Genomic DNA, 415,911 nt, shown 5'->3' with positions numbered 1-415,911 from the left:
TCAACCGGCTCAAACGTCATCGTGGTGTGGCCACCCGCTACGACAAACTCGCCGTGCGCTACCTGGCCACACTCCACGTCGTCGCCATCAACGAGTGGCTCCGGCCCGGCCTATGAAACACGGCCTAGGGTCGGCGCATGACGTGCTATCCCCGGGTGATCGCCGACCACTTCGACGCGACGGTGCGTTTCTACGCGGACCTGTTCGGCGCGTCCCCGGAGCGCCTCGTCCCCGAGTTCCCGTACGCGAGTTTCGACCTGGGCACCGGCACCGTACTGGCGATTCTCGGCCGTGCCTCGGCCGACGTGGTCGTACCGACCGGGAGTGGGCACGGCGGGGTCATGCTCGTCCTGCCGGTGTTCGATGTGGACGAAGTGGTCGCCGGCATGCCGGCCGACGTGGTCGTGGCGCCTCCGGCGGACCGCCCCGGCTGGGGCGTGCGGTCGGCGTACCTGCGCGACCCGGAGGGCAACCTGGTCGAGGTGCAGACCTACTGACGGTCGGCTGACTGGATGTGCCACCGGTGCGGGACGGCATCGGCCGCCGCGCCGCCGTGTGGTTGCCGGTCGGAAGCGGTCAGTCGTCGGCCTCGATGCCGGCCGCGCGCAGGATCTGCCGGACCCGCTCGCGGCTCATGCCGGTTACCCGGATGATGTCCACCTGACGCAGGCCGTCACGATATGCCTCGGCGATGGCCTCGGCCAGTTCGTTACGCCGCTCGACCACGCGCGCCCAGGCGGCGGGTACTTCCGCCTTCGCGTCCTCGTGAGCCTTCTGCGCGGCCCGATAGTTGTCGATTGCCTTCACCAGATCGGCCACCATCGCAGGTTGCCATGTCCATGATCTTGGCCTAGGTCCCATCCTACTATGGGCTCATAGTGCTGTATCCATAGGCCCAATGCCAATAAGCTATGGGCGTCACCGTGTAGCCACCATGAGGCGGCCCCTGGTAGGCGGTCGCGACGCCGGCCAGGGGCCTTGATCGGGAAGGAGTCCCGACCCGTGCCCAATATGAAGGCGCGCCACTACGCGCCCGTAACCTCGCTCGAGACCGAACCCGTCGGCCCGTATACCGACCCGGAGCAGCGCGAGGAGGCGCTCCGGGATGCTCTGCGGGGCGTGGACCTGGGCAGGCCCGGCTGCCTCGGCGGTCCGGTCGGTGACCGCGCATCAGCCGGTCCGACCGAGCTGGGTGTGCGTGGGGTGCGGGTACTCGTGGCCGTGTCCGAGTCGCCGGCGTCAGCTGCTCGGCGAGTACGTCGGTACCCCGGTCTCGCTGTCCCTGGTCTTGAGTGCCGCGCTCGTGGAGGCCACGGCGGACCTGCGGGCCGTCCCGGCCGGCGACCTGCACGACCGTTTTGTGGGGTGGTTGCCGATTTCCGGGTGACGGCCGACCCGTGAGTCGGGGTCCACGTCTCCAATCTTGGAAAGTTGGGCACCAATATTGGCGCCCAACTTTCCAAGATCTGCAGGGAGCCCGGTCCACGGCACGACCTCGGCTGGCCTGTGACCAGGCACACCATCGATACCGGGATGTCCCCTTGCCGGCTTTCCACCCGAACCCGACAAGGCGACGTCGGGTTGCAATTCGGATGCCATCCTGGTTGCTGTCGGATGCGAACGAGCTCCGATGAGCGAGCTGAGATCCGTCAGGCGTACTGGTCGCCCGAGGCCTGGCGGGGAGCGAGAGGCGAAACCCGCGCTCTGGAATCCGAGCCCCGTCCCGGGGCCGCGGAGCGCGGTCAGGCGCTCAGGTCTGTTGCGGACCGCTGCCACGACCACCACGTCTCCATGGCCCGGGTCGGGCTCGGCGATGACCGAATTGCCGGTGTCTCGACACCACGACAGGCCGATCGGAGAGCCCTGCTTCATGTTCACCTCAGCGGTATACGACCAGATTCCGGTGGTTCGGGCCACGGGCACGGGCGGCACCACGCTGTCCGCCTTCCACGAGGCACTCGTGGCCGTCGACCTGGGGCACTACAACCTGGTCCGGCTGTCCAGCGTCATCCCGCCGCGTACCGGCGTCGACGCGAGCGGGCAGGCGCGGGTACCGGTGGGGCAGTGGGGCGACCGGCTGTACTGCGTGTACGCCGAGCAGCGGGCCAGCACGCCGGGTGAGCAGGCGTGGGCCGGGATCGGTTGGGTCCAGCGCCACGACGGCGGCGGCGGGCTGTTCGTCGAGCACGAGGGCACCAGCGAGGAGCTCGTGACCAACGCGATCCGGACCAGCCTGCGCGACCTCGTCGCCGGCCGGGAGCACGAGTTCGCCGCGCCGCAGTGGGTGCTCAACGGCGCGATCTGCGTCGACAAGCCGGTGTGCTCGCTGGTGATCGCGGCGTACGAGACCGTGCCGTGGGCGGGTGCCCGATGAGGCTGAGCATCGAGCGCGTCATCGACGCGGACACCGTCGCCACGTTCTACCCGCTGTACGTTGCGGCCTTCGAGCCGATCCGTACCCGGGCCGCCGCGCGCCACCTGCTGTCCGCCGAGGAGTTCGCGGCGGAGATGACCGACCACCTCATCGACAAGTACGTGGTGTGGGACGACGACGGCGAACCGATCGCGTTGACCACGCTCACCACGGACCTGTCGGCGGTGCCCTGGATCAGCCCGGAGTACTTCGCCGCCCGCTATCCGGAGCAGTTCGCCCGGGGCGCGATCTACTACCTCGGGTACACGCTGGTCCACCCCGGCTTCGCCGAGCGGGGCGTGTTCCAGCTCATGAGCGACGCGGTCGAGCGGCGCTGCGCCGACGTCGAGGCGGTGCTGGCGTTCGACGTGTGCGCTTACAACGACGCCCGCGCGGTCGGCCGCCGGGTCGGCCGGCTGGGCGATTCCGAGGGCGTGACCCTGAGCGCCGTCGACGTGCAGACGTACTACGCGGCCACCTTCGACCGGGCACCGGCCACCTTCGACCGGGCACCGGTGTCCGAAACCCCCGCCCGGCCGGTACCCACCGGAGCCGCGGTATGAGCGCCCGCATCGTCGCCCTCGCCGACCGGCCGGAGCTGGCCGCGTCCATCCCGGGCGTGCTCGGCACGCGCTGGCCGGTGTTCATGCTCGCCGGCCGCCCGGGCCACGACGCCGATCTGACCGACCTGGTGACCCGCAACCCCGCCCACCAGCTGCTGCTGGTCGACGACGCCGGCGAGACGCTCGGCGCTGCCCTGTCGGTGCCGCTGTCCTGGGACGGTACCCCGGCCGGGCTGCCGTCCGGATGGGACGGTGCGGTCACCGCGGGTGCGGACCTGCTCGCCCGGGGCGGTGCCCCGACGGCGGCGTGCGCCCTGTCGATCACGCTGACCCCCGAGGCCGCCGGGCTGGGGTACGCGGCGGAGATGATCGGCGGGCTGAAGCGGGCCGCTGAGGCGGCGGGGGCGGCGGCACTGATCGCGCCGGTCCGACCGGTGTGCAAGAGCCGCTACCCGTTGACGCCGATGGAGCGCTACGTCACCTGGCGTACCGGGGAGGGGCGGGTCTTCGACCCCTGGCTGCGCCTGCACCTGGAGCTGGGCGGGGAGCTGATGGGCATCGCCGACGACTCGATGACGATCACCGGTACCGTCGCGCAGTGGCAGGAATGGATCGACCTGCCCCTGCCCGACAGCGGTGGGTACGTGATACCGGGCGGCCTCGCCCCGCTGGTCGTCGACCGGGATGCCGACACCGGGGTGTACCGGGAGCCCAACGTCTGGGTCGCGCACCGCATCCGGAGCTGATCGCCGTTTTCGGTTCATTACGGGTCGGAGCTGCCGATCGGGGTGGTACGGCACGACCCGTATGAACCAAGGGAAGGCGGCATGCTTCGGCCACCCAGGACACCTCGCCCCGCAATGCGGCCAGGGTCTCGACCCGCCGCGCCCGCGTGGGCGTTCCTGGCCTGCGGTGGGTTCGCGGTCGGGCTGTACGCGTACGGTCCGACCGCGCTGCGCCCGCTGCTGTACCTTGCCGTGGCGGTGGCGACGATCGCCGCCACGGCCGTCGGTGCCCGCCGGCACGGGTCCGTGGCCGCGCGGCGGCCGTGGTGGGCGATGGCCGCCGCGGAGACGGCTTTTCTCGGCGGCGCGATCCTGCGGCTGACCGTTCCGGGCGCGGACGCGACCCCGCCCGGCCCCGCGGCGCTCGTACCCGACCTGCTGGTCGTCCCGGGCTACCTGTGCTTCGCGTACGGCGTGGTCGAGATGCTCCGGCAGCGGCGGCGCGCGGCCGACGACGACCCGGCCCGGGCCGACGCGCTGCTCATCGGCCTCGGCGCGGCGCTGGCCGCCTGGGCGTACATCATCGCGCCGCGCATCGGGTCGGCCACGGTGCCTACCGTGCCGCAGGTCATGGCGGCGTTCTTCCCCGTGGTGGACGTGCTGCTGCTGGTCGTCGTGGCGCGGCTGCTGTTCGCCGACGGGGCCCGCAAGCCGTCGCTGTGGCTGATCGGTTCCTGCGCCGGAGCGATGTTCGCCGGGGACCTGATGTACGCGCTCCGCGAGGACGGGGCCGGTCCGTCGCTCCTGCTGTTCGACGTGCTGATCCTCACCGCGTACCTCACGATGGGCGCGGCCGCGTTGCACCCGACGAGCCGGACGCTGACCGAGCCGCAACAGAGCACCCGGCGTCGCCTGGGCGTCGTCCGGGTCGGTGGGATCGCCGCCGTCCTGATCGCGCCGGCCGCCCTGGCGATCCTGTCGCCGCCGCCGACGGTCTGGAACGGGCTGGTCCGGCTGGCGCTGTCGGTCCTGCTGACCGTGACGATCGTGCTCCGCCTCGTGCGGGCCAACAACTTCCGGGCCGGCGCCCAGCGGGCCGCCCACCACCGGGCGACCCACGACGCCCTCACCGACCTGCCCAACCGGGAGCTGCTCACCGAGACGATCCGCCGCTGGTGCGACCGCGCGGTCGCCGGCGGGCAGGAGATCAGCCTGCTCTTCATCGACCTTGACCGGTTCAAAATGGTCAACGACAGCTGGGGCCACAAGGTGGGTGACGAACTGCTGTGTGCGGTCGCCGCCCGGCTGAGCGCCGCGGTCCGTGACGGGGACCTGGTCTGCCGGACCGGCGGCGACGAGTTCGTCATCCTGCTCGCCCCACCGCCGGTCACGGACGTGTTGCCGGCCGAGACCACGCCGGTGGGGCCGGGACCGTCACCCGCTCCGGCCGAGGTGGCATCGCTGGCTGGGCCGGCCGGGGCGGCATCGCTGGCTGGGCCGGCCGGGGCGGCATCGCTGGCTGGGCCGGCCGGGGCGGCTCCGCCGTCGGCACGCGCCGAGGCCCTGGCCCGGCGCCTGCTCCGCGACTTCGCCGAGCCGTTCGCGCTCTCCATCGGCCCGGTCGCCATCACCGCGTCCATCGGGGTCGCCCACTCCGACGGGGCCGCCGGCGCGCTGGAGCTGATCCGGGACGCCGACACCGCGATGTACAAGGCGAAGAGTTCCGGCCGCAACGCGTACGCGCTGTTCGACCGGACCCTGTACGAGCGGGTGCGTACCCGGGTGGAGCTGGAACAGGCGCTGCGGGGAGCGCTGGACCGGGGCGAGTTGTCGGTGCACTACCAGCCGATCGTCGACCCGGCCACCGACGAGCTGTCCGGGTTCGAGGCGCTGATGCGCTGGCGCCACCCGATACTCGGCACGGTGTCTCCGCTGGCGTTCATCCCGATCGCGGAGGACACCGGGCTCATCGTGGACAGCGGAGCCTGGCTGCTGGAGGAGGCGGTGGAGCAGCTGGTCCGGTGGCGCGCCGCGCGGCCGGGCGACCTGTGCCCGCTGCACGTGTCCGTGAACGTCTCGGTCCGTCAGCTGCGGGACGCCACCCTCGTCGACACCGTACGGCGGGTGCTGGAGCGGACCGGGTTGCCGGCCTCGGCGCTGTGGCTGGAGATCACGGAGTCCCGGGTGATGGAGGACCCCGAGCGCGCGATGGCCACCTTGTACGCGCTGCGGGAGCTCGGTGTGACGCTGTGCATCGACGACTTCGGTACCGGGTACTCGTCGTTGACCTATCTGCGGCGCCTGCCTGCCCGGATCGTGAAGATCGACCGGTCCTTCCTGGCCGGGGTCGGTGAGGACGGCGACAACGAGGCGATCGTCCGCGCCGTCATCGCCCTGGCCCACGCGCTGGGCCGGCAGGTGGTGGCCGAGGGCGTAGAGACGGTCCGGCAGCGTGACCGGTTGCGGGCGCTCGGCTGCGACCTGGTGCAGGGGTGGCTGTACGGCGCGCCGCGGCCCGCGGAGGCGCAGCTGGCCTGGATGGACCGGGAGGTCGCCGAGGTACCCGTCGGCGACGGTGTGATCGCACCCTGACACACGCCCACCGTCGCCGGAGACGAACCGTCCTCAGCGGCCGACGGTGAACCCGTTCAGGCTCATGACGGTCGGTCGGCTGGCCACCGGTGCACGTGAGGTACCCGGTGGGCACGCCGGTCACGACGGCGATGGTGGCCGGTACGGTGCCGAGGTCGACCGGTCGTCGCGCAGACAGTCCCCGGTCGGCGAGGTACTCGGACGTTGCTGCCGCAGCCGCGCTGCCGTGCCCGTCAGTCGCGGGGACGACGATGCCAGGCTCGTCAGTAGGGGGAACGACGGCGCCGGGTCGGTCAGCAGCGGAACGACGATGCCAGGCCGGTCAGGTTGGCCGACATCGCGGCGAGCCGGGTTGCCGCCTCGCGGGTCTGCGCGGTCGCCTCACTGGCCCGGGTGGCCGCTTCGCGCACGCCCGTGATGGCCGTGGCGACCGCCGTGGAGCTGCGCGATGCGTGGTCGGTGCCGTCGGCCATCGCGTGGGTGGCGGCGGTCTGCTGCTCCACTGCGGAGGCGATGGTCTGCTGGTAGGCGGCGATCGACGCGATCACGGAGGCGATGCTGGCGACCGCCTCGACGGCGCGCGCGGTCTCGGCCTGGATCCCGTTGATCTTCGCCGTGATCTCCTCGGTGGCCGAGGTGGTCGCGGTGGCCAGCTCCTTCACCTCACCGGCGACGATGGCGAAGCCGCGCCCCGCCTCACCGGCACGCGCCGCCTCGATGGTGGCGTTGAGGGCGAGCAGGTTGGTCTGCGCGGCGATCCCGGTGATCGTGCCGACCATGTCGCTGATCTGCTGGCTGGACTCGCGCAGCCGCTCGACGTTGACGGCCGCCTGCTCGGCGGTGTCGACGGCGCCGGCCGCCGCGGTGGACACCGCGGACGTGTTGGTGCTGATCTCGGCGATCGCGCGCCGCATCTCGTCGGTACTCGTCGTGATCCCGGCCAGGTCGTCGGTCGAGCGCCGGGCCGAGTTGTGCACGGTCTCCAGTTGGCCGGCGGTCTCGTGTACCGACCCCTGCATGCTGGCGCTGGCCTCTTCCAGGCCCTGCGCGGCGGCCGCGAGCGCGTCGGCGGTCTCCCGCATGCCCCGGATGGTGGCGCCCACCTGTGTGGTCATGGTGTTGAACGAACTGGCCAGCAGCGCCAGTTCGTCCTTGCCCATGACCTCCATCCGGCGGGTCAGGTCGCCGTCGGCCGCGGCCATCGCGACCTGCGCCGCGTGCCGCAGCCCTCTGACCACGGTGAGCTGCACCGACAGTTGGATGAACACGAGGACGGGCAGCAGTGCGGGCAGCCAGACCGCGAGCGAGGTCAGGGTGTGCAGGCTGGCACGCGCCGGCGAGTCGGCCGGGAGGTCGGCCAGCGCCGTGGTGGCGGCGCGGTGCCCGACCACACTCAGCGTGATGACCGCCGCCAGGTAGCCGAGCAGCGACCCTACGTTTCGGATCTTTGCGGGAATCCATTGCACGAGTCTGTACATGATGCGCTCCCAACCTTTGGCGGCCGAATCGGCCCGCGCCCGGCCATCCTGAGACTTTCCCGGTCGGCCTTCCGGCGCTGGCCGGGGCGCCGCCCGGTGGCGGCGCCGCCTGGTGGTGGCGCCGCCCGGCCGGGGGCGCCCCGGTCGTGGCGTCCCGGCCGATCGTGTGCCCGGCCTCGGTCGTGGTGTCCCGGGGCCGCCGTACCCCTGAGTTCGCCCGTCCTCTGTCCCCCTCAACCTGAGGAATTCGTCCAGTGTGGTCGGAGACCGGGCGGTGCGGTCTCCGGACTGCGGGTGGGCGACGTCGGTGGCACGATGGGCGCATCTGCTGAGCCGGACCGCGCAACGAGGCTCCGGCTGGCCGCGTTCCGGCTGGCCGAGTTCCGACCGGCCGTGTTCCGATCGGCCGTCACCCCACTGGGCGTCGGCGAACCGACCCGGCGCATCGTCGGCTTGACGAAGATCCACTGTGGGTGTCTGATGCCAGGGCTGGCTGAGCCCGCTGGGAAGGGAGCCCCCGATCCGCATGTCCGCGCCCACACTGACGCCGCGCCTGGTCGCCGCCCTCGCGGACGAGACCTCCGGGGCGACCGGGGTTGTCCGACAGGTCATCGACGGTCTGCGGGAACTGGCCGACGACCGGGACCGACTGCGGGCCACCGCCGATCTCGCCGCCGCCCGGCTGCCCTGGTGTGCTCCGATGTGGCACGTCGTACGCGCGGCGTACGCCCCCGATCCCCGGTCGGCGCTGTGGTCGCTGCGGGAGCGGCTGGACTTCGACGTCGACCGGAGCGTCGCGACGGCGGTGAAACTGTTGACCGAACGCGGCTGCGCCGTGCGGACCGCACCGGGCAGCGCCCTCGTCTCGGCGGTACTCGACTCGCTCGCGCCGCCCGGCCCGGGGACCGGAGTGGTCGGGCTGGCCGGTGCGGACGCGGTGGGGCCCGGCGCGGTCCTCAACATAGCCGGAACCCGCGAGCTTGCCGTCGCGGTACCGACCATCGTCGTGGCGACCTCGGTCAAGCTGGTGCCGGAGGACGCGTTCGGCCGGCTGGGTGCGCCCGGCTTCGAGGCGGTCCCGCTGGGGCTGTTCGAGGCGGTGGTCCTGGACGGCGAGTTCCTGACTCCGCAGCAGGCCGGTCAGCGCGCGGCGGCTCTGGACTGACCCGGCCGCCCACCGGTGGCACCGGCCTCCGCCGAGAACGCCGCCGCCGTCGTGCCTGCCACGGGTCGCCTACGCCGGTAGGTGGATCTCCCCTACGCCTTCTCGGGGTCGGCTCAGGGTTCGATCAAGACTTAATACTGATGCGCCATATCTACATCCCGCCATAACGTCATGATCGTGGACGACTGGTTAGGCCAGCTGCAGGGGTTGCCGACGGGGCTGCTCGACGTGGCGCTCGGTGTGGTGATGGTGCTGGACGCGATTCCGTTGGTGGGGGTCGCGGTGCCGGGTGACGTTGCGGTGTTGACCGTGGTGGGGTTGGGTTCCCCGCTGGCCGGGGTGTTCGGTCTGGTGTGGGTGGTCGCCGGTTGCCTGGTGGGGTGGTCGTTGACGTACGTGGCCGGCCGGTTGTTCGCTGATCGGATCCGGCGGGGGCGGTTGGGTGCGTGGATCGGTGAGGCGCGCTGGGTGGCCGCGGAGCGGGCGTTGGACGGTGGTGGCCGGGTGTTGGTGGTGGCGCCGTTCCTGCCGGTGTTGAACACGTTGGTGCCGTTGGCGGCGGGTGGGCTGCGGATGCCGTATGGGCGGTTTCTGCGGTACTCGGCGGTGGGTTCGGCGCTGTGGGCGGGCCTGTATGTGCTGTTGGGTCTGGTGTCGCGGCAGCTCGGGGGGTTGTTGCACGGGTCGTCGATGATGTTGGCGGCGAGTGTGGTGGTCGGGTTGACGGTCGGCTGGGTCACCATGCTCACCGTGCGTCGCCGGTTCGCGGTACCCGATCCCCTCGTTGCCGCGCCGCCGGCGGCGCTGGCCTCACCGCCGGCGCGGCTTCCGGCACGACCGGTGCGACCCGCGTCACCACCGGGGCGTGGTCGCGAACCGCTGTCGGTGGTGCCGGCCACCCTTGGGTGCGAACGTGTGGCTGCCCGGCGCTGAGCCCGCCGCCGACGCACCTCGCTGTCCGGTACGTTCGCCGGGTTGCGGTCGCCACCCGGCGAACGGCCCGCGTAGCCGTGTGGAAGGGACCCGCATGCGCCTGCTCGCCGATGCCCCGGCACGTCGTACCCTCCGATCGTCGGGGCCCGAGCCGGTGCCGGAGCGCGATCGGGCGGACCGGCCGTCGGCCGCGGACGTCCGGCCCCACCCGGTACGGGAACTGGTCCTCGTGGCGACCCTGTTCACCGCGTACAAGCTGGGCCGGGCGGCGGTCGACGACCGGGTCGCGACGGCGTTCCACAACGCGCGCGCGGCGTGGGGCCTGGAACGCTGGCTGCACCTGCCGAGCGAACGGTCGGTCCAGGCGCTCCTGCTGGACAGTGACGTGCTGGTGCACGGGGCCAACATCTTCTACGCCTACGTCCACTTCCCGGCGACCGCGGCGTTCCTGCTCTGGATGTACCTGCGCCGCCCGGCGCACTACCGGTGGGCCCGCCGGTCGCTCGCCGTCCTGACCGCCGCCGCCTTCGTCATCCACGTCCTGGTGCCGCTGGCACCGCCGCGCATGCTGGCCGGCATCTCGATGATCGATACCGGCGCGGTCTACGGGCCGGCCGTCTACGGCCCGCCGCAGACCGACGAGCTGGCCAACCAGTACGCGGCCCTGCCGTCGCTGCACGTCGGATGGGCGTTGATGGTCGCCATCGGGATCATCGTCACCACCCGGCACCGGTGGCGGTGGTGCTGGTTGGCGCACCCGGCCGTCACGCTGGTCGTGGTGGTGGGCACGGCGAACCACTACTGGGTGGATGCCATCGTCGCCACCGCGCTGCTCGCCGTGACCCTGAGCCTGCCGCACCGCCTCCTCAGTGCCCCGCGCGCCGCTGACGATGGACCGCATCGAGGGCGGGTCGCGGTCGGGGCGGTCGAGGTCGAACCGGTGGCGGTACCCGACGTCGTCGCCCGGTGACCCGGGGGCCCGTGCCGGCCGCCTGGTGACCCGGGGGCCCGTGCCGGCCGCCTGGTGACCCGGGGGCCCGTGCCGGCCGCCCGGTGACCCGGGGCCCGTGCCGGCCGCCTGGTGACCCGGGGGCCCGTGCCGGCCGCCCGGTGATCCGGCTGGCCGGTGTGCTGTGCCCACCGCCGGCTCGTACCGGTGACGTCGGCCCCCCCGCCAATGCCTCAGGTCTGCGTCGCATCACCCGATCGGAACACCGATAGTGACCGGAAGTTACTCCGGGAGTCGGGGCAGTTCTCGCGGGTGAGCGGGTACGTCATCCGGGGGAGCGAGAGGTGAGCGACGTGGTCGAGAGCGCCCTGCTGGTCGTCGGGCAGATCACGATGGCCGCCGCGCTGGGCGCCGTGGTCGGGCTGGAGCGGGAGTTCGGGTCGCAGCCGGCGGGACTGCGTACCCACATGCTGGTCGCGCTCGGCGCCACCCTGTTCACGCTCGCCGGAGCGGGGCTGGTCAACACCGACCCGACCCGGGTGGCGGCCCAGGTGGTCACCGGCATCGGGTTCCTCGGCGGCGGCGCGATCTTCAAGGAGGGGGTCAACGTCCGGGGCCTGACCACGGCCGCCTCGCTGTGGGTGACCGCCGCGATCGGACTGGCCGTCGGCTTACATGCCTGGTGCGCCGCGGTGGTCACCACCGCCCTCACGGTCAGCGTGCTGTGGCTGGTCAAGCAGGCCGAACACCACTACCTTCCGCTGCGCCGCAACCTGCTGGTGAGCGTCACGTTGGAGCACGGAAGCCGGCTCGACGAGGTGGAGCAGCGGGTACTGGCGGCGCTGCCGCGGGCCATCGTGCTGCGGATCGCGTACGCCGAACACGAGCAGCTCATCGAACTGTCCGCGCAGCCCTCCGCGGCCGCCTCGCTGCCCCAGATCGCCGAGTCGCTGCGACGGCTGCCCGGTGTGGAGGGCGTCACCCTGTCGCGATGACCGGCTGACCCGCTGACCAGGCCGACCCGCTATCCGGCTGGCCCGGCTGGCCTGCTGCGGCCGGTGACCGGGTCCGGTCGGCCGGTGGGCGCGCCGGTGACGGTCAACCCGCCGGCAGGACCTGCCGGGTGACGGGCACCAGCCACTGGCACCGGTCCGGTACCGGCGCGGGGACCCGGCGTACCTCCTCGGCGTAGCCGGCGTCGTAGTGGCCACTGCCGTCACTGTCGAAGTAGGCGTGCGATTCGTACGCCACCCGGTGCAGCGGGTCGTCGATCCAGGCGCGCGGATGCATCTGGCCCCAGGCTCCCGGCCCCATCGGTAGATACCCGCTGACGGTCACGGCGGCGTCGCTCCCGGTGTCGCGGATCGCGTCCACTGCCTGCTGGGCGGCCCGCTCCCAGATCAGCGCACCCGCCCGCCCGTCGGCGGCCAGGTGGGTCGGCTCGTTCAGGAGGCCGTAGGCGACGACGGCCGGCGCGTCGGCGGTCGCCCGTGACATCCGGGTCCAGAAGTCGGCCAGCGCGGTGGTGGGTAGCTGGCGGGAGCCGAGCAGGAGGTGGTGGACCGGGCCGCGGGTGCCACCGCCCACGGCGAACTCCCCGTACCCGTGCAGGTCGACGACGACTGTGAGATGTGCCCGGTGGGCATGGTCGAGGGCCGTGCGTACCCGGGCCAGCTCGGCGCGCGACAGCGGCCCGAACGGAACCGGCTGGAGTCGTTCCCAGGTTACCGCGAGCCGCACCAGGTGTACGCCGTGGTCGGCCAGATCGGCGTAGGTCGACCGGCTCTCGTACTCGTAGTCGGTGCCGTACCGGCCCGGGTTTCCCCCTCCGTAGGCGGTGTTCACGTCGGCCGCCGCGAACGAGCCGGCCGCCAGCGTCACGCCCCGCGGGTAGCGGTCGGTGCTGGGGTGACGCTCCACGACGGCCGCCTGCGGGCCGGGTACGTCGGCCCGCGACGACAAGCCGTCCGACCCGTCGGACGACCAGCTGTCCGACCGGTAGATCGCCATCGGGTAGTCGGCCGGCCACGACCCGGCCGCCCAGGCCGTCACCGGAAGGCCGATCCGGTCGGCGGCGGTGTACCACGTGTCGGCCAGCGCGTTCCACCGGTCGCTGTCCCGGTTGGACGGCCAGCCCACCTCGCCGATGAAGCCGGTGGCCCCGTTGCGCCGCAGCCAACCGGCGAAGTTGGCCAGGCCGGCCACCGCCTTGGCCTGCAACGCGTCCGCCGTACACACCTGTTGCGGGGCCGACAGGTCGGCGCCCGGCATCACGACCAGGACAGCCAGCAATCCAAGGGCGATCGCCGCGCGTACGGCCCGCAGCCCGGGCCACCGTTCGCGCTGGTCCGGCACGTCCGGCCGGTACCCGCCGCCCCGAGGGCCAAACGGGTGCGCGCCGTCCAGATAGTGGGGCAGGATCCTAGGATGCTTCAGGGGCGGTGAACGGTGACACGCTCACCGCCCGGCACCTGCGCACCTACGTTGACGGCGGCCGAGGGTAAAACCCGGGGCCGGGACCGCTCCGGGTCGCCGGAGGAGCGTGTTTGGCGTGGGGGTGGTTCGGGTAACCGGGGTTGGCCGCCAGGACGGCACAGATTGAGGAGGCGGCCGTGAGTGGTCTGGTGAAAACGCATCGGTTGATTGACGGCACGATGATGGTCGACGTGCGCGGCGAGCTGGACTCGGCCTCGACGGAGACCTTGTGTCACGGGCTGGCCGGGGACGTCGTCGCGGCCAAACCGTCGCGCGTGGTGGTCGACCTCGCCTCGGTGACGGCCATGGACGACGCCGCGTTGGTGGCGTTGCTGGGTGTGCAGCGCGACGCGAACCGGGTTGGCGCTTCGCTGCGGGTCGCCAATCCGAATCCGACCGTGGCGCGGCTGATGGCTACCGCCGGCGTCGCCGAGACGCTGGGGTGCCGTCCCGGCGACGCCTGATACGTGACGGGCAGCGGGTCCGGCGACCGTCGCCGGGCCCGCTGCCTGATCATGCCGGCCGGCGGTACCCCGCGACGGGCATCTTGTCGATCCTTGCCATGCGTACGACGTCGCCGGTCTGCGGTGCGTGGACCATCCACCCGTCGCCGACGTAGAGACCCACGTGATGCAGGTCGCGGAAGAAGAACACCAGGTCTCCAGGGCGCAGGTCGGCGCGGCTGACCGGTCTGGTCTGCTGCCACTGCCAGCTGGTGTAGTGGCGTAACGACGCGCCGGCGGCGGACCAGGCGGTGAGCGTCAGTCCGGAGCAGTCGTAGCCGTTGGGGCCGGTGGCGGCCCAGATGTACGGCTTGCCGATGAGGCCGCAGGCCGCCTTGGCAGCGGCGCCGCCCGGCCCGCCGGAGTACTCCACCGGGCACGCCACCGGCTTGGTGGCGCTGGGGTGGGGGGCGGTGGTGGTCACCTGCTGGCGCAGTTGCTGCAGGTCGGCCAGGTGCTGCTCGATCTGGGCCTTCCGGGCGGCCAGTTCCGCGTCCTGGCGGCGTTGCTGGGCGACCAGGTCGTCGACGGACTTCTTCTCGGCGGTGTACCGGTCGCGGGCGGCCAGCACGCCGTTGATCTGGGTCCGCTTGTCGTGGGCCATGGCGTCGAGCAGCGACAGTTGGTCGGCGAACGCGGCGGGTGACCCGGTGGTGAGCAGCGCGTTGAGCGTCGACGTGGGCCCGCCCTTGTACGCCTGGACGGCGAGGTTGCTGACCTTCGCCATCGCCGCGTCGACCTCGAGCTGGAGCGGTACCAGTTCCCGCTGGAGGGCGGCCGCCCGGTCCTGGTTGGCCTGGAGTTCGGCGTGGACCTTGTTGTACTGCTCGACGAGCGGCTCGAGGTCGTTCCAGGCCTTGTCGATCTGCGCCTCGACCGTCGACTGGTCGGGTTCCGCGTAGGCGTGCGTCGTCGGTACTACCGCGACCGCCAGGGCGGCGAGGGCGGCCACCAACGATCGTAGCGTCCGGCGGGGCCGGTCACGATGCGTCTGCGGTGCCACGGACGGCAGCTCCTTAGGTGCCCTTGCGCCGCCTACCGGTCCGGTCGGCAGGTTCGGGCGACGTGGCGCCCGGCCCGCGCACGGCGGCGACCGGCCGCGGTCGCGGAGGCGACCTGACAACGGCGGTCGATCAGAACGTAATGAGGAACGGCGCCCATTTTGCGGAGCAACATCCAAAGTTCACCGATACAGGGGAATTGCTAATTCTGCCGTTAATAAACCAAGTCTGGAAGGCTGTCCCGGAGGGTCCACCAGGGCGGGCGGTACCGTCCGACCGGCTGACCTGTCGGCCCGAAGCCCGGACGGGTGGCGACGGCGACCCGAGACGCCGAGTCAAGATCCGCGCAATGCCGCAAACATTGCGGCATCCCCGCTCCGGGAAGCAGCAATGTCGGCGACATTGCGTGGATCTTCCCGCCGGCTGCCACCCCGGATGCGCGGACCGGTCCGTCAGTGGGCCTCGACTCCGTCAGTGGGCCTCGACTCCGTCAGTGGGCCTCGACTCCGTCAGTGGGCCTCGACCAGGTCGGTGAAGCCGGTGGTGCGCGCCAACGCGGCGGCGAGCAGGCCGGCCACGGCGAGCCCGTTCGTGATCCGGCCGGTGCGCACCCGGCGTACCGCCTCGTCGAGCGGTACCCAGTCGGTGGTGATGTCGCCCTCGTCGGCGTCGGGCCGGTGCTCGCCGGTGGCCGGGTGCAGGTCCCGGGCCAGAAAGATGCGCACCCGCTCGCCGCTCATTCCCGGGCTCGGGTACAGGTCGACGAGGGTGTGCCACTGGTGCGCGGCGGTGCCGGTCTCCTCGGCCAGTTCCCGCCGCGCGGTGTCCACGGTGGACTCGTTGGCCTCGTCGCGCAGGCCGGCCGGCAGTTCCCACAGGTACTCGCCGACGGGGTGGCGGTACTGGCGCACCAGGAGGACCCGTTCCTGCGGGTCGAGAGCGACCACGGCCACCGAGTCCGGATGGTCGACGACCTCCCGGACGACGGTGCCGCCGTCCGGTTGCCGGATGGTGTCGCGGTGCACGGTGATGATCTTGCCGTTGTAGACGACCTCGCGGTCGACCAGTTGCGGTACGTCCATACCCGTGAGCTACCCGATCGACCCGCCGCTACACGGTGCCGCCGCGACCCGATCGACCCGCCGCTACACGGTGCCGCCGCGACCCGATCGACCCGCCGCTACACGGTGCCGCCGCGACCCGATCGACCCGTCGCTACCCGCCGCCACCGTCCGGCGCGGTCGCTACCCGCCACCACTGCCGGGCGCGGTCGCTACCCGCCTCCACCGCCACCGTCCGGCATCGTCACGTTTGCATGCGTAGACAGCGGGGTATCGGCGCTTCATTGCATAGCGCACCGAGTTTCAGCGCACCGAGTTTCGGTCGCGGGAGCGCGGCACGTCGAGTCAGGGAGCGCGGACGGTGCGGACAGGGGTGGACCGGATCGCGGACCCCTGGGGTCCACGCACACCGTACGAGGGCGACTGGCCGGTTCGGGTCGACACCCACCTCGCGCCCGGTGTCGACTCCCGCGACGTCGACCGGTGGGTGCAGGCCGCGTCGATCCTGCACTCCAACGGTGACGCGCTGGACATCGCGGTCGAGGGTGGGCGCATCGTCGGGGTGCGCGGGCGGGCGGCCGACCGGGTCAACCGCGGGCGCCTGGACCCCAAGGACCTGCACGGCTGGCAGGCCAACGCGAGCCCCGACCGGCTGACCCGGCCCCTGGTACGGGTCGGCGGCGAACTGGTCGAGACCGACTGGGACACGGCGATGGGCCGGATCGTCGAACGGTCCCGATCGGCCAGGCCGCTCAGGGGGCGCGCGACCATGACCTGCTCGACGTGGTCAGTCGCTGCAAGGGCGAGACCGCCCGGCAGCGCGCCTGGCTGCGTAGCCGGATGAAGCAGGCCGCGCCGCAGGCGCTCGTCGTCAGCGGGTAGACCGGTGCCGGCAGGAGGCCCGGTGTCGGCCGGTGGACCGGCATCGGTCGGGAGGCCGGTGCCGGCCGGCAACCCGTTCGCGGTGGCCGCGACCGGATCGTTGACGCCGAAGCGGTTCGCCGGCGTGTCCGCGCTCGCCGGTGCGGCCGCCGCGCTGCTCGGCCCCCGGGTGGGCGGCGTGTTCCTCGCCTTCCCGGCGATTCTGATCGAAATGCGGGCCGGCGGCTCGGTGACGGCGGGGAGAGCGGGTCGGGCCGGGGCACCGCGTCACAATGAGTGGGTGGCGAGACGAGACGTGCCCCGGACGGTGGCCCCGGACCCGACCTCACCCTGCCCCTGCGGGCTCGGGCAGCCGTACCGGGAGTGCTGCGGGCGCCTGCACCGCGGCGAGGCCACGGCGGCGACCGCCGAGCTGCTCATGCGCTCCCGGTTCAGCGCGTTCGCCGTCAGCGACGCCCCGTACCTGCTCCGGACCTGGCACTCCACGACGAGGCCGCGACAGCTCCGGTTCGACCCCGGGCAGCGGTGGTCGCGGCTGGAGATCCTCGGCGGTACCGGTGGCGGGCTGCTGGACGCCGACGGGGCCGTCGAGTTCCGCGCACACTACCGCCAGCACGGGCAATCGGGTGTCCTGCACGAGCGCAGCCGCTTCGTACGCGAGGACGGACGGTGGGTCTACGTGGGGCCGGTACCGTCCGGCCGCGACGTCTGAGCCGCCGGGAGCCGGTCGGGGCGGGCCGGCTCCCGGCGGGGGTCAGTTCTGCGCGACGAACAGCAGGGCGTTCGGTGAGCCGGTACCGGCGCCGGTGACCACGTTCGGCGTCGCGTTGCCGACCAGGCTGTCGCGGACCTGTTGCGGGGTGAACGTCGGGTGCAGGGCGAGTACCAGGGCCGCGGCGCCGGCGACGTGCGGGGAGGCCATCGAGGTGCCGCTGAGCGACTGGCTGGCGTTGTCGGCGGTGTTGGACGCCGAGCGGATGTTGACGCCGGGGGCGAAGAGGTCGACGCAGGTGCCGAAGTTGGAGAACGAGGCGCGCCGGTCGGTCTGGTCGGTGGCGCCGGCCGTGATCGCCGCGGGTACCCGTGCCGGGCTGACGTTGCAGGCGTTCTGGTTCTCGTTGCCGGCCGCGATCGCGTAGGTCACGCCGGAGGCGATCGAGGCGTTGACGGCGCGGTCGAGGGTGGCGCTGGCGGCGCCGCCGAGGCTCATGTTCGCGACCGCCGGTTTGACCGCGTTCTGGGTGACGAAGTTGACGCCGTTGACGATGCTGGCGACGTCACCGGCGCCGGTGCAGCCGACCACCTTGACCGCGAACAGCCGGACCGCCTTCGCCAGGCCGAAGGAGGAGCCGCCGACCGTACCGGCGACATGTGTGCCGTGGCCGTTGCAGTCGGTGTCGATGCCGTCCCCGGTGGCGTTGAACGCGAAGGTCACCCGTCCGCCGAAGTCGGCGTGGGTGACCCGGATGCCGCTGTCGACGATGTACGCGTTCACGTTCGCCGCGGTGCTGGGGGCGGTGAACGCGCGGTTGAGGGGCAGGCTGCGCTGGTCGACCCGGTCCAGGCCGAACGACGGCGGGTTGGGTTGGGTGGCGAGCGTGCGGACGACCTGGTTCTGCTCCACGTACGCGACCCTGGAGTCGGTGGCGAGCCGGCGCGCGGTCTTCTCGTCGGACCGCAGTTCGAAGCCGTGTACGGCCGCGCTCCACGTCTGCCGGACACTGCCGCCGTGCTTGGCGGTCATGCCCCGGGCCGTGGGTCCGACCGCCGCCGTGGCGACCATGGTGTCCTTGAAGACCACCAGGTAGCTGCCCGGTACGGCGCCGGGCGCCCCGGCGGCCCGGATCTCGCCGCCCGACGTCGAGGCGTTGGCGCTGCCCATCAGCGCGACCGTCGCGGCCACCGCCGCGACGCTCAGGGCGCCGAGCAGTACCTCATGACGGCGGCCGATCCTGGATCTCATCTGCCTGTCCTCCGTTGTCGTCGGTGACCGAGCCGGAACCGGTGCGCGTGGAGCGACCGGGCGTGTCCGTCACGGTAGGGGCGGGCGGGACGACGAAACAGGCATCTAAGGACAACTTCAGGCGAGCCAACGGAGGTCGAAAGGACGTCCCCGGTGGCCGATTCGATCTACGGAGATGGATTTCAGGGTGGTTGGTGTCGATCGATTCGCTGCCGGCCCGTCGGTCCCACGGCCCGGGTCCGGGTCCGGGAGGGGAAGGCGGTGCCGCGCGCCGGGTTTACCGCCCCGGTCCGTGGACAATGGACGCCGGGTGACATCCGGTCCGGCTGGCGGTGTCTGGCCGGCACCGTCAGTCGCCCGTACCGAACCGTCAGCCGCCCGTACCGAACCGTGCGCTGCGGGTGCCGGTCAGCAGCCGGTCCACCCCGTGGCCGGAGATCGGGCGGGCGAAGTGGAATCCCTGTGCGTGCCGGTACCCCATGTCGTACAGGCACCGCGCCTGCGCGGCGTTCTCCACGCCTTCGGCGACGGCCTCGATGCCCAGCGTGCCGGCCAGCCCGAGGACGGCGCGGGCGACCGCGGCGTGGCGGTCGGAACCGGTGATGTGGTCGACGAAGGACTTGTCCACCTTGATCAGGTCCACCGGGCAGCTCGCCAGGACGCCCAGTGACGACTGGCCGGTTCCGAAGTCGTCCAGGGCCACGCGCACCCCCAGGCCGCGTACGGCCCGCAGCGCCTCGACGGCCGCGGCATCGTCGGCCATGGCTGTCTCGGTGATCTCGACGACCAGGCCGGCGGGGTCCAGCCCGGTGGCGGCGAGCGCGTTGCGGACGTCGTCGACGAACCCCGGGGCACGCAGCTGGTGGGCGGAGACGTTCACGTGCGTGGCGAACGGAGCGTGCGGCGCCGCGGTGCGCTGCCAGTGGCCGGCCTGCTCGCAGGCCCGCTCCAGGATCCACCGTCCGATTGGGACGATCAGGCCGCCGTGTTCGGCGACCGGGATGAAGTCACCCGGCGGTACCGGCCCCCGGGTGGGGTGCCGCCAGCGCACCAGCGCCTCCACCGCGACCAGGGCGCCGCCGTCGATGGTCACGATCGGCTGGTACTCCAGGTGGAGCTGGTTGCCGGCCAGTGCGTGGCGCAGCCCGTCGAGCAGGGCGGCCTGCTCGACGACGCGGGCCTTCATGTCGGGCCGGTAGAAGACACACTCGCCCTTGCCCCGGTCCTTGGCCGCGTACAGTGCGATGTCGGCGTGGCGCAGCAGGTCCGCGCCGCGCTCACCGGCACGGCCGTACGCCACGCCGATGCTGGCCCGTACGGCGAGGGGGTGACTGTCGGCCGGGCCGGCCAGCGCGGTGAGGATCCGCCGGACCAACGGCTCGACCTCGTCGGCGCGGGCGTCCTCCATGAGCACGGCGAACTCGTCCCCACCGAGCCGGGCGACCGTGTCCGCGTCGCGTACGCTGCGGCGCACCACCTCCGCCGCGGCCACCAGTAGCCGGTCGCCGGCGTCGTGGCCGAGGTTGTCGTTGATCAGCTTGAAGTCGTCCAGATCGATGAGGAGCACGGCGGGCCGGTGGTCGGCGTCGGCGCGGGCGGCCGCCTCGTCGAGGCGGCGGGAGAACAGTGCCCGGTTCGCCAGCCCGGTCAGCGGGTCGCTGTCGGCGAGGGCCCGCAGCTTGGCCTCCAGTGCCCGCCGGTCGGTGATGTCGAGGATCGCGCCGGCCAGCCCCTGCGGCCTGCCCCGGTCGTCGGTGAACACGCCCTTGTAGAAGGTCACGTCGTGGACCGAACCGTCGGCGTAGCGCACCTGGGCGTCGTAGATCTGGCTGCCGCCGGCGGCCAGGGCGGCACGGTCGGCCTCGGCGTAGACGTCGGCGAGTTCGGCGGGCCAGATCTCGTGGACGGTACGCCCGATGATGTCGCCGCGACCCACCCCCACGTACGCCTCGAACGCCTTGTTGCAGGCGCCGTACACGCCGTCGATGTCCTTGCTGAAGATGGGCGCGGGAATGTTGTCGATGGCGGTCTGCAACTGCTGGAGCGTCCGGGCGGTCTGTACCACGGCGTCCCGGCTCAGCACCACGCTCTCCGGCGCGTCACGGCCGGCCGCCGCCAGCCGGGCGAGCAGCGCCGCCGCCGACGTCAGGTCCGGTGCGGTCAGCATGGTGCCGGGACGCGCGGGATCCCGACCGTTGTGCAGATCGTCGTGCCGGCCATCGTGCCGTCCGGTGCGTCGGGCGTCACCGCCCGGTGCGGTGCCGCCGTCGTCGATGGCGGCCGCCGTCTCCGCGGGTGGCGTCCGGCCAGACGGGTACGTGTCCCGCTCCGCGATGCTCACCCGGCAACACCCTCTCCGACGATGGAACCCGGGGCGCCTATCGGCACGGAGGGGACCGACCTGAGCGGAGATGGTTGTGATGCCGGTCCCGTGAACTCAGGCGGAAGCCCCGGCGTCCGCCCCGCCGCCGGCGTCGAGGAGGGCGACCGTGCCGAGCAGCAGCGTGCCGGCGGTCTGGGTGGCCGCGTTGACGCCGGCGGCGGGGCGGCCCCAGCTCAACCCGAAGCCGTTGCGCCAGGTACGGCCCTCGAGCCACAGCGTGTCCGCGTTCGCGGCCAGGAAGGCCCGGTAGGACGGCCGGCTCGCGGGGTCGGCGGCGTACAGCCGGGCGAGGTTCCGGACAAAGATCCCCTTGAAGACGTGCCCGTCGGCGCCGGTCATCCGGGATTCGCCGGGTTCGGCCAGCACCGAGCCGGTGCTACCGGTCGCGGCGACGGTGGCGTCGGCGATCTGCCGGGCCCGGACCAGGTAGCCGTCGTCACCGGTGACGCGCCACAGCTCGACCAGGCCGCCGAGGATCACGCCCTGGTTGTAGGTCCAGGTGTTACCGCCGTTGTTGGCGCAGTTCCGGTCCAGGCCGTCGTTGACCCGGTGCGAAGCGTTGATCATCCCGCTCGCGTCGAACCAGGCCCACGCCCGCGACGCCCAGTCGAGGTAGCTGCCCGGCCCGGTACCGTTCGGTGCCCGGCGGTGCAGGCGCGCCGCGGCGAGCAGGAACAGTTCGTTGGTGATGGCGTTCTTGTAGCCGCGGTCGGTGTTCCACCACAGGCCACCGCCGCAGACGTCGTCCCAGCCTCCGGTCACCTCGGTGAACAGCGCCTCGGCCTCCGCCAGGTACCCGCGGTCGCCGGTGACGTCGTAGGCGCGCAGCCAGGTGTTGAGGTACCAGCCGTCGTCGTCGTAGAAGCGCGACCGCCGGCCGCGGTAGCGGGTGAACGACGTCGAGATCACGGCCAGGTACGCGGCGTCCCGGGTGCGCTCGTACGCGTCGACCACCGCCTCGATCGCCAGGGCCGGCTGCCACGCCTCGCCCGTCGGTGTGGTCCACCGCCCGTCCCGGGGCCGGAAGTACCGCAGCAGTCGGGCCGTCGCCAGCCGGTGCCGCCCGGCGGCGTCCACCGCCCGCCGTCGCAGCAGCCGGTCCGCCAGGGCCGTACCGGAGCGGCGCAGTCGGTCCGCCAGCGCCGTACCGGAGCGGCGCAGTCGGTCCGCCAGCGCCGTACCGGAGCGGCGCAGCCGGTCCGTCAGCGCTCTGCCGGGCCGTTGCGGCCGGACGGGGATCACCGGTGCCGGCCACGCGGCATGAGCCGGGTGGTCGGCATCGGCGGGGCGGGCAGCGGGTCGCCGTCGTAGCCGTGGACGGTGCCGAAGCGCCGGCCGGACATCCAGTCCGTGCGGTCGGCGACGATCTCGTCGTGGTCGCGACCGACGAAGTTCCACCACATGACGATCCGCTCGTCGAACGGCTCGCCGCCGAGCAGCAGGATCCGGCCGGCCCGGTCGGCGCGTACCGGTAACCGCGACCGACCGGTCCCCAGGTGGAGCAGCGGGCCCGGGGTGAGCGGGACGTTGTCGACGACCACGGTGCCCGACAGCGTGAGCACGGCGTACTCGAAGTCGGGCACGAGCGGCAGGTGGGTACCGCTGGCATCGTCGAGGGTGACCTCGGCGCCCACCAGCGGGCTGTACGTGCGGGCGGGCGAGGTGACCCCGGCGAACTCGCCCATGACGACGGTCACGGTGGTCCCCGCGTCCCGCAGCACCGGCAGGTCGGCGTGGTGGGCGAAGTGCGGGTCGGTGTGGCGGTACCGGTCGGGCAGCGCGGTCCACAGCTGGACGCCGTGCAGGCTGGGGGAGTGCCGGGCGGGCGTCTCCTCCGAGTGGGAGATCCCGAGGCCGGCCGTCATCAGGTTGACCTCGCCGGGCCGGATGAGCTGGTGGTTGCCGAGGCTGTCGCGGTGCAGCACCTCGCCGGCCACGAGCCAGGTGACCGTTTGCAGGCCGGTGTGCGGATGCGGGGCGACCCGCATCCCGGGCCGGCCGGTGAGGTGCTGCGGACCGATGTGGTCGACGAAGCACCACGCACCGACCATCCGCCGGACCCGGTTCGGCAGCGTCCGGGTGACCCGCAGGCCGCGCGGCCCGCCGAGCGCCACGGGCACGCCGGGCAGCAGCTCCCGGACCGGGGCCGGGCCGGACCGGTCGTACTCCCGGCCGGGCCCGTCGTACCCGCTTCCGGGCCCGTCGTGCTCCCAACCGGGCCTGTCGCCTCCCGGCTGCGCCGGCCGCGACGTGGGGGTGAGCCTGGACGCGTCGGTCATGGGACGAGCGTACCGGGATATTTGACGAAGCAACGACATTCCTGCCCGCGCCCCGATTTCGCTGCCAGAGCCTGCTGCCGCGCCGGTCAGGCCGCCGTCGCGGCAGCGGCCGTCCCGGTCGCCCGGCTGTCGGCGCGAGGGCGCCGGCCGGCGGTGGGGATGACGGAGGGCCGGCGGGCGGCGGCGAGGTCCTCGACCCAGCCGGTCGCCAGCACCGCCACCGCGGTCAGAGCGCTGCCCACCGTCAGGGTCGCGACCGCCCCGGCGTAACCGTCCGACTCGAACCCGGTCAGCCGCAGCAGCGCGCCGGTGGCGAACAGCGCCGGCAGGTGCCAGACGTAGATGGTGACCGCGCGGGCGTTGATGGCGCTCACCAGGCGGTTCAACCGCGGTGCCCGGCCCAGCCAGGCCATCGTGGGCCGCAGCCGCATCAGGGCCAGCGCGAAACCGGTGCCCCACAGCAGGTCGGCGAGGGGATCCTCGGACAGCGCGGTGACGCCCCGGTGCAGCCCCGCCCAGGCCAGTCCGGAGCCGGCCAGCGCGGCGGCGACGAGTCCGCAGACCCAGCCGGGTATCCGGTCGAGCTGGCGGGTGTACCGGGCGAAGCCGATCAGCCAGCAGGTGCCGTAGGTCGCGGTGGACAGCACCACGTCGGTGACCTTGTCGGCGGGCAGGTTGACCAGCGGCGAATGGAACAGCGCGGCAGCCGTCAGCGGTACCACCAGCGTCGCCAGCGGCCAGCGGCGGAACGCCCACCACAGGGCGGGGGAGAGCAGCACCAGCCACAGGTAGGCGCGCAGGTACCACAGGGCCAGGGCGAACGGCAGCCCCCAGGCGCTGGCCGGGGGGTTGGCCAGCGGCAGGATCCACCAGGCCAGGTCGGGCCAGTGCAGCGGGTTGTCGGCGTCGGTCAGCCAGCCGTGGGCGAACATCACCGGCGTGGCGACCATGGCCAGCACCCACAGCGGCGGCAGCAGCCGGCGCATCCGGCTGCTGACCGTACCGACGCTGCCCCGGCGGTCCAGCGACGACGCGGTCAGGCAGCCGGCGAGGGCGAACATGACCGACAGGGACGGGAACAGCAGCGTCAGCCAGCCGACCCAGAGGGCGTGGTGCAGGTACACCCGGACGATCGCCGCGGTACGCAGAGCGTCGAGGTACCGGCTGCGGGGCCGGCCCGGTGCGCCGCCGGTACCCGCCTCGGCGGTGCCGGCTGCGGTGGTGCCGGCGTCGCTTCCGCTCATGGCGCTGCCGCTGGGGACGGCGGTCGTACCCGCCGGCGTGGCGCCGGGGGTAGCCGGTTGGCGTGGGTGCGGTACCGGTGAGACCGCCCGCGGTCGGCGGGACGGGCCCAGCCGGTCGGGCGCGCAGTCGAGATCACTCACGACAGCGCTGCGTTCCCGGTCACGGGGCGAGCCGCCAGCCGAGCCCGCGCGGGGGTCGCGGCCGGGGCAGGTTCGCCCGGTGGCGCGCCGGTGGCGCGCATTCGTGGTTCAGTGGCGGATCGCAAAAAGATCATAAGTGAAATACTGCCCGTGCGTGCTCAGAAGCAGGTGGAGGTTACCTGACAAGTAGCTGGGAGGGGAGATGCGGCCGAGGGCCGCGCGTCGCGGGTCGGGTCAGCGCGGGACCGGGCCCGGCGCGACCAGATAGCCGTGCAGGTTGAGGATGGTCAGTACCCGCAGCACCTTGCCGTGGGCGTTGACCACACCGAAGGAGACCCGGCGCCGCTCGGCCGACCGTTTGGCGCGTAACAGGACCTGGACACCGGCCGAGTCGATGAAGTCCAGCGGCTGGAGGTCCAGCACCAGGCTCGTCACCTCGGGTTCGGCGACGACGTCGTGGATCGCCGTGTGAAGCTGTTCGAGGTTGCTGATGTCAACCTCGCCGATCATGGTCAGACGCACCTGGCCGGTCTCGTCGATCGACCGGCGCAGCTCCAGGCGAGCCGGTCCGATGCCGACGCCAGTGGTGTCCATCCGACCTCCTCATCTGTGACGACGGTTCGGGCGTCACGGAACCCGAGAAGTCTAGCTCCGCCGTCTCGCCGACCGGGCCGGCGCGAACCCGGATACCGCCGATCGGTGTACGCTCCGGCCGGTACGAACCCCGTGCCGGCCGGTGCCGGCGGGCCGGGCGGTAGCCGCATGCGACGGCATACGGTGGATGGATGGCAGCCGGCCCCGAGGTATGGCAGGGTGCGATCACCGAGGTACTGCGCGGCAGCCGGCTCGCGCAGCCCAGCGATCTGATGCGGGTGGTCAACACAGCGGTCCACCCGCTGGGTATCGACATCGCCATCTACCTGGTGGATCTCGAACAGCGGACCCTGCGCGCGCTGTCCGAGCCGGGCAAGCCGATGCCCGCGCCGCTGCCGGTCGACGGTACCCTGGCCGGCCGGGCCTTCATGACCGTCTCGTCGCTGCCGGCCGCCGCGCGGCCGTGGCGGCTGTGGGTCCCGTTGCTGGACGGGAACGAACGGCTCGGGGTGCTCGACGTGGCCCTGCCCGACCGGTTCGACCCCGGCGACCCGGTGGTGCGCGACGGACTGGAGCTGCTGGCCGCACTCGTCGGGCACCTGGTGGCCACCAAGGGCAGGTACGGCGACAGCCTGGTACGGACCCGGCGGTCCCGGCCCCTGTCCACCGCCTCGGAGTTGCTGCGGCAGCTGCTGCCGCCGTCGACCTTCGCCACCCAGCAGATGGTGTGCTCGGCGATCCTTGAGCCCATCTACCAGATCGGCGGCGACGCGTTCGACTACGCCGTCGACATCGACGTCGCCCGGGTGGCGATCTTCGACGCCGTCGGGCACAGCCTGCACGCCGGGCTCACCGCCGCGGTCGCGCTGGCCGCGATCCGGTCCGCCCGGGTGGCGGGGCACGGGCTGTACGCGATGGCCCGCGCCGCGGACGCGGCCCTCACCGAGAGCTTCACCGACCAGCGGTTCGTCACCGCGGTCCTGGCGGAGATCGACCTGGTCACCGGCGCCCTGCGCTATCTCAACGCCGGACACCCGCCGCCGGTGCTGTTGCGGGGCGGGAAGGTGGTCGCGGCGCTGGACCGGGGCCGGCGGATGCCGCTGGGCCTCGACGACCCGGCCATCGAGATCGCCGAGCTGCCCCTGGAGTCCGGCGACCGGCTGCTGTTCTACACCGACGGCTTCACCGAGGCGCGCAACGAGCGGGGGGAGGAGTTCGGGCTGGACCGGTTGATCGACTTCGCCGAACGGCACGCGGCTGCCGGGCTACCGGTACCCGAGACACTCCGCCGGCTGACCCACGACGTGCTCGCGCACCAGTACGGGCCGCTGCACGACGACGCGACGCTACTCATGGTCAGCTGGTCGGCCGTCGACGCCAGGGAGGCCCTGCCGTGAGCCGCCATCGCGACGACAACCCCGCGCGGCCGGCCGCGCGGGCACCGGCCGGTACGACCCGGGTGCCGCCGCTGCACGCCGACCGCCCGGTCAGCCGCGTGGGTCCGGCCCGCCGGCTGGGAGCGCCACGACCGTCGGCCGGGAGGCGGCGGCGGTGGCGGTCGCCGCGACCTTCTCTGCCGAGCTCCCGCCGCGGGGCCGGGGTCTCCACGGCGGGCCGTCTCCGGAACCGGCGTGCGTGACGAGCACGGGGCAGTGCGCGTACTGGACCAGCGCCCGGGTCACCGAGCCGGGCAGCAGGCTGGTCCGCGCGGTACGTCCCCGGGTGCCGACCACGACCAGGTCGGCGGCGGCGGAGGCGGTCACCAGGTCGGCCGCGACGTCCGGCGCGTACACCGGTTCGAGCAGGACCTTGACCCGCGGGTACCGGTCGGCCCAGCCGGCCAGCGCCCGGGCGACCAGGTCGCAGGCGCACGCCTGCGCCGTGGCCGCCGTGTAGCCGCAGTCGTCGTACCCGTCGGCGTCGTAGCCGCCACTGTCGTACCCGTCGGCGTCATAGCCGCTACCGCTGTGCCCGCCAGCGCCGTGCCCGGCGGGATCATGGCCGGGGCGCCGGTGGCCGTCGCCGTCGAACCCGGCCCTGACGACCTCCGCCGTGGCCCGCGCGCACACGCAGTGCACGTTGACCGCGCGCAGCGGTACCCGCCGCAGCTCGGCCTCCTCGAAGGCGAGCGGCACGGCCGCGGTGCTGTGCTCGGAGCCGTCGAGACCGAGCAGGACCGGTCGGTCTCCGGGCCGCCCGATCGCGGCGCCGCCGCCGGTCCGTGCGACGAGGACCGGACAGTGCGCGTGGGTCAGGACGCGATGGCTCAGCCACCGGTCGAACAGGCGGTCGTAGCCGCCGGTGTGGCGGTGACTGACGACGACCAGGGCGGCGCCCCGGGACCCGTCGACGAGCGCCGTACCCAGGTCGCAGCCGGGTACGGCCGTGCCGACGTCGAGCCCGGGCATGCGGCGGTGGATCCGCTCCGCGGTCCGGGCGAGCACCCGCACGGCGGCGACCGGGTGCCACGGGTACTGGGCGGACGTGTGCCGGCCGCGTGGACCGGAGCAACAGACCAGCCGCAGTGGCAGATCGCGCCGGCACGCTTCCGCGGCGGCGGTGTCGACGGCGAACCCGCTCTCCGGCGAACCGTCCAGGCCGACCAGCACCGGTGGCCGCGTCCGTGTGGCCATGGCGACCTGCCGCTCCTCTCCCGCGCATGATCGACATGAACGCGGCCGGGAAGCGACCCGCGAGGCGATCTTCCTCCGCCGGCATTGCCCGGATCAGGTGTCTGGGGATCGCCGTCCAGCCCCTAGGTGCCTCGGCCTCTCAGCTCAACTGTCCCCCAGTTGGGCTCTCCCGCTCGTCCCGCAGGCCTGGTTTCAGCACACGCCCGGGGCGTCGGGGTCGGCAGGGTCGAAAGTCCCGTCCGGCCGGGACCACCTGCCGAGGCGACCGGCGCGGTGGGCGTGGGCCGCCGCCGAGGCGACGGGCGCGGCGGCCGTGGGCCGCCGCCGTACCCGCGGCGGCCGGTCGATGTAGGGTCTGGCTGTGCGAAGGCCGTCTCCGCCGAAGCGCCCACCGGAGGTGGCGGTGGACCCGCGCCGGCTCGTCCCGCGGACCGACGTGGTTCTCTCCGACACCCGGCTCGTCGCCGCCGCGGCCACCCTCGGTCCGGACCGGGTCAAGGAGATCGTGAACGCGGCGCAGGACCGGGCCCGGCGCGGCGAGATAGCGCCCCACGAGGTCGCCGACGCGGTGGTGGCCGCCCTGCCGCGCGGGTCGTCGAGCCTGCGCCCGGTCCTCAACGCCACCGGCGTGGTCCTGCACACCAACCTCGGCCGGGCCGCGCTGTCGGCCGCGGCGGTCGACGCCGTCATCGCGGCGGCCGGCCACACCGACGTCGAGCTGGACCTCAGCACCGGCCGGAGGGCCCGTCGTGGCCGGGGCGCGCTCGACGCGCTGCGCGCCGCCGTACCCCACGCGGGTGGGGTGCACGTGGTCAACAACGGTGCCGCCGCGCTCGTCCTGGCCGCGACCGCCCTCGCCGCCGGCCGGGAGATCATCGTCAGCCGGGGTGAACTGGTCGAGATCGGCGACGGGTTCCGGCTGCCCGCGTTGCTGGAGTCGACCGGTGCGCGGCTGCGCGAGGTCGGCACCACCAACCGGACCGCGCCGGCCGACTACGCCGCGGCGGTCGGGCCGGACACCGGGTTCATCCTCAAGGTGCACCCGTCCAACTTCGTCGTCACCGGGTTCACGTCCGCGGTACCGGTGGCCGACCTCGCCGGGTTGGGCGTACCCGTGGTGGCGGACATCGGCTCCGGACTGCTCGCCCCCGACCCGTTGCTGCCCGACGAGCCGGACGCGGCGTCGAGCCTGCGGGCCGGCGCGGCGCTGGTGACCGCCAGCGGCGACAAGCTGCTCGGCGGTCCGCAGGCCGGCCTCCTGCTCGGCGACGCCGACCTGGTCGAGCGGCTGCGCCGGCACCCCCTCGCGCGGGCGCTGCGCGTCGACAAGCTCACCCTCGCCGCGCTCGAGGCCACGCTGCGCGGACCGGTGTCACCGACCTGGGCGGCGCTGCGCGTCGACCCGGACCGGCTGCGGGTACGGGCCGACCGGCTGCGTGACGTGCTGGGCGACCTCGGCGCGGAGATCACCCGGACGGCGGCCGTCGTCGGCGGGGGAGGGGCGCCGGGGCTGGAACTGGACTCGTGGGCGGTGTCGTTGCCGCCGCGGCTCGCGCTGCCGTTGCGTACCGGCGAGCCGCCGGTCCTCGGCCGGGTCGAGCGCGGCCGGCTCCTGCTCGACCTGCGCTGCGTACCCGACGACGCGGACCCGGACGTGGCCGCCGCCGTGCGTCGCGCCGCCGACGTGGTGGAGTCCGCGTGCACGTGATCGCCACCGCCGGGCACGTCGACCACGGCAAGTCCACCCTGGTACGCGCGCTGACCGGGATGGAGCCCGACCGGTGGGCCGAGGAGCGCCGCCGCGGCATGACCATCGACCTCGGCTTCGCCTGGACGGCGCTGCCGTCCGGCGAGGTGGTCGCGTTCGTGGACGTACCGGGGCACGAACGGTTCGTGCCGAACATGCTCGCCGGGGTCGGACCGGTACCGGCCGCCCTCGTCGTGGTCGCCGCCGACGAGGGCTGGATGCCCCAGTCCGCCGAGCACCTGGCCGCGCTGGACGCCCTCGGGGTGCGCCACGGACTGCTCGTCGTCACCCGCAGCGACCTGTTCGACCCGGCGCTGGCGGCGGCCGAGGCGCGGGAGCGGATCGCGGCGACCTCGCTCGGTACGGTCGACACCGTCGCCGTCAGCGCGGTCACCGGCGCCGGCCTCGACGACCTGCGCGCCGCCCTCGACGCCCTGGTGGCCCGGCTGCCCGCGCCCGACGTCGACGCGCCGGTGCGGCTGTGGGTCGACCGTGCCTTCACCATCCGGGGGGCCGGCACGGTGGTCACCGGTACGCTCGGCGCCGGTCGGCTGACCGGCGACGACGAGCTGGAACTGGCCGCGAGCGGCCGGCAGGTACGGGTACGTGGCCTGCAGGCGCTGGGCGCGCCCGTGACGGAGGCGACGGCCGTGGCGCGGGTCGCGGTGAACCTGCGCGGCGTCGAGCGCGACGAGGTGGCCCGCGGCGACGCGCTCGTCACGCCGGGCCGGTTCCAGCGCACCGACGTCGTGGACGTCCGGCTGGCCGGCGACCCGGTCGCGGACCTGCCGGCCGCGCTGACCCTGCACGTCGGGTCCGCGGCCGTGGCCGTACGGGTCCGTCCGCTGGGTGCGGACACCGCCCGGCTGCGGCTGGCCACCGCGCTGCCGCTGCGGATCGGTGACCGCGCGCTGCTGCGCGACCCGGGCCGCCACCACGTCGCCGGCGGGGTGACCGTCCTCGACGTGGCCCCGCCGCCGCTGCGCCGCCGGGGCGCCGCCGCGGCCCGCGCCCGCGAACTGTCCACCATGGATGGAGTGCCGTCGCAGGGTGACGAGCTGCGCCGCCGGGGCCTGGCGCGCCGGGCCGCGCTGGAGCGGATGGGCGTGCCGGTGACGGGTACCCCGATCGTCGGGGACTGGCTGGCCGACCCGGAGCACTGGTCGGCGCTGCGCACGCGGCTGGCCGAGGAGGCGGCCCGCTACGCCCGGGAACACCCGCTCGAGCCCGGTGCGCCGGTCGACGCGCTGCGGCACGCCCTCGGCCTGCCGGACCGTGCCCTCGTCGACGCGCTCGTGGTGCCGCCGCTGGTGGCGCGGTCGGGCCGGATCGCTCTGGCCGGGCAGGACGGCAGCCTGCCGGCGCCGGTCGCCGACGCGGTCGACCGGATCCGCGCCGACCTCGCCGGCGATCCGTTCCGCGCGCCGGAGGCGGCCCGGCTGGCCCGGCTCGGCCTCGGCCCGCGCGAGCTGGCCGCGGCGGTACGGGCCGGGGCGCTGGTCCGCGTCGCCGATGGTGTCGTCCTGCTGCCCGGTGCGCTCGACGAAGCCGCGGCGGTCCTGACCCGGCTGCCCCAGCCGTTCACGCTCAGCGACGCCCGCCAGGCGCTCGGTACGACCCGGCGGGTCGCCGTGCCGCTGCTGGAACTGTTGGACCGCAGGGGCGCCACCCGGCGCCTGCCCGACGACCGCCGGGTCGTCGCCGACGGGGCGGAAGTGGATCGAAGATCATGAGGTACGGTGGCCCGCGTGAGCGAGCCTGACGTACTCGACATGATGCGCGCCATCTGCGGCGCGCTCCCCGAGGCCACCGAGCGCGAGAGCCACGGCGCACCCAGCTGGTTCGTCCGCGGCACGAGCATGTTCGTCACCCTGATGGCCGACGGCCACCACGACAACCGGTTCCCGCACCTGTGGTGCGCCGCGCCGGCCGGTGCCCAGGAGGAGCTGGTCGCGGACGCCCCGCACCGGTTCTTCCGCCCGCCGTACGTCGGCGGGCGCGGCTGGGTCGGCGTACGGCTCGACGTCGACCTGGACTGGGACGAGATCGCCGAGCTGTGCGAGGACGCGTACCGGGTGGTGGCCCCGGCCACGCTGGTGGCCCGGCTCGACGCCAGCTAGTCGAGGTCCGTACCCGGCGGGGCCCCGCGCGGCCGGTCGGCTACGCGGGGCCCCGCCGGGTCCGTATCAGGTCACTTCGTGTATCCCAGGTCCTCGTAGATGGCGCTGGCGTACGCGAAGGCGCCGAAGTTGACCAGGCCCTTCTTGACCGCCCACAGGTCCGGGCGCTGGTACAGCGTCAGCGAGTGCACCTCGTCCCAGATCAGGGCGTCGGTCTTGTTCGCGAGCTCCTGGTTCTTGGCCTTGTCGAGCTCGCTGTTGGTCTTCTGGAAACTCGCGTCGATCTCGTCGGTGCCGATGCGGGCGTAGTTCTGCTCGACCTGCACCTCGCCGTTGGCCCCGGTGACCGGCTTCTTGTAGATCGATTCCGACGAGCTGGTCGGGAACGCGGTGCCGATGTACGAGAAGACGGTCATGTCGAAGTTGCCGGGCCGCAGGTTCTTGTCGAACAGTTCGGCCACCGGCACGGTCTTGATGGTCACCGTGACGCCGACCTCCTTGAGCATCGCCTGGATGAGCTCGGACTCCTGCTTGCTGGCCTGCACGTTCGCGGGGATCACGAAGTTGATCTCCAGTGGCTTGCCGTCCTTCTTGCGGACGCCGCCGTCGAGTTTCCAGCCCGCCGCGTCGAGCAGTTGCCTGGCCTTCTCCGGGTTGGCCTTGCTCAGCTCGCCCGCGTTGTCCTGGTACGCGGAGTGGTTGGTCATGAAGATGTGGTTGTTGAGGACCTTCGGCTCCTGCTCCAGCGGTTCCAGCAGCGCCTTGGCGATCGTCTCCCGGTTGATGGCCAGGGCGAGGGCCCTGCGGACGTTCACGTCCGACAGGTGCGGCCGGGAGCCGTTGATGGTGATGTGGCGGAAGTTCGGGCCACCCGCGCGGCGCAGGTCCACCTTGTCGGCCAGCGCCTTGGCGCGCTTGAAGTTGTTGACGTTCGCGCCGATCTCCATGAAGTCGATCTCGCCATTGGCAAGCGCGTCGGGCCGCGCGTTGTCCTCGACCGCCTTGTACACGATCTTGTCGAGCTTCGCCTTGTTTCCCCACCACTTGTCGTCGCGGGCGATCGTGAGGGTCTTCGCGGTCTTGTCCAGCGCCTCGAACCTGAACGGGCCCGCCGTGACGGGGATCTTCTCCACCCAGCCCTCGTTGAAGACCTTCGGGTCGCTGTTGGTCGACTTCGGGTAGAGCGGGTTGTTGAGCAGGCTCTGCCAGTCGGCGTACTTGTTCTTGAAGGTGATGACGGCCTGCCGGTCATCCTTGCCCTTCGTGACGCTCTCGATCTCCTTCCAGCCGTTGGACGACGAGATCAGGTACGCCGGGTCCGCGCCGCTGTTGGCCTTCCACTGCCACTGGAGGTCCTCCCACGTGATCGGGGTGCCGTCCGACCAGGTGGCCTTCGGGTTGAGGGTGACGGTGACGACCTGCTTCGGGTCGGTCTGGAGCTTCGCCTCCTCCGCCAGGTAGTCCTTGTTCCAGATCGGGTTGGCCGCCGCGTCGGTGAGGTACAACAGCGGCAGCAGCGCGTTCATGACGTCGGAGTTGTCCTTGAGCACGCCGTCGACCTGGTTGTAGTTGAAGTTCGGCGGCATGCCGGCCAGCGGCCAGACCAGCTGCCCGCCGTCCTTGACCTGGTCCCGCGGCGTGGCCGCGATGTCGTTGACGCCGGCCTTCGCCTGCGGCTGGGTCTTCGCGCCGGAGCCACCGCCGCCGCACGCCGCCACGCCGGACACCGACAGTGCCACGATCGTGGCGAGCACTACCCTTCGCTTCATCGATCCTCCCGTATCTGCTCGACAGTCCTCTTGGGGTTTGCGGTCTCGGGTGTTCCGGTTCGGCGCGCCTGTTCCGGTTCGCCTGTTCCGGTTCGGCGCGCCTGTTCCGGTTCGCCTGTTCCGGTTCGGCGCGCCGCCGGACCCCGTCACAGCACGTCCACCACGCGCGCGTAGTGACAGGCGGCGAGGTGGTCTGCGGTGTCGGGGCCTGCGGTGTCGGGGCCTGCGGTGTCGGGCCGTCGTTCGTCGCCGGTGCCGGGCGCCAGCGGCGGTTCCTGCTCGATACAGGCCCGGCGGCGGGACTCGTCCAGGCCGGCGAACACCTGACACCGGGTGCGGAACCGGCAGCCCGACGGCGGATCCGCCGGACTGGGCAGGTCGCCTTCGAGGATGATCCGCCTGCGCTGCCGCTCCTTCAGCGGATCCGGTAGCGGGATGGCCGACAGCAGCGCCTGCGTGTACGGGTGCGACGGTGCGTCGAACACCCGGTCCACCGGTCCACCCTCGACGATCCTGCCCAGGTACATCACCGCCACCCGGTCGGCGATGTGGCGTACCACGGACAGGTCGTGGGCCACGAACAGGTACGACAGTCCCAGCTCGACCTTGAGCCGTTCGAGCAGGTTGATGACGCCGGCCTGGATCGACACGTCGAGCGCCGACACCGGCTCGTCGAGCACCACCAGTTTGGGCCTGAGCGCGAGCGCGCGGGCGATGCCGATGCGCTGGCGCTGCCCGCCGGAGAACTCGTGCGGGTACCGGCCGGCGTGCTCCGGGGACAGGCCGACCAGCTTCAGCAGGTTCCGCACCTCCTGGCGCCGGGTGGGTGCCGGTACGCCGTGGGTGAGCAGCGGCTCGGCGATGATGTCGCCGACCGGCATGCGCGGGTCCAGCGAGGCGAACGGGTCCTGGAAGACGATCTGCACGTCCCGGCGGATCGCGAACCGCTCCCGGGTGGACATCGAGGCGGTGTCCTTGCCGAGCACGACGACCCGGCCGGCCTGCGGCCGTACCATGCGCAGCAGTTCGGTCAGCGCGGTCGTCTTGCCGCAGCCGGACTCGCCGACCAGACCGAGGGTCTCGCCCTCCCGGATGTCGAAGGTGATGCCGTCCACCGCCCGGACCGTGCCGACCCTGCGCCGGAACACGTGGCCCTTCGTGAGCGGGTAGTGCTTGACCAGGTCGGTGACCTCCAGCACCACCGGCCGCTGCGCGCGCGGGACCCGGTCCACCGCGGACTCCGGCGGCGTCGGGGCCGGGAAGATGTCGGTACCGGTCAGCTCCGACCGTTCGATCTCGTCGCTGCGGTGGCAGGCCGCGAAGTGCCGGTCGCCGGAGTTCGGCATCCGGATGAGTGGCGGCTCCGTCTGCGTACAGACGTCGCGCACCATCGGGCAGCGGGGCGCGAACGGGCACCCGGGCGGGAGGTTGACCAGCGACGGCGGGCTGCCCTCCACCGGGGTCAGCGGCTGCCGTCCGGTCGCGTCCAGGCGCGGGATCGAGCCGAGCAGGCCCAGCGTGTACGGCATGCGGGCGCGGTAGAAGACCTCCTCGGTCGAGCCGGTCTCGACGGCCTTACCGGCGTACATGACCAGGAGCCGGTCGGCGAAGCCGGCCACCACACCGAGGTCGTGGGTGATGAGGACGATCGCCGCCCCGGTCGCCCGTTGCGCGGTCTTGAGCACCTCCAGGATCTGCGCCTGGATCGTGACGTCGAGCGCCGTGGTCGGCTCGTCGGCGATGATCAGATCCGGGTCGTTCGCGATCGCCATGGCGATCATCACCCGCTGCCGCATACCGCCGGAGAACTCGTGCGGGAACGCCAGCGCCCGCTGCTTCGGATTGGGTATGCCGACCAGGTCGAGCAGTTCGACCGCGCGCCGGGCGGCGAGGTCCTTGCGGATGTCCTGGTGGATGCGCAGCGCCTCGGCGACCTGGTCGCCGACCGGGTACACCGGCGTGAGCGCCGAGAGCGGGTCCTGGAAGACCATCGCGATCTCTTTGCCGCGGATGCCGGAGGCGGCCCGGTCGTCCAGGCCGAGCAGTTCCCTGCCGCGGTACCGGGCCGAGCCGCTCACCCGGGCGTTGCGCGGCAGCAGTCCCATCACGGCCAGCGACGAGACGGACTTGCCGGAGCCGGACTCGCCGACGATGCCCAGCACCTCACCGGCCCGTACCTCGTAGGACAGTCCGCGGACCGCGGTGACGTCGCCCCCCTCGCCGGGGAAGCTGACGTGCAGATCGTTCACCTCGAGCACGATCCCGGGGTCGGCGGTCGCGTCCGGGCGGGCCGGTTCGTTGCGGACGGCGGTCACCATGTCTCCTTGCGGTGATGCGTAGGGCGGCGGTGATGCGTGGGCCGGGTCATCAGTGCGACCCTCGGGAGGTGGTCGACGTCGAGTCGAAGGCGTCCCGCAGCCCGTCGCCGACGAGGTTGGCCGCCAGGACGATGGCGACCAGGAAACCGGCCGGGAAGAGGAACAGCCAGCTGTCGGTGAGGAACGCGACGCTGCCGGCGGCGATCAGCGTGCCGAGCGAGATGTCCGGTGGCTGGATGCCGAAGCCGAAGAACGCCAGGCTGGCCTCGCCGATGATCGCGACGGCCACGTTGACGGTGGCGTCCACGATCAGCAGGGACGACATGTTCGGTAGCAGGTGGCGAAGAATGATCTTGTATGCGGGTACGCCCATGAAGCGGGCCGCCTCCACGTACTCGCGCTCCTTGAGTGACAGCGTCATGCCGCGGACCACCCGCGACGTGATCATCCAGGCGAACCCGGCCAGCAGGACGACGAACAGCAGCCAGCTCTTACCGCGGAACTGCGGCGACAGCAGCGCCAGGATCAGGAACGACGGGAGGACGAGCAGCAGGTCGACGCCCCACATCAGGGCCCGGTCGACCCAGCCCCCGAAGTACCCCGCGCTGGCCCCGACAACGGCGGCGACGCCCGTCGCGATCAGCGCCGCCAGCAGCCCGATGATCAGCGACTTCTGCATGCCGCGCATGGTCTGCGCGAACAGGTCCGAGCCGATCTGGTCGGTGCCGAACCAGTGACTCGCCGACGGCGGGGACAGGAACGCCTCGAAGTCCTTCTGTTCGTAGGTCCACGGGCTGACGTACGGGCCGAGGAAGGCCAGCAGGAACAGCAGCACCAGGGCGACCAGTCCGGCGACGGCCAGCCGTTTGCGCAGGAACCGCCGTAGTACGAGCCGGCCACGCGACAGTGACTCCTGCTCGGTCGGTCCGTCCTCGACCGGTACCGGTGCGGTCTCCGCGGCCACCTTGGGATCCATGCTCATCGCTTCTCCTAGTTGGCGCGTACGCGCGGGTCGAGGGCGGCGTACGCGAGGTCGGCGAGCATCCCGGCGATCAGCACGAGGATCGCGGAGAAGAAGACGACCGCGCCGACCGAGTTGATGTCGTCCTTGCCGATCGAGTCGATGAACCACTCGCCCATGCCGTGCCAGCCGAAGATCTTCTCGGTGAAGATGGCGCCCACGAACATCAGGACGAACTGGTAGGAGAAGAAGGTCACCATCGGGATCAGCGCGGTGCGCAGGCCGTGCTTGACCAGGGCGCGGCGGCGGCGCAGTCCCTTCGCCCGCGCGGTGCGCAGGAAGTCGCTGCCGAGGACGTCGAGCATGGTCGCGCGCTGGTACCGGCTGTAGAACGCGACGAGTCCCAGAGCGAGCGACAGGGTCGGTACGACCAGGTGCTGGATCCGGTCGACGATCGCCGCCCCCGACCAGCCTCCGCCGCCGGCCTGGTACTCGCCCTGGATGAACAGGACGTCGGTGCCGAACAGGCCGTTGAACCCGATCGCGGGCTGCTTCAGTGCGACGGCGAGCACGAAGACGGGGATGGAGATGACCACAAAGGACATGAACGTGATCGTATGGTCGGACCACCGGTACTGGTTGATGGCGCTGTAGGCACCGACGGCGACCCCGACGACCGAGCCGAGGATCGTGCCGATCAGCAGCAGTCGCAGGCTGACCCAGATCCGGCGGCCGAACTCCTCGTTGACGGGGGTGTTGTCGATGGTCCGGCCGAAGTCGCCCTCGGTGACGATCCCCTTGGCCCAGCGGCCGAGCCGTTCCAGCTTCGGGTCGGCAGGGTTCATGTTCAGGTTGCTCAGGGCCTGGGTGATCGACGCCTCCGGCGGGTGCGGCTGGATATCGTCGTACTTCGCGCGCGGGTTGAGGGTGGAGGCCGCGAGCAGGTAACCGAAGCTGGTCGCGATCACGATCAGAACGAGGTAGTTCGCGAACCTGCGCAGCAGGAACCCGAGCATTGGCGACTCTCCCAGGACGGTGGATCAGGACGTCCGAGGGGCTCGTCGTCCGTGAGTGGCAGGGAACGTATCCGCGGTGTGACACCCCTGGGAAGATTCACCGGATGATCGTTACATTGACGTATCCAAACGCGTGAAAATGTCCGTGCGATCCGCCCGCGGGGTGCCGCCGGGGACCGCGCGTGGTTGACACTCGTCGGGTGACCGGTACCGAAGCGCGCACGCCGGAGGAGCGCACCGTCGACCTGGGTGAGGTGTCGCTCTTCGTGCGGCGCCACGGTGACCCGGGCGCGCCGATCCTGCTCGGCATCCACGGTGGTCCGGGCTGGGACCACTCGTACCTGCTACCCGCCCTGGACGACCTCGCCGACCTGCGCCAGGTGGTGCTCTTCGACCTGCGTGGCTGCGGTCGCAGCAGCCGGGACCTGCCCGACGAGGCGTACCAGCCGGACCTGTGCGTCGACGACGCCGCCCGGTTGGTCGAGTGGTTCGGCGTCAGCCGAGTGGACCTGCTCGGCTTCTCCTACGGCGGTCAGCTCGCGATGCTCTTCGCCGAGCGGTACCCGCGGCTGGTCGACCGGCTCGCCCTCGCCTCGACCACCGCCTACCCCGACATCGAGGGATACCTCACGGAGAACCCCGAGTACCGCCGGCGGGCGCCGGCGGTGGACGCGCTGACGGCGGGGATCTTCGTTGACGAGTCGATCGACGGCGCGGAGCGCACCCGCCGTCACGCCCTGCTCAGCGCCCCGATGTCGCTGTGGAACCTCGACCTGCTCGACGAGTGGCGCGCGGTACTGGCCGGCGTGCGGTTCTCCGGCTGCTGGAACGCTAACTGGTTGGCCGGCCGGCTGCGCTCGCCGCGCCCGGCGGACCCGGAACGGGTGCTGCGCGAGTTGGCCAGGCCGACCCTGATCCTGCACGGCGCGCAGGAGTTGGGCTTCCCGGTCCAGGTCGCGCATCGGCTGCACGCTGCCGTACCGCACAGCGAACTGGCACTCGTCGACGGCGCCGGCCACGCCGCGCACTTCGAGAAGCGGGCCGAATGGGTGGCCCGGTTACGCGCCTTCCTGACCGCGGGCCCCCGTGGGTAGGGCGGGACCGGTGGCGGGCGGTGCCGTCCTACTCCGCCGGTGGCGGAAAGCCGCCGGTCGCGACCGGTCCCCAGTCGTCGATCGTCACGCGGATCAGGCACTTTCCCTGCTTGGCCATCGCTTCCCGGTACTCCGCCCAATCGGGGTGCTCACCGGAGATCGACCGGTAGTAGTCGACCAGCGGTTCGAGCGCCTCCGGCAGGTCGAGTACCTCGGCGGTCCCGTCCACGTGTACCCACGGGCCGTTGAAGTCGTCGGACATGACGCACATCGACACATGGGGGTCGCGCCGCACGTTGACGACCTTCGCGCGCTGCGGGTACGTCGAGATCACGATCCGGCCCTCGGCGTCCACCCCGCAGGTCACCGGGGAGGACTGGGGCCGGCCGTCCCGGCGGTGCGTGATGAGCACGCCGCGGTGCCGGGAGGCGAGGAAGTCCCGCAGGCCGGCGCGGTCCACGGTGGTGTTGGTGGCGTAGGTACGGGCCATCGTCCCAGCCTAATACGGGTGCGATCACCGGCCGTGCCGGGAGTCACCCCCGCTCGACCTCCGCGAGCAGCAGTTTCAGGCTCTGCGACCGATCTTGCGCGGGCAGTCGGTCGAGTGCCGCCCGCGCGTACGCCCGACCGCCGGCGACGTCGCCGGTCTTCACCAGCATCAGTGCGCGGTGCAGTTCGACGTGGGTGGCGAAGCGCCGCAGCGTCGCCGGGCGGGTCCGGTCGGCGGCGTCCTGCTCGGCGACGGCACTCCGGTCGCCGAGCCGGCTGAGCAGCATGGACGTGAAGGTGTGGAACCGCCACCCGGGGACGGCGAAGTCCGAGACCTGCTCGTCGGAGCCCACGACGTCGAACGCCCGCCGGGCGTCGTCCAGTACGCGTAGGGCGCGGTCCCGGTCACCGCGGACCGCGGCCACGTGTGCCCGGGCGACGAGCGCATTCAGCCGGCCCAGCGAGGGCTTGTCGGTGATGGCGAGCGCCTGCTCGGCCAGTTCGTTCGCGGCGTCGAGCCGGGCGCCCTCGTACGCCAGCGCCAGCGCGGCCCGGCCCCGTACCCAGACCCGGGCGCAGGTGACCTCCGACCGGTCGGCGGCCACGGCGGCCAGTCGGTACCACGACACCGCCTCGTCGGTGTTGTCGGTCGTCTTGCCGAACGTGGTCAGCAGGCGGGCCGCGGCGGCCCACAGGGGAGGCTTCTCCAGTTGCTGCTGCAGGACGACCAGGTCGGCGGCGAGCCGCTGCTGCAACTGGGCCGCGCCGCACGTCATGTACTGCTGGCCGTAGTCCTCCACCCGGGCCAGCCAGGTGTCGACCGACCAGCCCCCGCGCAGGGCGGCCGCGAACCCCGTCCTGATCAGTTCGGTCACGGCGGCCGGCGCGACCACGGTCGCGGCCAGCCCCGTGAGTAGTCCCCTGCGGTCCACGTCATCCCCAAGCGCGCGTTCGTACGCCAACACCACGTCCGGTGTCACCGTCCGGCGACCGGCTTCGATGTTGGACAGGTGCCCCTTGCTGAAGTTCGTCCGCGCGGCCATCGCCCGCAGGCTGACCCCCGCCGCGTTTCGGGCTACCCGTAACTGTGCGCCAGTTCTGTTCATGATCCTCAGTCCGAACGGATGTTGAAGACTCTTGAAGACCGCTGAGACATTCACGATGCGCTGTGTAAGCGTGACGCTACATCCGGGGGTGGCGCGGCGCGCAGGTTCCGCACGGAAAGTCCGTCGACCGCGCCGCATCGACGGCGATTGTCCCCGGTATCCCGGGTGATCGTCCCATGTCGACGGCTGTCGCCCCCGCGTCGAGGGGATGGAGGGTCATGGACTGGAGCGACATCGAGCGCATCAAGGCCACGCACCGACCCCGGCTGTGGTGGCTCGGTATCCCGCCGGTGTTCGGCTGCCGTTGCGGCAGCCGGGAGTTCCCGTGCGGCGCCCTGAGTGCCGCGCGGGACTCGGAGCGGCGCGCGGTGCAGCCGCTCCTGGAGCGGCAGGTCACCGAGTTGATCCGCCGCCAGTACGAAGCCGTGCGCGGGTAGCGCATACGCGCTGACGGCGGTGGGCGAGTGGACGGCGGTGGGCGAGTGGACGGCGGTGGGCGAGTGGACGGCGGTGGGCGCGTGGACGGTGGTGGCGCGCGGATTGCGGTAGGCGCCGGTGGGGCGGGCGCCGGCCAGGCGGGGTCAGTCGCCGTCGGCCGCCGCGACCGCGAGCCGGTCCCGCCAGCGCCGGTACGCCCCGAGCAGGGCCGGTGCCGACCGGGGGGACAGCACCGGCCCGTAGTCGGCCGCCGGTGGCAGGGCGATGCCGACCCCCCGGGCGGCCAGGATCGCCGCGCCGGTGGCGGAGGCGCCTGGCACGGTGACCCGGCGTACCGGTACCTCCAAGGCGTCGGCGAGCAGCCGGGCGACCAGGTCGGAACGGCCCCCGCCGCCGGTGAGCCGGACCGGGTGGCCGGCCGCGTCGAGCAGGTCGACCGCCCGGCGCACGGCGAAGACCATGGCCTCGACGGCGGCGCGGACCAGCTCCGCCCGTGCGGTGGCGGCCGTCATGCCCAGCCAGCCGGCGCGGCTGCCGGCGGGTGCCACGCCGCCCCGCTCGCCGGTCAGGAACGGTAGGAACGACACCCCGCCGGCGCCGGGCGGTACCCCTTCCGCCAGGGCGAACAGGTCCGGCCAGGCGAGGTCGAACAGCCGGCGTACCCAGTCCAGCGCCAGGCCGGCGTTCTGCACCGCCGCCATGGCGTACCAGCCGGAGCCGGTGTCGGCGTAGCCGTGTACCGGCGGGTCCGCGCCGACCGGGGGCCGGTCGACCGGCCGCAGCACCTGTGCGCCGGTACCGAGGTTGACCTGGATGGCGCCGCCGGTCAGCGGGCCGGTGGCCAGCAGGGCGGCAGGCGTGTCCGCACAGCCCGCCACGACCGGCACGCCGGCCGGTCCACCGTGGACGGCGAGCCGGTCGGTCCGGGCGACCACCCGGTCACTGTCCACGACCGGCGGTACGAGCCGGTCCGGTACGGAGGCCGCCCGCAGGGCCGGGGCCGACCAGGTGTCGGCCGGCAGGTCCCACAGCAGGGTGGCCGAGGCGTCGCTGCGCTCGGTCACGGCCGGCCCGCCCAGCCGCAGCCGCAGATAGTCCTTCGGGAACAACAGGACCTCCGCGCGGGCCACGGTGGTCGGCTCGTGCTCGGCCAGCCACGCCATGACCGGGCCGGTCATGCCGGCGACGAGCGGGTTGGCCAGCCGTTCGCGTACCGCCTCGGGCAGTTCCCGCCAGCGCCCGAGCAGCGGGGTGGCGCGGCGGTCGGGCCACAGGACGGCGGGCCGGACCGCCGCACCGCCGGCGTCGCAGAGCACCGCACCGTGCATCTGGCCGGACACGCCGACCGCGCGGGGCGCCCCGGCGGCGAGCGCCGGCCCGATCTGGTCCAGGGCCGAATCGAGCGCCGCGTCCCAGACCCGGGGGTCGGTCTGCGCCCAGCCGGGCTGCGGACTGTCGATCGGGTACCCGGTCTCGGCGGTGGCCAGCGGGCGGCCGTCGGCGCCGACCAGGGCGACCTTGAGGCCGCTGGTGCCCAGGTCGATGCCGAGGTACGAGCCGGTGCCACGGGAAGTGTCGATGGTCGTCAGCCTACGTCGACACGCGCCTTCGCCGGGGCACCCGCCGCGCCCGCGCGGTCAGTGGCCCCGGGGGCAGGTCCGTGCGTGCCGTCAGTGGCCCCGGCGGCAGGTCCGTGCCGTCAGTGGCCCCGGTGCCGGGCGCGCGCCCTGGCCCGGCGTGTCGGCCGGACGGGGGAGGGCGGCCCGGCTCCGCGTCCGGTCCGGCGCGGCGTGGTTACTACACAGCGGAATCATCTGCTCGCTGACAGATACGATCACTTTCCTTCGGTCGCCGGACCGCCCGCCGATGAGAATCCCGGCGAAGACCGCGGCTGAGGGGTCGGTGGGTAGGCGCGCCGCCGTGGCAAACGGGAACAACGGCATAGGTCAGGACGGAACGGACGGCACGTGAGCAGAAACGTCGGGGTGGGGCCCGGGACCTTCCCCGAAGTGGACGTGCTCGAGGAACTCGGCCGGGGTGCCGAGACGGTCGTCTACCGGGTGCGCCGCCGCGGCGTCGAGTACGCCCTCAAGCTGCTCACCTCGTCCGACATCGACACCGAGCGGGCGCTGGCCGCGGCGCGACGCGAAGCCGCGCTACTGAGCTGCGTGGACCACCCGCTGCTGCCCGACACCTTCGAGGTCGGCCTGGCCGACACCGGCCCGTACCTGATCCTGGAGTTGATCGAGGGCGCCTCGCTGTCCCGGGCGCTGCGCGGCGGCCGGTTCGACGAGGCGCGCGCCCTACGCCTGGCCATCGACGTCGTCGGGCCGCTCGCCGCGGTCCACCGCGCCGGCCTGGTGCACCGCGACGTCAAGCCGGACAACATCATGATCACTCCGGACGGCACGGCCCGATTGATCGACTTCGGACTGGCCACCCGGAATGGCGCGCAGGACGGCGCGGTCGCCGGCACGCTCACCTACAGCGCGCCGGAACAGGCCGGCATGCTCAAGCGCCCGGTCGACGCCCGGTCCGACCTGTACGCGCTCGGCGTCGTGCTGTACGAGTGCCTCACCGGCGCGCCGCCGTTCTCGGCCGAGGACGCCGGTGAACTGATCCGGCTGCACGCCACCGCACCGGTCCCGGACCTGCGGGCCGTCCGGCCGGAGGTGTCGGCGACGTTCGCCGCGATCGTCGCGAAGCTGCTCGCCAAGGACCCCGACGACCGGTACACCACCGGGGAGAGCCTGCTGGTCGACCTGGAGCGGCTACGCGACGACCCGGGCGCGGACTTCACCGTCGGCACCGGGCCCGGCCGCCGCCTGGTGGTACGGGGCCAGGACTCGCTGATCGGGCGCGACCGCGAGATGGGTGAGCTGATCGGCCGCTGGCGCCGGGCGCGGGCCCGGCACGGCGGCGCGGCCCTGATCGAAGGGCCCCCGGGCGGCGGCAAGAGCCGGCTGGCCCAGGAGTTGGCCAAGACCGTACGCGCCGAGGGCCGGCTGGTACTGCAGGGCAAGTGCGTACCCGACGACCCGGTACCCTTGGCGCCGCTGCGCGCCGCTGTGGAGCAGCACCTGCACGGCATCGACCGGTTGCCGCCGGCCGAGCGCGACGCGGCCCTGGACCGGCTGCGCACGGCGATCGGCCCGGCGGGCGCGCTGCTCAAGGCGCTGTCGCCGATGCTCGGCGCGCTCGTGCCGGTGCCGGACCTGGACGGCAACGACCGGCACGAGCAGTTCACCAACACGGTGGCGGCGTTCCTGGTCGACCTGGCCGAGACGGCCGGCGGCGCGGTCCTGCAGATCGACGACGTTCAGTGGCTCGACGGTGCGACCCGCCGGGTGCTGCAGCAGGTGGCGGCGCGGCTGCCGGACGCACCGTTGCTGGTGCTCGCGAGCGCCCGCGACGACGCCGCCAGCGCCCCGGGGGTCGAGTCGTTCCGCGGCGACATGGCCGGCGCGCTCGACACCCACCTGCCGCTGCAACCGCTCGACGACCGGGCGATCGCCGAGCTGGTCCGTGTCCACCTGGGTGCGATGCGGGTCACCGACGAGGCCGTCGAGCAGCTCCTGGCGCGGGTCGGGGACAACCCGTTCACCGTCGTGGAGTACGTGCGCGCCGTCATCGACGCCGGCCTGATGATCCCGACCTGGGACGGCTGGCGGCTCGACCTCGCCGGGCTGGACCGGCTCGCGATCTCCGACGACGCGCTCGACCTGGTCCTGTCGCGCATCGACGGGTTGGGCCAGGAGAGTCGCCGGCTGCTCGTCACGGGTGCCGCCGCGGGTATGCGGTTCCGGACCGACCTGGTCGCCCGGGTCTGCGACGTCGACGCCGACCGGGCCCTCGACGCGCTGGTCGAGGCGGAGGCCCGCCGGCTGCTCACCGCGATCGACGGTGGGTATGCGTTCCTGCACGACCGCATCCGGGAGGCGCTGCTGGCCGACCTCAGCGCCGCCGAGCGGCGCGGGTTGCACCAGCGCATCGCCGAGGCACTGGACGCGGAGGGCTCCGACGACCCGGAACGGGTCTACGCGATGGCCCGCCACTACGCGCGGGGGGAGCCCGACCGGGCACCCGAGCGTGTCTTCCGGGCGAGCGTGGCGGCGGGCCACCTCGCGCTGGCCGACCACGCGCCGGCCGAGGCCCTGGACTTCCTGGACGTGGCCGCGGTCGTGGCCGCCGGCGCGGGTATCGCCACCGACTCCGCGTTCCACCGGGCGTTGGGCGTGGGCTGCGCCCGTACCGGCCGGTTCGTCGAGGCGCTCGTCCACCTGGAGCGGGCGCTGCACGCCGAGCCCGACCGGCTGCGCCGCGCCGACATCATCGCCCAGATCGCCTGGGTGCACGCCGGTGCCTGGGACCCCGGCCGGGCCTGGGAAACGGTCTGCCGGGGCCTGGCCGAGCTGGGCCGGCCGCTGCCGCGGAGCGGGTTCGCCCGGTTCGTGACCACGCTGATGTCGTTCCTGGCCGGACTCGCGATCGGCCTGACCAGGATCGGGTTCGGTACCGCCTCCGGTGAGCAGCGCGAACGCTACCGGCTGGAGGCGGGCTTCTACGACATGGGCGCGTACGCCTCGACGCTGAGCATGCATCTGCGCCGGCGCGCGATGGTGTCGTTCCGCTCGCTGTACGCCATCAACCGGCTCGGCCCCGGCACCGAGTACACCCGGCACATGGCCGGGTTCGGGCTGGTCGCCAACATCGCCGGTCGGCACCGCCTGGCTGAGCGGCTGTTCGACCGGTCGGCCGCCGTCGCCGCCCGGATCGGCGACCCGGCCCTGGTCGGGTACGTGGAGTGGCGACGCGGCGCGGGCGCGGTCATGGGCCAGGCCGAGGGGGGCGAGCTGCTGTGGCAGCGGATCCTCGTCGAGCACGAACGCTGGCTCGACCTCGGCGACTACCTGACGGGCATCGCCGCCATCTGTGTCCGGCTGGTCATGCAGGGGCGTACCCGCGAGGCGCGGGTCTGGTACGAGCGGGGACGGGTCCGGCTGGCGTCCGGCGGGGAGGCCGAGGGCGCGGCGTTCGGCATGGTGGCCGCCATCGTACCGGCGCAGTTCGGCCGGCCGGACGAGGCGGCGGCCGGGGCGGAGACGCTGAGCAGGTTCCTTATGAACAACCCGCACAACCTGGCCCAGCAGATCAACCTCCGGACCGTCGAGGTGTTCACCGCGGTCGAGCGGGGCGAGCTCAACGAGCCGTTCGAGGAGGCGGCGCGCCGGTTCGCGCGGCTCGGTCTGCGCCCCCGTGACATGCTCTCCGAGCAGCGGGTGGTCTACCTCGCCTTGGCGACCGGCCGGTTGGAGCGGTGCCGGGCGGCGACCGACCCGGCCGAGCGGGCTCGCCGGCTCGTCGCCGCCGAACACGCCGTCGCGGAGCTGGCCAGCGGGGCCGACAACCAGACCCTGCGAGCGTACGTGCGCGTCGCCCGTGCCGACCTCGCCGTGCTGCGGGGCCGGCCTGAGCGCGCGCTGCGCGACCTGCTGCGCGCCGAGGCGCGGATGCTGCGGCTGAACGCGCCCATGATCACGTACCAGATGGCCCGGGTCCGTGCGCGGGCCTACCGGCAGCTCGGCGAGGCGGCCCTGGCCGAGCACCACGCCCGCTCCGCCCTGCTGATCGCCACCCGGCAACAGTGGCTGTACCGGGCCCGCTGGGTGCGCGACGAGTTCGGCCTGTCCGACGCGCCGTCCTCGCTGCCCAGCATCGCGCCCGCGATGACCAGCGGCGCGGGTACCGGGGGCGCTGCTGGGGCCGGCGGTGCGCTGCACCGGCGTCGCCTGGCCGCGTTGCAGCAGGTCAGCTTCGCCGCGGCGACCGTACTCGACCCGCGCGAACTGGCCCGGGTGGCGCTCGACGAGACGGTGAAGATCCTCGGCGCCGAGCGCGCGTACCTGTTCCTGGTCGATCCCGAACGTGACCGGCTGGTGCCGCACCTGGGCCGCGACGTCGACGGCCGCGACATCGACGAGTTGACCGGGCACAGCTCCACGCTGGTCGAGCGGGTCCGCGACACCGGTGAGGCGCTCGTGGTGACCGGCAGCGAGGAGGGGGTGGCCCTCGGGTCGCGCAGCGCGCTCGTCCATGGCCTGCGCAGCATCATGATCGCCCCGTTGCAGTTCGACGGCCGCACCGTCGGCGTGGTGTACCTCGACAGCCGGGTCGCCAAGGGCATCTTCACCGCCGAGGACGTCGACATCCTGACCGCCATCACCCACCACGTGGCGGTGTCGCTGGAGACGGCCCGGGCCGCGCAGCTCGAGGTCGTCGCCCAGACGGCCCGGCGCCAGCGGGACGTGGCCGAGACGCTGCGCGCGGCGATGAGCGAGCTCAGCGCGACCCTGGACCCGGACGAGGTGATGCGGCGGCTGCTGGACGCGGTGCTCCGGCACCTGCCGGGCGACACCGCGGTGCTGCTCGCACCCGAAGGCGACCGGTACGTGCTGACCGCCGGCCGGGGCTCGGCGCGGCTGCCCGAGGCGGTCGGCGGCTCCTTCGACGGGATCGACGACGATGAACTCGCGACCCTGCGCGACCTCACCGGACCGCACGTCGGTACCCGGTCCGCGGGGTGGAACGGCCCGCTGGGCGTGCTGCTCGGCCGGCCCCGGTCGTGGCTGGCGGTCCCGGCGCCGGAGCGCGACGAGCCGCTGGGCACGGTGCTCGTCGCCTCGCGCAGTCCGGAACCGCCGGGGGACGCCCAGGTGCAACTGGTGGCCGCGCTGGTGGAGCAGGGCATGATCGCGTACGAGAACGCGCGCCTGTTCAGCCAGGTCCGGCGGATGGCCACGATCGACGGGATGACCGGGCTGTACAACCGCAACCACTTCTTCGCCGAGGCGCGCCGGGTGCTGGGGATCGCGCAGCGCCACCACCGTCCGGCAGCGGTGATCATGCTGGACGTCGACCACTTCAAGCAGATCAACGACACCTACGGCCACCCGGTCGGCGACGAGGTGATCCGCGAGGTGGCCGCCCGGCTGCGCGCGAGCACCCGCGACGGCGACGTGGTGGGTCGCTACGGCGGTGAGGAGTTCGTCCTGGTCACCCCGGAGACGGGGGCGGGCTCGATCCGGCTGGCGGAGCGGCTGCGGACGGCCATCTGCGCCGAGCCGGTGCCGACCGAGGCCGGGCCGCTCAGCGTCACGATCAGCGTCGGGGTGGCCCATGCCGGCAGTGGCGAGGAGGACCTCAGCGACCTGCTGGCCCACGCCGACGGCGCGCTGTACGCCGCCAAGCAGAACGGCCGCAACCGGGTCGAGGTCATGGCGTCCCCGGCGGCGTCGCCGGGCTAGCTCCGGCGGGATCCGCCGTCGCCGGGCCGGAATCGTCTGCCGCGCCATCGTCCGCCGCGCCGGAGCCGCCCGCCGCGCCGCGCTCCCGCAGCAGCCGGCGGACCGCGCTGATGTCGGCCGGCGAGGTACCGGCGGCGAGGTAGTACATCAGTGCGGTCGGCACGAAGAACACCTGGAAGAGGGCCAGCCCGGCGGCGTAGTTGCCCGGCGGGGGCAGCGCCGTCGACAGCGCCCGGAACACCACGCCGACGACACCGTTGCCGACCGCCCGGCCGACGCCGTTGACCAGGTTGCCCGCGCTGTACACGGTGGCCCGGTGCTCGGGCGGGTTGACGTCGGCGATCAGCGCGAACCAGTTCGGCGAGTTCGCCGAGGTCAGCGCGAGCGCGGTGAGCGCGGCCAGGAACGTCAGCGCCATCGTCGGCTCGGTGACGACGCTGCTGAGGACCGCGCGGGCGACCGCGCCACCGCTCGCGTCGGTCGGCGCGTCGATCCGCAGCTGCGCGTAGAACAGCGCGAGGTACAGCGGCACCCCGCCGATCACGCCGACGGCGGCGACCAGCGCCCGGCCGCGCGGCGTGCGCCGTTGCAGCCGGTCGCCGACGAGGCCACCGATGATCGACAGTACCCCGCCGAGCTGGAACAGCACGGCGAACAGGCTGCCGATGAGGATCGCCGTGTCCTGCGGGTACCCCAGCGCTTCGGCCTTGGCCTGCAACAGCCGCGGCAGCCACACCAGCGAGCCGAAGGTGACCTGCGCGGTCAGCCCCTGCAGGACCAGCCAGACGTTGGTCCGCCGGGCCGCGATCGCCGGCAGGTCGGCGCGGCCGATCCGGTACCCGTACCCGGCACCCGAGGAGAACGCCTGAGCCAGCTCCGGCTCGCTCTGTCCCCGCCGGACGTCGTACGTGAACAGGTAGGCGCAGGTCGCGCCGACCCCGACGCCCGCGAGCAGCCAGAACGGCCGGTGCCAGTCGCGCCCGCCGAGCGCGCCGCCCAGCAGGGTGCCGGCCAGGGTGCCGGCGCCCTGCGACAGCCCCCACAGGCTCATCACCAGGCCGCGCCGGCGCGGCGAGATCAGGTCGGTGACCACCGAGTACCCGACCGAGCCGACCGCGCCGAGCCCGACGCTCGCCAGCAGTTGGGCGGCGAGGAAGGCCGGCCAGTTCGCCGACAGGGCGGTGCCGACCAGCCCGGCGGCCCACAGGAGGGTGCCGACCATCAGCAGCCGCTTGCGGTCGGTGCGGTCGCCCCGGTACGCCCAGCCGACCCCGGCCACCGCGCTGACCAGGAAGCTGGCGGCGGTGACGGCGCCGATGGCGCTCTCCGGTACGGCCAGGTCCCGGCTGATCGGGCTCACCAGCGGCGGTACCAGGCCGATCGCGACGTTGTCCAGCGACGCGAGCACGATGAACACCACAACGCTGTACACCCGGTGCGACGCGCTGCCGGTCCACGTCCACCGGCGCCCGGTCGTGCTCGTCATACCGGCACCCAACAGCATGGCGGCCGGCGGCTCAAGGGCCGCCAGCCGTGTCGGCAGGGGTTGCGAGCCAGGTCGCACTACACCGTCGGCGCGCCACTCCGTACCTCGGATAGCTGTACCTCGGATAGCTGTCGGGTCGAACCTCCCGCGGCGGACCGCCGTACTTGACAGTGGCGGGCGTCGATCAGAAGGATGAGGGGCCAAGATCCTATAGGATTCGGCGAGGAGTTCCCGATGGACGCAGCCGCCCCGGTCCGGCTCGGCCGTACCGATCTCACGGTGACCCGCCTCGGGCTCGGCCTCGCCCCGATCGGTGGCCTCTACCGGCCGGTCGGCGACGAGCAGGCCGTCGCCACCGTCGACCGGGCGTGGGACCGTGGCCTGCGGCTGTTCGACACCGCTCCGCTGTACGGGTACGGGCTGTCCGAGCGCCGCGCCGGCCGCGCCCTCGCCCCGCGCCCGCGGGACAGCTACGTCGTGTCCACCAAGGTGGGCCGGCTGCTGGAACCGGGCGGTACGGACATCGAGGACGTCTGGCCGGAGGCCGCGGCGACCGGCGTGACGCCGCGCTTCGACTTCACCTACGAGGCGGTCCGGGCGTCCCTGGAGTCCAGCCTGGAGCGGCTGGGGCTGGACCGGGTCGACGTGCTGCACCTGCACGACCCCGACGACCACTTCGACGCCGCGCTCGGCGAGGCGTACCGCGCCCTGGCCGACCTGCGCGCGTGCGGGGTCATCGGCGCGGTCGGCGCCGGCATGAACCAGGCGGCGATGCTGACCCGGTTCGCCCGGGAGGCGGCCCGCCCCGGGTTCGACTGCTTCCTGCTGGCCGGCCGGTACACCCTGCTCGACCAGTCCGGCCTGGACGGACTGCTGCCGCTGTGCGCGCAGCGGGGGATCGCGGTCCTCGCCGGTGGGGTCTACAACTCGGGCCTGCTGGTCGACCCGTCGCCCACCTCGCACTTCGACTACGCGCCGCCGCCCGCCCCGGTCCTGGCGAAGGCGCTCGCCATCAGGCGCGTCTGCGACCGGTACGGGGTGCCGTTGCCGGCCGCGGCGATCCAGTTCCCGCTCGGGCACCCCGCCGTCACCAGCGTCGTCATCGGGGCGCGGTCGCCGGAGGAGGTCGACGAGAACGCCGACCTGTTCGCGTACCCGATCCCGCCGGCGCTCTGGGCCGACCTGCGGGCCGAGGGACTGCTGCCCGCGCACGTACCGGTACCGACCGGATGACGCCGGGGCGTCCACTCCCCGGCGGGAGTGGACGCCCCGGTTTCCGTTATGTCGTCGAGCCTCGTCGTTGAGGCTCACCGTCAGCGCGCGAGCCGCCGGCCCCGGCGGGTGTCAGAGCTGGAGCTGCTGACCCGGCAGGATCAGGTTCGGGTTGCCGCCCACCACCTGGCGGTTGAGCGCGTACAGCGCTTCCCAGCCGCCGTTGACGCCCTGGCGCTCGGCGATGGTCGACAGCGTGTCACCGGGCTGCACCTGGTAGGTACGGCCGGTGGCCTGCACCGGCGTTGCCGGCTGAGCGGCCTGGGCCGGCGCCTGCTGCTGCGACTCCCCGCTCGACTCGGACTTCCCGCCGGACTGGCTCTTCGTGGTGGCCTTCTTCGGCGTGTAGCTCTGCGTCGAGCCCCCACGGGAGCCGCAGACCGGCCAGGCGCCCATGCCCTGACCTGCCCGGACCTTCTCCGCGACGGCGATCTGCTGCTCACGGGTAGCCTGGTCGGCGCGGGCGGCGTACTGCTTGCCGCCGTAGCCGGCCCACGTGCTCTGCGTGAACTGCAGACCACCGTAGAACCCGTTGCCGGTGTTGATGCTCCAGTTGCCGCCCGACTCGCACTGGGCGACCGCGTCCCAGTTGACGCTCGAGGCGGCGCTGGCGGCCTGAGCCGGACCCAGCAGGGATGCCGCACCGGCGGCGCCCGCGGTGACGGCGCCGAGCGCGAGGCGCCCGGAGAGCCGACGCGTGGCCGACCGACGGTAGTGGCGTGCCTGGTACCGGTTGTGTGCCATGTAAAAACCTCCACGCCTACGAGGTGAGCTGTCGGGTTCGGGCCGAGGAGCCCGGCCGCGCTGCGGCTTCACCCCGAGGTACGCAACGAGCGTGGTGCGTACCGGGAAACGTGTGGTTCCCCCGCTCCTGCCTGGTTGACGGGTTCCCGGCGGCCGGTGGCAGGACTCGGCGTTACCGACCGTGGGGCCCGCGGTCGCGGACATAGCCGACGGTAATCACGGGCTGAGCGGGCCGACAAAGTTTTCGCTCGAATTGGTGATTTTCTTCATTCTCCGGCATGCACATGGTGAAAGTTCTATACGCAGAGTGATCGAATCGGGTACTGGTGAATGATCGCGGAGTATCAGCCCGTTCACTTCCGACGGCCCACTCCCACCACCCGTGCCCCTCCCATGATCATGAAGGCTTCGTGGCCATGGCCACGCAACTCTTCACGATCACGGGAGGGCGCGCGGTAACGGCGCGGCGGGTAGTGGCGCGGCGGCGCAGCGGCGGCGCCGGAGGTGCGTCAGTTCCACGTACCGGCGGCCGCTCGCGGTTGTCGCGCCGCCTGAGCTGGGTGACTGGGCGGCTGGGTGACTGGGCAACTGGCCGGCCGGGCAGCCGGCCGGCCGACCTCAGCTTGCCGGTGTCGGAGCGGCGACCGGGCTGCGGTGCCCGTCGCGGTCGACGGCCCGCACGCCGAACAGCACGTTGTCCTTAGACAGGTCGATCGTGGCGGTGGTGACGTCGCCGACCGCTATGACATGCGTCCACTCCGGTGCCGTCGTCTCGCGCCAGAGCACCTCGTACCCGGCCAGATCGGGTTCGGTACCGCGTTGCCACCGCAGCGTGGTGTCGTTGGTCAGTCCGGAGGTGTCGATCTGCACGCTTTGCGGGGTGCCGGGCGCCTGCGCCAGCGACCACAGCGCGGCGGCGTTCACCTTCGCCACCCGGGTGATGTACCCGAAGTCGCAGAACTCCGGTAGGTCGCCGTAGACCACGCCGTTCTCCACCCGCGTGTCCTGGTGCTCGTGCGCGAAGTTCTCCCGCGGCTCGGTGAAGCGGGCCGCCGGGTAGCCCTGCTGCAGGAACGAGAGGTGGTCGCTGCCGCGCAGGTACCGGTCGCGCCGCCAGATCACGCGTACCGTCATGCCGGTCTGCTCGTTGCTGGCCACGTCCCGGACGAACCGGCCGAGCTGTCGGGAGGGGCCGTCGTTCTCGCCGCCGACGGCCTGGCGGATCGCCGTCTGGGCGGCGGTCTCCGACGTCGGCACGCCCTCGACGAACAGCCGGACGGTACGCGGGTCGGGAGGGGTGCCGTCGTGCGCGTCGCCGGTGCCGACAATGTCGTTGCTGAACATCCCGCGTACCTCGACGCCGGCCTCCTTGAGCTGCTTGGCCAGGTAGGCCGACCCGTACAGCCCCTGCTCCTCGCCGGCCACCGCGACGAACATGATCGTCGCCTCGGTCCGGCGGGTCGCCATCACCCGCGCCAGCTCCATCACGACGGCCACCCCGGACGCGTCGTCGTCGGCGCCCGGCGCGTCGCTGGTGGCGTTCATGACGTCGGTGACGCGCGAGTCGTAGTGGCCGGACACCACGTACACCCGGTTGGGCGCGGTGTCGCCGCGTAGCGTCGCGATGACGTTGGTGATACGGGTGGGTGCGGGGATCCGGGGCGAGACCTCCTGGACGAACGACTGGAGTTCGACCGTCATCCGGCCGCCGGACGCCGCCGCGTACTCGCGCATCTGGGCGTGGATCCAGTCCCGGGCGGCGCCGATGCCGCGTGCCGGGTCGTCCTGGGAGGACAGGGTGTGACGGGTACCGAACGCGACGAGCCGGCGTACGGTGGCCTCGATGCGGCGCTGGTCGAGTTCCCCGAGCAGCGCCCGTAGCTGCCGGTCCGGCGGTTGCGGGGTGACCGGTCGCCCGGGACCGGTGACGGCCGGGGCCGGCGCGGAGGCGCCGGTGAGCGCCGGGCCACCGGTCGGCGCAGGTTCACCGAGCAGCGGCGCCGCCACCGCGGCCGACCCGCCGACCAGTGGCGCGGCCACCGCCGCGGTCCCGGCGGACGCCGCCAGGAACGCCCGTCGTGAGGGCGTGGCCCGTCGGTTACTTTCAAATTCAAGATTTTCCATACGGCGCATCGTCGTCCGGCACCGCGCGCCATGTCCATGCCTGTGACCGCGGCGGCCGGCACCGCACCGCCCGGCTCGGTGCGGGCGTCCACGTCGGAGACGGCCGCACGCTCTGCCGACGGCGGCGGAGAGGGGAGCAGATCGCCGGCTGCACATCTGCGCAATCGATCCGTGGGCCGAGAATGGGACGTGACCGGTCGATGCGCGTAGAGTCGGGTACGTCTTGTGGCCGGCGTTCCAGATGCTGGCCGGGTGACATCCGCCTCCACGTTTGCACCTGTGACGCGTGTACCTGTGACGTTCACACCTATGACGTTCGCGCCTCCGACATACGCACCGCTGCGGGCCGCGTGCCCGCGAGACCGCGCCTCTCCGTCTCGGCGATGAGCCGGCCGCCCGTCGTGGCTCCTTGTCGAGACCCGGTACGGCGTCGGCTGCGCCTGTCGGGGTCTGATCGGGTGACCCAGCCTGATCGGGTGGCACAGCCTGATCGGGTGACCCAGCCTGACTGGGCGATCCAGCCGGCCGGGTGGTTCATCTGGTCCGGTGTCCAGGTGATCCACCGTCTCTCCCAGGGGGTTCGGCATGGACCTTGTCGATGTGTACCGACACAGCCTCACGGAGTTCATCGACCGGGTGCACCAGGTGCGCCCGGAGCAGTGGCCGGACCCCACCCCATGTCCAGGGTGGGACGTCCGCGCCATCGTCAACCACCTGGTCAGCGAGGACCGCTGGACCGTCGAACTGTTGGCCGGTGCCACGATCGCCCAGGTCGGTGACCGTTTCGATGGTGACCTGCTCGGTGCGGATCCGCTGGGTACCCTGACCGAGGCTGCCAAGCAGGCGCAGGCGGCGGTCACCGCGCCCGGTGCGCTGGACCGCACCGTCCACCTCTCGTTCGGGGAGACGCCGGCGGAGGAGTACGTCCGGCAGTTGCTCGCCGACCACCTCATCCACTCCTGGGACATCGCCGCCGCGACCGGCATGGACCGCCGGCTCGACCCGGCGCTGGTCCGGATCTGCGCCGAGTGGTTCACCGAGCGGGCGGAGACGTACCGGGGTGCCGGCGTGGTCGGCCCACCGGTCGACCTGCCGGAGCCGGTCGGGGAGCAGGATGCGTTGCTCGCCGCGTTCGGCCGTGACCCGGCCTGGTCGATGATCCCGATCTGACCGTACGCGGCCGGGCGGAACGCACCAACGGCCGCCCGGGCGCTGATGCCCTGGCGGCCGTTCGTGGTCGGCGCGGCGTGGCCGGCTCATCAGTGCCGGCCCTGCCGCTCCTACCGGCCCTGCCGCTCCTACCGGCCCTGCCGCTCCTACCGGCGGTGCTCGGCTCGCCGCTGGCAGTCCATGCACAGCGGTGCCTGCGGGATGGCAAGCAGCCGGTCGACCGGGATCGGCGCGTGGCATTCGGTGCAGTCGCCGTACTGTCCGGTGGCGATCCTCGCCAGCGCGGCGTCAATGTCGTCGAGGGCCTGCCGGGCAGCCGCTTCGACGGCCGCGGTCACCTCGACCCGGGCGTTGTCGGCGCTTGCGTCGAGGGTGTCGATGTGCTGGCCGGGCGTCGCCTCGTACTGCGAGGTGAGCTGGTTGAGCTGGTCGAGCCGGAACCGCCGGTGCTCCTCGAGCATCTCGCGCAGCCGGGGCAGGTGGTCGACGACGTCGGCGTACCGACGGGGTTTGGGCATGGTGATGCTGGACATGACCGCCTCCATGATGGACGGAAAGTATGTGGGAACTGCCCGCCATCAGGGCGGGCGTGCTGGTCTACCGGACGCGGATACGCGCGGTGCGCTGCTCCGACGTGGGCGAGGGCGGTGCCCGCCCACGGCGTGGCGGCCGCGCTGTCACGGGTGCGGCCGCGGCGCGCCGCCGCAGGGCCGTACCGACCGGTACCAGTCCGAGGAGAATGAGGGCGGTCACCGGCAGCCCGAGCGGCACCTGCCTGGTGGGCTGTGGCGTCGGGGCCGCCATGGGGGCGCGCATGTGCGCGGCGACCGTCGTCGTGATGACGGCGTGTGCCTGGCGGATCCCGCGAAGCGAGGAGGGCAGCGGCGCATGCTGCGTGACCCAGAGGGCCGCGGCCGCGGTCATCGCCGCGGCGAGGACACCCACCGATGCGAGCCGCCGTCCAGCCATGAACATCATGATGGGGTGGCTGGCTGAGAGCTGGCTGTGGGCGTAGCTGTGAAATTGCTGAACGTCCGGGTGCCGTACGGTTTCCATGGATACGGATCCGGCGGGCCGCCGCTGCGACGGCCATGGTCCGGGCGGAGCGGTGCCGGTCCGGTGGAGCGGCGGTGTTCAGGCGGGGCGACGGTGCTCAGGCGCGGCGGGCCACCGGATCCCCGTACTCGTTCGGCAGTTGGTTGGTGGCGTTGAAGAACTCGGCGGTCTCCCGGTCGGCGTTGATGGCCTGTTCGACCAGGGATTCGACCAGGGAGAGGAAGTCGCCGTAGTCCACTGTGTTGCGATCCCCTCGGCTGAGATCCTCTCGGCTATGGGGCGTCGGCGTGGACCAGGGGTGTGTCGACCAGGTGTTCGGCGAGGAACCACGCCTGTAGCTCGCCGGTCCGGATGACGCCCGATACCAGTAGGTCGTTGGTTCCGTCGTCGCCGAGTTCGGCGACCCGGGCGGCGGCGTCGTGCGACTCCTTCAGGATGATCTCGTGCGCTTCCAGCAGGCGCGACAGCATCGCCGGTACCTCCTCGGCGCCGTCCGGTGCCCGCGGCACACCGGTGACCTCGGCCGCCAGGCGCGGGTCGCCGATGGCGATACCGCCCAGCGTCTGTACCCGTTCCGCCAGGGCGTCGACGAGCGCCAACTGGTCGCTGGCGTGCTTGTCCAGCAGCAGGTGCAGCTGGTAGAACGTGACACCCCGAACCAGCCAGTGATGTTTCTTGTACAGCGCATAGAGCATCTGGGTGTCGGCCAAGATCCGGTTCAGCCACTCGCAGGAGTACTTGCGGGTCTCGTTGGGCAACGCGACCGGGAACTGCCGCACGGTACCGAACGCTTGGATCTCCCGGCCGTACTCGTGCAGCCAGGGTTGGTTCCGGATCTCGGTGGCGGTCATGCGCGGTTGACTGCCCCGATCGGGGTGCTCGTAACCTGCGTCGGTGCGGGTGAAACCGCGGGTGGGACGGGCGGCCGACAGCGATGGCAAGTCGACCAAAAGTGTGTATATCGGGCATTCGGCATTCTGTTCGCCCCAGGTCGATCCGATCCGTCGAACGCCGCCCGTACCCGCCCGGAGCGCACGGGCGGCACGACGCAACCCCCGCCCGCCGCTTGCGGCTGGTGGCGAAGCAGCGGCTGCGCCACCAGTACGACGTCCGCGAGCGCCAGTTGCGGGTTCGCCCGTACCGTCCACCGGGCCGCCAGACGGTCAGCCATGGTCACATCACCGTCGACGGCACACGGTCGACAGGCCCTCGTACCTTGATCGTCTTGACCGGCCAAGCCGTCGAGGTACGGCAGGCCAGCCGCTGGATCTCACTGTGCCGCCGAGGGTCTTGCGGGGCGGGGTCTCCACCGGCTCCTCTGACCGCGGCTCCTCTGATCGCCCCTGCTGCCCGAGCCGCGGTGGCTGACCCTGCGCCGCGCCCCCCCCCGATCGTGGCTGCCCTGATCGTGACCGTGGTTCGTGTCGCGCATGAAACACCTGGCCGCGGGTAGTGCGCCGCCGTGCGCACTCTGGCAGCGGACGCGCGCTTTCGGGCAACCGGGGCGGACACGTCAGCCGGTACGTCACCCCGACGATCGGGATGCCTGGGGCGGACACCGCCCGTCAGCCCGGCAGGAGAACGAGTTCATCGAGCGGCACGGATTCGGCGAGTACCGGAGGTGGTTTCCCGGGGCGGACGACGAGGAGCCCGAGGACAGCAAGGACCGGTACACGTTCCCGTACGGCGACTTCGAGCGAGTCCACCGGTGCGGGGTGTTCGCCGCGGAGTCCCGGGCCGGTCAGTACAAGTACACCGACATCGAGGTGGCGGCGGCCCATCTGCGCGGGATGCCGGACGCCCCCCGGTAGGTCGCCACCGTCGGTAACACCAGCACGGAAGGCAACACAGAAGGGACGAGCGAGATGGCCGGCACTACCGGGTACCACGCGTTCGACACCACGGTCGACAAGACCAACCGGCTCCTCAAGGAAATCGAGCAGGAGTACGGATGGCCGAAGGAGCGCCGTAACCAGTCGTACGCGGCGCTGCGTGGGGTCATGCACGCGCTGCGGGACCGGCTGACCGTCGAGGAGTCGGCGCAGCTGTCGGCGCAGCTACCCATGTTGGTTCGGGGCCTGTACTACGAGGGCTGGAATCCCAGCGACGTACCCGTCAAGCTCAGCCGGGACGAGTTCCTCGAACGGGTCCGGCGGGAGTTCCCGTACGAGGTCCGCGGGGGGACGCAGGAGCTGGTCGCGACGGTGCTCCGCGCGCTCAAGCTGTACGGCACCGAGGGCGAGTGGAAGGACGTCCGCGCCAGCATGCCGAAGGAGCTCTCCACGGTCGTACCCTGACCCGAGGCCGAACCTGATACCACCGAACCTGATACCAGCCGCGAACCCGGCCCGCGGCCGGCCCGTCGGTGCCGTTCCGGCGACTCCCGCTAAGGCGGCGACTGCCGCGCCTCGTGCGGGTCCTCGAGCCGGAAGCCGACCTTCATGGTGACCTGGACATGGCCGATCCGACCGTCGTCGAGGTGGCCACGGATTCCCACGACTTCGAACCAGTCCAGGTGCCGCAGCGTCTGCGCGGCGCGTGCCAGCCCGTTGCGGATCGCGGCATCCACGCCTTCGGGCGCGGTACCGACGATCTCGGTGACCCGGTAGGTGTGGCTCATGCCTACACGGTACCGATGGTGTGACCGGCGCGCCGGCAGTGTCGGGTCGAGCGCGACGTCCGGCGGCAGCCGGTCGGCCAGTACCAGGATGTCGGTCTCCACCATCGGACGCAGCACCAGGTCAGGCGTGGTGAATCGAAGATCGGCCAGTGGCCGGTACGGGTTCGTCACCCGAGCAGGATCCGGCCACGACGGCGGGGCGGGCCGCGGTATTTCGTACGCCGCGGTATTTCGTACGCTGTCGCGATGATCAGTACCTCCTTCAGCGACGGCCGGAGCGCGGTCGAGCCGGCCGTCGACGGGTTCCGGGTGGCCGTCGGCGACGACGGTGTGGCCGTGCTGCTGATCGACCGCCCGGCCAAGCGCAACGCGCTCACCCTCGCCATGTGGCGGGCACTGCCGGCGCTACTCGCCGGACTGGCCGACGATCCGCGGGTACGGGTACTGCTGCTCTCCGGCGTCGGCGACACCTTCTCGGCGGGGGCCGACATCGCCGAGCTGTCGGAGGTGTACGGCGACCCGGACCGGGCGGACGCGTACCACGCGACCAACGTCGCGGCCGAGGAGGCCCTCGCCGCGTTCCCCCGGCCGACGATCGCCGCGATCTCGGGATCGTGCGTGGGCGGCGGATGCCAGCTTGCGGTCGCCTGCGACCTCCGACTCGCCGGCTCCGGCGCCCGCCTCGGGATCACACCGGCGAAGCTCGGAGTGGTCTATCCGGCCGTTCCGACCACCCGGCTGGTGCGGCTGCTCGGGCCGGCCCGGGCCAAGTACCTGCTGTTCTCGGCCGACCTGGTGACCGCGGCGCAGGCTGCGGAGTTCGGGCTGGTCGACGAGGTGGTACCGGACGGGCAGTTGGAGGACCGGGCGCTGGCGTTCGCGCGGACCATCGCCGGGCGCTCGCCGCAGACCCTCGGCGCGGTCAAGGCCGTCGTGGACGCGGTGGTGGCCGGTGGCGATCCGCAGGCCGCGATCGCGCCGTGGGAGCGCCGGTCCCGGTACGCGCCCGATGTACCAGAGGGCCTGGCCGCGTTCGTGCAGCGCCGGCCGCCGGTGTTCCCCCCTCTCGGCTGACCGGTGCCCCTCACCTGACCGACGCCTGCGGCTGGGTCTCGGCCTGCGGCTGGACCAGTGCCTGCACCTCGGCGTAGCCGGGCGTGTGCGGGTCGTCCCATGCTTCGCCGTGACGGATCGCGGCAGCGGCCCGGACGGCCGCGCCGAGCGCCGCCCGGAACAGCAGGGAACCGGTGCTCACCCGGGCCACGCCGACCCCGGCAAGGTCGGCCAGGGTGTGCCGGCCGGGCACGTAGAGCACGTTGAGCGGGGCGCCGATCTCCCCGGCCAGGAACCTGATCGTGCCGAGGTCCATCGCTCCGGGAACGAAGACGCCGTCGGCGCCGGCCTCGACGTAGGTCGCCGCCCGGCGGACCGTCTCGTTGATCGCCGGCGCGTCGGCGCTGCCGGCGAGCCAGAACGTGTCGGTCCGGGCGTTGACGAACAGATCCGGTACCCGCGCCTTGACCGCGGCGATCTTCTCGGCGTGCCGGGTCGGATCGGTGAGGGTACCGTCGGGCCGGCCGTCCTCGAGGTTGACGCCGACGGCACCGCACCGGACGAGTTCGGCGGCGAGGTCCGCCACGGCCTGCGGGTCGTCGCTGAAGCCCGCCTCCACGTCCACCGTGAGCAGGCTTGGCAGGCGACCGAGGTGGCGGGCGAGCGCCAGGGTCTCATCGCGGGTGGCGGCGGTCGCGTCGGCCTTGCCGGCTGCCGCCGCCACACCCAGGCTGGTGGTCCCGATGGCGGGGTGCCCCTCGCGGACCAGAGCGGCGGCGGAGGCGTAGTCCCACGCGTTCGGCAGCAGCAGCGGCCGGTCGGCGTGGTGGAGTTGCCGGAATGCGGCGAAGCGGTCGGTGGGCTGGCTCACGTGAGGTCGACCTCCATGCTCGTCAGGATCCGCAGCGTTGTCGGGATCCGCGGGTGCTCCGAAGACTCGTGGTCCACCACCGTGTCCCGGGGGCGGCGGCAGCGGCCGCGCGGCGCGTCGAGAACGCCGGCCCAGGGCTCGCCCCGGGCCGGTCACCGGGCAGGCCGGCGTCCGTGACCGAGGGTGGGAACGTGTTCGGTACCCCGACGGTCCGGTGGCGGGCGAACCGTTCCCGGCCGGCGTGGGGCGTCGAGCGGTCAGGTCGACTCGCGAACGACCAGTTCGGTCGGCAGCACCGTGGCTGGCTCGATCGTCTCCCCGGCGGCGAGCCGGAGCAACTGGCGCGCCATCGTTCGCCCGAGGTCGATGATGGGCTGGCGGATGGTGGTCAGCGGCGGTTCGGTGTACCGGGCGATCTCGTTGTCGTCGAAGCCGATCACCGCGACGTCGTCCGGTACCCGGCGGCCGGCCTGGCGCAGTGCCCGCAGGGCGCCCTCGGCCATCAGGTCGGACGCGACGAACACCGCGTCGAGGGCCGGGTCGTCGGCGAGAAGCTGGCGCATCGCCGTGATGCCCGACTGCCGGGTGAAGTCACCGATGGCGATGATCGAGCGACGGTCGGAGTCGCGCAGTTCGGCCCGGTACCCGTTCAGCCGGTCTACCCCGCCCACCATGTCCTGCGGGCCGGCGATGGTGGCGATGCGGCGCCGGCCGGAGTCGAGGAGGTGGCGCACGGCCAGCCGGGCACCTTCCTCGTTCGCGACATCCACGTAGGGCACCGTGGTCGGGCCCAGGGGTCGGCCGTTGACGACCACGGGGATGCCCTTGCGGGTAAGGGTGCCCGGCAGGGGATCGGCGCCGTGCATGGAGGCGACCATGACGCCGTCGACGTGGCCGCCGACCGCGTACTGCTCGACCCGGTCGTGACTGGGGCCGGAGTTGACCATCATCAGCACCAGTTGCTTGCCGGCCTCGTCGAGCACCTGGCTGGCGCCCTGGACGATGGTGGGGAAGAACGGGTCGTCGGAGAACACCCGGCCGGCGGACTCGGTGAGGACCAGCGCGATCGAGTCGGTGCGCTGGGTGACCAGGCTGCGGGCGGCCTGGTTCGGCACGTACCCGAGGTCGGAGACGGCGCGCAGGACCGCTTCACGGATGTGCGGCGCGACCGTGGGGGAGCCGTTGACGACCCGGGACGCCGTCGCCCGTGACACGCCGGCCCGGCTGGCGACGCTCTCCAGGGTCGGCCGTTCGCGACCGGGCGCCCCAAGGCTCATGCTGTCCTCCCCGTTCGTGCGGACCGGTGTCCGCTGGTACCCCCTCCATCGTGCCGTGTCGGACCGGCGATGGTGGTCCCGGCGCGATCGGCGTGGCCACCGCCGCCGCGCGCGCAGCCCCGGTGGAGTCGGTGAGCAGATCCTCAGTGTACCGATCACTCCCCGCCGGCGTGACCACGCCTGGAAGCGCTCTCTAAGCCGGGCCGGTACGTCCAGAAGGCGAAGTGCTGGACGGCGGTACCTCGTCGGCGGTTGCCAGCCCGCCGGAATTCTGGTCTTCAGGACGGGAATGGCGGCGAGTGGCCATCCGCTTTTCGACTGATCGGGTATTGACATCGATTGTTTGCCGATGCACGCTCTACTGCACCTGAGAGAGCGCTCTCACAAGCCTCTCGCAGCGATGGCGGTTCGCTGGCCGGTCGGTGCCCCTGGCTGGACGGTGCCCCCGGCCAGCCAGCAACCCTGGTGTGCCAGCGCACCCGGTACGCCTGGTGCGCCAACGCACCGGAACCGCGCGTCACCCTTCCTGCCGAGCGCATGGCCGTACCGCCTCCCCGCCCGGCGGGCACACCCCATTGGTGAACGGATACGAGGAGTCTTCATGCGCTTGCCGAGAATCCGGCGGACGGCCCTGGTTACCCGGTTAGGTCTGGCCGCCGGGGCCGCCGTGCTGGTGGGCCCACTGCTCACCGGTTGCGGGAACGGTTCGGACGGCCAGGCCGGCGGCAACGGCCCCGTCACGCTGACGGTCAACCTGTTCGGCAACTTCGGCTACCAGGAGCTGTACGCCAAGTACAAGGAGAGCCACCCGAACGTCACGATCAAGGAGAACGTCACCGACTTCAACGCCCACCACAAGAACCTGCAGGCGCACCTGCTGGCGGGCTCGGGTACCGCCGACATCGAGGCGATCGAGGTCGGTCAGGTCGCCGGCTTCCGGCCGCAGGCGACCAAGTTCGTGGACTTCCTGGGGCAGGGTGTCAGGAAGGACCAGTGGGTCGAGTCGACCTGGCAGCGGGCGACCAGCCCCGACGGCAAGGCGCTGTTCGGGCTCGGTACCGACATCGGTGGCCTGGCCCTGTGCTACCGGGCGGACCTGCTCAAGGCCGCCGGCCTGCCCGGCGACCGGGACGCGGTGTCCGGGCTGTTCACCGACTGGAACTCCTACGTCGAGGTGGGCAAGCAGTTCCAGGCCAAGAGCCCGAACGTCAAGTGGTTCGACGCCGGCAGCAACCTGTACAACGCGATCGTCAACCAGTCCACCAAGAACGCCTACGACGAGTCCGGCAAGATCATCGTCGACACCAACCCGGCGGTGAAGCAGGCCTGGGACACCACGGTCGCGGCGATCCAGGCCGGCCAGTCCGCCGGGCTGGCGGCGTTCAGCCCGCAGTGGAACACCGGATTCCAGAAGGGACAGTTCGCCACGGTCACCTGCCCCTCCTGGATGATGACGTACATCAAGGACAACGCGCCGGAGACGGCGGGCAAGTGGGACATCGCCAAGATCCCCGGTACCGGCGGCGGCAACTGGGGCGGTTCCTACCTGACCGTACCCAGGGCCAGCAAGCACCAGCGGGAAGCGATCGAGCTGGCGAAGTGGCTGACCGCCCCGGAGCAGGAGAAGTGGCTGTTCACCAACAAGGGCAACTTCCCGTCCGACCAGGAGCTGTGGAGCCAGCCGGAGGTCGCCGGGTTCACCAACCCGTTCTTCAGCAACGCGCCGGCCGGCAAGATCTTCTCTGAGTCGGCGAAGAACCTGAACCCCCAGGTGGTCGGCCCGCACCAGGGCGAGATCGGCAATGTGATCGGCAATGCCCTCACCTCCATCGAGCAGGGCAAGGCCAGCCCGGACGAGGCCTGGAAGAAGGCGTTGGCCGACGTCAAGAACCTGGCCTAGGGCACCGGCCCAAGGAAGCCTCCCCCGCGGCACGCGCGGCCGGCCCGGCGGTAACCAGCTGGCCGGCGCCGTCGGGAACCCTTCCCGGTACGGATGTGAACGCCCGCGGCGCCGGTCGCTGCCGCGCGCCGGCGCCGCGGGCCCACCCGTTCCGGTATCCGCCGGGTCCGCTGTCCGTCCGGTCCGGCCACGTGCCGCCCCGGCTACCCATCTGTCCGGGCTGGCCGCCCGGGCTGCCTGCCCGTTTCGACCACCCCGCCCGGTGAAAGGGAAATCGAGGATGACCTTGTCATGACCGTCATGACCAAGCCCCGCGCCGGTGCGGCGCACGTCGCCCCGAGAGCGCGGCGCGAACTGCGCCACCGGCTCGACACCAAGGGCTCGCCGTACCTGTACATTGCGCCGTTCTTCCTGATCTTCGGGGTGTTCGGGCTCTTTCCGCTGCTCTACACCGGGTACGTGTCGATGACCGGCTGGAAGGCCGACACTCCGGGCAGCGAGGACCGGTTCGTCTGGTTCGACAACTACGTCACGCTGTGGAACGACCCGTTCTTCTGGAACGCGGTCAAGAACACCATCGGCATCGGCCTGCTCTCGACCGTCCCGCAGCTGTTCCTGGCGCTCGGCATCGCGCACCTGCTCAACTACCGGCTGCGCGGCCGCACGTTTGTCCGGATGGGCGTCCTGCTGCCCAACGTGACCTCCGTAGCCGCCGTGACGATCATCTTCGTGCAGCTGTTCGGACGTGACTACGGCATGGTGAACTGGCTGCTCGGGCTCGTCGGTGTCGACCGTATCGACTGGCAGGCCGGCACCTTCTCGTCCTGGGTCGCGATCTCGGTGATCGTCACCTGGCGCTGGACGGGGTACAACGCGCTCATCTACCTCGCGGGTATGCAGGCGGTGCCCTTCGAACTGTACGAGTCGGCGGCCCTCGACGGGGCGAGCCGGTGGCGGCAGTTCTGGACCATCACCGTGCCGATGCTGCGCCCGACGATCCTGTTCACGGTCATCGTGTCGACCATCGGTGCGCTCCAGCTGTTCGGCGAGCCGCTTCTGTTCAACACCAGCCAGACCCCCACCACGGGCGGGTCGCAGCACCAGTTCCAGACCCTCGCCCTCTACTCCTACGACCAGTTCTGGCAGAAGTTCAAGTACGGGTACGGCGCCGCGATCTCGTGGGCGATGTTCGGCATCATCGCGCTGTTCGTCGTCGTCAACCTGGTCGTGGCCCGCCGAATGCGAGGGGTTGACGCGTCGTGAGCGGCACTCTGATATCCGGCACGCCGATGAACGCGGCAGCTGTCCCGGCCGGCCGCACCGCCCGGCGCCGGGATCCCGGGCGTCGTGGCCGCCGGGGAGCCAACCGGCAGCTCTCCGCAGGCTGGGGGACGTACCTGATCCTCGGCGTGATCCTGGTGGTGTCGGTGTTCCCGCTCTACTGGACGGTGGTGGCGGCATCGCACGACAACAGCGCGATCAGCCGGACACCCCCGACCCTGCTCCCTGGCCCGCGCCTGCTGGAGAACATCGGGAAGGTCTTCACCAGTACCGACATGCGGCTGGCGTTGACCAACTCGTTCATCGTGTCGGCCGTGGTCACGGCCTCGGTGGTGTTCACCTCGACGCTCGCCGGGTTCGCCTTCTCCAAGCTCCGCTTCCGCGGCCGCGAGGCGCTGCTCGGCATCGTCGTGGCGACCATGATGGTGCCGCCCCAGCTGGGCATCATCCCGCTGTACATCATGATGGCGAACTGGCTGCACTGGTCCAACCAGTTGCAGGCGCTGATCATACCGGCGGCGGCCAACGCGTTCGGCGTGTTCTTCATGCGGCAGTACCTGGTCACCGCGCTGCCCACCGAGCTGCTCGAGGCCGGTCGGCTCGACGGCTGTTCGACCTGGCGGCTGTACTGGCACGTGGTGCTACCGGTCGCCCGGCCGGCGGCCGCCGTGCTGGGGCTGCTGACGTTCATGGCAACCTGGAACGACTTCTTCTGGCCCCTGGTGGTGATGACCCAGCAGAACCCGACCGTCCAGGTGTCGCTGTCGGCGCTGCAGAGCGGGTACGTACGGGATTATTCTCTCGTTTTGAGCGGCGCTCTCATCTCAACGCTGCCGATCCTGGTGGTCTTCGCGTTGATGGGCCGCCAGATCCTGGGAGGAATCATGCAGGGAGCGGTGAAGGGTTGAGTGCACAGGCGCCGGTAGCGGGCGGGTCGGTGGACCGGTCCGGAGGCCGGTTCGGAGGTCAGGTGGCGGGCGGCCCGGCGGCGACCGGCCGGCTGGAGTTCCCGTCCGGCTTCGTGTGGGGTGCGGCGACCGCCGCGTACCAGATCGAGGGCGCGGCGACCGCGGACGGGCGCACGGCGTCCATCTGGGACACCTTCTCGGCCACCCCCGGCAAGGTTCTGCACGGTGACACCGGCGCGGTGGCGGCCGACCACTACCACCGGTCAGGCGAGGACATCGTCATCATGCGCGCGCTGGGCCTGAACGCCTACCGCTTCTCGATCGGCTGGCCGCGGGTGCGGCCGGCCGGCAGCGGCCCGGTGAACCCGGCCGGCATGGCGTTCTACGACCGGCTCGTCGACGACCTGCTCACCGCGGGCATCAAGCCGGTCGCCACGCTGTACCACTGGGACCTGCCGCAGGAACTGGAGGACGCCGGCGGCTGGCCCCACCGGGACACCGCGTACCGGTTCGCCGAGTACGCCGGGCTGGTCGCCGACCGGCTCGGCGACCGGGTCGGCCTGTGGGCCACGCTCAACGAGCCGTGGTGCTCGGCGTTCCTGGGGTACGCCGCCGGCGAGCACGCGCCGGGCCGCACCGACCCGGCGGCCTCGCTGGCCGCCGCCCACCACCTCCTGCTCGGACACGGGCTCGGCGTCCAGGCGCTACGGGCGGCGAACCTCCGGGCCGACGCCCAGGTCGGACTGGTGCTCAACCCCACCGCGGTACGGTCGGTCAGCGACGCGCCCGGCGACGTCGACGCCGCCCGTCGCATCGACGGCCTGCTCAACCGGATCTTCTTCGACCCGGTGCTGCGCGGGCGCTACCCGTCCGACGTGCAGGCCGACACCGCGCACCTCACCGACTGGGGCTTCGTCCGTGACGGCGACCTGGAGATCATCTCCACGCCGATCGACGTGCTGGGCGTCAACTACTACCAGCCGTCGCTGGTCGGCGCCGGTGAGCCGCCGGGTCCGGTCCGGGTCGACGAAGGCGCGGCGGGGGAGCCGCTGCCGGCGCACCCGGCATCCCCCTGGCCGGGCAGTGCTGACGTGCGGTTCCACCAGCCTCCGGGCCCGCTGACCGACATGGGCTGGTCGGTCGACGCGACCGGGCTGCGGGAGCTGCTGGGGCGCATCCGCCGCGACTACGGCGACATCCCGCTGATCATCACCGAGAACGGCGCGGCCTACCCGGACGAGCCGGATGCGGCGGGGGACGTGCACGATCCCGAGCGCGTCGCGTACCTGCACCAGCACCTGATCGCCGCCCACCAGGCGCTCCAGGACGGCGTCGACCTGCGCGGGTACTTCGCGTGGTCGCTGCTGGACAACTTCGAGTGGGCGTTCGGATACTCGAAGCGGTTCGGCATCGTCCACGTCGACTACGCCACCCAGCGGCGCACGCTCAAGGACAGCGCGTACTGGTACCGCGACGTGATCGCCGGGGGTGGAGTGCCGCTCGGGTGACGCCCTACCCTGTCGCCATGACAAACGTCGCCAGGATGTCGGTCGGCAGGAGTGCGGTCGGCAGGAGGACCGTCGCGGGGATCGACTCGTCCACCCAGTCCACCAAGATCGTGGTCTGTGACGCCGAGACCGGGGAGATCCTCGCCCGGGCCAGCGCGCCGCACCCGGACGGCACCGAGGTGCACCCGGACGCCTGGTGGTCGGCGCTGGAGCAGGCGGCTGGCGGTCCCGGCGCCGGCGGTTGCGGCCTGTTGGATGCCGGTTCCTCGGACGGCGGCCCGCTCGCCGGGTCCTCGGACGGCGGCCTGCTCGACGGGGTCGCCGCGATCGGGGTGGGTGCCCAGCAGCACGGCCTCGTCGCGCTGGACGACGCTGGTACGGTCGTCCGACCGGCCCTGCTGTGGAACGACACCCGCTCGGCGGCGGCTGCCGAGGAGCTCGTCCGTGACCTCGGCGGACCGGCCGCCTGGGCCGACGCCGTCGGCTCGGTACCCGTCGCCAGCTTCACCGTCACCAAGCTGCGCTGGCTGGCCGAGCACGAGCCGCACCACGCGGAGCGGGTCACCGACGTCATGCTGCCCCACGACTGGCTGACCTGGCGGCTGGCCGCACCCGGTGCCTCCCCGGTCACCGACCGCGGCGACGCGTCCGGCACCGGCTACTGGTCACCGGCGAGCGGTGAATACCGGGAGGACATCCTCACGCGCGCGTTCGGCCGGGTACCGCGCCTGCCTCGGGTACTGCGACCGTCGGAGGTGGCCGGCGAGACACGCTCCGGCGCCCTGCTGTCGGCGGGTACCGGCGACAACATGGCGGCCGCCCTCGGCCTCGGCGCCCGGCCCGGCGACGTCGTCGTGTCGCTGGGTACCAGCGGCACGGTATTCGCCGTGCACGGCAAACCGGCCGCCGACCCGACCGGTACGGTCGCCGGCTTCGCCGACGCCACCGGGGCGTACCTGCCGCTGGTGTGCACGCTCAACGCCGCGCGGGTGCTGGGTGCGACGGCGCAGATGCTCGGCACCGACCTGGCCGACCTGGACCGGCTGGCACTGGACGCGCCGGCCGGCGCCGGGGGACTGGTGCTGCTGCCGTACCTCGAGGGCGAACGGACGCCCAATCTGCCCGACGCCGCGGGCACGTTGACCGGCCTGCGGCGTACCAACATGACGCCTTCGAACCTGGCCCGCGCCGCGGTGGAGGGCATGCTGTGCGGGCTGGCCGACGGTCTGGCGGCGCTGCGCGCGCTCGGTGTGGAGGTACGCCGGGTCCTGCTGATCGGCGGGGCGTCCCGCTCCCGTGCGGTCCGCGCCGTCGCGCCGATGGTCTTCGGCGCGCCGGTGGTCGTGCCGGATCCCGGCGAGTACGTGGCGCTCGGTGCGGCCCGCCAGGCGGCCTGGGCGCTCGCCGGGACAGCGGAGCCGCCTACCTGGGGCGTCGGCAGGTCCGCCGAGGGGATTCCGGAGAGCGGCGATGTCGAAGCCGGTCACCGGATCCGGGCCGGTTACGGCGCCGCGCGCGGCGCCATCTACGGTCACTGATCGTCGGTTCTCCTCGCTTACGCGGTTCTCGGGCTGCCCACCGGTTACGCGCAGACTGCTGCCGGTCCCCGGGGTGGTGTCTCGCGAGGGGCATGACGGTCAGCGGCGGTGGTGCCCCGAGGCGCGCGCCGGAATCCGGCCCGCAGCCCCGGCCGGTGCGAGTCGCTCCCGCTTGCCGTCGATGAAATCCCGCAGCCGTTCCAGGGGCCAGGTGTTGATGACGTCATCGGCGGTCAGCCAACCGCGCTGGGCGGTTCCCACCCCGTAACGCAGGTGGTCGAGATGCTCCACCGCGTGCGCGTCGGAGTTGACGGCGAACTTCACGCCGTACTGCTTGGCGCGCAGAATCAGGTCGTCGGGCAGGTCGAGCCGGTCGGGGGAGCTGTTGATCTCGAGGGCGGTCCCGGTACGCGCGGCGGCCTCGAAAACGGCGTCGAAGTCGGCGTTGACCGGTGGCCGTTGGTTGATCTTCCGGGTGGTCGGGTGCCCGATGATGTTCACGTACGGGTGATGGCAGGCCCGGATCAGCCGCCGGGTCACCGCCTTCCGCGGCTGGCCGAAGCGCGAGTGGATGGAGGCGATCCGGATGTCGAACCCGGCGAGGAACTCCCCGTCCCAGTCGACCTCGCCGTCCGGGTCGATGTTGAGCTCCGTGCCGTGCAGCAACTCCATGTCCATCGTGTCGGCGAGCATGCGCAGCCGGCCGCGCTGGGCGAGCATCTTCTCGTCGGTCATGCGCTGCATGGGCATGTTCTTCGCGTGGTCGGTGACGGCGAAGTAGCGGTAGCCGTGCGCCTGCGCCGCCGCCAGCATGTCCACGAGCGACGCCGTCCCGTCCGTGAGGTCGGTGTGCGTATGCAGGTCACCCTGGATGTCGGCGACCGTGACCAGGTCGGGCAGGGTGCCGGTACGGGCGGCTTCGACCTCGCCGCGGTCCTCACGCAGGGTGGGTGGGATCCAGGCCAGGTCCAGTCTCGCGTAGACCTCCTCTTCCGTTTCCGATACGACGAGGGCGTTGTCGTCGACGCGGAACAGCCCGTACTCGGACAGTTTCAGTCCTTTGTGTACGGCGATCTCACGTATCCGGATGTTGTGCTCCTTGGCGCCGGTGAAGTACTGGAGTGCGGCGCCCCACGACTGTGCCGGTACCACACGCAGGTCGACCTGGAGACCCGTCGTCGTGCGTACCGAGGTCTTGGTCGGCCCGTGCGCGATGACCTCGGCGACGAGGTGGAGCTGGGTGAACGCGTGCATCAGCGGTACCGGATCGGCGGACGCGGCGAGCACGTCCACGTCGCCGACCGTCTCCCGCATCCGGCGCAGTGAACCGGCGTACGAACAGGTCAGGCAGCCGGGCTCGGCGGAGAGCGCGTGGACGATCTCCTCGGCGACCTCCATCGCGTCGTGTATCGGTACCCGCCCCTTGCTCTGCGCCAGCAGCTCGATGCCGTGCAACAGGTTGGTGGCGGTCTTGGGACCGAAGCCGTACTGCTCCTCCAGCAGGCCCGACTGGATCGCGTCCTCCAGTTGCGCGACGGAGGCGATGCCCAGGTCGGAGTAGAGGGCCATCGCCCTTCTCGGGCCGAGGGTCGGGATCGTGGTCAGTTCCCGTACACCGGCCGGAATCTGCTCACGTAGCTGCTCGAGCGTCGCTACCTGGCCGGTGGCGAGGTACTCCAGGATCTTCTCGGCGATGGATCTCCCCACGTTGGGGATCTCCCGCAGGCCATCGAGGTCGAGGCGGGACACGTCCGCGGGGTAGCCGGCAATGGTACGGGCGGCGTTCTCGTACGCCCGGATCCGGTACGGATCACCGTCGGTGATCGCGAGGAGGTCGGCGAACTCCTGCAGCAGCGCCTCGACGGCCTCGTTCGGCCGGCTCATAGCGCCAGTCTAGGTCGCGCCCGCCGGACCCCGCGCCGGTCCGGCCAGGCCCCGCCGCCGGGCGTCGCGGTCAGGCGCCACGGCGGATCCGGCCGGCGTACCGTGCTTCGAGACGGTCGTTGTGGGCATCCCCGCCGGGGATGTTCGCGGACAGGTAGACCGGCGGTGTCTCGCCCGCGTCGAGCAGGCGGCCGATCACCTCGGCGACGATCATCTGCGCCAGGGCGGCCGCGGTGATCGACGAAACCGCGCCGGCGGCGCCGCCACCGGGTAGCGGCAGCACGGCGTCCCCGTACGGTGCGCCGTTGTCGACGACGACGTCGGCGAGATCGCACAGCCGCTTCCCCGACGGGTGGCGGGGGGCCACCGTGCCGGTGTGGTCGAGTGAGGTGATCGCGATCAGGTGGTGGCCGCGCTCCTTGACCAGGTGCGCCATCTCGACGACCACACCGTTGACGCCGGAGTTCGAGGCGATGACGAACACGTCGCCCGGCCGGACCGGCGCGACCGCGAGGATGCGCGCCGCCACGGTAGGGTCACGTTCGAGTACGGGGCTGCCGAGCACGCTCGCTGGTTCGCCGCCGAACAGCACGATGTCGCGCAGCGCGAGTCGGTTGGTCGGCACCAGCCCACCGGCGCGGCCGGCGAGTTCCATGGCGAGCGCCTCGGAGTGGCCGGATCCGAAGGCGTGCAGCACCCCACCGCTGCGGATCGATCCGGTGATCAGGTCGGCCGCCCTGGCCACCTGGGGCGCCTGGTCCCGCATCACCCGGGGGAGCAGATCCGCGATCACCTCAACGTACGCCTGGCTGCTGATCGTCATCGCTCCTCCGCCACCGCTGCCCGGTCGACACCGATCTCACGGTACCGCCGGGGCAGCACCCGGACCGCAGGGCATTTACTCTCTCCAATATCAGCATCGGTCGGGATCGCTCTGCGTTCGAGGACGTGATGACCTCACAAGAACCGCTCGTACTCGGCCTGGACGTCGGTGGTACGGCCTCGCGGGCCGTGGTCGTGACCGTGGCCGGGCGGCTGGTCGGACAGGGAAGGTCCGGTGGGGGGAACCCGACGTCCCAGCCGCCCGAGGTGGCCGCGGCGACCGTGGCGACCGCGGTCGCCACGGCCCTGTCCGGGGTGGATCCGGGTGCCGTACGGGCCGGGGTGATGGGGATCGCCGGTGGCAGGCGACTGGCGGACCCGCGGGTCGCGGCGGTGTTCGAACGGTCCTGGCGGGAGGCCGGGCTGTGCTGTCCGATGGACGTCGTCGGGGACGTCCTCGTCGCGTACGTGTCCGCCACGGCTGAGCCGTCCGGATCGGTGCTGATCGCCGGTACCGGCGCGGTCGCGGCCCGGATCGAGGACCGGACGATGGTGCAGCTCGCCGACGGGCTGGGTTGGCTGCTCGGTGACGAGGGATCCGGCGTCTGGCTCGGGCGCGTCGCGGCGCGGGAGGTGGTCCGGGCGCTGTACGCGGGGCGTCCGCCGGGCCCGCTCGTCCGGCTGGTGGCCGCGCGGCTGCTCGACGCCCGGCGCATCCCCGACGCTCAGCTGCTTCCCGACGCTCAGCTGCTTCCCGACGATCTGGCCGTGCTCGCCCAGGCCATCGTGACGGAGGTGTACCGGCAGCCGCCGACCGCCATCGCCGCGCTCGCGCCCCTGGTCAGCGAGGCTGCGGCAGTCGAGGACCCGATGGCCCGCGAGATCGTGTCCCGGGCGGTCGACAAGTTGACCGGCACCTTGGCGCAGGTCCGTGACGCCGGCGCGGACACTCCGATCGTGCTGGGTGGCAGCGTGCTCGCGTCGCCCGGACCGATCCAGGACGCGGCCCGCCGGGCGGTGGCGCAGCACTGGGACGCCCCTGTACTGACCGCCACCACGGGTGTCGTCGGGGCCGCCTGGCTGGCCGCGCGGACCGCGGTGGCACTCGACGAGCGGGACGCGGCGGCGCTGCACGACCGGTTGCGCGCCGTGCTGCGACCCTGAACCGCGCTGCGATCCCGCGCGGTCCTGCGATCCTGCGCGGCGCTGCGACCCTGAGTGGGGGTCGGAAGATCACTGATGGGCCGTACCGCGAGGCGAAGGAGGTCGTCGGCGGCTTCGTCGTGATCGAGGCCGACGATTTCGAAACCGCGGTCGCCATCGCCGAGGAGTGGCCTCACCTGCCCGGCGCGGGCGGGGACGTCGAGGTACGTCGAATCTCGGACTGAACCTTTCACGGTGCGCAAGATTTTTGGCGGGACAAATCCCCCGAATATCTTGCCAAACGTCAGAGAATATCGCTCTCCGTGGTCGATTCGTAACCGCTCTGGCTACCATGGGCGACTCGTCATCGACCCCCGGGAGAGCACGTGATCATCAGTCGGCGCCGCTGGTCGGCCCGTATGCGCGCGGCGGTGACTGCCGCTACCGCGCTGACCGCAACCGGACTTCTTGCCCTCGCACCCGGTGCGACGGCCGCGTTCGCGGCGGAGTCCGCCAACCCGTCCGGTCTCAGCGCCAATGCGCAGCCCGGCGCGGTGCCCGAGATGTACAAGTCGGGCACCGGTCCCCGGGTCCGTGTCAACCAGGTCGGGTACCTGACGAACGGGCCGAAGAACGCCACCATCGCCACCGGTGCCACCGAGGGCCTGCCGTGGCAGCTCAAGAACGCCGCGGGCAAGGTCGTGGCCAGCGGCACGACGACGCCGCAGGGCCTGGACGGTGCCTCGGCGCACTACGTGCACTCGATCGACTTCAGCGAGTACGCCACCCCCGGCAAGGGGTACACGCTGGTCGTCAACGGCGAGGCGAGCCGCCCGTTCGCCATCGGCGACAACCTGTACGAAACCCTGCGGCAGGACGCGCTGAAGTTCTACTACACCCAGCGCAGCGGCATCGCCATCGACGACAAGCTGCGGCCCGGGTACGGCCGGCCGGCCGGCCACGTGTCCCAGGGCGAGACCGGCGACCTCGCCGTGCCCTGCGTCAACAACGGCTGTGACTACAAGCTCAACGTGAAGGGCGGTTGGTACGACGCCGGCGACCAGGGCAAGTACGTGGTCAACGGCGGCCTCTCCGTCGCCCAGCTGATGAGCCAGTACGAGCGCACCAAGACCGCCAAGACGGCCCAGGCCGCCAAGATGGGCGACGGCACGCTGGCCATCCCCGAGAGCAAGAACAAGGTGCCGGACATCCTCGACGAGGCGCGCTGGGAGCAGGAGTTCCTGCTGAGCATGCAGGTGCCGGACGGCAAGCCGAACGCCGGCATGGCCCACCACAAGGTCCACGACGCGAGCTGGACCGCGCTGCCGACACTGCCGCACCAGGACACCATGAAGCGGGTGCTGTACCCGCCGTCGACGGCCGCGACGCTCAACCTCGCCGCCGCCGGTGCGCAGGCGGCGCGGGTGTTCGCCCCGTACGACCGCGCGTTCGCCGAGCGCAACCTCGTCGCGGCGAAGAAGGCGTGGGCCGCGGCCAAGGCGAACCCGAACATGATGGCGTCGGGGGACAGCGGCTCCGGCGGTGGTGGTTACGGCGACTGGAACGTCAGTGACGAGTTCTACTGGGCGGCCGCCGAGCTGTACCTGACCACGGGTGACAAGGAATACGCGGACTACCTCCAGAACTCGCCCCTGCACAAGAACGACATCTGGGGCGAGCGCGGCTTCGGCTGGGACCAGGTCGCCGCGCTCGGCCGGCTCGACCTGGCCACGGTGCCCAGCAAGCTGGCCGACCGGGACGCCGTCCGCAAGTCCGTCGTGGCGGGTGCCGACAAGTACCTGGCGACGGCGCAGAAGAACCCGTGGGGCATGCCGTACGCGCCGTCGGACAACCGGTACGACTGGGGATCCAACAGCATGATCCTCAACAACATGGTCGTGCTGGGGACCGCGTACGACATCACCGGCGACGTCAAGTACCGCGACGCCGTGCTGCAGGGCATGGACTACATCCTGGGCCGCAACTCCCTCGGCCGGTCCTACGTGACCGGTTACGGCACGCTGTACTCGGTGAACCAGCACTCCCGCTGGTACGCCCACTCGCTGGACAAGGCGCTGCCACCGCCGCCGGCGGGCACCATCGCCGGTGGCCCGAACTCGGGCAACGACGATGACGTTGCGAAGCATGAGCTCAAGGGCTGCGCTGCGCAATACTGCTATGTCGACAACATCATGGCCTTCGGTAGCAACGAGCTGACCATCAACTGGAACGCTCCGCTCGCCTGGGTCACGGCGTTCGTCTCCGATCAGAAGGGCGCGACGGCCCCGAAGCCGGCTCAGCCCAACCCGGCCGCGAAGCAGTGACCCGAAGCGGCTGGCCGGCCTGACGCCGGTCGGCCGCTTCCGCCCCGACGAAACCGCCGGCCAGCCCTGAGGGCTGGCCGGCGGTTGACGTTCGTGCGTGCCTTTCGTTCTTTAGGCGTCCCGCCGGTCAGCGGTTGGCAGCAGCGCGGCGAGGCCGGCCAGGACGACCTCCAGACCGGCCTCGAACTCGTTGTCGGGGTCCTGACGGGCCAGCTCCGGGCCGACCTCGGTGACGGCCGGTAGCAGTCGACCGGTGGACAACTGGTCCAGCGATTCCGGCTGGGTGTGCGCCGCGGGGTGGACGGTGAAGTACTTGCCCAGTTCGATCTGTGTGGTGCCCAGGGAGTAGGCGACGAGGGTCCGGTACGCCTGGGCGGTGGCCCGCGCGTCGAACCCGGCCGCGCGGAACGACCGGAAGCCGGCCTCGACGAAGGCCAGGGCGTCGGGGGTACGCGGCGGGAACCGGGCGATCAACGGCGCGGCGTGGGGGTGGTGCAGGCCGGCGGCGCGGGCCGAGCGCATGATCCGCCGGGCGGTGTCCTGCCAGCTCACGCCGGCCGGCGGTGCGTCGATCTCGGCGAGGATGAGCTGCGTGACCGCCTCCAGGACGGCCTCCTTGTCGGGAAAGTGGTTGTAGAGCGCCATCGGGGACGTGGACAGTTCCGCGGCCAGCCGGCGCATGGTCAGCGCGTCGATGCCCTCGGCGTCCAGGACGGCGAGGGCGGCCTCGGCGATGGTCCGTTCGGTAAGGCGTGCCTTTCTGGGCACCTCTTACTCCTTCATTCGGATGACGGCTACCAGACGATCTCACTCGTTACTATATACGCCGTACGTTTATCAGATAACGACGTACGTATATGAAGGGTAGCGCTCAGATGTCCATGGTCAAGTCTCCGTCCGGCGTGCATACCGCGGCCCGGGTGGTCGGCGCGACGAAGCTCTACGGCCGCGGCGACTCCGCCGTACGCGCGCTCGACGGCGTCAGCGTGGAGTTCCCCGGCGGCGAGTTCACCGCGATCATGGGGCCGTCCGGCTCCGGGAAGTCCACCCTCCTGCACTGCCTGGCGGGGCTCGACACGTTGACCGAGGGGCAGGTGCTCATCGGTGACACCGACGTGTCCCGGCTGTCCGACGGCGACCTCACCCTGCTGCGCCGCAACCGGCTGGGCTTCATCTTCCAGACCTACAACCTGGTACCGACGCTGACCGCGGAGGAGAACATCGTCCTGCCCCTGCGGCTCGGCGGCCGCAAGGCCGACCCGGAGTGGCTGGCCGTGGTCGTCGCCGCCGTCGGGCTCGCCGACCGGCTCCACCACACGCCCGCCGAACTGTCCGGTGGGCAGCAGCAGCGGGTGGCCGCGGCCCGGGCGCTGATCACCCGGCCCGAGATCGTCTTCGCCGACGAGCCGACCGGTGCCCTCGACTCGCGCTCCAGCGCCGAGCTGCTGCGGTTCCTGCGCCGCGCGGTCGACGAGTACGGCCAGACCATCGTCATGGTCACCCACGACGCGGTCGCCGCCAGCTACGCCGACCGGGTGCTGTTCCTGCGGGACGGCCGGGTCGTCGACGAGATGACCGAGCCGACCGCCGACCGCATCCTCGACGCGATGAAGGGCCTCGGTGAGTGATGTTCGCGCTCACCCTCAAGGGGCTGCTCGCCCGTAAAGTGCGGCTGTTCCTGACGGCTGTGTCGGTCATGCTGGGCGTGGCCTTCGTGACCGGTTCGCTGGTGCTCACCGACACCGTGAAAGCGGCGTTCGACCAGCTCTACGACGGGCTGACCAAGGGCACCGACGTGACCGTCCGGGCGAAGTCGGCGTTCACCGACACCACCACCCTCGGTTCGCCGAAGCCGTTCGACGCCGACGTCGTCGCCCGGGTCCGCAAGGTGGACGGCGTCGCGGCCGCCGAGGGCTCGCTGACCGGGTTCGCCCTGATGTTCGACAAGTCCGGCAAGCCGATCCAGCCGGGTGGCGCCCCGACGCTCGCGGCCGGGTACGGGGCCGACCGGGAACTGGCCGGCGGCTTCAGTCTGCGCTCCGGGCGGGGGCCGCAGTCACCGACCGAGGTGGTCATCGACGCCGCGACCGCCAAGAAGCAGGGCTTCGTCCTCGGCGACACGATCAAGATCATGTTCGAGGCGGGCGGACAGAAGCAGTTCACGGTCGTCGGTATCGCCGGGTTCGGCGAGGCCGACAACCTGGCGGGCGCGACCCTCGCCACGTTCCAGATGCAGACGGCGCAGGAACTGCTCGGCCGGGTCGGCCAGTACGACTCGATCGACGCGCGCGCCGAGGCCGGAATCAAGCCGGACGAACTGCGGGAGCGGATCGCCGACGTGCTGCCGCCCGGCTTGGAGGCGGTGACCAGCTCGACCGTGTCCAGCGAGGCGAGCAAGTCCGTCAGCGAAGCGCTGAGCATCTTCACCAAGGTCTTCCTCGGTTTCGCGGCGGTCTCGCTGCTCGTGGGCTCGTTCATCATCTGGAACACGTTCTCGATCCTGGTCGCCCAGCGGTCCCGGGAACATGCCCTGCTGCGCGCGATCGGCGCCGGCCGCCGGCAGATTCTCGGCAGTGTCCTCGCCGAGGCCGTCGCCGTCGGGCTGGTCGCCTCGGTACTCGGTCTCCTCCTCGGCCTGGGGGTGGCCAGCGGCCTGCGCGGGCTGATGGGGCTGATCGGTATGGAGCTACCGAACGCGTCGCTGCAACTGCACGCCCGTACGGTGATCGCCGCCTTCGCCGTCGGCGTCGCCGTGACGCTGGTGGCCGCGTTGGTGCCGGCGTGGAAGGCCACCCGTACTCCGCCGATCGCGGCCCTGCGCGAGGCGGCCGCCCCGGCGAAGCGGGTCTCCCGGGGCCGCCTGGTCGTCGGTGGGCTGCTGTTCGCCGGCGGCGTGGCGGGGCTGGTCCGGGCGATGAGCGCCGACTCGCAGCTGCCCGCCGCGGGCGCCGGCGCGCTGGCCACGTTCTTCGGCCTGATGATGCTGGCCCCGATCGTGGTCCGACCGCTGGTACGGTTCCTCGGCGCGCCGATCTCCCGCAGCGTCACCGGTGGCATGGGCCGGCTCAACGCGGCGCGCAGCCCGCGCCGCACCGCGTCCACCGCGACGGCGCTGGTCATCGGGCTCGCGCTCGTCGTGGCCATCACCGTGGTGGCGTCGTCGATCAAGGCGTCGGTGAGTGACGTGGTCGACCGGGCCAACAAGGCCGATCTGATCCTCAAGTCCGCCAGCCAGTTCGCGCCCGGCTTCCCGTCCGGCGTAGCCGATAAGCTGCGCTCCGTGCCGGAGGTGGGCACGGTGTCGGAGATGCGCTTCGGGCCGGCACAGATCGACGGCGCGACGACGTACGTCGCCGGCCTGGACCCCGACACCGTCGGCCGGGTGGCCAACCTGGGTGTCGCATCCGGTTCGGTCACCGCGCTCGGTGGCGAGCGGATCATGATCTCCGCCGATGTGGCGAAGGCCAAGGGTCTGAAGGTCGGCTCACCGTTCACGGTGAAGTTCGCGCAGACCGGCGACCGGACCTTCCAGGTGGCCGGTACGTTCACCGACACGACCCTGGTCGGCTCGAGCTACCTGATCGGGCTGGACACCTACAATGCCAACTTCAGCGACCGGCTCGACATCGCGGTACTGGTGGCCGCCAAGAAGGGCGTCACGACCGAGAGCGTCAAGCAGGCTGCGAAGGCGGCACTGACCGAGTACCCGAACGTCTCGGTCTCCGACAGCGCCGAGTTGAAGAAGACGCAGAACGACAGCGTCAACCAGATGCTCGGCATGGTGTACGTGATGCTCCTGCTCGCCGTGGTGATCGCCCTGCTCGGCGTGGTCAACACGCTGGCGCTGTCGGTGCTCGAACGCACCCGGGAACTCGGTCTGCTCCGGGCCGTCGGCATGACCCGTAAGCAGGTCCGCTCGGCGGTCCGCTGGGAGGCGGTACTGATCGCGGCAGTCGGAGCGATCCTCGGTCTGGTGCTGGGTCTGGCGTTCGGCGCGGCGTTCGCGCGGTCGCTCACGTCCATCGGCATCGTCACCGTGGAGGTGCCGATCGTGCAGCCGCTGATCTGCGCGGTGATCGCGGCCCTGGCCGGGGTCGTCGCCGCGATCTTCCCGGCGCGCCGGGCGGCCCGCGTCGACATCCTGCGGGCTGTCGTCACCGAGTGACGCTGACTGAGGGCCGTCACGCGGTAACGCGGAGCGGAGGCCGTCACGCGGAGGCCGTCACACCGTGATGCGGACAGAGATGATCCTGCAGTGACGCAGTCCCCTTACCCCGTCGGTGGGTCGATCGCCGCCTACGGGGTAAGGGGCTGTCATGCCTATTGGTGCTCAGCCCAGGGGTGCCCGGGGAACCGTCGAGCATCCTTACAGCGCGTTGAATCTGAGAATGGGCCTCGCCAGCTGCGGTTTCGTGGTGTGCACGCTGCTGGCCGTATCCCTGGCGGTACTCGGCAATGAGGTGCTGGCGGCGCTCGCCACCCTGCTGGCCGTGATCGCGCTGGTCGACCTCGTTGTCATCCAGTTACGGCGCAGACAGGCGAGACGATCGGGCCCGGGCAGGCACTCACTGTCCGGGTGACGTTGCTGTCCGGGCGACGCCGCTGGCCGGGTGACGTTGCTGTCCGGGTGACGTTGCTGGTCGGGTGGGGCGGTCACCCGGGTAGGCGCTCGGACCAGTACCAAGATCCGCGCAATGTCGCAGATATTGCTGTCTCCCGGAAGGCGGATACCGCAATGTTCGCGACATTGTCCGGATCTTGAACGGTCGGCCCGGTGGGTCAGCGGTCCGCCCGGTGGGTCAGCGGTCCGCCCGGTGGGTCAGCGGTCGGTCCAGTGGTCAGCCTCGCGCTCAGCCCGGATGTGCCCCGACGGCGTCGCGTACCTGGGCGCCCTTGTCGACCCCGCTGTCGCGGGCACAGTGTGCGCAGCAGAAGAATCGGCCGTCGACCTCGACGCCGTGACCGACGATCTTCACCTGGCACTGTTCGCAGACCGGCGCGAGCCGGTGGATGGCGCACTCGAAGGAGTCGAACACGTGGACGTCGCCAGCTGTATGGATCTCGAACGACATCCAGTAGTCGTTGTTGCATACCTCGCAAACGGCCATGCCTCCGAGGGTGCGCCCTACCGGCGTCGCCGGCAACCGGAGGGCGCGACCCCACGGCAGCGCGGGTTCGATCGCCGGGTGGGTGTGGCCCGGCAGGCGGCAGGGGCTCCGGCGCCAGGCGGGTGTGGTCCAGCCGCTCAGCCGCTCGTGATCTAGGCTGGTGCCATGGCCACGAGCAAACCGACCGTCGACTTCCCTGAGGGCGACGCACCCGCCGAACTCGAGATCAAGGACCTCGTCGTCGGGGACGGCGCCGAGGCGAAGGCCGGCGACCAGGTGGTGGTGCACTACGTGGGCGTGGCGCACTCGACCGGGGAGGAGTTCGACGCCTCCTGGAACCGGGGATCGCCGTTCACGTTCCCGCTCGGCGCGGGTCGCGTCATCGCGGGCTGGGACCAGGGCGTCCAGGGGATGCGCGTCGGCGGGCGCCGGCAGCTCACCATCCCGGCGAAGCTCGGGTACGGTGACCGCGGCGCCGGCAACATCATCAAGCCCGGCGAGACCCTGATCTTCGTCGTCGACCTGCTCGACGTGCGTTAGCGCCGTACCCACGAGCGTCCGGGTACGACGGAGGCGACCGCCGCAAGCGGGTACGACCGGACGGCGGCCCGGGACGCGATGTTCACGCCCTCGGGGGCGACCGGCGGCGGCCACGGGCCACGCCGGCTCCGGGCGGTGCCACGGGTCACCCTGGCGGCGTGGTCGTAGGCTGACGGCGCGGTGGGAGCCCGATCCGTACCCGCCGCGAGGAGGCGGGATTGCGTATCCGTACGGTCGCCGTGGTGCTGCTCGTCGCGGTCGTCGGCATCGGGCTCAGTTGTTACGGCGCCTGGCGCCTGCTCCTGCCCTCCGCGCTGCGGCCGCCACCACCGCAGCCGGTGTGCGTGGCACACGCGGATGGAGAGGCGAGTTTCACACCTGAGCAGACGGCCAACGCGGCGACGATCGCGGCGATCGGGATGCGCCGGGGGCTGCCGGTACGCGCCGTGCAGGTCGCCCTCGCCACCGCGATGCAGGAGTCGAAGCTGCGTAACCTGGCCGGGGGTGACCGCGACTCGGTCGGCCTGTTCCAGCAGCGGCCCAGCCAGGGCTGGGGCGCGCCGGAGCAGCTCATGGACGTGCGCTTCGCGGCGGGTGCGTTCTACGCCGCACTGGTGAAGGTGCGGGGCTGGCAGGCGATGGAGATCGGCGACGCCGCCCAGGCGGTGCAGCGCAGCGCCTACCCCGACGCGTACGCCCAGTGGGTCGAACCGGCGGGCGTCCTGGCGCGCGCGTTCGCCGGTGAGCCGGACGGTGCGGTGGCCTGTACTCTCCCGGGCGGCCCTACACCGCGCGACGTGGCGGCCGTCGGGGGACTCACCGCCGGGCTGGGCGCCGACTGGGGTCCGGTGACCACCGCGGCCACAGCGGGCGGCCTCGAGGTCACCGTGCGCGCGGTCGACCAGCCGGCCGGGTGGCGGTACGCCTACTGGCTGGTGGCCCACGCCGAGGAGCACGGTGTCGAGCAGGTACGGGCCGGGGGCCTGGTGTGGACGGCGACGGACGGCCGGTGGACCGCCGAACCGGCCGCCACTGCGAACGCCGGCGCCGCGGGGGCGGTGGTGGCCCGGGTCCGCGGCGGTCGCTGACCGCCCGCCCGCCCCGGTCAGGGCGGACCGGCTGCCTCCGTCGACGCGTCGGTGGGGCCCACTGATTTTGCAACGATCCCGGTCGATAGTTTCGCTGACCGTGGTCGGTTGATTACGGTGATGGTTGCCCGGTGACGGAAGGAGCGGGCGATGAGCTCTGCGCACGGCCGGCTCGACGGCGGCTCCGGCATCTTCCGCCGCAAGCCCATCGATCTGATCGCTGACCAGACCGAAGGCGTACTGTCCCGCTCGCTGGGGCTGTGGCAGCTCACCGCGATCGGCGTCGGCGGCATCATCGGCGCCGGAATCTTCGCGCTCGCCGGGGCCGTCGCCAACGGGACGGCCGGGCCGGCCGTACTGCTGTCCTTCCTGATCGCCGGCATCGCGAGCGGCGCGGCGGCGTTCTCGTACGCCGAGTTCGCCGGCCTGATCCCCCGGGCGGGGTCGGCCTACACGTACGGATACGCGGTGCTCGGCGAGATCGTCGGCTGGTTCATCGGCTGGGATCTGCTGCTGGAGTACACCGCGATCGTCTCGGTCGTCGCGATCGGCATCTCCGGCTACTTCGGCTTTCTGCTCGGGCATCTGGGCATCCATCTGCCGTCCTGGATGCTCGGCGCACCCGGCACCGAGCCGTCGGGTGTGCCGTCGGGCAGCTACCGGGTTGATCTGTTCGCCGCGCTGCTGTGCCTGCTGATCGCGTTCCTGCTGAACCTCGGTATCAGGACGGCTGCCCGGTTCGAGACCTTCGTGGTCGGCTTGAAGATCGTGGTCGTCCTGGTGGTGATCGGCGTCGGTGTCTTCTACGTCAACACCGCCAACTACACGCCGTTCTTCCCCTTCGGGGTCGGCGGGGCGTTCACCGGTGCGGCGACCGTGTTCTTCGCGGTCTTCGGCTACGACGCGATGTCGACGGCGGCCGAGGAGTCCCGGGACGCCCAGCGGCACATGCCCAAGGCGATCGTCTACTCGCTGGCCGTCTCGATGGTGCTGTACGTGCTGGCCTGTCTGGTGTTGACCGGGATGCAGTCGTACCGCGACATCAACCCCAAGAGCGGGTTTTCGTCGGCCTTCGCCTCGGTCGGCCTGTCCGGCCTGGCGTCCGTGATCGCGGCCGGCGCGATCATCGGCATCCTCACCGTCATGTTCACCTTCATGTTGGGGGTGACCCGGGTCTGGTTCTCGATGAGCCGCGACGGGTTGCTGCCGACCTGGTTCGCCCGGACCCACCCGGTGCGCAAGGTACCCACCCGGATCACCTGGCTCACCGGCGCCGTCTCGGCGTTGATCGCCGGCTTCCTGCCGATCGGGGCTGCGGCCGAACTGACCAACATCGGTATCCTGCTGGCCTTCGTCGTCGTCTGCGTCGCCGTGATCGTGCTCCGGTACCGCCGGCCCGACCTGCCACGCACCTTCCGGACGCCCGGTATGCCGGTGGTACCCGCCATCGGGGTGCTGTTCTCCCTGTGGCTCATCACGTTCCTCAAGCCGGAGACGTGGCTGCGCTTCGCCGTGTGGTTCGCCGTCGGGCTGGTCGTCTACTTCGCCTACAGTCGCCGCAGGTCTCTGCTGGCTCCCGGCAATGGAACCGTGCCGGTGCCGGGCACCTCCGATGATTCGTCGGCGGAGCGTCGACCCGGCCATGGGTCTTCGGCCGAGCATTCGCCCGGCCATGGGTCTTCGACCGGGCATCAGCCCGGCGACGGGCCGTCGGTGCGCTGAGCGCGATAAGGTCCAGCGGCGATCGACCCGTATTGACGGGTCGATGCCGGCCAGCCGACGCTGACGGGGCCATGGCGCATGCTGAAAGCGCCTCCGGGAAATGGTCGAGCGTCAGCCGTTGAAATTGCGCTCCCCGCGACGCCATTCGACGAAGATTTACGTTTTCGCATGGGTGGCCGGCAACGTGATCATTAATGGGTACGTCCACCGGGGCGAACATGGGACTGTGGGCGGGGTCGGATGTTCGCGAGCTGGCAGGTCGCCGAGTTACATAAACGAATTGAAATATTGAAAGAATGTGCAGGCGGTACGGGGCCAGTGGTCGTCGACCGTGGCGTGTCCGGACGCCGGACGCACCCGGACGCCGGACGCGTGTCCGGACGGGCCGGTTCGGTGCCGCGGATACGTGCACCGGTTCGGCGTCGCGGAATCCCGGGGCGGCGCCCGGTGATGCGGCATCCTCGCGCCACCGGCAGTCGGCGCGACCGGGCGGGTCGACACCAGGGAGCATCCCGGCCAGGGCATCCCGGTCAGGGCATCCCGGTCAGGGCATCCCGGCCAGGGCATCCCGGTCAGGTCATCCCGGCTCGGGATTCCTGGGCGGCGGTGTCCTGGCGGTTGAGTCCTGGCGGCTGAGTCCTGGCTGCGGAACTGCGGAGCCCTGGCGGAGTGTGTCCGATTGGGCCGGGCTCGAGGCGTCGCGGGTGTGGCCGCCTCGGCACGCATGATCGTTTTCCGACTATGGGAAATGCGCATCGAAGGCCGCAATGCAGGATTCAGAAATGATCTATCAATTGCTCCGTACGTGCGGCGGGTAACAGGAATTGGGTCTTGGCAGCGGCGATGGGCCACCAGTAGTGTCATCGCGTCTGATCCGGTTGATGTTGCCGTCGGCGACGCCGGAGCGGGCCCGCTGAGTCGTCTTTGTCTACGAGCCGGGGACCCACCGAACGTTTGGGGTGAATCCGTGGGCCGAATGGCCCATGGTAGGGCGTCCTTCCCGCCCGAATCCGTCAGCTAACCCGGTAAGCGGCAGCGTAAGGAGATCATGCTCGTGCAAGACCCCTGTCCCATCCTCCGCGATACTCCACCCACTTTGGACACGCCGCCGGCCACTCCGGTTCGGGTCGGTCCCTGACCTCGACCCGCTAGGTCACATCAAAGGTCGGTGACGCGAGGATGCCGCGTGCCGGGCAGTCCGCCCGGTACCACCACCGGACAGTTCCCGGGCGTACCGGGTACCCCGGTCGCTCGACAGGTACGAGACGGCCGTTCGTCGCGGTGGCGTAACCCTCCTCGTCGTCATGCCAGACCACGGTGGCGCTCTCGATGCCGCTCACGCCTCCGGCCACTCACGCACGGGTGTCGCGGTCGCAGGCTGATACCACCGCGTCCAGGTTCGCCTGCGCGGACATCTCTGGTCCTCGTGTGTCCCCGTCGCCGCGTCGACCGGTAGCTCACAGGGTCGTCGGCCGGTGTTCGGCCGAGGGCCGGCAAGTTGCGTGGAGTAATTGAATTGAAGCCCCTCCGTACCCGTACCCGGTTCCGGCATGCCGCACCGTCCGGTATTTCCCGCCTCGCACTCGTCTCGGCGGGCGTGCTCGCCGTGGCCGCCACGAGCGGCATTCTGATCAGTGAGTCGTCCGGCCAGGCGACGTCGAAGACCTCGACGAATGTGGCGCTTGTGGACACCACCACCCGTGACGGCGGCGCTGAGCGGGCCGACCGGAGCCAGAGTCGTACCCAGGCCCCGGCCCAGTCATCGGCTCCGGCCCGGACCCAAGCCCGGGCTTCAGCTCAGGCCCCGGTGCAGGCTCAGGCCCCGGCGCAGACTCAGGCGCCTGCCCAGGCCCAGGCGCCTGAGTCTGCGCAGGCGCAGGCGCAGGCCCAGGCCCCGGCCGCGCCGTCGGCCGCTCCCACCGCGACGCCCGCCCCGGCCCCGCCGGTGGCGAAGGAGCTGGACTACCAGTACCAGTCGCAGCCGAACTACTACTACTGCGGCCCGGCGTCCACCCGGATCGTGCTGACCGTGCGTGGTAAGACCCCCAGCCAGGACGAGGTGGCCCGACTGCTGGGTACCGACACCGGTGGGACCGACTCGGCCGTGGACACCACCCGGGTCCTGAACTCCGTGCTGGGTACCGACTTCTACCAGACCAGGTCGATTCCGGGACCCGCGGCCACGCCTGCCCAGATGGACCAGCTGCAGGCGGACGTCGTGCACGCCGTCAGCAACGGCTACGGCGTCGTCGCCAACGTCGTCGGCTCCGCGACGGACACCAATGGCAACTGGCACAGCTACGGCGGCGGGCACTACGTGGCCATCGTCGGGTACAACGACGAGGGGCGTGCGGTGAAGATCGCCGATCCGGCCAACCCGAGCGCCAGTTCGTACTGGGTCACCACCATCAACATGGCCAAGTGGATGGTCAACCGGGGCTACTCGTACTGACCGCCCGAGCTCCCCGGGTTTCCTCCCGTCACCGATCCGAGGGCCCGGCCGGCGAGAATCGCCGGCCGGGCCCTCGGGCGTCGGAGCGAGTGTGGGGGCTGCCCGTGTCGGCGTGCCGGCGACCCTGGACGTGAGGATGATATGTCGTGGTCCGTTCGGTTCCCGTTAATTAGAAGAGGATTAGGAGCCTTGGGTGTTCTGCGCAGATGTGCCTAGGGTCGATGCGGATCGCCGTCACCCCTCCGACCGGCGGACGACACGAAGGAACGTGTACGTGAGGCTGTCAGCCGCCCCTGCCCGACCGACCCTGCTCGTTGCCGCACTCCTCGCCGCCGCCGTCCTGGTGGGACTGCTGCCGGCGGGGCCGGTACACGCCGCTCCCGGCGCCGCCGGCCCGGAAGGTGGTGCCTCGTCCCTGCGTGACCAGCTGGACGCGGCGGCGCGGGGGTACAACGACGCCGCTGCCAGACTGGAGACCTCCAAGACCCGTCAGGGTCAGCTCAACGAGCAGATGCGGGTGACCGAGTCGCAGCTCGCCCAGCTCAACGCCGCGGTGGCCGAGCTGGCGGCCACGGCGTACAAGGGGGGCCGCGCCGACAGTCTCCTCGCCCTCATGGACAGCGAGACTCCCGACGGCCTGCTCCAGCGGGCGACGGCCCTGGAGACCCGGGCCCGGATGGAGGACGCGCAGCTGCGCCGGCTCGCCGACGCGAAGGCGGCGCAGCAACGGCAGCAGGCGGCCCTGGCCGCCGAGATCACGGTGCAGCAGGCCCAGCTCGCCGAGATGGACGCGCGTAAGAAGGCCGCCGAGAAGGCGCTGGCCGCGTCGGGCGGGGGTGCCAGCACCACGGGACCGGTGGGTACGCCGGCGGTACCCGGGCAGCCGGCCGGCGCGGCCACCACGACGCCCGCCCCGGCGACCGGCGCCGCCAGCGCGACCGCGGTACCCCGGCGGGCCGACGGCAGCCTCGCCCCGGAGTCGTGCTCGGTCGACGATCCCACGACCTCGGGCTGCCTGACCCCCCGGACGCTGCACGCGCTGCAGCAGGCCAAGGCCGCCGGGTTCACCCACTTCGTGTCCTGCTACCGCCCGCAGGAGGACGGCGGCGAACACCCCCGCGGCCGGGCCTGCGACTTCGCCGCCGCGACCGGCGGCTTCGGCGGGGTCGCCACCGGCGCCGAACGGGATTACGGCAACCGCCTCGCCGCCTGGTTCATCGCCAACGCGAAGGCGCTCGGCGTGCTGTACGTGATCTGGTTCAAACAGATCTGGATGCCCAGTACCGGCTGGCGGGCCTACAACAACGGCAACGGCGACCCGGCCAGCGACCACACCAACCACGTCCACCTCTCGGTGCAGTAACCCGCCGGTGGCCCGGCCCGGCCCGGCAGCCGGTCCGACGGCCCGCCACCCCGATGGCCCGGCAGCCGGGCCACCGGGGTACCCGGGTCAGGTCAGGATCGGGATCAGGCCCACCGCGAAGGCCGCGTAGAACACCGCGGCGAACGAGACCGTACGGGCGTTGAACCGCCCGGTCCGCAGCAGCACCAGCAGGTAGCCGATCGCGACCATCGTGACGGCACCCGACAGCAGCAGCGCGCCGTCGAACCGCCACGGGGTGAACAGCAGCCCCAGCCCGCTCGGTACGGTCGCCTGGATCATCATCGCGCCCGAGATGTTCGCCAACGCCAGCGGAACCTTGCCCTGCCGGACCCAGATGATCGCGTTCATGATCTCGGGCAGCTCGGTGGCGATGGGGGACAGCAGCAGCGCGGTCACCGCCGCGGGCAGCCCGAGCATGGGACCGATCGCGTCAAGCTGGTGTACGAACAGCTGCGAAGCGGCGAAGATGATGACCAGGGTGACCAGCGTCTGGGTCGCCACTGCCCAGGTGGCGGGGGTGCTCCGCCGACGCTGCAGCAGGAGCGGCTCCAGTTCCTCGCCGGCGTCGTCCCCGTCGCCACCGCTGCGGATCTCGCGCCAGAAGTACACCGCGTAGGCGGCGAAGAACGCCAACCCGAGCCATGGCTTGAACGTGAACGCCACGAGTCCGAGCGCGACCTTCACCACGAAGATCACCAGGAACCACTTCTGGTCGCGCATCAGCTTGCGCAGGTCACCGACGTCGCCGGTGCCGGAGCCCGAGTCCATGGTGCCGGAGCCGGCGGCGATGGAGCCGGATCCGGTGGATCGGGCTCCGGTGGTCTTCGTCCCGGCCGGTGCCTGAGCCCCCGCCATGGCGGCCGCGGCGACCCGTCGCCGCCTGGACCACATCATCCAGCCGGTCACGCCGTACGCGACGGTGGCCAACGCCAGCGGTCCGCCCATCGCGGCGCCGACGCCGATGTCCTTCTGGGCGTGGTCCTTGCCGAAGACAACGGCCACGAAGGTGACGACGCTCTCGGGCAGGGCGGTACCGAACGCGGCCAGGATCGTGCCGACGGCGAGCGGACCGACCTTGAGCCGCTGGCCGAGCCATTCCACGGCGTTGACGAACCACTCGCACGACAGGTAGATCACCGCCGCGCAGACGATCAGGAGTACGAAGTGAATCACGGGGCCCGGTCTTCCTTCCCGCGTCACTGCGCGGAAGCCGTGCCCGGGGATCCGTCCCGAGACCTCGACCCCGCCGGACGCGTTACGTCACCAATGGGTCGAAGGTCTCGTCCACCCCGTGAATCGGAGCCCGGCCACCGGGAGCCGCTGGCTCCAGTGTGTCGACGACCGGCGAAGGACTACTCCCCTTCGGGTGGAAGTTTATCAGCACCGTCCAGGTCGGATCATGAGACAGCCGTCACACCCGTGGTGCCGCGCGCCGGTGACCGGTGCCGCGGGAGTCGTGCCCGAATGGGAGTCGCGGTCATCGCGTACGGACAGCGCGCGATCATCACAAACCGCGGCCCGAGGCCACGGGCCGGGCGGCTGACCGGCCGGGTCCTATGATGACTGTCCGTGGGTATCACGCGGCACGGACGTACCGAGCGCCTGGATCTGCTCGACCCCACCCTGCGCGAGTGGGACTGCACCGTCCTGCACGTCGACCCGGAGCGCGGCATCGTGCTGGACCGGTCGGCGTTCTACCCGGGAGGCGGTGGCCAGCCGCCGGACCACGGTGTGCTGCTCTGGCAGGGCGTGCAGACCAGGATCGCGGGCACGGTCAAGGGCGACGACCTCTACCTGGTGCCGGTGGAGGGCGATCCGGTACCGCCGGTCGGGACGACGGTGCGTGGCGCCGTCGAGGACGACCGCCGTACCACTCTGATGCGCACCCACTCCGGCCTGCACGTGCTGTGCGGTGTGGTGTTCCGTGACTTCGGCGCCCTGGTCACCGGATCGAACATGGAGCCCGGTGAGGCCCGGATGGACTTCAACCTGCCGACGGTCCCAGCGGACTTCAAGCAGGCACTGGAGGACGCCACCAACGCCGAGGTGGTGCGGGACCGGCGCATCGACGTGCGGGTGCTGGACCGGGACTCGGCGTTGTCGCTGCCCGACATCATCCGGACCCAGACCAACCTGATCCCGCCGGACGAGACCGAGGTGCGCATCGTCGACATCGTCGGGCTCGACGTCCAGGCCGACGGCGGCACCCACGTCGCCAGTACCGCCCAGATCGGCAAGGTTCAGATCGTGAAGGTGGAGAGCAAGGGCAAAGCGAACCGTCGGGTACGGGTCCGCATCACCGACTGATCGGCGGTGCCGACTCGGGTCACGGCGCCGAACCACCCGGGTCCGCGACCGACCTACCCACCTCCACGTGCGACCTACCTGCGCGGTTGATCTACCAACGTTCCGGCTGACCCGGTGGGACGGTGGCCGGATGCCGAGGATCCCGGCTCGTGGGACGGGAGCGGTGTCGTCGCAGAATTGCCGCAGTGATCTCCGCTACGGCCAGGCGTTCGATTTCCGGCCTTGTGCGACGGAAGTATTCCTTGCCTGAATCACCCGAATTGTGGTCCGTTTCGCGACCTGTGGACGGGGCGCCGGGCGCGACGCCACCAGCGCCGAGGGCAGCTCCGCGCGTCGAGGACGAGGTCGCAGGCTGCGAGGGTGGCGCGGAGGTCTCGGGGGCGATGCCCGGGCGCGGTCGCCCGAGAGGTGGTGACGGGCTCCGATCGGCCGCGAGATGCGGCGTTACGAAGGCCGTTCGGTTCGGTGCCCCCGGTGGGATTCGAACCCACACTGTCGGAGGTTTGAGCTCCGTTCCTCTGCCGGTTGGGATACGGGGACCAGCACGCCGTCATAGGGTACCGACTACTCTGAGCGGGGCGGTAATCGCCGTCGGAGTTTCGAGGTCGATCGGAGTGTCGCGAGTGGCTGACGTACCGAGCCGTCGGGTGCTCATCGCGGAGGACGAGGCGCTGATCCGGCTGGACCTGCGCGAGATGCTGGTCGAGGAGGGCTACGACGTCGTCGGTGAGGCGGCCGATGGTGAGACCGCCGTGCGGCTGGCCGAGGAGCAGCGTCCGGACCTCGTCATCCTCGACATCAAGATGCCGATCATGGACGGCCTCGCCGCGGCGGAGAAGATCGCCGGAGCTGGGATCGCGCCGGTCGTCATCCTGACCGCGTTCAGTCAGCGCGAGCTGGTCGAGCGGGCCCGCGCCGCCGGTGCGATGGCCTACCTGGTCAAGCCCTTCCAGAAGAGTGACCTCGTGCCGGCGATTGAAATCGCTATTTCTCGATATTCGGAGACCGCGGCGCTCGAGGCGGAAGTCGCGTCGCTGCATGAACGGCTGGAGACGCGCAAGGTGGTCGAGCGCGCCAAAGGCATGTTGATGACGGCGTACGACATGACCGAGCCGCAGGCATTCAAGTGGATCCAGCGCACCGCCATGGATCACCGGATGTCGATGCGCGAAGTGGCTGACCGGATCCTCGCCGAGGCTCCCACGAACCCCTCCGCCAAGCCTGCCTAGATATCCTCTTGTTACACCGTCCAGGTATTGATAGCGATCGCATGTAACGGTTCTGTCAACGCGTTCGCCTGGCACTTACGGCGCGCTCCTGGGTCGAATAGGCTCCCCGGCCAGACCGGATAACGGTTTTTTGGGGTCTCCGTCACATCCCGGCGTGTCCCGCCGGGCGGTGACACCCGGGGCCACTGGACGGAGGAGGGTTCGAAGCGTTGAGGCAACGATTCGTACGCGTGGTGGGCGGTGCCGCCCTCGCCGCGGCGATGGTCGCCGGTGCCGCTGCGTGTGCCAGCTCGAACAGTGGGAACACGTCAGCCAAGAGCTGTGGCCAGAAGATTGCGTTCTTCGGGGCGCTCACCGGCGGAAACGCCATCTTGGGTATCAACATCCGCGACGGCGCGAAGCTGGCGGTCAACGAGTACAACGCCAAGCACGCGGACTGCAAGGTCGAGCTGGTCGAGCGGGACTCGGAAGGGTCGCCCGAGAAGGCCCCTCCGCTGGCCACCGCCATCGCCGGTGACTCGAAGGTCCTCGGTGTGGTCGGCCCGGCGTTCTCCGGCGAGTCGAAGGTCGCCAACCCGATCTTCGACAAGACCGGGGTGGTCATCGTGACCGCGTCCGCCACCAACCCCGTGCTGGCCAAGCAGGGGTGGAAGACCTTCCACCGCGCCCTGGGCAACGACGCCTCGCAGGGCCCGGCGGCCGCCCGCTACATCAAGGACACCGTCAAGGCCCAGAAGGTCTACGTCATCGACGACGCCTCCGAGTACGGCAAGGGCCTCGCCGACCAGGTCAAGTCCGCCCTGGGCAGCGCGGTGGTCGGCAGCGACGTGATCCAGGAGAAGCAGACCGACTTCTCGGCGCTGGTCGCCAAGATCCAGGCCGCCAACCCGGACGCCATCTTCCACGGCGGGTACGTGCGTGAGGGTGCGCCGTTCCTCAAGCAGCTGCGTGGCGCGGGAGTGAAGGCCACCTACGTGGCCGGTGACGGCGTCAAGACCGACGACCTCATCAGCGGTGCGGGCAAGGACGCGGCCGAGGGCGCGGTCCTCACCTGCCCGTGCGTGCCGGGTGACAAGGTCGGTGGCTCGTTCCCGACCAGCTACAAGGCCGTGAGCGGCGGACGGGCTCCCGGCACCTACAGCGCCGAGGCGTACGACGCGGCCAACATCCTGCTGAAGGGCATCGAGGCCGGCAACACCACCCGCGCGAAGCTCAACGACTTCGTCAACAAGTACGAGGGCCAGGGCATCACCACCAAGTTCAAGTTCCAGGCCGACGGCGACCTGGACCCGAACGCGGTCGCGGTGTGGGCGTACACCGTCAAGGACGGCCAGATCGTGGCCGACAAGGAGATCCCGAAGGGCTGATCGTTCCGTCAGCACCCCTAAGCACGACAGCGATCACGGTGCGGCCGGGAACGTGCCCGGCCGCACCGACCTTCCCCTTCCTCCTGTGGAGAGCCCGTCTGTGGAGAGCCCGTCGTGAACTTCGACTTCGTCCTCAGTGACTTCTGGGAGCTGGTTGTTACCGGCCTCACCCAGGGCGCCATCTACGCACTGGTGGCACTCGGCTACACGCTGGTGTACGGCGTCCTGAAACTGATCAACTTTGCCCACTCGGAAGTCTTCATGGTGGGGACGTTCGCGAGCTGGCTGACGTGGACCTGGCTCGGTCTCGGCGTCAACTCGAAGGTTCCACCGATGATCCTGGTGATCGGGTACGTCGCCATCGCCATGGTGGTGGCCGGCCTCGCCTCCGGTGCGACCGCGCTGCTGGTGGAACGGGTGGCGTACCGGCCGCTGCGTAGACGCAACGCCCCAAGCCTGATCTTCCTGATCACGGCGATCGGTGCGTCGCTGGTGCTGATGGAGGCGGTCGGCCTTGCCGTGCACCGGCAGCCGCGGGGCATGCCGGTCCTGGTCAAACCGGCCACGCTGTTCCACTTCTTCGACGCCACCGTGACGAACCTGCAGTTCACCATCATCATCAGCGCGCTGGTCATGATGGTCGCCCTCGACTTCTTCATCAACCGGACCAAGTGGGGCCGGGGCGTCCGGGCGGTCGCGCAGAATCCGGACGCGGCGGCGCTGATGGGCGTCAACCGGGACCGGATCATCATGCTGATCTTCGTGCTCGGCGGCCTCCTCGCCGGTGTCGCCGCGGTGCTCTACTCCGTGAAGGTCGGTAACACCACCTACGACGTGGGCTTCAACCTCGGTATCGCCGCCTTCGCCGCGGCGGTCCTCGGCGGCATCGGCAACCTGCGCGGCGCGCTGCTGGGCGGGCTGCTGCTCGGCGTCGTCGAGAATCTCGGTGCCGGCCTGTTCGGCAACCCGTGGCGCAACGTCGTGAGCTTCCTCGTACTCGTGCTGGTGCTGCTGTTCCGGCCGAACGGCCTGCTCGGCGAGACTCTCGGAAAGGCACGGGTATGACCCAGACGAACGACAAGCCCCGTGCCGGGGTGACCGACACCCTCCGGCGCTTCGACGACCGGCGGGTGGAAGCGGTCGGCGGCCTGCGCCGGCGCTGGTCGGACCTGCCGCGCCGCTGGCGCGTCGCCGCGATGATCGCGTTCATCGTCGTGCTGTACGCGCTGCCGAACCTCGCGATCCCCGGTATCCGCACCACGGAGAGCGACTTCACCGGCGTGCTGTTCCTGGTTGCCGTGTACGTCCTGATCGCCGTCGGCCTCAACGTCGTCGTCGGCCTGGCCGGCCTGCTCGACCTGGGCTACATCGGCTTCTTCGCGGTCGGGGCGTACAGCGTCGCGATCTTCGGGTCGCCACAGTCACCGGTGGTCATGAAGTACCCCTGGATCGTCTGCATCCCGATCGCGATCGCGCTGGCAATGATCTCGGGGGTCCTGCTGGGCTGGCCGACGCTGCGGCTGCGCGGCGACTATCTGGCGATCGTGACGCTCGGTTTCGGTGAAATCATCCGCATCATCGCGGTCAACTCGTCGATCACCAACGGTAACCGTGGCATCTCGGACATTCCGGTACCGCCCGGCCACTGGCCGTCGTTCGTCACCACCCTGGGCATCGACGGCGAGCCGCTCGGTGGCAGGTCGCTGTTCAGCCCGCTCGACGGCCGGCCGTTCTACTGGCTGGCGCTGACCGCGGTGCTGGTGTGCATGTACGGGGTCCGGCGGCTGGAGAACAGCCGGGTCGGCCGGTCCTGGCTGGCGATCCGCGAGGACGAGGACGCAGCCGAGATCATGGGCGTGCCGGCGTTCCGGTTCAAGCTGTGGGCCTTCGCCATCGGCGCGGCGCTCGGCGGCCTGTCCGGGGCGCTGTTCGCGACGAGCAACTCGTTCTTCAACGCCGAGACGCTCCTGCTCCAGACGTCGATCCTGTACGTCGCCGCGGTCGTCGTCGGCGGCGCGGGCAACCTGCTGGGCGTCACCCTCGGCGCGATCATCATCTCGTACCTGCCGGAGCGGTTCCGCGAGTTCTCGGAGTGGCGTTACCTGGTCTTCGGCCTGGCACTGATCGTGATCATGATTTTCCGGCCGCAGGGCATCCTGCCGAGCCGCCGCCGCGCGGTCGAGCTGGCCGACCGGGCCAAGGAGGCGCCCACCGATGTCTGAACCGCAGACGACGCCGCAGCCGACCGGCGAGCCGTTGCTCAAGGTCGACAACGTCACCCTCCGCTTCGGTGGGGTGGTCGCGCTCGACGGGGTCGACTTCACGCTGTACCGCGGCGAGATCCTGGGGCTGATCGGCCCCAACGGCGCCGGCAAGACGACCTGCTTCAACGCCATGACCGGGGTGTTCAAGCCGACCGGTGGCGAGATCCGGTTCGACGGTGAGCGGGTGTCGGGCCGCAAGCGCTACGAGATCACCCGGCTGGGTATCGCCCGGACGTTCCAGAACATCCGGCTGTTCCCGGAGATGACCGCGCTGGAGAACGTGCTGGTCGGCGCGGACGCCCGGCACCGCACCAGCGTCGTCGGGGCGCTGTTGCGGCTCTACCGGGTACGCGCGAAGCCGCACGAGCTGACCGAGGTCACCGCCGGCGGGGTCACCGGTGCCGTGCAGCGGCTCCGACGCGCCGGCCAGCAGGTCTTCGGACTGTCCCGGCACGTCCTCGAGGAGCGGGCGGCCCGCGCGAAGGCCGACGAACTGCTGCGCTTCGTCGGGATCAGCGGGCGCCGCAACGAGCTGGCGCGCAACCTCTCCTACGGCGAGCAGCGTCGGCTGGAGATCGCCCGGGCGCTGGCCACCGAGCCGAAGCTGCTCTGCCTGGACGAGCCGGCGGCCGGGTTCAACCCGGCCGAGAAGGAGGAGCTGCTCCAGCTCATCCGCAAGATCCGGGACACCGGGGTGACCGTGCTGCTCATCGAGCACGACATGCGGTTGGTCATGGGAGTCACCGACCGTATCGTGGTGCTCGAATTCGGCAAGAAGATCGCGGAGGGCTCGCCGGCGGAGGTCCGTGACGACCCCAAGGTGATCGCGGCCTACCTGGGGGTGCCGGCAGATGCTGCTTGAGTTGGACAACGTCACGCTGCTGTACGGGCGCATCCAGGCCCTGCACGGCATCAGCCTGACCGTTGACGAGGGTGAGATCGTCGCGCTGATCGGCGCCAACGGTGCCGGCAAGACCACGACGATGCGGGCCATCTCCGGGGTGCGCCCGGTCGCCTCGGGTGCCATCCGGTTCAACGGCGAGGACATCACCCGGCTGCGCCCCGACCTGCGGGTGGTCCGGGGGCTGTGCCAGGCGCCCGAGGGCCGGGGCATCTTCCCCGGGATGACCGTGCTGGAGAACCTCGACATGGGCGCCTACACCCGCAAGGACAAGGCCGGCATCGCCGCCGACCTGAAGCGGGTGCTGGAGCTGTTCCCGCGGCTGGCCGAGCGGGCCAAGCAGCCGGGCGGCACCCTGTCCGGCGGCGAGCAGCAGATGCTGGCGGTGGGCCGGGCCCTGATGAGCCGGCCCACGTTGCTGTTGCTGGACGAGCCGTCCATGGGACTGGCGCCGATGCTCATCCAGCAGATCTTTGACATCATTACCGAGATCAACCAGCAGGGCACCACCATCCTCCTGGTCGAGCAGAACGCACAGCAGGCGCTGTCCCGCGCACACCGGGGGTACGTGCTGGAGACGGGAAACATCGTGCGCACCGGCACCGGCGCGGAACTTCTCCACGACCCCGCGGTCAAGGAGGCGTACCTCGGCGTGGCGTAGGTTGGCGCCGACCCGCCCCGGGCCGGGGCGCTCGCGACCGAACGAGTGACATCAGTAGCAGGAGGGTTCACATAATGTTCCTGACCCGCGGCAAGGGCGCCGCTCTGACGCTGGCGGCCGCCGCCGTCACGCTGTCGATGGCGGCGTGCGGTGGCGATGGCGGTGACAACGGCGACAACGCCGGCGCTGCCTCGGGCGCGACCGTGGACAAGGCACTGGCCGACAAGGTGCCTGCGGCGATCAAGTCGGACGGCAAGATCACCGTAGGGACCGACACGTCGTACGCGCCGAGCGAGTTCCTGGGCACCGACGGCAAGACGCCGGAGGGCTTCGACATCGACCTGTTCAACGCGGTCGCGGCCAAGCTGGGCCTGAAGGCCGACTTCCAGAGCGCCACCTTCGGCGACATCATCCCCGGTGTCACGACCTCGGGTAAGTACGAGATCGGGGTGTCGTCGTTCACGGTCAACCCCGAGCGGCTGGCCCAGGCGAACATGGTCTCCTACTACTCGGCGGGCACCCACTGGGCCGCCAAGAAGGGCAACCCGGCGGGGATCAAGCCCGACGAGGCCTGCGGCAAGAAGATCGCGGTCCAGAAGGACACCGTCCAGGTCGACGACATCACCGCCCGCTCGAAGAAGTGCACCGACGCGGGCAAGCCGGCGATCACCATCGACCCGTACCCGGGCCAGGACACCGCCACGAACGCCGTGATCACCGGCAAGGACGACGCGATGCTCGCCGACTCCCCGGTCGTCGCGTACGCGGTGAAGCAGACCAACGGCCAGCTCGAGACGCTCGGCGAGATCTACGACTCGGCGCCGTACGGGTACGCCATCAAGAAGGACCAGACGGCCTTCGCCGAGGCGGTCCGCGACGCGGTGAAGGCGCTCATCGCCGACGGCACGTACCAGAAGATCCTGGACAAGTGGAACGTCGGGGCCGGCGCGATCTCGAACCCTGAGCTCAACCCCAACCTCGACGGCGGTACGGGCGCCAGCGCGGCTCCGAGCGCGAGCGCGAGTGCCACCAGCTGATCATGGCAACCGACATCACCGACGTGCGGGCACGGCCTGAACCGATCAAGGCCGTGCCCGTGCGGCACCCCGGGCGCTGGGTGGCGGTCGCCGTCCTCGCGGTGCTGGCCGCGATGTTCGTGCACGTACTCGTGACGAACTCGTCGTTCCACTGGCCGTTCATCAAGAAGAGCATGTTCCAGCCGCCGGTCATCGACGGCCTGCTACGCGGCACGCTGCTGATAACCGTCTGCGCCATGGCGGTCGGGATCGTCCTCGGCGTGGTCGTCGCGGTCATGCGGCTGTCCGACAACCCGATCCTGCGGGCGGTCGCCTGGCTGTACACCTGGTTCTTCCGGTCGGTTCCCCGGCTGGTGCTGCTGGCCGTCTTCGGCAATCTCGGCATCCTGTGGAGCCGGGTCGAGTTCGGCGTGCCGTTCGACACCCAGCTCGGCAAGCTGTTCGGCTTCTCCGACCTGCACCTGCGGGTGGGCGGCTTCACGTCCCGGGACGTCTTCACCGGGTTCTTCGCCGGCCTGCTCGGGCTGGCGCTGTCCGAGGCGGCCTACATGGCCGAGATCGTGCGCGCCGGCATCCAGTCGGTCGACCCGGGCCAGTCGGAGGCGGCCGAGGCGCTCGGCCTCAGCCGCGGCCAGACGCTGCGGCGGATCATCCTGCCCCAGGCGATGCGCGTGATCGTGCCGCCGACCGGCAACGAGACCATCGCGATGCTCAAGGACACCTCGCTGCTGATGGTGGTACCGGTCACGTACGAACTGTTCTTCCAGCTCGACGCGATCGGCCACCGCCGCTTCGACCCCTTCCCGATGTACGTCGCCGCCTGCATCTGGTACCTGGTGCTCACCAGCGTCCTGCTGGTCGGCCAGTACTTCCTGGAGCGGCACTTCTCCCGTGGCTACGGCCAGCAGGGCCGGGCCAGGTTGAAGCTGCGTGGGCTGGCCGCCGAGCAGGGCGGCGGCGGACAGGGGGTGGGGGCGTGAGCGATCAGCCGATGGTCCGGGCGGAGGACGTCCACAAGTCGTTCGGGTCGCTCGAGGTCCTCAAGGGCATCGACCTTCAGGTGCGCCAGGGCGAGGTGTGTTGCGTGATCGGCCCCTCCGGCTCCGGCAAGTCCACGTTCCTGCGCTGCATCAACCATCTGGAGAAGGTCAACGCCGGCCGGATCTGGGTCGACGGCGACCTGATCGGTTACCGCGAGCGTGGCGGCCGGCTGCACGAGATGCGCGAGCGGGAGGTCGCCGCGCAACGACGCTCGATCGGCATGGTCTTCCAGCGGTTCAACCTGTTCCCGCACATGACCGTGCTGGAGAACGTGATGGAGGCGCCGCTGCGGGTCCGCCGGGAGGCGAAGGCGGCGGTCCGCCGGCGCGCGGTCGAACTGCTCGACCGGGTGGGCCTGGCCGCCAAGGTCGACACGTACCCCGGGCAGTGTTCGGGTGGGCAGCAGCAGCGGGTCGCGATTGCGCGAGCACTGGCGATGCAGCCGAAGCTGATGCTGTTCGACGAGCCGACCAGCGCCCTCGACCCCGAACTGGTGGGTGAGGTGCTCGACGTCATGAAGGATCTGGCCGCGGACGGCATGACGATGGTCGTCGTCACGCACGAGATCGGGTTCGCCCGCGAGGTCGGTGACTCGCTGGTCTTCATGGACGGTGGCGTGGTGGTCGAGTCCGGGACACCGCGCGAGGTCATCGCCAACCCGCAGCACGAGCGCACCAGGGCGTTCCTGGCCAAGGTGCTCTGAACCGTCAGGGCGGTCCGGGCCGGCGGGGCGGTCCGGGCCGGCGGGGCGCTCCCAGGTATCGGCCGGTGCGGGTGTCTGCCGGGCGGCCCTGCCGGCCTCGTACCAGGGGCGCACCCTCCACATGAGCGCTCCGCGGCGCCGAAGGGTGATCAGACACCCTCCATGCGTTCCCCGGTGCGGTACGCGCGGGGGTGCCGCCGCACCCTGGGCGTGCCCGTACCCTCGACGGGTGCGCGGCACGGACCGCGCCCGCGGTCGTCACCGCGACCTGCGCGGCCGACGGCCCTCACGCCGCCGTCGGCGGGACCATGGTAGGGGAGGTTCCGCCGACGGTGTCGTGGTTCGGTGTCGGGTTTCGATCGAAGCCGATCAGGGCACCCCATGACGAACGGCAGTGTGCGCAGGTGGCGGCTGGAGGTGTGGCGGTCGTGGTTGGCGGTGGCGTACACGAGGACGCGGCGGTCGACGGGCGTACGGAGACGGAGTCCGAGCGGGCCGACCGCAACTTCAGCGAGCTGTTGCAGGAACTGCGGGTGGCGCAGACCGGCGTGCAGATCCTGTTCGCGTTCCTGCTCACGCTGCCGTTCACCCAGGCTTTCGGGAAGGTCACCGCGGAGCAGCGAATCGTGTACCTCGGCACGATCATCGCCACCGCGCTGGCCACCTCGTGCCTGATCGCGCCGGTCAGCCACCACCGCATCCTGTTCCGGCGCCGCCGGAAGCCTGATCTCGTCGACGCGGCGAACCGGCTGGCCATGGTGGGCCTGGCCTTCCTGCTCGCCGCGGTGATCGGATCGGTGTACCTCGTCTTCGACGTGGTCGTGGGCACCGGCGTGGCCGGCGTGGTCGCCGGGGCGCTCGGGGCGTGGCTGCTCGTGATCTGGTACATCGAGCCGCTGGTGCAGCGGCGCCTGCCGCCCCGGTCGGCGATCACCCGGATCTCCCGCGACTGGCATCCGCGAGACAGGTGACCGGGCACCGGCGGCCCAGATCCGTGATCGGATCGCCGGAAGTCCGTGCCGATCTCAGACCCTGTCGGGGGTGCCGACTAGAGTCGCAGGGCGTGACACCTACGTCGGCTGACTCCACTCCGCGGCTGCTCCTACTGGACGGCCACTCCCTGGCATACCGGGCGTTCTACGCCCTGCCGGTGGAGAACTTCGCGACCAAGACCGGTCAGACGACCAACGCGGTGTTCGGGTTCACCTCGATGCTGATCAACATGTTGCGCGACGAGAAGCCGACCCACATCGCGGTCGCCTTCGACGTCTCCCGGCAGTCGTTCCGCACCGAGCAGTACGCCGACTACAAGGCCGGTCGCGCCAAGACCCCGGATGTCTTCACCGCGCAGGTGAGCCTGATCCGCGAGGTCCTCGACGTGTTGGGCATCCGGTACGTGGAGAAGCCCGGCTACGAGGCGGACGACGTGATCGCGACCCTGGCCCGCCGGGGCCGCGACGCCGGCATGCAGGTCGGCGTCGTCACCGGGGACCGGGACGCGTTCCAGCTCGTCGACGACACGATCACCGTCCTGTACCTCAAGCGCGGCGTCTCCGAGATGGACCGGATGACCGCCGAGAAGGTGCGCGAGAAGTACGGGGTGGGCCCCGAGTGCTACCGCGACCTCGCCGCGATCGTCGGCGAGACCAGCGACAACCTGATCGGCGTGCCGGGGGTGGGTCCCAAGACCGCCACGAAGTGGATCGGGCAGTACGGCAACCTCGACGGCATCGTCGAGCACGTCGACCAGATCAAGGGCAAGGCCGGCGAGAACATGCGCGCCCACCTCGCCGACGTGCTGCGCAACTATGAGCTCAACCGGCTCGTCGACGACCTGGAGCTGCCGGTCGCGCCCGACGACCTGCAGTGGCGCGGGTGGGACCGGGAGGCCGTGCACCGGCTGTTCGACACGCTGGAGTTCCGGATCCTGCGCGACCGGCTCTACCAGTACCTGGAGGCGGTCGAGCCGGAGGCGGAGGCCGGCTTCGACCTGGCCGGCACGGTGCTCGCGCCGGGTTCGGTGAAGGCCTGGCTGGACGAGCACGCCGGTGTCGGCGTCCGGATCGGCGTCGCGGTCACCGGGAAGTTCGGCCGGGGCACCGGCGAGCTGACCGGGGTGGCCCTGGCGACCGCCGACGGCCCGGCCGCCTGGTTCGACCCGATCGCGCTCGACGCCGACGACGAGCCGGCGGTGGCGCTGTGGCTGGCCGACCCGGAGCGACCGAAGGTGCTGCACGACGTCAAGCCTGTGATGCTGGCGGCCGCCGCGCGCGGCTGGGAACTGAGCGGAGTCACCACCGACACCCGGCTGGCGGCCTACCTCGCCATGCCCGACCAGCGCTCCTACGACCTGACCGACCTGGCGCTGCGCTACCTGCAGCGCGAGCTGCGGGTGGAGCAGCCCGACGACGGCCAGCTCACCCTCGACGGTATCGGTGACGACGACGAGGCGGAGCGCGCCCTCATGCTGCAGGCGCGCGCCACCCTCGACCTGGCCGACGCGGTCGCCGCCGATCCGAGACGGGGCGGCGAGCACAACCAGCGCCTCCTCGCCGAGGTCGAGCTGCCGCTGTCGGACATCCTGGCCCGCATGGAGCAGGCCGGCATCGCCGCCGACACGCACTACCTGTCGGAGCTGGAGTCGCACTTCGCCGCCGAGGTCAAGGCGGCGGCACAGGCCGCGTACGAGGTGGTCGGCCGGGAGTTCAACCTCGGTTCGCCCAAGCAGCTGCAGGAGATCCTGTTCAACGAGCTGGGCCTGCCGAAGACGAAGAAGATCAAGACCGGGTACACGACGGACGCCGACTCGCTGCAGTGGCTGTACGCGCAGACCCAGCACCCGGTGCTGGAACACCTGCTGCGTCACCGGGACTTCGCCAAGCTGAAGTCGACCGTCGACGGGCTGCTCAAGTCGGTCAGCGACGACGGGCGGATCCACACCACGTTCAACCAGACGGTCGCGGCGACCGGCCGGCTGTCGAGCACCGACCCCAACCTGCAGAACATCCCGATCCGCACCCAGGAGGGGCGGCGGATCCGGCGAGCCTTCGTGGTCGGGCCCGACTTCGAGACCCTGTTGTCGGCCGACTACAGCCAGATCGAGATGCGGATCATGGCGCACCTGTCCAAGGACCGGGCGCTCATCGACGCGTTCCACTCGGGCTTCGACTTCCACGCCGCCACCGCGTCGTCGGTGTTCGCGGTGCCGGTCGACCAGGTCACCCCCGACCAGCGCCGCAAGATCAAGGCGATGAACTACGGCCTGGCGTACGGACTGTCGCCCTACGGCCTGTCCCAGCAGCTCGGCGTCACACCGGCCGAGGCGCAGGTGCTCATGGACGAGTACTTCGAGCGGTTCGGTGGGGTGCGCGACTACCTGCACGCCGTCGTCGATCAGGCTCGCCGCGACGGGTACACCGAGACCGTGCTCGGCCGTCGGCGGTACCTGCCCGACCTCAACAGCGACAACCGGCAGCGGCGGGAGATGGCCGAGCGGATGGCCCTCAACGCCCCGATCCAGGGATCGGCCGCCGACATCATCAAGATCGCGATGCTGCGTGTCGACGCCGCGTTGCGCACGTCGGGGCTGCGGTCGCGGATGCTGCTCCAGGTGCACGACGAACTCGTGTTCGAGGTGGCACCCGGTGAGCGGGAGGCGTTGGTGGAGCTGGTCCGCACCCAGATGGGCGCCGCGTACCCGCTCGACGTGCCGCTGGAGGTGTCGGTCGGTGCCGGGCGCGACTGGCAGGAGGCCGAGCACTGAGCCCTGCTGAGGACCGGGAGCCGTGCTGAGGACCGGGAGCCGTGCTGAGCGCCGGGCGGGCCAAGCCTGCCGGCGCTCGGCGGCCTCCGCTGGCCGCCGCGCGCCGTCCTACGGGGTGATCTGGCGGATCGGCAGCCGGATCGGGAACGGTTCGTCGAGGACGAGTTCCTCGGCGCTGTCGGCCAGCTCCACGTAGGTGCCGTTCTTGAGCGTGTACGCGTAGACCCGGACCGGGTCCTGCTCCACCCGCCAGAAGTACGGGATGCCCGCTCCGGCGTACACGGCCGGCTTCTCCATCCGGTCCCGCCGCCGGGTCCCCGGCGAGACGATCTCCACCACGATCGTCACGTCCTCCGGCATGAGGAAGTGCCGGTCCAGGCCGACGTCCGCGCGGTGCAGCAGGACGTCCGCCTCGCAGGTGTTGTTCGCGCCCGTCGCGACGCCGAGCGCGATGTTGGCGGTGAGGTGGTCCGGGCAGTTGGTGCGCAGCCAGCCACACAGGAGAAAACCGATGCTCTGGTGGGCAATGGTGGGGGACGGGACCGCGCGCATCACTCCGTCGACCAGTTCGACCCGGGGGGCGTCGTCCGGGACGGCGAGCACGTCCTCGATGGTGAAGTCGGCCAGGCGCTGCCGGACCGGGTCCGGGGACCACGGCGGTGCGCCCGGGGCGATCGGCTCTGCGGTCACGGTGTTCAGGCTACCGTCGGATCGGCCCGGGGGAGGGGCCCTAGCCGGCCGGCTTCTCGGCCACGAAGATCGCGGTACCGGGGAAGATCCGGCCGCGCAGCGGGCTCCACTGGCCCCAGATCTGCTCGTGGCCGTCGGGCCACTCCGGCTCGACCAGGTCGGTCAGCGTGAACCCGGCGGCGACCAGTTCCCGGATCCGATCGCCCAGGGTCCGGTGATGTTCGACATAGGTGGCCGTGTCGGACTCGTCGTACTCCACGTACGGGGTGCGGTTGAAGTACGAGTGCACGGCGACCAGGCCGCCCTCGCCCGGATCGTCGAGGAAGATCCAGCGCATCGGGTGGGTGACCGAGAACACCCAGCGCCCGCCGGCGCGGAGCACCCGGTACACCTCGCGCATGAGCCGTGCCGAATCGTCGACGAACGGTACCGCTCCAAAAGCGGTGCACACCGTATCAAAAGACTCAGAATCGAAGGGCAGGGCGAGTGCGTCGCACTGCACGAGCGGTACCCGTACGCCGGACCGGTCCGCCGCCTCGCGGGCGTGCCGCAGCATGCCGGCGGACAGGTCGGCGGCCACCACCCGGGCGCCCCGGGTGGCCAACCACCGGGCGCACGCCGCCGCGCCGCAGCCGATCTCCAGCACCCGCCGGCCGGCGACGTCGCCCAGAAGGTGGGCGTCCGCCTCGCGCAGTCCCTCGGGGCACCAGACGAAGTCGACATCGCCCAGAAATTCACCATGTTCGGTCTGGTATGCGTCCGCATCAGCGTCCCACCAGCCACGACTTGCCCTACGATTCTCCCCGGCGGTCACTGGCCGCCGGGTCACACCCGGTTCACCCACGAGCGACACGGTACGTGCCCGCGAGCCCCGCAAAAGAATCAAGCAGTTTTTGGTGACGGGTGCGGGGGACCGTTGGACCGTGTGGTATTGCGCACGGTAGGCTGTTCGATGCACTCGTGGGCCGCGTGTCTCGGCAGGGAGCAGGCCCGCTGGTCGTCAACACAGCCCGCCTCCACATGGACGGCGGGGTGTGTCCCGCGACGGGTCCTCGAGCGCACCGCAGGTCACCGCCTGACACCCATCCGACCGGAGCAACAACCCACATGACGAGCAGCATCGAGGCCACCTCGAGCGCACCCGCCGCGATCAACGCCACCAGCGGCACCAAGGTCACCGTCGACGACCTCGGCACCGAGGAGGCTTTCCTCGCCGCGATCGACGAGACCATCAAGTACTTCAACGACGGCGACATTGTCGAGGGCACCGTCGTCAAGGTCGACCGGGACGAAGTCCTGCTCGACATCGGCTACAAGACCGAGGGCGTCATCCCCTCGCGTGAGTTGTCGATCAAGCACGACGTCGACCCCGCTGAAGTTGTCTCGGTCGGTGACCACATCGAGGCCCTTGTCCTTCAGAAGGAGGACAAGGAGGGCCGCCTGATCCTCTCGAAGAAGCGGGCGCAGTACGAGCGCGCGTGGGGCACGATCGAGAAGATCAAGGAAGAGGACGGCGTCGTCCGCGGCTCCGTCATCGAGGTGGTCAAGGGCGGCCTCATCCTCGACATCGGGCTGCGCGGCTTCCTGCCCGCCTCCCTCGTCGAGATGCGGCGGGTCCGCGACCTGCAGCCGTATGTGGGGCGCGAGCTCGAGGCCAAGATCATTGAGCTGGACAAGAACCGCAACAACGTGGTCCTGTCCCGTCGGGCCTACCTCGAGCAGACCCAGTCCGAGGTGCGCACCGAGTTCCTGCACAAGCTGCAGAAGGGGCAGGTCCGCAAGGGCGTCGTCTCCTCGATCGTCAACTTCGGCGCGTTCGTGGACCTCGGCGGCGTCGACGGCCTGGTCCACGTGTCCGAGCTGTCCTGGAAGCACATCGACCACCCGTCCGAGGTCGTCGAGGTCGGCCAGGAGGTCGAGGTCGAGGTCCTGGACGTCGACCTGGACCGCGAGCGGGTCTCGCTGTCGCTGAAGGCGACCCAGGAGGACCCGTGGCGGCAGTTCGCCCGCACCCACGCGATCCAGCAGATCGTCCCGGGTAAGGTCACCAAGCTCGTGCCGTTCGGTGCGTTCGTGCGCGTCGACGACGGCATCGAGGGCCTGGTGCACATCTCCGAGCTGGCCGAGCGTCACGTGGAGATCCCGGAGCAGGTCGTGCAGGTCGGCTCCGAGGTCATGGTCAAGGTCATCGACATCGACCTCGAGCGTCGGCGGATCTCGCTGTCGCTGAAGCAGGCCAACGAGGGTTTCGTCGAGGGTGAGGAGCACTTCGACCCGACCCTGTACGGCATGGCCGCCACCTACGACCAGCAGGGCAACTACATCTACCCCGAGGGCTTCGACCCGGAGACGGGCGAGTGGCTCGAGGGCTTCGATCAGCAGCGCGAGGAGTGGGAGCGGCAGTACGCCGAGGCCCGCGCTCGCTGGGAGGCGCACACCAAGCAGGTGCAGACGGCCCGCGCGGCCGAGGCGTCTGCGGAGGCGGCTCCCGCCGGCCCGGCCTCCTCGTCGACCCCGACGCCCGCTCGGACCACCGAGGAGCCCAGCGGCACCCTCGCGACCGACGAGGCGCTCGCGGCTCTGCGCGAGAAGCTCGCCGGGGGCAAGAGCTGACCATCAGTCGCTGACCGCGGCTGACAGTCACGTCGGCGGCCCCGGACCGGATTCCACCCGGTCCGGGGCCGCTTCGCGTTCCGGCGACCGCCGGGTGCGCGAACGGCGCCGTGCCCCCGTACCTCCGGAAGACCATCCCGTACGCTCGGTCGCGTGCTGATGGTGGGATTGACCGGCGGGATCGGCGCGGGCAAGAGCGCGGTCGCCAGCCGGCTGGCCGAGCTGGGCGCGGTCGTCATCGACGCCGACCGGCTCGCCCGGGAGGCGGTGGCCGCGGGCTCTTCCGGGCTGGCCGAGGTCGTGGCCGCCTTCGGGCCGGAGGTTCTGACCGTGGACGGCGAGATGGACCGCGCGGCCGTCGCGAGCCGGGTGTTCGACGATGACGAGGCGCGCCGCCGGCTGGAAGGGATCATCCATCCACGGGTACGCGCGCGGACCGCGGAGCTGATCGCCGCGGCGCCGCCGGACGCGGTCGTGGTCAACGACGTCCCGCTGCTCGTCGAGGCCGGGCTGGCGGCGGCGTACGAGGTCGTCCTCGTCGTCCTCGCCGACGAGCAGACCCGGGTCGCCCGGCTGACGGCCGACCGGGGGATGACCCGGGAGGAGGCGACGGCCCGCATCCGCGCCCAGGCCGACGACGACCAGCGCCGAGCGGTCGCGGATGTGATCATCGTCAACGACGGCACGCTCGACGATCTGCGGGCCCAGGTCGACAAGGTGTGGCGGGAGCGCCTCGCGATCACCTGACCGCCCGTACGGCGGTGCCGTGGCACCCGACGGCCGCGACATGACAGTTGTCATGCGGAGGTCACGATCGGTGGCACTACGGCGTGACGGCCGCAGCCGGAATCGTATCGGCCATGACCGAAACCCCATTCGCCATCGAGATCCGGTCCCTGCGCCGGTACTACGGTGCCGTCCGGGCGGTGGACGGCGTGGACCTGAGCGTGCGGCGGGGCGAAGTGGTCGCCCTGCTCGGCCCGAACGGGGCCGGTAAGACCACCACGCTCAGCGCCCTGCTCGGACTGTCGACCCCCGACCGCGGACAGGTCGCGCTGTTCGGGCTCAACCCACGCGCCGCGATCGCCGCGGGTCGCGTCGGTGCCGTTCTGCAGGACGGTGCGTTACTGACCGGTGTCACGGTCAAGGAACTGCTCTCCGCGATGCGTGCGCTCCAACCGCAGCCGGCGGTGTTCGACGAGGTGGTCGAGGCCGCGGGCGTCGGCGACCTCCTCGACCGTCGGGTGGACCGCCTCTCCGGCGGTCAGGCCCAGCGGGTACGGTTCGCGCTCGCCCTCGTCGGAACCCCCGACCTGCTGGTACTCGACGAACCGACGGCCGGCCTGGACACCGCCGCCCGGCGGGCGTTCTGGACAGCCGTGCGCGGGTACGCGGCGGCCGGCCGTACCGTCCTGTTCTCCACCCACTACCTGGAGGAGGCCGACGAGGTCGCCGACCGCATCGTCCTGATCGCGGCGGGCCGGGTGGTGGCCGACGGGCCGACCACCGAGATCCGTGCCGTCGCCGCGGCCCGGCTGATCCGCGCGACGCTGCCCGACGCCGACCGCGCCGGGCTCGCCGCCCTGCCGGGCGTGACGAGCGTGGACGTGCACGGTGCGGCCGTCACGCTGCGCTCCACGGACTCGGACACGACGCTGCGTACCCTGCTGACCGCATACCCCGGCGCCCGCGACATCGAGGTGGCGGCGGCGCCGCTGGCCGACGCGGTGCTCGCCCTGACCGACGAGGCGGTTGCCTGATGCTTGCCTACTTGCGCATGGAAGTGCTGCGGACGCTGCGCAGCCGGGTCTTCCTCGGCTACACCGTCGGTTTCCCGGCCGCCTTCTACCTGCTGTTCACGACCGTCTTCGACCACACCAGCCGATCGGACTCCGCGTACGCGATGGTCTCGATGGCGCTGTACGGGGCGATCGTGGCGGCGCTGCCCGGCTTCGGCGCCCGGATCGCGCTGGAGCGCACCCGGGGCTGGACCCGCCAGCTCGCGCTGAGCCCGATGCGGCCGGCGACGTACCTGGCGATCAAGGTCCTCGCCGCGTCGATGCTGACGGTGCCGGCCGTGCTCGCCGTCATGCTGCTCGGCCGCGTCGTCAACCACGTTTCGCTGTCGGTGACCACCTGGATCGGCCTGCTGGTGGCGGTGTGGGCGGCGTCGCTGCCGTTCGTCGCCCTCGGCATCGTGGTCGGTTACACCTTCCGCGACGAGGCGGCCCAGGGTGTGTCGATGGTGCTGCTGTTCGGCCTGTCGATCGTGGGCGGACTGTGGATGCCGGTGAAGGCCTTCCCGCACTGGCTGGCCCGGATCGCCGAGGTCACGCCGACGTACCGGGCCGGTGAGCTGGGATGGTCCGTGCTCGGCGCGACCCACGTGTCCGGTACCGGTCTGGCGATCCTGGGCGGCTGGACGGTGCTGTTCGCGGTGCTGGCGGGCTGGCGTTTCCGTCGGGCATCCTGACCGGCATGGTCGCGGTCGACACCGTCACGGCGCATCGCTGGGGGCCCAGGCAGTGGCTGCGGGTGCGGCTGTACACCATCTCGTTCCTGGCGTACCTGGGGTACCCGATGATGTCGCTGCTGACGGGCCACCGCCCGGTCGGCACGGTCGTCCTCGGTGTCGTCGGTCTGGTCGGGTTCGCCGCCTGCTACGTCCGGGTGATGTGGCAGGCGGTGCCGGCCCGCCACCGCAACCGCACCCCGTACGCGCTGGTCGCCGCGTTCGTCGTCGGCGCCGGGCTGGCCGCCGTGATCGGCTTCGACTGGCTGACCGCCATGGCGTTCTACGGTGTCTCGATGCTGCTGGTCAGCCTGGCGCAGCGGCGGTGGTGGCTCAGCCTGGGCGGGGTCGCGCTGGCCTATCTGGTCACCGGCCTGGCGGTCGGGGCCGACGCCGAGGGGGTGGCCACCATGGCGGTCTCGGTCGTCACGATCGGCTCCCTGCAGGCGGCGTTCTACCGGCAGATCGACTACTCCATCCAGCTCGGGGAGGCCCGTGCCGAGCTGGCCCGGCTCGCGGTCACCGAGGAACGGCTGCGGATCTCCCGCGACCTGCACGACGTGCTCGGCCAGCGGCTGGCGGCGGTGGCGCTGAAGTCCGAGCTGGCCGCCCGGCTGCTGCCTGAGCACCCGGACCGGGCGGAGGCGGAGATGATCGAGGTGGGCAAGGTCGCCCGGGAGGCGCTCGACGAGGTGCGGGCCACCGTGTCCGGGTACCGGGACGTGTCGCTGGCCGGCGAGGTGCGTACGGCCGCCGCGCTGCTCGGTGCCGCCGGTGTGCGGGCGACCATGAGCGGGGTACCGGTGGGGCTGCCGCACCCGGTCGAGGACGTGGTGTCGTGGGTGGTCCGGGAGGCAACGACCAACGTGGTCCGGCACGCCCGGCGGCCCGGTGCCGCATCTCGGTCGGCCGGGACGCGGGTGCCGTCGTGGTCGAGGTCGGTGACGACGGGGTGGCGGCGGCCGAGGACCGGCCGGTGACGGCGGGCAACGGGCTGTCGGGCCTGGCCGAGCGGGTCACCGCGGCGGGTGGCAGCCTGTCCACCGGCGCGGTGAACGGCTGGTTCACGGTACGCGCGACGATCCCGACGGGAGGTGCCGCATGATCCGGATCGTGCTCGCCGACGACCAGCACCTCATCCGCGGCGCGCTCGCCGCGCTGCTCGCCCTGGAGCCGGACTTCGAGGTCGTGGCCGAGGTCGGCGACGGGGCGGAGGCGGTGGCGGCCGTCGTCGCGCACCGGCCCGACGTGGCACTGCTCGACATCGAGATGCCCCGCCTCGACGGCATCGACGCCACCGCCGAGATCTGCCGGCGGGTGCCCGGCGTACGGGTACTGATCCTGACCACGTTCGGCCGGCCCGGATACCTGCGACGGGCGATGGACGCGGGTGCCCGGGGCTTCGTGGTCAAGGACGCCCCCGTCGACCGGCTGGCGACCGCGGTACGGGACGTGCACGGAGGCCGTACCGTGGTCGACCCCGACCTGGCCGTCGCGTCCCTGTCGAGCGGCCCGTCGCCGCTGACCGAGCGGGAACGGGAGGTGCTGTGCGCCGGTGCCGACGGCGCGACCGTCGCGGGGATCGCCGCCCAACTGGTGCTGTCGGAGGGTACGGTGCGCAACTACCTGTCGAGCGCGATCGGCAAGACCGGTGCCCGTAACCGGGTGGAGGCCACGCGGATTGCCCGCGACCACGGCTGGTTGTGAGGGCCGGTCCCGCCGCTGGGGGAGGCCGCGATTGGTGGTGGCCTCGAGCGCGGTGGTGGCCTCGAGCGCGGTGGTTGGCGTTCGTGGTGGTTGGCGTTCGTGGTGGTGGCCTCGGGTGGGTGACGGGCTTGCGGCGCTCGCGGCGGCCGGTCAGCGCATCACGCGCGACCGCAGCGGTGCGCTCACCGGCCGGGCCGGGGCTGCAGACCGTGCGTCGGGGGACGAACCGGTATGGAGGTTCGCCGACATCCCGATCGGCCGCCGCGAGCGGCCTACCCATCGACGGTAACCCGGTGATCTCCAGCACACAATCGCATTGTCGAAACCGACCGGGTGGTTCGCGCCGGGGTGTGGGCTCACGGCCGGGATGAGCGCTCACGGCCGTGGTGTGCCGTGGCGATCGGGGGGCGTGCGCTCGCGGGGTCTTGTCATACCCGCGGGATACCGTTGACCCCATGACGGTCGACATTCCCCGCCTCGACAGGCCCTTCGAGGTCGTGAGTGAGTACCAGCCCTCCGGCGACCAACCCGCGGCGATCGACGGGCTGGAGAAGTGGGTGCGCCGGGGCGACCGTCACGTGGTGCTGCTGGGTGCCACCGGCACCGGCAAGAGTGCGACGACGGCCTGGCTGATCGAGCGGCTGCAGCGGCCGACGCTGATCCTCGCCCCGAACAAGACGCTCTGCGCCCAGTTGGCCAAGGAGTTCCGGGAGCTGATGCCGCACAACGCGGTGGAGTACTTCGTCAGCTACTACGACTACTACCAGCCCGAGGCGTACATCCCGCAGACCGACACCTACATCGAGAAGGACTCCTCGATCAACGAGGAGGTCGAGCGGCTGCGCCACTCCGCGACGATGAGCCTGTTGACCCGGCGTGACGTCGTCGTGGTCGCCACCGTGTCCGCGATCTACGGCCTGGGCACCCCGCAGGAGTACCTGGAGCGGGCGGTGAAGGTGCGCGTCGGCCAGGAGATCGAGCGCGACCAGCTGCTGCGGCGCCTTGTCGACGTGCAGTACGCCCGCAACGACATCGCCTTCAACCGCGGTACGTTCCGGGTCCGGGGCGACACGCTGGAGATCATTCCGGCGTACGAGGAGCTGGCGATCCGCATCGAGTTCTTCGGTGACGAGATCGAGCAGCTCTCCTACCTGCATCCGCTCACCGGCGACAAGCTGCGGGAGACCGACGAGCTGCTGATCTTCCCGGCCACCCACTACGCGGCCGGTCCGGAGCGCATGGAGCGGGCGATCCGCGACATCGAGTCGGAACTGGCCGAGCGGCTGGAGGAGTTGGAGCGCCAGGGCAAGCTGCTGGAGGCCCAGCGGCTGCGCATGCGCACCACGTACGACATCGAGATGATGCGCCAGGTCGGGTTCTGCTCCGGGATCGAGAACTACTCGCGGCACATCGACGGCCGAGCGCCCGGCAGCGCGCCGCACTGTCTGCTCGACTACTTCCCCGACGACTTCCTCACCGTCATCGACGAGTCGCACAACACCGTGCCCCAGATCGGCGGCATGTACGAGGGCGACGCCTCCCGCAAGCGGACCCTGGTCGAGCACGGGTTCCGGCTGCCCAGCGCGATGGACAACCGCCCGCTTCGCTTCGACGAGTTCACCGACCGGGTGGGCCAGGTGGTCTACCTGTCGGCGACCCCGGGCTCGTACGAGCTGGACAAGACCCAGGGCGAGTACGTCGAGCAGGTGATCCGGCCGACCGGTCTGGTCGACCCCGAGGTGATCGTGAAGCCCACGAAGGGCCAGATCGACGACCTCATGCACGAGATCGCCGTGCGCACCGAGCGCGACGAGCGGGTCCTGGTCACCACGCTGACCAAGAAGATGGCCGAGGACCTCACCGACTACCTGCTCGAACACGGCATCCGGGTGCGGTACCTGCACTCGGAGGTCGACACGCTGCGCCGCGTCGAGTTGCTCAAGGAGTTGCGCCGCGGTGACTACGACGTCCTGGTCGGTATCAACCTGCTGCGGGAGGGCCTGGACCTGCCCGAGGTGAGCCTGGTGGCGATCCTCGACGCCGACAAGGAGGGCTTCCTGCGCTCCGGCACGAGCCTCGTGCAGACCATCGGCCGCGCCGCGCGTAACGTGTCCGGCCAGGTGATCATGTACGCCGACAAGGTGACCCCGTCGATGGCGCACGCGATCGAGGAGACCAACCGGCGGCGCGCGAAGCAGGTCGCCTACAACGAGGCCAACGGCATCGACCCGCAGCCGCTGCGCAAGAAGATCCACGACATCCTCGACGACATCTACCGTGAGGCCGACGACGCCGAGGAGCTGGTCGGCGGAGCGGGCCGGCAGATGAGCCGGGGCAAGGCGCCGGTGCCGGAGACCCGGTCGCGCCGCAAGGCCGCGACCCCGTCCCGCGAGGGCATGGCCCGCGCCGACCTGGCCCAGCTCATCCAGGACCTCAACGATCAGATGCTGAACGCCGCCCGGGAGCTGCAGTTCGAGTTGGCCGCCCGGATCCGCGACGAGATCGGCGAGCTGAAGAAGGAACTGCGCGGCATGGACGTCGCGGGCGTGCGCTGACCGACGATACTGGCGGGCATGACCCGGATGTGCGGAACGCTGTCATGACGCTGGGTGGGACGGCCGCGTACGACGGCCGGTCCGACCTGCCGCCCCTGGTCGCCGAAGCGGTGCGGGCCGCCCGCGACAGTGGCTTCAGCCTGTCGTGCGTGCCCGCCCAGGGTGAGCTGCTGCGCCTGCTCGCCGCAGGGGTGGGTGCCGGCGTCATCGGAGAGACCGGCACCGGCTCCGGGGTCGGGCTGGCGTGGTTGACCAGCGGTGCCCACCCCGAGGCCAGACTGGTCAGTGTCGAGCGTGACCCGGAGTTGGCGGGCGGCGCCCGGGAGGTCTTCGCCGGCCAGCCCCGCGTCGACGTGGTCACCGGCGACTGGGCCGACCTGGCCCGGTACGGCCCGTTCGATCTGTTGGTACTGGACGGTGGGGGTCAGGGCAAGGGCGAGGAGCCCCCGCTGGAGCCCGAGCGGTGGCTACGACCGGGCGGGGTCCTCGTCATCGACGACTTCGCGCCGGCCGACGGGTGGCCGCCCCGCTACGACGGCGCCCCGGACGCGGCGCGCCTGCACTGGCTGCGCCACCCGCGGCTGCTCGCCACCCAGGTCCGGGTCACACCGGAGATGGCGACGGTCCTGGCCACCTATCCGGGGGCGATGGAGCCGCGGTGATCAGGCCGGCAGGTCGGTGAAGTGCTCCACCCGGGGAGCGCCGTCGAAGTACGGCCCGATCAGACCGCGCCACCGGGTGAAGCGATCGGTGGCGCGGAAGTTCTCGATGTGGGCGTCGACCGAGTCCCACTCGACGAGGAGCACGAAGCGGGTCGGCGTCTCGATGCCGCGGGTCATCCGCACCGAACGGCAGCCGGGCGTGGTCACCAGCAGTTCTTTGGCCTTCGCGTACGCCGCGGCGAACTCGTCTTCGCGGCCTTCCTGCACATCGATGAGCGCGATCTCGGTCACCATGGCGGCAAGCCTGCCATGCCCCGCGCTGCCAGCCTCCGGCGGGGCCGACGGGGGACGGCGGCCGATCGGGGTCGGTGGGGCGGGCGGGAGAGCGTGGCCGATCGGGGTCGGTGGGGCGGGCGGGAGACGGTGGCCGATCGGCTCGGTGCCGGAACGCCCGGCGTGGGTCGCGCCGCCGGCCGGGGCGGCAGCGGGCTCCGTTGATCTGATCTTCGGGGGTCGCTCGCGATGACCATGGTTCATGGGGGAGAATGGCCCCACAAGGAGGGGAGTATTCCCTCGCGGTGACGTCGTCAACACGGCTACCTCGGCCTACGGGCCGCCGGTCGCCCGGCGTCGCCGGTCGCCGACCCCTCGGCGGCGGGAGAGACCTCCGGAGTCACTAATCGCATATCGGCGCGCGCTGGTTCCCCTGCCGGCGTGCCCGGTGCGCTGTGTCTACCGGAGGACATCCACATGAACATCGCTGGCTCCGTCTGGACGATCACCCTCGTCGGGCTCGGTGCTCTGCTCCTTTTCGACCTGTTGATCGTCGGGCGGCGCCCGCACGAGCCCACCCTCCGTGAGTGCGCGTTGTGGATCGTCTTCTACGTGGGCCTGGCGGTCGCGTTCGGTCTGGGCCTGTGGGCGATGCAGGGGCCTGACTTCGCGGGGCAGTTCTTCGCCGGCTGGGTCACCGAGTACAGCCTGTCGGTCGACAATCTGTTCGTCTTTGTGATCATCATGGCCCGCTTCGCCGTGCCACGCGCCGCCCAGCAGAAGGTGCTGCTCGTCGGCATCGTGTTGGCGCTGGTGATGCGCGGCGCGTTCATCGCTGTCGGTGCCGCTGCGATCAGCCGCTTCGAGTGGGTGTTCTACCTGTTCGGCGCATTCCTGGTATACACCGCCACCAAACTCGCCACCGGCGGGGAGTCCGACGAGGACGAGTTCAAGGAGAACCCGATCATCCGGTGGAGCCGTCGGGTACTGCCCATGGTGGACCGGTACAACGACGCGCGACTGACCATGGTTGTCGGCGGTCGCCGGTTGCTCACCCCGATCCTGCTCGTGATGATCGCCATCGGTACGACGGACCTGATCTTCGCCCTCGACTCGATTCCGGCGATCTTCGGCCTGACCCAGGAGCCGTACCTGGTGTTCACCGCGAACGTGTTCGCGCTGATGGGGCTGCGGCAGCTGTACTTCCTGCTGGGCGGCCTGCTCAACCGGCTGGTGTACCTGTCGGTCGGCCTGTCGCTGGTCCTGGGCTTCATCGGGGTGAAGCTGTTCCTCGAGGCGCTGCACAACAACAACGTCCCGTTCATCAACGGGGGTAACCCGATCAGTTGGGCACCGGAGGTCTCGATCGAGCTCTCGCTCGCGGTCATCATCGGCATGCTCGCGGTCACCACGGTCGCCAGCCTGCTGAAGTCCCGGCACGTCGCCCGCCGGGCGCTCGTCGGGGCGGCGGCCACCGCCGAGCCCGTCCCGGCACCGCGCGACGAGGACCGCGACCGCGTGACGGACTGAGCGCCGAGATTCATCATTGATAACTGGCGATTGACCGGCCGGTAGTCAGATCACTACGTTGGGGACTCGACGCGGGGAGCGGAGAGGACCGGATGGCGCCGAGTGGTCACGTACCGGGTAGTCGAGTGCCGTCGCCGGCCGGTGGTGCGCCGCTGGCCGGCGACGCGCCGCCGGCCGGTGCTCCGGCCGTACCCGCACCGGCCGTCCTGTGCCCGTTCCCGCCGCGCATCTCACCGCACGCGCTCCGGCTCCAGCGGTACGCCGACGGCTGGGCCACCCGCCACGGTTTCCTGCCGACCGTCCCCGCGCGGGCGGCATTCAGCCGGGCCCGCTTCGCGTATCTGATGGCCCGCGCCTACCCCGACGCCGACTACGCCGACCTGCGCCTGGCCGTGTCCTGGCTGACGTTCACCTTTGCGCTCGACGACCAGCTGGAGACCGTCCTGGGCCGGTCCCCGGACCGGCAGCGGAACCTGGCCGAACGGCTCGTCGGGTACCTGGCCGGCGACCATGCCGCGCACGGGCTGGAAGGCCCGCTGGCCACCGCGCTGGCGGACGTGTGGGGGCGCACCCTGGCCCGTACCGGGCCGGCCTGGCGGGAGCGCTTCGTCTCCCACGTCGGGCAGTACCTGGCCGGCAACGCATGGGAGGCCGACAACCGCAGCCAGGGCCGGGTCCCGTCGGTCGCCGAGTACGTGCGGATGCGCCGGCACACCGCCGCGACGGCGATGTTCTTCGACCTCGTCGAGGCCTTCACCGATGGACGGGAGGCTTCCACCGGCCCGGGGGAGAGGGGGACCTCCGCCGGCTCCGGCGGAGCCGGCGACCGGTCCGCCACACCGGACGACCGGGCCGCCCTCGCGCCGCTGCGGCGGCACGCCGACAACGCGGTCGCCTGGTTCAACGACCTGGTCTCCTGGCCGAAGGAGGCGGCCGGTGGGGACCCGCACAACCTGGTCCTGGTCGTGCGGCACGAGCGGGACCGGTCGCTGGCCGACGCCGTCCGCGAGGTCACCGACCGCCACGACCGGGAGGTACGGGCGTTCCTCGCGGCCCGCGACGTGCTGCCGGACCGGCCGGCGGTACGCCGGGCGGCCACCGGCCTGGCGCACTGGATCCGGGCCAACGTCGACTGGTCGCACGAGACCGGCCGGTACGCCCCGGCAGATCCGCGGGGCTGAGCGGCCGGTACGCCCCGGCCGACCTTCGGCGCCGGCCGGGACCTACCCTGAGCCGGATGCCTGCGTCCCGACCCGCCGCCGAGCGGACCGCCCCGGAACCGCGCGCGTCCCCGGTTCGGGGCCGTGGTGCCGGTGTCGGCCTGCCCCGGTACGCGGGGCTGGCGGCCACCACGCTGATGGCGTCGCTGTCCTGGACCGTCGGCGCGCTGCCCTGGCAACGGCCACACCAGCTGGCGTCGTGGGCGCCGCTGCTCACCGGGCCGGTCTGGCACCGGGTGGGCCTCGGACTGTGGCCGGTCGCCGTGGCGGTGCTGGTCGCCGCCTGGTGGCGGCTGGGCCAGCGGGTACGGGACGGTCGCGTCGGTGTGGCGACGGTGCTCGCCACGGTGGCGCTGTGGGCGGCGCCACTGCTGCTCGCAGCCCCGCTGGCCAGCCACGACGCGTACTCGTATGCCTGCCAGGGCCAGGCCTACCTCGCCGGGGCCGACCCGTACCGGGTCGGGCCGGCCGCCCTGCCGTGCCGGTGGCTCGAGGCCGTGCCGCCCATCTGGCGGGCCCAGCCGGCGCCGTACGGGCCGGTCGCCGTGCTGGTCAGCGCGGTCGCCGCGAAGGGGTCACTGATCGGCGCGGTCGCCGTGCTACGGCTGGCCGCCGTGGCCGGGTTGGTCCTGCTCGCCGCCGGCCTTCCGGTACTGGCCGCCCGCTGCGGCACCGACCCGGCCGCGGCGCTCTGGCTCGGGCTGGCCAACCCCGTGGTACTGGTGCACCTGGTCGGTGGGGTACACCACGATGCGCTCCTGGCCGGCCTGGTCGTCGCGGCCCTGGCGCTCGCCGCCCGCGGCAGTCCGGTCGCCGGTGCGGCCGTGGTCGGGGTGGCCGTCGCGGTGAAGGCGACGGCGGTCGTCGTGCTGCCCTTCGTCGCCGTTCTGGCGTTCGGTGCCGGATGCCGGTGGCTGCGCTCCAGGATGGCGGGCGGGGCCGGGGCGGCCCGGTGGCAGCGCCCCGACATGGCGGGCCGGTGGCCGGGCGGGGTCGGGACGGACCGGTCGCGCTGGCTGTGCGTGGTCGCCGTGCTCGTCGCCGCCGGGGCCGGGTTCACCGTGCTGACGCTGGCCGCCGGGCTCGATCTGGGCTGGGCGGCCGCCCTGCCGACGTCGCGCCAGCCGGTGTCGTGGATGTCGCCACCCAGTGCGGTCGGTGCGGTCCTGGGCGCCGTGGCCGCCGCGCCGCTGTCGCTGGCCGGGGTGTCGGGCGCGATCCCGACCACCATCGAGGCGGTGCGGGGCGTCGCCCTGTACGCGCTGTTGCCGGTCGTGCTGGTGGTCCTCTGGTGGCGGGCCACCCGCACCACGGTCACCGCGGCGGGTGGTACTCCGGCAGGCGGTACTCCGGCCGGGGGCACCGCGGACAGCGCCACCCGGGCCGTGGTCACCGCGGCCGGGCTGGCGCTCGCCGCGACCGTCGCGCTGGCGCCGGTGGTCTACCCCTGGTACGCGGCCGCCCCGGCCGCGGTACTCGCCGCCGCGGCGACCGGGCCGATCCGGCGGTCTACCGCGGTGGTGCTGGCGGTGCTCAGCTTCGTGGTCGGATCCAGCAGCCTGAACCTGGCCATCGTCACCCGCTGGCCCGGCGCGGTCGTCGAGGTGGCCGCTCTCGTCGTACTCGCGGTCATGCTGGTACGCCGTCGCGGGCGCGGGGCCGCCGACGGGGCCTGAGGGCACCGGTGCGGACGCGCCGCGGCCGGGGCCGGCACCACCTGGGGTACCGGCACCGGCCGCGGGGGAGGCGTCAGTTCGAGTGCGCCCGGCGGCGGAAGATCCGCTCGCGCTCCTTCTGGTCGAGGTGCACCTTGCGGATCCGCACGGTCTCCGGGGTGACCTCCACGCACTCGTCCTCGCGGCAGAACTCCAGCGCCTGCTCCAGGGACAGCTTGCGCGGCGGGATCAGCTTCTCCGTCTCGTCAGCCGTGGAGGAGCGCATGTTGGTGAGCTTCTTCTCCTTGGTGATGTTGACGTCCATGTCGTCGGCGCGGGAGTTCTCCCCGACGATCATGCCCTCGTACACCTCGGTGGTCGGCTCGACGAACAGCGTGCCGCGCTCCTGCAGGTTCATCATGGCGAACGGGGTGACGACCCCGGCCCGGTCGGCGACCAGCGAACCGGACGGCCGGGTGCGCAGCTCGCCGAACCACGGCTCGTACGAGTCGAAGACGTGGTGCAGGATGCCGGTGCCCCGGGTGTCGGTGAGGAACTCGGTCCGGAAGCCGATCAGGCCGCGAGCCGGCACCAGCCACTCCATCCGGATCCAGCCGGTACCGTGGTTGATCAGCTGCTCCATGCGGCCCTTACGGGTGGCGAGCAGCTGGGTGATCGCGCCGAGGTACTCCTCGGGCGCGTCGATCGTCAACCGCTCGACCGGCTCGTGCACCTTGCCGTTGATCTCGCGGGTGACGACCTGCGGCTTGCCGACGGTCAGCTCGTAGCCTTCGCGCCGCATCTGCTCCACGAGGATGGCCAGCGCCAGCTCACCGCGACCCTGCACCTCCCAGGCGTCCGGACGCTCGGTCGGCAGGACGCGCAGCGAGACGTTACCGATCAGCTCCCGGTCGAGGCGGTCCTTGACCAGCCGGGCCGTCACCTTCGTGCCCTTGACCCGGCCGGCCAGCGGCGAGGTGTTGGTGCCGATGGTCATGGAGATGGCCGGCTCGTCGACGGTGATCCGCGGCAGCGGCTGCGGGTTCTCCGCGTCGGCGAGGGTGTCCCCGATCATGATGTCCGGGATGCCGGCGACGGCGATGATGTCGCCCGGGCCCGCCTCCTCGGCCGGCTTGCGCTCCAGCGCCTCGGTCATGAGCAGCTCGGAGATGCGTACCCGCTCGGTCGAGCCGTCCTCGCGCAGCCAGGCGACGGTCTGGCCCTTGCGGATGGTGCCTTCGTGCACCCGGCACAGTGCCAGACGCCCCAGGAACGGCGAGGCATCCAGGTTGGTCACGTGCGCCTGCAGCGGGGCGCCCTCGTGGTAGGACGGCGCCGGAATGGTGTCCAGCAGCGTCTGGAACAGCGGCTGGAGGTTGTCGGAGTCGGGCTGGCCGCCGTTGTCGGGCATGTTCAGCGAGGCGCGCCCGTCGCGGGCGCAGGCGTACACGATCGGGAAGTCGATCTGCGACTCGTCGGCGTCGAGATCGAGGAAGAGCTCGTACGTGTCGTCGACGACCTCCTTGATCCGGGCGTCGGGACGGTCGACCTTGTTGATGACCAGGATGATCGGCAGCCGCGCCTTGAGCGCCTTGCGCAGCACGAACCGGGTCTGGGGGAGAGGGCCCTCACTCGCGTCCACGAGCAGGACCACCCCGTCGACCATGGTCAGGCCGCGCTCGACCTCACCGCCGAAGTCGGCGTGGCCGGGGGTGTCGATGATGTTGATGGTGACGTCCTCGCCGTCCGGCCGGTGGTACCGGACCGCGGTGTTCTTGGCGAGGATCGTGATCCCCTTCTCCCGCTCCAGGTCCATGGAGTCCATGACCCGGTCGGCCATCTCGGCCCGGGAGTGCCATGCGCCGGACTGTCGCAGCATGGCGTCGACCAGAGTGGTCTTGCCGTGGTCGACGTGGGCGACGATCGCGACGTTGCGGAGATCGGAGCGGGTCTGCATGAGTCTGATTGTCCTGGAGGTGTGATCACCGGCGACGCCGGGGCGGAGTGCGCCGCCCGGCACCCTGGAGAGGGTGACCGGGGTCGGTTGCGGACGGCGCGATGACTGCGTAAACCGTAGCGTGTTGACGTACTGTAATCGGAACAGCATCGATCATGAGGCTATTCCGGTCGCCCTGCCGCCGGCCGAATGCGCAGGAACGGGGTGGTGCACCCCGTTCACCACCCCGTTCGGGGATCGATCGCGGACCGCCTCAGTCAGGCCATTCTCCGGTCAGCTTGCGAACACCGACCGCGCCGCCGCGGTCCACGGCGGCCCTGACGACGGCGAAGACCGCGCCCTGGATCGCGGCCGCGGTGAGCACCTCCGCCCAGGTGTGCTCCGGTGACGTGGCGTCGGGCACCTCGTCCTCCCCGGCAACGACCTTCCAGACCTGCTTGAAGACCACTCCGGCCAGCAGACCGCCCGCCACACCGAGTGCCAGGCTGAGCGGCTTGTACAGCACCTTCTTCAACGTTCCGCCTTCCGTATCCGCCACCGGGCCGGGATGCGCGTCCTCACCACGTGCCTCGGGACCACCGGTCTGCCCGTTCGGTCCATTGATCCGCAACGACCGTCCGGCTGTTCCTCCACCGCAGGAACACGACGATCAGCACGACGGCGCCGGCCGCGACGGCGTACGGCACGGGGTTGCGGCGCACCGCCTGACCGGTACGCGCGGCCAGTTCCTGGGCCCGCTCCGGCGCCTCCACCAGCCCTTCCCGCAGCCGCGCCTTCGCCTCGTCGGCGCCCTCCTGGAACCGGGCCTTGACGTCCACCTTGGCCGCCAGCGCCTGGACGGTCTCGCCCAGTTCGGCTCGGGTGTGCTCGATGTCGGCGCGGAGCTCGTCCACGTCGGCCGGCGGCCTGGCGGGCCGCGACAGTTCCGTGCGGGTCTCGGCGAGCGGTCTGCTGCTGCTCCCCGGTTCCCCGCGGCTCACCGGCGCGCTGCTGCTCCCCGGCTCGTTGCGCGACAGCGCCGCGCCGTCCGAGGCGCCCGGCGTCGTCGTCATCGGTATCCCCTCTCCTTGACCGCCTCCGTGACGGTGCCGATGTCCTCTTTGACGCTGCGCACGGTCCGCTCCGGCATCGGCGGGACGACCCGCTTCATCCGGGCCTTTCCGATCATCGCCATCGCGCCGGCGGTGGCGAGCAGGACGACCGCGACGATCAGGGTCGCCACCCAGGCGGGCATCACCAGGGCGAGCAGGAGGGCCACCGTGGCCAGGAGGGCCGCCCCGCCGTAGAGCGCCGCGACGCCGGCGGCGCCCAGCATGCCCGCGCCGATGCCGGCCTGCTTGCCCTTGACGGTGAGCTCGGCCTGTGCCAGGCGCAGCTCATCGCGCACCAGGTGCGAAATCTGCTCGGAGGCGAGCTTGACCAGCTCAGCCGTCGACCGATGGTCGACCCGCGGTACGGTGCGCTGTTCGTTGATCAGGTCCGTCATCGTCGCTCCTCTCCGGCCCTCACCGGATGTTTCCCCGTGCTGGCAGGTGCTAATCCCCGAAATGACCTCCCCAGCGGAGGGTGGTGATTGCCAGGCCCGGCCCTTTCGGTGAGACCCGGCCCCTTTCGGTGAGACCCGGCGATCACGTAGCGGCACGGAGCGGTCGTTCCCCGAATGTCAGCCGCCCCACCTGGGTATGCGTGAGGGCAGTTGCCGTGACCGGAGGACAGTGATGGATGTGACGTACCACGAGACGCCCGACGATGTGGCCCGCCCGGGACTGGGAGTCGACCCCGCGGCGTTGGACACCGACGACCTGCTGCGTGAACTGCGAAGCCTGCACGACACGCGGCACCTGACGTTCCGCCACGGCTCCGAGGACGCACTGACCAACCACGATCGGCGTACCGCCGAGCTGGAGCGGGAGTACCTGCGGCGTTTCCCCGACCGGGAGGTGGACCCGCAGCGGCTGCGGGAGGTGTGAACGCCCGACCGCGAGGGGCCGCACCCGCGCGGTCGGGTCGCCGAGGGTGTGGTCGCACCGTTCGTCGGTGCGACCACACCCTCGGCGTTCAGGGGACGGCGCCTGCGGTGTTCAGGGGACGGCGCCGCTCGGGGGCCCGGAGTACCGGGTCCTCGGCGGTGCCGGTCACCGTGGCGGGACGGCCAGGTGCACCACCTTGGTGTGGGTCATCTCGTCGAGCAGTTCCGGCCCGTACCCGTAGCCCTGGCCGCTGGCCCGGCGTGGATGCGCGGCGCCGCCGGGCGCCCCGCCGAACACGTTGTTGATCTTCACGGTGCCGACCGGCAGCTCCCGCCAGGCCCGCGTAGCGTGCGCCAGATCGGCGGTCAGTACCGACGCGGCGAGCCCGTACTCGCCCTGGGCGGCCCGCTCCAGTGCCTCGTCGAACGAGCCGACGGCCGCGACCGGGGCGACCGGACCGAACGTCTCCTCGCGCATCACCGCCATGTCGTCGGTGCAGCCGGTGAGTACGGTCGCCGGGTAGAACGCGCCGGCCCCGTCCGGTAGCTCCCCGCCGACCAGCAGCTTCGCTCCGGCGGTGACCGCCTGCTGGACGTGTCCGTGCACGTGGTCGCGCATCGCGGCGTCCACCAGCGGCCCGAGCTGGGTGTCCGGCTCCAGCCCCGGCCCGGTGCGCAGGTCCTCCGCACGGGCGACGAGTGCGGCGAGGAACGGCTCGGCGATCGCCTCGTGCACGTAGATCCGCTCCACCGCCACGCAGATCTGCCCGGCGTTGGCGAACGCGCCGAGCGCCGCCTGCGCCGCTGCCCACTCCGGATCCACCCCGGCGTCCACGATGAGCGGGTCGTTACCGCCGTTCTCCAGCAGTACCTTGGCCGCGGTACCGGCAGCGGCCCGCGCGATGGCCCGGCCGGTGGCGGTGGAACCGACGTGCGCGACAACGTCGACCGGTCGTTCGACCAGCCGCGCGCCCACCGTGCCGTCGCCGAGCAGCAGGTTCAGTACGCCCGGGGGCAGGTGCTCGGAGAGGATCCGGGCCAGCAGCCAGCCGGTGGCCGGGGTACGTTCGCTCGGCTTGTACACCACCGTGTTGCCGGTGACCAGCGCCGCGCCGATCAGGCCGCAGGACACCGCCACCGGGTCGTTCCACGGCGTGATCGCGGCGACGACGCCGCGCGGCTCGTACACCATCAGGTCGGTGGCCTCGAAACCGCCGTTGAGGGAGCGTCCCCGGTGCACCGGCCCGAGTTCGGCGTACTGGCGCAGCGTCCCGACACCGGCGTCGACCCCGCCGCGGGCGTCGCCGAGCGGCTTGCCCATCTCCAGGGTGGTCAGCCGGGCCAGGTCGGCGGCGCGGGCCGCGACGGCATCCGCCGCCCGGTGCACGACCGCGGCCCGTTCGCCGGCCGGGGTGCGCGCCCAGGCGGCAGCGGCGGCCCGCGCCGCGTCGACCGCCGCGTCCACGTCGGCGGAGGTGGCCACCGGAGCGGCGAACAGTTCCCGGCCGCTGGCCGGATCCGAGACGACGATGCGGCGCTCGGCGTCGACGGCGGTCCACTCCTGGTGAACCAGCTTTTCGATGTCGGTCATGGCGGGTACATGACCCGATTCCGCAGCCGGCAAACGCCGGCGCCCGCGGCGTGGCGAGGTCGTCGCGGGTGACGGCGCCGCCCCGGTGTCGCGGCTTCCGGTGTCCACCCGGTACGGGCCGGCTGTTGCCGGACACCGGGGCGGGCCGGGCGCTGGCGGATACCCGGGCGGGCCGGCGGCCAGCACGTTCTCGAATGATCGGGTGAGTGGCGTCACTGTCCGGTCAAAGACGCTCCACGGTGGTCCAACGCGGTCCACCCGAGAGCGGGAAGTGTCGATTCCTTCACCCTCCGTACTCTCGCTCCCCGGGAAACGGACCTGGGAGGCGCGTATGTGGAAGAAGGCGTTCGTTGTCATCGCCGCGGTCGTGACCGTGGCCGGTTGCGGGCCGGATCCGTCGGGCCCGGGCGTCGCCGTGGTATCGCCGACCGTCGTCACCACGACCTCGTCGACCATGCCGTCGGCGGCGCCGTCCACCGCGACACCGTCGCCGGTGGTGACCACGCCGACGCCGGCCGCCGCGCAGACGACGACGGAGCGATCGGCGACGAACCAGGGTGACGGGAGCGGGCCGGGCGGCGGGAGCAACGCCGGCTCGGGCAGCAACGCCGGTTCGGGCAGTGGCTCGGGGAGCGGCAGTGGCTCGGGGAGCGGCAGTGGCGGTTCCGGATCGTGCGGCCAGGACTACTACCGCAACGCCGACGGCGCGTGCGTACACCGTCCGGTCACCGCACCCGGCGTGCCGGCCGGGGCCACGGCGAAGTGCAACGACGGGACGTACAGCTTCAGCCAGAACCGCAGGGGAACCTGTTCGGGCCACGGCGGCGTGGCGGTCTGGTACTGACGCCGGCCACGATGGTCACGCCGGTTCGCGCTGGAGGAGGGTCAGCATCTCCGGAAGGTCGAAGAAGGTGGCCGTCTCGAGCGCCGACGGGTTACCGCCGGCCGGGTCGGCCCCTGCCGCCAGGAGCGTGGTGACGATCTCGCGGGACTGGCGGAACACGCCCGCGGCCAGCGCCGTCTGCCCGCGGTCGTTGGCCCGCGTGACGTCCGCGCCCCGCGCCACCAGCGCGGCGACGGTGTCGGGGTGCGCGTGGTACGCCGCGAGGATCAGCAGCGTGTCGCCCTTGTCGTTGGTCAGGTTGACCGGAAGACCGGCGTCGACCTGGGCCGCGAGCTCCTCGGTGTGTCCGGAGCGGGCCAGGTTGAACATGCGGTGGGCGAACGCGAGGGTCTCTTCGTCCAACTGCTCAGCCACGCGTTCAGCCTATGACGGTGAACCGCCGGACGGGAGGGCGAGGCGGGGCGCGGCGTCCGGGCCGTCGGGGTCGCCGGGTGGCGCGCCCCGCCGCGCCCTCCCGTCCGGGCTCTCGTAGGGTGAGACATGACCTCTTCGTCACCTCTGGATGTCGTCGCGGCGCTCCGGGACTTCGTCGAACGGATCGATGCCCTTGACCGGTCGGGTGGCATCGCCGATCCGGCCGGTGGCGCCGACACGACGATCGAGGTCCGCTCCGGCGACGACCGGGCGCGGCTGGCGATCACCGCCTCCGTGGCCCGTGCGCTCGTCGAGGCGCTGCGCGGCTACCACGATCCCCGCGATCGCGGCGCCTGCGACCACTGCGGTGGCCGGCGCCTGGACGACAACCTCCTGTGCCTGGACTGCCAACGGCCCAACGGGCTGTTCGGGCAGCTGGTCATGGAGCGCGCCGCCAGGTACGGCGGCGACCCGGCCGCGATCCCGGGGCGGCCGCCGGCCGAGCCCGGCGGGGCGTGACCCGGGTGGGCTACCGCGTGACCGCCTTTCGCAGCGCGGCGAACTCGTCCGCGAGCCGCTGCAGCGTGTAGTGCGCGTTCAGCCCACTCGGGTTCGGCAGTACCCACACCGGGACGTCGCCGATCCGGGTCGGCTGCGGACCGACCGTCGCCGTGCGGGCGCCGAACGCCGTCCGGTAGGCGCCGACACCGAGTACCGCGAGTCGACGTGGTCGATACTCGGCGAGCTTCGCCGCCAGCACCGCGCCGCCGGCGACCAGTTCGTCACGGGTCAGCTCGTCGGCGCGCGCCGAACCCCGCGCGACCAGGTTGGTGATGCCCAGCCCGTACCCGAGCAGGTCTTCCTGTTCGTCGGGGCGTAGCTGGCGCGGGGTGAAGTCGGCGCGGTGCAGCGCCGGCCAGAACCGGTTGCCGGGCCGGGCGAAGTGGTGGCCGGTGGCGGCCGACCACAGGCCCGGGTTGATGCCGCAGAACAGCACGGCCAGACCGGGGGCGATGACGTCGGGGATGCTCCGCCCGTTGGCGGCCGCCAGGTCGGCGGGGGAGGGGCGGCTGGACACGTCGGCAACCCTGCCACAAGCCAGCGATCGTGGAGGGAGTGGACCGGCGGGTGCGGCTACGCGACGACCGTCTCGATCGGGCGCTCGTAGAACCGGTGCCTGGCGAGTGCCTGCACGAAGGCCGCGAGGAAGTCGCCGTCCGGCGCGCCGGCCTCCTCGCGGGCCAGGACGCCCGCCGCCGCCCCGTTGCCGCCGACCGAGTTGGTGAACGGCGGCAGGTGGGCGGTCTCCAGCAGTGACGTGCCGGCGCCCAGGACGGCGACCGGCTTGGCGTGCTTATACGCCTCGGCGAGGAAGTGCAGCGCCAGCGCGTTCGTGCGCAGCTTGTCGACGGCGTCCGGCCCGTCGGGTACCACCACGGCGTCGTAGAGCACCGAGGCGACGGTGGGGATCGCCCGGTCGACCGGCAGCGCCGTACCGTCGGCCGCCGTTACGTCGCCGTCCACGGGCGCCAGCAGTTCGGGTACCGCGTCGCGGCGGCGCAGTTCGTCGCGCAGCGCGGTCACGCTCGCCGGGTCGACGCCGTCGGCGACCAGGAAGGCCACCCGGCGGCCCGTGATCCCGTTTCCGGACTTGCTGGTCTGGCTGAGCGCCGGCGAGCTGCGGCCGTGGTTGTCGCCGGCCTTGGCCGGCTCGGCCACGCCGATCCCGGCGGCGACCGCGACGGCCAGGTCGTGGTCGACGTGGTTGAGGTGGTCGACGACCCGCTCCCGGATGTAGCGGCGGGAGACGTGCCCCAGCTCGAAGCGGTACGCCTCGACGATGTGCTTCTTCTCCCAGGCGGACATGCTGTTCCAGAACAGGGTCGCCTGGCCGTAGTGGTCAGCGAAGCTCTCCGGGCGGCGGCGCAGCTTGCGCCCCTCCTCCCGCTCCGGGTAGTGCACGTACCCGTTCTCGCCGGGGACCTTCGGGTACCCGTCACTGATCGAGTTCGGGTGGTAGTTCGCCCCTCGGGGTGGTACCTCGTCGTAGTGGAACCCGTCCTGCTGGTGGTTGACCACCGGGGCGATCGGCCGGTTGATCGGGATCGACGCGAAGTTCGGGCCGCCGAGGCGGGTGAGCTGGGTGTCGAGGTACGAGAACAGCCGCGCCTGCATCAGCGGGTCGTCGGTGAACCCGATGCCCGGAACGACGTTCTGCACACAGAAGGCCACCTGCTCGGTCTCGGCGAAGAAGTTGTCCGGGTTGCGGTCCAGCACCAGGCGTCCGACCGGCCGGACCGGGACGACCTCCTCCGGCAGGATCTTGGTCGGGTCGAGCAGGTCGAAGTCGAACCGGTCGGCCGCGTCCTCCGGTATCAGCTGGACGCCCAGCTCGTACTCGGGGAACTGGCCCGACTCGATCAGCTCCCACAGGTCGCGGCGGTTGAAGTCCGGGTCCCGGCCGGCGATCTGCTGCGCCTCGTCCCAGACCAGCGAGTAGACACCCCGCTTGGGCGTCCAGTGGAACTTGACGAAGGTCGAGCGCCCCTCGGCGTTGATCAGCCGGAAGGTGTGGACGCCGAAGCCCTGCATCGTGGCGAAGCTACGCGGGATCGCCCGGTCGGACATCAGCCACATGACCATGTGCATGGTCTCCGGCTGGAGGGAGACGAAGTCCCAGAACGAGTCGTGCGCCGAGGCGCCGGTGGGGATCTCGTTGTGCGGCTCCATCTTGACCGCGTGCACGAAGTCCGGGAACTTGATCCCGTCCTGGATGAAGAAGACCGGGATGTTGTTGCCGACCAGGTCGAAGTTGCCCTGACCGGTGTAGAACTTCGTGGCGAAGCCTCGCACGTCGCGGACGGTGTCCGCCGACCCGCGCGGGCCCTGTACGGTCGAGAAGCGTACGAAGACCGGGGTCTGGATCAGCGGGTCACGCAGGAACTCCGCGATCGTGTACTCGGCCAGCGAGTCGTCGTACGGCTGGAAGTAGCCGTGCGCGCCCGACCCGCGGGCATGCACGACCCGCTCAGGGATGCGCTCGTGGTCGAACCTGGTGATCTTTTCGCGGAAGTGGAAGTCCTCCAGGAGGGTCGCTCCGCGTTCGCCCACCTTCAGTGAGTTGTCCGTGTCCTCGACCGGGATGCCCTGGTCGGTGGTCAGGTACCTGCCGTGCCGGTCGATCTGGTGGGTGCGGAGCTGGTCGTCCTTGACCGACGGGGTCGGCCGGGTGCTACGCCGCTCGGTTGTCATGATCCGCCTCCTCAGGGGTACGCGACCGGTGCTCCTACCGCGACTGGAACGGTTCAAACGTGCGTCGATAGGCCGCTTCGTCCGGTTCCAGTGCCGGTGTGTCACGGTTCGCCGAGCGGGTAGGCCACCCGCACGCCGTCCACGCGTACGGTGCGCGGACGGTTGACGGAGGTGGATGCCGTGCCAGTCCAGGACGGCGCAGCGGCCGAGATGGGAGAGGACAGGGCGGCGGATCGGAATCCCGACCGCGCGTTCGAGACCACCCTGCCGGCGGGCGAGCACGACCTGTCCGAGCGCGACCGGGTCGAGGTGGCGCGGGCCGCCGAGGCCGAGGCGCATGATCTTGCCCGGGACAGGCCCGCGCTGGGCCCACCCGGTCCGCCGGTCAACCGGCGCTCGCCGTACGTCGTGGGGGCGTTCGGCGCCGCCGGCGTCGCGACCACGTACGTCCTGCTCACCCTGGTCCTACGCGCCGGTCAGGTACTGATCCTGATCGTCCTCTCCCTGTTCCTGGCGATCGGGCTCGACCCGGCGGTGCAGTGGCTCCTCCGCCGGGGACTGCCGCGCTGGGCGGCCGTGACCCTGGTGAGCCTGATCCTGGTCGGCGCGGTGGGCGGGTTCATCGCCGCGGCCATCCCGCCGCTGGTGGCCCAGACCAGCCAGCTCGTCAGGGAACTGCCCGGCTACCTGCACCACCTGACCGCGCACAACTCGACCCTGGGGCGGCTGGAAACGCGGTACCACCTGCGTGAACGTGCCAGCCAACTGTTCAGCGCCGCCGGTGGCGCCAAGCTCTTCGGTGGCCTGCTCGGCGCCGGCATGATCGTGCTGGATGCCCTCGCCTCCACGCTCACCGTCCTGGTGCTGACGGTCTACCTGCTGGCCGACATGCCCAGGATCCGCAGGCTGCTCTACCGGCTCGTACCCCGGTCGCGGCGCCCTCGGGCGATCCTGCTGGGCGACGAGATGTTCGGCAAGGTCGGCGGGTACGTGCTCGGCAACCTGATCACCTCGCTGATCATCGGGACCGGGACGTTCGTCTGGCTGACGGTCTTCCACGTGCCGTATCCGCTGCTGCTGTCGATCATGGTCGCGCTTTTCGACCTCATTCCCGTGATCGGCTCGCCGGCCGCCGGGGTCATCGTCACCCTGGTGGCGCTGACGGTCTCGCTGCCGGTGGCGATCGCCACCGCCGTGTTCTACACGGTGTACAAGCTCCTCGAGGACTACCTCCTGGTACCGCGCATCATCGGGCACACCGTCGACGTCCCCGCGACCGTCACGTTCGTCGCGGTCCTGATCGGCGGTGCCACGCTCGGCATCGTCGGCGCCCTCATCGCGATCCCGGTGGCGGCCGGCATCCGCCTGCTGCTCCACGAGGTGATCTTCCCTCGACTGGACCGCATCTGAGCCAACACGGCCCGGCCGGGCCGCGTCCGAGCCAACGCGTTCCGGCCGGGCCGCGTCCGAGCCGGTTCGCGCGGCGCACCGGGGCGCGGTTTGACGCGCACCCGGGCGGGGTAGGTCGGGCCGGCCCGTCAAGCCCCGTCCGCTCCGCGAGGAGGCGCAAGCGATGAGTGACGATCCGGTCGTCGTCGGCATCAACCGTACCCAGGACGCCTCCATCGCCGTACTCCGCGGCCGGTCGGGCATGTACAGCCTGCAGAAGGAGCGGCTGACCCGGCGCAAGCACCACTGGGGACGGCGTGGCGACGTGCGTGACCGCTACGTACCGGCGCTGCCCGCGCTGCGCGACCCGGTCGACCTCGTCGTCGAGTGCTACTCCTCCGATGCCGAGGTCGAGCACCTGCCGGACTACCGCGACGAACTGGCGCGGACCGTACCGTTCCGCGACGGTGTCCGGGTCGTCACGGTCTCGCACCACCTCGCCCACCTGTACAGCGCGTTCCACCCGTCGCCGTTCGAGCGGGCGGCCGTGATGGTGGTGGACGCCCAGGGCAGCCGGGTCAAGGACGTCACCGAGCCGTTCCCGTCCGCGGACGCCGGGCCGGAACTGCTGGAGGTCGCGTCGTTCTACACCTGCGAGCCGGGGCAGGGCGCCGGTCAGCCGGGCCGGGGAGCCGGTCAGCCGGCGCGCGTCGAGTGCGTCGGCAAGCACCTCTGGCACGGCGACTGGGCCGAGCCGGCCGGTCTGGGCTGCTTCTACTACCTGCTGACGCGGACCGTCTTCCCCGGCGGCGAGGGCAACGAGGGCAAGGTGATGGGCCTGGCGCCGTACGGCAGGCCGGACGCCCTCGACCTGCCCGAGCTGCCCGTCGACGAGTACCGGGTCACGATCCCCGACGCATGGCTGGACGTGTTCGCGCAAGCCGACCGGTTCCGGTACGTCCCGGACGACGCCGGCTGCTTCGACGACTGCGCCGACCTGGCCGCCGCCGGACAGCGCGCGTTCGAGACCGCCCTGCTCCGGGTCGCCGGCTGGCTGTGCGCCCAGACCGGCGCCCGCGACCTCTGCTTCGCCGGCGGGACCGCGCTGAACTGTTCGGCCAACGGGCGGCTGCTGCGCGAGGGCGGCTTCGACAACGTCTTCATCCCGCCCAGCCCGCACGACGGCGGTACCGCCCTCGGCTGCGCGATGTACGGGATGGTCGAGTGTCTCGGCGCGCCGAGCGACTTCCGGTGGACCAACGACTTCCTCGGCCCCGACCCCGACGGGCGCGCGGTGGCCGAGGCGGTCCGCGGTATCTGCGACGACCTGATCGTCGACCGGCCGCCGGACCTGGTCGAGCGGATCGTGGACCTGCTCGACTCCGGCCGGGTGGTCGGCCTGCACCACGGCCGCAGCGAGTCCGGGCCCCGCGCGCTGGGTAACCGCAGCATCATCGCCGACGCCCGGCACGTAGGCATGCGGGACTTCATCAACTCCCGGGTGAAGGGGCGCGAATGGTTCCGCCCGCTGGCGCCCATCGTGCTGGCGGAGGCCGCCGGCGCGATCTTCGACGTGGACCGGCCGGCGCCGTTCATGCAGTACGCGGCCGACGTCCGGGCGCACTACCGTCCGGTGCTGCCGGCGATCACCCACGTCGACGGGACGGCGCGGCTGCAGACGGTCGAGCCGGCGAACACCCCGTTCCTGCACGCGCTGCTGTCCGCGTTCGCGGCGCGTACCGGCTGCCCCGTGCTGCTCAATACGTCGCTGAACGGGCCGGGCGACCCGCTCGTCGAGACCCCGCAGGACGCGCTCGCCTGCCTGCGGAAGACGGACCTGCACGCCCTGGCCATGCCGCCGTACCTCATCCGCAAGCGGGTGGAGCCGCCCGTGCCGGTCCGGTGACGACGATGGCCGGTACGGTCGAGATCACCTGCCTGGGGCACGCCACCTTCCGGTTCGTCACCCCGGAGTCGAAGGTCGTCCTGGTCGATCCGTGGACGTACGGCAACCCGCTCTGCCCGGACGACGCCAAGGACGTCGGTGAGGTCGACCTGATCCTGATCACCCACGGCCACCACGACCACGTCGGCGACGTGCTCCGGATCGCCGAGCGCGGGGCGCCGACCGTGGTCACGGTCGTGGAGCTGGGGAAGTGGCTGCACTCGCGGGGGCTGCGGAACGTCCAGACGATGAACGTCGGCGGCATCCTGACCCGCGAGGGGGTGCGGGTCACGATGACCCCGGCCGAGCACAGCTCCAGCGTCGACTCCGACCCCTGCGCGTACGTCGGGGTCGCCGCCGGCTTCGTGCTCGGCTTCTCCAACGGGGTGCGGGTCTACCATGCCGGCGACACCGCGGCGTTCTCCGGCATGGAGCTCATCCACGAGGTGTACCGGCCGGACCTGGCACTGCTGCCGATGGGCGACCACCACACGATGGGGCCGGCGGAGGCGGCGGTGGCGACCCGGCTGCTCAAGGTCGACCGGGTGGTACCGATGCACTACGGCATCACGCCGGAGTCGAGGGGCGTGCCGGCCGAGTTCCGCCGGGCCCTCGACGAGGCGGGGCTCGGTGGTGTGGAGATGATCGAGATGGGGCCGGGCCAGACGATCGCGTGGGGCGGCACCGGCTGAGCGCGGCGTGGTGCGGGCTGAGCGTGGGGTGGCAGCACCGCTGGGCGTGGGGCGGCGGGCTAGCCGAGCCGGTCGAGGACGTTTCGGGTGATCCGCTCGACCACCGGCGACCGCCCGCTGCCGAGGACGCGGGCCCAGTCGGTCGTCGCCGCGGTGAACACGGTGCCGTGGTCGGTGTGCAGCCCCATCGTGGCAGCCGCGTTGCCCAGGCCCCAGCCGCTGACGGCGAGGTCGCCGACGCCCAGGATGGTGAAGCCGGCGGGCGTACCGTCGTCGCCGGTCGGGCGTATCGGCAGGCCGCGGGCGAGCCGGCCGCGGTCGAAGTGCGCCCCGTCGCACTCGTAGCCGACGAGGTACTCGTCCGGCCGGTCGCCGAACGTGTTCCCGTCGCGCAGGCCCGTCCCCTCGTACACCCAGTGGTCGGTGTGCTGGGCCCGGTACCCCACCGCGACCGGGTGGTTGTCGCGGTCGCGCTCGCCGCCGTTGCGGAAGCTCACGCCGGTCAGGATGTTCTCCGGCCGGCCCGGGGCGGGTACGTCCGACCAGAAGCTCACCCGGCGGAAGCTCAGCTGGCCGTCGAACTCCACCCGCCACCAGCAGGTGTTGCCGCCGAAGAAGGCGACGTTGGCGCCGGCGCGGACGAACCGTTCGACGTGCGTGCGCATGGCGTCGGTCCAGTACTCGTCGTGCCCGACGCTGAGCAGTAGCCGGTACCCCTCCAGCAGGTCGCCGGCCACGTCGCGGTGGAGGTCGAGATCGGTGCAGTAGTCGACGCGCCGGCCGGTGCGCTCCAGCCAGGCGATGAAGGGGGCGTCCCAGTGGGCGAACGTCTGGCGCGGGGACGGGTCGAACGGGTCGAAGTTGTCGACGTCCCAGGGCGTACCCCCGACGCCGCCACCGGGCCGGCGCACCGAGACGGTGGGCGGGACCGGTACCGGCACCTGCCCGGGCGGCGGGACGGTGTACAGGCACCAGCCGCCGCGTCCGGTCGCCGGGTCGTAGCCGCGCGCCGTCACCCGGTTGTATGCGTGGTAGGTCAGCAGCGGCAGCTTGTACAGGATCGACGACTCCGGCCGGGCGTGCCGGACCACGAACAGCGCCCTGCCCTGGCGGGCGTCGGCCCGGTGGGCGGCGCCGTGGGCCCCGGCCCGGTGGGCGGCGCCGTGGGCCCCGGCCCGGTGGGCGGCGCGCCCCCGGCCGTCGCCCTCCACGAGGATCGCCAGATAGACCCCTGACGGCCAGTCGCCCGGAACCGCGACGTGGTATGCCGGCCAGCCCGCCAGCTCCTCGCCGCGCAGGCCGGTACCCGGCTGTCCCCAGTCCTGGTACGGCGGGTGCGCCGGGGCGTGGCGACCGGGCCACCACGGCGACCGGCCCTGGAACGTGAGGCCGTCGCCCCACCGGTGGAACTCCACCCGGAACTCCGGGGCATCCGTCGACACCCGCAGCGTGAGCCGGCCCCCGGCCAGCACGGTGGGCTCGTCAGGGTACCCAAAGATCATCCCGGATCCCGGTGGCGTGATGGTCGGCGGGCGGTGGCTGCGCCGCCATACCCGTACCGGCGCCGAAGATTCCGGTCCGGTCGGCGCGGATGTCCACGCCGGACTGGTCGGGCTACCGATCGCCGGTCCGGGTCGGGCTACTGACCGCCGGTCCGAGGCCGGCTACCAGCCGCGGGCCCGCCACTCCGGCAGGGACGGCCGCTCCGCGCCGAGTGTGCTGTCGTTGCCGTGGCCCGGGTAGAACCAGGTGTCGTCGGGCAGCCGGCCGAAGATCTTGGTCTCCAGGTCCGTCATGAGCGAGTCGAAGTCGCGCGGGTTGGTGGTGCGCCCGGGACCGCCGGGAAACAGCGAGTCACCGGTGAACAGGTGCGGATGCCCGTGCGGGTCCCGGTAGAGCAGCGCGATCGAGCCCGGCGTGTGGCCGACGAGGTGGATCACCTCGAGTTCGGCGTCGCCCACCGTCACGGTGTCGCCGTCGGTCAGCGTCTGGGTTACGACGGGGAGTTCCGGCGCGTCCGCCTCGTGCGCCAGCGATTCGGCCCCGCTGACCCCGGCGACGTCGGCGAGGCCCTGCCAGTGGTCGGCGTGGCGGTGCGTGGTGACCACTGTGGACAGCCCGCCATTGCCGAGCAGTCGGAGCAGCCGGTCGGGCTCGTTCGCCGCGTCGATCAGCAACTGCTCGCCCGCGCTGCGCAACAGGTACGCGTTGTTGTCCATCGGGCCGACAGACACCTTGATGATGGTCAGCGCGGCAAGTTCGCGGACGTCCGGCGGGCCGCCGGGGGAGACCTGACCGGTGTACGTCACGTCGGCATCCTCACTTCCAGGTGGGTACGGTGGGCAGCGGCCCCTCGGGGGTCACGGTGAGGTCGGCGCCGTCCGAGCGGCCGCTCAACCACGCGGCCAGCGCGTGTCCCGATCCGCTCACGGTCACCGACGGGTCGGTCCCGACCGCCAATTCGTGGCCGAGGTCGGCGGCGTGCAGGCGGACCGGCGCCATCGCGTCGGCGAGGTCGGCGGCCAGGTCGTGTAGCAACCGGTGGACGAAGGGGTCCGGCCAGTCGGCGGTACGGTACCCGGCATCGAGGTCCACGTGGTGGATCTCGACCTCGACCAGTCGCGCCCACGGGACGTACGCCGCCGGCCGGGTGCGGCCGCTGCGCCAGCGTACGGTGGCCGTCCAGGCGCCCGCCGGCATCCGGGCCATCGCCGCGTCGACGCGCTCGGCGGACGCGGTCAGGTCGGCGGCCTGCTCGGCGACCGGCCGGCCGGACCCGCCGTGGATGGCGGCGTCGCGCTGCTCGTCGCTGGGGTACATCGGGATCTCCGTGCCGGTACGGGCACCTTCGAGCAGGTTGACGCAGGCGTCGGCGTTGCGGGCGAGGTGGGTCAGCACGTGGCCACGGGTCCAGCCGGGTAGCCGTGAAGGCCCCGCGACGGCGTCGTCGTCGAGCTTGCGCACGGTCTCGAGCAGCCGGGCCGTCGCCCGGTCGATCTCAGGCAGGAGCACGAGCGGGTCGGCCGTCATGCCCACACTCTATGCCGGCCGGGGCGTCGGCTCGCGGCTACCGGTACCGGCCCCCGGCCGGATGCGGCTCGGTTCGGCTCGGCTGCTGGGATCCGGCTCGGCTGCTGGGATCCGGCTCCGCCGTTGATATTCGGTTCCGCTGTGCCGTCCGCGCCCCTACCGTCGTGGGCGAACGCGTTCATCGTCGACCCGAAGGAGGTGGGCCGCCATGCCCTTGACGTCCCGCCGTGCCGGGAGGACCGCCGTAACCGCACCAGACAAGGAAGACGATGACGTTCGATCTGCAGGCCCTGGGCTGGGATCCGTACCTCGCCGGGGCGTACGCCACCTATGACCGCCCCAGTCGCCAACCGGCCCGGGTCATGCGGGTCGATCGCGGCGTCTGCACGGTACTGGGAGAGTCCGGCACCCTCCGGGCGAGTCTCGCGGGATCGGTCCTCGCGGCCGCGGCGGCCGACCCGGTCGCCCTGCCGTGCGCCGGTGACTGGGTTGTCGTGCACACCTGGCCCGATCGGCGGGTGACGGTCGAGTCGGTGCTGCCCCGCCGCAGCGCGGTGGTACGAGCCAGCGCCGGAGCGGCCTCCCACGGCCAGGTGCTCGCCGCCAACCTCGACGTGGCGGCCGTGGTCGAACCGCTCGACCCCGAACCCGACCCGGGACGGGTCGAGCGGCTGCTCGCGCTCGCGTTCGAGTCCGGCGCCCGCCCGGCGCTCGTGCTCACCAAGGCGGACCTGGTGCGGCACCCCCGGGCGGTCGCCGCGCAGCTCGCCGAGGCCGCCCCGACCGTGCCGGTACATGTGGTCAGTGCGCGTACCGGTGCCGGCGTGGCCGGCCTGCGGCGGTACCTGGCGCACGGCCGTACCCTCGGGCTGCTCGGGCCGTCCGGCGCGGGTAAGTCCAGCCTCGTCAACGCGCTGGCCGGGACGACCGTCATGACCACCCAGGCGCTGCGCGCCGACGGGCGGGGCCGGCACACCACCACCGTCCGGACGCTGATCCCCCTTCCGGGTGGCGGCGTGGTGATCGACACACCGGGCGTACGCGCGGTCGGCCTGCTCGGTGCCGAGGAGGGGCTGGAGCAGGCGTTCGCCGACGTGGCCGACCTCGCGGCGGGGTGCAGGTTCGGCGACTGCCGGCACGGTGCCGAGCCGGGCTGCGCGGTCCGTGCGGCGATCGAGGCCGGTACCTTGCCCTCGCGCCGGCTGGCGAGCTGGCGCAGGTTGGAACGGGAGCAGGCGGCCGAGAACCGGCGCCGCCGCGACCGCCTGGCGTCCGAGGCGCGGGCCAGCTGGGCCTGGGCCTCCAAGCAGGAGAAGCGCAGCCGCGCCCGCCCGTAGCGGGCCGGTCCGCGCCCGCCCGTGGTGGTCGGTCCGCGGCCGCCCGTGGCGGTCGCTTCCAAGATCCGAACAATGTCGCACGTATTGCTGTCTCTGAGCGCGCCGATGCCGCAACGTTCGCGACGTTGTGGGGATCTTGGAGGGGTGGGCGCGCACCCGTGGCGGCCCGCGTGCGTGTCCGGTCCGTGGCGGTGCGGCGCGGTGGCCTGTCGCCCGGAACGGTGATCCGGGTCGGCCGACCGCTGCGTACGCTGGGTGGCGGTGGCTGGTCTGCGGAGCGGCGGAAATTGTCGGACCCCCCGGATACAGTTGCCGCGGCGCCCGAACGGGTGCCGATCGGGACAGATCAACTACTGAGGGCGGGCCGTGGCCGACCGACTGATCATTCGCGGAGCGCGGGAGCACAACCTGCGCGACGTCAGCCTCGAACTTCCCCGGGACGCGCTGATCGTGTTCACCGGGCTGTCCGGCTCGGGCAAGTCCAGCCTCGCGTTCGACACGATCTTCGCCGAGGGTCAGCGGCGTTACGTCGAGTCGCTGTCGTCGTACGCCCGCCAGTTCCTCGGCCAGATGGACAAGCCCGACGTCGATTTCATCGAAGGTCTGAGCCCGGCCGTCTCGATCGACCAGAAGTCCACCTCCCGCAACCCGCGGTCGACGGTGGGCACGATCACCGAGGTCTACGACTACCTCCGGCTGCTCTACGCGCGGGTCGGCGAGCCGCACTGCCCGGTCTGCGGCGAGGCCATCGCCAAGCAGACCCCGCAGCAGATCGTCGACCGGGTGCTGGGCATGGAGCCGGGCACCCGGTTCCAGGTCCTCGCCCCGGTGGTGCGCGAGCGCAAGGGGGAGTACGTCGACCTCTTCGCCGAACTGCAGTCCAAGGGCTTCGCGCGGGTCCGTGTGGACGGTGTGGTCCACCCGCTGACCGAGCCGCCGAAGCTCAAGAAGCAGGAGAAGCACACCATCGAGGTGGTCGTCGACCGGCTCGCGGTCAAGCCCAGCGCCAAGCAGCGGCTGACCGACTCGGTGGAGACCGCGCTGAAGTTGGCCGGCGGCGTCGTCATCCTGGAGTTCGTGGACCTGCCCGAGGGCGACGAGCACCGCGAACGGCGCTTCTCCGAGCACCTGGCCTGCCCCAACGAGCACCCGCTGGCGATCGACGACCTGGAGCCGCGCAGCTTCTCGTTCAACTCCCCCTTCGGGGCCTGCCCGGAGTGCACGGGTATCGGCACCAAGAAGGAGGTCGACCCGGAGCTGATCATCCCCGACCCCGAGCGCAGCCTGCGGGAGGGCGCGATCCAGCCGTGGTCGGGCGGGCACTCCCTGGACTACTTCCTCCGACTGCTCGAGGCGCTCGGCGCCGAGCAGGGCTTCAGCCTCGACACGCCCTGGCGGGCGCTGTCCAGCCGGGCGCAGAAGGCGATCCTGTACGGCTCCGACGACCAGGTACACGTGCGCTACCGGAACAAGTACGGGCGCGAGCGCTCCTACTACACCGGTTTCGAAGGCGTTGTGCAGTGGATCGAGCGCCGCCACAACGACACCGAATCCGACTGGTCGCGGGAGAAGTACGAGGGCTACATGCGCGACGTGCCGTGCGCCGCGTGTGGTGGCGCCCGGCTCAAGCCGGAGATCCTGGCGGTCACGCTCGACGGCCGCAGCATCGCCGAACTGTGCAACCTCTCCGTTGGGGAGGCCGCCGACATCCTGGGCGACATGAAGCTGACCGGCCGGCAGAAGATGATTGCCGAGCGGGTACTCAAGGAGATCAACGCCCGGCTGCGCTTCCTGGTCGACGTCGGCCTGGACTACCTGTCGCTGGACCGGGCGGCCGGCACGCTGTCCGGCGGCGAGGCCCAGCGCATCCGGCTCGCCACCCAGATCGGCTCCGGCCTGGTCGGCGTGCTGTACGTGCTCGACGAGCCGAGCATCGGTCTGCACCAGCGCGACAACCACCGGCTCATCGAGACCCTGGTGCGGCTGAAGAAGCTCGGCAACACGCTGATCGTCGTCGAGCACGACGAGGACACGATCCGCACCGCCGACTGGATCGTCGACATCGGCCCCGGCGCCGGTGAGCACGGCGGAAAGATCGTGCACAGCGGCGCGGTTGCCGACCTGCTCGCCTGCGAGGAGTCGCTGACCGGCGCGTACCTGTCGGGGCGCAAGAGCATCCCGACGCCCGGGACGCGCCGGCCGCAGACGCCCGGCAGGGAGCTCGTCGTGCACGGCGCGCGCGAGAACAACCTGCGCAACCTCACGGTGTCGTTCCCGCTGGGCCAGTTCGTGGCGGTCACCGGCGTCTCCGGTTCCGGCAAGTCGACCCTGGTCAATGACATCCTGCATGCGGTGCTCGCCAACCAGATCAACGGCGCCCGGATGGTTCCGGGCCGGCACACCCGGGTCACCGGCCTGGAGCACGTCGACAAGGTCGTCGGCGTCGACCAGTCGCCGATCGGGCGCACCCCGCGGTCGAACCCGGCGACCTACACCGGTGTCTTCGACCACATCCGGCGGCTGTTCGCCGAGACGACCGAGTCGAAGGTGCGCGGCTACGGTCCGGGCCGGTTCTCGTTCAATGTCAAGGGCGGTCGCTGCGAGGCGTGCGCGGGTGACGGCACGATCAAGATCGAGATGAACTTCCTGCCGGACGTGTACGTGCCCTGCGAGGTCTGCAAGGGTGCCCGGTACAACCGGGAGACCCTGGAGGTGCACTACAAGGGCAAGACCATCTCCGAGGTCCTCGACATGCCGATCGAGGAGGCCGCCGAGTTCTTCGAGCCGATCTCGGCGATCCACCGCCACCTCAAGACGCTCGTCGACGTCGGCCTCGGATACGTGCGCCTCGGCCAGCCCGCGCCGACCCTGTCCGGCGGCGAGGCCCAGCGCGTCAAGCTCGCCTCCGAGTTGCAGAAGCGGTCGACTGGGCGAACGGTGTACGTGCTCGACGAGCCCACCACCGGCCTGCACTTCGAAGACATCCGCAAGCTGCTGCTGGTCCTGGAGAGCCTGGTCGACAAGGGCAACACGGTGATCGTGATCGAGCACAACCTCGACGTGATCAAGACGGCCGACTGGATCATCGACATGGGGCCGGAGGGCGGTCACAGGGGCGGCACCGTCGTCGCGGCGGGTACGCCCGAGGAGGTCGCGGAGATCGCGGAGAGCCACACCGGCGCCTTCCTGCGCCCGATCCTCGGCGTGACCGGCACGCCGGCCGGCGGTGACGCCCAGGTGCGGGCCGAGAAGGCCAACGCAGCCGCCCGGACGGCTGCCAAGAAGTCGGTCAAGGCCGCGGCGGCCAAGGCTCCGGCGGCCAAGACGGCGGCCAAGACGGCGGCCAAGACGGCGGCCAAGACGGCGGCCAAGGCTCCGGCGGCCAAGACGGCGGCCAAGGCTCCGGCGGCCAAGACGGCGGTAGCCAAGACGGCGGCGGCCAAGGCCACCAAGCGGACGGCGGCCGCCGCGCGGTAGGCGCCCGACTGGACCGCCCACCTCGGGTGCGTCCGGCCCGACGCGTGCATCCGGCCACCCGGACGGCCGCTCACCCCTCATCCCGGGGTGGGCGGCCGTCCGGCCAGTGGGCCGTTCTCCCCGGCCAGGTGAGAGGTGCCGGTGGGGAAGACGTGAGAGCCTGGTCGGGATTCGCGTACCGCGGTGAACCGGTCGGTCCATGGTGAACCGGTCGGCGCCCGGCTGCGTACGTATCGAGGACAGGCGCTTCCTACTGTGAGGAGCAAGATGAGCGACACGACCAGGCGTAGCGTGCTCGCCGGTGCCGCCGGTATCGGCGCCGCCGCTGTGCTGGCCGCGTGTGGCACCGACGACGCGGAATCATCGGGCAGCGGCGTCAACGGGGGTACGAACGGCAACGCCGGGCAGGCCGCGCCGACCACCCCCGGCCAGCAGACGGGCGGCCAGCCGGCCGGGGGTACCGCGCTCGCGAAGACCAGTGAGATCCCGGTCGGTGGCGGCAAGATCTTCAAGGACAAGGACATCGTCATCACGCAGCCGACCGCCGGTCAGTTCAAGGCGTTCAGCGCCACCTGTACCCACCAGGGCTGCCCGGTGACGACCGTTGCCAACGGCACCATCAACTGCAACTGCCACAACAGCAAGTTCTCGGTGTCCGACGGGTCGGTCACGGGCGGCCCGGCGAAGGCGCCGCTGGAGGCCAAGAACGTCACCGTCCAGGGGGACAGCGTCACCCTCGCGTGATCGGGCGCCGCCCGGACCGTGCCGGCACGAGCCGGGGACCTGGCCGGTGCCGGGTACGGGCCAGGTCGGTGCGGGCCCCGGGGACCGTGGGGAACCCGGGCGCCCGCCACCGAAATCTTGACGTACCGACGGGCTACGCTCTCAAACGTGCCGGATCCGTCCACGTACCGCCCTGCCCCGGGATCGATTCCCGAAGAGCCCGGTGTCTACCGGTTTCGTGACCCGTCCGGCCGGGTGATCTATGTCGGCAAGGCCAAGAGCCTGCGGCAGCGGCTCAACTCCTACTTCGCCGACCCCTGGACGCTGCACCCACGCACCCACCAGATGGTCACCACCGCCGCCGCGGTGGACTGGGTAACCGTGGGCACCGAGGTCGAGGCGCTCCAGTTGGAGTACGCCTGGATCAAGGAGTACGACCCGCGCTTCAACGTCCGTTACCGCGACGACAAGTCCTACCCGTACCTCGCGGTGACCCTCGACGAGGAGTACCCGCGACTGCAGGTCATGCGGGGCGCCAAGCGCAAGGGCGTGCGCTACTTCGGGCCGTACGCGCACGCCTGGGCGATCCGCGAGACCCTGGATCTGCTGCTGCGGGTCTTCCCCGCACGCACCTGCAAGGCCGGTGTGTTCCAGCGCGCCCGCCGGATGGGCCGGCCGTGCCTGCTCGGCGACATCGGCAAGTGCGCGGCGCCGTGCGTCGACCGGGTGAGCGCCGACGAGCACCGCCGGATCGTGCTCGACTTCTGCGACTTCATGGGCGGCCGGACCGACTCCATGGTCAAGCGGCTGGAGCGCGAGATGCTGGCGGCCTCCGCCGAGCTGAACTTCGAGCTGGCCGCGCGGCTGCGGGACGACCTGGTGGCCCTGCGCCGGGCGATGGAGAAGCAGGCCGTGGTCTTCGGCGACGGCACGGACGCCGACGTCGTGGCGTTCGCCGACGACCCGCTCGAAGCGGCGGTGCAGGTCTTCCACGTCCGCGGTGGCCGGGTGCGCGGCCAGCGGGGCTGGATCGTGGAGAAGACCGAGGACCTCAGCCCGGGCGACCTGGTCCACCACTTCTGCTCCCAGGTGTACGGGGAGGAGAGCGAGACCGGGGCGGTCGGTGCCGAACTGCCGCGGGAACTGCTCGTGCCGGAGCTGCCCGCCGACGCCGACGCGCTCGCCGACTGGATGTCCGCCCTGCGGGGCAGCCGGGTCACCATCCGGGTGCCGCAGCGGGGCGACAAGAAGTCCCTCCAGGAGACCGTCGCCCGCAACGCCGCGCAGGCGCTGGCGCAGCACAAGCTGCGCCGGGCCGGCGACCTGACCACGCGTAGCAGGGCGCTCGAGGAGATCGCGGACGCACTCGGCCTCGATACCGCGCCGCTGCGGATCGAGTGCTACGACATCTCCCAGATCCAGGGCACCGACGTGGTCGCGAGCATGGTCGTGTTCGAGGACGGGCTGGCGCGCAAGAGCGAGTACCGGCGGTTCGCGATCAACGGTGCCACCGACGACGTGTCGGCCATCTCGGAGGTGCTGCGCCGCCGGTTCAGCCGGTACAAGCAGGCGCTCGCCGACTCCGGTACCACCGTGCCGGCCGACTCCGGTGCCGCCGTGCCGGTCGACTCCGGTATCGCCGTGCCGGTCGACTCCGGTGCCGCCGCGCTCGCCGACTCCGGCCCCGCCGGTCCGGGCGGCTCCGGGCCGGCCGACCCGACGGCGGAGACCCGCCCCGGCATCGACCCGGAGACCGGCCGGCCGCGCAAGTTCGCCTATCCGCCGCAGCTCGTCGTGGTCGACGGCGGCCAGCCGCAGGTCAACGCGGCCGCCCGGGTCATGGCAGACCTCGGCGTCACGGATGTTGCCGTCTGTGGCCTGGCGAAGCGGCTCGAGGAGGTCTGGGTACCCGACGACGAGTTCCCGCTGATCCTGCCGCGTACCTCGGAGGGGCTGTACCTGCTCCAGCGGGTGCGTGACGAGGCACACCGGTTCGCCATCACGTACCACCGGCAGAAGCGGTCCAAGCGCATGATCGCGTCCGACCTGGACGCCGTTCCCGGCCTCGGTGAGGTGCGGCGCAAGGCGCTGCTACGCCACTTCGGCTCGCTGAAGCGGCTGAAGGCGGCGAGCGTCGAGGAGATCGTCGAGGTGCCGGGGATCGGCCGCCGTACGGCGGAGGCGATCCTCGCGGCGCTGGGCGGTGTGCCGGATCCCACCAACGGCCCACCTGAATCTACCCAGAAGGGCACAATTGTCCGGGCTGGAGGTCTGACCGACGCCGACGGCGCGCCGTCGCACCCCTAGGATCGTTGCCGGGTTGAGCCGTCCGCGCGGACGAATCGGCGAGTCGCGCGACGGGCGAGGGGGAAGCGTGACGCAACGTACGGCACATGCCGCGGAGGTAAGCGAGCCGCAGCGCTCAGACACCGACCTGGTCATCGTGACCGGGATGTCCGGTGGTGGGCGCAGCACGGTGGCGCGAGCGTTGGAGAACGTCGGCTACTACGTGGTCGACAACCTGCCTCAGGCGCTCATGATCGACATGGCGGAGCTGGCCTTCGCCGCCGGCGGGACGGCCCGGCGTACCGCGATGGTGATCGACGTCCGCAGCCGCGCCTTCTCCACCGACCTGGCCGGCGCCATCAAGGCGCTGCGCGAGCGTGGCTTCCAGCCACAGGTGATCTTCGTCGACGCCGACACCGACGTGCTGATCCGCCGGTTCGAGAGCGTCCGGCGGGCCCACCCGATGCAGGGCGAGGGGCGGCTGTCCGACGGTATCGCCGCCGAGCGGGACCTGCTGCGCGAGGCGCGCGAGCAGGCCGACGTCTTCATCGACACCAGCCACCTCAACGTCAACCAGCTCCGCGCCCGGGTCGAGGAGATGTTCGCCGCGGAGGACAGCCGCCGGCTGCGGGTCACGGTGCTGTCGTTCGGCTTCAAGTACGGGCTGCCGCCCGACGCCGACTTCGTGGTTGACGCCCGGTTCCTGCCCAACCCGTACTGGGTACCGGAGCTGCGCGAGCACACCGGCCGCGAGCCGGAGGTCAGCCGGTACGTGCTGGGTCAGCACGGCGCGATCACCTTCGTGGAGACCCTGTCCCGGTTGCTGAACGCGACCGCTTCCGGGTTCGAGCGGGAGGGCAAGCGGTATGTGACCGTGGCCATCGGCTGTACCGGCGGCAAGCATCGCAGCGTGGCGATCGCCGAGGAACTGGCGCGGCGGCTGCGCGACATCCGGATGGCGGCCTCCGCCCAGCACCGCGACCTGGGGCGGGAATGACCGGCCGGGACGGCCGGAGCGCGGACGGTGACCTGGGCGGGTCCGGCGGGCCGGAGGGGCCGGCCACGCCCGGCGGGGCCGGTAATCGGGCGGCGCTCGGCGGGGCCGGTGGTCTGACCCGGTCCGGTGTCTCTGGAGCGTCGGCCGCTCCGCTGCGGGTCGTGGCGTTCGGCGGTGGGCACGGCCTGTCGGCGTCCCTGCGCGCCCTGCGGCTGTTGCGCGACCGGTGGAGCCGGGAGCCGGGCGGGCGCGCCCTGGAGATCACCGCGGTGGTGACCGTCGGCGACGACGGCGGTTCCAGCGGCCGGCTGCGCGCCGAGCGCGGTGGCCTGCCCCCCGGCGACCTGCGACAGGCTCTCGTCGCGCTGGCCGAGGTGGACCATCCGGCCGGTGGCCTGAGCGCCGCGCTGTTCCAGCACCGGTTCGACGGTGACGGGTACCTGTCCGGGCACGCCGTCGGAAACCTCGTCCTGCTGGGCCTGATGGAGATGCTGGGCGACCCGGTTGCGGCGCTCGACCACGTCGCCGGGATGCTCGGCTGCTGCGGCCGGGTGCTGCCGATGTCACGCGAGGCGGTGAGCATCGAAGCCGACGTCCTCGGCGGTGACCCGGGCCGGCCCGGTGAGGTCGTGGCGGTCCGTGGCCAGCACGCGGTCGCGGTCACCCGCGGCGAGGTGCGCACGGTGCGGCTGCGGCCGGAGCGGCCGGCCGCGTGCGCCGAGGTGCTGGCGGCGGTCGACGCGGCCGACTGGCTGATCTTCGGGCCGGGATCCTGGTACACCAGTGTCATCCCGCACCTGCTCGTACCGGATCTCGCCGCCGCCGTGGCGGCCAGCCCGGCCCGGCGCCTGGTGACGCTCAACCTGGCGGCCGAGAAGGAGACCCTGGGGCTCAGTGTGCCCGACCACTTGGCGGCGCTCACCCGTTACCTTCCGGCCCTCCGGTTCGATGTAGTACTTGCCGACGGGAAAGCCGTTGGAGACCCCGAGCCCGTGCACCGTGCGGCAGAATCGCTGGGTGCACGGCTCGCTCTCGCGCCCGTCGCGGTGTCTGACGGGTCTCCGCGACACGACCCGGCAGCGCTGGCGGCAGCATTGGAGGCCGTGCTCGGTCCTCCATGATCGAGTCGGCCGGCTGAGGTCGGCGTTGGATACTGGCGCACAGACGACGGATCGGCCCACGAGGTGACGACATAATGGCGATGACCGGCGCGGTCAAAGACGAGCTCAGCCGGGTCAGCGTGACCAAGCCCTGCTGCCGCCGGGCGGAGATGGCGGCTCTGCTGCGGTTCGCCGGGGGGCTGCACATCGTCTCCGGCCGCGTGGTGGTGGAGGCGGAGCTGGACACCAACTCGGTGGCGCGACGGCTGCGCACGGAGATCGCCGAGGTGTACGGCTACGCCAGCGAGGTGCACCTGCTCGCCTCCGGCGGCCTGCGCAAGGCAACCCACTTCATCCTGCGGGTGGTCAAGGACGGCGAGGCGCTCGCCCGCCAGACCGGGCTGCTCGACGTGCGGGGCCGTCCGGTCCGCGGACTGCCGTCGCACGTCGTGTCGGCGAACATCTGCTGCGCCGTCGCGGCCTGGCGGGGCGCCTTCCTGGCCCACGGGTCGCTGACCGAACCCGGCCGCTCCTGCGCGCTGGAGGTCACCTGCCCCGGCCCCGAGTCGGCGCTCGCACTGGTCGGCGCGGCCCGGCGGGTGGGTATCACGGCGAAGGCGCGCGAGGTCCGCGGCGTCGACCGGGTCGTGGTCAAGGACGGCGACGCGATCGGTGCGCTGCTCACCCGGATCGGCGCGCACAGCAGCGTGCTCGCCTGGGAGGAGCGGCGGGTACGCCGTGAGGTGCGCGCGACCGCCAACCGGTTGGCCAACTTCGACGACGCCAACCTGCGCCGGTCGGCGCGGGCCGCGGTCGCCGCGGCGGCCCGGGTCTCGCGGGCCCTGGAGATCCTCGGCGAAACCGCGCCCCAGCACCTGTCGAGCGCCGGTCACCTGCGGCTGGAGCACCGGCAGGCGTCGCTGGAGGAGTTGGGTGCGCTCGCCGACCCGCCGATGACCAAGGACGCGATCGCCGGCCGGATCCGCCGACTGCTGGCGCTGGCCGACAAGCGCGCCCGTGACCTCGGCATTCCGGACACCGAGTCGGCCGTCACCCCGGAGATGATGGCGAGCTGATGTCGGCCGTCACCCCGGAGATGATGGCGAGCTGATGTCGGCCGTCACTCCGGAGATGATGGCGAGCTGATGTCGGCGGTCGCCCGGAGATGACGGCGAGCTGACACCGGCCCACCACTCGGGCGATGACGTCGGGCGGACGCCGGCCGTCGTCGTGCCGGGGCGGTGTTGGCGCGCCGACGCCGATCGGGCCCACCGATCGGCGTGGCGGGCGCTCGATCGGCGTCGTGGTCCCTCGATCGGCGTCGCCGGCCGGCCGTACGGAGATCGAATTTCGCCCCCCGTGCGGCGGGAGTTTCCGACTGGCGATATCGTCACGGTGTTCGGCGATGAGGCCGACTCGGGTCGCTCGCCGGGCGTCGCCGTCGCGTGGTCGGTCGGTCATTCGCGGTGGCACGGGCCGCGAGGCGGCCAGTTACTCTGGGCGGCCGGCTGCCAAGGGCGCCGGCGACACGGCGAGGAGATGTGTCCTGTGACCATCCGGGTTGGTATCAACGGGTTTGGCCGCATCGGCCGTAACTTCTTCCGCGCGGTTCTCGACCAGCGCGCCGACGTCGAGATCGTGGGCATCAACGACCTGACCGACAACAAGACGCTCGCGCACCTGCTCAAGTACGACTCGCTGTTGGGCAAGCTCGACGCCGAGGTGAGCTACGACGATGAGTCGATCTCCGTCGGGGGCAAGCGGATCAAGACGCAGGCCGAGCGCGACCCCGCCGCTCTGGGCTGGGGTGAGCTGGGCGCCGACATCGTCATCGAGTCGACCGGGCGGTTCACCAAGGCCGACGACGCGCGCAAGCACATCGAGGCGGGCGCCAAGAAGGTCATCATCTCCGCGCCCGCCAAGGGCGAGGACATCACGATCGTGATGGGCGTCAACGACGACAAGTACGACGCCGCCAACCACACCATCATCTCGAACGCGTCCTGCACGACGAACTGCGTCGCGCCGATGGCGAAGGTGTTGCTGGAGAACTTCGGCATCAACAAGGGCCTGATGACGACGATCCACGCGTACACCAACGACCAGGTCATCCTGGACTTCCCGCACAAGGACCTGCGCCGGGCCCGGGCCGCGGCGATCAACATCATCCCGACCACGACCGGTGCGGCCAAGGCCACCAGCCTGGTCATCCCCGAGCTCAAGGGCAAGCTCGACGGCATCGCGATGCGCGTGCCGGTGCCGACCGGCTCGGTCACCGACCTCGTGCTGGAACTGGGTCGGGAGACCACCAAGGACGAGATCAACGCCGCGTTCAAGGCGGCCGCGGACGGTCCGCTCAAGGGGATCCTGCTCTACACCGAGGACCCGATCGTCTCCAGCGACATCGCCAACACCGCGCCGAGCTGCACCTTCGACTCGGAGCTGACCATGGTCAACGGCACCCAGGCCAAGGTCGTCGGCTGGTACGACAACGAGTGGGGCTACTCCAACCGCCTCGTCGACCTGGTGAAGCTGGTGGGTTCGCAGCTGTGAAGACCCTCGACGACCTGCTCCGCGAGGGGGTACGGGGTCGGCGCGTCCTGGTGCGCGCCGACCTCAACGTCCCGCTCGCGGACGGGCGGATCAGCGACGACGGCCGCATCCGCGCGGTGCTGCCGACGTTGACCGCCCTGCGCGACGCGGGCGCCCGCGTGGTGGTCTGCTCCCACCTGGGCCGGCCGAAGGGCGCCCCGGACCCGAAGTACTCGCTGGCGCCGGTCGGCGACCGGATGGCCGAGCTGCTCGGCTCGCCGGTGGCGTTCGCGACCGACACGGTCGGCGAGAGCGCCCGGACGGCCGTCGGCGGCCTCGGTGACGGCGAGCTGGCCCTGTTGGAGAACCTGCGGTTCAACCCGGGGGAGACCAGCAAGGACGACGCCGAGCGCGGCGAGTTCGCCCGTCAGCTGGCGGCGTTCGGTGACTCGTACGTCGACGACGCGTTCGGCGCGGTGCACCGCAAGCACGCCAGCGTGTACGACGTGGCGACGCTGCTGCCGCACTACGCCGGCGGGCTGGTACTGCGTGAGCTGGAGGTGCTGCGCCGGCTCACGAGTGACGACGTGGCCCGGCCGTACGTGGTGGTGCTCGGTGGTTCGAAGGTCTCCGACAAGCTGGCCGTCATCCAGGCCCTGCTGCCCAAGGTGGACAAGCTGCTCATCGGCGGCGGCATGTGCTTCACCTTCCTGAAGGCCCAGGGACACGGCGTGGGCGCGTCGCTGCTGGAGGAGGAGATGGTCGACACCTGCCGCGACCTCCTCGCCCGGGCCGGCGACAAGATCGTGCTGCCGGTCGACATCGTGGCCGCCGACAGGTTCGCCGCGGACGCGCAGACCCGGACGGTACCCGCTGACGCGATCCCGGACGGCTGGCTGGGGCTCGACATCGGCCCGGATTCGGTGCAGGTCTTCTCCGAGGCGCTGGCCGGCGCGAAGACCGTGTTCTGGAACGGCCCGATGGGCGTGTTCGAACTGGCGCCGTTCGCCGCGGGTACCCGCGGGGTGGCCGAGGCGATCACCAAGGTCGACGGCTTCACCGTGGTCGGCGGCGGTGACTCGGCGGCCGCCGTGCGCACGCTCGGTGTCCCGGAGGACGCCTTCGGTCACATCTCGACCGGTGGCGGCGCCTCGCTGGAGTACCTGGAGGGCAAGACGCTGCCCGGTATCGAGGTGCTGGAGTCATGACCCAGTCGGTGTCGCGCCGGCCGTTGATGGCCGGCAACTGGAAGATGAACCTCAACCACCTCGAGGCCATCGCGCTGGTGCAGAAGCTGGCGTTCAGCCTCACCGAGAAGCAGCTCACCGACGTCGAGGTGGTGGTACTGCCGCCGTTCGTCGACATCCGCAGCGTGCAGACGCTCGTCGATGGTGACAAGCTGCTGATCGGGTACGGCGCCCAGGACCTGTCGGCGTACGTGTCCGGCGCGTACACCGGCGAGATCTCCGGCGGCATGCTGGCGAAGCTGGGCTGCCAGTACGTCGTGGTGGGCCACTCCGAGCGGCGGGCGTACCACCACGAGGACGACGCCCTGGTCGCGAAGAAGGTCAAGGCGGCGCTCACCAACGACCTCACGCCCATCCTGTGCGTGGGTGAGGGGCTGGAGGTCCGCGAGGCGGGCGAGCACGTGGCGTACACGCTGGGGCAGCTGGACGCCGCGCTGAAGGGGCTCAAGCCCGACCAGGTGGAGAAGGTCGTCGTGGCGTACGAGCCGGTCTGGGCGATCGGCACCGGTAAGACGGCGACGCCCGAGGACGCCCAGGAGGTGATCGGCGCGCTGCGCGGCCGGATCGCCGAGCGTCACGGCAACACGGCCGACCGGGTGCGGATCCTGTACGGCGGGTCGGTCAAGGCCAACAACATCGCGGCCATCATGGCGCAACCCGACGTGGACGGTGCGCTCGTCGGTGGAGCGAGCATCAACGCCGAGGAGTTCGTCCGGATCTGCCGGTTCCGGGAGCACTAGATCGCTTCTCGGGCCGCCGGTCCGTCCACATCGCATAAGTCCGAAATTGACAGACAAGGCGCGGTCCGGGGGGATCGCGCCTTGTCTGTCATGGACGGTAGGTGACCTAGCGGATGCGCTCAGTCCGGGTCTGACCGGCGTATTTCCGTCCCGGTCCCGGCCCCTTAAAGTGGCGGTCGATCCTTGGACCAGCCCCCTAGCTTCGCGTGACGGAGCGGATCGGGAGACCCGTTCCGCCACGCGCCGTGAGGACAGCGATGCCCGACAGTTCCGCCATCCCGCCCGCCCGGGCCGGCCGGTCGCGCCGGACGACGGCCACCACCGGCGCCCGGTCGCGTCGGACGACGGCCACCACCCGCGCCCGGTCGCGTCGGACGACGGCCATCGCCGTGGCCGTGGCCGTTCTGGCGACGGCCACGGTGGCCGGTTGCGGCCAGGCCGACGCCGGCGAGAAGGTGTCGCCGCCGAAGAAGGGCGGCACCGTCCGCGTCGTGCTCGGCGCGAAGGCCGCGCACCTCGACCCGCAGCGGATCAAGAACGCGACGGAGACGAACCTCAGCCGGCTGACCACCCGGACGCTGACCACGTTCCGCTCCGAGCCGGGCAAGGCGGCCAGCGAGATCGTCGGGGACCTGGCCACCGACACCGGCCGACCCAGCGACGGCAACACGATCTGGGAGTTCACCCTCAAGCCGGCGCTGCGCTGGGAGGACGGCTCCCCGGTCACCTGCGCCGACGTGAAGTACGGCGTGGAGCGCAGCTTCTCCAACCTGTTCCAGGTCGCGATGCCGTATGCCCGGCAGTACCTGCGCGACAACGACGACCCCTACAAGGGCCCGTTCGTCGGCAACAACAACCTGGGTAAGGGGCTGCAGTCGGTCGAGTGCGTCGACCAGAAGACCATCCGGTTCCACCTGAAGATGGCGGTCGGGGACTTCGGGTACACGGTGGCGCTGCCGGTCTTCGCGCCGGTGCCGCCCGCGCAGGACAAGAAGGACGAGTACGACCGCCGGCCGTTCTCCAACGGGCCCTACAAGCTCGACGGCAGCGACGACAAGCAACTGGTCTACGTGCGCAACAAGTTCTGGGATCCGGCGAGCGACGCGGTGCGCAAGGCGTACCCGGAGCGCATCGTCGTCTCCGTCGACCCGGACGTGGCGACCACGACCAACAACCTGATCAACAGCGAGGGTGACTGGGCCGACGCGATCGCGCTGGAGAAGAACGTTGCCGCCCAGTTCGTCCAACAGGTGATCAACGACCCGGCCCTGTCGGCCCGGGCGGTCTCCGGCAGCACCGGCGGCGTCCGGTACTTCGCGATCAACACGCGGACCGTTCCCGACCTGCGTTGCCGGCAGGCGCTGGGGTACGCGTTCAACAAGCGCAAGTACCGCGCGGCGGCCGGCGGGGCGACCTTCGGCGACTTCGCCACCACGATGATCGCGCCCGACCTGGCCGCGCACCGCGACTTCGACCTCTTCGGCAGCCTGGCGCACACCGAGGGCGACCAGGACAAGGCGCTCGCTCTGCGCAAGCAGGCGGCCGACGAGGGCAGGCCCTGCCCCGCCACGGTGAAGCTCGCCTTCCCCGACCAGAAGGACATCCGTCGCCAGGTTGCGACGGTCGTCGAGTCATACCAGCTCATCGGGGTCGAGGTGGTCCTCAACCCGCTCAACCCCGACGACTACTTCGACCTCGTGGGCAACCCGGCCAACGGCAACGACCTGATCTACGGCGGCTGGATCCCGGACTGGGCCAACGGCTCCGCCGTCATCCCGCCGCTGTTCGACGGCCGGCTCATCCCGACCCGGGCGGGCGCCACCAGCAACCTCAACTTCGCGCTGCTCAACGACCCGGAGATCAACTCCCTGATCGACCAGGCGCTGGCGGAGTCGAAGCTGGAGGTGCAGTACAACCTCTGGGGCCAGCTCGACGAGAAGATCCAGGCGAAGGCCGTCACGGTGCCGGTGATCTACATCAAGGCACTGCGGATGGCCGGTGCCAACGTCCGGGGCGGCTTCATTCACCCGCAGTTCGGCCAGCCGGACCTGTGCGCCCTGGGACTGGCCGATCCATCCAAGTGAGCCATTTGGTGTACGCCCGTCCAAGCGAGCCCATGGTGCACGGGACGGGGGCGACCCGGCTATCCTGACAGACGCCGCGATTGCGCCGACCGACGCGCATTACTGAGAGGACCCGCACCGCCATGATGGCGTTCGCCTACACCCTGATCGTGCTGCTCGTCCTGACCAGCATCCTGCTGACCATGCTGATCCTGCTGCACCGCGGCAAGGGCGGCGGCCTGTCCAGCATGTTCGGCGGCGGCGTCTCGTCGAGCCTCGCCGGCTCGTCGGTGGCGGAGCGAAACCTCGACCGTTACACGGTACTTGTCGGGATCATCTGGTTCGCCTGCATCGTCGGCCTGGGCCTCTGGCTGAAGCTGGCGCAGAACGGGGCTTCCTGAACAACCGGATCGTCCTAGACTCGTGAGCGGCCCGTCACCACGGGCCGCTCACCTTTTTGCGCAGTTGCTCCTGCACTCGCGCCGCACCGTGGACGGCGCGCCGCCCCGGACGACAGGAGAAACAGCAGTGGCCAGCGGCAACACCATCCGTGGCAGTCGCGTCGGCTCCGGGCCGGCGCGGTTGACCGAGTATGCCGACGAGGCTCCCCGCCGCACCGTGCGGTACTGGTGCGCGCAGGGCCACGTCACGACTCCCTCGTTCGCCTCCGATGTCGCACCCCCGGCCGAGTGGGAATGCCCGCACTGCGGCTGCCCCGCCGGTCAGGACGCGGACAACCCGCCGGCGCCGCCACGCGCCGAGCCTTACAAGACCCATCTGGCGTACGTCAAGGAGCGCCGCAGCGACTCCGACGCGGCCGTGATCCTCGCCGAGGCGCTGGCCCGTGTGCCGCAGCGTCAAGGCGGATAGGGCCGGGTAACCGCAGCCCGCAGCGGGCCGGTAACCTCAGCGTAGGCTGCGGAAACGCGGCCCGATCTCGCCTGCGGCCGGCCGGTCGAGCAGCCACAGCGTCCGGTCCACGCCGTGCACCCCGGCGGCCGGGACCTGCACCGGGCCGGCGCCGGACAGCGCCAGCCGGACAGCGCTCGCCTTGCCCGGGCCCGACGCGATCAACCACACCTCCTCGGCGGTGTTGATCGTGGGTAGCGTCAGGGTCAGCCGTACCGGTGGCGGTTTGGGCGCCCCGCGGACCGCCGCGACCGGCCGGGTCTCGTACGCCACGGGGTGTTCCGGGAACACCGACGCCACGTGCCCGTCCTCGCCGACACCCAGCAACAGGACGTCGAAGTGGGGCAGCGGGGCCGTGCCGGGCTTCGCCGCCCGCGCCAGCTCGTCGGCGTACCGGGCGGCGGCCGCCTCCGGGTCGGGCCCGTCGGGGCCGTCCGACGCCGGCATCGGATGTACCCGGGCCGGGTCCAGCGGCAGCGCGTCGAGGAGCGCCTGGCGCGCCTGCAGTTCGTTGCGGTCGGGGTCGTCGTGCGGTACGAACCGCTCGTCGCCCCACCACACGTCCACCCGGGACCAGTCCACGGCGTCGCGGGCCGGACTGTCGCGCAACGCCCGGTACACCGCCGCGGCGATGGTGCCACCGGTCAGCACCACGCTCGCCTCGCCCCGCTCGGCCTGGGCGTCGATCAGCCGGACAGCCAGCCGTGCCGCAACCGCCTGGGCGAGCAGGTTCGCGTCCGCGTGCACGATCACGCTGACTTCACTCAAGGAGGCTCCCTCGGTTGGAAAATCGTGGACACGCGGGGCTCTCCAGACCCGCGTGTCCACGATCCGTTGACTACTACGCGGGGCCGCCGACATCGGTGTCGGCGGGCGCCCTGGTGTCCCCGGCGGCTTCGACGTCGCCGCTGGTGCTGGTGGCGCCGGTGACGGTGGTGAGCTCCCCGGCGTCGGTACCGGCGGTGCCGCCGGCGCCGGCGCCCCTGTCGCTGTCCTCCACGTCGGCGGTGTCGGGCCGCTCGGCCAGCGCGGGGTCGTGCCAGACGTGGACCCGGGTGGGCGAGCGGTCGAAGAACCCGTCCCGGCCGGTCGCGGCCGCCAGGGCGGTCGCGTACGTCTGGTCGGCGTCGAGCCGGCGCAGCTCCTCGGCCAGCTCCTCACCCAGCGAGCGGTCGGTCAGCGGCATCGTGCGGTCGGGCAGGCCGGTGCGGCGCACGACGGCACGGCCGTTCTCGCGCTCGATCCGGACCGTCCCACCGTCGGTCATCTCCATCGTCAGGCCGTGCAGGTTCCGGCCCGGTATCTCGCGCACCTCCGGCACCCGGCCCAGGCGCGCGGCCAGCCAGCCACCCATCAGCGCCGCGCTCGGGTCCTTCGCCGGTGCGTCGATGACGATCCGCCTCGGCATGGTGTGCGAGGCATCGAAGACGCTGGCGACGAGGGTGCGCCACGGCGTGATCCGGGTCCAGGACAGGTCGGTGTCGCCCGGGGCGTAGTCGTCGGCCCGCGTCCGCAGCGCGGCGAGGGGGTCGTCGGTCTGCAGGGTGTCGGTGATCCGGCGCTCCGCCACGACGCCGAGCGGGTCGTACGCGATCCGGTCCGGCGGCCCGCACCGCCACCAGGTCACCACCGGCACGTCCGGCGCCAGCAGCGGCATGACCACCGACTCGGCGTGCAGCGCCAGCCGCCCGCGCATCCGCATGACGACCGCCTCGCAGGGCCCCAGCCGCCCGCCCACGACGATCTCCGCGTCGAGACGGGACCGCGCGTGGGTGACCTCGTCGCGCACGACGATCAGTAGCCGGCAGGGGTGCGCGGCCGCGGCCACCGTCGCGGCCGCCTCGGCGTTGCGGACCTCAGTCTCGTCGGCGATCACGATGAGGGTAAGGGCCAACCCGCTCGTCACGCCGCCGGCGGTACGCCGTTCGGCGGCCAACGCCTTGACGACCGCGCTGCCCGTCGTGTCCCAGAGCCCGATCATGACTTCTCCCGGTTGTTCATGCGCGCCGCCAGGCCCGACCATTGCGGGCGAGCATGTCGTCGGCGGCCCGCGGCCCCCACTCGCCGGCCCGGTACGGCTCGGGTTTCGTGCCGACCCACGCATCCTCCAGCGGGTCGACGACCTTCCACCCGGCCTCGACCTCCTCGGCGTCCGGGAACAGCGTCTTGTCGCCCAGCAGGACGTCGAGGATGAGCCGCTCGTACGCCTCCGGGCTGGTGTCGGTGAAGACCTCGCCGTACTGGAAGTCCATCGTGATGTCGCGGACCTCCATCGTCGTCCCCGGCACCTTGGAGCCGAACTTCAGCGTCACGCCCTCGTCGGGCTGCACCCGGATCACCAGCTGGTTGTTGCCGAGCATCTCCACGTCCGACGGCGCGAACGGCAGGTGCGGCGCCTTCTTGAACAGCACCGCGATCTCGGTCACCCGGCGGGGCAGCCGCTTACCGGCGCGGATGTAGAACGGTACGCCCGCCCACCGGCGGTTCTGCACGCCGAGGGTGAGGGCCACGTAGGTCTCGGTCGTCGAGTCGGACGGCACGCCCTCCTCGTCGAGGTACCCGGGTACCCGCTGGCCGGCGACCCAGCCCGGCTGGTACTGCCCGCGTACGGTGTCCCGGGCGATGTCGAGGGGCAGCTTGACCGCCCGCAGCACCTTGAGCTTCTCGGTACGGATCTCGTTGGCCGAGAAGCCGGTCGGCTCCTCCATCGTCACCAGCGACATCAGTTGCAGCAGGTGGTTCTGGACGACGTCGCGGGTGGTGCCGACCTTGTCGTAGAACGCCGCCCGGGTGCCGATGCCGACGTCCTCGGCCATGGTGATCTGCACGTGGTCGACGTACAGCGAGTTCCACACCGGCTCGAACAGGGTGTTGGCGAAGCGCAGCGCCAGGATGTTCTGGACCGTCTCCTTGCCCAGGTAGTGGTCGATCCGGAAGACGTCCTCCGGCGTGAAAGCGTGGTCGACGAGGTCGTTGAGCTGCTTGGCGGACTGGAGGTCGTTGCCGAACGGCTTCTCCACCACGACCCGGCGCCAGCCGCCGGACTTCTGGTTGTCGCTCATGCCCGTGCGCTCGAGCTGCTTGAGTACCACCGGGAACGCCGACGGCGGGATGGACAGGTAGAACGCCGCGTTGCCCTCGATGCCGTGCGTGGTGCGCAGCTCGTCGAGGGTCTCGGCGAGCCGGTCGAACGCCTCGTCGTCGTCGAACGAGCCCGGTACGAACTTGATGTTGCTGCCGAGTCGTTCCCACACCTCTTCGCGCCACGGGGTACGCGCGTGCTCCTGGGCGGCCTTGCGGGCCAGGGTGGCGAAGTCCTCGTCGCCCCAGTCGCGGCGGGCGAAGCCCAGCACGACGAACCCGGGCGGCAGCAGTCCGCGGTTGGCCAGGTCGTACAGAGCCGGGATCAGCTTCTTCCGGGACAGGTCGCCGGTGACTCCGAAGATCACCAGGGCGCACGGCTCCGGGATCCTCGGCAGGCGCCGATCCTGAGGATCACGTAGCGGGTTCTTCATGGTGCCACCTCACCGCTCTGTACGGCACTGCCCCCGCCGCCACCATGGGGCACCGGGGAACGGAGCCTGCCGACTCGCTTGACATGTCCACTCATCTCGTCGGCTCCCTCACGAAACCCAGGGCAGTTCGTCCACGGCGGCGAGCAGCCGCGCCACGCCGGCCGCCCGGTCGGTCAGGTGCAGCCGGACCAGCGGCCGGCCCCGCGCGGCCAGGGCCTCCCGGTCGCCCGCCGCCTGCGCGGCCTGGAGCTGGCCGAACGTGTACGGCCGGTCCGGTACCGGCAGGTCGTCGTCCACCGCACCGGTGATCTGCACGAACGCACCGGTCTGCGGGCCGCCCTTGTGGTACTGACCGCATCCGTGCAGGTACCGGGGTCCCCAGTCGAACGTGACCGGGTGCGAGCTGTCCTTGGCCAGCGCGGCGCGCATCGTCGCGACGTCGGCCGAGGCGACGGGGTCCAGGAACGCCAGCACCGCGAGGTACCCGCCCGGGGGCACGCGGCTGAGCAGCCAGCCCAGCGCCTGGTCCACGGTGGAGGCATGCCCGAGATCGGTGCCGTAAACCTCGACCGGTCCATCGGTGAAGGCCGGCAGTGAGGATTCCGGCCCGCGCTCTCCGCCGGGCGGCCCGGAAGCTTCGTTCTCCATGGGCGGCCCCGACGCCAGGACGCGCCGGGTGTTCTCCTTGCTCTCGGCCACGTTCGGCTCGTCGAACGGGTCGACGTCGAGCAGCCGCCCGACGACCGCCGTGGCGTACTCCCAGGCCAGGAACTGCGCGCCGAGCGGTCCGTTGACCGCGACGTGCGGGGTGATCCCGCCGCCGGGAACCGACTCCGGCGGCAGCGATCCGCCCACGGTGACCGTGAGGACGTCGTCGCCGGTCGTGCCGGGGGAGCCGGGGGACTCGATCACCACCGGCAGGATGCCCCGGCCCTGCTTGCCGGTCGACTCCGCGACGAGCTGCTCGATCCAGGCACCCAGGCCGACGATGCCGGTACCGTCCTCGACCAGGGCGGTCTTGTCGCGCCCGGCGAGCGCGGCGGCGCCCAGGGCGGCGCCGAGCGTCAGCGCCGGGTTGTCGTCCGGGTCGGCCAGCGACCGGGCGAACTCCTCGGCCTGGTCGAGCAGTTCCGCCACGTCGACGCCGGCGAGGGCGGCCGGTACCAGTCCGAAGGCGGTCAGCGCGCTGTACCGCCCACCGACGTCCGGGTCGGCCAGGAAGAGGTTCGCGCCGATCTCGTCGGCGAGGGTTGCCAGGGGCGAGCCCGGGTCGGTGACGATCACGAACCGGGAGGTACCGCCCGGCAGGTCGGCGTCGGTGAACGCCTTCAGGTAGGCCCGCAGCACGCTGTCGGTCTCTATCGTGTCGCCGGACTTGCTGGACACCACGACGACGCTGCTGTCCAGCCGGTCGCCGAGCGCCGCGCGGACCCGGTGCGGGTCGGTGGTGTCCAGGACCGTCAGGTCGACGTCGAGCGTGCGGGTGATGACCTCGGCGGCGCGCGCCGATCCGCCGATACCGGCCAGCACGACGTGGTCGAAGCCCATGCGCTGCAGCTCGTCGCGCAGCTCGGCCAGTCGGGGCAGCAGCTCCCGGCTGCGCCGGAAGGTGTCCAACCAGCCCAGTCGGGTCTTCGCCGTGTTCTCCCCCTGCGGGCCCCACAGCGTCGGGTCGCGGGCGACGAGCCGCTCCGGTACGCGGTCGGCGACGAGCCGGGCGCGCGCGTCTACGGCGCCCGGCACGGCTCTGGCGCCGTAGACGGCGAGCCCGGCCGCCGCCTCGACTTCGAGCAGTCCACTCATGGAAGTGTCTCTTCCGCCGTGTCTACCGACCTCCGCCGTGGACCGTCGGGCTCACTGCTGCGCTTCGGTCTTCGCGCAGCCCGCGGCGGCCTTGCCGGGGTCATCGGCGCCGGACTTCGCGGCCTCCAGCGACTTGGTGACGCCGTCGAGCAGCTCGGTCCAGCTCGCCGCGAACTTCTCCACGCCCTCGCGCTCCAGGGTGTTGACCACGTCGTCGTAGTCGATGCCGAGCCGCGCGAGGTCGTCGAGCACCTTGCGGGCGTCGTCGTAGTACGGGGTGATGGTGTCACCCCGTACCTCGCCGTGATCGGCGAAGGCGTGGATGGTCGGCTCCGGCATCGTGTTGACCACGCCCGGCGCGACGAGCTCCTCGACGTACATGACGTCGCGGTACTCGGGGTTCTTGGTCGACGTCGACGCCCACAGCGGGCGCTGCGGACGGGCACCCGCGTCGGCGAGGGCCTGCCAGCGGTCGGTGCCGAAGACCTTCTCGTACCGCTGGTACGCCAGCCGGGCGTTCGCGATCGCGGCCTTGCCCTTCAGCTCCCGGGCCTCCGGGCTGTCGATCTTGTCGAGGCGCTTGTCGACCTCGCTGTCGACCCTGGACACGAAGAAGGACGCCACCGAGCCGATCGTGGCCAGGTCGTGGCCGTTGGCCTTCGCCTGCTCCATCCCGGTCAGGAACGCCTCCATGACCTGCTCGTAGCGCTCGAGGCTGAAGATCAGCGTCACGTTCACGCTGATCCCCTGGGCGAGCGCGGCGGTGATCGCCGGCAGCCCCTCCAGGGTGGCCGGGATCTTGATGAACAGGTTCGGCCGGTCCACCAGCCACCACAGCGCCTTGGCCTCGGCCGCGGTGCGGTCGCTGTCCTTGGCCAGCCGCGGGTCCACCTCGATCGAGACCCGGCCGTCGATGCCCTTGGAGACCTCGTACGACGGGTGCATGACGTCGCAGGCCCAGCGCACGTCGTACGTGGTCAGCAATCGGGTCGCCTCTTCGAGTTCGACGCCACGCGCGGCCAGGTCCTTGATCTGCTCGGCGTAGACGTCGGCGTCGCTGAGCGCCTTGGCGAAGATGGTGGGGTTGGTCGTGACACCGGACACGTGGCATTCGCGCCGCAGCTTGTCCAGCCCGCCGGTGACGAGTCGCTCGCGGGAGAGGTCGTCCAGCCAGATCGCCACCCCGGCCGCCTGCAACTGTGCCAGCCTGTCGGTCATCGTTGCTCCTCGTAACTTCCGTCGTCTCAGTTGCCGGTCGTCTCGCCCTTGATCGCTCCGCAGCGCGCCATCGCGGCGTGCGCCGCTGCTACAACCCGGTCCGGGGTGAAGTCGAACTGCTCGTACAGCACCTTGTACGGCGCACTGGCCCCGTAGTGTTCAAGGCTCACGCATTCGCCGCAGTTGCCGACGAGGTCGCGCCAGGACATCGCGATGCCGGCCTCGACGCTGACCCGGGCCCGCACCCCGGAGGGCAGGACCTCCTGCTGGTACGCGCGGTCCTGGGCGCGGAACCACTCCTGGCACGGCATCGACACCACGCGGGTGGGTACGCCGTCGGCCTCCAGTCGCTCGCGCGCGGCGAGGCAGAGGTGGACCTCCGAGCCGCTGCCCATGAGGATCACCTCGGGCTGACCGTTGGAGGCGTCGACCAGGACGTACCCGCCGCGCGCCACGCCCTCGGCCGACGCGACCGTGGTCCGGTCGAGGGTCGGCACGTTCTGGCGGGTCAGACACAGGGCGGTGGGCCGGTCGGTGTGCCCCAGCGCCATCCGCCACGCCCACACGGTCTCGTTGGCGTCGGCCGGCCGCACCACGTCGAGGCCGGGGATGGCCCGCAGCGCGGTCAGGTGCTCGACCGGCTGGTGGGTCGGGCCGTCCTCGCCGAGGCCGATCGAGTCGTGCGTCCACACGTAGATCGGCGGCACCTTCATCAGGGCCGCCAGCCGGACCGACGGGCGCATGTAGTCGCTGAAGACCAGGAACGTGCCGCCGTAGGGGCGGGTCGGGCCGTGCAGCACGATGCCGTTGAGGATCGCGCCCATGCCGTGCTCGCGGACGCCGAAGTGCAGGGTACGGCCGTACCAGCTACCCGGGAACGCCTTGGTGGCGTGCTCCGGAGGCACGAACGACGGCTCGCCCTCGATCGTGGTGTTGTTGCTCTCGGCCAGGTCGGCCGAGCCGCCCCACAGCTCCGGCAGCACCGGCCCGATGGCGTTGAGGACCTTGCCCGACGCGGCCCGGGTGGCCAGGCCCTTCTCGTCCGCGGGGAACTCCGGCAGCTGCTCGGTCCAGTTCGGCGGCAGCTTCCGCTGCGTCAGCCGGTCGAGCAGGGCCGCCCGGTCCGGGTTGGCCTCGCGCCAGGCATCGAAGGACTTCTCCCACTCGGTGTGGAGTTCCCTACCGCGCTCGATGGCCTCCCGCGAGTGCTTCAGGACGTCCTCGTCGACCTGGAACGTCCGCTCCGCGTCGAAGCCCAGGATCTTCTTGGTCGCCGAGACCTCCGCGGGGCCCAGCGCCGAGCCGTGCGACTTGCCGGTGTTCTGCTTGTTCGGCGCCGGCCAGGCGATGATGGTGCGCAGGTTGATGAACGAGGGCCGGTCGGTCTCGGCCTTGGCCGCCTCGAACGCCCGGTACAGCGCCTCGACGTCCTCGTGGTACTCGTCGCCGTCGGCGCCCCGCCAGTCGACGTGCTGCACATGCCAGCCGTAGGCGTCGAAGCGCTCGGAGATGTTCTCCGACAGCGCGATGTTGGTGTTGTCCTCGATCGAGATCTGGTTGTTGTCGTAGACCACGATCAGGTTGCCCAGCTTGAGGTGGCCGGCGAGCGAGCCCACCTCGTGGCTGATGCCCTCCTCCAGGTCACCGTCGGAGCAGAAGGCGTAGATGAAGTGGTCGAACGGGCTCTCGCCGCGCGGGGTGTCGGGGTCGAACAGTCCGCGCTCGCGGCGGGCCGCCATCGCCATGCCGACCGCGTTGCCCAGGCCCTGCCCCAGCGGGCCGGTGGTGGTCTCGACGCCGACGGTGTGGCCGAATTCGGGGTGGCCCGGGGTCAGCGAGCCCCACTGGCGCAGTTGCTGCAGGTCCTGCAGGCTCAGCCCGTATCCGGACAGGAAGAGCTGGATGTAGAGGGTGAGGCTGGAGTGCCCCATCGACAGGACGAAGCGGTCCCGACCCAGCCAGTGCGGGTCCGTCGGGTCGTGTCGCAGCACCCGCTGGAAGAGCAGGTAGGCTGCGGGAGCCATGCTCATCGCCGTACCTGGGTGGCCGCTGCCGGCCTCCTCGACCGCGTCCATGGCCAGGACGCGGACCGTGTCGACCGCGCGGCGGTCGAGGTCGGACCAGTTCAGCTGAGTCACGTCGGTGCTGCTCCTTCGGGGTCCGTGTCGGCGCGTCCTTCGAGGTCCGCGAGGGGCGCGCGGCGCGCGTGGTGAGCCGTCATAGATCACCCTACCCATCCGGCGGAGAGGCAAAGCACCGGTCGGCCAGTTATCGCCCATGGCTGCGTAAACCGGTGCCACCGGTCGGGGGTGTGACCTGCCCCGCAATGCCCGGCGGGGCGACATGTTCCGCGTACGCAGCGTGTTCTACGATGCGTTGTCTTCACACTGTGCGGTCGTCGGGGACGCCCCGCCCGCCAAGCCGATGCCGGAAGGTGGCAACCCCGCGTGACATTTCCGCCAGTTCGGGCAGCACTCCGAGGGCGGCAGCGGTGAGCACCCTCGCTGACCGTGCCCGGTCCACCGCCGAGTCGGCGGCCCGTACGCCGGTGGAGACGCCGCTGCGGCCGACCGTCATCCGGGACGTGGTCCCGCCCCGTCCGCGGCCCATGGCCGTGGTCAAGTCTTACGTGGCGCTGACCAAGCCCCGCATCGTGGAGCTGCTGCTGGTCACCACGGTGCCGGCGATGCTCCTCGCCGAGCGCCGGGTGCCGTCGCTGTGGCTGGTGCTCGTGACGTTGGTCGGCGGCGCGCTCGCGGCTGGCGCCGCCAACGCGCTGAACTGCTACATCGACCGCGACATCGACCCGTTGATGCGGCGTACGTCGAAGCGGCCGCTGCCGGCGCACACGATCGCGCCCCGGTCGGCCCTGCTGTTCGGGTTGACGCTCGCGGTGCTCTCGGTGGCGCTGATGGCGGCCTTCACCAACCTGCTCGCCGCGGCGCTCACCGCGATCGCGATCGCCTACTACGACCTCGTCTACACGCTGTGGCTCAAGCGCACGACGCCGGCCAACACGTTCTGGGGCGGCGTCTGCGGTGCGATGCCGGTGCTGATCGGTTGGGCCGCCGTGACCGGCAGCCTGGCGTGGCCGGCGTGGGCGATGTTCGCCGTGATCTTCCTGTGGCAGCCGCCGCACTTCTGGGCGCTGGCGATCCCGTGCAAGGACGACTACGCCCGGGCCGGTATTCCGATGCTTCCGGTCGTCGCCTCGATGCGGCGGGTCGGGCTGGAGATCGTCATCTACAGCTGGTTGATGGTCGCCGCGTCGCTCGCGCTCTGGCCGCTGGGCATGAGCGTCGGGTACGGGGTGACCGCGGTCGTCATCGGCGCGCTGTTCCTGCTGGAGGCGCACCGGGTGTACGCGCGGGCCCGTCGTGACGAACCGGTCAAGCCGATGCGCCTGTTCCACTGGTCGACGACGTACCTGACAATCCTGTCCGTCGCCATCTCGGTCGACGCGCTGGTCCACTGATCCACTGAGCCGGCCCACCGGCGCAGCCCCCAGCCGGGGACCGCGCCGGTGGGCCGTGTCGTATCCGCTCCGGCTCACCGCGCCACCCGCACCGCGGTGACCCGGCCGGCCGGACGGTCCGATCGGTCGCGACGCGGCCCGACACGCCGATGCGCGGTGCGACGGACCGTCTCGGCGCACCATAAGTACAATATGTCCACTTAGTTGCAAATCACCGTAGTTCACATCGTGGTGATCACCTCTCGTGTTGTATCTGTCGCAGATACGACACGCCATCGCGGCTATTTATAGCCGTATCGCCCGAAATTTCGATCGCCACATTCCTAAACGCGCTGGCCGAATAGAGTAAGAGTCATCACAAACGGTCTCGCGTTTGTGACCGTTGGATGATCCCGGCGGCTACGGTGTCCTCCATGGCAGATGGTTCCGATACGACGATGACCCTTGATCCGTCGGTGCCCGTCGAGCTGATCGACGGGCTCCGGTCGTTCGCAGGCGACCACGGCGGCGCCAAGGCTGTCATCGAGTACGTCGGGCGGCGCGGTGCTCGCATCGTGCTCGTCGGGACGGACGGCACCTGGGGTGACCAGTTCGCCGTCAGTACCGATGTGGCCCGGCAGGCATGCGGCAAGGCCGGCGTCGAGGTCGAGAACGCGTGGGAGCGGGAGCTGATCGAGCAGATGCGTCCGAGCAACGACCTCTGGCGTTCGATGGGGCGACGGTCCCTCGCACGATGACCGAAAGGAACACACCCCCTGGAGCGACCCGGACCGGTGTCCGGGTCGCCCTTGTTACCTGCGCCGAACTGCCCGAACTGGAGGACGACGACCGCCTCGTCATCGAACCTCTCGCCGCCCGGGGCATCGACGCCGAGCCGGCGGTCTGGGACGACCCGACGGTCGACTGGGCCGCCTTCGACCTGGCCGTGCTGCGCTCGCCCTGGGACTACGTCGACCGGCGCGAGCGGTTCGTCGAGTGGGCCGGACGGGTGCCCCGGTTGGCCAACCCGGCCGACGTGGTCGCCTGGAACACCGAGAAGACCTACCTGGAGCGCCTGGCGGCCGACGGCGTGCCGGTCGTGCCCACCGACTGGGTGCGGCCCGGCGAGACCTGGGAAGCGCCGGGTGCGGGCGAGTACGTGGTGAAGCCGGCGGTCGGCGCGGGCAGCCGCGACGCCGGCCGGTACGACCTCGCCTATCCAGGCCAGCGTGACCTGGCCGCCGCCCATGTGGCGCGGTTGCAGGCCGCCGGCCGGCTGGTCATGGTGCAGCCCTACCTCGCGGCGGTCGACACCGACGGCGAGACCGGCCTGCTGTTCCTCGGTGGCGAGTTCAGCCACGCGATCCGCAAGGGCGCGATGCTGGAAGGGCCGGACCCGGCCGGATCCGGTGAGCGGCCGCCGGGGCTGTACCGGCCGGAGCGCATCGAGGCGCGGCGGCCGTCACCGGCCCAGCGGGAGGTGGCGGAGAAGGTCCTCGCCGCCATCCCGGGCGGCGCCGAGCGCCTCCTGTACGCCCGCGTGGACCTCATCCCAGGTCCGGACGGCTCGCCGGTGCTGGTCGAACTGGAGCTCACCGAGCCGTCGCTGTTTCTGGACCGGGCGGACGGCGCGGCCGAGCGGTTCGCGGAAGCGATCGCCCGCCGCCTGTGACGAATCCATGATCACGGAACGTTTTCCGCGCCGAGGCACGGACAACGTTCCGTGATCATGCGCGAGTGGGCTACGACCGGGGGCGGGCCAGCGCCGGCGGCAGCGAGCCCGAGGCGTCGGTCGGCTTGCGGGCCGGAACGGCGGCTCCCGCCGGGGCCCCGGCCGTGACCGGCGCCGGGCGGGCCGCCTCCAGGACCGCCAGGGCGGCCACCCACACCACGGCGGCGCCCACCATGTGCAGCCCGACCGCCAGCGCGGGCAGGTGCGTGAAGTACTGCACGAAGCCGATGGCTCCCTGGGCCAGCTCCGTCCAGATCAGCCAGGCGGCTGCCCGACGGACCCGGTCCGGCGCGCCGACGGCGCGCAGCGCGTACCACAGCGCCACCGACAGGCCGAGCAGCAGGAACACCAGGTCGGCGTGGAGCTGGGACATCTCCTGCGGGTCCAGGCCGGTACGCCGGGCGCCCGCGTCGCCGGCGTGCGGGCCGCTGCCGGTGACCACGGTCCCGACCGCCAGGACCGCCACCGCGACGACCGCGGTCAGCCGGGCCAGCGCCGACAGCGGCCGGGCGAGCGCGGCGCCGGCCGGCGCGCCGCCGGTGCGCACCCAGAGCTGGTAGGCCGCGGCGATGACCGCCATGGAGGCGAGGAAGTGCAGGCCGACCACCCACGGGTTGAGGTTGGTCAGCACGGTGATGCCGCCGATCACGGCCTGGGCCGGGATCTGGGCCAGGACCAGGACCGACCACAGGGTCAGCGGGCGGCTCCGCGGGCGCTGGCAGAGCGCGGCGAGTACGCAGGCCAGGGCGAGCAGGCCCACGACGAAGGTGAGCGTCCGGTTGCCGAACTCGATCACGCCGTGCACGCCCATCGCGGCGGTCGTCGTGTACGACGCGTCGGTGCAGCGCGGCCAGGTCGGGCAGCCGAGGCCGGAACCGGTCAGCCGGACCGCGCCACCGGTGCCCACCAGGACGATGTTGGCGACCAGGGAGGCGAGGGCGAGGCGGCGAAGCAGGGCGGGCGTGCCGAGAATTCGGCGGATCGAGCTCACCTGGCGATCGTACTGACCTCGGCCGCGGTGACCACGTGACGGCCGTGACGGCCACGCTCCGTAGCCGGAGGATCAGTGGCCCGGGTCACCGGGGCACCGGTTTGCACCCCGGGAAGGAAATACGTAACACTGGTGTTGTGAAAAACGCGGCCGTGCTCCCCGAGCGCGCCGGAGCCTCCGGGCAGGACACCGTGCCTGACCGGGACCCGGCCGACGGGCGCACCCGCGACCGCGTCGCCCAGCTGCTGCTGCAGTACGGGTCGGCGACCACCAGCGAGCTGAGCGAGGCCCTCGGGCTGAGCTGCGCGGCGATCCGCCGTCACCTCGACGCCATGCTCAGCGACGGCCTGGTCGAGGCACGGGAGCAGCCGGTCCGCGGCCCGCGCGGGCGCGGCCGACCGGCCAGGATCTTCTCGTTGACCGAGAGCGCCCGCGAATCCTTCCCGCACACCTACGACGACCTCGCCTCCGCGGCGCTGCGCTGGATCGCCCAGCACGGCGGGCCGGCGGCGGTGAGCGCCTTCGCCGCGGCCCAGGTCGCGGCGCTGGAGGAGCGGTGCCGGGCGGCGATGCGCGAGGCCGGTGACGACCCCATCGCGCGGGCGCAGGCGTTGGCCGGCGCGCTGACCGCCGAGGGGTACGCTGCCGGGGCGTCGGCGATCGCGTCCGGCGGCCAGCTCTGCCAGCACCACTGCCCGGTGGCACACGTGGCCGCCGAGTTCCCGCAGCTGTGCGAGGCCGAGACCCAGGTGATCTCCCGGCTCGTGGGCACGCACGTGCAGCGACTGGCGACGATCGCCAACGGTGACGGGGTGTGCACCACGCACATCCCGACTCGCCGGGTGCCGCACCGATCCGGCACCGACCAGCCAGATCACGACATGACCGATCCGATCGTGAGGACCGCCCGATGACCGAACAAATAACCGAGCCGATGGACCAGCTTGCCGGTCTCGGCAAGTATGAGTACGGCTGGGCCGACTCGGACGTCGCCGGTGCCTCGGCGCGTCGCGGCCTCAACGAGGATGTCGTCCGCGACATCTCGGCCAAGAAGAACGAGCCGGAGTGGATGCTCGACCTGCGGCTCAAGGGACTGCGGCTGTTCGGCCGCAAGCCCATGCCGGCCTGGGGCGCCGACCTGTCCGGGATCGACTTCGACAACATCAAGTACTTCGTCCGCTCGACCGAGAAGCAGGCGGCGAGCTGGGACGACCTGCCCGCCGACATCAAGAACACGTACGACAAGCTGGGCATCCCGGAGGCCGAGAAGCAGCGGCTGATCGCGGGTGTCGCGGCCCAGTACGAGTCCGAGGTCGTCTACCACAAGATCAACGAGGAGTTGGAGCGGCAGGGCGTCCTCTTCCTGGACACCGACACGGCGCTCAAGGAGCACCCGGAGCTGTTCAAGGAGTACTTCGCCACCGTCATCCCGGTCGGTGACAACAAGTTCGCCTCGCTCAACACGGCCGTCTGGTCGGGTGGCTCGTTCATCTACGTGCCGAAGGGCGTGCACGTGGAGATCCCGCTGCAGGCGTACTTCCGGATCAACACCGAGAACATGGGCCAGTTCGAGCGGACGCTGATCATCGTCGACGAGGGCGCGTACGTGCACTACGTCGAGGGCTGCACCGCGCCGATCTACTCGTCGGACTCGCTGCACTCGGCGGTCGTCGAGATCATCGTCAAGAAGAACGCCCGGTGCCGGTACACGACGATCCAGAACTGGTCGAACAACGTGTACAACCTGGTCACCAAGCGCGCCGTCTGTGAAGAGGGCGCCACGATGGAGTGGATCGACGGCAACCTCGGCTCCAAGGTGACGATGAAGTACCCGGCCGTCTACATGTACGGCGAGCACGCCAAGGGCGAGGTGCTCAGCGTCGCCATGGCCGGCGAGGGTCAGCACCAGGACGCGGGCGCCAAGATGGTGCACGCCGCGCCGCACACCTCGTCGAGCATCATCTCCAAGTCGATCGCCCGGGGCGGCGGCCGCACCAGCTACCGCGGCCTGGTCCAGGTGCTCGAGGGCTCGCACCACTCGAAGTCCACGGTCAAGTGCGACGCGCTGCTGGTCGACGCGATCTCGCGGTCGGACACGTACCCGTACGTCGACGTGCGCGAGGACGACGTCGCGATGGGCCACGAGGCGACCGTCTCCAAGGTCAGCGAGGACCAGCTCTTCTACCTGATGAGCCGCGGCATGACCGAGGACGAGGCCATGGCGATGATCGTGCGCGGGTTCATCGAGCCGATCGCCAAGGAACTGCCGATGGAGTACGCGCTCGAGCTGAACCGGCTGATCGAACTGCAGATGGAGGGAGCTGTCGGCTGACGCCGACAGCTGGATCTGGCCGGGTCAAGCTCTAACCATCAGAAGGACAGCATGACTGACACCATCGCGCCGCCGAAGACCAAGTCCCAGGCGTTGCGCTCCTACGATGTTGCCGACTTCCCGGCGCTGACCGGCCGCGAGGAGGAGTGGCGGTTCACGCCGCTCAAGCGGCTGCGCGGGCTGGCGACGGCGACCGGCGACACCGTGCGCGGCACCGCGCCCAAGCCCGAGTACGGGCAGCTCCCGGCCGGCGTGAGCGTCTCCACGGTGGACCGCGAGGACCCGCGCGTCGGCTCGCTGCTGACCCCGTTCGACCGGATCAGCGCGCTCGCCTACGGCGCCGCCGACTCCGCGCTGCTGATCAGCGTCGCGCGCGGCGCCGTGCCGGAGGAGGCGGCCGTGGTCCGCCTCACCGGGGGCGGTGCCGACGGTCTGGCCTTCGGGCACACCTTCGTCGAGGTGGGTGAGCTGGCCGAGGCGACGCTCGTGCTGGAGCAGGTCGGCTCGACCACCCTCGCCGACAACGTCGAGGTGTCGGTCGGCAACGGTGCCCGGCTGACCTTCGTGACGGTGGCCGACTGGGCCGCCGACGCGGTGCAGGCGCAGCACGTCAAGTTCCGGCTGGGCCGCGACGCCAAGGTGACCCACGTGCAGGTGTCGCTCGGCGGTGACCTGGTCCGCCAGTTCACCAGCGTCGAGTACGCCGACCGGGGCGGCGACTGCGAGTCCTACGGTCTCTATTTCGCTGACGCCGGCCAGCACCTGGAGCACCGGCTGCTGGTCGACCACGCGGTCCCGGACTGCCGCAGCTACGTGGCCTACCGGGGCGCTCTGCAGGGCGCGGACGCCCACACCGTCTGGGTCGGCGACGTGCTGATCCGGGCCGAGGCGACCGGCACCGACACGTACGAGATCAACCGCAACCTGGTCCTGACCGACGGGGCGCGCGCCGACTCGGTGCCCAACCTGGAGATCGAGACCGGTGAGGTCGCCGGCGCCGGGCACGCGAGTGCGACCGGAAGGTTCGACGACGAACAGCTGTTCTACCTGATGGCCCGGGGTATCCCGGCCGAGGAGGCGCGCAAGCTGGTCGTCCGTGGCTTCTTCAACGAGCTGCTGGGCAAGATCCCGGTCGAGGACCTGCGCGAGCGGCTGGCCGACGCCATCGAGGCGCGGCTGGCAGAGGTGAACCAGTGAGCGAGCGGACTATGGAGCTCAGCGCGTTGGTGCCGCATGACGCCGCTGGGCGGAGCGAGGCGGCGGCATGAGCCTGGTCCGGATCTGCCCCGCCGCAGACGTCGCCAAGGGCGAGGTCATCGCGGTGACGGTGGACGACACCCCGCTGGCGGTCGTGCACTGCGAGGACGGCACCTTCCACGCCGTCTACGACGAGTGCTCGCACGCGGCGATCCCGCTTTCGGAGGGCGAGGTCGACGGCTGCACGCTCGAGTGCTGGCTGCACGGCTCGCGCTTCGACCTGCGCACCGGCAAGCCGAGCGGGCCGCCGGCCACCGAGCCCGTACCCGTCTATCCCGTCGAGGTCCGCGACGGTGACATCTACGTGAACCTGAGCGAGGAGAGCAAGTGAGCACCCTGGAGATCCGCGACCTGCAGGTCTCGGTCAAGCTGCCCGAGGGCGAGCTGAAGCCGATTCTGGCCGGGGTCGACCTGACCGTCCGGTCCGGCGAGACGCACGCGATCATGGGCCCCAACGGCTCGGGCAAGTCGACGCTCGCGTACTCGCTCGCCGGTCACCCGAAGTACGAGGTCACCAGCGGCACCGTGACCCTCGACGGCGAGGACGTCCTCGCCATGACGGTCGACGAGCGCGCCCGCGCCGGCCTGTTCCTGGCGATGCAGTACCCGGTCGAGGTGCCGGGCGTGTCGGTGGCGAACTTCCTGCGCACCGCGAAGACCGCGATCGACGGCGAGGCGCCGAAGCTGCGCACCTGGGGCAAGGAGCTCAAGGGTGCGATGGAGCGGCTGCACATGGACCCCGCGTTCGCGCAGCGCAACGTCAACGAGGGCTTCTCCGGCGGTGAGAAGAAGCGGCACGAGATCGTGCAGATGGAGCTGCTCAAGCCGAAGATCGCGATCCTCGACGAGACCGACTCCGGCCTCGACGTCGATGCGCTGCGGGTGGTCAGCGAGGGCGTCAACCGCGTCCGCGACACCGGCGAGACCGGCCTGCTGCTGATCACGCACTACACCCGGATCCTGCGGTACGTGAAGCCGGACTTCGTGCACGTGTTCGTGGCCGGCCGCATCGTGGAGGAAGGCGGCCGCGAACTGGCCGACAAACTGGAAGAGGAAGGCTACGAGCGGTACCTCACCGGTGCCGGTCCCGCGAGCGCATAGGACGGAGTTTCGATGACGGCCACCCTCCCGACGTACGACGTGGAGACCGTGCGGGCCGACTTCCCGATCCTGGGTCGGCTCGTCAACGGCAACCCGCTGGTCTACCTGGACTCGGCGGCCACGTCACAGAAACCTCGACAGGTCCTGGACGCGCTGCGGGCGCACTACGAGCAGTGCAACGCCAACGTGTCCCGCTCGGTGCACACGCTCGGCACCGAGGCGACCGAGGCCTTCGAGGGCGCGCGGGCCAGGGTGGCCGCCTTCATCGGCTCGGCCAGGCCCGACGAGGTCGTCTTCACGAAGAACTCCACCGAGGCGATCAACCTGGTCGCGCACGCCTTCTCGGAGCGCGCGATTGATCCCCGGTTCCGGCTGGGGCCGGGCGACGAGATCGTGATCTCCGAGATGGAGCACCACTCCAACATCCTGCCGTGGCAGCTGCTGTGCGAACGGACCGGCGCGACGCTGCGCTGGTTCGGCCTCACCGACGACGGCCGGCTCGACGAGTCGAACCTCGATGCGCTGGTCAACGAGCGGACCAAGCTGGTGTCGGTCGTGCACGTGTCCAACATCCTCGGTACGGTCAACTCCACCGACCGGATCGTGGCCCGGGCCCGGCAGGTCGGGGCGCTGGTCATGCTCGACGCGTCGCAGTCGGTGCCGCACCTGCCCGTCGACGTCGCCGCGCTCGGGGTGGACTTCCTGGCCTTCACCGGGCACAAGATGTGCGGGCCGACCGGGATCGGCGGGCTGTGGGGCCGGTACGAGCTACTGCTGGCGATGCCGCCGTTCCTCGGTGGCGGCTCGATGATCGAGACGGTCACGATGCAGCGCTCCACGTACGCGCTGCCGCCGATGAAGTTCGAGGCGGGCACGCCGCCGATCGCCGAGGCGGTCGGGCTCGGCGCGGCGGTGGACTACCTCACCGGTGTCGGCATGGACGCCATCCACCAGCACGAGAAGGACCTCGCCGGGTACGCCCTGGAGGCGCTGGCAGGCGTACCCGACCTGCGGGTCATCGGGCCGCAGACGGCCGAGGGCCGGGGCGGGACGATCTCGTTCGCGCTCGGCGACATCCACCCGCACGACGTCGGCCAGGTTCTCGACGCCGAGGGTGTGCAGGTACGGGTCGGTCACCACTGCGCCCGCCCGGTCTGCGCGCGGTTCGGCGTACCGGCGACGACCCGCGCGTCGTTCTACCTGTACACCACGACCGGTGAGGTGGACGCGCTGGTGCGGGCGTTGGAGAAGGTACGGAAGGTGTTCGGGTGACGGGCGTGGACGACCTGTACCAGGAGATCATCCTGGACCACTACAAGCACCCGCACGGCCGTGGGCTGCGCGAGCCGTACCGGGCCGAGGCGCACCACGTGAACCCGACCTGCGGTGACGAGGTGACCCTGCGGGTCGATCTGGCCGGTGACACGATCACCGACGTGTCGTACGACGGCATGGGCTGCTCGATCAGCCAGGCCTCGGCCAGCGTGCTGCACGAGACGATGGTCGGCCTGCCAGTCATCGAGGCCCTCGCGCGCCACGACGCGTTCACCACGCTCATGGCCGGCCGCGGCCAGGTCGAGCCGGACGAGGACGTGCTGGGCGACGCGGTAGCGTTCGCCGGGGTGGCCCGGTACCCGGCGCGCGTCAAGTGCGCGCTGCTTTCCTGGATGGCGTTCAAGGACGCTCTCGCGCGGGCCGCCGCGGAGGAGCCGACAGTGGAAGGACAACCGTCATGAGCGAGGCCACCGCTGCCAAGAAGGCGGCTCTCGAGGACGTCGAAGAGGCGATGAAGGACGTCGTCGACCCCGAGCTGGGCATCAACGTGGTCGACCTCGGCCTGGTGTACGGCATCCACGTCGACGACGAGAACGTGGCGACCCTGGACATGACGCTGACCTCGGCCGCCTGCCCGCTCACCGACGTGATCGAGGACCAGGCCCGCCAGGCGCTGTGTACCGGCCCGGGTGGCGGGCTCGTCAACGACGTCCGGATCAACTGGGTCTGGATGCCGCCGTGGGGCCCCGACAAGATCACTGACGAGGGGCGCGAGCAGCTTCGGGCGCTGGGCTTCAACGTTTAGATCTTCACGATCTTGGGCGGGTGGGCCGGCCATGGGCGGCCCACCCGTTCACGATTTCAGACGTTTCTGAGGGCCTCGCGCACCGACAACGGCGACAGCACGCGTTCGTGTGCCCGCACGAACGCGCGCACGCTGTCGGGATCGAACCTCGCGTACTCCCGCAGCGCCCATCCGATCGCCTTGCGGATGAAGAAGTCGCGGTGCCCCGCCCGGGCCAGACAGTACCGGAACAGCCGGTCGGCGTCGGTGTGCTCGCGGTAACGCACCTGATGCAGGATGGCCGTACGCACGAGCCACAGATCGTCGTCGCGCAGCCACCCGTCCAGGGTCGCGACGGTCTCCGGGTGGCGGGCCACGATCGGGCCGACCAGGTGGGCGGCGAGCGCGTCGACGGTGTCCCACCACGATTTCGTGGTGACGAGGGTACGGGCCGTGACCAGGAACTCCGGCGAGCAGGTGCGAGCGTCGCGGGCCAGCCAGTCGCAGGCGAAGTACTGGTATTCACGCTCCGGACGTTCCCAGCACGCGTGCGCGGCGGCGCGCAGGTCGTCCTCGTCGGGCCGGGCCAGACCAGCGAGGACCTCGCGGGACAGCGCCCGCCGCTGTGGCGTCGGGATACCGAGGAACGCGAACTGGTCGCGCATGTACGCGCGCATCGGGCCCGCCTTCGCCGCGTCGGCGGCGCTGCCGAAGCTGGCGCGAAGGCGGTCCAGCACGGTCCGCGCGAGCGGGGTGAGATCCATCCGGCGATCGTGCCAGTTATCGTCGGCTTGTGGTGAGCAGGCCGGCGGCGGGTGGTGGACGGTGGGTCGAGGTCGACCCCGAACGACTCGGCCGGTGGCTCTCCGGGTTCGTCGAGCGGCACGGTGAGGTCCAGACGAGGCCACTCGCCGACGGTCTGGAGATGCGCGCCGCCGACGGCGAGGTGGCCGAGTGTCACCTGCTCACCGGCTCCGCGACCGATCTCGACGAACTGGTCGCCGAGGCGCTGCGCCCGCGGCGGCTCGGCCTGCTGCTGGTACGCCGGGGTGGGTTCGGTGTCGGCGTCGCGGCGGGCACCGACCTGATCACCTCGAAGGTCGGCAGCCGGTACGTGCAGAGCCGTACGGCGGCCGGCGGCTGGTCGCAGCAGCGATTCGCCCGCCGCCGCGACAACCAGGCCCGCGCCGCCGCCGGTGAGACCGCCGACGTGGTGGCGCGGCTGCTGGTACCGGCGGTCGGCGACCTGGACGCGGTCGTGACCGGGGGAGACCGGCGCCTGGTCGACGAGGTGCTCGCCGACGCCCGCCTGGCGGCGTTGCGGCCGTTGCGGGCCGGGCGCTTCCTCGACGTACCCGATCCGAAGTTGACCGTGCTGAAGGCGGCCGTGACCGCCGCGCGGAGCGTGCGCATCCGCCTGTCCGAGGGGCCCGGACAGCGCGGTGGCCCCGGACCGGCCGGGGCCACCGACTCCGCGTACGGCGGTCAGGCGTAGGGCCTAGCCGTTGCCGAAGGTGTCGCAGGCGCGGGCGTCACCGCTGGAGTAACCCTGGTTGAACCAGCGCTGGCGGTCCGCGGACGAGCCGTGGGTGAACTTCGACTCGTCGACGCCGCCGCCCATCTTCTTCTGGATCGCGTCGTCGCCGACCGCGGCGGCCGCGTCCAGCGCCTGCCGGACGTCGGAGTCGGTGACGGAGGTGAACAGGGCCTGGCCCTTGGCGTTCCTGGTCTGGGTGGCGTGGTTGGTCCACACGCCGGCGTAACAGTCGGCCTGCAGCTCCAGCTTCACCGAGTACGCGTTGGCGTTGTTCGGGTCGCGCTGCTGCGCGCGGCGCATCTGCGCCTCGGTGCCGAGCAGGTTCTGCACGTGGTGGCCGTACTCGTGGGCCAGTACGTACGGCTGCGCGAACTCACCCTTGGCGCCGAACCGGCTGGACAGCTCGTCGTAGAAGCTCAGGTCGATGTACACCTTCTTGTCGCCGGGGCAGTAGAAGGGCCCCACGCCGGAGTCGGCCTGTCCGCAGGCGGTGGTGACGTTGCTGGAGAAGAAGTGCGTGGGCGCCTGGGTGTACTGCTTGCCGAACGTCTGCGGCAACGCGGTCTGCCAGTACGCCTGGATCGAGTTGACGTAGAGCAGGTTGCGGCAGTCGGTGTTCTTGAACCGGTCGGGGTTGCTCGTGGCGCACCTCTGCGCCAGGGAGCTGTTGTCGCCCTGGCCGCTGCTGCCACCGCCGCCGAGCATGCTGCGGCCGAGCGTGCCGCCGCCGACCAGCAGGCCGATCACCACGACCACGATCGTGACGATCAGGCCCATGCCGCCCCCGCCGATCGGGATGGGCAGGCCGCCGAAGCCACCGCCGCCGCCACCGGCCCCGCGGGCGTCCTCGACCTGGCTGGTATCCAGGTCCGCGTTCTCGTTGAGTTCCATCTCGACCTCGATCGCCGCTCATGTCTTCAAAAATGACGACTGCCGCGCATATGACCGCTATCACCGCTGCACCGGAACAGGTCCGCGCGTCCGGGTCGTACCCTACGACCCCGGTCGATAATCGTGGTGCGGGCCGGCGTGGGGGAGCGGGTACACTGGTTGCCGTGCTCGCCCGCAGAGACTGACCTGTTCCCCGCCGACCGCTTGAGCGTCCCACGCCGACGGCTTGAGTGGGCGGCGTTGCTGTGTGTCCGGTCAGTGACGATTCGTTGAGAGAGCGAGCTTTCCCGCATGATTACCGCTTCCGCCCTGGAACTGCGCGCCGGCGCCCGGATCCTGCTGGCCGACGCCACCCTGCGCATCCAGCCGGGTGACCGGATCGGCCTGGTCGGCCGTAACGGCGCGGGTAAGACCACGACCCTGAAGGTCCTCGCCGGTGAGGGGCAGCCGTACAGCGGCACGGTCGAGTCCCGTGGGCCCGTCGGCTATCTTCCGCAGGACCCCCGTACCGGCGACCTGGCCCAGACCGCTCGCGACCGGGTGCTGTCCGCCCGCGGGCTGGACGCCCTGATGACCGAGATGAACAAGATCGAGGTGGAGCTGGCCGGCTCCCCGCCGCAGCGCGACGCGCTGCTGCGCCGCTACGGCACCCTCGAGGACCAGTTCGCCGGCCTGGGCGGGTACGCCGCGGAGGCCGAAGCGGCCCGGATCTGCGCGAACCTGGGCCTGCCCGACCGGGTGCTGGAGCAGCCGCTGGGCACACTCTCCGGTGGTCAGCGCCGCCGCATCGAGCTGGCGCGGATCCTGTTCCGCGACTCCAGCGAGACCGGTGGCGGCATCCTGCTGCTCGACGAGCCCACCAACCACCTCGACGCCGACTCCATCACCTGGTTGCGCGGCTTCCTCGGCGGGCACAAGGGCGGCCTCGTGGTGATCAGCCACGACGTCGGGCTGCTCGACGCGGTCGTCAACAAGGTGTGGTACCTCGACGCCAACCGGTCCACGATCGACATTTACAACCTCGGCTGGAAGGCGTACCTGGAGGCGCGCGAGACCGACGAGCGGCGCCGCCGCCGGGAGCGGGCCAACGCCGAGAAGAAGGCCGGTGCGCTGATGGCACAGGCCGACAAGATGCGGGCCAAGGCCACCAAGGCGACCGCGGCGCAGAACATGGCCAAACGTGCCGAGAAGCTGCTGTCCGGCCTGGAGGAGGAGCGGGTCTCGGACAAGGTGGCCAAGGTCCGGTTCCCGGCCCCGGCGCCCTGCGGCAAGACCCCGCTGACCGCCAGGGGGCTGTCCAAGAGCTACGGCTCGCTGGAGATCTTCGTCGACGTGGACGTGGCGGTCGACCGGGGCTCGCGAGTGGCGATCCTCGGGCTCAACGGCGCGGGCAAGACGACGCTGCTGCGGATGCTCGGCGGCTACCTGGAGCCCGACACCGGCGAGGTCGTCCCCGGCCACGGCCTGCGGATCGGGTACTACGCCCAGGAGCACGAGACCCTCGACGTGGACCGGACGATCCTGGAGCACATGCGCTCGGCAGCGTCGGACCAGAACGACACCGAGCTTCGCAAGATCCTCGGCGCCTTCCTGTTCAGCGGCGAAGACGTCAACAAGCCGGCCGGGGTGCTGTCCGGTGGTGAGAAGACCCGACTGGCCCTGGCCACGCTGGTCTGCTCGGGCGCGAACGTGCTGCTGCTCGACGAACCGACGAACAACCTCGACCCGGTCAGCCGGGAACAGGTGCTCGACGCCATCGCCCGCTACCCCGGCGCCATCGTGCTGGTCACCCACGACCCCGGCGCGGTCAGCGCGCTCAAGCCGGACCGGGCGATCCTGCTGCCCGACGGGGTTGAGGACGCCTGGAGCGACGACCTGCTGGAACTGGTCGAACTCGCCTAGGTGTTCTGTCCCGAGAACGTAGCGTGACCCTGGCTGATCCCACCTGCGGCCGCCACGGCCGCACGTCTCACCAGGGCGTCGCCAGCACCGCCTCGACCACGACGGCGACTACCGCGCCGAGCGCGGCCAGCGACAGCGGCGCGGGCACCGGCGGGCCGGCCTGCCGCTCGGGCGCGACCGCCGCGACCGTGAGCCACGGGAAGAAGGGCAGCCAGGCGTGCTCGACGCCGCCCCGGGCCAGGCCGGCGAGCACCGAGAACAGCACGGCCACGCCCGCGCCGACCAGAAACGGCCAGGCCGGTGTGTTGCGTACCTTGCGCAGGCTGGCGAACAGCGGGGGCCCGGCCGCGAGCAGCAACGCCACCAGGCTGATCCCGCTCCACCACAGCGCGGACCGGTACGGCTCCACGCGGCTGGCCCAGTCGGCCTGCGCCACGGCCAGCCCGTCGGCCCAGGAGAAGCCCAGCAGGTGGGAGACGGCCAGCACCGGTACCAGCACGCCGAGGCCGCTGGCCAGGTTGAGGAACGGACGGCGGCGGGCGAAGTACAGCAGGACGAGGCCGAGGCCCAGCCAGGGCACCGAGTACGAGAACAGCGCGGCGACCCCGGCCAGCAGGCCGGCCACGGCCGCCCACCCGCCCGCGCGCCGGCCGGTACGCTCCCGCGCGCTGGCGTGTACCCCCGCCGTGATCATCGCCGCCCCGAGCATCGCGACGACGCCGTCCAGGCTGACCGCGGTCCACACCGCGTACGGCGCCAGCACCAGCACCGGAAGGTAGCGGCGGGCGGCCGTCTCCCCGCAGGCGCCCCTGACCGCGGCCAGGACCAGCGGGACGGCGAGCGTGCCCAGCGCGGTGATCAGCAGACCGAGGGTCAGGTTGTCCCGGACGCCCACGTGGTGCAGGGCCCACAGCAGCAGCACCGGCCCCGGTGGGTGCCCGCGCGCGGCCACCGAGAGCTGGTCGGCGTGCGCGGTGAAGTGCCGGATGAAGTGGGCCGGGTACTCGCCGACCGCGGCCAGGTCGGCCGGGTACTCGTCGGGCGAGCTGAGCGCGCGGGTGAGCCCGGCCGCTCCGTCGACGAGCGCCAGGGCCAGCGCCCAGCTCAACGCCGCGAGGTAGGACCAGCCGAGGACGAGCGGCCACCGTACCCGGTCGAGCCGGCCACCCGAGGCGAGGGCGATGACGCCGACGGCGACGGCCGGGGCGAGGAGGCTGGCCGGGCCGATCTGCAGCCGGTACCGGCCGAGGAACGGGGCGCTGGCCGTGCCCAGTTGCGCACCGGCGCGTACCGCCAGCGCGGTCAGGGCGAGGCCGGCCAGCGCGAGGACACCCCAACCGAGGGCGTCCCGCCACGATCTCGGTGTCGGTACGGGCGACCATACCGGCGGCGTCGGCGCGCCGGTGGCCGCCTCGACCTCCGCTTTGTGTATCACGGACCATCACGGTATCGGGTACCCGACACGGATGTGCGTGTCGGTTGGCGCGAGGTCGATATCTGGCGCATGATCGCCTGAGGCGGTCTAATAGGTGAGACCGCACCAACCGCTCAGTCTGGGACGTGAGGAATCAACATGGCAGCCACCGCCACCACCACCAGCACCGAGAAGGGTCGCCGGATCGTCGGAGCCGAACGCCAGACGCTCGCCAAGGATCTCGTGAAGCGTTACACGAGCGGTGAGAGCATCCGTGCGCTGGCTTCGTCGACCGGTCGTTCGTACGGCTTCGTGCACCGTGTTCTCACGGAGTCCGGAGTTCAGCTGCGCCAGCGCGGCGGAGCGCGTCGGCGGAAGAAGGCGTGACCGGGCAGCAGAATACGACGGCGAATTCGCCAGTCGGAGTACGGCTCGAACGCGAGGGGCCGGTAGCGACGGTCACGTTGTGCCGGCCCGACGTCCTCAACGCGCAGACACCGGACATGTGGGCGGCTCTCCGCGACTTCGCGCGGGAGTTGCCGGGCGACGTGCGCGTCGTCGTGGTACGCGGTGAGGGACGAGCATTCTCGGCAGGTCTCGACCTGTCGGTGGCCGGAGCGCTTACGCCGGGTGGCGGGGCGTCGGGGGGCACGGCCACGGGCGGCGCGGAAGGTCCGGCCACGGCCGGCCGCGGCACCGCCAGCGACGTCGCCGGCGCGGGTGAGCCGCCCGCGCCCAGCGGCTCGTTCGTCGATCTCGTGCGCCTTCCGCCGGAGCAGGCACGCCAGCGGATCGCGTTCTACCAGGAAGGGTTCTCCTGGCTGCGCCGGCCCGATCTGATCACGATCGCGGCGGTGCACGGGCACGCGATCGGGGCGGGTTTCCAACTCGCGCTCGCGTGTGACTTCCGTGTCGTCAGCGACGACGTGTCGTTCAGCATGGCCGAGGTCAAGCTGGGCCTGGTCCCCGACCTGACCGGCACCAAGCGTCTGGTCGAACTCGTCGGGTACTCCCGGGCGCTCGAACTGTGCGTGACCGGCCGTCGGGTGGGCGCGTCCGAGGCGGAACGGATCGGGCTGGCCAACCTGGTCGTCGGCCGGGCCGATCTCGACGGGGCGGTGGCCGACCTGACCGCCGCCGTGCTCGCCGGGAACCGCGACGCGGTGATCGAGATCAAGGCGCTGATCGCCGCGGCCACCGGCCGCGGGTTCGCCGAGCAGGAAGCGGCCGAGCGGGCCGCCCAGATCCGCCGTATGCGCGATCTCGCGGGCGTCGGCGAGTAAGTTCTCCTGCCGGCTCACCCGCGGGTGTCGGCGGGTGGCTCACGCCTGCGCACCGACGGATGACCTCCGGCCGGGGTGGTCGCGGTGACGAGCGACCGCCCCGGCCGGTGACGAACAGTTCCGGCCGGCGCGTAACCTGCGCTGGACGGCCGGGAAGAAAGCGCTCACACCGGTCGTTGTCGTTGCCGTCCGCGGCAACTGGCATGCGGGCGCGACGCGGAGGTGTGCCGGTGGGCCCGATGGGTGGCATGGGCGGCTGGGAGATGCTGCGCTCGATGCGGCGGGAGGGTGACCTCTCCGGCCGCACCGTGGGGCGGGAGACGGCGCGCCGCGTGCTCGCGTTCGCCCGACCGTACCGGCGCGACATCACCGTGTTCCTGATCACCGTCGTGCTGGCCGCGGGCATCGGGGTCGCCACGCCGGTACTGGCCGGACGCGTGGTCAACCAGATCACCCACGGCGGCGGGGGCGCGGCGCAGGCGGTCGTGCGTACCGCCCTGTGGATCGCGGGGCTCGCGGTCGCCGACGCGCTGCTCTCGCTGGCCCAGCGGTGGTACTCGGCGCGCATCGGCGAGGGGATCATCCTGGACCTGCGCACCCGGGTGTACGACCACGTCCAGCGCATGCCGTTGCAGTTCTTCACCCGTACCCAGACCGGCGCGCTGGTCAGCCGGCTCAACAACGACGTGCTGGGCGCCCAGCGGGCCTTCACCTCGACCCTGTCCGGGGTCGTCAGCAACGTCATCCAGCTCGTGCTCACCGCCGGCGTGATGTTCACCCTGTCCTGGCAGATCACCGTGCTGTCCCTGGTGCTGCTGCCGGTGTTCGTGCTGCCGGCGCGGCGGATCGGCCAGCGGCTGGCCACGATCACCCGCGAGTCGTACCAGCTCGACGCGAAGATGAACGCCACGATGACCGAGCGGTTCGGGGTGGCGGGCGCGCTGCTGGTGAAGCTGTTCGGCCGCCCCGACGCCGAGGCGGCGCGCTTCGGCGAGCGGGCCGCGCGGGTACGCGACATCGGCATCGAGTCGGCCATGTACAGCCGCACCTTCTTCGTGGCGATGCTGCTGGTCGCGTCGCTGGCCCAGGCGCTGACCTACGGTCTGGGCGGCTGGCTGGCGGTGCGGGGCGCGCTCAGCGCCGGCACCGTCGTCACCCTGGCGCTGCTGCTCACCCGGCTGTACGGCCCGCTGACCGCGCTGTCGAACGTGCGCGTGGACGTGATGAGCGCGCTGGTGTCGTTCGAGCGGGTGTTCGAGGTGCTCAACCTCACCCCGGGCATCGCGGAGAAGCCGGACGCCCGCCCGGTCCCGGCCGGTACCGGCCGGGTCGAGTTCCGCGACGTGCACTTCACGTACCCCAGCGCGGCGGAGGTGTCGCTGGCGTCCCTGGAGGACGTCGCCGCCCTCGACCGGACCAGGAGCGACCCGGTGCTGCGCGGGGTGTCGTTCACCGTCGAGCCGGGGCAGATGGTGGCCCTCGTCGGCCCGTCGGGCGCCGGCAAGTCCACCACCGCGATGCTGCTGCCGCGCGTCTACGACGTGACCGCCGGCAGCGTGCTGGTCGGTGACGTCGACGTGCGGGACGCCACGCTGGAGTCGCTGCGCGACACGATCGGCGTGGTCACCCAGGACTCGCACCTGTTCCACGAGACCATCGCCGAGAACCTGCGCTACGCCCGGCCCGGCGCCACCGACGAGGAGCTCATGGCCGCGCTGGACCGGGCCCAGGTCGGCGACCTGGTCCGCGAGCTGCCCGACGGCCTGGAGACCGTGGTGGGGGAGCGCGGGTACCGGTTCTCCGGCGGCGAGAAGCAGCGCATCGCGATCGCGCGGCTGCTGCTGAAGGCCCCGTCGATCGTGATCCTGGACGAGGCGACGGCGCACCTGGACTCCGAGTCCGAGGCCGCGGTGCAGCGGGCCCTCACCGAGGCGCTCACCGGCCGTACCGCGCTGGTGATCGCCCACCGGCTGTCGACGGTGCGCGACGCCGACCAGATCCTCGTCATGGACAAGGGCCTGGTGGTCGAGCACGGTACCCATGACGAGCTGGTGGCCGCCGGTGGGCTCTACGCCGAGCTGTACCGCACCCAGTTCGCGGTGGCCGACTCGCCGCGTCCGCTGACCGCCGACGTCGCCGTGCCGCCGGTGGTGGCCGCCGGCGGCACGCCCGAGTTCGTGGATCAGTAGGGGCGCAGCGCGCCGCCGTCGACGGGCAGGGTGAGGCCGGTGAGGTAGCTCGCCGCCGGCGAGAGGACGAACGCCGCGACCCGGCCGAACTCCTCCGGCTCGGCCATGCGGCGCAGCGGGATCTGCGCCTCCGCCTCCGCCCGGGCCTTCTCGGGGTTCCCGGTCGCGGCGAACAGCTCCTTGTTGCGGTCGGTCAGCACCCGGCCGGGCAGGAGGCTCACCACCCGGATGCCGCGCGGGCCCAGCTCGTCGGCCATGTCCTTGGCGGCGCCGGCGACGCCCGGTCGCAGCCCGTTGGAGATGCCCAGGCCCGGGATCGGCTGGCGGACCGAGGTGGACAGCACGAAGCCGATCGCGCCACCGGAGTCGAGGCGGTCCGCGACGGTACGCGCCATGCGGACCGCGCCGAGGAAGATGGTCTCGAACGCCGCCAGCCACTGCGCGTCACCGACCCGCAGCGCGGAGCCGGGTGGCGGCCCGCCGACCGAGACCAGCGCGCCGTCGAGGCGCCCGAACCGCTCGTACGCCAGGTCGACCAGGCGGGCGGGGGTCTCCGGGTCGCGCAGGTCCGCGTCGAGGCCGGCGACGCGGTCGGGGGCGCCGAGGCGCTCCATGGCCTCCGCCACCTCACCGCCCTGGCGCGACGAGATGACCACCCGCGCGCCCTCGGCCACGAGGCACTGCGCGGTGGCGAAGCCGAGGCCGCGGGAGGCGCCGGTCAGTACGTACACCCGGTCAGCGAGTCCAAGGTCCATTCCTGAATCCTAGGGAAGGCGCCGTCCGAGGACAGGCGCCGGTATCCGCCACGCCCACCCGAGGACGAGAACGACGACGGCCACGCCGGACCGGCGGACGCGGACTGGTCGGCGGACCGCAGGCGGCTCAGCCGCGTCGCCGGACGGTCTCCTCGACCAGGTCCAGCACCGACTCCAGGTCGTCGGCGGGGCGCCCGGTCCCCAGGTGCAGCACCAGGCCGTCGTAGGCCAGTTCGAGGAACTGGGCGAGCACGTCGACGGGTACGTCCGCGCGCAGCACACCGGCCTCGCGCTGGCGGTTGAGCCGCTCCCGGGTGGCCGCGGAGATCGCCTCAGACCGGGCCGCCCACCGCTTAGCGAACTCCGGATCGGTGCGCAGCCGGCGGGACACCTCCAACTGGGTGCCGAGCCAGCCGGCCACCTCCGGCTCGCCGGTCGCCTCCACGGGAGGCTCGGCGGCCCGGGCGAGCAGGTCCCGCATGACCTGGACCAGGCCGTGTTCGGCGACGGTGGCCACCATCGTGGCGGCGTCGTCCTCGGCGACGGCCAGGAACAGCGACTCCTTGTCGCGGAAGTGGTGGAAGATCGCGCCGCGGGACAGCCCGATCTCGTCCTCGAGCCGGCGCACGGTGGCGCCCTCGTACCCGTGACGGGCGAAGCAGGTCCGGGCGCCGGCGAGAATCTCGCGTCGGCGCGCGTCAAGCTGATCCTGACTCACCCTGGGCACGGATCGATCGTGACAGCAGGGCCCCGTCTCGTGCAATTTCCCGGGCGATCGTCACGTGTTCCGGGCGATCACCGCGGGGGCACCGGTAGGGCGTCGTCGGGCGTTGCCGGGCGCTGGTGGGGCGTTGCCGGGCGCTGGTGGGGCGTCGTGAGGCGGCGGTCGGGACGTCGCCGCCCCGGTATGGCGACGCGTTGCCGAGATCGGCGCCGGATGGGTACTGTCAGGGAACCGATACCGTGACGTAGGGTCCCCGGCGTGCCCCTGTTGCTACTCAGCCTCGACAACACGCTCATCGACCGCGACGGGGCCTTTCGCGCGTGGGGACGGGATTTTCTGGACAAGATCGGCGCCCCGGAGTACGACCTCGACTGGCTGCTGTCGGTCGACGCCGACGGCATGACCCCGGCGTGGGACCTGGCCGACGCGATCCAGGAGCGGTACCGGCTGCGCATCCCGTCCATCGACCTGGTGGAGATCGTTCGGGAGGGCCTGCTGGAGCGGCTGCGCCTCGACCCGTTGGTCGCCTGCGCCCTCGGCATCGCCGAGGACTCCGGCTGGGTGCCGGTGGTGGTCACCAACGGCGAGACCCGGTTGCAGGAGGAGAAGCTGCGCCGGACCGGCCTGGACCGCTACCTCGCCGCCTGGGTCATCTCCGAGGAGGCCGGCTGCCGCAAGCCCAACCCCCGCATCTTCGGCATCGCCGCGGAGCGGGCCCGGGTCCGGTTGCGGGGCGCGTGGCTGATCGGGGACGCGCCCGAGGCCGACATCGGCGGCGCCGAGGCCATCGGCGCGCCGAGCATCTGGCTCAACCGGGGTCGGACGTGGCAGGAGCCCCGGTTCGCGCCGACCCGCACGGTCGACAACGCGGTCGAGGCACTGGCCGTCCTGATGGGCGTCGAGTAGTCAACCGGTTGCGGCGCTGCTGAGGTGACGTTTGCGATCGTGGACAGGTGGACCGGTGGTAGGCGGGGCGTAAGCGGTCCACCTGTCCACGATCGCGGATAGGGGGACGGTCAGCCGTCGACGCGCTCGGCCGCGCTGCGCTCGACACAGAACTCGTTGCCCTCCGGGTCGACCAGGACGACCCAGCCCTTGCCGTCGGGCGTGCGCCGGTCGTCGACCTGGCGCGCGCCGAGGGCGAGCAGCCGTTCGACCTCCGCGTCGCGGGTACGCCCGTTCGGGCGGAGATCGAGGTGCAGGCGGTTCTTGACCGTCTTGCCCTCGGGTACCCGGATGAACAGCAGCATCGGGTGGCCGTCGGGCGGGGTCAGCCCGACCTCGTCGTCGTCGGGCCGGTTGTCGGGGTGGATGGGGAAGCCGGTGACCTGACTCCAGAAGCCGGCCAGCTCGTACGGCCGGGCGCAGTCGACGGTGACGCAGCTGATGGCGGAACTCACGGATGTCTCCTCGTCGGTGACGCCGGTGGACGGTGACGTCGACATCCTCGCACACCATCAAAACGATTTGACCGGTTATAACGCGACGACGCGAAGGGGAGCCCGACTCCGGTCGGACTCCCCTTCGCCTGACGGTTGGCGCGAGTGGACGGTTACTGGAGGTAGCCCTCGACCTCGTCGGTCGGGCGCGCCGTCTCGGCGTCCGGGTCGTCGCCGCGGTGACGGGCCGCGCGCCGCCGGCGCATGAGATCCCACAACTGGTCGAGCGACTTCTCGACCTGGCGGAGCCGGGCCTGCTCCTCGTCGGAGGACAACTCGCCGGCCATCACCCGCGACCGGAGCGTGCGCTCCTCGTCGACCAGGTGGTGGATGTGCTCGAGGATCGAGTTCTCGTCCATGTCGTCAAGCGTTCCACACGGCGCGTTACGGCGGTCGGTCAGTCCAGGATCCACTGGTTCAGGGCGAACCCGAACGGGGTGACCGACACGACCAGGTAGGCGCAGGTCGCCAGCGCCGCGACCAGGACCAGCCACCAGGTGCCTCGACGGGCCCGCACCCGGGGTACGGCCAGGTGCGGGGCGCCCGCCAGCAGGAGCAGCAGCGCGGGCAGCTGCCCGTACGTGACCGCCAGGAACACCAGGACGTACCCGGGGAGCAGCCACCCCGGTACGAAGTCCTTCGGGTCGACCGGTTCGGTCAACAGCTCGGCGTGGGTGGCGTGGGTACGCGCGACGGCGTACAGGCACAGCGCGCCCAGATACCCCAGGGGCGCCGCCAGCATGGCCGCGGCGAGCAGCCGGGCGCCGCGGGGCGGCCCGGCGGGCGTCGTCGGTGCTGTCACGGATGTCGTCGGTGCGCTCATGTGGATCGATGCTAGGCGCTCCGCGCGCGGGCAGGGTCCCCGTCGCGGGCTGGTTGCCCGCCACGGGCGCCGCGCATACGGCGCAGCACGTACTGCAGGATGCCGCCGTGCCGGTAGTAGTCGGCCTCACCGGGGGTGTCGATGCGCACCACGGCGTCGAACTGGAGGCCGGTGTCGGTGCTGACGGTCACCGCCCGCGGGGTGGTGCCGGCGTTGAGCGCCTCGATCCCGGAGATCGTGAACGTCTCGGTACCGGTCAGGCCGAGCGACTCGGCGTTCTCGCCGGCCGGGAACTGCAGCGGCAGCACGCCCATGCCGATCAGATTCGACCGGTGGATGCGCTCGTAGCTCTCGGCGATGACCGCCTTCACCCCGAGCAGCATGGTGCCCTTGGCCGCCCAGTCGCGCGACGAGCCGGAGCCGTACTCCTTGCCGGCCAGGATCACCAGCGGTACGCCGGCCTCGGCGTAGGCCACCGAGGCGTCGTAGATGGTGGTCTGCTCGCCGGTGAGGTGGTTGACCGTGAAGCCGCCCTCGACACCCGGGACGAGCTGGTTGCGCAGCCGGATGTTGGCGAACGTGCCCCGGACCATCACCTCGTGGTTGCCGCGCCGCGACCCGTACGAGTTGAAGTCGCGCCGGTCCACGCCGTGCTCGCTCAGGTACTTCCCGGCGGGGGAGTCGGCCTTGATCGAGCCGGCCGGCGAGATGTGGTCGGTGGTCACCGAGTCGCCGAGCTTGGCGAGCACCCGGGCGCCCGCGATGTCCGACACCGCCGCCGGCTGCGCGGGCATGCCCTCGAAGTACGGGGGCTTGCGCACGTACGTGGACTCGTCCGCCCACTCGAAGGTGTTCCCGGTCGGGGTGGGCAGCGACCGCCAGCGCTCGTCGCCGGCGAACACGTCGGCGTAGTCGCGCGAGAACATCTCGCTGGCGATGGCGGACGCGACCACGTCCTCGATCTCGTGGGCGCTCGGCCAGATGTCGCGCAGGTACACCGGCTGGCCGTCGCTGCCGGTACCCAGCGGCTCGTTGGCCAGGTCGATGTCCATCGTGCCGGCGAGGGCGTACGCAACCACCAGCGGCGGCGAGGCCAGGTAGTTCATCTTCACGTCCGGGTTGATCCGGCCCTCGAAGTTGCGGTTGCCCGACAGCACGCTGACCGCGGTCAGGTCGTTGTCGTTGATCGCGGCGCTGATCTCGTCCTGCAGCGGGCCGGAGTTGCCGATGCAGGTGGTGCAGCCGTACCCGACCAGGTTGAAGCCGAGCTTCTCCAGGTAGGGCGTCAGGCCGGCGCGCTCGTAGTAGTCCATGACGACCTTCGAGCCGGGCGCGAGGGTGGTCTTGACCCACGGCTTGCGGGTCAGCCCCCGGTCGACGGCCTTCTTGGCCAGCAGCGCGGCGCCGAGCATGACGTGCGGGTTGGACGTGTTGGTGCAGGAGGTGATCGCGGCGATCACCACGGCGCCGTGGTCGAGTTCGAACCGGCTGCCGTCGGCGAGGGTGACCTCCACCGGCTTGGACGGCCGGCCGGCGGCGCCGACCGCGGCCGAGATGAGGTCATGCGGCTTGTCGGCCGGGTCCGACACCGTGCCCACGGCGGGGGAGTCGCTGGCCGGGAACGACTCGGCGCTGGCCTCGTCGGCCTTGCCGGCGACGCCGTTCTGCGCCGCCTCGACCGGGCCGGGCACCGGCGCCTTCACGTAGTCCTTGAGCGCGGCGCGGAAGAGGGTCTTGGCCGACAGTAGCGGCACCCGGTCCTGCGGGCGCTTCGGGCCGGCCAGGGACGGCTCGACGGTCGACAGGTCGAGTTCGAGCCGCTCGGAGTAGACCGGCTCGGCCGCCGGGTCGTGCCAGAGGCCCTGCTCCTTGGCGTACGCCTCGACCAGCGCGACCTGCTCGGCCGACCGGCCGGTCAGGCGCAGGTACCGCACGGTCTCCTCGTCGATCGGGAAGATCGCGACGGTGGAGCCGTACTCGGGGCTCATGTTGCCGATGGTCGCCCGGTTGGCCAGCGGGACGGCGGCCACGCCGGGACCGTAGAACTCGACGAACTTGCCGACCACGCCGTGCTGGCGGAGCATCTCGGTGATCGTGAGCACGAGGTCGGTGGCGGTCGTGCCCTCGGGCATCTCGCCGTGCAGCTTGAAGCCGACGACCCGGGGGATGAGCATGCTGACCGGCTGGCCGAGCATCGCGGCCTCGGCCTCGATGCCGCCGACGCCCCAGCCGAGCACGCCCAGGCCGTTGACCATGGTGGTGTGCGAGTCGGTGCCGACCACGGTGTCCGGGTACGCCACGCCGTTGCGGGTCATGATCGTGCGGGCCAGGTACTCGATGTTGACCTGGTGCACGATGCCGGTGCCCGGCGGGACGACCTTGAACTCGTTGAACGCGGTCTGGCCCCAGCGCAGGAACTGGTAGCGCTCCTGGTTGCGCTGGTACTCCAGTTCGACGTTGCGCACGAAGGCGTCCTCGCGACCGAACAGGTCGGCGATGACGGAGTGGTCGATGACCAGCTCGGCCGGGGCGAGCGGGTTGACCTTCGTGGCGTCGCCGCCGAGGTCGCGCACCGCCTCGCGCATCGTGGCGAGGTCGACCACGCAGGGCACGCCGGTGAAGTCCTGCATCAGTACCCGCGCCGGGGTGAACTGGATCTCCACGCTCGGGTCGGCGTCGGGGTCCCACCCGCCGAGGGCCCGGATGTGGTCGGCGGTGATGTTCGCGCCGTCCTCGGTGCGCAGCAGGTTCTCCAGCAGGATTTTGAGGCTGTACGGCAGTCGCGCCGATCCCTCCACCTGACTGATCTTGTAGATCTCGTAGCTGGCGTCACCGACGCCTAGCTGGCTCCGGGCGCCAAACGAGTCGAGGCTGGCCACGTGTACTCCTCGCGTCAAGGTTGGTCGGCTAGCAGTGTCCCGCAGGTGGGGTCGGCCGGCTGAGCCGGGTCACCCCGGCGTGTCCTATCAAGAAAACCGTACGTCCGTCTTGTTATGTGCCGCAAGCTGATGATCGTCACATCGTGAACGTGTCGCGATCGGCCGACGTCATAACGGCGCGGACCACGAGTCGTCACGGCGCGGACCACGGTGGACGGTGGCGGGCCGGGGCGCGGTCAGCGGCGGGCGCCGCGAACCCCGTACGCGAGGAGGCCGGCCACGCCGAGGACGGCCGCGGTGACCGTGGCCGAGGTGGTACCCGACGGCTGGGCCACCCAGGTGAGCACCTCCCGGTGCCAGCCACCGCCCGTCGCGCCGAACAGCACGCCGGGCACCGCCGCGGCGACCGGGGCCATCCAGGCCCGGCCGGCACCGACGGCGGCGGCGACGAGGCCGGTGAGTCCGGTCAGGCCGGCGACATCGCGGGTGACCACCCAGCCACCGACCGTCCCGGCGCCGGCCAGCGCGACGGCGGCCAGGACGGCGGCGGCCACGGCCGCCGCGGCGGCGACCAGGTGCCCGGCGCGGCGGGATGGCCAGGCGACGCCCGCGGTGCGGTCGAGGTCCGGGTCGGCGCCGGCCAGCCCCGGGCCGACGACGGTGGCGCAGGCCGCGACCGCCAGCGCCGTCATCGCCAGCCGGGCGTCAGGATCATGGACCGCCCGGGCGAGCGAGGCCAGGGCGGCGGCGGTGACCAGCACGGCCCCGGTCGCCGCGGGGATCCGCCGGGACCGCACGTACAGCACCAGCCACCTCATCGTGACCCCGTGCCGACCAGCACGTCGAGCAGGTCCCGGCCGTCGCAGGCCAGCGCGGACGCGCGGAGCGCCGCCACGCGGGACAGCTGCTCGTCGGCGGGCAGCGTACGCAGGGTCTCCCAGGCCTGCCGGGCCTGCGCCGCGTGGTACGCGTCCGCCGGGGGCGCCTGGTCGAGCAGCCACGCCGCGGCGGCCAGCCGGGCGGCGTGGTGCCGGGCGACCGCGTCCGGCTCGGCGCTGTCGAAAATGGTGCTGCAGGCTCGGGTGCCGGCCCCGTCGACCAGCTCCCACAGCAGCTCGCGGGGCGAGCCGAGCCGGCCGTCGGCGTCGGGGTTCAGGTCCACCAGCACCGTGTCGGGGCGCTGGGGATCGAGGTGCTTCTCGATCCACCAGTTCCGGGCCTCGGCCACGGTGGTGGGTGCGCCGGGTAGCTTCGCGGCCAGGGCCGCCAGCGCCTGGCGGGCCGGTGCGCGCAGGTCGGCCAGGGCGGTGGCGTGCACCCTGGCGACGCAGACCCGGGGCGGCCCCGGGTCGCAGACCGGCGCGTACGCACCGGGGTCGGGCACGTAGGCGGCGTCGGCAGTCGTTGGCAAGACGGCCAGCGCCAGCACGGCGCCGAGCACCGACGGCGCGAGCGCCGCCAGCCGGGTACGGCGGGTGGCCGCCGCGTACAGGCCGAACGCGGTCGCCGCCAGCGCGGTGAACCACACCAGTTGGACCAGGCCGACCCTGGTGGTGACGGCGTAGAAGTCGGTGAGGGGCGGGGTCAGCACCGGTGACAGCAGCGTCGCGCCCGGCAGGTCGCCCGGGTCGCGGGGGTGGAGACTGCGCAGGACGGTCGGTACCCCCATCAGCACCGCGAAGCCGCCGACCGTCAGCGCAGGTGGCGTCAGCGGCGTCGACAGCAGGCTGCCGATCGCCATCCCCAGCCAGACCGCGCCGACCATGGTGAGGGCGCCGACCGCCACGACCAGCAGCGAGCCGGCCGGGAAGTAGCTGGCGGCGGGCGCGACCTGAGCCGCCCCGGCGGCGAACATGGCCAGGTACCCGGCGACGGCACCGAGCGCCAGGGCGACCGCGGTCGGCGCCACCCGCTGCCAGCGGGGCCGGGGGGTGGTGGCCAGCAGTTCGCCGATGCGGGCCCGGGACTCGCGGCGGGCCTGCCAGGCGCCCGCCCCGAGCGCCACCGGCCAGACCACGTACAGCTGTTCGCGCTGGTCCGCCGCGAGCGGCAGCCAGGCACCGCCCCAGGAGTTGACGACGAGGTACAGCAGTGCGGTGCCGACTGCCGCGACGGCGAGCGCCGCCCACCGGGCGGCCGACCGGCGCAGCTCGATCCGCAGGATCCGGGCGTTCACCGGGCATCACCGGCCGCCCGGTACCGGCGCAGCAGGACGGTGTACCCGCGCTCGGCCCGGCTGTCGCCGGTGCCGTCGCCGGTGGCCCCGGCGGCGTCCAGGTCGGCCGGCGTGCCCTGGAACACCAGCCGGCCGGACTCGATGAGTACCACGTCGGTGCAGGCGGCGGCGACGTCCTCGACGAGGTGGGTGGAGACCACCACGCAGCTGTCGGTGCCGAGCTCGCGCAGCAGCGCCCGGAAGTCCAGCCGCTGCTCCGGGTCGAGGCCCACGGTGGGCTCGTCGAGCAGCAGGATCCGCGGGTCGTTGACGATCGCCTGGGCGATCCCGGCGCGGCGCAGCATCCCGCCGGAGAGGGTCTTGAGCCGGTCGTCGGCGCGGTCGGTCAGGCCGACCCGGTCGACGGCGCGCTGCACCGCCCCGGGGATGTCACGCCCCGGCATCTCCTTGAGCCACGCCATGTACTCGACGAACTCCCGTACGGTGAACCGCCGGTAGAAGCCGAACTCCTGTGGCAGGTACCCGATCGCGCGGCGGACCGCGCGCAGGTCGAGGCGTCCACCCGCCGGCTGGCCCAGCAGTTCCAGCTCACCGCCGGCCGGGCGCAGCACCGTGGCGAGGGCCCGCATCAGCGTGGTCTTGCCGGCGCCGTTCGGCCCGAGCAGGCCGTGTACGCCCGTGCCCAGCGACAGGTCCAGCCCGTCGACGGCCATCCGTCGGCCGGCCCGTACCCGCAGGCCCGCGGCGCGGACCTGCCAGGCGTACGCCGTCGGGGCGGTCTCCGCGGTGCTCACCGCGCGTACCATCCAGTTCTCCTTGTCGTCGATGTGTGCCTGTCGGCGGGTGCGGTTCAGCGCCCACCGGGCAGCCGGGTGTAGGCGTCCCGGCGGATGATCAGCAGGACCGAGGTGACGGCGGTGAGCGCGGCCCACGCGGGCAGGCTGGTCGTGTCCAGGACGGCCGGTGGCCGCGCTGTCGCCAGGCTGGGCAGCACCACCACCGCCGCCCAGCCGATCGCGAGCCCCGCCGCGGCCCGGGCCAGGCCGACGATCTCGCCGAGGGCCAGGGCGCCGGTGGTGAACGCCAGGCAGGGCAGTAGCCACCGCGCCGGTGAGGTGCCGACCGCCAGGCCCGCCACGACCAGGACCGGCATGACGACGGCCAGCACGGCGAGGGTGCGCCGGAACACCAGGTACAGCCCGGCCCGTGGGGTGGCGGCGACCAGCTCGTGAGCGGGGTCGAGCCCGGGCCGCCAGGCGGCCGCCACCCCCAGCAGCGGCAGTACGGGGGCGAGCAGCAGGACCAGCGAGGGGGTCCGGCCGCCCTCGTCCGCCGTCACCAGGTCGAAGCCGACCGCCGTCAGTACCACCAGCACCGTGGTGGCCAGCCACGGCGCCACGGCCGGGGTCGCCCACCGCAGCGCCCGGGTGCGTACCGGTCGGTGCCGGCGGTCCCGGCCGGTGGTGCCGGCGTGCGCGGCGTCGCCGGCGACGCGCGCGTCCACGCCCGCCCGGACCCGTTCCAGCAGCGCGGTCGCCGCGGAATCCCGCCGGTGCAGCGTGGTTGCGAGCCGCTGCCGGCACTCCGGGCAGGACTCCAAGTGGACCTCGAGCGCCCATACCACGTCCGGGTCGACGCGCGCGTCGCCGGTGACGTACCGCTCCAGCAGCTCCGGCGAGGCGTGCGCGCCGCCGTCCGCCGGGTCCGGATGGATCCTCATGACAGCGCCTCCCGCAGTGCGAGCCGCGCCCGGCGGGCGCGGGTCTTCACCGTTCCCTCCGGCACTCCGAGCAGCAGCGCGGTCTCCCGGGTGGTCAGCCCGTCGAGCACCATCGCCTGCAGCACCTGGCGCAGCTCGGGCGCCAGCCGGCGCAGCGCCTCGCCCACCTCGTCGCCGACGCCGGCGGCCAGCACCTCGTCCTCGGCGGCGGGTACGGTCGCGGGCGCGAGGGCCGGGGGCGGTACCCGACCGTCGCGGGCCCGCCGCCGGAACGCGTCGACGAGGCGGTGCGCGGCAATGGTCCAGAGCCAGCCCACCGCGCTGCCGCCGGTACGGGCGCCGGCGAAGCCGGCCGCGGACCGCCACACCGCCAGGTACGTGTCCTGCATGACCTCGGCGACGAGGTCGTCGTCGCCGCAGCGCCGGCGCAGCCGGACCGCCAGCCACGGGGACGTGCGCCGGTACAGCTCGTCGAAGGCCGCCCGGTCGCCGCGGGCGACCCGGCGCAGCAGCGCCGCCTCGTCCGCCTCGCCCGGTGGTGGGGATCCGCGTCTCATGCCCGGACAGACGTTCGCGCGGAGCGGTTCGGTTCTCGACGGCGTGCGATCCCGCCGGGGACGACCTTCTTGCAGTCTCTTGCTGAAATTTGCGGAAGCCGATACGTTGCGGCCAGCCCATCCCATCGAGGAAGGCACACGCGCCGATGAAGCTCTCCCGATCCGCCCTCCTCGCCCTCTGCTGCGTGCTGGGCATGAACCTGGTCACCACCGCGACGGCGGCGGCCGTTCCGGTACCCGAGCGCCGGACCGCGCCGACCCTCGACGGCGCCGGGGTACCGAGCTGGGACCGCGAGCCCGCGATGGCCTCCCTCGCGGACGCCGCGAGCACCCGCGGCCGCGCCGAGCAGTTCTACTTCGCGCTGCCCGACCGCTTCGCCAACGGCGACCCCGGCAACGACCGCGGCGGCCTGACCGGCGACCGCACCACCACCGGGTACGACCCGACGGACAAGGGCTTCTACCACGGCGGCGACCTCAAGGGTGTCACCGGAAAGCTCGACTACATCAAGGGCCTGGGTACCACCGCGATCTGGCTCGCGCCGATCTTCACCAACGACCCGGTGGAGGGCGACTCGGCCGGCTACCACGGGTACTGGATCACCGACTTCACCCGCGTCGACCCGCACTTCGGCACCGAGGCGGACCTGAAGGCGCTGGTCGCCGGCGCGCACCGGCGCGGGATGAAGGTCTACCTCGACATCATCACCAACCACACCGCCGACGTCATCACCGCCGACCAGCACGGCTACGTCAGCAAGGCCGACGCGCCGTACACCGACGCCGCCGGCCACCCGTTCGACGACAGCGCGTACGCCGACGGCGCGCACGGGTTCCCGACGGTCGACGTGCACACGTTCCCGCGCCAGCCGCGGGTACCCGCGGACAAGGCGCACCTCAAGCAGCCCGACTGGCTCAACGACCCGACCATGTACCACAACCGGGGCGACTCCACCTTCGCTGGTGAGAGCGCCGAGTACGGCGACTTCTTCGGCCTCGACGACCTGTGGACCGAGCGGCCCGAGGTGGTCCGCGGCATGACCGACATCTACTCCGGCTGGATCGGCCGGGCCGGTGTCGACGGGTACCGCATCGACACCGTCAAGCACGTCGACCTGCCGTTCTGGCCGCAGTTCACCGCCGGCGTGACGGCAGCCGCGAAGAAGGCCGGCAGGCCGGACTTCTTCATGTTCGGCGAGGTGTATAGCGCCGACCCGGAGACGACCTCCACGTACGTGCGCCGCGGCCGGCTGCCGGCCACGCTCGACTTCCCGTTCCAGGCGGCGGCGGCCGACTACGCCGCGCGGGGCGGCTCGGCGGCCGGGCTGGCCGGCCTGTACGCCGACGACGCGCTCTACACCACCGCCGGTACCGACGCCCGCCGGCTGCCCACCTTCCTCGGCAACCACGACATGGGCCGGATCGGTTCGTTCATCCGCTCCGCCGGCGGCGACCCGGCCACCCAGGTGCGCGAGGACCTCCTCGCCCACGAGCTGATGTTCCTCACCCGCGGCCAGCCGGTCGTCTACTCCGGCGACGAGCAGGGCTTCACCGGCCCCGGCGGGGACAAAGACGCCCGCCAGGACATGTTCGCCTCGGCCACGCCGGACTACCTGGCCGACCCGCTGATCGGCACCGACCGTACCCACGCCGTCGACTCCTACGACCCGACCCACCCCGTCTACCGGACCATCGCCGCGCTCGGCGCGCTGCGGCAGGCCCACCCGGCGCTGCGCGACGGCGTCCAGGTCACCCGGTACGCCGCGAACGGGCCCGGTATCTTCGCCTTCTCCCGCCTCGACCCGGCGCAGCGCGTCGAGTACGTCGTCGCGGTCAACAACGCGCCCACCGCGCAGACCGCGACGTTCGCCACGTACGCGGGCGGCACGACCTTCGACCGGATCTATCCGGCCGCTGGCCAGCAGGTCGCCAGCGCCCCTGACAAGAACCTCACGGTGACCGTCCCGGCCCTCTCCGCCGTGGTGTACAAGGCGACGAAGCCGCTCGCCAAGGCGGCCGCCGCACCCGCCATCCGGATCACCGCGCCGGCCGCCGGCGCGAAGGTACCCACCCGGACCGAGGTCGTCGCCGACGTCACCGGCGACCCCCTCGCGAGCGTCACGGTGGCCGCCCAGGTCGGCGCAGGGGAGTGGAAGCTGCTCGGTACCGCGACGACCGCCCCGTACCGGGTCTACCACGACCTGGCCGGGCTGCCGGCCGGTACGACGCTGCGCTACAAGGCGGTGGTGCGCGACGGATCCGGCCGCCTGTCCTCGGCCACCACGACCGCGACCGTCGGCACCCCGCCGGTCGCCGCCGACCGCGACCACCTCGTCGTGCACTACCAGCGGCCGGCCGGCGACTACGGCGACTGGGGCCTGTACGCCTGGGGCGACGTCGATCCGGCGGCGCAGACCACCTGGCCGGCCGGGCAGCCGTTCGCCGGTGAGGACGCCTACGGCCGGTTCGCCTGGGTGAAGCTCAAACCGGGCGCCCGCAACGTCGGCTTCCTCGTCGTCGACGCGAACGGAGTGAAGGACGTGGCGGCCGACCGTACCGTGGACCCGACCACGACCGGCGAGATCTGGCTCAGGCAGGGCGACAGTGCGGTCTACCCGAGCGACGCCGCGGCCACGAAGACCGTGACCGTCCACTACGGGCGGCCCGACGGGCGGTACGCCGGCTGGGGCCTGCACCTGTGGGGCGACGGGCTGGCCGCCGGCGCCGGTACCACCTGGGACGCACCCCGTCAGCCGGACGACACCGACGCTTTCGGCGCGTACTGGAACGTGCCCGTCGATGACCCGACCAGGCCGGTGAACTTCGTCGTGCACCACGGCGACACCAAGGACCCCGGCGCCGACCAGTCGGTGCTGCCGGCCGCCGCCGGCGACGCGTGGGTGCGCTCGGGGGAGGCGGCGGTTCACCCCACCCGGGCGGCCGCCGAACACACCGCCGTGCTGCACTACCGGCGCGCCGACGGCGACCACGCCGGCTGGGGCCTGCACGTGTGGACCGGCGCGGCGACGCCCACCGACTGGGCCAGGCCGCTGCCACCGGCCGGCTTCGACGCCTACGGCGCGGTCTTCCGGGTGCCGCTCGCCGACGGCGCGACCGGCCTCAACTACATCGTCCACAACGGCGACACCAAGGACCTGCCCGCCGACCAGACCCTCGATCTGATGAAGAACGGCCACGAGGTGTGGCTGCTGGCCGGGCAGCCGCGCTATCTGTTGCCCATGGCCGCCACCGCCGGACCCGACCTCGACCCGACCACGGCGAGGGCCCAGTGGATCGACCGGGACACCGTGCTGTGGCGGACCGGGCCGACCGACGGGCGCGCCTACGACCTGACCGGCTCCGGCCTGACCATCCGGCTGCGCCCGGGCGTGCTCACCGAGGCGCAGCGGCGGAAGTACCCGCACCTGTGGAACTACACCGCGCTGACGGTCGACCCGGCCGACCGCGGCAAGGTCCGGGACATCCTGCGCGGCCGGGTCGTCGCCACCGAACGCGACGCCGACGGCGCGCCGCTGTCCGTGACGTCGGTGCAGATCCCGGGCGTGCTCGACGACCTGTACGCCGCCGCGCAGCGCGCCACGCTCGGCCCCACCGTCGACGGCAGGCGCGCGACGCTGAGCGTCTGGGCGCCGACCGCGCAGACCGTGGCCCTCGAACTGGCCGACACCCCGACCGCCGCCCCGAGGGTGCTGCCGATGCGTCGCGACGACGCCACCGGTGTGTGGAGCGCCAGCGGCGACTGGAAGGGGAAGTACTACCGGTACCGGGTGACCGCCTGGCAGCCGGCGGCGCAGAAGGTGGTGACGGCCAGCGTCACCGACCCGTACGCGGTCGACCTGTCGGTCGGGTCGCAGTTCAGCCGGGTCACCGACCTGGCCGACTGGTCGCTGGCGCCCGCCGGCTGGGACCGGCTGCGCAAGCCGGACCACGACCCGTCGAAGATCCAGATCCAGGAGCTGTCGGTACGCGACTTCTCGGTCGCCGACGACAGCGTGCCGGCCGCGCACCGGGGCACCTACCTGGCGTTCACCGACGCGAACTCGGCCGGCATGAGCCACCTGCGGGCGCAGGCGCGGGCCGGGCTCACCCACGTACACCTGCTGCCGGTCTTCGACTTCGCCTCGGTGCCCGAGCGCAAGGCCGACCAGCGGACGCCGGCCTGCGACCTGGCGAGGTGGGCGCCCGACAGCGAGCAGCAACAGGCGTGCATCGCCGCGGTGGCCGACTCCGACGCCTACAACTGGGGCTACGACCCGTTGCACTACACCGCGCCGGAAGGCTCGTACGCGGTCGACCCGGACCGGCGGGTGATCGAGTTCCGGCAGATGGTCGCCGGCCTCAACGGCGCCGGGCTGCGGGTGGTCCTGGACGTCGTGTACAACCACACCCACGCCGCCGGTACCGATCCGACGTCGGTGCTCGACCAGATCGTGCCCGGGTACTACCAGCGGCTGCTCGACGACGGCACGGTGGCCACCTCGACCTGCTGCGCCAACACCGCGCCCGAGCACGCCATGATGGGCAAGCTGGTGGTCGACTCGGTGGTCACCTGGGCCAGGCGGTACAAGGTCGACGGATTCCGGTTCGACCTGATGGGCCACCACCCGAAGGAGAACATCCTCGCCGTGCGGGCCGCCCTGGACAAGCTCACCCTGGAGCGGGACGGCGTCGACGGGAAGAAGATCTACCTGTACGGCGAGGGCTGGGACTTCGGCGAGGTCGCCGGCAACGCCCGGTTCACCCAGGCCACCCAGGCGAACATGGCCGGTACCGGGATCGGCACCTTCAACGACCGGCTGCGCGACGCGGTCCGCGGCGGCGGCCCGTTCGACGCCAACCCGCGCCTCCAGGGCTTCGCCTCGGGTCTGTACGCCGACCCCAACGGCGACCCGGTCAACGGCGCGGCCGACGCGCAGCGCGCCCGCCTGCTGCACTACCAGGACCTGATCAAGGTCGGGCTGACCGGGAACCTGGCCGACTACCGGTTCGTCGACTCGTCGGGCCGGTCGGTCACCGGCGCGCAGGTCGACTACAACGGCGTGCCCGCCGGGTACACGGCCTCGCCGCGTGAGGCGGTCACGTACGTGGACGCTCACGACAACGAGATCCTCTACGACGCCCTCGCCTACAAACTCCCCGCTTCGACGTCGGCGGGCGACCGGGCGAGGATGCAGGTGCTCGCGCTGTCCACCACGATTCTCGGCCAGGGGGTCGGCTTCAGCACGGCCGGCTCCGACCGGCTGCGTTCGAAGTCACTGGACCGCAACTCGTTCAACTCCGGCGACTGGTTCAACGCGATCTCCTGGGACTGCCGGGCCGGCAACGGCTTCGGCCGTGGCCTGCCCCCGGCCGCGGACAACCGCGACAAGTGGCCGTACGCGAAGCCCCTGCTGGCCGACCCGAAACTGGTGCCGGACTGCGCGGCGGTCGACGCGACCACGCGCGGGTACGCCGACCTGCTGCGCATCCGCGACAGTTCGCCGGCGTTCCGGTTGGCGTCGGCCGCGGAGGTGCAGCGGCACGTGTCGTTTCCGCTGTCCGGCGTGGGCGAGACCCCCGGCGTGATCACGATGACGCTGACCGGGGACCCGCGCTGGAAGTCCATCACGGTGGTCTTCAACGCGACGCCGTCGTCGGTCGCGCAGACCCTGCCGTCGCTGCAGGGCGCCGCGGTGGCACTGCACCCGGTGCAGGCGGCGGGTGCGGACCCGGTCGTTCGCGGGTCGGGTTTCGATCCGGCCACCGGCAGACTGACCGTGCCCGGCCGGACCGTGGCGGTCTTCGTGCAGTCGTAACCCGTTTCATGATCCTGAAGGATCTTCCGGGGTGGAACCCGGACGATCCTTCAGGATCACCCGGGGTGACCGCCGGTCGTTTCCGGGTAGCGACCGCCGTCATGAAGCACGGCATTTTTCTCAACGCCGTCGCCGGTCTCGCGGGGGTGCCTCGAGAACAGGCGGAGTCACTGACAACGGCGACCCTGCAGACCCTCGCGGAGCGAGTCGCCGAGGACGAGGCCCATGACCTCGCCTCCGAACTGCCCAAAGCCCTGCAGGTTCCGCTGGAGGCCACGCGGGGACCCGCCGAACCGTTCGGGTTCGAGGAGTTTCTCCAGCAGGTCGCCCAGCGGGCCGGCGTCGAGAAGCGTCCACGATCCCGGAGAAGAGGGCTAGGGCAGGCGCTGCAGGGCCATCGCGAGCAACGGGCGGGGATCGCACGCGGCCGCCGCGCCGTGCACGCCCACCATCACCACGGTGTCGCCGCGCCGACCCATCGCCCAGCCGTCGCCGGCGTAAGCCTCGTCGCCGAGGCCGGACAGCGGCGTACCGCCCGTGCTCCTGCGCATCGCCAGCTTGCCGGGCAGCCCGCGGGCCAGCGTCAGCTGGACCGCCGGGCCTTCACCGGTATTGAAGCTCTGCACGGACAGCGGGCCGGCGTTCATCCCGGCGGCATCCCGGACGCTGACCGCCGCTCCGATGGCGCGGCCCACCTCCTCCGCGGTGAGCAACTGGCCCGCCGCCACGGCGGGCGCGCGCAGCGCAGCCGCGAGGGCGGCGGCCCTGTCGACCGGGGCGGCGGCGACCGGCAGCCCCATCGCGGCGGCGATCAATGTCTCGTCGTCGCCGGCCGGGGCGACCTCCGCAAGCCGGCCGGCGCGGCCCTTCTCCACTACGCTGAGGTCCACGATCCGGCGACTCCACCGGCGCGCGGTCAGCCGTACCACGTCACCGACCCCGCAGCGCCCGTACAGGTCGGCGGGCAGGCCCCACGCGGTGGTGCGTTCGGTGCTGCCGTCGTCGACCGCGAGGTAGTACAGCCACGGCGTGGGTGGCCGGTCCTTGCCGCCGCCGGTGGCCTTCCAGACCTCGATCCACAGCGCCTCACCGGTCACCGTCAGCGGGCTGGCCAGGTCGACGATGGTGCGGACGAGCCGGTACCCGCCGCGGACCAGCAGCCCGACGCCGAGCAGTGCGGTGCCGAGGGCCGTCCAGAACCGCGTGGACCCGGACAACGCGTCGACGACGTCCGGGCGGAGGCGCATCACGCCGTAGCCGGCGGCGATGGCCACCACCGCCCACAGGATCAGGGGCCCGGCCTTGCTGCCGTAGCGCGACCCGATCCGGGGGTACCGTACGCGCACCCGGTGCCAGGTACCGCCGAACGACGACCACACCCGCTTCCGGTCACCCATGCCGAGGTCGATGACCGCGCTGCACACCCGGGTCGCGCCGAGCGCGTCGCCGTAGGACAGATACCGGTCCCACACCGTCACAGCGGCCGGCGGCAGATGGGCGAAGGCCTCGTCGCCGCGCAGGTACGCCCGAAGGCCCAGCCACCGGCTCGCGGCCTCCCGGCCGGCCGGGGTGTCGCGCTCCCCGCGGGCGGTACCGGCGAGCAGGGTCAGCGCGATGAACGTGGCGCCCGCGGCGGCGAACGTCGGATCGTCGTGCGGGTGGGTGCGGTGGGAGTAGTGCAGCATCGCGACGAACACGCCCGCCGCGGCTCCGGCCGCGCACAGCGCGAGCATCGACAGGACCCGCGGCGAGATCCGGCGCCGGGACAGCCCGCGTGCCCGCGCGTCGGCGACGACCTCGGCGTTCAGCCGTTTGGCCCAGCCTTTGGCCTGGGCCGGGTCGCGGAAGGTCAGCGCCGTCAGCGGCACCACGCCACCGGACGCGAGGCCCTTGACCCGGTCGAGCACCCGCCGCTCGTATGCGGTCAGCCCGGTCGGCTCGGCGTCGTGGACATGGATGGTGGTCTGCGTCGGGTCGTTGCCGGGCTGGCGGAACTCGATCACCCGGCGCGCGGCGAGGTCGAGCAGGGTCGACTCGGCGGCGTCCTCGGTCACCTCCCACCGGTTGACCAGCAGGCTCACCACCGCGGGCGGCTCGGAGCCGCCGAACTCCTGGGTCGGTGCGGCCGGGTGTGGCTCGTGCGGTCGGGTCAGCAGCAGGCACGCGCCGAAGAGCGCGAGCCAGGCGGCGATCGGCACGCCGCCGATGATCAGCTCGATGATCACGGCGCTAGAACCGTACGTTGACGTCCTGGCGTTCCTCGCCGACCGCCTCGAAGAACGGCTCGGTACGGAAGCCACCAAGGCCGGCGATGATGGTGGTGGGGATCGACTGGACGGTCCCGTTGAGCGTCTGCACCGCGTTGTTGTAGAACTGCCGGGCGTACGAGATCTTGTCCTCGGTGTTGCCCAGTTCGCTCTGCAGCGCGAGGAAGTTCTGGTTGGCCTTGAGCTCCGGGTACGCCTCGGCCAGGGCGAACAGCCGGCCGAGCGCGCTCGTCAGGGCGCCCTCGGCCGGTGCCTGCCGGTCGGGCCCCTGGCCCTGCGCGGCCAGCGCGCTGTTGCGGGCTTCGACGACGGCCTCCAGAGTGCCCTTCTCGTGCGCCGCGTAGCCCTTGACCGTCTCGACGAGGTTGAGGATCAGCGAGTGGCGGCGTTTGAGTTGGACGTCGATCTGTGCCCAGGCCGCCTGCACCTGGGTGCGCAGTCGGACGAGCCGGTTGTAGGTGGCGACCGCCCACCCGAGCACCACGATGATCAGAAGTACGAGCACGCCCAGCACGGCGAGCAGCAGGAGATTCAAGCTCATGGCGGGACCTTCCACAGCAGGTCAGCGATCTTCGCGCTGATGATGCCGGTGTCGACCCCGACCTGTACAGGTGTGTCGCGAACCTGACTGTGCCCACTTTCGACAGAAAAAACACCGTGCGGCACGATCTCGTGCCGCACGGTGTCCTTCCTTTTACCAGATCAGCCGGGCAGGCGCGGGCCGGCCTCGCGCTGGGCCGCGAGCCACGCCTCCACCTCGTCGGCCGTACGCGGCAGGCCGGCCGACAGGTTGCGGGCGCCGGTCGAGGTGACCAGGACGTCGTCCTCGATGCGGATGCCGATGCCGTGCAGCTCCGCCGGTACGAGGTCGTCCTCGGGCTGGAAGTACAGGCCCGGCTCGACGGTCAGCACGTACCCCTCTTCGAGTACGCCCTTGCGGTAGCGCTCGCTGCGGGCATTGGCGCAGTCGTGCACGTCCAGGCCGAGCATGTGGCCGAAGCCGTGCAGCGTCCAGCGCCGGTACAGCGTCGAGTCCGGGTTCATCGCCTCGTCCACGCTGACCGGCAGCACACCCAGGTCGGACAGGCCCTCGGCGAGCTCCCGCATGCACGTCTGGTGGATGTCGTCGAACTTCACCCCGGGGCGGATCGCGTCGATGCCGGCCTGCTGCGCGCGGTACACGATGTCGTAGACCTGCCGCTGCAGCGGGGTGAACGACCCGGAGACCGGGATGGTGCGGGTGACGTCGGCGGTGTACAGGCGCCGGTTCTCCACCCCCATGTCCATCAGCAGCAGCTCACCGGGGGTCGTGCGGCCGTCGTTGCGGACCCAGTGCAGGATCGCGCCGTGCGCACCGGCGCCGACGATCGAGGAGTACCCGAGGTCGTTGCCGTCGTGGCGGGCGCGCAGCCCGAACACGCCCTCCAGGAGCCGCTCACTGACCGGGCGGTCGGCCGGCAGGATCCGGGCGACGTCCTCGAAGCCCCGCACGGTGGCGTCGATGGCGTCCTGGAGCTGTGCGATCTCCCAGTCGTCCTTGACCAGGCGCAGCTCCGAGATGGTGCGGGCCAGGTCGGCGTCGCGGTCGCCGTCGTCGGTGGCACGGACGGCCGCGTCCACCAGCGGGTCGTACCCGCGCAGCACCCGGGTGCGCCCCGGCGCGAGGTCGTCCAGGACGGCCGGCAGGGTGGCCAGGTCGGCGGTGTTGATGCCCAGCTCGGCCGACTTCTCGGCGAGGGTGTGGCGGCGGCCGATCCACAGCTCCCCGTACATCCGGTCACGGAAGAACTCGTCGGTGTCGCGCGGGGAGCGGGGCCGGACGTAGAGCGTGTCCTCGCCGCCGGGCCGCATGACCAGGACCGCGTCCGGGTCGTGCTCGCCGGTCAGCCAGACGTGGTCGCTGCCGGGGCGGAACGGGTACTCGGTGTCGTTGGCGCGTACCTTCGCCCGGCCGGACGGGATGACCAGCGTCTCACCGGGGAACGCGCCGGCCAGCGCGGCCCGGCGCTTGGCGTGCTGCGGCGCCTCCGCCCGCGCCTTCGTGTCGAGGGTGGTGTCGCGCCAGCCGGTCCGCATGAACTCCAACAAGCGCTCCGGAAAGTCCGGATCATGTGACTGGGTGCCCTCGGCCCGCTGCTCGCCCTGATCGCTCATATCCCGACGGTACCTCCCGCGATCCGCCCGCTTCGCGTGGCGGGTGATCGCGGATGATCCGGCTGCCTCGCGTGGCGGTCCACGGTCAGCGTGACAAGATAACGGCCATGTGCGGACTGCTCACCTTTGTCAGCGCTCACGGCCGCGCGTCGGCCTGTCGAGACGGCGTCGCCGAGGCGCTCGAGAGCATCCACCACCGGGGTCCGGACGAGACCGGGGTGAACGTCGTCGACGACGACATGGTGTTCGGCTTCAAGCGGCTCTCGATCATCGACGTGGAACACAGCCACCAGCCGCTGGCGTACCCGCCGACCGGCGCGGAGGCCAACCGATACGTCATCACGTTCAACGGCGAGATCTACAACTACCTCGAACTGCGCGAGGAGTTGATCCGCGAGCACGGTGCCGAGTTCGCCACGACCGGCGACACGGAGGTGATCGTCGCGGCCTACCACTACTGGGGGCCGGCGGCGGTCAGCCGGCTGCGCGGCATGTTCGCGTTCGTGATCTGGGACCGGGCGACCCGCAAGGCGTTCGGCGCCCGCGACCCGTTCGGCATCAAGCCGTTCTTCCACCTGGTCACGTCCGAGGGCGTCTTCTTCGCCAGCGAGAAGAAGTCTCTGCTGCCGTTCGCCGCGTCGGCGTCCGCCGGTGACGCCGGGGTGGACGGGGCCAACCTCTCGCACTACCTGACGTTGCAGTACGTGCCCGAGCCGGGCTCGCTGCACCAGGGGATCGGCCGGATCGGCTCCGGCGAGTCGTTCGTGTACTCCCCGGGTGGCCCGCTCACCACCCGGCGGTACTACCAGCCGGAGTTCCGCCCGACGCCGACCGACAACCCCGAGGCGCTCTACAAGCGCATCCGGGAGGCGCTGCGCGAGAGCGTACGGGTGCACATGCGCTCCGACGTGCCGGTCGGCGCGTTCCTGTCCAGCGGCATCGACTCCACGGCGGTCGTGGCCCTGGCCCGCGAGTTCAACCCGAACATCCTGACCTTCACGGTCGGATCGAACGTGGAGGGGTACTCCGAGGTCGACGTGGCCCAGGAGTCCGCCCGCCACCTCGGCGTGACCACGATCCCGACCTGGATCGGGCCACAGGACATGATGGACGCCCTGCCGAAGATCGTGTGGCACCTCGACGACCCGGTGGCCGACCCGGCCCTGGTCCCGCTGTACTTCGTCGCGAAGAAGGCCGCCGAGCACGTCACCGTCGTGCTCTCCGGCGAGGGCGCCGACGAGTTCTTCGGCGGGTACACGATCTACCGCGAGCCGCTGTCGCTCGCCGCGGTCAACGGGCTGCCCGACCCGCTGCAGAAGGGCCTGCGGGCGGTGTCGAAGGTCATCCCGCAGGGCGTGAAGGGCAAGAGCTTCCTGGAGCGCGGCACCACGCCGATCGAGGAGCGCTACTACGGCAACGCCCGGATGTTCACCGAGGAGGAGAAGGCGGAGCTGATGCGCCGCTACGACCCCTCGGTGCGCTACACCGACGTCACCGCGCCGATCTACGCCGAGGCCGCGGCCGCCGGGCTCGACGAGGTCACCACGATGCAGTACGTCGACCTGTACACCTGGCTGCGCGGCGACATCCTGGTCAAGGCCGACCGGATGTCGATGGCCCACTCGCTGGAACTGCGGGTGCCGTTCCTGGACAAGGAGGTCTTCGACGTCGCGGCGACCGTGCCGGTCGACCTGAAGCTGCCGCCGAAGACCACCGAGACCAAGTACGCGATGCGCCGGGCCCTGGAGGGCGTGGTGCCCCCGGCGATCGTCAACCGCAAGAAGCTCGGTTTCCCGACGCCGACCCGGGTGTGGCTGCGCGGCGAGATGTACGAGTGGGCGCGGGACATCCTCACCCGCTCGGGCGCCGGGCACCTGCTCGACCTGCCGTACGCCGTCCGGCTGCTCGACGAGCACAAGGAGGGCAAGGCCGACAACTCGCGCAAGGTCTGGACCGTGCTGATCTTCTGCATCTGGCACGCGATCTTCGTCGAGCGTTCGCTCGACCCGGGCATCACGCGCAACGACTCGGCGCTGCTCACCAAGCCGGCGGTGGGGTCGGTCGTCAGCTGACCCCTCGTCATGATCGCGGAGACTCTTCCGGGTCCCCGCCCGGAAAAGTCTCCGCGATCATGGTGAAGTCGGGGAGGGGTGGCGCTCCAGGAAGGGCGCCAGCAGACCGGGTGTGGACTCGTCGGCCAGGCGCAGCGCCTCGGGCAGGTCCACGTCCGGTACCGCGTAGTGCTGGTGCCCGGCGGCCGTGGTCGCGGTCAGGGTGGCCAGTCCGGCCCGGCGCTGGAAGAACGACCGGTTCAGGTTCCAGCCGATGACCCCGCCGGTGTCCAGGACGCAGCGCCGCCGTACCAGCGAGCCCTGCCGGGTCACCAGCCGGCCGCCGATCAGCGCGTGGCCGAGGCTGCGGGCCCGGTCGTAGGCCAACAGTCCGGCCACCGGCAGCGCGACCAGGGCGACCTGCCAGGTCCACGCCGGCCAGCCGGCCAGCCACGACCCGGCGACCGGTACCGCGACGACGAGCACGGCCGCCGCGAGTGCGCGGGTGTAGCGCCGCCGCGCCGCCCGCGGCCCGTGCGGGGTCAACGGCACGGTCGCCGGCCGCGGGTCGCTCAGCACCGCACCCGCGACCCGTTCGGCCTCGGCGCGCGGCGCCGGCGGCAGGAGCATGCTGCCGCCCCGCTCGGCGCCCCGGCCGACCCGCAGCCCGGTCGCGATGGCGATGCACCGGGCACCGCCGACCAGCCGCAGCAGCAGCGGTTCGCTGATCTCGACCCCGCGCAGCCGGCGCTCCTCGATCGTGGTCGCCCGCGCGGTCAGCAGCCCCCGCGTGACGTGCAGGGTGCCGGCCGGGTGCCGGGTCAGCCGGAACCCCCAGAACGCCAGCACGTACCCGAACGTCGACGCGACGGCCACCACGGCGACGCAGGTGGCGAAGACCTCGGCGCCGGCCAGGGCGACCGGGGCGTGTGCCAGGTGGCCGGCGAGTGCCCGCATCGGCCCGTACCGGGTGGGGTCGACGTGCGTCTCGTTGATCGTGCGGGACACGAACGCCGCCACGACGCCGACCGTGACCAGGCCGGACAGCGTGAACGGCCCGTACCGCACCCAGTCCGGAGACAGCCGGACCAGCTCCGTCTCGCGGACCGGCGCGGTCACGCCGGCGGGCACGGACGTGGCGGCCACGGCGGACGGCACCGGGACGCCGGTCCCCGCGGGGCCGGTCACCGGCTGCGGGCGCTGGTGCAGCAGCTCCTCGCGCAGCCGGGCCGCCTCGGCGGCGCTCAGCCCGTCGAGGCGTACCCCTTCGTCCTTGCGGTCGGAGCGGCCGGTGCCGACCTCGACCCGGGCCAGCCCGACCAGCCGGTGGAGGGCGTGGGCGGTGACGTCCACGGTCCGTACCCGATCCCGCGGTACCGACAGTTCCCGGCGCCGCAGCAGGCCGCGCCGCACCTGGACGTAGTCCGGCGTGATGCGGTACGTGGTGGTGAACCAGCGCAGCATGGCGCCGACGACGACCGCGCCGAGGCTGGCGATGCCCCACCAGTCGTGGCCGCTGGTGCTGCCGGCCAGGAAGATCCCGAAGATCGCCGGCAGTGCGCGGGGGATCTCCTGGAACGGGTGGACCAGCAGCATCCGCGGGCTCAGGCGGCGCCACGACGGGTCGACCCCGCCGGCCGTGGGCGTCCCGCCCGTCACCGTGGGGTGCAGGGCGTCCGCCGCCGGGTCCGAGGCGGTCACGTGGCGTCACCCGGGGTCGCCTGGGTGTTGGTGGTCAGGTCGTCGACGAGCCGCTGCGCGGTGGCGCGGTCCAGCCCGTCGATCTTGAGCGGTCCGGCCGCGGACGCCGTCGTCACCGTGACGTTGGCCAGGCCGAAGAGCTGTTCCAGCGGGCCGCGCTCGCTGTCGACGGTCTGGATCCGGGACACCGGCGCGATCCGGCGCTCCTGGTTGAACCAGCCCGACTGGGTGTACACCGCCTCCGGCGTCGCCTCCCACAGGTGGACCCGGTACCGCCAGCGCGGCATGACGACCAGGTGGGCCGCGGCGACCAGCGCCGTCACCACGACGCCGACCACGTGGAGCGCGGTGACCCGGTTGTTGACCAGCCAGACGACCTCGACCGCGGCCACCACCAGCCAGCCGATCAGCGCGCGGACGGTCCAGTACCCGATGGCCTTGCGGCTGACCCGGTGGCGCGGCGCGCGCAGGGTCACCGACACCGCACCGCCCGTAGAAATGTCGTGCACCTTATGACCATGGCATGCCGCGGCAACGGGCGGTACAGGCGTGTCCGGAGTTTTGCCCGGGGCGGCGCGTCCGGGAGTCGTCGCCGAGGGTGGTCAGGGCGCGGTGCCGCGCAGCTCGGCGTACCCGCGCGCCACCGCGACCCGGGCGGCGTCCGGACCGAACGGCGCGCGCGCCGCGACCTCGTCCACCGTGGCGCCGTCGGTGTGGCCGTCCCGGATCAGCCACTCGAGCGTGGTCAGGTCGGCGTGCTGGGCCCGGACGAAGGCCGGGCCGACGACGGCACCGTGCCCGGGGACCACCACGGTCGCCGACGACGTCAGCTCCAGCATCGCGAACAGGGTCGACGGCCATTCGAGGGGGAACCCGTCGCCGAAGCTCGGCGGCGCGCCCTCCTCCACCAGATCGCCCGCGATCAGCACGTCCACGTCCGGTACGTGCGCCACGAGGTCACCGATGCTGTGCCCGCGCCCGAGATGGCGCAGGACCACCGGCCGGCCACCCACGTCGAGGGTCGCCGCGAGGTGCACGGTGTGGTCGGGTGGGCGGATCGTGGCCGTCGCCACGCCCTCGGCCAGCTCCGGCAGCAGCGGCGCCCACTCGGCGTACGCCGTGCGGCGCAGCTTCTCCGCCTCCCCCCGCAGCAGGCGGGCCACCTCCTCGTGCGCCCAGATCGGGCGGTCCGGGCCGACCACCACGCCGTTTCCGAAGCAGTGGTCGAAGTGGTGGTGGGTGTTGACCACGGTGAGCGGGGCCGTGGTGACCGCCCGGACCGCGTCGCGTAGCTGGAGTGCCTGCGCGTCGGTGGACAGCGTGTCCACCAGGAGCGCCGCGCCGTCGCCGACGACCAGGCTGACGTTGACGTCGAGGACGGGGTAGCGCAGGACGTACACGTCCCGGGCGACCTCGGTGAACCCGGGCATCAGCGGTCCTCCGGGAGCTGGGGCATCAGCGGCCCTCCGGGTACCGGGGCATCAGTCGCCGAAGGCCTTCCGCACGAAGCGCTGCCGGTCGACGACGATCCGCTCGACCCGCCCCTCGGCGACGACGGCGTCACCCTCGCGGACGACGACCTCGAACGCGAGCCGCCGCCCGTCCGCCTTGACCAGTCGTGCCTCGGCGACGACGGTACGGCCGACGGCGGTCGGCGCCCGGTGCTCCAGCTCCACGCGGGTGCCGACGGTCGTGGCGCCGGGCGGCAGCCGGTTGGCCGTCGCCCCGACGGTCGCCGCCTCGGCCAGGGCGAGGAGCCGGGGCGTGCCGAGGACGGGTACGTCGCCGGAGCCGACCGCCTGGGCGGTGTCGGCGTCGGTCACGGTGAGCTGTACCCGGGTCAGGGCGCCGACCCAGCTCGCCGTGGCGTCCAGGCCGCCCGCGCCCCGGACGCCGACGTGTGCCCGACCGACGGTGTGCGCGCGCCCGTCGGTGTCGGTGCGGTCCCCGGCTGGCGAAGGGGCGTCTGGTGCTTCGTGATCCGACCGCATACCGGGAGCTTAAGGCGCGGATACGCGGATGACGAATCCGATGATCCCGCCGGACTTCGCGGACCGGGACGCCGCGGAGCCTTCATGATCATGGAAGGGTGGGAGGCGCTACGGTGGATCCCATGAGCGCCTCCGACCCCACGGTCGACGTGGTACGTGACTGGCTGCGCGCCGCCCGCTCGGTCACCGTCCTCACCGGAGCGGGCATCTCCACCGACTCCGGCATCCCCGACTTCCGCGGACCCGACGGGGTGTGGACCAGGGACCCGAGCGCCGAGGCCATGGTCACGTTGCAGACGTACGTGGCCGACCCGGCCGTCCGGGCGCGGGCCTGGCAGGAACGGGCCGGCCACCCGGCGTGGACGGCCGAGCCGAACGCGGCCCACCGGGCGCTGGTGGACCTGGAGCGCTCCGGCCGGCTGCGCACGATCGTCACCCAGAACGTCGACGGGCTGCACCAGCGCGCCGGGTCCGGTCCCGACCGGGTGATCGAGATCCATGGGACGATCTTCGAGGTGGAGTGCCTCGGCTGCGGCGTGCGCGGGCCGATGGAACAGACCCTGCGGCGGGTGGCGGCCGGTGAGGCCGACCCGGCGTGCCAGGTCTGCGGCGGGATCCTCAAGTCCGCCACGATCTCGTTCGGCCAGCAGCTCGACGACCGTGACCTGCGGGCGGCGTACGCCGCGGCCGTCGACTGTGACCTGCTGCTGGCGGTCGGTACCTCACTCACCGTGCATCCGGCAGCCGGACTGGTCGACATCGCGCACGGGGTCGGTACCCGGGTCGTGGTCGTCAACGGCAGCCCGACGCCCTACGACGACCTGGCCGCCGCGGTCATCCGGGACCCGATCGGCGAGGTGCTGCCCGCGCTCGTCGCGGCGGTCTGAGCGCGCTGGTCGGACCACCGCGCGCGGTGACCCGGTCGGTGCGTGAGTGCCTGGTCCGGCCCGGCTAGCCTGTGGGGCGATGACGCTCACGATCCGCCCCGACCCGTCCGCGCCGGCCGATTCCGGTACCCCCCGACCACCGGTCGGCCGGCGCCGCCTCACGGCGATGGCGGTGTGGGCCGTCGCGTTCACCGCCTGGTGGCTGCTGCTCGGCCTGCCGCTGACCGACCCGATCCTGACGTTCGGGTGGCTGTGGGCGGCGACGATCGCCTGGCGCATCGACCGCCCCTGGCGGATCCACCTGCGGTTCGCCCGGGACTGGTGCGCGATCGTGGTGCTGTTGCAGGTCTACAACCTCTCGCGCGGCTTCGCCGACCAGGGCGTCGTCCCGCACGCGATGGAAATGGTCGCCGCCGACCGTGGCATGTTCGGATGGCTGACCGGGGGAAGCGTACCGACGCTGTGGCTACAGCGCCACCTGTACGACCCGGACGGCATCCACTGGTGGGACGTGGGCGCCAGCTGGGTGTACTTCTCCCACTTCGTGGTCACGCCGGTGGTGGCGGTGGTGCTGTGGCTGCGCGACCGGGTGCGGTGGGTGGCGTTCGTCCTCCGGTGGATCCTGCTGTCGGCCGCCGGGCTGGCGACCTACTTCCTGTACCCGGCCGCACCGCCGTGGTGGGCCGGCAGGTACGGGTTGATCGAGCCGGTCTCCCGGGGGTCCACCCGGGCCTGGGACGCGATCGGACTGCACGGCGCGGGCAACGTGATCAACGCAGGCCAGTACTCGTCCAACCCGGTCGCCGCGATGCCCTCCCTGCACACCGCGTTCGCGCTGCTGGTGGTGGTGTTCTTCCTGCCGCGGGTACGCCGCCGCTGGTGGCCGCTGCTGCTGGCGTACCCGCTGGCGATGACGTTCACCCTGGTCTACAGCGGTGAGCACTACATGATCGACGTGTTCATGGGCTGGCTGTACGTCGGGCTGGTCTACGCCGTCGCCGCACTGGTCGAGCGGTGGTGGGCGCCCATCTCGCGGGCCCGGGCCGCCCGGGCGGACTCCGCGAGGGTCGCCGCCAACGCGTAGGCCTCCGCGGCGTCGCGGTGCTCGGCGACGACGTGCATCCGGCCGGCCGTGTCGACGTGTACGTCGGCCAGCCGCAGCAGTCGCTGCACCGGCCCCTGCATCACCCGTACGCTCTGCGTGCGCGCCAGCGGGACGATAACGAGACGCTCGACCAGCCAGCCGTCCCGGGCGTACACGAGGTCCCGGTCGTGCCCGGCGGCGAGCCGCCGGTAGCGCAGCGGGGCGAGCCAGCGGGCCCGCCGGGGCGCCGGCGTGACCGGCGGCGCAGACAGGTTCGCGCCCAGCACCTCGGCCAGGACCGGGTACGCGGTGGCGCGGTCGGCCACCGGTACCAGCATCCCGCCGTGGGTGTTCGCCTCCCGGTCGCGCGCGCTGAAGCCGGCCACGTCCATGCGGGCCCGGAGCCAGCCCAGCGGGCGCCACATCAGCGGCCAGGTCACCCCGACCGCCTGGATGCGCTGGCGGGGCACGGTCTGGCTGCGGGTACTCAGCAGGCCGTGGTGCAGGCGCAGGCCGGCGGCGTCCTCGCGGATGCGAAAGTGCCAGTCGTCGACGACGCGGCGCACCGGCACCTGTACGACGCCGGCGACGGCGGTGAGCAGGCTCCCGACGGCGACCAGGTTCCAGCGCTGCTGGTGCTGGTACGGCAGCACGGCCAGGGCCAGCGCCACCGGCACGAACCAGGTGTGCGGGGTGAGCAGTTGGGCCAGCAGGACCCGGCTGTTGGCGCCGCGGTACACCAGCCGGTCGGCGGGTCGCTCGCCGGGACGAACCCGGCCGTGCCCGCCGGCCAGCGACAGCAGGTGCTCGCGCAGCCGGACGGCGACCGGCTGGCTGAGGTAGGCCAGCGGCGCCTCGGCCCGGGCCGCCCCGACGACCTCCAGTCGCAGCTCGGCCACGCCGGTCAGGCGGGCCAGCAGGGGGCGGACGACGTCGACGGTCTGTAGCCGCTCCAGGGGGATCGCGCGGGTCCGCCGCCACAGCAGCCCCTCGGAGATCCGCAGTTCCCGGCCGTGGATCTGGTAGCCGGTGGTGAACCAGCTGACGGCCGCCACGGTGAGCGCGGCGACCAGTACCCCGGCGGCGGCGAGCGCCCAGCGCCGCGGACCCAGCTCCTGGTAGCCCTGCCAGGAGAAGATCGCGATGACGACCGCCAGGACCCGCAGGCCGCGCAGCACCGGGGTGACCGGGTGCAGGCGGTGACGCGGCTCGACCGGTGCGGCCGCGACCTCGGTGAACGCGGTGGCCTCGGTGGACGCGGTGGCCTCGGTGGTCTCGGTGGTCTCGGTGGGCGCGGTGGCCTCGGTGGTCTCAGTGGTCTCGGTGGACGCGATGGTCTCGGTGCACGTGGCGGCCTCGGTGGACGTAGCGGTCCCGGTGGCGCGGAAGCCGCTGACCGGCGCGTCCCCGGTGCCGGTGAACGGTCCGTCACCGGCGAGCATCGTCCCGATCGGTGGCCGGTCGTTCACCGCTTCTCCGATCGGCGGCCGGTTGCTCAAAGCCCCTCCGATCGGGTGTCGCCCAGTGACGACAGCCGGTCGCGCAGCCGGGCCGCCTCGGCCGCCGGCAGACCCGGGATCCGCGCGTCGCTGGCCGCGGCCGCGGTGTGCATCGTCACCGTGGCCAGCCCGAACATCCGCTCCATGGGGCCGGCGGTGACGTCGACGAACTGCATGCGCGCGTACGGCACGATCGACAGCGTCCGGATGAACAGCCCGTGGCGGACCAGCAGGTCGTCGTCGCGCTCGGCGTAGCGCCACGAGCGCACCGACCGCACCACCACGACCGCCCGTACCAGCGCGATGACCACGGCCACCGCCGTGACGACCAGCGGTACCCGGTTGTGGGTGAACAGCATGGCCGTCAGGTTGGCGGCCACCACGATGACCGTGCTGACGACGACCTGAAGCTCTTCGATCAGGATCAGGCGGCTGGACACCCGTCGCCAGGCAACTGTGTCCGGCCACGGTTCGAGCGCGAGGGCCTGGGTCACAGACGTGAGCCTATTGCTCAGGACAGCGGTTCGACCTCGCGCAGAAAGCCTCTGATCCTTAAGAACTCCGCAAGTTCTGATTTATGGGCATCGCAGGCGAGCCAGGTCTTGCGCCGCGCATCCGGATGGATACGGGGATTGTTCCACCGCAACGCCCACCGGGCCGGTTGGCGGCACGACTTTGCGGAGCAAATCAGGGGCTCCGGCGCGGTGTGGGGCTGGGACTCCGGCGCGGTGCGCGGCTGGGACTCCGGCGCCGAGCAGATCGGCGCGTCGGGTGGAGTGGGGGAGGCGGCGTCGGGCGGCACGACATGCAGTCTGCCAGCCACGAGATGGTGAGCGCCGGGCGACCACGGGGGAAGCCGCCCGGCGACGGATGAATCGTACCCTCGAATGCCCCCCGCCTGTCTACCCGTGTCAGCTGTCCGGTGGACGGTTCCGGTGGACGTATCGATCGTTGCCGCGTGATCCCGTACCGCGGACCCGACTCATCTTCAGTTTCCGCTGTGATCGCCCGGCTTCCCCTGGGGTCCGCACCGACGCGCGAACGCCCGTACGACGGGCCAGTGAGCCGGTACGGGTGCCCGGGCGCGACCGATGGCCGGTTCGTGCGACGCTTGGGAGCGATCGTTTGCTTGTCTGGCAGCAGTGGAGGACCGGTGGCCCAACCGACCATGCCCGCGACCCCGTCGGAACCGAGCGACGCGACCGCCGCCGCCAGCGGCCCGTCGACCACCCCCGCCCAGGACGCCTCGCTGCTGGAGCGGGCCCTGTTCGAGGTCAAGCGGGTCATCGTCGGCCAGGACCGGATGATCGAGCGGATGTTCGTCGCGCTGCTGGCCCGCGGGCACTGCCTGTTGGAGGGTGTACCCGGCGTCGCCAAGACCCTGGCGGTGGAGACCCTCGCCCGGGTCGTGGGCGGCACCTTCGCGCGCATCCAGTTCACCCCGGACCTGGTACCGGCCGACGTCGTGGGTACCCGGATCTACCGGGCGTCCAGCGAGAAGTTCGACGTCGAACTGGGCCCGGTGTTCGTCAACTTCCTGCTCGCCGATGAGATCAACCGCGCTCCGGCCAAGGTCCAGTCGGCGCTGCTGGAGGTCATGGCCGAGCAGCAGGTCTCGATCGGCGGGGAGACCCACCGGGTACCGCAGCCGTTCCTGGTCATGGCCACCCAGAACCCGATCGAGCAGGAGGGCGTCTACCCGCTGCCCGAGGCGCAGCGCGACCGGTTCCTGATGAAGATCCAGGTCGGCTACCCCACGGACGCGGAGGAGCGCGAGATCGTGTACCGGATGGGCGTCGCGGCGCCGGAGCCGGCCACCATCTTCAGCCCGGCCGACCTGATCGGCTTGCAGCGCAAGGCGGACGAGGTGTTCGTGCACAACGCGCTGGTCGACTACGCCGTGCGGTTGGTGCTGGCCACCCGGTCGCCGGCCGAGTACGGCATGCCCGACGTGGCCCAGTTCATCCAGTACGGCGCCAGCCCGCGCGCCTCGCTGGGCCTCGTGCGCGCCACCCGTGCGCTGGCGCTGCTGCGCGGCCGCGACTACGCGCTGCCCCAGGACGTGCAGGACGTCGCGCCGGACATCCTGCGCCACCGCCTGGTGCTGTCCTACGACGCCCTGGCCGACGACATCCCGGCCGACCACGTCGTCGGCCGGATTCTCGGGACCGTGCCGCTGCCGACGGTCGCGCCGCGCCAGAACGCGGCGCCGGTCGGCCCCCCTGTGGTGGCCCCGGTCAGCGGCCCGGTCGGCGCGCAGGTCGGTGGCCCGCTGCCCGGCCCTCAGCACCCGGCGTGGCCCGGGCGGCCGGCGTGACCTTGCCGGACCCCTCCATGATCACGGAGACTTTTCCGTGTTCTGACACGGAAAAGTCTCCACGATCACGGCGAGGGGAGGAGTGACGGTGAGCCCCGCCGGACCGTCGGCGCTCAGCCGGCTGCGGCGCCGGCTCAGCGGAGACCGGGCCGCCGGCGCCGCTGTCGGCGCCGCGTCCGATGACGCCCGCGCCGCGTCCGATGACGCCCGTGCCGCGTCCGATGACGCCCGCGCCGAGCTGGTCCTGGCCAAGCTGCAACTGCTCATCACCCGCAAGCTCGACGGCCTGCTCCAGGGTGACTACCTCGGGCTGCTGCCCGGCCCGGGCACCGAGGCGGGAGAGTCGCGGGAGTACCGGGCCGGTGACGACGTGCGCCGGATGGACTGGCCGGTGACCGCCCGTACCCAGCTGCCGCACGTCCGGCAGACCGTCGCAGACCGGGAGCTGGAGACCTGGCTGGCGGTCGACCTGTCGGCCAGCCTCGACTTCGGTACCGCCCGGTACCTCAAGCGCGACCTCGTGCTCGCGGCCGCCGCCGCCATCTCGCACCTCACGGTCCGCGGTGGCAATCGCATCGGCGCCGTCATCGGTACCGGCGACAGCCGGGTCCGGCTGCCCGCCCGCGCCGGCCGCAAGGACGCGGGCGGGCTGCTGCGCCAGATCGCGCGTACCCCGGTCCGGCCCGGCCGTGACGACCTGGGCGCGCTCGTCGACCTGCTCAACCGCCCGCCCCGCCGGCGCGGCATGGCCGTCGTCATCTCCGACTTTCTGTCGCCGGTCGAGTCGTGGGGCCGGCCGCTGCGCAAGCTGGCCGTGCGCCACGACGTCCTGGCCGTGGAGGTCGTCGACCCACGGGAGCTGGAGCTGCCCGACGTCGGCGTGGTCGCGTTCGTAGAGCCGGAGAGCGGCCAGCTGCACGAGGTGCAGACCGCCGACCGCCGGCTGCGGGAGCGCTACGCCGCCGCGGCGGCCGCCCAGCGTACCGCCATCGCCGACACGATCCGGGCGGCCGGCGCCGCGCACCTGCGGCTGCGCACCGACTCCGACTGGCTCCTCGACATCGTGCGGTTCGTCGCCGCGCAACGCCATGCCCGTACCAGGGGGACCACCCGATGATCCGTTTCCTCGAGCCGTGGTGGCTGCTGGCCGTCCTGCCGGTCCTCGCGGTGGCCGGCGCGTACGTGTGGCGCCAGGTGCACCGCAAGGCGTACGCGGTGCGCTTCACCAACGTCGAACTGCTGCGGTACCTCGCCCCGCGCGGTATCGGACCGCGCCGGCACCTCGCCGCCGGGGCACTCCTGGTGGCCATGCTGGCGATGGCCACCGGAATGGCCCGGCCGTCGGTCGACACCAAGGAGCCCCTCGAACGGGCGACCATCATGCTCGCCATCGACGTGTCACTGTCGATGGAGGCCACCGACGTGGCGCCGACCCGCATCGACGCCGCGAAGCAGGCCGCCAGCGAGTTCGTCCGGAACCTGCCGCCGACGTTCAACGTGGGACTGGTGGCGTTCGCCAAGGCCGCCAACGTGCTGGTCTCGCCGACCAAGGAGCGTACGGCCATCCAGCAGGGCCTCGACGGGCTGCAACTGGCCCAGTCGACGGCCACGGGCGAGGCGGTCTTCTCCTGCCTGGAGGCGCTGCGCAGCGTGCCGACCGACGGCGCGAGCGGACTGCCGCCGGCCCGGATCGTGCTGCTGTCCGACGGTTACCGTACGTTCGGCCGCTCCATCGAGGAGGCGGCCGCGGCCGCCGCGGCGGCGGACGTACCGGTCTCGACGATCGCGTTCGGCACCGACACCGGCATCATCGAGATCGACGGGCAGAGCCAGCGGGTACCGGTGGACCGGCCGTCGCTGCAGAAGCTGGCCGAGAGCACCAAGGGCCACTTCTACGAGGCGGCGTCGGCGGCCGAGCTGAAGAAGGTGTACCAGGACATGGGCAGCTCGATCGGCTACCGGACCAAGCCGCGCGAGGTCACCCAGTGGTACGTGGGCACCGCGTTGCTGTTCGCGCTCGCCGCCGCCGGCCTGAGTCTGCTGTGGACGTCCCGCCTGCCCTGACCGTGCCCGCGCCGGGGGCAACCCCGTCCGCGCGCTGTCCGGGACCGTGCCCGCGTCGCCGTCAGGCCGTCGCCCTCGCCCGTTCCAGGGCGACCCGGTCCCAGCCGGCGAGGTCGGCCGCGGCCTCGTACGTGGACTCCGCGAACGCCAGCAGCGTGGCGTCCGGGTCGCGGGCGGTGCGCACGGTCGCGTACGGCAGGACGAACTCGCGCAGGCCCGGGTCGTACCCGGCGGACGCCGGTTCGACCGGCCGGTCGCGGTAGCCGGCCGGCTCCGGGTAGGCGTACGAGTAGAAGATGCCCTCTTCGGCGCCGCCCGGCCAGTACCCGAGGCTGCTGACCTCGTGGCTGTAGGCTTCCCGGGTGACCCGGTCCGAGGTGTACGGGATCCCGCCGGGGTGGGGCGGCGCCGCCCGTCCGGAGAAGCGCGTCACGGCCAGGTCGAACGCGCCCCAGAAGAAGTGCACCGGGCTGGCCTTGCCGAGGTACCGGCCGCGGAACATGGTGAAGACGCGGTGCGCCTGGACCAGGGACAGCCAGAACCGGTGGGCGTACCCGGAGTCGTACTCGGCGTGTTCGGTGTCGTCTCCGAACGCGACGTCGACCGGCACCTCGACCGGCTGCGGCCAGATCCGGACCGGGACGTCGAGCTCGGCCAGCCCGGCCATCACCTCGGTGTGGAAGTCCGCGACGGACCTCGGTGCGAGCGCCACGGTGCGGGCGTTGCCGTCGGTGGTGTGCAGTTCGAGCACGTGCCGCTGGAAGTCGAACGTGGCCTGGACGCCCCGGTTGCGGTACGGCATGAGCGAGGTGGTCAGCCCCGCGGCGGTCACGTAGAGCGGGACCTGCCACCAGTGGTTGACCATCGGCTCGAGGGCCAGCCGCACCTTCCCGACGATCTGGGTCCACAGCTGGAGGGTGTCGCGGGTACCCGCCCACTCCGACAGCGGCAGCGACGGCCAGTCCGGGTTTGACGGTATTCCGGTCACGATGCCCCCTCATGCCGGCTTTTTCGAGCGTACGTCGGACGCCCGGCCGGCGGGCGTACCGGTCAGCGGGGCGCTCCGCCCGGGCGGTTCAGCGGGAGCTGACCAGGACGAAGATGACGGCGGCCCAGAGGGTGGCGAGCGTGAAGCCCAGCGGGGCGAGGTAACGGCTCATCGACGGCTCCCGAAGGTGGAACGACGGGCGGACTCGGGCGGGGGCGGTGAGAGCCGTGGCCGATGTCGCGGGCGCCCCGGCGTCGGCCACCGCGCGCGGCGGTGACCCACGTGGACGAACACCCCGGTCCAGGGCGGGGTGCGCGGTGGGGCGGCGACGGAATGCGCGTCAGATGGTGACGCGGATCCGGCCACGACTCGGAGGATCGCTATCTCGCACAGCGATCACCTCCTCGGGTCGGGCCGGTGGGCATGCCGAAGGCACGCCAGAAACGCAACACATCGTACACCTGTTCCGAGCGTGTCACACCACGCGGGTGGGCCCGTCGACTTCTTCGTACCGGTCGGTAGCACATAGTCTCCGGTGCCAGGGGCAACACGATCCAACACGTAACTCGAGGGGGCGGCGTGGCGCGCACAGTACTGGTCACGGGCGGTAACCGCGGTATCGGGCTCGCGGTGGCGCGGGCGTTCGCCGTGCAGGGCGACCGGGTGGCGGTGACACACCGGACCGGCACGGCGCCGGACGGTCTGTTCGGCGTGGTCTGCGACATCACCGACGCGGAGTCGGTCGACAACGCGTTCAGCAAGGTCGAGGCCGAGCTCGGCCCCGTCGAGGTGCTCGTGGCCAACGCCGGCATCACCGACGACACGTTGCTGCTGCGGATGAGCGAGGAGCAGTTCACCCGGGTCGTCGACACCAACCTCACCGGCGCCTTCCGGTGCGCCAAGCGCGCCGCGTCCAAGATGCTGCGGGCGAAGTGGGGCCGTATGATCTTCGTCTCGTCGGTGGTTGGCCTGTACGGCAGCCCTGGCCAGGTCAATTACGCGGCGAGCAAGGCGGGCCTGGTCGGCGTCGCCCGGTCCATCACCCGGGAGCTGGGCAGCCGCAACATCACGGCCAACGTCGTGGCGCCCGGTTTCGTCGAGACCGATATGACCGCCGAACTGCCCGACGATCGCAAGAAGGCCTACCGGGAGGCCATCCCGCTGGGCCGGTTCGCCGCTCCTGACGAGGTCGCCGCCGTGGTGACCTGGCTCGCCGGGGACGCCGCCGGCTACATCAGCGGGGCCGTCATCCCGGTCGACGGCGGCCTGGGCATGGGGCACTGACGGCACCGGTCGCCAGCCATCCGCCGCCACGAATGAAAGGTTTGTCATGTCAGGACTACTCGCCGGCAAGCGCCTCCTGGTCACCGGCGTCATCACCGACCAGTCCATCGCGTTCTCCGTGGCGAAGATCGCCCAGGAGGAGGGCGCCGAGGTCGTGCTCACCGGGTTCGGCCGGCTCTCCCTCGTCGAGCGCATCGCCAAGCGGCTGCCGCAGCCGGCGCCGGTCATCGAGCTCGACGTCACCAACACCGCGCACCTCGAAGGCCTCGCCGACAAGGTCCGCGAGCACGTCGACGGCCTCGACGGCGTCGTGCACTCCATCGGGTACGCGCCGCAGAGCTGCCTCGGCGGCGGGTTCCTCGACGCGCCGTGGGAGGACGTCGCCACCGCCCTGCACGTGTCCACGTACTCGTACAAGTCGCTGGCCATGGCGTGCCTGCCGCTGATGAGCCCCGGCGGCTCGGTCGTCGGGCTGACCTTCGACGCCACCCAGGCGTGGCCGGTGTACGACTGGATGGGGGTCGCGAAGGCCGGGCTGGAGTCGGCCAACCGGTACCTGGCGCTGCACCTCGGCGGCAAGGGCATCCGGGCCAACCTGGTCTCCGCCGGTCCGTTGCGGACGATGGCCGCCAAGTCCATCCCGGGATTTGAGCAGTTCGAGGACGCCTGGACCACCCGGTCGCCGCTCGGGTGGAGCCTCACCGACCAGGAACCGGCGGCGCGGGCGTGCCTGGCGCTCATGTCGGACTGGTTCCCGGCGACGACGGGTGAGATCGTTCACGTGGACGGCGGGTACCACGCGGTAGGCGCCTGACCCGACGTTTGGCGACGCGGTTTTCGGCGAGTTGTACCGGGTCGGTCAGAGGCCTGGTACAACGTCGTCGACACCACCAGGGGCCGTCGCACCTCCTGAACCGACCCGGTCGTGGGAGGGGAGTAGGTGTGTCGAGCGTCTGGGTTTCGCCACGCCCTGCGTGGCCGGCGCCGCGGTTGGCGCCGGCGCCGCGGGTCATCATCCGTCCGGAGCGGTTCGGTGCGGTGACGTACGTGCCGGACCGTGACCACTTCTTCGCCCTCGGCGGTGACGCCGCCCGGGTGGTGGCCGTCGCCGCGCGCGGCGACCCGGTCGCGCCGCGGGACGCCGACACGGCCCGGTTCCTGGCCGAGGTCGGTATCGTGCGGAGCGTGCCGGAGGTGCCGCAGCGGCCGCACTACGGCACGTCGCTGATCGGGTCCTTCGACGGACCGCCGACTCCTGACGAGCCGCTCGTCGTGAACTGCTTCGCGACCGCGCATTGTCCACTCCGGTGCCGGTACTGCCACGCCGACGACCTGATGCAGTCCTATCGGGACGGCGAGAGCGACGACGAGCCGTGGCGGGTGGTCCGGATGGCGGCGGCGGTACCCGCCCTGGTCGCCGTCGTCACCGGCGGTGAGCCGCTGATCCGGCCCGAGCGTACGGCGATCCTGGTCCGGCACCTGGCCACGAGCGGCAAGGCCGTCGTCCTCGACACCTCCGGCGTCGGCGACCCCGAGCCGCTGCTGCCGCTCCTGCGCGAGTACGGGGTGCACGTCCGGGTCTCGCTGGACAGCCTCGACCCGCGCGACAACGACCGGCTGCGGCCGGTCAACCGGCGGTATCTGCCGGTGGGTACCAGCTCCGGTGAGCGGGCGCTGCGCACACTGTCCGAGGTGGCCGCCGCCGGACTCGCCGCGACCGTGCAGACCGTGGTGACCGCCGGCAACGAAGGGATCGACCGGCTGCGGACGCTGCGTGATGGCCTGATCGCGATCGGTATTCGCAACTGGGTGCTGCACGTGGTGGTACCCGCCGGCAAGGCGGCGCTGCCCCGAAACCGGCAACTGCGGCCCAGCCCGTACGTGCTGCCCACCCTCGCCGAGCTGGTGAAGGTCACCGAGGACGAGGGGCTGCCGCTCAACATCCGGGTGACCGGCACCCACCGGGCACCCAACTCGGTTCTGCTGATCGGCAGCCAGGGCGACCTGTACGTGGAGCGCGAGTTCGGCGGTAAGCTCCGCATCGCCGGACCCGGCGACTCCCGGGCCGACGTCCTGCGGGCCTTCCGCCGCCACGTCAATCTGGTGGAACATGTAAGCCGTTATCTCAATGGGAGCATCCAACCGTTCCCGTACGAGCGGTGAGGGCGGCGAGCAGGAACGGCGGGATGCCGTGGCCGGGGCAGTGGAGACCGAGAGCAAGCACCGGGTCCGCGACGGCGCGGCCGTGCGCGCCGCGCTCGACCGGCTCGGGTTCCACGGCGAAGCCGTGGCGTTGCAGGCCGACGAGTACTACGACACGCCCACCGGCCTGCTGCGCGCGGCCGACCTGGTGGTGCGGCTCCGGCTGGTCGGCGGGCAGGTGACCGCGGGCTTCAAGGGCCCGCGCACCTACCTGCCGGACGGCTCGCACGCCCGGCTGGAGGTGGAACTGCCCGCGGCCGCGGCCGACGAGGTGCGCGCCGAACTGGCCGGGCAGGGCCTGGTCTGCGTCTGGCACCTGCAGAAACGCCGGCGCGAGTACCGCCATCCGGCTATGTCCATTGTGGTGTGCATGGATGAGTTGCCGGCGCTGGGGCACTTCCTCGAACTCGAGGGCGAGCCGGACGACATCGTCCGGGTACGGGGTTCGCTGGGCGACCACATCGGACCGGCCGAACCGCTCAACTATCGCGACCTGGCGAAGCGGTGGCTGGCGGAGCGGGGCGGTGCCGGCACCGAGCTCACCTTTACGTCGTAGGATCAGTACCGTCCGTAATGGGCCGGGGCGGGTGTCAGCGGCCGGTGGCACTGGTGGACGCCGCCGGTCGCGTTACATTTGAGGGGTTCCGAGTCGGACTGGCGGTGCACCACGTGCGGTTACCTCCCATGAAGGAGGAACGCCTTGCTCTCGACATACGTCACCTGGATTCTCGTGCTCCTGGCGCTGGCTGCCGGCGCGTGGGTCCTCATCCGTCCCAGCGGCGGTGCCCGGCCGAGTACGACCCGCGCCGACCCGCCGCCGGTCACCGAGGCGCGGGTCGAGGAGGCGGCCGTACCGGACGAGGGTCGGATGCCCCCGCGGACCACCCCGCTGCACGCGGTCACCACCCCGCAACCACCGCCCGCGATTCCGCCCGCGCCGGCCCCCGGTGACCGCCTGCGCGCCGACATGACGTCCAACCCGGGTCACGGGTCGTTCGGGGACATGCCGGCCATGCCGCCGCTAGGCATGTGGAGCGACGGGTACGCCCAGTCCGTCCGCGAGCGATGGCGGGAGCTGCAGCTGCGCTTCATCGACGACCCGCACTCGGTCGCCAACGAGGCCGAACAGATCGTCGACGAAACGGTCGCCGCGCTGACCACGTCACTGAACGCCTTCAAGAGCGACCTCGACACCTGGCGCTCCGGGCCCGGCGACACCGAGCAGCTGCGCGCCGCCGTGCACCGCTACCGCGACTTCCTGGACCGCCTGCTGGGCTCCTGACCGGTCAGGACAGCCGCGCCGCCTCCCGCTCAACGACCGCCAGCAGCGCCACGTCGCCGGTACGGATGGCCCACGCCGGCGTACGGCCGGCCAACCGCGGGTGGGCGCGGCGCAGCCACGCCTTCGCCAGCCGCGGCTCACCGAAAGCCTGGAGCACCCGGTGACACACCCGCAACCGGTCCCAGGCGGCCTGCGCGGCGGTCTCCAGCCGCCACGCCGCCAGCGGCTGCCCGCTTCCGGCTCCGAGCAGGTAGGACAGCAGGTCGCTGCCGTAGGCCAGGGCGCACTCCTCGAATACCACCGGCTCGGCCGGCCCCACGTCCCCGGTGGACCCCACGTCGGCCACCGCCACCGGGCCGTCGGCCGCCTCGTGCGTCATGCCTTGACGGTACGTCCCCGCCCGGCCGCCGGGCGACCGGCAGGAGTCCCGTACCGGGTGCCCCGAACGGCCCGCCACCTTCGGGGTGGGCGTCACCCGCCGCCGGGGTCACCCCGTCCGCCGGGAGTCCACGCCCTCGGGTCACCCCCGTTCGCCGAGGAACAGGGCGGACACCTCCCGGGCGATGGCCTGGACCGCGCGCGGCCGCTCGGCCGGCGCGTCGAGGGCCCGCACGACCGCCGGCCAGGAGTCCAGTGGGCGGCCCGCCACCGACAGCGGTGGGCGGTTGCGCAGATACTGCGACAACAACAGGACGTTCTGCACGATCCAGTGCAGGTAGTGCCCCTCCACCCGCCACGTCGGCAGCTCGCAGGTGCGGTCCAGGTGCTCCTTGAGCTCCTGGAAGCTGTTGCAGCGCAACATGCCGGCGTCCTGACGGAGGTTCACGATCCGGGGGTTGTACAGGTGGCGCACCGGGTCGGCGAAGACCTCGTGCCACAGCCGCCACATCGTCGCCTCGTCGTCGCCGCCGAGCGTGACGACCCCTTCCACCCGGTTGTCGAGCAGCAGGTAGTGCAGGTACGCCCAGATCGCGGGTGGGCTCCACAACCGCTCGGCCCGGGTGGTGGTCAGGCCGGTCTTCACCGCCACCGGGTCGGCGTCGTCGGCGTCGGCGTCCGGGATGGCCTTGATCGTGCGGGCCAGGTCGTAGAGGGTGCTGTGGCGGTAGTAGTCCCGCTCGACCGCCCACGGGTGGGTCGGCCGGACCAGCATCGCCGGGTCGAGCAGCCGTTGGGCGACCCGGCCCGGCTCGCAGAACGACGCCAACGACTCCACCATGGGCGGCCGGGCCCCCTCCACCAGCCGGAACCAGCGCAGCACGTCGGCGCGCATCACCCGGCGCAGCTCGTCGGGGTGGACGTCGGCGGACAGGTCGTCGAAGCACAGCAGCACCACCATCCCGCGCGCCGACAGCGCGGCGGCGATCAGCGCCTGCACCGTGTGGATCAGGGTCGGTTGGCGTAGCTGGACCGGCCAGTACAGCACCGACGGCGGCGCGTCGGGCATTCCGCCCTCCAGGCGCCAGCCGAACTCGAGGTCGAGTTGGCGCAGCAGCTCGTCGGCGGACGGGCGGGCACCCAGCAGCCGCTCCAGCCCGGTGTGCCGGATCCGGTGCCCGCTGCCGCCGATCGTGGCCGGCGGTTCCGGCGGGAGCGCGGGAACGGGGGCCGGCTGCTCCGGCGCGTGGATGGGTGCCGGCGCTGATGCGTGGGCGTGCAGCACCCGTTCCAGCTCCGGGAAGAGCCGGTTGCTGTCCACGTCGTGGTAGACCGGGATCCGCACGGGCGGGTCGGCCGGCCACCACGACGGCGCCGGCCCGTCCGGGGCCGCTCCGTGGTGCGCCCACAGGACGTCGACGTCCCGGTCGGTCGCCAGTCCGTGCAGGACGGCCGCCAGCGCGTCGTCCCCGCCGCCGCAACCGACCACGCAGATCGTCTCGTCGCGCAGCAGCCCGGACAGTTCGCGGGCCAGGGACGGGACGTCGCCGCGCAGCCGCTCGGGGTCGTGCAGCGTGGCCCGGTCGTCGCCCTCGCTGGTCGGCCGCCAGTACCCGTGCAGGTGCACCACGGTGACCGCGTCGTCCTCCGCGGTGGGCGCGGGCAACGAGCCGTCGCGCCGCAGCGGCAGGCTGCGTGCCCGGCCGCCGGCGCGCCGGACGGCGATCTCGATCAGCGGGTCGAAGTTGGTGGTGAGCACGCGGTGGCCGAAGCTGGCCGGTCGGGGGGCCAGGAGGTTGCCCAGCGCGCGTACGCCCGGCGGCAGCACCCAACTGGCGAGGTCGGCCTCGAGTTGCGCGCCGCGCTGGAACCCGATCCGCTCCCAGCGGCCGGGTGCGGCCGCGCCGGCCGGCGGCCGGTGGGCCTGTAGCACGGCCTGCTGCATCACGATGTCGAACTCCATCGGCGACACCCACTCGGTGAAGGTGCGCCGGTAGGCCGCGTACAGGTCCACCGGTCGGGCGGCGTGGTCGGCGCGCACCCGGGCCAGCGCCGCGGCCAGGTCGGGGTTGGCGATGCCCTCGGACACGAACCGGTCGGCCAGTTCGACCACGCCGGCCACGTCGGGTACCGCCGGCGCGGTGACGCCGGAGCCCAGGACGAGAGCCACCGGCCGACCGCGCCACACGGCCGTCGCCAGGCGGTTGACCAGTCCGGCCTCGGTAGCCACGCTCCTCCTCCTCGATCAGGGCCGACCGTGCTGCTGCCAGAACCACGCGTCCAGGCTCGTCGCCGACACGAGCAGCTCACCGGCGGCCAGTTCGGCCTCGAGCTGGCCCGGGCGCCAGCCCAGGTAGCCCACGAACAGGCACGCCGCGGCCAGCGCGGGTGCGGTCGTCTCGTCGAGCGGCACCGGGACGGTCCCCAGCCCGCCGCGGATCGGACGGAAGCCCGCGGGCACGGTCACCTCGTCGTGCGGGGCGGCGAGCAGGATCACCACGTCGCGTACCGGGCCGCCGTCGAACACCGGGGCGTGGTCGAGCACGTCGGGTGTCGGCTCGTCGAAGACGTCGAGCGCGGAGCGGGACGTCCGGCGGTTCAGATGTACTCCGACGGCGCCGTCGGTGGGGCTGTGCGCGAGAACCGCCACGGTGGCGCCACGCAGCTCAGGATCGCGCACAGCCGGACCGGCTACCAGCACGTTGCCGGCATGTGAAAACGGGCCGGGTGCGGCCGGTGCCGGTGCGGTCGCCGCCGGCCGCGCCGGGCGGGCCAGGTTGCGGACCAGGGGGATCCGCTCGCCGCCGTTGCGGGCGCGCAGCTCCGGCAGCGGACGGGCCAGCCGCCGGTGGGTGCGCAGCACCTCGCCGTACACGGTGGCGACGTCGAGCGGGTCGGGGCCGTGCGGTACGCCCCGGCGCAGCGTGCCCACAAGGGTGCCGGTGAACGCGGTGAACTCCTCGTCCGGCGGTGCGAGCGCGGTGCGGTTGGGCGAGGTCGCTACCAGCACGCAGGTCCGGTCGATCTCGACCTCGTCGGCGACGGCGGTCAGGTCCTCCCTCATGCCGCTGATCGCCCGCCCGGCGTAGCAGCAGTCGAGGATCACCAACCGGCGGCTCGCCGGGCTGTCCAGCACGGCCCGCCGGACCCACTCGTACGGCACGGCGGTGGCGTACACCGCCTCCCGGTCGGTCTGCTCGACGGCCAGGTGCAGCTCGCCGGTGCGTTCGTCGACGACGCCGTGGCCGGCGAAGTACACCAGCAGGAGGCCGTCGACGCCGGTGGCGTGGGCCGCCGAGCGCAGCGCCCGGGCCACCTCCTGGGGGGTGGCCGGGTCGGTCACGACCAGGCGGTTGGCGGCCGGCAGCCCCCACAGCCGCTCGTCGGTGAGCGTGTCGCCGAGCCCGCTGAGGTTGTTGGCGACCGTCGGCAGCGGCTGCAGCCGGGCGTACCGGCCGGCTCCGACGAGGACCGCCCGGGAGCGGTGCGGGTCGGACAGGTGGGTCACCGGTCAGTCCGCTTCGAGCTTCGCGGCGATGGCCTCGGCCGCGCCCGGGTCGGTGGTGTCGACCGGCACGGCCCGGCCGTCGTGTTCGAGGATCACCCGGACCGGCTGGTCGCGGGATGCCCGCCACATGATGATCGAGAACGCCAGCTGAGCCGCCGACAGGCCGGAGCCGACCACGAGGGTGAGCACGTCCAGAGCGGTGCCCATCTGTCCGGCGCCGGTGTCGCCGGCGACGGCCGTGAGCTGGCCGTGGCGGCGGACCTCCGGCTCGTCGCGTAACCACGACAGCAGCGACCGGTACTCGTCGACCGAACCGCCCGCCACCCGCACCCGGACCTGCACGCCGTCACCTCGCATCGACTCATGCGGCTGGTTCGAAGCCACCGACCATACCTAAGGTGACCAGGCAATGTCACCGTGCGAAAGCGCCCGGAGGGGTGGTCGACCCGGCCCGGTGAGCACCGAGCAAGATAGCGGCATGGAGTACGACGCGTTCCTGCTGCTGTCCTTCGGCGGTCCGGAAGGCCCCGACGACGTCATGCCGTTTCTGGAGAACGTGACCCGTGGGCGGGGGGTGCCGGCCGAACGCCTGGCCGAAGTGGCCGAGCATTACCGGCATTTCGGAGGTGTGTCGCCGATCAACGCCCAGTGCCGGGACCTGCTGGCGGCGCTCGCCGAGGAACTGCCCCGGGCAGGCATCGACCTGCCTCTCTACTGGGGCAACCGGAACTGGGAGCCGTACCTCGCCAAAACCGTTGCACAAATGCGCGATGACGGGGTCCGGCACGCGCTCGCGTTCGTGACCAGCGCGTACGGTTCGTACTCCGCCTGCGGGCAGTACCTGGAGGACATCGTCCGGGCCCGGGCCGAGGTCGGTCCGGACGCGCCGCGGATCGACAAGCTGCGGCACTTCCACGACCACCCCGGCTTCATCGGGCCGCACACCGACGCGGTCACCGCCGCGCTCGGCACACTTCCCGCCGACCGGACCCCCGCGGACACCCGGCTGGTGTTCACCGCGCACTCCATCCCGACCGCGATGGACGCCACCAGCGGCCCCGACGGCGGCCGGTACTCCGCCCAGGTGCGCGAGGCCGCCGGGCTCGTCGCCGCGGCGGCGGCACCCGAGCTGACCTGGGACCTGGTGTGGCAGAGCCGGTCCGGACCGCCGCAGGTACCGTGGCTTTCGCCCGATGTCAACGACCACCTGGCGGCGCTCGCCGCCGACGGCGTCCGCAACGTCGTGGTCTCGCCCGTCGGTTTCGTGTCCGACCATCTCGAGGTGATCTGGGACCTCGACAACGAGGCCGCCGACACCGCCCGCAGGCTGGGCCTAAACTACGCGCGGGCCGCCACGCCGGGCACCGACCCGCGCTTCGTGCGGATGGTGGTCGACCTGGTCCGGGAGCGGCTGGACCCGACCACCCCGCGGCCGGCGCTCGGCTGCGTACCCACCTGGGACGTCTGCCCCCGCGGCTGCTGCCCGGCGCCAAGAAGGGCGGCGGCGTGAGCGAGCGTAGCGAGCGAACCAGGTGGTTCAGGGCGGTGGAGCCTCATGGCGGTGCCGAGCGTAGCGAGGCGGCGGCATGAGCGAGCGTAGCGAGCGAACCAGGTGGTTCAGGGCGGTGGAGCCTCATGGCGGTGCCGAGCGTAGCGAGGCGGCGGCATGAGCGCGCGGCCCCGTAGGCCGGTGGAGTCGTGGCTCACCGACATGGACGGTGTGCTCGTCCACGAGGGACTCCCGATCCCCGGCGCGCCGGAGTTCATCGGCAAGCTGCGCGACTCGGGCAAGCCCTTCCTGGTGCTGACCAACAACTCCCGGTACACCGCGCGGGACCTGCGCGCCCGGCTGGCCCGGATGGGCATCGAGGTACCCGAGACCGCGATCTGGACCTCTGCGCTGGCGACCGCGCAGTTCCTCGACAGCCAGCGGCCGGGCGGCACCGCGTACGTCATCGGCGAAGCCGGGCTGACCACCGCGCTGCACGACATCGGGTACATCCTGAGCAACCAGGAGCCCGACTACGTGGTGCTCGGCGAGACGCACACCTACAGCTTCGAGGCGATCACCACGGCGATCCGGCTGATCGCCAACGGGGCACGGTTCATCGCGACCAACCCGGACCCGACCGGCCCGTCCCACGAGGGAGTGCTTCCGGCGTGCGGCTCGGTCGCCGCGCTGATCTCCAAGGCGACCGGGGTCGAGCCGTACTTCGTCGGCAAGCCCAACCCGATGATGATGCGCTCGGCGCTCAACACGATCAACGCGCACTCCGAGACCACCGCCATGATCGGTGACCGGATGGACACCGACGTGCTCTGCGGGCTGGAGGCCGGCCTGGAGACGATCCTGGTCCTCACCGGCATCAGCGCCCGCGGCGACGTCGACCGGTTCCCGTACCGGCCGTCGCGGGTCATCACCTCGATCGCCGAGCTGATCGACGAGGTGTGACCCGCCGATCATCTCGGGCTAGATCATCGGAGAGTTGCAGGCCGCTACGAGCGCGCGGCGGCACGACGCCACCAGGGGACGCAGCGCGGCGTCGCGCTGCTGAGCCTCGTACCCGTTGACCGCGCCGCCGGGTGCGGCGTGCTCGGCGAGGGCCAGTACCCGGTCGAGGATGCTGGCCCGGGCGTACAGCCGGCGGGCGCGCGGATCGTACCCGGGCGGAAGGTCGATGCCGTTGTCCGGCTTGCGCAGCGCCGCGAGTGCCCCGGCCAGTTCCGGACGCCACTGGGCGATGTCGAGCCGGGCCAGGGTACGGGTCGCCTCGGCGAGCGTCTGGGACAGCTCGGCCTCCGCCTCGGCGGTGCTCGGCTGGTCGACCGGCCGGGCCGGGCTCTCCGGCAGCGGGTAGCAGCGCCACAGCACCGTCTCGAACGTCACGCCCGAGCCGGACGTGTGCGTGCGTACCTCCGGCACCAACCCCAGCCCGGGCGTCACCACGCCCTCGCCCGCGATCAGGGCCGCGCCGGTGAACGGGCCGGGACCGGGCAGGCCGCGCGGGTCGCCGGGGGCCGGCAGCACCAGCCGGATCTCGTCGGGGTGCCGCTTGGACAGGGCGGCGAGCGCCTCGCCGAGGGGGACGTCGGTCCAGGTGCCGGGGGCGTCGGCGACCAGGTGCTCCTCGTCGCCGGTGATCTCTTCTGCCACGTCGTCATAGGGCACCAGGCCGGCGCGCCAGGCACGTACCCAGGCGACGAACCGGGTCGACCGGCGCACGGTCAGGGTCGCCGCGTGCGCTGCGGGGGACATGCCCGCAACTGTACGTGCTGCGTGCGCCGCTGTCTCGTGTCCTGGTCACGGCACGTCGCGGACCCGGTGACGGATCGCCGCCGGTCACCGCCGGTGCGTCTCCCCGCACGGCGGCGCGCGTGCCGTACGGGGACCGGTGTGCGGGCCGTCGGGCGACCGCCGCGCGGGCTGTGGGCGGCGCGTCGCCGCGCCGAACCGGATCGAGACCGATACGCTGCGGTGTCGTGGGGAGGTACGGCGAGGACGTGCTCGCGGGCAACTGGCGGCGACGCCGGGTGGTGCCCGAGGTGGATGCCGAACTCGACCTGGTGGTCGAGGACGCGGACTCCGGCTTCTGCGGTGCGGTCGTCGGCTTCGAGTTCGGGGCCGTCGTCCTGGAGGACCGGCACGGCCGGCGCCGCAACTTCCCCCTCGAGCCGGCGGCGTTCCTGCTCGACGGCCAGGTCGTGACGCTGCGCCGACCGTCGGCCGCGGCGGCCGCCCCGGCGAAACCCCGGCGCACCGCCTCCGGGTCGATCGCGCTCGACAACGTCGCCGCGCGGGTGGCGCGGGCCAGCCGGATCTGGGTGGAGGGTGTACACGACGCCGCCCTGGTCGAGCGCATCTGGGGAGACGACCTGCGGATCGAGGGCGTCGTCGTGGAGCCCCTCGACGGCATCGACGCGCTGCCCGAGGCGGTGCGCGACTTCGCGCCGGGGCCGCAGCGGCGGCTCGGGGTGCTCGTGGACCATCTGGTCGCCGGCTCCAAGGAGAGCCGTATCGTCGCCGGGGTCACGTCGCCCCACGTACTCGTCACCGGCCACCCGTACGTCGACATCTGGCAGGCGGTCAAGCCCGAGCGGATCGGCATCAGCGCCTGGCCGGAGATCCCGCGCGGCCGGCCCTGGAAAGAGGGCGTCTGCGCGACCCTCGGCGTGGCCGAGCCGGCCGACCTGTGGCGGCGCATCCTCGCCTCGGTGTCGAGCTTCCGGGACGTCGAGACGCCACTGATCGGCGCGATGGAACGGCTGATCGACTTCGTCACCGAGCCCGGCGAGTAGTCACCGCGGCGGCCCGTGTCCTCACCGCGGCGGCCCGTGTCCTCACCGCGGCGGCCCGTGTCCTCACCGCGGCGGCCACTCGTCGCGGCTGAACACGAACGTCGCGACGTCCAGGGCGACCACGGCTGCGCCCTCCCGACGGACCAGGAGCACCTCGCCGTCGTTCGTCCCGGACCGGCAGCGCCACCGGTCGGACCCCTCCGGCGTGAACCGCCACGGCTCGCCACGGGCCGGCACCGCCGCCATCACCAGTTCGCCGGACTCCGCGTCCCAGGACACCTGGAACTCGATGCCCATCCACCACCAGCGCCCGGTCAGCGCCGCGACGTCGGCGGGCGGCTCGGTCGCCGGCAGCCAGGGCCGCGGCGGCGTCGGCTCGCCGTCGATGACCGTCTCGAGTACCTCCATGGCCAGCGCGAAGAGGCCGCCGCCCGGCATGGTGTACGCGTTGGCGAAACTGACGACGCCGGTGCGCGTCGGCCGGTGCACCGCGAGGACGGCGAGGTAGCCCGGCATGGAGCCGGTGTGGCCGACGTACACCCGCTCGCCCCGCCGCCATAGCTGTACGCCCAGGCCGTGCCCGGCGGTCCACGACTCCGGGTCGCTGATCACCACCGGTGCGCACATCTCGGCCACGGTCGCGGGTGCCAGTACCGACGGCAGCGGGTCGGCCAGGAACGCCGCCCAGCGCAGCAGGTCGTCCGCTGTCGACCACAGCTGGCCGGCCGGTGCCATCGCCCCGGCGTCGTGGCGCGGCTCCTCGTGGAGGGTGCCGTGCCACGGGTGCACGACGTACCCGCGGGCGAACGGCTCGACCGGGTGGTAACTGGTCCGGGTCATGCCGAGCGGGTCGAGCAGCCGTGCGGTGACCAGGTCCCACCACGGCTGTCCGGTCAACCGGGCCAGGGCGGCGCCGAGCAGCCCGTACCCGAGGTTGGAGTAGTGGTACGAGCGGTACGGCGGGTATGCCACCTTCTCCGGGGTCAGCGCCGCCAGGAAGCGCTCGACGTCGACGCCGGCCGACCGTTCCCACCACTCGCCGTCGGGCTCGCGCTGCAGCCCGGAGACGTGGCCGAGCAGGTGACGCAGCGTCACCCCGGCGAAGGGAGCGTCCGGCAGGTACCGGCGCAGCGGGTCGTCGAGCGCCAACCGGCCCTCGTCGCGCAGGGCCAGTACCAGCGCCGCCGTCATCGTTTTGGTGATCGACCCGATGCGGAACCGGGTGTCGGCGGCCGGGCGGCGTCCGGGTGGCGTCCCGGGACCGGTGTCGGGACGCCCCGCATCGCCGGTGTCCGGCGGGGTCGGATCGCCGGTGTCCGACGGGGTCAGATGGCCGGCGTCCGGCGGGGTCGCATCGCCGACGCCGGCGAAGTGGACCCGTTCCCCGGCCCGGACGACCGCCGCGGCGAGCGCCGGCACCCGGCCGGCCGCCTGGGCGCGCGCGATGGCCCCGTCGACACGGCGGGCGGTGTCGGGAGACAGCGGCATGGTCGTGATCTTATGGCCGTCGCGCGGACGTGCGCGTACATGTCACGATCGGATGGTGGGCGTGTTGTGGCTTGTGGTAGCGGTGGGGCTGGCGATCGCCGAGGTCTTCACCGGTACCTTCGTGTTGATCATGCTGGCCGCCGGGGCACTCGCGGCTGCCGGGACCGCGGCGGTCGGCGGTGAGCTGTGGGCCCAGGGGCTGGTCTTCGCCCTGGTGTCGGGGTTGGCCCTGGTCGGGGTGCGCCCGGCGCTCCGGCGCCGCGTCGACCGGGGCGGTACGGAGGCGCCGATCGGGCTGGCCGCCATCGAGGGCTCGACCGGTACCGTACTGGAGCGCGTCGACGCCGATCATGGTCTGGTGAAGATCGAGGGCGAGCTGTGGCAGGCCCGGTCCTTCGACGGGACACAGGAGTACGAACCGGGCGAGCGGGTCCGGGTGATCGAGGTCAAGGGCGCAACGGCGATGGTGTGGAGGGACTGAGAACCCGTGGGACCTGGAGAAACATTACTTCTCGCGTTGGTGGGGTTGATCGCGCTGCTCGTGGTGATCACCCTGATGAAGTCGGTTCGGGTGGTGCCGCAGCAGCGCATGGACGTGGTGGAGCGGCTGGGCAAGTACCACCGCACCCTCACGCCCGGCCTCAACCTGCTGGTGCCGTTCCTCGACGCGGTGCGCACCAAGGTGGACATGCGCGAGCAGGTGGTGAGCTTCCCGCCGCAGCCGGTCATCACCTCCGACAACCTGGTCGTGTCGATCGACACGGTGCTCTACTTCAAGGTCGTCGACCCGGTCCGGGCCACCTACGAGATCGCCAACTTCCTGCAGGCGATCGAGCAGCTGACGGTCACCACGCTGCGTAACGTGATCGGTTCGCTGGACCTGGAGAAGGCGCTCACCAGCCGGGAGGAGATCAACCGGCACCTGTCGGGCGTCCTGGACGAGACCACGGGCCGCTGGGGCATCAAGGTGACCCGGGTCGAGATCAAGGCCATCGAGCCGCCGCCGAGCATCCGTGACTCGATGGAGAAGCAGATGCGCGCCGAGCGGGACCGCCGTGCGGCGATCCTGAACGCCGAGGGGCACAAGCAGGCCCAGATCCTGACCGCCGAGGGTGAGAAGCAGGCGGCCGTGCTGCGCGCCGAGGGCGACCGGGCGTCGCGGATCCTGCAGGCCGAGGGCCAGGCGAAGGCGATCCAGACGGTCTTCGACGCCATCCACACCGCCGACCCGAACCCGCAGGTGCTGGCCTACCAGTACATGCAGGCGCTGCCGCAGATCGCGGCGGGACAGTCCAACAAGGTCTGGATCATCCCGGCGGAGCTGACCAAGGCCCTCGAGGGCATCGGCGGCGCGCTGGGCGGGCTGGGCGCGATGGGCGCGGCGCCCGGCGTGTCGCTGCCGACGCACGAGGCCGTGAGCGCCGAGGCCGCCGAAGCGGCCGAGGCCGCCGCCGAGGAGGCCCGGGCGGCCGCCTCGTCGGCCGCCGACGCGGCCAAGGAGGCCAGCGTCGCGGTCGGTGGCCCGGGAGACGTCGGTGGCGTGACCGCGCCGGGTATGCCCACCGGCGACGCGCCGCAGCTCGGGGCCGCCCCGCACACCTCGGCCAGCGCCCTGCTCGGTGAGCAGGACGAGCGGGTCCGGCCAACCGAGTAGGACCGCACCGGTCCGCCGGTGGTGGTGGGGGAGTACGTCGGCCCTACCACCACCGGCGGGGTGGGCGCCTACAGGTCGTCGCGGCCCAACTCCCAGAACGTGACGGCGGCCGCTGCCGCGACGTTGAGGGAGTCGACTCCGCGACGCATCGGGATCGAGACCCGGAGGTCGCTGGCGGCGATGGCGGCCTCGGTGAGACCGGCACCCTCGGTGCCCAGGAGGACCGCGGCCCGGGAGCGCTGCGCCGGGGTCAGCGTGTGCAGCGGTACCGCGTCGCTGGCCGGCGTCATGGCCATGATCGTGTAGCCGGCTTCGCGGACCTGGGCGAGCGCCTCGGGCCAGGGTGCGAGCGTGGCGTACGGGATGGCGAAGACTTCGCCCATGCTGACGCGTACGCTTCGTCGGTACAGCGGGTCGGCGCACGTGGGGGACAGGAGCACCGCGTCGATGCCGAGCGCGGCGGCGCCCCTGAAGACGGCCCCGAGATTGGTGTGGTTGACGGAGTCCTCCAGCAGGGCCAGTCGTCGGCTGCCGGCAAGCACCTGTTCGACCGTCGGCAGGGGCCGGCGGTGGAACGACGCGAGTACGCCCCGGTGGACGTGGAAGCCGGTGATGGCGTTGAGTACCTGCTGGGTGCCGGTGTAGATCGGCGCTTCACCGTCGATCAGGTCGCGGACCTGGCGCAGCCGCTTTTCGTCGACCAGGACCGAGCGGAGCCGGTAGCCGGCGCGTAGCGCCCGGCGGAGTACCAGCTCACCCTCGGCGATGAACAGTCCGTTGGGCGGTTCCCAGCGGGTGCGTAGCTCCAGGTCGGTGAGCGCCAGGTAGTCGCCGATTCGCTCGTCGTCGGCGCTTTCGATCTTCACGACTGCCACGTGCAGGATTCTGCCCCGCCGGTCGTGGTGGCGTGACAGCCGGTCACCACTGCGCGCCATAATGGTACAAAAGGTATTTATGGTCTGAGTGGGAGACGCTCGGGCGGGCGATACACGGTCTCCGTGTTCCCCGCGGTTCGGCGACACTTGATCCGTGTTCCCCACGGTTCGTGAGGTGCTCGCGCTCGACGCGGTGCGGCACGGGTCCCCCCGGGTGGTCGCCGGCGCGCACGCGCTCGACCGGCCCGTACGCTGGGTTCACATCGCTGAGGTGCCCGACATCGCCCACCTGCTGCGCGGCGGGGAACTCGTGCTCAGCACCGGGATCGGGCTGCCCGCCGACGACGAGGGGCTGCGCCGGTTCGTGTCCGACCTCGCCGATGTGGGCGCCTGCGGCCTGGTGCTGGAGCTGGGCCGGCGGTACGCCAGCGCGGTACCGAAGGTGATGGTCGCCGCGGCCGAGCGGCTGCGGCTGCCGCTGGTCGAGCTGCACCGGGCCACGCCGTTCGTGCCGGTCACCGAGGCGGTGCACGCGCTCATCATCGACGCCCAGCTGGCGGAGCTGCGGGCCACCGAGGAGATCCACCAGCGGTTCACCGAGCTGTCGGTGGAGGGCGCCGAGCCGGCGGAGGTGGTCGCGCAGGCCGCCGCGCTCGCCGGGGCGCCGGTCGTCCTGGAGAACCTGGCCCGGCGGGTGCTGGCCTACGATGCCGCCGGGGAGCGGGCCGAGCTGCTGCTCGACGGCTGGGAGGCGTACTCGCGGCGGATCCGACCCACCGGGCGCACCGGGTACGACCCGGACGCGGGCTGGCTGGTGACCGTCGTGGGCGCGCGCGGTCAGGACTGGGGGCGGCTGCTGCTGCGCTGGCCGGGGCCGGACGGCAGCCCGGACGGCGGCCCGCCGACCCGCCTGTCGATCCTGCTCGAGCGGGCCGCGTCGGCCCTCGCGCTGGGCCGGCTGATCCGCCGCGACGCCCAGGACCTCGACCGCCAGATTCACCGCACCCTGTTGACCGCCCTGGTCGACCACGCCTGGCCGGTCGACGAGGTGGCGCTGCGGGCCCGGGCGCTGGGCGTACCGCTGGATCGCCGGCACCTGGTCGGGGTGGTGGTACGCCACCGGGGCGACCCGCCGGAGGCACCCACGTCGGCGCAGGCGCGGCTGCGTGACCTCGCCGAGGCGGTCGGCCAGGCGGTGCGCGACACCCGCCTGGCCGGCCTGTCCAGCGTGCTGGACGACCACGCGGTCGGGGCGCTGCTGGCGTTGAAGCACGCGGACGGGGCGGAGCTGGTGCTGTTCCGGTTCGCCACGGCGGTCCGCGCGCTGACCCGCGCCGACCTCGTCGTCGCCGCGGGCTCGGGGGTCGACTCGGTGCGGGAGGCCCGCCGGTCGCTGCTGGAGGCCCGCCAGGTCGCGCACGCCGCCCGGCGGGACCGCCGGCTGTCGGCCGCCGGCGCCGGTACGGTGTACCGGCTACCCGACATGGGCCTGGCCGGCCTGCTGCACCTGCTGCGCGACGAGCCGCGGCTGCAGACGTTCGTGGAGCGGGAGCTGGGCGGGTTGCTGGCCTACGACGCCCAGCACCCGCGCGAGCAACTGCTCGGCACGCTGCGCGCCTACCTGGAGTGCGGGCGTAACAAGTCGGCGGCGGCGGAGGCCGTCCACCTGTCCCGCCCGGCGTTCTACGAGCGCCTGACGCGCATCTCCCGGATCGTCGGCGCCGACCTCGACGCCGTGGACGTGTGCCTGTCGCTGCACGTCGCGCTGCTCGCACTGGACGCGGTCCGGGACGACTGACGTACCCGGTCCGGGGCGGGCCGGCCGGGTGGTCAGTGCACCGACAGGTGGACGTGGTTGTAGTGGTCGCCGGCCGGGGTGCCGTCGCCCGAGGTGTAGGCGCGCCAGCCCAGGCCGGGGAACCAGATCTGCTTGTACCAGATCACGTACAGCACGCCGAGCCGGTCGGCGTTGGCCATGAACCAGGCCGACAGCTGGTCGCCGTACGTCTTGTCGGCGCCGGTCGCCCGCGCGTTCTGGAACGTGCTGGCATTGGCGGAGAAGTCGCAGGCCCGGCCCTTGGGGTGCTCTCCGCCGCCGCCCGAGCGGTAGCAGGCGGTGAAGTGGTCGAAGCCGGCCGCCCGCGCCTGCTGGAGCGCGTTCAGCGTCCGCGGGGTCAGGCAGCCGGAGGTCGTCGGGTCGTCCTGGGAGCAGGATTCGCCGGGCCAGCTCCCGTCGGCGTTGCGGGGCGCGGGGTTGGCGCTGGCGCGCTGGCCGCTCGCGCTGATCGTGACCGACCTCGGATTGCCGAGCGCCCGTTCGGCCTCCTGCTTGCGCTTGTCCATCTCGGCGAGCTGCTGTTCGGCGAGCGTGATCTCACCGTCCAGGGCGGCCTTCTGGTCGGCGTAGTCCTTCCTGGCCTGGACCAGCGTGCGGATCTCCCGGTCGTCGCGCGCGGTCAGGTAGCTGACGGTGGCGGCGTCGTGCAGGACGGTGCCGGACGCGGCGCCGTCCAGCAGCACCATCGACACCTTCAGGCGGCTTCCCCGGTAGGCGGCCGCGGCGATCGGTCCGACCTCGACCTCCAACTCCTTGAGGCGCTGCTCGGTGGTGGCGAGGCGCTGCTGGAGGTCGGCCTGGCGGGCCCGGGACACGTCCAGCCGGCCCTTGGCGTCGTTGTAGGCGCGCGCGGCGGCGTCGAGCTTCTCCTTGAGCGACGCGTTGCCGGCGCCGTCGGGGTCGGTCGGCTCGGCCGCGGCCGGTCCGGGGCCGACGGCGAGCAGCGCGGACGCCAGCAGCGCGACGGCCACGGACAGTCGCCGCCGGGTGGATGCCGTGCACTTCACCTGGGTTCGTTCCTCACCGAGGCCAGCCGGGAGGGGCGCCGGCCGGCTCCTTCGCGTCGAACAGGCCCGCGACGTGCGGGGATGCCACCCGTAGCGGTGCATTGACCGCGGTGAGCTTACCGGACCGGATGGCCGGCGGCCGAGCGCGGATTCGCCGCGGTCCAGCCCACCGTTCGGCCAGTTCGCGTACTGCTCCCGGGTGATTGCGGACCGTCATATGGACCGCCGTCCGGACCCGTATGGACCGCCGTCCGGACCGCGGCCGGCCGCCGTCCGGACCGCGGCCGGCCGTCGTCCAAGATCCGCGGTCGGCCGTCGTCCAAGATTCGCGCAATGTCGCAATCCTTGCCCCTTCGACGCGTTCGGTGGCCGCAATGTTTGCGACATTGCGCGGATCTAGGGGGCGGCGGCACGTGGATCTAGGGGGCGGCGGCACGTGGATCTAGGGGACGGCGGCACGTGGATCTAGGGGGCGGCGGCACATGGATCTTGGGGGCGGCAGCACGCGGACCTTGGCGGGCTATGCGGATCTTGGCGAGCTGTGCGGATCGGGGAGCGGCGGGCGGCGGCCGGACCGCGCCCACGTGGCGGCCCGTTCCCGCAGGTGGCGTGCTGGTTCACGGTCCGGGTTCCACGGGCGGTGAACGTATCGGCGCATGTAACGGTTTGAAAACTTCGACCAAACTCTTGACAGCGGAGGGCTCGCAGTAAGAACTTTTACCACTATCAGTTAACAGACTTTGCGGAAGGCGGGAGCATGGGTGCGTACGACGCGGGTGTGCCCGCGGCCGAGGCCGCGGTGACCGACGCGCCGCTACGCCCGACCGACGGAGTACTCGCGCGGGTACGGTCCCGCCTGCCCGAGTTCACCGGCGCCCTCCAGCGGGTAGCCGAACTCGTCCTCACCGATCCGGCCAGCGCCGCCCGTTCGACGATCGTCGAACTCGCCGAGCGCAGCGGCACCTCGCCGGCCACGGTGACCCGGTTCTGCCGGGCTCTGGGCTTCGAGGGCTACGCCGACCTGCGGCTCAGTATCGCCGGCGAGACCGGCCGGGCCGCGCGTACCGGCGGGTGGAGCGACGACATCGGGCGCGAGATCCAGCCAGGCGACCCCCTGGAGCGGGTGCTGGGCCAGATCATGGCCGCCGACACCCGCGCCATGCACGACACCGCGGTCCTGCTCGACCTGGGTGAGGTCGAGCGGGCGGCCGACGCCATCGCCGGAGCGTCGCGGGTGGACATCTACGGAGCCGGCGGCAGCGCGCTGGTCGGCGCCGAGATGCAGTTCTGCCTGCACCGCATCGGTGTCGCCGCCTGGGCCTGGACCGACATCCACAACGGACTGGCCAGTTCGGCGCTGCTGCGCGCGGGCGACGTCGCGCTCGGCATCTCGCACAGCGGGCAGGCCCGGGAGACGATCGAGATGATCGCCGAGGCCGGCAGCCACGGTGCCACCACCGTCGCACTGACCAGCTTCCCGCGCTCGCCGCTGGCCGACGTCGCCGACATCGTCCTGCTCACCGCGACGCACGCGACCACGTTCCGGCCGGACGCGCTGTCGGCCCGCCACCCGCAGCTCGTCGTGCTCGACCTGCTCTACATCGCGGTGGCGCAGCGTACCCACGAACGGGCGCACGAGGCGTTCCAGGTGACCGCGCGGGCGGTCGCAGGTCACCGCGCCGCCAAGGAGGTCGAGACATGACCAGCTCTGTCAGCGCGCAGGCGTACGTCAGCGGGGTCCGGGACCTGCTCGACCGGGTGGTCGTGGCGGAGTCCGGGGCGGTCGACCGGGCGGCCGACCTGATCGCCGACTCGCTGCGCCGCGGCGGCGTCCTGCAGGCGTTCGGGGCCGGCCACTCCGAGGCGCCGGCCGCGGACCTCGTCGGTCGCGCCGGTGGCCTGGTACCCACCAACCGGATCTCCCTGCGCGACCTGGTCGTCTTCGGCGGCGAGCCACCGGAGATCCTGCAGGACGAGAAGCTCGAACGCGACCCGGACATCGCGCATCGGCTGTACGCACTGGCCGAGCCGCGCCCCGCGGACGTGTTCGTGATGGCCTCGCAGTCCGGCATCAACGGCTGCGTGGTCGAGTTGGCGCTGCTGGTCAAGCAGCGCGGGCACGCACTGATCGCGATCACGTCGACGGAACACACGGCCCGGGTGAGCCCCCGGCACCCGTCCGGGCGACGCCTCGCCGACATCGCCGACGTCGTGCTGGACAACGGCGCGCCGTACGGCGACGCACTGCTGCCGCTTCCCGGCGGTGGCTCGGTCTGTGCGGTCTCGTCGGTCACCAACGCGCTGCTGGCGCAGTTGATGGTCGCCGAGGTCGTGCGACGTATGGAGGCTGCGGGCCAGGTACCCCCCATCTACCTGTCCGCGAACGTCCCCGGCGGGGACGAGCACAACGTCACCCTCGAGTCCCGGTACGCCGGCCGGATCCGGCGTACCGCCTGACCTCGTTCCGAGGAGTTAAACATGTCCGTTTCTCCCGCGGTGGGTTCGTCCCCCGAGCCCACGACGTCCGCCCTCGACCGTCGGACCCTGCTACGCGGCGCGGCTCTGGCCGGCTTAGTGGTGGTCCCCGGTACCGGCCTGCTGAGCGCGTGCGCGACCAGCGGCGGTGACGACGGTGGGTCCAGCGACGGTGGCGGCACCGTCAGCGAGAAGAACCCGTTGGGGGTCAAGGAGGACGCGCCGCTCGACGTCGTCATCTTCCCCGGCGGCTACACCGACAAGTACGCCGTCGACGTGCACGAGCCGCTGTACAAGAAGGCGTTCCCGAAGGCCACCATCAAGCACGAGGCGGTCACCGAGATCAGCACGACGATCCAGCCGCGGTTGTCCAGCGGCACGGACGTGCCCGACATGATCAACAACTCCGGCAGCAAGCTGCTGGACTTCGGCGCGCTGGTCGCCGAGAACCAGCTCGCCGACCTGACGAAGCTGTGGGACGCCGCGTCGGTCGACGACCCGAAGAAGAAGGTGCGCGACACCGTAGTACCGGGCACCGTCGAGCGCGGGTCGTTCAACGGCAAGCCGTACGTGCTGTACTACGCCTCGACCACGTTCGGCCTGTGGTACTCCGGCAAGCTGTTCAAGGACAAGGGCTGGACCGTACCGACCGACTGGGCCGCCTTCCTCACGCACCTTGACGAGATCAAGAAGGCCGGTATCACCCCGTACGGGTACGCCGGCGCCAACGCCGCGTACTACCAGTACACGGTCATCCTCACGCACGCGGCGAAGCTCGGCGGCCAGGAGGTCCTCAAGCGCATCGACAACCTCGAGGACGGTGCCTGGAAGCAGGACGAGGTCAAGCAGGCGGCGGCCGCCTGGGCCGAGGTCGGCGCCAAGTACATGGACAAGGCGTTCGAGGGGCTCCGGCACACCGACGTCCAGCTCCAGCAGAACCAGTACAAGATCGCCTACTACCCGAGCGGTGACTGGCTGGAGAACGAGCAGAAGAAGGACGCCCCGGCGGACTTCATGTACCAGATGACACCGATCCCGGTGAAGGGCAAGCTGTCCGCCAACGCCGTCCGGGCCACCGCCGCCGAGGGCTACCTGGTGCCGGCCAAGGCCAAGAACAAGGCCGGCGGCATGGAGTACCTGCGCCAGATGCTGTCGGTCGCCGGTGCCAAGGGCTTCTCCGACCTCATCAAGTCGCCGACCGTCGTGCTGGGCGGCACCGACGGCATCACCTTCCCGCCCGGCGTGACCAGTTCCACCGGCGCGTTGAAGGCGGCCGGCAAGGAGGTGGTCGACTTCTTCTTCGACGGCGACTACAAGGACATCGAAACGGAGTGCCGTACCGCGACGAACGCGCTGATGTTCGGCCGCGAGACCGCCGACCAGTTCTGCGAGCGGATGCAGAAGAAGGCCGACGCGGTGAAGAAGGACAGCTCCATCACCAAGTTCAAGCGCTGACCGGAGCGTAGTAGCCATGCGGCACGGCAAGTACCCATTCGTCATCGGCTTTCTGGCCGTTCCCGTCGCGCTGTACCTGACCTTCGTGATTTCGCCGTTCGCTCAGGCGTTCTACATCTCGATGACCAGCTGGCGCGGCTTCGCGGCACCCAAGTGGGTCGGCTTCGACAACTACCGGAGGTTGTTCGACGACGGCGCCTTCTGGAAGGCGGTGACACACAACGGAATCATCCTGCTTGTCCTGCCGCTGATCACCATCGCGATAGCCCTGTCGTTCTCGTTCCTGCTGAACGTGGGCGGCGGATCGCGCGGTGGCACGATGTCGGGGGTCTGGGGGTCGAAGTTCTACCGGGTGGTGTTCTTCTTCCCCCAGCTCCTGGCCGTGCCCATCATCGCGGTGCTGTTCCAGATGGTGTACCGGCCGAACTCGTCGGGTCTGATCAACGGCTTCCTGATGAAGCTGGGCATGCGGCCGGTCGGGTTCCTCATCGACCCGAAGCTCGCGCTGTGGGCGATCATCGGGGCGCTGGTCTGGCAGTCCGTCGGCTTCTACGTCGTGCTGTTCTCGGCCGGCATGGCGTCCATCCCGAAGGACATCTACGAGGCCGCCGAGCTCGACGGCGCCCGCGGCGGGACGCTGTTCTTCCGGGTCACGCTGCCGCTGCTGTGGGACACCCTGCAGGTGGCGTGGGTGTACCTGGGGATCGCCGCGTTCGACGCGTTCGCCATCGTCGACGTGCTGTCGGTGGACCGCGGCGGCCCGGACGGTGCGACCACGGTGCTGTCGGTGGAGATCTACCGCAACGCGTTCCAGTTCTCCCGGTTCGGCTACGCGTCCGCGATGGGGGTCGCGCTGTTCTTCCTGACGATCACGTTCGCGGCGCTCACGCTCCGGGTCACCCGGCGTGAGTCCATCGAGTACTAGGTGGGACGATCATGACCATCGACACCGAGCGGGCCGTGAATCCACCCCGCCGCGACCTACCCGCAGCCGCAGCGCTCCGCAGGGGCCGGTCCACCCGGTCGGAGGTGCGGGTGCTGTCCACGCTGGGCCAGGTCGCGCTGATCATCTGGGCGGTGGTGGTGATCGGGCCGCTGCTGTGGACGTTCCTCGCCTCGTTCAAGAACACCCCCGAGATCTTCAGCAGCCCGTGGTCCCTGCCCGGGGAGCTGCGGTGGGAGAACTGGTCGCGGGCGTGGACCAAGGCGCACGTCGGCCGGTACTTCCTCAACAGCGTCATCGTCGTTGCGTGCAGCACGTTCGGCACCATGCTGTTCGGCTCGATGGCGGCGTACGTGCTGGCCCGGTACAGGTTCGTCGGCAACCGGCTGATCTACTTCCTGTTCGTGTCGGGGCTGGCGTTCCCGCCGTTCCTCGCGCTGGTGCCGCTGTTCAAGGTGGTGCAGAACTTCGGCCTGCTCAACACGTACACCGGCCTGATCCTCGTGTACATCGCGTACTCGCTGCCGTTCACGGTCTTCTTCCTCGCCGCGTTCTTCAAGACACTGCCCGGGGCGGTGGCCGAGGCGGCGGTCATCGACGGCTGTTCGCACACCCGGCTGTTCTTCCAGGTGATGCTGCCGATGGCGAAGTCCGGCCTGGTCAGCGTGACGATCTTCAACGTGATCGGCCAGTGGGCGCAGTACCTACTGCCGGTCGTGCTGATGACCAACGCCGACAAGTACGTGCTCACCCAGGGCATCGCCCAGATCTCGACCAACGCCGGCTACGAGGCGGACTGGTCCGGCCTGTTCGCCGCGCTGAGCATGTCGATCCTGCCGATGATCGTCGTGTACGCGTTCTTCCAGCGACAGATCCAGGCCGGCCTGACCGCGGGGGCGGTCAAGTAGCGGAGTGATCGCCGGCACGGCCGCGTGGTGGCGTGGCCGTGCCGGCGCGATCGCGGTCGTGGCGTGGCCACGGGCACGGTCGCGTCGTGGCGTGATCACGGGCACCTTTCCGGACACGGGGACGGAAAGGTGCCCGTGATCATGGGTGTGGCCTGCGCTGAAGTGTCACACCGGTGGGATCTAATCGGGGCATGCTGGTCGCCGTGCACCCCGACCCCGGCGGCGGCGGCCACCTGCGGGAGCTGACCGACGACGGCCGGCCGCTCGGTCCGGCCGTCGCGGTCGCCGACCTCGCCGCCGCCGTCCGCGCCCGCGAGACGGGTGAGGCGGGGGACGGAGCCGGTGCGGCGGCGCCCCGCTGGCTGTGGGCGGCGACCGGCGAGGTCTACCCGCAGCTGCTCGGCGCGGGCGTGCGGGTGGAGCGCTGTCACGACCTGGAGCTGACCGAGGCGCTGCTGCTCGGCTACGAGGGGCGCTGGGGCCAGCCGCGGGCGCTGCCTGCCGCCTGGGCCCGGCTGACCGGCGCGCCGGTGCCGCCCGACCCCGCGCCGCGCGCCGTCCAGCCGCCCGGGGCGGCGCAGGATGCCCTGTTCGACACCGCACCGCCCCGGCAGCATCTCGGCGCCGACCCGATCGAGGTACTGATCCGGGTGTACCGGGCCCAGCGGGACCGGATCGCCGCGACGGCCGACCCGGGGCGGATGCGGCTGCTGGTCGCCGCCGAGTCGGCCGGTGCGCTGGTCGCCGCCGAGATGGCCCGGTACGGGCTGCCCTGGCGCGCCGACGTGCACCACCGTTTGCTGATCGACCTGCTGGGAGAGCCGTCACCGCATGCCGGGCCGCCGCGGCGGCTGGTCGAGTTGACGAAGGCCATCGGAGAGGCTTTCGGCCAGCGCATCCACCCCGACTCGCCGGCCGAGGTGCTGCGCGCGTTCGCCCGGGACGGCATCCGGCTGCCCAACACCCGCGCCTGGGTGCTCCAGCGCGTCGAGCACCCGGCGGTGCCGCTGCTGCTGGAGTACAAGGAGCTCTACCGCATCTGGGTCGCGCACGGCTGGTCCTGGCTGGACCAGTGGGTGTGCGACGGACGCTTCCACGCCGAGTACGTGCCGGGCGGCGTCGTCTCCGGCCGCTGGGCCACCCGCGGCGGCGGTGCCCTCCAGATCCCCAAGGTGGTGCGGCGGGCGGTGGTGGCCGACCCCGGCTGGACGTTCGTGGTGGCCGACGCCGGGCAGTTGGAGCCCCGGATCCTCGCCGCGGTCTCCGGTGACCGGCGACTGGCCGAGGCGGCGCGCGGCGGCGACCTGTACGCGGCGCTCGCGGCCGAGGCGTTCGGCGGCGACCGGGCGCGGGCCAAGGTGGCGTTGCTCGGCGCGATGTACGGGCAGACCGGTGGCCAGGCGGTGCCGGCCCTCGCCGCGCTGCGGCGGTTCTACCCGACCGCCTGGGAGTACGTCGAGCAGGCCGCGCGTACCGGCCAGGCGGGCGGCCTGGTGCGGTCGTGGCTCGGCCGCACCTGCCCGCCGCCGTCGGTGACCGTCCGCGACCTGTCCGTCGACGAGCCGGTGGTCGCCGACGGCGACAGTGACGGTGACGGCGACGGTGCCCGTGCGGGCGCGTCGGCCCGCGCGCGGGGCAGGTTCACCCGTAACTTCGTCATCCAGGCCACGGCCGCCGAGTGGGCCCTGGCGCTGCTCGCCCGGCTGCGTACCACGCTCGCCGGCACCCCCGCCGAACTGGTCTTCTTCCAGCACGACGAGGTGATCGTGCACTGCCCCGCGGCGCAGGCCGGCGCGGTCGCCACCGCCGTCGAGGCCGCCGCCGACGACGCGCGGCGGCTGCTGTTCGGTGACACGCCGGTACGGTTCCCGCTCGGTGTGGCCCGCGTGGAGCGCTACGCCGACGCGAAGTAGCCGACCACCGCGGCGGCCGGGGCTACGCGGACGCGAAGTGGGTGGACATGAAGTAGTCGGCCATGGCCCGGGTGTGCGTGGAGAAGGCGAGGGCCGCCGGCGTGCTGAGCACCAGCCACTCGGTCGCTTCCTCGGTCGGTGCCGACGGGGGCAGGTCGTCGAAGCGGCGCGCCGGCAGCAACCCGAAGATGTTGACCGTGCCGGCCGGGACGCTGTGCACGGCGAACAGGCTGACCTCCGCGGCGTCCGCGATCAGGCCGGTCTCCTCCCGCAGCTCACGGACGGTCGCCTCCTGCCACGACTCGCCGACCTCGATGTACCCGCCGGGCAGGGCGAGTTGCCCGCGCGCGGGCTCGATGTCGCGGCGGACGACCACCAGGCCGCGATGGTTCACGTCGTCGACGGGTAGCAGCGCCACCGCCACCGGCAGTGGGTTGCGCCAGGTCGTCTCGCCGCACTCCGCGCACATCCGGGGCCAGGACGCTTCCGCCTCGTACGGACTACCGCAGTACGAGCAGTGTGAGTGCTGCATGAGAATTGACCCTAGTTGACCGGGCGCACTGCCGGCCGCGGCGCGTCCGGGCGTGGCGCGGGGAGTGCCGCACCCGACGGCATGCGACCGGGATTACGGCAGCGACGCGAACCGCTCGACCTGACGGGTGGGCCCGGACACGATCAGCAGGTCGCCCGGGTGGACGACGGTCTCCGGTCGGGCGTGGATGAAATCGGTCCCCGGCCGCTTCACCCCGACGATCGTCACGCCGTGTCGGGCCCGCGGGGCCGCCTCGGCAAGGGCACGGTCATGCGTCTCGCGCGGCGCGCGGGTCTTGGCGATGGCGTAGTCGTCGTCGAACTCGATGAAGTCGATCATCTTGCCGGTGACCAGGTGCGCGACCCGCTCACCCATCGCCGCTTCCGGGTAGACCACGTGGTGCGCGCCAACCCTTTCCAGGATCCGGCCGTGCTTGGCGCTGACCGCTTTGGCCCAGATCTGCGGCACCTTCATCTCGGTGAGGGCCAGCACGCTCAGCACGCTGGCCTCGATGTCGGTGCCGATCCCCACGATGGCGCAGTCGAACTCGCCGACGCCGAGCTGGCGCAGCGCGTCCTCCTCGGTGGAGTCGGCCTGGACCACGTGCGTGAACCGGTCGGCCATCCGCTGCACGATCTCCGGGTTCTCGTCGATCGCCAGCACCTCGTGGCCCAGCTGGATCAGCGACTCGGCCACCTGGCTGCCGAAGCGCCCGAGTCCGATGACGACGACGGTTTCGTTCTTTCCGGGCTCAGCCAACGATCGGTCGCTCCTCTGGAAGTCGGTAGAGCCGGTGGCGGCTGCGCAGCGCCATTCCGGTGGCGACCGTGATCGTACCGACCCGGCCGAGGAACATGAGCAGGACCAGCACGAGTTTGGCCGCCGGGGGGAGTGCGGGAGTCAGGCCGGTGGACAGGCCGACGGTCGCGAACGCCGAGATGGCCTCGAACAGCAGCGGGCCCGGTGGGTACGAGGTGAGCGCCAGGAGGGTCAGCGTGCCGGCGAAGACGAGGGCCACGCCGAGCAGCGCGACGGACAGCGCCTGCCGCTGCGTCGCCGACGAGATCCGGCGGCGGCTGATGACGACGTCCGGCTCGCCGCGTACCTCCGCCCAGATTACGAATGCCAGCACGAAGAACGTGGTCAGCTTGATGCCGCCGGCGGTGCTCGCGCTCCCGCCCCCGATGAACATCAGGGCGTCGGTCAGCACGAGCGTCTCCGGTCTCATCTGCCCGTAGTCGACCGTACTCAAGCCCCCCGAGCGCGGCATCACACCCTGGAACACCGCCGCGAGCACCTTGTCCGGCACGCCGAACCGGCCCAGGGTGCCGGGGTTCGTCCACTCGAACAGCAGGACACCCAACGCGCCGACGGCCAACAGGACGGTGGTGCCGAAAACCGTGATCCGGGTGTGCACAGACCAGCGGACCGGCCGGCGGAACTCCCGTACCAGCTCGAACAGGACCGGAAAGCCCACCGCGCCGACGGCCACGGCCAGGGCGATCGGCAGGCAGACCCACGGGTCCGTGGCGAATCCCATCAGGCTGTCGGAGTACAGCGCGAAGCCGGCATTGTTGAACGACGAGACGGAGTGGAAGGCACCCTGCCAGATCGCGGTCGCCGGCCGCTGTCCGTACCCGATCGCGAAGCGCAGCGCCAGGATGGCGGCGATCGCGACCTCGAACCAGAACATGAGCAGGGCCACCCGGATGAGTACGCCCTTCAGCTGGCTGAGGTCGTCGACGCGGCTCTCGGCCTGCGCCACCAGGCGGGTACGCAGCCCGAGCCGCCGCGACACGAGCAGCCCGAGCAGCGTCGCGAGGGTCATGATCCCGTACCCGCCGATCTGGACCAGCGCCATGATCACGCCTTGCCCGAAGGGGGTCCAGTAGGTCGCCGTGTCGACCGCCGTCAGGCCGGTCACGCACACCGCCGAGGTCGCGGTGAACAGCGCGGTGAGCGGCGGCGGCTCACCGCCGCCGGCGCGCGCGGCCGGCAGCATCAGCAGCCCGGTACCGACGGCGATGGCGACCAGGAACGCAATGGGCACGATGCGGGCCGGGTGGCGCAGGGTCCGACGCATGGCGACCATTGTCGTCCACCGGTGTCCGGTCGTTCGTGACGTAGGTATACCTAGGCGGGTACCGCGTGACGTACGTACCTACGGCGACCGGAGATAGGTAACCGGTCCCGATGTAGTGCGGGCCTTACCGGACGAAGCTGGAACCAGCTTCGAGCGGAAGGGATACCACGATGTTCACCAACGACTACGCCCTGCGGATCATCGTCCGGCAACGGCAGGAGGAACTCCTCAGGGAGGCTGCGGAGCGGCGGCGGGCCGGCCGCGGCCGGCACCGGCGGCGGGGCTGAGCGCCGCGGTGCCGGTCTCCGGCGTGATCGCCGGACCGGGGGCGGTGCGAGGTTCCGGAAAGGGCGCGGCGCGCGGCGCGGTACGGACATTCCGGACAACTGATCAACGCGCCGGTACGCTGTCGGCGTGCGTGTCGGTCGTGGTGGAGTGAGCCCCGTGATGGTGGGGCGGAATGCCGAGCTGCGCCGCCTCGTCCGGCTCGCGGCCGGTCCCGGCCCGCAGGTGGCCCTCGTCGCCGGCGAGGCCGGCATCGGCAAGAGCCGGCTCGTCCAGGAACTGCTCGCCGGCCTGCCCACCGACGCCCGGGTGCTCGTGGCGCAGGCCGACCCCGGCGCCCTCGGCCGGCCGTACGGGCTGTTGCTCGACGCCGTCGACGGCATGCGGGCGGCCGGCTCCGCGGCCACCGTGGACCCCGGCGTGCTCGCGGTGATCGACGACCCCGCGCACAGCAGTGTCGAGCGGCTGCGGGCCGCCACCGGTGTGGTCCAGGCGCTCGCCGCGCCGCCGGCCGTCGTCGTCTTCGAAGACCTGCACTGGGCCGACCCGGAGAGTGTCGCGCTGTTCGAACGCATCCCCGAGCTGCCCGGCCGCCGGCTGCTCGTCGGCACCTACCGGCCAGACGAGGTGACCCGTCGCAGCCCGGTCGCCGACCTGCTCACCCGCATCGAGCGCCGGCACACCGTCACCCACCTGCGGCTGGATCGGCTGGGACTGCCCGAGACGTCGGTGCTCCTGGAAGCCGTGTCCGGGCGGCCGCCGTCCTACCGGGCGGCACGGTCGCTGCACCACCGCACCGGCGGCAACCCGTACTTCCTGGAGGAGCTGCTGCGGGCCGGCGGTGACGGGGAGCTGGACCTGGAACGGCTGTGCGACCAGCCGCTGCCGTGGAACCTCGCCGAGGCGTTGCGCCGGCAGCTCGACGACGTCGACCCGCGCCAGCAGCAGGTGGTGGAGGCCGCCGCGGTCCTCGGTCGCAAGATCCCGTTCGATGTGTTGGCGGCGGTGGTGCAGCTTCCCGAGTACGACCTGATCATGGTGCTCCGCGACCTTGTCCGGCGCGGCCTGCTGATCGAGACCGGCGAGGACGAGTTCAGCTTCCGGCACGCCCTGGCCCGGGAAGCGGTCGCCGACCAACTGCTCGGCCGCGAGCGCCGCCGGCTGCACGAGCTGGCGTTGGAAGCGCTGCTGGCCACCGGCGACGCCGACCCGGCCCTGGTCGCCCAGCACGCCCGGGGCGCCGGCCGGTACGGCGACCTGATCCGCGCCGCGCGCGCCGGCTGCGCGCACTACCTTGCCATCGGCGCCGCGTACCAGGCGCTCACCCTGGCCGAAATGGGGCTGGAGGAGGCACCCGACGACCTGGACCTACGCGCCGGGGCGGCCCGCGCGGCCTGGCTCGCGGGGCTGCTCCACGACGCCGACCAGCACGCCCGGCGCTGGCTGCGGGACGCCACCGAGGCCGGGGACCGCTCCGCAGCCCTCCGCCTGCTCGCCCGCCTGGCGTGGGAGGAAGGCCGGCGTGAGGACGTGCACATCCTCATCGACGAGATCCGCGAGATCATCGACCAGTTGCCGTGCGGCGCCGAACAGGCGCGGGCGATGGCCACGGTCGCGCAGTCGTACATGCTCACCGACCGCCAGGTCGACGCGATCGCCTGGGCCGATCGTGCCATCGCCCTCGCCCAGGAGCTCGACCTGCCCGGCGTACGCCTGGCCGCCGCGGTGGAGAAGGGCTCGGCGTTGCTACTGGGCGTCCCCGGTGGCGTGGACGAGGGGCGCAAGCTGCTGCTGCGGGTCGCCGAGGAGGCCGAGTCGGCCGGCGAGTGGCTCGTCGCCGCGCGGGCGCTGCACAACGTCCTCAACAACGGAGCGATGTCCGTCCTGGCCGAGGCCCAGGGACTACTCGAACGGATGCGCACCGACGCCGAACGGGCCGGCTTCGAGTCCCTCGCCGTCGCCGCGTACGTGGAGGGCCGGGCGCGCCTCGCGATGGAGGAGGGGGACCTGCGCACCGCGCTGGAGGTGCTCGAGGAGGGGCACCGTCGCGAGAGCGGTTACCTGCGTACCAGCCGGCGCATCCATTACCATGACGTCTTCCTGGCCGGCCTGTCGCTGGAGGCCGGCGACCTCGACCGGGTCGAGTCGATCCTGGCCGCCGTCGGCGCCGACTCCGACGGCAAGCCGTCGCTGGCGGTCGCCGGGCTGGCCCTCCACCTCGCCTGCCGGCGCGGCGACGCGGAAGCGGCGCGGGCCGCCCTCGACGAGGTGTACGCCGCTGTCGAGCGTGGCGGGCAGCCGTACCCCGACCAGGCCCACGACCTGGTCGCCGCCGGTCTGGCGGCCGGCCTGCCCGCCGACCGGCTGCGCCCGTTGATCGAGCGGGTTGCCTGGTCGGAGCTGTCAGCGGGCTGGCTGGACCCGTCGACGGGCTGGCGGGCATTGATCACCGCCCAGTTCGACGAGGCGGAGGGGCGGTTCGGCGAGGCGCTCGTCGGGTACGAGGCGGCGGCCGGCGCGGCCGGGCTGCGCCCGCCGGTCCGGGCGAGCGCGCACACCGGTGCGGCGCGCTGCCTGATCGATCTCGGCCAGCTCGACCGGGCACGGGAACACGTCACCACGGCCGATGGACTGCTGGCCCGGTGGCCGGGCTGGCGCGCCGCCGAGGTCGACGCCCTGCGCGGGCGGGTCGGGCTGCCCGCGCCCGCCGCGGCCGGTGTCGACGACACCGTGCTGACCCCGCGCGAGCGTGAGGTCGCCGCCCTCATCGCCGAGGGCCTCACCAACGCCGAGCTGGCGCGCCGGCTGTACATCTCCAAGAAGACCGCGGCCGTGCACGTGTCGAACATCCTGGGCAAGCTCGGGCTGTCCTCGCGGACCCAGGTGGCGGGCTGGCTGCAGCGTCGCCGGGCCGGTTGAGGCCGTCGCCGGGCCGGTTGAGCTACAGGTCGAACAGGCGGGCCGCGTTCTCCCAGCACACCGCGCGCAGCCAGTCGTCGCCCAGGTCCAGCCGGGCCAGGGCCTGAAGCTGGTGGGCGTACGGGTACGGGATGTTGGGGAAATCGCTGCCCAGCAGCACCTTGCCTGCCAGTCCCAGGTCGGCCAGCCGGGCGTCCAGTTCGCGCGGAAAGGGCGCCATGTCCTCGAAGAAGTCGGTGAACGCCATCGTGGTGTCCAGCCCGACCCGCTCGTAACGCTCGGCGAGGTCCAGGAAGCCGGCATAGTCGGGACAGCCCAGGTGTGCGATCACCGCGCACAGCCGGGGATGGCGGGCGAGGACGTCGCCGATCGGCCCAGGCCCGGTGAACCCGTACGCTACCGGCGCCGTGCCGGCGTGCACGACGACGGGCGTGCCCGCCTCGGCCAGCAGCCCCCACACCGGATCGAGCAGGGCGTCGCGCGGGTCGTACCCGCCGACCTGCAGGTGCACCTTGAACACCCGGGCGCCGCGGTCGAGGGCGACGCGTACGTACCGCTCGACGCCGGGCTCAGGGAAGAACGTCGCGCTGGGCAGGCAGCCGGGGGTGGCGGCGGCGAAGCCGAGGGTCCAGTCGTTGAGATCGGCGGCCATGTCGGGGCGGTGCGCGTACGCGAGCGCGGTGTACATCCGCACCCCGAGAGTGGTCAGGTGGGCGACCCGTTCGGCGTCGCTCCACTTGTACCTGATCGGCCACTCCCGGCCGATCAGCGGGCCGCCGGCGTCGAAGTGCGCCCAGACCCGGCGCAGCATCCGCTCCGGCAGGAAGTGCGTGTGTACGTCGGCGAGGCCCGGCAGGTGAAGGGCCCGCCAGAAGGCGGGCACCTCGGAGTCGTCGATCATCAAGTCGTGCTGGTGAACCGTCACACCTTGATGTTGAACCGTTGCAGCAGCGGCTGGTAGAGCATCCACCCGGCGGTGGCGATCGACACCACCGTGAAGGCGGTCCGCAGCACGACCACCTCGACCTTGCCGCCGACCTTGACCGCCATCGAGTGCGGCAGCCCGAAGCAGCGCCACATCCGCCCGCGGCCGGTCGGGATCGGCCACAGGACCGGGCAGCCGTGGCTGGTGAGCATGTCACCGAGGATGTGGATCAGGCCGCCGACGCCGAGGGCGATGCCGAGGATCGGGTACCCCCGGCCGGCGGGCAACGTCTCGTACGCGGCGAACGTCGCGGCGACCGCCGACAGCGTCACGATCACCCAGCCGGCGCGCTCCGCCCACTTCTCGAACAGGCCACGCAGCGCCATCGCGAACGTGAAGAACAGGACCGACAGGACGGCCGGCTTGCCGAAGTGCAGGCACAGCTCGAACACGCCGAACCCGACGCCGACGTTGAACGGCAGGGTGTGGGTGAACGTCCGGTGCCCGTTGTCGCGGCGCCGATCACGGCTGCCCCTGGTCATGGTGTAGATCCCCAGCGACAGCTTCTCGATGCACTCGGCCAGGAACAGCGAGACGACCCCGAACGTGCGCGCCACCGTGGCGCCGCCCTGGTTGGTCGTGACCCTGCCCGACAGGTCAAGGTCGGGCAACAGCGCCCCGCCGGCACACATCGCGGTGCCTACGGCGAGCTGCACCGGCGTCTGGTGGATACCCGCGAACTGCTGCAACGCGAGCGAACCGACCAGCCACCCGGCCGCGCCCGACAGGGCGTGTGAGGGGCCCATCATCCGTGATCATCCTCCCCTGGGAATCGTCGGGGCGCAGTATCCCAAGGGGTCTGTCATGATGCGAACACGCCCCGTCGGGGCGTGTCGCACCGGATTGTCGGATAATGATCTTGGCGTCCCGTGATGTCCGGTCACCGGTCCCGGCGACGGCACCCGAGATACCGCCACCACCGCAACCCTCGCCGGGCGGATACGCCCGGCGCGGTAGCGCGGGGTGCGAGAGTGCGCCGGCAGCGGTATGCCGGCAGTCGCCAGCGGCCCGATGACCCCGGACGGGAAGCTGATCTACCGTCGCGGTGTGGGCGGAGATGACGCGTCGGACCGGTTGGACGACGGCCGGCCGAGCGCGCGCGGCTGGCCACCGCACGGCGGTAGGTGGGCTTATCGCGGCGGACCACCGCACGGCGGGAGGTGGGGCGACCGCGGCGGACCACCGCCGTTCGTCCTGCCGGCGGTGGTGGCTCTGATCCAGATCGTGGGCGGCACGGGGGCGGCCCGCCACGACCACGCCCACCTACCGGCCGTCGGGTACGCGTTGCTGCTCGCCGGCCCGGCCGCGCTGCTGGTCCGGCGGCGTCGGCGCGCGGTGGCGCTGGTCGGCGCCGTCGCCGCGACGACCGCGTACTTCACCCTCGGGTACCCGGCCGGCCCGGCGTTCCTGGCGGGGTTCGTCGCGGTCATCGGCGCCCTGCGGACCGGTCACCGGCGGCTGACCTGGGTGGCCGTCACCGCCGCCTACCTCACGTACGCGCTCCTCGGGCTCTGGTGGCAGGCGGCCGCGCACCCGTCACCGGGCCGGCTGGTCACGGTCGGCGCCTGGCTGCTGGTCGCCTTCGCGGTCGGGGAGGCCGCGCGGGTACGCACCGACCACCTCCGGGAACTGGCCCGTGCCCGGGCCGAGCGGGAACGGGCCCTCGCCGACCAGGAGCAGGCGCGTCTCGAACACCGCCGTCGCCAGGCCAGCGAGGAGCGGCTGCGCATCGCCCGGGAGTTGCACGACGTACTGGGCCACCACCTCTCCCTCATCAACGTTCAGGCCGGGGTGGGGCTGCACCTGATGGACGACCGCCCGGAGCAGGCCAGGGCCGCGCTCGCCGCCATCAAGCAGGCCAGCGCCGAGGCACTGCGGGAAGTACGGTCGGTGCTCGGCGCCCTGCGCCTCGATGACGAGTCGGCTCCGAGGACGCCGGCCCCGGGACTGTCGGGTACCGGCGACTCCGACGCGTCCACAGGCCTGCGTGCCCTGGTCGCCGACGTGACGGCGGCCGGGCTGCCGGTACGGCTGCACGTCGACGGCCCGGCCGGCACCCTGCCGGCCGAGGTGGACCGCGCGGCGTACCGGGTCGTGCAGGAAGCGCTCACCAACGTGCGCCGGCACGCGGGTACGGATGCCGCCGCGGAGGTGCGGGTCGGGTACGGTCGCGACGAACTGGTCATCACGGTGACCGACGACGGTGCCGGAGCGACCGACGGCGCGAGCGTCGACGGGCCGGTGGCCTTCAGCGCCGGCACCGGCATCGTCGGGATGCGCCAACGTGTCGAAGCGCTCGGTGGGGAGTTCCGCGCCGGGCCCCGCCCCGGTGTCGGTTTCGAGGTGTACGCGCGGTTCCCGCTGGGAGGAATGTCATGATCCGGGTACTCCTGGCCGACGACCAGGCACTGGTACGGGCCGGCTTCCGGGCACTGCTCGACGCCCAGGACGACATCGAGGTCACCGGCGAGGCGGCCGACGGGGCCGAAGCCGCCCGCCTCGCCGGTGAGACCGCACCCGACGTGGTGCTGATGGACATCAGGATGCCGCTGCTCGACGGCCTCGAAGCCACCCGGCGGATAGTCGCCGATCCCCGCTGCGCCGACACCCGTGTCGTCATCCTGACCACGTTCGACCTCGACGAGTACGTGTTCGAAGCGCTGCGCATCGGCGCCAGCGGATTCCTGGTCAAGGACACCGAACCCGTCGACCTGCTACGCGGGGTACGCGCGGTCGCCGCGGGCGACGCCCTGCTGTCACCGGGCGTGACCCGCCGCCTGATCGCCCAGTTCGCCACCCGCGCCGCCGCGCCGCCCCCGCCGCGCGAGCTCGACGCGCTCACCGAGCGGGAACGCGAGGTGCTCGCCCTGGTAGGGGCCGGCCTGTCCAACGACGAGATCGCCGCGAAACTGGTGGTCAGCCCCGCGACGGCCAAGACCCACGTGAGCCGGACGATGATCAAGCTCGGTGCCCGGGACCGGGCGCAGCTCGTCGTGTACGCCTACGAAGCCGGCCTGGTCCGGCCCGGGTGGCTCGGGTAATCAGGTGCTACCCGTGTTCTAACTGGCTGAGGGTTGTCCTCTCCGGCGTAGCAGGAGCCAGCCCACGACACCGGCCGCGACCAGGACGACGACGGCCGAGGCGGCGATGATGAGCCAGGCGTGGGAACCGGATCCCTTGTCGTTGCCGGGAGCGGCGGCGTTCGTCGGCCCGGTGGGCACGTCGATGGTCGGCGGTGCCGCGCCGGTGGTCGACCTGCTCGGAGCGGCGCTCGGCGTAGTGCTCGACGCGAGCGGCGGTACGTCGGCGGTCAGCGCACCGACAAGGTTGAGGACGCCGTACCCGTACTGCGGGTCACGGCCCGGTGCCCCCTTGTCGGTTGCGGTCGCGGTCAGCCGGTGGATGACCTCTTTCGCGGACAGGTTCGGGTACTTGGAGCGGACGAGCGCAGCGGCGCCAGCGACGATTGCGGTGGCGTCACTGGTCCCATCCGCGATCCGGTACCCGCCGATGGCGTCGGTGGTGACGATCCGCATGCCGGGTGCGGTCAGGACGACGGCGTTACCGGTGACGCTCAAGCTGGCGATGTTGCCGTTCTGGTCGGTGGCACCAACGGCCACTACACCGTCGTACGAGGCGGGAAAGGCGGCGAGCTGGGCTTTTGGCCTGTTGCCGACAGCAGCCACCACTACGGCATCCGCTGCGAGAGCCGCTTGGATCGCCGTGCGGATCGCGGGGACATCCGAGCCACCCGCAGAAATAGAAATAACCTTCGCGCCTGACTTCACCGCGGTGTTAATGCCCGCAGCTATTGCCTCGGGTGTCGGATCTTGGCTCTGACTGTCGCGGATGGGAAGAATCTTGGCGCGCGGAGCGATCCCGAGTGCTCCGTCGCCGTTGCCGTGGCCATGCGCAGCGATAAGCCCTGCCATACCGGTCCCATGCCCGTCGGCATCCGTCTGACCGTTTGGTGCTCCGGCGCCCGAGACATCTACTCCGGGAAGGACGTTTCCGGCCAAGTCAGGATGACTGCCGTTGACCCCGGAGTCCACCACGGCCACAGTCACGCCATCGCCTTGGCTTTGCGCGTGGGCGGCGGTCACGTTGAGGAACTGCAGGTGCCACTGCTTGTCGCGGATGGAGTCCGCCACGGCGGGCGGCGCCGCGAGCAGGATTGCCGCAACGCCACCCGCCATCGCCATGAAGGCGCGGCTGGTGCGTGAACTCACCGATCGATCCCGATGACTCCCGGTCCGGCGTCGTGAGACGACGGCTCGCTACCCGGTTCAAGGACCGGGGCCACGCCATGCACGACAGCCCACGGGTCGTCCGGATCCCAGGTCCGGGCCTCGCCGTCGTGACCGCTCGCGCCGCGACGCTGTCCCGTTGCCATGAACTGCTGGCCGGGCGCGGTGACGCCACCGGCGCCGCGAGCCCCGGTCGACCCCGCTCCGTGACCGGCCGTCGACCCGCTCTGACCGAGCACCCCGCCGACCGGATTGACTCGCGGTGTGCCACCACTAGGACGTCCGCCGGCGGCGCCGCCGGTCGCTCCAGTGGCGGGTACGCCGCCGATCACGCCGCCCGGCGGGAGGGGCCGCGCCATGCCGGCGCCTGCACCGCGTGCTTCGGGCGTCAGCCCGGGCAGGGGACCGACCGGTCCGCGCCCGCCCGGTCCGGCTTCGAACGGGCCGACCTTACCGCCACCGAGCGGCGAAACCTTGCCACCACCGCCGCCCGGCAGGGGGGTGATCACACCACCGGGAAGAGGCAGTCCTCCGCCCGGAATGCCTGGCAGTTGAGGCGTGGGGGACGGCATCGGCATAACGGGAGGCGGCGCCGGGGGAGTAATGACGCCACCGGTCAGGACAGGTCCTCCGCCGCCAGTGCCGCCACCCGGCAAGGAGGGGAGGTTACCCGTGACGGTGCCGGTGGGCACCTGCGCGATGGCCGGAGCCGGCTGCGAGGTCGAGGTGCGAGGCGGCGGAATCACGGGCGGGGTTATCGCCACGACCGACGGCGGGTCGATGTGCTGGGAGTTGTCGTCAAGCTTCGGCGTCGTCGGCGGGGTATACGGCGGCGGCACGGTCATGCGCCAGGTCGAATCGACCGCGGTCCCCGCCAGCTTCGCCATGGCCTGCCGTGCCTGCTGGGTCAGTTGCGCCTGCCGGGCGGGGTCCACGGGCGGCGGCCCGGGGCTGGGACTCGGGGTGGGTGTCGGCGTGGGCTTAGGCGTAGCGGACTGCTTCGCCGCGTCAATCTTCGCCTGGTTGGCCGCGTACTCCTGGTAGGCCTTCTTGACCTCGGTGCGGGCGATCGACACCCCGCCGGTGAGGTCGGCCAGGGCACGCACGTTGTCATCGGAGGCCTTGGACGCCTGCTGCAGCGCAAGGATCAGGTCGTCGACATACTGAAGGAAGGCTGCCGCCGCCGGGCTCTTCTCCGGCGACCAGTTCTCAGTCAGGCCCTGCCGGTAGTAGCTGAGCATGCCGGCGTGGCTGTCCAGCAACTCCTGGGTCTTCCGCCAGGCCGTGACCTGCTGCCAGCTGGTCTCGATCTGGTCGTCGGTGACGCTCTCCACCATGGCGTGCAGCGTCTCGATGTCGTAGTTCTCCCAGGCGGTGTAGCCGCCACCGCCGCCACCATCTGCCGGGATCATTGGACTCCCTTGTCGGTCAGGCCGCCGTCGGACACGCTAACCGGACTCGATGAAGCGTCCGATGCGTGGACTTCGCCTCCGGGCGTACCAGGCTTGATGACCTGATCGATGTCCGACGCCTTCAGGCGCGCCGCGTCGTCGACGTCTCCGTAGTTGACGGCGACCGTCTCCGCGCCCTTGCCCATGGTGTAGGTGCCGGACGCGGTGTCCCGGAGCAGGTTCACGATCGCCGTCAAGCACTCGTGGTGGCGCTGAACGACCGTGTCCATCTCCGCGAAGACCATGCCCTCGCCGACGCACGCGTGCTTGCTCATCACGTCGTAGACCTGCGGCACGTGGGTGCTGAAGTTCTTGTCCAACTCCTCCAGCAGCGCCTTCGAGAAACTCTTGAGACCCTCGACCTGTACGTCGATCGTTACGTTGTCGCGTAGCCAGGCCGGCGGGCGGTCTTCCTCGGGTATCACTGCGCCTCCCCGTCAGGTCCAGATGTCGGAAACAAGATTATCGAACCTGGCCAACCCCGTGCTGTCCCGTCTATGTCACCGCCGCACCGGACCGGACGCGACCGCTCCGCCCCGGCTATGTCACCGCCGCGCGACCTCACCCCCGCGCCGAGGCCCGGTCGCGACCGCTCCGCGCCGTGCGATGATCGACGGATGTACGCGCGATGGGGACTCACCGTACCGCTGACCGGGGTGCCACTGGCCGCGCACGCGCCACTGCTGGCCGAACTGGCCGACGTCGGTTACACCGACGTGTGGTCGTCGGAGGTGGCCGGCACGGACGCCTTCACACCGTTGGCGCTGGCCTCGACCTGGGCGCCGACGCTGCGGCTCGGTACCGCGATCGCGCCGGTGTTCACCCGCGGGCCGGGTCTGCTGGCGATGACCGCGGCGACCCTGGCCGAGGCCGCGCCGGACCGGTTCCGCCTCGGTATCGGCGCGTCGTCACCGGTGGTGGTCCAGGACTGGAACGCGCAGCCGTTCGTGGACCCGTTCGGGCGTACCCGCGACACGCTGCGGTTCCTGCGCAAGGCGCTCGCCGGCGAGATGGTCGACGAGGAGTACCCGACGTTCAGGGTCCGGCGCTTCAAGCTGGAGCGGCCCCCGGCGAGCCCGCCGCCGATCCTGCTCGCGGCGCTGCGCGCCGGGATGCTGCGGCTGGCCGCCGCCGAGGCCGACGGTGTGATCCTCAACTGGCTTGCCGCCAGCGACCTGCCGAAGGTACGGGCGGAACTGGGCGGCGCCAAGGCCGGCTTCGAGACGGTGGCCCGGATCTTCGTCTGCCCCACCGCCGACGAGGGGTACGCCCGTGAACTGGGGCGTCGCATGATCGCCGGTTACCTGACCGTCCCCGCCTACGCAGCGTTCCACCGCTGGCTGGGACGCGGCCCGGCCCTGGAACCGATGTGGCAGGCCTGGGCGGCGGGGGACCGGCGGGCGGCCACCGCCGCGATCCCCGACGAGGTGGTCGACGCGCTGATCCTGCACGGTACGCCGCAGGAGTGCCGGGACAAGGTGGGCGAGTACGTGCGCCAGGGGGTGCAGACCCCGGTCATCGCGCTGCTGCCGACCCCGGAACTGACCACCGGTGGGCTCAGTGCGCTGCGGACCACGCTGTTCGACCTCGCACCGACGGTCACGGAGGCATGAAAGATGCCGACGGTCATGGAGGGATGACAGACGCCGGCGGTCATGGAGGTGTGAGCGATGCGGATCGCTGAACGTGTCGTCGTCATCACCGGCGCGGCCGGTGGCATCGGCGCGGCGCTGGCACACAGGTTCGCCGCCGAGGGTGCGGCCGGGATCGTCCTGTCCGATATCGACCACGGCGCGGTGACCGCGCTCGCCGGCGAGCTGCCGGTCGACGCCGTCGGGGTCCGTACCGACGTCGCGGTCAAGGACGAGGTGGGGGCGCTCGCCGCCACCGCGCTGGACCGGTACGGGCGCATCGACCTGTTCTGCTCGAACGCCGGGATCACCTCCGGCGTCGGGATCGACGACGAAGCCGCCTGGCAGCGGTCCTGGGCGATCAACGTGCAGGCGCACGTGTACGCCGCCCGTGCGGTCCTTCCCCGGATGCTCGAGCGCGGCGAGGGGTACCTGCTGCAGACCTGCTCCGCGGCGGGCCTGCTCACCGCGGTCGGTGATGCGCCGTACACGGTGACCAAGCACGCCGCGGTGGCTTTCGCCGAGTGGCTGTCGATCACATACGGCGATCGCGGGATCGGGGTGAGCGCCCTGTGCCCGCAGGGCGTCGATACTCCGCTGCTGCGTGACGGGCTGGACGCCGGCCACGTCGGGGCCAGGGTGACGGCCGCGTCCGGTGCCGTACTGTCACCGGACGACGTGGCCGAGGCGGTGGTCGCCGGGCTGGCCGACGAGCGGTTCCTGATCCTGCCGCACCCGGAGGTGGCCTCCTATCTGGCCCACAAGACCCGGGACCCGGACCGGTGGCTCACGGGCATGCGCCGGCTGGCGGACGGCGTAGCCGGCTGACGGCACTCTTGCCGATCGTGGACACCTGGCGGGCCGGTAACCCCACCAGGTGTCCACGACCAGTGATTATCGACGGCGGCGGGCCCACCACACCGGACGCGGGTCGGCCGACCACAGCAGCCGCCGCCACCAGGGCCGCCGCGCCCGCAGTTCGTCCACGTACGCGACGGCCTGCGCGGCGGCCCGGTCGGCCTGCGCGGCGCTGGCCTGCTCGGGCGCGAACGTCACCACGTTGACCAGTCCCGCGAGGTCGTCGAGGCCGGGCGCGGCCGGCCGGATTCCCGGGCGTACGGGATCAGCCTCGGCCGTTTCCGCAGCGCCGGCGACGCGGGCGGCGTGCGCGGCGACCTCGGTCGCGGCGAGGTGGTGCGGCGCCGGCCGGCCGGCCAGGCGCAGCGCGTCGAGGACCTCCAGCCAGGCGCCGACGATACGGCCGGGTGGCTCGCCGTCGTGCAACCGACGCCGCCGCTGCGCCCGCCGCGCCAGCACGACCACCGTCAGGAACAGCGCCACGACGACGATGACCCCGGTGACCACCGCGGCGGCGATGGTGCCGGGCGGTGTCCCGGCGGGCGGTGCGGCCGCCTTGGCGGAACGGCTGGGGGGAGCCGAGGTCGGCGGCGTGGACGGCGTCGGAACGGCCGAGGGCGGCGGGGTGGACGGCTCCGGCCGGGGCTTGAAGTCGTCCTCCACCGGCTGGGGTTGGGTGTTGGGCTGGGGCAGCGGGTTGAACTCCACCCAGCCGACGCCGTCGAACAGTACCTCCGGCCAGGCGATCGCGTCGGCGCCGCGGACCGCTGCGCTGCCGGGCCGGGCCCGGAAGCCGACGACGACCCGGGTCGGCAGTCCGACCAGCCGGCCGAGGACCGCGAACGACGCGGCGAACTGTTCGGAGGTACCCCGCTGGCCGCCGCCGTTCGGCGGGCCGAACAGGAAGAAGTTCAGGTTCGGGTACGCGTGGCCGCTGGGCGCGTCGGTGACCAACTTGTAGTGCTCGGACAGGAACTGCTCGATGGCCCGGGCGCGGTTGAACGGCGCCGCGTTGCCCTCGGCGAGTTTCTGGGCGAGCTGCTGCATCTCCTTCGGGCTTCCGTCCGCGGCCTGCAGGAACCGGGTCACCGCCGGGCCCGACGGCACGGTCGCCGACGGCAGGAGGTTGACGTCGGTCCGCGGCGCGCGGGACTCGACGCGGTACTCCAGCCCCGGGCGCAGCCCTTCCGGTATCGCGATGGTGTTGCTGGCCTGGTCGTACGCGACCCGGGCGCCGTCGATGCGCTCGGGCAGGGCGGCGGCCGGCACGAGCCGCCCGTCGAGCTCGTCGATGGTGATCCGCTGATCGAGGGGAGCCGCCCGGTCACCGGTGGCACGCGGCCCGACCAGGACCCGTCCGGCCGTACGGTACGTGGCGCCGACCCGCCAGGTCACGCCGTCGTAGTCGCTGAGCACCGCCAGCCGGATGCGGGTGTCCGTGCCGGTCGCGCCGGACAGGTGGGCGTCGAACAGGTGCTGGTCGGGGTTGAGGGCCCAGCCGGACAGCCGCACCAGCGGGCTTTCGTCGAGGATGTCCAGTTGCGGCGGCTTCACGTACCGGCGCGGGTCGGTGGGGCGCCGGTCGACCCCGCCCGCGACGACCGGTCCGACGGCGGCGACGACCGCGAGCGTACCGGCGAGCCCGGCGGCGGCGCCCGCGACCACCCGGAACCGCAGGGCGGTCCGCTGCGCGGCGGTGAGGTCGGGCAGGGCCGCGTCCCCGTCACGGTCCCGGGCGCTCGCGGCGAGGGCCGCCGCGGCGAGGGTGGCGAAGGTCAGCGGCTGCCACAGCGCCCGGTCGGCGTTGGGGCCGATCGCGTACAGGACCGTGGCGTACAGCAGGGCCACCGGCAGCTCGGCCAGCAGCGTCCGGCGGGCGCGCAGCGCCAGCTCGGCGGCGGCCAACCCAGCGAGCCAGATCGAGAGGACCGGCACGACGACGGTGTCCGGTTGGGGCTGGACCGGGATCATCGCGGTGAGTACCCGCGGGATGCCGTTGGCCAGCGCGTCGGCGGTGACCCGCACCAGCGGACCGTCGACGCGTCCGCTGGCGGCCGCCAGGCGCACCGTCAGCACGGTGTAGCCGGCGAGGGCGAGTACCGACAGTGGGCCCACGGCCCACGACGGCAGCCGGCGGGCGGCCACGCTCACCGCCACCGAGCCGGCCGCCGCGCCGAGGAAGAGCCAGGTGGCGAGCGGCTCGGCGTAGAGCCGGCCGAGGGCCAGGCCGGCGACGGCGAGCATCCCGGCGAGCGCGGCGGGCACGGCGAGCCGGCGCGGCCAGCGGGTCACCATCCGCGTACCCCGTCCCATTCGGACGCGAAGTCCGCGCCGTCGGCGGCCGACAGCACGACCAGTCCCTCCACGGTGGACGGCAGCGGCTGCGCGCCGCCCAGCGCGCCGACCACGATCGTCGGGTACCCTCCGCGCAGCGACCCCACCAGCGCCAGGTCGGCGGTGCTCCCCGGGCCGGTGAGGTAGATGAGCGTGTCACCGGCGCGCCGGTGGCGCAGCCGGGCGACCGCGTGGTCGAGGCCGTCGCCGTCACCGGTCGCGCGCAGCCGGGCCGCGGCGAGCAGGTCCAGGTAGGCCCGGGTGTCGGCCGCACGCCGGCCGTCGGAGACGACGGTGTCGCCGCTGACGGTCTGCAGTACCAGCGGCAGCTCCTCCCGCTGGGCGGCCATGACGATCGAGGCGGCCGCCTCGCACGCCGCCTCGAAGCTGTCGGCCGTGCCGTCGGCGGTGTCCGGGTGGGCCGTGAGGCGGTCGTCGAGCAGGATCACCAGCCGGGGCAGGCTGGTGTCGAGGTGCTCGCGGACCATGAGCTCGCCGATCCGGGCGGTGGTGCGCCAGTGCACGTGGCGCAGTTCGTCGCCGACCACGTACTCGCGGAGGGTGTCGAATGTGATGGTGCCGTGCGGCACCCGGTCGATCCGCCCGTCCAGGCTGCGGACCACGCCGACGGGTACGGCGGACATCGGATGGACCTTCGGGTAGACCCAGACCTGTGTAGCGTCGCCGTGTGCGAGGGCGATGGAGGCCAGCCCCAGCGGGTCGCGGCGGACCACCCGCAGGGGACCGATCGTGACGACCCCGCGCCGGTTGGTCGGCACCGGGTACTCGGTGACCGTGTCGTTGCCGGGGCGCAGCCGGAGCACCGGCACGGCCACCACGGTCGGCCCGCACCGGTCGTACGCCACGAGCGTGGCGGCGAGCAGTCGGCTGCCGTTGCGCACCGTGAGGGTCATCCGGCTGTCCTCGCCGCGCATCACCCGGTCCGGGTCGGCGCGCCGGGTCACCGCCAGCACCGGCCGCCACAGCGCGTACGCCACGGCGACCAGGACGGCGACGAGCGCCGCGCAGCCCAGGACGGCCAGCTCCGGGTACCCGAGACCGAACCCCGTGGCGAGCAGGACCGGCCCGGCCGCCAGCAGGCCAACGCCGCGCGCGGTGATCCTCATCGCGGTCCCGCCGGTCAGGACGCGGCCGGCGCCGGTACGGCGACCGACTCGACCGCTTCCCGGAGCACGTCGAGCGCGGTGACGCCGCGCACCTGGGCGTCGGGGGAGAGCAGCAGCCGATGCGCGAACACCGGCTCGACCAGGTCCTTGACGTCTTCGGGAATGACGTAGCCCCGGCCGGCCGCGAGCGCGTACACGCGGGCGGCGCGGGTGATGGCGATGGCGCCACGCGGGCTCACGCCGACGCGTACCTGCGGGTGGTTGCGGGTCGCGGCGGCCAGCCGCACCGTGTACGCCAGCAGCGGCTCCGCGACGTGGACGCGCTGGGCCAGGGCGACGAGCTGGCTGACCATGGTGGTGTCGGTGACCGGCTGGAGGCTGTCGGGGCCGCGGCCGACGGCGGCGCCCCTGAGCACGTCGATCTCCACGTCCTCGGTGGGGTACCCGACCGACAGCTTCATCAGGAACCGGTCGAGCTGCGCCTCCGGCAGCCGGTACGTGCCGTCCATCTCGACCGGGTTCTGGGTGGCGACCACGAGGAACGGACGCGGAACGGCGTGCGGCACGCCGTCGACGGTGACCCTGCGCTCCTCCATGACCTCCAGCAGCGACGACTGGGTCTTGGGGGAGGCGCGGTTGATCTCGTCGGCGATGACGATGTTGGCGAAGATCGGCCCCGGGTGGAACTCGAAGCCGGCGGTCGCCTGGTTGAAGATGGTGACGCCGGTGACGTCGGAGGGCAGCAGGTCCGGCGTGAACTGGATGCGCCGCCACTGGCCCTGCACGGAGGCCGCGACGGCCCGGGCGAGGGTCGTCTTGCCCACGCCCGGGACGTCTTCGAGCAGGATGTGGCCCTCGGCGAGCAGCGCGGTCAGCGCGAGCCGCACCACCTGCGGCTTGCCGAGCACGACCGACTCGATGTTGGCGGCCAGCCCGGCGACCAGGCTGGCGACACCGTGGACCTCCTCGGGGGTGAGAGCGGCGGTGGTCCGGGGTGGCGCTTGCGTCACGGGTGTGCCTTCTGTTCGGGGCGGGCTGGCTGTTCGGGACGGGTACGGGTTAGCAGTGCGGCAGCGGGCCGACGTCCCAGCTTCCGGTGAGGCCGTTGACGTTCAGCCAGCTGAGCGGGGTGTAGTACTGCCGGGGGCCGCTGCCGTTCCATTTGATGCTGACCCATTTATTGCTGTGCTTCTTGTGGTTGTAATCCCAGGCGTCCACGTCATCGCCCTCGGTGTAGCAGTACGCGTCGTACGGCTGGCCGCTTTCGGTCTTGCCTTTCTGGTTCTGGTACAGCACCGCCGGGCTGGGCTGCACCTCCAGCGCGTTCTTGCCGCCGCACCACGCCTGCTGTGCCGGGTCGCTGGTGGGTGGTTCGCAGTAGGCGGTACCGGAAACCCGCGCGGTACTGGCCGAACCGCTCGTCGGGCTGGACGTGCCGGCCGGGTTGGTCGCTGTCACCGTGTAGTTGTAGCTGTTGCTGGCGACGAGGTTGCCGACCTTGATGCCGTCGCACGGGCCGTTGTAGGAGCCGTTGTTGACAGTGACCGTGCACGTGGTGACGCTGCTGCTGGCGCCGCCGGCTCCCACGGTGAACTTGAAGGTGATCGACGACGCGTCGTTCGGCATGCCGCTTACCGGCGTCGGGGGCTGCGGCGGGCTCATCGTCTGCGCGGTGGTCACCTCGTCGGGGCCGTCTCCGGCGGCGTTCACCGCGTGGACCTTCACGGTGACCGTGGCCCCGTTGGGCAGGCCGGTCACGGTCGCCGACGTCGCGCTGCCGGCGACCTCCTGGCCGCGGCCGTTCGCGTTCACGACGTACTTCGTGACGGGCCGGCCGTTCTCCGGCGCCGCACTCCAGGTGACCGTGACCGTCCCGGCCTTGTCGGCGGAGGTCAGCGCCTTGAGCTTCACCGGCTTGCCCGGTACGGCGTACGGCACGACCGTGTTGCTCAGCGGCGACGGCTTGGAGTTCGCACCCCGGTCGTTGACCGCCGTCACCGTGAACGCGTACTGCGTACCGTAGGTGAGCTGCTGCCCTGCCGGGATGGTGAGCGTCGGCTTGTCGGTCTCACCGACCTGTGCCGCCGGCCCGCCCGCCGAGATGGCCGACACGACGTAGCGCGCCACGGCGTGGCCCTGGCCGTTGGCGGCCGGCCAGGTGACCGTCACCGTGCCGTCCTTGTTCTCGGTGGCGGTGACGCTCACCGGCGCGTCGGGCACCTCGGAGGTCGGCACGACCGGGTTGGCGGCCCGCTTGGGCCCGTTGCCCTTGGCGTTCACCGCGTAGACGGTGAACGTGTAGGACTGGCCGTTGGTCAGCCCGGTGACGTCGAGGGCGCGCTGGTCGGCGCCGACCTCGTGGACCTTGCCGTCGCCCTCCACCACGTACTTCGTGATCGCCGCGCCGTTGGCCGGTGCGGGACCCCAGGTGACGCGCGCGGTCGTGTTGCCGGCCGCGGCCCGGACGTTGACCGGCGCGCCGGGCGCGGTCACCGGCGGCTTCTGCGCCGGCGGCGGTGGGGGCGGGGGCGGTGGCGGGTCACCGCCGAGGATGTTGTTGGCGTACTTGTCGACCTGCTTCGCGCGGCCCTTGTTGTCGACGACCTCGGCCTTGGCGGCACTGGGGGCGTTGATGAACAGGTGGTCCTCGCGCACCTCGAGGTCGAGCGGGGTGCCGGCGGAGTTGGGCAGCGCGATGGTGCTGGCGAGGTGGCCGGAGCCGTCCAGCACGTACACGGTGCCGGTCGTCTCGTCGGCACAGTAGAGCCGCTTGGACCAGGCCACGCACGGCTTGAGCTGTGCGCCCTCGCCGGGCACCGTGAACTGGTTGACCTTGTCGCCGCTCACCACGTACACGGTGCGGCCGTCGACGACGGTGACGGGAACGTCGCCGCCGCTGGTACGCGCCGGCATCGCGCCCGGGCCGGTCAGCGACAGCGAGATCTTCCGGGTGGTGCCGTCGCGCAGGGTCGTCAGCGTGGCGGCGGTCTTGTCGAGGACGGCCACGCCGCTGTCGAGCACGGAGATGGCGAGGTCATGGCTGGGGTCGGCGACGGACTCCGTCCGGACCACCCGCGGGTCCCCGGCGGCCGACCCGCCGGCACCGCCGCCGTCGCGTGCCTTGCCGCTGGGGACGGACGTGGGTTCGACGGCCACCACGCTGCCCTCACCGGGCACCAGCAGCCACAGTCGACCGTCGGTGTCGAAGGTGCCGCCGGACAGGCCGGGCATGAACCGCAGCGGGGCGCCGATGGGCGTGAGGGTGGCCGGGTTGAGCTGGCTGACCATGCCCTGCACCGCGTCGATGACGAACGCGGTGTCCCCGTGCAGCGCGATCGTCACGCCGAGGCCGGCGGTGGTCTGGGTGCTCGCCGCGAGCCGGAGGCTGGCGAGGTCGAGGACGCTCACCTTGCCGGTGGTGAGGTCCCGCAGGATGACGTACCGGTCGGTCTGGCTGACCTGCACCGAATGGCCGAGGGCGTCGGAGACCTTGTACCGGGTGTCGACCCGGCCGGTGACGCCGTTGACCCGGGCGACCTCGCCCTTGTTGGTGCTCCACAGCCAGGCGGCGGCATCGAAGTTCGCGAGCGCGTTGTTCGCCGCGCCGAGACCGAACAGCGTGGCGCCGATTCCGAGCAGCAGCGCGGCGACGGTGCCGACCGTCACCAGCCCGCCCCGGCCGCGCGCCAACGCGCGCATCCGTGTGCTCACCATGAGCGCTCCTCCCCGTAGCCGGCGCCCATCTTATTCGTTGGTGGAACGGTGTCGATACCCGTGCGATTTTCTGTGGAAAACTGACATATCCGCAGCTCAGCGCCGGGCTGGGGGGGAGGCGCCGCGCCTGGTGCAGGCCAGATCCGACGGTACGGTGTGCTGTGTCGAATACACCGCCGCCACCAGGAAGCAGTAGTCGGGAGCCGAGTTGAGACCGTAGACGGTGAATGTGGTCTCTCCTGACCCGGCCGATCCGAGCGGCTTGAGTGCATTGTCCGCGCGGCCACCCGCGACGACGAACGGCACCGTGCCGCGCGAAGGGTCCGTCCAGGTCAGGGTGACGGATGTGCCGTTGTCGCGCAGCGCCAGGTCGCCCGGGGGGCGCAGGTCGCCGGCCTCGGCCGACGGCGTCGTCGGCGTCGACGGCGTCGCCTGCCCCGGCCCCCGCTGCGGCGCGTGGAGTACCAGATAGGCGGCGATTCCACCACCGAGCAGCGCCATCGCGGCGACGACCACGAGCACGAGCAGGGGTGCCCGCGAGTGCCGGTGGGCGTCGCTGTCCCGCGACGCCCATGACGGTTGCACCCGGAAGGTGTCGGCTGCCGGTGGGAAGCTGTCCGGTGCCGGGCGGACGGTGTCGGGTAGGGACCGGAACGTGTCCGGTGCGGGCGGGAATCGCTGCGGTTGCCGTTGGACGGTGTCGGGTGCCGGTGGGACGGTGTCGGCGGTCGGTCGGCCCGGTGCCGTCCGACCGGGTGAGACGGGGCCCGGCGGCGCGGGGAACGGCGCCGGGGTCACCGGCCGCATCGGGGTCACCGGTGCGGTCGGGGGAGCCGAGGGCGGTGCCGGGTGCGCCGGTGGTTGCGCCGGCGCCGGGGCGGTGGGCGCGCCGGTCGCGGGAGACGCGGTGACGCCGAGGTACCGGCGTGCCGCCCGGACGTACTCGTGGTCGGGGCCGAGCGCCGCCGGTCCCTGGCGCAGCAGCCGGGTGAAGTTGCGCCGCGCCTCGTGCCGGTTGCCCAGCTCGTCGGCGAGCGTGGCCAGGTCGTACGACAGCGGCAGCAGCGCCGGGTTGTCGTCACCCAGGGTGAACTGGCCGGCGGCCAGCGCCTCCTCCAGGATCCGTCGGGCACCCGACAGGTCCCCCAGGTCGCGGTGCAGCGACGCGAGCAGGCGGGTGGCGCCGAGGACCTCGGGATGGTCCGGGCCGAGCGCGGTGGTGGCCGGATCGAGCACCCGGTCCAGCAGCGCCCGCGCGCCGTCCAGGTCGCCCCGGGCGGCGAGGGCACGCGCGTCACGCGCGACGGCGGTGAGGTGATCGGGCGAAGACACGCCGCTATGCTGCCTTCCCGGCCTGGCGGTCCGCTACCCGCCCCGTACCCCGGGGCGCGCGGACGGGGTGAGCCGCGGACCGATCGTCGCGCGGAACTCTCCCGGGGTGAGGCCAGTCTCGCGGACGAAGAAGCGACCGAAGTTGGTCGGTTCGGGGAACCCGAGGCGCCGCCCCACCGACGCCACGGGCTCGTCGCCGCACGCGAGTAGTCGCTTCGCCTCCAGCGCCACGCGCGCGTCGATGACCTGTTTGGCGCTGCGGCCGCAGGTGAGCAGGCAGGCGCGGGTGAGGGTGCGCACCGACACGCCCAGCCGCTCGGCGTAGTCCTCGACCCGGCGGGTGGCGGCGAACGAGCCGGCCAGCTCGCGGTGGAAGCGGGTCACCGTGGTCTCGGACGCCCGCGGTACGGCGGTCGTACCGGCGAGGGCGGCGACCCGGACGAGCAGGACGGCGAGCTGGTGCCGCAGCAGCTCCACCGGTACCCCCTCGCCGGCGGCGAGCCGTTCCCGATCGGTCGCGAGCTGGGCGACCTCGGTGATGATCGCTTCCTCGTCCTCGCCGGTGGGTAGCCAACTGGCCGGCGCGAACGGATCGTGGAGCAGGAGGTCGAGCGGGTCGCCGGCCCCGTCCGGGCCGGGTAACAGGGCGGAGGTGAACAGCAGCACGGTCGCGTCCAGCCCCGGTCCGCCGATGAGCCGGTGGACCTGCCCCGGCCGACCCCACAGCAGCGTACTGGGGCGGCATTCGTAGTCGACGAAGTCGATGGCGTGCCGGCCCCGCCCGACGCTGAAGAGCATGAGGACATGGCACGACGCGCGCAGCGGCCGCCCCGTCAGATGAGGCGGAAGGCGGCGGCACAGGTCCGCCAGGCGCAGCACGTCGAGGCCGGCGGCGGGGGTGCCGGCCGGGGCGAGGAGCTGCCCGACGTCGACCATGATCAAAGGTCACTGTACTCGACCCGCGCGGTTTCAGCAGGTCACGCGGGCCGTCGCGGCGGCCGGTACGGGTCCGTCGCGCAGCCTGCCACCCGGAATAGGCCGCGGCCGATCTCCTGCCGGCCGGTGTCCACGGGGCCGGGGCACCGTACGCCGGCGTCCGGTGTCCGATACGCGCGGACGTCGCGGGGAGGAGGTCACCCCGCGGCGCCCGCGCGTATCGGCGGACGTCAGTCCTGTTCGCGCAGCGCGTCGGCCAGTTCGTCCTTCTTCATGGTGGAGCGGCCCGGGATATCCGCCTCCTTGGCCATCTCGTACAGCTCGTCGCGGGTGGCGTCGGCGAGGTCCGAACGGCCCTTCTCGTACGCCGCGGCGTACGCCGACCCCGTGTCGTCGAAGCCGGCTTCGCGCAACTCCCGCAGGCGCACCTCGGTGAAGGCGGTGCCGAGCTGCTCGAGGGTGGCGGTGTCCACGGCGTCGCGCAGCGCGGGGAGGATCTCGCTCTCCTCTTCCTCCACGTGGTGCGTGACCGCGTCCACGAACTCGGTGAACATCTGCTCGAACTGCGGCGAGTCCAGGTTGCGTATCGCCTTCTGGAGCAGTTCCTCCGCCTCGTCGTGCTCGTGGTAGCCGTGCTCGACCTCGTCGGACTCGCTGGGCTTGGCCTTGCTCAGCGCCGGGTAGACCTTCTGTTCCTCGGCGTTCGCGTGCGCGGTGAGGCGCGCGGCGATCTCCTCGACCAGCGCCGTGCGGTCGCCCTTGCCGGACTGCACCTGTGCGAACAGGCTCTCCATCATCCGGTGGTCGTCCATGATCAAACTGACGGCATCTGACGCCATGACTCCTCCAGATTTGCAGGTGTCACCGTCGTACCCGCCGGTCATGAGGCCAAACGACCGTCTTCACCGGACGGATCCGGCGGTAGGCGGAACCGCGTGGCGGTGGGCGGCGGGCGGGAAGCGCAGCCGGGCGGAGCCGCGTGGCGGTGGGCGGCGGGCGCAGCCGGGCGGAGACCGCCGGGCGGTAGGCGGAGCCGCGTGGCGTGGGCGGCCGGCGGGCGGTCGTCAGACCGCGGGTAGGTGCGCCGCCCGGAGCGGTGGGACCGGCTGCCTTGCCGACGGTCCGGTTGCCTCCGACGGTTCGCGCGCTTCCGACCCCCCGGTGGCTTCCGGTGGCCGGGTCGATTCGGCCGACCCGGCCGTCGGCGTCTCGGCCGTCTCGGCCGTCTCTGCCGGTTCGGTCGGTGCGAATGTCTCGATCAGGACGAGTTCGGTGGGCAGGGCCACCACCTGGGCGGGTACCCGGTCGACGAGCGTCATCCCGGCCGGGTGGAGCTTGAGCAGCAGTCGCCAGGCCGACGCGGCCACCTCGATGTCGACGTGCAACTCGTGCCGGGTCGGGACCAGGCACCGCCGGGCCGTGCGGTCATCCGCCCCGCCGAGCAGCCCGTACCCGGCCAGGCCCACGACACCGCCGAACAGCGCGCCGACCGGCAGCACCCACGACGCGACGACCGGCAGGCTGTCGGATACCGGACGGCCCACCGCGAACGCGAACAGCATCATCAGCACGCCGACCCACAGCCCGCCGCACGCGCCCAGCGACCCGGCGCGGCCGGCGGTGACCCCGCCGCCCGGCTCGCTGACGAGCTTCAGGCCACCGCCCACGATGGCCAGCCGGTGGACCGGGAAGTGGGTGCGGGCGAGCAGGTCGACGGTCCGTTCGGCGTCCCGGTAGGACGCGAAGGAGGCGATCTGGGTACGGCCGGTCAGCTGGGCGTGCTCGGTGACGACCGGACGGGACCACCGCGGCGCACCGGGACGGAGGGCACGGCGCGTCCGCAGTACGGTCACGGGTATCGCCTCCTCGTGCCGGCCGGTCGGGCCACCGGCGGGAGTACCCGAATCCGGCGTGTTTACTCGCTGATCTTGTGTCGAGGCGTACCGTGGTGCCGTTGTGCCGAGCCGGTGACGGACCCACCGGCCGCGTGCCGCCGTCAGGTGGTTCGGTGCCCGCCGTGACAGGGCGCCGGCCGTGCCGGAGCGGCCGCCAGCAGGGCGTCCGGATCGGACGCCGGGGCATTGCCCTGTTCCGCGAGTTGAGCATTGCCCTGTTCCGCGAGTTGAGCATTGCCCTGTTCCGCGAGTTGAGCATTGCCCTGTTCCGCGAGTTGAGCATTGCCGTGTTGTGCGAGTTGACCAGCCTCATGCGCCGTGGACGCGCGGGCCTCACCCGGTGCCGTGCGCCGCCCCGCGCGGGGCTGTTTCCGTGTGCGCAAGGGGGGCGAACCGCGATGACCGCAGCGCTCGACCGTGCTCATCGGACGTTCCCGGTCGACGGAGACCTTGACGAGCGCGTCGCCGGCCTGATGGCGAGGATATGCGCGCTCGCGCCGGACGATCCCGCCCGGGCCGTCCTGCGGGCCGAGCTCATCAACCGGTGCCGGCCGCTGGCCGCATGCCTGGCCAGGCGCTACCGCAACCGGGGTGAACCACTCGACGACCTGGTACAGATCGCCGCCGTCGGGCTCATCAAGGCCGTCGACGCGTACGACCCGCGACGGGGGGTGCCGTTCGGCAGCTACGCGGTGCCCACGATCATCGGGGAGATCAAGCGGCACTTCCGGGACAAGGGTTGGGCGCTTCGGGTACCCCGGCGGTTGCAGGAACTGCGGCTGCGCATCGCGCGGGAGGTCGAGCCGCTGACCCAGCGACTCGGGCGCGCTCCCACCGTCGCGGACCTGGCCGCCTGGCTGTGCGAGCCGGAGGAGGACATCCTGGCCGGGATGGCGTGCGCCCCGGCCTACCGGACGCTGTCGTTGCAGGTCCCGCTGCGCGGCGCGGTCGGCGCGGAACTGGCCGACGTGCTGGGCGGGGCCGACCCGCTGCTGGAAGGGGTGGAGCACCGGGAGGCGCTGCGACCGCTGATCGCCCGCCTGCCCGACCGCGAGCAGCGGATTCTGCGGATGCGCTTCTTCGCCAACATGACCCAGTCGCAGATCGCGGCCGAGACCGGGATATCGCAGATGCACGTGTCGCGGCTGCTCGGCCACTCGCTGCGGGTGCTGCGGGAGGGGCTGCTGGCTGACTGACACGGCCGCGGTGGGCTGGCTGACTGACACGGCCGCAGTGGGCTGGGTGGGGCAGGGTCGCGGTGGGCTGGCCGGGCATGGCTGCCGTCGCCCGGCCGGGCGCGGGGTCCCGGGGCCGGTCGTCATCTCCGCCGGCCGGGCGCGGGGTCCCGGGACCGGCGGTCGTCCCGCCCGTCCCGGGACCCCGCCCGGTGTTCGTGGTGGTCATCCGGTGGTGCGTCGGTCACCAGTGGCTCAGCCACGGCAGCCGGGCGTCGAGCCAGTCGCGGAGCGCGGCGGCCTGGTCTGCCCCACCGTCGAGCCAGGGCACCGCCCGGCTGATGGCGAGGATGCCGAACACCACTCCGGCGATGCTGAACGCCAGGCCGAGCAGTGCGACGTGGTGGCCGGTCACGTGCCGGCGCGAGACCGCGGTCAGCGCCGCGGCGGCCAGCAGGAGGCCGAGTACGCCGGCGGCCACGGCGACCGGCGCCAGCCGCCCACTCAGCGCCGCGAGGGTGGCGGTCACACCGACGATCAGGCTCACCGTGGCGGTGATGCTGGTGTGTGCCCGGCGCGCGGGCTCGACGGCGTCGGTGCGGACGGGCTCGGTCCGGTCCCGGTCGGCGATCGCGGTGCGGCCGCGCTCCAGCAGTACCGGCTCCTGATCGGGATCCATGCGCTGGGTCCGCTCCGCCGGGGCGGCCGTCACGACCGCGCCGCCGGGCGGTACCGCGGCCACCGCGCCGCCGGGCGGTACCGGAGCGACCGCCCCGCCGGGCGGTACCGGAGCGACCGCGCCGCCGGGCGGTACGGGCGTGCCGGTGGCGCGCCGCTGGTGCGGGGCCGTCGCCCCGCGGACACCGTCCACCCCGGCCGATGGGTCCACCCGTTCGGTCCGGGGATCCGCGTGCCGACCGTAGCCGTCACGGTCGGTGTCCGTCGTGGCGCGTACCGGCGCGTCAGCAGCGGACGCCCCGGTGGTCGGGTCAGTGGTGGTTTCGTGATCTCCGGCGATCCGCCCGTCGCGGTCCCGCCGGTTCGAAAGGCCAATGGCCATCGCACACCTCCTATGGGTTCCCCGCCGTGACGGCGCGTACCGCACGGGTGCGCCAGCGGCGAGACATTGACGGGTTACCCATGTCTGCCGGCCGATACACCGACCGTTAGGTCGTTTGTGCCTGGGTTTGCGGCCAGCAAGGCGCGGGTACCCACGTCCCATGGAACGCGGCAATTCGAAGCACGGGCCACGGCTCGACGACGAAATGGAACACGAGGTTCGCGGCATGCTCCAGGGCGGGGTGGACACCCGCGTGGAGGAGTGGCGCGATCCCGAGCCGGCCGGTGAGGACCAGCCGAACCCGACGCGCGTGCCCGTCGGGTACGAGCGGACCGGCGTCCCGGCCGGCATGACCCCGGAGGAGGTCGAGCAGCGCAGCCGGATCGGACGCTACATCCCGTTGTCGGCGCTGCCCGGCGACCGTGACGACCTGCTCGCGGCCGCCGAGGAGAACGATGCTCCGCAGGACGTCATCGACCGGCTTGCCGCCCTGCCCGCAGAGCGGGTATTCGAGACGATCAACCAGGTGTGGGCCGCCCTCGGCGGGCACAACGAGGAGCGGCGCGCCTGATCAGAATCGGACAGGCCGGGAGGTTACGTTCCAGCTTCGTGCGCTGGGCATGGCCTTCCGGCCTTTCATGCTGATCAGTACCGGTCGGCCGGCATGAGGCGTCGGCCGACCGGCGCGGTACCCGGTTACAACCGCCGCAGGGCCGGCAGCAGCTCACGCTCGGCGAAGTCGAGGAACGTGCCCTGGCCCTCGGCGCCCACCTGGATCAGCGCGATGTGGGTGAAACCGGCCGCCACGTACGTGCGGACCGCTTCGACGTGCCGGTCGAGGTCGGGCCCGCAGGGCACCTGCTCGGCCACGTCCTCCTCCCGCACCGCCGCGCTGGCCGCCGCGAACGACCGCGGGTTGGGCAGCTCCGCGTTGACCGGCCAGCCCAGCCCGGTCCAGCGGAACTGCTCGTAGGCGGTCTTGCGGCACTGCGCCTCGTCCGGTCCGTAGCAGACCGGCAGCTGGCCGTACCGTGGCTTGCCGGCGCCACCGGCGGCGTCGAACATCTCACCGAGCTCCGGCTTGGGCTCGACGGCGATCATGACGTCGGCGTACTCGCCGGCCAGCTCGCACGACGCCGGGCCGGACACGGCGATGCCGATCGGCACACCCTCCTCGGGCAGGTCCCACAGCTTCGCCTCGGGTACCTCGAAGTACTCGCCGCCGTGGTGCACGGTCTCGCCGGCCAGCAGCGGCCGGATGATGTCGACCGCCTCGACCAGCATGTCGTGGCGCGCTGCCACGTGCGGCCAGGCGCCGACGACGTGCTCGTTGAGGTTCTCCCCGGCACCCAGCCCGAGGGTGAACCGGCCGCCGGACATCACGCCGATCGTCGCGGCCTTCTGCGCCACCACGGCCGGGTGGTACCGGCGGATCGGCGCGGTGACGAACGACATCAGCCCGATGCGCTCGGTCGTGTACGCCACCGCGCCGAGCACCGCCCACGCGTACGGCGAGTGCCCCTGCTCGGCCAGCCAGGGGTAGTAGTGGTCGGAGATGACCGCGAAGTCGAAGCCGGCCCGCTCGGCGCGGACCGCGTCCTCGACAAGTTGGGTGGGTGGGGTCTGCTCACACATCAGCGTGTAGCCGAACTGGGCCACGGAGATCCTCCCGATCAGGTCAGTAGGTGCTGCTCCTCGACCACCGGGACCGACAGCGTCTTGTACCCGACGTCGTCGAAGAGCACGGTCATCTGTTCGCCCTCGTACCGCAGGACGGTCCCGGCCCCCCATTCCGGGTGGGTGACCCGGCTGTGCACCGGGTACGGGCCCGCGGCTTCGGCCGTCTCGACCTCCTCCGCCAAGCCCGACAGGCAGTTGTCGCAGTGCCCGCACGGGTGCGCGAGGTACTCGCCGAAGTAGGCCAGCAGTGCCTGCCCGCGGCAGCCGGTCGTCTCGGCGAGATTGCGCATCATGTCCAGCCGCGAGCGCTGGACGGTCTGCCGGCGCTCCGCCTGGGCCACCGCCGCCGCGGCGGCCTCCGCCGGGTGCGGCGCGTACGCGGGCGTGCGCCACTTCCCGCCCCGGCCGGCAACCGCCGCACCGACGTCCTCCAGCAGGGCCAGCAGCTCGCCGACCTTGCGCGGGCCGAGGCCGATCTTCTCGCGCAGCGCGGTTCGGGTCACGGGCCCGGCGCGCAGCGCCTCGGCCAGCCGCGTCAGGTCCGCCTCGGCCGGCAGGCCGGAGGCGAAGAACCGGCGCAGGCCGCTGTCCTCCGTGCGGTGCAGCAGCAGCGCCCGGGCCGGTTCGCCGTCGCGTCCGGCCCGGCCGATCTCCTGAAAGTAGCTGTCGGGGGAGTCGGGCAGCGAGACGTGGTTGACCCAGCGGATGTTGGGCTTGTCGATGCCCATGCCGAAGGCGCTGGTCGCCACCATGACCGGTACCTCGTCGGCTGCGAACGCCTCGTGGCGCCGGGTGCGCTCGCGCACCGCCATGCCGCCGTGGTACGCGGCCGCCTCGACGCCGGACTCGGTCAACCAGGCCGCCAGCTCCTCGGCGGTCCGCCGGGTCGGCACGTACACGATGCCGGGCGGCGGCGACTCGCGCAGCCGGGCCAGCAGCCGCTGCCGGCGCTGGTCCTCGTCGACGCACTGCACCGCCTCCAGGAAGACGTTGGGCCGATCCAGCCCGGCGATCACCACCGCCGGGTCGGCGAGCCCCAGCCGGTCGATGATGTCCTCGCGTACCGGCGGGGAGGCCGTCGCGGTGAGCGCGACCACCGGCGGGTGGCCCAGCTCCCGGACCGCCCGGCCCAGATGCAGGTAGTCGGGGCGGAAGTCGTACCCCCACGAGGAGATGCAGTGCGCCTCGTCGACGGCGATGAGGCTGGGCCGGCACTCCCGGATCGCCGCGAGCCGTTCCGGGTCGGCGAGCTGCTCGGGGGTGACGAAGACGTACTCGACCGTCCCGGAGTGCAGCGCCTCGAGGGCGGCGCGCTGCGCCCCGGCGCTCTCGGCGGAGCTGAGCCGGACCGCGGCGAGCGCGGCGTCCTCCCGGTCGGCCAGCCCGGCGATCTGGTCGTACTGCAACGCCAGCAACGGCGAGACCACCAGCGTCGGGCCGGCCAGCAGGGTTGCCGGAACCTGGTAGATCGCGGACTTGCCGCCGCCGGTCGGCGCGACCACGAGGGTGTCCCGGCCGGCCATCACGGCCTCCATCGCGGTCGCCTGCTCAGGGCGCAGTTCTTCCCAGCCGAAGCGTTTACGCGCGGCGGCACGCAGTTGATTCGTGACGTCCATCGACTCTGCGCCGTACCCGGAGGGGTGGGTGCCAAACCATCGTGGATTGGCCGACGCGGCGCGGGGTACAGGGCGGGTCAATCGGCGGGAGGAGTGGGAATGGTCGCACCGGTGTCACCGACGTGGACGGACGCGCCGCCGCTGCCCGGCGAACTCCAGGTGGAGATCACCTCCGCCTGCAACCTGCGCTGCACGATGTGCCTGGTCAGCTACCGGCCGCCGGTCAACAAGCTGGCCGGGGCGATGACGCCGGAGCTGTTCACGCGCATCCTCGACGGGGTGCCGACGCTGCGCCGGCTCACCATGCAGGGGCTCGGCGAGCCGCTGCTGTCGCCGTACCTGCTCGACCAGGTACGGCAGGCCAAGGCGCGCGGCCTGACCGTCGGCTTCAACTCCAACGCCACGCTGCTGAACCGCCGCCGCGCCGACGAGCTGGTCGCGGCCGGCCTGGACTGGCTGCACGTCTCGCTCGACGGCGCGACCGCCGGCACCTACGAGGGCATCCGGCAGGGCGCCACGTTCGACACCGTGGTGGCCAACCTCGCCGGCCTGGTCGCCGCCAAGCGCGACGCCGGCAGCGCCACCCCGTGGGTACGGGTGGTCTTCGTCGCCATGCGCCGCAACGTCGCCGAACTGCCCGACCTGGTCGCGCTGCTGGCCCGGATCGGCGTGGACGAACTGCGGGTGCAGAACCTCAGCCACGACTTCTCCGACACCGACCCGGCCGGCCGCTACACCGGCATCCGCGAGTTCGCCGCCGCCGAGGGGCTGTGGACGTCACCGGAGTCCGCCGAGACCGCCGACCGCGCCTTCGTCGCGGCGCGGTGGGCCGCCGACACGTACGGACTGACCCTGCGGTTACCCCGGCTGGCGGCGGTGCCGGCCGAGCCCGGCCGGCCCGGCTGCACCTGGCCCTGGGAGTCGGTGTACGTCACCAGCCAGGGTGTCGTGCAGCCGTGCTGCATGGTGATGGGGGACGACCGGGTGTCGCTGGGCCGGCTGACCGAGTCCGGCTTCGCCGAGATCTGGCACTCGCCCGGCTACCGCGACTTCCGCCGCCGGCTGGCCGCCGACGACCCGCCGGCGGTGTGCCGGGGCTGCGCGCTGTACCGGAGGACGTTCTGATGGGCTGGGAGACCGTCGACGCGGTGGTCGTCGGGGCCGGCCACAACGGCCTGGTCGCGGCGAACATGCTCGCCGACGCCGGCTGGGACGTCGTCGTCGGCGAGGCCACCGACCACCTCGGCGGCGCCGTGCGGTCGACCGAGTTGGCCGCGCCCGGCTTCGAGTCCGACGTGTGCAGCGCGTTCCACCCCCTCGGCTTCGCCGCGCCGCCCCTGCGCGACCTGCGGTTGACCGAGTACGGGCTGCGCTGGACGCACGCCCCGCACGTGCTGACCCACCTGCTGCCCGACGGGCGGGCGGTCACGCTCGACCGCGACGTCGATGTCACCGCCGCCTCGCTGGACGGGTTCGCGCCCGGCGACGGCGCGCGCTGGCGCCGCGCGTACGCCCAGTGGTGCGACCTGAGCGACGACCTGATCGGCGCGCTGATGCGGCCGTTCCCGCCGGTACGGCCCGGGCTCGCCCTGTACCGCCGGCTGCGCACCGCCGGCCTGCTGCGGCTGGCCCGGCGACTGCTGCTGCCGGCCCGGGGCCTCGGCGAGGAGCTGTTCGCCGGCGAGGGCGGGCGGGCGCTGCTGGCCGGGCTGGCCCTGCACACCGACCTCTCCCCGGCCGACGGCGGCAGCGCGGCGTACGGGTGGCTGCTGGCCATGCTCGGCCAGCAGTACGGCTTCCCGGTACCGGCCGGCGGGGCCAGCCGGCTGACCGAGGCGCTGGTCACGCGGCTACGCGCGCGGGGCGGCGAGATCCGGACGGGGGAGCCGGTCGACCGGGTGGTGGTGGGCGCCGGCCGGGCGCTCGGGGTGCGGACCGCCGGCGGCCGGTTCTGGCGGGCCCGCCGGGCCGTGCTCGCCGACGTACCCGCCCCGTCGCTCTTCCTGGACCTTGTCGGCGCCGACCGGCTGCCCGCCCGGCTCGTCGCAGACCTGCACGACTTCCACTGGGACCACGCCACGATCAAGGTCGACTGGGCGCTGTCGGGCCGGCTGCCGTGGACGGCCGGGGACGTGCGCGGCGCGGGTACCGTGCACCTGCGCGCCGACGTGGCGGGCCTGGTCGAGTACGCCGCGGACCTGACCGCCGGGCGGGTACCGGAGCGGCCGTTCCTGCTGCTGGGCCAGATGACCACCACCGACGCGACCCGCTCGCCGGCCGGTACCGAGTCGATGTGGGCCTACACCCACCTGCCGCGCCGGGAGAAGTGGCCGGCCGCCGAGGTCGAGCGGCACGTCGAGCGGATCGAGGCGGTCATCTCCTCCGCCGCACCGGGGTTCCGGGACCTCGTCGTCGGCCGGCACGTGGCCGGGCCGGGCTGGCTTCAGGCGGAGAACCCGAGCCTGGTCGGCGGGGCGATCAACGGGGGTACGTCGGCGCCGTACCAGCAGCTGTTCCTGCGCCCGGTGCCCGGGTTGGGCCGCGCCGACACCCCGGTCGACCGGCTCTACCTGGCCAGCTCCAGCGCCCACCCGGGTGGCGGGGTGCACGGCGCGCCGGGCGCGAACGCGGCCCGGGCGGCCCTGGTCCGCGACCGGGTGGTGGCCGGCGACCTGTACGCGGCTGCGATCCGGACGGCGCAGCGCGCCGTGTATCGCTGAGATGGTTGACCGGACCGGTTACCGCTGGTGCGCCCGGTCGGCCGCCCGGCGGGTGGCCAGGTCCGCCAGCCGCCGCAGTGATTCCTTGTTGCGCCAGTGCAGGGCGATGTCGCTGACCCGGGTGTGCAGGAGCCTCGTCGGGCCCGCCGGGAAGTACTCGATCATCGTGACCCGGGTGGCGGAGGCGCCGGCCGGGGCGAGGTCGAGGCGGACCCGCCCCTCACCCATCGGCCACAGCCGTATCCGCAGCAGCAGCATCCGGTCCTGCTCGCAGTCGAGGACCACCGACTTGTCCGCGATCGAGAACGGCCACGGCCCCACCTTGTGGTGCAACGCCGTGCCGGGGGCGGGGTAGCCACGGTCGACGGCGCGGATGTGCGCGGTCCCGACCACCCAGTCGCTGTACGTCCAGCCGTCCGCGAGGACCGCGAACACCCGGTCCGGTGTTGTATTGATCAGGTATTCGGTCTTGGCCACGTATCCGGGATGCCCGCCATGGCACCCGGCTAACCGTGATCGCGCCCGGTGCCACGCAACGGTGTGAACATCACCGATTGGATCGGACCCGTCGTGGGCATCCTCAGACCATGGGTATGCGTGCACGGGACCAGGTGGTGGTGATCACCGGAGCGAGCGGTGGCGTGGGGCGGGCGGTGGCCCGCCGGTACGGCATCCGGGGCGCCCAGGTGGCGCTGCTCGCGCGCGGAGAGGAGGGCCTCGACGCGGCGGCCGTCGACGTCCGCGCCCGCGGCGGCACGGCGCTGACGGTACCGGTGGACACGGCCGACGCGGACGCCGTCTTCGCCGCCGCCGACCGGGTGGAGTCCGAGCTGGGACCGATCGACATCTGGATCAACAACGCGTTCACGTCGGTGTTCGCGCCGTTCGCCGAGATCAGCCCGGAGGAGTTCGCCCGGGTCACCGAGGTCACCTACCTCGGCTACGTCTACGGCACCCGCGCCGCCCTGACGCGGATGCTGCCCCGCGACCACGGCACGGTCGTGCAGGTCGGCTCCGCCCTGGCCTACCGGGGCATCCCGCTGCAGAGCGCCTACTGCGGCGCCAAACACGCCATCCAGGGCTTCCACGAGTCGCTGCGCTGTGAACTGCTGCACACCGGCAGCCACGTACGCACCACCATGGTCCAACTCCCGGCGGTCAACACGCCGCAGTTCGGCTGGGTACTGTCCCGGCTGCCCCGCCGCGCCCAACCGGTACCACCGATCTACCAGCCCGAGGTCGCCGCCGACGCGATCGTCTACGCCGCCGACCACCCGGGCCGCCGCGAGTACTGGGTCGGCGCCTCCACCGCCGCGACGCTGATCGCCAACGCGGTCGCCCCCGGCCTGCTCGACCGCTACCTCGCCCGCACCGGCTACTCGTCCCAGCAGACCGACCGGCCCGCCGACCCGCGCCAGCCGACCAACCTGTGGAAACCCGCCGACGCCACGGCCGACTACGGCGCCCACGGCGACTTCGACGACCGGGCCACCACCCGGGCACCGCAACTGTGGGCCTCCCACCACCACGGCCTGCTGCTCGGCGGCGCGGCGCTGGCGGCCGCCGGCGCGGTGGCGGCCGCGAAGCTGCTGGGCCGCCGCTGATCGGATCTTCGTGATCAGGGACCCCGGGCTCCCTGATCACGGAGGGTTCGCGTTGCCGTTGCCACGCACCCTCTGCGCGATCACGGGAGTTCGGGGGTCTGCGGGGTGCGGGCGTGTCAACCCTGACGAAGGTCTAACGGCCACCCCTGGCTTCCGGGTCGGGTACGGGGTGCGCCGGCTGCGTACGGTCGGCCGCCATGAACCGAATGTTGACCGCGTTCGCGCTGCTGGTGACCGGCGCCGGTGGGATGCTGCTGCTGGCGCCGGGCGGATTGGGCGACCCGAGGGTGGAGCGGGTCACCGCCGGCCGGTCCGCCGACGGGTACCGCTGGCTGGTGGAGGCGGTACCGGAGGGCTTGCGCGAACCGGCCGGGGCGGGCGCCGGCGCCGGGCTGCTGGTCCTGGCGTCCCTGCTCGGCTGGCACGCCTGGACCGCGTGGCGCGGGGACCGGCCGGCGGTGGCCGGAGCGCTGCTGGTCGGCGCCGCGACCGTGGTGGCCTACGGCCTCAGCGAGGCCCTGAAACTGGTGGTGGACCAGGAGCGGCCGTGCCGGGCGCTCACCGACCTGGCCGGCTGCCCGCCGGTCGGGGACTGGTCCTTCCCGAGTAACCACGCCACGATCGCGGGCGCCCTGGCGGCCGGGCTGGTAGTGCTGTCGCCGCGGCTGGCGGTACCGGCCGTTCCGCTCGCCGTCACCGTCGCGCTGCTGCGGGTCGTCGCCGGGGTGCACTACCCGCACGACGTCGCCGCCGGGCTGCTCCTGGGCGGTACGGTCGGCGCGTCGCTGGTCGTCGCGGCGACCCCGGCGGCGTCCCGCCTGCTGGCCAGGGCGGCCCGATCGGTGGCGCGTTAGTCGCCGGGCCGCCCGCTGTCCCCTTGCCGGCGACCCGCCCGCTGTCCCCTTGCCGGCGACCCGCCCGCTGGCGCGTCAGTCGGCGGTCGGCACGATGCCGGCTTCGTGGGCCACTACCGCGGCGGCGGCCCGGTTCGGTGCCCCGAGCCGGGCCAGGATGGAGCTGACGTGCGCCTTGACGGTGCCCTCCACCACGGACAGCCGGCGGGCGATCTGCCCGTTCGACAGGCCGGCGCCCAGGTACGCCAGGACCTCCCGCTCCCGGCCGGTGAGCTGGGCGACCAGGTCCCGGGCGGTACCGCGCCGCGCAGTGGCGCCGGCCGCGAGGTGGGCGACGACCCGGGCGGCGACCGTCGGCGACAGGTACGCCGCGCCGCCCGCGACCGCCCGTACCCCGGCGATGAGTTCCTCCGGCGCGCCGGACTTGATCAGGAAGCCGCTCGCGCCGCCGCTCAGCGCCCGCAGGATGTAGTCGTCCTCGCCGAAGGTGGTCAGCAGGACGACCCCGGTACCCGGAACGGTCCGGCTGATCTCGTTGGTGGCGGTGATGCCGTCGGTGCCCGGCATCCGGATGTCCAGGACCGCCACGTCGGGCCGGTGCCGCTGGACGAGGTCGACGGCGGCCCGGCCGTCGGCGCCCTCGGCGACGATCTCGATGCCGGGGTCGGCGGAGAGCACCGCCCGTACGCCGGCGCGGACCAGTGGGTCGTCGTCGGCCACCACCACCCGGATCGCGTTCACCACGTCAGGGTATCCAGCGTGATCAGGACCTCCGCGCGGAAGCACAGCCGGTACGCGTCGCCGGAGCGGTTGTCGAACGGGTTGCGGGTCATTGCGTAGTACTCGCAGGTGACCCCCTCGCCCGGTGGGCGCGGCGCGGGCGGCGGCTGGGGCGCCTGCCGCCGGGGGAGCAGCGCGCCGATCTCGGCGCGGGTCTGCCCGACCCGCAGCGCGGCGTAGCTGTGCCGGTCGAGTACGGCCTGCCCGGTGACGTGGAAGGACCAGCCCCACAGCACTCCGGTCAGGACCGTGAAGGTGAGCAGTGGGACGACCGCCGCGGCGAGCACCGCGCGGCCGACCCGTCGGCGGGCACGGCGCAGGTGACCGCTGGTGGGGGAGGGCTCCGTCGTGGGCGTGGACACCGGCGTCGACGCGGCGGCCGTTGCCGTGGACGTGGACGCCTCCGTCGCGACCGCGGTGCGTGGCAGCCGGGCGACGACGGCGAACCCGCCGTCGTGCGGGCCGGCGGTGAAGGTGCCGCCGGCCAGACGTACCCGCTCCCGCAGGCCGGCCAGGCCGTACCCGCCGGGTTTCGGCGCCGTCCGGGGCCCGCCGCGACCGCCCCGGCGGGGACCGCTCGCCGCGACCTCGTTGACGACCTCGACCTCGACGCCGTCCGGCGGGTACGCGATCCGGACGGTCGTCGCGGCGTCCGGGGCGTGCTTGGCGACGTTCGTCAGCGCCTCCTGCACCACCCGGTACACCGCGTGCTCCGGCAGCGGCCCACCGGCCGGGTCGCCCTCGACGACCAGTCGCACGTCGAGGCCGGACGTGGCCGCGCCGGCCACGAGGTCGGCGACGTCCGTCCCGGCCGGTCGGGCGGGTGCGGGGTCGGCGTCCGTGCGCAGCACCCCGATCACCTCGCCGAGCCGCGCGACCGCCGCGGCGGCACCGGCGCGCAGGTCGCCGGCCGCGGCCCGGTGCCGCTCGGGCAGGTCGGCGGCGAGCGTGAGCGCGCCGGCACGCAGCGCGAGCAGGCTCAGGTCGTGGCCGAGGGCGTCGTGCATGTCCTGCGCGATGCGGGCCCGCTCGCGCATCCTTGCCTGCTCGGCGGCGAGCCACTGCGCGCGTTCGAGGTGGGCGGCGCGCTCCCAACCGGTCCGGACCAGCTCCCTGGACTGCCGCCAGACGAGACCGACCAGCCAGGGCAGCATGCCGCCGAAGACCGCGACGGCAACGAGCCGGCTGCCGGCGGCGATCGGGGACGGTACGACGGCGGCGAGCACCGCGCCCGTGCCGAGGGTGGCGGCGAACCCGAGGACGGCCGTGCGCAACCGGTCCAGCCACAGTCCGGCGAGGAGCGCGGTGACCGGGGCGGTCACGGCGAGGCGCAGGTCGACCGCGCTCAGGGAGACGGCGACCAGCGACAAGCCCAGCAGGACACCCCCGGTGCGAGTCCTCGTCACCCGGAGGACCCTAGCGGGTGACGCATATGTCCCGTTGTCATCCACGAATGGCCGGCGTGCCCGGACAGCGTCGCCGGCCAGCGGGGGCGTGCCCGGATATCGCCACCGGTCAGCGACGGGTGCCGACGGATGTCGCCGGTCAACGGCCGTGCGTCAGGGCATCACCGGCGGTCGGTGCCGCGCTGCCGGCTGCTGCCCGTGGGGTGGCGGCCGGCCGCCGGTTCTACCGCTCGGGGACCTCGTGGATCGCCATCTCCTCGGCGGTCGGGCCGCCGCCGTCGGGGCCGGCGTCCCAGGCCACCGCGTCCTTCTCGCGGTCCTCGTGCGCGCCCTCGTCGGGTTCGACGAGCCGGCCGATCGGCCGGCCGGCGTCCGGGATCGCGCCGGGGCGGTCGTACAGCGAGACCGGCGAGTCGTCCGGCTCCAGCGGAGCGTCGTCGGCCAGCCCGGCGTCCGGATCCGGCCGGTCGACCTCGTCGTTGTCCAGGTCGACGTTGTCGCCCGGAAGGTTGTCGACCAGGTCGGCCTGGGCGCTGGCCGTGGGGCTGGCCAGGCCGGCGCCCTCCTCGGGTGGCTCCTCGCGGGCCAGCTTGTAGTCCAGCGACTCGCCGATCCGGGCCTCCTCCGGGGTCACCCCGTACCGGTCGATGGCCATCGGCGCGCGGCCGGGCAGGGGCGCCGGGTCGGGGCCGTCGGCCTCGCGCGGCGATTCGGCCCGGCTCTCCTCCATGGCGATGTGGTCGTCGTCGACCACGTCGGGTAGGCCCTCGGACTCCGGATCGGAGACTGGTTCGGGGTAGTTGTCCAAGCGTCGCATGGGACTGATCTACCCATCGGCCAAATCCTGACACCTGCGGCCCTGTGACGCGCATCCGCCCGCCTTGTGCCGCGCCACCCGGGCCGATTCGCGGCACCTTGCGCATTCATACCCTTCCCCTGCGTTACCGCCGCCTCTAGGCTCGGGCGCGCGGGCGGCGCAGGGAGGTGATCGCGGTGGCCCCGGACTTCGCCGACCGGCTGGCGGAGGCGGCGCGCCTGCAGGAGCGGTGGCAGTTCGCTGCCGCCCGGGACGTCCTGACCGCGCTGCTGGCCGGCGCCGACCGGCCGGCGGACCGGCTCGCCGTCGTCACCGCCCGGCGCATGCTCGCCGAGGTGCTGCGCGAACTCGGGGAGACCGAGGAGGCGTACGCGCTTGCGCAGCCGCTCGCGGACGAGTGCGTGGCCCGGCTGGGCGCCGGCCACCCGGCCACCGCGCGGGCGCTCACCGTACTGGCGACAGTCGCTCAGGCGCGCGGTGACCTCGCGGCCGCCGAGGAGCTGTACCGGCGGGTGCTGGACGGCCGGTTCCGCGAGTCCGGGCCGGCGGGACGGGCGGTACGCCTGGCCCGGGCGTATCTGGCGTTGCTGCACCGCGACCGGGCCGCGGAGGGTACGGAGGCCGATCCCGACCGGGGTGGCGATGCGCGGGCCGAGGCCGCCCGGGCCGCGCTGGAGGCCGCGTACAAGGGGCTGCGTCGCGCCTACGGCATCACCGACCCGGACACCATCCGGTTCGCGGTGGAACTGGCCCGGACGGCCCGGCGGGCCGGTGACGACGCGGTCGCCCGCCGGCTGCTGACCGTCGCGCGGGCCGGTTGCCAGGCCCGCCTCGACCCGTGGCACCCGTTGGCCGCCCTGATCCGGCGAGAGTCGGCCGAGTTCGAACCGGCGGAGCCGGCGTCACCGGAGCCGCCCGCCGAGCCGGCGCCGGCCATGCCGCCCGCCGAGCCGGCGCCGCCGGAGCCGGTCGCGATCTCTTCCGAACCCGTCGTGGTTGCCGTCCCGCCGGCCCCGGTCGCCGTCCCGCCGCTCCCGGTTGCCGTCCCGCCGCTCCCGGTCAGTGCGGCGCCGGAGGGCGGTCGCCGGCCGCGCCGTACCCGCCGGTGGCTGCTGGTCCTGGTCGCCGTCGTGGTCGTGGTCGTAGCGGCCGTCGCCACCGCGATCGCGGTCGCCATCGGCGACGGCGGAGAATCGGCCCGCCGGCCCGCTGACCGCTCCGCCCCGGCCCGGCCCGCTCCCACCGGCCACGAGCCGCTCCCCGTAGACGTGCGCGACGAGGGTACGCGGCTGGTCGTCGGGTGGCCCGATCCGGCGCCGGCACCGGTCGTGGTCGCGGTGGCGCGGGACGGTGCTCCGGCTGCCGTGGTGACGACCCTGCCGGCCGGCAGTCGGGGGTACGTCCTCGCTGGCACGGACCCCCGGGCGGAGTACTGCGTGATCGTCGGTGCGGTCTATCCGGGCGAGGCCACGTCCGCCACGACCACCACCTGCACGACGCGGGCGGCGAGGTCACGGTGACGGGCCGGCCGGCGGATCCCGACCGGCCGGCGTCGGACCACGCGGCCGGCGAGGCGTCGCCCCACCCGGCCCGGGAGGCGTCGCCCCACCCGGCCCCGGCGGGCTCGCGTCACCCGATCAGCTTCGCGATGGCGGAGCGCTCCAGGTTCTCGCAGAGCGCGGCCGGGTCGTCGTACGTCTCCACCGCGCCGGCCTCGCGCAGCTCCGCCGCGCTGGTGCCGCCGCAGGTCAGACCGATACAGGCGACGCCCGCGCGCGCGGCGGCCACGGCGTCCCACACCGCGTCGCCGACCATCAGCGCGGCGTCGGGCGACAGCCCGGACTCGCGCAGCGCCACGGCGAGGATGTCCGGGTCGGGCTTGCTCGACTCGACATCGCTCTTGCTGGTGGCGGTGTGGATGACGTCGTCGGCGTCGAGGGCGCGCCGCAGGGCACCGAGTTCCTTCTGCGACGCCGAGGAGGCGAGCACCACGCGCAGGCCGCGAGCGGCACAGGCGCGCAGTAGGTCCGCGGCGCCGGGCAGCGGGCGCAGCCGCTCCCAGTAGGTGGTGTAGAGCGCGAGGTGGGCGCCGCTCATCTCGGCGTCCCGGTCCCGGTCACGGTCCGGGCCGAGCAGGTGGTCGAGCAGCTTGTCCGAGCCCATCCCGATGGCCCGGTGTATCCGCGCCATCGGCACGGTGTATCCCGCCTGGCGCAGCGCCTCCCACCAGGTGACCGCGTGCAGGTAGTTGGTGTCGACCAGGGTGCCGTCGACGTCGAACAGCACACCGCGAACGGATTGATCCATGTGCCGACTGGTACCCCGAAAGGCGAGCGGTGATGCGCCGGGGCGTCAGGTGGTCCGGGCAGCGGTGTCAGGCGGCCCGGGTCGGCTTCTGCGACAACGAGGCGAGCACCCGGATCACGTCCGCCAGCGGCACGGTCGCGCTGTGGTCGAGTTCGGCGAGGCCCTTCTCGATCCACTCTCGCATCAGCGTGGTCGCGCCGATGCCCCGGGCCTCGGCGACGGACCGGATCCGTTCGTCGAGCGCGACGGGCAGTCGGATCGAGCGGGACACCATCGGCTCGGGGCTGTCCGGGCGCGGCAGTCCGCGTACCGGTTCACCGGTGACCAGGTCGTCGAGGTCCTCACCGGTCTGGAAGCGGCGCAGTACTTCTTTGTCGTTCATCGTGGGCCTCCCGCCCAGTCGTCGAAGGCCTGTTTGGCCCGCCCGCCGGCTTCGCGGGCGAGGAAGACGACCCACTCGTCGTCGCCGCGTTCGGTCAGGACGACCTCCAGCAGCCTCCCGAGCGAGGTCGGGGCGACGACGCGCAGCATGTCGTCGTCGATGTGCTGCACCAGGCGGCTCGCCGCGCCGAGCGCCTCGAGCACCTCCCGCGGCGTGACGCCGAACAGTTCGAGGTTGTCGAGGGCCGTGTGGCTGAAGTCGAACCTGCCGCGCACCATCGCGGTGGAGCGTACCACGAGCGTGGTACGTGGCCTCCGTCCGGCGGTCGCGGTGCGGCACGCGAACCACGCGTCCGCGACGCGGTACACGGACATGAATTGCTTTCGGGATCAAGGATCTGTGGACGAATTCGCATCAACCGGAATCGCGGTCCGGGCCGGTTGGAAAGGGACATCGACAGGTCTAGACACGACGGGACCTGTCCCCGGGCCCCGGAGGTCGCCATGCGACGAATACCCTCACCCGCCGTCCCCGGACGGCCGGGTCCACCCGCCGTCCCTGGACGGCCGCGCGGGTCGGTTCCCCGCGTACGGCTCGGCTCGTCGGTCGTCCTGGTCTGCGCGCTCGCCCTGGTCGGCGCGGGGGTGACCGCAGGCGCCGCCGCCGCCGCGGGCCCGGCGGGAGACGGCTCCGCGGGACTTACCACCGCCGCATCGGCCGGTACCCACCTCGCCGGTGTCGACCTCGAGCGCGCGACCGTGGCCGACCTCCAACGCGCGATGGACCGGCACCGGCTCAGCGCGGCGGCGTTGACCGGGTTCTACCTGGCCCGCATCCGGCACCTCAACCCGGCGCTGCACGCGGTGATCGAGACCAACCCGGACGCGACGCGCGATGCGCTGGCCAGTGACGCCCGGCGCCGCCGGCACGGCGCCCGGTCGCCGCTGGAGGGTATCCCCGTCCTGCTCAAGGACAACATCGACACCGCCGACCGGGAGCGGACCACCGCCGGTTCGTACGCGCTGGCCGGCTCCGTACCGGCGCGTGACGCGTATCTGGTCTCCCGGCTGCGCGCCGCCGGCGCCGTCGTCCTCGGCAAGGCGAACCTGTCGGAGTGGGCCAACTTCCGCTCCACGGCCTCGTCGAGCGGCTGGAGCGGGCGCGGCGGCCAGACCGCCAACCCGTACGTCCTCGACCGCAACCCGTGCGGCTCCAGCAGTGGCTCGGCGGTCGCCGCCGCGGCCAACCTCGCCGCCGTGACCATCGGTACCGAGACCGACGGCTCGATCGTGTGCCCGTCCGGGACCGTCAACGTGGTCGGGATCAAGCCGACACTGGGCCTGGTCAGCCGGGCCGGCGTGGTGCCCATCTCGGCCCGGCAGGACACCGCCGGCCCGATGACCCGGACCGTCACGGACGCCGCCGCGGTGCTCTCGGCGATCCAGGGCGTCGACCCGCGCGACCCGGGCACCGCCCCGGCCGGGCCGTACGCCGGCCGCGACTACCTGCGCGCCCTCGACCCGCAGGCCCTGCGGGGCGCCCGGATCGGCGCGTGGCGCCAGGCGGCCGGTACCAGCGCCGACGCCGCGAGGGTGCTCGACGAGAGTGTCGCCCGGCTGCGCCGGCTCGGCGCCACCGTGGTCGACGTGACGCTGCCCGGCCTGGACGCCGTCGGCGACGCCGAGTACCCGGCGCTGCTGGCCGAGTTCAAGCACGACGTCAACGCGTACCTGGCGCAGCGGCCGGGGCCGCACCCGGCGGACCTCGCCGGGCTGATCGAGTTCAACCGGCAGCACGCCGACCTCGAGCTGCGCTACTTCGGCCAGGAGATCTTCGAGGAGGCCCAGCGGACCAGCGGTGACCTGTCCGACCCGGCATACCGCGAGCTGCGGGCCACGGCCACCGACGGTGCCCGCGCGGCCATCGACGGCACCCTGCGTGCCGGCCGGCTGGACGCGATCGTCGCACCGACCAACGGCCCGGCGTGGGTGACCGACCTGGCGCACGGCGACGACTTCACCGACTTCGCCAGTTCGTCCACGCCGGCGGCCGTGGCCGGCTACCCGAACGTGACGGTGCCCGCCGGGTACGCCCGCGGCGAGCTGCCGATCGGCGTGTCGTTCTTCGGTACCGCATGGAGCGAGCCGCGGCTGATCGGGTACGCCTACGCGTTCGAACAGTCCACCCAGGTCCGCAAGCCGCCCCGGTTCCTGCCCACGCTGCCCGATCCGGCCGGTGCCACCGCCCACGACCGGCAGGCGGCCGTCGCCACCCGGTGAGGCGCACCGACGCCGCGAGGGGCGGGGGTGGCACCGGTGGCGCGCACTGACATCATGGACCCAGCAGACGCGGCCGTTGGGAGAAGTGATGGCGACCCCCCGCACCCAGCTTGTGGTGGAAGAGCTGGCCAGCGAGTTGGACGGTGGCACGGTGCTGCGGATCCACGGTGAGCTCGACATCAGTACCGCCGAGCAGTTGCGCCGCGTCGCGGCACCGTACCTCGCCGCCGGTGGCCGGCTCGTGCTCGACCTGTCCCGGGTGACCTTCTGTGACTCGACCGGCCTCGCCGTGCTGGTCGGCTTCCACAAGCGGCTCGCCGCCGTCGGTGGCGGGCTGGAGCTGTACGCGCCCGTCCAGCGGGTGCAGCACCTGCTGAACATCACCGGGCTCAACCGGGTCTTCCCGGTCCGTACCGCGGACGAGGGAATCGGCCCGCGCTGATCCGCACACCGCAGGCAGGCAGCACCGTCGAACCGCCCGCGGCCGGACCGGCCGGTACGCGTATCGCAGGCGACGCGTCGAGGAGGACGAAGATGCCCAGGTGGCGTGTGGTGGCGGGGGCGTCCGTCGCCTTCCTCCTGGGCGGTGGGCTCGGACTGGCCGTGGCCGGCCGGTGCCGCCGGTCGGACCCCGAGCGGACGGTCACCGGCGCGCCGGCGGTGGCGGAACCACCGCCGGCCGCTGACCCGCGCGTCGCCGAACTGGCCCTTCAACTCGACGAGGCGCAGCGCCTGGCCGGCTTCGGCAGCTGGGAGTACGAGGTGGCGGCGGCGCGGTTGCGCTTCTCCCGGCAGCTACGCACCATGCTGGGGGTCGACCACGACGTCGACAGCCTGGCCGCGGCGGGCGCGTACGTGCACCCCGACGACGTCGACCGGGTCCGGGCGGCCCGCGACGCGCTGATGGCCGACCACCGGCCGTTCACCGTCGAGTACCGGCTGGTCCGCGCGGACGGCCGGGTGCTCGACATCCTCGGCTCCGGCCAGCCGTCGCGCGACGCGGGCGGTCGGGTGGTGCGGCTGTGGGGGACCGTCCACGACGTCACCGGCCAGCGGGCCGCCGAACGCGCGGCCCGCGACGCCGCCCGCCACGCCGAGCAGGCCCGCGCCGACCTGGAGGTGGAGCACCAGGCGCTGCAGATGTTCCAGCGCGCCATGCTCCCGGCCGAGCTGCCCCGCGTCGCCGGGCTGGACCTGTCCGCGGTGTACCTGCCGGTGGCCGAGCGTATCGACATCGGCGGCGACTGGTACGACGCGTTCGCGCTGCCCGACGGCCGCCTCGCGCTGGCGGTCGGCGACGTGACCGGCCACGACCTGCGGGCCGCGACGGTGATGGGGCAGGTCCGCAACGCGGTGCGCGCCTACGCCACCGAGCGCCCGGACCCCGGAGCGGTCCTGGCCCGGGTCAACACGCTGCTGGCCCGGCTGCCCGACCTCGACCTGGTGACAATGCTCTACGGCGTCTACGATCCGGTCGGCCACGAGCTGGTGTGGAGCAACGCCGGGCACCCGCCGCCGCTGCTGCGCCGGGGCGACGGCGTGGAGGTCCTGACCATGGGCGGCGGGCTGCTGCTCGGCGTCTCGCCGGGGGACGAGCCGTACCCGGAGCACCGGCTGCGGCTGGCGCCCGGCGACTCGGTCCTGTGGTACACCGACGGCATTGTCGACCACCGGGCGGTCGACCCGGTGGACGCGCTGCGCCGGCTGTGCCGGGTGTACGCGCGGGCCCGCGGCGGAGCCGGCGAGCTGCTCGGCACGGTCTCGGCCGACATGCTGACCGACGGTGGCCAGGAGGACGACGTCTGCCTGCTGGCCCTGTGCCGGGAGGCGGTGCCGACCGCCGTGCCCGCCGACGTACCCGAGCGATATCTGCATGTTTGAGGACGTTCCGCTCGGCAACTATCGCGATCATGAATCGAGTCACGGTGGTGATCGCCACCCGTAACCGCGCCGGGGAGCTGCTGCGAACCGTCGCGCGGCTGCGCGCGCTGCCGGAGCGCCCGCCCGTGATCGTGGTGGACAACGGGTCCACCGACGGTACGCCGGAGCGGGTCGCGCACGCGTTCCCCGACGTCCGGGTCCTGAAGCCGGGTCGCAACCTCGGCGCGGTCGCCCGCAACCTCGGCGTATCGGCCGCCGCGACGCCCTATGTCGCGTTCGCTGACGACGACTCCTGGTGGGCCGACGGCGCGCTGGCCCGCGCGCAGGAGCTGCTGGACGCGCATCCCCGGCTCGCGCTGATCGCGGCCCGTGCCCTGGTCGGACCGGGCAACCGGCTCGACCCGATGTGCGCGTTCATGGCGGTGGCGCCGATCGACCGGGCCGAGGACCTGCCCGGCCCGAGCGTCCTGGGGTTCCTGGCGTGCGCCACGGTGGTACGCCGCGAGGCGTACCTGTCCGTCGGCGGCTTCGACCCGGTGGTGTTCTTCATGGGCGAGGAGGAGCGCCTGGCCTACGATCTCGCCGCGGCCGGCTGGGGGCTGGCGTACTGCCCCGAGGTGGTGGCGCACCACCACCCGCAGGCCGCGGCCGGCGACCGGCCGGGCAAGCGGATGCTCGCCGCCCGCAACCGGGCCCTGACCGCGTGGATGCGCCGTCCGATGCGCGTCGCCCTGGCCGAGACCCGGCCGCTGCTGCGCGGTGCCACGGCGGACGCCGCCGGGCGGTCCGCCCTCGCCCAGTTCGTCGCGCGACTGCCCGCCGCGCTGCGGGGCCGCCGGGCGCCGGACCCGACCGTCGAGGCGGCCCTGGCCCGGCTCGACGCCGCGCAGGCGCGGCACGGGTACCCGCCGCACCCGACCGTGATCGGCGGCGCGGTTGGTCCGGGTGCCGGCGGGTAACACCGGTACCGACGGTGGACGATCACGGCGGAGGGTGGAGGTCGATGACCGACGAGATCGAGGCGCTGCACCGGGCGCGGGAGGCGGCGCGCCGTTACACCACGGTGACCCGGGAGATGGTCGAGTTCCTCGACCGGCTCTCGGCGGTACCCGCCCCGGAGCAGGAGGCCGAGTACGCGGCCCTGCTCGGCCGGGAGGAGCTTCAGCGCAAGGAGCGCCAGGACGCCCTGCACGACCTGGGCCTGGTGGTGCGCAGCCTGGAGGCGCGAGAGTAGGGGGATGCCACGGCGTGGCGGCCCGGGAGGCGGGTGGTGCGCAGCCGGTCGGTGCGGGAGCGGGTCACGCCTCGCCGTCGAGGCCGCGTTCGATGGCGTACCGGACCAGCTCCACCCGGTTGTGCAGTTGCAGCTTGCCCAGCGTGTTCTGGACATGGTTCTGCACGGTGCGGTGCGACACCACGAGACGCTCGGCGATCTGCTTGTACGACAGCCCCTTGGCCACCAGCCGCAGGATCTCGGTCTCGCGCTCGGTGAGGCGGGGCGTGTCGGCGTCGGGTTCCGTGGCGGTGGCCAGCCGCCGGTACTCGCCGAGCACCAGGCCGGCCAGGCCCGGGGTGAAGACGGCGTCGCCGTCGGCGGTGCGGCGTACCGCGTCGAGGAACTCCGCCCGGGCGGCGGACTTCAGCAGGTAGCCGGACGCGCCGGCCTTCACCGCGTCCAGCACGTCCTGCTGTTCACCGCTGGCCGACAGCATCAGCACCCGTACCGGCGGGTGCGCGTTGAGTAGGCCGCGGATCACCTCGACCCCGGCCAGGTCGGGCAGTTGCAGGTCGAGCACCACCACGTCGGGGCGGGTCGCGGCCGCCACCCGGACGGCCTGTGCGCCCTCGCCGACCGCGGCGACCACCTCGTATCCGGCCTCGGTGAGGTCGCGGGCGACCCCGTCGCGCCACATCGGGTGGTCGTCGACGACCATGATCCGTACCGCCATGCCGGTCACGATATCGGCCCGCGCGGCACCCTCAGCTCCACCTCCGTGCCCTCGCCGGGCTCCGACGTGATGGTGACGGTGCCGCCGAGGTCACGGACCCGGCCGCGGATCGACTGGGCGACGCCCAGCCGCCCGTCGGCTTCGGCCTGTTCCAGGCGGCCGGCGGGGATGCCCGGGCCGTCGTCGCGGACCGACACCGTCACCGCCTCGTCGTCGTCCTCGACCAGGACCCACGCCCGCGCACCCGGACCGCCGTGCCGGTCGACGTTGGTCAGGGCCGCCGCGACCGCCGCCGCCAGTTCCCGGGCGGCGGCCGGGGGCAGCGGTACCGGGTGGGCGGGAGTGGCCACCGAGACGGTGGCCGAGGCGGCCGGGGCGAGCAGGGACCGCAGGTCCACCGGGCCGTCCCCGGCCGGCGGCGGCTGGGTGGCGCCGATCAGTGCCCGCAGCGCCACCTCCTGCTCGCCGGCCAGCCGCCCCAGCTCGGCGGCGTCCCCGCCGAGCTCGGCGCCGCGCCGCGCGACCAGGGCGAGGACCTGCAGGACCGAGTCGTGGATACCGCGCGCGAGCCGTTCCCGCTCCCGGTTGGCCGCTTCCAGTTCGGTGGCCCGTTGCAGCCGGCCGTGGGCGTCCACGGCCAGCCGGCTCACGTGGCCGACCGCGATGCCGGCCAGCAGCAGGAGCACGTCGCCGTCGAGGCTGTTGGGGGTGATCCGGGTGCGTACCATCTGGTCGCAGAGGCCGAGCAGGACGGCGGCCACGGCGCCGCGCCGGCGCCCGCCGCTGACCGCCCAGGCCAGGACCGGGCCGGCGATCCAGGCGGCGGGCAGGGTGGCGAAGCCCTGGCCGAGCCCGCCGGCGCCGAGGATCCCCGGCGAGACGATCACGCAGGCGGCGGTGACGAGCAGGTCGGCGCCGAGCAGTGGCCAGGTCCGCCACCGCGGCCGGGCGTACCCGTAGATGGTGGCCACCGACCAGGCGGTCATCACCCCGACCACCATCCAGGCGAGCACGGGGTGCGCGTAGTGGCGACCGTTGTACGCGACGAGCAGGCTCGCGTACCCGAGCGCGGCCAGGCGGAAGACCGCGAGCGCCCGCCACATCGGGGTCTCGGGCGGCTCCGGCGCCGGCGTCGCGGTCGTGGCCGGTGCGCCGCGGGGTGGCCGCGGTGGCGGCCCGCCGTCGGCCGGTCGCGGCCGCGGGCCGCCGTGGGCCGGTTGATCAGGCACGGCGTCAGCCTAACGGGGGATGATCCACAGCGGCTCCGGAGGCGCCGGACGGCATGGCTCGGTAGGGTCGAGACCGGTTTGTGATCATGTGCTTTTTTGCGTGCCATTCCCCCGCTACTCTTGACTGATTCAAGAAAACGCGGTGGGCTAGTGCAGTCTGGAACAGTCCGCAGGCCGCCCCGGGCATGGTGGGGGACGTCCGCGTGCGCGCCGCCAGCGCCGTGCGGACGCCTGGTACCGCGGGGCGAAGAGAGGCAGGAGACGCTCTTCATGTCCGAAAAGCCAGTGTTGACCACTCGACAGGGGCATCCGGTCCACAACAACCAGCAGCAGCGCACGGTTGGCAGCCGGGGCCCGGCGACGCTGGAGAACTACCACTTCCTCGAGAAGATCAGCCACTTCGACCGGGAGCGCATCCCCGAGCGCGTGGTGCACGCCCGCGGCTTCGTCGCCCACGGCGAGTTCGAGGCGTACGGCACGATCGGCGACGAGCCGGCCAGCAGGTACACCCGCGCCAAGCTGTTGCAGGCCAGGGGCAAGAAGACCCCCGTCACCATCCGGTTCTCCACCGTCATCGGTGGCCGGGACTCCAGTGAGGCCGCGCGTGACCCGCGCGGGTTCGCGGTGAAGTTCCGCACCGAGGACGGCAACTGGGACATGGTGGGCAACAACCTCCAGGTCTTCTTCATCCGGGACGCGATCAAGTTTCCGGACGTGATCCACTCGCTCAAGCCGGACCCCGTCACGTTCCGCCAGGAACCCAACCGGATCTTCGACTTCATGTCGAACACCCCGGAGGCCATGCACATGCTGACCTGGCTGTTCTCGCCGTACGGCATCCCGGCCAACTACCGCACTATGCGCGGTTCCGGCGTGAACACCTACCGCTTCGTCAACGCGCAGGGCGAGGGCTTCCTGGTCAAGTTCCACTGGCTGACCCAACAGGGCGAGCACAATCTCACCCAGGAGCAGGCCAACGCGATCCAGGCCACCGACCTCGGCCACGCGTCCAGGGACCTGTACGAGGCGATCGAGCGCGGTGACTACCCCAGGTGGGAGCTCAACGTGCAGATCATGACCGACGACGAGCACCCGGAGTTGGACTTCGATCCGCTCGACGACACCAAGATCTGGCCGCGGGAGCAGTTCCCGTACCTGCCGGTCGGCATGATGACGCTCAACCGCAACATCACCGACCACCACAACGAGAACGAGCAGGCCGCCTTCGGTACCGGCGTGCTGGTCGACGGCATCGACTTCTCCGACGACAAGATGCTGGTCGGCCGGACGTTCTCGTACTCGGACACCCAGCGCTACCGGGTCGGCCCGAACTACCTCCAGTTGCCGATCAACGCACCGCGCGAGGACGTCGTGGTCAGCACGAACCAGGGCGGCGGCCTGATGTCGTACGGGGTGGACAACCGGGGTGCCAATCCGCACGTCAACTACGAACCGTCGTCGATCGCCGGCCTGCGCGAGGCCGACGAGTCGTACCAGGAGTACCGTCCGTTCGTCTCGGGCCAGATCATGAAGGCCCCGATCGAACGGCAGAACAACTACAAGCAGGCCGGCGAGACGTTCCGGTCGTTCACCGACGTCGAGCGGGACGACCTGATCGGAAACCTCGTCACCAACCTGCAGCAGTGCGAGAAGCACATCCAGGAGAAGATGGTCTGGCACTTCTCCCAGTGCGACTCCGACTACGGCCGCCGCGTCGCCGAGGGCCTCGGCCTGGACTACGCGGCGGTCCGCGCCGCCTGACCGGCGCGTGTTCGCGACGCCCGGCCGTCCGGCGGTCCGCCGCCCGCCGGTCGGGCGTCGCGCCGGACCGGCGCCGCCGGCGTCAACGCCCGGCCGCGTTCGCTGCTGCGCCGCCACCCCTGACCGGGCGGGCGGCGTGGTCGTCGTGGTGTCGCACCGGTCGTGGAGGAGGATCACATGTTCGCCGACCGGACACCGCGGTCGGAGTCGGGCATCGGCACACTACCGTTACGCGAGAGGCTCGGGCGACGGGAGGCGGACGACGGTGGGCGATGCGGGAGACAGGGACGCTGTGCCGACCACCGACCCACAGGCGCCGGTCCCGCAGGCCCGGCGCCCGAAGGCGGGCGGCCCGCACGACGCCGGGGGACCGCAGGCACCGGTGGACGGCGTCGTGTTCCGGGAGGCGCTGCGCCACCACGGCGGCGGGGTCGCGGTGGTCACCGTGGCCGGCGAGGACGGGCCGCGCGGTTTCACGGTCACCTCGCTGACCGCCGCCAGCCTCCACCCGCCGCTGCTGTCGTTCTACGTCAATCACGACTCGCGTAGCTGGCCGGCGTTGAAGGCGGCCGACCACGTCGGCGTACACCTGCTCGGCGCCGCCCACCGCGACCTCGCCGCACTGTTCGCGCGCCGTGGCGCGGACCGGTTCGCGCCGCCGACCCGGTGGCGGGTGGGTGTCGGGGGAGTCCCGCTGCTGGCCGACGCCACCATCCGGATGGTGTGTGCCCGCCGTGAGGTGGTGCCGGTCGGTGACCACTTCCTGGTCGTCGCCGAGGTCGTCGACGTGGAGCGCAACGGTGCGGGCGGTGACCCGCTGCTGTACGCCCACGGCGAGTTCGGCCGCTGGGTACCGATCGGCGAGGCGCCCGGCGCGCCGATCGACGCGCTGGAGCTCGCCGACACCGTCGACCGTTAGCCACGCGGTCGACGCCGCCACCGGTGTGGCGCTGTCGGGGTTCGGTGCCCGGCTGGCCGGCCGGCGCCCCTCAATCTCCGGACGAGTGCGCCCTCACGCCACTCCGTGCATGGCCGCGCGGGCCTCGGCGTACCAGCGGTCGAACGCGTCGGCCGACAGCGGCCGGGACATGTGGTAGCCCTGGGCGACCGCGCAGCCGTTGGCGGCGAGGGCGGTGAGGGTGCCGGCGTCCTCGACGCCCTCGGCGACCGTGGTGAGGCCGAGGTTGCGGGCCAGGTCGACGATGGCGCGCACGATCAGACCGTTGCTGCGTTCCGTGGTCATGGTCCCGACGAACGTCCTGTCGATCTTCAGTTCGGTGATCGGCAGGTTCTTGAGCTGGGCCAGGCTGGTGTACCCGGTACCGAAGTCGTCAACGGCGAGCGAGACGCCGGCCGCGCGCAGCCGGGTCAGCAGCAGCAGCGCGTGCTCGGGCTCGGTGGTGATGGCGCTCTCGGTCAGCTCCAGGCACAGCAGGTGGGCCGGTACCCGGTGCTGCTCCAGCAGCTTCACGACATCGTCGGCCAGGTCGGGGTCGGCGAGGTTGCGAGCGGCCAGGTTGACCGCGATCTGCAGCGGGTGGCCCTGGTCGACCCAGCGGCTGGCCTGGCGCAGCGCGGCGTCGAGGACGTAGCGGGTCAGCGGCCCGATCAGGCCGGTGTGTTCGGCCAGCGGGATGAACTTGTCCGGCGGCACCATGCCGCGCTGCGGGTGCTCCCAGCGCACCAGCGCCTCCACTCCGCACACCTCGCCGGTGGCCAGGGACACCTTCGGCTGGTAGTGCAGGATCAGTTCGCGCTGGTCGATGGCGCGGCGCAGTTCGGTGAGCAGCGCGAGCCGGCCCGGGTCGTGGGCGTCCTCGCTCGCGTCGTACACCGTGACGCCGCGGTTGCGCTCCTTGGCCACGTACATCGCCACCTCGGCGCGCCGCAGCAGGGTCTGCGAGTCGTCGCCGTGCTCACCGGAGACCACGACGCCCATGCTGGCCTCGACGCTGAGGTCGGCACCGGCGATCTCGATCGGCAGCTCGACGGCCTGGCGTAGCTTCTCGGCGATCGCGAGGACGTCGTCGAGGCTGGTGACGTCGGGTACCAGCACGGCGAACTCGTCGCCGCCGAGCCGGGCGACGGTGTCGGTGGACCGTACGGTCGCGGCGAGGCGGGGGCCGATCTGGGTGAGCAGCTCGTCGCCGCAGCGGTGGCCCAGCGTGTCGTTGATCTCCTTGAAGCGGTCCAGGTCGATCAGGACGAGGCCGACCCGCTCGCTGGACTGAACGGCGCCGTGCAGCCGCTCGGCGAGCAGTTGCCGGTTGGGCAGCCCGGTCAGGCTGTCGTGCAGCGAGTCGTGCACCGCCTGTGCCCGCTCGGCGTCGAGATCGCGGCGGTACCGGCTCAGCATGGCCGACAGCACCATCGCGATGGCCAGGCCGACCAGGAACACCAGCGGTACGCCCCAGCTCATGGTGTTGCTGACCTGGCGCATGGCGGCGAGCTGGTTGACGGCCTCCTCGCGGTGCTCACCGGCGCCGCGTTCGATCTCGTGCTGCAACCGGTACAGCGTGTCGGCCTGGTCGAACTCGATCCGGGACGCGAGCGCGGTGTCGTGGTTGTTGACGGCCTCGAACATCTTGTTGGCGCTGACGAGGAAGTCGTCGTGGGTCAGCAGGACGGCCTGGGCCTGGGCCCGGTTGGCGGGGGAGCCCTCCGCCTTCACCCGGTTGAGCGCCATCACGAGCGTCCGCTCGGCGGCGACGTGGGCCATCAGCGTCTCGTTGCTCGGGTCGAACCGGTACTTGCGCTCCAGCGACTTCTCCTCGCTGGCGGCCTGGGCCGCCTCCAGGTAGTAGAAGGCGAGGCGGTTGGCGGTGGTGGCCTTGCTGGCCGCCCGGGCGGTCACCTGGGACGCCCACAGCGCGAAGCCGCTCATCGCGAGGACGACCAGGACCAGCCCGATGAGGGCTGCCCGGCTCGACTTCGGCCGGGGCCCGGCGGGCCGGACGCGGGCACCGGCGTGCGGCGCCAGGTCGCGAGCCGTGGTCAACAAGGCCCCCCCAAGGTGGTGACGGATACCGACGATCACTCCCTGTATCGGTCGCCCGTTCTGCCAGTTGAGAGAGTTTTGCCACTCGGCTTGGGCGTCCGGTGGCCGTCGGGCGGCCGGTGGACCGCCCGGCGGCCTCCGGGCCCGGCGGATCGGGGGCACCCGGCGGCCTCCGGGCAGGCGTCCGGGCCCGGCGGCCGGGGTATCCGCGGGGTGTCCGGGCCGGGCCGAGGGGTCCCCGCGAGCGCGCATCACGGGTAGGATTTCATTACCCGATGAATTAGGGAGGCGCGATGGACACCGATGTATGCGTGGTCGGCAGCGGCCCGGCCGGTCTGATGCTCGCCCTGCTCCTGGTCCGGCGCGGGATCCGGGTCACCGTCCTGGAGAAGCACGCCGACTTCCTGCGTGACTTCCGCGGGGACACCGTCCACCCGTCCACCCTCGACGTGCTCGACGAGGTGGGTCTGGGCGACCGCGTCGCGGCACTGCCGCACCGCAAGGTCGACGGGTTGCGCTTCACGTTCGCCGACGGCGACTACCGGATTGTCGACTTCGCCCGGTTGCGGGTGGCCCATCCGTACCTGATGTTCCTGCCGCAGTGGGACTTCCTGGAGATGCTGGCGGCCGAGGCCGCCAGGTACGACGGGTTCACCCTGCTGCGCTCGCACGAGGTCGTCGACGTGCTGCGCGCCGAGGGGATGGTGAAAGGCGTCGTGGCGCGCGGGCCGGACGGGCCGGTCGAGGTCCGCGCGCGGCTCACCGTCGCGGCCGACGGGCGCCACTCGACCGTACGGGACAAGCTCGGCCTGGCTCCCCGGGAGTTCGGCGCGCCCATGGACATCCTGTGGTTCCGCCTCCCCCGCCGGCCCGGCGACGGCGCCGGTGTCAACGCCCGGGTCGGGACCGGCCGCCTGCTGGTCGGCATCGACCGGGGGACGTACTGGCAACTCGCCTACGTCATTCCGAAGGGCGGGTACGACCGGGTCGTGGCCGACGGCCTGGCCGCGTTCCGCGCCTCGGTGGCGCACCTGGCACCGTTCCTGGCCGACCGGGTCGGCGAGGTCACGAGCTGGGACGACGTGAAGATGCTGACGGTACGGGTGGACCGGCTGCGCCGCTGGCACGTACCCGGAGCGCTGCTGATCGGCGACGCCGCCCACGCGATGTCCCCGATCGGCGGCGTCGGGATCAACCTCGCCGTGCAGGACGCGGTGGCCGCCGCCCGGCTGCTGGCCGGTCCACTGCGCGCCGGGCGCCTCGCCGGGCGCGACCTGGCCCGGGTGCGCGCCCGGCGGGCGTTCCCCACCGCCGGCACCCAGCTGCTGCAGCGCGTCATCCAGCGCGGTGTCATCGGGCGGGTACTCGGTGCGGAGACTCCGGTACCCGCACCGTGGCCGGTCCGGCTGCTCAACCGGGTGCCCGCGCTGCGGGAGCTGCCGGCCCGGGTGGTCGGCGTGGGCCTGCGCCCCGAACACGTCGGGGACCGGCTGCCGGTCCGGGCGTGACACCCGACCATGATCGGCACAACTTCCGGGATGTTGTGGTCTCCGCCAGTCGCCAAGACCGCGGTTTCGGCACGTTGTGCCGATCATGGAGGGCGGCGGCGGGTCAGCCGGAGCAGGTGCGGCCCATCGGGGTGAGCGGGCGGCCGGTGGCGGGGTCGAGGCGGACGTCGAAGTCGCCGTAGTTCGACGTGATGTGCAGCAGGTCGTCCGTGACGAACCGGGCCGTCGCGTTCGGGCCGCAGGGCGCGCCGGCGCGGCCCACGTCGCGCAGGGTCAGCCAGCCGCCGGACCAGATCCGCAGCTCCCGGTCGTCGCCGTGGGTGACGAACGCGGCCCTGCGGGTGCCGTCGGGGGACGTGGCAACCTCCCGGGTGTCGAGGCTGAAGAAGCCCTGGAGCAGGCCCCATGCCATGCCGACCGGCAGCAGCGCCAGGGTGAGCAGCCAGCGGATCCGCTGCCGGCCGGGCTGGGCCGCCTCGCTGTGCACCGGCGCCAGCGCCCAGAACGCCGCCAGCGTCAGGAGGTTCACCAGGAGCAGGCCGAGGGACGGGTCGTGGAAGAACTGCCGCAGCCGCACCAGGCGCCACGGGTTCCACGCGCCCAGCACGGACACGACCAGCACGGCGGCCGCGAGCGCCGCGGCGGTCAGGCCCGCCACCCGGCGGGCGGGCGACAGGGCCGGTGTCGTCAACTCGTGCGAGGTCCGCATGGCGCCATCCTGCCAGTCGACGGCAATCGATTTTGCGGATCGGCCGCGGCGCGCCGTCGGTCACCCGGTCGACGGGCTGTCGGTCGCGATCCAGCTCTGGTGGGTGGTGAGGAACGTGCCGACGTCGTCGGCGGCCATGGACTTCAGCAACTGCAGGCTGTCCGGTGACAGCTCCTCGTACTCGATCCCGCCGATCGTTTTCGGGTTGAACGTACCCGCGTTGGTTTTGATCATGGTCATCTTGTCGGGCCTGATGTCCTTGAGCGTGAAGATCCAGTCTGCGATGTCGACCCCGTTGTTGTAGAACGACACCGTCTTGGACAGCGACTTCAGGACCGCGTTGACCTTGGTGGGCTTGGTGAGGACGTCGGAGCTGGCCGTCTTGTGCAGCACCGCCTTGAGGAACTGCTGCTGATGGCGCTGCCGGCCGTAGTCGGAGTCGCGGAGTTCGAGCAGGTCCCGCTGGCGTACGTAGTCCAGCGCCTCCCAGTCGCTGAAGTCGTGCCAGCCCACCTCGTACACCTGCGGCTTCATGTCGGGCTTCAGACCGATCACGGTGCCGTCGGCCCGGATGTAGTACGGCACGCCCACCTGGCCGGTCCTGGTGTTGGTACCGATGTGGATCGACGTGACCTTTTCGTCGACGTACATGCGTACCCCGCCGATCGCCTGCACCAGGTCCTTGAACCCGTCGAAGTTGACGATGGCGGCGCCGTTGAACGTGAGGGCGCCGTCGGTGAGGTTGCTGATGGTCTCGGCGAGCAGCGCGAGGCCGCCGTCGCGGCCGCCGCCGTTCTGGTGCCCGCCCTGGAACGCCGCGTTGATCTTGTTGGTCTCGGCGCGGAACCCGGTGGCCGGGTACGCCGGGATGGGCACCCGGCTGTCGCGCGGGATCGAGGCCAGATAGATCGCGTCGTGGGTGGCCGGGATGTGCGCGACGATGATCGAGTCGGCCCGGGCGCCGTCGCTGGCCTTCCGGCCGGTACCGTCGTCGACGCCGACCAGCAGCAGGTTGATCGGGCCCTCGACGGAGGTGCCGCCGTCCTTGTCCGTCGCCGCCGCCGTGCCGAGGCCGCCGGAGCGGGTGATCCCGCTGGTGTAGTGGAGCAGCAGGAGCCGGCCGGCGATGAGGGTACTGCCGCTGACCACCATGAGCAGCGCACCCGTCGCGATCGCCATCCGCGCCCACAGCGGCGCCCGCCTTCGGTCGACGGACCTGCCGCGGCGTGGCTCCTTCTTCGCGGTCGGGCGCACTCCCCACCTCCCCTGGCTCCGGCCATTCGTCCTCACCCAATACACGGGTCGAGGAACCCGTTCCGTTGAACCGGGAGGAAAATCGAGGGGAGGCGATCGGCGTCAGACGGGCGTGAGCAGGCCCTCCCGCACCACGACCGGTACCGACAGCGTCTTGTAGCCGACGTCGTCGAAGAGCACGACCATCCGGTCCTCGTCGTAGCGCAGCACCATGCCGCAGCCCCACTTCGGGTGCCTGACGGTGCTGTGCACCGGGTAGGGCAGGTCCGCGGCCGGCCGCGGGGCGGGGCCGCCGCCACCGGCGCAGTTGTCGCAGTGTCCGCAGGGGCGGGTCAGGTGTTCGCCGAAGTAGGCCAGCAGGTACTGGCCGCGGCAGCCACGGGCCTGGGCGAACTGGAGCATCATGTCGGTGCGCGAGCGCTGGACGGTCTGGTGGCGCCGGATCTCCGCCAGCGCCAGCGACACCGCCTCGTCCGCCGCCGGGGCGTAGCGCGGGACGGTGACCCGGCCGTTCCGGATGGTCACCGCGGCGCCGACCCGTTCCAGCAGGGCCAGGTCCTGGGCCAGCCGGCGGGTCCCGAGCCCCAGGTCGGCGGCGATGTCGGTCTTGCGGGCCGGGCCGTCGCGCAGGGCCCGCACCACCCGGGCCAGCTCGGCGCGGTCCGGGGCGCCGCCGGTGAAGAACCGTTGCAGCGCCACGTCCTCGGCGCGGTGCAGCAGCAGGGCCCGGGCCGGCCGCCCGTCCCGGCCGGCCCGGCCGATCTCCTGCAGGTAGCTGTCGGGGGAGTCGGGCAGCGCCACGTGCACGATCCAGCGGATGTTCGGCTTGTCGATGCCCATGCCGAACGCGCTGGTCGCGACCATCACCGGGACCTCGTCGGACAGGAACGCCTCGTGCCGGCGGGTGCGCTCGCCGACGGCCATTCCGCCGTGGTACGCCTGCGCGTGGATACCCTCGTCGACCAGCCGCTCGGCCAGTTCCTCGGCGGCGCGCCGGGTGGGCACGTAGACGATGCCGGGCGGCTCGTCGGTGCGCAGCCGGGCCAGCAGCCGCTTCCACCGGTCCTCCTCGGTGACGCAGTGCACCGCCTCCAGGTACAGGTTGGGGCGGTCCAGACCGGCCACGACGACCTTGGGGGTGCGCAGCCCGAGGCGTGCCGCGATGTCCTCGCGTACCGGCGGTGACGCCGTCGCCGTCAACGCCACGACCGGCGGCCGGCCCAGTTCCCGTACCAGGTGGCCGAGCTGGAGGTAGTCGGGGCGGAAGTCGTGGCCCCAGGCGGAGATGCAGTGCGCCTCGTCCACCGCCACCAGCGCCGGCCGCAGGGCGCGCAGCTCGGCCAACCGGTCCGGCTGGCCGAGCTGCTCCGGGGTGATGAACAGGAACCGGGCCGTACCGTCGGCCAGCGCGGCGAGCGCCGCCCGCTGCCGGCCGGGTGACTCCGCCGAGCTGATCCGGACCGCGCCCAGGTGCGCGTCGTGCCGCTCGGCCAGCCCGGCGATCTGGTCGGCCTGCAACGCGAGCAGCGGGGAGACGACCACGGTCGGACCCGGCAGCAGGGTCGCCGGCACCTGGTACACGGCCGACTTGCCGTGCCCGGTGGGCAGCACGACAAGGGCGTCGCGCCGCTTCAGCACCGCGCGCATGGCGGTGAGCTGGCCGGTACGCAGCGTGCGCCAGCCGAAGTGGCGACGGGCGGCCCGGCGCAGTCGGATGCTGTGGGGGAGCAGGCTTAGCGTCATCGGGCACGGAGCGTACCGGACGCAGCGGGACAGGAAGCGATCAGAGTGGATGTATCGCAACCCTTGGGCGGCGGGAACGTCCACATCGGTCAGCCGGGATCGGCCACCAGCGCGGGGTGTCGCGGATCGTCGACGCGGACCACGACGTCGGCGAGGTCGGCCGGGGCGACCTCGGCGGCGTAGCGGGCGTACGCCGGCAGCGTCCACCGGTCGGCCGCCGGGGTGCGGCGGTCCAGCGCCGCCGGCGACATCCACAGGTGTACGACCAGGTCCAGCGGCAGCCCGGTACCGAGCAGTAACGCCCCGCTGAGCAGCAGGATGCCGCCGGGCGGCACGGTGACGTAGCCGGCCCGGGTGGCCCGGTCCGTCGCGGTGTCCCACAGTGACGGCAGGACCCGCCCGGTGCCGCCGGTACCGAGCGGGTCGAGTACCTCGCGGGTGAGGCCCCGTACGTCGAGCCAGTCCTCGTAGAAGGCGTCCGGCTCGGTCCGGCCCCGCTCCAGCCGCAGCGAGGCCGGGCGCAGGAAGTCGTCCGCGCGGACCCGCTGGACCGGCCGCCCCCGTACCCGCAACGGGTCGACCAGGGCGTCGGCGAGGTCGTGCGGCCGGGCCGGGGGTGCGCCGTCGACCGCCACCCGCAGCCACGGGGCGCCGGGCACCCCGGCGAGGCGGTCGGCCAGCTCCTCGACGAGGACGGCGGGTGAGACGGGTCGGACGGGCACGGCACTCCGGAAGCGGTCGGCGAGGTGGGGTTCGGCGGGCGGGTGGTCACGGCGGCGCCGCGTGGTCGCGGCGCCGCCGCCGTACCCGCCGCTACGCCACGGTCAGCACGATCTTGCCTCGGACGTGGCCGCCCTCCAACTCCCGCTGCGCCCCGGCCGCCTGGTCGAGCGGGTACTCGCGCGCCACCTCGACCCGCAGCCGGCCGTCGTCGGCCAGCTCACCCAGGGCCTTCAGCTGGCCACCGTTGGGGCGTACGAACACGTACCGTCCGCCCTGCTCCTTGGACGTCGGGTCGACGACCGAGACGTGGCGTCTGGCCGACCGCACGAGGGCCGGGGACTGTTCGAGGGCCGGCCCGCCCACGTAGTCGAGCACCGCGTCGACCCTGCCGTCGCCGCCGACCACCTTCGCGAGCCGGTCGGGCAGGTCGGGGCCGTACTCGATCGCCTCGGCGCCCAGCGAACGGATGAAGTCGTGGTTGCGCGGCGAGGCGGTGCCGATCACCCGGGCCGCGCCGAGCGCCCGCGCGATCTGGACGGCGAGGTGCCCCACCCCGCCGGCGGCGGCGTGCACGAGCACCACGTCGCCCGCGCCGACGTCGACCGCGTTCAGCGACTGCAGGGCGGTCAGCCCCGCCAGCGGCAGCCCGCCGGCCTGGGCGAAGGTCAGCGAGTCCGGCTTGGGCGCCACCGCCTCCTCGCGGACCCGGACCAGCTCGGCGTAGGTGCCCCACTGGATGTGGTCCTTGCGGGCGTACGCCATGACCGCGTCACCGACGGCCACCCGGGTAACGGCCGGGCCGACCGCGACCACCTCGCCGGCCACGTCCCAGCCGGGCACCAGCGGGAAGTGGTACGGGAACAGGTCCTTCAGGTAGCCGGCCCGGATCTTGTAGTCGACCGGGTTGATCCCGGCGGCGCGGACCCGGATCAGTACCCCGTCCGGGCCGGTCACCGGGTCCGGCAGGTCCTCCAGATGCAGCACGTCCGCGTCGCCGAACTCGTTCTGCACAACAGCTCTCATGGATGTCTCCAACCGCCGTGACCGGATCTGGATGCCCGGTCGGGCGGCGGTGTGACGCGCGCCTCACCCGGGGCACCGAATGATTCGGTTACCCCACCCACGCGCCGGCTATCCCGTTGCGGGCGGCCGGCAGGGGGAGGTCACCGCCCGCGGCCGTCGGCGGCGAGCGCGCAGACCGCGAGCAGGCGCACCGCGCGCCAGTCCGCGTGCGCCCAGTCGATCGGCGCGGGCAGCTCCCAGCCGGTCTCCTCGGCGGCGTGGATGAGACCTTCGGCGTACCCGGCGAGCGCCACCGTACTGGGCACGGCCCGGCCGTCCCCGAGCGCGTCGCGCACCTCGGCCGCGTGCCGGTCGAGCGCCGCCAGCAGGCCCGGCAGCCGCCGGGCCACGGCGAGCCCGTCGGCGCCCAGGACCGCCGTCAGGTCGCGCAGCAGCTCCCGCGCGGCGTCCAACCGACCCGGTATCGCAGATCCCTCGTACACGACGGTCTTCTCGGCTGGCGGGTGGCCCGGCTCAACCCATGTGACCGCATCGAAACCGAGCGGCACCGGACATGATCGTCGCAACGGTGGGTACGACCGGGCCGGGAGGTGCACGCCCATGTCGCCGGATGCCTCGGTCACCTTCGTGGGGACCGCCACCACGCTGCTGCACCTGGGGGAGTTCACGCTGCTGACCGACCCCAACTTCCTGCACGCCGGGGAAGCGGCCTACCTCGGGTACGGGCTGTGGTCGCGGCGGCGCACGCAGCCCGCGCTCGACGTCGACGAGCTGCCCACCGTCGACGCGGTCGTGCTGTCGCACCTGCACGGCGACCACTTCGACCGGGTCGCCAAGGCCCGGCTGCCGCGGGCGCTGCCGATCGTGAGCACCCCGTCCGCGGCGTACCGGCTGGAGCGCACCTGGCGCTTCCGCGACACGGTCGGGCTGCGGCCCTGGTCGCGGATCGAGTTCCACAAGGGCGACCAGACCGTCCGGGTGACGGCGGTGCCCGGCCAGCACGGTCCGGCCCTGGTCCACCTGCTGATGCCCGAGACCATCGGCAGCGTCATCGACTGGGAGGTCGGCGGCGAGCGTCGGCTGCGGCTCTACGTCACCGGTGACACCCTGTGCCGGCCGTGGCTGCGCGAGATACCGCAGCGGCTGCCCGGTATCGACGTGATGCTCGCGCACCTCGGCGGTACGAAGGTGCTGGGGGTCCTGCTGACCATGGACGGCCGGCAGGGCGCCGACCTGGTCGAGATGATCCGGCCGTCGCTGACGCTGCCGATCCACTACGACGACTACCCGGTTTTCCGGTCGCCGCTGTCCGACTTCCTGTCCGCGGTGCGCCGGCGTGGCCTGGACCCGCTGGTCCGGCCGCTGCACCGGGGCGAGACGGCGAGTCTGGCACCGGTGCCCCACTCCGCGCAGCGCTGACCGGCCGGATTCACCCGTCCAGGGCACCGTTCGGCGCACGGTCGGCCCGCCGGCCCGGTCGGCTCTGGCCGACCGGGGCGCCGGCCGGCCAGGATGGTCGTATGAACGGCTACCGCACGGCGTACCAGCGCAGCATCACCGATCCCGCGGGCTTCTGGGGCGAGGCCGCCGCCGCCCTCGACTGGGTACGGCAGCCTGGGCGGGTCCTCGACCGCGACCGTGCGCCGTTCTTCCGCTGGTTCCCCGACGGCGAGCTCAACACCTGCCACAACGCCCTGGACCGGCACATCGACGCCGGTGCCGGGGACCGGCCGGCGCTGATCTACGACAGCCCGGTGACCGGCACCGTCCGCACGTACACCTATCGGGAGCTGCGCGACGAGGTGGCCCGCTGCGCCGGCGTACTGCGGGACCTGGGCGTGGGCCGGGGTGACCGGGTCGTCGTGTACCTGCCGATGGTGCCCGAGGCGGTGGTCGCGATGCTGGCCTGCGCGCGGCTCGGCGCGGTGCACTCGGTGGTCTTCGGTGGCTTTGCCGCCCACGAGCTGGCGGTGCGCATCGACGACGCGAAGCCGACCGTCGTCGTCTCGGCGTCCTGCGGTATCGAGGTCAACCGCGTGGTGCCCTACAAGCCCATGCTCGACGCCGCGCTCGAGGAGTCGACCCACAAGCCGCGGCACTGCGTGATCCTGCAGCGTCCACAGTGCACCGCGGAGCTGGTGCCAGGTCGCGACGTCGACTGGAACGAGGCGGTCGCCGGTGCCGAACCCGCCGGGTGCGTGCCGGTCGCCGCCACCGACCCGCTCTACGTCCTCTACACCTCCGGCACCACCGGCCGGCCCAAGGGCGTGGTGCGCGACAACGGCGGGCACGCCGTGGCGCTGCACTGGTCGATGGGCAACATCTTCGACACCGGGCCGGGCGAGGTGTTCTGGGCCGCCTCCGACGTCGGCTGGGTGGTCGGCCACTCGTACATCGTCTACGCGCCGCTGCTCGCCGGCGCGACCACCGTGCTGTACGAGGGCAAACCGGTCGGTACGCCCGACGCCGGCGCGTTCTGGCGGGTGGTCGCCCAGCACCGGGTGACGACGCTGTTCACCGCGCCGACCGCGCTGCGCGCGATCAAGAAGGAGGACCCGGACGGCGCGCGGATCGCCGACCACGACCTGTCCTCGCTGCGCCACCTCTTCCTGGCCGGCGAGCGGCTCGACCCGGAGACGTACGCGTGGGCGGGCGCGCGCCTGGGTGTGCCGGTCGTCGACAACTGGTGGCAGACCGAGACCGGCTGGCCGGTCGCGGCCAACCCGCGGGGACTGGAGCCGCTGCCGACGAAGCCGGGCTCGCCGTCGGTACCCGTACCGGGCTTCGACGTCCGGGTGGTCGACGCGGCCGGTGACGACGTGCCGCCGGGAACCGACGGGTCCATCGTGATCCGGCTGCCGCTGCCGCCCGGCTGCCTACCCACGTTGTGGGGCGACGACGAGCGGTTCGTCGCCTCGTACCTGTCGGCGTTCCCCGGCAACTACCTGACCGGCGACGGCGGCCGCTTCGACGCTGACGGGTACCTGTACGTCATGGGCCGCACCGACGATGTCATCAACGTCGCCGGCCACCGGCTGTCCACCGGGGCGATGGAGGAGGCCCTCGCCGGGCATCCGGCGGTCGCCGAGTGCGCCGTCATCGGGGTGGCCGACGAGCTGAAGGGCCAGGTGCCGCGCGGCTTCGTGGTACTCAAGGCCGGCGTGGCGGCCGATCCCGACGCGCTCGCCGCGGAGCTGGTCGCGCTGGTCCGCCAGCGTGTCGGCGCGGTCGCCGCGCTGCGCCGGGTCGACGTCGTACCCGCGCTGCCCAAGACGCGCTCCGGGAAGATCCTGCGCCGGACCATGCGGGGGATCGCCGACGGCGTCGCCGAGCCGGTCCCGTCGACGATCGACGACCCGGCGGTCCTCGACGCGCTGCGGCCGGTGCTGACCCGCCGCGGATGACCGCGGTAGGGGAGGGGCACCCGCACCGGCTGTCCCTGCCCTACCACCGGCTGCCGCTAGGGCGCCAGTTGCCGCGCCACGCTGCGGCAGACCTCGGCGCCGTTGTCGAGGCCGTACCGCGCCGGGTAGCGCGTCAGGACCGACAGCGACCAGCCGTCGGCGACGGCGAGGCAGTTGACGTGCCAGGTGCCGTCCCCCCACTTCGTCCAGCCGTTCTTGATGGCCACGCCGGGGCGCACGTCGACGATGCCGAAGCGGCCCTCGCCGCGCACCTGGCGCATCTCGCCGAGCAGCCAGGCGGTCCACCGGGCGTTGGTGACCGTACCGTCGGCGATGCAGTCGGCCATCCGTACCGCGTCGCGCGCGGAGATCTCGGTGAGGCTCCACCAGCCGGAGTGCACCGTGGTGTCGGTGAGCCCGCAGGTCGAGATCAGACGCCTGATCACCGCGTCGCCGCCGCGGCGCAGATACAGCTGCTCCGCCGCCTGGTCGTCGCTGTCGCGGATCATCCGGCGCAGCAGGTCGATCTCGTCCGCGCGGGGCTCCCGGCCGCCCAGTCCCTGCAGGTAGTCGGCCGCGATCCAGGCCTTCACCATCGACTCGGTCGAGTTGGTGCCGCTGTCGCCACCGGTGGACACGGCCCCGGTGGTCCGGTCGAGGAGGGCCCAGCTGACCCACTCTCCCGGTACCCGGTCGACCGTCACGGCAGCCGCCCCGGTCGGCGCGGGGGACTGCTGCGCCTGAACCGCGAGCGGGGTGACGTCCGGCGGGCGCCAGCCCGCCGACGTGGTCGGTCCGGCCGGTCCGGCCGCACCTCCGGCAGCGGCGGTGGGGCCGGCCGACGGTGCCGGGGACGGCGTGGCGGTGCCGCTGGCTGTCGTGCGGACCGCGGCGGGGCCGAGCGCCGCCGCGGGCGGGGCCGATCCGGGGCCCCGCGCGACGCAGCTGGCCGTGATCAGCGTGGCCAGCAGGGTGGTGGCGAGCGCCAGCCCGGCCGGCCTGGTCGGCCGGGTGGCGCCTGGCCCGGGCGCCCGCGAGCCGGCGCGGGCCCCGCCCTCCCGTCCGGGCCTGCCGGCCCGCGGCGTTCCGCCCTCCCGTCCGGGCCTGCCGTCCCGTGCCGACATGCGCTCCCGGGTGGGTCCGTCCATCCGCGCGGGCCGCCCCGCTCGAAGCGGCGGGTCCTGCCGGACGGCACGTCCCGACCGGGCGGGCCGGGCGACACCGGCCTGCTCACTGGGGGAGGCTCGACGGTGCGCGTTGCTGGACATCGGTGTGTGATGCTAGTACCACATATCAGCAAAAAGGGGCAGATCGCTCTATTTTGCTCCGGTGCTGGCGTGTCGGCGCGGACACCGGCCATCGGGCGCCGGTCAGTGCGGGTACACCTCGAACTCGTACAGCGAGTAGCCGTAGCCGGTGGCCCGCCGCTGGCCCACCACGCGCACGTACCGGGCGGTCGTCGGCGCGAACGTGTCGTTGTCGACGCCGCCGTTGCCGACGTCGGTCGACCACACCGGTCGCCAGGCGCCGTCGTCGCCGGCCACGTCGATCCGGTACGCGCTCGCGTAGGCCGCCTCCCACCGCAGCACGACGCGGGAGACCGGCTGGACGCCGCCGAGGTCCACCCGGATCCACTGGTCGTCGCTCCAGGCGCTGGCCCAGCGGGTACTCCGGTCACCGTCCACCGCGGCCGCCGTCGAGTACAGCAGCTGCGTGCTCGACGCGGTCACCGGCCGCCCGGCGGCCAGGTTGGCGACGGTGTCGCCCTGCGCCGCCGGGAACGACACCACCTGCTGGTACGTGGGGCGGTTCTGCCAGGCGACCGGCGGCTGGGTGATGCCGCCGAACGGCGCGTGCACAATCGCGTCGGCGCACCACTGGTTGCCCGCCGCACAGGTGTCGTCGCCGGGGTACACCTGGGCCGGGGTCTGCGCGGCGGCCCGCCCCAGCGCGCCGAGCAGAGCCTGCCGGCACGCCGCCACGTCACCGCCGCCGCAGTACCGCCGGGGCAGCGGCGCGGCCACCGGATCGCCGAGCACCGCCCGCAGGTCCTTGTCGACGTAGCCCCACCAGCCGTACTGGAACGACGAGCCCTTGTGCGGCTGCGCCTCGTTCACCGACGACGGCCCACCGGAGGCGTCGCCCTGCTGGCCGCCCGACGGCGACTCGTTGATCTGCATCGCGGCGGCGAGCGACGTGTACAGGCCGTCCCCGAGGTCGCCGCGGAACTCGGCCGACACCAGCAGCGGCCACCACGCGTCGAAGACGCGGATCGCGTCGGCGTGCCGGTACACCTTCGAGCCGGGCGCGGTCTCGACCCGCTCGGCCCCCGCGGCCCGCCACGCGGTCAGCTTGGCCACCGCGTCGGCCAGCGCCGGGTCGGTCACCGGCTGGCTGGTCAGGACCCGCAGCAGGGTGCCCAGGACCCGCTCGCCGCGCAGGTCGGTGACGGCCGCGTCCTCGGCGACGCGGACCGTACCCGCCCGGTCGAGCGTGCCGCCGCCGGCGAGCGCCGCCCGCACCCGTGCGTCGAGCAGGTCGGCGCGGTGCACCGCGCCGAAGCTGAAGTTGCCGTCGGCCGCCGAGAAGTCCTTGGCCTGCTTGTTGTTCCAGCTGACGAAGTAGTCCTGGTTGACACCCTGCGGGTGCGCCGCCGCAGGCAGGTAGTTGGCCGTGTTGGTGTCCGGGGAGTAGCCCTGCCACTCGTACGCCGGTTCGGCGCGCACCGGCAGGTTCGGGTCCGCGCCGGCCGCCCGGACCGGGTTGAGGCCGGAGGTGAAGTACGCACTGTCGCGTGCGTTGACGAAGAACCAGTTGAACGCGTACCCGACCTGTGCCGCCGCGTTCGTGAACCCGGCCGGGGACCGCATCGTGTCGGGCTCGTTGAACATCTGGAAGCCGATCGCCGAGTCGGCCTCGTGCCGGTAGGTCGAGCGCAGACTGGTGAACGCCACCGGCTGGCCGCCGACCGTGCCGCGCCAGCTCACCAGGCCGTACCTGGTCCGCAGCGCCTGCAGCCGGTACGAGCCGGCCGGCGTGCCGTCGGCGACGGTGGGCTGCCACGAGTTGCGCCGCTCCAGCACCTCCATCGCCAGGCACTGCCCGTGCCAGCGGTAGTGTTGCGACCTCACCGTCGCCGGGCTGCCGTCCGGCTCGCACAGCGGCACGGCGTACGTGTCGGTGATGTCGTGGGCGGCCGACGTGGCGCTCCACGAGTAGTCCAGGCCCCGGCCGATCGGCACGTACAGGTTGAGCCCGGCGAACGCGATGCCGCGCGCGGTGATTCCGGGCCCGCGCAGCTCCTGCACCATGAGCAGTTGCGGGGAGAAGTACCCGGTCTGCGGGCCGAACACCGCGATCGGGTGACCGGTGGCCGACTTGCGTGCCGAGATGACGACCGCGTTCGACATTCCCTGGTGTGGATCTCCGAGGTGGAGTCCGGGAAGCGCGCCGCCGGTGCCGGTGACACCCGCGGAGCCGGTCTTGTCGTACGCCACCGGCTCGGGCGTGGCCGATCCGCTGTCCGGCAGCGCCACCCCGGCGTCGCTCGCCGGCGGTGCGCCGTACGGGAAGCTCTGCCCGTCGTGCAGGGTCAGGACGGCCTCGGGGTCGTTCTGTTCGCGGAAGGCGGCCCAGACCCGGTCGCCCTCGCTCACGCCGTACCGGGCCCGCGCGGCGATGCGGACCAGTGCGGACTGCATCTCCGCGCCACCACCGCCGCCGAAGATGCCGCCGATGACCCCGGCGGTGGCGATCAGGTCGGTCGGTGTGAACGGCTGCGGGCCACCGGCGTTGGTGATGGCGTCGAGGTGGCCGGTCAGCACGTACTCGCCCGGGCAGTACCGGCCGGCCATGCAGTCGGCGATGTACCTGTTGACCCCGGCGACGTAGTTGGTCACGTCGTCGTACAGTTGCGCGCCCCGGGTGCCCTGCCGGCGCAGGTTCTCCACCTGGGCCTGCAGGTCGGCCTCGGTGTACGGGGAGCTGCGCCACACGCTCTGCTCGAGCGCCTGGTTGCCGGGGGCGCCCCCGGCGAACGAGGTGAGCTGCCCGCGCCCCACGTGCCGTAGCAGGTCCATGACGAACAGCCGGTCCTGCGCGCCCGCGTATCCGGCGCCGAACATGGTGCCGGCCCGGGTCGTGCCGGTGATGTGCGGCGTGCCGGTCGCCTTGTCCCGCACGATCGTGACGTCGGTGCGCGGGCGGTCGGTGCGCTCCACCTCGCCGGCCGGTACGCCCAGCGAGGCGTCGTTGAAGTAGCGCGTGATCTGGTCGTCGGTGAGCCCGGCGTAGTGGTAGACCAGGTTGGCGTACCGGTCGAGCTGGTCGCCGGAGTGCGCCGGCCGGGTACCGAGGGTCTGGTGGGCGAGGATGTCGGCGAGGGTCGCGTTGCCGTTCTGACCGGGCGGCAGGATGTCGGCGCACTGGCCGAGGCAGTAGTCGTCGCCGGCAGCGGTCGCCGCGGTGGTCGCGGTCCGGGCGCCCGCTGTCCCGGTGCCACCTGCCCCGATGGCACCAGTCCCGCCGGCCGCACCCGCGGGCGCGGCCGGCGCCGACGCGGCGGCGACCGCGGTCGCGCCGACCGTGACGAGGACCGCGAGTCGGAGGGTGGCACGTCTGCCGGGCCGTCGTGCGCGCATCGCGGGCTCCCTTCGGTGAGGGGTGCGGGTCGACGACCGGCGCGGCCCGACGGGCACCGACGTGAATAAGATTCGGAAACCGAATATTAACAATGGCCTTTATCAATGTAATGAGGGCGTGCGCCAGTCGCACGACAACCTGAAACGGGCCATCATGAAACGGCCGCCACGAAACGGCTGGGCCCTTGCCGGCTTCCCGCCGATCAGTTGCCCGGCTCTCTGCCGATCAGTTGCCCGGCTCTCCGCCGATCAGTTGCCGGCTTCCCGCCGACCGTAGGGGCCGCTCCACCGGCTGTCGGCTCGGTGCTGTCGATTTCCCGCGGCGGACGTCGGCGCGGCGTAGCTTGTGCGGGGCGGCAACGGCCCTCGGGGGTACGGGGTCGCCCGCGCGACGACGACGCTCCCATGAGGACCGCGCACGTGCGCAATGCGCCGTACCAGACTCTTCGTGTGATGTCCCCTATCGGAGCGTTGCGGCAAAGGGGCAGCTCACGGCACATCACGGGGTTTGCTCCATGGTGGGCGGCGGCCGGAACCGCACATTTTGTGCAACCCGGCCGTCCAGCCATCACTACGCTCACCATTCGTGGGGGGAAACATGGAAATCCGTAACCGCGATATCGGGCGAAGGGTCAGCTACTGGCGGACCCGTCGGGGGCTCACCCGCCAGCAGTTCGCCGAGCTCGTCGGCCGCTCCACGAGCTGGGTGGACAAGGTGGAGAGCGGGCAGCGGGGGCTGGTACGCCTGCCCATGCTCGAGGCTGTCGCCAGCGCACTGCAGGTCGACGTCGCGGCGCTCACCGACGACGACGTGGCGCGGCGGGTCGCCGGCTGCCCCGACGCCGTCGAGGTGCGCGCCATCCGGGGCGCGCTCGGCTCGTACCGGGTCATCCTCGGCGGTGTCGGCGCCCCGCCCGACCTGGCCCGGCTGCGCGCCCAGGTCGACCACGCCTGTTCGGCCTGGCTGTCGTCGCACTTCACGACGATCGGTCGGGTGCTGCCGGGCCTCATCGCCGACGCGCAGCGCGCGGTCGAGGCGCTCGACGGCGCCGCCCGGGTACAGGCGGCGCGGTGCCTGGTGATGAGCTACCGGCTCGCGTCGTCGACGCTGCTCAAGCTGGAGAACGCCGGGATGGCCTGGCTGGCCGCCGATCGCGCGATGATGTCCGCCCGCTGCGTCGACGACACCGTCTGCCTGGCCCGCGCCGCCCGCTGCGTCGCGCGCGCCCTGGCCTGCCACGGGCAGTCCCGGGAGGCCCTGGCCGCGCTCGTGGCGATGGCCGACCGGATGGAGCCCGAACTCGCCTCGCGCGACCCGCAGCTGCTGTCGCTGTACGGGATGCTGCTGCTGCCCGCCGAGATGGTGGCCGCCCAGGACGCCGACGCCGACACCGCTCTGGCCATGCACCGCCGCGCCGAGGAGATCGCCCGCCGGCTCGGGCCCGGCTACTGCGACCCGGTCAACGCCTTCGGCACCACGAACGTCGCCCTGCACCGGCTGGCGGCCCTGGTGCGGATGGAGGAGGGCGGGCGTGCGGTCGGGTACGCCCGCAGTGCGATCGAGCCGCAGTCGCTGGCCCGGCTGCCACGGGAACGGAAGGCGGCCTACCTGCTCGACATGGCCGAGGCGTACCGCCAGTGCCGGCAGTACTCCGAGGCCACCGTCGCCGTGGCGCGGGTCGAGCAGGTGGCGCCCGAGGAGGTGCGCCGCCGGCCCGCCACGCACGCGCTGATCCGGCGGCTGCTCGACGTCACGTCGGGGCAGCCGGCGGTGGTGCTGCGCCAGGTCGCCGACCGGGCCGGGGTGGTGTGCTGACGCGGCCCGCGTCCGGCTACCTGCGTCTGCCGAACATCGCCCGCATGGCGGCCAGCAGCAGCACCGTACCGACGACGATGCCGACCAGTCGCATGCCGCCCACCGCGGCGGACTCGGGGGACGCGAGCGGGGTCAGCGCAGTGACAGCCATGGCTCCATGGTCGCACCCCGATACTGGTCGGATGGATCTTCTTCCGCCCGGTACCGCCGGATCCGACACCGTCCCGGCGTCGCTGGGCACCGTGGTCGCCCACGAGTCGCTCACCCACAACGCCGGCAACGCCGCGACCGGCGGCATCTGGCGGGTACGGGGGTCGGCCGGTACGGCGGTCCGCAAGGTGTTCCGGCCGCCGGCCGACCCGCCGGTGGGCTCACCGGCCTGGCAGACCAGCGACGAGCCGACCCACTGGAACTACTGGCGGCGCGAGTACCTCGCCTACACCACCGGGCTGGCCGCGAGGGCCTACGAGGGCACCGGCATCGCCGCTCCGGCGCTCGTCGGCGCGGCGGAGCGCCCGGACGGGACGGTCGAGCTGTGGCTGGCCGAGGCGACCGGCGTCGCCGGTCCGCAGTGGACACCGGAGCGGATCGCGGCGTCCGCCCGCCAGCTCGGCGCGGCGCAGGCCCGCTGGGTCGACCGGGTACCCGACGAGCCGTGGCTGTCGCGGCGCTGGCTGGCCCAGTACGTCGCCGACCGCCGGCCCTGGGTGCCCGAGCCGGTGCCGTGGGACCACCCGGCCGCCGAGGTGTGGTCGGACCGGGTGCGCCGCCGGATGCGACCGCTGTGGGAGCGCCGCCACGACCTGGTCGCCGCCGCCGAGGCGGCCCCGCGCACACTGTGCCACCTCGACGTCTGGCCGATGAACCTGGTCGCCGACGGTCCCCGGACCGTCCTGCTGGACTGGGCGTTCACCGGCGAGGGTGCGCTGGGCGAGGACGTCGCCAACCTCGTCGTCGACAGCTTCACCGACGGCTTCTTCGACCCCGCCCTGGTACCGGAGGTCGCCTCCGCGGTCGTCGAGGCGTACCTGGCGGGGCTACGCGACGGCGGCTGGCGCGGCTCGCCGGAGGTGGTACGCCGGGCGGTCGCCGCGTCGGGTGCGGCCAAGTACGCCTGGATGGCACCCGCGATGCTGTGCGGGGCGGCGCGCGGCGACGCCCGGGGCGGGCTGAACTCCTACGACCCGGACTCGTCGGCGGCGCAGGTCCGGGCGCGCCGGGCGACGCTGCTGGACCTCCTGGTCCAGTGGGCGGACGAGGCGACCGCCCACTGAGGGGCCGGGGCGGCCGCCGCCCGTCCGGTCAGCCGCGTGCCTTGAGTAGCACCTTGACCGTGCCGTCCACCTTCTTCTGGAAGTTCTCGTACGCCTGGGGCGCCTCGGCGAGCGGTACCCGGTGGGTGGCGAAGTGGTCCACGCCGAGCGGGTCCTCGTCGGTCAGCAGCGGCATGATGTCGTCGACCCAGGTCCGGACGTTGGCCTGGCCCATGCGCAGCTCGATCTGCTTGTCGAACAGTTCCAGCATCGGCAGCGGGTCGGCCAGGCCGCCGTACACGCCGATGAGGGAGACGGTGCCGCCACGCCGCACCGTATCGATCGCCATGTACAGCGCGCCCAGCCGGTCCATGCCCGTCTTCTCGGCCAGCTTGGCGGTGAGCGCGTCCGGCAGGCTCACGCCGATCTTCTCGCCGATCGTGGTCTGCGGCGAACCGTGCGCCTCCATGCCGACCGCGTCGATGACCGAGTCCGGCCCCCGGCCGGCGGTCATCTCCCGGATCGTGGCGACGATGTTCTCGTGCTCGTTGAGGTCGAGCGCCTCCACGCCGTTGGTGCGGGCCCGCTCCAGGCGTTCCGGTACCAGGTCGACGCCGATCACCCGGGCGGCGCCGCGGTGCATCGCGATGCGGGTGCACATGTCGCCGATCGGTCCCAGGCCGTAGACGACCACGCTGCCGCCCGGCGGTATCGCCGCGTACTCGACGGCCTGCCAGGCCGTCGGCAGCACGTCCGACAGGTAGACGAACCGGTCGTCCGGTGGCCCGTCGGGCACCTTGATCGGCCCGAACTCCGCCTGCGGTACCCGCAGCAGCTCCGCCTGCCCGCCGGGGACGTGCCCGTACAGCTTGGTGTACCCGAACAGCGCCGCGCCCGTGCCGTACTCGCGGACCTGGGTGACCTCGCACTGCGTCGGCAGACCCTCCAGGCACATGAAGCAGTGCCCGCACGCGATCTGGAACGGCACGACCACCCGGTCACCGGTCTTGAGGGTGTTGACCCCCGAGCCGACCTCGAGCACCTCGCCCATCGCCTCGTGGCCGAGGATGTCGCCCTCGGTCATGAACTGCCCCATCATCTCGTACAGGTGCAGGTCGGAGCCGCAGATGCCGGTCGACGTGACCTGGATGATGGCGTCCTCCGGATCCTGGATCACCGGATCGGGGACCGTGTCGACGCGTACGTCGCGCTTGCCGTGCCAGGTGACTGCCTTCATCGCCGCTTCCTTCCCGATCAGGTGGGCGGCGTCCAACTGCCACACGGTCGGGCGGCGCCCCACGTCCCGCAGAGTCCAACTAACCCTTGTCCAACTGACCCTTCGCGAGCGGCTACCCGCCACGGATCGGGCGAAACGGGCGGGCTTCATGATCGGGATCGATGCGCCGGCTGGTGGATCGACACGTCGGCTCGCTGATCGACCCGCCGGCCGGTGGATCAGTCCACCAGCTCGTGCCGGGGGTCGTACCGGGCCCGGCTCACCGGCACGCCGCGACGGCCGGCCAGCCGGGCCAGCGCCACCGCGTCGCGGATGGCGGCGCCGCCGGGGTCGTTGTTGAAGTACACGTACACGTCCCGGTGGGCCTCGTACGTGTCCGTGATCCGGTCCAGCCACGTGCTCAGCGCCTGGCGGCCGTACCCGGGGCGGGGGGTCGCCCGCCCCTCGTGCAGCCGCAGGTAGCCCCAGTCGGCGGTCCGCCACACCGGCGTGACCGGGCGTCCGAGCCGGTCGGCCCAGCACAGGGCGGCGCCGTGGCGGGCCAGGGTGTCCCGGACGGCCGGTACCCACCAGGACTCGTGCCGGGGCTCGACGGCGACCCGGACGTGCGGCGGGAACTCGGCGAGGGCGGCGTCGAGCAGGTCGGCGTCGGCGCGCAGGTTCGGTGGCAGTTGCAGCAGTACCGGGCCGAGCTGGTCGCCCAGGCCGGCGGCGTGGTCGAGGAACCGGGCGACCGGCTCGGCCGGGTCGCGCAGCCGCTTGATGTGGGTCAGGTACCGGCTCATCTTCACGCCCACCACGAAGTCGTCCGGGGTGCGGGCGCGCCAGTCGGCGAACGTGGTCCGCTCGGGCAGGCGGTAGAAGGCGTTGTTGACCTCGACCGTGGCGAATGCGGCCGCGTACCGCTCCAGCCACTGCCGCTGCGGCAGTTCCCGCGGGTAGAAGCGGCCGCGCCAGTCCCGGTACTGCCACCCGGACGTGCCGACGAGGATCACGTCCGGGTCGTACCCAGCCGGGGCGGTCGCTACGCGGACGGCCGGTCGGTGCCGGTCTCCACCCGCGGTGCGAGGTGGGCGAGCGCGCCGGTCAGTTCGAGCACCCGCCGGACCACACCGGTGGCCCGGGTCACCACCAGGACGGCGCCGCGCCGGTGGGTGGCCCGGTAGGCCCGGTTGAGCGCGGCGACGCCGCTGGAGTCCAGGAACCGGAGCGCGCCGAGGTCGATCTCGACCCGGTCGGTCGGTTCGGCCTCGGCGAGCCCGCAGAGCATGGTGCCGAACGGCCCGGCGGCCGCCACGTCCATCTCACCGGCCGCGATGACGGACACCGTGCGGCCCCGGCGGTTGACGGCATAGACGAAAGTCATCGAAGCCTCCTTCCCCGCACAATTGCCTGAATAGATATCTTTCGCTACGGTCGGCCGGTCCGCACGCCCAGAGGTACGGACGACGCCGATCCCGCCCGGTGGCGTTCAGCTTCTTTTCAGGAGCAACTTCTTTCCAGGATCAACAACCACGATGCAAGATGACGGCGACCGAGTCGCCACACCGGACAGGAGGCCATCGTGCCCGACACCGTCAACGGGATACCGCTGCATCCGCTCGTCGTACACGCCGTGGTGGTGCTGTTGCCGCTCGCCTGCCTGGGGGTCGTCGCCATCGCGGTGCGCACCTCGTGGCGGGCCCGGTACGGCGGGGTCGTGGTCGCCCTCGCGGCGTTGGCCACCGTGGCCGTCCCGATCGCCACCAGTTCCGGGGAGAGCCTGGAGCGATCCGTCGGCTCTCCGGGTGAGCACGCCGAACTCGGTGACAGTCTGCTGTGGTTCGCGGCGCCGCTGCTGGTGGCCGCCGTGGCGCTGTACCTGCTGCACCGGCGGGCCGTCGCGGGCGCGTCGGGGACGGACGCCGGGCCGGCCGCGCGGCACTCCCCGCTCATGCTCGCCGTCATGGCGTTCGCCGTGGTGATCGCCCTGGCCAACCTGGTGCAGGTCTACCGGGTCGGCGACAGCGGGGCCCGCGCGGTGTGGCAGGGCACCACCAGTCGGGCACCGGCCAAGAGCCGCTGACCACCCGGGGTTCGGGTGCGTCGCGCCGACGTGACCCCGGGGCCGGGGTGCCGTCGTGACCTCGGGGCCGGGGTGCCGACGTGACCTCGGGGCCGGGGTGCCGACGTGACCCGGGGTCGGGGTGCCGACGTGACCCGGGGTCGGGGTGCCGTCGTGCCGACCGCTACGAGCCGATGATCTGGTTGGCTATCTGCTTGGCGGTATTGCTCGGGATCGCGAATCCCACGCCGATGTTGCCCTGGCTCTGGCCGGCGGTGGCGATGGCGGTGTTGATGCCCACCACCCGACCGGTGTTGTCGACCAGTGCGCCGCCGGAGTTGCCCGGGTTGATCGCGGCGTCGGTTTGGATCGCGTCCGCGATCGCGAAGCTGGCGCCGCTGTTGGTACGACCGGCACTGCGCAGGTCGCGGTGCAGCGCGCTGACGATGCCGGCGGTCACCGTGCCCTGCAGGCCGAGCGGGCTGCCGATCGCCAGGACCGTGTCGCCGACCCGGACCTTGTCGCTGTCGCCGAACGTGGCCGCGTCCAGCCCGGAGACCCCGTTCGCCCGTACCACCGCGACGTCGTGCGCCGAGTCGGTGCCCACGATACCGGCCGTCGCCGTCCTGCCCCCGGCGAAGGTCAACTCGACCGTACGGTTACGGGCCATCGACACCACGTGGTTGTTGGTGAGTACGTAGCCGTCACTGGTCAACACCACGCCCGACCCCTCGGCCGGGCCGGCGTCGATCGAGACGACGCTCGGCTGGACCGCCGCGGCGACGGCCGCCAGCGACGAGCGGTCCACGACCCCACGGGCCGGTGTGCCGATCCGGAACGGCGTACCGGACATCCCGTCCATCCGGTGTGCCAGGTAGCCCCCGGTGAGGCCGGCGCACAGCGCCAGGACCACCGCGGCCAACCCGCTGGCCAGGCGGGTCCGCCAGCGGTGCGGCGGCGCGGTGGGTGGACCGGCCGGTGCGGTGGCGGGCCCGATGACGGGACCGGCGGCGAGCCCGGTGGCGCTCCCGTCAACGAGGACGGCGCTGGGCTCGGTGCGGTAGGGCTGGTCGGGCATCCATCGGGGCAGCGGGCCGGCCGGAGGCTGCGGGCACGGTGAGGCGGGAGGCGCCGGGCCGGCCCCCGGCTGGTCGGGGACGGGTTCGATGGGTGTCATAGATCCCAGCGTGGCTCCGCCTGCTTCGCGAGTGCTGAACCATGCCTGGGAGGTGGCTGAGACTACCCGCGCGCCGTTGACGGTTTACGGTGGATCCATGGCCGTTGTGAAGATCAACGCGATCGACATACCCGAGGGCGCCGGACCGGAGCTGGAGCGCCGTTTCGCCGCCCGGCACGGCGCCGTCGACAAGGCGCCCGGGTTCCTCGGCTTCGAGCTGCTGCGACCGGTGAAGGGCGAAAGCCGTTACTTCGTCTACACCCGGTGGGAGAGCGAGGAAGCATTCCAGGCATGGGCCAACAGCGGGGCCCGCGAGGCGCACGCCGGGCAGCAGCAGCGCCCGGTGGCCACCGGTGCCACGCTGCTGGAGTTCGAGGTGGTGCAGCGCACCGAGCCCGGGGGAGGCCAGTCCGACGCCTGAGCGGCCCGCCTATCCGCGCGGCCGCAGCTGGGCGGTGACGCTACGGCAGACCCCCGCGCCGTAGTCCAGGCCCAGCTCCTGTGGGTACCGGGTGAGCACGGCCAGTACGTACCGGTCGACCACGGCCAGGCAGTTGACGTGCCACTCGTCGCCGACCACGGTCCAGCCGTTCTTGATCGGGATCTCGCCGGCCGCCGCGTCCGGCAGCGCCTGGACGACGCCGAACCGGCCCTCGCCGCGTACCTGACGCATCTCGCCGAGGATCCATGCGGTCCACGTCGGTCCGGCGGCGCGCCCGTCGGCGACGCAGGCGCCCAGGCGCACGGCGTCGCGCGCCGAGACCTGGGTACGGCTCCACCAGTCGTCGAAGACCGACGTGTCGGTCAGTCCGCAGATGCTGATCATTCGCTGGACCACGGCATTGCCGCCGCCGATCTGGTAGGCGTCCTCGGCCGCGGCGTCGTCGCTGTCGCGGATCATCCGGCTCAGCTCGGCCATCCGGTCGACGTCGGGCTGCGCGCCGGCCAACCGGCGCAGGTAGTCCGAGGCGATCCAGATCTTGATCATCGACTCGGTGCTGTTGGTGTCGCTGACGTCGTTGGCCGAGCCGGTCAGCGTGCCGGTCCTCCGGTCGAGCAGGGCCCACGAGTAGAAGCCGTCCACAGCCACGTCGACCCGGCCGGGCGCCAGCAGCGGGGCAGCGGCATGCTCCGCCAGGCCGTACGTGGTCTGCGGGGTCGGCTCCGGGGGGTGCTCACGCGCGAACGGTGCCGGCCGGACGACGTCCGGCCCGGCGTCGATGGTGCCGGACCACACCCCGACCGCCCCGAATGTCAGGGTCGCGAGGGTGAAGGTGGTGAACATCGTGCGGAAGCGCACCGCGATCGAACTCCTCCGGTGGCGCGGACTCCCTCTATGCAAACCCAGCGTGCCCGGGTGGTGCACCTACCGACACTCGGAAATCATTGACCGTGACCTGGGAGCGGGCTGGACACCGGGCGGGTCAGGGGAGCGGGCGGGTCAGGGGAGCGGGCGGGACCAGGCGACCTCGTGCTCCAGCTGGCCGGTCCGGCGGAACAGACGTACCTGGTGGGTCGCCGCCAGTACCTCCGCCAGCCGGTCACGGTCGGCCGCGGCGAAGCCCAGCCGCTGCCAGAACGCTCCCGACCGGCGACTGAACAGCCAGGCTTGACGGGCTCCGGCCGCCGACGCCCGATCCAGGGCGAACCGGCCGAGTGCCTGTCCGATCCCCTGTCCCCGCAGGTCCGCGTCGACGGCGACGCTGCGGATCAGAACGTCCGTGCCATTCTCGGATCGCTCGTAGCCGGTGCTTCCGCGTACCGTGCCGGCCTCGTCCCGCAGGATCCACAGCCGGACCCCGGGCGCGTCGAGGCCGCTGCGGGTCAGGTCCGTTCGGGCGAGGAAGTCGACGAGATCGGGAACGTCCGAGCGGGACAGCGGGGCGAGCCGATCCACACGGTGATCTTACTGGGTGTGTCCCATTTGGGTGTGACTGTCGACGTCGGCTTGGTCGGCACCGTGTGCGGCATGACGTACGCCAGTGACCTGACGGACGAGCAGTGGGCGCTGCTGGAACCGGTGTTCAACGCGCCGGGCAAGCGGGGACCCAGGCACGCACCCGACCTGCTCGAGCTGCGCCGAGTCGGGTGGGACGACAAGCAGCCGGTGTTCCGACCCATCCGGCACGCCTGGCGCGTCGAGGTCGCCCACGGCCGCCTCGGACGCTCCCGCCGTCTTGCGAAGTCGTTCGAGAGCACCACCACCTCGGCAACTGGCTGGCTCCAGGTCGCCTGCATCGCGACCACCCTGCGCCACCTGTCACGAGTACGTGCCCAGCGTGCACTCCCGCTCGCAGCGTGACCGGGGGGATCGTCGCGCGGAATGCGGCATGAGTGAACCGGTGGCCCAGTGCGCCGGTGGCGTGGGTGTGAGCCGGGGAGGCACCGATCACTCGGTCCCGCATCGCCGGGGCGGACGGTGACCGTCGCGGGCCCGCGGATGTCGCGTCCGTACCATGCGGCCATGCGGGTCCCGATCTTCCAGCTCGACGCCTTCACCACTCGCCGCTTCGCCGGCAACCCGGCCGCCGTGGTGGTGCTGGACCGGTTTCTTGATGACGCTCTGTTGCAGGCCGTGGCCGCGGAGAACAACCTCGCCGAGACGGCGTTCGTCGTGCCGTCCGAGGAGCGGTACCGGCTGCGTTGGTTCACGCCGACAGTGGAAGTGCCATTGTGCGGGCACGCGACGCTGGCGGCGGGCGCCGTTGTCGTCGAGCGGCTGGAGCCCGGCCGCGACAGCGTCGTGTTCGACACCGCCAGTGGGCCGCTGACGGTCGACCGCGAGGACACCGCGTATCGGATGGAACTGCCCGTTCGCACGGTGCGCGCCGTGCCGCCGCCGCTGGCGTTGTCGGCCGCGCTCGGCGTCACACCGGTGGAGACAGCGATCGACGGGAACAACTACCTCGCCCTGCTTTCCGGGGCCGACGACGTCCGGTCCCTCCAACCGGACCTCGCCGCGATCGCCCGTCTGGACCGGACCGGAGTCGTGGTGACCGCCGCCGGCGACGGCATGCACGACTTCGTCAGCCGGTACTTCGCACCGGCGAAGGGCATCCCCGAGGACCCGGTGACCGGCGGAGCGCACTGCGCGCTCGTGCCGTTCTGGGCGGCACGGACGGGCAAGGACACCTTCTTCGCGTACCAGGCGTCGCGGCGCGGCGGTGAGCTGGCCTGCCGCCTCGTCGGCGACCGGGTGCAGCTGCACGGCTCGTGCGCGTTCTACCTCGAGGGCCACATCGAGCTCTGACCCCCGGCCGGTCGCGCGTCCACTCATCGGCAGAGAGCGCGTTGCGCTCCCCGGCTCATCGGTCCGGAGAAATGGGACACACCCAGTTATGGCCGGCGATCGGCAAGAATAAGATGGCTAGCCTCCTAGGATGCTGTACGCGACGTGACGCGAGTCCCGCGAACGACGTGACGCGAGTCCCGCGAACGACGTGACACCGGTCGGGCAAAGCCGGGGCGCCGCGAGGATGCCAGGGGATGTCACGGGGCAGGCGCGAGGACGCGGCGGGAGAGGGCAGCGCGGGTGGAGGTCGCCGTACCGGCGCCGAGAGGGGTGGTCCCGGCGCCGGTACGGCGGCCATTTCCCCAGGTCCCCCTCTGGCGGGGGAATTGCGGTGCGTCCTGACATCGGCGGCGACCGGCGGTGGTTGAGGTTTTCCGTCGAGGCGGCGCCGGACCGTGGTGGCTTACCGCACCGTCACCGCGGCGGTGAGCTGCCGCCGGTGGTCGACGACGCGCTCGTCGCCGACCAGCCGCACGCCGACCGCGTACCGGTGCGTGGCACTCGACGTCGACAGCCGCAACTCCAGGTCGCCGGGCTCGACGACGCGCCGGCCCGCGCGGCCGGTGAACGAGGCGAGGTCGGTGTGCACCCGGAACTCCACCTGCCGGGTCTGGCCGGCGTCGAGGGCGACCCGGGCGTACCCGATCAGCCGCACCACCGGGCGGGTGACCTGCGCGACCGGGTCGTGCAGGTAGAGCTGGACGACCTCGGCGCCGGCCCGGTCGCCGGCGTTGCAGACGGTCAGCGACACGGTGAGCGCACCGTCGGTGGGCAGCTCGACGGGCGCATCCGCCGCGAGGGGTGCCCCGTCGACGCGGACGTCGTCCCAGGTGAACCGGGTATAGGACAGGCCGTGCCCGAAGGGGTACAGCGGGGTCGGGTCGACGCTGCTGACGTCGGTGTGGTGCCCCAGAGCCGGGGTGAGGTAGGTGGCCGGCTGCCCGCCGGGGTGGCGGGGGACGCTGACCGGCAGCCGGCCGGACGGGCAGACCCGGCCGGACAGGACGCCGGCGAGCGCCGGAGCGCCCTCCTCGCCCGGGAAGAACGCCTGTACCACGGCGGCCAGCCGGCCGGCGACCGCGCCGAGGGCGTACGGGCGGCCGGTGAGCAGGACCAGCACGACGGGCGTACCGGTGGTGAGCAGCGCCTCCAACAGGTCCTGCTGGACGCCGGGCAGGCGCAGGTCCACCGCGTCGCAGCCTTCGCCGGAGGTGCCCCGGCCGAACAGCCCGGCCCGGTCACCGAGGACCACCACACAGACATCGGCGTCGGCCGCCGCCGTGACGGCCGCCGGAAAACCGGCGGTGTCGGAGTCGTCGACCCCGCAGCCGGCGGCGTACGTGACCGAGGCACCGGGCAGTTCGGCCCGCAGCGCATCCAGCGGGGTGTCGACGTCGATCCCCATCGGTGTGTCGGGGTGCTGGCTGCCGACGTGGCTGGGAAACGAGTAGCAGCCGAACAGGCCGGTGACGGTGTCGGCGAGCGGGCCGACCAGCGCGATCCGCCCGGTCGGCGGCAGCGGCAGCGCGCCGTCGTTGGCGAGCAGCACGATCGACTCTTCGGCCAGCTGCCGGGCGAGGGCACGGTTGGCCGGCGGGTCCAGGTCCACCGCGCCGGGCCGGTGCGCCGGCCCGGCGCCGTTGTCGGTGCTGCTGTCACCGGTGCTGCTGTCGCCGGCGGCCAGCGCCGCCGGGACCGGTGACCAGTCCGGGTCGAGCAGCCCCAGCTCGCACTTCTGGCGCAGGACCCGGCCGGCGGCGCGGTCGACCAGCGACTCCGGGACGGTGCCGGCCCGGACGGCGGCGACCAGGGCCGGGCCGAAGCAGTACGTCGCTGGGAGTTCGACGTCCACGCCGGCGGCCAGTGCCAGCCCGGCCGCCTCGCCCGCGTCGGCGGCGGTGTGGTGCAGCAGGTACAGGAACTGGATGCCGTAGTAGTCGGTGACGACGGTGCCGGTGAAGTCCCACTCGTCGCGCAGTACGCCGGTGAGCAGGTCCGGGTGGGCGTGGGCCGGTACGCCGTCGATCTCGGCGTACGAGGGCATGACCGATCCGGCGCCGCCGTAGCGGACCGCCATCTCGAACGGCGGCAGCAGGACGTCGGCCAGCTCGCGCGGCCCGACCGCGGCGGGTGCGAAGTTGCGGCCGGCGCGGGAGGCGGAGTACCCGGCGAAGTGCTTGAGCGTCGCGACGACCCCGGCGGACTGCAGGCCCCGGACGTAGGCGGTGGCGATCGTGCCGACCAGGTAAGGGTCCTCGCCGATGGTCTCCTCGACACGGCCCCAGCGGAGGTCGCGGGCGACGTCGAGGACGGGCGCCAGCCCCTGGTGCACCCCGAGTTGGCGCATCGTGGCGCCGGTCCGGGTGGCCATCCGCTCGACCAGGTCGGGGTCGAACGTGGCACCCCAGGCCAGGGGAGTGGGGTAGACGGTGGCGCCCCAGGCCATCAGCCCGGACAGGCACTCCTCGTGGACCAGCGCCGGGATGCCGAACCGGTTGGCGGCGGCGACCTCGGCCTGGACCCGGGCGAGCGCCCGCGCGCCCGTCGCCGGATCGACCGGCGCGGTGCCGAACGGCCGGGTGAGCTGGCCGAGGCCGGAGCCGATCAGGTCGGCCCAGGACGCCCCGTCGTCGGCGAGGTCGTGCTGGTGCGGTGCCATGTCGCCGGGGGTGGCCGACGCGCCGGGCCAGTAGCTGCCCAGCTGTCCCACCTTCTCCTCGAGGGTGAGCCGGCCCAGCAGGTCGGCGACACGCTCCGCGGTGGACAGTGTCGGGTCCTGCCAGGGCGCCGGCCCGGCCTCGGCTGACAGTTCGGTGCCGACCGCGGTTTCGCCGCCCTGGTGCACAGCAGTCTCCTTCGCTCGTATCCGGTGCTGCCCGGTGCCCGGCGGCACCGCGACGTGGTCGGTCGCGTTGCCGCCGGGGCCGCAATGTTCCGGACGTTTTTCCGGAACTTCATGCCGAACCGTACCGGAAACCCGGCCCCCGGCGGTACCCACCGCTATTGATGAGAGTTAAATCTTGACGCCGCTTTCACGCCGTCGTAGCGTGCGCCACATCATCGCGAAAACTACCGAGCGGCGCCTGGAAATTTTCGGGTACGGCTCGTCCATGCGAGTGTCCGGAAGGGATGCCTGATGACCACCATGCACCTCTCTCGCCGATCGTTACTGGGCTTGGCCGGTCTCGGAGCGGGCGCGCTGGCGCTCGGTGCCGCTGGCTGCGGCAGCGACGGCAAGTCCGCCGGCAACGGTGCCGGGGAGCTCGACATTTGGGCTCTCCAGGACACCGTCCAGAACAAGGTGCAGCGGACGGCGATCGACAAGTACAACGCCACCGCCAAGGGCAAGGCCAAGCTCACGACGTACGACAACGACCCGTACAAGCAGAAGCTGCGGATCGCGATGGGCAGCCCGCAGCAGCCCGACGTCTTCTTCAACTGGGGCGGCGGCAGCATCCGGCAGTACGTGCAGAGCAACCTGCTGGTCGACCTCACCCCGATGCTGGACGCCGACCCCGCGTTCAAGGCGAAGTTCCTGCCGTCGGTGCTGGACGCGGGCAAGATCGGCGACAAGTACTACGGGATCCCCAACCGGGGCATGCAGCCGGTCGTCATGTTCTACAACCAGCAGGTGTTCGACAAGGCGAAGGTGTCCGCGCCGCCGAAGACCTGGGCCGAGCTGATGTCGCAGGTGGACGCGTTCAAGGCGGCGGGCGTCTCGGCGTTCACCCTCGCCGGCTCGCAGCCGTGGACCATGCTGATGTGGCTGGAGTACCTGGTCGACCGCATCGGCGGCCCGACCGTCTTCGGCGGCATCGCCGGCGGCAACAAGGACGGCTGGCGCGACCCCGCGGTCACCCAGGCCCTCAACGCCATCATCGACCTGGTCAAGAAGGGCGGCTTCAACAGCAACTTCGCCTCGGTCGGCTACGACGGCGCGTCCGGCGCGGGTACCCTGTTCGCCCAGGGCAAGACGGCGATGCATCTGATGGGCTCGTGGGAGTACACCGCGCAGCTCGACCAGCAGCCGGCCTTCGCCAAGAGCGGGCTGCGCTGGGCCGCGTTCCCGGCGTTCGATGGCGGCAAGGGCGACCCGAAGGCGGTCGTTGGCAACCCGACCAACTACTTCTCGGTCACGAAGCGCTCCGACAACGTCGACGGCGCCAAGGAGTTCCTGAAGCTGATGGCCTCCGACGAGTACGTCGACACCTGGATCGCCAACGGTGACGTGCCCGCCATCGCCGGGATCGAGAGCAAGCTGGCCCAGTCCAAGAACGGGGAGTTCGGCACGTTCGCCTACACGATGGTGCAGGAGGCCCCGAGCTTCCAGCTGTCGTGGGACCAGGCCATCGAGAACAAGTACGCTCAGCCGATGCTGACCAACCTGCAGAAGGTGTTCCTGGGCCAGCTTGACGCGAAGGGCTTCGTCGACGCCATGGTGGCGGTTCCGTGACGACGACCGGAACCGTCGTTCCGACGCCCGCGTCGGCGATCCGGCGCAGCCGACGCCCGGCCGGTCCCGCTACCCGCGGGGCTGACCGGGCGCCCCGGCCGGGGGCGGCGTACGTGCTGCCGGCCGCGGTGTTCTTCCTGGCCTTCGCGGTCGTACCGGTGATCGGCGTGTTCGTGCTGTCGTTCACCTCGTGGCAGGGGCTCGACGATCCGCGGTTCATCGGCCTGGAGAACTGGCGGCGGCTGACCACCGACCCCGCGGTGCTGAAGGCGACCGGCACCACGGTCGCGCTGACCGCGCTGAGCTGGGTCACGCAGACCCCGGCCGCGATCGCGATCGGGGTGTGGTCGGCCGGCCGGCAGCGCAACCGGGCGGTGCTGTCGGCGGTGTTCTTCCTGCCGCTGCTGCTGTCGGCCAGCGCCATCGCGGTGGCGTGGCGGGCCATGATGGACCCGAACTTCGGTGTCGCCAAGTACATCGGTCCGTACCTCGGGTTCCCCGACAGCAACATGATCGGCGACCCGAAGGCCGCGCTGTACGTCATCGTGTTCGTCCTGGCGTGGCAGTTCGTGGCGTTCCATTCGCTGATGTACCAGGCGGCGACGCGCAACATCCCGGCCATGCTCTACGACGCGGCCACCGTGGACGGCGCCAACCGCTGGCACACCTTCCGGTACGTCACCCTGCCGCAGCTGCGGAACACGATCATCACGTCGTCGACGATCATGATCGTCGGGTCGCTGACGTACTTCGAGACCATCCTGCTGTTGACCAAAGGCGGCCCCGGCGACGCCACCGCCACGCTGCCGTACCTGATGTACCAGGACGCGTTCAACAGCTACGAGCTGGGCTTCGCCGCCACCATCGCGGTGGTCCTCATCGTGCTCGGCACCCTGGTGTCGATGCTGATCGTGCGCTTCTCCGGGTTCGGCGTCATGCGCTCCACGTTGGAAGGCGTGTAGCCGTGCCGGGCAGAGATGCAGCCGTGCAGTTCGGAGAGAGTGGGCAGCCCGTGGCCGCGCGCACCATCACCCGTCCCAACTACGTCGCCGGAGTCCTCTCGGCCTTCTGGCTCGTGATCATCGGCATGCCGGTGCTGTGGATGATCTCCTGGAGCCTGCAGCGGCGTAGCGAGTACCTGGTGCACGGCCCGCTGGCGCTGCCCAGCCGCGTCACGTTCGAGAATTTCCGGGCCGTCGTCGAGGGCGGGTTCGCCAGCTACCTGCTCAACTCGGCGGCCGTCGCGCTCGCCAGCGTCGCGCTCACCCTGGTGCTGGCGCTGCCGGCGGCGTACGCGATCGTGCGGTCGCGCAGTTGGCTGTCCGGTGCGGTGTTCCGGGTGTTCCTGCTCGGACTGGCGATCCCGGCCCAGGCCACGATCATTCCGGTGTACTGGATCCTCACCCGGCTGGAGCTCTACGACACGCTCACCGGCATCGTGCTGCCGACGGTAGCGTTCGGCCTGCCGCTGGTCATCCTGATCCTCGCCGGTTCGCTGCGGGACGTGCCGGGCGAGCTGTACGAGGCGATGACCGTCGACGGCGCCGGTCCGCTGCGCGCGTTCGTCCGGCTCACGCTGCCGCTGTCCCGAGGCGCCATCACGACGGTGGCGATCTTCAGCGGGCTCAACGCGTGGAACGGGTTCATCTTCCCGCTGATCCTCACCCAGAGTAAGGAGAAGCGGGTCGCCACCCTCGGGCTGTGGGACTTCCAGCAGCAGTACGGCGTGGACGTGCCGCGCCAGATGACCGCGGTCCTGTTGTCGACGATCCCGGTACTGTTCCTGTACCTGTTCGCCCGCCGCTGGCTGGTCGCTGGTCTGGCCGGGATGGGTGGCAAGTGACGGCGGCGACGGGCGGCACGCGAGATCGGTCGGAGACTTTCGCAAACTGGTCGGAGACTTTCGTAAACTGGGATGCGACGTCACGGCTGGCCACCGCCGCTCGCAGCCGTCCCGTCCGTTCGCGTAGACCTCGACGGAGGAGCTGTTAGTGCCGGCAGAGCAAGGGCGCAGGGTCACGATCACCGCCATCGCGCGCGAGGCGGGTGTTTCCGTGCCCACCGTCTCGCGCGTGCTCAACGGCCACTCCGACGTGGCCCCCGAGACCCGGGAGCGGATCGAGGAGCTGCTGCACCGGCACGCCTACAAGCGCCGGGTACCCGGGTCGCGCACCAACGCCAGCCTCGTCGACCTGGTCTTCACCGATCTCGACAGCCCGTGGGCGGTCGAGATCATCCGCGGGGTGGAGGAGGTGGCCCACGCCGCGGGCGTGGGCACCGTCGTCTCCGCGATCCACCGGGGTACCACGCCGACCCGCCAGTGGCTGCAGAACCTGCGTACCCGGGCCACCGACGGGGTCATCCTGGTCGCCAGCGACCTGGCCCCGTCGATCCCGGCCGAGCTGCGCCGGCTGCACGTACCGATGGTGCTCGTCGACCCGGCCGGCCTGCCGACCATCGACGCGCCGACCATCGGCGCCACCAACTGGGCCGGGGGTTTGCGCGCCACCGAGCACCTCATCGGGCTCGGCCACCGGCGGATCGGCTTCATCGCCGGCCCGCCGCGCCTGCTGTGCAGCCGGGCCCGGCTCGACGGTTTCCGGACCGCGATGGAGGCCGCCGGCATCGAGGTCGACGAGAGCCTCGTCCAGCCCGGCGACTTCTACCACAAGTCCGGCTTCGAGGGCGCGGCGGCGCTGCTCGACCTCGACCGGCCGCCGACGGCCATCTTCGCGTCCAGCGACCAGATGGCCTTCGGGGTCTACGAGGCGGTACGCCGGCGGGGCCTGCGGGTACCCGACGACGTCAGCGTGGTCGGCTTCGACGACCTGCCGGAGGCGTGCTGGTCACCGCCGCCGCTGACCACCGTGCGCCAGCCGCTGGTCGAGATGGGCCGGCTGGCGGGGCGTACGGTGCTGCGGCTGGCCCAGGGCGAGCCGCTGGACACCCCGCGCGTCGAACTCGCCACCGAGCTGGTCGTCCGGGAGAGCACCGCGCCGCCGCGTTCATGATCCCCGCAATGTCGTAATCTCTGCGGCATCGGGGCGGGCCGAAGCAGCAATGCTCGCGACGTTGTACGGATCATGGGCTGCGCGCGGCCGGGTCAGATCATCCGGAAGTCCGCGTACTCGAAGCCGGGCGCCACGACGCAGCTGACCAGGACCGGTTCCGTATCGATCGGGACGGCCGACTGCCAGACCCCGCCCGGTACGACCACCTGCGGCCGGTGCCCCGCCTCGACCCCGGGTCCGAGCGTCACCTCGACGACGTCGCTGCCCGGCGCGTCGCCGGCGCCGGCCAGGCGCAGCGCGAGCCGCCCGCCGCGGTGCCACAGCCACAGTTCGTCGGAGCGCACGGTGTGCCACCGTGACTCCTCGCCCGGGTGCAGCACGAAGTAGATCGCCGTCGCGGCGGCGCGGGGGCCGGGGTACCCGGGGAAGGCGGCCTCGACCGGCGACCGCCAGGTCTGCCGGTACCAGCCGCCCTCCGGATGCGGGGCCAGGTCGAGCTGTTCGGCCAGCGGCGGCCGGCGGTGGTCATCGACCATCCCGGTCACCGGCCATCCCGGTCCTCGGCCATCCCGGTCACCGGCCATCCCGGTCCTCGGCCATCCCGGTCACCGGCCGGCGAGGCGTTCGACCACGGGCGCGAGTTGGTCGATGTCGCCGACCATGACGGAGCTGATGCCGAACCGGTCGCGCAGCTCGACGATCTTCCGGGTCAGGTCGTCAACCGAGCCGATGAAGACGTGCGGCGACTCCAGGACCTCGTCGACGGTCAGGTCCACGCCGGTCAACCGGCGCAGCTCGTCGGCGCGCCGCTGCGCCTCGGCCCGCGCGTGGTTGGTGACGACGACCGGCCCGCCGGTCGGGTACGTGTTGAGCTCGATCTCGTCGAACCGGCCACCGGCCGCCTCGCGGACCCAGCGGATCTTCTCCTCGGTGGCGGCGGCGGTCAGGCTGCGGGGATCCGGCTTCGTCACGCCGTCGTCGCCGAGCGTCAGCCGGGGAGCCAGGCCGACGATCTGCGCCTGCCGGCCGGCGAGGGTCAGGGTGCGCCGGCCACCACCGCCGACGAACAGGGGCGGATGCGGCCGCTGGACCGGTTTGGGCCGGCCGTCCAGCCCGGTGATGGTGAAATGCTCTCCGGTGAAGGAGAACGGGCCGTCGCCGAAGCACCCCTTGAGGACGGCGATGGTCTCGGCCAGGCGGGAGACGCGGGTGGCGACCGGCTCGAACGGCAGGCCGATCGCGTCGTGCTCCGGACGGTTCCACCCCGCGCCGATACCGATCTCCAGCCGGCCGCCCGACAGGACGTCCAGGCTCGCCAGGTCCTGGGCGAGTACGGCGGGGTGGCGAAGACCGGCGTTGAACACGAACGTCCCGATCCGCAGCCGCTCGGTGACGGCGGCCACCGTCGCGAGTACCGGGATCGGTGCGTGCTGGTCGAGGAGGTGGTCCGGGACGACGAGGCCGCTGTAGCCGCTCGCCTCGGCCCGGCGGGCGATGCCGGTCAGTTCGGCGGCGGAGACGATGCCCGGCGCCGCGACGCCGAGGAAACGGAACGCACGCATGCCGCCCATCGTCGTCGATGCCGGCCCGGTCTGTCACGGCCGGCGGGCCGTGTGGGTATCCGCTGGCGATCCGGTGAGGCTTGTGTGGAAGCCGTTCCGTACCGTTTCCGGCCTGATCGCCAAGAGCACCCGGGCCGGCGACCCGGGCCACCTCGCGGCCGTGCGGCTGTTCGTCACCGAGACGCTGGCCCTGTTCCGCCCCATCGCGCGCGAGGTGACCACGGGCCGGGTAGCTCACCGCGATACCCGGCTGACCCCGTCGCCGGCCGTGCGGTAGTGGTACCGGCACAGCTCGGCGAAGCCGGCGCGGTCGTACAACCGCCGCGCGGCGGTGTTGTCGCCCTCGACCTGGAGGTACAGGTGGGCGGCGCCGTGGTGGGCGGCCCAGCGGGCGAGGGCGGCGAGCACGGACCCGGCGGCGCCGCTGCCACGGGCGTGCGGCAACGTGGCCATACCGAACACACCCGCCCAGCCGGTGTCGACGACCGCCCGGCCGACCGCGACGACCTCGGCCCCGGCCAGCGCCGAGGCGTAGGCGCTCGGCGGCGCCACCCGGCGGAGCATGTCCCGTTCCGGGCCGGGGTCATGTCCGGTACCGTGCACCGCCAGCCACGCCTCGAACCACGCGTCGGAGGGCTGGTCGTCGACGCGGACCTGCCGCTCGCCCGTCGGGAGCCGGTCCACGACGTGCGCGGTCGGCGCCGATTGCAGCGACATCGGGCAGTCGACGCGGTACCCGCGTTCGGCCAGCGCCTCGTCGAGGCCGGCCGGGCAGGCCCCCGGGCTGATCTGGAACCGGGTACGCGTGCCGTGGCCGGCGTAGAACTCCTCAACGGATCGGATCCTGCCCGGCAGGTTCACCGGCGCGGCATCGCCATGGGGTAACACCGAACCGGCCCACCATGCGCCGCTGTCCGTGTACCGCAACCACCACCCGTCGCGGTGGTCGACGACGACCGCGGGGAAGGCCCGGGCCGCTCGTTCCTGTACTCCGCTGACAAGGCCCGGGGCGCGGGCGTCAGCCACCGTCGACATGGTCATGACGGTTTCGCGACGACAACGAACTTGTTCTCGGCGCGCCGGGCGAACTTCACGAACCCGCGCAGCCCGGGGAGGCTCTCCATCAGCCCGAAGATCGGGATCAGCACGACCACGGCCAAAGGCTCCCACCACTTGCGCCGGCCGTCACCGGATACTCCGGCATTGATCCGCAGGCCCTCCCAGTACATCCAGATCGTGTAGGCCATGTTCAGCGCCCAGAACGGGATGACAAAGACCGCCTCCGGAGATGTATTGGGATCAGCGACAAGAATGCTGAGGAGAGAAACTACTCCGACATTCGTGATCGGGCCGAGGACCCACGACAGCACCGAATATCCGAGCATCAGCCGATTTCGTAGCTGCAGCGACCGGTTGAATATCAGGGCCGCCAGGCCCCAGGACCAGCGCTCGCGCTGCCGGAAGAAGTCGCGGAGGCTGGCCGGTGACGCGCCGTAGCACCGCCCGCCGAACCAGGCGCTCCGGCCCCCGTGGCGGGCACTGAAGATCAGTGCGAACTGGGCGTCCTCGACAATGCTCCGAGGGCCGAAGTCCCAGCCTATTGTCGCCTCGATCGAGGCCCGCACCAGCAGTAGTTCACCGTGCACGCCTGCGCGTGGCGTGCCACTGCCGGTCCAGGCCGAGAAGCGCCCCACGTCCTCGGCGGGCCGGACCGAGTCCGCGAGCCAGGTGAGCCTGTTTACCGCGTACTCGCGCGGGTACGTCAGGATGCCCTGAGCCAGGTGCTTGGCGTCGCGGCCGGCCTGAAACTGCTCCTCGATGAACCGGGCCATGGCCAGGGCGGTATCGGGGCCCACACCGGTGTCGTCATCCATGTGCAGCACCCACACGTCGTCGCAGTCCTCGTGCTCGAGGATCCGCAGCTCATGTGAATAGTGGGTGGCGCGCGCCTTGAATCTCGTTCCGTTGGCAGTGCGATACCGCCTCGGTACGGTGACAAGCCGCACCAGCTCGCTTCCGGCGGCCAGTCTGGCGATCCGGCCTGTCGCCTCGCAGCCCTCGTCGATGACGATGTCGATCCTGAGTCGGGGAAAGCATCTGGGGAGATAGGCGATGTAGGACAGGACCGAGCGCTCGAGCGCGGGGTAGGTGTCGTGCCGGCCGATGGTAGGAACGACAACGATCAGGAAATTCTCGCATCTCGTCAGCCCGCGGCCAGACCACCGGGCCGCTGACTCGCGTAGTGCCTTGCGAGTCCGTCGTATGCCGGCGATACCGGTGAGCGTGTTGACGATGGGCCACGTCCACAGTACCGTCAGCGGCCAGCCGAGCACGCCGGCAACCGGGGCGTTGGACCAGAAGTCAATCGCCACAATTGCCAGATACGACAGAAACAGCGGCCAGTACGCTGGCCTCCAGCGGGCGAGCCTGCGGTGCAGGTCTCGCGCCTGCCGCGGACCGAACGAGGTCAGCGCGCCCCGGAACTGCCACGTGCGCAGCGCTTCCCGGCCCGCAAGCCAGTGCTCCCACTCAAGCCAGGCGTCCCAATCCGGAGGCGCAGCTTTCGGTCCGCCCACTGTCGCTTCTTCCCTGCGTGCTCGTAGTCGCCGGGAATGAGTGATTACCCGTATACCGCGCGAGGTCGGCCTGGGTGGCGGTCCGGAAGTCGGTCTTGCCTTTGGGGTAGTACCGGCGTATCAGGCCGTTGGTGTTTTCGTTGCTGCCACGCGTTCCGCCGGGGTCGCGATCGCCGAGGCGCCGTCTGCGCCGATGACCCGGTTGCTCCCTGATTCCCGGGCGCCGCCCGCCCGGCCTCGGCCGGGCGGGCGGGCGGAGATGGGCCACCCCGACCGCCCCCCGTCTCGATCACCGGAGGACGGGGTGCGACGACCGGTTGAGCCCGCCGCCGGCATGCCCCGAGCGAGATCGCCGACCTACTCGGCTGCCACCCGGCCACCGTAAACGGTGGCTTCCTTCGAGGTCGCCCGGATGCCGTTGGCGCCGTTGAAGAGGCGCTGACCCCACGAGGTCAACTGGTCGACGTGGAAATCGGTCGCCAGGTCGAGGTACTCGACGCCGCCGCTGTTGCCGCTCCATGACCAGCCCAGGTAGCCGATACCGCGGGACTGTGCCTCGTTGATGATGGTGTCCTCGTCCACGTCACCGTCGGTGTGCTTCCACCCGAACTCGCCGACCACCAGTGGCAGTCCGGCGCTGTGGAAGGCGTTGTAGTAGTCGGTGATCGTGGCGGCGGTGCCGTACACGCCGTACATGTGGACGGAGAACACGGTGTTGCGCTGCGGATCGCTGGTGAACACCGACGAGGCGGTGTTGCGCATGACGCCCGACCAGTCCTGTCCCCAGCCCGGTCCGTCGACCATGATCAGGTGCTCGAGGCCGGCGTCGCGCAGCTTCTTGATCGCTCCGCTCGTCGCGCCGGTCCAGGCGGAGGCGTTGTTGTTGCCGTACGGCTCGTTGCCGATGTTGATGACGACGTAGTTCTCCTGGCCGGCGAGCACACTCTTCAGGCCGATCCAGTAGTCGGCGGCCGCGTCCAGCGTGATGGTGCCACCGTTGTCGCCATACCCGGTGGTGTCGTGGTTCTCCAGGACGCAGATGAGCCGGTGCTGTTTGCACCTCGAGATGACGTCGGACACCTCGCCGGCTCCGATGCCGCTGTCCAGCACCACGCGGACGGTGTTGGCGCCCAGCCTCTTGAGGTCGGCGAACGATTGGTTCTGGTCCTTGTGCCAGGCGTACGGGTGGCTGACCCCGCGCATGACGAAGCTGTTTCCGTTGGCTTCGACGATGTCCGTACCGTTGATGTGGAGGCCGACCGCGCGCTGCGCCGGCGGCGGTGACTGCGCCGACCGGGCCGACTGCGCCGACCGGTCCCACTCGGTGGCGGCGAATACGAACGCGATGAGCGCGGCGCAGACCACTCCCACCGTAACCGCTGGTTTTCTCATGATCTCCCTCGGCCTAGGTTGCTGAGGGAAACGTTTTGGTAACGCTACGTATTCCAGCTGTGGCTACCTCGAACGCCCGCATGAGCCGCCGAGCGGGCTCACCGCATCGGCCCGCGATCACATGATCAGGCGATCAACAGGCCGTGACGCGACAACCGGGGACCATCAACAGGCCGTGACGCGACAATCGGGGACCGCCAGCAGCAACCATCGGCCACCTCTGTTGTCGCCGCTCAGTGGCCGTGCCGGTACCCGTAGATCTTGCCGGGGGGTCGCACAATTCACCGCCACTTCACGGAACGTGATTGTCCTGTGCCGGGAGTCAAGGGCCGGTTGCGGACATCCATGGGACGGCGACGTCTGATGGTGAAGCACTAGGCTCGTCGGCCATGGGGTCGAAGGCCAGAGGCGGCAGGCGAGACGCGCCGGTGGTGTGGGGCTTCGTGGCCCTGTTCTGCCTGGGTACGGTTCTCTTCGCCGTCCTGCACACGACGTCGGCGGGCAGCCGTACGGTCTTCGGGCCGGCCGGCTCGACCGGCGTCCTCCTGGTGGCGCTGGCGGCAACGGTGGTGGGTGTGGTGGTCGCCCTCGTTCCGGCGGTGCCGCGGGCGGGCCGGGTTGTCGTGGGCGTCGTGATGGCCGTCATCTGGGCCGCGGTCTGCGCAATGGCCGGTGCCAGCCTGTTCGTTCCGCACGCGCCCAATACGCTGACCGGCCTGCTGCTGGCCGGTGGCGCGATCGGGATGGGCGGTGTGCTGGTCCACCTGGTGCGCCGGCGAGTCAGGCCGGTGGCCGGGACGGAGCACTCATGAACATGGGGACGGCGTGAACGAGGACTTCATGCGGGAGTTGGCTCGACTCCAGCGCTATACCGCCGGTCTGTCTAGGTTGATGGCTGATGCGCAGTCTCGGCTGGCGCGGCGGGCCGAGGGGAGCGACGGCAGCGGCAGGGTCTCGGCCGTGCTGGCTCCTGACGGGCTACCGGAGACGCTCCACGTCCGCTCCGATTGGCGGGATGCGCTGGATCCGGCCCGCGTCGGCGACGCGGTTGTCGAGGCGTGCCGGGTAGCGGCGAACGAACGGATGGCCTCCTGGTCCCGGTCATTGGAGGACGAGGGTTGGCTGGCCCGGGCGAACCGGCTGCGCGAGGACGTCGAGGAACGGCCGGTCGCGGCGGAGCCGGTGACGGGTCGGCCGGTGGGAGTCGATCAGGCCGGGCCGCGGTCGATGGAGTCGCTCGCCGAGGGCGTCCTGACCGAGTTCGACACGGTCGGCCGGTTCGCCGGCGCACCGGTACTGACGGCGACGGGCACCGGCTCGGATCGCACCGGCCACGTCACCATCACGCTGTCGAAGGCGGGCGTCACCTCGTGCGCGGTCGACCAGCACTGGGTCGCACGGCAGGCCGGTACGGACCTGAACAGTGCGTTCGCCGAGGCGCTGGCGGAGGCCCGCACCGACCTGGTGCGGGTGCTCGAGCAGGCGCCGGATCCGACGGCACGCCTCGACCAGTTGCTGGGCGACGCCCTGTCGCTCCTCGCCGATCCTCAGCGGCTCGCCGACTCCTGAAGGGACTGTGCCGATGACGTCACCCAGCAAGACGGATATTGAGGTCGCGATCGCGTCGCTCCGCGCCGAGGCCGACATCTGGGACGGCCAGAGCGAGCAGATCGCGGCGATCGTTCCCAGGGTCGAGGCGTTGCGGATGACCAGGCTGGAAGCCGGGATCTTCCAGCTGATGGTGTCCTCGTACGACCAGGTGGTGGACCTGGTCACCGCCCGCTGCCACGAGGGCGCCCAGCGCACGACCGAGATCGCTTCCACGCTCCGCCACGTCGCCGACACCTACGAGGACGACGAGCGCCGCAACGAGCACGCCTTCCGCAACCTGTACTGACCTCTTCCGGAGACCTCGCCATGGCATTCAGCACCGCGCAGTACGAAGCCGCGATCGACAAAATCAACTCCGGGCTTCAGGACATCAACGCCAAGATGCAGCAGTTGCCGCCCGCTGCCCGTGCGGCCATGGACCACTGGTACGTCACCCAGCCCGTCGCCGACATGATCGCCTGGTCGTGCGACAAGGTCGTCGAACTGGCCTCCGACCTCCTTGAGAAGCTCATCGAGCTGCTCAAGGGCAGCGTTGCTCCGATCTACATGTTCATGTACTCGCTGGACTGGGAAGACGTCCGCGGACTTGCCACAGGGGTCGCCGGGCAGCTCAAGCCGGAGGCGCTCAGCGTCGACACACACTGGAAGGGTGCGGCAGCCGACGCCTACGCCAGGCAGATCACGCCGCAGGCGGAGGCGGCCGCCCGTATCGGTACCGTCGCCGACAAGACCGCCCTGTCGCTTCAGGTCTGCGCCGGCGCCGCGCTCGCCTTCTACCTGGCGCTGGGAGTCATCGTGGTCAAGTTCATCATGGCCATGGTCACCACCCTTGCCGCCTACGCCAGCGCGGTCTTCTCCTGGGCCGGTCTGGCGCTCACCATCGAAGAGGCGTCGGTCAACACCGCCGCGATCCTCACCGCGGTCGGAGCACTGCTGGCGGTACTCGGTGCGCAGGCCAAGGAGATGGCCTCGCTGCACGGTGAGGCGGTCGACAAGAGCGCCTTCCCCGGCGGCGCGTGGCCCGACGCCACCACGGCGAACTTCACGGACGCCACGGTCACGGACGGGGACGCGGACTGGGCCTTCGAGCGGTGACCGAGGTGCCGGGCGGTCACGCGCGGCTGCCCATCGTCCGGAACACGCACGGAGTGACCACGCGCAGACATCGGTCCGGCTGTTGTTCGCTCCTGCTGGATGACGGTCCGCCACAACCATGATCAGGCCGTCGCCGGGCCGTCAGCGGTTGACCGGAATCAACCACTGACGCTTCCCGACGACGGCCTTCGACCAGGTCAGGGCCTGTCGCCACCAGGGCGACCGGGCTGTCAGAACTTGTCGTACTGGTACAGGTTGTACTGGCGCATCAGGCTCTTGACGTTGTCCACGTATGTGGGGCTCGTCGCGTACCCGGCCTTCCAGATCTCGTACAGGAACTGGTCGGCGTTGGTGGTGTAGTTGAAGGCCGGCTTGTACCGGCTGTTGGTGGTCAGGAAGTACCCGTGGTCGCGGAACGAGTCCGTGATCGACGCGTACGTGCGGAACGAGGCGTACGTGGGGTAGCAGTTCGGCGTGCACTCGTACGTGGCGTACGTGTGGCAGCCGTTGGCGATCGGGCCGGGGCTGCCGTTGAAGCACTTGATGCCGAAGTAGTTGCGGTCGTTGGCGGTCAGCGCGCTCTTGCCCCAGCCCGACTCCAGGATGGCCTGGGCGATCGTCACCGACGGCGGCACCTGGAACTCCCGGAAGCCCTGCTGGGCCGGGGCGACCGCGGCGGCGATGAACTGGGCGTTGGTCTGGCTGCCCACCGGTCCGGTGCCGCCGGTGACCGGGGCGCCGCCGGCGCAGGTCGGCAGCGCCGCGTCGGTCTTCACATACGCGTGGGACACGTAGTTTCCGCTGGTCAGCTGGTTCCACTGGCTGGTGGAGCGGACCGTGCCGGTGACGTAGGAGCCGGCGACCGCGCAGGTCATGGTGACCGTGCCGCCGTTGGCGACCTGGCCTGCGATGCTGGCGCCGGTCGACGGGCCGCTGCGGACGTTGAGCGGGCCGCCCTCGGTGTCGGCGGTGCCGCTGTACGTGGCCGGCACCGGCGCCGGGGCCGGCGTGGTCGGCGCGGGCGCCGGGGTGGTCGGCGCGGGGGCCGGTGCCGCAGTGCAGGACGGCAGGGTCGTGCCGGTCACGATGTAGGCGTGGGACACGTACCCGCCGGAGGCGGTCTTGTCCCACTGCGCGGTGGTGCGGACCGCGCCGCGGATGGTCTCGCCGTTGACCTGGCAGGTGAGGGCCACACCGTCCCAGTTGTTGATGGTGCTGATCCGGTCGGACGTGCTGCTGGGGCCGCTGCGGACGCTCAGCGGGCCACCTTCGGTGCGCACGTACGGGCCCGCGGCGCTCACCGGCGAGTTGGCCGGCGCGTCGACGGAGGCGCACGACGGCAGGCTCGCGCTGGTCTGCATGTACGCGTGGGACACCCAGCGACCGTCGGTGAGCCGGTCCCATTGGCTGGTGGCGCGGACGGTGCCGCTGACCCAGGAGCCGGTTGACTGGCAGGACAGCCCGAAGATGGTGCCGTTGCGGACCTGAGTCACGGTCGCTGCCTGGGTCGACGGGCTGCTCCGGACGTTGAGGGGGCCGCCGTCGGTACGCACCGTCGCGGCGATCGACGCTGCCGACGCGGCTTCCATACCGACGCCGAGCACGGCGCCTGTGGTGGAGGTCGCGAGGAGTGCGCCCAGCATCAGTCGTCGAATGTTCGGGTTCATGAGTATGCCTTCCGTGGCGGGGGTCACTACCGACGGTCATGGCACGGGGTTGCTGGCCGGGTTCACGGAAGGGTGCTGGTCGGTTGCGTGTCGAAATGCCCGGATCGCTCGTTATGCCCGTGGATTGCCCATATGGCAGGGAGAGCGATGAGCGCGCAGGTGGAAAAGGTCGTCTTGGTGGGGCAGGGGTACGTGGGCCTGCCTGTCGCGATGGCCGCGGTCGAGGCCGGATACGACGTGGTCGGCATCGACCTGGACGTGACCAGGGTGAAGAAGCTGAACGTGGGTGAGTCCTTCGTCGAGGACATCACCGACGAGCGGCTCGCCGCGGCGCTGGCGAGCGGGCGGTACAAGGCCAGCTACGACTACGCCGACGCGGCCGGGTTCGACATCTGTGTCATCACGGTGCCGACGCCGCTGCGCGAGGGCATCCCGGACCTCACCTTCATCGAGGAGGCCGGCCGGGCCATCGCCGAGCACGTCCGTCCGGGCTGCACGGTGATCCTGGAGTCCACGACCTACCCGGGCACCACCGACGAGCTGCTGCGGCCGATCATCGAGGGCCGTACCGGCCTGGTCTCGCCCGGCGACTTCCACCTCGGGTACTCGCCGGAGCGCATCGACCCGGGCAACCCGAACTGGCACCTGGAGAACACCCCGAAGGTGGTCTCCGGCCTGGACGGTGCGGCGCTGGAGAAGGTGCAGGGCTTCTACGGCCGGCTGGTCGAGCGGACCGTGCCGGTGGCGAACGTCCGTACCGCGGAGCTGACCAAGCTGCTGGAGAACACGTTCCGCCACGTCAACATCGCGCTCGTCAACGAGCTGGCGATCTTCGCCGGCCAGCTCGGCGTCGACGTGTGGGAGGCGATCGACGCGGCCGCGAGCAAGCCGTTCGGCTTCATGCCCTTCCGGCCCGGTCCGGGCGTGGGCGGCCATTGTCTGCCGATCGATCCGTCATACCTGTCCTGGCAGGTCAAGCGCACCCTCGGCCACTCGTTCCGGTTCATCGAGCTGGCCAACGACATCAACGACCGGATGCCCGAGCACGTGGTGCAGCGGCTGATCGGCGGCCTCAACAACCGGCGCAAGGCGGTCAACGGCAGCCGGATCCTGCTGCTGGGCCTGGCGTACAAGAAGAACGTCGGTGACTGCCGGGAGTCGCCGGCCATCCACGTCGCCGAGGCGCTGCGCAAGCTGGGCGCCGAGGTGCGCGCGGTCGAGCCGTACGCCGAGGAGGCGCACCTGCCGTCGGGCGTGGCAATTGTGGACCTGACCGCCGAGGAGCTGGCCACGGCCGACGCGGTGGTGATCCTCACCGACCACGATGTCTTCGACTACGCGGCGGTCGGCGCCAGTGGGACGTACGTGTTCGACACCCGCAACCGGTGCAACGGGGATCACGTCGAGCGGATCTGATCGAGGGGCAGGGGTCGGCCTAGGATAGATACATCATGTATCCATCCTCACCGGCCCCGCACCCGGCCCCGTCCGCCACGACCCGCGTCTACCAGCACCTCAAGCGCGCCATCCTGGAACAGCTGCACCCCGGCGGCGCGCTGCTGACCGAAGCCGAGATCGCCGAGTCGGTCGGCGTCTCCCGTACCCCCGTCCGCGAAGCGCTGCTGCGCCTGGAGTCCGAGGGGCTCGTCGCGCTGTACCCCAAGCGGGGCGCGCTCGTCCTGCCCGTGTCCGCCCAGGAGATCGACGAGGTCATCGAGGCCCGCACCCTGGTCGAGGGGCACGCCGCCGGCCGGGCCTGGCCGCGCCGCGCCGAACTGGTCGGCGCGCTCGAGCCGCTGCTCGCCGCGATGCGCGCGGCCCGGGCCGCCGGTGAGGTCGCCGCGTTCATGGAAGCCGACCGGGCCTTCCACGCCGCCGTCGTGGACGCCGCCGGCAACCGCATCCTCGCCGACCTGTACCACCGGCTGCGCGACCGCCAGATGCGCATGGGCGTGGCGTCGATGAGCTTCTCGCCGGACCGCATGGACCGGGCGATCGTCGACCACGAGGAGATGGTCGGGGCGCTGCGCGCCGACTCCCCGGACCGCTGGACCGCGCTGGTGACCGGTCACGTCGCCACCGCCGCCCGGCAGATCCGGGGGATCGAGGGATGACCGCACCGGCGACGATCTCGCAGAAGAAGGCGCTCCTGGTGTGGAGCGCGGGCGTGTTCGCCTACGGCGCCGCCGTGTTCCACCGCTCCTCGCTCGGCGTCGCCGGGGTCGAGGCCGCCCACCGGTTCGGCATCAACGCGTCCACGCTGGCGATCTTCTCCGTCGCGCAGCTCGTCGTGTACGCGGCCATGCAGGTCCCGGTCGGGATCCTGCTCGACCGGTTCGGCTCCCGGCGGCTGCTCGTCGCCGGCGCCGCGCTGATGGGCGCCGGGCAGCTTCTCTTCGCGCTCGCGTCCGACGTGCGGCTCGCCATCGTCGCCCGGGTGCTCATCGGGCTCGGCGACGCGATGACCTTCATCAGCGTGATCCGGGTGGTCGCGCTGTGGTTCCCGCCCCGGCGCAACCCGATCATGGTCCAGCTCACCGGCGTCACCGGCCAGCTCGGCTCGCTGGCGTCGGCGGTACCGCTGGTCGTACTCCTGCGCGACGCCGGCTGGACGGCCACCTTCCTCGCGGCGGCCGGGCTCGGCCTCGGGGCCGTCGTACTCGTGATCGTCGCGCTGCGCGACCACCCCTACACCGGGGAGGCGCCGCCGGCCCCGCCGTCAAACGCCGCGGTCCGCGCCGGCCTGCGCGCCGCGTGGTCGGAGCCGGGCACCCGGCTCGGGCTGTGGACCCACTTCGTCACCCAGTTCTCCGGTACGGTCTTCGCCCTGCTGTGGGGGTACCCGTTCCTCGTCTCCGGGGAAGGGCTGCCGCCGGCCACCGCCGCGCTGCTGCTGTCGGTGCTGACCGTCGCCGCCATCGTCATGGGACCGGTCATCGCCAACTTCTGTGCCCGCCGGCCCTACCACCGCTCGGTGCTGGTCCTGGCCATCCCCGCGAGTTCGGCCGTGGCCTGGGCGGTCGTGCTGCTGTGGCCGGGACGCGCGCCGCTGTGGCTACTCGCGGTGCTGGTGCTGGTGCTGGCGATCAACGGCCCCGGTTCGATGATCGGATTCGACTACGCGCGTACCTTCAACCCGGCCAGCCGCATCGGCGGGGCGACCGGCATCGTCAACGTCGGCGGCTTCGTCGCCTCGATCATGCTGATCGTCGGCGTCGGGGTGGTCCTCGACGTGCTCACCCCCGACTCGGCCGGGGCGGCCTACTCGTTGACCGCCTTCCGCTGGGCGTTCGCGCTGCAGTACCTGCTGTGGGGGCTCGGCGCGGTGCAGGTCGTGCGCTACCGCAACGCCACCCGCCGCAACCTCGCCGCCCGTGACCCGGAAGCGTTCGCCGCGCTGCGCCGAGGGGCACTGACACCCGCCACCGCCGAGTAACGCCCGCGGCCGGGTAACCGACGAGGTCGATGCCCGCACCCGTGCCCGCCCGGCGGTGAGCACTTGCGCCAGGGCGGGGCGGGTGCGGAGATTGGTCTTGTGACATCACACGCGGTGCGCCGGCTGAGGCGTGCATGGGACGTCCTGATCGGGCCGGCGGTCGACGCCGCCGTGCACCGGCAGTGGCGACGGTTCTCGCTGGCCGCGGTCGCGGCGCTGGCCGTGTTCGGGCTGGGCTGCGCCTACCGCACCCCGGCGGGGCACGCGTTCATCGAGGCGTACGCGATCACCCGCCCCGGTGACGGCTGGGCGACGGTCGCGCTGCGGCTGCCGCTGTCGATGTTCGCCCCGGCCGCGCTGCTGCCGTTCTGGTTCGCGGTGCTGCAGGTCGCGCTGGTGTACGGGCTCGCGCAGCCGATTCTCGGCTGGTGGCGCACCGTCGTGGCGGCCGTGGTGGGGCACGTGCTGGCCACCTGCTCGGCGCACCTGTGGATCCTGCTCGGCCGGCCGTTCGGGGTCGGGCACGGCTACGACACCTTCGGCGACGCCGGCCCGTCGGTGGCGGTGGTGGCCGTCATCGCGTACGTGGCCGTGGCGTGCCGCGCCTACTGGCTGGCCGGCGTGCTGGCCGCCTACGACACGGCCGAGATCATGGTGTTCAACGGCCTGTCGCAGCGCGAGCACCTGCTCGGCGTGCTGGCCGGAGCCGCGTGCGCCGGTGCGGGTCGGTTCGTCGCCACCCGCCGGCCGGCCCTCGCTGACCCGGCGGGAGCCTCCGTGGCGGCCGACCCGGCGGGAGCATCCGCGTGAACCGACCCGGCGGGCCGGGCTTGCCGAGCCCGGCCCGGCGGGGGACGGCGAACCCGGTGGCGGTCAGGCGCCGGGGGTGGCGGCGAGGTCCCCGCGGTAGGCGGGCAGGCCGCGGAACCAGGCCACGGTGTCGGCCAGGCCGACCTCCAGCGGGGTCGGGGTGACGTCGGGGAACAACGCCCGCAGCCGGTCGTCGGCGGCCTGCGAGTCGCGGACGTCGCCGGTACGCGGTGCTTCGTGTGCCACCTCCAGCGGCCGACCCAGTAGGCCCGACAGTCGGTCGATCAGCTCCAGCAGCGAGGTACGGGAGCCGTAGGCGAGGTTGACGGGGACGTCGGAGCGGACCCGGCCGATCGCCGCGTCGGCGAGGATCCGCGCCACGGTGCCCACGTAGGTGAAGTCGCGGGTCTGGCGACCGTCGCCGTGGACCCGCAGCGGCTCGCCGCGCAGGGCCGCGTCGACGAAGGCGGGGATCACGGCCGCGTACACGTGCCCGGCGGGCTGCAGCGGCCCGTAGACGTTGAAGAACCGGAACGCGAGCGTGGGCAGGCCGTACGAGGTGGCGTAGGCGAGCGTGTACGCCTCGGTGGCGAGCTTGCTGGCCGCGTACGGGCTCAGCGGGCGGGTGGCCAGGTCCTCGTGCTTGGGTAGCGCGCTGACCGAGCCGTAGACCGACGAGGACGAGGCGACCACCGCGTAGGCACCCACCTGCCGGGAGGCCTCCAGCACGTACAGCGTGCCGGTGGCATTGGCGTCGTGGCTGGCGACCGGGTCGGCGACCGAGCGGGGGACCGACGCGCGGGCCGCCAGGTGCACCACGGCGTCGGCGCCGGCGACCACGTCATTGAGCAGCGGCCGGTCCAGGATGCTGCCCTCGATCAGCTCGACCGGTACCCCGGCCAGGTTGTCGGCGCTGCCGGTGCTCAGGTTGTCGAGCGCGACGACCTGGCTGACCTCCGGCCGTGCGACCAGTTCCCGGCACAGGTTGGCCCCGATGAAACCGGCACCACCGGTCACAACGACCTTCATCCGTGTATGTCCTCTCTTGTTCGCCGATCCCGCCGGTTCCGGCGTGGGATCCGTGACGGTACGCCAGCGGTCCCCTGTCGACGTCACGTGTTCAGTGGCGAATAATACCTTTTTGTCCGGTAACCGAGCGACGGCGCGCGCCGGGAGTTGTCACGCCCGCGCCGACGTCAGCCAGCCGCGCTCCGCGGCGAGCGACGTGTAGAGGTCCCGCGTACCGGCCACCAGTCGGCGGGTGCCGAACCGGTCGGCGGTCAGTTCCCGGGCCTGCCGGCCCATCTCCAGCCGTAGCGGGTGGTCGTGCAGCAGCCGTACGACGTGGGCGGCCAGCTCGTCGGTGAGCGCGCGCTCGTCGTGCGCCGGCCCGTCGTGGCCCGCGGCGGTGTGCGGCGCGGCGAGGAGGCCGGTCCGGCCGTCCACGACGATCTCGGCAACGCTCCCCACGTGGGTGGCCACCGCGGGGACCCCGGCCAGTCCGGACTCGATCAGCGACACCGGCATGCCCTCGTTGTCCGAGGTCAGCAGCGTCACGTCGGCCGCGGCGTACACGGTCTCCACGTCGGCGCGCCAGCCGAGCAGGCGGATCGCGTCGCCGAGGTCGGCCGTCGCCTCGGTCAGCTCGCCGAACAGGTCACCATCGCCGCAGGCGACGAACGTGGCGTCGGGCGCGCTGGCGAGGACCGCGCGCGCGACCCCGACGAGCCGGTCGGGGCGTTTGATGCCGGTGATCCGCCCGACGTAGGCGATCACCGGTCCCCGCGCCGGCAGGCCGAGCAGGGCGCGGGCCTCCTCGGCCGGGGGTGCCGGGCGCAGGTCGGTGCCGGGTGGCAGGACGGCGTACTGCTCGGGCCGGCCGATGCCGGCGGCGAGCAGATCGTCGCGGACCCTCGCACCGACGGCGACCAGTCGCGCGGTGCGGTGGGCGAGTGCGCGTTCGGCGCCCGTGACGGCCCGCGTCACGGATCGGGAGAAGTACCCGTGCAGCAGGTGCCCGTGGTAGGTGTGCACCTGGGCCGGCACGCCCGCGAGCCCGGCGGCTATCCGGCCCAGCACTCCCGCCTTGGCGGTGTGCGTGTGCACGATGTGCGGCCGGAAGCGGCGCATCGCGGTGACCAGGTGCCCCAGTGCCCGCAGGTCGTCGCCGGGGCGCACGGACCGCCCCAGTCCGGGAACCCGGTGCACGGGCAGGTCCGGGGCGCACAGGCGCAGGTAGTCGGCCTCGTCGTCGCCGACCTCGCCGGCGTAGAGCCGCTGGTCGAAGCGCTCCGGTTCGAGGTCGCGCAGTACCGCGCTGACGAGCAGGGCGGGGCCGCCGACGTTCATCCGGGCGATGATCTGCATGATCCGGATGGGGTCGGAGCCCGGGCCCGTTTCGGTTCTGACCCAGTCATCCATCGTGGGCATAACCGGCTGGTCGTGGCGCGGGGTCATGGCCCGAATGGCCGATTGATGACTTAAAAGGTATGAATCCGGACGTTGCTGCCGTAACCGGTGGGGCCGCTACCGCGATATCCCCCGAGGCAGCAGTCGCGTCGAGTGGAGACGCTGGCCCTACAACGAGCGTGACCTGTCGGAGGGGACGGTATGACAATGCACGGATTCGGCGTGGCTGTCCGGCGGGAGCGCCCATGTGCGGGATAGCCGGCGTCGTGTCGAACTCGTCGCGGCCCGCGGCCGATCTGCTGCACCGCATGTGCGACGTCATCATCCACCGGGGCCCGGACGGCGCCGGCTACCACACCGATGAGCACGCGGCGCTCGGTATGCGGCGCCTCGCCATCATCGACGTGGCCGGCGGACAGCAGCCGGTCAGCAACGAGGACGGCACGGTGGTCGCCGTCTTCAACGGCGAGCTCTACAACTTCCCCGAGCTGCGGGCCGAACTCATCGCGCGGGGACACCGCCTCGCCAGTGACGGCGACAGCGAGTGCCTCGTACACCTCTACGAGGAGTACGGCGACGAGCTTGTGCACCGGTTGCGGGGCATGTTCGCGTTCGCGATCTGGGACACCCGGCGCGGCCGGCTGCTGCTGGCCCGCGACCGGGTGGGCAAGAAGCCGCTGTACTGGCACGCCGACGGCACCTCGCTGCGCTTCGGCTCGGAGCTGAAGTCCCTGGTGCAGGACCCGGCGGTGCCCCGCAGGCTGGACCTGGTCGCGATGCACCACTACCTGACCTACCAGTACGTGCCGGCGCCCTGGTCGATCTACGAGGGCATCTCCAAGCTGCCGCCGGGCCACCTGCTGGTGTGGCAGGACGGCCGGGTCGACATCCGCTCGTACTGGCGGCTGGACGTCACCCCGCGGGCGGTCACCGACGAGGAGCAGGAGGCGCAGCGGCTGCGCGACCTGCTGCTCGACGCGGTGAGGGTCCGGATGATCAGTGAACGGCCGCTCGGTGCGTTCTTGTCCGGGGGCATCGACTCCGCGGCGGTGGTGGCGGCGATGGCGCAGTCCACCGGCGAGCGGGTGAAGACGTTCAGCATCGGATTCGACAACCCCGACTTCGACGAGCGTCGGTACGCCCGGGCGGTGGCCGACCGCTACGACACCGACCATCACGAGATGGTGGTCACCCCACACGCCCTGGACGTGCTGCCCACGCTGGCCTGGCACTTCGATGAGCCGTTCGCCGACTCCTCGGCCATCCCGAGCTTCTACGTCGCACAGCTGAGCCGCCAGCAGGTGACCGTCGTGCTGACCGGCGACGGCGGGGACGAGTCGTTCGGCGGCTACACGCGGTACGCGCTGATGGCCCGGTTGGAGCGGCTGACCGCGCCGCGCCTGCTCCGTCCGGCGCTGGCGCGGCTGGGCGCGGGCCTCGCCGCCGGTGCCCGCCCGGGTTCGCCGCGCCGCCGCGCCGGCCGCGGACTGGAGATGCTCGGTCAGCCGGCGTCGCGCCGGTACGCGCCGATGATGTCGTACTTCACCCCGGACCAGAAGGTAGCGCTCTACACCGACGAGCTGCGCGCCCAGCTGGCCGGTGTCGACAGCTACCGGCTGCTCGACGAGGTGTTCGACGCCTCGCGCGCCGACACCGCCACCGGCCGGGCCATGGACGCCGACGTCAACATGTACCTGCCCGGTGATCTGCTGCCGAAGGTCGACATCAGCACCATGGCCAACTCCCTGGAGGCGCGCGCGCCGTTGCTCGACCACCAGCTGATGGAGTGGGCGGCCGGGCTGCCGACCCGGCTCAAAGTTCGGGGCGGTGAGACCAAGTACCTGCTCAAGCGGGCTGTCGAGCCGTGGCTGCCCGAGGAGCTGATGAACCGGCCGAAGATGGGCTTCGCCGTGCCGCTGGCCAGCTGGCTGCGCGGCGAGCTGCGAGGGCTGGCCCATGACGTGCTCACCGACGACACCGCGCGGTCGCGCGGCCTGTTTCGGCCGGACGCCGTCGCCACGCTGCTGCGTGAGCACGAGGAAGGCGTCAACCACGCCAGCCGGATCTGGGCGCTGATCCAATTTGAGCTGTGGCACCGGATGTTCATCGACACCCCGACCGCGCCGTCGCGGCCCGACCAGGGGCTGACGGGAATGCGCCAACGGTGACCGGCCTGCCGAGGCGGGACCTTCCGCTGCGGATCGTGCTCGTGGTGGGGACACTCCAGGTCGGCGGCACCGAGACGCAGCTGGTCAAGCTCGCATCCGGGCTGCGTGCGCGCGGCCACGATGTCCACGTCATCGCGTTGCTGGGCGGCGGGCCGCTGGCGGCGCCGCTTCGTGCGGCCGGCGTGGAAACTCGGATCTTCGCGTTCGGGGCGCAGCGCCAGCGTCACCACCCGGGCGGCCGATCGGCCGCCCGGGTGGTGCTGGGCGAGGTTCGCGAGCTGTACCGGGTCTGGCGCCACCTACGGGCCCTGCGCCCGGACGTGTGCCACGCGTTTCTCTACACCTGCAACACGCTGGTGCTGCCGTTGGCCTGGCTGGCGAGGGTACCGCTGCGGGTGGCCGGCAGACGGGGGCCGGACCCGGAACTGAAGGGGCTGCGGCATCGGACGGTGGAGGCCATCGGCCGTCGCGCGGCCTCGGTGCATCTGTGCAACTCACGGGCCGGTGCCGCGGAGGTGGTAAGCGCCGAGGGTGTCCCCGCATCGCGCGTGCTCGTTATCGCCAACGGAGTGGAGATTCCCGAAGCTGTTGCCCAAGCGGCACGGCAGCCCGCCCACGGGGTGGTGGTCGCGCAGCTACGGCCGGGCAAGGGGCATGAGGATCTGCTGGCCGCGTTGGCGTCGCTGCCCGCCCCGCCGAGGGTCTGCCTGATCGGTGACGGACCGCAGCGGCGAGCCATCGAGGAGCAGGTGGACCGGCTCGGCCTCGCTGGCGTGGTGCAGCTGGCCGGTGAGCGATCCGACGTGCGGGAACTGTTGCCCGCATACCAGTTCGCGATGCTGCCATCGCACGGTGAGGGGCTTCCCAACGCCGTCCTCGAGGCGATGGCGGCGGGGCTTCCGGTCATCGCAACCGCGGTCGGTGGCGTCCCTGACGTGGTCGTTGACGGGGTGACGGGGATCCTCGTCCCGCCACGCGCGCCGGACGCCCTGGCTGTGGCGATCGCCCAGCTTGCGGACGACCCGGATCTGCGGGTCCGGCTCGGTGCCGCCGCGCGGGCGGCCGCGATGGACTTCAGCGTGCCGGCCTGCGTCAACCGGCACGAGGCGATCTACCGGCAGTGGCTGCCGTGACAGGCCGGCTGCCGTGAAAGGCACGATCCGGCAGATCGCGGGTACGGCCGCGACCCGTCTCGCGTGCATGGTCCTCGGTGCGGTGACCGGCGTGGTCGTTGCTCGGGCGCTGCACCCGGAGGGGCGCGGGGCGTTCGCCGTGGTCATGACGCTCGCCACCATCACCCTGTCGGTGGGTCACCTGTCGGTGGAGCAGGCGCAGATGGCGCTGTGGCGGGACGCCCGCGCGATGATCCCGGCCAACGCGGCGCTCCTCGGCCCGGTCGTCGGGGGGTTCGCGGCGCTCACCGCCGCCGCAGTGGTGGCGGTTCTGGGCCGGGACGTGGTGCCACTGTCCAGCGTCACCCTCACCGGCGTGGCACTCCTGTCGGCGCCCTTCGGCATGACCGTGCTGTACCTCAACAGCGTGCTGGTGCTGCAGGCCCGCGTCGACGTGGTCAACCGCAGCCTCCTGATCACGACGCTGCTGCAGGTCGCCGTGCTGCTCGGCTGCGCGTTCACCGGCACGCTCACCGTTGCCGTCGCGATCTGGGTATGGTCGGTCAGCGTCGGTTTCCCGCTGGTCGTCCTCATCCCGGCGATCCGGCCACGGCTGCGCGACCGGAACCTCGGCTTCGCCCGCCGTACCGTCCTGTTCGGACTCCGCTACCATGCGGGCTTCGCGGCTCTGTTCCTGCTGATGCGCCTGGACGTGCTCATCCTCAACGCGCTGTCCGACGCAATGGCGGTGGGGCTGTACGCCGCCGCCGTCACCGTCGCCGAGATGAGCCGGATCCTCACCGACGCCGCCGCACAGGTGGCCACGTCCCGCCAGGCCGGCGGCGAGCTGACGGACGCGGCGGTGGTGACCGCGCGGGCCACCCGGCTGTCGACGCTGCTGGCCTGCGCGGCGGTCGGCGGCGTGTGCGTGGTGGCGCCGCTGGCCGTACCGCTGCTGTACGGGGAGGCGTTCCGCGGCAGCGTGGCGGCGCTGTTCGCACTGGCACCCGGCATGTTCGCGCTCGGAGCGACCCGCGCGCTCGGCGTGTACCTGCTCAGACTCGACCGGCCGGTACGGATGACGGCGATCACGGTGGTGGCTGTGGCCGCCAACATCCTGCTCTGCCTGGTGCTGATTCCCCGTTGGGGCATCGTCGGCTGCGCGCTGGCGTCGAGCGCCTGCTACGTCGCCGTGGCAGGCTGCCAGGTCGCCTGGTTCGTGCGGGCCACCGGGGTGCCTCTCACCGGACTGTTGCCGGGCCGGGCGGAGATCGTGCGGCTACGCCGTACGGTTGCGGCCCGATCGGGTTCGACAGGGGACTGACCGTCGCGGAGCACTGGGGCCTGCCGGCCAGGTACGGCGTGTAAAGGCGGCCGCGCAGAGCGTCCTCAGTACCATCACGGAATGCTACTTCGCTTGCGTCGGCGGTCGGCTGCCGACGGTGGGAGCGGTTCGCGCGTCCGCCGCGTCTGTCTGGTGATCGGTCAGCTCACTGCGGGGGGTGCCGAGAAACAGGTGGCGCTGCTGGCCAAAGAGCTGAGCCGTCGGGGTGTGGCAACCAGCGTGCTACTGCTGTTTCGTGGCGGTCCGCGGGAGGCAGAGCTGGTCGATGCCGGAGTCGAGGTTGTCCACCTCGGCTTCGGCCGGCGAAACGGCCGCCGGGCGTTCGGACACAACCTCGCCGTGTTCGCCCGGATGGTGGGCCATCTGCGCCGGACGAAGCCTGACGTGCTGCACGCGTTCCTGTTCCACAGCTATCTGGTTGCCGCCCCGGCGGCGTGGCTGGCGCGGGTACCGGCGATGGTCGCGGGCCGGCGCAGTCTCGGCTATTTCAAAGAGGGCCGACGGCTGATGCTCGCCCTGGAGCGGGTGGCGAACTGGATGACCGACCTTGTAGTGGCCAATGCCGAGGCGGTCGCCGCCGACGTTTACCGGCAGGAGAGGCTTTCGCCCCGGAAAGTCGCCGTGGTGTACAACGGCCTGCCTGAGCCGGCGTTCGCCCCGGCGGAGCCGGCGGAGGTGATTACGGACCTGCCGGTCGTGCTCTGCGTGGCGAACCTGAAGTGGGAGAAGGGACACAAGTACCTCGTCGACGCGGTCGGCCGCCTGCGCGACCGTAGCGCGCCGTGCACCCTCGTGCTCGCCGGGGCAGGTACGGAAGAGCCGGCGCTGTGCCGACAGGCCGCCGAGCTCGGGGTGGACGTCCGGTTCCTGGGGACCCGCTGGGACGTCGACCGGCTTCTCGCACGTGCGGACGTCGCCGTGCTTCCGTCGCTGACCGAGGGGATGCCCAACGCGGTGATGGAGGCGATGGCGGCGGGCACGCCGGTGGTGGCGACCACGGTCGGCGGCACTCCGGAACTCCTGCGCGGTCGCGGCGTTCTGGTGCCATCGGCGGACCCGCAGGCGCTGGCTGACGGGCTGTACACGGTGCTGTCCGACCGGGAGTACGCCGGCCGGCTGGCGCGGGAGGCGCAAACCTGGAGCCGGACGCACCTGCACGTCGACGTCATGGTCGACCAGCATCTGGCGCTGTACGCCGGACTGTTGCGGCGTCGGGGTGTACGCCCTGTTCAGGTCGGGTGATCTGCCCGGTCGGGCCCGTGGCGGTCGGAGGCTCGGCCGCCCGTCGCATTATTTCTCCGCGGCCGCGCGCAACGCCCGGTAGAACGCCTCGCGGCGGGGCCGCAGCCGCTCGATCGAGTAGTCCCGGGCCCGGGTCAGGTTGCGTGCCGACATCGCTCGCAGTCGGTCCTCGTCCCGCAGCACCTCGCGCAGGCGGTCGGCCAGCGCGGCGGCGGCGCCCGGGGCGACGAGGTCCTCCGGCGGGAGCAATTCAGGGTTACCGCCCACCGTCGAGGCCACGCAGGGCAACGCGCGCGCCATGGCTTCGACGACCGCCTTGGGCAGACCCTCGGCGCGCGACGGGAGCACGAACAGGTCCGCGTTGTCGAGCAGGCGCCGTACCGGGGCGCCCGGCGGCACCGCCCCGGCGAACTCCACCAGGTCCGCCACGCCCAGCCGGGCCGCCAGCGCCTCGAGCGTCGGCCGGTACTTGCCGTCCCCGACGACGACCAGGCGCACCGGAACCCCGGATCGGCGCAGCCTGGAAACCGCCTCGATCAGTGTGTCGGTGCCCTTGTACAGCTGCTCCAGAGAGCCGACCGTGACCAGCCGTTGATCACCAGCCCGACGTAGGTCGGTGCGCGGCTCGGCAACGAAGGCGTCCGCGCCAAGTTCGACGTTGGAGTAGGTCGCTGTGAATGCCCCTGGTCTGGTCGGGTAGCGCGCCTGTAGCGCGTCGGCCACATAGGCGACGCAGGCCGCGCGCCGACACTCGCGGCGCAACTGCGCGACGAACCAGCGCTGGAACAGCGGACGGAGCGGATGCTGGACCGACCCCGATCCGAACGCGTCCCACGGATCTCCGATCACCTGCACGCCATATGCCTGTCCCCGGCGTTCGAGCACTGAGCACAGCAGCGCGCCGACGGCCGACGGTGCCCGCACGAGGACGGCGTCGCGCGGCGACACCGCCTGCTCGATCGCCCGGCGGATCGCGCCGCGCTGCCGCAGGAACTGTCCCGGGCCGAGGTAATGCGGAAGCGCGCACACCGATACCCCGTCACCGTCGACCTGTGCCATGCCGGGGGTCGCCCGCTCCACCGGCAACACCCGGGCCGCGACGGCGACCTCGTCGAAGACGGACAGGAACGGCTGCCAGAACCGGTACGCGAACGTGCCGGTCGACCACACCCGGCCGTCCGGAGTGCGCTGCAACCGTTCTTCAGTGGTACTCACGAGTCGCACGGTCGTCCTCCGCTTCGTTGCCGGTGCCACCGGCTTAACGAGGCGGCGCGCGACCGGTCGCGCCGGTGTGGGGTTCATCCGGGCCGCGTCGGTGATGCCGGGGCGTTCGTTGAGCCAGCCGGGGCCGCGGCCGGTCGGCTCTGGGACGAGGGGGAGGCGTAGCGAGATGCGCAGCGAGCCGCGGCGGGTCTGTCTGATGATCAATGATCTCGGTCTCGGTGGAGCCGAGAAGCAGGTCGTGCTGCTGGCCGAGGGCTTGCGGACGCGGGGGGTGGAGCCGGTTGTCCTGGTGCTGTTCGATGGCGGCGCCCGGGAGGGGGCGCTGCGGGCTGCTGGGGTGCCGGTGGTCCACCTCGGACTCGCCAGGCGGTCGGCGGGTTGGCGGATGCCGTTCATCGACGCGGTCGCGTTCGCCCGGTTGGTGGGCCACCTGCGCCGGCTCCGGCCCGACGTCTTGCACGTGTTCCTGCTCAACAGCCACCTCCTGGCCGCGCCGGCGGCGTGGCTGGCCCGTGTTCCGGTGCTCGTCGCCGGCCGTCGTAGCCTCGGCGCCTACAAGGAACGCTGGCCGCTGCGGCGAGCCGCCGAGCGGCTGGCGAACCGGGGGACCGCGCTGCTCATCGCGAACGCTGAGGCGGTGGCCGAGGACACCCGGCGCCAGGAAGGTGTGCCCGCAGACAAGGTGACGGTTGTGTACAACGGGTTGCCCGAGCGGGCCTTCCACCCCGCGCCGCCGGCCCACGTGGACACGGACCTACCCGTCGTGCTGTGCGTCGGCAACCTTCGCGCCGTCAAAGGCCACCGATACCTTCTCGACGCCGTGGGCCGGCTGGGCGAGCGCGGTACGCCTTGCACCCTCGTGCTGGTCGGCGAGGGTGCCGAGCGGGCCCCGCTGGAGCGCCAGGCGGCGGAGCTGGGCATTGACGTCCGCTTCCTCGGCGCGCGCACCGACGTCGACCAGCTTCTCGCTCGCGCCGATCTGGTCGTCTCCTCCTCCCTGGCGGAGGGGCTGAGCAACTCGATCATGGAGGCCATGGCCGCCGGCCTGCCGGTCGTCGGCACCGCGGTCGGCGGCACGGGTGAACTGCTGGCCGACGGTCGCGGTGTGCTGGTACCGCCGGCTGACCCGGAGGCACTTGCCACGGCGATCGCCGGCCTGCTCGTCGATCCGGGGTCGGCGCGCCGGACGGGCGCGGCGGCGCGTGCGTGGACCCGGGCCACGCTGCACGTCGACGCGATGGTCGACCGGCACCTGGTGATCTATCGGGACCTCCTACTGTCCCGCCGCCGTCGGGGGTGACCCCGGTGTCCGGGCCTTGAGCCAGTCGGTCGAGGCGATGGTCGAGGAGGCGGAATTCTGGCGGTGGCGTCCTTTGCCGCGACGGGCGGCAGCGTTGCCCGTCAACGCACCCAGCGCCACCCAGAAGGGAGCGGTGACGATGAGGTTGGACAGGGTGTTGGCGAACAGCAGTCCGACCGCGTAGGCGACGACCACCGCGCCGAGGACGGTGTATTCGGGGGTCCGCAGCGCACGCAGCCCCCGCCAGAGGAGGTACGCGAACAGCAGCAGCGCCACGACGCCGGCTTCCACGGCGAGGCGCAGGTAGTCGTTGTGCGTGTTGATGACGACGTGCTGCGGGGAGTGCAGGCCGGCGTACGGCGCGAACATCCCGTAACCGATGCCACGGCCGGGGTTGTCGAGCGCCACGTGCAAGGCGAACCGGGCGGCGTCGGCGCGGATCTCGTTGTTGGTGCTGAGCTCCTCGGTGCTGCGGCCGCCCAGGGCGAACTGCTGCACCACGGTCAGGGCGCCGGTGGCCAGCAGGGTGGCGGCGGCGGCGGCCGCGATCAGCGCCTTCCCCCGGAGTCGTCGCAGGTGGACGACGGCCTGGACGAGCAGGCCGGCGACGACAGCCACCATCGCACCCCGCGAGCGGGTGGCGACCAGCGCGGCCAGGGTCGGCAGCGCAGCCAGCAGCCACAGCGGACGGCGGTCCGTCCAGGCCAGGCCGATGGCCGCGATCGCCGGCACCACCAGCGCGGCGCCGAGATAGTTCGGATTCAGGGTGTCCGACACGAGACGGCCGTCCACGTACAGTCCTCGGACCAGCGCGTACGTCCCCTCGACGGCGCCGGTGAGCGCCACCACCTGGGCGAGACGGCGCGGCGAGGGCGGTGCGGCGAGCGCCGCCGACAGCAGGATCAGGCCTTCCAGCATGCCGATCAGGTCGTACGTGGGAGAGGCGGTCGGGTGCAGGGGGACGGCCGGAAACAGCAGGCTCACGCCGAGCACCACCACGAGTAGCACGATGGCGGCATGTTCCCGCCGTAGCCGTGCCGTTCCCGCGCAGATGTGTACGAGCATGCCGAGCACCAGCGCCGCCAACGCACCTCCGACTGCGGGTGTCGCGGCGTCGGGGAAGACATGGGCGAGCAGGAGTGCCGAGACGACCGGCGCGACCAGCATGGCCGTGACCCCCGGAAGGGTGAACACCACCAGTGGCGCGACGACGGCGAATCCGATCACCGCGAACAGACCGTGCCGGGACAGCAGGTACACGGCCAGCGGAACAGCCAGGGTCGACACTGCCAGAATCGCCGCACGGCGGGACCCTCCGATGAGGTCGGTTGGCCGGTAGGGCTGTTGCCGTTGGGCTGTTCGGCTAGTGGCGGCCACTCTTTGTCTCTTTCCTCGTTGACACTCCGACGCGACGGTGTCGGTGCTTGCCTTTTTGTATAGATACGCGGAGATTGTCCGCGTAGCGACAGAATACGGCCAGGCGCCCGGTTCCGGGTCGCAGGAGAGCCGCGAGTCGGCGAAGTAGAAACACGTCATTGAACTTTCAAGGAGTGCTGCATGCACGGCGGGACAACGCTGGTAACCGGCGGCGCCGGCTTCATCGGTTCGCACCTGGTCGATGCGCTTCTGGCCCGTGGCGAGTCCGTGATCGTGCTTGACGATCTATCGACCGGCCAGTTGTCGAACCTCGACCGAGCGTCCACGAACCCGCGTTTCCGGTTCGTGCGCGGATCAGTGCTCGACGAACTGGTGGTCGACCAGCTTGCGCACGAGTGCGACACGATCGTCCACCTCGCGGCCGCGGTCGGGGTGAAGCTGGTGGTCGACCACCCGCTCAGGTCGCTGCACACGAACATCCGGGGTGCGGAGAACATCATCGAGGCCGCCCACCGGCACGGGTGCAAGATCCTGGTGGCCAGTACGTCGGAGATCTACGGGAAGAACGCCAGCGGTCCGCTGACGGAGAACTCCGACCGGATCCTGGGCAGCCCGAGCATCATGCGCTGGGCCTACAGCACCGCCAAGGTGGTGGACGAGATCCTGGCCACCGCCTACCACCGGGAACTCGGACTGCGGTCGATCGTCGTCCGGTTGTTCAACACCGTCGGCCCGCGCCAGAGCCCGGCGTACGGCATGGTCATCCCCCGCCTGGTGCATCAGGCGTTGGCGGGCCAGCCGCTGACCGTCTACGGGGACGGCCAGCAGACCCGCTGTTTCGCGCACGTCGCCGATGTGGTGGCCGCCCTCGTGGCGCTCCTGGACGAGCCCGCCGCCATCGGCGAGACGTTCAACATCGGTAACAGCGGCGAGATCAGCATCCTCGACCTGGCCAAGCGCGTGATCGAGTACACGGGCAGCCGGTCCGACATCGTGCTCGTGCCCTTCGAGGAGGCGTTCGGCACCGGCTTCGAGGACATGAACCGCCGCGTCCCCGACACCGGCAAGCTGCAGGCGCTGACCGGGTGGATGCCGCTGCGCGACCTCGACGACGCGCTGTACGACATCATCGCCGAGGTCCAGCGCACGTCCGGCTCTCCCTCCCTGCCCGCCGCGGGGCTGGTCTGACCGTGTACACCGCCACCCACGTGGCGCCGGTCGTCACCGCGGCCGGGGCCTCGCTCGTCCTCGCCGCCGGGTTCACCGAGGTGATGCGCCGGTTCGCGCTGCGGTCCGGCCTCACCGACCGGCCCGCAGCGCACAAGCCGCACGCCCGTCCCACCCCGTACCTCGGTGGGGTCGCGGTCGCCGCCGGTGCGCTGCTGACGGCGCTGGTCCTGGTACCGCGCTGGGACACCGGGCTGGTCGCGCTCGCCGTGGGCGGCCTGGTCGTCGCCGTCCTCGGCCTGCTCGACGACGCGTGGACCCTGCCACCGGGGCCCCGGCTCGCGGTCGAGGTAGCGGTCGCGGGACTGTTCGTCACGTCCGGTGCCCGGGTACCCGTCTCCGGTCTGGCCTGGTTCGACGCGGTCCTCACCGCCGGCTGGCTGGTCGTGCTGACGAACTCGTTCAACCTGCTCGACAACACCGATGGCGCCGCGGGCTCGATCGCGACCGGCACGGCGGCGGTGCTGGCCGTGTACGCGCTGGTGAACGGCGAACCCGGGCTGGCCGTCCTGCTCGCCGGGCTGGCCGCGGCGGCGGGTGGCTTCCTGTCGCAGAACTGGCCGCCGGCGCGCATCTTCATGGGCGACGCCGGGTCGCTGTTCCTCGGCTTCACTCTCGCCGGGGCGACGGTGCTACTGACTGACCGCGCCGACGCGCCGGTCGACGGGCCCACCGTCCTGCTGCTGGTCACGTTCATCGCGACGGTGGACACGACGCTGGTCCTCATCTCGCGGCGGGCCGCGGGTCGTCGCTGGCTCGACGGCGGCACCGACCACGTCGCCCACCGGCTGCGTCGGCTCGGCCTGAGCCGCCCGCTGGTGCCGGGCGTCCTGGTCGCCGCGTCGGTGGTGACGTCGGTGTTCGGCATGCTCGTCGTGTCCGACGCGCTGCCCGGGACACCGGTCCTGCTCACCGCGCTGGCCGCCGGTGCGGTCGCGGTCGGGCTGCTCCTGCGGGTACCCGTGTACGGGCCGGCCGCCGGCCAACCGGTCGCCGCTCCCGTCGCCGACGGTGCGACGTTCGTGGACCTGGCCGCCGCCGACGGTGCGACGTTCGTGGACTTGGCCGCCGCCGACGGTGCGACGCTCGTGGACCTGGCCGCCGCCGACGGGGCGACGGTGGTCACCAGGCCGGGCGCAGCCGTCGATCCGGGACGCGCGTGACCTCTGTGAACAGCCAAGCATCGATGTCACCGTCGCCGGCGCCGCCACCGTCGTGGCGCCGGCGGGCGGTGTCCGTTGCCGTGGGCGGAGGAGCCCACGGCACTGTGACTGACGGAAGGACATGGTAGTGACGCGGCCCAACAACGGCTCTCCGTACCAGGCGGCGGGGCAGCAGCCTCCCGCTCCCGGCCGGCGGAACACCGGCGCCACCGGCGCCACCGGTGGTGCCGGTGGCGCATCCGGTCGGCGCGGCGGGAAGCGACCGCGGCCCCGGTGGCAGCGGGTGCTCCTCGTGGTCGGCGCGGTCGCCGCGATCCTCGTCGGCGCTGGGGTCATCACCGCGGTCACGCTGATGAACAGGGTGTCCGGCAACGTCGGTCGCATCGAGGACGCCTTCGCCGGCCTGGACGAGAGCAAGCGCCCGACCAAGCCGGAGGCCACCAAGGACAGCCAGACGTTCCTGCTGCTCGGTTCGGATTCCCGGGACACCGAGCAGACCACCGGCAGCGCCGCCAAGGGGAAGGCGTGGGTGCCGGGCGCGCAGCGCACGGACACCATCATGCTCGTCCACATCCCGGCGAACCACGGCTCCGCACAGGTCATCTCGATCCCTCGGGACTCCTGGGTCGACATCCCGGGCAAGGGCAAGAACAAGATCAATGCCGCCTACTCGCTGGGTGGTCCGAGCCTGCTGATCCAGACCGTCGAGAACCTCACGCAGGTACGCATCGACCACTTCGCCATCGTCGACTTCGCCGGGTTCAAGTCCATCATCGACTCGATCGGCGGCGTGGACGTCGAGATCGCCGAAGACACCGTCGACCTCGAAGGCAACAGGTTCCACAAGGGCATCAACCACCTCGACGGGACCACGGCGCTCGGCTACGTACGTCAGCGGCACGGTCTGGCGGCCGGTGACTTCGACCGGGTCAAGCGCCAGCAGAACCTGATACGGTCCGTCATGACGAAGCTCAGCACCTTCAACCCGGCCAGCGACCCGGTGGGGGCCTACCGTCTCATCGACTCGATGACCAAATCCATCTCGGTCGACGACCAGTTGTCGAACTCCCAGATGCGCGCGTTGGCGTTCGACGTCCCGCAGATCCGTGGCGGTGGCACCACGTTCCTGACCGCTCCGGTGCGAGGGACCGGGATGGAGGGCACGCAGAGCGTCGTCTACCTCAACGCCGACCAGGCCCCGGAGCTGTGGAACGCGGTCCGCAACGACAACGTGGCCGCGTACGCCAGTACCCACAGCAAGGACCTGCTGCCCGCCGTCCCCCGGTAACGACCACCGGACGGTGTCCGGCACGGGTGTCGTGAGCGACGAAGAAGGGGTGGCCCGATGGCGGGCCACCCCTTCTTCCTGTCGTCGTCCGCTCGGCACCCGGCCGAGCTTCGCCCGCTCCTCCGGCGCCGGCCGGAAGTGTCCGCTTCCCTCGCCGACCGGCCTACTGCGCTCTCGCCGAGCCGGCGTCGGGCAGTTGGGGCGCCAGCTTGCCGACGAACCACCGTGCGCCCTGCGGCGTGAAGTGGATGCCGTCGTAGCGCACGACGAGCCCGTCCATGGTCATCGGGCACGTACCGTCCGGGCAGACGGTCCGCTGCATCATCACCAGGTGCATGCCCGGCGTCTCGGCCGCGACCTGTTCGTAGATGTCGTTGACGGCGTCGCCGGTCGGGGTGGACGACGAGGGGAGCCGGCAACTGTTCGTCGCCGGACGAGCCGCCAGGCATGCCTTGGCGTTCCCGGAGTTCGGTAGCACACCTGGCGTTACCAGGGTCGCGCCTGAGGCGGTCACCTGCTCGGCGACGTGGCGCAGTGCGCCGTGCAGCCCGGTGGTCCACTCCGGGGTGAGCGGCTGCACGAGTCGCGAGTCAGGCGTGGCGTACGCGAAGATCTCGAAGTGCGACAGCGCGAAGACCATGGACGGGTGGTACGTGTCCAGCATCCTGCGCAGTCGCTCGTCGGCGTCCGCGGCGCACTGCGTCTCATAGGGCGTCGGCGGCTGGGGCGCGGTCAGGGTGAACGGCAGGCCACCGATGCCGCAGCCCACCTTGGCGGCGAGCACGTAGCCCCAGCCGCGCCGACGAGCCAGGTCGACGAAGCCCGGGTCGAGGGCCATCGCGGTGGAGTCGCCGACGACGGCGAGCACCGGCCGCCCGTGGGGTGCCGGAACCCGCCAGCACATCACGACGTCTTTGCCACATGGCGCCAGGTCCATTCCGATCAGCTGCTGCCGCTGCAGGCCGGTGGTCCAGTTGGTGCTCACGACCACTGATGCGCTCAGGCAGCCCAGGACGACGGGCACGGTGACCGCCAGTCGCAGCGGCGTGCCCACCGCCAACCGCGGCCGCCCACGCCGGATCGGCCGTTCGACCAGGTAGTACGACGCGGTCGCCAGGATGAGGGTCAGGACCGACTCCACCCGGGCGCCGACGGGAAACGCGGGCGCGAAGGTGTGGATGACGTCGGGCGCGAACATGATGACCGGCCAGTGCCACAGGTACAGCCCGTAGGAGATCCTGCCGACCCAGCGGGCCGGGCTGATCGACAGCACGCGGGCCAGCGGCGACTCCGGTGCGCGTTCCACCGCCCAGATCAGGACCGCCATCACCACGGCGATGAGGGTGGCTCCACCGTGGTAATAGAAGCCGACGGTATCGCGGATCACGAAGAGGAACGCGATCGTCGCGGCCGCAGCGAGCGGGCCGAGCAGGTACGCGCTCCGGCTGACCGGTCCGCCCGGTCCGCCCGGCTCGGCGCGGGCGGCGATCCGGCGGACGGCCAGGGCCAGCAGTGCGCCGATGAGGAGTTGCTGGGCCCGGCCGTCGGTGCCGGCGTACGCGCGGGTCGGGTTGTTCGGCTCGTAGAGCATGATCATGGTGATCGCCGAGGCGGTGGCGCCAAGGGCCAACACGGCCGGCATCCACCGGCGGCGCCAGCGCAGCAGTGCCAGCACCAGCAGTGGCCACACGAGGTAGAACTGCTCTTCGATCGCCAGCGACCAGGCATGGCGCAGCGGCGACTGCGCGGCGAACTGGGCGAAGTACGACTGGTCGGCCGCGATCATGTGCCAGTTGGCGTAGTAGAAGATGGTGGCGAGCAGGTCCCCACGGCGCTGTTGCCAGTCGCTGAGCGGCGCCCAGATCCGGACGGCGACGGCCACCGCCACCACCATCAGCAGCAACGCGGGCATGAGCCGGCGGACCCGGCGGGTCCAGAACGCGGCCAGGTTGATGCCACCGGTGCGTGCATGTTCGTCGAGCAGCAGGCCGGTGATCAGGTACCCCGACAGTACGAAGAACAGGTCGACGCCGAGGAAGCCGCCCGGCAGTATCCCGTCGCGCAGGTGGTAGATGATGACGGCGCCGACAGCGACCGCACGCAGGCCGTCCAGGGCCGGCCGGTATCCGGAATGTTCTATTCTTTGCACTGGTATACGGTAAATATTCTTAATGTCCATATTTGCGCGCCACGCGGTAGCGGTGCCGCGTCGATGCGCCGTGCCGTCGTGCCGTGCCCGGATTCGGGTCACCGACCGGGAGAAGCGCTGGTGACGTGCGCTTCTCCCGGCCGGCGGCGGCTGGTGGGAGCTTGCCGGTCAGGCTACCGACGGCCGGCCTTGCGGCGCTGGCGGGCGATGAGAACCGCCGGCAGCGCGAGCATGACGGCGACGAACCAGAAGAGGCCGACGCCGAGCCAGAGGTCGGAATCCGACCGCGACTCCGGGTCGGTGGCGCCGCCGAACGTGGCCAGTCCCGTCACGCACGCGACCAGGCCGGCGACCACGAACAGCACGATCATCACGGTCTTTTCGATGACGCCACCTTTGCGCGCGGTGCGTCCGGCCTGCCGGGTATCCGGCTGCGGGATGGCGTCCGGCCGACGGGCCGGCATGGGTACGGTGACCGACGCGGGTACGGCCGCGTCGATGGGCGCCAGCGCGGCCGGGGTGACGGCGTACAGGGTCGGCTCGATCCGCAGGGACATCCCGTCGTACCCGATGAGCTGGCGGGCGCCGTCCGGCCACGCGAGCTTCGCCGCGCACTGGTCGTACCGCACGGTGGCCACGGCGTCCGGGGCGACGATGCTGACCCCTTCGGGTCCGACGATCAGCTTCTGCGCGATGTCCTCGCGCGACCGGTATCCGGCCCCGCTCACCGCGCGTTCCGACGCCGTCGGTGCCGCCGTGAAGCCGGCCCAGTCCGCCCGGTGGCCCTCGGGCACCATGAGCAGCGCCGCGCCCATCGCCTCGACGGCGACCTCGTGGACGTCCTCGACGGTCACCGCGTGCAGCTGTTCCCGCAGCTCGTCGAGCGAATGGTCCGGCTGGCCGGTGACCAGGTCGACCGCCCGTCCCGGGAGCCGGGCGGCGGCGACGTCGGGGTTGCACATCGCCTCTTCGGCCTTCGTCCGGTAGGCGTCGAGGTCGGACTGGTCGATCCGGCCCACCTTCAGTTTCGCCAGCACGTCGACGAACGCGCCCAGCGCGGCGTCGCGCTTCTCGGGCAGCGCGTCGGCGACCGTCGTGATGGTGGCGAAGTCGTCACCGCGCGGGTCGTACGACGTGCCGATCGTGTACGAGAAACCGCCCTCCTGGCGCAGCGCGCGGAACAGCTCCCGCTCCAGTACCCCGGTGAAGGCCGGGGCGGCCGACCGGCGGCGGACCAGGGAGTCCAGGACGACGGTGGTACGTGTCCCCTGGAAGTACGCCGGGGTCACCGGCAGCGCCGACGAGGGCGCGGGCACCGGCCGGCGCACCCCGTCGGGCAGCGGCAGCCGCAGGCCGGCCGGCACGCCGTCACCGGCGATCCACAGCACGGCGTTCTGCCGGGTGAACCAGGTGTCGACCCAGCGGCGCACGTCGTCGGCGGTGATCTCGGACAGGCCCCACTCCGGGTAGCTGACCAGCCCGTAGTCGCGGGCTCCGTACCGCCACAGCGGCAACCGGTCGTTGACCCCGCCGCTCCGGCTGTTCTCCTCGGTACGCAGGATCTGCTTCTCGGTGTCGAGCCGCTCGAACGGCAGGTTGGTCAGCCCGTCGCACACCCCGGTCAGGAAGGAGACGACGTCGTCTTCGTTGCCTTGCGTGTAGAAATGGGTGACGACCGTGCCGGTGATGCCGTTGTAGTGGTAGTCGGTGAGGCCGTGCCGGTACATCGCCAGGTGCTCGACCAGGTGGGTGATGCCACCGCGGGCGAGGGTCTCGTCGGCCCGGCCGACCCGGAACACCAGGCCGGCCCGCATCGGCCCGGACGTGGGGGCGACCAGCGTGGGTACCCCGTCGACCTCGATCCGGTCGGTCATGCCGCCGCTTCCTTCCTCGCCGGTCACGCCGCTGCCCCCTTCTGCAGCGCCTCGGCGCGGTACCGCTCGAACGCTGGTGCCTCGGTGCCGAGGTAGGCCCACGGGAACCTGCTCGCGAGGTGACCCACCGCGCGGAAATGCACCGCCGCCTCCCGGTACCGGCCGGCGAGGCTGAAGACCGCGGCGAACAGGTTGTGTGCCAGGACCCAGCCGTACGCCGGCCGGAACGACGGGTGCAGCACCGACCGCGAAGCCGCCTCCACCAGTTCCTGCTGTACGGCCGGCTGGCGCAGGTACGCCGCGCCCTCCTTGTCGCTCAGGTCGAGCCAGCGCTCGAGGTGCCCCTCGGCGACCACCGCGGCGCTGAGCGCACCGTCCGGAGCGCTGGTCATGCAGTCCCGCGCGAACGTGTGCATCGCCTCCCAGGAGCCGCTCCACTTCGGGCAGAGTTGCTGGACGACCTGGCGCTGCGCGTCCAGGTTGTGCGGGGCGTACGCGGCTGCCCGGTCGTAGCGGCGGCGGGCCTCGGACTGGCCGAGTTCCAGCCCGCGCGCGGTGGTCAGGCGCAGCGTCCAGGCGGTCACGTTCTCCGGTTCGAGTGCGGTGACCTCGATCAGGATCCGCTCGGCGCGCCGGAGGTACTCGTGGAACGTCGCGAACTGCTGCCGGCTGACGTGCTGAGCCCGCGCACCGGTGCGTACGCCCCAGCCGACATGGATGAGACGGGTGGCCAGCAGGGTACGGGCCAGCGTCGACGCGGTCTCGGTCGCGGCCTGCTGTTCCAGGAACGCGCCGGTGCCGGCGGTCTCCGCGACGACCCACGCGGCGGCGTACTGGAGACCCGGGTCGGCCTGCGTGGCCGGGAGCGAGAAGAAGGCGGCTATCGACGGCCAGTCACCGGCCGTGACGGCGTGGCGGACCTGCGCAACTCGGGGTACGCGGCGGCCGGATCGAAGTCGGGCGGGGGTAGGGAGATGGACACGCGCAAGATCGTACGGTCCATGTCGATCAATATCAGTAGCTATTTGACGCCGACCACCCTGGCCGACCGGAGGAGGCTGCCAAGATCGGCGCAACGTCCGGGAAGTCGTGGTCTCCGGCTGGGGCTGAAGCCACAACTTCCCGGACGTTGCGGCGACCTTGGGGTGCGCGGCCGGGGTGCGGGTCGGTGTCGGGTTGTCGCCCGTCAGGCACCGGACACATGGGCCCGTTTCGGGCCGAGCGCGACTACATTCGCGTATATCGCTAGACCGCGATGTCGGGGCCGCCCTCGAACGCGGCGGCCGAGGAGAGCGGGGTACTGATGGTACGGGGAACGCTGCTCACGACCTGCCTGGCGACCGTGGCCGCGGCGACGCTGGCCGGCTGTGGTGGCTCGGGCGAACCGGCGGCGCCCGGATCGTCGACGCCGCCCGTATCACCGCCGGTGACGGCGTCGGCGCAGCCCCCGGCCGTCGTTCCGGCGAGTGGTCAGCCGTCCGGCGGTCCGGGCGGTGGCTCGTCCACCTGCACCCTCGACCACCTCAACGTCACCCTGGTCCACTCGGGTGCCGCCGCCGGCCACTACGGCTTCGTCCTCGTCTTCCGCCACGACCAGACCCCGACCTGCCGGCTCCAGGGGTACCCGGGTGTGGCGGCCCTCGACGCCCAGGGCGCCCAGGTGGCGCAGGCCCGGCGTACGCCGTCCGGATACCTCGGCGGCCTGGCCGACCCGAACGGGCAGCCGCCGGTCGTCGACCTGGCGCCGGGCGGGGTGGCCTCGGCGCTGGTCGAAGGGACCAACGTGCCGCCCGGCGGCGCGACGAGCTGCCCGCTGTACCAGGGTGTGCTGGTCACCCCGCCCGACGAGACCCACTCGGTGCGGCTGGACGTGGAGGCGAACGGGTGCGGCGGGCTGGACGTGCACCCGGTGGTACCGGGGGAGCGGGGTACCCAGCGGGGCTGACGCGGGTACCGCCGGGCGGCTCAGCCGGTGGGCGGGGACGGTGTCGGGGTGGGTGACGGGGCGGGCGGGGGCGTCGTGTCGCCGGTGTCCGTGACCGGGGTGACCACGGTGACCGTGTTCGAGGACGTCGAGTGGTGGACCCCGCCCTCGTCGTAGGCCGTGACCCAGAGGCGGTACTCCGTGGTGGGCTGGATGCCCGTGCTGATCGTGACGGTGGTGACGTAGCCGACGCGCTGCGACGTGCCGACATCGTTGAACGCCTGGAAGTACGCGACGTCGTAGCCCGCGACCGGGCAGCATCCCGGCGTCGAGGCCGTCCAGCTGAGTGTGACCGTGGTCGAGGTGACGCGGGTGGCGGTCAGGTTGGTGGGCGGTCCGGGCGGGAACGGTGAGGGGTTCGGCGTCGGGGCGTCGGGTGCCGGAGCGAGCGGCGCGGTCGCGCCGGTGTTGGCTGCGGAGGCCGTGGCCGGGAGAGCAGCGGACCCGGTGTCGGCCCGGGCGCCGGTCACGCCGATCGCGGCGGTGAGCGCGATGGCGCCGACGACGGCGGCGGAGAGCGGGAGCCGGAAGCGACGACGCGGGTACGGATTCACGGCTGGCATGCTCCGAGAATGAGGTGACGTATTGATGTGTGTCAAGGAACCCTCGGCGAAGCCGCGGCAAGGAATCCTCGGCGAAGCCGCGGCAAGGAATCCTCGGCGAAGCCGCGGTGCCGTTCGGGTGACGGACCCCTGTCGCACTCACCACCTCGCCCTGCCCGCGTGACTGTTCATTCACTCATGTCGTGTCACGCCGCACACCGGGTATGCATTGGCCCTCCGCGGTTTTCGCGATGGAGGGTGATGGCGACAACCGGTTGGCGGAATGCAATACCGCGGTGGGTACCGGGCGCGGCGGTCGGACGAGCTGAAGGCCCCGGCCGCCGTGCCCTCACTGCGCCGAGGGGAAGGCTGCCGGAGTCGGCCACCTCACGCTGCCCGCCACCCGGGGCGACTCCGGACGGTGGATCGGCGGTTCGGTGGGGCAGTGGGTCAGGCTTGATCCGGCAGACAAGGCCAGTTCGCTGACCACTCCGGGGCCGGGTGGCGTGGCGGGCCGAACGGCCGATCGGCCAGGCCGTTCAGGTCGTGGTTCATGCCCGAGCGACTCCGCCGACACCGGCGAAATCCGAGGGGCCGGCGCGTACATTGTGACGGCGCGGATGCCCAATATGCGGTTTCTCTGCGTAAAAGAGCTGTACATCATCGTTTGAGCGTCCGGCGGGATCGTTTGAGCGCCCCGCGCAGGTCTGCGGATGACGGGGACGGGATTGGGATGAGCCCCATGGCGACGACGGTGGGTACCGCGCTGGCGAACTCCTCGCCGCGATCCGACGTGCTGGCCGTGCCCGCGTGCCCGGATGGTGCGACCGCCCGCGTGGCGACACCGGCCGTGCCGGAGAAGGGAACGACCGCGAAGCGGCTGCTGGTCCTGGCCGTGCTCGCGGCCGGGGTCGGTCTCTTCGTCGTCGCCTCCGCGCGCTGGCAGGGGCAGTTCGACCTCAGGGTCTACCACGGGGCGGTCACCCGCTGGGCGCACGGCGGCGACCTGTACGGATACCTGCTCCAGGGCCAGCAGCGCGCCTACGGCTTCACGTACCCGCCGTTCGCCGCGCTCGTCATGCTCCCGATGGCGGCCGTCCCGTGGACCGTCGCCGCGGCCGTGCTGGCGACGTGCTCGCTCGGGGCGACCATCTTTCTGCTCGCCCGCCTGCTCGATCCGGCGATCCGCAACGGCTGGACGGTGGCCGGCGGCATGATTCTGCTGACGGCGTTCGAGCCGTGGCGGGACACCCTCACTCTGGGACAGATCAACGTCCTGCTGCTGGCCCTGGTGGCGGTGGATCTGCTGGTTCTCCTCGGGCGCTCGCCGCTGGCGGGCGCGTGCGTCGGACTGTGCGCCGCGATCAAACTGACCCCGGCCATTTTCATCCTGTACCTGATCGTCGCCCGCCAGTGGCGCGCTGCCGCCGTGGCGGCCACGACGTGCGCGGCCGCGACAGGATCGACGTGGCTCATCGCGCCCGAGACGTCGGCCGCCTACTGGCACGATGCGCTGTGGCAGACCCAGCGCATCGGTGATCTCGCGTTCGTCTCCAACCAGTCCCTGTCCGGGCTGGTCCATCGCCTGTACCCGGCCGGCCGGGGTACGGCGGTGTGGCTCGCGCTCGCCGCCTGCGTCCTGGCGTTGTGGATGTGGCGCGCCGGACGGGCGGCCGCCGCCGGTGACCACGTGGCCGGGCTCGCGCTCACCGGCACGGCGGCCTGCCTGGTCAGCCCGATCACCTGGCTGCATCACCTGGTCTGGCTGCTGCCGGCGATCGCGGTGCTGGCCAACGCCGCGGTGCAGGCCGACCGGGACAACCGGCCGCCTCGTCACCGACTGCCGTCCCGCCGGTTGTTACTGTCCCGCCAACTGTCGTCTCGCCGGCTACTGTCGTCTCGCCGGCTACTGCCGGCCGGTGCGGCCATGGCGGCCTTCGGTCTGCTGTGCAGCCGGGTGATCTGGTTGTTCACGGGCCATCACACCGGGCTGGGAGTGGTGGGCGCCAACCTCGGCGTACTGCTCGGAGCGGCGCTCCTGCTGTGGTTGCCGACCGGGACCACGACCGCGCGAAGCGCCGGCCGCGACGAGTGCCTCGAGTGACGCAACCTGCCGGCGCACGGTGGCGACCGATGCCGCCGCCGACCCTCCGTCCGATGACGCTCCGTTGGGTGTCTCGTCCGATCTATGTCGACGGCGTAGTGCCACGGACGTGCACGAGTCGGCCGAGAACGGGGATTTCCCGTACCATCCCGGCCGTCAGATGTTCCATGACGATCCCGGCGGGCCGTCGCGCGGGGCCGCACTCGATCACCTCGTCGGGTGTCACGATCACGTCGACGCTGAAGTCGTGTTCGGTTTCCGGTAGGTCATCGTCAATGACCTGAAGCTGATGCACGGTGGTCACGATCGTCGTGTCCGGTCCGATCAGTCCAGCCTCGGTGAGCAGCGCAACTTCGATGTCCGAGTACCCGGCGCCCTTGCCGACCCGTACGCCGCCGCGATTGACGGCCACGCTGCCGCAGACGATGAGGCCAACCGGGCGCATCTCGTCTACCCCGATGGTCAGTGCAGCGCCGGCCGCGCCGGCACCGGTCGCGGCCCTCTCGAACGGTTCAGACAGTTCAGCCGCATCGAGCAGGTAGAACGGCTTCGGGGTGGCGAGCCTTGGCGCCGCCATGTAGAGCAGCTTGCCCTCGCGGAGGGCATTGACGCGTACCGGCAACTGGGCTTTGTCCGGATTGGATTTGATGACCGACGCCGCTCGCCACGGACCCAGGTCAGCGAGCCGGGCGGCTGCCTGGTCAGCTCCCTCAAAGTCCGGGATGTGCCCGAGAACCCCGGGTGGTGCGGCGCCCTCGCGTTCCAGGGCAGTCCAGACATGCTCGCGGGCTGCCTGCTTGGCCTTGTCGATCTTGGTGTCCGGCATGGCGGGCTCCTACGCGGCAGTCATCAACGTCAGAAGCCTATCGTTGACCTCCAGTACCGTCGGTTCGTTGCGCCAGGGCCGCAGCTCCCGGGCAGCGGTGAACACGATGTTGAGGCCGCCTCCTCCGCGCGTCTGCTCGACCACGTCGATTGCTTCATGGAGGCGGGCGGTCGCGCTGTCGATGTCGCGCTGCCGGATGCTCGCCAGCGCCAGGTTGCCGAGCACGATGGCGGTTGCCTTCCGTCGTGACTGGGGAAGCTGCCGGGTCGCGTCGAGAACCAGTTCGGCCTTGTCCGGTCTGCCGAGGGACAGCCAGCACGACCCGACGAGCCGCCCGTGCTGACTCGGGCAGAATAAGGCAGTCGCCGGATCATCCGGCCGAACCCGGCCGAAGTGCGTCTCTGCGGCCGCAAGCGCTTCACCACAGCTCCGAGCCTCGCCGAGCATGGCGTACGCCTCCCCGACGTGGAGCAGAGCGAGGCCGGCGATGACGTGACTGTCGTGTTGACTGGTGACGGCTGCACGGCGGGCGCGTGCCAGGCCAGCGGCAGGGTTGCCCGTTCCGTACAGGGCAAGGTAGCTCTTGCGCAGTTCTGCGTTGGCCTCGGCCACGGTGTTGCGGATCTGCCGGGCGGCGGTGATCGCCTGGTCGAAGTAGCTGGCCGCAACGGTGTGGTCGCGTCGATGGGACGCGTCCCAGACGAGTTGGCCCATCAGAGTCGCAGACTCGGTGACCGCCGCCGTGAGTTCGCGCTTTACCCGGGCGGCGGTGGCATGTTCCCACAGGAAGACGGCTTGCCCGTGGAGTTGACCGGCCTCCGCGAGTAGCAGGGTGGACGGAACATGCTCGTACTGCTCATCGAGGCGTTCCACCTGCTCCCGTAGGTAGGCGACGGAAACGAGATCAACCCTGGTGGGGTGCATGAGGACATAGTGGAGGCGTTCGTTTGGCCGGGACGCCGATTCACCCACGTCGGCCAGCAGCTCGGCAAGTTCCTCGACTGAGAGCTTCAGAGCAGCAGCGAGGCGAGGCCGATGCCACGGCTGCGGATCGGTATCGGCCCGTTCCCACCGAACGACGGTTGAGCGGTCGACACCCACGACGTCGGCCAACCGCTCCTGGCTCAACCCCACGGCCTTGCGCCGCTGGGCCAGGCGGTACCGCCGGAGCGGCGTGATGTATTCCCCCTCGCCATGCCAGCGTGACGGATTCATTCAGCCAGGTCCCGTGATGCAACGCAACAGGGATGCATCAGATCCGCGCAGTTCTCGCAATGGAGAGCGGCGCCTCCGACCGGTTGGCTGGAATCCAGCACCGCGCGGTGAGTACGGGGTGCGGCGGTCGGATGAGCTAAAGGCCCCGGCCGTCGTGCCCTCACCACTCAGAGGGGAGTTGCCATGGACCCGGAAGCCGTGGCCCGGATACGGGCCGCGCACAGTCCCACCGTCACCTGGTGGGGCTGCGCGGTCCAGCTCACCTGCGTGACCTGCCGGGACGCGTACCCGTGCCTGGCCATCGTGGCGCTGGCCGAGCGGCTGCACCCACAACGGGTCAGGCGGTTCCGGTGACCGCGCTGCACTCGCCGATACGGCCACAGTGGATCTGCGTGGGCTGCGGGTACGCCTGGCCGTGCCCGACCCGCCGGGGTCAGCTCGCGGCCGAGTACGACCGGGCGCCGGTCTGCCTGTCGCTGCTCATGTCGGCCCACTTCGTCCAGGCCGCCGCGGACCTGCCCGGCGTACCCGCCGGCGACCTGCGCATGCGGTTCGTCGTCTGGCTGCCCGGTACCCGGTAACGGCGGTGCCCGGCCCGCCGCCCCCGACCCGCCCCGGTCCCGGCGCCGCCCGCCGTCCGTGGTGATTCACGACCCCGGCAACGCTGATGCCGCCGATACGGGTGGGGACGGCCCGGTGGCAGGCGTGGGAGTGCTCAGGCCATGCCCTGGTCATCGCCGGCTTCGTCATGCGGGTCGGCGCGTCGGGACAATCCCGCCACGGCGGTACCGCCGGTCGAGCCGGCCGCGTCTGACATGCCGGGGCGGACCCGACACGGGTCCGCCCCGTCCGTTCCCGTTCAGGTGAGCGTGCAGCTCACCGGGGGTACCTCGTTGGTGACGTTGTTCCAGGACGCGAGGAAGCCGAACGTCGTGGACGCGCCGGGCGCCAGGCTGCCGTTGTAGGTCGTACTGCGGGCGGTGACGGTCGCGGCGTTCTGGGTGAGCGTCACGTTCCACACCTGGCTGACCTGCTGGCCGTTGGCGTATGTGAACGTGGCCGTCCACCTCGACGAGGGGCTGGTCGAGGCGTTCTTCACCGTGACCTCGCCCTGGAAGGCGCCGGCCCACTGGGAGATCACCCGGTAGGCCGCGACGCACCCGGTACCGCTGGGCGGTGGGGTCGTGGACGGCGACGACGTGGGCGTAGGGCGGGACGTGGGAGTGGGGCTCGACGTGGGCGTAGGGCGGGACGTGGGAGTCGGGCTCGACGTCGGCGGCGGTGGGACCACGCCGTCGAGGACCCGCGCGAGCGCCGGGTACCACCGGTCGGCCATCTTCCGGAAGCCGGCGTCGTTCGGGTGTACCCCGTCGCCGGTGTCGGTGGCCGTGTTGAAGCCGGTCCACTGGTCCACCACGACGATCGGCGACCGGGCGGTGGTGAGCCCGGCGGCCCAGCCCGGGATCGCGTTGTTGAGCGCCACCACGCCGGAGGCGCACGGGTTGCAGGCCATCGGGATGATCTGCGCAACGATGATTTTCATGTCGGGGTTGTTGGCCCGCATCTGGCCGACCATCTTCGTGTACGCGGCCAGAATCGTGTCGGTGGGGATGGTGCCGCCCCACAGGTCGTTCGTGCCCAGGTGCATGAGCACGATGTCGGGTTTGGCCGCGTTCAGCCACGGCGGCAGTTGGTTCTGGTCGGCGATGCCGGTGGCGGAGTAGCCGCCGTGGCCCTCGTTGTCACCGTCGTACGAGAACCCGTAGTTGCAGCCGCCGTCGGGGACGCTGCCGACGAAGTCGATGTTGGTGTATCCGGTGGTCTGCAGGCGGTTCCAGAGCAGGGCGCGCCAGCACCCCGGCCCGGCGGTGATGGAGTCGCCGAGCGGCATGATCCTCACCGGTGCGGCAGCGGCCGAGAGCGCGGGCCTGGCCAGCGCGGTCATGATGAACACCAGCGTCACCGTGAGCGCGGCGAGGACGGTGTACAGGGCGGGTCTTCGCGGCATGGTCGGTTCCTCCGTGCGTCGATGAACCTCGGCCGGCCCGTGCCGGGGCTACGGTGGCGGGCCGGCCGAGGTGTCGATGGATGCGGTTACGGGGTCACGGAGAGCAGGTGCGCCCGGTAGCCCTGGCCGTAGGAGTTGGTCGGGGTGCCGTTGTAGTCCTCGATGAGGACGTTGCCGCCGCTGCATCCCCACGGGTTCCAGGTCCAGGCGGTGTAGCCGAGACGGTGCTGGTCGAGCCAGGTCATGAGCTGGTCGATGTAGTCGTGCGCGCAGGTGTCCTGGCCGATCTCACCGGCGTGTACCGGTACCTGCGCGGCGACCGTGGCGATCTGGCTGTCCCAGCAGGACGGGGTGACGCACGCGTTGAAGTTGTACGAGTGCCACGAGGCCACCACGTTGTTGAGGGGGTCTTTCGGCTTGTACGTCAGCCACTGGCTCAGGTCGTTGGTCCAGGTCAGGCCGGGGACCAGGAGTACGTTGCCGGCGCCCGTCGCGCGGACCGCGTCGACCAGGTCCTGCATCCCGGCGACCTCGTAGCTGATGCCGGTACAGGTGCCGCCGTCGCGTAGGCACTTCCACGCGGCGGTCATGTCCGACCAGTTGTTGGACGCGTCCGGGTACGGCTCGTTGAACAGGTCGAACAGGACCGCGTTGTTGCCCTTGAACGTGTTGGCCACGCTAGTCCAGAACTTCGGCGTGTACTCCCTGCTGGGCATCGGCTTCTGGCAGGTCGCGTTGACGTCTGCGCAGGCCGAGATGTTGCCGGTGTACTGCCCGTGGGTCCAGTGCAGGTCGAGGATGGGGTTGATGCCGTTGGACACCAGCAGGTTCACGTAGTCCTTGACCGCCTGCTGGTACTGCGTGCCGCTCGGTGAGCCGAAGGTGCCCAGCCAGCAGTCCTCGTTCAGTGGGACCCGCACCGCGCGGATGTTCCAGGACTTCATCGCGTTGACTGAGGCTTGGTCCACCGGGCCGCTGTCCCACATCCCCTTGCCCTGTACGCACGCGAATTCACCACTTGACCGGTTCACTCCGAGTAGCCGGTAGGCCGCCCCGTTCGCCGTCACCAGCTTGTTGCCGGACACGCGCAACGCTGGCGCGGTGCCGCCGGGCGGTGGACTGGTGGGCGGGGTGGTGGTCGGCGGCGCGGTCGTCGGTGGTGCCGTGGTCGGGCTACCGGTCGGAGGCGTCACCGAGCCCGTACAGGTCACGCCGTTGACGCTGAACGCGGTGGGTACCGGGTTGCTGCCGCTCCACGAGCCGATGAAGCCGACGGACACCGAGGCGTTCGTGGCCACGCTGCCGTTCCAGCTCACGTTCGACGCGGTGACCCGCGTGCCGGACTGCGACCAGGTCGCGTTCCAACCCTGGGTGACGCTCTGGCCGGCGGCGGGGAAGGCGAACTCCAGCTTCCAGGAACTTAACGGGCCGCCCAGGTTGGTGAACGAGACGTCGCCCTGGAAACCGCCCTGCCACTGGCTGACCACTGTGTACTTCACGGAACAGCCGCTGCTGGCGGCGGACGCGGTGGTCACCGCCGCGGCGCTGCCCGCCACCACCAGGCCGGCCGCCGCGGTTGCCACCAGGGCGGCGCGGGATCTCATCGGGATCTCCTCGATCTCATTACGTTCTCCTCATATAACGATGTGCGTCGATGAAATTGCCCCCGATGGTGGCGAACTTAAGCGGTTAAGTCAAGCCCGACTCCGGCGCCGGTGGACGGCCGCTGTGCGTGGGGTGGACCGCCGGGCGCGGGGTGGACCGCCGGGCGCTGGGTCGCCGGGCGCTGGGTCGCCGGGCGTGGGGGTGGGTCGCGCGCCCAAGATCCGCGCAATGTCGCCGACATTGCTGCTATCCCGCGTGAGGTAGCAGCAATGTTCGCGACATTGCGCGGATCTTGGAGCGGCGTTGAGTGGCGCAGGTGGGCGGGGTGGCGGCGCGCCGGGCAGGCCGTGTGTCCGGCGGGCGGGTGGGGTGGCGCGGTGTCCGGCGGGCGCGTGGGGTGGCGCGACCGTCCTACGCTCCGGCCGGTGAAGAGTGAGGCCCAGCTCGATGAACGGATTTCGCCCGCACCGCTGCTGAGAGGGCTGGCGAGAAACCCGGCGTCGCCGATCGACGTCCTGCTCCGGCTCGTGGCGGAATACCCGGAGCAGGTCCGGGACGGGCTGCGGCGCCGCCGTGACATCCCGCCGCCACTGCGGGACGCGATGCTGCGCCATCCGTCGCCCCGGATCCGGGGCGCGTTGGCCACCCATGTTCGGCTCGACCCGGAAACCCGGGCCGTGCTGCTGGCGGACCCGGACTACCTGGTGCGGATGTGGGCGTTCGGCCGTCCCGGCCAGCGACCGGTCCCCGACGCCGTGCTGGTGCGGCTGCTGGCGGAGCTCGACGACCCGCCTCCCGGCACGCTGTTCAACCGCGTCGAGCTGCTCAGCGAGTTGTTCCACGCGATGCGGTACGACCGGCACCTGATCGGGCTGGCCGCCGCGCACCCCCGCCCGGGGGTACGCGGGTACGCCGCCGGCTTCCTGGACGTGCTGGACGAGCCGGCCCGCCGGGCGCTGCTCGACGACGAGGCGCCCGAGGTTCGGCAGGCGGTGGCCGCGCACGTCGCGTACCGGCAGCGGGTGATGAAGCCGGCCGACCTACCGGACCAGCAGGGCCACGCCTACTGGCAGGTGCTCCAGCGTCCGCTGTCCCGGGCGCTGGTCGACAAGGTCCTGGCCGGCGGTGACGTGGCGGCGCTCGGTGTGCTCGGTGGCAACCCGACCACCCCGCCGGACGTGGTCGACACGCTGCTGCGCCACGCCGACCCGGCGGTCCGCGGGGGACTCGCCGGGCGCGTCGACCTGACCGATGACCAGCTCGCCCGGCTCGCCGCCGACCCGGCGGTCGAGGTGCGCACCGCGGTCTCCGTCCACCCCGGTCTCGCTGAGTGGCAGCGCGCGGGTATCGACATCGACGTGACGACGGTGCCGGGCGACGGGCACTTCGGCCATGCGGACGTCCCGTGCTCCGGCCGGTACCCCTACGGCTCCCTGCCGGAGCTGGTCGATTCGATCCGGTGGGCCCGTTCGGTCAACCCGCTGCTGCGCCGCCGGGCGGCCCGCGATCCCCGGTTGCCGGCGGAACTGGTCGCGCTGCTCGCCGACGATCCCGATCTCGGGGTACGGGTCCTGCTCGCCCAGCACCATCCGGCCGCGCCACCGGCGCTGCTGCTGCGCTGCTATCTCGAGTACCGCTCGTGCGACCGGTGCGGTCGGGACCAGCTGAGCGAGCTGCCGCAGTTCCCCACCGAGGGGCTGGCCCGCTTCGCCGATGACCCCGATCCGGCGGTACGGCGGTTGGTCGCCCTCGATCCGTACGCCGACCCGACGCTCGTCGACCGGCTCAGCGCCGACCCGGACGCCGTGGTGCGTCAGGCGATGGCGAGCTGTCCGCGCCTGCCGGTACCGCGGATCGTCGTGCTGCTCAATGATCCCGAGCTGGCCGAGGACGCCGCGGCCAACCCGGCCCTGCCGGTCGGGCGGATGCGGCGGATCCTGGGTGGGGACACCGTGGACTGAGCCGGCGCGACCGGGAGGCGCCGCCCCTGAACCCGGTAGGACGCATCACCCGGGTCGATGTCGGGCCGAGGGGCCGTGCTCGCCCCCGGGCTCAGCCGAGGCCGTACGCGGTCAGCGTGGCGTCGAGCGCGGCGCGCTGCGCGTCGGGCGGGTAGCCGTCCGGATCGGCCACGGCGAGGACGGCCGCACCCTCGACCATGGCGACCAGGGCGGTCGCGCTGGTCGCCACCCGCGCCGAGGGCCAGTCGGGCGCGGCGCCCGTGACGAGTCGGATCACGCGGTCGCGCCAGGCGTGGTTGTGGGTGCGGTGGGCCGCGGCGAGTTCGGGGTCGCTGACGGCCGCGGCGAGGAACCCGAGCCAGACCACGGCGTGGGTGCGGCTGTCGGGATCGAGGGCGAGGCTCTGGGCGAGTACCGCCCGCAGCGCGGCGCGCGGGTCGGTGGCGGACGCCTCGCGGGTCTCCATCCGCTGCCGGGTGCGCTCGTGCAGCAACTGTCGGGCGTGCAGCAGCAGCGCCCGCCGGTTGGGGAAGCGGTGCATGACCAGGCCGGTGGTGCAGCCGGCGGCGGCCGCCACGGCGCGGATGGTGAGCCGGTCGAGTCCCTGCTCCGCGAGCACCTCCCAGACCGCCCGGGAGAGTAGCTGTTCCTGGGCGGGGCGGTTGGCCGTACGTGACATGGGCCGCTCCCGGAGGTCGGTTCACCGGTTCGTAACGCTCGTTACTGTAACATCCGTTATCGTAACGGATGTTATGAGCGGGGAGGCGAGCATGGCGGACTGGTTGATCGAGGAGCGCCCCTGGGACGACCCGACGGGTACGGCGCTGCGTGCGGCCCAGCGCGCCGAGCTGGACGAGCGCTACGGCTGTGACGACCACGAGCCGGGGATACCTCCGTCGGCCGCAGACATCGACGTGTTCCTCGTCGCGGTCCATCGGGCTGATGGCAGCGCGCTCGGCTGCGGTGCTCTGCGCCGGCTCGGTGCGTCGGTCGCGGAGATCAAGCGGATGTACGTCGTGCCGGGCGCGCGAGGCACCGGGGTGGCCACCGACATCCTGCGCGCGCTGGAGCGGGCCGCGCTCGTCCGGGGCTGGTCGACCCTCCGGCTGGAGACCGGTACCGCCCAGCCCGAGGCGATCCGCTTCTACGAGCGGGAGGGCTACCGCAGCATCCCGCTGTTCGGCAGCTACGTCGGCTCGCAGGTCTCGGTCTGCTACGAGCGGGCGCTGGCCTGACCGCGGTCTCCGGGCGTCCCGGGGATCGCGGGTCAGGGCCGGTACGGCTCGGTGGCGTAGCGGCTCATCACGTCCAGAATCGCCAGCGGATCGGCCCCTTCGCCGCCCCTGGCCAGCTCTCCCAGCTCCCGGAAGTAGTTGACGTACCGGTCCGGCGTGACCGTACACAGCATCGTGGCCGGCCGGTCCCGGTCGGGGTTGGCGAACGTGTGCGGGGTGCCGATCGGCGCGGTGACCAGGTCGCCGCCGGGTACGTCCAGGTGGTCGGTACCGGAGATGAACCGTACCGTCCCCGACAGCACGAAGAACGTCTCGTCGTGCTCGCGGTGGACGTGCTGCGGCGGCCCGGGGCTGCCGGGGGCGAGGGACACCTCGACGAGACCGAGCCGGTGGCCGGTGTGGCTGCCGTCCTCCAGGACCCGGATGTGCAGCGGCCCGACGGCGATCGTCTCGGCGGTGTCGGGGGTGACCAGGCGTACGCTCATCGTGGGCGCTCCCTTCGGTCGGGTGGTGCCGTACGTCGACCGGATCGCCCCATCGGCTACCCCGCCGTGGACTGGTCAACCCCGGCCCCTGGTCCGGTGCCACCGGGCCGACCAGGATCGGTGGCATGGATACCGATCCCGTCAATGTGACCGACGCGCTGGCGTCCTTCGACGACGTCTACAGCCCCCGGATCGTGGCCCGGGTGAACGACTACGACGTGCGGATCGCCCACACCAGGGGCGAGCACATCTGGCACGTCCACGAGGACACCGACGAGTTCTTCCTGGTCCTCGACGGCCGGTTCGACGTCGCGCTGCGTGACGCCGACGGCGTGGAGACCACGGTGGTGTTGCACAAGGGTGACACGTTCGTGGTGCCGAGGGGCACCGAGCACAAGCCGTCGTCGCCGGGTGGGGAGATCCTCATGTTCGAGCCGTCGGGCACGTCGTCGACGGGAGACCATCATGAGGGCGACCTTCCGGCCCACGTCGACAGCACCACCGGTCACCCGTTGTCCTGACGGATCGTCGCGGGGGCCGCCCCGTACCGGCGAGGCGGCGGCTGACGAGGTCGCCGTCGCGCAGGTGACCGGCCAGCAGTCCCCGCGTCCGCGAGCCGTCGATCAGGCGATCAGGCGATCAGCCAACGTACCCGCCTACAGCCGCTCCGGACCGTCCACCTTGGTCCGGGACCACGTCGTCCTTCGGCTGTTACGTCTGCCCCCTCGACGCGGGATGGTCGGCGGGCTGGACCGGGGCGAGCGCCCGCACGGCTTCCAGGATGACGGCGGGGGTGCGCCCGACCCGGAGCAGGCCAGGTAACCGGATCTGACCCAGGTCGAACCGCCACCCATGGCACCGCAGGTGACCGGCCGCCCGGCCCGTACCTTCGCGCAGTAGCCCTTGCTCATGATCCGCGCAATGTCGCAAACATTGCTGCTACACCGTCGGCGGATAACAGCAATGTCCGCGACATTGCGCGGATCATGAGCGCCGCCGGGTCGGCCGGGGGCACTGGGTCGGCCGGGTCAGCCGAGGCGGGCCGCCACCGCCGCCCGCAGTTCGGGTAGCCGGTCGTGGAGCAGTCCCGGGCACTGGGTGTTGTTGAAGTCCTTGTGGCCGTAGATCTCGGTGGCTGGGATGCCGTACTGCTGGCAGGTGAACGCGCAGAACGCGATCAGGCTGTTCCACAGCGCGGCCGGCGGCTGCACGTCGAGGTAGGTGCCGTCGTTCTCGATACCGATGGCCTGGTTGTTCTGGCCGACGCAGTGCGCACCCTGGACCATGGTCTGGCCGTGCAGTAGCGCGTACAGGCTGCCGTGGCGGCCTTCGGTCAGATAGCCGCCGCGGCTGTTGGTGAAGTGCTGCCCGGAGTCGCCCCACCCGTTGGTGTCCATGTGCAGGTTCTGGATCTCCCGGGCGTTGGCGAACGCCCGCGCCTGGCTGTAGTCGGTGGTGTTCGGGAACGCCGTGTGGTGAATGATGATCTTGTTGGGGCGGTTCTGGAGTACCGTGATGTTCGTCGGCGGCCGGGCGCCCCAGGCGGCGCAACTGGCGATGGTGGGCTGGTCCACCGCCGCGAGCGTCGTCGGGGCTGTCGGGGTCGACGCTGACGGGGGTGTCAGTGCCGGATCCGGCGGTACGGCGAGAGCCGGCCGGGCGGCGAGTGGCGCCGCGGATGCGGCGCCGAGGGCGACTGCACCGCGCAGGACCGCGCGGCGGGACAGGGGGGTGGGCATCTGACCTCCGGGGCGGGGAAGAGAGATCCATTGATGCATACCGATGACTCCGCCGGCAAGGTGTCCCGAAAGTTTTTTACCGTACCGGTGGCTGGCGGGGAAATTGTTGCCGGATGCGGACCCGGTGAACAGCACGATTCTTGACACAAATCCCACCAACGTGCACCGGTGCCCACCGGTTCGCACGTCTGTTCGCCATCGACCTCCGGCGTCCTCGCCGCGGGTCGGCTGCGGGTGGTCTCCGTCGGGCCGTCTTCGGCTCGACGAAGGCCGCACAGCCGCACGGGGCGTGGCTTGTTTGGGCTCCACGCAGGATCACGCGGATGTTCCGATCGTTGGCGCCGGGCCGCGTCGTGATCTGCTCGCGCCGAACCGATCGACGGCGGTCGTCAAGCGGTTGCCGGGGTACTTACCGGATGAGGTCGAGGCCGGTCAGGTCGGCGGAGAGGGCCCAGAGGTGGGCGGCCGCACCGCCTTCTGCCGGTCCGTCGTCGCAGATGCGGCAGTCGGCGCAGTACTCGCCGCCCCGCCCGTCGAGCTGGGGTGAGGCGGCGGCCCAGACCAGGGTCGCCGCGCCCTGCTCCGGGCTCTTGAACAGCCCCGGCACCGGATTGCCGTCGGCGTCGACCCAGCCGGCGGCGACCATCTCGTCGACCGTGAGGTGCCGTTGCAGGGCGGTGCGGATCCAGCCCGGGTTGACGGAGAAGGCCCGGACCCCGTGCGCGCGTCCGAGTCGGTCGAGATGGCGGGCGAACAGGATGTTCGCGAGCTTGGACTGGGCATACGCGGCCCACCGGTCGTAGCCCCGGGAAAACTGCACGTCGTCCCATCGGATACGCCAGGACGGGTCGTACCCGGAGGAGACCGAGACGACGCGGGCCGTACCGGCGGCCGTGAGGGCGGGCCACAGCAGGTGGGTCAGCGCGTAGTGGCCGAGGTGGTTGGTGGCGAACTGCGCCTCCCAGCCGGGTCCCACCCGCGTTTCCGGGCAGGCCATGATCCCGGCGTTGGCGATCAGGATGTCGAGGGTGGGGTGGCTGTGCAGGAACCGCTCGGCGAACACCCGGACGGAGCCCTGGTCGGCGAGGTCGAGCCGGTCGACCTCGACCCTCTCCACGCCGGCGAGGGCCCGCTGCGCCGGCTCGGGCCGGCGGGCCGGCACGACGACCCGCGCTCCGGCGCGGGCGAGTGCGCGGGTGGCCGCGAGGCCCAGGCCGGAGTAGCCGCCGGTGACCACCACGGTCCGGTCGCTGAGGTCGGCGCCGGCGAGAACATCGTCGGCGGTGCTGGCGGCGCCGAAGGTACTGACATGTATGCCTGTGATCGGGTGACCGTTCATGCCACGGACGCTAGGTGCTGGAGCGCGGTCCAGGTCAACCGGTCGGGACAGGATGGCGGGAACGTGCACCGGCGGCGGCGCCGCCCGCCCGACGAGGTCGGTGCCGGCTACCCGCTGGGTGGGTCAGTCGGCGCTGACCAGGGCGGTGGTGTCGGCGCGGGCGGTGGGCAGGCCGAGCGTGACGTCGAGGCCCAGGATGCCGAGGATCCGGGCGGCGAAGGCGCTGACAGCGGTCAGTCGTAACCGCACACCGACCTGGTGGCTGATGCGCTGGGCGACCACGAGGGTGCCGATGCCGGTGGAGTCGACGAAGCTCAGGCCGCGAAGGTCGAGCCCGATCGCGGTGAGACCGCCCCGGTTGAGCAGGGCGGTGATCGCCGTCCGCAACTGGTCGGCGGTCGCGCAGTCGAGCTCGCCGTTGACGGCCAAGACGACCTCGCCGGAGCCGACCTCTTCGATCTTGATGCGCAGTTCGGGCTGCTTCGTGGGGACTGCGATGTCCATAGTTCGGCGATCTTAGTCAGGCGACCGGCTAACGGTCGATAGCCGAACGGTGGAGTAACGGTGGCGGGCGCCCGCCGGATCCGGGTGGCGGGCGCTCCGCGCCCGGAGGCCGGCTACCGCCGGTCGAGCAGGTTTGCCACCCGGGCCCGGAGGTCGGCTACCGCCGGTCGAGCGGGTCGCCGCGGCTCGCGCCGTCGAGGCTGCCGAAGACCCGCAACCGCGAGGTCAGCCCGCGTCCGTGCATCGCTTGGAAGATCGGTTCTCGCGGCGCGGCGAACCGCAGCTCCACCCCGGCCACCGTCGACGCCCGGTCGCACGCGTCGAGCATCGACAACCCGGCCGAGTCGCACGCCGCGACCTCGCTGAGGTCGATCACCAGGGCTGGCCGGTCGCCGGCCAGGAGGCGAGCCACCTCGGGCTCCACCGACAGCACCGTGTCCTCGCACAATCCGCCGGCCAGCGCGAGGACGGGGGCTCCGTGGGCCTCGTATGTCGACCAGGTCAGGTCCATGGGGGAACGGTACCCACTCAAATCGTCACTGCACTAGGTAACGCTCACTTAGCGGAACGTATAACGCCCCTGTCCGTTCGTTTGGATCGCGGATAGGGCGTACGGTGGATGCCGCCGGACGCAGCGGGAGGAAGACGAACAAACGTATGATAGATGCGATGATCTACACCCGCCGGGCTCCCGACGGCAGTGTCCTGGTCGAAATCCGCGGTGAGATCGACGTCCAGAGTTCCACCCGGCTGCGCGACATCCTCGTCGACACCGCCACCCGGCTCATGCCGGCCCAGATCATGGTCGACCTGCGGCACGTGACGTTCATCGACTCGACCGGGATCGGCGCGCTGGCCGCCGGCCGCAACGCGGCGTACCGGCGGCACGTGGGCTTCGCCGTCCGCAACGCCACCGGCATGGTGGCCGCCCAACTGCGCCAGACCGGCCTGGACGGCGCGCTGGCCGCCGACGCCGCGCGCCGGGCCGGACCCTCCGGGCCGGTCGCCCCGTCCGCACATTGACCACCTCCGGTACGGTCGGTGCCGGCCGGCCCCGGGGGCCCGCCGGCTGGCCGGCAGCCGGCAGCCGGAAACCGAGGCCACCGTGGACCGCCGGAGGGTGGAACCCTCACCGGGGGTCGCCGGGCAGCGGGGCGCTCACCGGGGGCCGGTGGACCCCGGGGCGGACACCGGCGCCACGGCCAGGCCGGCGACGTCGGCGCCCCGGCTGCGCAGCGACCGACTGATCCGGTCGTAGGCGGCCTGGTAGACGGCGCGCTGCGGGGCCGGGGTGGCCGGATCGGCCAGGACCCGCGCCAACTCCACAATGTGGATCTTCGGCGTGAGTTCGACCCAGGTCGGCAGCGCCTCCGCCCTGGTCACCCGCCAGTGGCCCGGAGTGGCCTCGGTGAAGGTGAACCGGGGCATCACGCCCTCCCGGCTGGCGTCGATCGGATCCTCGTGGCGGGCCACCTCGTTGCCCATCCCGTACGCCACCCACTCCCCGTCGATCTGCTCGAACGGCTGTACCACGTGCGCGTGGCAGCCGAGGATCAGGTCGATCTCCGGCGCGGCGAGCAGTTGCCGGGCCCAGCGCTGCTGGTCGGCATCGGCGTCCACCTGGTACTCGGTACCCCAGTGCAGCGACACCACGACGATCTGCGCGCCGGCCGCCCGCGCCCGCCGCGCCTCCGCGATGATCGCTTCCGGGTCGATGAGGTTGGCGATCCACTCCTGCCCCGCCGGGCGGTCCAGGCCGTTGAAGCCGAAGGTGTACGACAGTTGCGCCACCCCCACGCCATGTACCGGCACGATGTTCGGGGTCTGCTGTGCCGCGGCGTCCCGGTAGCTGCCGGCGTGGCGCAGCCCGGCGGCGTCCAGTGCGTCCACGGTGCGGAACACGCCCTCCGCCCCGGCGTCGAGGGTGTGGTTGGACGCGGTCGAACAGGTGTCGAACCCGGCGTCCTTGATGGCGGCGGTGACCTGTGGCGGCACGTTGAACGCCGGGTACCCGGAGAACGGCCCACCGGGCGCGCCCACCGGCGTCTCCAGGTGGCAGACCGCCAGGTCGGCGGCTGACACGTCGGGCTTGACGTCGGCGAACACCGGTGCGAAGTCGTAGCCGGACCGCCCCTGGGCCCGCGCGTCCGCCGCCGCCTGCTCCCACAGTGGAGGGTGCAGCAGCACGTCCCCGGCGCCCAGCACGGTCAGCGTGCGGGGCGCCGGGGACGTGCCGGCGGGCGGCGTCGGGCGCGTCGCGGCCCGGGGGCCGTGCGGGGCGGCGGAACGGCCCAGCACCGCCCGTACCCCGAGTGCGGCGAGCACCGCGACCAGCGCCGCGGCGACCAGAACGGTGGTACGGGTCCGGCTGCGGGTCACCCGAGCACTGTCGCCCATCCGTACGCCGCCGGCAAGGCGGCGGGCCGGTTACCCGGCGACGGATCGTCGCCGGGTAACCGGCGCCCGCGTCCCTGGCCGCTAAGCCTGGCCGGTGCCGTCGTCACCCCAGCTCAGGGCCTGCCCGCCCGCGGTCACCGCCAGGCTCCGCGAGCCGGCACCGGCGATCGCGGCGAGCGTGGCGCCGGCCGGCAGCGCGACCGGTACCGGTACGCTGCTCAATCCGCCGGCGCTGCCGTTGCCGAGCTGACCGGCGCTGTTGAGGCCCCAGGCGAGGGCCTGCCCACCCGCGGTCACCGCCAGGGTGTGCGCGTCGCCGGCGGCGACGGCGGTGACCGTGGTGCCGGCCGGCAGCAACACCGACTCCGGCGCGTTCCTGATCCCGCCGGCGCTGCCGTTGCCGAGCTGGCCGGCGCCGTTGTCGCCCCAGGCGAGGACCTGCCCGGCGGACGTCACCGCCAGGCTGTGCGTACCGCCGGCGGCGACGGCGGTGACAGTGGTGCCGGCCGGGAACAGCGCCGACACCGACAGTGGCACGCTGCTGTTGCCGCCGGTGGTGCCCTTGCCCAACTGGCCGACGCCGTTGCTTCCCCAGGACAGGACCTGTCCGCCTGCGGTCATCGCCAGACTGTGGCCGTCGCCGGCGGCGACGGCGGTGACGACGGCTTCGGGAGCCAGCGCCACCGGTACGGGTACGGTGCTGTTTTCGCCGGTGGTGCCGTTGCCGAGCTGGCCGGCGCCGTTGAGGCCCCAGGCGAGGACCTGTCCGTCTGTGGTGACGGCGAGGCTGTGGCCGTTGCCGGCGGCGACGGCGGTGATGGTGGTTCCGGTCGGCAGCGCCACCGGTACGGGTACGGTGCTGTTTTCGCCGGTGGTGCCGTTGCCGAGCTGGCCGACGCTGTTGAGGCCCCAGGCGAGGATCTGTCCGCCTGTGGTGACGGCGAGGCTGTGGCCGTTGCCGGCGGCGACGGCGGTGACGGTGGTTCCGGTCGGCAGGCTGACCGGTACCGGTTCGGTGCTGCTGCCGCCGGTGGTGCCGTTGCCGAGCTGGCCGACGCTGTTGTCGCCCCAGGCGAGGACCTGTCCGCCTGAGGTCACCATCAGGCTGTGGAGGCCGCCCCCCGCGACGGTGGTGACCGTGGTACCGGCCGGTGCCGACACCGGCACCGGCGTCGTACTCTGTGCGGCCGTGCCGTTGCGCACCCGGGCGGATGTGGTTACCGCGGCCGGTGCCGGGTCACCGGACCACGCTGCCGAGGCCGGAGATGCCGCTCCGGCGGCCAGGGTCGCGGCGAGCGCCGCCGACATGGCCGCGAACGCCGTGGTGACCAGCCGTGGGAACCGGTGCTGAGGCCCGTGGCCGGGCCGGCGGAGAACAGCTGAATCGGGTCGGTGGTTGGTATTCACTTATCCCCCTTTGGGAAAATCACCCACAATGAACCCCTTTCTGGTGAACTGCCTACAAGGGAACATACGGCACTTTTGATCGCAAGCCTTGCCGGCGCCGTGGGCGGCACGCCCCACCGGGAGTCGTTCTCCGAACGCGTCGGTGTCGGAAGAGGTGGTGGGCGTCGAAAGGGGCCGCGACGGTTACCGCCGCGGCCCCTTTCGAAAGACGGTTCATCCGGTTACGCGGCCGGCTTGGGGAGCAGGCAGCCCGACACGTTCAGGTCGACGGTGTTGGCGGCGGTCAGGCAGGTGGTGAACCAGTACGTCTGCTGGCCGTAGCTCTGCCCCTTGGTGGCCGTGGTGTTGCCGTTCTGGTCGACCTCGCAGGGGTTGTTCAGCGTGCACATCTCGCCGTTGTCGTTGACGGTGTTGTTGATGCCGATGACCTCACCGGTGGCCGTGCTGACGATCGGGGAGCCGGACGTGCCGTGGATCGTCGTGCAGCCGGTGTTGTACCGGATGGAGTCCTGGAACGTCCAGCTCGCCTCCCGCAGGGTCGGCACGAACCCGTTGATCGAGCACTGCCAGACCTGCTTCCAGTACCCGGACGGGATGAACATGCTGGTGCCGCTGGTCGGGTGGCTGGCGGAGATGGTCTTGGCCGAGAGTCCGGTGGCCGACTGGATCGACCGGTAGGTCTGGGTGAGCCGGTACAGCGAGACGTCGGTGCGGGTCATCGTGGCGTACAGCAGGCGGTCGGCGGTGACGGTCGCGACGGCGCGGCCGGAGGCGTTCAGCAGCGAGCCGGTGCGGCTGCTGGCCCGGTTGACCAGGACGGTACCGGCGGCCGGCATGCCGCCCTCGTAGCAGTGGCCGTTGGTCAGCATCATCGCCCGGTCGGTGTCGACGGACCGGGGGAAGCGCACCAGCGTGGCGGAGCAGTTGTTGAGCTTGATGGTCGCGGTGAGGTCGGCCGCGACGGCCAGGGCGGGGCGGGCCGGTGCGCCCGTGTCGGCCGACGCCGGCGTGACGCTGGCCGACGCCGGAGCGGCGGTGGCCAGGACGACCGCCGTGGCCAGTCCGGACAGGACCAGGGTTCCTCGAAGGAGGGTGCGGGGGACGGGCATGAGTGGGCTCCAGATGGGTCGCGGGGTGGCCGGAGCCCGAATTATTAGTGGGCGGCTATGTCCGTTCCAAGGACTAATAGACAAATGGCAATATGGCAAGGGTCGCCGGTAGGGTGCGGCGGCGGTCGGGGTGTCGCGGCCCGGTGGGAGTGGCCAGCGGTTCGAGCGTCCATGATGGAGTCATCCTGGCGCGGCCGTCGGGATCCGCCTCGATTGAACTGATTCTCATCCCTCGATCTGTGCGCGAGGGTTGTGGGCGGCCGGTGCGGACGGAAACATGCGCCTCGTGAGCGGCGGCTCACCCGCCGCCGCCCCGAGGAAGAGGAGATACCTGTGCTCCGATTCATGCTCAGCGCTCGGCAGGCGGGCGCACTGGTGGCGGGCGGCGCCCTGGTGCTCGCCGCCGCCGCGCCCGCACACGCCGCGTCGCCCGGGCCGGACAGACGGTCCGCGGCGGCCGGCGCGGCCACGGACCCGGCCAAGCTCGCCGGCAAGCTGGCCGGCGCGGTCAAGGTGGACGACATCAACCGCCATCTCGTCGCGCTGCAACGGATCGCCACGATGAACGGCGGCACCCGCGCGGCCAGCACCCCGGGGCACCTGGCCTCGGCGCAGTACATTGCGGACCGGTTGACCGCCGCCGGCTACGCCGTAAAGATCCAGGAGTTCCAGTTCCCGTTCGAGCAGACGCTCGCGGAGCAGGGCCGCGAGGTGAGCCCCACCGCGCGGACCCTGAACCCCCACGTCATGCGCTACTCGCCGAACACCCCGGTCGGCGGCGTCACCGCCGCGCTGACCGCGCTGCCCGGCCTCGCCGCCGACGCCACCCCCGGATGTGAGGCCGGTGACTTCACCGGTACGTACACCGGCACCATCGTGCTCATCCAGCGCGGCGCCTGCACATTCCAGCAGAAGCATGACAACGCCGCGGCCGCGGGCGCGATCGGGGTTCTGGTCTACAACAACGCCGAGAGCCCGACCGAGGCGCTGAGCGGGCGGCTCACCGACGACACCAGCGGTCGCATCCCGATCGGTGGCCTGACCCGGGCCGAGGGTGAGACACTCGCCGCCGACGTGGCCGCCGGCCCGGTGACGGTCAGCCTGGAACTGCGGGTGCAGCGTGAGACCCGGACCACCCGCAACGTCATCGCCGAGACGCGGACCGGCCGCGCCGACAACGTCGTCATGTCCGGTGCGCACCTCGACAGCGTCCTGGAAGGACCGGGCATCAACGACAACGGCTCCGGCTCGGCCGCCCAGCTCGAGATCGCGCTGCGGTTGGCGAACGAGAAGGTACGCAACAAGGTCCGCTTCGCCTGGTGGTCGGCGGAGGAGTTCGGGCTGCTCGGCTCGGCGCACTACGTGTCGCAGCTGACCTTCGAACAGCAGCTCGACATCGCGCTGTACCTCAACTTCGACATGGTGGCCTCGCCGAACTACGGCCGGTTCATCTATGACGGCGACGACTCCGACGCAGAGGGCGCCGGGCCGGGGCCGTACGGCTCCGCGCAGATCGAGGACGTCTTCGAGGGGTACTTCGACGGCAAGGGCCTGGCGCACGAGGGGACCGACTTCACCGGTCGCTCGGACTACGGCGCGTTCATCGCGGCCGCCATCCCGGCTGGTGGTCTGTTCACCGGCGCGGAAGGGCGCAAGACCGCCGAGCAGGCGGCCCGCTACGGCGGTACGGCCGGCGAGCCGTACGACGCGTGCTACCACCAGGCATGTGACACCCTGGGCAACGTCAACCGGACCGTACTGGCCCAGAACGCGGGCGCCATGGCCTGGGCGATCGGGACGTTCGCCACGGACACGTCCACGGTCAACGGCAACGGCAGCGCCGTGGCCAGGCAGAGCCGCCGGCAGGCCGCGACGTCCGCGACGCTCACCGCGGCGCGGGTACCCGCCGGGGCGCACGAGCACGACGACGCCGCCTGAGCGGGGAGGGGGTCGGCGCTCCGGGCCGGCCCCTCCCCGCTCTCCTGTGCTCGCCCCGGCTGCCCCCTGATCACGAAGGGTTCGCGGCTCCAGCCCCGCAGAGTCTTCATGATCATGGGAGCTGGCGTACCCGCGTATCCATATCTGCTCCTCAGCCGAGGCACAGCCGGCGCACAGCGACGCCGGCGAACGTGGTGATGAGCCTGCGGGGACGGACCCGCGCCGGGGCTGAAGGAGCCACATCCATGACCAGTAATGAAACGGACGCGACGACCTCCCGGGACCTGCCCGTGGTGCCGCCGGCCGGGAGCGTCCCCGTGCCGCCACCCGGCGGATACCAGCCGCCGGTCTCGGTCCAGCCGCCGGTCCCGGTGCAGCCACCGGTCCCGGGGCAGCCACCGGTGTCGGTGCAGCCGCCGGCCGAGGGGCCGTCGCTGACACCGCCGGAGCAGCCGGCGCCGGCGGGCAAGCAGCCCTGGTCGCGGCGGCGGACGCTCGCCGTGGGCGCCGGTGCGGTCGTCCTCGCCGCAGCCGTCACCGCCGGTGTCGCCGTGGCGGCGGGTGACTCCTCGGATACCGGCACCGTCGCCGGCCAGCGGCAGGACGGTCAGGTCGGTGGACCGGGCCAGGACGGCCAGTTCGGCGGCCCGGGCGGACCGGGGCCCGACGGCGACGGGGGCCAGTTCGGCGGCCCCCGAGGCGACCGCGCCGGTGTCGGCGCGGGCCTGCTCGGCGCCCTGCACGGGCAGTTCGTCGTCGCCGACGGCAGCGGCGGCTACACCACCGCCGAGATCCAGACCGGCCAGGTCACCGCGGCCAGCGCCACCTCGATCACGGTGGCCAGCCCGGACGGCTACACGCGCAGCTACACGGTCGGTTCGTCGACCGTCGTCAACGGCGGCGACTCGGTCAGTCAGGTGGCGACCGGGCACTCCGTCAGCGTGCAGGCCACCGTGTCGGGCCAGACCGCCACCGCCACGCAGATCGTCGACCGCAGCATCCAGCAGCAGTCGGGTACCCAGCAGCAGCCCGGAATCCAGTCGGGTACCGGTACGACCACCAGTTGACCCGAGGCCCGGGGGTGCCGCGCGGTTCACAGCCGGCCCACAGCGCCGCCACAACCGCGGCATACCCGCGACGACCAGGGTGGCGACATGACGACAGCGATCCGTCCCACCCCACCGGACCCCCTCCGGGAACCGCCTGCCGACACCGGTACGCCCGCGCCGCCGTCGGTACCGTACCGGCGCGACCTGCCGGCCCGGGTGCGGCGACTGGTCCGAGGGCCGGCGGCCGACCCGGTCTGGGTCCGGCCGGCGGCCGCGGCGCTGCTGGTCGCCACCGGTGTGCTGTACCTGGTCGGGCTGGGCGCCTCCGGCTGGGCGAACGCCTTCTACGCGGCGGCGGCGCAGGCCGGTGCGTCGGGTGGAAAGGCAATGTTCTTCGGCTCGTTCGACCCGGCCAACTTCATCACCGTCGACAAGACCCCGGCCGCGCTGTGGGTGACCGGCCTGTCGGTACGGCTGTTCGGGCTCAGCTCGTGGAGCATCCTGGTACCGCAGGCGCTCGAAGGGGTCGCCGCCGTCGCGCTGCTGTACGCGACGGTACGCCGCTGGTCCGGCGCCGCCGCGGGCGTGCTGGCCGGCGCGGTCCTGGCGACCACCCCGGTCGCGGTCCTGATGTTCCGGTTCAACAACCCGGACGCGTTGCTGGTGCTGCTGCTGGTGGCCGGGGCGTACGGGGTGGTGCGGGCGATCGAGCGGGCGGGTACCGGTTGGTTGTTGTTCGCCGGGGTGTGCGTGGGGTTCGGGTTCCTGACGAAGATGTTGCAGGCGTTCCTGGTGGTGCCGGCGTTCGCGCTGGTGTACCTGGTGGCCGCGCCGGCGGGGTTGGGGCGGCGGCTGTGGCAGCTGGTGGCGGCCGGCGGCGCGGTGGTCGTGTCGGCCGGCTGGTGGGTCGCGATCGTCGAACTGTGGCCGGCGGAGTCCCGGCCGTACATCGGCGGTTCCCAGCACAACAGCATCCTGGAGCTCACCCTCGGCTACAACGGATTCGGCCGGCTCACCGGCGACGAGACCGGCAGCGTGGGCGGCGGCCGGGGTTGGGGCACCACCGGCTGGACCCGGCTGCTGTCGGGCGAGATCGGCGGTCAGGCCGGCTGGTTGCTGCCCGCGGCAGCGGTCCTGCTGGCCGCCGGGCTGTGGCTGACCCGTCGGGCGCCGCGTACCGACCGCCTGCGGGCGGCGCTGCTGCTGTGGGGCGGCTGGCTGGTCGTCACGGCCGGCGTCTTCAGCGTCATGCGGGGCATCTTCCACGCGTACTACACGGTCGCGCTCGCTCCCGCCATCGCCGCGCTCATCGGTACCGGTACCGCGGCGTTGTGGCGGCGACGCGACCGGCTGGCCGCCACGGGTACGCTCGCCGCCTGCTGCGCGGGGACCGCCGCCTGGTCGTACGTCCTGCTGGACCGCAGCCCGACCTGGTACCCGTGGCTGCGGGTCGCCGTCCTGGTCACCGGGCTGGCCGCCGCCGGCATGCTGCTGGTCGCGAACCGGCTGCCGCGGGTCGCGGCGGCGGGCGTGGCGGGAGCCGCGCTGGTCGCCGGGCTGGCCGGGCCGGTCGGGTACGCCGTGCAGACCGCGAGCGTGGCGCATACCGGAGCGATCCCGGCGGCCGGGCCGGCGACGCTCGGCGGCGGGCCGGGCGGCTTCGGCGGTCCCGGCGGTCCCGGCGGCTTCGCCGTACCGGGAGCCGGCGGGCGGGGTCAGGGCGGCCGGTTCGGCGCCGGTGGCATCGGCGGGCTGCTTCGCGGGTCCACCCCGACGCCCGCCCTGGTCGCGCTGCTGCGGACCGACAGCGCATCGTACCCCTGGGCGGCGGCCGTCGTCGGCGCCAACAACGCCGCCGGCTACCAGCTCGCCACCGGCAGCCCGGTGATGGCCATCGGCGGATTCAACGGCAGCGACCCGGCCCCGACGCTGGCCCAGTTCCAGCGCTACGTCGACCAGAAGAAGGTGCACTACTTCGTGGGCGGCGCCCCGATGCCCAGTGACAGCGGCAGCGACGCCGCGCAGCAGGTCGCCGACTGGGTCGCCGGGCACTTCACCGCCGTCACCGTCGGCGGTACCACCGTGTACGACCTGACGAAACCGTCCGGCGGGAACTGAGCCTCCTGCCCGCCGCGCGTGGCCGGCTCCCCGGATGTCCGGGGAGCCGGCCACGTTCACAGGTGGCGCACAGCACGACCATAAAGCGCGTACAGGTCGCCAGTGGATCGTCTCCGTCCATGGCCACTTCGACGCTCCTGCCGGGCTCCGACGACCAGCCCGTCGACTCGTCCCGTCCGATCCGCCGTGCTCGCCCGGTGCTCGACGTGGTGATCCCCGTCTACAACGAACAAACCGACCTGGAGCCGTGCGTACGCCGGCTGCACGCCTACCTCGCCGCGCACTTCCCGTACCCGTTCCACCTCACGATCGCCGACAACGCCAGCACCGACGGCACGCTCGAGATCGCCCGCCGGCTCGACGCCGAGATCCCCGAGGTCTCCTGCGTGCACCTGGCCCAGAAGGGCCGCGGCCGGGCGCTGCGGGCGGTGTGGTCGGCGTCGTCCGCGCCGGTACTGGCCTACATGGACGTCGACCTGTCGACCGACCTGGCCGCGCTGCTGCCGCTCGTCGCGCCGCTGATCTCCGGACACTCGGACCTCGCCATCGGCACCCGGCTGTCGCGCGGCGCCCGGGTCGTGCGCGGAGCCAAGCGGCAGATCATCTCCCGCGGCTACAACCTGCTGCTGCGCGGTACGCTCGCCGCTCGGTTCTCCGACGCGCAGTGCGGGTTCAAGGCGATCCGCGCCGAGGTGGCCGAACAGCTGCTCCCGCTGGTCGAGGACACCGGCTGGTTCTTCGACACCGAGCTGCTCATCCTTGCCGAACGCGGTGGGCTGCGCATCCACGAGGTACCCGTGGACTGGACCGACGACCCGGACAGCCGCGTCGACATCGTGTCGACGGCCGTCGCCGACCTCAAGGGCATCGCCCGGCTGGGCCGGGCCCTGCTGACCGGCAGCCTGCCGATCGGGCAGCTGCGCCGGCAGTTCGGGCGCCATCCGCTGGAGGCGACCACCCCGGGCGTACCGGTGGGTCTGCCCGCCCAGCTCGTCCGCTTCGCCGGTATCGGCGTCGCCAGCACCCTCGCGTACGTGCTGCTGTACGCCGTGCTGCGCACCGCCGTCGGCGCGCAGCCGGCCAACCTGGTCGCCCTGCTGGTGACGGCGGTGGCCAACACCGCCGCCAACCGTCGCCTGACCTTCGGCGTCACCGGCCGCGACGGTGCCGGCCGCCATCAGGCGCAGGGCCTCGTCGTCTTCGCGTTCGGGTTGGCCCTGACCAGTGGCAGCCTGGCCGTCCTGCACGCCGTCGCCGATCCCGGCCGGCTGCTCGAGCTGGCGGTGCTGGTCCTGGCCAACCTCGCCGCCACCGTCCTGCGCTTCCTGCTGCTGCGCGCCTGGGTGTTCCGCCCGCGTCGCGGCACGGGCATCCGCTGACCTCGCGGCACCGCGGCGATCCGCCGTACCGCGGACGCCGCCGACCCCGTCACCACGTTGAAGGAGATCGCTGTGACCACCGTGACCGTGCCTACCTCGGCCGAGCCCGACGCCGGCCCGCCCCGAACAGCCGGGCGCCGGGCGTTCCCGTCCGCGGTGCGACGGCTGCTGCGCGGCCCGGTCGACGAGGCCGCCTGGATCCGTCCGGTACTGCTGCTCGGGCTCGCCGCCACGGCCGTGCTGTACCTGTGGAACCTGGGGGCCTCGGGTTACGCCAACAGCTTCTACGCCGCCGCCGCGCAGGCCGGCTCGCTGAGCGGGAAGGCGATGTTCTTCGGCTCGTTCGACCCGGGCAACCTCATCACCGTCGACAAGCCGCCCGCCGCGCTGTGGGTGATGGCGCTCTCCGGGCGGATCTTCGGCTTCTCCGGCTGGAGCATGCTCGCCCCGCAGGCGCTCGAAGGGGTCGCCGCCGTCGCGCTGCTGTACGCGACGGTGCGCCGCTGGTCGGGCCCGGTGGCGGGGCTGCTCGCCGCCGCCGGCCTCGCCCTGACCCCGGTGGCCGCGCTGATGTTCCGGTTCAACAACCCGGACGCGTTGCTGGTGCTGCTGCTGGTGGCCGGGGCGTACGGGGTGGTGCGGGCGATCGAGCGGGCGGGTACCGGTTGGTTGTTGTTCGCCGGGGTGTGCGTGGGGTTCGGGTTCCTGACGAAGATGTTGCAGGCGTTCCTGGTGGTGCCGGCGTTCGCGCTGGTGTACCTGGTGGCCGCGCCGGCGGGGTTGGGGCGGCGGCTGTGGCAGCTGGTGGCGGCCGGCGGCGCGGTGGTCGTGTCGGCCGGCTGGTGGGTCGCGATCGTCGAACTGTGGCCGGCGGAGTCCCGGCCGTACATCGGCGGTTCGACCACTAACAGCGTGCTGGAGCTGGCGTTCGGCTACAACGGTCTGGGCCGGATCTTCGGCGGTGCGGGCGGGCCGGGCGGTGGACCGACCGGCGGCCGGCTGCCCGGCGGTGGCGAACTGCCGGGCGGCGGGCTGCTGCCCGGGGGCGAACTGCCGGGCGGCGGGCAGTTTCCGGGCGGGGGCGGCATGGGTGGTGGCATGGGCGGCGGGTTCGGCGGCGCCACCGGCATCACCCGGATGTTCGACTCGGCGTTCGGTACCGGGATCTCGTGGCTGCTGCCCGCCGCGCTGATCGCCCTCGCCGCCGGGCTGTGGCTGACCCGCCGGGCGCCGCGCACCGACCGTACCCGCGCGGCCCTGCTGCTGTGGGGCGGCTGGCTGCTGGTGACCGGCCTGGTCTTCAGCTACATGCAGGGCATCGTCCACCCGTACTACGCCGTCGCTCTCGCCCCGTCGATCGCCGCCCTGGTCGCCGTCGGCGGCCGGGAACTGTGGCGGCAGCGCGGGAGCACGGCGTGCCGGGTCGTCCTCGCGGCCATGGTCACGGTGACCGGGCTGTGGAGCTACGTGCTGCTGGGCCGCACGCCGACCTGGTACCCGGCGCTGCGCTACGCCATAGTGTTCGTCGCCGTCCTGGCGGCGGTCGGCCTGGTGGTGGGCGTGCGGATGGCGCGGCGGATCGCCGCGGTGGCCGTTGCCGCGGCCGTCGTCGCCGGCGGCGCCGGATCGGCGGTGTACGCGGCCGTCACCGCGGCCACCCCGCACGGCGGGTCGATCCCCACCGTGGGTCCCTCCGGCACCGGGTTCGATGGTGCCTCCGGCACCGGGTTCGGCGGTCCCGGCGGCTCCGGCGGTCCCGGCGGCTCCGGTCGCTCCGGTGGCACGGGCGGCCCCGGCGGCGAGCGGGTCGACGCGGCGCTCACCGCCTTGCTGCGGGCCACCACCGGCCGCTGGGCGGCCGCGACCACGGGCTCGCAGAGCGCCGCGCCGTTGCAACTGGCCAGCGGAAAGGCCGTGATGTCCATCGGCGGGTTCAACGGTGGTGACCCGGCGCCTACCCTCGCCGAGTTCCAGCGGTACGTCGCCGCCGGGCAGGTCCGCTACTTCGTCGCGGGTGGCATGGGCGGCGGGCGGGGCGGCCGCGCCGGTAGCAGCGAGATCACCACCTGGGTCCGGTCCCACTTCGCGGCCACCACCGTCGGCGGTCAGACCGTGTACGACCTGTCGGCACCGGTCGCGTCCGAGTGAGTGGACGACCGCGCCGCGCCGCACCGCCGTACACGGGCGGCGCGGCGCGGCGGGGGCGTTATCCCTGGTCAGCGGTGCTGCGAACGTGATCCGGATCGCACAGGAGTCTCACAGGAACCACCAACGTGCCGCACAGGGTGTGGTCGGATGATGATGGCATGGCAATCATCGACAGCACTCCCGGTGGCGATCCGCGGACCGCGCCGATGGGCGGTACGGCCCGGCCGGAGCTGCGCCGGGCCGACGGCCAGCCGGTCCGCGTCCTGGTCGTCGACGACGAGGCCACCCTGGCCGAGCTGCTGTCGATGGCGCTGCGCCTGGAGGGCTGGGAGATCCGCACCGCCGGGGACGGGTTCACCGCCGTGCAGACGGCCGCCGCGTTCCAGCCCGACGTGGTGGTGCTCGACATCATGCTGCCCGACATGAACGGGCTGGAGGTGCTGCGGCGGCTGCGGGTCCAGAACCCCGAGATCCCGGTGCTGTTCCTGACCGCCAAGGACGCGGTGGAGGACCGGATCGTCGGGTTGACCGCCGGAGGTGACGACTACGTCACCAAGCCGTTCAGCCTGGAGGAGGTGGTGGCCCGGCTGCGCGGCCTGCTGCGGCGCACCGCCCTGGCGGCCCGGACCAACGACACGGTACTGACGGTCGGCGACCTCACCCTCGACGAGGACAGCCACGAGGTGCACCGGGCGGGCGAGCTGATCACCTTGACCGCCACCGAGTACGAGTTGCTGCGGTTCCTCATGCGCAACCCGAAGCGGGTGCTCAGCAAGGCCCAGATTCTCGACCGGGTCTGGAACTACGACTTCGGCGGCCAGGCCAACGTGGTCGAGCTGTACATCTCGTACCTGCGCAAGAAGATCGACGCCGGTCGGGCACCGATGATTCACACGATGCGGGGAGCCGGCTATGTCCTCAAGCCCGCCGGGTGACCTTCCGAACCCGCCGGGTGACCGCCCACGCCCACCGGCCGATCCGGCGCCGACCCGGTGGCGGTGGTGGCGGCCGGCGACCTGGACGCTGCGCGCCCAGCTCATCGCCGCGCTGGTCGGGCTGGTCGCCGTGGTCAGCGTGATGATCGGGGTGGGGACGACCCAGGCGGTGTACCGTTTCCAGGTCGCCCAGATCGACCAGCAGCTCAACGATGCGGCGAACCGGATGTCGTCGGCGTTCCGTGACCACCGGGGGCGGCTCCCGGCCGACCAGCCGCGGCCCGGTCAGCCGCCGGACGACCAGCTGCCGCCAGACCATCTGACCGACGAACCGGGCCAGGGCGCCGGCACCCTCCTCGCGCACATCGTCGACGGCGAGGTCGGGGACGCCGGCCGGAGAGAGATCGACACGAACATCCGCCGGGACCTGCCGGTCGCCGAGTATCCGGTCCTCACCAGCCTGCCGGTCGACGGCCGGCCGTACACCCGCAACCTGGGGGACTTCGGCGATTACCGGCTCGTCGCCGTCCACGCCGCCGACAACGACGTACTCATCACCGGGCGGCCGCTGGCCGACGTGTACATGTTCCGGTACTGGCTCGTCGCGATGGAGACCGCGATCGCGATCGGCGCGGCGCTGATCGCGGCGGGGCTCGGCACGATGATCGTGCGGCGTACCCTGCGTCCGCTGAACCGGGTCGCCGCCACCGCCGCCCGGGTGGCCGAGCTGCCCCTGGACCGGGGCGAGGTCGCGCTATCGGTCCGGGTGCCCGACATCGATCCGCGTACCGAGGTCGGCCGGGTCGGCGCGGCGCTCAACCGGATGCTCGGCCACGTCGCGGCGGCGCTCGCCGCCCGGCAAGCGAGCGAGACCAGGGTCCGGCACTTCGTCGCCGATGCCAGCCACGAGCTGCGTACCCCGTTGGCCGCCATCCGCGGCTACGCCGAGTTGACCGGGCGGTTCCGCGACTCCGTCCCGCCCGACGTCGCGTACGCGCTTGCCCGGGTGCACTCCGAGACCACGCGGATGACCACCCTCGTCGAGGACCTGTTGCTGCTGGCCCGCCTCGACTCCGGCCGCCCGCTGGAGCGGGAACAGGTCGACCTGACCCGGCTCGTGATCGACGCGGTCAGCGACGCCCACGTGGCCGCCCGCGACCACACCTGGCGGCTCGACCTGCCCGACGAGCCGGTCACGGTGCCCGGCGACCCGGCCCGGCTGCACCAGGTCCTGGCCAACCTGCTGGCCAATGCCCGTACCCACACGCCACCGGGTACGACGGTCGTCACCAGCCTGACCGCAACCGGTGACGAGGTCACCGTCACCGTCGTCGACGACGGCCCCGGAATCCCCGCCGACCTGCTGCCCGAGGTGTTCGACCGGTTCGCCCGGGGCGACAGTTCGCGGTCACGGGCCGCCGGCAGCACGGGGTTGGGGCTGGCGATCGTGGCCGCCGTCGTGGAGGCCCACCACGGCCGCGTCGAGGTGGCGAGCCGGCCCGGGCGGACCGCGTTCACCGTCCGCCTGCCGTGCCGGGACGCGGTGGCCGGCGAGGCACAGCCGGTGTCGCGTTAGCCCCGGTCGCGGAGCGAGGCCAGGCGGACGGCGACCCCGTCGAGCAGCCGCTGCAGCCCGTACTCGAACACCGCGTCGATGTCGTAGTCGAACTGCTGGCGGACCAGGTAGCCCAGGGCCGGGAACCGGCCGGAGGCGAGCAGTTCCCGCAGGCCCGGACCCTGCGTCTCGATCCACTCGTCGGCGGTCATCCCGGTGTCCTGCTCGGCCTGCGCCTCGGACTGGAGGCCGAGCGCCACGCCGCGGACGTGGCCGAAGAGGGTCAGATGGACGTTCATCATGTCGTCCACGCCCAGCCCCTGCCCGCGCAGCGCGGACAGGCTCCACTCGGCGTAGGTCATCAGATGGGGCAGGAGCTGCGGGCGGGTCATCGACAGCACCTCGGCCGCCCAGGGGTGCCGGCGAAAGACCGTCCACATCAGACGCGCGGCGGTCTCCAGCCGCTCCCGCCAGTCGGACGGCGGCCGTGCCTGCAACGGCTCCTCGGCGAAGACCGCGTCGGTCATGAGCAGCAGCAACTCGTCCTTGCCCGGTACGTGCCGGTACAGCGACATGGTCGCCACGCCGAGGTCGGTGGCCACCCGCCGCATGGACAGCGCAGCAAGCCCGTCGGCGTCGGCGACCGCGACCGCGGCACGGACGATCCGGTCGCGGCTGAGGTCGTACCCGCGGGGCGGGGCGGCCGGGCCGCCGGGCGTCGCCGTCCGCCCGGCCACGGGCGGGAGGGGCCGTCCGACCGCGCCGGTGCCGGGCCGGGCGACGACCGTGCCCGCCCCGGAGCGGGTGACGACCAGGCCCTCGTCGCGCAGCACGGCGATGACCTTGGTGGCGGTCGCCATCGCGACGCCCCACTCCCGGGTGATCCGCCGGGTGGACGGCACCCGGTCGCCGGGGCGCAGCTCGCCGCGCGCGATGCGGTCGCGGATCTCGGCGACGATGCGGAGGTAGGGCGCTGGGCCGTCCATGGCTCTCCCGGTGCACTAGTGCGCTGGTGCGGTTGACGCCTGTCCTGGGCTGGGCCGGTGCCAGGCTCAATGCCCGCGCTCCGTACTAGTGCGCTAGGCGTACCACGACCACTCGGGTACACAGTACGCGCAGTGCTCGTACATCGTACGCAGGATCGAGGAGGCATGATGAGCAACGGCACCGTCCTGATCTCCGGCGCGGGGATCGCCGGGCTCGCGCTGGCGCACTGGCTGCGCCGGCACGGATTCACCCCGACCGTGGTGGAGCGGGCGCCCGCGCTGCGCTCCGGAGGCCAGGCCGTCGACATCCGCGGCGCCGCCCGTGACGTCGTGACCCGGATGGGGCTCATGGATTCCATCCGCGCCCACCACACCGGCACGCACGGCATCGCCTACCTGGACGGACACGGCAGGCGCGTCGCCACCCTGGGCGGTGACCTGTTCGGGGACTCCGGCGGCATCGTCGCCGAGATCGAGATCCTGCGCGGCGACCTGGTGCGGATCCTGTACGAGGCGGCCGGCGACGTCGAGTACCTGTTCGGCGACGTCATCACCGGGCTCACCGAGGACGGCGACGGCGTCACGGCGACGTTCCGGGACGCGCCGGCCCGCTCGTTCGACCTGGTGGTCGGCGCCGACGGGCTACGGTCCGGGGTGCGCGCGCTGGCCTTCGGTCCGGAGCCGGCGTACGTGCGCGACCTCGGGTACTACAACGCCTTCTTCGCCGCCCGTACCCGGCTGCGCCTGGACGGCTGGGAACTGCTGTACAACCTGCCCGCCGGCAACGGCGTCGGCGGCCGGGCCGTGCTGCTGTACCCGATCGGCGACGGCGGCGAGGTCCGGGTGCTGCTGGCGTTCAGCGCGCCGGAGCTGTCGCTCGACCGCGCCGACGTCGACGGGCAGAAGGACCTGCTGGCCCGGGCGTACGCCGACGCCGGCTGGGAGCTGCCCGGGCTGCTGGAACAGCTCCGGCACACCGACGACCTGTACGTCGACCGGGCCGGCGAGGTGCGGGTCGACCGCTGGTCCCAGGGTCGGGCGGTGCTGCTGGGCGACGCCGCGTTCGGCGGGTCGCTCGGCATGGGTACGAGCATGGCGCTGGTCGGCGCCTACGTGCTCGCCGGTGAACTGGCCGCGGCCGGCGGCGACCACGCACGGGCGTTCGCCGCGTACGAGTCGGGGCTGCGCGGGTACGTCGGCGCCAACCAGAAGCGCCCGCCGGGCGGGATCAACGGCCTCGCCCCGCGTACCCGGCGCGGCATCTGGGTGCGCAACCAGTTCACCCGCCTGCTGCCGCACCTGCCGGGCAAGGGCGCCCTGATGGGCGGCATCCAGAAGTCGGCGAACGCGGTCACCCTCGCCGACTACGGCTTGCCGGGCTGACCCGGGGTGACGGGCGGGAGGTACCGGTCCAGCAGGTCGTTGCGGAACGTGCCGGCCGGGTCGTGCCGGCCGCGCAGGTCGGCGAAGTCCGGCATCCGCTTGTACCGGCCGCGGACGACCTCCGGGGCGATGGTGAAGATCTTGCCCCAGTGCGGTCGGGCTTCCAGCGGCGCTAGCCGCTCCTCGAGCGCGGCCACCACCGGCAGCACCGCCCCGGCGTCCTTGACCCAGGTGAAGTGCAGCGCCAGGCTGTCGCGCCGGTAGCTCGGGCTCAACCAGAGGTCGTCCGCCGCGACGGTACGGATCTCCGAGATCTGCAGGACGGGCGCGACCCGGTCCCGGATGCCGTCCACGGCGTCGAGGGCGGCCGGCGCCAGGTCACGGGGTACGAAGAACTCCGACTGCAACTCCTCGCCGCTGCTCGGGGTGAAGTCCAGCCGGAAGTGCGGCAGCCGCTCGTGCCACGGTCCGGGCCCGCCGAGCTGCGGCGTGCAGTTGACCGGCGGCAGGCCGGGTACGGGGTGGCGCGGGCCGTCCGCCAGGGTCGCGCCCAGCCACCGCTCCGGCGGCGCCGTGGCGTCCGCGTCGCCGACCCGGCGCTTGAGCCACACCTGGTTGACCCGCAGAGCCGACCAGTCGGTGAACACGCTCACGCTGTACCCGCTGGCGAAGATCTCGGCCCAGTGCCGTCGTAGCCGGTCGTCGGGGAGGTCGTCGTAGACGTACTGCGCGACGTCGAAGGTCGGGACCACGTCGAGGGTCACCGCCGTGACGACGCCGAGCGCGCCGAGAGCGACGACCGAGCCGGACAGCCGGTCGGGGTCGGAGTCGCGGCTCACCGTGACGACGTCCCCGCCGGCGGTGACGAGGTCGAGCGCGGCCACGGCCGTGGCGAGGTTGCCGTTGCGGTCGCCCGAGCCGTGGGTGGCGGTCGCGCAGGCGCCCGCGACCGAGATGTGCGGCAGCGACGCCAGGTTGTGCAGGGCGTAGCCGGCGCCGTGCAGGTACGTGGCCAGCTCGCCGTACCGGACGCCGGCCGCGACCGTGACGGTGCCGCGCGCGGGGTCGAGGTCCATCACCGGTGGGAGCCCGGCCAGCGAGATCAGGTCACCGGTGGTGTCGGCGAGCCGGTTGAAGGCGTGGCCGGTGCCCAGCGCCCGTACCCGCGTACTCCCGGCGACCAGGTCGCGCAGTTCGGCCAGTGAGGACGGCCGGTGGATCCGCCGCGCGCGGAAGGTGACGTTGCCCGCCCAGTTGGTGACCGGTCCGGTCATCCATCGCCTCCGTCCGTGGTTTCATCGACCAGGATCACATGCAGCCGTCGCGGCCCGTGTACCCCCTCGACCCGGTTGAGTTCGATGTCGCTGGTGGCCGACGGGCCGGAGATGAACGTCAGTGGCCGGGTCGGGGCCAGCCGGCGGATCGCGGCCGGTACCCCGCCGACGACCTGGTCGGCGGCGACCACGCAGACGTGGTGGTCGGGCACGAGGGTGAGCGCCCGCCGGCCCTGTCCGGTACCGCCGTCGAGCACGATCGTGCCGGTCAGTGCGACGGCGACCGCGCAGCCGGTCAGGACCGCGTCGGAACCGTCCAGGTCGGCCAGGCTCAACGGCTGCGGGCCGTCGGTCAGGACCGTCTCCCGGTACCCCGCCAGCCAGTCCGCCGGCAGGTCGGCCGGGACGACGAGGCGCCCGACGCCGGCCAGCGCCGCGCCGACCGCCTCGGTGAGGGTGTCCGGCGCGCAGCGGGTCACCTCGGCCCGGTAGTCGACCAGCCGGTCGACGAACGTCGCCAGCAGTTCGGCGCCGTCGAGGTCGTCGGCGACCCGATAGTCGCGCGGCACCGGCGGCACCGGCGGCACCGGCGGCGCCGTCGGCGCCGGTCCGAGCGCGGTACGCAGCCGACTCAGGATCTCCTCACGCGCGTTCACCGACTTCGCTCCCTCCACCAGTCCCGGAACGACTCGTTCACCGGCAGCGGCGCGTCGCGGCTCAACGTCCACGCCGACATCGGCCAGGGCAGCCGGCGGACGGTACGGCGGCGCAGCGCCGTGGCCACCGGTACGCTGCCCCGGCGGGCGGCCCGCAGCGCGCGGGCGTACCGGCGCCGGTCGCCCATCACCCAGCTCATCGCCTGCATCGCGGCCCGCTCGGCGGACGGTGCGTCCCGATGGGCGTCGACGGTGCGCTGTCGCAGGTGGACCAGGACCTCGGGGATGTTGATCCGGACCGGGCAGACGTCGTAGCAGGCGCCGCAGAGGGTGGACGCGTACGGGAGGGTGTTGGCCGACGGGCTGGCGTCGATCCCGGTCATCTGCGGCGACAGGATCGCCCCGATCGGGCCGGGGTAGACCGACTCGTAGGCGTGCCCGCCCACCCGCTCGTACACCGGGCACACGTTCAGGCAGGCCGAGCAGCGGATGCAGTGCAGCGCCTGGCGGCCGACCGGGTCGGCGAGCGTGGCCGAGCGGCCGTTGTCGACGAGGACGATGTGGACGTTCTGCGGGCCGTCGCCGGGCGTGACCCCGGTCCACATCGAGGTGTACGGGTTCATCCGCTCACCGGTCGACGAACGGGGCAGCAGTTGCAGGAAGACCTCCAGGTCACCGAAGCCGGGCAGCAGCTTCTCGACGCCCACCACCGAGATCAGCGTCCGTGGCAGGGTCAGGCACATCCGGCCGTTGCCCTCGGACTCGACCACGACGAGCGTGCCGGTCTCGGCGACGGCGAAGTTGGCGCCGGAGACGGCGACCGTGGACGACAGGAACTTGCGGCGCAGGTGGAGGCGGGCCGCCTCGGCCAGGGCCCGCGGGTCGTCGGTGAGGTCGGGCGGCGCGTCGTTCATGCGGGCGGCGAAGATCTCGCGGATCTGGTGGCGGTTGTAGTGGATCGCCGGGACCAGGATGTGCGACGGCTCGTCGTCGGCGAGCTGCACGATCAGCTCGGCGAGGTCGGTCTCGGTGGCCGTGATGCCGGCGCGCTCCAGCGCGGAGTTCAGCTCGATCTCCTGGGTGGCCATCGACTTGACCTTGACGACCTCGTCGGCACCGGCCTCGCGTACCAGCCGGGCGACGACGGCGCAGGCCTCGGCCGCGTCGCGGGCCCAGTGCACGACCGCGCCGGCGGCGGTGGCGGCCGACTCGAACTGGACCAGCAGTTCGGGCAGGCGCGCCAGCACGTCGGCCTTGATCGCGCTACCGGCCAGCCGCAGCTGCTCCCAGTCGGGCAGCTCGGCGACGACCCGGGCCCGCTTGTCACGGATGGTATGGGTCGCCCGGCGCAGGTTGGCGCGCAGTTGGGCGTTGGTCAGCTCGGGGCGGGCGGCGTCGGGGAACGGCAGCGGACCGGAGAGGTGGCCCCGGCCCGTGGGGATGGCGGTGGCTCTGCTGGTCGGGGTGCTCACGACTCACCTCCGAGAATCTCGGCGTAGTGCATGACGCGTACCGGGGAGCCCATGCGGGACAGGCCCCCGCCGATGTGCGCCAGGCACGAGTTGTCGGCGGCCGCGACCACGTCGGCGGTGGTCTGCTGGATCGCGGCGCACTTGTCCAGGAGCATCGCGGTGGACACCTCGGCGTTTTTCATCGCGAACGTGCCGCCGAAGCCGCAGCACTCCTCGGCGCCGGCCAGCGGGACCAGTTCCAGGTCCCGGACCGCGCGCAGCAGCCGCAGCGGCCGGTCGCCCAGGCGAAGCATGCGCAGGCCGTGGCAGGTCGGGTGGTAGGTGACCAGGTGGGGGAAGGTGGCGCCCACGTCGGTGACGCCGAGCACGTCGATGAGCAGTTCGGACAGCTCGTACGTGCGGGCCGCGACCGACGCGGCGTCGGGTACCAGCCGGGGGTAGGACTCCCGTACCATCGCCGCGCACGAACCGCTCGGTGCCACCACCGCGTCGTAGCCGTCGAAGGTCCGGATGAACCGGCGTACCAGCGGCAGCGCCTCGTCGCGGTACCCGGAGTTGGCGTGCATCTGCCCGCAGCAGGTCTGTGCCTCGGGGAAGTCGACCCGGTGACCGAGCCGTTCCAGGATCCGGACGACCGCCTTCCCGGTGTCCGGGTACAGCAGGTCGTTGACGCAGGTGACGAAGAGCGCGATCCGCACGGCTACCTCCTTGCGGTGGCGGGCCGGCGCCGGAAGCGTGGTCTGCCCGCGACCCGTCGTGGTCACTACTGTCCGGTGCCGCCCGAGGTATGTGGGTGGTCGGCGAACGCCCGGCGGTGGCGGTCCCGGGCGGCTTCCAGGTGGTCGCGCATCGCCTCGGCGGCGGCCTCCGGCGAGCCGGCCGCGATCGCCGCCACGATCCGCCGGTGCTCGTCCCCACTGACGCGCAGGTGCGCGGCGGGGAAGTGGAGGCGATGCAGGTGCAGGTGCGAGTGCAGTCGCACGATCGCGGCGTGCAGCAGTCCGTTGCCACCGGCCTCGGCGATCCGGTCGTGGAAGGCGGCGTCCTGCGCGGTGAACGCGGCGTGGCCGGCGTACCCCTCCCCGGAGAGGCGCTCGGGCAGGTCCGCCTCCTTGGCGAGGACCCCGACGTCGAGGTCCTCGCCGGCGGCCAGTCGGGCGGCGGCGCGCCCGGCCGCCCGGCACTCCAGCAGCAGCCGCATCTCGAACAGGTCCTCGAACTCGGCGCGGGTCAGCAGCGGGGCGGTGCTGTACCCGGCCATGGCCCGCTTGCGGACCAGACCCTCGGACTCCAGCCGGGCGAGCGCCTCCCGGATCGGAGTGGGGGAGACGGCCAGGTCGCGGGCCAGGGCGTCGATCGTGACCCGCTCACCGGGCGGGATCACGTGATCCATGATCAGCGACTTCACGGCCTCGTACACGTCGTCGGTGAGCGTGAGGCGGCGAAGCGGACGCATTCGTAGATCATATAGGATCTACGGCCCCGCCGGCGGGTGTGCCGACCCGCCGGCCGGCCGGCGCGTCCGCCTACCGGCCGGGTGCGGTCGACAGGCTCGGCGCCTGGGCCGGTACCGCTCCCCGCTCGTAGAAGACCTCGTCGAGGGCGACCGTTGCCGCGCCGAGGAGGCCGACGTGCTGGCCCAGCGTGGACGGCTCGATCACGACCTGGTGGCGCAGCACCGAACAGACCTTGGCCTGGGTCGAGGCGAGGACCGTACGCAGGACCTCCTTCGGCGCGGTGGCGAGGATGCCGCCCAGCGCGACCCGGGTCGGACTGAACACGTTGACGTTGAGCGCGATCGCCATGCTCAGGTGCTCGGAGAACTCGGCGAGCAGGGCGGAGGCGCGGCCACAGCCGGCGTGGGCCGCCGCGTCCAGCGCGTCAAGGGGCGCCGGGTACCGGCGGTCGGCCTGCGCGAGCACGGGGCTGTGGTCGGCAGCCCGGGCGACCCGGGCCCGCAGGTACGGCTCGGACAGCATGACCTCCAGGCAGCCGACCGAGCCGCACACGCAGCGCGGCCCGTCGGCGGCCACCTGGTGGTGGCCCAGTTCGGAGACGCCGTGGGCGCCCTGGCGGAACGGGCGGCCGTCCACCACGAACCCGAAGCCGACCCCCTCGCCGACGTGCACGTACAGCAGGTTCTCCGCCCGCTGCCCGAGCCCGTGCAGGGCCTCGGCCGCGGCCATGGCGCGAACGTTGTAGTCGACCACGGCCGGCGTGCCGAACGCCTGCTCCAGTCGGTCGGCGATGTCGACGTCGCGCCAGCCGAGCGCCAGCGACAGCACGCACCGTCGCCGCCCGGCGTCGACCGGGCCGGGTACCCCGACGCCGACGGCGACCAGCGTGCGCCCGGCCGCCTTGACGATCGGGTCGGCGGCGGCGACGGCGACGTCGATGACCCGCTGCGCGGACGCGCCACGCTCGAACGGGGCCCGGGTGGCGTGGGTGACCAGGCCGGACAGGTCGGTCAGGCCGACCCGGACCTCGTCGATGCCGATGTCGATGCCGAGGAAGACGTACTCCTCCCGGGACAGCGTCACCACGGCCGGGCGGGGGCCGCGGCGCGGGGAGCGCACCCGGGGGACCGACTCCGTCAGGTACCCCTCGCCGGACAGGTCGGTGACGATCGACGCGACCGTCGGGATGCTCAGCCCGGTCCGGGCGGCGATCTCCCGCCGCGACAGTGGGCCCTGCTCGGCGAGCAGTCTGAGCAGCAGGCCTCGGTTGTGCGCACGTACGTCTTCCGGCAGCCAAGAGCGTCGGTGCACCCCGGGGCCCCCTCACGGTCGGCGTGGTCAGAACGCGAGCACTGTAGCGGTAGCGATACGGAGCGTGGAACTCCGTGCTGGATAACGGCACGTGAATCCGTGCAATAGAAATTCCGCGCAATGGAAAACTCCATCATGGACAATGTCCGGTCCGGCACCTACCGTCGCGCCCGTGAGCCTGCTCGGTCCGGCACCCACCGCCGCGCCCGAAGGTCCGTCCGGTATGCCGCGCGACGGCCCCTCGCCCGGCCCTTTCCGGCGTGGAAATCACTGTTCTGTATTTCCATCTTTCGATACTTTCGCGGATGTGACCAAACCTGGGGCGGTGGTCCGGCCAACACGTCGCGCCGCTCGCCGCCCCGCAACGGGAGGGAGTCCCGATAGTGCGGCGAGCACTGGTGGCAGTCATGACCGTCCTCGCGGTCGCGCTGGCCGGCACCCCGGCGAGCGCGGCCATCCGTCCCCACGCCGGGCCGACACCGGGCAGCGCCGGCGGCGGCGACAGCTACTATCCTGACTACGGCAACGGCGGGTACGACGTGTCGCACTACGACGTGCGGCTGCGGTACTGGCCGGAGACCGACAAGCTGAGCGGCACCACCACCGTCCTGGCCCGGGCCACGCAGGACCTGTCCCAGTTCAACCTCGACTTCGCGCTGGCCGTCAGCTCGGTGCGGGTCAACGGCTGGCCGGCCGCGTTCAGCCGCGAGGGCGCCCACGAGCTGGTGGTCAAGCCGGCCCGCCCGGTACTCAGCGGGCAACCGCTCACCGTCGTGGTCCAGTACGCCGACACCCCGTCGGCGGTCAGGGTCAACGGGTTCACCTCGTGGACGCGTACCGCCGACGGCGCGCTCGCCGTGGGTGAGCCGGAGATCGCCTGGTGGTGGTTCCCGAGCAACGACCACCCGACCGACAAGGCGACCTTCGACGTCTCGGTGCTCGTACCCGATGGCACCCAGGTCGTCAGCAACGGCGTGATGCCCCGCCCGGCCATCCGGGAACTGCCCGGCTGGAGCCGCTGGTACTGGCGCTCGGTCAAGCCGATGGCGACCTACCTGGCGTTCCTCGCGATCGGGCACTACGAGATCCGCACCGACACGTCGGTCGACGGGCAGCCGGTGATCAACGCGTACGCCCAGGACCTCGGCGAGTACGGTGGCGCCGCACGCGCCAGCGTCGAGCGGACCGCCGAGGTGGTCGACTGGGAGAGCACCGTGTTCGGCCCGTACCCGTTCGAGGCGCGCGGCGGCGTCGTCGCCCCGTACAACAGCATGGGGTACGCCCTGGAGGACCAGACCCGGCCGATGTACGACGGCCGGTTCTGGCGGAACGGCTCGAACATGTACGTGGTGGTGCACGAGAACGCCCACCAGTGGTTCGGCGACTCCGTGTCGCTGGCGGACTGGCGCAACATCTGGCTGCACGAGGGCTTCGCCAGCTACGCGGAGTGGCTGTGGTCGGAGGCCCAGGGTGAGGGTACGGCGCAGGAGCTGTTCGACTTCACCTACGCCTACTACCCGGCCGACGACCCGTTCTGGCAGGTGAAACCGGGTGATCCGGGGCCGCAGAACCAGTTCCACGGCGCCGTGTACGACCGGGGTGCGATGGCGCTGCACCAGCTACGGCTGGCCGTCGGTGACGACGTGTTCTTCCGCATCCTGCGCGAGTGGACCGCCAGCCACCGGTACGGCAACGCCACGATCGGGCAGTTCCAGGCCCTCGCCGAGAAGACCTCGGGCAAGGACCTGGCCGGGCTGTTCACGACCTGGCTGTTCACGGCCGGCCGGCCGGAGCTGGGTGGGGCGGCGACCATGGCGGCCCGGGCGGTTCCCACGCAGCCGAAGTCGTGGCAGAAGATCGAGGAGACCCACCAGGTGCTGCGGCACTGAGCCGTCACCATCGTCACAAGGTGCGGGACGTTGCGGTCATGGCACGGGACTGAGACCACAACGTCCCGCACCTTGTGACGATCAAGGCGGTACGGGCAGCCGGCGATCAGCCCAGCGGGGTGCCGAAGTCCTGGGTCCACAGCGGAGTGCGGCCCTGGTACGCGAGCCCGACACCGATGTTGGTGTACCGGCAGTTGAGGATGTTCGCGCGGTGACCCGGGCTGTTCATCCACGCCTGCATGACGCTGGTCGCATCGGACTGGCCCTTGGCGATGTTCTCGCCGACGGCCGACCACCGGTATCCGGCGTTGGTCACGCGGGTGCCGACGCTGACCCCCTCCGGGGTGTCGTGGGCGAAGTAATCGCGGGCGGCCATGTCGGCCGAGTGGTCGCGGGCCGCGGTCGCCAGCCGAGAGTCGACCGACAGCGGGTCGCAGCCGGCCTTGGCCCGCTCCTGGTTGACCAGCATCACCACGGCAGCCTCCGCGTCGACGTCGGCGGAGGCCGGCGTACCGGCCGGGGCGGCCGCCCGTACGGTCGCCGGCGGTGCCGGTGCCGGGGCGGTGCCGCCGGCGCCGGCCCGGCGGGTCGGCGTGGTGGCGGCGGGCGCCGGACGGGTGACGGTGGGCTGGGCGGTCGGGGACGCGCCGGGCGCCGCCTCCAGGCCCGCGCGGCCGGCCAGCGCCGGATCGGCCGCCTGGGTCGCGCTCGACACGCCGGTGTCGATGGCGGTGGTGGGCGCCGGGTCGGTCCGGTCCGCGGCGACCTTCGTGGTCCGCTCCCCGGCGCCGCCGACGACGAGCACGCCGATCGCCGAGGACAGGCCGACGGCGACCGCGGCGGTCGCCGCGACGACCGCCGGGCGTAGCGCCCGGCGCCGGGGCGACGGATCGCGCGGTGGCCGGTCGGCCGGCCCGAGGGGCTCGGCGTCGAGGATCTGCGGGGGCTTCGTGGGGGGCGTGTGCAATGCACAACCTCCGAGGGAACCGGTCACGGACCGCACGAGCCTAGATCCGGTACGGCCGCGCCGGGACGTCCGCTGGCGCGAACTTAACCGCCGCCTAATCGAGACTTATAAGTAGTCGTGGTCGGGGTGCTCCGCCGCTGACCCGGGGCACCGCTCCGGTCGGGGTGCTCCGCCGCGACCGCCACCGGCGGGAGGTCGGCGGTCGCGGCGGAGCGGGAGGTCCGCCGGCCGCCACGCGCGTCGGCAGGTGCGCGCGTGGCGGCCGCGGACGGCCAGGTGGCGCGGCGGGTCAGGCGCCCAGGTGGTGCGGCGGGTCAGGCTCCCGGCGCGGGCGGGTTGGCCGGCGCGCCGGCAGCCTTCTTGCCCTGAGGGGTGACCGCGAACCACACGTTGCCCAGGCCGTGCCCCTTGGCCTCACCCGGTGCCGCGTCACCGGAGTACCGGTAGACCGGCCAGCCGCCGATGGTCACCTGCCGGGTGGCGTCCTCGGTCCGCGCCACGGTCCCGATGGCGGCCTGGTCGAAGCCCTCCACACGGAGGTCGCCGGTGTGCATGACCGGCGGCCACTTCATCCAGCAGTCCTCCATGCAGTTGCTCTTCGGGGGCTTGGCGGTGTCCTTGTCGTACCGGTACAGCGTGTAGCCGTCGCCGTCGACGACCACCTCGCCCACGCCCGCCACGTTCTGCACGCGCAGCACCATGGTGCCCTGAATGTTGGCGGGCGGCAGCGGGCTCGCCGGGGCGGCGGTCCGGACCGGGTCGGCGGAAGAGCACGCCGTGGCGGACAGGATGGTGGCCAGCGCCACGCCCACCAGGGTCACTCGGCGCACTTCGCAGGCTCCTTCGTCGGGTCGGTGTGTCGGTTTCGTCGGGTCGGTGTGTCGGTCAAAGGTACGCGTGGGCGACGGGGATCGGTTCACGGGTGTCGACGGTCGGTTCGGCCCGGCCACCGACGGCGGTCGGCCCGACCGGCCCGCCGACCGCGCCGCCCGGCCGGTGATCGTGCCACCCGATCGGAGCCGGTTCAAGCCCTCGACCGGCCCGCCGTTGCCAGCCATCCACCATGGACGACGCCGGCGACGGCCACCTCGACGGTGGGCGCGAGCCGGCAAAACGGACGGAGAGTGGCGTCGGTGGGAGGCGCCGGGAAAGTCGTCGCGATTTTGTTGAGCCGGCGGCGCCATCCATCCGTATCACCGGGCGGTAGCCACGCGGTATACGGAGGTGATGGCGGTGGTCCTCGTGATCCCGGCGGTCGCGGTGCGCCCGGTCGGCCAGTACCGGCACTGATGGGTCGACGTGCGACGCGCGACAGCCACGAGGGCGGCGTCCCGGACGTGGCCGCGCGCGGTGAGGAACTGGTCCGGTCGCTGTACGCCGAGCACGCCGAGGGGCTGCTGCTGTTCGTGCTGCGGCTGACCGGAGGTGACCGGCAGCGGGCCGAGGACGTGGTCCAGGAGACCCTGCTGCGGGCGTGGCGGCACGCGCACGAGCTGGCGGCCAGTAGGCATGCGTCGATGCGTCCCTGGCTCGTCGCGGTGGCGCGGCGCATCGTCATCGACGGGTATCGCAGCCGCAAGGCGCGGCCCCCGGAGACCGACGACGCGCCGCTGGCGACGGTCGCGACGGCCGACGAGACCGATCGGGTGCTGCAACTGCTGGTGCTCACGGACGCCCTGCGGTCGCTGAGCGCGGCCCACCGCGAGGTGGTGTTCGAGACGTACTTCCGCGGTCGCACGGTGCAGGAGGCCGCCGAGGTGCTCGGCCTGCCCGTCGGCACGGTCAAGTCAAGGGTCTACTACGCCCTCCGGGCGTTACGGATCGCGCTGGAGGAACAGGGAGTGACGGCATGATGATGCCGGAGGACGTCCACCGGGACGTCGGCGCCTATGCGCTGGGTGTACTCGACCCGCGTGACCGGGCGCGCTTCGAGAAGCACCTGACGGTGTGTCGCTCGTGTCCACGGGAGTTGGAGGAGCTGTCGTCCGTGGCCGCGCTCCTGTCGCGGGTCACCGCCGACGAACTGACCTTCGCGGAGCACTCCGTACGCAAGCCTCGCCAGGTCGACGCGCTGCTGCTGGCGGTACGGGACGAGCGTCGCCGCACCGCGGTGCGGCAGGCGTACACGCTGGCCGCATGCCTGGTGCTGATCGTGGCCGGCGCCGTCGTGGCGGTGAGCGTCGGCCTCGGCGGCCGGGGACTGCCCGGGGTGCCGGCGCTGTCGCCGGTGGCGCAGAAGTTGCACGCCGCCGACCCCGCCACCGGGGCCGAGGCCACGGTGCAGCTGGAGGCCAAGCGCTGGGGCTCCCAGGTCACCCTGCAGATGACCCACGTCAACGGGCCGGTGACGTGCCGGCTCGTCGCGGTCTCCCGGGCCGGCGCCAACGAGGTCGTCATGGGGTGGAGCGTGCCGCCGACCGGGTACGGCACGGCGCAGCAGCCGGATCCGCTCGTTCTGCACGGCGGGACGGGACTGCAACCCGACGACGTGTCCCGGTTCGAGGTCCGGACGACCAACGGCACCCTGCTGGTGAGCGTTTCGCGGTGACCGTCGGATCACTCGATGATCACGGTGAGTGGGATCCACTGTGGTCCGTAAAACCTCGTGAAAGTCGATCATAAGTCGTCCTTAAGTGACTGTCCGGTAAGCGAATCAGGCTCTAGTTTTTCCATGGGCGGCGGGCCCGGTCACCGGACCCTGCCGTCGCGGTACCCTTCACGACGAAGCCAGGGATTGGTGGGAATGTTCGAGCCGCGGTTCGCACGGTTCTGCTCCAGGCTGGCGCTCCTCGTGACCGCCGGGTTCGCAGCGTGGGTGACCGCGCCGACCACGGTGGCGGTCGCGGCGCCGGCAGCTCCACCCGCCGAGGCACCGGCCCTGCCGGCCGCGGCGCCGGCCGGTCCGCTCGCCGTGGCGCCGGCCGGTCCGCTCGCCGTGGCGCCCGACCCGTTCGGCGGTGCCATACCCGGCGACGTCAGCGACGGCAAGGGCCTGCTGCCGCCGGCGAACAACCAGCCCGGCTCCGGGGCGGTCGTCGAGACCGCGCTGCCCGGCGCGGGCGCCACCCAGACCCGTTTCGGCGTGCTCGACGACGTCGACCGGCTGTTCCTGGTCAAGGTGCGCCAGGCCGGCCTGTGGGAGCGCCCCGTCGGCACGATGGCCCAGCAGCAGGCCGGCAACGCCAGGGTCAAGGAGGTCGGCGGGATCCTCGCCTCCGACCACGCGGCGCTCGACGAGGAGGTCCGCTTCGTCGCCAAGCAGCTCAACGTCGCCCTGCCCGACCAGCCGTCGGCCGAGCAGCAGGCATGGATGCGTGAGATCGCCGTGGCGCAGGGCCACGACTTCGACGTGACCGCCGTGAAGTGGCTGCGATTCGCGCACGGCGGCGTCTTCTCGGCCATCGCGTCGGTACGCGCCAACACCCGCAACGAGATGATGCGGCTGTTCGCCGAGCGCGCCAACCTGATGGTCAACAAGCACATGTCGCTGCTGGAGAGTACCGGCCTGGTGCAGTTCGACGCGCTGCCGCACGCCGCGATCGGCGCGCCCGCCGTCGCCCTGGCCGCGGCGACCACGCCGACGCCCAAGGACTCGAACTTCCTCCGGACCCCGGTCGTCGCGCTCCTGATCGTGGCCGGGCTGCTGGCGGCGGTCAGCGTCCGCCGCGTGGTCCGGGGCGGCAACTGACCACCGGACCACCGTCCCCCACCACCCCTACCGAGGAAAGAGAGGTCGGCCCTCGTGCTTGCCGCCGATGCCCATTGTGCGGTTACGATCGCCGCTGACTGCAGCGCGGCGCAGAGCGTGCACCTGGTGGCGCACACGGCCGGATTCATTTCGTACACACTGCTGTGGTTCACCGTCATCTGGGGCATGATGCTCGGCCGCGGTTGGGCGATGACCCGGTTCAAGCACTCCA

The 415,911-nt window shown here is 72.1% G+C and carries 361 protein-coding genes, 1 tRNA gene, 8 pseudogenes and 2 riboswitches (1 of these 372 only partly in view); of the genes and pseudogenes, 198 read left to right on the top strand and 172 right to left on the bottom strand.

All coding sequences use genetic code 11. The features are described 5' to 3' along the window. A pseudogene (locus ACNTMW_RS04915) lies at positions 1–116 on the top strand (IS5 family transposase); the annotation flags it as partial. A gap of 21 nt (positions 117–137) precedes the next feature. After that, positions 138–497, top strand: a complete 360-nt coding sequence (locus ACNTMW_RS04910; protein WP_426632129.1) for a VOC family protein — start codon at positions 138–140, stop codon at positions 495–497. A 79-nt stretch (positions 498–576) separates the two neighbouring features. Here ACNTMW_RS04910 and ACNTMW_RS04905 read toward each other — a convergent pair whose 3' ends face one another. Continuing rightward, positions 577–822, bottom strand: coding sequence for a hypothetical protein (locus ACNTMW_RS04905; protein WP_426632128.1), 246 nt, complete (start codon positions 820–822; stop codon positions 577–579). Positions 823–1,903: 1,081 nt separating this feature from the next. On the opposite strand from ACNTMW_RS04905, the gene ACNTMW_RS04900 reads away from it, so the two are divergent. The 4 genes from ACNTMW_RS04900 to ACNTMW_RS04885 all read left to right on the top strand — a co-directional run bounded on the left by ACNTMW_RS04900 (position 1,904) and on the right by ACNTMW_RS04885 (position 6,293). After that, entirely contained in the window at positions 1,904–2,374 is a 471-nt protein-coding gene (locus tag ACNTMW_RS04900) for a pyruvoyl-dependent arginine decarboxylase (RefSeq protein ID WP_426632127.1), read from the top strand. Beyond that, complete coding sequence (locus tag ACNTMW_RS04895; RefSeq protein WP_426632126.1) at positions 2,371–2,976, top strand: hypothetical protein; 606 nt, start codon at positions 2,371–2,373, stop codon at positions 2,974–2,976. The genes ACNTMW_RS04900 and ACNTMW_RS04895 overlap by 4 nt, the downstream gene beginning before the upstream one ends. After that, positions 2,973–3,722: a hypothetical protein gene (locus ACNTMW_RS04890; RefSeq protein ID WP_426632125.1), complete on the top strand. Its 750-nt coding sequence runs from the start codon at positions 2,973–2,975 to the stop codon at positions 3,720–3,722. Before ACNTMW_RS04895 ends, ACNTMW_RS04890 begins: the two co-directional genes overlap by 4 nt. Before the next feature lie 114 nt (positions 3,723–3,836). Next, positions 3,837–6,293 (top strand): putative bifunctional diguanylate cyclase/phosphodiesterase, encoded by a 2,457-nt coding sequence (locus ACNTMW_RS04885; protein ID WP_426632124.1) that lies wholly within the window; start codon positions 3,837–3,839, stop codon positions 6,291–6,293. Positions 6,294–6,586: 293 nt separating this feature from the next. On the opposite strand, the gene ACNTMW_RS04880 is transcribed toward ACNTMW_RS04885, so the two are convergent. Then, entirely contained in the window at positions 6,587–7,771 is a 1,185-nt protein-coding gene (locus ACNTMW_RS04880) for a methyl-accepting chemotaxis protein (protein ID WP_426632123.1), read from the bottom strand. Between the two features lie 526 nt (positions 7,772–8,297). On the opposite strand from ACNTMW_RS04880, the gene ACNTMW_RS04875 reads away from it, so the two are divergent. The 4 genes from ACNTMW_RS04875 (at position 8,298) to ACNTMW_RS04860 (ending at position 11,813) form a co-directional block, all read left to right on the top strand. Then, positions 8,298–8,936, top strand: coding sequence for a hypothetical protein (locus ACNTMW_RS04875; protein ID WP_426632122.1), 639 nt, complete (start codon positions 8,298–8,300; stop codon positions 8,934–8,936). 177 nt (positions 8,937–9,113) lie between these two features. Next, positions 9,114–9,869: a DedA family protein gene (locus ACNTMW_RS04870; protein WP_426632121.1), complete on the top strand. Its 756-nt coding sequence runs from the start codon at positions 9,114–9,116 to the stop codon at positions 9,867–9,869. A gap of 94 nt (positions 9,870–9,963) precedes the next feature. Beyond that, a complete protein-coding gene (locus ACNTMW_RS04865; RefSeq protein ID WP_426632120.1) occupies positions 9,964–10,839 on the top strand; it encodes a phosphatase PAP2 family protein in 876 nt (291 codons plus the stop codon). A 323-nt stretch (positions 10,840–11,162) separates the two neighbouring features. Further along, on the top strand, positions 11,163–11,813 hold the full coding sequence (locus tag ACNTMW_RS04860; protein ID WP_426632119.1) for an MgtC/SapB family protein: 651 nt from the start codon (positions 11,163–11,165) through the stop codon (positions 11,811–11,813). 103 nt (positions 11,814–11,916) lie between these two features. Here ACNTMW_RS04860 and ACNTMW_RS04855 read toward each other — a convergent pair whose 3' ends face one another. After that, positions 11,917–13,173, bottom strand: coding sequence for a glycoside hydrolase family 5 protein (locus ACNTMW_RS04855; protein WP_426632118.1), 1,257 nt, complete (start codon positions 13,171–13,173; stop codon positions 11,917–11,919). Positions 13,174–13,430: 257 nt separating this feature from the next. On the opposite strand from ACNTMW_RS04855, the gene ACNTMW_RS04850 reads away from it, so the two are divergent. Beyond that, positions 13,431–13,757 (top strand): STAS domain-containing protein, encoded by a 327-nt coding sequence (locus ACNTMW_RS04850; protein WP_426632117.1) that lies wholly within the window; start codon positions 13,431–13,433, stop codon positions 13,755–13,757. Positions 13,758–13,806: 49 nt separating this feature from the next. On the opposite strand, the gene ACNTMW_RS04845 is transcribed toward ACNTMW_RS04850, so the two are convergent. Together ACNTMW_RS04845 and ACNTMW_RS04840 are read right to left on the bottom strand one after the other, a co-directional pair. After that, the gene (locus ACNTMW_RS04845) at positions 13,807–14,799 is read right to left on the bottom strand and encodes a C40 family peptidase (protein ID WP_426632116.1); all 993 of its coding nucleotides are present in this window, start codon (positions 14,797–14,799) and stop codon (positions 13,807–13,809) included. 507 nt (positions 14,800–15,306) lie between these two features. Beyond that, positions 15,307–15,879 (bottom strand): NUDIX domain-containing protein, encoded by a 573-nt coding sequence (locus ACNTMW_RS04840; protein WP_426632115.1) that lies wholly within the window; start codon positions 15,877–15,879, stop codon positions 15,307–15,309. Positions 15,880–16,219: 340 nt separating this feature from the next. On the opposite strand from ACNTMW_RS04840, the gene ACNTMW_RS04835 reads away from it, so the two are divergent. After that, entirely contained in the window at positions 16,220–16,702 is a 483-nt protein-coding gene (locus ACNTMW_RS04835) for a hypothetical protein (RefSeq protein WP_426632114.1), read from the top strand. Between the two features lie 96 nt (positions 16,703–16,798). Beyond that, on the top strand, positions 16,799–17,452 hold the full coding sequence (locus ACNTMW_RS04830) for a YchJ family protein (protein WP_426632113.1): 654 nt from the start codon (positions 16,799–16,801) through the stop codon (positions 17,450–17,452). 42 nt (positions 17,453–17,494) lie between these two features. Here ACNTMW_RS04830 and ACNTMW_RS04825 read toward each other — a convergent pair whose 3' ends face one another. The 6 genes from ACNTMW_RS04825 to ACNTMW_RS04800 all read right to left on the bottom strand — a co-directional run bounded on the left by ACNTMW_RS04825 (position 17,495) and on the right by ACNTMW_RS04800 (position 25,344). Next, positions 17,495–18,703, bottom strand: a complete 1,209-nt coding sequence (locus ACNTMW_RS04825) for a S8 family peptidase (RefSeq protein WP_426632112.1) — start codon at positions 18,701–18,703, stop codon at positions 17,495–17,497. Positions 18,704–19,073: 370 nt separating this feature from the next. Continuing rightward, complete coding sequence (locus ACNTMW_RS04820; RefSeq protein WP_426632111.1) at positions 19,074–21,044, bottom strand: putative bifunctional diguanylate cyclase/phosphodiesterase; 1,971 nt, start codon at positions 21,042–21,044, stop codon at positions 19,074–19,076. Between the two features lie 96 nt (positions 21,045–21,140). After that, positions 21,141–22,328: a glycoside hydrolase family 76 protein gene (locus ACNTMW_RS04815; RefSeq protein WP_426632110.1), complete on the bottom strand. Its 1,188-nt coding sequence runs from the start codon at positions 22,326–22,328 to the stop codon at positions 21,141–21,143. Continuing rightward, positions 22,325–23,365 (bottom strand): pirin family protein, encoded by a 1,041-nt coding sequence (locus tag ACNTMW_RS04810; RefSeq protein WP_426632109.1) that lies wholly within the window; start codon positions 23,363–23,365, stop codon positions 22,325–22,327. The genes ACNTMW_RS04815 and ACNTMW_RS04810 overlap by 4 nt, the downstream gene beginning before the upstream one ends. 86 nt (positions 23,366–23,451) lie before the next feature. Further along, the gene (locus tag ACNTMW_RS04805) at positions 23,452–24,750 is read right to left on the bottom strand and encodes an acyltransferase family protein (RefSeq protein WP_426632108.1); all 1,299 of its coding nucleotides are present in this window, start codon (positions 24,748–24,750) and stop codon (positions 23,452–23,454) included. Positions 24,751–24,984: 234 nt separating this feature from the next. Beyond that, a complete protein-coding gene (locus tag ACNTMW_RS04800; protein WP_426632107.1) occupies positions 24,985–25,344 on the bottom strand; it encodes an STAS domain-containing protein in 360 nt (119 codons plus the stop codon). Between the two features lie 191 nt (positions 25,345–25,535). Here ACNTMW_RS04800 and ACNTMW_RS04795 point away from each other — a divergent pair, with 191 nt between their 5' ends. Continuing rightward, the gene (locus tag ACNTMW_RS04795) at positions 25,536–26,741 is read left to right on the top strand and encodes a PP2C family protein-serine/threonine phosphatase (protein ID WP_426632106.1); all 1,206 of its coding nucleotides are present in this window, start codon (positions 25,536–25,538) and stop codon (positions 26,739–26,741) included. A 90-nt stretch (positions 26,742–26,831) separates the two neighbouring features. On the opposite strand, the gene ACNTMW_RS04790 is transcribed toward ACNTMW_RS04795, so the two are convergent. Next, positions 26,832–27,977, bottom strand: a complete 1,146-nt coding sequence (locus ACNTMW_RS04790; protein WP_426632105.1) for a universal stress protein — start codon at positions 27,975–27,977, stop codon at positions 26,832–26,834. A 397-nt stretch (positions 27,978–28,374) separates the two neighbouring features. Between ACNTMW_RS04790 and selA the strand changes: the two genes are divergently transcribed. From selA to ACNTMW_RS04775, 3 genes are read left to right on the top strand one after another with little or no spacing between them, the layout of a single operon-like run. Further along, positions 28,375–29,685, top strand: coding sequence for an L-seryl-tRNA(Sec) selenium transferase (gene selA, locus ACNTMW_RS04785; RefSeq protein ID WP_426632152.1), 1,311 nt, complete (start codon positions 28,375–28,377; stop codon positions 29,683–29,685). Beyond that, positions 29,676–31,457, top strand: a complete 1,782-nt coding sequence (gene selB / locus ACNTMW_RS04780) for a selenocysteine-specific translation elongation factor (RefSeq protein ID WP_426632104.1) — start codon at positions 29,676–29,678, stop codon at positions 31,455–31,457. The genes selA and selB overlap by 10 nt, the downstream gene beginning before the upstream one ends. A 15-nt stretch (positions 31,458–31,472) precedes the next feature. Then, positions 31,473–31,844, top strand: coding sequence for an MmcQ/YjbR family DNA-binding protein (locus ACNTMW_RS04775; protein WP_426632103.1), 372 nt, complete (start codon positions 31,473–31,475; stop codon positions 31,842–31,844). A 71-nt stretch (positions 31,845–31,915) separates the two neighbouring features. On the opposite strand, the gene ACNTMW_RS04770 is transcribed toward ACNTMW_RS04775, so the two are convergent. The 4 genes from ACNTMW_RS04770 to ACNTMW_RS04755 all read right to left on the bottom strand — a co-directional run bounded on the left by ACNTMW_RS04770 (position 31,916) and on the right by ACNTMW_RS04755 (position 37,908). Continuing rightward, a complete protein-coding gene (locus tag ACNTMW_RS04770; protein ID WP_426632102.1) occupies positions 31,916–33,613 on the bottom strand; it encodes an ABC transporter family substrate-binding protein in 1,698 nt (565 codons plus the stop codon). Positions 33,614–33,759: 146 nt separating this feature from the next. Further along, on the bottom strand, positions 33,760–35,931 hold the full coding sequence (locus ACNTMW_RS04765) for an ABC transporter ATP-binding protein (protein ID WP_426632101.1): 2,172 nt from the start codon (positions 35,929–35,931) through the stop codon (positions 33,760–33,762). Positions 35,932–35,980: 49 nt separating this feature from the next. Further along, positions 35,981–36,913, bottom strand: coding sequence for an ABC transporter permease (locus ACNTMW_RS04760; RefSeq protein ID WP_426632100.1), 933 nt, complete (start codon positions 36,911–36,913; stop codon positions 35,981–35,983). An 8-nt stretch (positions 36,914–36,921) separates the two neighbouring features. Next, positions 36,922–37,908: an ABC transporter permease gene (locus ACNTMW_RS04755; RefSeq protein ID WP_426632099.1), complete on the bottom strand. Its 987-nt coding sequence runs from the start codon at positions 37,906–37,908 to the stop codon at positions 36,922–36,924. Positions 37,909–38,108: 200 nt separating this feature from the next. On the opposite strand from ACNTMW_RS04755, the gene ACNTMW_RS04750 reads away from it, so the two are divergent. After that, a complete protein-coding gene (locus ACNTMW_RS04750) occupies positions 38,109–39,002 on the top strand; it encodes an alpha/beta fold hydrolase (RefSeq protein ID WP_426632098.1) in 894 nt (297 codons plus the stop codon). Between the two features lie 28 nt (positions 39,003–39,030). Here the strand turns inward: ACNTMW_RS04750 and ACNTMW_RS04745 are convergent, their stop codons facing one another. Both ACNTMW_RS04745 and ACNTMW_RS04740 read right to left on the bottom strand, forming a co-directional pair. Then, positions 39,031–39,492, bottom strand: a complete 462-nt coding sequence (locus tag ACNTMW_RS04745; protein WP_426632097.1) for a PPOX class F420-dependent oxidoreductase — start codon at positions 39,490–39,492, stop codon at positions 39,031–39,033. A 43-nt stretch (positions 39,493–39,535) separates the two neighbouring features. Further along, positions 39,536–40,597, bottom strand: a complete 1,062-nt coding sequence (locus ACNTMW_RS04740) for a helix-turn-helix domain-containing protein (RefSeq protein WP_426632096.1) — start codon at positions 40,595–40,597, stop codon at positions 39,536–39,538. A 218-nt stretch (positions 40,598–40,815) separates the two neighbouring features. On the opposite strand from ACNTMW_RS04740, the gene ACNTMW_RS04735 reads away from it, so the two are divergent. Beyond that, on the top strand, positions 40,816–41,034 hold the full coding sequence (locus tag ACNTMW_RS04735) for a hypothetical protein (protein ID WP_426632095.1): 219 nt from the start codon (positions 40,816–40,818) through the stop codon (positions 41,032–41,034). Between the two features lie 144 nt (positions 41,035–41,178). On the opposite strand, the gene ACNTMW_RS04730 is transcribed toward ACNTMW_RS04735, so the two are convergent. Next, positions 41,179–42,579, bottom strand: coding sequence for a xylulokinase (locus ACNTMW_RS04730; RefSeq protein WP_426632151.1), 1,401 nt, complete (start codon positions 42,577–42,579; stop codon positions 41,179–41,181). A gap of 423 nt (positions 42,580–43,002) precedes the next feature. On the opposite strand from ACNTMW_RS04730, the gene ACNTMW_RS04725 reads away from it, so the two are divergent. Beyond that, positions 43,003–48,339 (top strand): diguanylate cyclase, encoded by a 5,337-nt coding sequence (locus ACNTMW_RS04725; RefSeq protein WP_426632094.1) that lies wholly within the window; start codon positions 43,003–43,005, stop codon positions 48,337–48,339. Here the strand turns inward: ACNTMW_RS04725 and ACNTMW_RS04720 are convergent. Continuing rightward, on the bottom strand, positions 48,308–49,825 hold the full coding sequence (locus tag ACNTMW_RS04720; RefSeq protein WP_426632093.1) for an MFS transporter: 1,518 nt from the start codon (positions 49,823–49,825) through the stop codon (positions 48,308–48,310). The genes ACNTMW_RS04725 and ACNTMW_RS04720 overlap by 32 nt on opposite strands. Positions 49,826–50,059: 234 nt before the next feature. On the opposite strand from ACNTMW_RS04720, the gene ACNTMW_RS04715 reads away from it, so the two are divergent. Next, positions 50,060–51,058, top strand: a complete 999-nt coding sequence (locus tag ACNTMW_RS04715) for an aldo/keto reductase (protein ID WP_426632092.1) — start codon at positions 50,060–50,062, stop codon at positions 51,056–51,058. A 111-nt stretch (positions 51,059–51,169) separates the two neighbouring features. On the opposite strand, the gene ACNTMW_RS04710 is transcribed toward ACNTMW_RS04715, so the two are convergent. Then, the gene (locus tag ACNTMW_RS04710; RefSeq protein WP_426632091.1) at positions 51,170–51,841 is read right to left on the bottom strand and encodes a transglycosylase family protein; all 672 of its coding nucleotides are present in this window, start codon (positions 51,839–51,841) and stop codon (positions 51,170–51,172) included. After that, positions 51,840–52,023: riboswitch (cyclic di-AMP (ydaO/yuaA leader) on the bottom strand. Its footprint overlaps the gene before it by 2 nt. Before the next feature lie 436 nt (positions 52,024–52,459). Continuing rightward, positions 52,460–53,965 (bottom strand): M20/M25/M40 family metallo-hydrolase, encoded by a 1,506-nt coding sequence (locus tag ACNTMW_RS04705; protein ID WP_426632090.1) that lies wholly within the window; start codon positions 53,963–53,965, stop codon positions 52,460–52,462. 585 nt (positions 53,966–54,550) lie between these two features. On the opposite strand from ACNTMW_RS04705, the gene ACNTMW_RS04700 reads away from it, so the two are divergent. Continuing rightward, entirely contained in the window at positions 54,551–55,135 is a 585-nt protein-coding gene (locus ACNTMW_RS04700) for a TIGR03086 family metal-binding protein (protein WP_426632089.1), read from the top strand. Positions 55,136–55,281: 146 nt separating this feature from the next. Here the strand turns inward: ACNTMW_RS04700 and ACNTMW_RS04695 are convergent, their stop codons facing one another. The 4 genes from ACNTMW_RS04695 to ACNTMW_RS04680 form a co-directional block, all read right to left on the bottom strand. Next, a complete protein-coding gene (locus ACNTMW_RS04695) occupies positions 55,282–55,668 on the bottom strand; it encodes a TraR/DksA family transcriptional regulator (protein WP_426632088.1) in 387 nt (128 codons plus the stop codon). 64 nt (positions 55,669–55,732) lie between these two features. Then, positions 55,733–56,104, bottom strand: coding sequence for a hypothetical protein (locus ACNTMW_RS04690; protein ID WP_426632087.1), 372 nt, complete (start codon positions 56,102–56,104; stop codon positions 55,733–55,735). A gap of 184 nt (positions 56,105–56,288) precedes the next feature. After that, a complete protein-coding gene (locus tag ACNTMW_RS04685) occupies positions 56,289–56,429 on the bottom strand; it encodes a hypothetical protein (protein ID WP_426632086.1) in 141 nt (46 codons plus the stop codon). A 34-nt stretch (positions 56,430–56,463) separates the two neighbouring features. Next, the gene (locus ACNTMW_RS04680; protein WP_426632085.1) at positions 56,464–57,042 is read right to left on the bottom strand and encodes a Dps family protein; all 579 of its coding nucleotides are present in this window, start codon (positions 57,040–57,042) and stop codon (positions 56,464–56,466) included. 83 nt (positions 57,043–57,125) lie between these two features. Between ACNTMW_RS04680 and ACNTMW_RS04675 the strand changes: the two genes are divergently transcribed. The 3 genes from ACNTMW_RS04675 to ACNTMW_RS04665 are packed head-to-tail and all read left to right on the top strand — an operon-like array spanning position 57,126 to position 58,488. Further along, on the top strand, positions 57,126–57,644 hold the full coding sequence (locus tag ACNTMW_RS04675) for a ribosomal protein uS4 family protein (RefSeq protein WP_426632084.1): 519 nt from the start codon (positions 57,126–57,128) through the stop codon (positions 57,642–57,644). Further along, positions 57,622–58,002, top strand: coding sequence for a hypothetical protein (locus ACNTMW_RS04670; protein WP_426632083.1), 381 nt, complete (start codon positions 57,622–57,624; stop codon positions 58,000–58,002). The genes ACNTMW_RS04675 and ACNTMW_RS04670 overlap by 23 nt, the downstream gene beginning before the upstream one ends. A gap of 54 nt (positions 58,003–58,056) precedes the next feature. Next, the gene (locus ACNTMW_RS04665; RefSeq protein ID WP_426632082.1) at positions 58,057–58,488 is read left to right on the top strand and encodes a DUF2267 domain-containing protein; all 432 of its coding nucleotides are present in this window, start codon (positions 58,057–58,059) and stop codon (positions 58,486–58,488) included. 89 nt (positions 58,489–58,577) lie between these two features. On the opposite strand, the gene ACNTMW_RS04660 is transcribed toward ACNTMW_RS04665, so the two are convergent. Continuing rightward, positions 58,578–58,982, bottom strand: a complete 405-nt coding sequence (locus tag ACNTMW_RS04660; RefSeq protein WP_426632081.1) for a dodecin — start codon at positions 58,980–58,982, stop codon at positions 58,578–58,580. Between the two features lie 75 nt (positions 58,983–59,057). On the opposite strand from ACNTMW_RS04660, the gene ACNTMW_RS04655 reads away from it, so the two are divergent. Continuing rightward, the gene (locus ACNTMW_RS04655) at positions 59,058–59,885 is read left to right on the top strand and encodes an enoyl-CoA hydratase/isomerase family protein (RefSeq protein WP_426632080.1); all 828 of its coding nucleotides are present in this window, start codon (positions 59,058–59,060) and stop codon (positions 59,883–59,885) included. Between the two features lie 10 nt (positions 59,886–59,895). On the opposite strand, the gene ACNTMW_RS04650 is transcribed toward ACNTMW_RS04655, so the two are convergent. After that, positions 59,896–60,735 (bottom strand): isocitrate lyase/PEP mutase family protein, encoded by an 840-nt coding sequence (locus ACNTMW_RS04650; RefSeq protein ID WP_426632079.1) that lies wholly within the window; start codon positions 60,733–60,735, stop codon positions 59,896–59,898. A gap of 257 nt (positions 60,736–60,992) precedes the next feature. Continuing rightward, positions 60,993–62,012: a LacI family DNA-binding transcriptional regulator gene (locus ACNTMW_RS04645; protein WP_426632078.1), complete on the bottom strand. Its 1,020-nt coding sequence runs from the start codon at positions 62,010–62,012 to the stop codon at positions 60,993–60,995. Between the two features lie 601 nt (positions 62,013–62,613). Here ACNTMW_RS04645 and ACNTMW_RS04640 point away from each other — a divergent pair. The 5 genes from ACNTMW_RS04640 to ACNTMW_RS04620 all read left to right on the top strand — a co-directional run bounded on the left by ACNTMW_RS04640 (position 62,614) and on the right by ACNTMW_RS04620 (position 69,147). Further along, a complete protein-coding gene (locus tag ACNTMW_RS04640; RefSeq protein WP_426632077.1) occupies positions 62,614–63,912 on the top strand; it encodes an ABC transporter substrate-binding protein in 1,299 nt (432 codons plus the stop codon). A gap of 291 nt (positions 63,913–64,203) precedes the next feature. After that, positions 64,204–65,175 (top strand): carbohydrate ABC transporter permease, encoded by a 972-nt coding sequence (locus tag ACNTMW_RS04635; protein WP_426632076.1) that lies wholly within the window; start codon positions 64,204–64,206, stop codon positions 65,173–65,175. Further along, a complete protein-coding gene (locus ACNTMW_RS04630) occupies positions 65,172–66,101 on the top strand; it encodes a carbohydrate ABC transporter permease (protein WP_426632075.1) in 930 nt (309 codons plus the stop codon). The genes ACNTMW_RS04635 and ACNTMW_RS04630 overlap by 4 nt, the downstream gene beginning before the upstream one ends. 62 nt (positions 66,102–66,163) lie before the next feature. Further along, positions 66,164–67,609: a glycoside hydrolase family 1 protein gene (locus ACNTMW_RS04625; RefSeq protein WP_426632074.1), complete on the top strand. Its 1,446-nt coding sequence runs from the start codon at positions 66,164–66,166 to the stop codon at positions 67,607–67,609. A gap of 17 nt (positions 67,610–67,626) precedes the next feature. Next, positions 67,627–69,147: a xylulokinase gene (locus ACNTMW_RS04620; protein ID WP_426632073.1), complete on the top strand. Its 1,521-nt coding sequence runs from the start codon at positions 67,627–67,629 to the stop codon at positions 69,145–69,147. 99 nt (positions 69,148–69,246) lie between these two features. Here ACNTMW_RS04620 and polX read toward each other — a convergent pair whose 3' ends face one another. Together polX and ACNTMW_RS04610 are read right to left on the bottom strand one after the other, a co-directional pair. Beyond that, positions 69,247–71,031, bottom strand: coding sequence for a DNA polymerase/3'-5' exonuclease PolX (gene polX, locus ACNTMW_RS04615; RefSeq protein WP_426632072.1), 1,785 nt, complete (start codon positions 71,029–71,031; stop codon positions 69,247–69,249). Between the two features lie 70 nt (positions 71,032–71,101). After that, entirely contained in the window at positions 71,102–71,854 is a 753-nt protein-coding gene (locus ACNTMW_RS04610; protein WP_426632071.1) for a sugar isomerase domain-containing protein, read from the bottom strand. A gap of 128 nt (positions 71,855–71,982) precedes the next feature. Between ACNTMW_RS04610 and ACNTMW_RS04605 the strand changes: the two genes are divergently transcribed. The 3 genes from ACNTMW_RS04605 (at position 71,983) to ACNTMW_RS04595 (ending at position 75,320) form a co-directional block, all read left to right on the top strand. Beyond that, positions 71,983–73,017: an N-acetylglucosamine kinase gene (locus ACNTMW_RS04605; protein WP_426632070.1), complete on the top strand. Its 1,035-nt coding sequence runs from the start codon at positions 71,983–71,985 to the stop codon at positions 73,015–73,017. Beyond that, on the top strand, positions 72,930–73,241 hold the full coding sequence (locus tag ACNTMW_RS04600) for a YciI family protein (RefSeq protein WP_426632150.1): 312 nt from the start codon (positions 72,930–72,932) through the stop codon (positions 73,239–73,241). Before ACNTMW_RS04605 ends, ACNTMW_RS04600 begins: the two co-directional genes overlap by 88 nt. 141 nt (positions 73,242–73,382) lie before the next feature. Further along, positions 73,383–75,320: a glycoside hydrolase family 9 protein gene (locus tag ACNTMW_RS04595; protein ID WP_426632069.1), complete on the top strand. Its 1,938-nt coding sequence runs from the start codon at positions 73,383–73,385 to the stop codon at positions 75,318–75,320. A gap of 111 nt (positions 75,321–75,431) precedes the next feature. On the opposite strand, the gene ACNTMW_RS04590 is transcribed toward ACNTMW_RS04595, so the two are convergent. Next, positions 75,432–76,088 carry a TetR/AcrR family transcriptional regulator gene (locus tag ACNTMW_RS04590; protein ID WP_426632068.1) on the bottom strand — a complete coding sequence of 219 codons (657 nt, stop codon included), beginning with the start codon at positions 76,086–76,088 and terminating at the stop codon, positions 75,432–75,434. A gap of 113 nt (positions 76,089–76,201) precedes the next feature. Between ACNTMW_RS04590 and ACNTMW_RS04585 the strand changes: the two genes are divergently transcribed. The 3 genes from ACNTMW_RS04585 (at position 76,202) to ACNTMW_RS04575 (ending at position 79,900) form a co-directional block, all read left to right on the top strand. Further along, positions 76,202–76,948 carry an ABC transporter ATP-binding protein gene (locus ACNTMW_RS04585; protein WP_426632149.1) on the top strand — a complete coding sequence of 249 codons (747 nt, stop codon included), beginning with the start codon at positions 76,202–76,204 and terminating at the stop codon, positions 76,946–76,948. Further along, the gene (locus ACNTMW_RS04580) at positions 76,948–79,485 is read left to right on the top strand and encodes an ABC transporter permease (protein ID WP_426632067.1); all 2,538 of its coding nucleotides are present in this window, start codon (positions 76,948–76,950) and stop codon (positions 79,483–79,485) included. Before ACNTMW_RS04585 ends, ACNTMW_RS04580 begins: the two co-directional genes overlap by 1 nt. A gap of 151 nt (positions 79,486–79,636) precedes the next feature. Further along, entirely contained in the window at positions 79,637–79,900 is a 264-nt protein-coding gene (locus ACNTMW_RS04575; RefSeq protein WP_426632066.1) for a DUF6343 family protein, read from the top strand. A gap of 270 nt (positions 79,901–80,170) precedes the next feature. On the opposite strand, the gene ACNTMW_RS04570 is transcribed toward ACNTMW_RS04575, so the two are convergent. Continuing rightward, on the bottom strand, positions 80,171–80,428 hold the full coding sequence (locus ACNTMW_RS04570; RefSeq protein WP_426632065.1) for a Prokaryotic metallothionein: 258 nt from the start codon (positions 80,426–80,428) through the stop codon (positions 80,171–80,173). 165 nt (positions 80,429–80,593) lie between these two features. On the opposite strand from ACNTMW_RS04570, the gene ACNTMW_RS04565 reads away from it, so the two are divergent. The 3 genes from ACNTMW_RS04565 to ACNTMW_RS04555 all read left to right on the top strand — a co-directional run bounded on the left by ACNTMW_RS04565 (position 80,594) and on the right by ACNTMW_RS04555 (position 83,778). Beyond that, positions 80,594–80,968, top strand: a complete 375-nt coding sequence (locus tag ACNTMW_RS04565; protein WP_426632064.1) for an FKBP-type peptidyl-prolyl cis-trans isomerase — start codon at positions 80,594–80,596, stop codon at positions 80,966–80,968. Between the two features lie 218 nt (positions 80,969–81,186). Then, entirely contained in the window at positions 81,187–82,056 is an 870-nt protein-coding gene (locus tag ACNTMW_RS04560; RefSeq protein ID WP_426632063.1) for a hypothetical protein, read from the top strand. A gap of 150 nt (positions 82,057–82,206) precedes the next feature. Continuing rightward, positions 82,207–83,778, top strand: coding sequence for an amino acid permease (locus ACNTMW_RS04555; RefSeq protein ID WP_426632062.1), 1,572 nt, complete (start codon positions 82,207–82,209; stop codon positions 83,776–83,778). 901 nt (positions 83,779–84,679) lie between these two features. Next, positions 84,680–84,825, top strand: a riboswitch (cyclic di-AMP (ydaO/yuaA leader). A gap of 101 nt (positions 84,826–84,926) precedes the next feature. Here ACNTMW_RS04555 and ACNTMW_RS04550 read toward each other — a convergent pair. Beyond that, a complete protein-coding gene (locus ACNTMW_RS04550) occupies positions 84,927–85,118 on the bottom strand; it encodes a hypothetical protein (RefSeq protein WP_426632061.1) in 192 nt (63 codons plus the stop codon). 176 nt (positions 85,119–85,294) lie between these two features. Here ACNTMW_RS04550 and ACNTMW_RS04545 point away from each other — a divergent pair, with 176 nt between their 5' ends. Together ACNTMW_RS04545 and ACNTMW_RS04540 are read left to right on the top strand one after the other, a co-directional pair. After that, the gene (locus ACNTMW_RS04545) at positions 85,295–86,230 is read left to right on the top strand and encodes a C39 family peptidase (RefSeq protein ID WP_426632060.1); all 936 of its coding nucleotides are present in this window, start codon (positions 85,295–85,297) and stop codon (positions 86,228–86,230) included. A 280-nt stretch (positions 86,231–86,510) separates the two neighbouring features. Further along, a complete protein-coding gene (locus tag ACNTMW_RS04540; RefSeq protein WP_426632148.1) occupies positions 86,511–87,593 on the top strand; it encodes a coiled-coil domain-containing protein in 1,083 nt (360 codons plus the stop codon). An 87-nt stretch (positions 87,594–87,680) separates the two neighbouring features. Here the strand turns inward: ACNTMW_RS04540 and ACNTMW_RS04535 are convergent, their stop codons facing one another. Beyond that, positions 87,681–88,787, bottom strand: coding sequence for a sodium:calcium antiporter (locus tag ACNTMW_RS04535; protein ID WP_426632059.1), 1,107 nt, complete (start codon positions 88,785–88,787; stop codon positions 87,681–87,683). A 396-nt stretch (positions 88,788–89,183) separates the two neighbouring features. Here ACNTMW_RS04535 and ACNTMW_RS04530 point away from each other — a divergent pair, with 396 nt between their 5' ends. Continuing rightward, positions 89,184–89,921, top strand: a complete 738-nt coding sequence (locus ACNTMW_RS04530) for an alanyl-tRNA editing protein (protein WP_426632058.1) — start codon at positions 89,184–89,186, stop codon at positions 89,919–89,921. A 466-nt stretch (positions 89,922–90,387) separates the two neighbouring features. Here ACNTMW_RS04530 and ACNTMW_RS04525 read toward each other — a convergent pair. Beyond that, positions 90,388–90,461: transfer RNA gene (locus ACNTMW_RS04525), tRNA-Leu, on the bottom strand. A gap of 74 nt (positions 90,462–90,535) precedes the next feature. Here ACNTMW_RS04525 and ACNTMW_RS04520 point away from each other — a divergent pair. The 11 genes from ACNTMW_RS04520 to polA all read left to right on the top strand — a co-directional run bounded on the left by ACNTMW_RS04520 (position 90,536) and on the right by polA (position 102,887). Next, on the top strand, positions 90,536–91,150 hold the full coding sequence (locus ACNTMW_RS04520) for an ANTAR domain-containing response regulator (RefSeq protein ID WP_426632057.1): 615 nt from the start codon (positions 90,536–90,538) through the stop codon (positions 91,148–91,150). 209 nt (positions 91,151–91,359) lie between these two features. After that, positions 91,360–92,517, top strand: coding sequence for a branched-chain amino acid ABC transporter substrate-binding protein (locus tag ACNTMW_RS04515; RefSeq protein WP_426632056.1), 1,158 nt, complete (start codon positions 91,360–91,362; stop codon positions 92,515–92,517). A gap of 114 nt (positions 92,518–92,631) precedes the next feature. Beyond that, positions 92,632–93,582 carry a branched-chain amino acid ABC transporter permease gene (locus ACNTMW_RS04510; protein WP_426632055.1) on the top strand — a complete coding sequence of 317 codons (951 nt, stop codon included), beginning with the start codon at positions 92,632–92,634 and terminating at the stop codon, positions 93,580–93,582. Positions 93,583–93,611: 29 nt separating this feature from the next. Continuing rightward, positions 93,612–94,739 (top strand): branched-chain amino acid ABC transporter permease, encoded by a 1,128-nt coding sequence (locus ACNTMW_RS04505; RefSeq protein WP_426632147.1) that lies wholly within the window; start codon positions 93,612–93,614, stop codon positions 94,737–94,739. After that, positions 94,732–95,643: an ABC transporter ATP-binding protein gene (locus ACNTMW_RS04500; RefSeq protein WP_426632054.1), complete on the top strand. Its 912-nt coding sequence runs from the start codon at positions 94,732–94,734 to the stop codon at positions 95,641–95,643. Before ACNTMW_RS04505 ends, ACNTMW_RS04500 begins: the two co-directional genes overlap by 8 nt. Further along, on the top strand, positions 95,633–96,343 hold the full coding sequence (locus tag ACNTMW_RS04495) for an ABC transporter ATP-binding protein (RefSeq protein WP_426632053.1): 711 nt from the start codon (positions 95,633–95,635) through the stop codon (positions 96,341–96,343). The genes ACNTMW_RS04500 and ACNTMW_RS04495 overlap by 11 nt, the downstream gene beginning before the upstream one ends. A gap of 74 nt (positions 96,344–96,417) precedes the next feature. Continuing rightward, positions 96,418–97,380, top strand: a complete 963-nt coding sequence (locus ACNTMW_RS04490) for an ABC transporter substrate-binding protein (RefSeq protein WP_426632052.1) — start codon at positions 96,418–96,420, stop codon at positions 97,378–97,380. A 2-nt stretch (positions 97,381–97,382) separates the two neighbouring features. After that, positions 97,383–98,360, top strand: a complete 978-nt coding sequence (locus tag ACNTMW_RS04485; RefSeq protein ID WP_426632051.1) for an amino acid ABC transporter permease — start codon at positions 97,383–97,385, stop codon at positions 98,358–98,360. A gap of 11 nt (positions 98,361–98,371) precedes the next feature. After that, on the top strand, positions 98,372–99,124 hold the full coding sequence (locus tag ACNTMW_RS04480) for an amino acid ABC transporter ATP-binding protein (protein WP_426632146.1): 753 nt from the start codon (positions 98,372–98,374) through the stop codon (positions 99,122–99,124). Between the two features lie 404 nt (positions 99,125–99,528). After that, on the top strand, positions 99,529–100,095 hold the full coding sequence (locus ACNTMW_RS04475; protein ID WP_426632050.1) for a DUF6328 family protein: 567 nt from the start codon (positions 99,529–99,531) through the stop codon (positions 100,093–100,095). A 92-nt stretch (positions 100,096–100,187) separates the two neighbouring features. Further along, complete coding sequence (gene polA, locus ACNTMW_RS04470; RefSeq protein ID WP_426632049.1) at positions 100,188–102,887, top strand: DNA polymerase I; 2,700 nt, start codon at positions 100,188–100,190, stop codon at positions 102,885–102,887. Between the two features lie 108 nt (positions 102,888–102,995). On the opposite strand, the gene ACNTMW_RS04465 is transcribed toward polA, so the two are convergent. After that, the gene (locus tag ACNTMW_RS04465) at positions 102,996–103,577 is read right to left on the bottom strand and encodes a Uma2 family endonuclease (RefSeq protein ID WP_426632048.1); all 582 of its coding nucleotides are present in this window, start codon (positions 103,575–103,577) and stop codon (positions 102,996–102,998) included. Positions 103,578–103,617: 40 nt separating this feature from the next. Further along, positions 103,618–104,421, bottom strand: a complete 804-nt coding sequence (locus tag ACNTMW_RS04460; protein ID WP_426632047.1) for a class I SAM-dependent methyltransferase — start codon at positions 104,419–104,421, stop codon at positions 103,618–103,620. A 263-nt stretch (positions 104,422–104,684) separates the two neighbouring features. Between ACNTMW_RS04460 and rpsA the strand changes: the two genes are divergently transcribed. The 9 genes and pseudogenes from rpsA to ACNTMW_RS04415 all read left to right on the top strand — a co-directional run bounded on the left by rpsA (position 104,685) and on the right by ACNTMW_RS04415 (position 113,626). Next, positions 104,685–106,190, top strand: a complete 1,506-nt coding sequence (gene rpsA, locus ACNTMW_RS04455; RefSeq protein ID WP_426632046.1) for a 30S ribosomal protein S1 — start codon at positions 104,685–104,687, stop codon at positions 106,188–106,190. Positions 106,191–106,343: 153 nt separating this feature from the next. Next, positions 106,344–106,925: pseudogene (gene coaE, locus ACNTMW_RS04450) on the top strand (dephospho-CoA kinase); the annotation flags it as partial. A 125-nt stretch (positions 106,926–107,050) separates the two neighbouring features. Further along, entirely contained in the window at positions 107,051–107,950 is a 900-nt protein-coding gene (locus ACNTMW_RS04445; protein WP_426632045.1) for an ABC transporter ATP-binding protein, read from the top strand. A 17-nt stretch (positions 107,951–107,967) separates the two neighbouring features. Beyond that, a complete protein-coding gene (locus ACNTMW_RS04440) occupies positions 107,968–108,663 on the top strand; it encodes an ABC transporter permease (protein ID WP_426632145.1) in 696 nt (231 codons plus the stop codon). Positions 108,664–108,668: 5 nt separating this feature from the next. Continuing rightward, positions 108,669–109,682 carry a sensor histidine kinase gene (locus ACNTMW_RS04435; protein ID WP_426632044.1) on the top strand — a complete coding sequence of 338 codons (1,014 nt, stop codon included), beginning with the start codon at positions 108,669–108,671 and terminating at the stop codon, positions 109,680–109,682. Continuing rightward, the gene (locus ACNTMW_RS04430; protein WP_426632043.1) at positions 109,679–109,807 is read left to right on the top strand and encodes a hypothetical protein; all 129 of its coding nucleotides are present in this window, start codon (positions 109,679–109,681) and stop codon (positions 109,805–109,807) included. Before ACNTMW_RS04435 ends, ACNTMW_RS04430 begins: the two co-directional genes overlap by 4 nt. Beyond that, complete coding sequence (locus ACNTMW_RS04425; protein WP_426632042.1) at positions 109,804–110,409, top strand: response regulator; 606 nt, start codon at positions 109,804–109,806, stop codon at positions 110,407–110,409. Before ACNTMW_RS04430 ends, ACNTMW_RS04425 begins: the two co-directional genes overlap by 4 nt. A 455-nt stretch (positions 110,410–110,864) precedes the next feature. Next, entirely contained in the window at positions 110,865–112,964 is a 2,100-nt protein-coding gene (uvrB, locus tag ACNTMW_RS04420) for an excinuclease ABC subunit UvrB (RefSeq protein ID WP_426632041.1), read from the top strand. Between the two features lie 44 nt (positions 112,965–113,008). Next, complete coding sequence (locus ACNTMW_RS04415; RefSeq protein ID WP_426632040.1) at positions 113,009–113,626, top strand: O-methyltransferase; 618 nt, start codon at positions 113,009–113,011, stop codon at positions 113,624–113,626. Here ACNTMW_RS04415 and ACNTMW_RS04410 read toward each other — a convergent pair whose 3' ends face one another. Then, positions 113,627–113,920, bottom strand: a complete 294-nt coding sequence (locus ACNTMW_RS04410; protein WP_426632039.1) for an antibiotic biosynthesis monooxygenase family protein — start codon at positions 113,918–113,920, stop codon at positions 113,627–113,629. Positions 113,921–114,376: 456 nt separating this feature from the next. Here ACNTMW_RS04410 and ACNTMW_RS04405 point away from each other — a divergent pair, with 456 nt between their 5' ends. The 3 genes from ACNTMW_RS04405 to mptB all read left to right on the top strand — a co-directional run bounded on the left by ACNTMW_RS04405 (position 114,377) and on the right by mptB (position 118,325). Continuing rightward, positions 114,377–115,429: a TerC family protein gene (locus ACNTMW_RS04405; RefSeq protein ID WP_426632038.1), complete on the top strand. Its 1,053-nt coding sequence runs from the start codon at positions 114,377–114,379 to the stop codon at positions 115,427–115,429. A gap of 92 nt (positions 115,430–115,521) precedes the next feature. Next, entirely contained in the window at positions 115,522–116,610 is a 1,089-nt protein-coding gene (locus ACNTMW_RS04400) for a terpene synthase family protein (protein ID WP_426632037.1), read from the top strand. A 56-nt stretch (positions 116,611–116,666) separates the two neighbouring features. Further along, positions 116,667–118,325 carry a polyprenol phosphomannose-dependent alpha 1,6 mannosyltransferase MptB gene (gene mptB, locus ACNTMW_RS04395; protein ID WP_426632036.1) on the top strand — a complete coding sequence of 553 codons (1,659 nt, stop codon included), beginning with the start codon at positions 116,667–116,669 and terminating at the stop codon, positions 118,323–118,325. 73 nt (positions 118,326–118,398) lie between these two features. Here mptB and typA read toward each other — a convergent pair whose 3' ends face one another. The 4 genes from typA to ACNTMW_RS04375 all read right to left on the bottom strand — a co-directional run bounded on the left by typA (position 118,399) and on the right by ACNTMW_RS04375 (position 121,747). Then, positions 118,399–120,261 (bottom strand): translational GTPase TypA, encoded by a 1,863-nt coding sequence (typA, locus tag ACNTMW_RS04390; RefSeq protein ID WP_426632035.1) that lies wholly within the window; start codon positions 120,259–120,261, stop codon positions 118,399–118,401. A 253-nt stretch (positions 120,262–120,514) separates the two neighbouring features. Further along, complete coding sequence (locus ACNTMW_RS04385) at positions 120,515–120,799, bottom strand: DUF4235 domain-containing protein (protein ID WP_426632034.1); 285 nt, start codon at positions 120,797–120,799, stop codon at positions 120,515–120,517. Between the two features lie 19 nt (positions 120,800–120,818). Next, positions 120,819–121,313 carry a DUF3618 domain-containing protein gene (locus tag ACNTMW_RS04380; protein WP_426632033.1) on the bottom strand — a complete coding sequence of 165 codons (495 nt, stop codon included), beginning with the start codon at positions 121,311–121,313 and terminating at the stop codon, positions 120,819–120,821. Beyond that, complete coding sequence (locus ACNTMW_RS04375) at positions 121,310–121,747, bottom strand: phage holin family protein (protein ID WP_426632032.1); 438 nt, start codon at positions 121,745–121,747, stop codon at positions 121,310–121,312. The genes ACNTMW_RS04380 and ACNTMW_RS04375 overlap by 4 nt, the downstream gene beginning before the upstream one ends. Positions 121,748–121,985: 238 nt before the next feature. Here ACNTMW_RS04375 and ACNTMW_RS04370 point away from each other — a divergent pair, with 238 nt between their 5' ends. Then, complete coding sequence (locus ACNTMW_RS04370) at positions 121,986–122,231, top strand: DUF6158 family protein (protein ID WP_426632031.1); 246 nt, start codon at positions 121,986–121,988, stop codon at positions 122,229–122,231. Between the two features lie 165 nt (positions 122,232–122,396). Here the strand turns inward: ACNTMW_RS04370 and ACNTMW_RS04365 are convergent, their stop codons facing one another. Continuing rightward, the gene (locus tag ACNTMW_RS04365; protein WP_426632029.1) at positions 122,397–123,821 is read right to left on the bottom strand and encodes an aldehyde dehydrogenase family protein; all 1,425 of its coding nucleotides are present in this window, start codon (positions 123,819–123,821) and stop codon (positions 122,397–122,399) included. Positions 123,822–124,152: 331 nt separating this feature from the next. Here ACNTMW_RS04365 and ACNTMW_RS04360 point away from each other — a divergent pair, with 331 nt between their 5' ends. Continuing rightward, positions 124,153–124,665, top strand: a complete 513-nt coding sequence (locus tag ACNTMW_RS04360; protein WP_426632028.1) for a DUF3761 domain-containing protein — start codon at positions 124,153–124,155, stop codon at positions 124,663–124,665. A gap of 15 nt (positions 124,666–124,680) precedes the next feature. On the opposite strand, the gene ACNTMW_RS04355 is transcribed toward ACNTMW_RS04360, so the two are convergent. Further along, positions 124,681–125,034 carry an ankyrin repeat domain-containing protein gene (locus ACNTMW_RS04355; protein WP_426632144.1) on the bottom strand — a complete coding sequence of 118 codons (354 nt, stop codon included), beginning with the start codon at positions 125,032–125,034 and terminating at the stop codon, positions 124,681–124,683. 171 nt (positions 125,035–125,205) lie between these two features. On the opposite strand from ACNTMW_RS04355, the gene ACNTMW_RS04350 reads away from it, so the two are divergent. Next, positions 125,206–125,598, top strand: a complete 393-nt coding sequence (locus ACNTMW_RS04350; protein WP_426632027.1) for a hypothetical protein — start codon at positions 125,206–125,208, stop codon at positions 125,596–125,598. A 10-nt stretch (positions 125,599–125,608) separates the two neighbouring features. Here the strand turns inward: ACNTMW_RS04350 and mug are convergent, their stop codons facing one another. Continuing rightward, complete coding sequence (mug, locus tag ACNTMW_RS04345; RefSeq protein WP_426632026.1) at positions 125,609–126,157, bottom strand: G/U mismatch-specific DNA glycosylase; 549 nt, start codon at positions 126,155–126,157, stop codon at positions 125,609–125,611. 56 nt (positions 126,158–126,213) lie between these two features. Next, on the bottom strand, positions 126,214–128,331 hold the full coding sequence (locus ACNTMW_RS04340) for a catalase (protein ID WP_426632025.1): 2,118 nt from the start codon (positions 128,329–128,331) through the stop codon (positions 126,214–126,216). Positions 128,332–128,511: 180 nt separating this feature from the next. Here ACNTMW_RS04340 and ACNTMW_RS04335 point away from each other — a divergent pair, with 180 nt between their 5' ends. The 3 genes from ACNTMW_RS04335 to ACNTMW_RS04325 all read left to right on the top strand — a co-directional run bounded on the left by ACNTMW_RS04335 (position 128,512) and on the right by ACNTMW_RS04325 (position 132,357). Continuing rightward, positions 128,512–129,741, top strand: coding sequence for an AI-2E family transporter (locus ACNTMW_RS04335; RefSeq protein WP_426632024.1), 1,230 nt, complete (start codon positions 128,512–128,514; stop codon positions 129,739–129,741). A 163-nt stretch (positions 129,742–129,904) separates the two neighbouring features. Next, a complete protein-coding gene (locus tag ACNTMW_RS04330; protein WP_426632023.1) occupies positions 129,905–131,626 on the top strand; it encodes a carbamoyltransferase family protein in 1,722 nt (573 codons plus the stop codon). 5 nt (positions 131,627–131,631) lie between these two features. Then, complete coding sequence (locus tag ACNTMW_RS04325; RefSeq protein ID WP_426632022.1) at positions 131,632–132,357, top strand: metal-dependent hydrolase; 726 nt, start codon at positions 131,632–131,634, stop codon at positions 132,355–132,357. Between the two features lie 59 nt (positions 132,358–132,416). On the opposite strand, the gene ACNTMW_RS04320 is transcribed toward ACNTMW_RS04325, so the two are convergent. The 3 genes from ACNTMW_RS04320 to ACNTMW_RS04310 form a co-directional block, all read right to left on the bottom strand. Further along, on the bottom strand, positions 132,417–133,859 hold the full coding sequence (locus tag ACNTMW_RS04320) for a N,N-dimethylformamidase beta subunit family domain-containing protein (protein ID WP_426632021.1): 1,443 nt from the start codon (positions 133,857–133,859) through the stop codon (positions 132,417–132,419). 162 nt (positions 133,860–134,021) lie between these two features. Continuing rightward, positions 134,022–134,666, bottom strand: coding sequence for an MBL fold metallo-hydrolase (locus ACNTMW_RS04315; protein WP_426632020.1), 645 nt, complete (start codon positions 134,664–134,666; stop codon positions 134,022–134,024). Between the two features lie 10 nt (positions 134,667–134,676). Further along, positions 134,677–135,387: a maleylpyruvate isomerase family mycothiol-dependent enzyme gene (locus tag ACNTMW_RS04310; RefSeq protein WP_426632019.1), complete on the bottom strand. Its 711-nt coding sequence runs from the start codon at positions 135,385–135,387 to the stop codon at positions 134,677–134,679. 269 nt (positions 135,388–135,656) lie between these two features. On the opposite strand from ACNTMW_RS04310, the gene rsgA reads away from it, so the two are divergent. The 13 genes and pseudogenes from rsgA to ACNTMW_RS04245 all read left to right on the top strand — a co-directional run bounded on the left by rsgA (position 135,657) and on the right by ACNTMW_RS04245 (position 152,759). Further along, positions 135,657–136,724: a ribosome small subunit-dependent GTPase A gene (rsgA, locus tag ACNTMW_RS04305; protein WP_426632017.1), complete on the top strand. Its 1,068-nt coding sequence runs from the start codon at positions 135,657–135,659 to the stop codon at positions 136,722–136,724. A 366-nt stretch (positions 136,725–137,090) separates the two neighbouring features. Beyond that, positions 137,091–140,003, top strand: a pseudogene (gene uvrA / locus ACNTMW_RS04300) (excinuclease ABC subunit UvrA); the annotation flags it as partial. Between the two features lie 465 nt (positions 140,004–140,468). Further along, entirely contained in the window at positions 140,469–140,945 is a 477-nt protein-coding gene (locus tag ACNTMW_RS04295) for a Rieske (2Fe-2S) protein (protein WP_426632016.1), read from the top strand. A 147-nt stretch (positions 140,946–141,092) separates the two neighbouring features. Beyond that, on the top strand, positions 141,093–143,231 hold the full coding sequence (gene uvrC / locus ACNTMW_RS04290) for an excinuclease ABC subunit UvrC (protein ID WP_426632015.1): 2,139 nt from the start codon (positions 141,093–141,095) through the stop codon (positions 143,229–143,231). Between the two features lie 67 nt (positions 143,232–143,298). Beyond that, the gene (gene rapZ, locus ACNTMW_RS04285; protein WP_426632014.1) at positions 143,299–144,207 is read left to right on the top strand and encodes an RNase adapter RapZ; all 909 of its coding nucleotides are present in this window, start codon (positions 143,299–143,301) and stop codon (positions 144,205–144,207) included. After that, a complete protein-coding gene (locus ACNTMW_RS04280; RefSeq protein WP_426632013.1) occupies positions 144,204–145,328 on the top strand; it encodes a gluconeogenesis factor YvcK family protein in 1,125 nt (374 codons plus the stop codon). The genes rapZ and ACNTMW_RS04280 overlap by 4 nt, the downstream gene beginning before the upstream one ends. 74 nt (positions 145,329–145,402) lie before the next feature. Next, a complete protein-coding gene (gene whiA, locus ACNTMW_RS04275; protein ID WP_426632012.1) occupies positions 145,403–146,383 on the top strand; it encodes a DNA-binding protein WhiA in 981 nt (326 codons plus the stop codon). 472 nt (positions 146,384–146,855) lie between these two features. Continuing rightward, positions 146,856–147,860 (top strand): type I glyceraldehyde-3-phosphate dehydrogenase, encoded by a 1,005-nt coding sequence (gap, locus tag ACNTMW_RS04270; RefSeq protein ID WP_426632010.1) that lies wholly within the window; start codon positions 146,856–146,858, stop codon positions 147,858–147,860. After that, positions 147,857–149,047: a phosphoglycerate kinase gene (locus ACNTMW_RS04265; RefSeq protein WP_426632009.1), complete on the top strand. Its 1,191-nt coding sequence runs from the start codon at positions 147,857–147,859 to the stop codon at positions 149,045–149,047. The genes gap and ACNTMW_RS04265 overlap by 4 nt, the downstream gene beginning before the upstream one ends. Then, positions 149,044–149,826, top strand: a complete 783-nt coding sequence (gene tpiA / locus ACNTMW_RS04260) for a triose-phosphate isomerase (protein ID WP_426632008.1) — start codon at positions 149,044–149,046, stop codon at positions 149,824–149,826. Before ACNTMW_RS04265 ends, tpiA begins: the two co-directional genes overlap by 4 nt. A gap of 257 nt (positions 149,827–150,083) precedes the next feature. Continuing rightward, positions 150,084–151,910: an ABC transporter substrate-binding protein gene (locus ACNTMW_RS04255; protein ID WP_426632007.1), complete on the top strand. Its 1,827-nt coding sequence runs from the start codon at positions 150,084–150,086 to the stop codon at positions 151,908–151,910. 122 nt (positions 151,911–152,032) lie between these two features. After that, complete coding sequence (gene secG / locus ACNTMW_RS04250; protein ID WP_426632006.1) at positions 152,033–152,290, top strand: preprotein translocase subunit SecG; 258 nt, start codon at positions 152,033–152,035, stop codon at positions 152,288–152,290. 127 nt (positions 152,291–152,417) lie between these two features. Further along, on the top strand, positions 152,418–152,759 hold the full coding sequence (locus ACNTMW_RS04245; RefSeq protein ID WP_426632005.1) for an RNA polymerase-binding protein RbpA: 342 nt from the start codon (positions 152,418–152,420) through the stop codon (positions 152,757–152,759). A 36-nt stretch (positions 152,760–152,795) separates the two neighbouring features. On the opposite strand, the gene pgl is transcribed toward ACNTMW_RS04245, so the two are convergent. From pgl to tkt, 6 genes and pseudogenes are all read right to left on the bottom strand, one after another. Next, positions 152,796–153,566: a 6-phosphogluconolactonase gene (pgl, locus tag ACNTMW_RS04240; RefSeq protein ID WP_426632004.1), complete on the bottom strand. Its 771-nt coding sequence runs from the start codon at positions 153,564–153,566 to the stop codon at positions 152,796–152,798. Positions 153,567–153,807: 241 nt separating this feature from the next. Further along, positions 153,808–154,779, bottom strand: a pseudogene (locus tag ACNTMW_RS04235) (glucose-6-phosphate dehydrogenase assembly protein OpcA); the annotation flags it as partial. A 16-nt stretch (positions 154,780–154,795) separates the two neighbouring features. Beyond that, positions 154,796–156,313, bottom strand: a complete 1,518-nt coding sequence (gene zwf / locus ACNTMW_RS04230; protein WP_426632003.1) for a glucose-6-phosphate dehydrogenase — start codon at positions 156,311–156,313, stop codon at positions 154,796–154,798. A 108-nt stretch (positions 156,314–156,421) separates the two neighbouring features. Further along, entirely contained in the window at positions 156,422–158,116 is a 1,695-nt protein-coding gene (locus ACNTMW_RS04225; protein WP_426632002.1) for a glucose-6-phosphate isomerase, read from the bottom strand. Positions 158,117–158,167: 51 nt separating this feature from the next. Then, positions 158,168–159,334: a transaldolase gene (gene tal / locus ACNTMW_RS04220; RefSeq protein ID WP_426632001.1), complete on the bottom strand. Its 1,167-nt coding sequence runs from the start codon at positions 159,332–159,334 to the stop codon at positions 158,168–158,170. A gap of 26 nt (positions 159,335–159,360) precedes the next feature. After that, complete coding sequence (gene tkt, locus ACNTMW_RS04215) at positions 159,361–161,409, bottom strand: transketolase (RefSeq protein WP_426632143.1); 2,049 nt, start codon at positions 161,407–161,409, stop codon at positions 159,361–159,363. A 485-nt stretch (positions 161,410–161,894) separates the two neighbouring features. On the opposite strand from tkt, the gene ACNTMW_RS04210 reads away from it, so the two are divergent. The 3 genes from ACNTMW_RS04210 to ACNTMW_RS04200 all read left to right on the top strand — a co-directional run bounded on the left by ACNTMW_RS04210 (position 161,895) and on the right by ACNTMW_RS04200 (position 164,460). Beyond that, positions 161,895–162,809: a heme o synthase gene (locus ACNTMW_RS04210; protein WP_426632142.1), complete on the top strand. Its 915-nt coding sequence runs from the start codon at positions 161,895–161,897 to the stop codon at positions 162,807–162,809. Positions 162,810–163,222: 413 nt separating this feature from the next. Continuing rightward, on the top strand, positions 163,223–163,546 hold the full coding sequence (locus tag ACNTMW_RS04205) for a hypothetical protein (RefSeq protein ID WP_426632000.1): 324 nt from the start codon (positions 163,223–163,225) through the stop codon (positions 163,544–163,546). After that, complete coding sequence (locus ACNTMW_RS04200) at positions 163,543–164,460, top strand: ATP-grasp domain-containing protein (protein ID WP_426631999.1); 918 nt, start codon at positions 163,543–163,545, stop codon at positions 164,458–164,460. Before ACNTMW_RS04205 ends, ACNTMW_RS04200 begins: the two co-directional genes overlap by 4 nt. A gap of 70 nt (positions 164,461–164,530) precedes the next feature. On the opposite strand, the gene ACNTMW_RS04195 is transcribed toward ACNTMW_RS04200, so the two are convergent. Further along, the gene (locus ACNTMW_RS04195; RefSeq protein ID WP_426631998.1) at positions 164,531–165,511 is read right to left on the bottom strand and encodes a COX15/CtaA family protein; all 981 of its coding nucleotides are present in this window, start codon (positions 165,509–165,511) and stop codon (positions 164,531–164,533) included. A 137-nt stretch (positions 165,512–165,648) separates the two neighbouring features. Here ACNTMW_RS04195 and ACNTMW_RS04190 point away from each other — a divergent pair, with 137 nt between their 5' ends. The 8 genes from ACNTMW_RS04190 (at position 165,649) to ACNTMW_RS04155 (ending at position 172,281) form a co-directional block, all read left to right on the top strand. After that, positions 165,649–166,425, top strand: coding sequence for a helix-turn-helix transcriptional regulator (locus tag ACNTMW_RS04190; protein ID WP_426631997.1), 777 nt, complete (start codon positions 165,649–165,651; stop codon positions 166,423–166,425). Further along, a complete protein-coding gene (sufB, locus tag ACNTMW_RS04185) occupies positions 166,422–167,843 on the top strand; it encodes a Fe-S cluster assembly protein SufB (protein ID WP_426631996.1) in 1,422 nt (473 codons plus the stop codon). Before ACNTMW_RS04190 ends, sufB begins: the two co-directional genes overlap by 4 nt. 51 nt (positions 167,844–167,894) lie before the next feature. Further along, the gene (gene sufD / locus ACNTMW_RS04180; protein WP_426631995.1) at positions 167,895–169,040 is read left to right on the top strand and encodes a Fe-S cluster assembly protein SufD; all 1,146 of its coding nucleotides are present in this window, start codon (positions 167,895–167,897) and stop codon (positions 169,038–169,040) included. A gap of 73 nt (positions 169,041–169,113) precedes the next feature. Then, positions 169,114–169,431: a non-heme iron oxygenase ferredoxin subunit gene (locus ACNTMW_RS04175; protein WP_426632141.1), complete on the top strand. Its 318-nt coding sequence runs from the start codon at positions 169,114–169,116 to the stop codon at positions 169,429–169,431. Beyond that, positions 169,428–170,201: a Fe-S cluster assembly ATPase SufC gene (gene sufC / locus ACNTMW_RS04170; protein ID WP_426631994.1), complete on the top strand. Its 774-nt coding sequence runs from the start codon at positions 169,428–169,430 to the stop codon at positions 170,199–170,201. The genes ACNTMW_RS04175 and sufC overlap by 4 nt, the downstream gene beginning before the upstream one ends. Before the next feature lie 12 nt (positions 170,202–170,213). Further along, the gene (locus tag ACNTMW_RS04165; RefSeq protein WP_426631993.1) at positions 170,214–171,473 is read left to right on the top strand and encodes a cysteine desulfurase; all 1,260 of its coding nucleotides are present in this window, start codon (positions 170,214–170,216) and stop codon (positions 171,471–171,473) included. Continuing rightward, positions 171,470–171,937: a Fe-S cluster assembly sulfur transfer protein SufU gene (gene sufU / locus ACNTMW_RS04160; RefSeq protein ID WP_426631992.1), complete on the top strand. Its 468-nt coding sequence runs from the start codon at positions 171,470–171,472 to the stop codon at positions 171,935–171,937. Before ACNTMW_RS04165 ends, sufU begins: the two co-directional genes overlap by 4 nt. Further along, entirely contained in the window at positions 171,934–172,281 is a 348-nt protein-coding gene (locus tag ACNTMW_RS04155) for a metal-sulfur cluster assembly factor (RefSeq protein ID WP_426631991.1), read from the top strand. Before sufU ends, ACNTMW_RS04155 begins: the two co-directional genes overlap by 4 nt. Before the next feature lie 56 nt (positions 172,282–172,337). Here ACNTMW_RS04155 and ACNTMW_RS04150 read toward each other — a convergent pair whose 3' ends face one another. After that, positions 172,338–173,024, bottom strand: a complete 687-nt coding sequence (locus ACNTMW_RS04150) for a DNA alkylation repair protein (protein ID WP_426631990.1) — start codon at positions 173,022–173,024, stop codon at positions 172,338–172,340. A 32-nt stretch (positions 173,025–173,056) separates the two neighbouring features. Between ACNTMW_RS04150 and ACNTMW_RS04145 the strand changes: the two genes are divergently transcribed. Beyond that, a complete protein-coding gene (locus ACNTMW_RS04145; protein WP_426631988.1) occupies positions 173,057–173,755 on the top strand; it encodes an acVLRF1 family peptidyl-tRNA hydrolase in 699 nt (232 codons plus the stop codon). A 3-nt stretch (positions 173,756–173,758) separates the two neighbouring features. Here the strand turns inward: ACNTMW_RS04145 and ypfJ are convergent, their stop codons facing one another. Next, positions 173,759–174,688, bottom strand: a complete 930-nt coding sequence (gene ypfJ / locus ACNTMW_RS04140) for a KPN_02809 family neutral zinc metallopeptidase (RefSeq protein WP_426631987.1) — start codon at positions 174,686–174,688, stop codon at positions 173,759–173,761. A gap of 291 nt (positions 174,689–174,979) precedes the next feature. Between ypfJ and ACNTMW_RS04135 the strand changes: the two genes are divergently transcribed. Next, on the top strand, positions 174,980–176,590 hold the full coding sequence (locus ACNTMW_RS04135; RefSeq protein WP_426631986.1) for an ABC-F family ATP-binding cassette domain-containing protein: 1,611 nt from the start codon (positions 174,980–174,982) through the stop codon (positions 176,588–176,590). Positions 176,591–176,657: 67 nt separating this feature from the next. Here ACNTMW_RS04135 and ACNTMW_RS04130 read toward each other — a convergent pair whose 3' ends face one another. Next, positions 176,658–178,025 carry a hypothetical protein gene (locus tag ACNTMW_RS04130; protein WP_426631984.1) on the bottom strand — a complete coding sequence of 456 codons (1,368 nt, stop codon included), beginning with the start codon at positions 178,023–178,025 and terminating at the stop codon, positions 176,658–176,660. A gap of 138 nt (positions 178,026–178,163) precedes the next feature. Between ACNTMW_RS04130 and ACNTMW_RS04125 the strand changes: the two genes are divergently transcribed. From ACNTMW_RS04125 to ACNTMW_RS04110, 4 genes and pseudogenes are all read left to right on the top strand, one after another. Then, entirely contained in the window at positions 178,164–178,391 is a 228-nt protein-coding gene (locus ACNTMW_RS04125; RefSeq protein WP_167925291.1) for a helix-turn-helix domain-containing protein, read from the top strand. Beyond that, a pseudogene (locus ACNTMW_RS04120) lies at positions 178,388–178,633 on the top strand (enoyl-CoA hydratase-related protein); the annotation flags it as partial. The gene ACNTMW_RS04125 and the pseudogene ACNTMW_RS04120, both read left to right, overlap by 4 nt. A gap of 111 nt (positions 178,634–178,744) precedes the next feature. Further along, positions 178,745–179,287 (top strand): annotated as a pseudogene (locus tag ACNTMW_RS04115) (enoyl-CoA hydratase/isomerase family protein); the annotation flags it as partial. A gap of 239 nt (positions 179,288–179,526) precedes the next feature. Continuing rightward, positions 179,527–181,476 carry an ABC transporter ATP-binding protein gene (locus ACNTMW_RS04110; RefSeq protein WP_426632140.1) on the top strand — a complete coding sequence of 650 codons (1,950 nt, stop codon included), beginning with the start codon at positions 179,527–179,529 and terminating at the stop codon, positions 181,474–181,476. Here the strand turns inward: ACNTMW_RS04110 and ACNTMW_RS04105 are convergent. Both ACNTMW_RS04105 and ACNTMW_RS04100 read right to left on the bottom strand, forming a co-directional pair. After that, positions 181,470–182,231: an SDR family oxidoreductase gene (locus ACNTMW_RS04105; protein WP_426631983.1), complete on the bottom strand. Its 762-nt coding sequence runs from the start codon at positions 182,229–182,231 to the stop codon at positions 181,470–181,472. The genes ACNTMW_RS04110 and ACNTMW_RS04105 overlap by 7 nt on opposite strands. A gap of 127 nt (positions 182,232–182,358) precedes the next feature. Next, positions 182,359–182,958: a TetR/AcrR family transcriptional regulator gene (locus tag ACNTMW_RS04100; RefSeq protein ID WP_426631982.1), complete on the bottom strand. Its 600-nt coding sequence runs from the start codon at positions 182,956–182,958 to the stop codon at positions 182,359–182,361. Between the two features lie 255 nt (positions 182,959–183,213). Between ACNTMW_RS04100 and ACNTMW_RS04095 the strand changes: the two genes are divergently transcribed. Further along, positions 183,214–183,861 (top strand): HAD family hydrolase, encoded by a 648-nt coding sequence (locus tag ACNTMW_RS04095; protein WP_426631981.1) that lies wholly within the window; start codon positions 183,214–183,216, stop codon positions 183,859–183,861. 110 nt (positions 183,862–183,971) lie between these two features. Here ACNTMW_RS04095 and ACNTMW_RS04090 read toward each other — a convergent pair whose 3' ends face one another. The 9 genes from ACNTMW_RS04090 to ACNTMW_RS04050 all read right to left on the bottom strand — a co-directional run bounded on the left by ACNTMW_RS04090 (position 183,972) and on the right by ACNTMW_RS04050 (position 192,549). Then, positions 183,972–184,355, bottom strand: a complete 384-nt coding sequence (locus ACNTMW_RS04090) for a VOC family protein (RefSeq protein ID WP_426631980.1) — start codon at positions 184,353–184,355, stop codon at positions 183,972–183,974. Between the two features lie 152 nt (positions 184,356–184,507). After that, positions 184,508–184,753 carry a DUF2630 family protein gene (locus tag ACNTMW_RS04085; RefSeq protein WP_426631978.1) on the bottom strand — a complete coding sequence of 82 codons (246 nt, stop codon included), beginning with the start codon at positions 184,751–184,753 and terminating at the stop codon, positions 184,508–184,510. Between the two features lie 38 nt (positions 184,754–184,791). Then, on the bottom strand, positions 184,792–185,217 hold the full coding sequence (locus tag ACNTMW_RS04080; RefSeq protein WP_426631977.1) for a hypothetical protein: 426 nt from the start codon (positions 185,215–185,217) through the stop codon (positions 184,792–184,794). 11 nt (positions 185,218–185,228) lie between these two features. Next, positions 185,229–188,096: an aconitate hydratase gene (locus ACNTMW_RS04075; RefSeq protein ID WP_426631976.1), complete on the bottom strand. Its 2,868-nt coding sequence runs from the start codon at positions 188,094–188,096 to the stop codon at positions 185,229–185,231. Positions 188,097–188,332: 236 nt separating this feature from the next. Then, positions 188,333–188,914 (bottom strand): hypothetical protein, encoded by a 582-nt coding sequence (locus tag ACNTMW_RS04070; RefSeq protein ID WP_426631975.1) that lies wholly within the window; start codon positions 188,912–188,914, stop codon positions 188,333–188,335. Next, positions 188,911–190,272, bottom strand: a complete 1,362-nt coding sequence (locus tag ACNTMW_RS04065) for a hypothetical protein (protein WP_426631974.1) — start codon at positions 190,270–190,272, stop codon at positions 188,911–188,913. Before ACNTMW_RS04065 ends, ACNTMW_RS04070 begins: the two co-directional genes overlap by 4 nt. After that, positions 190,269–191,078, bottom strand: a complete 810-nt coding sequence (locus ACNTMW_RS04060) for an ABC transporter ATP-binding protein (protein ID WP_426631973.1) — start codon at positions 191,076–191,078, stop codon at positions 190,269–190,271. The genes ACNTMW_RS04065 and ACNTMW_RS04060 overlap by 4 nt, the downstream gene beginning before the upstream one ends. A gap of 44 nt (positions 191,079–191,122) precedes the next feature. Next, on the bottom strand, positions 191,123–191,992 hold the full coding sequence (locus ACNTMW_RS04055) for a cupin domain-containing protein (RefSeq protein ID WP_426631972.1): 870 nt from the start codon (positions 191,990–191,992) through the stop codon (positions 191,123–191,125). Next, on the bottom strand, positions 191,989–192,549 hold the full coding sequence (locus ACNTMW_RS04050; RefSeq protein WP_426631971.1) for an RNA polymerase sigma factor: 561 nt from the start codon (positions 192,547–192,549) through the stop codon (positions 191,989–191,991). Before ACNTMW_RS04050 ends, ACNTMW_RS04055 begins: the two co-directional genes overlap by 4 nt. 146 nt (positions 192,550–192,695) lie before the next feature. On the opposite strand from ACNTMW_RS04050, the gene pulA reads away from it, so the two are divergent. Both pulA and ACNTMW_RS04040 read left to right on the top strand, forming a co-directional pair. After that, positions 192,696–198,365 (top strand): pullulanase-type alpha-1,6-glucosidase, encoded by a 5,670-nt coding sequence (gene pulA, locus ACNTMW_RS04045; protein ID WP_426631970.1) that lies wholly within the window; start codon positions 192,696–192,698, stop codon positions 198,363–198,365. Positions 198,366–198,373: 8 nt separating this feature from the next. Then, a pseudogene (locus ACNTMW_RS04040) lies at positions 198,374–198,709 on the top strand (DUF2267 domain-containing protein); the annotation flags it as partial. A gap of 30 nt (positions 198,710–198,739) precedes the next feature. Here the strand turns inward: ACNTMW_RS04040 and ACNTMW_RS04035 are convergent. The 4 genes from ACNTMW_RS04035 to ACNTMW_RS04020 are packed head-to-tail and all read right to left on the bottom strand — an operon-like array spanning position 198,740 to position 202,786. Next, positions 198,740–200,590, bottom strand: a complete 1,851-nt coding sequence (locus ACNTMW_RS04035) for a DUF2207 family protein (protein WP_426631969.1) — start codon at positions 200,588–200,590, stop codon at positions 198,740–198,742. Positions 200,591–200,594: 4 nt separating this feature from the next. Beyond that, entirely contained in the window at positions 200,595–201,173 is a 579-nt protein-coding gene (locus ACNTMW_RS04030; RefSeq protein WP_426631968.1) for a LemA family protein, read from the bottom strand. Then, a complete protein-coding gene (locus ACNTMW_RS04025; protein WP_426631967.1) occupies positions 201,170–201,313 on the bottom strand; it encodes a hypothetical protein in 144 nt (47 codons plus the stop codon). The genes ACNTMW_RS04030 and ACNTMW_RS04025 overlap by 4 nt, the downstream gene beginning before the upstream one ends. A 21-nt stretch (positions 201,314–201,334) precedes the next feature. Further along, positions 201,335–202,786 (bottom strand): aminopeptidase P family protein, encoded by a 1,452-nt coding sequence (locus tag ACNTMW_RS04020; protein WP_426631966.1) that lies wholly within the window; start codon positions 202,784–202,786, stop codon positions 201,335–201,337. Between the two features lie 107 nt (positions 202,787–202,893). Here ACNTMW_RS04020 and asnB (ACNTMW_RS04015) point away from each other — a divergent pair, with 107 nt between their 5' ends. Beyond that, positions 202,894–204,858, top strand: coding sequence for an asparagine synthase (glutamine-hydrolyzing) (gene asnB, locus ACNTMW_RS04015; RefSeq protein ID WP_426631965.1), 1,965 nt, complete (start codon positions 202,894–202,896; stop codon positions 204,856–204,858). Between the two features lie 57 nt (positions 204,859–204,915). Here the strand turns inward: asnB (ACNTMW_RS04015) and ACNTMW_RS04010 are convergent, their stop codons facing one another. The 4 genes from ACNTMW_RS04010 to ACNTMW_RS03995 all read right to left on the bottom strand — a co-directional run bounded on the left by ACNTMW_RS04010 (position 204,916) and on the right by ACNTMW_RS03995 (position 208,412). Beyond that, the gene (locus ACNTMW_RS04010) at positions 204,916–206,538 is read right to left on the bottom strand and encodes a PH domain-containing protein (RefSeq protein WP_426631964.1); all 1,623 of its coding nucleotides are present in this window, start codon (positions 206,536–206,538) and stop codon (positions 204,916–204,918) included. Continuing rightward, positions 206,535–207,047: a PH domain-containing protein gene (locus tag ACNTMW_RS04005; protein ID WP_426631963.1), complete on the bottom strand. Its 513-nt coding sequence runs from the start codon at positions 207,045–207,047 to the stop codon at positions 206,535–206,537. Before ACNTMW_RS04005 ends, ACNTMW_RS04010 begins: the two co-directional genes overlap by 4 nt. 93 nt (positions 207,048–207,140) lie before the next feature. Beyond that, positions 207,141–207,968 (bottom strand): MBL fold metallo-hydrolase, encoded by an 828-nt coding sequence (locus ACNTMW_RS04000; protein WP_426631962.1) that lies wholly within the window; start codon positions 207,966–207,968, stop codon positions 207,141–207,143. Between the two features lie 51 nt (positions 207,969–208,019). Next, positions 208,020–208,412: a thioesterase family protein gene (locus ACNTMW_RS03995; protein ID WP_426632139.1), complete on the bottom strand. Its 393-nt coding sequence runs from the start codon at positions 208,410–208,412 to the stop codon at positions 208,020–208,022. Positions 208,413–208,651: 239 nt separating this feature from the next. Here ACNTMW_RS03995 and ACNTMW_RS03990 point away from each other — a divergent pair, with 239 nt between their 5' ends. Together ACNTMW_RS03990 and ACNTMW_RS03985 are read left to right on the top strand one after the other, a co-directional pair. After that, the gene (locus ACNTMW_RS03990) at positions 208,652–209,416 is read left to right on the top strand and encodes an SIR2 family NAD-dependent protein deacylase (RefSeq protein WP_426631961.1); all 765 of its coding nucleotides are present in this window, start codon (positions 208,652–208,654) and stop codon (positions 209,414–209,416) included. 79 nt (positions 209,417–209,495) lie between these two features. Further along, a complete protein-coding gene (locus ACNTMW_RS03985; protein WP_426631960.1) occupies positions 209,496–210,500 on the top strand; it encodes a phosphatase PAP2 family protein in 1,005 nt (334 codons plus the stop codon). Here ACNTMW_RS03985 and ACNTMW_RS03980 read toward each other — a convergent pair. Together ACNTMW_RS03980 and ACNTMW_RS03975 are read right to left on the bottom strand one after the other, a co-directional pair. Next, entirely contained in the window at positions 210,404–211,969 is a 1,566-nt protein-coding gene (locus tag ACNTMW_RS03980) for a PH domain-containing protein (RefSeq protein WP_426631959.1), read from the bottom strand. The genes ACNTMW_RS03985 and ACNTMW_RS03980 overlap by 97 nt on opposite strands. Before the next feature lie 26 nt (positions 211,970–211,995). Further along, entirely contained in the window at positions 211,996–212,493 is a 498-nt protein-coding gene (locus ACNTMW_RS03975) for a PH domain-containing protein (protein ID WP_426631958.1), read from the bottom strand. 674 nt (positions 212,494–213,167) lie between these two features. Between ACNTMW_RS03975 and ACNTMW_RS03970 the strand changes: the two genes are divergently transcribed. The 3 genes from ACNTMW_RS03970 (at position 213,168) to ACNTMW_RS03960 (ending at position 216,380) form a co-directional block, all read left to right on the top strand. Continuing rightward, complete coding sequence (locus ACNTMW_RS03970) at positions 213,168–214,316, top strand: AAA family ATPase (protein ID WP_426632138.1); 1,149 nt, start codon at positions 213,168–213,170, stop codon at positions 214,314–214,316. 121 nt (positions 214,317–214,437) lie between these two features. Beyond that, positions 214,438–215,433, top strand: a complete 996-nt coding sequence (locus tag ACNTMW_RS03965; protein ID WP_426632137.1) for a DUF58 domain-containing protein — start codon at positions 214,438–214,440, stop codon at positions 215,431–215,433. Next, complete coding sequence (locus ACNTMW_RS03960; RefSeq protein ID WP_426631957.1) at positions 215,430–216,380, top strand: VWA domain-containing protein; 951 nt, start codon at positions 215,430–215,432, stop codon at positions 216,378–216,380. The genes ACNTMW_RS03965 and ACNTMW_RS03960 overlap by 4 nt, the downstream gene beginning before the upstream one ends. 61 nt (positions 216,381–216,441) lie before the next feature. Here ACNTMW_RS03960 and ACNTMW_RS03955 read toward each other — a convergent pair whose 3' ends face one another. Both ACNTMW_RS03955 and ACNTMW_RS03950 read right to left on the bottom strand, forming a co-directional pair. Continuing rightward, the gene (locus ACNTMW_RS03955; protein ID WP_426631956.1) at positions 216,442–217,368 is read right to left on the bottom strand and encodes a DUF5996 family protein; all 927 of its coding nucleotides are present in this window, start codon (positions 217,366–217,368) and stop codon (positions 216,442–216,444) included. A gap of 88 nt (positions 217,369–217,456) precedes the next feature. Further along, positions 217,457–217,630, bottom strand: a complete 174-nt coding sequence (locus tag ACNTMW_RS03950; protein WP_426631955.1) for a hypothetical protein — start codon at positions 217,628–217,630, stop codon at positions 217,457–217,459. A gap of 317 nt (positions 217,631–217,947) precedes the next feature. On the opposite strand from ACNTMW_RS03950, the gene fabG reads away from it, so the two are divergent. The 5 genes from fabG (at position 217,948) to ACNTMW_RS03925 (ending at position 222,136) form a co-directional block, all read left to right on the top strand. Continuing rightward, on the top strand, positions 217,948–218,652 hold the full coding sequence (fabG, locus tag ACNTMW_RS03945; RefSeq protein WP_426631954.1) for a 3-oxoacyl-ACP reductase FabG: 705 nt from the start codon (positions 217,948–217,950) through the stop codon (positions 218,650–218,652). 46 nt (positions 218,653–218,698) lie between these two features. Beyond that, positions 218,699–219,466, top strand: a complete 768-nt coding sequence (gene fabI / locus ACNTMW_RS03940) for an enoyl-ACP reductase FabI (RefSeq protein WP_426631953.1) — start codon at positions 218,699–218,701, stop codon at positions 219,464–219,466. 224 nt (positions 219,467–219,690) lie between these two features. Beyond that, on the top strand, positions 219,691–220,815 hold the full coding sequence (locus tag ACNTMW_RS03935; protein ID WP_426631952.1) for a radical SAM protein: 1,125 nt from the start codon (positions 219,691–219,693) through the stop codon (positions 220,813–220,815). Positions 220,816–220,843: 28 nt separating this feature from the next. Beyond that, on the top strand, positions 220,844–221,410 hold the full coding sequence (locus tag ACNTMW_RS03930; protein WP_426631951.1) for a class IV adenylate cyclase: 567 nt from the start codon (positions 220,844–220,846) through the stop codon (positions 221,408–221,410). Positions 221,411–221,554: 144 nt separating this feature from the next. After that, entirely contained in the window at positions 221,555–222,136 is a 582-nt protein-coding gene (locus tag ACNTMW_RS03925; RefSeq protein ID WP_426631950.1) for a hypothetical protein, read from the top strand. A 4-nt stretch (positions 222,137–222,140) separates the two neighbouring features. Here ACNTMW_RS03925 and ACNTMW_RS03920 read toward each other — a convergent pair whose 3' ends face one another. From ACNTMW_RS03920 to ACNTMW_RS03905, 4 genes are all read right to left on the bottom strand, one after another. Further along, a complete protein-coding gene (locus tag ACNTMW_RS03920) occupies positions 222,141–222,515 on the bottom strand; it encodes an antitoxin Xre/MbcA/ParS toxin-binding domain-containing protein (RefSeq protein WP_426631949.1) in 375 nt (124 codons plus the stop codon). A gap of 141 nt (positions 222,516–222,656) precedes the next feature. Then, on the bottom strand, positions 222,657–224,744 hold the full coding sequence (locus ACNTMW_RS03915) for an SIR2 family protein (RefSeq protein WP_426631948.1): 2,088 nt from the start codon (positions 224,742–224,744) through the stop codon (positions 222,657–222,659). A gap of 15 nt (positions 224,745–224,759) precedes the next feature. Beyond that, complete coding sequence (locus tag ACNTMW_RS03910) at positions 224,760–226,022, bottom strand: YqgE/AlgH family protein (RefSeq protein WP_426631947.1); 1,263 nt, start codon at positions 226,020–226,022, stop codon at positions 224,760–224,762. A gap of 3 nt (positions 226,023–226,025) precedes the next feature. Then, a complete protein-coding gene (locus ACNTMW_RS03905; protein ID WP_426631946.1) occupies positions 226,026–226,364 on the bottom strand; it encodes an effector-associated constant component EACC1 in 339 nt (112 codons plus the stop codon). A gap of 136 nt (positions 226,365–226,500) precedes the next feature. Between ACNTMW_RS03905 and ACNTMW_RS03900 the strand changes: the two genes are divergently transcribed. After that, the gene (locus tag ACNTMW_RS03900) at positions 226,501–227,532 is read left to right on the top strand and encodes a ferrochelatase (RefSeq protein ID WP_426631945.1); all 1,032 of its coding nucleotides are present in this window, start codon (positions 226,501–226,503) and stop codon (positions 227,530–227,532) included. 156 nt (positions 227,533–227,688) lie between these two features. Beyond that, positions 227,689–228,474, top strand: coding sequence for an HAD-IIA family hydrolase (locus tag ACNTMW_RS03895; RefSeq protein ID WP_426631944.1), 786 nt, complete (start codon positions 227,689–227,691; stop codon positions 228,472–228,474). An 18-nt stretch (positions 228,475–228,492) separates the two neighbouring features. Here ACNTMW_RS03895 and ACNTMW_RS03890 read toward each other — a convergent pair whose 3' ends face one another. Then, entirely contained in the window at positions 228,493–229,278 is a 786-nt protein-coding gene (locus ACNTMW_RS03890; protein ID WP_426631943.1) for a hypothetical protein, read from the bottom strand. Between the two features lie 209 nt (positions 229,279–229,487). On the opposite strand from ACNTMW_RS03890, the gene ACNTMW_RS03885 reads away from it, so the two are divergent. After that, entirely contained in the window at positions 229,488–230,318 is an 831-nt protein-coding gene (locus ACNTMW_RS03885; RefSeq protein WP_426632136.1) for a DUF3097 domain-containing protein, read from the top strand. Positions 230,319–230,381: 63 nt separating this feature from the next. Here the strand turns inward: ACNTMW_RS03885 and ACNTMW_RS03880 are convergent, their stop codons facing one another. Beyond that, on the bottom strand, positions 230,382–231,806 hold the full coding sequence (locus ACNTMW_RS03880) for a serine hydrolase domain-containing protein (protein WP_426631942.1): 1,425 nt from the start codon (positions 231,804–231,806) through the stop codon (positions 230,382–230,384). A 52-nt stretch (positions 231,807–231,858) separates the two neighbouring features. Between ACNTMW_RS03880 and ACNTMW_RS03875 the strand changes: the two genes are divergently transcribed. Continuing rightward, on the top strand, positions 231,859–232,287 hold the full coding sequence (locus ACNTMW_RS03875; protein ID WP_426631941.1) for an NfeD family protein: 429 nt from the start codon (positions 231,859–231,861) through the stop codon (positions 232,285–232,287). A gap of 75 nt (positions 232,288–232,362) precedes the next feature. Beyond that, positions 232,363–233,460, top strand: a complete 1,098-nt coding sequence (locus ACNTMW_RS03870) for an SPFH domain-containing protein (RefSeq protein ID WP_426632135.1) — start codon at positions 232,363–232,365, stop codon at positions 233,458–233,460. A 68-nt stretch (positions 233,461–233,528) separates the two neighbouring features. Here the strand turns inward: ACNTMW_RS03870 and ACNTMW_RS03865 are convergent, their stop codons facing one another. Continuing rightward, positions 233,529–234,335, bottom strand: coding sequence for a TrmH family RNA methyltransferase (locus ACNTMW_RS03865; RefSeq protein ID WP_426631940.1), 807 nt, complete (start codon positions 234,333–234,335; stop codon positions 233,529–233,531). A gap of 154 nt (positions 234,336–234,489) precedes the next feature. Between ACNTMW_RS03865 and ACNTMW_RS03860 the strand changes: the two genes are divergently transcribed. Next, positions 234,490–236,133, top strand: coding sequence for a PucR family transcriptional regulator (locus ACNTMW_RS03860; protein ID WP_426631939.1), 1,644 nt, complete (start codon positions 234,490–234,492; stop codon positions 236,131–236,133). Between the two features lie 32 nt (positions 236,134–236,165). Here ACNTMW_RS03860 and ACNTMW_RS03855 read toward each other — a convergent pair whose 3' ends face one another. Then, a complete protein-coding gene (locus tag ACNTMW_RS03855; protein WP_426631938.1) occupies positions 236,166–237,179 on the bottom strand; it encodes a coiled-coil domain-containing protein in 1,014 nt (337 codons plus the stop codon). Positions 237,180–237,936: 757 nt separating this feature from the next. Here ACNTMW_RS03855 and ACNTMW_RS03850 point away from each other — a divergent pair. The 6 genes from ACNTMW_RS03850 (at position 237,937) to ACNTMW_RS03825 (ending at position 244,873) form a co-directional block, all read left to right on the top strand. Then, the gene (locus tag ACNTMW_RS03850) at positions 237,937–238,881 is read left to right on the top strand and encodes a MurR/RpiR family transcriptional regulator (protein ID WP_426631937.1); all 945 of its coding nucleotides are present in this window, start codon (positions 237,937–237,939) and stop codon (positions 238,879–238,881) included. Beyond that, positions 238,878–239,636 (top strand): sugar isomerase domain-containing protein, encoded by a 759-nt coding sequence (locus ACNTMW_RS03845; RefSeq protein ID WP_426631936.1) that lies wholly within the window; start codon positions 238,878–238,880, stop codon positions 239,634–239,636. The genes ACNTMW_RS03850 and ACNTMW_RS03845 overlap by 4 nt, the downstream gene beginning before the upstream one ends. 21 nt (positions 239,637–239,657) lie before the next feature. After that, positions 239,658–241,109: an N-acetylglucosamine/diacetylchitobiose ABC transporter substrate-binding protein gene (gene ngcE / locus ACNTMW_RS03840; RefSeq protein WP_426631935.1), complete on the top strand. Its 1,452-nt coding sequence runs from the start codon at positions 239,658–239,660 to the stop codon at positions 241,107–241,109. Positions 241,110–241,125: 16 nt separating this feature from the next. Next, entirely contained in the window at positions 241,126–242,034 is a 909-nt protein-coding gene (locus ACNTMW_RS03835) for a carbohydrate ABC transporter permease (protein ID WP_426631934.1), read from the top strand. Between the two features lie 11 nt (positions 242,035–242,045). Next, on the top strand, positions 242,046–242,960 hold the full coding sequence (locus tag ACNTMW_RS03830) for a carbohydrate ABC transporter permease (protein ID WP_426631933.1): 915 nt from the start codon (positions 242,046–242,048) through the stop codon (positions 242,958–242,960). A 191-nt stretch (positions 242,961–243,151) separates the two neighbouring features. Then, a complete protein-coding gene (locus tag ACNTMW_RS03825) occupies positions 243,152–244,873 on the top strand; it encodes a bifunctional 3'-5' exonuclease/DNA polymerase (protein ID WP_426631932.1) in 1,722 nt (573 codons plus the stop codon). 22 nt (positions 244,874–244,895) lie between these two features. Here ACNTMW_RS03825 and ACNTMW_RS03820 read toward each other — a convergent pair whose 3' ends face one another. The 3 genes from ACNTMW_RS03820 to ACNTMW_RS03810 all read right to left on the bottom strand — a co-directional run bounded on the left by ACNTMW_RS03820 (position 244,896) and on the right by ACNTMW_RS03810 (position 247,488). Next, positions 244,896–245,405 carry an NUDIX domain-containing protein gene (locus ACNTMW_RS03820; protein ID WP_426631931.1) on the bottom strand — a complete coding sequence of 170 codons (510 nt, stop codon included), beginning with the start codon at positions 245,403–245,405 and terminating at the stop codon, positions 244,896–244,898. Positions 245,406–245,498: 93 nt separating this feature from the next. Continuing rightward, a complete protein-coding gene (locus tag ACNTMW_RS03815) occupies positions 245,499–246,164 on the bottom strand; it encodes a potassium channel family protein (RefSeq protein ID WP_426631930.1) in 666 nt (221 codons plus the stop codon). Beyond that, positions 246,157–247,488, bottom strand: a complete 1,332-nt coding sequence (locus ACNTMW_RS03810; protein WP_426631929.1) for a TrkH family potassium uptake protein — start codon at positions 247,486–247,488, stop codon at positions 246,157–246,159. The genes ACNTMW_RS03815 and ACNTMW_RS03810 overlap by 8 nt, the downstream gene beginning before the upstream one ends. A gap of 447 nt (positions 247,489–247,935) precedes the next feature. On the opposite strand from ACNTMW_RS03810, the gene ACNTMW_RS03805 reads away from it, so the two are divergent. Beyond that, complete coding sequence (locus ACNTMW_RS03805; RefSeq protein ID WP_426631928.1) at positions 247,936–250,692, top strand: helix-turn-helix transcriptional regulator; 2,757 nt, start codon at positions 247,936–247,938, stop codon at positions 250,690–250,692. Positions 250,693–250,714: 22 nt separating this feature from the next. Here ACNTMW_RS03805 and ACNTMW_RS03800 read toward each other — a convergent pair whose 3' ends face one another. Next, positions 250,715–251,593: an amidohydrolase family protein gene (locus ACNTMW_RS03800; protein WP_426632134.1), complete on the bottom strand. Its 879-nt coding sequence runs from the start codon at positions 251,591–251,593 to the stop codon at positions 250,715–250,717. A gap of 20 nt (positions 251,594–251,613) precedes the next feature. Beyond that, positions 251,614–252,426 carry a metal-dependent hydrolase gene (locus tag ACNTMW_RS03795; protein ID WP_426631927.1) on the bottom strand — a complete coding sequence of 271 codons (813 nt, stop codon included), beginning with the start codon at positions 252,424–252,426 and terminating at the stop codon, positions 251,614–251,616. A gap of 454 nt (positions 252,427–252,880) precedes the next feature. Between ACNTMW_RS03795 and ACNTMW_RS03790 the strand changes: the two genes are divergently transcribed. Beyond that, complete coding sequence (locus ACNTMW_RS03790; RefSeq protein WP_426631926.1) at positions 252,881–254,056, top strand: sensor histidine kinase; 1,176 nt, start codon at positions 252,881–252,883, stop codon at positions 254,054–254,056. Beyond that, positions 254,053–254,718 carry a response regulator gene (locus ACNTMW_RS03785; protein ID WP_426631925.1) on the top strand — a complete coding sequence of 222 codons (666 nt, stop codon included), beginning with the start codon at positions 254,053–254,055 and terminating at the stop codon, positions 254,716–254,718. Before ACNTMW_RS03790 ends, ACNTMW_RS03785 begins: the two co-directional genes overlap by 4 nt. An 18-nt stretch (positions 254,719–254,736) precedes the next feature. Here the strand turns inward: ACNTMW_RS03785 and ACNTMW_RS03780 are convergent, their stop codons facing one another. From ACNTMW_RS03780 to ACNTMW_RS03770, 3 genes are all read right to left on the bottom strand, one after another. Then, the gene (locus ACNTMW_RS03780; RefSeq protein WP_426632133.1) at positions 254,737–255,879 is read right to left on the bottom strand and encodes a S8 family serine peptidase; all 1,143 of its coding nucleotides are present in this window, start codon (positions 255,877–255,879) and stop codon (positions 254,737–254,739) included. A gap of 23 nt (positions 255,880–255,902) precedes the next feature. Next, positions 255,903–257,261 (bottom strand): hypothetical protein, encoded by a 1,359-nt coding sequence (locus ACNTMW_RS03775; RefSeq protein WP_426631924.1) that lies wholly within the window; start codon positions 257,259–257,261, stop codon positions 255,903–255,905. A 71-nt stretch (positions 257,262–257,332) separates the two neighbouring features. After that, positions 257,333–257,800, bottom strand: a complete 468-nt coding sequence (locus ACNTMW_RS03770; RefSeq protein WP_426631923.1) for a hypothetical protein — start codon at positions 257,798–257,800, stop codon at positions 257,333–257,335. A gap of 192 nt (positions 257,801–257,992) precedes the next feature. Between ACNTMW_RS03770 and ACNTMW_RS03765 the strand changes: the two genes are divergently transcribed. Both ACNTMW_RS03765 and ACNTMW_RS03760 read left to right on the top strand, forming a co-directional pair. Further along, the gene (locus ACNTMW_RS03765; protein WP_426631922.1) at positions 257,993–258,988 is read left to right on the top strand and encodes an LLM class F420-dependent oxidoreductase; all 996 of its coding nucleotides are present in this window, start codon (positions 257,993–257,995) and stop codon (positions 258,986–258,988) included. A 57-nt stretch (positions 258,989–259,045) separates the two neighbouring features. Continuing rightward, positions 259,046–259,834, top strand: coding sequence for an SDR family oxidoreductase (locus ACNTMW_RS03760; protein WP_426631921.1), 789 nt, complete (start codon positions 259,046–259,048; stop codon positions 259,832–259,834). A 66-nt stretch (positions 259,835–259,900) separates the two neighbouring features. Here the strand turns inward: ACNTMW_RS03760 and ACNTMW_RS03755 are convergent, their stop codons facing one another. The 8 genes from ACNTMW_RS03755 to ACNTMW_RS03720 form a co-directional block, all read right to left on the bottom strand. Then, positions 259,901–262,159, bottom strand: a complete 2,259-nt coding sequence (locus ACNTMW_RS03755; RefSeq protein WP_426631920.1) for a transglutaminase TgpA family protein — start codon at positions 262,157–262,159, stop codon at positions 259,901–259,903. Further along, positions 262,153–263,325: a DUF58 domain-containing protein gene (locus ACNTMW_RS03750; RefSeq protein ID WP_426631919.1), complete on the bottom strand. Its 1,173-nt coding sequence runs from the start codon at positions 263,323–263,325 to the stop codon at positions 262,153–262,155. Before ACNTMW_RS03750 ends, ACNTMW_RS03755 begins: the two co-directional genes overlap by 7 nt. Before the next feature lie 14 nt (positions 263,326–263,339). Further along, positions 263,340–264,335 carry an AAA family ATPase gene (locus ACNTMW_RS03745; RefSeq protein WP_426631918.1) on the bottom strand — a complete coding sequence of 332 codons (996 nt, stop codon included), beginning with the start codon at positions 264,333–264,335 and terminating at the stop codon, positions 263,340–263,342. Positions 264,336–264,384: 49 nt separating this feature from the next. Continuing rightward, complete coding sequence (locus ACNTMW_RS03740) at positions 264,385–267,039, bottom strand: fibronectin type III domain-containing protein (RefSeq protein WP_426631917.1); 2,655 nt, start codon at positions 267,037–267,039, stop codon at positions 264,385–264,387. A gap of 96 nt (positions 267,040–267,135) precedes the next feature. Continuing rightward, positions 267,136–268,371: a fibronectin type III domain-containing protein gene (locus tag ACNTMW_RS03735; RefSeq protein WP_426631916.1), complete on the bottom strand. Its 1,236-nt coding sequence runs from the start codon at positions 268,369–268,371 to the stop codon at positions 267,136–267,138. A gap of 33 nt (positions 268,372–268,404) precedes the next feature. Continuing rightward, complete coding sequence (locus ACNTMW_RS03730) at positions 268,405–269,307, bottom strand: helix-turn-helix domain-containing protein (RefSeq protein ID WP_426631915.1); 903 nt, start codon at positions 269,305–269,307, stop codon at positions 268,405–268,407. Between the two features lie 230 nt (positions 269,308–269,537). Next, a complete protein-coding gene (locus tag ACNTMW_RS03725; protein ID WP_426631914.1) occupies positions 269,538–270,146 on the bottom strand; it encodes a hemerythrin domain-containing protein in 609 nt (202 codons plus the stop codon). Between the two features lie 225 nt (positions 270,147–270,371). Further along, a complete protein-coding gene (locus ACNTMW_RS03720; RefSeq protein WP_426631913.1) occupies positions 270,372–271,160 on the bottom strand; it encodes a general stress protein in 789 nt (262 codons plus the stop codon). A gap of 440 nt (positions 271,161–271,600) precedes the next feature. Between ACNTMW_RS03720 and ACNTMW_RS03715 the strand changes: the two genes are divergently transcribed. Continuing rightward, on the top strand, positions 271,601–272,398 hold the full coding sequence (locus ACNTMW_RS03715) for a SigB/SigF/SigG family RNA polymerase sigma factor (RefSeq protein WP_426631912.1): 798 nt from the start codon (positions 271,601–271,603) through the stop codon (positions 272,396–272,398). Between the two features lie 223 nt (positions 272,399–272,621). Here ACNTMW_RS03715 and ACNTMW_RS03710 read toward each other — a convergent pair whose 3' ends face one another. Continuing rightward, complete coding sequence (locus tag ACNTMW_RS03710; protein WP_426631911.1) at positions 272,622–273,437, bottom strand: hypothetical protein; 816 nt, start codon at positions 273,435–273,437, stop codon at positions 272,622–272,624. 160 nt (positions 273,438–273,597) lie between these two features. Between ACNTMW_RS03710 and ACNTMW_RS03705 the strand changes: the two genes are divergently transcribed. After that, entirely contained in the window at positions 273,598–274,008 is a 411-nt protein-coding gene (locus tag ACNTMW_RS03705) for a DUF2795 domain-containing protein (protein WP_426631910.1), read from the top strand. Between the two features lie 125 nt (positions 274,009–274,133). On the opposite strand, the gene ACNTMW_RS03700 is transcribed toward ACNTMW_RS03705, so the two are convergent. Together ACNTMW_RS03700 and ACNTMW_RS03695 are read right to left on the bottom strand one after the other, a co-directional pair. After that, complete coding sequence (locus ACNTMW_RS03700) at positions 274,134–275,096, bottom strand: TIGR03557 family F420-dependent LLM class oxidoreductase (protein WP_426631909.1); 963 nt, start codon at positions 275,094–275,096, stop codon at positions 274,134–274,136. Positions 275,097–275,110: 14 nt separating this feature from the next. Next, positions 275,111–276,733, bottom strand: coding sequence for a RecQ family ATP-dependent DNA helicase (locus tag ACNTMW_RS03695; protein ID WP_426631908.1), 1,623 nt, complete (start codon positions 276,731–276,733; stop codon positions 275,111–275,113). Between the two features lie 99 nt (positions 276,734–276,832). Here ACNTMW_RS03695 and ACNTMW_RS03690 point away from each other — a divergent pair, with 99 nt between their 5' ends. Beyond that, positions 276,833–277,858, top strand: a complete 1,026-nt coding sequence (locus ACNTMW_RS03690) for a radical SAM protein (RefSeq protein ID WP_426631907.1) — start codon at positions 276,833–276,835, stop codon at positions 277,856–277,858. Beyond that, positions 277,858–279,453 (top strand): phytoene desaturase family protein, encoded by a 1,596-nt coding sequence (locus tag ACNTMW_RS03685; RefSeq protein WP_426631906.1) that lies wholly within the window; start codon positions 277,858–277,860, stop codon positions 279,451–279,453. Before ACNTMW_RS03690 ends, ACNTMW_RS03685 begins: the two co-directional genes overlap by 1 nt. Before the next feature lie 18 nt (positions 279,454–279,471). Here the strand turns inward: ACNTMW_RS03685 and ACNTMW_RS03680 are convergent, their stop codons facing one another. Next, on the bottom strand, positions 279,472–279,930 hold the full coding sequence (locus tag ACNTMW_RS03680) for an SRPBCC family protein (protein WP_426631905.1): 459 nt from the start codon (positions 279,928–279,930) through the stop codon (positions 279,472–279,474). Positions 279,931–280,040: 110 nt separating this feature from the next. Here ACNTMW_RS03680 and ACNTMW_RS03675 point away from each other — a divergent pair, with 110 nt between their 5' ends. Then, positions 280,041–281,057, top strand: a complete 1,017-nt coding sequence (locus tag ACNTMW_RS03675) for an SDR family oxidoreductase (RefSeq protein ID WP_426631904.1) — start codon at positions 280,041–280,043, stop codon at positions 281,055–281,057. 197 nt (positions 281,058–281,254) lie between these two features. Next, positions 281,255–281,911 (top strand): phosphatase PAP2 family protein, encoded by a 657-nt coding sequence (locus tag ACNTMW_RS03670; protein WP_426631903.1) that lies wholly within the window; start codon positions 281,255–281,257, stop codon positions 281,909–281,911. A 75-nt stretch (positions 281,912–281,986) separates the two neighbouring features. Here the strand turns inward: ACNTMW_RS03670 and ACNTMW_RS03665 are convergent, their stop codons facing one another. The 3 genes from ACNTMW_RS03665 to ACNTMW_RS03655 all read right to left on the bottom strand — a co-directional run bounded on the left by ACNTMW_RS03665 (position 281,987) and on the right by ACNTMW_RS03655 (position 284,914). Next, a complete protein-coding gene (locus ACNTMW_RS03665; protein WP_426631902.1) occupies positions 281,987–282,652 on the bottom strand; it encodes a response regulator transcription factor in 666 nt (221 codons plus the stop codon). Continuing rightward, positions 282,649–284,097: a sensor histidine kinase gene (locus tag ACNTMW_RS03660; protein WP_426631901.1), complete on the bottom strand. Its 1,449-nt coding sequence runs from the start codon at positions 284,095–284,097 to the stop codon at positions 282,649–282,651. Before ACNTMW_RS03660 ends, ACNTMW_RS03665 begins: the two co-directional genes overlap by 4 nt. Before the next feature lie 223 nt (positions 284,098–284,320). Next, complete coding sequence (locus ACNTMW_RS03655) at positions 284,321–284,914, bottom strand: DUF5709 domain-containing protein (RefSeq protein ID WP_426631900.1); 594 nt, start codon at positions 284,912–284,914, stop codon at positions 284,321–284,323. A 176-nt stretch (positions 284,915–285,090) separates the two neighbouring features. Between ACNTMW_RS03655 and ACNTMW_RS03650 the strand changes: the two genes are divergently transcribed. Continuing rightward, positions 285,091–286,434: a tetratricopeptide repeat protein gene (locus tag ACNTMW_RS03650; RefSeq protein ID WP_426631899.1), complete on the top strand. Its 1,344-nt coding sequence runs from the start codon at positions 285,091–285,093 to the stop codon at positions 286,432–286,434. A 109-nt stretch (positions 286,435–286,543) separates the two neighbouring features. Here ACNTMW_RS03650 and ACNTMW_RS03645 read toward each other — a convergent pair whose 3' ends face one another. From ACNTMW_RS03645 to ACNTMW_RS03635, 3 genes are all read right to left on the bottom strand, one after another. Then, positions 286,544–287,221, bottom strand: coding sequence for an HAD family hydrolase (locus tag ACNTMW_RS03645; protein ID WP_426631898.1), 678 nt, complete (start codon positions 287,219–287,221; stop codon positions 286,544–286,546). Between the two features lie 67 nt (positions 287,222–287,288). Further along, positions 287,289–287,603, bottom strand: coding sequence for a hypothetical protein (locus ACNTMW_RS03640; RefSeq protein ID WP_426631897.1), 315 nt, complete (start codon positions 287,601–287,603; stop codon positions 287,289–287,291). Then, complete coding sequence (locus ACNTMW_RS03635; RefSeq protein WP_426631896.1) at positions 287,600–287,881, bottom strand: hypothetical protein; 282 nt, start codon at positions 287,879–287,881, stop codon at positions 287,600–287,602. The genes ACNTMW_RS03640 and ACNTMW_RS03635 overlap by 4 nt, the downstream gene beginning before the upstream one ends. Before the next feature lie 225 nt (positions 287,882–288,106). Between ACNTMW_RS03635 and ACNTMW_RS03630 the strand changes: the two genes are divergently transcribed. From ACNTMW_RS03630 to ACNTMW_RS03610, 5 genes are all read left to right on the top strand, one after another. Continuing rightward, on the top strand, positions 288,107–289,882 hold the full coding sequence (locus ACNTMW_RS03630; RefSeq protein ID WP_426631895.1) for an amidase: 1,776 nt from the start codon (positions 288,107–288,109) through the stop codon (positions 289,880–289,882). 88 nt (positions 289,883–289,970) lie between these two features. Continuing rightward, positions 289,971–290,324: an STAS domain-containing protein gene (locus tag ACNTMW_RS03625; RefSeq protein WP_426631894.1), complete on the top strand. Its 354-nt coding sequence runs from the start codon at positions 289,971–289,973 to the stop codon at positions 290,322–290,324. 92 nt (positions 290,325–290,416) lie between these two features. Next, the gene (locus ACNTMW_RS03620; RefSeq protein ID WP_426631893.1) at positions 290,417–291,763 is read left to right on the top strand and encodes a PP2C family protein-serine/threonine phosphatase; all 1,347 of its coding nucleotides are present in this window, start codon (positions 290,417–290,419) and stop codon (positions 291,761–291,763) included. A gap of 29 nt (positions 291,764–291,792) precedes the next feature. After that, positions 291,793–292,722 carry a glycosyltransferase family 2 protein gene (locus ACNTMW_RS03615; RefSeq protein ID WP_426631892.1) on the top strand — a complete coding sequence of 310 codons (930 nt, stop codon included), beginning with the start codon at positions 291,793–291,795 and terminating at the stop codon, positions 292,720–292,722. A 44-nt stretch (positions 292,723–292,766) separates the two neighbouring features. Continuing rightward, positions 292,767–292,997 (top strand): hypothetical protein, encoded by a 231-nt coding sequence (locus ACNTMW_RS03610; protein WP_426631891.1) that lies wholly within the window; start codon positions 292,767–292,769, stop codon positions 292,995–292,997. Between the two features lie 64 nt (positions 292,998–293,061). Here the strand turns inward: ACNTMW_RS03610 and ACNTMW_RS03605 are convergent, their stop codons facing one another. Beyond that, a complete protein-coding gene (locus tag ACNTMW_RS03605; RefSeq protein ID WP_426631890.1) occupies positions 293,062–293,712 on the bottom strand; it encodes a response regulator in 651 nt (216 codons plus the stop codon). 5 nt (positions 293,713–293,717) lie between these two features. Beyond that, the gene (macS, locus tag ACNTMW_RS03600; RefSeq protein WP_426631889.1) at positions 293,718–294,941 is read right to left on the bottom strand and encodes a MacS family sensor histidine kinase; all 1,224 of its coding nucleotides are present in this window, start codon (positions 294,939–294,941) and stop codon (positions 293,718–293,720) included. 270 nt (positions 294,942–295,211) lie between these two features. Between macS and ACNTMW_RS03595 the strand changes: the two genes are divergently transcribed. Together ACNTMW_RS03595 and ACNTMW_RS03590 are read left to right on the top strand one after the other, a co-directional pair. Continuing rightward, entirely contained in the window at positions 295,212–296,702 is a 1,491-nt protein-coding gene (locus ACNTMW_RS03595) for a catalase (RefSeq protein WP_426631888.1), read from the top strand. A 292-nt stretch (positions 296,703–296,994) separates the two neighbouring features. After that, positions 296,995–297,621, top strand: a complete 627-nt coding sequence (locus tag ACNTMW_RS03590; RefSeq protein ID WP_426631887.1) for a flavin reductase family protein — start codon at positions 296,995–296,997, stop codon at positions 297,619–297,621. A 93-nt stretch (positions 297,622–297,714) separates the two neighbouring features. On the opposite strand, the gene ACNTMW_RS03585 is transcribed toward ACNTMW_RS03590, so the two are convergent. Next, the gene (locus ACNTMW_RS03585) at positions 297,715–299,700 is read right to left on the bottom strand and encodes a putative bifunctional diguanylate cyclase/phosphodiesterase (protein ID WP_426631886.1); all 1,986 of its coding nucleotides are present in this window, start codon (positions 299,698–299,700) and stop codon (positions 297,715–297,717) included. A gap of 293 nt (positions 299,701–299,993) precedes the next feature. On the opposite strand from ACNTMW_RS03585, the gene ACNTMW_RS03580 reads away from it, so the two are divergent. Next, on the top strand, positions 299,994–301,208 hold the full coding sequence (locus ACNTMW_RS03580; protein WP_426631885.1) for an FAD-dependent oxidoreductase: 1,215 nt from the start codon (positions 299,994–299,996) through the stop codon (positions 301,206–301,208). Positions 301,209–301,311: 103 nt separating this feature from the next. Here the strand turns inward: ACNTMW_RS03580 and ACNTMW_RS03575 are convergent, their stop codons facing one another. The 6 genes from ACNTMW_RS03575 to ACNTMW_RS03550 form a co-directional block, all read right to left on the bottom strand. Further along, positions 301,312–301,917, bottom strand: a complete 606-nt coding sequence (locus tag ACNTMW_RS03575; protein WP_426631884.1) for a hypothetical protein — start codon at positions 301,915–301,917, stop codon at positions 301,312–301,314. A 60-nt stretch (positions 301,918–301,977) separates the two neighbouring features. Next, complete coding sequence (locus ACNTMW_RS03570; protein ID WP_426631883.1) at positions 301,978–303,096, bottom strand: LCP family protein; 1,119 nt, start codon at positions 303,094–303,096, stop codon at positions 301,978–301,980. A gap of 177 nt (positions 303,097–303,273) precedes the next feature. Beyond that, positions 303,274–304,914, bottom strand: a complete 1,641-nt coding sequence (locus tag ACNTMW_RS03565; protein WP_426631882.1) for a RecQ family ATP-dependent DNA helicase — start codon at positions 304,912–304,914, stop codon at positions 303,274–303,276. A gap of 89 nt (positions 304,915–305,003) precedes the next feature. Then, entirely contained in the window at positions 305,004–305,636 is a 633-nt protein-coding gene (locus tag ACNTMW_RS03560) for a nucleoside/nucleotide kinase family protein (RefSeq protein ID WP_426631881.1), read from the bottom strand. Positions 305,637–305,727: 91 nt separating this feature from the next. Beyond that, positions 305,728–306,660 (bottom strand): NADP-dependent oxidoreductase, encoded by a 933-nt coding sequence (locus ACNTMW_RS03555; RefSeq protein WP_426631880.1) that lies wholly within the window; start codon positions 306,658–306,660, stop codon positions 305,728–305,730. A 140-nt stretch (positions 306,661–306,800) separates the two neighbouring features. After that, the gene (locus tag ACNTMW_RS03550; RefSeq protein WP_426631879.1) at positions 306,801–307,142 is read right to left on the bottom strand and encodes a DUF6401 family natural product biosynthesis protein; all 342 of its coding nucleotides are present in this window, start codon (positions 307,140–307,142) and stop codon (positions 306,801–306,803) included. 118 nt (positions 307,143–307,260) lie between these two features. Between ACNTMW_RS03550 and ACNTMW_RS03545 the strand changes: the two genes are divergently transcribed. Together ACNTMW_RS03545 and ACNTMW_RS03540 are read left to right on the top strand one after the other, a co-directional pair. Further along, the gene (locus ACNTMW_RS03545) at positions 307,261–308,079 is read left to right on the top strand and encodes an MBL fold metallo-hydrolase (RefSeq protein ID WP_426631878.1); all 819 of its coding nucleotides are present in this window, start codon (positions 307,261–307,263) and stop codon (positions 308,077–308,079) included. A gap of 101 nt (positions 308,080–308,180) precedes the next feature. Next, positions 308,181–310,064, top strand: a complete 1,884-nt coding sequence (locus ACNTMW_RS03540) for a propionyl-CoA synthetase (RefSeq protein ID WP_426631877.1) — start codon at positions 308,181–308,183, stop codon at positions 310,062–310,064. Between the two features lie 56 nt (positions 310,065–310,120). On the opposite strand, the gene ACNTMW_RS03535 is transcribed toward ACNTMW_RS03540, so the two are convergent. Together ACNTMW_RS03535 and ACNTMW_RS03530 are read right to left on the bottom strand one after the other, a co-directional pair. Further along, complete coding sequence (locus ACNTMW_RS03535) at positions 310,121–311,188, bottom strand: serine hydrolase (RefSeq protein WP_426631876.1); 1,068 nt, start codon at positions 311,186–311,188, stop codon at positions 310,121–310,123. Positions 311,189–311,434: 246 nt separating this feature from the next. Next, positions 311,435–314,704, bottom strand: a complete 3,270-nt coding sequence (locus tag ACNTMW_RS03530; protein WP_426631875.1) for a penicillin acylase family protein — start codon at positions 314,702–314,704, stop codon at positions 311,435–311,437. A 598-nt stretch (positions 314,705–315,302) separates the two neighbouring features. On the opposite strand from ACNTMW_RS03530, the gene ACNTMW_RS03525 reads away from it, so the two are divergent. Beyond that, positions 315,303–316,520 carry a helix-turn-helix domain-containing protein gene (locus ACNTMW_RS03525; RefSeq protein ID WP_426631874.1) on the top strand — a complete coding sequence of 406 codons (1,218 nt, stop codon included), beginning with the start codon at positions 315,303–315,305 and terminating at the stop codon, positions 316,518–316,520. 16 nt (positions 316,521–316,536) lie between these two features. Here the strand turns inward: ACNTMW_RS03525 and ACNTMW_RS03520 are convergent, their stop codons facing one another. Beyond that, positions 316,537–316,671 carry a hypothetical protein gene (locus ACNTMW_RS03520; protein WP_426631873.1) on the bottom strand — a complete coding sequence of 45 codons (135 nt, stop codon included), beginning with the start codon at positions 316,669–316,671 and terminating at the stop codon, positions 316,537–316,539. A gap of 31 nt (positions 316,672–316,702) precedes the next feature. Here ACNTMW_RS03520 and ACNTMW_RS03515 point away from each other — a divergent pair, with 31 nt between their 5' ends. Then, entirely contained in the window at positions 316,703–317,794 is a 1,092-nt protein-coding gene (locus ACNTMW_RS03515; RefSeq protein WP_426631872.1) for a protein kinase family protein, read from the top strand. A gap of 28 nt (positions 317,795–317,822) precedes the next feature. On the opposite strand, the gene ACNTMW_RS03510 is transcribed toward ACNTMW_RS03515, so the two are convergent. The 3 genes from ACNTMW_RS03510 to ACNTMW_RS03500 form a co-directional block, all read right to left on the bottom strand. Next, positions 317,823–319,073, bottom strand: coding sequence for a zinc-dependent alcohol dehydrogenase (locus ACNTMW_RS03510; protein WP_426631871.1), 1,251 nt, complete (start codon positions 319,071–319,073; stop codon positions 317,823–317,825). A gap of 155 nt (positions 319,074–319,228) precedes the next feature. Beyond that, complete coding sequence (locus ACNTMW_RS03505; protein ID WP_426631870.1) at positions 319,229–320,005, bottom strand: DUF72 domain-containing protein; 777 nt, start codon at positions 320,003–320,005, stop codon at positions 319,229–319,231. A 29-nt stretch (positions 320,006–320,034) separates the two neighbouring features. Then, entirely contained in the window at positions 320,035–320,376 is a 342-nt protein-coding gene (locus ACNTMW_RS03500) for an STAS domain-containing protein (RefSeq protein ID WP_426631869.1), read from the bottom strand. A gap of 198 nt (positions 320,377–320,574) precedes the next feature. On the opposite strand from ACNTMW_RS03500, the gene ACNTMW_RS03495 reads away from it, so the two are divergent. After that, entirely contained in the window at positions 320,575–321,075 is a 501-nt protein-coding gene (locus tag ACNTMW_RS03495; protein WP_426631868.1) for a DUF2231 domain-containing protein, read from the top strand. Positions 321,076–321,238: 163 nt separating this feature from the next. Here the strand turns inward: ACNTMW_RS03495 and ACNTMW_RS03490 are convergent, their stop codons facing one another. Then, positions 321,239–322,231, bottom strand: coding sequence for a S1C family serine protease (locus ACNTMW_RS03490; protein WP_426631867.1), 993 nt, complete (start codon positions 322,229–322,231; stop codon positions 321,239–321,241). Positions 322,232–322,328: 97 nt separating this feature from the next. Between ACNTMW_RS03490 and ACNTMW_RS03485 the strand changes: the two genes are divergently transcribed. Beyond that, a complete protein-coding gene (locus tag ACNTMW_RS03485) occupies positions 322,329–322,652 on the top strand; it encodes an antibiotic biosynthesis monooxygenase family protein (protein ID WP_426631866.1) in 324 nt (107 codons plus the stop codon). A 9-nt stretch (positions 322,653–322,661) separates the two neighbouring features. On the opposite strand, the gene ACNTMW_RS03480 is transcribed toward ACNTMW_RS03485, so the two are convergent. Then, on the bottom strand, positions 322,662–323,531 hold the full coding sequence (locus tag ACNTMW_RS03480; protein ID WP_426631865.1) for a hypothetical protein: 870 nt from the start codon (positions 323,529–323,531) through the stop codon (positions 322,662–322,664). Between the two features lie 141 nt (positions 323,532–323,672). After that, positions 323,673–324,128, bottom strand: a complete 456-nt coding sequence (locus ACNTMW_RS03475; RefSeq protein ID WP_426631864.1) for a GNAT family N-acetyltransferase — start codon at positions 324,126–324,128, stop codon at positions 323,673–323,675. Between the two features lie 72 nt (positions 324,129–324,200). Here ACNTMW_RS03475 and ACNTMW_RS03470 point away from each other — a divergent pair, with 72 nt between their 5' ends. After that, positions 324,201–324,533, top strand: coding sequence for a hypothetical protein (locus ACNTMW_RS03470; RefSeq protein ID WP_426631863.1), 333 nt, complete (start codon positions 324,201–324,203; stop codon positions 324,531–324,533). A gap of 162 nt (positions 324,534–324,695) precedes the next feature. Beyond that, on the top strand, positions 324,696–325,481 hold the full coding sequence (locus ACNTMW_RS03465) for a PhzF family phenazine biosynthesis protein (protein WP_426631862.1): 786 nt from the start codon (positions 324,696–324,698) through the stop codon (positions 325,479–325,481). A 445-nt stretch (positions 325,482–325,926) separates the two neighbouring features. Here ACNTMW_RS03465 and ACNTMW_RS03460 read toward each other — a convergent pair whose 3' ends face one another. Next, a complete protein-coding gene (locus tag ACNTMW_RS03460) occupies positions 325,927–328,368 on the bottom strand; it encodes a beta-xylosidase/alpha-l-arabinosidase (protein ID WP_426631861.1) in 2,442 nt (813 codons plus the stop codon). A 330-nt stretch (positions 328,369–328,698) separates the two neighbouring features. On the opposite strand from ACNTMW_RS03460, the gene ACNTMW_RS03455 reads away from it, so the two are divergent. The 4 genes from ACNTMW_RS03455 to ACNTMW_RS03440 all read left to right on the top strand — a co-directional run bounded on the left by ACNTMW_RS03455 (position 328,699) and on the right by ACNTMW_RS03440 (position 332,987). Further along, complete coding sequence (locus ACNTMW_RS03455; protein WP_426631860.1) at positions 328,699–329,976, top strand: extracellular solute-binding protein; 1,278 nt, start codon at positions 328,699–328,701, stop codon at positions 329,974–329,976. Continuing rightward, positions 329,973–330,938 carry a carbohydrate ABC transporter permease gene (locus ACNTMW_RS03450; RefSeq protein WP_426631859.1) on the top strand — a complete coding sequence of 322 codons (966 nt, stop codon included), beginning with the start codon at positions 329,973–329,975 and terminating at the stop codon, positions 330,936–330,938. Before ACNTMW_RS03455 ends, ACNTMW_RS03450 begins: the two co-directional genes overlap by 4 nt. A gap of 23 nt (positions 330,939–330,961) precedes the next feature. Continuing rightward, positions 330,962–331,819, top strand: coding sequence for a carbohydrate ABC transporter permease (locus tag ACNTMW_RS03445; RefSeq protein ID WP_426631858.1), 858 nt, complete (start codon positions 330,962–330,964; stop codon positions 331,817–331,819). A gap of 148 nt (positions 331,820–331,967) precedes the next feature. Then, complete coding sequence (locus ACNTMW_RS03440) at positions 331,968–332,987, top strand: LacI family DNA-binding transcriptional regulator (RefSeq protein WP_426631857.1); 1,020 nt, start codon at positions 331,968–331,970, stop codon at positions 332,985–332,987. A 92-nt stretch (positions 332,988–333,079) separates the two neighbouring features. Here the strand turns inward: ACNTMW_RS03440 and ACNTMW_RS03435 are convergent, their stop codons facing one another. Continuing rightward, on the bottom strand, positions 333,080–333,523 hold the full coding sequence (locus ACNTMW_RS03435) for a cupin domain-containing protein (RefSeq protein WP_426632132.1): 444 nt from the start codon (positions 333,521–333,523) through the stop codon (positions 333,080–333,082). 69 nt (positions 333,524–333,592) lie between these two features. Next, positions 333,593–334,549, bottom strand: a complete 957-nt coding sequence (locus ACNTMW_RS03430) for a TIGR03621 family F420-dependent LLM class oxidoreductase (RefSeq protein WP_426631856.1) — start codon at positions 334,547–334,549, stop codon at positions 333,593–333,595. Between the two features lie 73 nt (positions 334,550–334,622). Between ACNTMW_RS03430 and ACNTMW_RS03425 the strand changes: the two genes are divergently transcribed. Continuing rightward, complete coding sequence (locus tag ACNTMW_RS03425; protein ID WP_426631855.1) at positions 334,623–334,826, top strand: hypothetical protein; 204 nt, start codon at positions 334,623–334,625, stop codon at positions 334,824–334,826. On the opposite strand, the gene ACNTMW_RS03420 is transcribed toward ACNTMW_RS03425, so the two are convergent. The 3 genes from ACNTMW_RS03420 to ACNTMW_RS03410 all read right to left on the bottom strand — a co-directional run bounded on the left by ACNTMW_RS03420 (position 334,784) and on the right by ACNTMW_RS03410 (position 338,517). Further along, the gene (locus ACNTMW_RS03420; RefSeq protein ID WP_426631854.1) at positions 334,784–335,584 is read right to left on the bottom strand and encodes a GNAT family N-acetyltransferase; all 801 of its coding nucleotides are present in this window, start codon (positions 335,582–335,584) and stop codon (positions 334,784–334,786) included. The genes ACNTMW_RS03425 and ACNTMW_RS03420 overlap by 43 nt on opposite strands. 2 nt (positions 335,585–335,586) lie before the next feature. Continuing rightward, positions 335,587–337,125, bottom strand: coding sequence for a glycosyltransferase family 2 protein (locus tag ACNTMW_RS03415; RefSeq protein WP_426631853.1), 1,539 nt, complete (start codon positions 337,123–337,125; stop codon positions 335,587–335,589). Between the two features lie 357 nt (positions 337,126–337,482). Then, positions 337,483–338,517 carry a glycoside hydrolase family 5 protein gene (locus tag ACNTMW_RS03410; protein WP_426631852.1) on the bottom strand — a complete coding sequence of 345 codons (1,035 nt, stop codon included), beginning with the start codon at positions 338,515–338,517 and terminating at the stop codon, positions 337,483–337,485. 389 nt (positions 338,518–338,906) lie between these two features. Here ACNTMW_RS03410 and ACNTMW_RS03405 point away from each other — a divergent pair, with 389 nt between their 5' ends. The 4 genes from ACNTMW_RS03405 to ACNTMW_RS03390 are packed head-to-tail and all read left to right on the top strand — an operon-like array spanning position 338,907 to position 341,223. Next, on the top strand, positions 338,907–339,329 hold the full coding sequence (locus tag ACNTMW_RS03405) for a hypothetical protein (protein ID WP_426631851.1): 423 nt from the start codon (positions 338,907–338,909) through the stop codon (positions 339,327–339,329). Positions 339,330–339,342: 13 nt separating this feature from the next. After that, positions 339,343–340,086 carry a hypothetical protein gene (locus ACNTMW_RS03400; protein WP_426631850.1) on the top strand — a complete coding sequence of 248 codons (744 nt, stop codon included), beginning with the start codon at positions 339,343–339,345 and terminating at the stop codon, positions 340,084–340,086. A 13-nt stretch (positions 340,087–340,099) separates the two neighbouring features. After that, positions 340,100–340,414, top strand: a complete 315-nt coding sequence (locus ACNTMW_RS03395) for a hypothetical protein (RefSeq protein WP_426631849.1) — start codon at positions 340,100–340,102, stop codon at positions 340,412–340,414. Positions 340,415–340,434: 20 nt separating this feature from the next. Then, a complete protein-coding gene (locus tag ACNTMW_RS03390; protein ID WP_426631848.1) occupies positions 340,435–341,223 on the top strand; it encodes a hypothetical protein in 789 nt (262 codons plus the stop codon). Positions 341,224–341,453: 230 nt separating this feature from the next. On the opposite strand, the gene gsmA is transcribed toward ACNTMW_RS03390, so the two are convergent. Beyond that, positions 341,454–342,866 (bottom strand): sporangiospore maturation cell wall hydrolase GsmA, encoded by a 1,413-nt coding sequence (gene gsmA / locus ACNTMW_RS03385; RefSeq protein ID WP_426631847.1) that lies wholly within the window; start codon positions 342,864–342,866, stop codon positions 341,454–341,456. 171 nt (positions 342,867–343,037) lie between these two features. Here gsmA and ACNTMW_RS03380 point away from each other — a divergent pair, with 171 nt between their 5' ends. From ACNTMW_RS03380 to ACNTMW_RS03365, 4 genes are all read left to right on the top strand, one after another. Next, positions 343,038–344,306, top strand: coding sequence for a nucleotide sugar dehydrogenase (locus ACNTMW_RS03380; RefSeq protein ID WP_426631846.1), 1,269 nt, complete (start codon positions 343,038–343,040; stop codon positions 344,304–344,306). A 35-nt stretch (positions 344,307–344,341) separates the two neighbouring features. After that, positions 344,342–345,004 carry a GntR family transcriptional regulator gene (locus tag ACNTMW_RS03375; protein ID WP_426631845.1) on the top strand — a complete coding sequence of 221 codons (663 nt, stop codon included), beginning with the start codon at positions 344,342–344,344 and terminating at the stop codon, positions 345,002–345,004. After that, positions 345,001–346,326 carry an MFS transporter gene (locus tag ACNTMW_RS03370; protein WP_426631844.1) on the top strand — a complete coding sequence of 442 codons (1,326 nt, stop codon included), beginning with the start codon at positions 345,001–345,003 and terminating at the stop codon, positions 346,324–346,326. Before ACNTMW_RS03375 ends, ACNTMW_RS03370 begins: the two co-directional genes overlap by 4 nt. Positions 346,327–346,425: 99 nt before the next feature. Continuing rightward, the gene (locus tag ACNTMW_RS03365) at positions 346,426–347,136 is read left to right on the top strand and encodes a hypothetical protein (RefSeq protein WP_426631843.1); all 711 of its coding nucleotides are present in this window, start codon (positions 346,426–346,428) and stop codon (positions 347,134–347,136) included. Between the two features lie 63 nt (positions 347,137–347,199). Here ACNTMW_RS03365 and ACNTMW_RS03360 read toward each other — a convergent pair whose 3' ends face one another. Then, positions 347,200–348,165 (bottom strand): NAD-dependent epimerase/dehydratase family protein, encoded by a 966-nt coding sequence (locus tag ACNTMW_RS03360; RefSeq protein ID WP_426631842.1) that lies wholly within the window; start codon positions 348,163–348,165, stop codon positions 347,200–347,202. A 150-nt stretch (positions 348,166–348,315) separates the two neighbouring features. Then, entirely contained in the window at positions 348,316–349,503 is a 1,188-nt protein-coding gene (locus ACNTMW_RS03355; protein ID WP_426631841.1) for a glycosyltransferase, read from the bottom strand. Positions 349,504–349,790: 287 nt separating this feature from the next. On the opposite strand from ACNTMW_RS03355, the gene asnB (ACNTMW_RS03350) reads away from it, so the two are divergent. From asnB (ACNTMW_RS03350) to ACNTMW_RS03335, 4 genes are all read left to right on the top strand, one after another. Beyond that, positions 349,791–351,713: an asparagine synthase (glutamine-hydrolyzing) gene (asnB, locus tag ACNTMW_RS03350; RefSeq protein WP_426631840.1), complete on the top strand. Its 1,923-nt coding sequence runs from the start codon at positions 349,791–349,793 to the stop codon at positions 351,711–351,713. After that, positions 351,710–352,846 carry a glycosyltransferase gene (locus ACNTMW_RS03345; protein ID WP_426631839.1) on the top strand — a complete coding sequence of 379 codons (1,137 nt, stop codon included), beginning with the start codon at positions 351,710–351,712 and terminating at the stop codon, positions 352,844–352,846. The genes asnB (ACNTMW_RS03350) and ACNTMW_RS03345 overlap by 4 nt, the downstream gene beginning before the upstream one ends. 13 nt (positions 352,847–352,859) lie before the next feature. Next, positions 352,860–354,149: a lipopolysaccharide biosynthesis protein gene (locus ACNTMW_RS03340; RefSeq protein WP_426631838.1), complete on the top strand. Its 1,290-nt coding sequence runs from the start codon at positions 352,860–352,862 to the stop codon at positions 354,147–354,149. A 153-nt stretch (positions 354,150–354,302) separates the two neighbouring features. Then, entirely contained in the window at positions 354,303–355,412 is a 1,110-nt protein-coding gene (locus ACNTMW_RS03335; RefSeq protein WP_426631837.1) for a glycosyltransferase, read from the top strand. A gap of 48 nt (positions 355,413–355,460) precedes the next feature. Here the strand turns inward: ACNTMW_RS03335 and ACNTMW_RS03330 are convergent, their stop codons facing one another. Then, positions 355,461–356,627, bottom strand: coding sequence for a glycosyltransferase family 4 protein (locus ACNTMW_RS03330; protein WP_426631836.1), 1,167 nt, complete (start codon positions 356,625–356,627; stop codon positions 355,461–355,463). 175 nt (positions 356,628–356,802) lie between these two features. Here ACNTMW_RS03330 and ACNTMW_RS03325 point away from each other — a divergent pair, with 175 nt between their 5' ends. Beyond that, positions 356,803–357,936: a glycosyltransferase gene (locus ACNTMW_RS03325; protein ID WP_426631835.1), complete on the top strand. Its 1,134-nt coding sequence runs from the start codon at positions 356,803–356,805 to the stop codon at positions 357,934–357,936. On the opposite strand, the gene ACNTMW_RS03320 is transcribed toward ACNTMW_RS03325, so the two are convergent. After that, the gene (locus ACNTMW_RS03320) at positions 357,910–359,223 is read right to left on the bottom strand and encodes an O-antigen ligase family protein (RefSeq protein WP_426631834.1); all 1,314 of its coding nucleotides are present in this window, start codon (positions 359,221–359,223) and stop codon (positions 357,910–357,912) included. The genes ACNTMW_RS03325 and ACNTMW_RS03320 overlap by 27 nt on opposite strands. A gap of 270 nt (positions 359,224–359,493) precedes the next feature. Between ACNTMW_RS03320 and ACNTMW_RS03315 the strand changes: the two genes are divergently transcribed. The 3 genes from ACNTMW_RS03315 to ACNTMW_RS03305 all read left to right on the top strand — a co-directional run bounded on the left by ACNTMW_RS03315 (position 359,494) and on the right by ACNTMW_RS03305 (position 362,991). Beyond that, complete coding sequence (locus ACNTMW_RS03315; RefSeq protein WP_426631833.1) at positions 359,494–360,501, top strand: NAD-dependent epimerase/dehydratase family protein; 1,008 nt, start codon at positions 359,494–359,496, stop codon at positions 360,499–360,501. A gap of 2 nt (positions 360,502–360,503) precedes the next feature. After that, positions 360,504–361,703: a glycosyltransferase family 4 protein gene (locus tag ACNTMW_RS03310; protein WP_426631832.1), complete on the top strand. Its 1,200-nt coding sequence runs from the start codon at positions 360,504–360,506 to the stop codon at positions 361,701–361,703. Between the two features lie 127 nt (positions 361,704–361,830). Further along, positions 361,831–362,991, top strand: coding sequence for an LCP family protein (locus ACNTMW_RS03305; protein ID WP_426631831.1), 1,161 nt, complete (start codon positions 361,831–361,833; stop codon positions 362,989–362,991). 163 nt (positions 362,992–363,154) lie between these two features. Here the strand turns inward: ACNTMW_RS03305 and ACNTMW_RS03300 are convergent, their stop codons facing one another. The 3 genes from ACNTMW_RS03300 to ACNTMW_RS03290 form a co-directional block, all read right to left on the bottom strand. Beyond that, complete coding sequence (locus tag ACNTMW_RS03300) at positions 363,155–365,140, bottom strand: acyltransferase family protein (RefSeq protein WP_426631830.1); 1,986 nt, start codon at positions 365,138–365,140, stop codon at positions 363,155–363,157. A 173-nt stretch (positions 365,141–365,313) separates the two neighbouring features. Further along, the gene (locus ACNTMW_RS03295) at positions 365,314–367,014 is read right to left on the bottom strand and encodes a M16 family metallopeptidase (RefSeq protein ID WP_426631829.1); all 1,701 of its coding nucleotides are present in this window, start codon (positions 367,012–367,014) and stop codon (positions 365,314–365,316) included. A gap of 23 nt (positions 367,015–367,037) precedes the next feature. Beyond that, positions 367,038–368,132, bottom strand: coding sequence for a hypothetical protein (locus tag ACNTMW_RS03290; RefSeq protein WP_426631828.1), 1,095 nt, complete (start codon positions 368,130–368,132; stop codon positions 367,038–367,040). A gap of 137 nt (positions 368,133–368,269) precedes the next feature. Here ACNTMW_RS03290 and ACNTMW_RS03285 point away from each other — a divergent pair, with 137 nt between their 5' ends. After that, positions 368,270–368,959 carry a DUF4232 domain-containing protein gene (locus ACNTMW_RS03285; protein WP_426631827.1) on the top strand — a complete coding sequence of 230 codons (690 nt, stop codon included), beginning with the start codon at positions 368,270–368,272 and terminating at the stop codon, positions 368,957–368,959. A gap of 20 nt (positions 368,960–368,979) precedes the next feature. Here ACNTMW_RS03285 and ACNTMW_RS03280 read toward each other — a convergent pair whose 3' ends face one another. Beyond that, complete coding sequence (locus tag ACNTMW_RS03280; RefSeq protein WP_426631826.1) at positions 368,980–369,561, bottom strand: fibronectin type III domain-containing protein; 582 nt, start codon at positions 369,559–369,561, stop codon at positions 368,980–368,982. A gap of 721 nt (positions 369,562–370,282) precedes the next feature. Between ACNTMW_RS03280 and ACNTMW_RS03275 the strand changes: the two genes are divergently transcribed. Continuing rightward, on the top strand, positions 370,283–371,644 hold the full coding sequence (locus ACNTMW_RS03275) for a glycosyltransferase 87 family protein (protein ID WP_426631825.1): 1,362 nt from the start codon (positions 370,283–370,285) through the stop codon (positions 371,642–371,644). An 82-nt stretch (positions 371,645–371,726) separates the two neighbouring features. Here the strand turns inward: ACNTMW_RS03275 and ACNTMW_RS03270 are convergent, their stop codons facing one another. Both ACNTMW_RS03270 and ACNTMW_RS03265 read right to left on the bottom strand, forming a co-directional pair. Then, positions 371,727–372,470 (bottom strand): 5-formyltetrahydrofolate cyclo-ligase, encoded by a 744-nt coding sequence (locus ACNTMW_RS03270; RefSeq protein ID WP_426631824.1) that lies wholly within the window; start codon positions 372,468–372,470, stop codon positions 371,727–371,729. Between the two features lie 9 nt (positions 372,471–372,479). Beyond that, positions 372,480–373,685: a helix-turn-helix transcriptional regulator gene (locus ACNTMW_RS03265; protein WP_426631823.1), complete on the bottom strand. Its 1,206-nt coding sequence runs from the start codon at positions 373,683–373,685 to the stop codon at positions 372,480–372,482. Between the two features lie 183 nt (positions 373,686–373,868). On the opposite strand from ACNTMW_RS03265, the gene ACNTMW_RS03260 reads away from it, so the two are divergent. After that, positions 373,869–374,039 carry a hypothetical protein gene (locus ACNTMW_RS03260; protein WP_426631822.1) on the top strand — a complete coding sequence of 57 codons (171 nt, stop codon included), beginning with the start codon at positions 373,869–373,871 and terminating at the stop codon, positions 374,037–374,039. Beyond that, positions 374,036–374,266 (top strand): flavin reductase, encoded by a 231-nt coding sequence (locus ACNTMW_RS03255; RefSeq protein ID WP_426631821.1) that lies wholly within the window; start codon positions 374,036–374,038, stop codon positions 374,264–374,266. Before ACNTMW_RS03260 ends, ACNTMW_RS03255 begins: the two co-directional genes overlap by 4 nt. A 278-nt stretch (positions 374,267–374,544) precedes the next feature. Here the strand turns inward: ACNTMW_RS03255 and ACNTMW_RS03250 are convergent, their stop codons facing one another. Then, entirely contained in the window at positions 374,545–375,693 is a 1,149-nt protein-coding gene (locus ACNTMW_RS03250; RefSeq protein ID WP_426631820.1) for a cellulose binding domain-containing protein, read from the bottom strand. Positions 375,694–375,779: 86 nt separating this feature from the next. Continuing rightward, entirely contained in the window at positions 375,780–377,297 is a 1,518-nt protein-coding gene (locus ACNTMW_RS03245) for a cellulase family glycosylhydrolase (RefSeq protein ID WP_426631819.1), read from the bottom strand. Between the two features lie 426 nt (positions 377,298–377,723). On the opposite strand from ACNTMW_RS03245, the gene ACNTMW_RS03240 reads away from it, so the two are divergent. After that, positions 377,724–379,259, top strand: a complete 1,536-nt coding sequence (locus ACNTMW_RS03240; RefSeq protein WP_426631818.1) for a hypothetical protein — start codon at positions 377,724–377,726, stop codon at positions 379,257–379,259. A 91-nt stretch (positions 379,260–379,350) separates the two neighbouring features. Here ACNTMW_RS03240 and ACNTMW_RS03235 read toward each other — a convergent pair whose 3' ends face one another. After that, positions 379,351–379,938, bottom strand: a complete 588-nt coding sequence (locus tag ACNTMW_RS03235; RefSeq protein WP_426631817.1) for a TetR/AcrR family transcriptional regulator — start codon at positions 379,936–379,938, stop codon at positions 379,351–379,353. 91 nt (positions 379,939–380,029) lie between these two features. Here ACNTMW_RS03235 and ACNTMW_RS03230 point away from each other — a divergent pair, with 91 nt between their 5' ends. Continuing rightward, positions 380,030–380,494, top strand: coding sequence for a GNAT family N-acetyltransferase (locus tag ACNTMW_RS03230; RefSeq protein WP_426631816.1), 465 nt, complete (start codon positions 380,030–380,032; stop codon positions 380,492–380,494). A gap of 32 nt (positions 380,495–380,526) precedes the next feature. On the opposite strand, the gene ACNTMW_RS03225 is transcribed toward ACNTMW_RS03230, so the two are convergent. After that, positions 380,527–380,979: a cupin domain-containing protein gene (locus tag ACNTMW_RS03225; RefSeq protein ID WP_426631815.1), complete on the bottom strand. Its 453-nt coding sequence runs from the start codon at positions 380,977–380,979 to the stop codon at positions 380,527–380,529. Between the two features lie 125 nt (positions 380,980–381,104). Here ACNTMW_RS03225 and ACNTMW_RS03220 point away from each other — a divergent pair, with 125 nt between their 5' ends. After that, positions 381,105–381,500 (top strand): cupin domain-containing protein, encoded by a 396-nt coding sequence (locus ACNTMW_RS03220; protein ID WP_426631814.1) that lies wholly within the window; start codon positions 381,105–381,107, stop codon positions 381,498–381,500. 507 nt (positions 381,501–382,007) lie between these two features. On the opposite strand, the gene ACNTMW_RS03215 is transcribed toward ACNTMW_RS03220, so the two are convergent. From ACNTMW_RS03215 to ACNTMW_RS03200, 4 genes are all read right to left on the bottom strand, one after another. Continuing rightward, positions 382,008–382,718 (bottom strand): peptidoglycan recognition protein family protein, encoded by a 711-nt coding sequence (locus tag ACNTMW_RS03215; protein WP_426631813.1) that lies wholly within the window; start codon positions 382,716–382,718, stop codon positions 382,008–382,010. A gap of 409 nt (positions 382,719–383,127) precedes the next feature. Further along, the gene (locus tag ACNTMW_RS03210; RefSeq protein ID WP_426631812.1) at positions 383,128–384,057 is read right to left on the bottom strand and encodes an oxidoreductase; all 930 of its coding nucleotides are present in this window, start codon (positions 384,055–384,057) and stop codon (positions 383,128–383,130) included. 123 nt (positions 384,058–384,180) lie between these two features. Then, on the bottom strand, positions 384,181–384,561 hold the full coding sequence (locus tag ACNTMW_RS03205; RefSeq protein WP_426631811.1) for an STAS domain-containing protein: 381 nt from the start codon (positions 384,559–384,561) through the stop codon (positions 384,181–384,183). Between the two features lie 157 nt (positions 384,562–384,718). Then, on the bottom strand, positions 384,719–385,072 hold the full coding sequence (locus tag ACNTMW_RS03200; RefSeq protein WP_426631810.1) for an STAS domain-containing protein: 354 nt from the start codon (positions 385,070–385,072) through the stop codon (positions 384,719–384,721). Positions 385,073–385,230: 158 nt separating this feature from the next. Here ACNTMW_RS03200 and ACNTMW_RS03195 point away from each other — a divergent pair, with 158 nt between their 5' ends. Continuing rightward, a complete protein-coding gene (locus ACNTMW_RS03195; RefSeq protein ID WP_426631809.1) occupies positions 385,231–385,584 on the top strand; it encodes an STAS domain-containing protein in 354 nt (117 codons plus the stop codon). A 135-nt stretch (positions 385,585–385,719) separates the two neighbouring features. Here ACNTMW_RS03195 and ACNTMW_RS03190 read toward each other — a convergent pair whose 3' ends face one another. The 3 genes and pseudogenes from ACNTMW_RS03190 to ACNTMW_RS03180 all read right to left on the bottom strand — a co-directional run bounded on the left by ACNTMW_RS03190 (position 385,720) and on the right by ACNTMW_RS03180 (position 389,474). Continuing rightward, the gene (locus tag ACNTMW_RS03190) at positions 385,720–386,940 is read right to left on the bottom strand and encodes a CapA family protein (protein WP_426631808.1); all 1,221 of its coding nucleotides are present in this window, start codon (positions 386,938–386,940) and stop codon (positions 385,720–385,722) included. Positions 386,941–387,087: 147 nt separating this feature from the next. Further along, positions 387,088–388,161, bottom strand: a pseudogene (locus ACNTMW_RS03185) (RCC1 domain-containing protein); the annotation flags it as partial. 425 nt (positions 388,162–388,586) lie between these two features. After that, a complete protein-coding gene (locus ACNTMW_RS03180) occupies positions 388,587–389,474 on the bottom strand; it encodes a S1 family peptidase (RefSeq protein WP_426631807.1) in 888 nt (295 codons plus the stop codon). A gap of 345 nt (positions 389,475–389,819) precedes the next feature. On the opposite strand from ACNTMW_RS03180, the gene ACNTMW_RS03175 reads away from it, so the two are divergent. From ACNTMW_RS03175 to ACNTMW_RS03145, 7 genes are all read left to right on the top strand, one after another. Then, a complete protein-coding gene (locus tag ACNTMW_RS03175) occupies positions 389,820–391,412 on the top strand; it encodes a M28 family metallopeptidase (protein WP_426631805.1) in 1,593 nt (530 codons plus the stop codon). A gap of 245 nt (positions 391,413–391,657) precedes the next feature. Continuing rightward, on the top strand, positions 391,658–392,479 hold the full coding sequence (locus tag ACNTMW_RS03170) for a hypothetical protein (protein ID WP_426631804.1): 822 nt from the start codon (positions 391,658–391,660) through the stop codon (positions 392,477–392,479). An 87-nt stretch (positions 392,480–392,566) separates the two neighbouring features. Beyond that, positions 392,567–394,579, top strand: a complete 2,013-nt coding sequence (locus tag ACNTMW_RS03165) for an ArnT family glycosyltransferase (RefSeq protein ID WP_426631803.1) — start codon at positions 392,567–392,569, stop codon at positions 394,577–394,579. 119 nt (positions 394,580–394,698) lie between these two features. Further along, positions 394,699–395,958, top strand: a complete 1,260-nt coding sequence (locus ACNTMW_RS03160; protein ID WP_426631802.1) for a bifunctional glycosyltransferase family 2/GtrA family protein — start codon at positions 394,699–394,701, stop codon at positions 395,956–395,958. Positions 395,959–396,030: 72 nt separating this feature from the next. Then, positions 396,031–398,106 (top strand): ArnT family glycosyltransferase, encoded by a 2,076-nt coding sequence (locus tag ACNTMW_RS03155; protein ID WP_426631801.1) that lies wholly within the window; start codon positions 396,031–396,033, stop codon positions 398,104–398,106. Between the two features lie 206 nt (positions 398,107–398,312). Continuing rightward, positions 398,313–399,041 carry a response regulator transcription factor gene (locus ACNTMW_RS03150; protein WP_426632131.1) on the top strand — a complete coding sequence of 243 codons (729 nt, stop codon included), beginning with the start codon at positions 398,313–398,315 and terminating at the stop codon, positions 399,039–399,041. Continuing rightward, a complete protein-coding gene (locus tag ACNTMW_RS03145) occupies positions 399,019–400,617 on the top strand; it encodes a sensor histidine kinase (RefSeq protein ID WP_426631800.1) in 1,599 nt (532 codons plus the stop codon). The genes ACNTMW_RS03150 and ACNTMW_RS03145 overlap by 23 nt, the downstream gene beginning before the upstream one ends. On the opposite strand, the gene ACNTMW_RS03140 is transcribed toward ACNTMW_RS03145, so the two are convergent. Then, a complete protein-coding gene (locus ACNTMW_RS03140; protein WP_426631799.1) occupies positions 400,614–401,582 on the bottom strand; it encodes a TetR/AcrR family transcriptional regulator C-terminal domain-containing protein in 969 nt (322 codons plus the stop codon). The genes ACNTMW_RS03145 and ACNTMW_RS03140 overlap by 4 nt on opposite strands. A 168-nt stretch (positions 401,583–401,750) precedes the next feature. Here ACNTMW_RS03140 and ACNTMW_RS03135 point away from each other — a divergent pair, with 168 nt between their 5' ends. Beyond that, entirely contained in the window at positions 401,751–402,965 is a 1,215-nt protein-coding gene (locus ACNTMW_RS03135) for an FAD-dependent monooxygenase (RefSeq protein ID WP_426631798.1), read from the top strand. On the opposite strand, the gene ACNTMW_RS03130 is transcribed toward ACNTMW_RS03135, so the two are convergent. From ACNTMW_RS03130 to ACNTMW_RS03105, 6 genes are all read right to left on the bottom strand, one after another. After that, positions 402,947–404,239 carry a D-arabinono-1,4-lactone oxidase gene (locus ACNTMW_RS03130; RefSeq protein WP_426631797.1) on the bottom strand — a complete coding sequence of 431 codons (1,293 nt, stop codon included), beginning with the start codon at positions 404,237–404,239 and terminating at the stop codon, positions 402,947–402,949. The two genes, ACNTMW_RS03135 and ACNTMW_RS03130, sit on opposite strands and share 19 nt — an antisense overlap. After that, on the bottom strand, positions 404,236–404,895 hold the full coding sequence (locus ACNTMW_RS03125) for a LutC/YkgG family protein (RefSeq protein WP_426631796.1): 660 nt from the start codon (positions 404,893–404,895) through the stop codon (positions 404,236–404,238). Before ACNTMW_RS03125 ends, ACNTMW_RS03130 begins: the two co-directional genes overlap by 4 nt. Continuing rightward, the gene (locus ACNTMW_RS03120) at positions 404,892–406,367 is read right to left on the bottom strand and encodes a lactate utilization protein B (RefSeq protein WP_426631795.1); all 1,476 of its coding nucleotides are present in this window, start codon (positions 406,365–406,367) and stop codon (positions 404,892–404,894) included. The genes ACNTMW_RS03125 and ACNTMW_RS03120 overlap by 4 nt, the downstream gene beginning before the upstream one ends. Beyond that, positions 406,364–407,065: a (Fe-S)-binding protein gene (locus ACNTMW_RS03115; protein WP_426631794.1), complete on the bottom strand. Its 702-nt coding sequence runs from the start codon at positions 407,063–407,065 to the stop codon at positions 406,364–406,366. The genes ACNTMW_RS03120 and ACNTMW_RS03115 overlap by 4 nt, the downstream gene beginning before the upstream one ends. A 65-nt stretch (positions 407,066–407,130) precedes the next feature. Beyond that, the gene (locus ACNTMW_RS03110) at positions 407,131–407,823 is read right to left on the bottom strand and encodes a GntR family transcriptional regulator (protein ID WP_426631793.1); all 693 of its coding nucleotides are present in this window, start codon (positions 407,821–407,823) and stop codon (positions 407,131–407,133) included. A gap of 70 nt (positions 407,824–407,893) precedes the next feature. Further along, positions 407,894–409,135 carry an ROK family transcriptional regulator gene (locus ACNTMW_RS03105; protein WP_426631792.1) on the bottom strand — a complete coding sequence of 414 codons (1,242 nt, stop codon included), beginning with the start codon at positions 409,133–409,135 and terminating at the stop codon, positions 407,894–407,896. 407 nt (positions 409,136–409,542) lie between these two features. On the opposite strand from ACNTMW_RS03105, the gene ACNTMW_RS03100 reads away from it, so the two are divergent. After that, positions 409,543–411,024, top strand: a complete 1,482-nt coding sequence (locus ACNTMW_RS03100; protein WP_426631791.1) for a M1 family metallopeptidase — start codon at positions 409,543–409,545, stop codon at positions 411,022–411,024. Between the two features lie 106 nt (positions 411,025–411,130). Here the strand turns inward: ACNTMW_RS03100 and ACNTMW_RS03095 are convergent, their stop codons facing one another. Both ACNTMW_RS03095 and ACNTMW_RS03090 read right to left on the bottom strand, forming a co-directional pair. Continuing rightward, positions 411,131–411,991 carry a CAP domain-containing protein gene (locus tag ACNTMW_RS03095; RefSeq protein ID WP_426631790.1) on the bottom strand — a complete coding sequence of 287 codons (861 nt, stop codon included), beginning with the start codon at positions 411,989–411,991 and terminating at the stop codon, positions 411,131–411,133. Positions 411,992–412,305: 314 nt separating this feature from the next. Next, positions 412,306–412,821, bottom strand: a complete 516-nt coding sequence (locus ACNTMW_RS03090; RefSeq protein ID WP_426631789.1) for a hypothetical protein — start codon at positions 412,819–412,821, stop codon at positions 412,306–412,308. A gap of 459 nt (positions 412,822–413,280) precedes the next feature. On the opposite strand from ACNTMW_RS03090, the gene ACNTMW_RS03085 reads away from it, so the two are divergent. The 4 genes from ACNTMW_RS03085 to ACNTMW_RS03070 form a co-directional block, all read left to right on the top strand. Next, a complete protein-coding gene (locus ACNTMW_RS03085; RefSeq protein WP_426631788.1) occupies positions 413,281–413,844 on the top strand; it encodes a sigma-70 family RNA polymerase sigma factor in 564 nt (187 codons plus the stop codon). Next, entirely contained in the window at positions 413,841–414,539 is a 699-nt protein-coding gene (locus ACNTMW_RS03080; protein ID WP_426631787.1) for an anti-sigma factor family protein, read from the top strand. The genes ACNTMW_RS03085 and ACNTMW_RS03080 overlap by 4 nt, the downstream gene beginning before the upstream one ends. Positions 414,540–414,734: 195 nt before the next feature. Continuing rightward, a complete protein-coding gene (locus ACNTMW_RS03075; protein WP_426631786.1) occupies positions 414,735–415,679 on the top strand; it encodes a DUF4142 domain-containing protein in 945 nt (314 codons plus the stop codon). 126 nt (positions 415,680–415,805) lie between these two features. After that, a protein-coding gene (locus tag ACNTMW_RS03070) for a ferredoxin (protein ID WP_426631785.1) crosses the window boundary here: on the top strand, positions 415,806–415,911 show its 5' portion. It continues 743 nt past the right edge of the window; the window shows 106 of its 849 coding nt (coding positions 1–106); its start codon is at positions 415,806–415,808; its stop codon lies off the right edge, out of view.

This window comes from Planosporangium spinosum (assembly GCF_049999945.1).
GTDB lineage: Bacteria > Actinomycetota > Actinomycetes > Mycobacteriales > Micromonosporaceae > Planosporangium > Planosporangium spinosum.
This window is presented reverse-complemented; position numbering and strand designations above follow the sequence as displayed.

Bases quoted from the DNA above. Each gene is read 5' to 3' on its own strand.
- ACNTMW_RS04910 (WP_426632129.1), top strand. From the start codon at position 138: ATGACGTGCTATCCCCGGGTGATCGCCGACCACTTCGACGCGACGGTG.
- ACNTMW_RS04905 (WP_426632128.1), bottom strand. From the start codon at position 822: ATGGTGGCCGATCTGGTGAAGGCAATCGACAACTATCGGGCCGCGCAG.
- ACNTMW_RS04895 (WP_426632126.1), top strand. From the start codon at position 2,371: ATGAGGCTGAGCATCGAGCGCGTCATCGACGCGGACACCGTCGCCACG.
- ACNTMW_RS04890 (WP_426632125.1), top strand. From the start codon at position 2,973: ATGAGCGCCCGCATCGTCGCCCTCGCCGACCGGCCGGAGCTGGCCGCG.
- ACNTMW_RS04885 (WP_426632124.1), top strand. From the start codon at position 3,837: ATGCGGCCAGGGTCTCGACCCGCCGCGCCCGCGTGGGCGTTCCTGGCC.
- ACNTMW_RS04880 (WP_426632123.1), bottom strand. From the start codon at position 7,771: ATGTACAGACTCGTGCAATGGATTCCCGCAAAGATCCGAAACGTAGGG.
- ACNTMW_RS04875 (WP_426632122.1), top strand. From the start codon at position 8,298: ATGTCCGCGCCCACACTGACGCCGCGCCTGGTCGCCGCCCTCGCGGAC.
- ACNTMW_RS04865 (WP_426632120.1), top strand. From the start codon at position 9,964: ATGCGCCTGCTCGCCGATGCCCCGGCACGTCGTACCCTCCGATCGTCG.
- ACNTMW_RS04840 (WP_426632115.1), bottom strand. From the start codon at position 15,879: ATGGACGTACCGCAACTGGTCGACCGCGAGGTCGTCTACAACGGCAAG.
- ACNTMW_RS04825 (WP_426632112.1), bottom strand. From the start codon at position 18,703: ATGAGATCCAGGATCGGCCGCCGTCATGAGGTACTGCTCGGCGCCCTG.
- ACNTMW_RS04810 (WP_426632109.1), bottom strand. From the start codon at position 23,365: ATGACCGACGCGTCCAGGCTCACCCCCACGTCGCGGCCGGCGCAGCCG.
- ACNTMW_RS04800 (WP_426632107.1), bottom strand. From the start codon at position 25,344: ATGGACACCACTGGCGTCGGCATCGGACCGGCTCGCCTGGAGCTGCGC.
- ACNTMW_RS04795 (WP_426632106.1), top strand. From the start codon at position 25,536: ATGGCAGCCGGCCCCGAGGTATGGCAGGGTGCGATCACCGAGGTACTG.
- ACNTMW_RS04790 (WP_426632105.1), bottom strand. From the start codon at position 27,977: ATGGCCACACGGACGCGGCCACCGGTGCTGGTCGGCCTGGACGGTTCG.
- ACNTMW_RS04770 (WP_426632102.1), bottom strand. From the start codon at position 33,613: ATGAAGCGAAGGGTAGTGCTCGCCACGATCGTGGCACTGTCGGTGTCC.
- ACNTMW_RS04765 (WP_426632101.1), bottom strand. From the start codon at position 35,931: ATGGTGACCGCCGTCCGCAACGAACCGGCCCGCCCGGACGCGACCGCC.
- ACNTMW_RS04760 (WP_426632100.1), bottom strand. From the start codon at position 36,913: ATGAGCATGGATCCCAAGGTGGCCGCGGAGACCGCACCGGTACCGGTC.
- ACNTMW_RS04755 (WP_426632099.1), bottom strand. From the start codon at position 37,908: ATGCTCGGGTTCCTGCTGCGCAGGTTCGCGAACTACCTCGTTCTGATC.
- ACNTMW_RS04745 (WP_426632097.1), bottom strand. From the start codon at position 39,492: ATGGCCCGTACCTACGCCACCAACACCACCGTGGACCGCGCCGGCCTG.
- ACNTMW_RS04740 (WP_426632096.1), bottom strand. From the start codon at position 40,597: ATGAACAGAACTGGCGCACAGTTACGGGTAGCCCGAAACGCGGCGGGG.
- ACNTMW_RS04735 (WP_426632095.1), top strand. From the start codon at position 40,816: ATGGACTGGAGCGACATCGAGCGCATCAAGGCCACGCACCGACCCCGG.
- ACNTMW_RS04720 (WP_426632093.1), bottom strand. From the start codon at position 49,825: ATGACGAGCACGACCGGGCGCCGGTGGACGTGGACCGGCAGCGCGTCG.
- ACNTMW_RS04715 (WP_426632092.1), top strand. From the start codon at position 50,060: ATGGACGCAGCCGCCCCGGTCCGGCTCGGCCGTACCGATCTCACGGTG.
- ACNTMW_RS04710 (WP_426632091.1), bottom strand. From the start codon at position 51,841: ATGGCACACAACCGGTACCAGGCACGCCACTACCGTCGGTCGGCCACG.
- ACNTMW_RS04705 (WP_426632090.1), bottom strand. From the start codon at position 53,965: ATGGAAAATCTTGAATTTGAAAGTAACCGACGGGCCACGCCCTCACGA.
- ACNTMW_RS04700 (WP_426632089.1), top strand. From the start codon at position 54,551: ATGGACCTTGTCGATGTGTACCGACACAGCCTCACGGAGTTCATCGAC.
- ACNTMW_RS04695 (WP_426632088.1), bottom strand. From the start codon at position 55,668: ATGTCCAGCATCACCATGCCCAAACCCCGTCGGTACGCCGACGTCGTC.
- ACNTMW_RS04690 (WP_426632087.1), bottom strand. From the start codon at position 56,104: ATGGCTGGACGGCGGCTCGCATCGGTGGGTGTCCTCGCCGCGGCGATG.
- ACNTMW_RS04680 (WP_426632085.1), bottom strand. From the start codon at position 57,042: ATGACCGCCACCGAGATCCGGAACCAACCCTGGCTGCACGAGTACGGC.
- ACNTMW_RS04675 (WP_426632084.1), top strand. From the start codon at position 57,126: ATGGCAAGTCGACCAAAAGTGTGTATATCGGGCATTCGGCATTCTGTT.
- ACNTMW_RS04670 (WP_426632083.1), top strand. From the start codon at position 57,622: ATGAAACACCTGGCCGCGGGTAGTGCGCCGCCGTGCGCACTCTGGCAG.
- ACNTMW_RS04665 (WP_426632082.1), top strand. From the start codon at position 58,057: ATGGCCGGCACTACCGGGTACCACGCGTTCGACACCACGGTCGACAAG.
- ACNTMW_RS04655 (WP_426632080.1), top strand. From the start codon at position 59,058: ATGATCAGTACCTCCTTCAGCGACGGCCGGAGCGCGGTCGAGCCGGCC.
- ACNTMW_RS04645 (WP_426632078.1), bottom strand. From the start codon at position 62,012: ATGAGCCTTGGGGCGCCCGGTCGCGAACGGCCGACCCTGGAGAGCGTC.
- ACNTMW_RS04640 (WP_426632077.1), top strand. From the start codon at position 62,614: ATGCGCTTGCCGAGAATCCGGCGGACGGCCCTGGTTACCCGGTTAGGT.
- ACNTMW_RS04635 (WP_426632076.1), top strand. From the start codon at position 64,204: ATGACCGTCATGACCAAGCCCCGCGCCGGTGCGGCGCACGTCGCCCCG.
- ACNTMW_RS04620 (WP_426632073.1), top strand. From the start codon at position 67,627: ATGACAAACGTCGCCAGGATGTCGGTCGGCAGGAGTGCGGTCGGCAGG.
- polX (WP_426632072.1), bottom strand. From the start codon at position 71,031: ATGAGCCGGCCGAACGAGGCCGTCGAGGCGCTGCTGCAGGAGTTCGCC.
- ACNTMW_RS04610 (WP_426632071.1), bottom strand. From the start codon at position 71,854: ATGACGATCAGCAGCCAGGCGTACGTTGAGGTGATCGCGGATCTGCTC.
- ACNTMW_RS04605 (WP_426632070.1), top strand. From the start codon at position 71,983: ATGACCTCACAAGAACCGCTCGTACTCGGCCTGGACGTCGGTGGTACG.
- ACNTMW_RS04585 (WP_426632149.1), top strand. From the start codon at position 76,202: ATGGTCAAGTCTCCGTCCGGCGTGCATACCGCGGCCCGGGTGGTCGGC.
- ACNTMW_RS04580 (WP_426632067.1), top strand. From the start codon at position 76,948: ATGTTCGCGCTCACCCTCAAGGGGCTGCTCGCCCGTAAAGTGCGGCTG.
- ACNTMW_RS04575 (WP_426632066.1), top strand. From the start codon at position 79,637: ATGCCTATTGGTGCTCAGCCCAGGGGTGCCCGGGGAACCGTCGAGCAT.
- ACNTMW_RS04570 (WP_426632065.1), bottom strand. From the start codon at position 80,428: ATGGCCGTTTGCGAGGTATGCAACAACGACTACTGGATGTCGTTCGAG.
- ACNTMW_RS04565 (WP_426632064.1), top strand. From the start codon at position 80,594: ATGGCCACGAGCAAACCGACCGTCGACTTCCCTGAGGGCGACGCACCC.
- ACNTMW_RS04555 (WP_426632062.1), top strand. From the start codon at position 82,207: ATGAGCTCTGCGCACGGCCGGCTCGACGGCGGCTCCGGCATCTTCCGC.
- ACNTMW_RS04500 (WP_426632054.1), top strand. From the start codon at position 94,732: ATGTCTGAACCGCAGACGACGCCGCAGCCGACCGGCGAGCCGTTGCTC.
- ACNTMW_RS04495 (WP_426632053.1), top strand. From the start codon at position 95,633: ATGCTGCTTGAGTTGGACAACGTCACGCTGCTGTACGGGCGCATCCAG.
- ACNTMW_RS04490 (WP_426632052.1), top strand. From the start codon at position 96,418: ATGTTCCTGACCCGCGGCAAGGGCGCCGCTCTGACGCTGGCGGCCGCC.
- ACNTMW_RS04485 (WP_426632051.1), top strand. From the start codon at position 97,383: ATGGCAACCGACATCACCGACGTGCGGGCACGGCCTGAACCGATCAAG.
- ACNTMW_RS04480 (WP_426632146.1), top strand. From the start codon at position 98,372: ATGGTCCGGGCGGAGGACGTCCACAAGTCGTTCGGGTCGCTCGAGGTC.
- rpsA (WP_426632046.1), top strand. From the start codon at position 104,685: ATGACGAGCAGCATCGAGGCCACCTCGAGCGCACCCGCCGCGATCAAC.
- ACNTMW_RS04445 (WP_426632045.1), top strand. From the start codon at position 107,051: ATGACCGAAACCCCATTCGCCATCGAGATCCGGTCCCTGCGCCGGTAC.
- ACNTMW_RS04440 (WP_426632145.1), top strand. From the start codon at position 107,968: ATGGAAGTGCTGCGGACGCTGCGCAGCCGGGTCTTCCTCGGCTACACC.
- ACNTMW_RS04435 (WP_426632044.1), top strand. From the start codon at position 108,669: ATGGTCGCGGTCGACACCGTCACGGCGCATCGCTGGGGGCCCAGGCAG.
- ACNTMW_RS04425 (WP_426632042.1), top strand. From the start codon at position 109,804: ATGATCCGGATCGTGCTCGCCGACGACCAGCACCTCATCCGCGGCGCG.
- uvrB (WP_426632041.1), top strand. From the start codon at position 110,865: ATGACGGTCGACATTCCCCGCCTCGACAGGCCCTTCGAGGTCGTGAGT.
- ACNTMW_RS04415 (WP_426632040.1), top strand. From the start codon at position 113,009: ATGACGCTGGGTGGGACGGCCGCGTACGACGGCCGGTCCGACCTGCCG.
- ACNTMW_RS04410 (WP_426632039.1), bottom strand. From the start codon at position 113,920: ATGGTGACCGAGATCGCGCTCATCGATGTGCAGGAAGGCCGCGAAGAC.
- ACNTMW_RS04405 (WP_426632038.1), top strand. From the start codon at position 114,377: ATGAACATCGCTGGCTCCGTCTGGACGATCACCCTCGTCGGGCTCGGT.
- ACNTMW_RS04400 (WP_426632037.1), top strand. From the start codon at position 115,522: ATGGCGCCGAGTGGTCACGTACCGGGTAGTCGAGTGCCGTCGCCGGCC.
- mptB (WP_426632036.1), top strand. From the start codon at position 116,667: ATGCCTGCGTCCCGACCCGCCGCCGAGCGGACCGCCCCGGAACCGCGC.
- typA (WP_426632035.1), bottom strand. From the start codon at position 120,261: ATGCAGACCCGCTCCGATCTCCGCAACGTCGCGATCGTCGCCCACGTC.
- ACNTMW_RS04380 (WP_426632033.1), bottom strand. From the start codon at position 121,313: ATGACGACGACGCCGGGCGCCTCGGACGGCGCGGCGCTGTCGCGCAAC.
- ACNTMW_RS04375 (WP_426632032.1), bottom strand. From the start codon at position 121,747: ATGACGGACCTGATCAACGAACAGCGCACCGTACCGCGGGTCGACCAT.
- ACNTMW_RS04365 (WP_426632029.1), bottom strand. From the start codon at position 123,821: ATGACCGACATCGAAAAGCTGGTTCACCAGGAGTGGACCGCCGTCGAC.
- ACNTMW_RS04360 (WP_426632028.1), top strand. From the start codon at position 124,153: ATGTGGAAGAAGGCGTTCGTTGTCATCGCCGCGGTCGTGACCGTGGCC.
- ACNTMW_RS04355 (WP_426632144.1), bottom strand. From the start codon at position 125,034: ATGTTCAACCTGGCCCGCTCCGGACACACCGAGGAGCTCGCGGCCCAG.
- ACNTMW_RS04350 (WP_426632027.1), top strand. From the start codon at position 125,206: ATGACCTCTTCGTCACCTCTGGATGTCGTCGCGGCGCTCCGGGACTTC.
- ACNTMW_RS04340 (WP_426632025.1), bottom strand. From the start codon at position 128,331: ATGACAACCGAGCGGCGTAGCACCCGGCCGACCCCGTCGGTCAAGGAC.
- ACNTMW_RS04330 (WP_426632023.1), top strand. From the start codon at position 129,905: ATGAGTGACGATCCGGTCGTCGTCGGCATCAACCGTACCCAGGACGCC.
- ACNTMW_RS04325 (WP_426632022.1), top strand. From the start codon at position 131,632: ATGGCCGGTACGGTCGAGATCACCTGCCTGGGGCACGCCACCTTCCGG.
- ACNTMW_RS04320 (WP_426632021.1), bottom strand. From the start codon at position 133,859: ATGATCTTTGGGTACCCTGACGAGCCCACCGTGCTGGCCGGGGGCCGG.
- ACNTMW_RS04310 (WP_426632019.1), bottom strand. From the start codon at position 135,387: ATGACGGCCGACCCGCTCGTGCTCCTGCCTGAGATCGACCGGGCGACG.
- rsgA (WP_426632017.1), top strand. From the start codon at position 135,657: ATGACGTTCGATCTGCAGGCCCTGGGCTGGGATCCGTACCTCGCCGGG.
- ACNTMW_RS04295 (WP_426632016.1), top strand. From the start codon at position 140,469: ATGAGCGACACGACCAGGCGTAGCGTGCTCGCCGGTGCCGCCGGTATC.
- ACNTMW_RS04280 (WP_426632013.1), top strand. From the start codon at position 144,204: ATGACCGGCCGGGACGGCCGGAGCGCGGACGGTGACCTGGGCGGGTCC.
- whiA (WP_426632012.1), top strand. From the start codon at position 145,403: ATGGCGATGACCGGCGCGGTCAAAGACGAGCTCAGCCGGGTCAGCGTG.
- tpiA (WP_426632008.1), top strand. From the start codon at position 149,044: ATGACCCAGTCGGTGTCGCGCCGGCCGTTGATGGCCGGCAACTGGAAG.
- ACNTMW_RS04255 (WP_426632007.1), top strand. From the start codon at position 150,084: ATGCCCGACAGTTCCGCCATCCCGCCCGCCCGGGCCGGCCGGTCGCGC.
- secG (WP_426632006.1), top strand. From the start codon at position 152,033: ATGATGGCGTTCGCCTACACCCTGATCGTGCTGCTCGTCCTGACCAGC.
- zwf (WP_426632003.1), bottom strand. From the start codon at position 156,313: ATGAAGAACCCGCTACGTGATCCTCAGGATCGGCGCCTGCCGAGGATC.
- ACNTMW_RS04225 (WP_426632002.1), bottom strand. From the start codon at position 158,116: ATGAGTGGACTGCTCGAAGTCGAGGCGGCGGCCGGGCTCGCCGTCTAC.
- tal (WP_426632001.1), bottom strand. From the start codon at position 159,334: ATGACCGACAGGCTGGCACAGTTGCAGGCGGCCGGGGTGGCGATCTGG.
- tkt (WP_426632143.1), bottom strand. From the start codon at position 161,409: ATGGACGCGGTCGAGGAGGCCGGCAGCGGCCACCCAGGTACGGCGATG.
- ACNTMW_RS04205 (WP_426632000.1), top strand. From the start codon at position 163,223: ATGGCAGATGGTTCCGATACGACGATGACCCTTGATCCGTCGGTGCCC.
- ACNTMW_RS04200 (WP_426631999.1), top strand. From the start codon at position 163,543: ATGACCGAAAGGAACACACCCCCTGGAGCGACCCGGACCGGTGTCCGG.
- sufB (WP_426631996.1), top strand. From the start codon at position 166,422: ATGACCGAACAAATAACCGAGCCGATGGACCAGCTTGCCGGTCTCGGC.
- sufD (WP_426631995.1), top strand. From the start codon at position 167,895: ATGACTGACACCATCGCGCCGCCGAAGACCAAGTCCCAGGCGTTGCGC.
- ACNTMW_RS04165 (WP_426631993.1), top strand. From the start codon at position 170,214: ATGACGGCCACCCTCCCGACGTACGACGTGGAGACCGTGCGGGCCGAC.
- ACNTMW_RS04155 (WP_426631991.1), top strand. From the start codon at position 171,934: ATGAGCGAGGCCACCGCTGCCAAGAAGGCGGCTCTCGAGGACGTCGAA.
- ACNTMW_RS04150 (WP_426631990.1), bottom strand. From the start codon at position 173,024: ATGGATCTCACCCCGCTCGCGCGGACCGTGCTGGACCGCCTTCGCGCC.
- ypfJ (WP_426631987.1), bottom strand. From the start codon at position 174,688: ATGGAACTCAACGAGAACGCGGACCTGGATACCAGCCAGGTCGAGGAC.
- ACNTMW_RS04135 (WP_426631986.1), top strand. From the start codon at position 174,980: ATGATTACCGCTTCCGCCCTGGAACTGCGCGCCGGCGCCCGGATCCTG.
- ACNTMW_RS04125 (WP_167925291.1), top strand. From the start codon at position 178,164: ATGGCAGCCACCGCCACCACCACCAGCACCGAGAAGGGTCGCCGGATC.
- ACNTMW_RS04110 (WP_426632140.1), top strand. From the start codon at position 179,527: ATGGGTGGCATGGGCGGCTGGGAGATGCTGCGCTCGATGCGGCGGGAG.
- ACNTMW_RS04105 (WP_426631983.1), bottom strand. From the start codon at position 182,231: ATGGACCTTGGACTCGCTGACCGGGTGTACGTACTGACCGGCGCCTCC.
- ACNTMW_RS04085 (WP_426631978.1), bottom strand. From the start codon at position 184,753: ATGGACGAGAACTCGATCCTCGAGCACATCCACCACCTGGTCGACGAG.
- ACNTMW_RS04080 (WP_426631977.1), bottom strand. From the start codon at position 185,217: ATGAGCGCACCGACGACATCCGTGACAGCACCGACGACGCCCGCCGGG.
- ACNTMW_RS04070 (WP_426631975.1), bottom strand. From the start codon at position 188,914: ATGAGGTGGCTGGTGCTGTACGTGCGGTCCCGGCGGATCCCCGCGGCG.
- ACNTMW_RS04060 (WP_426631973.1), bottom strand. From the start codon at position 191,078: ATGGTACGCGCGGTGAGCACCGCGGAGACCGCCCCGACGGCGTACGCC.
- ACNTMW_RS04055 (WP_426631972.1), bottom strand. From the start codon at position 191,992: ATGAGGATCCATCCGGACCCGGCGGACGGCGGCGCGCACGCCTCGCCG.
- ACNTMW_RS04050 (WP_426631971.1), bottom strand. From the start codon at position 192,549: ATGAGACGCGGATCCCCACCACCGGGCGAGGCGGACGAGGCGGCGCTG.
- pulA (WP_426631970.1), top strand. From the start codon at position 192,696: ATGAAGCTCTCCCGATCCGCCCTCCTCGCCCTCTGCTGCGTGCTGGGC.
- ACNTMW_RS04030 (WP_426631968.1), bottom strand. From the start codon at position 201,173: ATGAGCTTGAATCTCCTGCTGCTCGCCGTGCTGGGCGTGCTCGTACTT.
- ACNTMW_RS04020 (WP_426631966.1), bottom strand. From the start codon at position 202,786: ATGAGCGATCAGGGCGAGCAGCGGGCCGAGGGCACCCAGTCACATGAT.
- asnB (WP_426631965.1), top strand. From the start codon at position 202,894: ATGTGCGGACTGCTCACCTTTGTCAGCGCTCACGGCCGCGCGTCGGCC.
- ACNTMW_RS04000 (WP_426631962.1), bottom strand. From the start codon at position 207,968: ATGCCCGGGTTCACCGAGGTCGCCCGGGACGTGTACGTCCTGCGCTAC.
- ACNTMW_RS03990 (WP_426631961.1), top strand. From the start codon at position 208,652: ATGAGCGCCTCCGACCCCACGGTCGACGTGGTACGTGACTGGCTGCGC.
- ACNTMW_RS03985 (WP_426631960.1), top strand. From the start codon at position 209,496: ATGACGCTCACGATCCGCCCCGACCCGTCCGCGCCGGCCGATTCCGGT.
- ACNTMW_RS03970 (WP_426632138.1), top strand. From the start codon at position 213,168: ATGCCCGCGACCCCGTCGGAACCGAGCGACGCGACCGCCGCCGCCAGC.
- ACNTMW_RS03960 (WP_426631957.1), top strand. From the start codon at position 215,430: ATGATCCGTTTCCTCGAGCCGTGGTGGCTGCTGGCCGTCCTGCCGGTC.
- fabI (WP_426631953.1), top strand. From the start codon at position 218,699: ATGTCAGGACTACTCGCCGGCAAGCGCCTCCTGGTCACCGGCGTCATC.
- ACNTMW_RS03920 (WP_426631949.1), bottom strand. From the start codon at position 222,515: ATGACGCACGAGGCGGCCGACGGCCCGGTGGCGGTGGCCGACGTGGGG.
- ACNTMW_RS03900 (WP_426631945.1), top strand. From the start codon at position 226,501: ATGGAGTACGACGCGTTCCTGCTGCTGTCCTTCGGCGGTCCGGAAGGC.
- ACNTMW_RS03895 (WP_426631944.1), top strand. From the start codon at position 227,689: ATGAGCGCGCGGCCCCGTAGGCCGGTGGAGTCGTGGCTCACCGACATG.
- ACNTMW_RS03890 (WP_426631943.1), bottom strand. From the start codon at position 229,278: ATGTCCCCCGCAGCGCACGCGGCGACCCTGACCGTGCGCCGGTCGACC.
- ACNTMW_RS03880 (WP_426631942.1), bottom strand. From the start codon at position 231,806: ATGCCGCTGTCTCCCGACACCGCCCGCCGTGTCGACGGGGCCATCGCG.
- ACNTMW_RS03875 (WP_426631941.1), top strand. From the start codon at position 231,859: ATGGTGGGCGTGTTGTGGCTTGTGGTAGCGGTGGGGCTGGCGATCGCC.
- ACNTMW_RS03870 (WP_426632135.1), top strand. From the start codon at position 232,363: ATGAAGTCGGTTCGGGTGGTGCCGCAGCAGCGCATGGACGTGGTGGAG.
- ACNTMW_RS03850 (WP_426631937.1), top strand. From the start codon at position 237,937: ATGGGTGCGTACGACGCGGGTGTGCCCGCGGCCGAGGCCGCGGTGACC.
- ACNTMW_RS03845 (WP_426631936.1), top strand. From the start codon at position 238,878: ATGACCAGCTCTGTCAGCGCGCAGGCGTACGTCAGCGGGGTCCGGGAC.
- ngcE (WP_426631935.1), top strand. From the start codon at position 239,658: ATGTCCGTTTCTCCCGCGGTGGGTTCGTCCCCCGAGCCCACGACGTCC.
- ACNTMW_RS03835 (WP_426631934.1), top strand. From the start codon at position 241,126: ATGCGGCACGGCAAGTACCCATTCGTCATCGGCTTTCTGGCCGTTCCC.
- ACNTMW_RS03830 (WP_426631933.1), top strand. From the start codon at position 242,046: ATGACCATCGACACCGAGCGGGCCGTGAATCCACCCCGCCGCGACCTA.
- ACNTMW_RS03825 (WP_426631932.1), top strand. From the start codon at position 243,152: ATGCTGGTCGCCGTGCACCCCGACCCCGGCGGCGGCGGCCACCTGCGG.
- ACNTMW_RS03820 (WP_426631931.1), bottom strand. From the start codon at position 245,405: ATGCAGCACTCACACTGCTCGTACTGCGGTAGTCCGTACGAGGCGGAA.
- ACNTMW_RS03810 (WP_426631929.1), bottom strand. From the start codon at position 247,488: ATGCGTCGGACCCTGCGCCACCCGGCCCGCATCGTGCCCATTGCGTTC.
- ACNTMW_RS03805 (WP_426631928.1), top strand. From the start codon at position 247,936: ATGGTGGGGCGGAATGCCGAGCTGCGCCGCCTCGTCCGGCTCGCGGCC.
- ACNTMW_RS03800 (WP_426632134.1), bottom strand. From the start codon at position 251,593: ATGATCGACGACTCCGAGGTGCCCGCCTTCTGGCGGGCCCTTCACCTG.
- ACNTMW_RS03795 (WP_426631927.1), bottom strand. From the start codon at position 252,426: ATGATGGGCCCCTCACACGCCCTGTCGGGCGCGGCCGGGTGGCTGGTC.
- ACNTMW_RS03785 (WP_426631925.1), top strand. From the start codon at position 254,053: ATGATCCGGGTACTCCTGGCCGACGACCAGGCACTGGTACGGGCCGGC.
- ACNTMW_RS03780 (WP_426632133.1), bottom strand. From the start codon at position 255,879: ATGGCGATGGCGGGTGGCGTTGCGGCAATCCTGCTCGCGGCGCCGCCC.
- ACNTMW_RS03775 (WP_426631924.1), bottom strand. From the start codon at position 257,261: ATGGTGGAGAGCGTCACCGACGACCAGATCGAGACCAGCTGGCAGCAG.
- ACNTMW_RS03765 (WP_426631922.1), top strand. From the start codon at position 257,993: ATGTACGCGCGATGGGGACTCACCGTACCGCTGACCGGGGTGCCACTG.
- ACNTMW_RS03760 (WP_426631921.1), top strand. From the start codon at position 259,046: ATGCGGATCGCTGAACGTGTCGTCGTCATCACCGGCGCGGCCGGTGGC.
- ACNTMW_RS03755 (WP_426631920.1), bottom strand. From the start codon at position 262,159: ATGGTGACCCGCTGGCCGCGCCGGCTCGCCGTGCCCGCCGCGCTCGCC.
- ACNTMW_RS03750 (WP_426631919.1), bottom strand. From the start codon at position 263,325: ATGAGGATCACCGCGCGCGGCGTTGGCCTGCTGGCGGCCGGGCCGGTC.
- ACNTMW_RS03740 (WP_426631917.1), bottom strand. From the start codon at position 267,039: ATGGTGAGCACACGGATGCGCGCGTTGGCGCGCGGCCGGGGCGGGCTG.
- ACNTMW_RS03730 (WP_426631915.1), bottom strand. From the start codon at position 269,307: ATGGTCGACGTCGGGCAGCTCCTCGCCCCGGCCGGCACCCCCGCCGCC.
- ACNTMW_RS03725 (WP_426631914.1), bottom strand. From the start codon at position 270,146: ATGGCGTCAGATGCCGTCAGTTTGATCATGGACGACCACCGGATGATG.
- ACNTMW_RS03715 (WP_426631912.1), top strand. From the start codon at position 271,601: ATGACCGCAGCGCTCGACCGTGCTCATCGGACGTTCCCGGTCGACGGA.
- ACNTMW_RS03710 (WP_426631911.1), bottom strand. From the start codon at position 273,437: ATGGCCATTGGCCTTTCGAACCGGCGGGACCGCGACGGGCGGATCGCC.
- ACNTMW_RS03705 (WP_426631910.1), top strand. From the start codon at position 273,598: ATGGAACGCGGCAATTCGAAGCACGGGCCACGGCTCGACGACGAAATG.
- ACNTMW_RS03695 (WP_426631908.1), bottom strand. From the start codon at position 276,733: ATGGACGTCACGAATCAACTGCGTGCCGCCGCGCGTAAACGCTTCGGC.
- ACNTMW_RS03690 (WP_426631907.1), top strand. From the start codon at position 276,833: ATGGTCGCACCGGTGTCACCGACGTGGACGGACGCGCCGCCGCTGCCC.
- ACNTMW_RS03685 (WP_426631906.1), top strand. From the start codon at position 277,858: ATGGGCTGGGAGACCGTCGACGCGGTGGTCGTCGGGGCCGGCCACAAC.
- ACNTMW_RS03675 (WP_426631904.1), top strand. From the start codon at position 280,041: ATGGGTATGCGTGCACGGGACCAGGTGGTGGTGATCACCGGAGCGAGC.
- ACNTMW_RS03670 (WP_426631903.1), top strand. From the start codon at position 281,255: ATGAACCGAATGTTGACCGCGTTCGCGCTGCTGGTGACCGGCGCCGGT.
- ACNTMW_RS03655 (WP_426631900.1), bottom strand. From the start codon at position 284,914: ATGCGACGCTTGGACAACTACCCCGAACCAGTCTCCGATCCGGAGTCC.
- ACNTMW_RS03645 (WP_426631898.1), bottom strand. From the start codon at position 287,221: ATGGATCAATCCGTTCGCGGTGTGCTGTTCGACGTCGACGGCACCCTG.
- ACNTMW_RS03640 (WP_426631897.1), bottom strand. From the start codon at position 287,603: ATGAACGACAAAGAAGTACTGCGCCGCTTCCAGACCGGTGAGGACCTC.
- ACNTMW_RS03635 (WP_426631896.1), bottom strand. From the start codon at position 287,881: ATGGTGCGCGGCAGGTTCGACTTCAGCCACACGGCCCTCGACAACCTC.
- ACNTMW_RS03630 (WP_426631895.1), top strand. From the start codon at position 288,107: ATGCGACGAATACCCTCACCCGCCGTCCCCGGACGGCCGGGTCCACCC.
- ACNTMW_RS03625 (WP_426631894.1), top strand. From the start codon at position 289,971: ATGGCGACCCCCCGCACCCAGCTTGTGGTGGAAGAGCTGGCCAGCGAG.
- ACNTMW_RS03620 (WP_426631893.1), top strand. From the start codon at position 290,417: ATGCCCAGGTGGCGTGTGGTGGCGGGGGCGTCCGTCGCCTTCCTCCTG.
- ACNTMW_RS03615 (WP_426631892.1), top strand. From the start codon at position 291,793: ATGAATCGAGTCACGGTGGTGATCGCCACCCGTAACCGCGCCGGGGAG.
- ACNTMW_RS03610 (WP_426631891.1), top strand. From the start codon at position 292,767: ATGACCGACGAGATCGAGGCGCTGCACCGGGCGCGGGAGGCGGCGCGC.
- ACNTMW_RS03605 (WP_426631890.1), bottom strand. From the start codon at position 293,712: ATGGCGGTACGGATCATGGTCGTCGACGACCACCCGATGTGGCGCGAC.
- ACNTMW_RS03595 (WP_426631888.1), top strand. From the start codon at position 295,212: ATGTCCGAAAAGCCAGTGTTGACCACTCGACAGGGGCATCCGGTCCAC.
- ACNTMW_RS03580 (WP_426631885.1), top strand. From the start codon at position 299,994: ATGGACACCGATGTATGCGTGGTCGGCAGCGGCCCGGCCGGTCTGATG.
- ACNTMW_RS03575 (WP_426631884.1), bottom strand. From the start codon at position 301,917: ATGCGGACCTCGCACGAGTTGACGACACCGGCCCTGTCGCCCGCCCGC.
- ACNTMW_RS03570 (WP_426631883.1), bottom strand. From the start codon at position 303,096: ATGGCGATCGCGACGGGTGCGCTGCTCATGGTGGTCAGCGGCAGTACC.
- ACNTMW_RS03565 (WP_426631882.1), bottom strand. From the start codon at position 304,914: ATGACGCTAAGCCTGCTCCCCCACAGCATCCGACTGCGCCGGGCCGCC.
- ACNTMW_RS03555 (WP_426631880.1), bottom strand. From the start codon at position 306,660: ATGAGAGCTGTTGTGCAGAACGAGTTCGGCGACGCGGACGTGCTGCAT.
- ACNTMW_RS03545 (WP_426631878.1), top strand. From the start codon at position 307,261: ATGTCGCCGGATGCCTCGGTCACCTTCGTGGGGACCGCCACCACGCTG.
- ACNTMW_RS03540 (WP_426631877.1), top strand. From the start codon at position 308,181: ATGAACGGCTACCGCACGGCGTACCAGCGCAGCATCACCGATCCCGCG.
- ACNTMW_RS03535 (WP_426631876.1), bottom strand. From the start codon at position 311,188: ATGTCGGCACGGGACGGCAGGCCCGGACGGGAGGGCGGAACGCCGCGG.
- ACNTMW_RS03530 (WP_426631875.1), bottom strand. From the start codon at position 314,704: ATGCGCGCACGACGGCCCGGCAGACGTGCCACCCTCCGACTCGCGGTC.
- ACNTMW_RS03525 (WP_426631874.1), top strand. From the start codon at position 315,303: ATGGAAATCCGTAACCGCGATATCGGGCGAAGGGTCAGCTACTGGCGG.
- ACNTMW_RS03520 (WP_426631873.1), bottom strand. From the start codon at position 316,671: ATGGCTGTCACTGCGCTGACCCCGCTCGCGTCCCCCGAGTCCGCCGCG.
- ACNTMW_RS03515 (WP_426631872.1), top strand. From the start codon at position 316,703: ATGGATCTTCTTCCGCCCGGTACCGCCGGATCCGACACCGTCCCGGCG.
- ACNTMW_RS03500 (WP_426631869.1), bottom strand. From the start codon at position 320,376: ATGACTTTCGTCTATGCCGTCAACCGCCGGGGCCGCACGGTGTCCGTC.
- ACNTMW_RS03490 (WP_426631867.1), bottom strand. From the start codon at position 322,231: ATGACACCCATCGAACCCGTCCCCGACCAGCCGGGGGCCGGCCCGGCG.
- ACNTMW_RS03485 (WP_426631866.1), top strand. From the start codon at position 322,329: ATGGCCGTTGTGAAGATCAACGCGATCGACATACCCGAGGGCGCCGGA.
- ACNTMW_RS03470 (WP_426631863.1), top strand. From the start codon at position 324,201: ATGACGTACGCCAGTGACCTGACGGACGAGCAGTGGGCGCTGCTGGAA.
- ACNTMW_RS03465 (WP_426631862.1), top strand. From the start codon at position 324,696: ATGCGGGTCCCGATCTTCCAGCTCGACGCCTTCACCACTCGCCGCTTC.
- ACNTMW_RS03435 (WP_426632132.1), bottom strand. From the start codon at position 333,523: ATGGTCGATGACCACCGCCGGCCGCCGCTGGCCGAACAGCTCGACCTG.
- ACNTMW_RS03430 (WP_426631856.1), bottom strand. From the start codon at position 334,549: ATGCGTGCGTTCCGTTTCCTCGGCGTCGCGGCGCCGGGCATCGTCTCC.
- ACNTMW_RS03420 (WP_426631854.1), bottom strand. From the start codon at position 335,584: ATGTCGACGGTGGCTGACGCCCGCGCCCCGGGCCTTGTCAGCGGAGTA.
- ACNTMW_RS03410 (WP_426631852.1), bottom strand. From the start codon at position 338,517: ATGAGAAAACCAGCGGTTACGGTGGGAGTGGTCTGCGCCGCGCTCATC.
- ACNTMW_RS03405 (WP_426631851.1), top strand. From the start codon at position 338,907: ATGGGGTCGAAGGCCAGAGGCGGCAGGCGAGACGCGCCGGTGGTGTGG.
- ACNTMW_RS03395 (WP_426631849.1), top strand. From the start codon at position 340,100: ATGACGTCACCCAGCAAGACGGATATTGAGGTCGCGATCGCGTCGCTC.
- ACNTMW_RS03390 (WP_426631848.1), top strand. From the start codon at position 340,435: ATGGCATTCAGCACCGCGCAGTACGAAGCCGCGATCGACAAAATCAAC.
- gsmA (WP_426631847.1), bottom strand. From the start codon at position 342,866: ATGCTGGGCGCACTCCTCGCGACCTCCACCACAGGCGCCGTGCTCGGC.
- ACNTMW_RS03380 (WP_426631846.1), top strand. From the start codon at position 343,038: ATGAGCGCGCAGGTGGAAAAGGTCGTCTTGGTGGGGCAGGGGTACGTG.
- ACNTMW_RS03375 (WP_426631845.1), top strand. From the start codon at position 344,342: ATGTATCCATCCTCACCGGCCCCGCACCCGGCCCCGTCCGCCACGACC.
- ACNTMW_RS03370 (WP_426631844.1), top strand. From the start codon at position 345,001: ATGACCGCACCGGCGACGATCTCGCAGAAGAAGGCGCTCCTGGTGTGG.
- ACNTMW_RS03360 (WP_426631842.1), bottom strand. From the start codon at position 348,165: ATGAAGGTCGTTGTGACCGGTGGTGCCGGTTTCATCGGGGCCAACCTG.
- ACNTMW_RS03355 (WP_426631841.1), bottom strand. From the start codon at position 349,503: ATGCAGATCATCGCCCGGATGAACGTCGGCGGCCCCGCCCTGCTCGTC.
- asnB (WP_426631840.1), top strand. From the start codon at position 349,791: ATGTGCGGGATAGCCGGCGTCGTGTCGAACTCGTCGCGGCCCGCGGCC.
- ACNTMW_RS03325 (WP_426631835.1), top strand. From the start codon at position 356,803: ATGCGCAGCGAGCCGCGGCGGGTCTGTCTGATGATCAATGATCTCGGT.
- ACNTMW_RS03315 (WP_426631833.1), top strand. From the start codon at position 359,494: ATGCACGGCGGGACAACGCTGGTAACCGGCGGCGCCGGCTTCATCGGT.
- ACNTMW_RS03295 (WP_426631829.1), bottom strand. From the start codon at position 367,014: ATGACCGACCGGATCGAGGTCGACGGGGTACCCACGCTGGTCGCCCCC.
- ACNTMW_RS03285 (WP_426631827.1), top strand. From the start codon at position 368,270: ATGTCGGGGCCGCCCTCGAACGCGGCGGCCGAGGAGAGCGGGGTACTG.
- ACNTMW_RS03280 (WP_426631826.1), bottom strand. From the start codon at position 369,561: ATGCCAGCCGTGAATCCGTACCCGCGTCGTCGCTTCCGGCTCCCGCTC.
- ACNTMW_RS03275 (WP_426631825.1), top strand. From the start codon at position 370,283: ATGGCGACGACGGTGGGTACCGCGCTGGCGAACTCCTCGCCGCGATCC.
- ACNTMW_RS03270 (WP_426631824.1), bottom strand. From the start codon at position 372,470: ATGCCGGACACCAAGATCGACAAGGCCAAGCAGGCAGCCCGCGAGCAT.
- ACNTMW_RS03265 (WP_426631823.1), bottom strand. From the start codon at position 373,685: ATGAATCCGTCACGCTGGCATGGCGAGGGGGAATACATCACGCCGCTC.
- ACNTMW_RS03260 (WP_426631822.1), top strand. From the start codon at position 373,869: ATGGACCCGGAAGCCGTGGCCCGGATACGGGCCGCGCACAGTCCCACC.
- ACNTMW_RS03250 (WP_426631820.1), bottom strand. From the start codon at position 375,693: ATGCCGCGAAGACCCGCCCTGTACACCGTCCTCGCCGCGCTCACGGTG.
- ACNTMW_RS03245 (WP_426631819.1), bottom strand. From the start codon at position 377,297: ATGAGATCCCGCGCCGCCCTGGTGGCAACCGCGGCGGCCGGCCTGGTG.
- ACNTMW_RS03235 (WP_426631817.1), bottom strand. From the start codon at position 379,938: ATGTCACGTACGGCCAACCGCCCCGCCCAGGAACAGCTACTCTCCCGG.
- ACNTMW_RS03230 (WP_426631816.1), top strand. From the start codon at position 380,030: ATGGCGGACTGGTTGATCGAGGAGCGCCCCTGGGACGACCCGACGGGT.
- ACNTMW_RS03225 (WP_426631815.1), bottom strand. From the start codon at position 380,979: ATGAGCGTACGCCTGGTCACCCCCGACACCGCCGAGACGATCGCCGTC.
- ACNTMW_RS03220 (WP_426631814.1), top strand. From the start codon at position 381,105: ATGGATACCGATCCCGTCAATGTGACCGACGCGCTGGCGTCCTTCGAC.
- ACNTMW_RS03215 (WP_426631813.1), bottom strand. From the start codon at position 382,718: ATGCCCACCCCCCTGTCCCGCCGCGCGGTCCTGCGCGGTGCAGTCGCC.
- ACNTMW_RS03210 (WP_426631812.1), bottom strand. From the start codon at position 384,057: ATGAACGGTCACCCGATCACAGGCATACATGTCAGTACCTTCGGCGCC.
- ACNTMW_RS03205 (WP_426631811.1), bottom strand. From the start codon at position 384,561: ATGGACATCGCAGTCCCCACGAAGCAGCCCGAACTGCGCATCAAGATC.
- ACNTMW_RS03200 (WP_426631810.1), bottom strand. From the start codon at position 385,072: ATGGACCTGACCTGGTCGACATACGAGGCCCACGGAGCCCCCGTCCTC.
- ACNTMW_RS03195 (WP_426631809.1), top strand. From the start codon at position 385,231: ATGATCTACACCCGCCGGGCTCCCGACGGCAGTGTCCTGGTCGAAATC.
- ACNTMW_RS03180 (WP_426631807.1), bottom strand. From the start codon at position 389,474: ATGCCCGTCCCCCGCACCCTCCTTCGAGGAACCCTGGTCCTGTCCGGA.
- ACNTMW_RS03175 (WP_426631805.1), top strand. From the start codon at position 389,820: ATGCTCAGCGCTCGGCAGGCGGGCGCACTGGTGGCGGGCGGCGCCCTG.
- ACNTMW_RS03170 (WP_426631804.1), top strand. From the start codon at position 391,658: ATGACCAGTAATGAAACGGACGCGACGACCTCCCGGGACCTGCCCGTG.
- ACNTMW_RS03165 (WP_426631803.1), top strand. From the start codon at position 392,567: ATGACGACAGCGATCCGTCCCACCCCACCGGACCCCCTCCGGGAACCG.
- ACNTMW_RS03160 (WP_426631802.1), top strand. From the start codon at position 394,699: ATGGCCACTTCGACGCTCCTGCCGGGCTCCGACGACCAGCCCGTCGAC.
- ACNTMW_RS03150 (WP_426632131.1), top strand. From the start codon at position 398,313: ATGGGCGGTACGGCCCGGCCGGAGCTGCGCCGGGCCGACGGCCAGCCG.
- ACNTMW_RS03145 (WP_426631800.1), top strand. From the start codon at position 399,019: ATGTCCTCAAGCCCGCCGGGTGACCTTCCGAACCCGCCGGGTGACCGC.
- ACNTMW_RS03140 (WP_426631799.1), bottom strand. From the start codon at position 401,582: ATGGACGGCCCAGCGCCCTACCTCCGCATCGTCGCCGAGATCCGCGAC.
- ACNTMW_RS03135 (WP_426631798.1), top strand. From the start codon at position 401,751: ATGAGCAACGGCACCGTCCTGATCTCCGGCGCGGGGATCGCCGGGCTC.
- ACNTMW_RS03130 (WP_426631797.1), bottom strand. From the start codon at position 404,239: ATGACCGGACCGGTCACCAACTGGGCGGGCAACGTCACCTTCCGCGCG.
- ACNTMW_RS03110 (WP_426631793.1), bottom strand. From the start codon at position 407,823: ATGCGTCCGCTTCGCCGCCTCACGCTCACCGACGACGTGTACGAGGCC.
- ACNTMW_RS03100 (WP_426631791.1), top strand. From the start codon at position 409,543: ATGACCGTCCTCGCGGTCGCGCTGGCCGGCACCCCGGCGAGCGCGGCC.
- ACNTMW_RS03085 (WP_426631788.1), top strand. From the start codon at position 413,281: ATGGGTCGACGTGCGACGCGCGACAGCCACGAGGGCGGCGTCCCGGAC.
- ACNTMW_RS03080 (WP_426631787.1), top strand. From the start codon at position 413,841: ATGATGATGCCGGAGGACGTCCACCGGGACGTCGGCGCCTATGCGCTG.
- ACNTMW_RS03075 (WP_426631786.1), top strand. From the start codon at position 414,735: ATGTTCGAGCCGCGGTTCGCACGGTTCTGCTCCAGGCTGGCGCTCCTC.